Origin of the sequence: Noviherbaspirillum sp. (genome assembly GCF_036563305.1) — a bacterium.
Lineage (GTDB): Bacteria > Pseudomonadota > Gammaproteobacteria > Burkholderiales > Burkholderiaceae_D > Noviherbaspirillum.
This window is the reverse complement of the sequence record NZ_DATCMQ010000013.1, coordinates 169,708-521,319: the sequence shown is the minus strand read 5'-3', so window position 1 is coordinate 521,319 and position 351,612 is coordinate 169,708. Positions and strand designations below refer to the sequence as shown.

322 protein-coding genes, 1 tRNA gene, 1 pseudogene and 2 riboswitches (1 of these 326 only partly in view) are annotated in these 351,612 nt (G+C 66.4%); of the genes and pseudogenes, 164 read left to right on the top strand and 160 right to left on the bottom strand.

Annotated elements, in window-relative coordinates; genetic code table 11:
- Positions 1–361: 361 nt before the first annotated feature.
- A complete protein-coding gene (acnB, locus tag VIM12_RS12845; RefSeq protein WP_331942030.1) occupies positions 362–2,947 on the top strand; it encodes a bifunctional aconitate hydratase 2/2-methylisocitrate dehydratase in 2,586 nt (861 codons plus the stop codon).
- Positions 2,948–3,314: 367 nt separating this feature from the next.
- Here acnB and VIM12_RS12840 read toward each other — a convergent pair whose 3' ends face one another.
- The 6 genes from VIM12_RS12840 to VIM12_RS12815 all read right to left on the bottom strand — a co-directional run bounded on the left by VIM12_RS12840 (position 3,315) and on the right by VIM12_RS12815 (position 13,698).
- Complete coding sequence (locus VIM12_RS12840) at positions 3,315–4,547, bottom strand: metal-dependent hydrolase (RefSeq protein ID WP_331942029.1); 1,233 nt, start codon at positions 4,545–4,547, stop codon at positions 3,315–3,317.
- A 64-nt stretch (positions 4,548–4,611) separates the two neighbouring features.
- The gene (locus VIM12_RS12835) at positions 4,612–7,476 is read right to left on the bottom strand and encodes an insulinase family protein (protein ID WP_331942028.1); all 2,865 of its coding nucleotides are present in this window, start codon (positions 7,474–7,476) and stop codon (positions 4,612–4,614) included.
- A gap of 37 nt (positions 7,477–7,513) precedes the next feature.
- Complete coding sequence (locus VIM12_RS12830) at positions 7,514–8,407, bottom strand: site-specific integrase (protein ID WP_331942027.1); 894 nt, start codon at positions 8,405–8,407, stop codon at positions 7,514–7,516.
- A 260-nt stretch (positions 8,408–8,667) separates the two neighbouring features.
- Positions 8,668–10,554, bottom strand: coding sequence for a site-specific integrase (locus tag VIM12_RS12825; RefSeq protein ID WP_331942026.1), 1,887 nt, complete (start codon positions 10,552–10,554; stop codon positions 8,668–8,670).
- A 962-nt stretch (positions 10,555–11,516) separates the two neighbouring features.
- Positions 11,517–12,506: a ParB/RepB/Spo0J family partition protein gene (locus tag VIM12_RS12820; protein ID WP_331942025.1), complete on the bottom strand. Its 990-nt coding sequence runs from the start codon at positions 12,504–12,506 to the stop codon at positions 11,517–11,519.
- A gap of 10 nt (positions 12,507–12,516) precedes the next feature.
- Positions 12,517–13,698 (bottom strand): AAA family ATPase, encoded by a 1,182-nt coding sequence (locus VIM12_RS12815; protein ID WP_331942024.1) that lies wholly within the window; start codon positions 13,696–13,698, stop codon positions 12,517–12,519.
- A 515-nt stretch (positions 13,699–14,213) separates the two neighbouring features.
- Between VIM12_RS12815 and VIM12_RS12810 the strand changes: the two genes are divergently transcribed.
- A complete protein-coding gene (locus tag VIM12_RS12810; RefSeq protein ID WP_331942023.1) occupies positions 14,214–15,596 on the top strand; it encodes a replication initiation protein in 1,383 nt (460 codons plus the stop codon).
- Positions 15,597–15,611: 15 nt separating this feature from the next.
- Here VIM12_RS12810 and VIM12_RS12805 read toward each other — a convergent pair whose 3' ends face one another.
- The 14 genes from VIM12_RS12805 to epsF form a co-directional block, all read right to left on the bottom strand.
- Positions 15,612–16,085, bottom strand: a complete 474-nt coding sequence (locus VIM12_RS12805) for a hypothetical protein (RefSeq protein ID WP_331942022.1) — start codon at positions 16,083–16,085, stop codon at positions 15,612–15,614.
- Between the two features lie 90 nt (positions 16,086–16,175).
- Complete coding sequence (locus VIM12_RS12800; RefSeq protein WP_331942047.1) at positions 16,176–17,498, bottom strand: UDP-glucose/GDP-mannose dehydrogenase family protein; 1,323 nt, start codon at positions 17,496–17,498, stop codon at positions 16,176–16,178.
- A gap of 31 nt (positions 17,499–17,529) precedes the next feature.
- On the bottom strand, positions 17,530–18,003 hold the full coding sequence (locus tag VIM12_RS12795; protein WP_331942021.1) for a glycosyltransferase: 474 nt from the start codon (positions 18,001–18,003) through the stop codon (positions 17,530–17,532).
- Positions 18,000–18,455 carry a glycosyl transferase gene (locus VIM12_RS12790; RefSeq protein WP_331942020.1) on the bottom strand — a complete coding sequence of 152 codons (456 nt, stop codon included), beginning with the start codon at positions 18,453–18,455 and terminating at the stop codon, positions 18,000–18,002. Before VIM12_RS12790 ends, VIM12_RS12795 begins: the two co-directional genes overlap by 4 nt.
- Positions 18,456–18,606: 151 nt before the next feature.
- Positions 18,607–20,472 (bottom strand): heparinase II/III domain-containing protein, encoded by a 1,866-nt coding sequence (locus VIM12_RS12785; RefSeq protein ID WP_331942019.1) that lies wholly within the window; start codon positions 20,470–20,472, stop codon positions 18,607–18,609.
- Between the two features lie 253 nt (positions 20,473–20,725).
- Positions 20,726–22,186 (bottom strand): oligosaccharide flippase family protein, encoded by a 1,461-nt coding sequence (locus tag VIM12_RS12780; protein ID WP_331942018.1) that lies wholly within the window; start codon positions 22,184–22,186, stop codon positions 20,726–20,728.
- Between the two features lie 52 nt (positions 22,187–22,238).
- Positions 22,239–23,135, bottom strand: coding sequence for a hypothetical protein (locus VIM12_RS12775; RefSeq protein WP_331942017.1), 897 nt, complete (start codon positions 23,133–23,135; stop codon positions 22,239–22,241).
- A gap of 31 nt (positions 23,136–23,166) precedes the next feature.
- Positions 23,167–23,640 (bottom strand): acyltransferase, encoded by a 474-nt coding sequence (locus VIM12_RS12770; RefSeq protein WP_331942016.1) that lies wholly within the window; start codon positions 23,638–23,640, stop codon positions 23,167–23,169.
- 1 nt (position 23,641) lies between these two features.
- On the bottom strand, positions 23,642–24,661 hold the full coding sequence (locus VIM12_RS12765) for an acyltransferase (RefSeq protein ID WP_331942015.1): 1,020 nt from the start codon (positions 24,659–24,661) through the stop codon (positions 23,642–23,644).
- Complete coding sequence (locus VIM12_RS12760) at positions 24,658–25,860, bottom strand: O-antigen ligase family protein (RefSeq protein WP_331942014.1); 1,203 nt, start codon at positions 25,858–25,860, stop codon at positions 24,658–24,660. Before VIM12_RS12760 ends, VIM12_RS12765 begins: the two co-directional genes overlap by 4 nt.
- 5 nt (positions 25,861–25,865) lie before the next feature.
- Positions 25,866–26,744, bottom strand: coding sequence for a polysaccharide biosynthesis tyrosine autokinase (locus VIM12_RS12755; protein WP_331942013.1), 879 nt, complete (start codon positions 26,742–26,744; stop codon positions 25,866–25,868).
- 67 nt (positions 26,745–26,811) lie between these two features.
- A complete protein-coding gene (locus tag VIM12_RS12750) occupies positions 26,812–27,732 on the bottom strand; it encodes a polysaccharide pyruvyl transferase family protein (protein ID WP_331942012.1) in 921 nt (306 codons plus the stop codon).
- Complete coding sequence (locus VIM12_RS12745) at positions 27,729–28,763, bottom strand: glycosyltransferase family 2 protein (protein WP_331942011.1); 1,035 nt, start codon at positions 28,761–28,763, stop codon at positions 27,729–27,731. Before VIM12_RS12745 ends, VIM12_RS12750 begins: the two co-directional genes overlap by 4 nt.
- An 80-nt stretch (positions 28,764–28,843) precedes the next feature.
- A complete protein-coding gene (gene epsF, locus VIM12_RS12740) occupies positions 28,844–30,247 on the bottom strand; it encodes a chain length determinant protein EpsF (protein WP_331942010.1) in 1,404 nt (467 codons plus the stop codon).
- Positions 30,248–30,679: 432 nt separating this feature from the next.
- Here epsF and VIM12_RS12735 point away from each other — a divergent pair, with 432 nt between their 5' ends.
- The 6 genes from VIM12_RS12735 to VIM12_RS12710 all read left to right on the top strand — a co-directional run bounded on the left by VIM12_RS12735 (position 30,680) and on the right by VIM12_RS12710 (position 35,380).
- Complete coding sequence (locus tag VIM12_RS12735; RefSeq protein WP_331942009.1) at positions 30,680–30,874, top strand: hypothetical protein; 195 nt, start codon at positions 30,680–30,682, stop codon at positions 30,872–30,874.
- A gap of 361 nt (positions 30,875–31,235) precedes the next feature.
- Positions 31,236–33,254, top strand: coding sequence for an AsmA family protein (locus tag VIM12_RS12730; RefSeq protein ID WP_331942008.1), 2,019 nt, complete (start codon positions 31,236–31,238; stop codon positions 33,252–33,254).
- Positions 33,255–33,324: 70 nt separating this feature from the next.
- Complete coding sequence (locus VIM12_RS12725) at positions 33,325–33,549, top strand: hypothetical protein (RefSeq protein WP_331942007.1); 225 nt, start codon at positions 33,325–33,327, stop codon at positions 33,547–33,549.
- An 83-nt stretch (positions 33,550–33,632) separates the two neighbouring features.
- The gene (locus VIM12_RS12720) at positions 33,633–34,685 is read left to right on the top strand and encodes a PHB depolymerase family esterase (RefSeq protein WP_331942006.1); all 1,053 of its coding nucleotides are present in this window, start codon (positions 33,633–33,635) and stop codon (positions 34,683–34,685) included.
- A 12-nt stretch (positions 34,686–34,697) separates the two neighbouring features.
- Positions 34,698–34,994 (top strand): hypothetical protein, encoded by a 297-nt coding sequence (locus VIM12_RS12715; RefSeq protein WP_331942005.1) that lies wholly within the window; start codon positions 34,698–34,700, stop codon positions 34,992–34,994.
- A complete protein-coding gene (locus VIM12_RS12710; protein WP_331942004.1) occupies positions 34,985–35,380 on the top strand; it encodes a hypothetical protein in 396 nt (131 codons plus the stop codon). Before VIM12_RS12715 ends, VIM12_RS12710 begins: the two co-directional genes overlap by 10 nt.
- A 547-nt stretch (positions 35,381–35,927) precedes the next feature.
- On the opposite strand, the gene legP is transcribed toward VIM12_RS12710, so the two are convergent.
- From legP to VIM12_RS12685, 5 genes are all read right to left on the bottom strand, one after another.
- A complete protein-coding gene (gene legP, locus VIM12_RS12705; protein ID WP_331942003.1) occupies positions 35,928–36,920 on the bottom strand; it encodes a Dot/Icm T4SS effector Zinc-dependent metalloprotease LegP in 993 nt (330 codons plus the stop codon).
- Between the two features lie 25 nt (positions 36,921–36,945).
- Entirely contained in the window at positions 36,946–37,173 is a 228-nt protein-coding gene (locus VIM12_RS12700) for a hypothetical protein (RefSeq protein WP_331942002.1), read from the bottom strand.
- A gap of 45 nt (positions 37,174–37,218) precedes the next feature.
- Entirely contained in the window at positions 37,219–38,811 is a 1,593-nt protein-coding gene (locus tag VIM12_RS12695; RefSeq protein WP_331942001.1) for a M6 family metalloprotease domain-containing protein, read from the bottom strand.
- 372 nt (positions 38,812–39,183) lie between these two features.
- A complete protein-coding gene (locus tag VIM12_RS12690; RefSeq protein WP_331942000.1) occupies positions 39,184–40,917 on the bottom strand; it encodes a methyl-accepting chemotaxis protein in 1,734 nt (577 codons plus the stop codon).
- A 26-nt stretch (positions 40,918–40,943) separates the two neighbouring features.
- Positions 40,944–41,471, bottom strand: coding sequence for a chemotaxis protein CheW (locus tag VIM12_RS12685; RefSeq protein WP_331941999.1), 528 nt, complete (start codon positions 41,469–41,471; stop codon positions 40,944–40,946).
- A 239-nt stretch (positions 41,472–41,710) separates the two neighbouring features.
- Between VIM12_RS12685 and VIM12_RS12680 the strand changes: the two genes are divergently transcribed.
- Together VIM12_RS12680 and VIM12_RS12675 are read left to right on the top strand one after the other, a co-directional pair.
- Complete coding sequence (locus tag VIM12_RS12680; RefSeq protein ID WP_331941998.1) at positions 41,711–44,137, top strand: histidine kinase; 2,427 nt, start codon at positions 41,711–41,713, stop codon at positions 44,135–44,137.
- The gene (locus VIM12_RS12675) at positions 44,137–44,763 is read left to right on the top strand and encodes a response regulator transcription factor (protein WP_331941997.1); all 627 of its coding nucleotides are present in this window, start codon (positions 44,137–44,139) and stop codon (positions 44,761–44,763) included. Before VIM12_RS12680 ends, VIM12_RS12675 begins: the two co-directional genes overlap by 1 nt.
- A 27-nt stretch (positions 44,764–44,790) precedes the next feature.
- Here VIM12_RS12675 and VIM12_RS12670 read toward each other — a convergent pair whose 3' ends face one another.
- Entirely contained in the window at positions 44,791–44,982 is a 192-nt protein-coding gene (locus VIM12_RS12670; RefSeq protein ID WP_331941996.1) for a hypothetical protein, read from the bottom strand.
- A 12-nt stretch (positions 44,983–44,994) separates the two neighbouring features.
- Positions 44,995–45,381, bottom strand: coding sequence for a four-helix bundle copper-binding protein (locus VIM12_RS12665; RefSeq protein WP_331941994.1), 387 nt, complete (start codon positions 45,379–45,381; stop codon positions 44,995–44,997).
- Positions 45,382–45,538: 157 nt separating this feature from the next.
- On the opposite strand from VIM12_RS12665, the gene VIM12_RS12660 reads away from it, so the two are divergent.
- The 3 genes from VIM12_RS12660 to VIM12_RS12650 all read left to right on the top strand — a co-directional run bounded on the left by VIM12_RS12660 (position 45,539) and on the right by VIM12_RS12650 (position 48,962).
- Positions 45,539–46,789: a cytochrome P450 gene (locus tag VIM12_RS12660; RefSeq protein ID WP_331941993.1), complete on the top strand. Its 1,251-nt coding sequence runs from the start codon at positions 45,539–45,541 to the stop codon at positions 46,787–46,789.
- Positions 46,790–46,953: 164 nt separating this feature from the next.
- Positions 46,954–48,354, top strand: a complete 1,401-nt coding sequence (locus VIM12_RS12655; RefSeq protein ID WP_331941992.1) for an APC family permease — start codon at positions 46,954–46,956, stop codon at positions 48,352–48,354.
- A gap of 14 nt (positions 48,355–48,368) precedes the next feature.
- Positions 48,369–48,962: an SAM-dependent methyltransferase gene (locus tag VIM12_RS12650; RefSeq protein ID WP_331941991.1), complete on the top strand. Its 594-nt coding sequence runs from the start codon at positions 48,369–48,371 to the stop codon at positions 48,960–48,962.
- Positions 48,963–48,980: 18 nt separating this feature from the next.
- Here VIM12_RS12650 and VIM12_RS12645 read toward each other — a convergent pair whose 3' ends face one another.
- Positions 48,981–49,127 (bottom strand): hypothetical protein, encoded by a 147-nt coding sequence (locus VIM12_RS12645; protein ID WP_331941990.1) that lies wholly within the window; start codon positions 49,125–49,127, stop codon positions 48,981–48,983.
- A 246-nt stretch (positions 49,128–49,373) separates the two neighbouring features.
- Between VIM12_RS12645 and VIM12_RS12640 the strand changes: the two genes are divergently transcribed.
- The 6 genes from VIM12_RS12640 (at position 49,374) to VIM12_RS12615 (ending at position 53,834) form a co-directional block, all read left to right on the top strand.
- Positions 49,374–49,766, top strand: a complete 393-nt coding sequence (locus VIM12_RS12640; RefSeq protein ID WP_331941989.1) for a hypothetical protein — start codon at positions 49,374–49,376, stop codon at positions 49,764–49,766.
- A 15-nt stretch (positions 49,767–49,781) separates the two neighbouring features.
- Entirely contained in the window at positions 49,782–50,273 is a 492-nt protein-coding gene (locus VIM12_RS12635; protein ID WP_331941988.1) for a hypothetical protein, read from the top strand.
- A gap of 198 nt (positions 50,274–50,471) precedes the next feature.
- Positions 50,472–51,950, top strand: coding sequence for an NCS1 family nucleobase:cation symporter-1 (locus tag VIM12_RS12630; RefSeq protein WP_414691787.1), 1,479 nt, complete (start codon positions 50,472–50,474; stop codon positions 51,948–51,950).
- Positions 51,951–51,970: 20 nt separating this feature from the next.
- The gene (upp, locus tag VIM12_RS12625; protein WP_331941986.1) at positions 51,971–52,621 is read left to right on the top strand and encodes a uracil phosphoribosyltransferase; all 651 of its coding nucleotides are present in this window, start codon (positions 51,971–51,973) and stop codon (positions 52,619–52,621) included.
- A 53-nt stretch (positions 52,622–52,674) separates the two neighbouring features.
- On the top strand, positions 52,675–53,289 hold the full coding sequence (pnuC, locus tag VIM12_RS12620) for a nicotinamide riboside transporter PnuC (RefSeq protein ID WP_331941985.1): 615 nt from the start codon (positions 52,675–52,677) through the stop codon (positions 53,287–53,289).
- On the top strand, positions 53,286–53,834 hold the full coding sequence (locus tag VIM12_RS12615; protein ID WP_331941984.1) for an ATP-binding protein: 549 nt from the start codon (positions 53,286–53,288) through the stop codon (positions 53,832–53,834). The genes pnuC and VIM12_RS12615 overlap by 4 nt, the downstream gene beginning before the upstream one ends.
- On the opposite strand, the gene VIM12_RS12610 is transcribed toward VIM12_RS12615, so the two are convergent.
- Entirely contained in the window at positions 53,831–55,990 is a 2,160-nt protein-coding gene (locus VIM12_RS12610; protein ID WP_331941983.1) for a TonB-dependent siderophore receptor, read from the bottom strand. The genes VIM12_RS12615 and VIM12_RS12610 overlap by 4 nt on opposite strands.
- 41 nt (positions 55,991–56,031) lie before the next feature.
- A riboswitch (TPP riboswitch) is annotated at positions 56,032–56,127 on the bottom strand.
- A gap of 177 nt (positions 56,128–56,304) precedes the next feature.
- Here VIM12_RS12610 and gloA point away from each other — a divergent pair.
- Positions 56,305–56,841 carry a lactoylglutathione lyase gene (gloA, locus tag VIM12_RS12605; RefSeq protein WP_331941982.1) on the top strand — a complete coding sequence of 179 codons (537 nt, stop codon included), beginning with the start codon at positions 56,305–56,307 and terminating at the stop codon, positions 56,839–56,841.
- Positions 56,842–56,885: 44 nt separating this feature from the next.
- Positions 56,886–57,293, top strand: coding sequence for a hypothetical protein (locus VIM12_RS12600; protein WP_331941981.1), 408 nt, complete (start codon positions 56,886–56,888; stop codon positions 57,291–57,293).
- 65 nt (positions 57,294–57,358) lie between these two features.
- Here VIM12_RS12600 and VIM12_RS12595 read toward each other — a convergent pair whose 3' ends face one another.
- Positions 57,359–59,827 carry a penicillin-binding protein 1A gene (locus VIM12_RS12595; protein WP_414691783.1) on the bottom strand — a complete coding sequence of 823 codons (2,469 nt, stop codon included), beginning with the start codon at positions 59,825–59,827 and terminating at the stop codon, positions 57,359–57,361.
- Positions 59,828–59,999: 172 nt separating this feature from the next.
- On the opposite strand from VIM12_RS12595, the gene VIM12_RS12590 reads away from it, so the two are divergent.
- On the top strand, positions 60,000–61,121 hold the full coding sequence (locus tag VIM12_RS12590; protein ID WP_331941980.1) for an SRPBCC family protein: 1,122 nt from the start codon (positions 60,000–60,002) through the stop codon (positions 61,119–61,121).
- A 13-nt stretch (positions 61,122–61,134) separates the two neighbouring features.
- Positions 61,135–61,338, top strand: coding sequence for a hypothetical protein (locus VIM12_RS12585; protein WP_331941979.1), 204 nt, complete (start codon positions 61,135–61,137; stop codon positions 61,336–61,338).
- Positions 61,339–61,384: 46 nt separating this feature from the next.
- Here VIM12_RS12585 and VIM12_RS12580 read toward each other — a convergent pair whose 3' ends face one another.
- Positions 61,385–62,167, bottom strand: a complete 783-nt coding sequence (locus VIM12_RS12580) for a glucose 1-dehydrogenase (RefSeq protein WP_331941978.1) — start codon at positions 62,165–62,167, stop codon at positions 61,385–61,387.
- Positions 62,168–62,317: 150 nt separating this feature from the next.
- Here VIM12_RS12580 and VIM12_RS12575 point away from each other — a divergent pair, with 150 nt between their 5' ends.
- The gene (locus VIM12_RS12575) at positions 62,318–62,701 is read left to right on the top strand and encodes a DUF6394 family protein (RefSeq protein WP_331941977.1); all 384 of its coding nucleotides are present in this window, start codon (positions 62,318–62,320) and stop codon (positions 62,699–62,701) included.
- 2 nt (positions 62,702–62,703) lie between these two features.
- The gene (locus VIM12_RS12570) at positions 62,704–64,422 is read left to right on the top strand and encodes a potassium channel family protein (protein ID WP_331941976.1); all 1,719 of its coding nucleotides are present in this window, start codon (positions 62,704–62,706) and stop codon (positions 64,420–64,422) included.
- Positions 64,423–64,431: 9 nt separating this feature from the next.
- On the opposite strand, the gene VIM12_RS12565 is transcribed toward VIM12_RS12570, so the two are convergent.
- Entirely contained in the window at positions 64,432–65,547 is a 1,116-nt protein-coding gene (locus tag VIM12_RS12565) for an L-dopachrome tautomerase-related protein (RefSeq protein WP_331941975.1), read from the bottom strand.
- Between the two features lie 283 nt (positions 65,548–65,830).
- Here VIM12_RS12565 and VIM12_RS12560 point away from each other — a divergent pair, with 283 nt between their 5' ends.
- The 3 genes from VIM12_RS12560 (at position 65,831) to VIM12_RS12550 (ending at position 69,290) form a co-directional block, all read left to right on the top strand.
- On the top strand, positions 65,831–67,060 hold the full coding sequence (locus VIM12_RS12560) for a Gfo/Idh/MocA family oxidoreductase (RefSeq protein ID WP_331941974.1): 1,230 nt from the start codon (positions 65,831–65,833) through the stop codon (positions 67,058–67,060).
- A gap of 298 nt (positions 67,061–67,358) precedes the next feature.
- Positions 67,359–67,832, top strand: a complete 474-nt coding sequence (locus VIM12_RS12555) for a response regulator (RefSeq protein ID WP_331941973.1) — start codon at positions 67,359–67,361, stop codon at positions 67,830–67,832.
- A 312-nt stretch (positions 67,833–68,144) separates the two neighbouring features.
- On the top strand, positions 68,145–69,290 hold the full coding sequence (locus tag VIM12_RS12550; RefSeq protein WP_331941972.1) for a HAMP domain-containing sensor histidine kinase: 1,146 nt from the start codon (positions 68,145–68,147) through the stop codon (positions 69,288–69,290).
- A 560-nt stretch (positions 69,291–69,850) separates the two neighbouring features.
- On the opposite strand, the gene VIM12_RS12545 is transcribed toward VIM12_RS12550, so the two are convergent.
- Positions 69,851–70,261, bottom strand: a complete 411-nt coding sequence (locus VIM12_RS12545) for an MAPEG family protein (protein WP_331941971.1) — start codon at positions 70,259–70,261, stop codon at positions 69,851–69,853.
- Positions 70,262–70,758: 497 nt separating this feature from the next.
- Between VIM12_RS12545 and VIM12_RS12540 the strand changes: the two genes are divergently transcribed.
- A complete protein-coding gene (locus tag VIM12_RS12540; protein ID WP_331941970.1) occupies positions 70,759–72,480 on the top strand; it encodes an ATP-binding protein in 1,722 nt (573 codons plus the stop codon).
- A 334-nt stretch (positions 72,481–72,814) separates the two neighbouring features.
- Here the strand turns inward: VIM12_RS12540 and VIM12_RS12535 are convergent, their stop codons facing one another.
- From VIM12_RS12535 to VIM12_RS12525, 3 genes are all read right to left on the bottom strand, one after another.
- Entirely contained in the window at positions 72,815–73,975 is a 1,161-nt protein-coding gene (locus VIM12_RS12535; RefSeq protein ID WP_331941968.1) for an alpha-hydroxy-acid oxidizing protein, read from the bottom strand.
- 270 nt (positions 73,976–74,245) lie between these two features.
- Entirely contained in the window at positions 74,246–74,647 is a 402-nt protein-coding gene (locus tag VIM12_RS12530; protein ID WP_331941967.1) for a hypothetical protein, read from the bottom strand.
- The gene (locus VIM12_RS12525) at positions 74,644–74,949 is read right to left on the bottom strand and encodes a DUF3817 domain-containing protein (protein WP_331941966.1); all 306 of its coding nucleotides are present in this window, start codon (positions 74,947–74,949) and stop codon (positions 74,644–74,646) included. The genes VIM12_RS12530 and VIM12_RS12525 overlap by 4 nt, the downstream gene beginning before the upstream one ends.
- 111 nt (positions 74,950–75,060) lie before the next feature.
- On the opposite strand from VIM12_RS12525, the gene VIM12_RS12520 reads away from it, so the two are divergent.
- On the top strand, positions 75,061–75,999 hold the full coding sequence (locus tag VIM12_RS12520; protein WP_331941965.1) for a GlxA family transcriptional regulator: 939 nt from the start codon (positions 75,061–75,063) through the stop codon (positions 75,997–75,999).
- A gap of 91 nt (positions 76,000–76,090) precedes the next feature.
- Here VIM12_RS12520 and VIM12_RS12515 read toward each other — a convergent pair whose 3' ends face one another.
- A complete protein-coding gene (locus tag VIM12_RS12515; protein ID WP_331941964.1) occupies positions 76,091–76,624 on the bottom strand; it encodes a dihydrofolate reductase family protein in 534 nt (177 codons plus the stop codon).
- 75 nt (positions 76,625–76,699) lie between these two features.
- Here VIM12_RS12515 and VIM12_RS12510 point away from each other — a divergent pair, with 75 nt between their 5' ends.
- The gene (locus VIM12_RS12510) at positions 76,700–77,287 is read left to right on the top strand and encodes a helix-turn-helix domain-containing protein (RefSeq protein ID WP_331941963.1); all 588 of its coding nucleotides are present in this window, start codon (positions 76,700–76,702) and stop codon (positions 77,285–77,287) included.
- Between the two features lie 94 nt (positions 77,288–77,381).
- Here VIM12_RS12510 and VIM12_RS12505 read toward each other — a convergent pair whose 3' ends face one another.
- On the bottom strand, positions 77,382–78,254 hold the full coding sequence (locus VIM12_RS12505) for an NAD(P)H-binding protein (protein ID WP_331941962.1): 873 nt from the start codon (positions 78,252–78,254) through the stop codon (positions 77,382–77,384).
- 87 nt (positions 78,255–78,341) lie between these two features.
- Between VIM12_RS12505 and VIM12_RS12500 the strand changes: the two genes are divergently transcribed.
- A complete protein-coding gene (locus VIM12_RS12500) occupies positions 78,342–79,283 on the top strand; it encodes a LysR family transcriptional regulator (protein ID WP_331941961.1) in 942 nt (313 codons plus the stop codon).
- Between the two features lie 184 nt (positions 79,284–79,467).
- Here the strand turns inward: VIM12_RS12500 and VIM12_RS12495 are convergent, their stop codons facing one another.
- Both VIM12_RS12495 and VIM12_RS12490 read right to left on the bottom strand, forming a co-directional pair.
- Complete coding sequence (locus VIM12_RS12495; RefSeq protein WP_331941960.1) at positions 79,468–80,892, bottom strand: carotenoid oxygenase family protein; 1,425 nt, start codon at positions 80,890–80,892, stop codon at positions 79,468–79,470.
- Positions 80,889–81,950: a MerR family transcriptional regulator gene (locus tag VIM12_RS12490; RefSeq protein ID WP_331941959.1), complete on the bottom strand. Its 1,062-nt coding sequence runs from the start codon at positions 81,948–81,950 to the stop codon at positions 80,889–80,891. Before VIM12_RS12490 ends, VIM12_RS12495 begins: the two co-directional genes overlap by 4 nt.
- 379 nt (positions 81,951–82,329) lie before the next feature.
- On the opposite strand from VIM12_RS12490, the gene VIM12_RS12485 reads away from it, so the two are divergent.
- Positions 82,330–82,749, top strand: coding sequence for a hypothetical protein (locus VIM12_RS12485; protein ID WP_331941958.1), 420 nt, complete (start codon positions 82,330–82,332; stop codon positions 82,747–82,749).
- A 97-nt stretch (positions 82,750–82,846) separates the two neighbouring features.
- Here VIM12_RS12485 and VIM12_RS12480 read toward each other — a convergent pair whose 3' ends face one another.
- From VIM12_RS12480 to VIM12_RS12465, 4 genes are all read right to left on the bottom strand, one after another.
- The gene (locus VIM12_RS12480) at positions 82,847–83,239 is read right to left on the bottom strand and encodes a VOC family protein (protein ID WP_331941957.1); all 393 of its coding nucleotides are present in this window, start codon (positions 83,237–83,239) and stop codon (positions 82,847–82,849) included.
- A gap of 248 nt (positions 83,240–83,487) precedes the next feature.
- Positions 83,488–83,892 (bottom strand): DUF3037 domain-containing protein, encoded by a 405-nt coding sequence (locus tag VIM12_RS12475; RefSeq protein WP_331941956.1) that lies wholly within the window; start codon positions 83,890–83,892, stop codon positions 83,488–83,490.
- Positions 83,876–84,646, bottom strand: coding sequence for a HipA family kinase (locus VIM12_RS12470; RefSeq protein WP_331941955.1), 771 nt, complete (start codon positions 84,644–84,646; stop codon positions 83,876–83,878). Before VIM12_RS12470 ends, VIM12_RS12475 begins: the two co-directional genes overlap by 17 nt.
- A 295-nt stretch (positions 84,647–84,941) precedes the next feature.
- The gene (locus VIM12_RS12465) at positions 84,942–85,406 is read right to left on the bottom strand and encodes a YaiI/YqxD family protein (RefSeq protein WP_331941954.1); all 465 of its coding nucleotides are present in this window, start codon (positions 85,404–85,406) and stop codon (positions 84,942–84,944) included.
- A 378-nt stretch (positions 85,407–85,784) separates the two neighbouring features.
- Between VIM12_RS12465 and VIM12_RS12460 the strand changes: the two genes are divergently transcribed.
- From VIM12_RS12460 to VIM12_RS12445, 4 genes are all read left to right on the top strand, one after another.
- Positions 85,785–86,357, top strand: a complete 573-nt coding sequence (locus VIM12_RS12460) for a sigma-70 family RNA polymerase sigma factor (protein ID WP_331941953.1) — start codon at positions 85,785–85,787, stop codon at positions 86,355–86,357.
- Positions 86,354–87,043 (top strand): anti-sigma factor, encoded by a 690-nt coding sequence (locus tag VIM12_RS12455; protein WP_331941952.1) that lies wholly within the window; start codon positions 86,354–86,356, stop codon positions 87,041–87,043. Before VIM12_RS12460 ends, VIM12_RS12455 begins: the two co-directional genes overlap by 4 nt.
- Positions 87,044–87,291: 248 nt before the next feature.
- Positions 87,292–88,212, top strand: a complete 921-nt coding sequence (locus VIM12_RS12450; protein ID WP_331941951.1) for a DUF4394 domain-containing protein — start codon at positions 87,292–87,294, stop codon at positions 88,210–88,212.
- A 22-nt stretch (positions 88,213–88,234) separates the two neighbouring features.
- Entirely contained in the window at positions 88,235–88,525 is a 291-nt protein-coding gene (locus tag VIM12_RS12445) for a hypothetical protein (protein ID WP_331941950.1), read from the top strand.
- Positions 88,526–88,588: 63 nt separating this feature from the next.
- On the opposite strand, the gene VIM12_RS12440 is transcribed toward VIM12_RS12445, so the two are convergent.
- The 7 genes from VIM12_RS12440 to VIM12_RS12410 all read right to left on the bottom strand — a co-directional run bounded on the left by VIM12_RS12440 (position 88,589) and on the right by VIM12_RS12410 (position 92,631).
- The gene (locus VIM12_RS12440; RefSeq protein ID WP_331941949.1) at positions 88,589–88,855 is read right to left on the bottom strand and encodes a hypothetical protein; all 267 of its coding nucleotides are present in this window, start codon (positions 88,853–88,855) and stop codon (positions 88,589–88,591) included.
- Positions 88,856–88,863: 8 nt separating this feature from the next.
- Positions 88,864–89,193 (bottom strand): GNAT family N-acetyltransferase, encoded by a 330-nt coding sequence (locus VIM12_RS12435; RefSeq protein ID WP_331942045.1) that lies wholly within the window; start codon positions 89,191–89,193, stop codon positions 88,864–88,866.
- A 107-nt stretch (positions 89,194–89,300) separates the two neighbouring features.
- On the bottom strand, positions 89,301–89,981 hold the full coding sequence (locus VIM12_RS12430) for an HD domain-containing protein (RefSeq protein ID WP_331941948.1): 681 nt from the start codon (positions 89,979–89,981) through the stop codon (positions 89,301–89,303).
- Between the two features lie 62 nt (positions 89,982–90,043).
- Positions 90,044–90,601 carry a helix-turn-helix transcriptional regulator gene (locus tag VIM12_RS12425; protein WP_331941947.1) on the bottom strand — a complete coding sequence of 186 codons (558 nt, stop codon included), beginning with the start codon at positions 90,599–90,601 and terminating at the stop codon, positions 90,044–90,046.
- Between the two features lie 123 nt (positions 90,602–90,724).
- Positions 90,725–91,228: a DUF523 domain-containing protein gene (locus VIM12_RS12420; protein ID WP_331941946.1), complete on the bottom strand. Its 504-nt coding sequence runs from the start codon at positions 91,226–91,228 to the stop codon at positions 90,725–90,727.
- A 300-nt stretch (positions 91,229–91,528) separates the two neighbouring features.
- Positions 91,529–92,308, bottom strand: coding sequence for an SDR family oxidoreductase (locus tag VIM12_RS12415; protein WP_331941945.1), 780 nt, complete (start codon positions 92,306–92,308; stop codon positions 91,529–91,531).
- Positions 92,305–92,631 carry a nuclear transport factor 2 family protein gene (locus VIM12_RS12410; RefSeq protein WP_331941944.1) on the bottom strand — a complete coding sequence of 109 codons (327 nt, stop codon included), beginning with the start codon at positions 92,629–92,631 and terminating at the stop codon, positions 92,305–92,307. The genes VIM12_RS12415 and VIM12_RS12410 overlap by 4 nt, the downstream gene beginning before the upstream one ends.
- 102 nt (positions 92,632–92,733) lie before the next feature.
- Between VIM12_RS12410 and VIM12_RS12405 the strand changes: the two genes are divergently transcribed.
- A complete protein-coding gene (locus VIM12_RS12405) occupies positions 92,734–93,642 on the top strand; it encodes a LysR family transcriptional regulator (protein WP_331941943.1) in 909 nt (302 codons plus the stop codon).
- A 177-nt stretch (positions 93,643–93,819) separates the two neighbouring features.
- Here the strand turns inward: VIM12_RS12405 and VIM12_RS12400 are convergent, their stop codons facing one another.
- From VIM12_RS12400 to VIM12_RS12390, 4 genes are all read right to left on the bottom strand, one after another.
- The gene (locus VIM12_RS12400) at positions 93,820–94,182 is read right to left on the bottom strand and encodes an MmcQ/YjbR family DNA-binding protein (protein ID WP_331941942.1); all 363 of its coding nucleotides are present in this window, start codon (positions 94,180–94,182) and stop codon (positions 93,820–93,822) included.
- Positions 94,183–94,346: 164 nt separating this feature from the next.
- Positions 94,347–94,763 (bottom strand): GFA family protein, encoded by a 417-nt coding sequence (locus tag VIM12_RS21295; protein WP_414691782.1) that lies wholly within the window; start codon positions 94,761–94,763, stop codon positions 94,347–94,349.
- Positions 94,764–95,009: 246 nt separating this feature from the next.
- Positions 95,010–95,351 (bottom strand): hypothetical protein, encoded by a 342-nt coding sequence (locus VIM12_RS12395; RefSeq protein WP_331941941.1) that lies wholly within the window; start codon positions 95,349–95,351, stop codon positions 95,010–95,012.
- 305 nt (positions 95,352–95,656) lie between these two features.
- Complete coding sequence (locus VIM12_RS12390) at positions 95,657–96,646, bottom strand: MerR family transcriptional regulator (RefSeq protein ID WP_331941940.1); 990 nt, start codon at positions 96,644–96,646, stop codon at positions 95,657–95,659.
- Between the two features lie 173 nt (positions 96,647–96,819).
- Between VIM12_RS12390 and VIM12_RS12385 the strand changes: the two genes are divergently transcribed.
- On the top strand, positions 96,820–97,275 hold the full coding sequence (locus VIM12_RS12385) for a fasciclin domain-containing protein (RefSeq protein WP_331941939.1): 456 nt from the start codon (positions 96,820–96,822) through the stop codon (positions 97,273–97,275).
- Between the two features lie 198 nt (positions 97,276–97,473).
- On the opposite strand, the gene VIM12_RS12380 is transcribed toward VIM12_RS12385, so the two are convergent.
- Positions 97,474–97,887 (bottom strand): GFA family protein, encoded by a 414-nt coding sequence (locus VIM12_RS12380; protein WP_331941938.1) that lies wholly within the window; start codon positions 97,885–97,887, stop codon positions 97,474–97,476.
- A gap of 330 nt (positions 97,888–98,217) precedes the next feature.
- On the opposite strand from VIM12_RS12380, the gene VIM12_RS12375 reads away from it, so the two are divergent.
- Positions 98,218–98,595 carry a hypothetical protein gene (locus tag VIM12_RS12375; protein WP_331941937.1) on the top strand — a complete coding sequence of 126 codons (378 nt, stop codon included), beginning with the start codon at positions 98,218–98,220 and terminating at the stop codon, positions 98,593–98,595.
- A gap of 338 nt (positions 98,596–98,933) precedes the next feature.
- Here VIM12_RS12375 and VIM12_RS12370 read toward each other — a convergent pair whose 3' ends face one another.
- Entirely contained in the window at positions 98,934–99,347 is a 414-nt protein-coding gene (locus VIM12_RS12370) for a hypothetical protein (protein WP_331941936.1), read from the bottom strand.
- 329 nt (positions 99,348–99,676) lie between these two features.
- Here VIM12_RS12370 and VIM12_RS12365 point away from each other — a divergent pair, with 329 nt between their 5' ends.
- From VIM12_RS12365 to VIM12_RS12340, 6 genes are all read left to right on the top strand, one after another.
- Positions 99,677–100,159 (top strand): MarR family winged helix-turn-helix transcriptional regulator, encoded by a 483-nt coding sequence (locus tag VIM12_RS12365; protein ID WP_331941935.1) that lies wholly within the window; start codon positions 99,677–99,679, stop codon positions 100,157–100,159.
- On the top strand, positions 100,134–101,636 hold the full coding sequence (locus VIM12_RS12360) for an efflux transporter outer membrane subunit (RefSeq protein ID WP_331941934.1): 1,503 nt from the start codon (positions 100,134–100,136) through the stop codon (positions 101,634–101,636). The genes VIM12_RS12365 and VIM12_RS12360 overlap by 26 nt, the downstream gene beginning before the upstream one ends.
- Positions 101,633–102,817, top strand: a complete 1,185-nt coding sequence (locus VIM12_RS12355; protein WP_331941933.1) for an efflux RND transporter periplasmic adaptor subunit — start codon at positions 101,633–101,635, stop codon at positions 102,815–102,817. Before VIM12_RS12360 ends, VIM12_RS12355 begins: the two co-directional genes overlap by 4 nt.
- 4 nt (positions 102,818–102,821) lie before the next feature.
- Positions 102,822–104,375 carry a DHA2 family efflux MFS transporter permease subunit gene (locus VIM12_RS12350; protein ID WP_331941932.1) on the top strand — a complete coding sequence of 518 codons (1,554 nt, stop codon included), beginning with the start codon at positions 102,822–102,824 and terminating at the stop codon, positions 104,373–104,375.
- A 25-nt stretch (positions 104,376–104,400) separates the two neighbouring features.
- The gene (locus VIM12_RS12345) at positions 104,401–104,826 is read left to right on the top strand and encodes a hotdog fold thioesterase (protein ID WP_331941931.1); all 426 of its coding nucleotides are present in this window, start codon (positions 104,401–104,403) and stop codon (positions 104,824–104,826) included.
- Positions 104,827–104,928: 102 nt separating this feature from the next.
- Positions 104,929–107,145, top strand: a complete 2,217-nt coding sequence (locus VIM12_RS12340; protein ID WP_331941930.1) for an ATP-binding protein — start codon at positions 104,929–104,931, stop codon at positions 107,143–107,145.
- A 34-nt stretch (positions 107,146–107,179) separates the two neighbouring features.
- On the opposite strand, the gene VIM12_RS12335 is transcribed toward VIM12_RS12340, so the two are convergent.
- Positions 107,180–107,578 (bottom strand): hypothetical protein, encoded by a 399-nt coding sequence (locus VIM12_RS12335; RefSeq protein ID WP_331941929.1) that lies wholly within the window; start codon positions 107,576–107,578, stop codon positions 107,180–107,182.
- Positions 107,579–107,731: 153 nt separating this feature from the next.
- Here VIM12_RS12335 and VIM12_RS12330 point away from each other — a divergent pair, with 153 nt between their 5' ends.
- Together VIM12_RS12330 and VIM12_RS12325 are read left to right on the top strand one after the other, a co-directional pair.
- Positions 107,732–108,295, top strand: coding sequence for a diguanylate cyclase (locus VIM12_RS12330; RefSeq protein ID WP_331941928.1), 564 nt, complete (start codon positions 107,732–107,734; stop codon positions 108,293–108,295).
- A gap of 193 nt (positions 108,296–108,488) precedes the next feature.
- The gene (locus tag VIM12_RS12325; RefSeq protein WP_331941927.1) at positions 108,489–110,498 is read left to right on the top strand and encodes an acyltransferase family protein; all 2,010 of its coding nucleotides are present in this window, start codon (positions 108,489–108,491) and stop codon (positions 110,496–110,498) included.
- Here VIM12_RS12325 and VIM12_RS12320 read toward each other — a convergent pair.
- From VIM12_RS12320 to VIM12_RS12295, 6 genes are all read right to left on the bottom strand, one after another.
- Positions 110,495–112,450 carry a DEAD/DEAH box helicase gene (locus VIM12_RS12320; RefSeq protein ID WP_331941926.1) on the bottom strand — a complete coding sequence of 652 codons (1,956 nt, stop codon included), beginning with the start codon at positions 112,448–112,450 and terminating at the stop codon, positions 110,495–110,497. The genes VIM12_RS12325 and VIM12_RS12320 overlap by 4 nt on opposite strands.
- Before the next feature lie 24 nt (positions 112,451–112,474).
- Positions 112,475–112,975: a hypothetical protein gene (locus VIM12_RS12315; protein WP_331941925.1), complete on the bottom strand. Its 501-nt coding sequence runs from the start codon at positions 112,973–112,975 to the stop codon at positions 112,475–112,477.
- Positions 112,972–113,745 (bottom strand): fumarylacetoacetate hydrolase family protein, encoded by a 774-nt coding sequence (locus VIM12_RS12310; RefSeq protein ID WP_331941924.1) that lies wholly within the window; start codon positions 113,743–113,745, stop codon positions 112,972–112,974. The genes VIM12_RS12315 and VIM12_RS12310 overlap by 4 nt, the downstream gene beginning before the upstream one ends.
- A 200-nt stretch (positions 113,746–113,945) precedes the next feature.
- Positions 113,946–114,518: a hypothetical protein gene (locus tag VIM12_RS12305; protein WP_331941923.1), complete on the bottom strand. Its 573-nt coding sequence runs from the start codon at positions 114,516–114,518 to the stop codon at positions 113,946–113,948.
- An 88-nt stretch (positions 114,519–114,606) separates the two neighbouring features.
- Complete coding sequence (locus VIM12_RS12300; RefSeq protein WP_331941922.1) at positions 114,607–115,053, bottom strand: ASCH domain-containing protein; 447 nt, start codon at positions 115,051–115,053, stop codon at positions 114,607–114,609.
- 154 nt (positions 115,054–115,207) lie between these two features.
- Complete coding sequence (locus tag VIM12_RS12295; RefSeq protein ID WP_414691786.1) at positions 115,208–116,428, bottom strand: MFS transporter; 1,221 nt, start codon at positions 116,426–116,428, stop codon at positions 115,208–115,210.
- Between the two features lie 261 nt (positions 116,429–116,689).
- Here VIM12_RS12295 and VIM12_RS12290 point away from each other — a divergent pair, with 261 nt between their 5' ends.
- Positions 116,690–117,871 (top strand): MFS transporter, encoded by a 1,182-nt coding sequence (locus VIM12_RS12290; protein WP_331941920.1) that lies wholly within the window; start codon positions 116,690–116,692, stop codon positions 117,869–117,871.
- Between the two features lie 27 nt (positions 117,872–117,898).
- Here the strand turns inward: VIM12_RS12290 and arsB are convergent, their stop codons facing one another.
- The 4 genes and pseudogenes from arsB to VIM12_RS12270 all read right to left on the bottom strand — a co-directional run bounded on the left by arsB (position 117,899) and on the right by VIM12_RS12270 (position 120,488).
- Positions 117,899–118,969 carry an ACR3 family arsenite efflux transporter gene (gene arsB, locus VIM12_RS12285; protein ID WP_331941919.1) on the bottom strand — a complete coding sequence of 357 codons (1,071 nt, stop codon included), beginning with the start codon at positions 118,967–118,969 and terminating at the stop codon, positions 117,899–117,901.
- Positions 118,970–119,017: 48 nt separating this feature from the next.
- Positions 119,018–119,527 carry an arsenate reductase ArsC gene (locus VIM12_RS12280; protein ID WP_331942044.1) on the bottom strand — a complete coding sequence of 170 codons (510 nt, stop codon included), beginning with the start codon at positions 119,525–119,527 and terminating at the stop codon, positions 119,018–119,020.
- 39 nt (positions 119,528–119,566) lie between these two features.
- A pseudogene (gene arsN2 / locus VIM12_RS12275) lies at positions 119,567–119,980 on the bottom strand (arsenic resistance N-acetyltransferase ArsN2); the annotation flags it as partial.
- A gap of 169 nt (positions 119,981–120,149) precedes the next feature.
- Positions 120,150–120,488, bottom strand: a complete 339-nt coding sequence (locus VIM12_RS12270) for a metalloregulator ArsR/SmtB family transcription factor (RefSeq protein ID WP_331941918.1) — start codon at positions 120,486–120,488, stop codon at positions 120,150–120,152.
- A gap of 444 nt (positions 120,489–120,932) precedes the next feature.
- Here VIM12_RS12270 and VIM12_RS12265 point away from each other — a divergent pair, with 444 nt between their 5' ends.
- From VIM12_RS12265 to VIM12_RS12250, 4 genes are all read left to right on the top strand, one after another.
- The gene (locus VIM12_RS12265) at positions 120,933–122,435 is read left to right on the top strand and encodes an ATPase domain-containing protein (RefSeq protein WP_331941917.1); all 1,503 of its coding nucleotides are present in this window, start codon (positions 120,933–120,935) and stop codon (positions 122,433–122,435) included.
- Positions 122,432–123,967, top strand: coding sequence for a hybrid sensor histidine kinase/response regulator (locus tag VIM12_RS12260; RefSeq protein ID WP_331941916.1), 1,536 nt, complete (start codon positions 122,432–122,434; stop codon positions 123,965–123,967). The genes VIM12_RS12265 and VIM12_RS12260 overlap by 4 nt, the downstream gene beginning before the upstream one ends.
- 274 nt (positions 123,968–124,241) lie before the next feature.
- A complete protein-coding gene (locus VIM12_RS12255) occupies positions 124,242–124,742 on the top strand; it encodes a hypothetical protein (RefSeq protein WP_331941915.1) in 501 nt (166 codons plus the stop codon).
- Between the two features lie 178 nt (positions 124,743–124,920).
- Positions 124,921–125,559, top strand: coding sequence for a tRNA-uridine aminocarboxypropyltransferase (locus VIM12_RS12250; protein ID WP_331942043.1), 639 nt, complete (start codon positions 124,921–124,923; stop codon positions 125,557–125,559).
- 83 nt (positions 125,560–125,642) lie between these two features.
- Here VIM12_RS12250 and VIM12_RS12245 read toward each other — a convergent pair whose 3' ends face one another.
- The 4 genes from VIM12_RS12245 to VIM12_RS12230 form a co-directional block, all read right to left on the bottom strand.
- Positions 125,643–127,169 carry a M48 family metallopeptidase gene (locus VIM12_RS12245; protein ID WP_331941914.1) on the bottom strand — a complete coding sequence of 509 codons (1,527 nt, stop codon included), beginning with the start codon at positions 127,167–127,169 and terminating at the stop codon, positions 125,643–125,645.
- A 340-nt stretch (positions 127,170–127,509) separates the two neighbouring features.
- A complete protein-coding gene (locus VIM12_RS12240) occupies positions 127,510–128,199 on the bottom strand; it encodes an L-2-amino-thiazoline-4-carboxylic acid hydrolase (protein WP_331941913.1) in 690 nt (229 codons plus the stop codon).
- Positions 128,200–128,657: 458 nt separating this feature from the next.
- Positions 128,658–128,924 (bottom strand): hypothetical protein, encoded by a 267-nt coding sequence (locus tag VIM12_RS12235; protein WP_331941912.1) that lies wholly within the window; start codon positions 128,922–128,924, stop codon positions 128,658–128,660.
- Positions 128,925–129,145: 221 nt separating this feature from the next.
- Positions 129,146–129,826: a glutathione S-transferase family protein gene (locus VIM12_RS12230; protein ID WP_331942042.1), complete on the bottom strand. Its 681-nt coding sequence runs from the start codon at positions 129,824–129,826 to the stop codon at positions 129,146–129,148.
- Between the two features lie 242 nt (positions 129,827–130,068).
- Between VIM12_RS12230 and VIM12_RS12225 the strand changes: the two genes are divergently transcribed.
- From VIM12_RS12225 to VIM12_RS12215, 3 genes are read left to right on the top strand one after another with little or no spacing between them, the layout of a single operon-like run.
- Positions 130,069–130,524, top strand: a complete 456-nt coding sequence (locus VIM12_RS12225) for a MarR family winged helix-turn-helix transcriptional regulator (protein WP_331941911.1) — start codon at positions 130,069–130,071, stop codon at positions 130,522–130,524.
- Positions 130,517–131,743: an MFS transporter gene (locus VIM12_RS12220; RefSeq protein ID WP_331941910.1), complete on the top strand. Its 1,227-nt coding sequence runs from the start codon at positions 130,517–130,519 to the stop codon at positions 131,741–131,743. Before VIM12_RS12225 ends, VIM12_RS12220 begins: the two co-directional genes overlap by 8 nt.
- On the top strand, positions 131,740–133,167 hold the full coding sequence (locus VIM12_RS12215) for an MATE family efflux transporter (RefSeq protein ID WP_331941909.1): 1,428 nt from the start codon (positions 131,740–131,742) through the stop codon (positions 133,165–133,167). The genes VIM12_RS12220 and VIM12_RS12215 overlap by 4 nt, the downstream gene beginning before the upstream one ends.
- 16 nt (positions 133,168–133,183) lie before the next feature.
- Here the strand turns inward: VIM12_RS12215 and VIM12_RS12210 are convergent, their stop codons facing one another.
- A complete protein-coding gene (locus VIM12_RS12210) occupies positions 133,184–134,134 on the bottom strand; it encodes a LysR family transcriptional regulator (protein ID WP_331941908.1) in 951 nt (316 codons plus the stop codon).
- Between the two features lie 112 nt (positions 134,135–134,246).
- Here VIM12_RS12210 and metE point away from each other — a divergent pair, with 112 nt between their 5' ends.
- Positions 134,247–136,523, top strand: coding sequence for a 5-methyltetrahydropteroyltriglutamate--homocysteine S-methyltransferase (gene metE, locus VIM12_RS12205; protein ID WP_331941907.1), 2,277 nt, complete (start codon positions 134,247–134,249; stop codon positions 136,521–136,523).
- A gap of 13 nt (positions 136,524–136,536) precedes the next feature.
- On the opposite strand, the gene VIM12_RS12200 is transcribed toward metE, so the two are convergent.
- Entirely contained in the window at positions 136,537–137,181 is a 645-nt protein-coding gene (locus tag VIM12_RS12200; protein ID WP_331941906.1) for a cysteine hydrolase family protein, read from the bottom strand.
- A gap of 113 nt (positions 137,182–137,294) precedes the next feature.
- Between VIM12_RS12200 and VIM12_RS12195 the strand changes: the two genes are divergently transcribed.
- From VIM12_RS12195 to VIM12_RS12175, 5 genes are all read left to right on the top strand, one after another.
- Positions 137,295–138,275: a GlxA family transcriptional regulator gene (locus tag VIM12_RS12195; protein ID WP_331941905.1), complete on the top strand. Its 981-nt coding sequence runs from the start codon at positions 137,295–137,297 to the stop codon at positions 138,273–138,275.
- A gap of 102 nt (positions 138,276–138,377) precedes the next feature.
- Positions 138,378–138,734 carry a DUF2946 domain-containing protein gene (locus VIM12_RS12190; RefSeq protein WP_331941904.1) on the top strand — a complete coding sequence of 119 codons (357 nt, stop codon included), beginning with the start codon at positions 138,378–138,380 and terminating at the stop codon, positions 138,732–138,734.
- A gap of 138 nt (positions 138,735–138,872) precedes the next feature.
- Positions 138,873–139,328, top strand: coding sequence for a copper chaperone PCu(A)C (locus VIM12_RS12185; RefSeq protein ID WP_331941903.1), 456 nt, complete (start codon positions 138,873–138,875; stop codon positions 139,326–139,328).
- A 13-nt stretch (positions 139,329–139,341) separates the two neighbouring features.
- A complete protein-coding gene (locus VIM12_RS12180; RefSeq protein WP_331941902.1) occupies positions 139,342–141,399 on the top strand; it encodes a TonB-dependent receptor in 2,058 nt (685 codons plus the stop codon).
- 168 nt (positions 141,400–141,567) lie between these two features.
- Positions 141,568–143,031, top strand: coding sequence for a PepSY domain-containing protein (locus tag VIM12_RS12175; RefSeq protein WP_331941901.1), 1,464 nt, complete (start codon positions 141,568–141,570; stop codon positions 143,029–143,031).
- 252 nt (positions 143,032–143,283) lie between these two features.
- Here VIM12_RS12175 and ftsH read toward each other — a convergent pair whose 3' ends face one another.
- On the bottom strand, positions 143,284–145,110 hold the full coding sequence (gene ftsH / locus VIM12_RS12170) for an ATP-dependent zinc metalloprotease FtsH (protein ID WP_414691781.1): 1,827 nt from the start codon (positions 145,108–145,110) through the stop codon (positions 143,284–143,286).
- A gap of 733 nt (positions 145,111–145,843) precedes the next feature.
- Here ftsH and VIM12_RS12165 point away from each other — a divergent pair.
- A complete protein-coding gene (locus VIM12_RS12165) occupies positions 145,844–149,788 on the top strand; it encodes an EAL domain-containing protein (protein WP_331941900.1) in 3,945 nt (1,314 codons plus the stop codon).
- Between the two features lie 25 nt (positions 149,789–149,813).
- Here the strand turns inward: VIM12_RS12165 and VIM12_RS12160 are convergent, their stop codons facing one another.
- Positions 149,814–150,185: a DUF4148 domain-containing protein gene (locus VIM12_RS12160; protein ID WP_331941899.1), complete on the bottom strand. Its 372-nt coding sequence runs from the start codon at positions 150,183–150,185 to the stop codon at positions 149,814–149,816.
- A gap of 310 nt (positions 150,186–150,495) precedes the next feature.
- On the opposite strand from VIM12_RS12160, the gene VIM12_RS12155 reads away from it, so the two are divergent.
- Positions 150,496–151,866, top strand: a complete 1,371-nt coding sequence (locus tag VIM12_RS12155; RefSeq protein WP_331941898.1) for a PLP-dependent aminotransferase family protein — start codon at positions 150,496–150,498, stop codon at positions 151,864–151,866.
- On the opposite strand, the gene VIM12_RS12150 is transcribed toward VIM12_RS12155, so the two are convergent.
- On the bottom strand, positions 151,855–152,550 hold the full coding sequence (locus tag VIM12_RS12150) for an aspartate/glutamate racemase family protein (RefSeq protein WP_331941897.1): 696 nt from the start codon (positions 152,548–152,550) through the stop codon (positions 151,855–151,857). The two genes, VIM12_RS12155 and VIM12_RS12150, sit on opposite strands and share 12 nt — an antisense overlap.
- A 325-nt stretch (positions 152,551–152,875) precedes the next feature.
- On the opposite strand from VIM12_RS12150, the gene VIM12_RS12145 reads away from it, so the two are divergent.
- The 4 genes from VIM12_RS12145 to VIM12_RS12130 all read left to right on the top strand — a co-directional run bounded on the left by VIM12_RS12145 (position 152,876) and on the right by VIM12_RS12130 (position 156,490).
- Positions 152,876–153,751 carry a hypothetical protein gene (locus tag VIM12_RS12145; protein WP_331941896.1) on the top strand — a complete coding sequence of 292 codons (876 nt, stop codon included), beginning with the start codon at positions 152,876–152,878 and terminating at the stop codon, positions 153,749–153,751.
- Positions 153,748–154,152 carry a phage holin family protein gene (locus VIM12_RS12140; protein WP_331941895.1) on the top strand — a complete coding sequence of 135 codons (405 nt, stop codon included), beginning with the start codon at positions 153,748–153,750 and terminating at the stop codon, positions 154,150–154,152. The genes VIM12_RS12145 and VIM12_RS12140 overlap by 4 nt, the downstream gene beginning before the upstream one ends.
- Positions 154,149–155,162: a DUF3618 domain-containing protein gene (locus VIM12_RS12135; protein WP_331941894.1), complete on the top strand. Its 1,014-nt coding sequence runs from the start codon at positions 154,149–154,151 to the stop codon at positions 155,160–155,162. The genes VIM12_RS12140 and VIM12_RS12135 overlap by 4 nt, the downstream gene beginning before the upstream one ends.
- A gap of 140 nt (positions 155,163–155,302) precedes the next feature.
- Positions 155,303–156,490 carry a tetratricopeptide repeat protein gene (locus VIM12_RS12130; protein ID WP_331941893.1) on the top strand — a complete coding sequence of 396 codons (1,188 nt, stop codon included), beginning with the start codon at positions 155,303–155,305 and terminating at the stop codon, positions 156,488–156,490.
- A gap of 24 nt (positions 156,491–156,514) precedes the next feature.
- On the opposite strand, the gene VIM12_RS12125 is transcribed toward VIM12_RS12130, so the two are convergent.
- Positions 156,515–158,776, bottom strand: coding sequence for a PAS domain S-box protein (locus VIM12_RS12125; RefSeq protein ID WP_331941892.1), 2,262 nt, complete (start codon positions 158,774–158,776; stop codon positions 156,515–156,517).
- Positions 158,777–158,934: 158 nt separating this feature from the next.
- On the opposite strand from VIM12_RS12125, the gene VIM12_RS12120 reads away from it, so the two are divergent.
- The 3 genes from VIM12_RS12120 (at position 158,935) to VIM12_RS12110 (ending at position 161,643) form a co-directional block, all read left to right on the top strand.
- Positions 158,935–160,323: a hypothetical protein gene (locus tag VIM12_RS12120; protein WP_331941891.1), complete on the top strand. Its 1,389-nt coding sequence runs from the start codon at positions 158,935–158,937 to the stop codon at positions 160,321–160,323.
- 165 nt (positions 160,324–160,488) lie between these two features.
- Entirely contained in the window at positions 160,489–160,761 is a 273-nt protein-coding gene (locus VIM12_RS12115) for a hypothetical protein (RefSeq protein WP_331941890.1), read from the top strand.
- 75 nt (positions 160,762–160,836) lie between these two features.
- A complete protein-coding gene (locus tag VIM12_RS12110; protein WP_331941889.1) occupies positions 160,837–161,643 on the top strand; it encodes a thioesterase family protein in 807 nt (268 codons plus the stop codon).
- A 3-nt stretch (positions 161,644–161,646) separates the two neighbouring features.
- On the opposite strand, the gene VIM12_RS12105 is transcribed toward VIM12_RS12110, so the two are convergent.
- A complete protein-coding gene (locus tag VIM12_RS12105; RefSeq protein ID WP_331941888.1) occupies positions 161,647–164,367 on the bottom strand; it encodes a bifunctional diguanylate cyclase/phosphodiesterase in 2,721 nt (906 codons plus the stop codon).
- A 181-nt stretch (positions 164,368–164,548) separates the two neighbouring features.
- Complete coding sequence (locus VIM12_RS12100; protein WP_331941887.1) at positions 164,549–166,321, bottom strand: right-handed parallel beta-helix repeat-containing protein; 1,773 nt, start codon at positions 166,319–166,321, stop codon at positions 164,549–164,551.
- Between the two features lie 181 nt (positions 166,322–166,502).
- Here VIM12_RS12100 and VIM12_RS12095 point away from each other — a divergent pair, with 181 nt between their 5' ends.
- The gene (locus VIM12_RS12095; RefSeq protein WP_331941886.1) at positions 166,503–167,234 is read left to right on the top strand and encodes an SGNH/GDSL hydrolase family protein; all 732 of its coding nucleotides are present in this window, start codon (positions 166,503–166,505) and stop codon (positions 167,232–167,234) included.
- On the opposite strand, the gene opgC is transcribed toward VIM12_RS12095, so the two are convergent.
- The 3 genes from opgC to VIM12_RS12080 all read right to left on the bottom strand — a co-directional run bounded on the left by opgC (position 167,200) and on the right by VIM12_RS12080 (position 169,752).
- Positions 167,200–168,372, bottom strand: coding sequence for an OpgC domain-containing protein (gene opgC, locus VIM12_RS12090; RefSeq protein ID WP_331941885.1), 1,173 nt, complete (start codon positions 168,370–168,372; stop codon positions 167,200–167,202). The genes VIM12_RS12095 and opgC overlap by 35 nt on opposite strands.
- A gap of 142 nt (positions 168,373–168,514) precedes the next feature.
- A complete protein-coding gene (locus VIM12_RS12085; protein WP_331941884.1) occupies positions 168,515–168,844 on the bottom strand; it encodes a multidrug efflux SMR transporter in 330 nt (109 codons plus the stop codon).
- Positions 168,841–169,752, bottom strand: coding sequence for a DMT family transporter (locus tag VIM12_RS12080; protein ID WP_331941883.1), 912 nt, complete (start codon positions 169,750–169,752; stop codon positions 168,841–168,843). Before VIM12_RS12080 ends, VIM12_RS12085 begins: the two co-directional genes overlap by 4 nt.
- A gap of 118 nt (positions 169,753–169,870) precedes the next feature.
- Between VIM12_RS12080 and VIM12_RS12075 the strand changes: the two genes are divergently transcribed.
- The 3 genes from VIM12_RS12075 (at position 169,871) to VIM12_RS12065 (ending at position 174,106) form a co-directional block, all read left to right on the top strand.
- Entirely contained in the window at positions 169,871–170,512 is a 642-nt protein-coding gene (locus VIM12_RS12075) for a hypothetical protein (protein WP_331941882.1), read from the top strand.
- 512 nt (positions 170,513–171,024) lie between these two features.
- Entirely contained in the window at positions 171,025–171,459 is a 435-nt protein-coding gene (locus tag VIM12_RS12070; protein WP_331941881.1) for a hypothetical protein, read from the top strand.
- 439 nt (positions 171,460–171,898) lie between these two features.
- A complete protein-coding gene (locus tag VIM12_RS12065) occupies positions 171,899–174,106 on the top strand; it encodes a DUF4142 domain-containing protein (RefSeq protein WP_331941880.1) in 2,208 nt (735 codons plus the stop codon).
- Positions 174,107–174,147: 41 nt separating this feature from the next.
- Here the strand turns inward: VIM12_RS12065 and VIM12_RS12060 are convergent, their stop codons facing one another.
- From VIM12_RS12060 to VIM12_RS12035, 6 genes are all read right to left on the bottom strand, one after another.
- A complete protein-coding gene (locus VIM12_RS12060) occupies positions 174,148–174,708 on the bottom strand; it encodes a M23 family metallopeptidase (RefSeq protein WP_331941879.1) in 561 nt (186 codons plus the stop codon).
- Positions 174,708–175,850: a trypsin-like peptidase domain-containing protein gene (locus VIM12_RS12055; RefSeq protein WP_331941878.1), complete on the bottom strand. Its 1,143-nt coding sequence runs from the start codon at positions 175,848–175,850 to the stop codon at positions 174,708–174,710. Before VIM12_RS12055 ends, VIM12_RS12060 begins: the two co-directional genes overlap by 1 nt.
- Before the next feature lie 17 nt (positions 175,851–175,867).
- On the bottom strand, positions 175,868–176,401 hold the full coding sequence (locus VIM12_RS12050) for a DUF2231 domain-containing protein (protein WP_331941877.1): 534 nt from the start codon (positions 176,399–176,401) through the stop codon (positions 175,868–175,870).
- Positions 176,402–176,505: 104 nt separating this feature from the next.
- Complete coding sequence (locus tag VIM12_RS12045) at positions 176,506–177,666, bottom strand: MFS transporter (protein WP_331941876.1); 1,161 nt, start codon at positions 177,664–177,666, stop codon at positions 176,506–176,508.
- Between the two features lie 181 nt (positions 177,667–177,847).
- The gene (locus VIM12_RS12040) at positions 177,848–178,966 is read right to left on the bottom strand and encodes a mechanosensitive ion channel family protein (protein WP_331941875.1); all 1,119 of its coding nucleotides are present in this window, start codon (positions 178,964–178,966) and stop codon (positions 177,848–177,850) included.
- Positions 178,967–179,040: 74 nt separating this feature from the next.
- Positions 179,041–179,535: a hypothetical protein gene (locus tag VIM12_RS12035; protein WP_331941874.1), complete on the bottom strand. Its 495-nt coding sequence runs from the start codon at positions 179,533–179,535 to the stop codon at positions 179,041–179,043.
- Between the two features lie 116 nt (positions 179,536–179,651).
- Here VIM12_RS12035 and VIM12_RS12030 point away from each other — a divergent pair, with 116 nt between their 5' ends.
- From VIM12_RS12030 to VIM12_RS12000, 7 genes are all read left to right on the top strand, one after another.
- Positions 179,652–180,554 carry a DMT family transporter gene (locus VIM12_RS12030; protein WP_331941873.1) on the top strand — a complete coding sequence of 301 codons (903 nt, stop codon included), beginning with the start codon at positions 179,652–179,654 and terminating at the stop codon, positions 180,552–180,554.
- A gap of 82 nt (positions 180,555–180,636) precedes the next feature.
- Complete coding sequence (locus tag VIM12_RS12025; RefSeq protein ID WP_331941872.1) at positions 180,637–180,942, top strand: hypothetical protein; 306 nt, start codon at positions 180,637–180,639, stop codon at positions 180,940–180,942.
- An 85-nt stretch (positions 180,943–181,027) separates the two neighbouring features.
- On the top strand, positions 181,028–181,957 hold the full coding sequence (locus VIM12_RS12020; protein WP_331941871.1) for an oxygenase MpaB family protein: 930 nt from the start codon (positions 181,028–181,030) through the stop codon (positions 181,955–181,957).
- Positions 181,958–182,018: 61 nt separating this feature from the next.
- On the top strand, positions 182,019–182,504 hold the full coding sequence (locus tag VIM12_RS12015) for a hypothetical protein (RefSeq protein WP_331941870.1): 486 nt from the start codon (positions 182,019–182,021) through the stop codon (positions 182,502–182,504).
- Positions 182,505–182,581: 77 nt separating this feature from the next.
- Complete coding sequence (locus tag VIM12_RS12010; RefSeq protein WP_331941869.1) at positions 182,582–182,818, top strand: DUF3820 family protein; 237 nt, start codon at positions 182,582–182,584, stop codon at positions 182,816–182,818.
- A gap of 55 nt (positions 182,819–182,873) precedes the next feature.
- Positions 182,874–183,068, top strand: a complete 195-nt coding sequence (locus VIM12_RS12005) for a hypothetical protein (protein ID WP_331941868.1) — start codon at positions 182,874–182,876, stop codon at positions 183,066–183,068.
- Positions 183,069–183,151: 83 nt separating this feature from the next.
- Complete coding sequence (locus tag VIM12_RS12000) at positions 183,152–183,454, top strand: hypothetical protein (RefSeq protein WP_331941867.1); 303 nt, start codon at positions 183,152–183,154, stop codon at positions 183,452–183,454.
- 75 nt (positions 183,455–183,529) lie between these two features.
- On the opposite strand, the gene VIM12_RS11995 is transcribed toward VIM12_RS12000, so the two are convergent.
- A complete protein-coding gene (locus tag VIM12_RS11995) occupies positions 183,530–184,672 on the bottom strand; it encodes a hypothetical protein (protein WP_331941866.1) in 1,143 nt (380 codons plus the stop codon).
- A 294-nt stretch (positions 184,673–184,966) separates the two neighbouring features.
- A complete protein-coding gene (locus VIM12_RS11990; protein WP_331941865.1) occupies positions 184,967–185,986 on the bottom strand; it encodes a zinc-binding alcohol dehydrogenase family protein in 1,020 nt (339 codons plus the stop codon).
- A 140-nt stretch (positions 185,987–186,126) separates the two neighbouring features.
- Between VIM12_RS11990 and VIM12_RS11985 the strand changes: the two genes are divergently transcribed.
- Positions 186,127–187,056 (top strand): LysR family transcriptional regulator, encoded by a 930-nt coding sequence (locus tag VIM12_RS11985; RefSeq protein ID WP_331941864.1) that lies wholly within the window; start codon positions 186,127–186,129, stop codon positions 187,054–187,056.
- A 71-nt stretch (positions 187,057–187,127) separates the two neighbouring features.
- Positions 187,128–187,457: a hypothetical protein gene (locus VIM12_RS11980; protein WP_331941863.1), complete on the top strand. Its 330-nt coding sequence runs from the start codon at positions 187,128–187,130 to the stop codon at positions 187,455–187,457.
- Between the two features lie 127 nt (positions 187,458–187,584).
- On the opposite strand, the gene VIM12_RS11975 is transcribed toward VIM12_RS11980, so the two are convergent.
- Both VIM12_RS11975 and VIM12_RS11970 read right to left on the bottom strand, forming a co-directional pair.
- Positions 187,585–188,523, bottom strand: coding sequence for a DMT family transporter (locus VIM12_RS11975; protein WP_331941862.1), 939 nt, complete (start codon positions 188,521–188,523; stop codon positions 187,585–187,587).
- Positions 188,524–188,607: 84 nt separating this feature from the next.
- Positions 188,608–189,438 (bottom strand): AraC family transcriptional regulator, encoded by an 831-nt coding sequence (locus VIM12_RS11970; protein WP_331941861.1) that lies wholly within the window; start codon positions 189,436–189,438, stop codon positions 188,608–188,610.
- Positions 189,439–189,641: 203 nt separating this feature from the next.
- Here VIM12_RS11970 and VIM12_RS11965 point away from each other — a divergent pair, with 203 nt between their 5' ends.
- The 8 genes from VIM12_RS11965 (at position 189,642) to VIM12_RS11930 (ending at position 199,697) form a co-directional block, all read left to right on the top strand.
- Positions 189,642–190,100, top strand: coding sequence for a type IV pilin protein (locus VIM12_RS11965; protein WP_331941860.1), 459 nt, complete (start codon positions 189,642–189,644; stop codon positions 190,098–190,100).
- A 16-nt stretch (positions 190,101–190,116) separates the two neighbouring features.
- On the top strand, positions 190,117–190,710 hold the full coding sequence (locus VIM12_RS11960) for a GspH/FimT family pseudopilin (protein WP_331941859.1): 594 nt from the start codon (positions 190,117–190,119) through the stop codon (positions 190,708–190,710).
- Positions 190,711–190,745: 35 nt separating this feature from the next.
- Complete coding sequence (locus VIM12_RS11955) at positions 190,746–191,159, top strand: pilus assembly protein PilV (protein WP_331941858.1); 414 nt, start codon at positions 190,746–190,748, stop codon at positions 191,157–191,159.
- Positions 191,160–191,171: 12 nt separating this feature from the next.
- Positions 191,172–192,338 carry a PilW family protein gene (locus VIM12_RS11950; RefSeq protein WP_331941857.1) on the top strand — a complete coding sequence of 389 codons (1,167 nt, stop codon included), beginning with the start codon at positions 191,172–191,174 and terminating at the stop codon, positions 192,336–192,338.
- A 17-nt stretch (positions 192,339–192,355) separates the two neighbouring features.
- Positions 192,356–193,036: a hypothetical protein gene (locus VIM12_RS11945; RefSeq protein ID WP_331941856.1), complete on the top strand. Its 681-nt coding sequence runs from the start codon at positions 192,356–192,358 to the stop codon at positions 193,034–193,036.
- 13 nt (positions 193,037–193,049) lie between these two features.
- Positions 193,050–197,006, top strand: a complete 3,957-nt coding sequence (locus VIM12_RS11940) for a pilus assembly protein (RefSeq protein ID WP_331941855.1) — start codon at positions 193,050–193,052, stop codon at positions 197,004–197,006.
- 55 nt (positions 197,007–197,061) lie between these two features.
- Positions 197,062–197,709, top strand: a complete 648-nt coding sequence (locus tag VIM12_RS11935) for an energy transducer TonB (protein ID WP_331941854.1) — start codon at positions 197,062–197,064, stop codon at positions 197,707–197,709.
- 203 nt (positions 197,710–197,912) lie between these two features.
- Complete coding sequence (locus VIM12_RS11930; RefSeq protein ID WP_331941853.1) at positions 197,913–199,697, top strand: anthrax toxin-like adenylyl cyclase domain-containing protein; 1,785 nt, start codon at positions 197,913–197,915, stop codon at positions 199,695–199,697.
- A gap of 62 nt (positions 199,698–199,759) precedes the next feature.
- On the opposite strand, the gene VIM12_RS11925 is transcribed toward VIM12_RS11930, so the two are convergent.
- The gene (locus VIM12_RS11925; RefSeq protein WP_331941852.1) at positions 199,760–202,759 is read right to left on the bottom strand and encodes a bifunctional diguanylate cyclase/phosphodiesterase; all 3,000 of its coding nucleotides are present in this window, start codon (positions 202,757–202,759) and stop codon (positions 199,760–199,762) included.
- Positions 202,760–202,900: 141 nt separating this feature from the next.
- On the opposite strand from VIM12_RS11925, the gene VIM12_RS11920 reads away from it, so the two are divergent.
- A complete protein-coding gene (locus tag VIM12_RS11920) occupies positions 202,901–203,056 on the top strand; it encodes a type II secretion system protein (RefSeq protein WP_331941851.1) in 156 nt (51 codons plus the stop codon).
- A gap of 232 nt (positions 203,057–203,288) precedes the next feature.
- Entirely contained in the window at positions 203,289–204,428 is a 1,140-nt protein-coding gene (locus tag VIM12_RS11915) for a GGDEF domain-containing protein (protein ID WP_331941850.1), read from the top strand.
- A 66-nt stretch (positions 204,429–204,494) separates the two neighbouring features.
- Here VIM12_RS11915 and VIM12_RS11910 read toward each other — a convergent pair whose 3' ends face one another.
- Positions 204,495–205,190, bottom strand: a complete 696-nt coding sequence (locus tag VIM12_RS11910; protein WP_331941849.1) for a GntR family transcriptional regulator — start codon at positions 205,188–205,190, stop codon at positions 204,495–204,497.
- Between the two features lie 241 nt (positions 205,191–205,431).
- Here VIM12_RS11910 and VIM12_RS11905 point away from each other — a divergent pair, with 241 nt between their 5' ends.
- From VIM12_RS11905 to VIM12_RS11880, 6 genes are read left to right on the top strand one after another with little or no spacing between them, the layout of a single operon-like run.
- Positions 205,432–205,995, top strand: a complete 564-nt coding sequence (locus VIM12_RS11905) for a TRAP transporter small permease (RefSeq protein WP_331941848.1) — start codon at positions 205,432–205,434, stop codon at positions 205,993–205,995.
- The gene (locus VIM12_RS11900) at positions 205,995–207,284 is read left to right on the top strand and encodes a TRAP transporter large permease (RefSeq protein ID WP_331941847.1); all 1,290 of its coding nucleotides are present in this window, start codon (positions 205,995–205,997) and stop codon (positions 207,282–207,284) included. Before VIM12_RS11905 ends, VIM12_RS11900 begins: the two co-directional genes overlap by 1 nt.
- Positions 207,285–207,334: 50 nt before the next feature.
- Positions 207,335–208,366, top strand: coding sequence for a DctP family TRAP transporter solute-binding subunit (locus VIM12_RS11895; RefSeq protein ID WP_331941846.1), 1,032 nt, complete (start codon positions 207,335–207,337; stop codon positions 208,364–208,366).
- A complete protein-coding gene (locus VIM12_RS11890) occupies positions 208,366–209,331 on the top strand; it encodes a C-terminal binding protein (protein ID WP_331941845.1) in 966 nt (321 codons plus the stop codon). Before VIM12_RS11895 ends, VIM12_RS11890 begins: the two co-directional genes overlap by 1 nt.
- 30 nt (positions 209,332–209,361) lie before the next feature.
- The gene (locus VIM12_RS11885) at positions 209,362–210,012 is read left to right on the top strand and encodes an RraA family protein (RefSeq protein WP_331941844.1); all 651 of its coding nucleotides are present in this window, start codon (positions 209,362–209,364) and stop codon (positions 210,010–210,012) included.
- Between the two features lie 2 nt (positions 210,013–210,014).
- Positions 210,015–210,959, top strand: coding sequence for a sugar kinase (locus VIM12_RS11880; protein WP_331941843.1), 945 nt, complete (start codon positions 210,015–210,017; stop codon positions 210,957–210,959).
- A 26-nt stretch (positions 210,960–210,985) separates the two neighbouring features.
- Here the strand turns inward: VIM12_RS11880 and VIM12_RS11875 are convergent, their stop codons facing one another.
- The gene (locus VIM12_RS11875) at positions 210,986–211,951 is read right to left on the bottom strand and encodes an MBL fold metallo-hydrolase (RefSeq protein ID WP_331941842.1); all 966 of its coding nucleotides are present in this window, start codon (positions 211,949–211,951) and stop codon (positions 210,986–210,988) included.
- A 308-nt stretch (positions 211,952–212,259) separates the two neighbouring features.
- Here VIM12_RS11875 and VIM12_RS11870 point away from each other — a divergent pair, with 308 nt between their 5' ends.
- On the top strand, positions 212,260–213,483 hold the full coding sequence (locus VIM12_RS11870) for an MFS transporter (RefSeq protein ID WP_331942040.1): 1,224 nt from the start codon (positions 212,260–212,262) through the stop codon (positions 213,481–213,483).
- Positions 213,484–213,570: 87 nt separating this feature from the next.
- Here the strand turns inward: VIM12_RS11870 and VIM12_RS11865 are convergent, their stop codons facing one another.
- The gene (locus VIM12_RS11865) at positions 213,571–213,762 is read right to left on the bottom strand and encodes a hypothetical protein (protein WP_331941841.1); all 192 of its coding nucleotides are present in this window, start codon (positions 213,760–213,762) and stop codon (positions 213,571–213,573) included.
- Positions 213,763–213,969: 207 nt separating this feature from the next.
- Between VIM12_RS11865 and VIM12_RS11860 the strand changes: the two genes are divergently transcribed.
- Positions 213,970–215,229 carry a multidrug effflux MFS transporter gene (locus tag VIM12_RS11860; protein WP_331942039.1) on the top strand — a complete coding sequence of 420 codons (1,260 nt, stop codon included), beginning with the start codon at positions 213,970–213,972 and terminating at the stop codon, positions 215,227–215,229.
- Between the two features lie 55 nt (positions 215,230–215,284).
- On the opposite strand, the gene VIM12_RS11855 is transcribed toward VIM12_RS11860, so the two are convergent.
- Positions 215,285–215,896 (bottom strand): LysE family translocator, encoded by a 612-nt coding sequence (locus VIM12_RS11855; RefSeq protein ID WP_331941840.1) that lies wholly within the window; start codon positions 215,894–215,896, stop codon positions 215,285–215,287.
- Positions 215,897–216,019: 123 nt separating this feature from the next.
- On the opposite strand from VIM12_RS11855, the gene VIM12_RS11850 reads away from it, so the two are divergent.
- The 6 genes from VIM12_RS11850 to VIM12_RS11825 all read left to right on the top strand — a co-directional run bounded on the left by VIM12_RS11850 (position 216,020) and on the right by VIM12_RS11825 (position 220,102).
- Positions 216,020–216,496 (top strand): Lrp/AsnC family transcriptional regulator, encoded by a 477-nt coding sequence (locus VIM12_RS11850; RefSeq protein ID WP_331941839.1) that lies wholly within the window; start codon positions 216,020–216,022, stop codon positions 216,494–216,496.
- Between the two features lie 133 nt (positions 216,497–216,629).
- Positions 216,630–217,151, top strand: a complete 522-nt coding sequence (locus tag VIM12_RS11845; protein WP_331941838.1) for a hypothetical protein — start codon at positions 216,630–216,632, stop codon at positions 217,149–217,151.
- A gap of 9 nt (positions 217,152–217,160) precedes the next feature.
- Positions 217,161–217,799: a penicillin-binding protein activator LpoB gene (locus VIM12_RS11840; RefSeq protein ID WP_331941837.1), complete on the top strand. Its 639-nt coding sequence runs from the start codon at positions 217,161–217,163 to the stop codon at positions 217,797–217,799.
- On the top strand, positions 217,780–218,925 hold the full coding sequence (locus tag VIM12_RS11835) for a hypothetical protein (protein WP_331941836.1): 1,146 nt from the start codon (positions 217,780–217,782) through the stop codon (positions 218,923–218,925). The genes VIM12_RS11840 and VIM12_RS11835 overlap by 20 nt, the downstream gene beginning before the upstream one ends.
- A gap of 11 nt (positions 218,926–218,936) precedes the next feature.
- Entirely contained in the window at positions 218,937–219,371 is a 435-nt protein-coding gene (locus VIM12_RS11830; RefSeq protein ID WP_331941835.1) for a hypothetical protein, read from the top strand.
- Entirely contained in the window at positions 219,371–220,102 is a 732-nt protein-coding gene (locus tag VIM12_RS11825; protein WP_331941834.1) for a hypothetical protein, read from the top strand. The genes VIM12_RS11830 and VIM12_RS11825 overlap by 1 nt, the downstream gene beginning before the upstream one ends.
- Here VIM12_RS11825 and VIM12_RS11820 read toward each other — a convergent pair.
- From VIM12_RS11820 to VIM12_RS11785, 8 genes are all read right to left on the bottom strand, one after another.
- The gene (locus tag VIM12_RS11820; protein ID WP_331941833.1) at positions 220,095–221,003 is read right to left on the bottom strand and encodes a LysR family transcriptional regulator; all 909 of its coding nucleotides are present in this window, start codon (positions 221,001–221,003) and stop codon (positions 220,095–220,097) included. The genes VIM12_RS11825 and VIM12_RS11820 overlap by 8 nt on opposite strands.
- Entirely contained in the window at positions 220,997–222,016 is a 1,020-nt protein-coding gene (locus VIM12_RS11815) for a phosphonate dehydrogenase (protein WP_331941832.1), read from the bottom strand. Before VIM12_RS11815 ends, VIM12_RS11820 begins: the two co-directional genes overlap by 7 nt.
- 17 nt (positions 222,017–222,033) lie before the next feature.
- A complete protein-coding gene (phnE, locus tag VIM12_RS11810) occupies positions 222,034–222,831 on the bottom strand; it encodes a phosphonate ABC transporter, permease protein PhnE (protein WP_331941831.1) in 798 nt (265 codons plus the stop codon).
- A gap of 13 nt (positions 222,832–222,844) precedes the next feature.
- A complete protein-coding gene (gene phnD / locus VIM12_RS11805; protein WP_331941830.1) occupies positions 222,845–223,705 on the bottom strand; it encodes a phosphate/phosphite/phosphonate ABC transporter substrate-binding protein in 861 nt (286 codons plus the stop codon).
- Positions 223,702–224,520 carry a phosphonate ABC transporter ATP-binding protein gene (phnC, locus tag VIM12_RS11800; RefSeq protein WP_331941829.1) on the bottom strand — a complete coding sequence of 273 codons (819 nt, stop codon included), beginning with the start codon at positions 224,518–224,520 and terminating at the stop codon, positions 223,702–223,704. The genes phnD and phnC overlap by 4 nt, the downstream gene beginning before the upstream one ends.
- Positions 224,521–224,751: 231 nt before the next feature.
- Positions 224,752–225,759 (bottom strand): GGDEF domain-containing protein, encoded by a 1,008-nt coding sequence (locus VIM12_RS11795; RefSeq protein ID WP_331941828.1) that lies wholly within the window; start codon positions 225,757–225,759, stop codon positions 224,752–224,754.
- A 159-nt stretch (positions 225,760–225,918) separates the two neighbouring features.
- Positions 225,919–226,956: a hypothetical protein gene (locus VIM12_RS11790; protein WP_331941827.1), complete on the bottom strand. Its 1,038-nt coding sequence runs from the start codon at positions 226,954–226,956 to the stop codon at positions 225,919–225,921.
- Positions 226,957–227,319: 363 nt separating this feature from the next.
- Positions 227,320–228,471, bottom strand: coding sequence for a HAMP domain-containing sensor histidine kinase (locus tag VIM12_RS11785; protein WP_331941826.1), 1,152 nt, complete (start codon positions 228,469–228,471; stop codon positions 227,320–227,322).
- A gap of 177 nt (positions 228,472–228,648) precedes the next feature.
- Between VIM12_RS11785 and rpmH the strand changes: the two genes are divergently transcribed.
- Both rpmH and VIM12_RS11775 read left to right on the top strand, forming a co-directional pair.
- The gene (rpmH, locus tag VIM12_RS11780) at positions 228,649–228,798 is read left to right on the top strand and encodes a 50S ribosomal protein L34 (RefSeq protein ID WP_331941825.1); all 150 of its coding nucleotides are present in this window, start codon (positions 228,649–228,651) and stop codon (positions 228,796–228,798) included.
- Positions 228,799–228,953: 155 nt separating this feature from the next.
- Positions 228,954–230,600, top strand: coding sequence for a DUF3943 domain-containing protein (locus tag VIM12_RS11775; protein WP_331941824.1), 1,647 nt, complete (start codon positions 228,954–228,956; stop codon positions 230,598–230,600).
- A gap of 21 nt (positions 230,601–230,621) precedes the next feature.
- Here VIM12_RS11775 and VIM12_RS11770 read toward each other — a convergent pair whose 3' ends face one another.
- Positions 230,622–231,035: a response regulator gene (locus VIM12_RS11770; protein ID WP_331941823.1), complete on the bottom strand. Its 414-nt coding sequence runs from the start codon at positions 231,033–231,035 to the stop codon at positions 230,622–230,624.
- A 145-nt stretch (positions 231,036–231,180) separates the two neighbouring features.
- Between VIM12_RS11770 and VIM12_RS11765 the strand changes: the two genes are divergently transcribed.
- Both VIM12_RS11765 and VIM12_RS11760 read left to right on the top strand, forming a co-directional pair.
- Entirely contained in the window at positions 231,181–233,106 is a 1,926-nt protein-coding gene (locus VIM12_RS11765; RefSeq protein ID WP_331941822.1) for a PAS domain S-box protein, read from the top strand.
- 332 nt (positions 233,107–233,438) lie between these two features.
- On the top strand, positions 233,439–234,980 hold the full coding sequence (locus VIM12_RS11760) for a methyl-accepting chemotaxis protein (RefSeq protein WP_331941821.1): 1,542 nt from the start codon (positions 233,439–233,441) through the stop codon (positions 234,978–234,980).
- 282 nt (positions 234,981–235,262) lie between these two features.
- Here VIM12_RS11760 and VIM12_RS11755 read toward each other — a convergent pair whose 3' ends face one another.
- Positions 235,263–235,385, bottom strand: a complete 123-nt coding sequence (locus tag VIM12_RS11755) for a hypothetical protein (RefSeq protein ID WP_331941820.1) — start codon at positions 235,383–235,385, stop codon at positions 235,263–235,265.
- A gap of 344 nt (positions 235,386–235,729) precedes the next feature.
- On the opposite strand from VIM12_RS11755, the gene VIM12_RS11750 reads away from it, so the two are divergent.
- Complete coding sequence (locus VIM12_RS11750) at positions 235,730–236,728, top strand: alpha/beta hydrolase (protein ID WP_331941819.1); 999 nt, start codon at positions 235,730–235,732, stop codon at positions 236,726–236,728.
- Between the two features lie 94 nt (positions 236,729–236,822).
- On the opposite strand, the gene VIM12_RS11745 is transcribed toward VIM12_RS11750, so the two are convergent.
- From VIM12_RS11745 to VIM12_RS11735, 3 genes are all read right to left on the bottom strand, one after another.
- Positions 236,823–236,993: a hypothetical protein gene (locus VIM12_RS11745; protein ID WP_331941818.1), complete on the bottom strand. Its 171-nt coding sequence runs from the start codon at positions 236,991–236,993 to the stop codon at positions 236,823–236,825.
- 67 nt (positions 236,994–237,060) lie between these two features.
- The gene (locus tag VIM12_RS11740; protein ID WP_331941817.1) at positions 237,061–239,091 is read right to left on the bottom strand and encodes a PAS domain-containing hybrid sensor histidine kinase/response regulator; all 2,031 of its coding nucleotides are present in this window, start codon (positions 239,089–239,091) and stop codon (positions 237,061–237,063) included.
- 122 nt (positions 239,092–239,213) lie between these two features.
- Positions 239,214–240,140, bottom strand: coding sequence for a MerR family transcriptional regulator (locus tag VIM12_RS11735; RefSeq protein WP_331941816.1), 927 nt, complete (start codon positions 240,138–240,140; stop codon positions 239,214–239,216).
- Between the two features lie 159 nt (positions 240,141–240,299).
- Here VIM12_RS11735 and VIM12_RS11730 point away from each other — a divergent pair, with 159 nt between their 5' ends.
- Positions 240,300–240,581, top strand: coding sequence for a DUF378 domain-containing protein (locus tag VIM12_RS11730; protein WP_331941815.1), 282 nt, complete (start codon positions 240,300–240,302; stop codon positions 240,579–240,581).
- 134 nt (positions 240,582–240,715) lie between these two features.
- On the opposite strand, the gene VIM12_RS11725 is transcribed toward VIM12_RS11730, so the two are convergent.
- Entirely contained in the window at positions 240,716–241,408 is a 693-nt protein-coding gene (locus VIM12_RS11725) for a helix-turn-helix transcriptional regulator (protein ID WP_331941814.1), read from the bottom strand.
- Positions 241,405–242,664 (bottom strand): HPP family protein, encoded by a 1,260-nt coding sequence (locus tag VIM12_RS11720; RefSeq protein ID WP_331941813.1) that lies wholly within the window; start codon positions 242,662–242,664, stop codon positions 241,405–241,407. Before VIM12_RS11720 ends, VIM12_RS11725 begins: the two co-directional genes overlap by 4 nt.
- Before the next feature lie 178 nt (positions 242,665–242,842).
- On the opposite strand from VIM12_RS11720, the gene VIM12_RS11715 reads away from it, so the two are divergent.
- Both VIM12_RS11715 and VIM12_RS11710 read left to right on the top strand, forming a co-directional pair.
- Positions 242,843–244,609: a hybrid sensor histidine kinase/response regulator gene (locus tag VIM12_RS11715; RefSeq protein ID WP_331941812.1), complete on the top strand. Its 1,767-nt coding sequence runs from the start codon at positions 242,843–242,845 to the stop codon at positions 244,607–244,609.
- Positions 244,602–250,295, top strand: a complete 5,694-nt coding sequence (locus VIM12_RS11710; RefSeq protein WP_331941811.1) for an alpha/beta fold hydrolase — start codon at positions 244,602–244,604, stop codon at positions 250,293–250,295. The genes VIM12_RS11715 and VIM12_RS11710 overlap by 8 nt, the downstream gene beginning before the upstream one ends.
- A 47-nt stretch (positions 250,296–250,342) precedes the next feature.
- Here VIM12_RS11710 and VIM12_RS11705 read toward each other — a convergent pair whose 3' ends face one another.
- Entirely contained in the window at positions 250,343–250,993 is a 651-nt protein-coding gene (locus tag VIM12_RS11705; RefSeq protein WP_331941810.1) for a response regulator transcription factor, read from the bottom strand.
- A 460-nt stretch (positions 250,994–251,453) separates the two neighbouring features.
- Between VIM12_RS11705 and VIM12_RS11700 the strand changes: the two genes are divergently transcribed.
- From VIM12_RS11700 to VIM12_RS11670, 7 genes are all read left to right on the top strand, one after another.
- Positions 251,454–251,624, top strand: a complete 171-nt coding sequence (locus VIM12_RS11700; RefSeq protein WP_331941809.1) for a CsbD family protein — start codon at positions 251,454–251,456, stop codon at positions 251,622–251,624.
- Between the two features lie 249 nt (positions 251,625–251,873).
- Positions 251,874–252,350, top strand: coding sequence for a cache domain-containing protein (locus tag VIM12_RS11695; RefSeq protein ID WP_331941808.1), 477 nt, complete (start codon positions 251,874–251,876; stop codon positions 252,348–252,350).
- Positions 252,351–252,534: 184 nt separating this feature from the next.
- Positions 252,535–254,790 carry a putative bifunctional diguanylate cyclase/phosphodiesterase gene (locus VIM12_RS11690; protein WP_331941807.1) on the top strand — a complete coding sequence of 752 codons (2,256 nt, stop codon included), beginning with the start codon at positions 252,535–252,537 and terminating at the stop codon, positions 254,788–254,790.
- Between the two features lie 127 nt (positions 254,791–254,917).
- Positions 254,918–256,045: an ABC transporter substrate-binding protein gene (locus VIM12_RS11685; protein WP_331941806.1), complete on the top strand. Its 1,128-nt coding sequence runs from the start codon at positions 254,918–254,920 to the stop codon at positions 256,043–256,045.
- 115 nt (positions 256,046–256,160) lie between these two features.
- A complete protein-coding gene (locus VIM12_RS11680) occupies positions 256,161–257,096 on the top strand; it encodes a DMT family transporter (RefSeq protein WP_331941805.1) in 936 nt (311 codons plus the stop codon).
- 161 nt (positions 257,097–257,257) lie between these two features.
- Positions 257,258–257,689, top strand: a complete 432-nt coding sequence (locus tag VIM12_RS11675) for a GFA family protein (RefSeq protein ID WP_331941804.1) — start codon at positions 257,258–257,260, stop codon at positions 257,687–257,689.
- 79 nt (positions 257,690–257,768) lie between these two features.
- On the top strand, positions 257,769–258,707 hold the full coding sequence (locus VIM12_RS11670; RefSeq protein WP_331941803.1) for an SDR family NAD(P)-dependent oxidoreductase: 939 nt from the start codon (positions 257,769–257,771) through the stop codon (positions 258,705–258,707).
- A 60-nt stretch (positions 258,708–258,767) separates the two neighbouring features.
- Here the strand turns inward: VIM12_RS11670 and VIM12_RS11665 are convergent, their stop codons facing one another.
- The gene (locus tag VIM12_RS11665) at positions 258,768–259,127 is read right to left on the bottom strand and encodes a DUF1428 domain-containing protein (protein WP_331941802.1); all 360 of its coding nucleotides are present in this window, start codon (positions 259,125–259,127) and stop codon (positions 258,768–258,770) included.
- A 383-nt stretch (positions 259,128–259,510) separates the two neighbouring features.
- On the opposite strand from VIM12_RS11665, the gene VIM12_RS11660 reads away from it, so the two are divergent.
- From VIM12_RS11660 to kefC, 3 genes are all read left to right on the top strand, one after another.
- Positions 259,511–259,903 carry a hypothetical protein gene (locus VIM12_RS11660; RefSeq protein WP_331941801.1) on the top strand — a complete coding sequence of 131 codons (393 nt, stop codon included), beginning with the start codon at positions 259,511–259,513 and terminating at the stop codon, positions 259,901–259,903.
- A 204-nt stretch (positions 259,904–260,107) separates the two neighbouring features.
- Positions 260,108–261,109, top strand: coding sequence for a prolyl aminopeptidase (pip, locus tag VIM12_RS11655; protein WP_331941800.1), 1,002 nt, complete (start codon positions 260,108–260,110; stop codon positions 261,107–261,109).
- 84 nt (positions 261,110–261,193) lie between these two features.
- Entirely contained in the window at positions 261,194–262,999 is a 1,806-nt protein-coding gene (gene kefC, locus VIM12_RS11650) for a glutathione-regulated potassium-efflux system protein KefC (protein WP_331941799.1), read from the top strand.
- A 102-nt stretch (positions 263,000–263,101) separates the two neighbouring features.
- Here the strand turns inward: kefC and VIM12_RS11645 are convergent, their stop codons facing one another.
- Positions 263,102–265,435, bottom strand: coding sequence for an ATP-dependent DNA helicase (locus tag VIM12_RS11645; protein ID WP_331941798.1), 2,334 nt, complete (start codon positions 265,433–265,435; stop codon positions 263,102–263,104).
- The gene (locus VIM12_RS11640) at positions 265,432–267,069 is read right to left on the bottom strand and encodes a VRR-NUC domain-containing protein (protein ID WP_331941797.1); all 1,638 of its coding nucleotides are present in this window, start codon (positions 267,067–267,069) and stop codon (positions 265,432–265,434) included. The genes VIM12_RS11645 and VIM12_RS11640 overlap by 4 nt, the downstream gene beginning before the upstream one ends.
- A 229-nt stretch (positions 267,070–267,298) precedes the next feature.
- Here VIM12_RS11640 and VIM12_RS11635 point away from each other — a divergent pair, with 229 nt between their 5' ends.
- Complete coding sequence (locus VIM12_RS11635) at positions 267,299–268,711, top strand: cytochrome ubiquinol oxidase subunit I (protein ID WP_331941796.1); 1,413 nt, start codon at positions 267,299–267,301, stop codon at positions 268,709–268,711.
- A gap of 74 nt (positions 268,712–268,785) precedes the next feature.
- Here the strand turns inward: VIM12_RS11635 and VIM12_RS11630 are convergent, their stop codons facing one another.
- From VIM12_RS11630 to VIM12_RS11620, 3 genes are all read right to left on the bottom strand, one after another.
- On the bottom strand, positions 268,786–269,775 hold the full coding sequence (locus tag VIM12_RS11630) for an MBL fold metallo-hydrolase (protein WP_331941795.1): 990 nt from the start codon (positions 269,773–269,775) through the stop codon (positions 268,786–268,788).
- Positions 269,772–270,302, bottom strand: coding sequence for a DUF962 domain-containing protein (locus VIM12_RS11625; RefSeq protein WP_331941794.1), 531 nt, complete (start codon positions 270,300–270,302; stop codon positions 269,772–269,774). Before VIM12_RS11625 ends, VIM12_RS11630 begins: the two co-directional genes overlap by 4 nt.
- A 265-nt stretch (positions 270,303–270,567) precedes the next feature.
- On the bottom strand, positions 270,568–271,476 hold the full coding sequence (locus tag VIM12_RS11620; protein WP_331941793.1) for a LysR family transcriptional regulator: 909 nt from the start codon (positions 271,474–271,476) through the stop codon (positions 270,568–270,570).
- Between the two features lie 100 nt (positions 271,477–271,576).
- Between VIM12_RS11620 and VIM12_RS11615 the strand changes: the two genes are divergently transcribed.
- From VIM12_RS11615 to cydB, 4 genes are all read left to right on the top strand, one after another.
- Positions 271,577–272,713: a muconate/chloromuconate family cycloisomerase gene (locus VIM12_RS11615; RefSeq protein ID WP_331942038.1), complete on the top strand. Its 1,137-nt coding sequence runs from the start codon at positions 271,577–271,579 to the stop codon at positions 272,711–272,713.
- 39 nt (positions 272,714–272,752) lie between these two features.
- Positions 272,753–273,031, top strand: coding sequence for a muconolactone Delta-isomerase (gene catC / locus VIM12_RS11610; protein WP_331941792.1), 279 nt, complete (start codon positions 272,753–272,755; stop codon positions 273,029–273,031).
- Between the two features lie 27 nt (positions 273,032–273,058).
- A complete protein-coding gene (locus VIM12_RS11605; RefSeq protein ID WP_331941791.1) occupies positions 273,059–274,030 on the top strand; it encodes a tripartite tricarboxylate transporter substrate binding protein in 972 nt (323 codons plus the stop codon).
- 176 nt (positions 274,031–274,206) lie between these two features.
- Positions 274,207–275,211, top strand: a complete 1,005-nt coding sequence (gene cydB, locus VIM12_RS11600; RefSeq protein WP_331941790.1) for a cytochrome d ubiquinol oxidase subunit II — start codon at positions 274,207–274,209, stop codon at positions 275,209–275,211.
- 11 nt (positions 275,212–275,222) lie between these two features.
- Here cydB and VIM12_RS11595 read toward each other — a convergent pair whose 3' ends face one another.
- Positions 275,223–275,828, bottom strand: coding sequence for a DUF2242 domain-containing protein (locus tag VIM12_RS11595; protein ID WP_331941789.1), 606 nt, complete (start codon positions 275,826–275,828; stop codon positions 275,223–275,225).
- Between the two features lie 254 nt (positions 275,829–276,082).
- Between VIM12_RS11595 and VIM12_RS11590 the strand changes: the two genes are divergently transcribed.
- From VIM12_RS11590 to VIM12_RS11565, 6 genes are read left to right on the top strand one after another with little or no spacing between them, the layout of a single operon-like run.
- Entirely contained in the window at positions 276,083–276,940 is an 858-nt protein-coding gene (locus VIM12_RS11590) for an STAS domain-containing protein (protein WP_414691780.1), read from the top strand.
- Positions 276,941–276,947: 7 nt separating this feature from the next.
- On the top strand, positions 276,948–277,307 hold the full coding sequence (locus VIM12_RS11585; RefSeq protein WP_331941788.1) for an STAS domain-containing protein: 360 nt from the start codon (positions 276,948–276,950) through the stop codon (positions 277,305–277,307).
- Between the two features lie 10 nt (positions 277,308–277,317).
- Positions 277,318–277,761, top strand: coding sequence for an anti-sigma regulatory factor (locus VIM12_RS11580; RefSeq protein ID WP_331941787.1), 444 nt, complete (start codon positions 277,318–277,320; stop codon positions 277,759–277,761).
- The gene (locus VIM12_RS11575; RefSeq protein ID WP_331941786.1) at positions 277,761–278,762 is read left to right on the top strand and encodes an ATP-binding SpoIIE family protein phosphatase; all 1,002 of its coding nucleotides are present in this window, start codon (positions 277,761–277,763) and stop codon (positions 278,760–278,762) included. Before VIM12_RS11580 ends, VIM12_RS11575 begins: the two co-directional genes overlap by 1 nt.
- A gap of 3 nt (positions 278,763–278,765) precedes the next feature.
- The gene (locus VIM12_RS11570) at positions 278,766–280,139 is read left to right on the top strand and encodes a sensor histidine kinase (RefSeq protein ID WP_331941785.1); all 1,374 of its coding nucleotides are present in this window, start codon (positions 278,766–278,768) and stop codon (positions 280,137–280,139) included.
- 1 nt (position 280,140) lies between these two features.
- Positions 280,141–282,063: a hybrid sensor histidine kinase/response regulator gene (locus tag VIM12_RS11565; protein ID WP_331941784.1), complete on the top strand. Its 1,923-nt coding sequence runs from the start codon at positions 280,141–280,143 to the stop codon at positions 282,061–282,063.
- Here the strand turns inward: VIM12_RS11565 and VIM12_RS11560 are convergent.
- The 4 genes from VIM12_RS11560 to VIM12_RS11545 all read right to left on the bottom strand — a co-directional run bounded on the left by VIM12_RS11560 (position 282,060) and on the right by VIM12_RS11545 (position 284,486).
- Positions 282,060–282,344 carry a GNAT family N-acetyltransferase gene (locus VIM12_RS11560; RefSeq protein WP_331941783.1) on the bottom strand — a complete coding sequence of 95 codons (285 nt, stop codon included), beginning with the start codon at positions 282,342–282,344 and terminating at the stop codon, positions 282,060–282,062. The genes VIM12_RS11565 and VIM12_RS11560 overlap by 4 nt on opposite strands.
- A gap of 14 nt (positions 282,345–282,358) precedes the next feature.
- Complete coding sequence (locus tag VIM12_RS11555; protein ID WP_331941782.1) at positions 282,359–283,567, bottom strand: YihY/virulence factor BrkB family protein; 1,209 nt, start codon at positions 283,565–283,567, stop codon at positions 282,359–282,361.
- Between the two features lie 93 nt (positions 283,568–283,660).
- Complete coding sequence (locus VIM12_RS11550; protein WP_331941781.1) at positions 283,661–283,948, bottom strand: hypothetical protein; 288 nt, start codon at positions 283,946–283,948, stop codon at positions 283,661–283,663.
- Between the two features lie 94 nt (positions 283,949–284,042).
- Positions 284,043–284,486 (bottom strand): thioesterase family protein, encoded by a 444-nt coding sequence (locus VIM12_RS11545; RefSeq protein ID WP_331941780.1) that lies wholly within the window; start codon positions 284,484–284,486, stop codon positions 284,043–284,045.
- A 120-nt stretch (positions 284,487–284,606) separates the two neighbouring features.
- Between VIM12_RS11545 and VIM12_RS11540 the strand changes: the two genes are divergently transcribed.
- Positions 284,607–285,509 carry a DMT family transporter gene (locus VIM12_RS11540; RefSeq protein WP_331941779.1) on the top strand — a complete coding sequence of 301 codons (903 nt, stop codon included), beginning with the start codon at positions 284,607–284,609 and terminating at the stop codon, positions 285,507–285,509.
- Positions 285,510–285,519: 10 nt separating this feature from the next.
- Here VIM12_RS11540 and VIM12_RS11535 read toward each other — a convergent pair whose 3' ends face one another.
- The 4 genes from VIM12_RS11535 to VIM12_RS11520 form a co-directional block, all read right to left on the bottom strand.
- Entirely contained in the window at positions 285,520–287,238 is a 1,719-nt protein-coding gene (locus VIM12_RS11535; protein ID WP_331941778.1) for a diguanylate cyclase, read from the bottom strand.
- A gap of 148 nt (positions 287,239–287,386) precedes the next feature.
- The gene (locus VIM12_RS11530; RefSeq protein WP_331941777.1) at positions 287,387–290,941 is read right to left on the bottom strand and encodes a PAS domain S-box protein; all 3,555 of its coding nucleotides are present in this window, start codon (positions 290,939–290,941) and stop codon (positions 287,387–287,389) included.
- Positions 290,942–291,193: 252 nt separating this feature from the next.
- Positions 291,194–292,075, bottom strand: a complete 882-nt coding sequence (locus VIM12_RS11525; RefSeq protein WP_331941776.1) for a D-hexose-6-phosphate mutarotase — start codon at positions 292,073–292,075, stop codon at positions 291,194–291,196.
- A gap of 166 nt (positions 292,076–292,241) precedes the next feature.
- Positions 292,242–292,445, bottom strand: a complete 204-nt coding sequence (locus VIM12_RS11520) for a hypothetical protein (protein ID WP_331941775.1) — start codon at positions 292,443–292,445, stop codon at positions 292,242–292,244.
- Positions 292,446–292,578: 133 nt separating this feature from the next.
- Between VIM12_RS11520 and VIM12_RS11515 the strand changes: the two genes are divergently transcribed.
- Positions 292,579–293,196: a glutathione S-transferase family protein gene (locus tag VIM12_RS11515; protein ID WP_331941774.1), complete on the top strand. Its 618-nt coding sequence runs from the start codon at positions 292,579–292,581 to the stop codon at positions 293,194–293,196.
- Between the two features lie 368 nt (positions 293,197–293,564).
- Here VIM12_RS11515 and VIM12_RS11510 read toward each other — a convergent pair whose 3' ends face one another.
- From VIM12_RS11510 to VIM12_RS11500, 3 genes are all read right to left on the bottom strand, one after another.
- Positions 293,565–294,503: an alpha/beta hydrolase gene (locus VIM12_RS11510; protein ID WP_331941773.1), complete on the bottom strand. Its 939-nt coding sequence runs from the start codon at positions 294,501–294,503 to the stop codon at positions 293,565–293,567.
- A gap of 172 nt (positions 294,504–294,675) precedes the next feature.
- On the bottom strand, positions 294,676–295,086 hold the full coding sequence (locus tag VIM12_RS11505) for a hypothetical protein (protein WP_331941772.1): 411 nt from the start codon (positions 295,084–295,086) through the stop codon (positions 294,676–294,678).
- 45 nt (positions 295,087–295,131) lie between these two features.
- Entirely contained in the window at positions 295,132–295,881 is a 750-nt protein-coding gene (locus tag VIM12_RS11500; protein WP_331941771.1) for a lytic transglycosylase domain-containing protein, read from the bottom strand.
- A 132-nt stretch (positions 295,882–296,013) separates the two neighbouring features.
- Positions 296,014–296,099, bottom strand: a riboswitch (cyclic di-GMP riboswitch).
- A 231-nt stretch (positions 296,100–296,330) separates the two neighbouring features.
- Between VIM12_RS11500 and VIM12_RS11495 the strand changes: the two genes are divergently transcribed.
- The 3 genes from VIM12_RS11495 (at position 296,331) to VIM12_RS11485 (ending at position 301,380) form a co-directional block, all read left to right on the top strand.
- Complete coding sequence (locus VIM12_RS11495; RefSeq protein WP_331941770.1) at positions 296,331–298,547, top strand: hybrid sensor histidine kinase/response regulator; 2,217 nt, start codon at positions 296,331–296,333, stop codon at positions 298,545–298,547.
- A 392-nt stretch (positions 298,548–298,939) separates the two neighbouring features.
- Positions 298,940–299,992 carry a UDP-3-O-(3-hydroxymyristoyl)glucosamine N-acyltransferase gene (gene lpxD, locus VIM12_RS11490; protein WP_331941769.1) on the top strand — a complete coding sequence of 351 codons (1,053 nt, stop codon included), beginning with the start codon at positions 298,940–298,942 and terminating at the stop codon, positions 299,990–299,992.
- Between the two features lie 302 nt (positions 299,993–300,294).
- Positions 300,295–301,380 carry a PA0069 family radical SAM protein gene (locus tag VIM12_RS11485; protein WP_331941768.1) on the top strand — a complete coding sequence of 362 codons (1,086 nt, stop codon included), beginning with the start codon at positions 300,295–300,297 and terminating at the stop codon, positions 301,378–301,380.
- A 92-nt stretch (positions 301,381–301,472) separates the two neighbouring features.
- Here the strand turns inward: VIM12_RS11485 and VIM12_RS11480 are convergent, their stop codons facing one another.
- Entirely contained in the window at positions 301,473–302,495 is a 1,023-nt protein-coding gene (locus VIM12_RS11480; protein WP_331941767.1) for a TerC family protein, read from the bottom strand.
- Between the two features lie 378 nt (positions 302,496–302,873).
- On the opposite strand from VIM12_RS11480, the gene VIM12_RS11475 reads away from it, so the two are divergent.
- The 9 genes from VIM12_RS11475 to VIM12_RS11435 all read left to right on the top strand — a co-directional run bounded on the left by VIM12_RS11475 (position 302,874) and on the right by VIM12_RS11435 (position 312,720).
- Positions 302,874–303,062: a hypothetical protein gene (locus VIM12_RS11475; protein ID WP_331941766.1), complete on the top strand. Its 189-nt coding sequence runs from the start codon at positions 302,874–302,876 to the stop codon at positions 303,060–303,062.
- 83 nt (positions 303,063–303,145) lie between these two features.
- Positions 303,146–303,496 (top strand): hypothetical protein, encoded by a 351-nt coding sequence (locus VIM12_RS11470; protein ID WP_331941765.1) that lies wholly within the window; start codon positions 303,146–303,148, stop codon positions 303,494–303,496.
- Between the two features lie 152 nt (positions 303,497–303,648).
- A complete protein-coding gene (locus VIM12_RS11465; protein WP_331941764.1) occupies positions 303,649–304,305 on the top strand; it encodes an exopolysaccharide biosynthesis protein in 657 nt (218 codons plus the stop codon).
- Positions 304,306–304,806: 501 nt separating this feature from the next.
- Complete coding sequence (locus VIM12_RS11460; RefSeq protein WP_331941763.1) at positions 304,807–305,643, top strand: hypothetical protein; 837 nt, start codon at positions 304,807–304,809, stop codon at positions 305,641–305,643.
- Positions 305,644–305,809: 166 nt separating this feature from the next.
- Entirely contained in the window at positions 305,810–307,426 is a 1,617-nt protein-coding gene (gene ctaD / locus VIM12_RS11455) for a cytochrome c oxidase subunit I (RefSeq protein WP_331941762.1), read from the top strand.
- A 37-nt stretch (positions 307,427–307,463) separates the two neighbouring features.
- Entirely contained in the window at positions 307,464–307,919 is a 456-nt protein-coding gene (locus VIM12_RS11450) for a DUF2244 domain-containing protein (RefSeq protein ID WP_331941761.1), read from the top strand.
- Positions 307,920–308,094: 175 nt separating this feature from the next.
- Entirely contained in the window at positions 308,095–310,347 is a 2,253-nt protein-coding gene (locus tag VIM12_RS11445) for a family 1 glycosylhydrolase (RefSeq protein WP_331941760.1), read from the top strand.
- A 47-nt stretch (positions 310,348–310,394) separates the two neighbouring features.
- Positions 310,395–311,546: a UDP-galactopyranose mutase gene (gene glf / locus VIM12_RS11440; protein WP_331941759.1), complete on the top strand. Its 1,152-nt coding sequence runs from the start codon at positions 310,395–310,397 to the stop codon at positions 311,544–311,546.
- Between the two features lie 109 nt (positions 311,547–311,655).
- A complete protein-coding gene (locus tag VIM12_RS11435) occupies positions 311,656–312,720 on the top strand; it encodes a glycosyltransferase family 9 protein (protein ID WP_331941758.1) in 1,065 nt (354 codons plus the stop codon).
- A 413-nt stretch (positions 312,721–313,133) separates the two neighbouring features.
- On the opposite strand, the gene VIM12_RS11430 is transcribed toward VIM12_RS11435, so the two are convergent.
- Genes VIM12_RS11430 through VIM12_RS11420 form a run of 3 tightly spaced genes read right to left on the bottom strand, consistent with a single transcriptional unit; the run spans position 313,134 to position 315,719 of the window.
- Positions 313,134–314,237: a glycosyltransferase family 9 protein gene (locus VIM12_RS11430; protein WP_331941757.1), complete on the bottom strand. Its 1,104-nt coding sequence runs from the start codon at positions 314,235–314,237 to the stop codon at positions 313,134–313,136.
- The gene (locus VIM12_RS11425; protein WP_331941756.1) at positions 314,230–315,087 is read right to left on the bottom strand and encodes a glycosyltransferase family A protein; all 858 of its coding nucleotides are present in this window, start codon (positions 315,085–315,087) and stop codon (positions 314,230–314,232) included. Before VIM12_RS11425 ends, VIM12_RS11430 begins: the two co-directional genes overlap by 8 nt.
- Positions 315,084–315,719: a DUF4254 domain-containing protein gene (locus VIM12_RS11420; RefSeq protein ID WP_331941755.1), complete on the bottom strand. Its 636-nt coding sequence runs from the start codon at positions 315,717–315,719 to the stop codon at positions 315,084–315,086. Before VIM12_RS11420 ends, VIM12_RS11425 begins: the two co-directional genes overlap by 4 nt.
- A gap of 278 nt (positions 315,720–315,997) precedes the next feature.
- Here VIM12_RS11420 and VIM12_RS11415 point away from each other — a divergent pair, with 278 nt between their 5' ends.
- Complete coding sequence (locus tag VIM12_RS11415) at positions 315,998–316,504, top strand: Hsp20/alpha crystallin family protein (protein ID WP_331941754.1); 507 nt, start codon at positions 315,998–316,000, stop codon at positions 316,502–316,504.
- Between the two features lie 18 nt (positions 316,505–316,522).
- On the opposite strand, the gene VIM12_RS11410 is transcribed toward VIM12_RS11415, so the two are convergent.
- The 3 genes from VIM12_RS11410 to VIM12_RS11400 form a co-directional block, all read right to left on the bottom strand.
- A complete protein-coding gene (locus VIM12_RS11410) occupies positions 316,523–319,630 on the bottom strand; it encodes an ATP-binding protein (RefSeq protein WP_331941753.1) in 3,108 nt (1,035 codons plus the stop codon).
- 62 nt (positions 319,631–319,692) lie between these two features.
- Entirely contained in the window at positions 319,693–320,142 is a 450-nt protein-coding gene (locus VIM12_RS11405; RefSeq protein WP_331941752.1) for a DUF1810 domain-containing protein, read from the bottom strand.
- 8 nt (positions 320,143–320,150) lie between these two features.
- Complete coding sequence (locus tag VIM12_RS11400; RefSeq protein WP_331941751.1) at positions 320,151–320,432, bottom strand: hypothetical protein; 282 nt, start codon at positions 320,430–320,432, stop codon at positions 320,151–320,153.
- Positions 320,433–320,519: 87 nt separating this feature from the next.
- Between VIM12_RS11400 and VIM12_RS11395 the strand changes: the two genes are divergently transcribed.
- Together VIM12_RS11395 and VIM12_RS11390 are read left to right on the top strand one after the other, a co-directional pair.
- A complete protein-coding gene (locus tag VIM12_RS11395; RefSeq protein WP_331941750.1) occupies positions 320,520–321,707 on the top strand; it encodes a polysaccharide pyruvyl transferase family protein in 1,188 nt (395 codons plus the stop codon).
- Between the two features lie 100 nt (positions 321,708–321,807).
- Positions 321,808–323,826: a fused MFS/spermidine synthase gene (locus VIM12_RS11390; protein ID WP_331941749.1), complete on the top strand. Its 2,019-nt coding sequence runs from the start codon at positions 321,808–321,810 to the stop codon at positions 323,824–323,826.
- Here VIM12_RS11390 and VIM12_RS11385 read toward each other — a convergent pair.
- The 4 genes from VIM12_RS11385 to VIM12_RS11370 form a co-directional block, all read right to left on the bottom strand.
- Entirely contained in the window at positions 323,819–324,232 is a 414-nt protein-coding gene (locus tag VIM12_RS11385; protein WP_331941748.1) for a VOC family protein, read from the bottom strand. The two genes, VIM12_RS11390 and VIM12_RS11385, sit on opposite strands and share 8 nt — an antisense overlap.
- A 130-nt stretch (positions 324,233–324,362) precedes the next feature.
- A complete protein-coding gene (locus VIM12_RS11380) occupies positions 324,363–325,316 on the bottom strand; it encodes an MYG1 family protein (RefSeq protein WP_331941747.1) in 954 nt (317 codons plus the stop codon).
- 133 nt (positions 325,317–325,449) lie between these two features.
- Positions 325,450–325,707 carry a hypothetical protein gene (locus VIM12_RS11375; RefSeq protein ID WP_331941746.1) on the bottom strand — a complete coding sequence of 86 codons (258 nt, stop codon included), beginning with the start codon at positions 325,705–325,707 and terminating at the stop codon, positions 325,450–325,452.
- Positions 325,708–326,029: 322 nt separating this feature from the next.
- A complete protein-coding gene (locus VIM12_RS11370) occupies positions 326,030–327,175 on the bottom strand; it encodes an alpha/beta hydrolase (protein WP_331941745.1) in 1,146 nt (381 codons plus the stop codon).
- A 226-nt stretch (positions 327,176–327,401) separates the two neighbouring features.
- On the opposite strand from VIM12_RS11370, the gene VIM12_RS11365 reads away from it, so the two are divergent.
- The 3 genes from VIM12_RS11365 to VIM12_RS11355 all read left to right on the top strand — a co-directional run bounded on the left by VIM12_RS11365 (position 327,402) and on the right by VIM12_RS11355 (position 329,762).
- On the top strand, positions 327,402–328,388 hold the full coding sequence (locus VIM12_RS11365; RefSeq protein ID WP_331941744.1) for an RNA polymerase sigma-70 factor: 987 nt from the start codon (positions 327,402–327,404) through the stop codon (positions 328,386–328,388).
- Positions 328,389–328,590: 202 nt separating this feature from the next.
- Positions 328,591–329,379, top strand: coding sequence for a helix-turn-helix domain-containing protein (locus VIM12_RS11360; protein WP_331941743.1), 789 nt, complete (start codon positions 328,591–328,593; stop codon positions 329,377–329,379).
- Complete coding sequence (locus VIM12_RS11355) at positions 329,376–329,762, top strand: VOC family protein (RefSeq protein ID WP_331941742.1); 387 nt, start codon at positions 329,376–329,378, stop codon at positions 329,760–329,762. Before VIM12_RS11360 ends, VIM12_RS11355 begins: the two co-directional genes overlap by 4 nt.
- Positions 329,763–329,766: 4 nt before the next feature.
- On the opposite strand, the gene VIM12_RS11350 is transcribed toward VIM12_RS11355, so the two are convergent.
- Both VIM12_RS11350 and VIM12_RS11345 read right to left on the bottom strand, forming a co-directional pair.
- On the bottom strand, positions 329,767–329,964 hold the full coding sequence (locus VIM12_RS11350) for a hypothetical protein (RefSeq protein WP_331941741.1): 198 nt from the start codon (positions 329,962–329,964) through the stop codon (positions 329,767–329,769).
- A 66-nt stretch (positions 329,965–330,030) separates the two neighbouring features.
- Positions 330,031–330,582 (bottom strand): hypothetical protein, encoded by a 552-nt coding sequence (locus tag VIM12_RS11345; RefSeq protein WP_331941740.1) that lies wholly within the window; start codon positions 330,580–330,582, stop codon positions 330,031–330,033.
- Positions 330,583–330,816: 234 nt separating this feature from the next.
- Here VIM12_RS11345 and arfB point away from each other — a divergent pair, with 234 nt between their 5' ends.
- The 4 genes from arfB (at position 330,817) to VIM12_RS11325 (ending at position 332,024) form a co-directional block, all read left to right on the top strand.
- Positions 330,817–331,227: an alternative ribosome rescue aminoacyl-tRNA hydrolase ArfB gene (gene arfB / locus VIM12_RS11340; RefSeq protein ID WP_331941739.1), complete on the top strand. Its 411-nt coding sequence runs from the start codon at positions 330,817–330,819 to the stop codon at positions 331,225–331,227.
- A 32-nt stretch (positions 331,228–331,259) separates the two neighbouring features.
- Positions 331,260–331,472 (top strand): oxidoreductase-like domain-containing protein, encoded by a 213-nt coding sequence (locus tag VIM12_RS11335; RefSeq protein WP_331941738.1) that lies wholly within the window; start codon positions 331,260–331,262, stop codon positions 331,470–331,472.
- A gap of 131 nt (positions 331,473–331,603) precedes the next feature.
- A complete protein-coding gene (locus tag VIM12_RS11330; RefSeq protein ID WP_331941737.1) occupies positions 331,604–331,879 on the top strand; it encodes a hypothetical protein in 276 nt (91 codons plus the stop codon).
- Positions 331,880–331,951: 72 nt separating this feature from the next.
- A tRNA-Thr gene (locus tag VIM12_RS11325) sits at positions 331,952–332,024 on the top strand.
- A gap of 187 nt (positions 332,025–332,211) precedes the next feature.
- Here VIM12_RS11325 and VIM12_RS11320 read toward each other — a convergent pair.
- The 5 genes from VIM12_RS11320 to VIM12_RS11300 all read right to left on the bottom strand — a co-directional run bounded on the left by VIM12_RS11320 (position 332,212) and on the right by VIM12_RS11300 (position 336,160).
- The gene (locus VIM12_RS11320) at positions 332,212–332,376 is read right to left on the bottom strand and encodes a hypothetical protein (protein WP_331941736.1); all 165 of its coding nucleotides are present in this window, start codon (positions 332,374–332,376) and stop codon (positions 332,212–332,214) included.
- Between the two features lie 121 nt (positions 332,377–332,497).
- Complete coding sequence (locus tag VIM12_RS11315) at positions 332,498–332,734, bottom strand: hypothetical protein (RefSeq protein ID WP_331941735.1); 237 nt, start codon at positions 332,732–332,734, stop codon at positions 332,498–332,500.
- Between the two features lie 179 nt (positions 332,735–332,913).
- A complete protein-coding gene (locus VIM12_RS11310; protein WP_331941734.1) occupies positions 332,914–334,098 on the bottom strand; it encodes an MFS transporter in 1,185 nt (394 codons plus the stop codon).
- A gap of 25 nt (positions 334,099–334,123) precedes the next feature.
- Complete coding sequence (locus tag VIM12_RS11305; protein ID WP_331941733.1) at positions 334,124–335,107, bottom strand: tripartite tricarboxylate transporter substrate binding protein; 984 nt, start codon at positions 335,105–335,107, stop codon at positions 334,124–334,126.
- Between the two features lie 45 nt (positions 335,108–335,152).
- Positions 335,153–336,160 (bottom strand): tripartite tricarboxylate transporter substrate binding protein, encoded by a 1,008-nt coding sequence (locus VIM12_RS11300; protein WP_331941732.1) that lies wholly within the window; start codon positions 336,158–336,160, stop codon positions 335,153–335,155.
- A 215-nt stretch (positions 336,161–336,375) separates the two neighbouring features.
- Here VIM12_RS11300 and VIM12_RS11295 point away from each other — a divergent pair, with 215 nt between their 5' ends.
- Complete coding sequence (locus VIM12_RS11295) at positions 336,376–337,443, top strand: AI-2E family transporter (protein ID WP_331941731.1); 1,068 nt, start codon at positions 336,376–336,378, stop codon at positions 337,441–337,443.
- A 9-nt stretch (positions 337,444–337,452) separates the two neighbouring features.
- On the opposite strand, the gene VIM12_RS11290 is transcribed toward VIM12_RS11295, so the two are convergent.
- From VIM12_RS11290 to VIM12_RS11270, 5 genes are all read right to left on the bottom strand, one after another.
- A complete protein-coding gene (locus VIM12_RS11290) occupies positions 337,453–339,990 on the bottom strand; it encodes a protein kinase domain-containing protein (protein WP_331941730.1) in 2,538 nt (845 codons plus the stop codon).
- Positions 339,991–340,358: 368 nt separating this feature from the next.
- The gene (locus VIM12_RS11285; protein WP_331941729.1) at positions 340,359–341,411 is read right to left on the bottom strand and encodes a VWA domain-containing protein; all 1,053 of its coding nucleotides are present in this window, start codon (positions 341,409–341,411) and stop codon (positions 340,359–340,361) included.
- A 13-nt stretch (positions 341,412–341,424) separates the two neighbouring features.
- Positions 341,425–342,354: a DUF58 domain-containing protein gene (locus VIM12_RS11280; protein ID WP_331941728.1), complete on the bottom strand. Its 930-nt coding sequence runs from the start codon at positions 342,352–342,354 to the stop codon at positions 341,425–341,427.
- The gene (locus VIM12_RS11275) at positions 342,341–343,357 is read right to left on the bottom strand and encodes a MoxR family ATPase (protein ID WP_331941727.1); all 1,017 of its coding nucleotides are present in this window, start codon (positions 343,355–343,357) and stop codon (positions 342,341–342,343) included. The genes VIM12_RS11280 and VIM12_RS11275 overlap by 14 nt, the downstream gene beginning before the upstream one ends.
- 21 nt (positions 343,358–343,378) lie before the next feature.
- Complete coding sequence (locus tag VIM12_RS11270; protein WP_331941726.1) at positions 343,379–344,344, bottom strand: S1C family serine protease; 966 nt, start codon at positions 344,342–344,344, stop codon at positions 343,379–343,381.
- A gap of 389 nt (positions 344,345–344,733) precedes the next feature.
- Here VIM12_RS11270 and VIM12_RS11265 point away from each other — a divergent pair, with 389 nt between their 5' ends.
- Complete coding sequence (locus VIM12_RS11265) at positions 344,734–346,377, top strand: YsnF/AvaK domain-containing protein (protein WP_331941725.1); 1,644 nt, start codon at positions 344,734–344,736, stop codon at positions 346,375–346,377.
- A gap of 96 nt (positions 346,378–346,473) precedes the next feature.
- On the opposite strand, the gene hpf is transcribed toward VIM12_RS11265, so the two are convergent.
- The 4 genes from hpf to VIM12_RS11245 form a co-directional block, all read right to left on the bottom strand.
- The gene (gene hpf / locus VIM12_RS11260) at positions 346,474–346,812 is read right to left on the bottom strand and encodes a ribosome hibernation-promoting factor, HPF/YfiA family (protein WP_331941724.1); all 339 of its coding nucleotides are present in this window, start codon (positions 346,810–346,812) and stop codon (positions 346,474–346,476) included.
- Between the two features lie 229 nt (positions 346,813–347,041).
- Positions 347,042–347,455 (bottom strand): DUF411 domain-containing protein, encoded by a 414-nt coding sequence (locus tag VIM12_RS11255; protein WP_331941723.1) that lies wholly within the window; start codon positions 347,453–347,455, stop codon positions 347,042–347,044.
- Positions 347,456–347,484: 29 nt separating this feature from the next.
- Positions 347,485–348,009 (bottom strand): protein-disulfide reductase DsbD N-terminal domain-containing protein, encoded by a 525-nt coding sequence (locus tag VIM12_RS11250; RefSeq protein ID WP_331941722.1) that lies wholly within the window; start codon positions 348,007–348,009, stop codon positions 347,485–347,487.
- A gap of 67 nt (positions 348,010–348,076) precedes the next feature.
- Positions 348,077–349,381: an aspartate aminotransferase family protein gene (locus tag VIM12_RS11245; protein WP_331941721.1), complete on the bottom strand. Its 1,305-nt coding sequence runs from the start codon at positions 349,379–349,381 to the stop codon at positions 348,077–348,079.
- Between the two features lie 177 nt (positions 349,382–349,558).
- Here VIM12_RS11245 and VIM12_RS11240 point away from each other — a divergent pair, with 177 nt between their 5' ends.
- On the top strand, positions 349,559–351,121 hold the full coding sequence (locus VIM12_RS11240; RefSeq protein ID WP_331941720.1) for a methyl-accepting chemotaxis protein: 1,563 nt from the start codon (positions 349,559–349,561) through the stop codon (positions 351,119–351,121).
- Between the two features lies 1 nt (position 351,122).
- Here VIM12_RS11240 and zwf read toward each other — a convergent pair whose 3' ends face one another.
- A protein-coding gene (zwf, locus tag VIM12_RS11235; protein WP_331941719.1) for a glucose-6-phosphate dehydrogenase crosses the window boundary here: on the bottom strand, positions 351,123–351,612 show its 3' portion. Its footprint extends 980 nt past the window's final position; the window shows 490 of its 1,470 coding nt (coding positions 981–1,470); its start codon lies off the right edge, out of view; its stop codon occupies positions 351,123–351,125.

Genomic DNA, 351,612 nt, shown 5'->3' with positions numbered 1-351,612 from the left:
TACGATGATCTCTCATCGCCGCACTCCACCAAGCGCCCACACTTATCGGCTGTTACTTGTTAAAGATCTGTCCGCCTGCACCTTCCGGCGCCGTCGCTGCGAATCGTTTTGTTCGTCAGCAGCAGAGAAACGAGATTATGCGGCATCTCGTGGCGGGCGTCAATACCTTTCTTGCGCAAGGTCTGCTGATCTCTTCATTGAGCTGTTGCAAGCAGTGGCGCGATGCAGGGCGTTGTCTTATGTCTTATAGAAGACTTGATACGGCGAAATGCTATAATGCGGCAATTCCACGCGGGGGCGGCGCGCCGCTTCTGCCGCGGACGCCATGCTGTACCAATCAACCTATTCTGCGAGAACGTCCATGCTAGAAGCCTATCGCCAACATGCCGCCGAACGCGCTGCCCTCGGCATTCCTCCCCTGCCGCTGTCCGCGAAACAGACGGAAGAGCTGATTTCCCTGCTGAAGAACCCGCCGAAAGGTGAAGAGGAGTTTCTGGTTGAACTGCTCTCCTATCGTATTCCTGCGGGCGTGGACGACGCCGCGAAGGTCAAGGCTGCATTCCTCGAGAAACTTGCAAAGGGCGAAGAGCAATGCGCTCTTGTTTCGCGCGCCAAGGCGACCGAGCTGCTCGGCACCATGCTGGGCGGATTCAATATCAAGCCGATGATCGACCTGTTGAACGATGCCTCGGTCGGTACGGTGGCGGCCGAAGGCCTGAAGAAGACTCTTCTGATGTTCGACTACTTCCACGACGTCAAGGAACTGGCTGACAAGGGTAGTGCCAACGCGAAGGCAGTGCTGCAATCCTGGGCCGACGCCGAATGGTTCACCTCGCGCCCGGAAGTGCCGCAAAGCCTGACCGTGACAGTGTTCAAGGTGACCGGCGAGACCAATACGGACGATCTTTCCCCCGCTCCTGATGCCACCACGCGCCCGGACATCCCGCTGCACGCTCTGGCGATGCTGAAGAACCCGCGGCCGGGAATCGAGGCGGACGAACCGGGCAAGGTTGGTCCGATCAAGCAGATCGAAGCCCTCAAGGCCAAAGGCCACCAGGTCGCGTATGTCGGTGACGTCGTTGGTACCGGTTCGTCCCGCAAGTCGGCGACAAATTCGGTGCTCTGGTTCACCGGCGATGACATTCCGTTCATTCCGAACAAGCGGTTTGGCGGGGTTTGCCTCGGCGGCAAGATCGCTCCGATCTTCTACAACACGATGGAAGACGCGGGAGCGCTGCCGGTCGAACTCGACGTCTCCAAGATGGAAATGGGTGACGTGGTTGAACTGCGGCCCTATGAAGGCAAGGCGCTGAAGAACGGCCAGGTAATCTCCGAGTTCAAGGTGAAATCGGACGTTATTTTCGACGAAGTGCGCGCTGGCGGCCGGATTCCGTTGATCATTGGCCGCGGCCTGACTTCGAAGGCGCGTGAAGCGCTCGGCCTGCCGCCGTCGACGCTGTTCCGTCTGCCACAGAACCCGTCCGACAGCGGCAAGGGCTACTCGCTCGCGCAGAAGATGGTGGGCCGCGCCTGCGGACTGCCGGAAGGACAAGGAATTCGCCCCGGTACCTATTGTGAGCCGAAGATGACCACGGTGGGTTCGCAGGACACGACCGGGCCGATGACACGCGACGAACTCAAGGACCTGGCATGTCTCGGCTTCTCGGCCGATCTGGTGATGCAGTCGTTCTGCCATACCGCTGCGTATCCGAAGCCTGTGGATGTGCGCACGCACCTGACGCTGCCGAAATTCATCTCTACCCGCGGCGGTGTTTCGCTGCGTCCGGGCGACGGCGTGATCCATTCGTGGCTCAACCGCCTGCTGCTACCGGATACTGTCGGGACCGGCGGCGACTCGCACACGCGTTTCCCGATCGGCATCTCGTTCCCTGCGGGTTCGGGCCTCGTCGCATTCGCCGCTGCAACCGGCGTGATGCCCCTCGATATGCCTGAATCCGTGCTGGTCCGCTTCAAGGGCAAGATGCAGCCGGGCGTGACCCTGCGCGACCTGGTGAACGCAATTCCGCTTTACGCCATCAAGCAGGGACTGCTGACGGTCGAGAAACAGGGCAAGAAGAATATCTTCTCCGGCCGCATCCTGGAAATCGAAGGCTTGCCGCAGCTGAAGGTGGAGCAGGCCTTCGAGCTCTCCGACGCCTCGGCCGAACGCTCGGCGGCGGGCTGCACTGTCCGCCTCGACAAGGAACCGATCATCGAGTACATGAACTCGAACATCACCTTGATGAAGTGGATGATCGCCAACGGCTACGAGGACAAGCGCACGCTCGAGCGCCGCATCAAGGCCATGGAAAACTGGATCGGCAAGCCCGAGCTGCTGGCACCGGACGCCGATGCGGAGTATGCAGCAGTGATCGAGATCGATCTCGCGGACATCCACGAGCCGATCGTCGCCTGCCCGAACGACCCGGATGATGTGAAAACGTTGTCCGACGTCGCTGGCGACAAGATCGATGAAGTTTTTGTCGGCTCCTGCATGACCAACATCGGCCACTTCCGCGCGGCGTCCAAGCTGCTGGAAGGGAAAACGGACATCCCGGTGCGGTTGTGGATCGCTCCGCCGACCAAGATGGACCAGCAGGTGCTGATGTCGGAAGGCCACTATGGGACTCTGGGTCGTACGGGCGCGCGCATGGAAATGCCGGGCTGCTCGCTTTGCATGGGTAACCAGGCGCAGATACGCAAGGGTTCCACCGCCATGTCGACGTCGACGCGCAACTTCCCGAACCGTCTCGGCCTTGACACGCGCGTCTATCTCGGCTCAGCGGAGCTGGCAGCCGTCTGCGCCATGCTTGGCAAGATTCCTTCGAAGGAAGAGTACATGGCGAATATCGGGGTGATCGACAAGAATGCGGCCGATATTTACCGCTACATGAACTTCGACCAGATCCAGGACTTCCGCGAGGTGGCGGATACTGTTCGGCTCTGACCGGCAACAGCGGATGAGAAAAGAGGCCTGCGGGCCTCTTTTTTTCGTGTTTTTCCGCGCTCTCGCGAATACAAGGACGAAAAAAAACCCGCAGGCCTTGCGGCTTGCGGGTAAATCCAATTCAAGGAGAGTTGGAGGAGACGAATGAATATTAACGTGAAGCAACACAACCGTCTGCTTCAAAGACGTGATAACAGATATTCACCGCGTGAATAAAACAAGCCCGCCGGGATCGCCGGCGGGCTTGTGTCTCGCTCGATTTCCTGAAGTGGATTTTTTTGGGTGCTGCGCGCGTATATTAACGGTGTTTGCCGCGTAACGCCATATAAAGTTCAGCCGCCGACTGATGCACTTTCAGTCCTTCCGGCTAGGCGTCCCCGGGCGGCGGGGCCCGGTCGATAAGATCGCGCCGCGGGTAATCCCAACGAGGGACGGTTTCAGGACACGCCTCCGACCGCAAGTCCTGCAGCTGAATAGCCGTAAAATTTCCATTTGGGGTCGAGGCAAATCGCAGATCGATTGCCTCATTGTTGACCAGCAAGGGGATACGGGCAAAACGCAACCAGGCATCGAAGAAGCAGTTCTCTCGCTTCATGTCACGCAACTCCGCAAGACTTCCGTGCGCCGTACCAATGATGATGACGCCTCCCGGAACAGCATTTCGCGCCGGATTCAGGGAGGCCGGGCAGTCCTTTGCCGGCAGCACGCCGGGGGCAATGCTTGCGATGCCGCGGTTGAGTCGATATACACCCTGCTCCTCATCGCTGTCTACCGATGCAAACGCCCAGCAAAGTGGATTGGCTGGAAATGCAGTCAGCGCGATGTCATGCACGCGCGTGCCCCGGTGCTGTGCAAGCAGCACCTCGCGTACACCGCGTTCCGCTTCGTACGAGGCGGCCGCCTGCCCGCCGATGAAGATGACCAGCATGCCGGCGGCGACGGTGACGCCACGCCTAGTCCTGCAATGGGCGACCGACAGCAGCGCCGCAACAGCATACAACCCCAACAGCGAGAACCACACGAGATACGACTGCAACGTGAAGTACAGCGGAACGCCGAGCAGTAGCAAGATCAACAAGATGCGCAGTGTGCGGCGCGGAATCATCAATGCCATCGGCAGGCCAAGCGTCACCCAGAACATCGGCTCCAGGATGAAAACCATGTCGCCATACCTCCATCTTGAGTCGAAGGGGTGAAATGGATGCAGGCCGTAGGAATTCAGGTAGTCCATTGCAAGGTGCAGGCTGAAACCGGCGGCCAGCGCAATGAGAAAGCCAGCCCGGGCACTTCGGCTGTGCATGACGAGTTGACGTGCAGAGCGCCAGCAGGCCAGCAACACTGAAGCCAGCAGAAGCATCTGCGGCAGGGCGTACACGATCGTGTGCGTATGACCGCGGTGGTGCAGCAGGTAGCCGAGCGGCGCCGGTAGCAGCGGCGTCAGAACGAGGTCGAGATCCGGGAAGTTCGAAGCGAGCGCCGCGGTGGTAAGCAGCAGGCGGTGGCGCGTCCTGGTGTCTTCCGGCTTCGTTTCGGGCGCGAGGATTCTGTGCAAGAGCTCGCCCGCTGCCAGGCCGGCTACCGTATGGCTGAGGTTGTCCATGCGACGCCCGGGGATTGCAATCGATACGCCGGCATGACTTGCGGCGCGTTCTCAGCCGCCACACTCATTCTGCAAGCTCCGGAAGCCGTAACAGCGCGAGCCCGGCGAGAGGCTGGTCGGGGTTGCCGACGAATGCCGCCCGGTTGAACGGCTTGCCGTGCAACCAGGTCCCCGCTGCCGCCTTCAACTGCTGCACCGTGCACTGCAATACCCCGCTCCGGTATTGCCGGCGCATCTCCTCGGTGATGCCTTTCTGCTGCAGCTGCCATGACCACATGACCTCTTCGAACGGCGTGCGAGGGCGATCGAGGCCCTGCATGACGCAAATGATGGCCTCTTCCAGTTTCTCCTGTGAGATATCGGCGTGCAGCACCCATTCCGTCGCCTGCTGGAAGACCTCGTAGGTTTCCTTCAGGCGCGGATCCCTATAGGACATCATCACGAACAGTGCCGCTTCCGTCGAATAGGCGGCCTGGCCACCGTATGCGCCGCCTTCCTCGCGCAGGGCCTGATGCAGTACGAGATTGGTCATCAACTCACCGAGCACCGACAGCACGGGAGCGTCGGGATGGGACATTGCCGGACCGGGCCAGGCGGCGTAGCAATGGTTGACCTGGGCCGGCGCATGCAACGCGACCCCGGCGTATTTCGCCCGATCGGCCGGCGAAAGCGCAGTGGCGGAGAACGTCTCTGTTGCAGGCGGGGCCGACGGCAGGTCCAGCAACGTCGCCAACTGCCGAACATCCTCCGCGGCTCCCGCCGTCAGCACGAGGCGCGGTGCGGCAAGGATGCGCCGGTGCAGATCGGAGAGGCGGCGGGTGAGGTGCCGCATGCCGGCTTCGGTGCCGCTTTGCGTGTGGATCTCCCGGAAGAATGCGAGATAGGCTATGCCCCGCACGCGTTCTTCATACTGCCGCAACGGCGATAACGGCGCGGTAGCGGCCAGCTTGGCATAGTCATCGCCGCTTTCCGCCAGTTCGTCGCGCAGGTCCTGCATCGTACTGTCGATCAGGAATGCGATCCGTTCATGTTCGTCGAATCGGGCGGACTGGATGGACTCGCTCAGCACCTCGGCAATGGAAGCATTCTCCTCGCGCAGGCCCTTGGCGTAGAAGTCGGCAACGATGCGCAGCGCGCCGCTGGCATCCTGACGCTGCATCACGTGAACGTCCACATCAAAGTACGGCACCTTGTCATGGCGCCACGCGTCGGCCATGTCGTACGCCCTGCTGCCGACTCCGAGCTCCGGAGCAAGCTCCACATACAGCTGCAGCCAGGGCCAGTCGTCCGGGGCGAGCTCAGACAAGTCATACAGCACTCGTGCGTAGGAGACGCCGTTGGAAGCGACGGGAATGCCTGCATGGCCGGTGGCGTCCGCAACAAGCGCGACTGCTTGCCGCGGAGCGGGGTCGAGATCGTCGGGCCGGATGCGCGGAAGCACGTCGTTGTTCACGGGGGCGCGCTGGCGCTCGGTCAGCGCGGCCGCCTCGCGACGCAGGCGCGCCTTCTCGGCGTCGTCCAGCTCGGCCAGGCGCGCCTGCAACTGTGCCTGCTCCATCTTGTCGCGCTTGTCGAAGAAGGCCGGATCGGGCACCACGTCGACATCCAGCCGGGTCGTTGCGTCGAGCAGCTTGCGCACCAGTCCCTTGAAGTAGGACGGATCGGCGATCTTTTGCTGCAACTCCACGAGTACGTTTTCGTTGTCGAACCCGTTCATCACGTCGCCGCCGTACATCTCGTAGGGGATCGCGCGGAGGAGCCGGCGCATGGAGTTGGGCATCGAACCGGCGGCGATTTCCCGTTGGCGGAAACGGTGATCGCGCAGCGCGGCTTCGAGCATCGAACGCGGGACGCCTTCCTCGGCGGCACGCGTGAGGGCGCTCCAGATACGGTCGCGCGCGTTCGCCAGCTGGTCCTGCTGCAAACCTTCCATCCCGAGGTGGAAAACAATCTGTCGCATGCCGGTGTCGGCGCCGTTCATCGCCGAAGGTCTGCCGTACCCCGCGCTCTCCATTGCCCTTGCCACGGGCGACGCGGCATTGCCCAGCAAGCCGGTGTCTAGCAGGATGGCTTCGTAGTGGGACGCGACATCGACACTCTCGCCCAGCAGCCAGGCGACCTGAACGCCATAGTCCCTGCCTGGTACGGCAACACTGGTCCGCCGCGGCGCGGTCCACGTCGGCGCAAGCTCCGGAAGCAGGCGTGGCATGCGGCCGGAAAGCTTGCCGAGAACTTCGTCATCGATCACCTTTTGAATTTCCGCAGGATCGATGTCGCCGGCGGTCATGAAGACTGCCTGTGACGGATGATAGTGCGTCGCGTGGAACGCGCGCAGGGCTTCATGGGTAAGCGATGGAATATGCAGCGGATCGCCGCCGGACTCGTGCGCGTACGTGGTGCCCGCGAGGAGTTCGGCGGCAATGCCGGCATCGAGCGCGCGAACCGGATCCGCGAAGGCACCCTTCATCTCGTTGAAGACGATACCCTGGTAGCTGAGTTGCTCTCCGTCCAGCACCAGGCGCCATCCCTCCTGCAGGAAGTCGAGATAGTCGAGGCGCGGGAAGAACGCGGCATCGAGGTAGACGTGCAGGAGATTGAAGAAATCCGTCTTGTCGGTACTGGCGAATGGATAGACCGTCTTGTCCGCATAGGTCATGGCATTCATGAAATGCGCGATCGACCTGCGGGACATCGCGAAGAACGGATCGCGGACAGGGAACCGCTGGCTGCCGCACAGGGCAAGATGTTCCAGGATGTGCGCACGACCGTCGCTTGCATCGGGAACCGTGGGGAATCCCACCAGGAAGACGTATTCCTTGTCCTTGTTTGCGAGATGGATGTGCCTGGCGCCGCTTGCCGGATCTTCAAATTCCTGGACTTCGGCCTGCATCGCGGCGATCTGCCTGCTGCGTAATTTCTGGAAAGGCATAGAGCGAATGGGTATAGGTATGTGATGAGCTCGCCCATCATAACTGTTTGGGCGGCGCGCCGTCGGTCGTCTCGCCCTCCACCACGGCCAGCCCGCGATACTGCATGACGCTGTCGGCATCGCGGTAGCCGAGCCAGGCAGCCACGAGGTGCTCCGGTGTACCGGCGGCGAGGTGCCGGATGGCGAATGCATGTCGCAGCTGAAACAGGCCTGCTTTCTCATCTGCCAATCCCGCGCGCTGCAAGACCGCGCCGCACGCCTGCTGGCAACCTGTATGAGACCATACCTTGCCGGTCCTGGTCGCCGGAAAAGCCTGTTCACCATCGATCCCGTGCCCAGCGCGCTGCCTGAGCCAAGCCAGCAGAATGCGACCGGCCCACTCCGGAAGCGGCGTACGGCGGCCAGCCCGGGAAGCGTCGGCAGAAGGGATGTGAAGCGACGTTGGCAAGCCACCCTCCTGCTTATCCCGGATTACGTCTGCCAGCCGCAGCCGCCTGACTTCCGCAGGAGTCAACCCGCCACCGAGCATTACAGTGACCGCCGCCGCGTCTCTTGCCCGTCTCCATGATGCAGCCTGTTTGCCGTCGGCGATCGACTGCTCGAGGTACTCGATCAGCCGGTGCGTGTCAGAAGCAGAGAGGAACCGCGGCGCCTCGTCCTGCTCGACGGCGTTCGCCCGTCGGTGGGGCGGACGCTGCAGGAGGGCATGGGCGGCAAGATTGGGAGCTGTCCCGCGCTGTTCGGCATCGAGGCGGAGCAGCCGGTCTATCAGCACCAGGAATCGCCACTGATAGCGCGCACTGAGGACGGCAGCGGCTTCGCCACCGCCGCGCGCCGGGCGTGTCTGCAGGAAGCGGTTGATGTCGGCCTCCGTCAGCGTCGACAGGTGCAAACGGTTCGCCAGGCAGTAGTTGGCGAACGCCTTCCACATTTGCTGATACACCGATGCAGAGCTTGTCTTGAGAGGACGCGCGTCGCGCGCGGTGCTACGGCTTGCATCCCGTGCCGCGAGCCAGGACAAGTACAGGGAAGCGAAGGCTTGTGAAACGTTTAGCGGCTGCTCCGCTGCGCTGGCGGGCGTCTCCGTCGCGCGGCAAGTGGAATCGGGCAGGGTAAACGTACTAACGGCGGCCGTAATGTCTCGCTCCGCGGTCGATGCTGCGCACATTGGGCCTCTGACTTTTCGTTTATTCATTCTGCGGGGGGAATCGGCGGGGAAGCGGCACGAGCCGAACGCAGCCATCCGGAGGTCGCGGAAAGAAACAATCGCTGGTCGTCTTTCGGCATGTCTTTTCGTGCAGAGACACAGGCGGCAAAAAAAACCTTCAATTGCGCGCATAGTGTTCCGGCATTGATTCCGCGTTTTGGATCGGCTTCCCGGAATTTTGCTGGTGACCATGGCGCGCGTTCACCCAGGTCACTTGCCGCTCCAAGCAGGAACGCCCCCCGGTTCGCCGGGTTGGCAGGATCCGGGTGCAGGCTCCGGGCAGCCAGGTAATCCGAGAGGCGGGACAAGATGTCCTGACTCAGAGGCACGCTGCGATCCTTGCCGCTCTTGGCCGGGATATGCAGGTATGCGAGGCCACCGTCGAAGCGAATATCATCCACTCGTGCGCCGACAGCCTCGCCCAGGCGGATGCCGGTCGTGCGGATCAGTTTGAGGGCAAGCAGCAGGCGCTGGTTGGCCGATGTAAGCGCTAATGTTCCTGCATGTTGCATTATCCATTGCCAGTGGGTCGCATCGAATTCCCGCTTGCCGCTTGCAGACGGCGCGGGAAGCGGGATCTGCTGCCAGGGGTTTGCCACGACATAGCCGTTGACGACAAAGAAGCCATACATATTCTTCAGCACCACCGCCGCATGGCGTCGGGCGGCTGGAGAAAGCGGGCCTTCGAACGGGCGCCACAGGGGACTCCATTTTTCCCGTCCACGGGGACCACACCACGTCGTGGCAGGTTGCGGGTCCGCGATGAACTGGAGAAAAGCCTGGCAATCCTCGGGAGTTAACGATGATAGCGGCTTGCCGCGTACCAGCACCGACCAGAGCAGGAAGCGCTCACTTTCCTTGAGGTATGAGCGCTGGGTGCTGTTCAGGCTTTGCAAGCGCTGCTCGGGGACGGGCGTCGAAACGACGGACGGCGCCGCGCCCTCGCTTGGCGACGCCTTCGACGCGATCCAGGCAAACATGGCGGGAATATCCGTGTCAGCGTCGAGGCGGTTGCGTTCGCGGTCCGCCCTGAATTCTCCGCGGCTGCCGTCGAGCCCCGTCGGCGGCACGAATTTCTCGATAGGCACTATTCCGCTGGCGTTTTGTACCAGCCCTAGCAGCTCGGACCTACTCGTCATGTTGCGAGGCGTACCGACGTGTGCGCCGATCGTGATTCCCAGGGCTGGTTGCTGCGCACGCAGCCAGCCGACAATGCGTTCCGCCTTGCCTGCGCCGATCCCCGGGATGCCGGCCCACCAGCGATGTCCAATGCCGTTGACGCGCAGCGCGAGCGCCGCAAGCGTCGTGATTCCGACCTTTTCCAGGCGTTTCGCCAAGTCGGGATTCAGCCAGTATTCCGGCGGGTCTTCGGGTCGTGGCGGCACTGCCACCAGGTCTTCAAGCCAGCGCAATGCCTCGAGCTGGCGGGCGATCACGCGCTTTCGTCGGGACTGGGCGCCAGGTGCCGCGCCCAAATGCGCCTTGTAGTACTCCAGCTGCTCAACCTGCGAAAAGCCGTCCAGCCCGTGTTCGATTGCGAATTCCTCGAGACTCGGCAGGGAAGGCGGTGAATCGGCGATGCGCTCGGCATCGATCTGCATGAGCCGCGCGATGCCGTGCCGCGAGCACCGCCTCGCTGCTGCGGCAAATTCATCCCGGATTCGCTGGATCATCCGCCGAACGTGGCGAATGTCGTCGTGCTCACCTTCCAACCGAAGGTAGCGGTCCCAGCTTTGCCGGGTATCCAGGCCCTGGACGACGGCGCGCATGAATGCGAAGTGCCCGGCGTGCAGCCTTTGCCTGCGGATCGCAGATGGCGATTTCGAGACCAGAGACGCGAATTTGTCCGACCGAGGGTTTGAAGTCGCCATTGAGCGCGCCGTATGCCAGAGGAAAAAGCGAGGGAGGACTTATTATCATTTATCGCAAAAAATGTTTCAAGAAGCTGCCTCGTAGTAAGGGCTTGTATTTTTCTTCGGCAAAAACAAGGACTTAAGCCCGGTTTCCCCCGCCCGGTCCTGGGCCGCGCTCCTCGTCGCCGAGCTACGATCCGGTCTTTGGCATTGCTCATCCCCGCTGCTTGCCAGCGCGGTAGAGATGTCGGTAAGGTGAGAAGAATTGGGAAGCCGTGCACCTCAATTCGCCACCGCAGAGGTGAGTGGAGGGGCACTTGGTTTCAGGGGTGCGGGATGCCGACCTACGTGCGGCGGCCGACGTTGCTGGAGTGCGCGCTTTTCATCGTCAAAGGATGAGGATCATACGTGAGCTCCAGGTGAGAAGATTTGGGATTGCGGTGGCAGTGCCAGATCACCCGCGGCTGTCATGGCAACGGAAGGTTGATATTGCAGCGACGGTGAGAAGATTTGGGGGACGAAGGGCTAGGGGAAGGACGGAGTTTTTTCGGCAGCTGACCTCGAGTCGACCTGCACTCACATTGATTGACCTTGGCGGCAAACTTGCGCCTGAATACTGAGGAAATGTCCGCTCATCGCTTCACACGGTTGATCGGCTGCCTGACTGGGCAAGGCGTTTGTTCTCATCAGGCGGTTACTCACCAATACGTTATTTCTTGAAGCGCTACCTCGGCTGTGAAGCAGGCTCCAGAATGGTTGATGGTCATGTTCGGCCGTCGGAGCGCGATTTGCTCGACGCGCCTTGTGCGGCACTCTCGACTGCCCTTCGTGTCACTCGGTGGACCGAGAAGATCAGGTGAGAACTTTTGGGATAAAAAAGGGCACGTCGCTGACGTGCCCTGCAGGAGTGAGTAGGTCAATTGTACGGTACAAGAGTATGTCTCATGTTTTACAAGAGGGCTCTTGTACCGTACAAGAACCTACTTCTTTGAAAGGAAAGTCTGAAGGCTAGACGCCAGTTCCTTGATCCGTGCGCCGTCAATTGCGCCTCGTGTAAATTGCACTGAGGCTTTCAGGCCGTCAAAAACGACTTTCGCAACGACCTTGCCGTCGACAATCACAACTTCCGTAGACGGCTGTGCTGCACCTATTCCGCAAAGCAGCTCGAAGACTTCCTTCGGTGTCTGTGCCACTGAACGATTGGCGCTCAGCTCTTGAGCCCGTGCAAGTACGCCATCGGGGTCAGCCTGCAGCGCGTCGTTGAGTGCCTTCGCCCAACGGAACTGCAAGTCGAGCGGCGAGGCAAAAGCTTGCACGACTGCCTCTGGAAGATCAGCCAACCGCAACGCCTTGCTCAGGTTGCCGGGATCGACTCCAAGCTCTCGCGCCAGCTGATCCTGCGAGGCGAACAATTGCTCGCTGAGCGCCCTGCGATACATGACACCTTGTTCCCATGGAGCGAGGTCGGCGCGGGCACGATTCTCCCGATCCATCTCCTTGAACAGGTCCTGGTCTGACACATCCTCGACCAACGCAAGTACAGGCAGATCCAACTCAAGGCAGGCGCGATGACGGCGATGGCCGAACACGAGTTCAAACCGCTCCGGGTCATCCTTCCTGGGGCGAACTTTGATTGGTTGCACGTTGCCACCCGCTTCCGCGATCTCCTCCTTCAGTGCCTTGAAAGCCGGCAGATCAAAACTGCGCTTGTCGCGGTTTGCCCAGCGAGATGCGGTGATCAATGCGGGGTCGATCAGCCGCACAGGAAGGGCACCCTCGAACTCCTTCAATCGGGCCTCAAGCACTTCGAGCTTCTTGTTGTTTTCCTTCATGAGGGAATTGACCATCAACATCTGGCCAGGCCCCGTACGCAATGGGGGAGCGGAAGGTGTGGCAGGACTGGCGTTGTCGGCTTTTGGCGGAACGAGCAATCCCTCTGTTTTCTTTGCAAGACGGTCCTTGATAGACATGCGCTTCTCCTCAGGCAAGTTGAGCGTTCCAAGAATTGCGGATCGACACCTCGACCAGATCGTTCACCCGATCGTATGCATCCCGCGCTCGGCTGTACGTCTTCATGCTCCCATCGTAACGACTGATGTCGTAGACAGTGCCAAACTCTGCCGAACTCGACGATGTGACCGCCGTTTTCGGAATCTCCACAGGCAACACCTTCTCAGCATAAGTTGCCGAGATCCAGGACCGGACAACGTCGCTGGCCACATCCGACGAGTCGACGCGGGCCAGCAATACATGAATGAAATCAAAAGTCTTGCTGATGCCGGCACTCTCGACAAGGTTGGACGCGAGATCGCTGAAGAGGCTCCAGAACTGCGCACTGCTCGCGAAATCGAGTGCGTTAGGCGGAAGCGGCACCATCAGGCCGTCCGCCGCCATGAAAGCGTTGATCGTTACGTAGGACAACGACGGCGGAGTATCAATGATGATGACGTCGTAGTCGTCCCGTACATCCTCCAGGCCGAGATTGAGAACATCCCAGAACTGAAACTCCGGATCCTTCATCTGACGCGACGGCAAGACAAACTCCGCCGAGAACAGGCTGGACGATGCAGCAACAAGATCGATACCATCCCAGTACGTGGACTGGATCGAAGACCGGATCGAAGTGGTGTCCCCGTACACCAGAGGCGCAATTGTCTGGTCCTCAGTGACTTCCGTATCTGGCATGATGCCGAATAATGTAGTCAAGGAACCCTGGGGATCAGCGTCCACTACTAGAACCTTGTGACCCCGCAGGGAGAGTCCCTGTGCCATTACCATAGCGGTCGTCGTCTTGCTGACGCCACCTTTGAAGTTGCCAATTGCAAGCGTGATCGCACGGGCACCCTGGGGTCGGAGATGTGCCGCGCGATATTGTTGTACCCACACGCGTGCTTCCTGAAGAGTGAATTCTCGACGGGACCCTTTGTCGTTCAATTGGCCCGGGGGCAGATCCGCCTTGCTGATCCGGTACGCGACCTGGCCCTTGTCAATACCGCACAGCGCGGCGAGCTGCGTAGACGAAAAGACTGGCGGATTCTTGATGGCGTTCGGCGCCAACATTCTTGACCGTATCTGGTTGACCATCTGGGCCGCGCGCTCCGCCTGGTCGACAATATCGCTGATATGTATCTTCTGCGGACTTTTAAAATCAGGTGCAATCATAGGACTCCCATTGGTTTTTCGATGACAATTTATTCTACGTCACATACTCGTTACTCTCCTACTAGAAATTCATCGAATTTTCATTAAATTCCTGTTTTCCGCATAATCCTTTGCGGACGCAAACAATCCGAGTTCGTTGGCAAATGGCAGCTTCGCTAAAAAAAGTAAACCAACTTCAACATCTTTAAGAACTAAAGGCTTCGCTTTTCTTATTAAAATCAGTTACTTAGCGGAGATATGGTGAGACGTTTTGGGAGTTACGGTGAGAGAATTTGGGACCGATGGTGAGAAATCATGGGTCTCAGGGTGAGAGCGGTTGGGTCACAAGGTGAGTGGATATAGGGTGAATGGTACGAGAGGCGATCGCGAAGATAGGTGAGAGCTTTTGGGAGAATGGGCTTGGGAAGAGTCTCACTCACCATGCGCCGCCATGAAACGCCCGGGAAAGGTGAGATTGCATTTGGCCGATACTCACTATAGACTCTTGCGGAAATATTCATCACGGTGCCGTTTCCATGGCAGAAGCCAGCAATTCCAATCGACGCAGCCGCAGCAGCGCGAGGGCTACCGAGCCTGACTACCTGCTGCGCAAGCCCGTCAATACGCTGGCGATTGTGCCGAAGTCGGAGAAGATCACCGTCACTGCTCGGAAGATCTACAACGTCATGCTGCAGTTCGCGCAGCGTCAGGGCGTGGACAAGGAGCGTTATCGTGCACGGCTGTCCGAAATCGCCATTGGTATCGACTTCAACTCCAACAATACGGAAATCATCAAGCAGTATTTCCGGCAAATGGCGACGACGGGGGTCGAATGGCAGTCCCCGACAACCGGTGAGGGGGCTCGATGGAGTATCTCGGCCCTCATTGCGCACGCCGACCTGATTCAGCGCGGGAACGAACTGACGTTGGAATGGAGCTACGCACCGAACATCAAGCAGGAGCTGCTGGATCCGCAACGCTTCGCCAAGATGTCCCTGCAAGTCCTGGCAGCGCTGAACACCATGGCTTCGCTGGTCTTGTATGAAATTTGCTGCCGATATGCGGACAACCCCGGGGGCTTGACCGCGCGGCAAGCATGGTCATGGTGGCGGCCGGTGTTGACCGGTACGCCGGACAGCCCGGCCAGCGCGTACCAGGAATACAAGATCTTCAATCGCGACGTCGTGAAGAAGGCCGTCAAGAAGGTGAACGAAGTCACCGACCTTGACGTGGAGCTGATTGAACACAAGAGCGGCCGTTCGGTACAGGATCTGCAGTTCCGGGTGCGGCGCAAGCAGGCGCAGATCGCACCGGCGCAACGTCCGATCGAGCCGGTGGATCTGAAAACCATCGGTAACGCGATTCGCGCCGGTCTGCCGCAGGACCGGGCAGAAAAGCTGCTGCTTCGCTTTGGCGCCAAGGCGGTCGACGAGGCGATCGCGATCATGAACGAGCGCCAACGCCGGCAAAACATGGAACCGGTGCGGGCGCCGGAAAAGTACCTGTTGACGATACTGCAGTCGGGCCAGCTGGCAACCGAGAAGGAAGCAGTGCTCCCCGCCCGCAAGAGCTACGACACAAAGGCGGAGCGACTAAAGCTGATCGAGCAGTTCATGGCCTACAAGAGGACGCAGTTGTCCGAGATGTTTCAGGAGATGCCGCAGGAAGACCAGAAGGTATGGATCGCCCGCTTCGAACAGGAAGCATTGCCGGCGACAGGCGCCATTCAGAAGGCATACCAGAGCAAGGGCATTTCGAGCCAGATCGTGCGTCCGGTATTTCTCAAGTTTCTCGGTAACGCCGTTTGGGAAGATGGCTGGGAAAAGCCGACTGAATATGAGCTGACCGACCTGGCAATCCGGATGAAGAACGAACAGGCAGCGGCAATTGAAACACGGACCAGCGTGCGGACGCGTTGATCCGGTTCGCGCCTCCTATCTAAAGTAACGCCGGGAGCGACCGCTGCCCGAACTGGAAACCACGCCTTTCCTGGTGAGGATGCTCAGCGCGTTTGCCTGCCGCTGTGCGAGCCTTTTTTCCTGTTCCCTGGTCGGCGTAATGCCGAGGGATTTCACTGCCGCGGCCAGGACTTCCGATGCCGCCATCGGGTCCGATCCGATAACGGTCGGCCAGAATTCCATGCCCGTGGCAGGAAGGTCTGCTTCGGCGCGCTTCTGCGGGCGGCCGGGCCCCTTCGCTGCCTTCGCTCCGGTTGTTTTCGTGGACGCGTGCTTCTGCCGGCCGGGGCGGGCACTGCGGGGCTGACTGGCGATCGCCCCTTCGACATCCTCGAGCTGCCCGATTGCCGCCTCCAATGCCTCGACGCGGGACTGATAGTAAGTCAGGCCTTGTCTCGCATGATCCAGTTCGGCTTCGATCGCGCGCTTCGCGGTTTGCAGGTTGGACATGCACCATCTCCGTCTCTTGTCGTTCGTACACGGCAGTGTAAAGGAAATCGTGCGCTGCGGCAGGCGACGACGGCCGCGAAGGCGCCGAGCTTACCTGCGGCCGATGCAGATGTACTCGAGACCGCTGGCGCGCATTGTTGCGGGCTTGTAGAGATTGCGGCCGTCGAAGACCACCCGTTGTTTCAACAACTCACGCAGCACGGCGTGATTCGGCGCCCTGAACTCCTTCCACTCGGTGACGATTACCAGGGCGTCGGCATCGCGCAGGGCTTCGACGGCGGAGGCGGCGAATGCAAGCCGGCTGTCCTTGGGGAAGAGCCTCCGCGCCTCGGGCATCGCCACCGGGTCGTAGGCCGTTATCCTCGCGCCCGCCCCGAGCAAGCCGCTGATCAGCACACGGCTCGTCGCGGCCCGCATGTCGTTCGTGTTGGCCTTGAAGGCCAGACCCCACATGGCGAAGCGCCTTCCGCTGAGGTCGCTTCCGAAACGATCCCTGATTTTGCGAAGCAGCAAGCGCTTTTGCGCCTCGTTGGCTTCCTCCACTGCTTTCAGGACGCTGAGTCTCGTACTGTTCTCCAGTGCCATCCTTAACAGCGCGCGCACATCTTTCGGGAAGCATGACCCGCCGTAACCGCAGCCCGCGTACAGGAAGTCGAAGCCGATCCGGGGATCGGATCCAATGCCGACCCGCACCTGCTCGATGTCGGCGTCAACCTTGTCCGCCAGGTTGGCAAGCTCGTTCATGAATGAGATCCGGGTGGCAAGCATCGCATTGGCGGCGTACTTGGTGAGCTCGGCCGACCGAATGTCCATCAGCATGAGGCGATCGTGGTTGCGGATGAACGCGGAATAGATGGAGCGCATGCACTCGACCGCATGCGGGTCGTCGGCGCCGATAATGACCCGATCCGGTCGCATGAAGTCGTCAACCGCCGCGCCCTCCTTCAAAAACTCGGGGTTCGACACGACGGAAAAGGAAATGTCCGCGCCGCGCCGGCCGAGTTCCTCACAAATTGCCGACCTGACCGCATCCGCCGTTCCGACCGGTACGGTCGATTTGTTGACAACGATGGTATGAGACGTCATGTGCCTGCCAATGTTACGCGCGGCGCAGAGCACATACTGGAGGTCCGCCGATCCGTCCTCGCCAGGCGGCGTGCCCACCGCGATGAACTGTACCGCGCCGAATGCCGCAGCCTTGGCCGCATCGGTGGTGAAGCGCAGGCGGCCAGCCGCGGTGTTGCGCGCCACCATCTCTTCCAGCCCGGGCTCGTGGATCGGGATACGGCCGTCATTGAGCATGGCGATCTTGCCGGGATCGAGATCCAGGCAAAGCACGTCGTTGCCGACCTCGGCGAGGCAGGTGCCGGTGACGAGACCGACATATCCGGTTCCTATTACGGTGATGTTCATGTTGCAGCTCCGTTCGCTGTTGAAAGAGGATTTACCGGGAGACGAAATCGCGGAGCCGGGCGAGCAGGGCCGGGTCCGCGTAGTCGCCGATGCAATCACCGGTCTCCAGCACGTCGCGCGCGCTCAGCAGGCGCGTCACGTCGTCGGTTTCGTGCGCGACGAACACGCCCGGTTTGCGCCCCAGCCAGCGCGCCGTCGCGAGCTGATGCTCGTTACGGTGCTCGCCGAGCGCCGCCTTGCGCGGCAGGATCAGGATGCGCTTGCGGTATTTCAGCGCGGTCAGGATGGAACCCATGCCGGCATGGGAGACGATCAGGTCCGCCTTGCGGAAGAGATCGTCTGCCAGTGAGGGCGGAACATAGTCGGCGTGCTCGCAGTGGCGCGGCCGGTACTTGCCGGCGGCTGTCTGCGCGAACACCGGAACACCGCCGGTCGCGGCCCATTCGTCCACGGCGGCGACCAGCCTGTCAAACGGGAGCTGGGTACCCACGGTCAGGAAGATCATAGGACGCCTCCCCAGTACTCGGGGCCGTCGGGGTGCGCAAGGTGCGCCCATTGCGTGAGCCAGACATCGGCATAGCGCTTCGCAAATCTCCCTGACACGGAGAGTTGTTCCGAATTGGCGATGCTGTCGATCCAGATCGTGCGCGCCCCGAGGAGCCTGCCGAAGAAGATGGCAGCGAAACCCGGCGCCGCCCCGGTCGAGATCACGACGTCCGGACGCAGGCGCACGACGTGCAGCAGCACTTCCCCGAACATGCGCAGCAGGCGCAACTTCTCCTTGAGGTTGGCATCGGCGATCGTGACCAGCCTGCTCGCCACATCCTTTCCGTAGTCGGCGTTGGTCGTCATATACGTGACATCGTTGTGCTCGAACGCCGGCCGGAGCCGAAGCAGCTGCACCCAGTGGCCGCCGCCGGAGGCGACGGCAAGGACCTGTTTGCGGGTTGTGTTCATTCTTCATGACCTCCGTGTGAGTCGGATGACGGGTGATGGCCGCCGCCGCCAAACGTGCCGCTGCGGCGTTTGCTCGGGATATCCGCCACCGGCGGACCACGCGCCTCGAAACAGGAGACCGTCACAGTTGTACTGCCGATTGCCGTGTGTTTCATCGGTACGCTTCCTGGACGCCCGGCGCCAATGGCGTGAGCTCGAGCCTGATCCAGGCTTCACGGGCGCTGACCAGGGCGACCAGCAGGACGGTGCGCTGGCGTGGAGGCTGCAGGGCGGGTGCGGCGGCAAGCGTGACGTCGAGCGGAAGGGATCCGGACAGGCGCAGCCGGTAGCTGCGCGCGGCGCACTTGAGCATGCCTGTCCATTCCCGGTTGCCGCGCCATGAACCGATGGGCTCGACGTAGGCGAAGCCGGGTGCCGCAGGAAGCGGCGCCGGCGCGGATGGCTGGCGTCCCGGGGAAAGCATGCAGTCGCTATGGTAGACAGCACCCAGGCTCGCGGCGCCTGCACCGGCGGGCGCAAAGGTCAGCTGATCGGTGAACGCGGCGTCGGAGGCGTGTAGCCGTCGCCGCACGCCGACGTTCCGTTGGAATGACCTGTATCCCGCTTCGATGCTGTCCGGACCCGTGTGCGCCTGACTTGGCAGGGAAAACCAGTTGCTGACGCCGAGACCGTTGACGAGAGGTGAGGTGTGGGCGGCGGCAAGCTTGTAGTAGAGCCGATGGCGATCCGACCCGTATGCCGGCGTCGCCGAATTGCGGAACAGCCACTGGCCATCGTGCTTGAGCTCGTAGGCGAGCGTGTCCTGATGGGCGTGGAACGGGGCTGCCTGGCCTGCGCGCAGCAACGCCTGCCAGCCCCCGCTGCGCAGGAACAGCGACCTCAGACCAGGTAGCGCCGTTCCGCCGGCTTCGTTTTCCGGCAGAAGCGAGTGTGCCGCTTCTCCGGTTGGCGGGTCGAGCAGCGTATCCCAGTCCGTCGTTTCCCTGGCAGCCTCGTCGCCGGACTCGGTCGGCAGCAGCCTGCGAACGGCGTGAAGCAGCCCAATGTCGGGAATGCGCAGATAGCGGTTGTTGTCGTTGATCGTCGGCGCGTCGCTGCCGTCGAACCGCACGCGGTAGGGCGAGGTCATCAGCGCCCGCGCAAGCGGATGCAGCGGGAGGAAATCGGGGCGCCCACGCAATGCCGCCGCAAGAAGAACTTCGTGCACCGCGCGCACCACGTAATTCTGGTACGAGAGCGAGAGCTCGAACCAGAAGCCATCGTCGGAGGTGCCCTTTTCGAGCAGGCGCTCAACGGCCCACGGCCCGGCGGTCGATTGGTAGAGCAGCGCGCCGTCGTTGCACTCCATGGCGGCGACGGCAGTGGCCGCCGCGTACCAGACTGCGATGTTGTGCACCTCGCGCTGGGCGGCGAGCAGCCGTGATCCGATTGGCTGCAGCAAACCTGTACACCATGAACCCGCCTGCTCAACCGCCACGTGCGGACGCAGCAGGCGAACCGTGTCGGCAAGCGCGGGCAGTGCGTTTGCCTCGTCCAGGCCCTGCCTGAAAAGGACAGGCTGTCCCTGGCGGGCCTGGGATTGCCGCGCATGCAGGCGAACGTACATGTCGAGCTGGCCGGCCGCCCAGTCGATCATGCGACGCTGCTCCAGCAAGATCCCGAGGCGTGCTGCGGCCTGCATCGTGGCGACATGATGATGGCGTACAAGCGCGATGCAGCCGGCGGTACTGCGGTCGCCGGCGCCCGCCTCACCACAGGACTGTCCCGGCGTCCATGTGCTGAATGCGCCGGAGGACGCTTCCTGGTAGTCGTGGATCCATCCCGCCTCCAGGTCCTCGCGCTCCGGACTTGCCGTCATCCAGTTCTCCACACGCGCCGACTCCTGCTCCAGCCAGCGGCGCCAGCCTTCCTCCAGCACCACGCGGCGGCGCGCGCCTTGCCAGTCTTCCAGGGCCTCCCTTTGCGCAGGCAATGCTTCGGCCGACGCAACGATGGGCAGAAGCAGTGCTGCCGTCATCGCCCATCCAGCAGGCTGCTTCAGGCAAATGCGGGAACAGCGAAGTGTCCTCATATTCATTGCGATCCTGTTTGTTGGTCATGCCCTGGCCGCGCTGCCCGCCAGCCCTGGCAAAAAGCGGCCCTGCGGCCCCGGAGCATGCAAATCCTGTGAGCCGCGCTGCATGTATTCTTGCGGGTCGTTCCCGGCTGCCTTCACCGGGAAAACGTCCTGCCGTTGCTGCCGGCCCCGGAAGCCGAGGTCAACCTGCCCATCACGATTCGCGCAGGGCGCGCATGCCGAACCTCAGCCTGTGCAGCTGATCACGTGCGATGAGGGCGAGGACCAGCAGGTAGGCCACTCCTCCCACCATTGACAGCACGAGAAAGCGCAGCAGGGACATCATCGGAAGATCGAGACTTCCCAGTGCGATGTGGTCCACCTGACGGTATGCCTGCATGGCCCACCATGCAGCCGCCGCTGCCAGGACGGGCCGCCATAGCTGCTGCATCCAGCTTGACGCCCGCAGACCGAGCGCCTTTCGCAGCAACCAGAGATTCAATGGCGTGACCAGGAGCTGCGACACCACCACGGCATGCGCAACCACCTGCAGTCCCTTGCCGTGAAAGGCCCAGGCCGAGAACAGCGCCGCAGCGGCGCGCGCTGCGGACAGTAACAGGGAGAGAGAAGGGCGGCCGAGCGCCGTCAACGCGGCCGTATCGAACTTCTGCAGGACCTGGAGCGCCCCGAGCAGGGCGAACGGCGCGAGGACCTGCGCGGCGGCCGACCAGCGCGGACCGAAGGCGATGTCCGCGGCTTCGGGCGCGGCTGCCGAGAGGACGATCCAGGCCGGCGTCGAGACCAGGGCGACCGCCGCGACCGACGAAAGGTAGGCTTCGCGGAGCCGGACCGGGTCCGCAGCAAGCCGCGCAAAGCCGGCCTGCGCGACATCGCTGAGCGCGAGGCCAAGCAGTTGCACGAAGATGTAATGCAGCTTGGTACCGACTGCGAACAGGCCGAGCGCCGGCGCGCCGAGCAGGGCGCCGATCAGCAGCTCGGTACCGCGGCCGGCGCCGAATTCCACCAGGCGCATCCCCGTGACCTGGGCGCCAAAACCCGCAAGCGCGGCAGCGGGCGTGAAGTCAGGGCGGACAAAGGGGTTCCATGCCGGCCTGCACCAGACGATGAGGGTATTGATCGCAGCCGACAGCAGCATCTGCGTGACCAGCGCCCACACGCCGTGTCCTGTCGCGGCGAGGTATACGCCGACGAAACCTCCCGCGACAGTGGACACCACGGTGCGCAGCGCCAGGCGGCGGAACTGGAACGTGCGCCGCGCCATCGCTTCCTGGGTGAATCCGGCGCTTGAGATCAGCAGCGTCAGGCAGCCGACCTGCAGCACTTCCGCGAGACCATGCATCCCGACCAGGGCTTCAATGCGATCGGCCAGCAGCCACAGGCAGCCGGCAAGCAGCAGGGCGGCGACCACATTGACGAGGAGTACCGCGGTAAGCAAGGGTGGATCCACCGCGGGGCGCTGCACCACGGCCTGCACCATCCCGTGGTCGACGAAGATCTCGAAAAACACGAACACGGCGAACGCTGCCGAGAACAAGCCCATCTCTTCAGGCGTGAGCACGCGCACGAGCTGGAAATAGATGACGAAGCCGGCAAGGCGTCCCCCCCAGCTTCGGCACAGTGACCACAGTACGCTGGACAGGATGGGCGGGGTCATCGTCCGGCCTCCGGTTCGCAGGTCAGCAAGGTATGCAAGGTGCAGGACATCCTCAGCTCACTTCCGGCTGCAAGCGCCAGCCGGACAGGCCCGTCCGCACGCAGGTGCAGAGGTCCGCGGCGGACAGTTCCCGGAGCGCGACCAGCGTAAGCCCGACCAGCAGCTTGCGCATGACCTGGACGACCAGGGCGGGCCGCTTGCGCGCACCCCGGGACAGGGCAAACAGGCTGCCGGCGAAGTAGCGGGAACGCACCCATCGCATCCGGTCGCGGTGCCCCACCAGCGGCGCGGCGCTGAGGAGGACGTGGCGGGCATGCGAGACACAGGCGCGCAACGTATAGTCGAGATCCTCACCGCCGTTGATGGCGGCCCCCAGGCCGAGCCTTTCGTCGAAACCGCCGATCGATTCCACCACGCTTGCACGCAGCATCAGCGTGTTGGAGGATACGGTGCGTACCAGTTCGCCGAGGCCCGCCAGCGGTCGGAACGCCATCGGGCCTGCGCCGGGCGCGAGGATCTGCGGCTCGGCGCCGTAGCTGCACGTCACCAGGTCGACAGACGCGCTGTTGGCAAACAAGGCGTTGACCTCGTTGAGCAGGTGCGTCGGATACCAGGCGTCGTCGTCCGGAAAGGCGACCCAAAGGGCGGACGCAAGGACACCGTCGGCGAGCGCCCGCGCCAGCAGGATATTCCGGGCCCGCGACAGGCACACGCGCTCCGTGATCGCGAGCAGGCGGACCGTGGGATCGACTGGCACCTGCAGCACACTCGGCACGCCGTCCGATGCACGTTGCAGCAGGATGTAGTGCCGCGTGGCGAGTCCGTGCTGACACTTCGCCTCGGCGATGCTGTCCAGGAGTCGCAACAGATCGTTCATCCTTGACGCACCCAGGTCACAGGTGGTGAACAGAATGATTCCCTGCCGTATCGTGTCGTGTCGGTCTTGCATGTTGTCGTTCCTCCCGGGGCTGATCATATGGTCAGTCAAGGCCGTTTTCGGCTGCCTGGCGCCGTTGCACTTCATCGGCACCGGCCAGCCTGCCGTATCGGCCGGCGTCGATGTCCTCGCGGATCACCTTCGCCGGGTTGCCGGCGACGATCGTGCGGGCGGGGACGTCACGATTGACCACGGCGCCGGCGCCGACAATCGCGTTGTCGCCCACCCGCACGCCGGGCAGGATGATGCTGCGCGCGCCGATGAAGCAGTTGCTGCCGACACGGGTATGCAGCCGGACCCCGCGCGTCAGGTCGTGGGTGAGGATGACCGCGTCGAAGGCAATGTAGGTGTGCGCGCCGACATGGACGCCGCGGGGATTGGTCTTGTCGAACCGGGCCGACAGGGAGAACTGACAGGTCGGGTGCAGGTCCATGCCGAACCCCTTGACGTACACGGTTCGCATGATGGAGATGATGACGCGCCGCAGCCAGGCGAAGTGAGCAAGTCGCAAGTTCATGTCAGGATATATACCGGTGGAAGAGGGCGGTTCGCGGCGACAATCCGCTGAGCCGCTTGATAAGCAGGGGACCGCCCAGGCCCGCGCAGAAGGTTACGATCAGCAGGGGGATGAACAGGTCCGCCCGGTAGGCGAACGCCTGCAGGAAAGCTGCCTTCGCAATGCCGATCGCGATGACGTTGAAGAGATAGATGGCCATTGACTGGCGCCCGCAGGAACCGAGCAGGACCTGCAGCCGCACCGGCAGCCATTGCAGGGCGGCAGGCACGGCGAGCGCCGAGGCCAGGCCGCACAGCAGCAGGCCGGCCGGGCGGTCGAGCGGCGCGGCAAGCAGCGACAGAAAGGCCACACCGAATAGGACGGAGGCGCCGGGGCCGACGCGCCTCTCCATCGCCTGAAGAGAATGCGCGACGCCGCCGGCGACGAAGAAGATGTAGAAGGCGGTGACCCGGTTGGCGAACAGCATGTCGGGTGGTGCGAGCGGATACAGGCAGGCGGCAAGCAGAATCATGGGCCCGAGACGCTGTCCGGCAAGACGGTACAGCAATGGCGTTGCGCTGCAGAACACGAAAAGCACGAACAGATACCACACCGTCAATGCGGGACTCCGCTCCGTGTGCGTCAGCAGGGACAGCAGCGCCTGCAACAAGGTGGGCGGCACGTCGTCCACGTGGACGCGTTGCGCAAGAAGCAGCTTGCCGCAGACCGTGAGCACGCCAAGCGCGAGGAAAGGCACCAGGAGCCGGTCGGCCCTGCGCAACACGTAGGCAGCAAGGCGGGCGGGCGGGGTCAGGTGGGCGCCGCTGTGGAAGAACACGTAGCCGCTGACGAACATGAACAGCGGCATGTGAAAGAGATAGACCTTGAACTTGAACAGTTCGTACCAGTCGGGGGACGCGAGCGACTGGTGCTTGACCAGGTGCGCGGCAACGACCAGCAGGATGGCCAGGCCCTTCACCTGCTCGACACGCTCGATACGCCCGGCGCCGGCACGGCATGAATAGCGATGCGCTGGCATCATGGCTTCTCCCGCCCGGCTTCCAACCGCGGCATGCCGAGCGCAATGCATAGCGGCGTGATCAGGGCATAACTGAGATAGAAGACATTGTCGGTGGCGGCATAGAGAAAGAAAACGGCGAGCAGCATCAGGGCGCTGAAGAATTGAAGCGGCGGCCGGCGGCCGACCGCGCCCAGGAAAAGCAAGGCCATGCCCGCCAGGAAAGCCGTTTCGCCGGCATAGCCGAGTTCCACCAGCAGCCGAAGGTATTCGTTGTGTGCGGCCGTGGTGTTGGTCAATCGTGTTACATGGTCGGGAATGAGCATGCCGTGGTGCCCGAATCCGACGCCGGTGAATGGATACCGTTCTACCCAGGGAAGAAGCGCTCCCCAGATCTTTTCCCTGCCGCTCGACGACCCGGACAGGATGCGGATCACGATCTGGCTGCCCGCGGTCATCAGGAAGGCACAGGAAAGCATTGATCCGCATGCGATCAATGCGAGCCGGGCGCCGGCGCTGCGCATCGACAGCAGCAGGATCTGCACGACGCTGGCCGTGGCGCATGCGGTCGGCATGCGCGTACCGGACATTGCACAGATCGCGAGCGCAAGCACGGCGAGCAGCAGGTAGCGAAAACGGCGGGTGCAACCATATTGAAAGCTGGCGGCGACGCTTCCGGCGTAGCTGGCGGCAGCCATGAAGGCGGGAATGGTAGCGCCTCCGAGGCGCATCGCCCCGGTGTGGTCGCGCATGTAGAGCGGCTTGCCGAATACGGCGGCCAGCAACATGCCATAGGCCAGCAGGGCGACCGGGATCCAGGCAACCGAGCGCAGCACCAGGCCGCGCTGCGCGTCGGACGGAGGCGCCAGGTAGAACGCCGCCAGGGAGAGCAGGGCAATGAGCGCAAACAGGGCGCGTCCCCAGGAATAGGCCGGAAAAGGCGTGAGGAGGCCCGCCGCCAGCACGGCGGCACTTACCAGGCCGAGGCCGGCCGCGGCAACCGGGTCGAGGGCCTTTCCGTGCAGGTAGCAGGCCGCCGCGGCGAGAAAAAGCAGCTTCTCGAATGCGTTGATATTGCCGAGCCCGAGCACCTCGCCGAAATTCAGGATCAGCACCGAAAGCGCCAACATCCAGGCAATCGCAAAGCCATGTTCCCGCAGCCCGCTGCCTGGCGGCTGAGGCAGTCGCGGAAAGACCGGTCCCGTCGTCATGAGCGTCGGCATGGTGCTCAAAATTCGTTGAGGACGGCGCCGGCGACGGCGATACCTCCGGCATGAAGCTGGGTGCCGAGTGCCTGCATGTCGCGCACCGTGGTGCGATGCCTGCGCGCGACGACCAGCAGGCCGCCCGTGCAGGCTGCGACCACGAGTGCGTCGTCGGCCGTCGCGAGCGCCGGCGTGTCATACAGGACCACGTCGTACTGGGAACGCAGGCGTTCGCGCAGCGCGTCGAAGCGCCGCCGGCTGAGCAGTTCCTGCGGATTGGGAGCGGGCGTGCCGGCGCACAGGACGGACAGTGAGGGAATGATGTCCAGCGCGGCCACCGATTCCAGTCCGGCGCGGCCGGCCAGGATGTCGGCCAGGCCGCGACGGTTGCGCAGGTTGAAGATCGCGTACTGGCGCGGCGTCCGCAGGTTCGCGTCCACCAGCAGCGTGCGGTCGCCCTGCTGCGCGAACATGACCGCCAGGTTGGCTGCCATCAGGCTGACACCATCGCCCTGGCTGACGCCGGCCAGTGCGAGCTCCGACCGCCCGCACTGGAACCAGCTGCGGACAAGCCTGGCCCGGAGACTGCGCATGGCTTCCATCTCACGGCCGAAAGGCCGATAGGCCGCCTGCAGTTCCGGCGCAAGGCCCCCGGCTTCCGGGCGCAGGAAGCAGTAGTCAAACTGTCTCGCGAGGGCATGCTGGACGTCGATGGCCTCGACCGCACCGAGCTTGAGGGCGGCCTCGCCAAAACGCAGCTGCTTTTCCTTCTGCAGGATCAGGATGCGCTCGATGTCGGCAGGAGCAAGCTTGCCGGCTTCGACCAGCAGACGGCCGATGACGGGCTGGGGGGAGGTGGCGCCGACGGGCACCGCGGAGACATGGGAGACGGGATTGTTCATGGTATTCCATTCATCGGCTTGTTCGGGTCGATTCGACGTGCCGGCGTACCGGCTCGTCCCCAGCTTGCTACCTCGCTTGCTTGCTAGCCATGCAGTCCCGCTTCAGGGCATGCAACGCCCCGAGCAGCCGTTCGACGGCGGCATGGTGCGCGCTGTCGCCGCTGAGGGTCGGCTGCCCCCTCGCGGCGAGCGCGGAGAGCGCGAACACGACAGCGTCCTCGGCCTGGTCGCGGTTCGGTTGCGGCGGCATGGTTCCCCGCCACAGACCGGCCCGGTGCAGGCCTCGCTTGATCCCGGTGCGCAAGCGCTGCAAGCATCCGGCTTGTGCGGCCATGTGGTGCCCGTCCCATAGCCGCGGGATGCTGTGCGGCCGGTAGGCCATGCGCAGGGATGCACACCAATCGATCCACTTGAAGTCGAGGATGTGGTCGTAGCACGCGACCGGAATCCAGGGAACGCGAAAGGCATCGGCCACGATGGCGGCATGCATTGCCTCGGCGATGACCAGGCGGGACGACCGTATGCGGGCGACGGTGATCCTGACGTCGTCCGCCGGGTCGAGGTAGGCAAGTCCTGCCTTCGCACAGATGGCACGCCAGTCCGCATAGCGCAGGCTGACGTGGTGCGGCATGTAGCAGACCGCTCCGCTGTATGGCGGCGCGGGCGGGGCCATTCGGGTGAGCAGAACCGCCGGATCCGTCATGGCGAGCGACGGGTCCAGCCCCAGGCGTTGCGCCGACCGCGGTCCGCGCACGCAATAGAATTTCCACTTGTCGTCGATGGCCGGCAGCGCGTGATAGCCAACGCCGGAGCCGAACACAAGCTTGCGCGGGCGCACCGGCGCTTTTGAATTGATCAGGGTGCCGATCCCGACGAGCAGCGTGGAGGGGTCGTCGTCGAAGATTTCGGGCGCCAGCGCATCCCAGATCCACGGGTTCAGGTCATCGCCGAAATTTCCCTTCGGGTCCTTGTAGTAGAAGAGCTTCATTGCAGATCCTGTCGCGCGCCGGGCGCATTCGCAAGGAAAGGCGACATGAACGGACGCCGCCATCGGAAGGCGAGGCGACCGAGACGAAGGCCGACGATGGCCGGCAGGCGCCGCAATGCGACGAAAATGAACTGGGGAGCCCTGGACAGGGCAAGCGCGGCATCCGCATATCGCCGCTCCCGCAGCGGGCAAAGCACCTCGTAGAAGACGAGCAGGTCGCGCGCCTTCTCCATGCGCCGTGCCAGCGCCTGCTTGAGCCCGGGCCGGGCGGCGATGCGGTCGTCGGCAAGCAGACGACGGTTCAGGGCAACCGCCGCGGCTGCCATTGCCAGCCGCCGCGTCGTCAGCGACCCGGTGTCGCCGCGCCGCAGGAAGTAGCGCGGCTCTCGCAACACCAGCAGGCGCACATCGTCGACCAGCCACCCGAGGTACAGCAGGTAGTCTTCGCCGTAGCGCACGCGCACGTCGTAGCGGTGCCCGCGCTCGGCAAACAGGCGGCGGCGAAACAGCGGCTTCAGGGCACCGATCTCATGCGACACCAGTGCCACGGCGCACAGGAAGCTGCGGTCCGGGGTCGCGCAGGCGGCCTCCAGCAGCAGGGTCGAGCGCGCGCGTCGCGTGCCGTTGTCTACGATGAACAGGTCGTCGGCAACCGCATCCGCATCATGTAACCGCGCCTCGACGAGCATCGCCTCGAGCCGGTCGGGCGTGAACCAGTCGTCGGTGTCGATCAGCGCGATCCATTCGCCGCGGGCCGCGGCGATGCCGGCATTCCGGCTGTAAGCAGGTCCGCTGTTGCAACGGTTGCGGATGAGCCGGATCCTTGCGTCAACGATGCGTTCAACGACCGTGGCGGTGTCGTCGGTCGAAGCATCATCAACGACGATCAGTTCGAGATCGGCGAGTGTCTGCGCCAGCACCGAGTCGATTGCCTGCCGTATGAAGCGCGTGGCGTTGTAAGCCGGCATGACGATGGAAACCAGGGGCGGTCGCGGACGAAGAACGGCGTGGCATGTCGTGTCATCAGTCATGGGTTCGGTCCTTTCCGGCAGCGCCGGTCCCTCGGCGGCGCGACTGTCGTCACCCGCCGTTGCGTCAGTTGAAATGTCATTTATCTGCCGGAAAGCAGGCGGAGGCCGTGCCCCCGGCGCTTGTCCGAATCCTCCGCCAGGGCGGAAGACCAGGTGAACGCGGCCAGGACCGGCGCCTGAAGCGCGTCGGCGAGATCGGCCGCGGACCGCACGCGGCGGCGGAAAAACTCGATCGTCAGCGCAGATCCTGTTCCGATGACCAGGCCAAGGAAGACGGCGATGGCGATGTTCAGCGGCAGACGGGGGAACCACGGTTCGGTCGGTACGACGGCGCGGTTGAGCACCGAGACGTCCGGCAGGTTGGCATGGCCTTCAAGGCTGGTCTGGTTGAAGCGCTGCACTGCATTGTCGTGGGCGCGGCGAGCGCTTTCGACGTCTTTGGCAAGGACGGAAAGCTGGTCCCGCGCGCGGTTCAGCTCGAGCACCCTTGCCTTTTGTTCCGCCACGGCCGCCCGCAGGTCGCGCTCACGCTGCTCGAAGGCGCGCGCATTGCTGCTGATGCTGCCTGAAGTGGCCTTGATGTTCGCGGCAAGCTCGGTGCGCAGCTTCTCGACTTCCGCCTTGGCTGCCTGGTAGAGCGGATGCTGGTCCTGGAATTTCTCGGTGATGCTCGCCAGCTCTGCCTCCGCCTGTGCCAGCGATGCCTTCAGGTTCTGGATGAGCAGATTGGAGATGACCTCCGGCGCTTCCCGTCCTCCGGTCGCCTGCGCCTCCTCCCGCCGGGAACTGGCATCGATGCGCTGGGCCTGCACCAGCACCAGCTGCGACGACAGTTCGTTGAGCCGGGCGGACTCCACGTCCAGCCGATTGTCCGTGTCCACGATGCCCTTTTGCTGCTGATACATGGACAGTCGGGTCTGCGCCTGTTCAAGGTCCTCCCGAAGCGCGCGGATCTGGGCGGTGAAGTAGGCGGAGACTTTCTTGAGCGGATCGGTGTTGAGCTGGACGCTGGTCAGCAGGTATTGCGAGGCGAACGCATTGGCGACTTCCGCGGCAAACGCCGGGTCCCGGGCCTTGTAGCTGATCTCCATCACGCTGCTCTCCCGCGAGGGCGTAACCCGTACGCGCCGCTGCAGCTGGTCGGCGATCCATTGGCGGATGTCCCCCGCGCCGTCGGCCTCGAACTGCTGTACAAACGACGGGTTATCGGCGAGCCGAAGCGCGTCCACGACCTTGAGCGCGACGTTCTTGCTCAGGATGATGTCGATCTGGGTGGCGACATAGCCCGGCATCAGCTGCGGCGACATGGTGAGCCCCGAAACCGGGTCGACGCCCTTGTAGTTCAGCACCAGATTGGTGGTCGCCTTGTAGGTCTTCGGCCAGAGGAGGCTGACGACGAGCGCACAGGCGACGGTTGCAAGGAGGGTCTGCAGGATGAATCGCAGTCTTGCACGAAGCACGTTAGCTATCTGATCCAGAGTCATCTGTGTCCTTCACGTTGCCTTGATGGTCGTTCCCGGAAAGCGGGGAGGCGGGTTCGGGCCCTGGAAGGAAAACCGTCACCGACGATTCCTTGCGGCTGGCGCGGGTGCATGCGTGTGCATCCGCATCCGGAAGAACAGGCTCGCCGGCAAGGTCGATGACTAAAAGTACCGCATTACATTAGGGAATCCATGCGTTTGGCCATTGCTTTTGATGTGTCACAACGGAATCCCAACCTTGGTACAGCATCTGACAAACACAGCAATACGCAGGATTGTGCGCGCACAAGAAGGCGGAAAACCTCCGCCTTCCTGCTGCGGGACGCCGGTCCCGCGTTGACTGACCGGCGGTGACGATGCGTGGCGTCGTTTGCTTTGCGCCGTCAGGAACATTCGCTTCGGCGGCGGGGTCGCAGTTATTTTGTGGAGGTTGCAATGAACCGTGAAAATAGCGATGCCACCAGCGGGCAGGCAGGCAAGCAACAGGGCAAGCTCGAGAATCTCGCGCAGACGATCAACCCGCCAAGCAGGGAAATCAGCGACGAGGAACTGGCGGATCCGGGGGCGAACATTCCGCGCAAGCCGATGGACCAGCTGGATGAATCACGCGCGCCGAGGACCCGGCGCTAGCGGCGGTGGGCGGCGGGGCTGCCCGCCGTGGCGGTGCCCCCGGGAACACAAACGCAGCAACCGGGCGGTTGCCTGGCGCGACGGCCCGGCCGTGCAGCCGCCGGGCGGCGGCTACATGACGAAGAAAATCAGCCCGAGGCCGGCGAGCATCGCGGCGACGAGCATGGTGACGAGGATCGGCGGTTTCAAAATGGCTCCTTTCGCGTGTTGAAGACAATGCCGTTTTGAAAAGGGACGACGGAAATCGTTCCACCGGTTCCGGCCTGCCCGGCGATACATGTCCAGGCGCGGGCAGCCTTGCCCGAAGTCGATCGGCCGCCACGCCGGCCGAACCGAAAGTTGTTAAGTCGATCAAACGGGCATGAACCGTGCAATCAAAATCATCGCGGTCGGCCTTGCCGTCCTCGTCGCGCTGCTGGTGCTGCTGGTCGCTCTGGCGGCGAGCTTCGACTGGAACCGCGCAAAGCCGTGGATCAATGAGAAGGTCAGCGCGGCCACCGGCCGCGAATTCGCGATCAACGGCGATCTGTCCCTGAACTGGGAGCGTCCGCCGGAGGAACAGCACGGGTGGCGGCGGCTTGTCCCGTGGCCACACCTGCGCATGAACGACGCCGTGCTGGGCAACGCGGAATGGGCCAAGACCGGGCCGCAGATGGCGAAGATTGCCCAGGCCGATGTCAGCCTCAACCTGCTGCCGCTGTTGCGCAGGACGATCAGCGTTGATTACATCGTGCTGACCGAGCCTGACCTCGTGCTGGAAAAAAGCGAGGACGACAAGAACAACTGGACCTTCCCGAAGAAGGATGAGGAGCCGCAGCAAGATTCGAAGTGGGCGCTCGATGTCAACCACCTGACAATCCGTGAGGGAAAGGTGCGCTACGTGGACCCGGTGAAGTTCGCCGATGCCACCGTGCACATCAATACGACGCCCGACGGCGCGATGACCTTCAGGCTCGACGGCAAGTTCAACGACGAGAAACTCAGCGGCGGCGGCAAGACGGGCTCGCTCCTCGCCTTGCGCGAGAGCGGCGGCCATCGCTATCCGGTGCAGGCGGAAGTCAAGGTTGGCGGAACGACGATCACGGCGGACGGCACCCTGACCGATCCGACCCATCCAAGCGCGCTCGACATCAACCTGAAAATACTGGGCGCCAGCATGGCCGACCTGTTCCCGCTCAGCGGCGTCGTCTTGCCGGAAACACCCAAGTTTTCCACCGAGGGGCGCGTGGCCGGCACCTTTGAAAAGGGCCGGATGCGCATCCGCTACGAGAAGTTCAAGGGACGCGTGGGTGACAGCGATATCGGCGGCACGCTGGAGTACCAGCAGCAGGAGCCCAGGCCGATCCTGCGCGGCGAGGTGACGTCCAACATGCTGAACCTGAAGGACCTGGGTGCGATGGTGGGGTCGGGCGACGACAACAACAAGAAGAAGGACGAGCCGAAGATCCCGCCCGGGAAAGTACTGCCGGTCTCTCCATTCAAGACGGAGCGCTGGGGGAAGATTGACGTGCAGGTCACGTTTGCCGGGAAGAAGATCGTGCGGTCGGAAGCACTGCCGATCGACAACCTGCATACCAGCGTCAGGCTGGAGAATGGCGTTCTCTCACTGGCCCCGCTCGATTTCAGCATTGCCGGCGGCAAGCTTACGGCCGAACTCTCCATCAACGGCAGCGCCGAGCCGGCAAAGGCGCGCATGAAGGTGTCGGCGCGGGGTCTCAAACTGAAGGAGATGTTTCCGGCGGTGGAGGAGATGGATGCGAGCATCGGCCAGATTAACGGCGACGCGCAGCTGACCGCGGCGGGCAATTCAGTCGCGGCGCTTCTGGCGTCAATGAACGGCGAGGTGAAGTCACTGGTGAGCCAGGGCAGCGTGAGCAAGTTCATCCTGGAGGCCGCCGGCCTGAACGTCGGCAGCGCCGTCATTGCCAAGGTGTTCGGCGACCGCCAGGTGCCGCTCAACTGCATGGCGGTCGACCTTGCGGTGAACGACGGCATCCTGCAACCGCGGATCTTCCTGCTCGACACCGCGGACGCGACGATCAGGGTGGAGGGCAATGTGAGTTTCCGGGATGAGCGGATGAACCTGACGGTCCTGCCGGACAGCAAGGGCATCCGCGTCATTTCCTTGCGATCCCCGCTCTATGTCGGCGGCACCTTCAAGAATCCGGACGTCGGAGTGGACAAGGGCGTGATCGCGCTCAAGGCAGGCGCCGCCGCGGTGCTCGGGACAGTTGCGGCGCCATTTGCGGCCCTGCTGGCATTGATCAACCCGGGACCCGCCGGCGACCCCCCGTGCAAGGCCTTGCTTGCGGAGGCCGCCGAGAAGCCGCAGGCACCTCCCCCCGGCAAGCGGACGACGCAGCGTCAGGGGCGCGAATGATCGCCGGGAAAATGATGGGAACCGGCACGCGCGGACCGCGCACGGCGTCGCCGACAGCAAGGGAGCCGGAATGACGCCTTGCCCGGACTGTGCGGCGCTCAGGGACGCCCCGACCAGCACTTCGCCGCACGCCAACCTGTTGCTCCACTCCGATGTGGCGATCAACTTCAGTGCAACGGCCACCGGGCGGGTCGAATACTACCTGTGTCACCGTTGCGGCGCGCAATGGGAACGCACCCGCGCGCGCAGCGAGCCGGATGCCACCTGGCGGTCCAGCAGCAAGCCGCTGGACTGAAGAGGAGAGTGCCGCGTCACCTGCGCGTCTACGCAAGTCGGCGCTCACTTGCTGCGCTAGTCTGTTGGATCGCGGGAGAGAATATGCATCCACAGCCCGTCGCCCGTCGTCGGGCCGGCGTGAACCGGTGCCGTCCACGCCTGGCCGCATGCGCTGCCGGGCTTGCGCTCGGCATGCCGTTGCTTGCCGCCGCGCTTGGAAGCTGGCACGGCTGGCCTCCGAACTTCGGCAAGGATGGTCGTCTCGTGGAAGTGACCGGGTTTGGCAGCAATCCCGGGCAGCTGCGGATGTTCACGTATGTTCCCCGGGGACTGGAGCCCGGACGGCCGCTGGTGCTTGCGTTGCACGGGTGCACACAGCAGGCCAATGGTTACGATGACGAGACGGGCTGGACCGCGATGGCCGATCGCTATCGCTTCGCCTTGCTGCTGCCGCAGGCGACCATCAACCTGGCGCGGTGCTTCCGCTGGTTCGACCCGGCCCACAGCAGTCGCGACCGCGGCGAGGCGTTGTCGCTGCGCCAGATGCGGGACAGGATGCTCGGCGAGCACCAATTGGATCCCGGCCGGGTGTACGTGACCGGCCTGTCTGCCGGAGGCGCAATGACCAGTGTCCTGCTCGCAGTCTATCCCGACCTTTTCGCCGGCGGCGCGATTGTCGCCGGGATTCCCTTCCGCTGCGCCGGCAACGAGAGCGAGGCGCAGCGGGATTGCGGGTTGTTCGGCAGACCCCTCGGCCCGGGCAGGAACAGGTCGGCGCAGGAGTGGGCCGCCCTGGTGCGGGCGGCAAGCCAGCACCCCGGCCCTTTCCCGCGCGTCTCCCTTTGGCATGGGACGCTGGACAACATGGTCCATCAGCAGGACCAGATTGCGTTGATGCAGCAGTGGACCGCTGTGCATGGGATCGACCAGGTCGCCGACGCCGAGCAGATCGAGGGCGGACACTTGCGCAAGGTGTACCGCAACGACGCCGGAGAGGCGCTGGTCGAGACCTGGCTGGTCAGCGGACTGGCCCACGGCGTGCCGGTCGATCCGGGCGAAGGGGCGGGGAAATGCGGCCGCGCCGCGCCTTTCGTCCTCACTGCCGGTATTTGCGCCAGTGAACGGATCGTGCAGTTCTGGGCGATTGAAAAATGACGAGGAACCGTGATGCCGATGACGAACGCAATGATGGCAGCGCCCAATCTGGCGCGGATCCGGGCAATCATCCTGCATGTCGAGCAGTCGCCCCAGTTTCCGGACAAGTGGATGCTGGCTATGGAGATCGAGGAAGCCGAATGCCTGAGCGGCCCGCATTTCGCGCGCCCCGCGCTGCGGGCCCATGCCTTCACGATCCGGGCGTCCTGGGATCTGCCGGTGCCGGTGCGGGTGGAGGCCGAGGCGGAGTATCTCGGCGGCGCGCGGAACGGCGTCTTTCAGCTGAAGAATCTGTACCCATGTCGTTAGGGACAGCCATGGCGGATGCCCGCGCAAGGCTCAGGACGATACGCGGCGAAGCAGTTCTCGACTGCGTGCCGGGGCCGATACGGGACGCCACGCTCGTGCTGCGTGTCGAAGAGTGCAGCAGGGCGGACGCCGCCGCCGCCGTCGTGCTGGAGCATCGCATCTCCGGCATCGCCCGCGCCGCCGCGGACAGGAATCCGATACGTTTCGCACTGGCCTTGCCGGCCGGTGAACACGCCGTCAGCGCCGAATGGAGCGTGCGCGCCCAGCTCATCTGCAATCCGCTGCAGGGCCTGGCGCGAGGCGACTACGTCAGCACGCGCCGTTATCCGCTCGCAGGCGCCCGGGTGGGCGGCCTGCTGCGGATAGAGCTGGAACGCCTGCAGTAGGCATCATTTCCTGCCGCGCCCGGCACCGGCTTCCGGCGCCGCTGAGGGCTCACGCCGGGCAGCGGGCGCAGCGGCGCCAGCATCGGCCGAAGCGGCCGAGGCATTCGGGGCGGCCGGTTGCGGGAGATGTGCTGCACCCGCTTGCTCACGCGCCGTTGCGGCTTGCGCAGGGAAATCCATCGGCGCGGGCAGTTGCGCCTTGCCTGCCCCCTGCCCGGGGGAGCGCGCGCGGGCGCTTGCTTCGTCCAGTGGCGAAGGCAGCGCGCGTTCCCCCCCGAAGACGGACCCCGCGCTTCCCGGGTCGAAGGGCGTGGGCAGTCCCGCGACATTTGCTTCGGCCGAAAGCGCGCCGGCTCCCATCGGCGAGGGGAGGGCAGGGCCCGACCGGGACCCGGCCCGGTCGGCGGTACCGAGCCCGACAGACATTGCGCTATCCGGTGCGGGCAAGGCTGCATCGCCCGAAGCCTGCGACGCGCCGTCCGGCTGACCGCTTCCCGGCGCAAGGTTGAAATTGAAGACGATGTGCGGATTCATCTTGGTGTCTCCCCTAGGCGAGGTACATGATCGACAGGTCGCTGCCGTCCGCGAACACGTGGACACGGGCCGCGTTCGCCGTCGCATCGCACATGGCCGAGAACATGCTGGTCAGGCCGTCCGGCGCGTTCGGCCGCAACCTGCGCCAGCCGAGGCCTTCGATGTTCGCCCACGCGTTCTGGGCGTCGTTGGAGGCGAAGGTATTCCAGACCCGCTTGTTGTAGTGCCAGAGCCGGTAGATCGCGTGAATGGCGGCGATGTCGCCGGCGCTCAGCCCCGTGCGCTGCCCGATGACGACACCGGCCTGCAGCGGCTCTATCGTGGGCTCGCCGTTCCTTGAGAACGCGGTGGGTCCGTAGTGCATGATGGACCCGTAGTCATACGGGCCGATATCGTCGCCATCGGTGATCTGCTGGTCGAAGTTGTGCTCGCGGCCGGCCTCGATGTTCTCGTGGCGTATGCGGACGAAGCGGTTCCTGTCTTCCCGGCTCTGTTCATGCCACAGCCCGAGCGCGTGGCCGATCTCGTGGATCGCATTGCCGGTGGTGCAGCCGGTGTCCAGGCTGAGGTCCTGCCTGCCGCCGCGTCGGCCGATTTCGGACCAGCATCCACCGGCCGACGTGAAGTACACATAGTCAGGGTATTGTGCGGCATTGGCCGTCGTGCGCAGTACGAAGCGGATGGCGGTGTTGGCCTCCCAGTGGGCAATCGCGTCGGTCACCCTGGCCTGGGTTGGCAGGGCGGGGTCGATCGCATAGGGCATGAGGCCATCCGGCCAGCGAAACTGCTCGCCGGTGACCGCGACACCGCGGTCGATGTCGTCGCCCGCCGCGATTGCGGCGGCCCGCCGCTCCATCTCGTCGACCGAGCCCAGCACGATGCATCCCTCGTATACGGCGCGTCCGTTGACCGCCGTGTACTTGACCGGTTTGTTCCTGAAGGTCCTGCCGGAGATGTAGCCGGTCCGCACATCCCCGCCTTCCAGAAAGCCGTCGCTGTCAGCCATGATGTTTCTCCTTGGCGCACTCGCTTCAATTGAGATAGGCGATGGTGACGAGCTGTGTTGCGTCGTCGATGAATACCGTGACAGTGCGGTTGTTGGCCTTCGCCGCATTGAACATGATGTAGAGATTGGTAACGCCGTCCGCCGCGCCGGTCTTGATCCGCTTCCAGCCGAGGCCGGGAAAGCTGACCCACGCATTTTGTGCATCGTTGGAAGCGAACGTCTGGGAAACGCTGATGTTGTTGTTCCAGGCCATGATCTGACTCCTCGGAAAAAGACAGCGGCTACAGGGGAAACCGGTTCAGTTGAGGTAGGCGATGTCGATCACCAGACCATCGGCATGCACATGAACCGGTCGTTCATTCGCGAGCGCCTCGCACAGCATCCCGAACAGGTTCGTGACACCGTCGCCCGCCCCTGGCCTGACTCTGCGCCAGCCCAGTCCTTCGATGTTCGCCCAGGCATTCTGCGCATCGGCAGAGGTGAATGCCTGGACCACCTTCTTGTTGTTGTGCCATGCGAAGCCGGTTGCCCCACCGCCCGAAACGAGGCCGGCCCTGACGCGGGCGGTGACGTTGTCACCGTCGCGTGCAATCGCGGTCACTTCGATCCTGGAATCGGAACCGTCATAGGCCAGGCTGCCGGGCGTGGTGCCGGCGGTGAACCGGTCCTGCCCGCCGCCGGGCCAGAGGTCGCCGGCATCGCCGGCGTTGGCGTTCTTGTTCAGGTCCTGCCTGCCGTCGCACTGCTCGACATCGACCAGGTAGTGGGCCTCGTCGGTATTGTTCAGCTGGTTCTCGTCGACATGCTCGATCAGCATTCCTTCACCGGGGATGTGCGCGTCGAAGCCCTGCCTGCGGCGGTTCGACAGCAGGAAATACTGCTTGCTGCCTGCGTCGCCGACGGGCAGGCGAACCACGGCATTGCTGGTGGCGTACGGCGGCAGCACGATGTCCTTCTCGGCATCGATCACGGTATCGATGCTGGCCCATCCGACCTTGGCCTTGACCCAGGCGCAAGGATGGGCCGGCGTGTCGCCGCCGTTGTTCCAGCTGCCGCCCGCCATCAGGTCCCAGCTGCCGGTGCCGCGGGAGCTGTAGTCGATGTCGTACAGGTCGGGCATGCCGAGCAGAAGATGGCCGAGTTCATGTGCCATCACGCCGACGCGGCCATCCTCCGGCGCCATGAAGTAGGCGGTGACCTTGCGCCCGTCGACCAGCTTCGGCGCGATCGACCACTTGTGCGACCAGATATCGTCCGCATTGCCCGTCACCTCGGCGCCGGAACCCGCTGCGATCAACACCAGGGCCTCGATCAGGCCGTCGCCGTCATTGTCGAAGGACGAAAAATCCACGGCGCCGTCGGCCAATCCGAGCACGTCTTCCACCAGCCGTTGCGCGTTGCGCGGATAGGCGCCGAAACCATTGTCGCCGTTGGTGTAGTAAGCCTTCGGTTGCGGCGCGCGCAGCCATCCGTGCACTTCGCCGGTGACGTCGAGCTTGCCGCCCGAGGCCTCGGCGAAGTATTCGCGCATGCTGCCGCTGGCCTGCATCCCCTGAGAGAACAGCAGCTTGTGGATGTCGTCCCGGGAGCGTGCCCCTGCCATGTCCGGAAAGTCGACCAGCAGCACGATGACCCGCCTGGTGCCGATGACGGGCGCGAGCGCGGTCCTTCCGGAGACGAGCGTGTCGGCGCGCGTGGCCGGAGACCGGGTCAAGAGGCGGGTGTACATGCGCAGGTCGAGCAGGTCGCCGGACGGCGCTTGCGGCAGTTCCTGTCCCCGCGCCAGGACTCGGCGGGTCGCAATGATCTTTTCCTCGAGTGCGGGTGACGGCGGCACCAGGCATCCGATCTCGTCGAACGACGGCTGCAAGTGCTGGGTGGAAGAGGACATGGCTGCTCCTTGCGCTGACCTGCTTGCTTGAAGAACAGCCGCGGCGGAGGCGTCGCGGCGCTGGTTGCCCGAACCTGCGGATGCATGGTGCGGGACGTTTTCCCGGAAGGTGGTTGGATGCGCATGCGGGCCGTGTCAGCCTGCTGCGTCTTCGCGTTTTGCCTGTGATCCGAATGCGACCGGTGCCTGCCGTGGCCTGCCTGGCGGCCCTGCGTCACATGCTGTTGAATCCAGCATAGCAAGCGTTCACTTTCTTTCAAGGGAACACTCATCCGCCGGTTTGAGCATGCGCAAGGGAAGTCTTTCAGAGGCGCACTGCCGCGAAAAAAAAAGCCGCCCTTCGGGCGGCTTGCGGTCGATACGCAGGGCGGATCAGAACTCTTCCCAGTCCCCGCCCGCCGTGACGGCCGGCTTCGAGGCCGGGTTGCTCCGGGTGGCCGGCACAACCGGCCGCGACTGCACGGCGAGCTTGCGCGGCGCCGGCTTGGGCGGAGCGGCGCGCATCGTGCTGCGTACCTGCGCGGCCGCAGGAGCGGCGCCCTGCACGCGGAAGATGCTGACGACATCGCCGAGCTTGCGCGCCTGTTCCTGCATCGACTCGGAAGCCGCCGCCGCCTCCTCGACCAGCGAGGCGTTCTGCTGCGTGACCTGGTCCATCTGGGCGATGGCCTGGTTGATCTGCTCGATGCCCGCGGTCTGCTCGTCGCTCGCCGCCATGATCTCGCCCATGATGTCGGTGACGCGCTTGACGCTGTCAACGATTTCGCTCATCGTCGCCCCGGCCTCGTCGACCAGGCGGGCGCCCGCGTCCACTTTTTCCACCGAATCGCCGATCAGCGACTTGATTTCCTTGGCCGCTGCTGCGGAACGCTGTGCAAGGGTGCGCACCTCGGCCGCCACCACGGCGAAGCCGCGGCCCTGTTCACCCGCGCGGGCCGCTTCCACCGCGGCGTTGAGCGCCAGGATGTTGGTCTGGAAGGCGATGCCGTCGATGACCGAGATGATGTCCACCACCTTCTTCGCCGATTCGTTGATCGCGCCCATGGTGCCGACCACCTGAGACACCACCGTTCCGCCGCGCACCGCCACCTCCGATGCGCTTACCGCCAGCTGGTTGGCCTGGCGCGCGTTGTCGGCATTCTGCTTGACGGTGGATGTGAGTTCCTCCATCGACGAGGCGGTCTCCTCCAGCGAGCTGGCCTGCTCTTCGGTACGGGAGGACAGATCCTGGTTGCCTGCCGCGATCTCGCCGGAAGCCGTCGAAATCGTGTCGGTGCCCTCCCTGACCTGGGTCACGATGCCGGCCAGGCTGTCGCGCATGGCCTTCATCGCGAACAGCAGGCTGGTTTTGTCGCCATTGCGGGTCTCGATGGCGACGGTGAGGTCGCCGCCGGCAATGCGGCCGGCGATGTCGACCGCATAGTCGGGTTCGCCGCCGAGCTTCCCGACCAGGCTGCGCGTGATGACCACTGCCGCGGCGACGCCGACCAGCAGTGCGACGGCGCCGAGGATGAGCATCAGGCTGCGTGCGGACGCGTAGGCCTCGCCTGCGTCCTTGACCGCCTGGTCGTTGAGCCTGGTTTCCAGCGCCATCAGTTCGGCGAGCCCGTCGAGCCACCTGCGCTGGACCGTGCGCACGTCGCTCATCAGGAAAGCGGTGACTTCGGCCGTCTGGTTCGCCAGGCCCATTTCCACGGCGCGTGCCAGCAGCGGCGCGATGGCGGCTTCCGCCTCCTTCACCTTGGCCAGCAGCTGGCGCTCTTCGGCGGCGCCGGAAGCGTCCCGGGCGAGCATCGCGGCAAGGCGCTGTTCGGCCGCATCGTACTTCGCCTGTTGCACCTTCATGCGTTCCGCTTCCACGGCCATTCCGGCAGGATCGGTCAGGAGCGCGATGTTCCGGATCGCAATCATGCGGTCGAACACCGTGGCACGGAGTTCGGTGACGATCTGGATCTGGGCGTTGTTGACCTGGGTGATGTGATCGATGCGCGCCTGCATCTGGCTCATCCTGCTGATGCCGAGCCAGGTGACGACGAGCAGCAGGAATATCACGAGTCCGAATCCGGACGCCAGGCGGGTACCCACTTTCATGTTTGCCATGTTCATTCTCTATCCTTTAATACGGCCGCCTTTCATGCGGCAACTTTTCCCGACGCTGCACTGTCAATCAATCCGATCTCTTCGCCGGACATCAGCTTCTCGATATCGACCAGGATGATCATCCGGTCGCCGAGCGTACCGAGACCGATGAGGTGTTCGGTGCTGAAGGCGCCGCCCATCTCCGGCGCGGCCTTGATCTGTTCCGCTGTCAGGGCGACAACGTCCGACACGCTGTCCACCACCATGCCGACCACACGGTCCCGCAGGTTCAGGATGACGACGACCGTGAATTGGTCGTAGCTGGGTTCGGCAACGCCTAACCGTATCCGCATGTCGATGATCGGCACGATGATCCCGCGCAGGTTGATTACGCCCTTGAGGTGGTCCGGCGCGCTGGCAATCCGCGTCACCGCTTCATAGCCGCGCAGTTCCTGTACTTGCAAAATATGAATCCCGTACTCTTCCCTGCCGATCGTGAAAGAAAGATATTCGCAGGCGTGCGCCGCATCGGCGCCCCCTGTCCTCGCGTCAACGGCGTCGCCGTTCCGTTGTTCCAGCATGCCTGCTCCCTGTCCTTGCATCGTGTGTCGCCCCGGTCTGCGGCCGGGAAAAAGTGACCAGTGCCGAGCGTAGAGCAATCAGTTGTCCGGGGGAATCGGACGCCGTCCATTCCGAAGTAGGAAGTGTTCTTGTGGCGTCCTAGGAAAAATCCGATGGCGCAGACGCGCCAGTTGTGCTTTCCTTGCACGCCTTCCGTCCCCTGCCTGGTCCAGCAACGATCCCTTTCTCACGTTTCCGCATGTTCCGCATCTGCCTTGACCCCACCCGACTCCGGCATTTCCTGCCCCCGCTGCTGCTGGCCGCCTGCGGTGTGGTACTGATCGGCGTCATCTGGCACTCGGTGCTCGGCCAGATCGAGCGCGAGCGCATCGAAGCAATCGCGCGCGCCGAGCAGCGCAATACCAACCTGGCAATCGCCTTCGACGAGTACGTCACCCGGATGATCCGCGACGCGGACGGCGCCAGCCGGTATGTCGCACGGGAGTACGCCCGTCTCGGCGCGCGCGTCGACATCAGGGCACTGATGGCGGACCGACTGGTGGATCCCCGCCTGTTCAGCGCGGTCGACATCATCGATCGCAACGGGGTGCTGATCAGCAGCAGCCTGGAGGACGGACTGCCCGTGGCCTTCGGCGATCTCGTCCGGATGCACGCCGACGGCGGCGACGAGGTCCGCATCGGCAAGCCGCAGCCGGTTCGTCCCGGCGGACCGACCGCCATACCCGTGACGCGCCGCCTGCCTGCGGCGGGCGGCGGCGTTGGCGGCGTAGTCGCGCTGTACATCGAACCGGCCCGCTTCACGGGCTTTTATCGCGAGGCGTCCATGCAGCCCGGCGACGTCCTGGCGCTGGTCGGGCTGGACGGGATCGTGCGCGCGCGGCGGGTCGGCGCCACCGAGCGCTATGGACAGGATGCGACCGGCGGCGCCTTGCTGCAGCGGCAGGCATCCCAGCTTTCGGGCACCCATGCCGGCCGCAGCGTGCACGACGGGGTGCAGCGGCACTACAGCTACCGCACCCTCGCCGGCTACCCGCTGATCGCCCTGGTCGGTGCCGCCGACGACGAGATCTACGGCGCGCTTCGTCCCCGGCACCGCCGGGAACGGCAGGAGGCGACCCTGGCCACGCTGCTCGTGATCCTGTCCGGCCTCGGGATCGCGGTCGTCTACTTGCGGCAGGGGCGCACCCTGGTGCGGCTGGAAGAGACGCAGCGCTTCGCGCAGTCGACGATAGACGCGCTGTCGAAGCACGTCGCGGTGATCGACCGCGAGGGCGTGATCCTGCGGGTAAACAAGAGCTGGCGCGACTACGCCGGCAGCGAGGGCGTCCCGGCGGACATCCTCGAGGGCGACAACCTGCTCAAGGCGTGCGACAAGATGGCCGGCGACGGCAATCCGGACGCTGCGGCGATGGCGGAACTCCTGCGGGGCGTCGCGCAGGGCGGCCGGCGCGGCGGCAATGTGGAGTACTCGGTGCGGCGCGGCGCAACCGCGCGCAGCTTCCAGGTGTACGTCAGCCGTTTCGAGGGCCCGGGGCCGGTGCGCGTGGTCGTGGCGGCACAGGACATCAGCTGGCGCAAGCAGGTGGAGAACCAGTTGCGCGAGAGCGAGCTGCGGTTCAAGTCGATGGCCGCCAACATCCCTGGCATGCTGTTCCAGCTGCGGTGGGACGACCAGGGACGGGCATTCACTTTCGTCAGCGAACGTGCGGACGAGGTGTGCGGCATGCCCGCCGAGCAGCTGGCCGCGGACAGCGCTGCCTTCTTCGACCTGCTGCATCCCGAGAGCCGCTACAGTTTCGAGGAAACGATGGCGTGTTCGCGTCAGGCCCTGAAGGAGTGGAACTGGGAGGGCCGGCTGCGTCTGGCGCAGCGCGGCGGCGACAAGTGGATCAACCTGCGGGCGACGCCGCGCGCGGCGTCGCCGGGGACGGTCATCTGGGATGGCGCCATCTTCAACATCACCGAAAGCAAGCGCCACGAGACCTCGCTTCTCGAAGCCCGGACGGCGCTCGTGGAGCTGGCAGCGCACCAGCTGTCGATCAAGGACGAGGAGCGCAAGCATATCGCCCGCGAGATCCACGATGAACTCGGGCAGCGGCTTACTGTCCTGCGCATGGACGTGCTGATGCTGCCGCGGACGGTGGCGGCCGACCCGGCGGCCATGCAGGCCGCGGTGAATGACATGCGGGACGGGATAGACGGGATCCTGCGCATCGTGCGCAACATCGCTTCCGACCTGCGGCCGGCGGTGCTGGACATCGGCGTCGTCGAGGCGATCGAATGGCTGGTCGAAGAATTTCGCTCCAGCCTGGGAATTGCCTGCAGCTTCCGCAACCTTGCAGGTGAAGTCACGCTGGACGAGGAACGCGCGACGGGCGTATTCCGCATCCTGCAGGAATCGCTCACCAACGCCGCCCGCCATGCCCGGGCCAGCCGCATCGTCGTCAGACTGCTACGCCAGGGAAAGGCGCTTTGCCTCGAGGTGCAGGACGACGGCATCGGCTTCGAACCCGCGCAGCCGCGGCGCGCGCGATCCTATGGCGTTGCCGGCATGCGGGAGCGCGCGGCGATGCTCGACGGGGAACTGGGAATCTTCAGCGGCACCGGACAGGGGACGCGGGTGCGTCTCGTCATTCCGTACGCGCCACAAACGATGGAAAAGTGATGATCAAGGTATTCATAGCGGATGACCATGCAATGATGCGCGCGGGCGTGAAGCGCATCCTGGCGGCGGAGACCGGCATGCAGGTCGTGGCCGAGGCAGTCGACGGCGCCGACGTGCTGCGGCAGCTACCCGACACCGACTGCGATGTCCTGTTGCTGGACATGACGATGCCGGGCGTGAACGGCACCGAACTGATCCAGAAGGTCAAGCTGCTGAAAGGATCGCTGCCGGTAATGGTGCTGAGCATGCACAACGTCGGCAGGATAGCGGCGGCTTCGCTGCGCGCCGGCGCATGCGCCTACCTGACCAAGGACAGCGATCCGGAGTTGCTGGTGGAGGTGATCCGCAAGGTGGCGGCAGGCGGCCGCTATGTCGATCCCGCGGTCGCCAGCAAGATCGTGCTGGAGGGACAGCACGGTGCAGAGCCGCACGAGACGCTGTCGCCGCGGGAGCGTGAAGTGTTCTTCATGATTGTGGAGGGCATGCCTACCGGGCAGATCGCCGAAGCGCTGCACCTGAGCGCCAAGACCGTGAGCACCCACAAGAAGAACATCATGGAAAAGATGAATGCGGAAAGCACCGCCGAGCTGGTGCGCTATGCGATGCAGCGCCAGCTCGTACGATAGGGCGGTATCCTCGGGTGCGCAGGCTCGTCAGGTGGTCGGGTATTCCGGCGGCACCGTGTCCGGCGAGATTTCCGGCCCGGACGGACTGCCGGGGTCGGCAGTGTCGGGTGGCGGCGGCGTGATTTCCGGTCCTGCCGGGCTGGGGGCGATTTCCGGCTGCGGGCTCGGATTCACCGGAACTTCCGGCGGGGACTGCGGGGGATTCTGCAAGCGCGTCATCAGTTTCTCCTCTTACATTGGCAAGCGGTCCTGAAGCGGGGTCGGCTGCGTGAAGCCCTGGCCGGCGCCCTGCGCCATGCTCGCGCAACTCTGCATGCACGCGTGGCAGGCGCGGACGCACTCGTCCATCTCGCCGATTTGCTCGCAACTGTCCGCGCAGGCCTTGCAGACCTCCGCGCAGGCGGCGCACACGACGGCGTGTACGGGCGAGTTGCTGAGCATGAAGGAGGCGGCGGTGCGGCAGATTTCGGCGCAGTTGGTCATCAGGCGGAAGTGGGCCGGCTCGACGTGGCGACCGCCTGCTTCAAGGCAATGGTTCATGGACTCCTGCAGGCAAGTGCGGTAGCAGTGCAGGCAGTCGTCGATACAGTGCTGCATGTCAGGCGAGATCGACTGCATTATTTACTCCTTTGCGAAAAAAGGTCGCGCGGTCCGGTGTCGTCAGTGCGCGCGGGGCGGCAGTCGGGGCCGCAGTGACCGGTTTGCAACAATCGTTCCAGGGGCTGGCATCGTTGATGCAACGGCGCCCCTACTTCCGGTCACATGACACGTTTCCATGCCAGCCCTCCCCCGCGAACGCACCGCCGATGCCACCCTGTCCCTGCTCTCCGAAGGCTATCGCTACATATCGCGACGCTGCGAGCGGTTCGAGACCGATGCCTTCGAAACCCGGCTGATGCTGCGGCGGGCCGTCTGCGCGATGGGTGAGGACGCGTCGCGCATGTTCTACCATCCCGGCCGCTTCACCCGCCGCCATGCGATGCCGCCGACTGCCCTTGCGCTGCTGCAGGATCTCGGCAGCGTGCAGCTGCAGGAAGGACGGGAGCACCGCAACCGCAAGCAGATGTTCATGTCGCTGATGGACACGGGCAGCCTGCAGCGCATCACCGCGCTGGCGGCGGCTGAATGGCGCGTGCGCTTTGCCGCTTGGGAAAACCTGCCGCATGCGGTGATGCAGGAAGAGGCGGAGACCGTGCTTTGCCGCGCGGCATGCAGGTGGGCCGGATTGCCGCTGGCCGAGCAGGAGGCAAGGCGCAGGACCGCGGAATTTTCCGCCATGATCGATGGCGCCGGCGCGGTCGGCCCCCGCAACTGGCGCGGCATGCGCTTGCGTGCCCGCACCGAGCGCTGGGCGAGGCGCCTGGTCGACGGCATCCGCAATGGCAGCGTTGCGGTTCCCGAGGGCAGCCCGGCGCGCGTGATCGCCCTGCACCGCGCCAGCGACGGGCACCTGCTGGATGGAAAGGTAGCCGCGGTCGAACTGCTCAATCTGCTGCGCCCGACCGTCGCGGTGGCGCGCTACATCACCTTTTCCGCGCTGGCATTGCATGCCTTTCCGGCCTGCCGCGCCCGCCTCATGGAAGGGAACGAGGCTTACCTGGAAATGTTCGTGCAGGAAGTGCGCCGCTACTATCCGTTCTTTCCCGCCGTCGGCGGCGTGGTGCAGGAGGCGTTCGAGTGGCGCGGCATGCTGTTCGAGCCCGGCGCCTGGGTGCTGCTCGACCTGTACGGCACCAATCACGACGGCCGCCTCTGGAACGACCCGTTCGTCTTCAATCCCGACCGCTTCGCCGGCTGGAAGGGCAATGCCCACACCCTGGTGCCGCAGGGCGGAGGCGATTTCTTTCATGATCACCGTTGCCCGGGGGAGTGGCTGACGATCGCATTGGTGAAGGATGCGGTGCGGCTGTTGCTGACCGAGGTCGCCTACGAAGTGCCGGTGCAGCGGCTGCGGGTCGACCTGGCGCGCATGCCTGCGCTGCCGGAGAGCGGGCTTGTCGTTCGGAATGCCATCCGCCTGCACTAGCCGGGTGCCTTGATCCACCTCTAAACCGTGCCTGCCCGGAGGAACCTCGCCAGCGGGGCGCGCCTCTACACGACGCTGACGCAAGTCCGGCGGGTTCGCATGCCGGCGCACATCCCTTACTCATCCTCATTGCCATGCGCGTGACAGAACCGGAAGGACTTGCATTGCCCAAAGGCGAGAGCGCGCCGCGCGCGACGCTGGGCTTGCGGGAGGCGATCGCCGTCATCGTCGGCGTCGTGATCGGCGCCGGCATCTTCAAGTCCCCCGCGATGGTGGCCGGCATGAGCGGCAGCGCCGAGTGGATGTTCGCCGCCTGGGCGCTCGGCGGCCTCATTTCCCTGGTGGGCGCGCTCTGCTACGCGGAGCTCACGACCGCGTACTCGCATGCGGGCGGCGACTATCACTTCCTGCAACGCGCGTTCGGCCGGTCGGTCGCGTTTCTTTTCGGGTGGGCCCGCTTCGCGGTCATCACCACCGGTTCCATCGCGCTGCTTGCATTCGTCTTCGGCGACTACATGCAGCAGGTGCTGCCGCTCGGCTTCCTGCCGCCGGCCGCCGGCGCCGTCGTCTACGCCTGCGCCGTGATCGTGGTGCTGTCGCTGCTGAACCTGCACGGCATCCGCACCGGGTCGATTGCCCAGTCGTGGCTGACGCTGGCCGAAGTGGCCGGGCTGATGCTCATCGTGGCCGCCGCCGCCTTCTTCATCGACGCCCCCGCGGCGGCACCTGCGCCCGGTGCCGCCGCGACCGGCGGCCTGCCCGGCTCCTTCGGACTGGCAATGGTGTTCGTGCTGCTCACCTACGGCGGTTGGAACGAGGCCGCGTACATCAGCGCCGAGGTCAAGGACGGCAAGCGCAACATGGTCAGGGCGCTGACACTGTCCATCCTGATCATCACGGTGCTCTATCTGCTGGTGGCCTGGGCCTACTGGAAGACGCTCGGCATGCAGCGCATGGCATCGTCGGAAGCCCTTGCCGCCGACGTGATGGGCGCCGCCTTCGGCAGCATCGGCGAAAGGACGATTTCCCTGCTCGTCGCCGTCTCGGCGCTGACCTCGATCAACGCGACCATGATCGTCGGCGCACGCACCGGCTATGCGATGGGGCGCGACTGGCCGCTGCTGGAACGGCTCGGCCGCTGGGACGGCGTTCGCGGCACCCCGGCCAACGCCATGCTGATACAGTCGGCAGCGGCGTTGCTGCTGGTGCTGTTGGGCGCCGCCGCCGGCAGCGGGTTCAAGGCGATGGTCGAGTTCACCGCGCCCGTCTTCTGGCTGTTCTTCCTGCTGACGGGGGTTTCCCTGTTCGTACTGCGCCGGCGGGAGCCGTCGCTCCCGCGTCCGTTCAAGGTGCCGTTGTTTCCGGTGTTGCCGCTGCTGTTCTGTGCGACCTGCGCCTACATGCTCTGGTCCAGCCTTTCGTATGTCTACAGCCAGTCGCTCGGCGGCCTCAATGCGGCCTGGATCGGCGTCGCGGTGCTGGCGGCCGGCCTGCTGCTGCTGGCGCTGATACGCAGGAGCGAGCAACGAAGCAAGCTGCAGATGATGTCCTGTGAATCCCGCTAAAAGGAGAAGCGCCGATGAAACCGCAAGCCCGCCGTCGCACCCTCGTATTCTCCGCCGGCATTGCCGCCGCCATGTCCGCGCTTCACGTGCGCGGCGTCTTCGCCCAGGCAGCCGCGGCGCCGCCGAAGCTGGACGTGCCCTATGTGCCGACGCCGCAGGAGATCGTCGACCGCATGCTCGACCTCGGCAAGGTGGGCAAGAACGACGTGCTGTTCGACCTCGGCTGCGGCGACGGGCGCATCGTGGTAACTGCCGCCAAGGAGCGTGGCGCGCGCGGCACCGGCATCGACATCAACCCGGTCCGGATTGCCGAGGCCAAGGAAAACGCCAAGAAGGCAGGCGTCGAGGACCGGGTCGAGTTCAAGGTCGGCAACCTGTTCGAAGCGGATTTCTCGCCGGCGACGGTGGTCACCCTGTACCTGCTGCCCGATGTCAACCGCAAGTTGCGGCCGCAGTTGTGGCGGCAGCTGAAAGTCGGCACGCGCGTGGTATCGCACGACTTTGACATGGGACCGGAGTGGCCGCCGGAGCAGACGGTGCAGATCGGCGGCAAGACCCTGTACGCGTGGACGATCACGCCGGCGCACAAGAAGACGGGGAAGGCCTGAGAGGACAGCGGCCGGCGGTCAGCCCGCCGCCTTGGCGGGACGATAGATGGCCGCTTCGTAGTGCCTGCCCCTGTTGACGATGACGACCTTGTTCGCGCCGGCGACCGGACCGGGTTCGATGCATGGCATGCCGTCGGCGCCGGGACGCACGATCACCAGATCCATTGCAGCGCCTGAGTCCGCGTTGATCGCCCGTGCGATATGTTCGATGCGCGATGACGACGGATTGGCTCGCACGTCGATATCCGCTGCAGGCGCATGCGCGTCTGCGGCGCCTGCCCGTCACCGATGCCCGACAAGTACCTGACGTGAAACGCGTTGCTTCTTGCGCGTCGAAGTCGACGAAGGACGAACCCTGCATGCAGCCGGGCCGCATCTGGTGAAACGCAGCCTGCGTTCCTGCCGGAGGCGGTGGCACTTGCTGCCATCCCTGCTGCCGGCGGCAAGGACGGAGTGCGATGGCATCGGGAAGAATTCGCGGGGGCAGACGCTGGAAGTGCCGGGGGAGGGCACTTCCAGCGGCAGGATTGCTATTGGCTGGTGCCAGTGCCGGTGCTGCCGGTGCCTGACGAGGAGCCGGGCGGCGTGGTCAGCGGTGGCGTCGCGGTGCTGCTGCCACTACTGCCGGACATGCCGCTACCGGACGTGCCCGACGTGCCCGAGGACCCCGAGCCGGTCGTGCCGCTCATGCCCGAGCTGCCTGTCGTGCCGGAGCCGGTCGTTCCGCTCATTCCCGAACTGCTGCCCGAGGTGCCGGTCGAGCCGCTCGTGCCCGAGGAACCCGAGGAACCCGAGGTGCCGTAGTTGGGCGCGGGAGGGGTGCTGAGGTCCGAGCTGCCGGTCGTTCCCGTCGCGCCCGAGGTGCCGCTGCTGCCGGTGCCGCTCGTGCCGGCGCTCCCGGTGCTTCCCGTCGCGCCCGCGCCGCCGCTCAACCCGGAGCTGCCCGAACTGCCCGAACTGCCCGAACTGCCCGAACTGCCCGACGTCCCGCTCATGTCCGAGGTGCCGGTCGGCCCGCTCAGGCTGGTGCCGCCGGCGCCCGAGGTCCCCGGATTGGCGCCCATGCTTGCGCCGCCGGCGCCTCCGGTACTCGATGTGCCCGAGCTGCCGCTGCTGCCCGAGCCCCCGGTGGCGGAGGAGCCCGCGCCGGGCTGCACGGTCGTGGTAGTGGTCACGCTGGTGCCGGAAGCGCCTGAAGTGGCCGGATCGTTGGTCGTTGTGGTGGTGGTCTGTCCATGGGAGAGGGACGCTGCGCCCAACAGCGAAATAAAGAGGGCGGTAGGCAATTTCTTCATGCTCGCTCCTTGCTAGGGGATGGGATGCTTCTTCAGCACTGCAGAAGTAAGCTTTTAGACTGCGCCGGATTGACAGGTTCGCACTATTTCGCTCGCGAATACCGGTGCTGCCGATCAGAAAGCTGTGGCGCGCATCGCGTCGGCGGAGACGGCCGATCGGCGGCACAAATTTCCTCCTCATTTCCCCCTCATTGCTGGCATGAAAACCATTAATATGTCGGCCATCGACAACACAGGGGGCGCCATGGCCGCACACAAAAATATCGACAACCCGCTCTGGAACGAGGATCTTGCGCCGAGCACGGACGCCCAGCGCACCTGGACCGCGACGCACTACGCGGCATTGTGGGTTTCGATGGTTGTCTCGGTGCCTGCCTACATGCTGGCCTCCGGCCTGATGAGCGAGGGCATGAACTGGTGGCAGGCGGTGCTCACGGTCTTTCTCGGCAACGTGGTGGTGCTGGTGCCGATGGTACTGGTGGGGCACGCCGGCGCGAAGCACGGCATACCGTATCCGGTGCTGGCGCGCGCGGCGTTCGGCGTGCGCGGGGCCCAGTTGCCGGCGATCCTGCGCGCCATCGTCGCCTGCGGCTGGTTCGGCATCCAGACATGGCTCGGGGGGCAGGCGATCTACACCATTCTCAACGTCCTGACCGGCAACGCGCTGCAAGGCAATCCCCTGCCTGGCCTCGGCATCAACGCCGGGCAACTGGTCTGCTTCCTGCTGTTCTGGGCACTGCACATCTATTTCATCGCAAAGGGCACCGAGTCGATCCGCTGGATGGAGACCGCCGCCGCGCCGCTGCTGCTGCTGTCGTCGCTGGCGCTGGTGTGGTGGGCCTACGCCAACGCAGGCGGCTTCGGCCCGATGCTGTCCGCGCCTTCCCAGTTCGCCGAGGGCGGCAAGAAGGCCGGGCAGTTCTGGTCCGTGTTCTGGCCGTCGCTCACCGCGATGGTCGGCTACTGGGCGACGCTGGCGCTGAATATTCCCGACTTCACCCGTTTCGCCCGCAGCCAGCGCGACCAGATCGTGGGGCAGGCGATCGGCCTGCCGGTGCCGATGGGGCTGCTGTCGCTGGTCGCCGTCGTGGTGACCTCCTCGACCGTCGTCATCTACGGCGAGGCGATCTGGGACCCGGTGGCGCTCACCGGCAAGATGGGCGGCATCTCGGTCGTGATCGCGCTGATCGCCCTGATCATCGCCACCATCACCACCAATCTCGCCGCCAATGTGGTGTCGCCCGCCTACGACTTCTCCAACCTCGCACCGCGCCGGATCTCGTTCAAGGTCGGCGGCTACATCACCGCGGGCATCGGCCTGGCGATGTTCCCGTGGAAGATACTCGAGACCACGCAGGGCTATATCTTCACCTGGCTGATCGGCTACGGCGGCCTGCTCGGCCCGATCGCCGGCATCATGCTGGTCGATTACTTCCTGATCCGGAAGACCGAACTGAACCACGACGCGCTGTTCCGCGCCGACGGTGAATACGGCTACGCCAACGGCTGGAACCTGCGGGCGGTGATTGCGCTCGTGCTGGGCGTGCTGCCGAACCTGCCGGGTTTCTTCAAGGCCGCCGGCTTCGTCGGCAGCGTGGCGCCCGTGTTCGAAGTACTCTATACCTATGCCTGGTTCGTCGGCCTCGCGATTTCCGCTGTCGTCTACTACCTGCTGATGCCGCGCAAGGCCTGACTATACCGATCGGAATACTGATGAAACACGACCCCCGCTTCCCGAAGCTGTCCATCCTCAACCATCCGCTGATCCAGCACAAGCTGACGCACATGCGCGACAAGGACACGTCGACACGGACTTTCCGCGAACTGCTGCGCGAAATCACGCTGCTGATGGGCTACGAGATCACCCGCAACCTGCCGCTGGTGAACGTGCGCATCGAGACGCCGCTGGAGACCATCGACGCCCCGGTCATCGCCGGCAAGAAGCTGGTGGTGGTGCCGGTGCTGCGGGCCGGCATCGGCATGAGCGACGGGCTGCTTGAACTGGTGCCGTCGGCCCGCGTCGGCCATATCGGCGTCTACCGCGATCCGGACACGCACCGGCCGGTCGAGTACCTGGTGCGGCTGCCGGAGGTGGCCGAGCGCGTCTTCATCCTGTGCGACCCGATGCTGGCGACCGGGAATTCCGCGGTGCACGCGGTCGACGTGCTGAAGAAGCGCGGGGTGCCCGACGAGCACATCATCTTCGTCGCGCTGGTCGCGGCGCCGGAGGGCGTGCAGGTGTTCCAGGACGCGCATCCGGGCGTCCAGGTCTACGTCGCTTCGCTCGATTCCCATCTCAACGAGCACGCCTACATCGTTCCCGGCCTTGGCGACGCCGGCGACCGCCTGTTCGGCACCAAGTAGCCCGGACGCCGGCCTCCTGCCGCAGGCATGGCCGGCAACCCCTGCCCGCGCAAATGAACGACGTCATTCCCCTGTTCGGATTCACGACCACGCCGCTGGAACTGGTTTCCTTCCTGCTCGCCGCCACCACGGTCATTCTCGACATCCGGCAGGTGCACTGGGCATGGCTGTTCGCCATCCTGTCCTCGGCCACCTATGCGGTGGTGTTCTTCGGCGCGCGGCTGTACGGCGACATGGCCCTGCAGTTCGTGTTCATCGTGGTATCCGCCTGGGGCTGGCACCAGTGGCTGCGCGGCGGCGCCGAACACCGCGGGCTGCGGGTCACGCGGCTCGGCAGCGGCGGGATCGCGCTGGCCATGGCCAGCTGGCTGCTCGGCTTCCTCCTGATCGCGCTGTTCCTGCGCGCGTTCACCGACACCGACGTGCCCTGGATCGACGGTTTCCTGACCTCCGGCAGCCTGGTCGGCCAGCTGCTGTTGTCGCGCAAGAAGCTGGAGAACTGGCACGTCTGGATCGTCGTCGACCTGCTGTATGTCGGCCTCTACCTGTACAAGAACCTGATGCTCACGGCGATCCTGTACGGCCTGTTCGTGCTGCTGGCACTGGTCGGCCTGCGGGCATGGCGCGACGCCGCCGCGACGGGGGAACGCGAGGCCCTGCCAGCATGAGCGGCAGCGGCGTCGGCGGTAACGCCGCGACCGGCGCCGGCGCGCCGCGCCGCGTCGCCGTCCTCGGCGCCGAATCGACCGGCAAGTCCACGCTCGCCGCGGCGCTGGCCGAGCGGCACCGGACGCTGTGGGTACCGGAGTACCTGCGTGAATTCGTCGAGACCATGGGCCGTACCCCGCGGGAACAGGAACAGGTCCGCATCGCCTTCACCCAGGCGAAGCGGGAGGATGCGGCGGCCGGCCGCGCCGACCGGTTGCTGTTCTGCGACACCACGCCGCTGATGACCGCGCTGTACAGCCGGCATTACTGGGGCAGGGTGGATCCGCGCATCGAGCAGCTCGCCCGGACGCGCGCCTATGCCGTCACCCTGGTCACCGCGCCGGATACGCCATGGGAGCCTGACGGGCTGCAGCGGGAATCCGAAGCGGTGCGCCAGCGCATCCATCGCGAGGTGGTGGCGGCGCTCGACGGACTCGGCGTGGCCTGGGTGCTGGTGACAGGCAGCCTCGCCGAACGCCTTGCGCAGGTGGACGCGGTGCTCTAGAAGTCGAACTGCGCCGTCACCCTGAAGGTGCGCGGCGCGCCGGGCAGCACGTAGCCGCCCAGCGCCTGCGACGCTTCCCGCCAGTAGAACCGGTCGAACACGTTGTCGACCCCGACCCGGAAGGTGGCGTTGCTGCCGGCGACCCGCGTCGCATAGGACGCGCCGAGGTACAGCAGGTGGTAGCCCGGCACGTCGACGGGATTGTCCGGCGTGAAGGACTTGCTGCTCGAGTACAGCCAGCTTGCGTTCAGCCCGAGTCCGGCGATGTCCGGGACCGCGTAGTCGAGCGACACCACCGAGCGGAAGTCCGGCACGTTGGTCACCCGCTTGCCGTCCAGCGTCGGCTCGCCGGTACCCTGCTGGCGGCTGCGCAAGGCGGCAACGCTGAGGCCGAGGGTCAGCCGGCGATTGAGCCTGCCCTGGGCGGAGAGCTCGATGCCGTCATGCCGCGCTTCGCCATTGCGCACCCAGGTGAAGCTGCTGTCGGTGTACTCGAGGGGCTTCTCGATGCGGAACAGCGCCGCCGCGATCGTCCATCCGGGCATCGGCGACGCCTTCGTTCCGATCTCCACCTGCCGCGAGCGGGCGGGATCGAGGATCGCATCCTGGTTGCTGGTCAGCAGCGGCGCGATGCCGCCATGTTCCAGTCCGTGCGCGTAGGCGCCGTAGACCGCGAAGTCCTCGCGCGGGCTGAACACCAGGGCCAGGTTGGGCAGCAGGAAGCGCTTGTCATAGCGGTTGTCCGGAGCGCGCTCCGGGTATCGCTGCAGCCTGTCGATGCGGGTATGTCGTACCCCGGCATGCAGTTTCCAGGCCGGGGCCAGGCCGAGCACGTCCTGCACGAAGAACGACGCCTCCCTGCCATGCCGGCGCAGGAGCACATCGCCGGTGCGGATGGCGGAAGGCGGAACCTCCGCCGGCGTGTAGATGTTGCTGGTGCCGTTGGCAAGCGAACCGAAGCAGTCGACTGCGCCGTACACGCAGTCGCCGAAGCGGTCGCGGCGGCGGACCAGGTCGACGCCGGCGGTCAGCGCATGCGCGATGCTGCCGGTGGAGAAACTGCCCTGCAGTTGCGCCCGTCCCGACAGCAGCTGCTTCGATTCATTCTCGCTCTGGAAATCGTAGACGTCGTAGTCGCCGCTGGCGCAGAAGCCGGGAAACAGCCCTTCCGCCGCGCAGCCATAGGGAAATGCCGCGAAGTCGTCCCGGCGCAGGGTGCTGCGGTTGAACGCCAGCGAGGCGGTCCAGGACGCATTGAGCTGGTGCTCGTAGCGCACGCCGACGTTGGCGCTGTGCGACTCGGTCGGGCGGCTCCAGGGTTGGTTGTTGAGCATGGTGCGCGCGGAGATCCCGTCCGGCAATGCGGTGCCGCCGAGCAGCTGGAAGCCCGGCACCGTGAGCTGCGACTTGCGCTGGTAGTCGAGGTCGAGCTGCAACAGCGAGTCCGGCGTCAGCCGCCAGTCGAAGGCGCCGGAGACGAACTGGCGCTCGCCGTCCGCACCCCGCACATAGGAGCGCAGGCGTTCGGCGGCGGCATTGATGCGATACCCGAAGCGCCGGTCGTCGCTGCGCCCGCCGAGGTCGACCGCGCCATACAGGGTGCCGCGCTCGCTCGCGCCGAGCGTCACGCTGCGCAGCGGCTGCGCGGTCGGGCGCTTGGTGACGTAGTTGAGGATGCCGCCGGGGGTGGCGATGCCGGCCTGGAGCCCGGCCAGGCCCTTGAGCACCTCGATGCGCTCCTTGTTCTCCAGCGGGATGGAGGCATCCGAGCTGATGATCAGCCCGTCCTTGCGGTAGCTCGCCGCGTTATCGAGCGCAAAGCCGCGGATCGAGAACTGCTCGGCATAGCCGATCGCGTTGTAGGCTTCGTTCAGGCTCGCGTCGAGGCGCACCAGGTCGGTGGTCTGCCGCACGCCGCGCTCCTGCAGCTGCTCCTGCGCATAGACGCTGACCGACACCGGCGTCTGCAGCACCGACGCCTCGGAAAAGCCGCCGACGCTTGCAGTGGCAGCGCTGCCGCCTGGCGGCGCGGCGGTCACCGTGACGGCGGGCAGCGTGGTGTCGGCCTGCTGCGCAAGGGCACAGGCGGGCAGCGCGGCGGATAGGGCGGAAAAGAGTACGGGAAGGGAAAAGCGGGTGGCGAGGCAGGGCATCATTGTTCGTTCAATCGTGGGCGGGAAGCCGTCGAAGAGCGGACATGGCCATCGGCGCGCTTCCCTACGCTGGCATGATCCAGATCAGGTACGGAGGGTTTTTCTCACCCGGCGGATTGCCGGGACCCCTAGCGTGCGCGCATCGTAGCATGAAGCGGAAGGGGACGAAGGGGATGGCCGCGCAAGCGGCGATAGCGGCGACACCGGCGATGCACGCGCTCCGGCGCGCGCGGGTTGCCGGAAGGACGTTGCGATTTTCGCTATCCTTGCCGGTTTCTTGTTCCAGGCGCACTGGCGCCGCCAAAGGAGACCCGACCATGACTTTCACGACCGAAACCCAGCCCGGCGTCTGCGCCGAGGCACCCGCCGCGACGCGCGGCTTCGTGTTCAACCACACCATGCTGCGGGTCAAGGACCCGGCCGCCTCCCTCGACTTCTACAGCCGTGTGCTCGGCATGCGGCTGCTGCGCAAGCTCGACTTTCCGGAGATGAAGTTCTCACTGTACTTCCTTGCCCATCTCGACGCCGGAAGCGCAGTGCCGGAGGCGCCCGCCGAGCGCAACAAGTGGGTGTTCAGCCAGCGCGGCGTGCTCGAACTGACGCACAACTGGGGCACCGAGGACGACCCTGCCTTCCGCTACCATGACGGCAATGCGCAACCGCAGGGTTTCGGCCACATCTGCATCTCGGTGCCGGACCTGGATGCCGCGATCCGCTGGTTCGACGACAACCGGGTGACGTATGTGAAGCGGCCGGAGCAGGGCAAGATGCGGGACGTGGCCTTCATCAAGGATGTGGACGGCTACTGGATCGAAATCGTGGAGGCGGCGCGTACCGGCAGTCTCGGCGCCTGACCGATCGTACTGCGCCGGTCTGTGCTGCACGTGTGTTGGAGGCGATGATGCGCGAACAGGAATACACCAAGCTGGCAGACGAAGTGCAGCAGCTTCAAAGCGACATGCGACGAATTGAGCTCGCCTCTGTCGCGGCGGTCGGCGGCATCTGCGCGTTCCTGCTTACGGAGAAATTCGGTATGGATTTCCTCTTCTTCGGTTCCCTGCTTCCCCTCCTGGTCACCCTTGCCGCAGCACTGCGCTACGTCGCCTACTTCTATCAGCTCAAGCGCATCCGTACCTATCTCGCGACGAAGGAACAGGAGGCGGGGTACGACGGCTGGGAAGCCTACCTTGTCGAGCACCGGGGCACGCCCGCCGCCCGGCTGGCGGCGATCTCGTCCATCGTTTTCTGGCTGATGCTGCTTGTCTACAGCCTGGCCTTCTTTATCGTGGTCCTGGCTTACGACTGACAGTAAAGGCGCGTGGACCGGCCGGATCGCCGCGACCGTGAAAGCAACACAATGTCGGTCCGGCGCTAGCTGCCCGGCAGCAGGCGCTGCAGGCGGTCGATGACGTCCTCCACCCACTGGCGCCATTCCTGGTAGGTGCGCTCGATCTCGCGCGCCTGGCGCACCATCCGTTCGATGGCATCCAGGATCGATCCGCCTCTGCCATCCTGCGACGGCTCCGGCGCTTCCTCCGGCGTGCCGGGCGGCGCCTTGCCCGGTGATCCGCCGCCGAACCACTCCTCGAAGATGCCGAGCACCCGGTCGAGCAGCGAGTCCGCGGGCCGCGGCAGCTGCAGTCCGGGGTCGATCAACCGGGCATCGATGGCCTGGCGGAAGAAGTCGCCGACCGGCAGCAGCGCATTGTGCGCGCCCTGGCCCCAGTAGCTGCTGCGCATCGTCACCCGGGTGTCGTTGAATCCGACCCAGGCGCCGGCCACCAGGCGCTGGTGCATCAGGATGAACCAGCCGTCGGTATTGTCCTGGGTGGTGCCGGTCTTGCCGGCGACATCGGCGCGGATGCCGAAGCGGGTTCGGACGCCGGTCCCGGTTCCCTGGGTGACTGCCGCCCGCAGCATGTCGACCAGCTGTTCGGCGGTTCCGCGCGACAGTGCGCGGCGGCTGTCGGTGTCGAACTCGGCGAGCACGTTGCCGTGCTTGTCGGCGATGCGGGTGACCAGCACCGGCTTGCGATACTCGCCGCCGCTGGCCAGCGTGGCATAGGCGGACACCATTTCAAACGGCGTGACCGGACTGGTGCCGAGCGCAAGCGCCGGGACCTCGTCCAGCCTGCTGGCGTTGACGCCCATGTCGCGCGCCAGCGCCGCCGCCTTGCGCGGGCCGGCTTCCTGCATCACCCGGGCAGTGATGTTGTTCTTCGAATAGACGAGGCCGTCACGCGCGCTCACCGGCTTGCCCGTCGGCGGGGTGATGTCGGTGGGCCGCCAGACGCTGCCGTCGGGCATCGGCACTTCGATCGGCGCATCGAGAAATTGTTGTTGCGGGGACATGCCGCCTTCGATCGCCGCGCCGTAGACGAAGGGCTTGAAGGTGGATCCCGGCTGTCGCCGTGCCTGGCCGACGTGATCGTACTGGTCGGTCGCGAAGTCCCGGCTGCCGACCCAGGCCTTGACGCCGGCGGTGACCGGATCGATGGCAACGAAGCCGGTCTGCAGCCGGGTCTTGTCGGCCCGCAGCCTGGCCATGAACGCGGTGTCGGCCTTGAGCCGTGCGAGCGCTTCCTCCGGCGTCGTGCCGCCCTCGACCGCACGACGGTAGGCGGCCGACTCGCGGACGAAGGTGTCGAGCAGGCCGGCGTTCGCGTTCCAGAAGTGGGCAAACGGCGCGGCATTGCGCCGCTGGCGGACATAGGCGTCGGTGGCGGTGGACAGCAGCCGGCCGGAGGCGGTCGACCATTCGACGTCCGCCACCGCCTGCAAGGCGTCCATCTGGCGCTGCACCGCCCGATTGGCCGCCGCCTGCAGGCGCGAGTCGATGGTCGTGTAGACCAGCAGGCCGTCGGAATGAATGTTGTAGTCGTTGCGATCGGCCCAGTCGATCAGCCAGCGCCGCAGGTGCTGCGCGAAATGCGGCGCCGGACCGGGCGCCTCCGGCTGGCGCTCGAAGTCCAGCCGCAGCGGGCGCGACTTCAGCGCATCGAAGCTGGCCTGGCTGAGGACATTGCGCTTGACCATCTGCGACAGCACCACGTTGCGGCGCCGTACCGAGCGTTCCGGATTCTGCACCGGGTTGTAGTAGCTGGTGCCCTTGAGCATGCCGATCAGGGTGGCGCTCTCCAGCACGTCGAGCTTGTTGGCCGGCTTGTCGAAATAGGTGCGGGCTGCCATCTCGATGCCGAAGGCGTTGTAAAGGAAGGGCACGGTGTTCAGGTAGCTTTCGAGGATCTGGCGCTTGCTGTACGCGTGCTCGAGCTTCAGCGCGGTGATGATCTCCTTGAGCTTGCGGGTGAGCAGCGGCTGCCGCCCGATCTGCTCCGGGTACATGTTGCGCGCCAGTTGCTGGGTCAGGGTGGAGCCGCCCTCGGGGTCGCCGATGAGCGCGCGCGCGGCGCCGGTCAGCATGCGCAGCGGCTCGATGCCGGCATGCTGGTAGAAGCGGTGATCCTCGGTGGCGATCAGTGCGTTGACCACATGCGGGGACACGCGGCTCAGCGGTACCCATTCGCGGTTGAGGCGGTTGTACGTCGCCAGCCGCTTGCCGTCGGCGGAGATCAGCACGCTCGGCGTTTCCGACCGCGCCTTGCGCAGGTCGGCGATGCTCGGGGTAAACGGAATCAGCACCAGCGCATACGCCAGCAGCAGCGTGGCGATAGCGGCGCCGACGGCAAGCAGGCCCTTGACGCCCGAAAGCAGCCTGGCGCCGGGACGCCTGTCCTTGCGCAGCGCGCCGGCAAAGTGGGCGGCGATGGCGCGCGCGGCCGTGCGCAGCCATGCGGCGCACCGGGTCGCGAATCGCGTGAGGCTTGCTGGCAGCTTCAATCGTGGGTGGCGTGGGTAGGTGACGGGCAGCGCCGATGTTACCGCCCTGCCTGCCCTGCGGCTGGCGATTTCTCAAAGGATTGGCCCGGCATTGCCTGCGCCGGGCACGCAACTTGTGGCGCGGCTTGCGCTCAGAAGCCTGACCAGACCCTGCAAGACAAGGAGATTCGTCATGTCAACTATCCGGCAATCGATCGAGGTGCGCGTGCCTGCGCACCTGGCCTACCAGACGCTCAGCCATTTCGAGACTTACCCGCAGTTCATGGACGACGTGGAAGCGGTGCAGCAACTTGATCCCACCCATCTGCACTGGACCACCAGGATGGCAAACCGGGCCGTCGAGTGGGATGCGGAAATCACCGAGCAGGAGCGCGGCCGCTGCATCGCCTGGCACAACACCAGCGGTCCGACCAACACCGGGCGCGTCGATGTCGAGCCGGTGGGCGAGGGCGCGGCGCGGGTCACCATCACCCTGCATGCGGAGCCGGAGCAGGTGCCCGGTGCCATGTCCGGGTATACCGAGCAGGACATGGCATTGCGGCTGAAGCAGGACATGGCGCGGTTCAAGGACATGATCGAAGGCGTGCCGGGCGGTGACGCGGGGCAGGGCACGGCGGCGGGAACCACTGCAGGAAACGCCATGGGTAACGCGACGGGTGACGCAGCGAACAACGCAGCGAACAACGCGACGGCGGCGGCACCGGTGCCGATGCGCCACCTCGGCCAGATGCCGCAGGATACGACGGCCGAGGAACACGGCGGCGTGCCGACTTCCGATGCCATCGGCCGTCCGGTGCCGGCGGCCAACGCCGTGCAGGGCGCGACCGGCGCGGCACGGCAGGGAATGCAGCAGGGGGGGCGGCAGCCCGCGCAGCAGGCCGGCGGGCAACCGCCGCAGGCGGGCACCGCACTGCAGTCCGCGCCGCAGTCCACGCATCAGCCGCCACCCGCCGGTGGTGCGGCGGCGGTGGTCGGCGCTGCCGGCGGCACCGACGCCGCTGCCGGCGCACACCTTTCCGGCAGCAAGGGCGGCCCCGGCGGGCCCAGCCTGCGGGAGACGGCGGATGCGTCGGGCGTGCCCGGCACGCCGGGCGGCTCCCTGCAGGGCGATGCGGTTACGCCGGTGCCGGGTTCGGATGCCGTCGCCGGCACCGGACTCGGCGCGGCGGCGACGGCGGACGACGCCCGCACCGGGACCGGCACGGCGTCGGGCTCGGGGACGGCCCTCACCGGGGGCGGCGGCAGCGGCGGGCGCGATGCGGGAATCGGCGGCGGCGGCGCGGCGAAGCCCTGACCCGGGAGGCAGCATGTTCATCGATATCGGCGGCGGCTGGCAGGTCAACCTCGCGCACGTTGCGTGCATCCATACCATCGACTCGGGCAGCGTCGGCACCGTGCTGAAGTTCTATTCCACCACCAACGAGCACCTGGGCGACTTCAGCCCGGAGAGCCCGGAACAGCTGGCGCGGGTGCTCGACCTGGTCCATTCCTTCGGGCGCATGCAGGCGTAGCGGGCGCAGGTCCCGGGCGCGTGCGGCGGCGCCCGGCCCGTCCGCCTCAGGCGCCCTGGCCCTGGAACAGCATCAGCGCGCCATCGACCACGATCGTCGTGCCGTGGATGTAGCGCGCCTTTTCGCTGGCGAGAAACACCGCGACATGCGCGATCTCCTCCGGCTGCGCGGCGCGCTTCATCGGGATCGACTGCACCTGCCTGTCGCGCTGCTCCGCGTCGTCGACCGCCTGCTGGTTCATGGGCGTGAGCACCATGCCCGGCGCGATGTTGTTCACGTTGATGTTCTTCTCGGCCAGCTCAAGCGCCAGCGTGGTGGTGAGGTTGCGCAGGCCGCCCTTGGATGCGTCATAGGCGGCGCCGCCGGCGCGCGGAATCTCCTGGTGCACACTGGTGACGTTGATGATCGTGCCGTGGCGGCCGGTTCCTTCGATCATCCGGATGAATTCCCGGCAGCAGTAGAACGGGCCATGCAGGTTGGTCCGGATCGCCTTGTCCCAGTCCTCGTCGCTGATGTCCCGCACCGGCGTGCCGGTGGTATCCATCGCCGCATTGTTGACCAGGATCGTCGGCACGCCGATGGTCGTCCGCACATCATGGAACAGCTGCCGCACCTTTCCCGGATCGCTCTGGTCGAGCTGGAACACGGCGGCCCGCGCACCCGCCTTTTCCACCTCCGCCGCCGTCGCCTCGGCACCTTCCCGGTCGTGCAGCCACGTCACGACCACATTCGCGCCCTCCCGTGCAAAGGCGATGGCGGTCGCCCGGCCGATGCCGGAATCGGCGCCCGTGACGACGGCGAGTTCGCCGTCGAATTGACTGTCGTTCATGCTTTCTCCTGTGTTGGCCGCAAAAATCGCGGCGCCGTTTGCGCCGCCTCCCGGTATTCGACGCCATGGAGAGAATCAGTTCCGGCCTGGCGTGGTCGAAACGGACATGCAGCCAGGACAGTTGCCGGCCGCCATCAAAGGAGAAAACCAATGAACCTGGAAAAGGTGGTCTTCGCGTTCTTCATCGTATTCGCCGCAACGCTCAATTTCGGTTTCTTTCTCGGCGACATCGATCGCCCCGAGATGCACAACATCTACGAGCTGTTCGCCGCCATCGTCGTCAACCTGATCGCGACCGTGCTGAAGTTCGGCGACCGCACGCAGATCGGCGCGGTGCACCTGTCGACCAGCCTGGTGGCCGACATCCAGCTGGTTGCCGCCGCGGTGATGTGGGGCATCGTCGTGCATGTCAGCGGCACGGGCATGACGCCGGACGCCACCGCCAGCATCGTCTCGCTGTCCGGCGGCGCGCTGCTGGCCAACATCATCTCCGTCGTGCTGCTGATCATCGAGACGGTCATGGTGCGCCGCTGAACATGAACAGCGTCTTCTTCCTCGTGCTGCGGCGGATGCGCGCACCGCTGATCGTGCTGATCGTCGTCTACGCCATCTCGGTGCTCGGGCTGACCCTGGTGCCGGGCGCGGATGCCGACGGCGGTCCCGCGCCGCCGCTGAGCTTCTTCCATGCCTTCTACTTCATCAGCTATACCGCCACCACCATCGGCTTCGGCGAAATCCCGGGTGCCTTTTCCGACGCGCAGCGGCTGTGGGTGACGGCCTGCATCTACCTGACCGTCGTCGCCTGGTCCTATTCGATCCTGACCCTGCTGGCGCTGGTGCAGGACAAGGCGTTCCAGCACACGCTGGTCGCATCCCGCTTCGCACGCCGTGTCGCGAGGATCCGTTCGCCCTTCTACCTGGTCTGCGGATGCGGCGAGACCGGCAGCCTGGTATGCCGGGCGCTGGACCTCATGGGATTCGACTTCGTCATCCTGGAGCGGGACCCGCAACGGGTGGAAGAGCTGGACCTGGAGGACTTCAAGACCAACGACCCGGCGCTGGCGGCCGACGCCCGCCAGTCCGCCAACCTGCTGATGGCCGGGCTGCGGCATCGCTACTGCAGGGGCGTGCTTGCGGTGACCAATGATGAAGAGGTGAACCTGGCGATCGCCATCAACGTGCGCCTGCTCAACCCCGCCATTCCCGTCCTCGCCCGCGCGCGCAGCCCCGCCGTGGCCGCCAACATGGCCTCGTTCGGCACCGACCATATCGTCAACGCCTACGAGCGTTTCGCCGAATACCTGGCACTCGCGGTTTCCGCTCCCGAGCGATACCGCCTCATCGAGATCCTCACCGGCCTCCCCGCGGCCCCCGTGCCCGAGGTCCACCGCCCGCCAGGCGGGCACTGGATCATCTGCGGCTACGGCCATTTCGGCCAGGCGGTCGCACGCTATCTCGACCTGCCCGGCATCGTGCTTACGGTGATCGACCCGGGTATCGACGGACCGGACAACGGCCGGCTGGTGCGCGGCCTCGCCAGCGAGGCCGCGACGTTGGAGCGGGCCGGGGTGAAGGACGCGGCCGGCATCGTCGCCGGCAGCAACAACGACATTGACAACCTTTCGATCGCCATGATGGCCAAGCGCCTCAATCCCGACGTGTTCATCGTCCTGCGGCAGAACCAGGCGGCGAGCGACCTGCTGTTCGACACCTTCCGCGCCGATTTCAGCATGGTCCATACGCGCGTGGTCGCGCAGGAATGCATTTCTATCCTGACCACGCCGTTGCTTGCCCGGTTTCTTGCCGCCGTCCGCCACGAGGACGAGAGCTGGTGCCGTGCGCTGGCGCGGCGGCTGGAGGACCTGTGCAGGGGACTGGTGCCCGAGGTGTGGGGCGTGCACCTGGACGCGCGCAATGCCCCGGCGGCGCACGAGGCGCTGCGCGACGGCACGCGCCTGCGGCTGCGCGACCTGATGGACGACACCGACAATCGCGGCGTGATGTTGCCGGCCATCGTCCTGCTGGTCGAACGGCAGGGCAGGTTGCTGCTCCTGCCGGACGACAACTGCGTGCTGCAGGCCGGCGACTCGCTGCTGCTGGCGGGGCAGCATGACGCGCGCGCCCGGGTCGATGTCGCATTGCAGAACATGAATGCGCTCGAATTCCTGCTGACCGGCCACAGCCGGCATGGCGGCTGGCTATGGCAGAAGCTGGTGCCGCGGAACGGGGAGCGGCCGGACCCCGACCTGCGCTGAGGCGCCGCGTCAGCGCAGCAGAACCGGCCGTGCGCCGACCTGCGTGCGAAACAGCGCGTACGGCTTGCGGCGCAAGTCCTGGCCCTGGTGGTAGCGGGCCTGCCGGTGCAGCTGGTTGGCTGTCACGTACAGGTAGCCGTCACGGGCAAGCGACATGGTGTCCGGCCAGAGCAGCCGGGGGTCGTGCACCACCGTCTCCCACTCGCCATCGGGGCGCCGGCGCAGCACCGCGTTGTGCTCGTAGTCGGTTGCATAGATGCAGCCGTCGGCGTCCGATTCCAGGCCGTCCGAGCCGCCGCCCTTGTTCCCTTCGTCGATGATGGTCGCCGCGACCGCCGCGTCGTCCACCGCGCGGTCCGCCAGTGCCGCCGTCGAAACGCTGTACAGGCGCCGGCTGCCGAGCGGACAGTAGTACAGGCGGCTGCCGTCGGCGCTGATCGCGATGCCGTCCGCACCCATCGCAGGACCGGGCATCAGGCGCTGGTCCGGTCCGCGCTGCACGAAGGGCCGTCCTTCCACCACCGGCATGAAGTGCTCGATGGGTTCGGTCTTTGTCGTCGGATGGTCGTTCAGCCGGCGCCAGCTCTCGCCGGTGGCGAGGTCGACGACGATGATGCCGTTCGGCCCCTTGTCCGAGGAATCGGTGATGAAGGCCATGCCGTCCTTGCCCTGCCGCAGGTTGAAGCGCACGTCGTTGAGGTAGGTGGTCGGCAGCGCGACCTCCCGCGGAAACAGGATCTTGCCGACCACGGTGTCGGTCACCAGGTCCACGCAGACCAGCTTTGGTCCGCCGACCTGCGTCGACTGGAACATCGGGCTGCCGGTGTCGAGTATCCACAGCCGGTCGGCCGCATCGACCACCACGCTCTGCACCGACACCAGCGCTGCCGCCGGATCGGCGGGGTCGGTCGTGTTGAATGCCTGGTCGGGATACGGAAACGCCTGACCGCCGCGGATCTCCGCGACCGTGAACTGCACGTCGTCGCCCCATTTGGGGAAATTGACGAAGATGCGGCCCTGCTGCGACACGGTCACGCCGGTCGGCATTGCGCCTTCGAAATACGCGACCGGTTCGAGCGCGCCCTTGGGCTCGTCCATCGGGAATGCGGGAAATATCGTTGCCATCGGTTCTTGTCCTTTTCCTTGTGATTGCCTGTGCCGGGCAAGGGGAGCGTCGGTATCGACCGCCCGGGGGCGCCTGCCATCGCGCCCCGGGGGTCCTGTGATGATTTCCGGCGGCACTGAAGGTTCCGGCGCATGCGTGGCGCTCGGAGCGCGAACTCGCCGATGCGGTCTCAGTCTACCCAGGCCGGAATGCCAATCGAGCCGCATGCAGGCGCAGGCGCAGGGTGTTGCGGTCTCATGACCGGCAGCGTCCCCCGTATCCACCCACTTCACAGGAGCAAGGATGGCTGAACAGCTAGGGCGCGCCCTGACCCGGCGTCAATTCGTATCTTCGATGGGACTGACCCTCGCCGCCATACCCGTTGCCAGCGCGGCCGCCGTGGCGGGCATGCAGTCGGCGGCGTCACCGGCCGGGGCCGGCGCACAGCCGGCTGCCCGCCCGATGCCGAAGGAGAACAAGCTCGGTGATCCGCCGGGGCGCCGGGTCGGCATTGCGGTGGTCGGTCTGGGCAACTACGCGCTCGGCCAGATCCTGCCGCGCATTGCGCAAACGCAGCACCTGCGGCTGGCAGCCGTCGTCAGCGGCAATCGCGACAAGGCAAGGACGGTCGCCGACGCCTACGGCCTGTCCGCGCAGAACATCTACGACTATGCCGGATTCGAGAAGCTGCGGGACGACAAGTCGGTGGACGCGGTGTACATCATCCTGCCGCCCGCGCTGCATGCCGAGTACACCGTACGCGCCGCGCAGATCGGCAAGCATGTCTTGTGCGAGAAGCCGATGGCGCCCACCTCGGACGACTGCCGGCGCATGATCGATGCCTGCGCAAGGGCGAATCGCAGGCTGATGATCGGCTATCGCGTGCACTGGGAGCCGCACAACCTGGAGGCAATCCGGCTGATGCGCAAGGGTGAGATCGGCCAGCCGCTCCAGATCGTCGGCCAGCACGGCACCCCTGCGGATCCATCCACCCCGCATGGCGAGTGGCGTATCCGCCGAGCGCTCTCGGGAGGCGGATCCCTTTGGGACGTCGGCATCTATTCCCTCAACGGCGCCCGCTTCCTGTCGGGCGAGGAGCCGGTCGAGGTGCGCGCTTCCTACCGCCGGCCGCCAGGAGCCGACATCGGCGGCGTCGTGGCGGACGTGGAGTCCGGCATCAACTGGGAGGCACGCTTTCCGAGCGGGCTCGTCGCCGTCGGAACCTCAGCCTACGACTACACCGTCAACCACATGTTCGTGCATGGGGAGAAGGGGTCCATCGCGCTCTCGCCAGCCACCTCGTACCAGGGCAATGAGATTCGCATCAAGACCAGCGCCGGGGAGGAAAAGCCGAAGGTTGGCGAAGCCGACGAGCAGTTCCTCGGCATGCTCGACGAGTTCGCGCTGGCAGTGCGGGAGAACCGCGAGCCCCGTACCAGCGGGCGCGAAGGCCTGCGCGATGTGCAGATCATGGAGCTGATCTACGAGGCGGCCCGCACCGGCCGCGCGGTTGCCGTCCCTCCGGCGGCGTGAAACCCGTGGACGCCGTTGCTGACGCGCGAGGAGTGCGGCAATGGGACGCAATGCAGGCGATCTCGGGTTAGCCGCAGTGCGCTCGGAAGGTGGCATGGCCATCCGCGCTGCCTTTTTCAATCCGGAATAGGGCGTGTGGGGGGAAATGCAAAAGGGCGGAAACGTCGACGGGTCGGCTGAAGCGGGCTCCCGGCGCGGAATCTGCGTCCGCCCGTGCCTTGCGGGCCGTGGACTTGTTGCCGCATTGTTCATTTAAAATACCGCGAAAATTGCCTAACGTTTCATCTCTGGTCATCCAATGTCAGCAAATACACGTTTCTATCCCAGCCCCAGCGCGGCATCGTGGGCCGGCAACCCGGCCTTTCTGCAATCCATCGCGGCCATGAGCGACGCGGATGGACAGGAGAATGCCGAAAGCTACAAGGTACTTCTGGTCGACGACAACGTCGACCTGCTGGAGGTGGCGGCGACGCTGTTCCGCGGATGCGGCTTCGAGGTGATCGCAACCTCCAGCGCGATGGAGGCCATGGACATCCTGCGGCGCACCCCCGACATCGACGTGCTTTTCAGCGATGTCGTCATGCCGGGCGTCAGCGGCATCCAGCTGGGCTACGAAGCGCGCAAGATCAGGCCCGGCATCAAGGTCATCCTCGTTTCAGGCTATGCCACCGTCGCCGCCAATGCGGGCCACGGCAGCCTGCGTGACTTCGATTTCCTGAAAAAGCCCTATCATTTCTCCGACATTCTCAAGCTGCTGGCAACGCCGGACTAAGCGCTTCTCGGCAAGGCCGCTTGCAGGGATTTGACGCCTGGTCACTGTGCGTCCGCCACCAGCGGCTGGCCGGATCCATGGATTTCGCCGCGGGTGAGCTCGACACTGCGCGGACGCAAAGCACCGGGCGCGCACCCGGCTATCGTCGGGTCTGTCGTCCCGATTCCGCCGGTCCGGTTTCGCCGCCGGGCCGCGCCGCTGCGACAGCGCGAGGAGCCGACCTTGTTGCGACCGGCAGCCGGCATACGGCGCAGAAGCATGTCTGTCCGGCCGGCCTGTTTTCCCGTGGCAGTCACCTTGAAGGAGGTCGCCATGACCCTTGCCAGTGACCAGAACCTCGATGCGCGCAGCTTGTCGCCCCTGAGCCGCAGGATGCTCGCGCTGCGGGAGACCGTTCTTGCCAGCTGGGCGGAGCGCGTGTGCGCGACGGTCAAGGGCGCAGGCGACCTGTCCTATCCCGTTCTGCTCAACACCCTTCCTACGCTCTACGACAACATCGCCGAGGCGCTCACCCCCGGCTACCGGGCGAGCGCCGAGGTGGCCGCGCCGTCCGTCGCCCTGGAGCATGGCGGCGAACGTGCCCGGCTGACGCGGTATGAGGCGCAGGCGGTGATTTACGAGTATCAGATCCTGCGCACGACCATCATCGACGTGCTGAGCCAGCACGAGGTGCCATTCACCGTCCAGGAGACGCAGATCATCAATGCATCGATCGATGCGTCGATACGGGAAGCGGTCACCGCATTCACCCTTGCGCAGTCCGCTTTCCGCGAGCAGTTCGTCGCCACGCTTGCGCACGACCTGCGCAATCCGCTGGCAGCCGCCAGCTCGGCCGTTCAGCTGATTCCCCACGTCAGGAACACCGGGAAGCTGGATGATGTCGCCAGAAAAATCTCGGAGAACCTGCGCCGCATCGACCAGATGATCCAGGACTTGCTGGACACGGTGATGTTCCAGCGCGGCGAGCGCCTGTCGCTGCACCCGACCCATTTCGACATCCTCGAGGTGATCAGCGAGGTATGCGAGCAGGCCGAGGCCGTGCACGGCAAACGCTTCGAGATGAGCGGCCTGTCGATCAACGGCTGGTGGGGCCGCGATGCCGTCAAGCGGGCGCTGGAAAACATGATCAGCAATGCGGTCAAGTATGGCTCGCCCGGGACGCCTATCCGCATCGCATGCCAGCAATACGACGAACGGATGCTCCTGTCGGTGCATAACCATGGCGACCCGATCCCGCCCGACCAGGTGGAAACCGTGTTCCAGGTTTTCCGCCGGACGAAGGCGGCCACGGAAGGCGACAAGCAAGGGTGGGGAATCGGCCTGCCCTACGTGCGCAGCGTCGCCGAGAGCCACGGCGGCAGTATCGATCTCGACAGCACGGCAGGGAGAGGCACGACGTTCTCCATCAACATCCCCCTGGATGCCCGTCCGTTCCAGAACGCGCCCGTTCTGGAGTGATCCTGTCGAAAGTGCAGCCGCGGGCGGCTGCATGCCGGTGCGCGGCTTGACCCGTACGAAGAAGCGATGCTGGCCGGCACCCGGCCTTCCTGCGCATCCCCTCGCGATCAGGACGTTGCGCGTCTCCGCGGGTGTCTGTCTCCGCAATCACATCCTCGCCCGCCTTCACGTGGATCGGCCGCCGGCCGTGCCCGCGAAGGCGACTGGCAATAGGGACGCATGCGTACACCGCGCGACCGCTTCGCCCCGCGCCTCAACGGCACGGGACTGATGGTCCGCCACGATTGCCGCAAACGACACCCACGCCTGTCCATGCCTGCGGAACTGCACGCCGCCGCCTGACAGTGCCAGCGGGACTTGAATCGCAGGATGGTCGTGTAAGCCGGTTTCCACGGCCGGATAGCCGCTTCACAATCCGCGACCTCGCCAGGAAACGAGCCGGCCCTGCCGTTGCTCATCAACTCACGCCATGGCACTCGTCAGGCCCCGAACAGGCCCGATCCTGTACGGACGCGGTCCGCCCGCGGCGCTAGAGCCGATCTGGCTGGCCGTCGGGCCGGTCACTGCAACCTCAGCAGTTGCATCACCCACCACGCAGCAATGACAAGCTGCGCGGAAAAGAAGGCGAAGCGGACCTGGGCCGCGAGGGTGCTGTTGGAGATGAGGTGGGTCGATGACTGCGCCACACGTGCCGCGAGCATCCAGGGCGCAAGTGGATTCGTGATCGATGACTGCCCGGTTGCCAGTGCCAGCAGCAAGAGGCCGCCAATGAGGGGAAAGCTCTCGTAGCAGTTGGCGTGCGCACGGGCCAGCCGATGGGCAAAAGCCGAAACATCCGATCCATCCGGCCTGAAGCTGTTGGGTGGCCGATGCTCCCGCAGCACGACGACGGACCGATGGATCTCGATGCCGATGATGAGTATCAGCGTCCAGCCGACATAGCCAAGAACCGCAAGTGCGGATGCATCCAAATCCGTTCTCCCATTAAGGTGACAGGCGGCTCACCCTTCCTGCGGAAATGGTCAGGCCTGGCGGGTCAGGGGAGAGATCGCAGTGTAGATTGGAATTGTTGCCCGGGCAACCTTGCCGCGGATAGCCAAAGCAGCGAAAAACGATGGCTGCCGGACCAGGCTTGCGTGGAAGGCAGCGTTCCTGCACCGGGTTGTCGCCGGCGACGCGGGAACCGGAGGCGCCTTCGACGCCAGCCGCGCCAGGTCGGTGCTGTCGGCAGCAATCCCGCGCCGCCCCGGGTTTTCTTGTCGTACAGCAGGGCAAGTGCTTTGGCTGCCCGTCCCGGAAGGAGTGGAAGCAAAGTGCGCCTGGCGCCGGGACTGCCGTCCCCCGGTGCGCATCGCACTGCCAAGGTAGCGAACGACGCGCAGCCCCAGGAACGGACCAGGCCACGGATTGTCAGAATTGAAAACCCGCCGGCTTGTCCGACCTTCTTTTCTCCATCCGAAATTCAGTCATGAATCGCACGAGCCCGATACCTGCGGCGCATTTCGAATCCATTTTCGCGGCATCCCCTAGTTCGCTTCTTATCCTGCTGCCCAATGAAGACCTCACTATCGTCGGCGTCACCAACGACTACCTGCGCGACACCCTGACGACACGGGAACAGATTCTGGGAAAGCCCGTATTCGAGGCCTTTCCTGACAATCCGCACACCCCTGAAGCAAACTCGACGCGGAATTTGCGCGCATCCCTGGCGCGCGTGGTCGCGACAAAGTCAAGTGACGCCATGGCGGTCCAGCGGTACGACGTGCCAAGGCGGGATGGCTTCGGCTTCGAGCAAAGGTACTGGAGCCCCGTGAATACCCCGGTCCTGTCGCCGGACGGGGACCTTGTCTACATCATCCATCGCGTCGAGAACGTCACCGACTACATGCGGCTTCGGGAGGAGAACGAGGCCCGCCGCAAGCGAAGCGCGGAGCTGAGCGAACAGAACGAGAAGATGGAGGCCGAGATACTGCAGCGCGGTCTGGAGCTGGACGCGAAGAACAGCGAATTGCGGCAGGCAAACGAGACATTGATGCAGTACGCAAGGGCGGCACGCGATGAGGCGCAGAGGAAGGATGAGTTTGTTGCGATGCTTGCGCACGAGCTGCGCAATCCCCTTGCCGGCATCTCGACCGCCCTGGAATTGCTCGGCATAACCGGTCACGACAGCGCGAAAGCCACGGAGCTGCACGAGGTCTGCTTTCGCCAGCTCGGCAACCTCACCCGCCTGGTCGATGATCTGCTGGATGTGTCGCGCGTCAGCCGCGGCACCGTGTACCTGCGCAAGGAGCCGCTGGACCTGCGCGACGTCCTGGATAATGCGCTGCACACGGTGCGCGGCCTGCTGGACGAGCGAGGACTGACGGTCAGCACCAGCATTGCTCCCGGCACCTACAGGATGTGCGCAGACTCGACGCGGCTGGAGCAGGTCCTGAGCAACCTGTTGTCCAACGCCGCAAAGTTCACGGAGGCCGGCGGCCAGGTCACCGTTGTCCTTTCCAATGAAACGAGAGAGAACGAAGCCTGGGGCGTCCTGCAGGTCAAGGATAACGGCCGCGGCATTCCGCCGGACAAGCTGTCGAATATCTTCGAATTGTTCGTGCAGGTGGACACGGAAATCGACCGTGCCCGCGGCGGCCTCGGCATCGGACTGACGCTCGTGCAGAAGCTGATCGAGATGCACGGCGGAGAAGTGCGTGCGGAGAGTCGGGGAATCGGGTTTGGAAGCACGTTCACGGTGCGCTTGCCGCTTGATGTGCATGTCGCGCTGCCCGGCCAGGGTACCCTGCGCGGCACCCTCCCGCGGGAAAAACTAGCGAGTGCGCGCGTGCTGCTGATCGAGGATAACGTCGATGCCCGGGAGACGCTGAAAACCCTGCTCCAGACATATGGATACGTCGTCGAGGCCGTGGAAAGCGGGGAAGAAGGGTTGCGGCGGATGCGGGAGCAACGGCCGGACATCGCTATCGTGGACATCGGATTGCCGGGGCTGGATGGCTTCGAGGTCGCCCGTCGCGCACGCCTGCTTCCCGATGCGGGCGAGATCAAGCTGGTCGCGCTCAGCGGCTATAGCGGAACAGACACCGAAAGAAAGGCCGCCGCCGCAGGATTCAATCTGCACCTGGTGAAACCCGTGAATCCTGTCGAGCTGCCAAGAATTCTCACGAAAGGCACAGGCGGTTCCGGCTAGTTCCTGTGGATCGCCGTCTTGCCTGTCCCCGGGCTGCGCCGATCGCATGCTTCCGGATTTCCAGCGGTCAGGTCGGGTCGACAAGCGCGCCGCAAGCTTTGCCACATGCCCCTCTTCTACAGGCACTGCACGGACCCGCTCACACGGGTTCATGCCCCGGCGCCTGATCGCCGATGCCGGAGCCGGCGCCCGCCCCCGCGGCGCGACGACGTGGAAGGCCCAGCACCGTCGCATCCCCGCGGTCGACGCGGGGGAGGCAGCCGGCGCAGGCGGGTGATTTGCAGCACCCGGCCGCGGGCATGCGTCGATGCCAGGAGACGGGCATGCGACGCGGTCAATCCACCCGCGTCACCCCTGCCGCCACGACCGCCGCAACCGTCGGATAGCCGTTGACCGCCATCAGCAGATCGGCCTCGGCCAGCAGGCACTTGAGCACATGGGCCGCGCCGGCTGCGCCGTCGAGCGCCAGTCCGTATGCGTAGGGCCGCCCGACACCGACGGCGCGTGCGCCCATCGCCAGCGCCTTGACCACGTCCGTGCCGGAGCGTACCCCGGAGTCGAACAGGACCGGCGTGTCGCCCGCCGCCTTCACCACCGCCGGCAGCATGTCGATGGCCGCGATGCCGCCGTTGGCTTGCCTTCCGCCGTGATTGGAGCAATAGACGGCGTCCGCACCGCTGTCGATCGCGCGCCGCGCATCGTCCGGATGGCAGATGCCCTTGAGGATCAGAGGCAGCTTCGTCAGCGACCGCAGCCACGCCATATCGTCCCAGGTCAGGACCTTGCCGAAGGTTGCCGCCCAGCGCTGCACCACGGTCGGCCTGTCGCCGATATCGGGCCCGAGCATCTTCTGGAACACCGGATCGGACGTGTAGTTGGTCAGCACATGACCGCGCAGCTGCGGGAAATTGCCGCTGTTGAGGTCGCGCGGACGCCAGCCGGTAACCCAGGTATCGAGCGTGACGACGATACCCTTGTAGCCGGCGGCTTCCGCCCGGCGCACCAGGCTCTCGGCCAGGTCCTTGTCCCTCGGCGTGTAGAGCTGGAAGAAACCCGGCGTGTCGCCGAGATGCCGGGCGACGGTTTCCAGCGGATCGTTGGACAGCGTGGAGGCCATCAGCGGCACGCCCGTCTGCGCCGACGCCTGCGCGGCGGCGAGGTCGCCGTGGCCGTCCTGAGTGCAGATGCCGGTCACGCCGATCGGCGCCATGAACAGCGGCGTCGGCAGCTTCATGCCGAACAGCTCGATCGACAGGTCGCGCTTCGTGCAGTCGACCATCATGCGCGGCACCATCCCCCAGTGGCTGAACGCCTCGGCATTGCGGTCCTGGGTGACCTCGTCGCCGCAGCCGCCCTGCACGTAATTGAGTACCGACGGCGGCAGGGCCGCGCTCGCACGCGCCTGGAGAGTCGGGAAGTCGACCGGCAAGCGGCTGATGACACCCTGCAGTCCGGCAAGGTAGATCTCGTTCTGGTAGTCCCCGAAATGCGGCATGTTGTCTCCTTGGTGTCGTTGTCGTGCCGTGCGCAGCGTCCCTGGGCAGGGGCAGCGCTGCCGGCTTTTCCGCAACGAGTATACCGGCGAACGTCGCGGCCTTCATGCGCCTGCCCGAAGGACGTTCCGCCGCGCATGGGCGGCGCGCGGCGCGGCGGCCGGACCTGCCTGACAACGCCGGCACTGCTGCGTTTGCAAGGCGGGCGCGCCGCCGGTGTCCGCCACGGGCCGTATTCGCGGTTGAACATCCGCGCGCGCCCGGTCGTCTGCCTAGTGCGGCTTGATCACGGCGAGCAGCGCGATCAAGCCGGTTGCAGCAATGGTTGCGGATCCGGACATGGCCCAGCTAACGGCCGGCGGGGCGTCGCCGGCCCCGCGTTCCCTGTGCTTCATGATCCCCGACAGCACGGCGTGCGAAAGCGTGAGGCCGGCGACAAGGACAAGCTTGCCGGTCAGCCACGCGTCGCCGAACCACCTGCCTTGTGTCGCGATGACGATTCCCGACATCCAGGCAAACAGCAGCGCAGGCGCGGTGACGCGGCGATTCCATCTCCCGACGTGCCGCTGCAGCACGAGGTTGGACGTCCGGACCGAGATCGCCAGCATCGTCAACCCGCCGACGAAGGTTGTCATGGCCGCGACATGGACGGCCTTGAGAAGCAGGTAGATCATGACGGTGCGCCGCGCCGCCCGAGCCGTCGCAGGGTCAGGAAGCCCCCGAAGGGCACGAGCGCCGCGGCCATCAGCGTCCAGGCTTCGGACGTGCGCAGGGCGCCGGCGGCGGCGCTGCTGATGACCAGCCAGGCGTAGAGCAGGAACGTCATGCCGTGGACCGGCCCCATCACCGACACGAGCGCGTCATCGTGCGACAGGTACTTGAGCGGTACGGCGATGAAGACGAGGACGACGAGCGTGGTGGCCTCCAGGGCCGCGAGAAGGCGCAGTCCGCGCACGGACGACAGGTTCTTGATCATTGGACCGGACTCGAATTGGCATGCCTGCATTGTCGCTGCTGGCCAATCGATACGCCACTGGCTAGAATGCCAGCTTTCAACGGAATCCGGCCAATGAAACGCTCCCCCGCCATGCATGTCGTTGCCGTCCTCGCACTTGACGATGTCATCCCCTTTGACCTGGGCGCGTGCTGCGATACCTTTTCAAGGGTGCGCGTGCCTGGCGTCGACGTGCCCTACAAGGTGAACGTCTGCGGCGAGCGCAGGCGCATCAGGACGGGGTTTTTCGAGATCCGCGCGCAATGCGGGCTCGAAGCGCTTTGTGAGGCCGATACCATCCTTGTTCCCGGGACGGGCGATCCCGCGGGTCCGGTATCGGCCCGGGTCGTTGCCGCTCTGCGGCGTGCTGCCGCGAGAGGTGCCCGTATCGCTTCGATCTGCAGCGGTGCGTTCGTGCTGGCTGCAGCGGGCTTGCTGGACGGTCGCCGGGCGACGACGCACTGGGCAGGCGCGGCCGAACTCGCGCGGCGCTACCCGGAGGTGATCGTCGATCCAAACGTCCTGTTCGTCGACAATGGCCAGATCCTGACCTCCGCGGGAGCATCGGCCGGGCTGGACCTGTGCCTGCACCTCATCGGAAAGGACTACGGCGCCGCGGTCGCCGCGGACGCTGCGAGGCTGGCGGTGATACCCCTCGTGCGCGATGGCGGGCAAGCCCAGTTCATCAATCAACCTGCCCCGGCGGCGACCGCGTCGCTGCAGACGCTCATGCTCTGGCTGCAGCAGAACCTGCAGGCGCCGCTGACGCTGGAGAAGATCGCCAGAAAGGGCATGATGAGCACGCGCACGCTCACCCGCCGTTTCCAGGAGCAGACCGGGACATCGCCCGTGCAGTGGCTGCAGACGGCCCGTGTAAGACGGGCCCAGCAGCTGCTGGAGACGACGGCGTTATCGGTGGAGCGGATCGCGGCCGAAGCCGGCTTCGCTTCGCTTACCACGTTCCGGGAGCAGTTTGCAAAGATGGTGGGAACGTCGCCGCGGCAGTACCGCAAAGCGTTTCGCATGCCTTGAGCGAAGCCTTTGATTCACTTGAGACGGCCGGCGCGCCGGATGGGCGGCAGGGGTCCCCGCGCATCCGCTTCGGGTTGCTGCGGCAGGTCGTTCATGGAGCGCGCCGGGACTCCCATCGCAATTGCATGAACCCGGATGAAAACGCTTCGACGCCGACGGTCCGCCAATCGCTCGTCGGCATCCCGCTGTCGAACAGACGAATGCCGTCGCCAAGCAGCACGGGTGCCACCGTCACCGTCAAGTCGTGGACCAGGCCCTCCTTCAAGCCCTGCTGGACGGCCTTCCCGCCGTCGAGATACACGCGCCGGACGCTCGCTTCCCGCAGCTTTTCCAGCAGCGGCGCCAACGGACCGCAATGGGTGTGCGCACGCCGTTCACCCGGCATCGGCCGATGCGTGAGCACGTGCACATCCTTGTCTGCAAACGGCCAGGCGCCGAAGCCAAGGACGGCATCATACGTATTCCTGCCAAGGATTACCGCATCCACGGTCTCCATGAAACGCCCGTACCCGTAGTCCTCCGTTCCCGCCGGCCCCGTCAGCCAGTCAAGCGAGCCGTCCCTGCGGGCGATATAGCCATCCATGCTGGTCGCAATGAACACCGATACACGTGGGGCATCCAACACGTCGGCCTCCCTGTTCTACAATGTAGAAATAATTCTACACTGTAGAATAGTGGGCGGTAAAGATGAGAGGCTGCGATGAAAAAGAAGCGTGCCGATTCAGACGGCGCAATGCCGAGCGAGGGGCGGCTTTCGCACGACAAGATCCTGCGCGCCGCCGTCGCGGTGCTGGAGGGCGAAGGGCGACTGACCATGCGGCGGCTGGCACAGCTGCTTGGGGTGGATCCGATGGCGGTCTATCACTACTTCCCGAATAAGGATGCCCTGTTCGCCGCCGTCGCAATCCATGTCTTCGGGAAGATCGACTCGCTCCGGCCGCAGATGGAGCGGCAAGCTTCGTGGACGGACCGGCTGAAGACGCTCGCGCGCGGCTACATGGCACTGGTTCGCGGGGCACCGTACCTGACACGCGTGCTTGCAGGTGATGCGCGCCTCAGTGCGGAGGTCAGTGCATGTTTCCAGCACCTGTTCGACGTCGCGTTGGGAGACCTCGAGCTTGACGCGAAACACCGGCGTGCATCGATGAATCTGCTTGTGGATTTCATTCATGGGTATGCAATGGCGAATACGCGGGCCGGCGCCCGGTGGCAGGAGGAGCTGGCCGTGATCGAGCATGGCATTGCCTCGCTCGCGGCCGCCGCAAGGACGAGCCGGCCTGCGCGTTGAAGGATGCCGGCACGCCGTGCTGCGCCATCCACAAGCGCGTCGCGGCAAGGTCGGCCCCGGCCGGCAGTCCGCCATCCACTGGTCGCAGCTTGCCTCACGCGGCCTGCGCGTCGAGCAGTCGCGGGAACAGGTCGGCCGGCCCCTCGCGGACCGTACGGCACTCGCCCTCGCCGGACAGGCCGATGCGGCCCGCGTTGATGCCGTCGACAAGCTCGGCCATCTGCGCGGCGCCCGCGTCGGAGAGTCCGGCGCCGGCGAGGATGCCGTTCCATTCGGTCCGGGGCGGGTAGACCACATCGAGCGGCTTGCCCAGCACGTCCGCCAGGGCGGATGCCACGTCCCGGGCGGCGTACCGGCGGGCACCTTGCAGCTCCACTACCCGGTGACCGCCCGGCGTTTCCAGCAGCAGTTCCGCGGCTGTCCTGCCGATGTCCGCGGTGGACGCCATGTCGATCTCGATGCCCGGCGCGATAAGCGACGGGAAGATGCCGAACGCCGTCGCCGGAGCGATTGCCTCCGCCCAGTTGTCCAGGAAGTAGGGTGCGCGCAGGAAGCGCACGCTGCCCGGATAATCGTGCAATGCCTGCTCGAGTTCATGCAGGAGCACTACCGGGCCTGTTCCGGTCGGGAGATGGGCGCCCAGGGACGAAAGTACGACCAGCGGCGGCGCGCCGGCCTGTTCTGCGGCGCGGCGGATGGCGCGGATGTATGCGCGCTTGGCACCGTCCGGATCCCCGGCTTCCAGGAGAGGCGGCGTCATGAGGTATGCCCCGTCGACGCCGCGCAAGGCTGCTGCAAGGGCCTGCGGGTCCGCCAGGTCGGCGACCGCCAGTTCGGCGCCCTGGTCGCGGAATGCGGCGCCGGCGTCTGCCCGACGGACAACCGCCCGGATGCGTTCGCCGCGGCGCAGCAAGGTGTGTGCGACGGCCGACCCGGTGTTGCCGGAAACTCCAAGGACTGCAAACATGACATTTCTCCAGTCAGGAACGATGAAAGTGATGGCATCTTAGGCGTGGCGTTATGATGCTTCCAATGCATCGTTGAGATACCGGTCATGCACGAAACGAATCTCCGCTCCCTGGACCTGAACCTGCTCGTGGCGCTGGACGCGCTGATGGCCGAACGACACGTGACCCGCGCCGCGCAACGGGTGGCCATGAGCCAGCCGGCAATGAGCCGCGCACTGGCCCGGCTGCGCATGACATTCCGCGACCCCCTGCTGGTGCAGGCCGGCGCCGAAATGGTCGCTACCGCCAGGGGGCAGGCGCTGGCGCAGCAAGTCGGCCGCGTGCTCAATGAAGTGCGCAACATGCTGGCGTCGGAGCCCTTTGTGCCGGCGGTCTTCCGTGGGCGCTTCAGGCTGCTGACCGTCGACTATGCCAGCCTGACGGCGCTGCCCCCGATGCTGGAAGCGCTGCTGGCCGAGGCGCCGGACATGCGGATGGACGTGGCGGATGCCGGCGACGACTGGCCGAAATGTCTCCAGGCGGGCGAGGCCGACCTGGTCCTTGGCGTCGTCCACCACACGCCGGCCGGCATTTACCAGCGGGCGGTTTTCGATGACCGGTTCGCCTGCATCATGCGCCGCGGCCATCCACTGGCGGGACGCCCGCTGGATCTCGCTGCCTTTCTTGCCCAGCGCCATGTGCTGATCAGTTCGCCGGGACATGATCGCAGCGCCGTGGACCTGGCGCTGGAACGGCTCGGCCAGCCGCCGCGCAACATTGCGCTTCGCCTGCCGCACTTCATGGCGTCGACCGCCGTCGTGGCCGCCACCGACCTCGTCATGACCCTGCCGCAGCGGATCGCCGCGTACATGGCACGCCACGAGGACCTCGAAGTGCGGGAGCCGCCCATGGAGCTGGAGGGCTTCACGCTGCGGCTGCTCTGGCACCATCGCTGCCACGATGACCCGGCCCACGGGTGGATGCGCGAACGCGCGGCCACGGCGATCCGGAATGCCGCCCGGCCGCCGGATACGGGCACGACCGCGTGAGCGGACCTGCCGCGGCTTGCGGCGCACGTCGCCCGCATCGACGCACGGCTGGCCGAAAGCACGGCAAGGGACAGACAGTCAGCGCCGCGGTCGCGTGTTTTCCGGCGCAGGTCCGCGCTACTGGCTGGCAATTCCTTTCATGTGAAGCGGACGACCATCCGCCCTGCACAAACTGCTGCGGGGCTCAAGGCGATGCGGCAGCCGGCACCCACGCCCCATGAAAGCCGAATGGAATCCGGCAGGGAAGCTGCACCACTGCAACGGGGCCGCCCGTGATGGCGGTCGCGTTGAATACCAGCAGGTCGCTGCGCTGCTCCGCCGCGCGCCATGCGATCGTCAACAGCCAGCCGTCTCCCTCGCCGGCGGCTGCATGCCGCGGCGCAAACACCGGCTCGGACAGGACATCGCCATGCGGCAGGCTGAAACGCTGCGTAGACCCGCTGGTGAAGTCATGGCAGGTCAACGTGCCATACAGGGTTTCCTCCGCCGCGTTCCTGACCTGTCGATCGGCATGGCAGACGTACCAGCCGTAGCGGTTGTAGCGCCCCGCGTATCGCTCGTCGATCCTGGGGAACTCCGCTGGCACGTCATCGATGACGGTGCGCCGGATTTCGCCGGCCGGGCTGGCGAGGTCGATCGTCCATCGGGTCAACCGGGCCGCCGCCTGTGCGGGATCGGCCGGCCGCCCGTCGGCATCGGGCATTCCCGGCGCCGTCGCCGACGTCATCGCGTAGGCCGTGATCCTGCCATCGGCCTCCCATGCATTCATGAAATGGAATACATGACAGGCGTCGGTTTCGATCCATCGCATGGCTGCGATGTCGGCCCCCTTCGGCAGCACGCCGATGTGGACGGCACGTTCGGTTTCCCATGCAAACAAGGGTTTTCCTTGCCTGACCCGGTCCATGCTGGAGGTGAGCGGGGTGATGGGAAACAGCACGTGTCCGGTGGTCACCGCGAAGTCGTGCACCATGCTGGCGTAGGGCGCGTGGAAGACGGCCAGCGAGGCCACCCGGCACGCCTCGTCCAGCCTGCCATAGTGCATTTCGGTCGATCCCGGTCCGCCGGCCGAATAGGCGAAGAAGTGCAGCTCGCCGGTATCGGGGTCCGGTTTGGGATGCGCGGTGAAGCGCGTGGAGATCGCTCCGCCGAAATCCTGGTATCCCCGCGACGCCAGCGTCAGCGGATCGAACTCGAACGGCAGGTGCGACTCTTCCAGCGCGAACAGCCTCCCGCCGTGCGAAACGATATTCGTGTTGGCCGTCCCGGTGCTCCGGCCAAGCACGGCCGGATCGCTGGTCGCCGGATTGCCGAACGTACCGAAGAGCGCCTTCCCCGCCCGGTTTTCCAGTTCCCACTTTGGTGTGCGCATCCAGCGGTTCCTGTACGCGGCCTTCCCGTTTTCCAGGTAGAACGCGTGCACCATGCCGTCGCCGGCGAACCAATGGTAGAACCTGTCCCGCGGGTCGAACTGCGGATTCGGTCCGACGCGGTAGAGCACGCCGGCCAGCCCTTCGGGCAAGGTGCCCGCGACGGGCAGCGCGACGGCGTCGAGCTCGCTGCGGACCGGCGCGAAGTTCCCGCTCAGATGATGGTGTTCGAGTGTCATGACGAGGCCTTGGTCTTGTTGTCGATGGAATGTGTCTGCAGCGCCAGCAATGCCTTGTCGAGGTAATCGAGGAAGCGCCCGTCGATGCCCGAGCCGAACCGCAATGCCGGCTCTGCGGCGAATGCCTGCTGCAGCTTTGCCGCCAGCCGCTCGTCCCCGCCCACCTTCTTCTTCGACAACACGGCCCATTCGCCCGCAAGGCGCAGCAGTCCCGGATCGTCCGCCGCGGTGCCGTTCGCCATGTGCGCGCGGATGGCGGCAATGAGCGGCGGCCACGAGGTGGTGTGCCGGACATAGTGTCGGCGCAGTCGCCGGATCTCTTCCTCGTTGCAGTACCTGGCGTAGATGCCGATGCGACGATGCGCCATGGCGCGCGAGATGTAGGTCATGCCGGCCTGGTCCACGCCGGAAATCCATTGCAGGGCGCCCTCGTTCCATTGCATCGCGTAGTACTTCATCAGCAACCCTTCATCGCCGCCGACTTCGCGCATGAGAAGCTGCAGCCAGCGATAGCCGAGGTCCTGTGCCTCGTCGCTGTCCGGCGGGACGCCGCGCGCGATCAGCTGCCGCAGCTCGCCGGTGAGGGCCGCCTTCTCTTCGTCAGGCGCGTCCTGGACCGACGCGCGCTGCAACGCCAGCACGTCTCGCTCCTCGTCGCTGAAGTACTTGAAGACAGCCGACATCTGCTGCAATGCAGCCAGCCAGTCGTCCATCGGGAGGGCATCGGATTGCTTCAGCCGCGCTTGCAGTTCCGCGAGATGATCGCGCAAGACGACCGCATGGCGGATCTGATGGCTGAGGAAGGCGATCTGCTTTCCCACGATGTCCGGGAAAGTGGCGCCGCCGGCGTCCAGGACCCGCCGGATCTCGGCAAGCGAAAGATTGAGACGGCAAAGCGCCTGTATGCGATAGAGCCGCGCGACATCGTCCGGATCGTAGAGCCGGAACCCGCCCTCCGACCGCCGCGAAGGCGAAAGCAGGCCGATCTCATCGTAGTGCCGCAGCGCGCGTATCGTCACACCGGTGCGCTTTGCCAGTTCGCCGATTTTTAATAGCATGATTGCCCCTGAAGTTTCCATCATGCTAAACCCTCCCGTTACGAGAGAGTCAAGGGGACCCGGGCGGCCTTGACGCCGTCCGGATCGTACAGGCCGTGCGGGAGCGGACTACGGTAAGCACCGGTCATTGCCGCTGGAGCTCGCTGCGCGAACGCATCTCCGGCTACCCGGGCGTGGCGGATAATGGCTGCAACGACCGCCGCCGTCCAGGCTGGCTGTGGCCGTACGGGACCGAGGCAAGGCTGGGCTGTGTCCTGGCGCCGGGGTGGCGAAGGTCGAGGGTCCAGGCTCCGTGCATCCGGTCGCTGTCGACAGCCTGTTTGAAACGCCCTGTGCATCGTTCGGGGCAAGCGCGCACATTTCTGGAGGTCGAAGCAGGATGAGAAACACCGCATTCGCCATGTTGCTTGTGTCGGCGGCCCTGCAGGGTTGCGGGTATCCGGGGATGGACGGACGCCGGACAATCGCCGGCGATCTGCAGTCGGAGATGGCGGAGATCCGTCACCGGATCGCGCAGGAAATCCGCGATGCAACCGCGCAGCGGGAACAGCAGTGCCGGGTCCTCGCACTGGGCGAGAAGGCATGCGGGGGTCCGCAGGCCTTCCTGGCCTATTCGACCGGGGCGTCGGACGAGCGGAAGCTGCTCGAGTTGGCGCGGCAGTATGCGGAAGCCGAACAGAAGTACAACCGCGTTACCGGGGCGATGAGCACATGCAGCTACCTGATGCCGCCGGGCGTCCGCCTGGAGAAGGGGCAATGCACGATTTCCCTGCCACCAGCGGGGGCGAAGCTGCCCTAGCCAACGGAGCCCGCCTTCCGGTCCCGGGCATCGCTTCGACAGCCCGTGGCCCCGGGGTTCGGACCCCGGCCGCGTCAGCGGGCAGCAGGGAAGGTTTTTATTTGTCCCGGTAGATCGCGCAGAGCTTGTGGCCGTCGGGATCCCGCACATACGCGAGGTACATCGCGCCCATGTTGCTGTCCCGGGGACCGGGCGGGTCCTCGATCGATTTGCCGCCATGCGCCACTGCGACATCATGAAATTCGCGGACCTGCTCTGCCGAGCTGCACTTGAAGCCGATGGTGCCGCCGTTCGCAAAGGTCGCTTCTTCCCCGTTGATCGGCTCGGTGATGCAGAACGAACTGCCGTCATGCCGGTAGAAGAGCCGGGTATGGCCGGAATTCGCCCTGTGGCGGAATGGTTCGCCGGCCCCGAGCACCCCGAGCACGGCGTCGTAAAAACGCTTAGAACGTTCGATATCGTTCGTGCCGATCATGACGTGACTGAACATGGTTTCTCCTCTGTCCCAGATTGCATTGGAAGTGTTGATTGTCGAATCGGGAGGCCGATGGCTTGCAGGCGCAATGCCGCCTGGCACCCCCGGGCATCCGGCCGAGTGTAAAGATTTATTTCCTGTACGGCAACAGCGCAAGCTTGCCGCGTGCGTCGGGCCCGGGCACTTATGCCCTTGCGGAAGGACGTGGTATCGAGGGAGCAACAGGACGGTTGGCCGGGGAGGGGTGTCGATGCCGGCAACACCTAGGACCGCGGCTTGGGCAAGTGCACGAACTTCTCCATGAGATCGTCGAGTATGCCGTCGACATGGCCGCACAGACCGGAATGCGCAGGAGAGACCTGGAGAACCGCGCTCCGCGTTGCAACCAGAAAGTCGAATACCTGGCGCAGCGTGCGGGCCGGGCCGGGATCGCTGCCTGAGCACGCCGCCCGGAACGCATCCAGCGATGCCGCCAGCGAGGCGAGGTCCAGGTGCGGGTCGAGCGCCAGCAGCCGTGCGTTGTCGCACGCGAACCCGCAGGCCAGGAGGCTGGCGGATGGGCACAGCACGATCACGCCGACGTTCATGAACTCACCGCGCTCGACGCGCGGCACCACGCGCACGACCGCATAGTCGTAACGATGCAGGGAGCTAGCGGAGACGGTCATAGGCTTCCAATGCTTCCACAACGAACGGGCGAGGGGCTTCCAGGCGATCGCAGAAGAAGCGGATGTACTCCTTGCGCATGCGCCCGGCTTCTTCGGGGGTATCGCCCAGCCAGCGCTCCGGGACCGCAGCCACGGTCGCTTCGATAAACGGCACATCAAGCCGTGCGCTCAGATCGCCGTCCAGCTCGGCCAGAAGGCTGGCATCGCGAAGAAGGACGTGATCCTTGACCTGCGCAAAACGGTCCTTCGCCCGCGAAGGCAGCGGCGACGGCGCGTGATGGAAATAGAGGGCGGCGCCGTGGTCGATCAGGTAGAGCTTGCGGTGCCAGACCAGCAGGTTGGTATTGCGCCGCGTCCGGTCCATGTTGCACACCAGCGCGTCAAACCAGAGTATTGCCGTGGCGAGCCCGGCGTCCACCGGGAACGCCGCGGGGTCGAATGCGAAAGCACCGGGCAGGTAATCGAGCGCGAGATTGGTGCCGCCGCTGGCGCGGATCAGGTCCTGAATCTCGGGATCCGGCTCCGTATCCGCCAGCGAAGGATCGAGGTCCATGAGCACGATCTCGGGAATCGGCAAGCCCAGCCTGCGCGCGATTTCTCCCGCAATGAGCTCGGCAACGAGCGCCTTGCTGCCTTGCCCGGAGCCGTGGAACTTCAGGACGTACATGCCGTCGTCACTGCCTTCCACGATGGCAGGCATCGAGCCTCCCTCCCGCAGCGGCGTGATGTACCGGGTTACCTGGATTGTCCTCATGAGCTGGTTCTCAGTGAAATAGGCGTGGCATGCCAGTCTGGACCATTCCCTTGCGTCAGCGTCAAGCCGCGCCCGGCGTCCGGACCAGGGCGACGACAGAAAAGACTGCGACGCACCGGTTGCGGGCCCCATCCTACCACCGGCGACGCACGGGATGATCCCGCCCCTTCACCCGCGGGCCGGCACGAGAACCTTCAGCAGTTCCGGCCGGTTGAGGAACTGCCGCCGCCAGGCATCAGGCGCAGGCATTGCCGCCGGATTCGCGGGCGTGGGGAGGACATGTTGAAACGGCACCTCAGCGAGGGCCGGCGCGGTTCCTGCTCCGCGCAAGCTCGCGGTCGAGGGCGTTGGCAAAGTTCTGGCGGTCCGCATGGCTGAAGGCGGCCGGGCCGCCGGTATCGACCCCGCTGCCGCGCAGTTCTTCCATGAATGCCCGCATCGTCAGTTGCTGTGCAATCGTATCCCTGGTGTACCAGTCACCGCGCGGGTTGAGCGGCAACCCGCCCTTGTCGAGCACCAGGGCGGCCAGGGGAATGTCGCCGGTCACGACGATATCGCCCGGGCTGACGCGACTGACAATCTCCGCATCGGCCGCATCCGCGCCGGCAGGCACCTGCAGCGCACGGATGAAGCGCGAGCCCGGCACGCGCATCAACTGGTTGGCAACAAGGGTGACGTTAAGCTGCAGGCGATCGGCCACCCGAAACAGGATCTCCTTGATGACTGCGGGACAGGCGTCGGCGTCGACCCAAATATGCATGACAGACCAGATGAGGCGGCAGGAGAACGCATTGTAACGGCAGGCTGCTCAGCGGGTGCGCATGCCTCCGCCGCTTCCTGCCTGATGCGGCACCGGGCGAACCAACATTCCTCTCGAGATCGGTGCCTCCCGGCATGGGGCCGGTCATACTGCAGGTGTTGCGTATGTCGTGTTTCTGGCGGGTACAAGCATGTGCATTTCCGCCGCGCGATCACGGAGCCGTCGCTCCCGGTGTTGAGGTGTCATAAATGAACAGGAGCGCGCCGGCAACATAATCTCCCTGCGTTCGCCCATTCCCCTTCCACGGCGAACGAATGCGCCGAGAACGACAGGTCGCTGGCTCAGCATGGAGCCGAACCCGAAAGGCTTCCGGCAAGAATGTGGAAGGCTAATCTGTTGAAGCACATGGCCGACAAGAACTTCGATTACGAGGAGAATCTGCTGGCCTGTGCACGCGGCGATTACGCCGCACTCGCCAAGATCTACGAACAGGAGGCGTCATGGCTCCTGGGCGTGGCGCTTCGCATCGTGAGGCGGAAAGAGCTGGCACATGAAGTACTGCATGACGCATTCATACAGATCTGGCTGAAGTCATCCGGCTATCAGCCGACACTCGGATCCGCACGCGGATGGATCTACAGCGTGGTCCGCCACCGTGCGATTCATATCCTTCGGGCGGGTGCGCATGAGATCCGGGAACCGGATTCGCAGGTGGACGCCCGCGCGTCGGAGGATCCGGGACCTGCGGACGTGTTCGCTGAAAAGCGCAACGCCCAGGCCCTCCATCGCTGCCTGGATGTGCTGGACGAGCAGAAGCGGCACTGCATACTGCTGGCCTACGTCGATGGATACACCCACGCCGAGATCGCAAGCCGACTTGGCCACCCGCTCGGCACCGTCAAGGCATGGATGCGCCGCGGCCTGCTGCTTCTACGAGAATGCCTTTCATGAATTTCCGAAACGCGGATGAGATCGTGGAGGTTGCCGGGGAATATGTACTCGGCGTTCTGCCGCAGGCGGAGATGGATGCGGTCGAGCGGGAGATGCTACGCAATCGGGAACTCGCTGCCGCAGTCGGGTTCTGGCGCGACAAGTTGCTGGAGATCGCACCGCCGCCACCGGCTGTCACGCCACCGGCCCAGCTATGGCAAGGTATTCACCGCCAGCTTCGAGGCACATCTCACCCAACCGCCGTTTCCCGCTGGTGGAACAGCCTGCATTTCTGGCGATTCGGCGGCATTGCCGGCCTGCTTGCCACGGTACTGTTATCCGTCTACCTGGTCTTCACGATGCAGGAGCAGGAACATGCAGCGTATCTCGCCGTGCTGCAGCCGCCGGTGTCAGGAACGCCCTGGCTGGTGGAAATCGACGGCCAGGCCGTACGCCTTCGTCCATTGGCGCCCGTCGAACTGCCGCCAGGGCGGTCCGTGCAATTCTGGACCAAGCCGGAAGGCGCTGATGCCCCGACTTCCCTTGGACTGGTCGCTCCCGACAAGCCCAGCGTCGTTGCCACTGACAGGCTTCCCGGACTGGGCCCCAACCAGTTGTTCGAAGTCACGCTGGAACCGCAGTACGGCTCGCCTACAGGCCGTCCGACCGGGCAGATACTTGCCGTCGGCAAGGCGGTACGGCTTTAGCCTGCCACTGAAGATTCCACTCAGGCAGCAGCGCTTTTATTTGCGTTCTGCTGCATCCGATTCCGGGTCTCCTGCGTAGTACAGGGCAGGCCGGAACATAAAGCACTTCGTTATTCGTTCCGACTGGTGAACGCTACCCGTCTTCTGCACGTCATGCGACGGCAGGAAGGGAAAGTGCGTCCGACTTCAATCCCCACGTACGCGCGGACTGTCGCTTGGCAGCGAGCGCGCAAACCAGGAGCAACACCATGAACACACATCTGCTTTCCACTCTCATCGTCGCGGCGAGTGCTGCCACCATGCTTGCTGCACACGCAACGGAAGACAGCGGGCACAAGGGCGCCGGGAAAGACGACCGGAGCAAGGCCGTCGCATCCGGTGCAAGTATCAGCAGCAGTCCCTTGCAGGTCATCGGACTGACCAGCGACCAGCGTCTCATTGAATTTCGCGACAGCCAGCCTGAATCAGCCCGCGATATCGGATCGTTGCAGGGGCTGATGTCAGGTGATTCCCTCGTCGGGATCGACTTCCGCGTGCAGGATGGCGGGCTCTACGGCGTGACAAGGACCGGCGGCATCTACGTCATCGACCAGACCACTGCGCAAGCCAAGAAGGTCAGTCAACTGACGGTTGCGCTGGAAGGCAACAGCTTTGGCGTCGACTTCAATCCTGCGGCCGACCGCTTGCGTATCGTCAGCGACAGCGGGCAGAACCTGCGTCACAACGTGAATTCGGGCGGTGCAACCCTGGTCGATGATTCGCTCGATTATCCTGCTGCAACGGCGCTCAACAATGTCGGCCCGACCGCGACCGGCGTGAGTGCATCGGCGTATACGAACAATGACCTAGAAGCAACGACGGCCACCACCCTGTACAACATTGACGGCAATCTCGACCAGCTCGCGTTGCAGTCTCCTCCCAACGACGGAACGCTGGCAGCGGTGGGCAAGCTGGGTACGGACGCGGGAGCGGAAGTCAGCTTTGATATTTACAGCATGGTACGCGATGGGGCTGCAGTCGGTATCGAGGGACTCGCCTCGATTGCATCCGATACCGGAATGTCTACCCTGTACAGGGTCAACCTGGCAAATGGCAGGCTCCAACCGGTGGGCAATTTTGCGAACCAGAACAAGGTGATCGGCATTGCCATTCCTTTGGTACAGCGCTGAGCATCGCTCGGAAAGCGGCGCATTGCCTGCCCAGGTCGAAGCACTCTGTGCTCGCCGCATCTGTGGACAACAACAGACGACAATCTTCAAGGACCCTGCGATGTCTCGTAAATTTCGATTTTTCACGATGGCTTCGGCGCTCGGCATCATGTTGGCGCTGGGCGCGTGTGGCGGCGGCGGAGATGACGATACCGCAGCACCTGCCGCTGCCGGCGGGCCGCGGCAGGCCTTGCGGCCGGAAGCGTTCACCACCGACCTGCTGGCGATCCAGAACGCCGCGAAGCAGCCGGACCACCGGATGGCGATGGCATGACCGCCATGACCCCGGAGGATGCGGGACGCTCGCGACCGCGCCGCTCGAAGCCGATATAGGCGTTCAACACCGCCGGATTGCGGGCATGCTGACCTTCCCGCCGAGCGCGCATCTTCTTCGCGAGGCCTGGCTGTGCAGAAAGCCGGTTTTCCCCGCGGGATCCAGCATCAATGCGGGGAATGCCGCCATACGGCTGTGGAACTCGCCTTCGCGCTCAGCCTGGTTCCCGTCTGACGCCAGGTCGGAATGCGCTTCGACGCTCGGCTTCACCCCGTTTGCAGGATGGCCGGCTGCCGGCGCAGCGACGGTCGTCGGAAGCAGGAACGGCATGCAAGGCGTCAGGGGAATACGCCCAGCCGCATGTGCAGGACAGGAAAAGGCCTGCCCTGGCCGTCCAGCGGCAATCGGCCGACAATCTCGAATCCCATCCGCCTGTAGAAGCCCACGGCATCCGGATTCTGCTCGTTCACGTCGACCAGCCCGGCGCCCATGCACGCTCTCGCGTGATGCAGAAGCGCCTTGCCTGCGCCTCTCCCGCGCCAGTCGGGTGCAATGAACAGCATTTCAACCTTACCGCCGGCGACGCCGACGAAACCTTGAATTCGGGCGCTTTCATCCACGCTGACCCGGAGGTCTAGAAGCGCAAGGTATTCGTTGCGTACAAGCATACGCAACGCATCGATGTCCTCGCTGTCGGGGAGATGATGCGTTGCCCTGACCGACACCTCCCACCCGGCGGCCAGGCCGTCGTGTGCGGACCGCGATGCTCGTCGTATTACCGTGGCGGTGCTTGCTGTGGCTTCTGTTGCATGGTGGGGAGGTCGGCATCGTCGCATCCTGCGCGGCCTTCTGCCGCGTGCCGCGCATCGTGCATCCGCCGCCGCGTATCGGCATCGAGCAACTTCCGGATGTCGGCGAACAAGGGATGCGACGCGGTGTACTGCTGCCCGTACCGGAGGTTGAATGCATAATCGAAATCAGGCGGATTCTTTCCCTGATTGTGCTGGAGGATGGTTTCCAGCTTGTCCATTGCCTTGACCACGCCTGCCTCGGGCGTCGCGCCTTGCTCATACTCTTCCCATAGCGACAGGATGCCCGCCTTCAGCGGCGGGTCGAGCGGCGCGGTAAGCAGCAACAGATCCTGCTCTTCCTGCGCGCGCTTCCTGTCGGGGGAGACCTGGGCGACTGCCGGAATGTCCCCGCTGATCGCCTCCGCCAGATCATGGACGATGCAAAGCTTGAGCACCTTCAGCATGTCCAGGCCGTCCAGGCGGTCTTCGAGGACAAGCGCCATCAGGCAAAGCCGCCAGCTGTGTTCCGCGGTGCTCTCTGGTCGTCCGGTCGACGTGTGCCCGCTCCTGAGGACATTCTTGAGCGCTTCCGCAGCCCGAAGGAACGCGAGCCGCGATTCGATCGTCAGCTCGCCCTTATCCGTCGCGTCTACATTGTCATCCATGCCGGCAAGTGTATTTCGTCATGCACTCGCACGTCCACGCATCGATTATGCGTGCACCCTCGCTACAGGGTTTCGACCAGGCGCGCGGCCGTGCCGTCGGAAAGCGTCAGGCGGGTCCAGCGGCACCTGCCGGGCACGATGGGGACGACTTCGGAGCCGTTGGCGCCGCTGGCAAACTCGAGCGAGGCCGGCGCCATGTTCTCCCGCCATCCGAGATCGTCGAGCACGGCTTCCTTCAGGGCGATCTCCTCCGTGGCAAACGGCCACAGGGATTTCCCGAGAAGCATGGCAATCGGCAGCGAAAACTCCGCTTCGCGCGATCGGGAGCAGGCGAGCAGCCTGTGCGACAGGTCGCACACGAGATGGACCGGCCGGGTGCTTTCCTGCACCAGTCGGGCCAGTGCGCTGTCAGCGGCCGAGGCGATGCGCGCCTGCAGCAACTTCTCGACGCGGGCGCGCTCCCTTGGGCTCATCTCCTGCGCCCCCGCCTCCCACCGCGAGATCGTCGACTGGTTGACGCCAAACAGTTCGGCCGCGTGCGCCTGCTTGATCCGGTGCAGCGTACGCCACTTGCGCAAGGCGATCCCGAGCGGCGGTTTGCGCAGCAACAGCTCCGACATGACGGCCTCCATGACGATGAAATGATCGCTAGTTTACCAACCTGCGAAACGCGTACCCATGTGACCGGTCCGCGTGCACGACGGGACGTTTGCGGGGCACGTCGCCGGCTGCGGTGCCGGGCCTCAGGCGCTTGCGGCGTCAAGCGAGCGCAGCATGGCATCGGCCTGGTCCAGGGCGTGCTCGCTGAAGACGGCAATGCCGTTCGCCATCAGCAGGGACGCGGTCACCCCGGGCTCGCCGACGCGTGTGCCGGAGAAGCTTCCGTCATAGGTGAAGCCGGAGCCGCACGACGGGCTGCCCTCCTTGAGCACGGCGACCAGGATGCCTTTCGCGCGGGCTTCTAGCAAGGCCTGCTGCGCGCCGGCCACGAAAGGCGCCGTGACGTCGGCCCCGGTCGCGTCAACCACCGAGGACATGCGCCTCAGGACGGCCGCGCCGCCGGCCGCCCGCGCGATCTCGGCGGGCGGGCGCGGCGTCGGCAGGCCGCCGGCCGTCTCCGGGCATATGGCAACAATGCGTCCCTCTGCGCGCCAGCGCTCGACGAGCAGGCTGTCTACACGTTTGTCGCTGGCGTCATAGCGTACGGGTTTGCCGAGCAGGCAGGCACTGATGAGAACGCGTTGCATCCTTGTACCAATGGGAAGTAGAACCGGCCACTGTGGATTGTCCCGCGCAAGCGCGGCAAACCCGTTCGGCAATCGGTCGTTGAAAAGGGATGCATGCTACCACCTCGGCAAGCGCACGGCACGCCGCCGGCCGGCCGTATCGTCCGGGCGCCATTCGCGCAAAACCCTGTCCCCTTTCGCGTGCCTCTCGGCGTGCTTCCCGGCGTGCAGCGAGCGGCCGTTGCATACCATCGCGGCGCAGCCGGGCGCCGGTGACGGAACCCGGTTGCTGCCCGAACCGGAGCAGGACCTTGCGCCGATTCAAACGGTCGGAAGCGTACCGCCGTCGACGACATATTCCGCACCCTGGACGAATGCCGCGCGCGGCGACAGCAAGAATGCCACCACCTCGGCGACATCCTCGGGCCTGCCGGGCTGGCCGAGTGGAATGCCGCCGAGCGAGTCCATCAATGCGTTGCGCGCCTGCGCCTGGCTGATGCCTCCGTGGATGGCCATGCGAGCGATCAATGCACTGGCTGCCGTGGTCTCGATAAAGCCGGGCGCCACGGCATTCACACGAACGCCACGGGGACCGAATTCATTGGCAAGGGACTTGCTGTAGTTTGCAAGCGCGGCCTTCATGGCGGCGTAGGCCACCGTGGATTCATGGAGGGGCAGGCGGCGCTGGATTGATGTGATGTGGACGATGGCGCCCGCGCCTTGCCCAAGCATGCCCGGCAAGAAGGCACGGTCGAGGCGTACCGCGCCCATCAGGTTGCTCTGGAAAGTGGCTTCCCAGATGGCATCGGTCAGCGAAAGCGCGCCGCCGCCCGGCGCAGACGAACCGCCTACATTATTGACGAGCAGATCGAGGCCGCCGAATTCACGTTGCACTGCCTCGGCAACCGCATCGGTGCCTTCCGGAGCCGTGATATCGGCCTCGAGGTAGCGCACGCCGGCCACGGGCGCCGATGCCGCACGGCGCGCGGTCGTTGCGACGCTCGCACCGCGGTCTGCCAGCAAGCGCACCACCGCCTCGCCGATCCCCTTGGTTCCACCTGTCACGAGCGCTCGCTTCCCGTGCAATTCCAGGTTGTTCATGCGCTTATCTCCATGGATGCGATCCGGTCTCCGCGCAGAACGAAGCGGTAGGCAAGCATGACAGGGCTGCCCGGAAAATCGCCGGTCACGCGTGCGTGCATCAGATAGTTCTGGTCGGCGCCTTCAATGCGGCTGGCTTCCACTGTGGGGTGGTAGCGGCGATTTGCTCCTGATTGCCAGGCCGCGATGGCGGCGATGCCGAAATGCGATTGTGCTTCATCGCGAACAACGGCATCGGCGGTGAAGCATGCGGCAAGGGCAAGCGTATCGTTGGTGTTCGCTGCCCTGACGTAGGCGGCGATCGGTGCGGGAAGATGACGCATGGTGGTCTCCTTGGGTTGAGCAGGCAGTCTAGGCGACCGGATTGCGGAGAAAAACATTAGTAGCCGGCAAGGCTTATGAACTTTTGGTTCATAATGAGTGCGATGGCCTCACTCGACCTGATCCGTATATTCCTGGCGGTCGCCCAATACCGCAGCTTTTCCGTCGCGGCGCAATCGCTGGCGATCAGCCCTACTGCCTGCAGCAAGGGGGTGCGCGCGCTCGAACGCCGCTACGGTGTCGTCCTGTTCAGGCGCACCACGCGCAGCGTGTCCCTGACCGAACCCGGCGTCAGCCTGCTCGCCATGCTCAAGCCGGCAGTCGATCAGCTCGAGGAGGCGTTCGCCGCCCTCGAGTCCTTCCGCGAGCGACCGGCGGGGCGATTGCGGATCACTGCGCCGCGTGCGCTCGGCTTGCGGGTCGCGCGCCTGCTGGTGCCGGCCATGCGGGCGCACTATCCGGACGTCTCACTCGACCTGTCGTTCGATGATGGTGTGATCAATCTGGTGGCGGAGGGATACGATGCCGGCATCCGGCTGGGGCAGTCGATCGAGCTGGACATGGTCGCGATACGCCTGAGCCGTGACATGCCGTGGTCAGTCGTCGCCGCCCCGCAGTACCTCGAAAAGCATGGCGTGCCGGGCGTGCCGCAGGATCTGCTCGGGCATCGCACGCTGCGGTACCGCTTCAACAGCTCCGGCCTGCTGCATGCGTGGCGGTTCTCCGGCGCCGACGGCATGTATGAACTCGAGACCGATACTGCGATCGTCGCCAACGATACTGCGGCGATCGCCGAGTTTGCGCGCCAGGGACTGGGCTGTGCCTACCTGCCCGATATCGAGATCGAGACCGACCTGGACCAGGGCCGTCTCGTGCGCGTGCTTGAGCCGTTCGTACCCGCAACGACGGGCCTGTACTTGTATTTTCCGCTTCGAACACAGGCGCAGCCGAAAATGCGCGCCTTGATCGAACAGGCGCAGGCGCTTGCCGCGCGGCGGGCGTTTGACGTTTGAATGCGCAGCGCGGGCTGCCCGGCGCGCGCGTGCCCGACGCTGGCTGCGTCCCTGACGTCCGCCGCCAGGGGGATGTCCCGGTATGGACAGGCTGCAGGCGCGCCTTGCAACGCCTTGGTTCCTTGAAACGCGGCAACCGTGGCAGGCCGAGATGCAGCGGCATCCGCCTGAATATCGTCAGGCCGCTCGCCCGCGCGGCTTCGCTGCAGCCGTGCGTGGACGCGTGACCGCCCGGGTATGAGACCACGCGATCAGCTCCACCAGGTAGTCGGCCGGGACTGTGTCGACATCCACGATGGTCACCCAGTGAAACCTTGCCAGGTAACGCGCCGGCTTGATGCCGGGCACGTCGGTCAGTTCGAGGAAGCGCTCCGGCGTCGTGCGAATGCTGAAGCGCCACTTCTCCGGATCGCTGGTCTTGAAGTAGGCGAATTTTTTGCCGGCGGCGTAGTAGACAAGCACGTTGCTGGGCGGCCCGAACAACCTGGAGGATGCGCCCGGATAGCGGCCGCAGTGCTCCTTGACAGCGTTGACATCCATTTACCCTCCTTGCGCGGCGCGACGATTGCATTGCCCGGCACGACGCGCATGCGTCCGCACGGGTGCTGGACGCAGCAGCAACGCCAGTTCACCCGCCGGCCCTGGTGATGACTATGCTTCGGCCCACTGCGTCCGGTACAGCGGACTCCAGGACACGACCGGCTTCAGGCGCTTCTCGTTGGCCCCTGCGGGAAGCGCCGGATGGATTCGGAATTGCTCACCCAGGGCAGCATGCTCTCGCAATAGATGCTCAACCCGGGCACAAGCCTCTCATGGCCTTGCACCGTCCCGAGATAGACCATTGCCAGCCCTTTGTAGGTATGCGGGTTTGCGTTGAAGATGGGGGTGCCGCAAGTCACACAGAAGTGCCGCCTGGTGCGCTCCGTCACTGCATAACTTGCAAGACCGTTCTTCCCGTACGTGACAGAGAATGCTTCTTCCCTTACCACGAGGTACGAGGAGAGCGGCGCACCCGTCATGCTTCTGCACAATGTGCAATGACAGGCGACGACCTGCAACGGCGCGCCGTCGACCTTGAATTGGACCTGACCGCATTTGCAGCTACCGGACGACTCGATCATATCTGTAGAGACGGGAGATCTGGGTCGCTCATTATATAGATCGATTGAATTCACGGTTTGAGGCGGGCCTCCGTCCGGCGCCGGTGCATGTCCACAGGAAGAAGCCGAAGGGAAGCAGGCGACCCGGTCCCCGAGCGGCAGCCAGGCAACGCGCCTTGAGAAGTCCCGCGTTGTTCGACTGCCGGGCATGCGACCCGTCTCACGCCGCCTGCTTGCCGAGCCGGCATGCAGGGGACGATCGATGCGTCAGCGGACCTCGTCTGCGTCCTTGCGGTTGTCGAATGCGGGGCCGCGCTCGAAGCCTATCGGAGATACCAGGACATACTCGAATCCGCGTTCGAAATCCAGGACTGTATAGTTGCCCGGATACTTGTTCTCATCCTTAAGGTATTCGACGACGCCTTTGGTGTTATACAACGTTGTTGGCAAAAGCCTGGGTCTTTGAGGGATGGATATGTCCACGACCGCGATTGGATAAATGGTTTCCAGCTGATGGAATGCCGGCGGGACGGAAACCGCGTGCTGTTCACAGTAGGCCAGTATGCGGACCCGCTTGCTTGCGATGCGCTGCCCGTCAAATACGCTCATGTCTTGGGACCCGATCAGATTGAAACAGAATGGTTGAGTGGTTGGGGCCGGACATGCGAAATGCGCCGGACATGGCAATTATCGCTTCTGTCGAGGGAGGGATCCTCGTGCATCCTATGCATTTCACTCTGCTGCGAAGCAGGTGTCAACCGGACGGTGTGCCTAAAGCACAGTGCCCGACAGCGCCGAAGGGAGCGCGCGGGCGGAAGCGGTCGGGTAGTGACAGACGCCTGGCTCCCCAAACCGCCACCCGCACACCTGGCCCGTTTGGCCGCGTAGGGCCGCCCAATCTTCAGAGATGCATTTCACAGGCCGTTCAATTGCCCGGGTAACGGCAATCCCTCCGCGCGCGCCAGGCGCTCCATGGCGGTTTCGAGGATCGCGCGAGCGCGGCCCGCGGCGAGCTGCAACTCCTGATGCAGCAGCGCATCGTCCGCATTGCGGGACGCGCATTGCGCACTATAGCGCTCGAAGCTCCCGACCATCAGCAGAAGGTCCGCGAGATGACGCGGGCATTCGCACGCCAGCCGGTTCCCGGCGGCCGTGATCGTGGAAAGCAGTTCTTCGTCGAAGCGCACCTCCGGCACCTCCGGCATCTCCGGTCGCGGCGGCGATAACCTTTCCCCCGCCAGCGCTGAACGGCATAACAGCAGCAATTCGCCGAGCTCGGCCGGGATGCGCGCGACCAGGCAGCCTTGCGCGCGCAAGGCACGGATTGTGGCGGTCGCGCAGAACCGGTACAGGACGACGACGGACGCGGCCGCGCATGCCTGACGGGCCGACATGATCAATGCCAGTGCACTCTCGTCGAGCTCGGACTGTTCAACCAGGAGCACTTCCACATTCGCCTCCTGAGGCAGCGACGCAGCTTGTTCCAGCCGGGAGCAACTGCATTGCACGACAATGTCCTGCCCCTCGCGTCCGCTCGCGGCGATGCGCCTGGCAAGGCTTCCGCCGATCACGGCCACCCTCAGCGGCCCCTCCGTCTTTCGTTGTGCCCCAGGCGCGGCGACCATCTCCTGCAACTGTTCGAGTGGCAGCCTCGCCAGTATTCCGATCGCATGGCCCTGGTCCACCAGCTGCTTGAGCAGGCCGAGGCGGCGCACCTGTTCCGCCGAATACAGCCGCTGGCCATGCGCCGAGCGCTCGGTATCCGACAGCGCATAGCGGCGCTCCCAGACGCGCAGCGTTTCCGCCGACAGCCCGGCCAGCCTGGCGGCAACGCCGCTCCGGTACGCAACCGCGCTGTCCGCCGGTGCCGTTTCATTTCCTTCGACTTTCCGCGTCTTCTTCATGATGACCCGAGGTTGACCCGTTAAAAACGGCATTATAACGGTACAAACAATGGACAGAAAGGCCAGTGAAGCATAAATTCACTTCGTACGCGGTTTGCGTCTTCCGGCGTTTCGCGTTCGTCCATGCCGCCGCACCGTGCGGCGGTTCAATTCATGTATGCGAGGAGCAGGCAATGAAACGTACTCTGATGGGATTCTCTGTCGTCTTTGCAGTCGGCGCAGTTCAGGCGGCCGACATTGTTGACACTGCAAAATCGGCAGGTTCATTCAACACATTGGTCACGGCAGTCCAGGCGGCGGGACTGGTCGACACCCTGAAAGGGCCCGGTCCATTCACTGTTTTCGCCCCAACGGACGAGGCGTTTGCCAAGATCCCGAAAGAGAAGCTCGACGCGCTGCTCAAGGACAAGGCTGCGTTGACCAAAGTGCTGACCTACCACGTTGTGCCGGGCAAAGTCATGGCCAAGGACGTGAAGGCGGGTGCGATCAAGACCGTCGAGGGCAGCCCGCTTTCCGTGACCTTGAACGACGGGAAAGTCGGCGTGGACAAAGCCACCGTCGTGAAGGCGGATGTTGCAGCGGACAATGGCGTCATACACGTCATTGATTCTGTTGTGATGCCCAAGTAAACCTGGGCCAGACGCCGCCAGGCCCGCCATCGCGCGGGCTCTGCATAGCCGATGCCGCTGGTCAACGACCTGGCGCGTGGAACGCAATCCCGTCCGGGCTCGATCAGGCGTCAAGCCCGGCGGGGACGCCGTGGTCCACACCGGAGATGCGCAGGCAGTGATGCGGCATTTCCGGTCGGCGCGGGGAGATCGCGCGCGTTACCCAGCCTGATCGTCCGGTGCGCCGTACTGCTGTATGACCTGCTGCTCCGTGAGCATCGGAGTCTGATTTGCAAAGGTGTAGTAGGGAGGCTTCTTGTCGACGTAAATCTGGCTGCTCAGTTCGAAATCGCTCGATTCGAATGCGCCTGCCGGGATGAAGTATTCCCCCGTCGCCAGGAACTTGTAGTAGAGGTGGGTCCCGCACCGTTTGCAGAACGCGCGTTCCGCCCAATTGGATGAGGCATAGGTGGCAATCTGGTCGGCGCCGCTGAACGCGACGTTCGGTCCGCAGTGAACGGCAAGCAACGGTCCGCCTCCCCATCTGCGACAGAAACCACAATGGCAGGCGCCGATGTCCCGCGCATCCGGAGATATGAAGCTAACCGCTCCGCACAGGCAATGACCGTTCATCTCATTCTCCTTTCCAGGGGCCGCGATTTTGGGTGTGAAACCGAATCCTGGCACGGCATCGTCCTTACAGCAACCGTCGCCCGACGCAGCCGCTGCCAGCGCTCGTTTCGATCGGCAGGCGACCCGCGCGGCATCGTCGGCAGTCTCCCGCCGGGTGGCGGGACGCTGTCCTGCGAGGCTGGCCGAGCGCCGCCCGGGCGCAATTGCGCTCCTGTTCTGCTGGCGCAGCAACGCATCATGAACGCCGCACTGGTGCGTCTCATGCGCGGGACGTCGTTGGTCAGCTGCTCTGCTAAAGTGTGAATCCGGTCAATCTCGTTGAATTCTCAGATGAATCAGCAGCAGCTTTGGGTAGAACCTGTCGGTGAGATCATCCTGGCGCGCCTTCGCGGAAAGTGCGACGAGCATGTCATCAAGGAGTGTCAGGATCGTGTCCTGACGCTCTTGCAGGACACGCAGCAGTACAAGGTGTTATATGACGCGCTGGAGCTGGAAGATCCCACGGTCGACATGGCGCTGCTGCAGCAGAAGATGGATCTGGAAGCCTGGAAACAGCTGGGTCCCGCTCCCCTGCGCAGGGCCATCCTGGTTCCCAATACGCGCATTGCCTATCTCGCCCGAATCGCCTTCGGCCAGTTCGGCGAGGGTGCGTACCGCGTCTTCTACAACGACATGACACAGGCGGTCCTGTGGCTTGACGAGAAATAGCCGCGCCGACGATCGGCTGCAAAGGGGCGCGGCCGATCACTCCCATTCGATGGGAACGCGGCAGACCCGGCCATACGGGATCGACGGCCGGGAGGATGTGCCGCCATCCAGCGCGCGCCGTTATTCCGGCAGCGCCAGGAGCTCGGCCTTCTTTCCATCAAATGCCTCGAGGATCCGACGTGGTGCCCCGTGCGAAAGCCGGTCGTTGCGGACGAAAACGGGGCAAGGGTAAGTTTCCTGCTGCCGTCGGTGCGGCCCGCTTTCGTCGACGCCGATTCGTGCCGGCACAACCCATCAAGGCTTGCATGTCACGCATCGCGTCGAAAGCCGGAGCGGGGTCATCGGCCAACCCATTTGTGAATCACTTCGCGGTATTTCCTGAACGCGGCTTCATTTCCCAGCTCGTTGCGCCACTGGTAAATGGGGATGATGTCGGACGCGCCGAGCGCCTTGGAGGCAATCTCGACGCTTTGGGAAACGAGGTGCCGCCGGCTCTCCATGCCTGTGAAGTGCACGAGGAACGGAGTATCCCTGGCGATGGGATGGGCCTTTGTTATCCGCAGGAAGTCATAGAACTGGCCGTCGTTGAAATGCACGCTGCAGGCAATCAGGTCGAATGGCTGATCCAGTTGTTCGACAGCAGCGGAAAGCGTCAGCACCGCCGTATAGGCGAACTCGGGGCTTGGATAGGCTTGGTCAAGCACGGGAAGGGCTTCAGGAACGGTGGCAGTCAAAACCCGGATAGGTTGCAAGTAAACTCCGAATGGCGGAAAAGTAAAGTTCGCGTGCAGACGAATGGTGGTCCGCCCGATTCCCGTTGCGCACGAGCGCGCGCGAACGATCTGGATGGACCTCTTGCGGTCGCGATTGTTCGATGCCGGAACGTCCTGTTGCGCGTCCCGGCGCGCATTGCCGGGGCACTCACCGGTGTTGCGCTATCGTCCACGTCGGGCCGGTCAGGCCGGCCAGCGCACCTGGCGGCCGGCGCCGGCCGCTGTTCCGGTTTCTCCGCTGTTGCCATGCAAAAGAAACGAAGCCGCGCTAAAATAGCTGCCTAGACAGTGATTGCCGAGGCAGGAAGATGACTGGAAAAAAGATTCTCGAAGAGTACCGGGTCGACGATAGCGTCGGCTACCTGCTGAATCGTGCCCGGCTCAAGCTTGCCAAGGCGTTTGACGATGTGCTGGCGGAATACGAGATCACCCATGCACAGGGCGGCATCATCCTGATGCTCGCCACCGGCAAGTACGAAACGGCTGCCGAGTTGGTGCGCGAGCTCTACTCCGACTCCGCCTCGATGACCCGCATGATCGATCGTCTGGAGAAACGCGGCCTGGTCCAGCGGGTGCGGCGCTCCGACGACCGGCGCGCGGTCAGCCTGCGGCTGACCGCGCAGGGCCGCGCGCTGAGCCGCAAGCTGCCGCAGGTATATGCGGCGCAGCTCGCGGCCAGCTTCTCCGTCCTCAGCGCGACGGAAATCGACACCCTGCGCGGACTGCTGCGCAAATTTCTCGGCGACGACCCGCAGGCCGCCGCCAATGACCATCCTGAAGAACATGAATGACATGACAAGGCGAGCCAACCGGCTGGCAGGTACGGCCGCCGCGCTGGCGGCAGCAATGCTGCTCACCGCCTGTGCCACCCATCGCGATATCGGCAGCAGCGCCGTCCTGCGCGCGCCGGCCGACTACGAGAGCGCCGCAACGCTCGCCGGCGCTGGCGGCGCATGGCCCGGCCTGTCCTGGGCCGCGGACATCGGCGGCTCCGCATTGCAGGAACTGATCGACGAAGCACTTGTGCAGAATCCGGGCATCCGGTCCGCGGCGGCGCGGGTCGCAGCGGCACGCGCAATGGCGGAAGCCGCCGGGGCGGCCGGACAACCGCTGGCCGGCGGCACGTTCAACAGCACCTGGCAGCGCTACACCGAGAACGGGCTGGTGCCGAGGCCGCTTGCCGGCAGCCGCGAGACCGACAACCGCCTCACGCTCGACTTCTCCTATGACCTCGACCTCTGGGGCCGCCATGCCGCCGAGCAGCGCGCCGCGCTGTCGCAGGAAAAGGCCGCCGACGCCGAGCAGCAGGCGGTACGCATCGGCCTGTCCACCGCCATCGCCCGCGCATGGGTCCAGCTTGCACGCCAGGAGGCGCAGCTGTCGCTGCTGGCGCGCCAGATCGAGGTCCGCCAGGAACTCGACCGGCTGACCCGCCTGCGGGTCGCGGCCGGCCTCGACAGCCGCAGCGAGAACGAGCAGGCGCGCCAGCAGCTGGCGACGCTGCGCGCGGAGCAGGCGCAATGGCAGGAGGCGCAGCAGTTGACGCGCAACCAGCTCGCGGCCCTGCTCGGGCAGGGGCCGGACCGCGGCCAGCGCATCGTCGCGCCGGTGCTGCCGGCCGCGGCGTCCGCGGCCCTGCCCGCGCAGCTGCCCCTGGGCCTGCTCGGGCGGCGGCCGGATATCGTCGCCGCGCGCTGGCGGGTGGAGGCCGCCCAGGGCGACATCGACAGCGCACGCGCGCAGTTCTACCCGAACATCAACCTGGTCGCGTTTGCCGGCTTCAGCAGCCTGGGCCTGTCCAACCTGCTGGCCGGCGGCAGCCAGGTCGCCGGCGTCGGGCCGGCGGTGCGGCTGCCGCTGTTCGAGAGCGGCGGGCTGCGTGCGCAACTGAAGGGCCGGGTCGCCAGCCATGAGGGGGCGGTCGCCGCCTACAACCAGGCGCTGACCGACGCGCTGCACGAGGTCGCCGACCAGCTGCAGTCGCTGCGTGCCGCCGCCGTGCAGCAGGAACAACTGCTGGCGGCGTCCCAGGCCGCCGCCAGCAGCCTGGAACATGTCCGCCGGCGCGAGCGCGCCGGCACGGCCAACCGGCTGCCGGTGCTGGCCGCCGAAATGACCCTGCTGACGCAGCAGCGCGCGGAGCTCGACAGCCGCGCGCGCCGCGCCGATCTCGACATCGGCCTGATCCGGGCCCTCGGCGGCGGCTTCAGCGATGCCGGCGCCGGCGCCGACATGAACAAGAACATCGCCACTTACTCCGCATCATGAGCAACGAAACCAGCAACGCAACCAGCAACCAATCCAGCAAGACCGGCCGCGGCCGGCTGATGATCCTCTTCACCATCGTGGTGGTCCTCGCCCTCATCGCCTACGGCGCCTGGTGGGCCATCTTCGCCAGGCACGCCGAGACCACCGACGATGCGTATGTCGGCGGCAACGTGGTGCAGGTGACGCCGCAGGCCGGCGGCACTGTCGTCGCCATCCATGCCGACGACACCGAGCTGGTCCAGGCCGGCGCGCCGCTGGTCGAGCTGGACCGGCGCGATGCGCAGGTGGCGCTCGACCAGGCCCAGGCGCAGCTGGCCCAGGCAGTGCGCGAGGTACGCAACCTGTACGCCAACAACAGCACGCTGGAGGCCAGCGTGCGCCTGCGCAGCGCCGACCTGCAGCGCGCGCGCGAAGACCTGGCGCGACGCCAGGAGCTGAGCGGCAGCGGCGCGATTTCCAGGGAAGAGATCGAGCATGCCCGCAGCGCGGTGCGCAGCGCCGAGTCCGCGCTCGACGCGGCACGCAGGCAGCTGGCATCCAACCAGGTGCTGACCGACCGCACGTCGGTCGCCCGCCACCCCAACGTGCAGCGCGCCGCGGCGCAGGTGGAAGCGGCACACCTTGCCTACGCGCGCGCCGTCATTCCCGCGCCGATCACCGGCTATGTCGCCAAGCGGTCGGTGCAGGTAGGCCAGCGTGTCGCCCCGGGCGCACCGCTGCTGTCGATCGTGCCGCTCGACATGCTGTGGGTGGATGCCAACTTCAAGGAGGTGCAGATCTCGCGCATGCGGATCGGGCAGCCGGTCACGCTGCATTCCGACCTGTATGGCAGTGACGTGGTCTTCCACGGCAAGGTGGCGGGACTGTCCGCCGGCACCGGCTCCGCCTTCTCCCTGCTGCCGGCGCAGAATGCCAGCGGCAACTGGATCAAGGTGGTGCAGCGGGTCCCGGTGCGCGTGACGCTCGACCCGGATGAACTGCGTGCGCATCCGCTGCGCGTCGGCGTGTCGATGGAAGCGCGGGTGGACATCAGCGATGCCGCCGGCACCTCGCTTGCGGCCGGCGCCGTCCGCGCCGAGCCGGCCTATCGCACCGACGCGTTCGCCGCCTCCGGCAAGGAAGCCGAGGCGCTGATCGCGCGCATCATCGCCGACAACGGCGGCAGCACGACCCAGCACTGAAAAAATGCAATCTTCTTCGCATACCGCGCTGCCGCCGCTGAGCGGCACGCCGCAGGTGATGGGAACGCTGCTGCTGTCGCTGGCGGTGTTCATGAACGTGCTCGATTCCTCGATCGCCAACGTCTCCATTCCGGCGATCTCCGGCGACCTCGGCGTCTCGCCCCAGCAGGGCACCTGGGTGATCACCTCGTTCGCGGTATCCAATGCGATCGCGGTGCCGCTCACCGGCTGGCTCACGATGCGCTTCGGCCAGGTACGGCTGTTCATCACCTCGATCCTGCTGTTCGTCGTGGCATCCTTCCTCTGCGGCATCGCACCCAACATCGAGACCCTGATCGGCGCCCGCGTGCTGCAGGGCGCGGTTGCCGGGCCGATGATCCCGCTGTCGCAATCGCTGCTGCTTGCCAGCTATCCGCGTGCGAAGAGCGGCATGGCGCTCGCCTTCTGGGGCATGACCACGCTGGTCGCCCCGATCATGGGCCCGCTGCTCGGCGGCTGGATCTCCGACAACTACACCTGGCCGTGGATCTTCTACATCAACGTGCCGATCGGCCTGGTCGCGGCGTGGGGCACCTGGGTCATCTACCGGCAGCGCGAGTCGCGCGTGCACCGGCTGCCGATCGACAAGCTGGGACTGGTGCTGCTGGTCGTCTGGGTCGGTGCGCTCCAGCTGATGCTGGACAAGGGCAAGGAGCTGGATTGGTTCAGCTCGGGCGAGATCGTGCTGCTCGCGGCGGTTGCGCTGGTCGCGTTCGTCTACTTCGTGATCTGGGAACTCGGCGAGGCGCATCCGGTGGTCGACCTGTCGCTGTTCAGGGGCCGCAACTTCACCGGCGGCGTAGTCGCGATCTCGGTCGCCTACGGGCTGTTCTTCGGCAGCCTGGTGATCCTTCCGCTCTGGCTGCAGACGCAGGTCGGGTATACCGCGACCGAGGCCGGCAAGATCATGGCTCCGGTCGGCATCTTCGCCATCCTGCTGTCGCCGGTGGTCGGCAAGCTCCTGCCCAGGGTCGATGCACGCTTCGTCGCCACCGGCGCCTTCGCCATCTTCGCACTGGTGTTCTGGCTGCGCTCCCGGTTCACGCCGGAAGTCGACACCTGGGCGCTGATGGTGCCGACGGTGATCCAGGGCGCGGCGATGGCGATGTTCTTCATCCCGCTGACCGCGATCATCCTGTCCGGCCAGCCGCCGGAGAAGATCCCGGCCGCGGCCGGCCTGTCGAATTTCGTGCGCATCATGTTCGGCGGCATGGGCACCTCGCTCACTTCCACCCTGTGGGACAATCGGACGGCGCTGCATCACTCGCAGCTGGCCGAACATACCGGTCCGCACAATCCCGCCTTCGGCGCCGCGATGCAGTCGCTGACGGCGCAAGGCATGACGGAGCCGGCGGCGCTGGCAGTCCTGGAGCGCAACCTCGGCGTGCAGGCAAGCACGATGGGCGCGACCGACATCTTCTGGATGTCCTCGGTCATGTTCCTCGCGCTGATTGCGCTGGTATGGGTGACGCGGCCGCAGAAATCGGGCGCACCGGCGGACGCCGGGGGCGCACACTGATATCGACAACAAGGAGACAGGCGACATGCCGATATGGAAAAGGAGCAGCAGCATCGGACAGCTGCAGAAGTCGAACGAGAACACCGCCGCCCGCAGCCTGGGCATCGAGTTCGTCGAAATCGGCGAGGACTGGGTGAGCGCCCGCATGCCGGTCGACGAGCGCACCCGGCAGCCGCACGGCATCCTGCACGGCGGCGCATCGGTACTGCTGGCGGAAACGGTCGGCAGCGTCGCCGCCAATCTCTGTACGGAGGAGGGCGCCTACTGCGTCGGGCTGGACATCAATGCCAACCACCTGCGTCCGGCAAGCGCCGGCTGGGTTACCGGCACTGCCCGGCCCTTCCATATCGGCCGGACCACGCAGGTATGGGACATCCGCATCGTGGACGAGTCGGACCGCCTGGTCTGCATCTCGCGCCTGACGATGGCCGTGTTGGCAAGGGCAGCATAGGCGGGTACAGTTGCAATTCAGGCATAATGCCTGGCTAGCGACAGGCCGTCGCAGCTCAACTACAAGCCGTCAGCCGGCGGTCCGGTACCAAGAGAGCCTCCTATGCGACTGCGCGTTCACCTGACCCTGCTTGTCATCGCGACACTCGTGCCGATGGTCTTCCTGTCGGCCGTGTCCCTCAACAAGCTGCAGGAGGCCCACCGCGAGGCAGCGCTCGCCAGCCTGCACGAAACCGCGCGCGCGGCGTCCCTGGTCATCGATCGCGAGCTGACTGGCGTGCAGTCGGCGCTGCGCGTGCTCGCGGCCTCGGACGCGCTGGACCGGGCCGACTACCAGCGCTTCCACGAGAAGGCGAGACAGGCGATCCAGCCCAGCCAGGGCTGGATCATCCTGTTCGGTGAGGACGGCCGGCAGCTCATCAATACCCGCATCCCGTACGGGACGCCGCTGCCCGGCCGTCGCGTCAACCTCGAGCGGTTCCCGCAGATCCAGAGCGAAGAGGGCTTTCACGTATCCGACCTGACCTGGGGCGAGCATGCGCGGCGCCACGTGGTGATGGTCGAGATGCCCGTTACCATCGACGGCCAGCGTCTCGTGCTGTCGCAGGCGATCCTGCCCGCGTATTTCAACCGCACCTTCGCCGAGCGCAACATCCCGGACAGCTGGGTTGTCGCCGTTTTCGACAAGAGCGGCAACACGCTTGCGCGCAGCCACAGGCCCGACGAGTACGTCGGGAAAAAGGCACTGGCCGCGACCCTCGACGCGATCAGGACCGGCTACACCGGCGTGATGCGCCACAAGATCCGCGGCGAGGTCGAGGTGTACGACGTGTTCGTCCATTCGCCGCTGTCGCAATGGACGGTGGCGCTCGGCGCCCCGGTCAAGGAAATCGACGGCGCCATCAGTCAGGCGGTCATCATTTCCGGGGCCGGCCTGCTGTCCGCGATCCTTGCCGCATCCCTGGTGGCGTTCGTCGTCGGCCGCCGCATTTCCCGTGCAGTCCAGGGGGCGGTGCGCAACGCGGTTATCCTCGGCAAGGGCGGCAGCCTGCAGGGCGACGCATCCTCCGGCGTAGCGGAAATCGATGTGCTGCAGGCGACACTGCTGGAATCCGGCAGGCTGCTCGACCAGGAAAAGGCGCACCGGCAAGCGGCCGAGGCCGAGCGCAACGCGCTGCTCGAGAGCGAACAGCAGGCGCGTCGCCAGGCGGAGCAGCAGAACCGCGCCAAGGACCAGTTCCTGGCGATGCTGGGACACGAGCTGCGCAACCCGCTGGCGGCGATGACGAGCGCGGTCGAGGTGCTCGGCATGGAAGGCAATCCCGAGCGCGCCGCCCGAGCGCGGGCGATCCTGCGGCGGCAGGGCGAACACCTGAACCACATCGTCGATGACCTGCTCGACGTCAGCCGCGTCCTGTCGGGGAAGGTGCTGCTGGACAAGCAGCCACTGGATCTGGCGGCGACCGCCGCCGGGTGCCTGGCGACGCTGCGCTCCACGGGGCGCACCGACCGCCACGCGGTCACCCTGTCGGCGCTGCGGCCGGTCTGGATCAATGCCGACGCCACGCGCATCGAGCAGATCATCAACAACCTCCTGGATAACGCGGTCAAGTACACGCCCGCCGGGGGTGCCGTCCGCATCGCCGTGCATGCCGAGGAGACCGAGGCCGTGCTGTCCGTCGAGGATACCGGCATCGGCGTGCCGCCGGAGTTGCAAGCCGCCATATTCGACGTGTTCGTGCAGGGCGAGCGCTCGCTGGACCGCGCACAGGGCGGGCTCGGCATCGGGCTCGCACTGGTGCGCGAACTGGCCCGCCTGCACGAGGGCACAGTCGAATGCCGGAGCGCCGGCGCGCGCGCGGGCAGCATGTTCATCCTGCGCCTGCCGCTGTCGCTCGCGCCGGCGGCGTGCGGCAGCGAAAGCCCTTCCGCCGAACCCGAGCCGCGCAGCGTGCTGCTGATCGACGACCACGCGGACGCGCGCGAAATGACCTTCGCCATGCTGGCCAGCCAGGGCCACCGGGTGCAGGCGGCGGCCGGTGCAGAGGAGGGCATGATGCTGGCGCTGGCGGACAAACCCGATGTGGCGCTGGTCGATATCGGATTGCCGGGGATGGATGGCTATGCGCTGGCCCGCGCGATGCGGACGAAGAGCGCGCTGGCCGGGGTGACGCTGGTCGCCCTTACCGGCTACGGTTCCGACGAAGATCGCCTGCGCAGCCAGCAGGCCGGTTTCGACCTGCATATCGTCAAGCCGCTGACGCGGCAGAAGTTCGAACAGGTCTCGGCGCTGCTTGACCGGCAGGCTTCGGCCCGGTAGCGCCGCCGCAGGCAACGGCGCCGGCCGACTACGTTTATTTGTCGGCGCGGCGCACGCACAGGTCGTAGGCGTCCGCCTTTGGTGCCAGGTCGCGGTCGACCAGGACGAAGATCGGATAGCCGTTGTCGCGCCGTCCGTAGAAGCCCTCGAAGCCGTTGCCCAGCTTGCCGCCGGTGAACTGCATCTGGCCGGTCTTCACGTCGTACTTCATTGGCCCGGGGTAGCGCTGCGATCCGATGTAGGCATACTCTGCGGCGCTGGCGATCTCCACCACCTTCTCGGTATAGCCCGCGGCGTTGTACTGCTGGCGGCAGATGTACCGGCCGGGCTCGATCTTCCCGCCGCGCTGGGCGATGGCGCGCAGGGGTTCGATGCCGGCGTGGGCCGAGGTGGCGGCGAGCAGCGCCAGCAGGGCGGCGCGATGGCGTTTCATGACGAGGCTCCGTGGGTTGAGGTGCTGGCAGGCTACCCCTGAAATTGAGATATGGCAACAAGCCTGCGGGCGTCGCGGCCGTTGTATCGACCGTCGGGAACTTGGCGTCGCGGCGGGCGCCTCATTGGGAAAGGATGCCGAACGCCGGATGCCATGCCCCTTCCCGAACTCCTCACCAACGCAATCCTGTATGTCTTCATCCCGCTGTGGGTGCTTGCGGGCTTCTGCGACTGGCTGTTCCATCGCCATACCGGCATCAGCCATACCGCCGGCGTAAGGGAGTCTGCGCTGCACCTGCTGATGCTGGCCGAGGTCGGCCTGCCGCTGCTGGCCGCACTCTTCGTCGAGGTCAATGCGCTGCTGTTTGCCGTCATGATCGTGGCGCTGCTGCTGCACGAAGCGACGGTACTGTGGGACCTGCGCCATGCCGCCCCGCGACGTACCATCCTGCCCGGCGAACAGATCGTGCACAGCTTCCAGGAACTGGTGCCCCTGATCCTGCTGACGCTGCTGGCCTTCGTGCACTGGGACCAGTTCCGCGCGCTGTTCGCGTTCGACGGCAGCGCCCGCTTTGTCGTCGAATGGAAGCGCGATCCGCTGCCGACCGGATACGTCGCCGGCCTGCTGGGCGGCGCCACGTTGTTCATCGCGCTGCCCTACGCCGAGGAATTCTGGCGCTGCTGGCGCGACCGCCGCAGCCTTCCCGCCGATCACTGATTATTTTCCTCTGGGAATGATGCGCCGGAGAGACAATGCCTGTTTTGCAAGAACGGGCCTGTTTTTTCTCAAGGTGTGGAACAAAATCGGACGGGAGAATCGGGGCTGGTTTTGACAAGACGCGAACCAGCAGTTTGATTTCGGGACGCCGGACCGGCATCCGGCACGAGACCAACAGGCGCACACCTATTGAATGAAACCCACACCGCATACCTATCGTCCGGACATCGACGGGCTGCGTGCGATCGCGGTGCTGGCTGTCATCGCCTTCCACGCCAACGCCGACCTGCTGCCCGGCGGCTTCATTGGCGTCGACGTCTTTTTCGTCCTGTCCGGCTTCCTGATCACCGGCCTGATCGTCAAGGCGATTGAGCAGGACAGCTTCCGCTTCACCGATTTCTATGCCCGCCGCATCAAGCGCATCCTCCCGGCCTACATCGTCGTGGCCGTGGCGACCCTGGTGTTCTCGTCCTGGCTGCTGATCCCCAACGACTATATCTTCTACACCACCTCGCTGGCGGCGTCCTGGGCGTTTGCGTCGAACGTCTTCTTCTCGATGCTCAGCTGGGGCTACTTCGGCCAGCGCACCGAGGAGTTTCCGCTGTTGCATACGTGGTCGCTGTCGGTCGAGGAGCAGTTCTATTTCATCTTTCCGGTACTCCTGATCCTGCTCTACCGCTACCTGCGCGGCCACGTCGTCACTGCGCTTGCCGCGCTCGGCCTGCTGTGCCTGGCGATCTCGCAGTGGAAGATCGGCGAAGTGCGTTCCTATTTCCTGCTCAGCTCGCGCGCCCACGAACTGATGATCGGCGCCCTTGCCTTCTTCGCGACACAGCGGCTGCCGGCACTGGGCAGGACGCCTGCGCTGGCCGCCGCCGCCGCCGGGCTATGCCTGATGATCGGCTCGATGTTCCTGATCGGCCAGGACACGCCGTTCCCGGGCATCAATTCCCTCTATCCCTGCATCGGGGTCGCGCTGGTGATCTTTGCAGGACGGACCGACAACCCGGTGCGTGCCGCGCTCGCGAGCCGGCCGATGGTCGCGGTAGGCCTGATTTCCTATTCGCTCTACCTGTGGCACTGGCCGATCTTCTCCTTCCTGCGCTATCGCAGGATAGAGCTGGACTTCGGGGTGGCGGCGGCGGCGGTGCTGCTCGCCTTCGTGCTCGCCGTCCTGACCTGGCGATACGTGGAACAGCCGGTGCGCAACAGCCGCGGGATCGGATTCAGGCAGGCGGCGCTGCGGTACTACGTCCTTCCCGCCAGCGCCTTCCTCGCCGTCGGCCTCTACTCGTACGCGTCGGAAGGCGCCCCCAACCGGTTCTCCGGCGAGATGCGGGAGCTGATCGCCAGCTATTCCTTCGAGCGGGACCTCGGCCGGCTGTGCTCGATTCGTGCCGACGACTACCGGAAGATCGACGCGCGGTATCTCGAACAGCACTGTGCCTACGGCGACACCGGCCAGCAGAAGCCGGCAATACTGCTGATCGGCGATTCGCATGCCCATCACTTCAAGCCCTTCGTACAGCAGCTCGCCACCGCCGCGCATCTGAAGGGGGTATACCATGTCCAGGGTGGCTGCTTTCCGACCAGCGGCGCGGTCCCGCAGAGCGGCGGCGCCGAGCCTGGCACCTGTGAACGGCGCAACAACGACCTGCTCGCGCTGGCCGGCAACTACAAGTACGTGGTGCTCGGTGGCCAGTGGGCGACGCATCCGTCGATGCAGGGCCTGGAGAGGGAGCTCGATCTGGTGATCCGCAGGATTGCGGCGGCCGGCGCGGTGCCCGTCATCATCAAGGACAACGTCGATTTCGAACCGGACATGTCGCAGTGCGTGCTGCATCGCAAGCGCGGCTGGCTTCCCGCTGACACCGACTGCAACATCCCGCGCAGCCACATGGAGAAGACCCAGGGCCCGGTCGACCGCATAATCGACGGCCTGCAGGCGCGGCACCCCGGCCTGGTCACCATCGACCCGAAGAAGGTCATGTGCGACGCGCGGGAATGCAGGACCTACTCCGGCAACATGGCCTTCTACAAGGACGCCAACCACATCAATGCGAAGGCAGCCCTGTATCTCGGCGACCGCTACCAGGCGGAAGTCGGCAACCCGTTTCGCAGTGACGCCGGGACGCCCCGGCCGCGCATGCAGTCGCACGCGCTGGCCGTGCTGAGGCACGCCGGATACGGGCCTGCACGCTAGCCGAGCGGCGCCAGCAGCAGCTGCAGATCCTCCGGGCCGAATTTCGCCGCCATGCCGGCATCGCTGCCCAGCACCCCTTCCGCCAGCGCCGACTTGCGCGCCTGCAGCGCGAGGATGCGCTCCTCGATGCTGCCTTCCACCAGCAGCTTGTAGACGAACACAGGGCGATCCTGACCGATGCGATGGGCGCGCGCCGTGGCCTGCTCCTCGACCGCCGGATTCCACCATGGATCGACATGAACCACGGTGTCCGCCGCCGTCAGGTTCAGCCCGACACCGCCCGCCTTCAGGCTCACCAGCATCAGCGGTACCGTCCCGCCCTGGAAGGCCTGCACCACGCCCGCACGCGCCGCGACCGGCGTATCGCCGGTGAAGGACAGGAAGGGCATGTCCAGCATGCGCAGTTCGCTTTCGATCAGGGCGAGCATCCCGGTGAACTGGGAGAACACGAGGATGCGGCGACCCTCCGCCATCAGCGCCGGAAGCATGTGGCGCAGCAGCGCCATCTTCGCCGACCCGGCATCGGGCGGCGGCGCGGCCGTCTTCAGCAGGCGCGGATCGCAGCAGACCTGGCGCAATTTCAGCAGCGCGTCGAGGATGCTGATCAGCGCGCCGTCGAATCCCTTGTGCCGCAGGATGCGGCGAATCTCCTCGTCGGCTGCCACGCGCACGCTTTCGTAGCGTTCGCGCTGTTCGCCCTCGAGCTGCACCCACTTGATCACCTCGGTGCGCGGCGGCAGCTCGGCAGCCACTTCGTCCTTGCGCCGGCGCAGGACGAAGGGACGGATGCGTTGCGCGAGCAGGCGCGCGCGCTGGCTCTGGCCATTGACCTCGATCGGGGTGCGCCAGACCCGCTTGAAAGTCCGGGCGTCGCCAAGGAAGCCCGGCATCAGGAAATCGAACTGCGCCCACAGCTCGCCGAGGTTGTTCTCCAGCGGCGTGCCCGTCAGGCACAAGCGGTGACGCGCATCGAGCCGACGCACCGCGCGCGCGGTCCGGCCTGCCGGATTCTTCACCGACTGCGCCTCGTCCAGGATCAGCAGGTGGAAGGGCTGCGCCCGCAGCACCTCGATGTCGCGCCAGAGCAGCGCATAGGTGGTCAGCACGAGGTCGTGTCCGGCCATCAACCGGTAGTCGGCTGCCCGCCCGGCGCCCTGCAGGGCCAGTACCCGCAGGCTGGGCGCAATCCGCCGCGCCTCGGCTTCCCAGTTGAACACGAGCGAACTCGGCAGCACGACGAGGGCAGGCCGGTCAAGGCGGCCCGCCTGTTTTTCGACCAGCAGGTGCGCCAGCGCCTGCGCGGTCTTGCCGAGTCCCATGTCGTCCGCCAGGATGCCGCCGAGGTGCTGGGCGCGCAGGTACTGCAGCCAGGCCACGCCGTGCAGCTGGTAGGGGCGCAGCGTGATGCCCAATCCCTCCGGCGCAGCGACTGCGGGCGGCGTGCCGGCGTCGGCGAGCCGTCGCGCGAGCTGGCGCAGCCCGGCGTCGCCCTGCAGCTGCCAGCCGCCGTGCGGACCGGCGCGCTCGCGCTGCGTGTCGAGCAGGCTGCGGCACATCTGGTCGAAGCGCTGTGCATCCCATTCCGACAGCGGCAGCGGCCCTTCCGCGCGGCGCGGGTCGGCGAGCAGGTCCAGCATGCACGCGATCACCGGTTTCAGCCTGGCGGCGGGGGCATCGATACGCCGCCCGCCCGGCGCCCGCAGGCGCACCATCTCTTCGTCCGGAACGGCAGCCGCCCTTGCCGCATCCAGCCAGCGCGATTCGCGCCGCAGCAGGTTGGCGAGCAGCGGCACGAGGTCCAGCAGTTCGCCCTCGATCTCGACGCCGAGGCTGAGCAACCAGGATGCCTCGCGCGCATTGCGGTCGAGGGGCGCGATCGACGGCGGTCGCGGGCGCATGGCGGCAGCGATTTCCTTGCCCGTCACCTCGCCGCTGGCGGGGTCGAGGATCATGCGCCATGCGTCGACGTGCACGCTCTAGTGCGCAAAGCCGGGACCGATCACCACCGACCAGCCCTCCGACTGCAGCTCGGGCAGGCGGTCGGCCCAGAAATCCGCGAACAGGGTCTCCTGCGCCAGTGTCCACAGCGGGCCTTGCAAGCGGTCCCGCGCAGCGGCGTCGCGCCATTGCAGGCTGTCGGCCGGCAGCGGCAGCAGGCCCAGATCCCAGATCCGGTCGAGCGCGTCGGCCTCGGCATCGACGTCGCGCAGCAGTACGCGACGTCCCCGATCGTCCAGCAGGAAGCGCGCGGCGGCCGGGCGACGATTGGCGATGGTGGCGGGCGCCGGCAGCTCCCAGCTGCCGCCCTGTCCGTCGGCGCAGGTCCATGTGACCCAGGCAATCGTGACTTCGCCTCCGCGCGGACCGAGCGCCGCCGACGGCCGCATGCCGAGCAGGCCGTCGCCGCGGCCCAGGGTCCGCAGCGTGATGCGCGGACGGAAGCGGCCGGCGGGCGCCTCGCGTTCGTCCTGGTTCACGGCGCGTTGAAGCGGATGGCGAGGGTGCCGAGATCGCCGAAGCACAGCGTGATCTCCCGCCCCGCCGGTACCTCGAAGCTCGGGACATAGGAGCCGGTGATCACCGCCTCGCCGGCGCGCAGCCCGCGTCCCCGGCGGCGCAGGAATTCCGCCAGCCAGTACAGCGGCAGCAGCGGATTGCCGTCCGGGTGGCGTCCCTTCATGGACACCGTCTCCTCGCCTTCGGCACGGACCTCGATCGGGAACGCGGCGGCGGCGCGGGCAAGCGCGAGGTCGATTTCCGGACCGAGGAACAAGCCCTGGTTGAGCAGGCCGTCCGCAAGGTGTTCGGGAAAGGGGACCGTTGCCGGATCGTCGTAGCGACTGCGGATAAGCTCCAGCGCCAGGCGGGCCCCGCCAATCGCCGCATCGACGTCGGCCGGGGCATAGGGCAGGTCGCGCGGCGGCAGGTCGCGGGCAAGGACGAAGGCCAGTTCCGGTTCGATCCTTACCCGGCCGCCGCTATCGGCCACCGCGCAGGGCGACGCATGAAACACCGAGCCGGCGTGGACAGGCGCGGCCACCACCCTGCCCTCCGCCGGGGTGCCGCATTTCCATGCGCCGGTGTCCGCCGCCAGGATGGCCATGACGGCGTCCTGCACGGCGAGGGCGGTATCGGCATCGCTTGGCCGGCAGGCCGCCGGCAGTCGGGGGCCGGCAGAACCGGAGCGGCGGCGGGCGGCAAGGATGTCCGCCGCGGCGGCGACGAGGGAAGGGTCTGGATGGGTCATCGGAAATAGTCGGTCCTGATTACGTCGGCGAATACCGGTAGGGCCGGGCGCCGGGAATGCATGTACGCATGCTTGGCCCGGGCCCGGGCCGATCGTCGCAATGCGGATTTTCCCAGATGCGCCGCGGGCGCGCACGCGGGCGACCCGTTTCCCGTCCTGGCGGCGCCGCGTGCCGGATGCCGCCTGCTTCCGTCGCCGCCCTAGTCGCCTTCAGGGGAAAAATCATGATCTTTTCCCAGATCCCAATCGTCGGGAATGTCGTGGTGCTGCAATTGGCGACTACGGGCGATGGCAGCGCGCATCAGCGACGCGTCCCGCGCGGCCGGCGTGCCCAGATAGTAGCGGTCAGGCAGTATCCCTACCCGGTACAGGTCCAGCCGGTCGGCATCCCAGCAGGCCTGCACCGTTGCCGAGTCGGTCAACCGCTCCCGCGTGTGCCCGCGGCAGGCCGTCACCAGCGCATGCAGCTGCGCCGGCTCCAGGTGAAACAGGACGTCGTGCCGCGACAGGGCATAGTCGGCTGCGCGAGGGCCGTGCTCGGGATCGGCCCCGTCGTCGTGCCGCTGACTGTCGTGGAGGAAGGCGAACAGTTCGATGACCTTCCAGTCCGCGCCGCTGCGCCGGGCAATCTGCATGCCGTTCAGGCGTACCCGCGCCCAGTGGGCCGGGCCGTGCACGCTGGAAGGCGGCAGGCGGAAGTTGGCCAGGATGTCGTCGATCAGCGGGCGTGGAACCTGGCTGCCCGGTGGAAGTATGCCGTCGGAGATTGTCATGCAGGTGTCGGGAAAGTGTCGGATGGGGCCGCAGCGAACATCATCGCGATGCAGGCGGCAGCATGGGAAGATTGACTGAAGGCTTCCATCATAGCCGCCTTGCTACGGCAAACCATTCGCAGATGATCCGCGTGTCGTCCGTAAAACGCTCGCCGCAACGCGCCGCGCTTCGCCGGTACCATGCGCCGATCTCTGCCTTGAACCAGGCCAGCGTCCTGTCCCCCTCGCCATACGCAGCGGCGAACGCTTCATCGATGTCGCCGAAGCGGAGGACCTCGATCCGTTGTGTCTCGAGGACCGCCCGCGGGCGGGCATGTGCGCCAAGCAGGAGACTGAGCGCGCCGGCGAAAGGGATACGTCCGTCCGGATAGTCCCAGAATGCGGAGGAAGTCGCCGTCTTCACTCCCGACAGGATGAGCTCCGCCCCGTGGTCGGCCGACTCGGGCGTATCGCCGATTGTCAGGGGTGAGAAGAAGCGCTCGCTCTGGCCGGGGCAGGTTGCCTCCAGCAGCGCGGTTGCAGTATGCGAATCCATCGCGATCCTCCGTCCGGTTTGTCTCTTCGGTCATGCGATTATCGCATCGGGGAGAAGAACGGGCGGGTGGTGCAAAGCCGCGCAGCGCGCCTTCGCCGCCGCCGGACGGGGCTGCAAGCCCGGCGGCCGTCGTCCCGGCAGGCGAATTGCCGGATCAGCGTACCGGCCGCCAGCCCGCGCTCCTGACCGACACCGCGAATACCGCAAGGCCTGCCAGCGCCAGCAAAGCACCGACCCAGCCCGTTGCAGACCAGCCAAGCCCGGCATTCACCGCCACGCCGCCCAGCCATGCACCGAGGGCATTGGCAGTATTGAAGGCGGAGTGGTTCAGCGCCGCCGCAAGGGTCTGCGCATCGCCGGCGACGTCCATCAGGCGGATCTGGAGTACCGGGCCCATGGCGACGAGCGTGCCGACCAGCAGGACATTCAAGGAGCCCAGCCAGGAATGATAGGCGGTGAACGAGTAGGCGCCGAGAACGAGCACCGCCCAAACCAGCAGCCCGCACATGGCCGGCATCAGCGCGCGGTCGGCAAAGCGCGGGCCGACGAGGTTGCCCAGTACCATGCCGGCGCCGAACAGTGCCAGCACGACCGGCACCTGTTCCAGCGGCATGCCCGCCAGCGTCATCATCGTCGGCTTGACATAGCTGAACACCGAGAACAGGCCGCCGAGTCCGATGGCCCCGATTGCCAGCGTCAGCCACACCTGCGGCCTCCTGAGTGCGCCCAGTTCACGCATGGGGCTTGCGCCTTCGTCAGCGGGTATCTCCGGCAGTGCGCGGAAGATGAGCACGGAAGCAAGGAAGGCAAGCGCCCCGACGAATACGAATGCCGCGCGCCAGCCCATCACCTGGCCGAGCCACGCCGCAATCGGCACGCCCACCAGCGTCGCGACCGTCAGCCCCAGCATCACCTGGCCGACCGCTTGACCGCGTCGTCCCGGTGCCGCCATGGATGCGGCCACCAGTGCCGCTACGCCAAAGTACGTGCCGTGCGGGAGCGCGGCAAGGAAGCGCAGCAGGTTCAGCGAAAGATATCCCGGAGCGATGGCGCTCGCGATATTGCCAAGACCGAAAACCAGCATGAGCGCGACGAGCAGCTTCCTGCGCGGCCAGCCCGACGAAAGCACCGCCAGCAACGGCGCGCCGATCACCACACCAAGCGCATAAGCACTGATGACGTGACCTGCCTGCGGAATCGTCACGCCGAGATCGCGGGCGACTTCGGGAAGCAGGCCCATGATGACGAACTCGCCGGTGCCGATGGCAAAGCTGCCGACGCCCATGGCGAGATTGGCACGGAGTGACGCGCCGGATGGTGCAACGGTTGAAACGGGGGAGGGAGAAGTCGATTGCGGGAATGAAGACACGGACAGCTTTGGAAACAGAGGGAGATGAAGCGTGGGGATTCTACTCCAAACCTGTCGCTTCTTCCGGCGCGCGATCATGCCGCCGGTGCGGCGCCCCGGACGGTCTGCCCATTCCTGGCCCGGGCCTTCGACGGTCCGCGCCGATTCACCAACAGCCCGTGCCCCGGCACGGTCGGGCAGACATCGTCACCGCTGACATTTCAGGCGATCTTCGGCGAGCAGACAGGACGCCGCAAACAGCAGGCCGCCGTGCTTTATGATGCCGGGATGAATGAAAGCCAAAGAAAACGCGCACTCCCCCTGGCGCTGCTGACGGCGGTCGGCATGCTGTCCTCCGACCTGTACCTGCCCGCACTGCCCGCGATGGTCGCCGACATCGGCGTCAGCCTGGTCGAGGGCCAGGCAACGATGGCGGTGTTCCTCATGTCGCTGGCACTGTCTCAGCTCGCCTGGGGCTGGCTCGCGGATCATTTCGGAGACCGTGCGGCGATTTTCTCCGGCATCTGGCTGCTGATCGGCGGCAGCCTGGCTTGCGCGCTCGCGCCGAATATCGAGTGGATGCTGTTCGGCCGCCTGTTGCAGGGCCTTGGATCCGGCGCGGCCACCGTCGCGGTGCCGGCACTCATCCGGCGCCGGTTCGGTGAGACCGACGCCGTCGGCGCGCTGGCGATGGTCGCCACGCTGGAGTCGATCGTGCCCGCCGCCGCCCCGGTGCTCGGGGTTGCGCTGCTCGGCCTGCTCAGCTGGCGCACCAGTTTCGTCCTGATCGCAGTGGCGGCCTTCATCCTGCTGTTCTTTGCGGGTCGGATCGTCGGCCACGTTGATCACCCGGATATCCCGGCCCGTGGCGCGCCGACCTGGGCCACGGTAGCCAATGGACGTTTCCTGCGCCATTGCGCCGCGTATGCCTGCATGTTCGGCGCATTGCTGATGTTCGTCTCGAGCGCGCCGATCCTCGTTACGCACTGGTATGCGCAACCAGTCACGGCGTTTGCCGCGCTGCAGGTATGCGGCGTTCTCGCATTCATGGTCGGGGCGCGCCAGGGAACGCGCAGCGTGGCGCGGTTGGGCATCGCGGCCCTGATACGGCGCGGCACGCTCGCGCAGGCATGTGCCGGCGCGGTCATGCTCGCCTGCGCGGCTGCGGACTTTCGGTCGATGGCGGGATTGTGCGTGGCCTGGGCCATGTTCTGCTGGGGATTGGGCATGCGCGGTCCATCCTCGATGTCGCGCGCATTGTCGCTGGTGCGCGGCGGGCACGGCAAGGCTGCCGGGCTGCTGATGTTTTCTGCTTTTGCCGCAACTTCGGTGGCGACCATGGCCGTCGCACCCTGGCTCGAGCATGGCCTGCTGCCGGTCGCGCTGCTGTTGACCGCCCTGGTCGCCGCCAGTACGGCACTGGTCCCCGAGCTTTTCCTGGGTATTGCGGGGCGGCGCCAGGAAAGCTGACCTTGACGGGCACCCTGGCGCAATCTCCTATTTCGCCCGTTCGTACCAACCCTGAGTCCGGTTGACCAGGCCGACGACCAGCAGCATGACCGGCACCTCGACAAGCACGCCTACCACTGTCGCCAGGGCCGCTCCCGACTGAAAACCAAAGAGGCTGATCGCGGTCGCGACGGCCAGTTCGAAGAAGTTCGACGCGCCGATCAGGCTCGATGGTCCGGCCACGCAATGGGCGACGCCCAGCTTCCGGTTCAGCAGGTAGGCAAGCCCGGAATTGAAGAACACCTTGATGAGGATCGGCACCGCCAGCATGGCAATGGCCAGCGGCTGCTCGGTAATGGCGTGCCCTTGAAATGCGAACAAAAGCATCAGGGTCAGCAGCAATGCCGCAATCGAAAATGGTCCGAGCTTGCGTACCGTGCGTGCAAGTTGCGCCGACCCTTTTTTCAACAGGGCGTTGCGGATCCACTGCGTCAGGATGACGGGAACGATGATGTACAGCCCGACCGAGGCGATCAGCGTATCCCACGGTACCGTGATCGACGACAGGCCGAGCAACAGCGCAACCAGGGGGGCAAACGCGACGATCATGATGACGTCGTTGAGGGCGACCTGGGAGAGCGTGAAGTAGGGATCGCCCTTGCACAGCTGGCTCCAGACGAACACCATGGCGGTGCAGGGCGCTGCGGCAAGGAGGATCAGTCCCGCGACGTAGCTGTCGAGCTGGTCGGCGGGAAGCCAGGGGGCGAACAGGTGCCGGATGAAGACCCACCCGAGGACCGCCATCGAGAACGGCTTGACCAGCCAGTTGATGACCAGCGTCACGCCGATGCCGCGCCAGTGACTCCTCACCTGCGACAGCGCCGCAAAGTCGATCTTGATGAGCATCGGGATAACCATCACCCAGATCAGCACGCCGACCGGTATGTTCACCTCCGCCAGCGCGAGCGTGGCGATCGCGTGTATGGCAGCGGGAAACGCCTTGCCGATGAAGATGCCGGCGACGATGCAAAGGGCCACCCAGATCGTCAGGTAGCGCTCGAAGAACCCGATGGCGGGGGCGGAGCCGGCGGCAACGGCAGTCGTGGGAGTGGAAGTCATCAGTGGAATGTGCGTCGAGGCCCGGACTGCGGGCGTGGGCAGCGAGGTCTAGTCGGCAGTCGTCGACGTCTCGCCGATCTTCTGGATTTCCTGCCGGATTTCGTGCTTCGCGAGCCGATCCAGCGGCAGGCTGACGAACGCGGCCATACGGCGTCTGATCTGATGGAAAGTCGTTTCGAACGCCACCCGCTTTTCGTCGTCGGTTCCTTCGACGGCGGCCGGATCTTCAAAACCCCAGTGCGCCGTCGCAGGATGTCCGGGCCAGACCGGGCAGGCCTCCGCTGCGGCGTTGTCGCAGACGGTGATGATGAAATCCATGGCTGGCGCGCCGGGCGCGGCGAATTCGTCCCAGCGCTTGCTCCGCAGGTTGTCGATCGGGTAGCCGGTCTTCATCACCTGCTCGATGGCGAAGGGATTCACGCCGGCCGCCGGTTTGCTTCCGGCGCTGAATCCACGGAAGCGGCCTTCGCCCATGGTCGTTACCAGGGCTTCGGCCATGATGGAGCGCGCGGAATTGCCCGTGCAGAGGAAGAGGACGTTGTAGGGCCTGTCAGTCATGGTGTTGTCGGAATCAGTGGGCAAGCGGCGCCGCATGCACTCGGCCTGCGAGGGACAGAGGGTCGAGAATTCCGTCGTGCCCTGCAGCGGGGCAGGTGCGGCGTTCCGTGGAATCGTTTCATAACCGGCCCCGGCAAAAAAGCCGGGTGCGGTGGTGGTGAGCAGATAGAGCGTGTTGATCCCGGTCTCGCGCGCATATTCCTCAATGGCAGCAAGAAGTCGGGTGCCAAGGCCTGTCGATCGGTTTCCCGGCCGGACCGCCAATGACCGCAACAATCCATCCTGGTCGTACGGCTCCAGGCCAACGACGCCCTGCACGATGTTTCCCTCTGCGGCAACCAGGAAGTGGTCAAGGTGGGCCGGAACGAGATCCTGATGCGGCAGGCCTGCCTCCCCCAGAAGCGCGAGGACGGCGGGGAGGTCTTTCCGCCGCGCGTGTCGTATCGGGCTCATGGTCTGCCAGCAGAAGCGTGACCTGGAATCCGCGGCGCCGTGTCCGGTCCGGCCAGCTTCCACTGTGCGTTGGCTTCCTTCGCGACCGTCGGTTTGCGCGCAGAGATACCGGCGTAGCACCTGAAGCTCTCCGCCGGATAGCCGTCAGACGCGCGGATATACAGGCGTTTCATGCGCAGCCTCCTACTTCGACGCAATTGGCGAGACGGACAGGCGAACAACTGTTCCCTCCGCAGCAGTTTTCGGTCAGGAATCCGAGCAGATTGTTCATGGCGTCGAAGTTGGCCGCGTAGATGAGCGAGCGCCCTTCGCGGGTTTGGGAGATGAGTTCCGCATGCATCAGTTCCTTGAGGTGAAACGAAAGCAGAGACGGTGCGATACCCACGCTCTCGGCAATCCGGTTCGCGGACAGTCCGCCAGGACCAGCCTGGACGAGCAGTCGAAACACCGCGAGCCGGTTTTCCTGGGCCAGGGCGGCGAGCGAAGCAATAACAAGCTTGACGTTCATTTCAATAATGATTGAAGTATGTTGTTCAACTATAGTTGAAATGTCACGGGCAGGCGAGCGCTTTTTTACTATGCGTCGATGGCGCGGCCAGTGATCAGTCCCGGCCATGTGCATGCGGCACGCGTCAGGCGTGGCTCGCGTCCCAGGCAGGCGATGCAGCGCACGAAGCGTGTTGTCACGCACGCCGATAATGGGTGGACAAGGCCGCAATGTACGATCGACAGGCGTACATCCCCGGTTCCCGCCGCCTGGACATGCCGATGTTATGATGGGTACTGGCTTTGCTTCTGCTCAGTAGAACAAGCTGTCTGCCTCGCAAGATTGCACTTTCCACCACTCTTACGCAGTTCCCTACGAAAGTGCGCATGTTCCCCATCCGTCCGGAATGCCAGGAACCCGACCTTGCCTGCAACGCCTTCCTCCGGCCGTCACCTTCCTTTACTTATGACTTCGACACAAAACACGGCCAGTGAGGCATTCATCTCCACCGGCATCCCTGGCCTGGACAACATCCTGGGTGGCGGCCTGACCAAGGAACGTCTATACCTGCTTGAAGGCGACCCGGGCGCAGGCAAGACCACCATGGCGCTTCAGTTTCTGGTCGAGGGGGCCAGGCACGGCGAGCGCGTTCTATACATCACCCTGGCCGAGAATGAGGTCGAATTGCGCGCAGTCGCCGACTCTCACGGCTTTTCGATGGACGGTGTTACCGTCCACGAGGTCATTCCGGAGGAAAGCATCCTGGATCCGGAGGAGCAGTACACCGTCCTGCATCCGTCGGAAGTGGAGCTGAGCGAGACGAACAACCTGATGCTCGACATGATCGAGCGGATCAAGCCGGCCCGCGTCGTGCTGGACTCGCTCTCGGAACTGCAACTGCTGTCCGGTAACGCGCTTCGCTATCGCCGGCACGTGCTGGCGCTGAAACAGTACTTCGCCAGGCGGTCCTGCACGGCCTTGCTGCTTGACGACAAGACCGCCATCGGCGGCGACCAGCAGGTGCGCAGCATTGCCCACGGCGTGATCTCCCTGCAGAACAAGGAATCCGAGTACGGCGCCGACCGGCGTCTGGTGCGGGTGCTCAAGTACCGTGGCGTTCGCTTTCGCCGCGGCGCGCACGATTACACGATTCATACGGGCGGCGTGACCGTCTATCCACGCCTGGTGGCGGCAGAGTCCCGGGAGCTGGTCAAGCGCGGACAGATGTCGAGCGGGCTTCCGGCATTCGACGCGCTGATCGGCGGGGGACTTGAAGAAGGTTCCAGCACGCTGATCTCGGGCCCGCCCGGCACCGGCAAATCCACGCTGGCCATGCAGTTCGCAAAGCAGGCGACGTCGCAGGGACACCGGGCCGCACTGTTCCTCTTCGAGGAATCATTCAATACGCTGCTGAACCGCAGCGACGGCATCGGCATGGACCTGCGCACGCCCTACGAGGCCGGGCTGCTGGCCGCACACCAGATCGATCCGGCGGAGCTGTCGCCGGGCGAATTCACGCACGCCGTGTGCAAGGCGGCCGATGCCGGGGCGAAGGTGGTCGTGATCGACAGCCTGAATGGATTCCTCAACGCCATGCCCGCAGCCGGCCTGCTGACGACGCACCTGAACGAGGTGTTGACCTACCTCGGCCAGCGTGGCGTCGTCACGATCCTCATTGGCGTTCATGCGGGAATCGTCGGCGTGATGACGACCGGCGCCGATGTGAGCTACATGGCGGACAATGTGCTCATCCTGCGTTACTTCGAAGCGCGGGGCACGGTCGAGAAAGCGGTGTCGGTCTTCAAGAAGCGCGGCAGCGCCCATGAAACCACGCTCCGTCATTTCCGCATCACCGCGCAAGGGCTCGAGGTCGGCTCGGTCCTGCGAAACTTCCAGGGCGTGCTCACCGGCGTCCCGATGCTGGTCGGTGCGGGAACCGCAGGAGACGGTACGGAGAGCGGGGATTGACGCCGCCCGATCGCGCAGCGCTGGCGTCCGGCCTCGAGCATCGGGCGCTGGTGTATTCCCCGACCGGAAAGGACGGAAGGCTGATTGCCAAGGTTCTCGACCGGGCCAGCTTGCTGGCATACGTGGGCGCGAGCGCCGGCGACATTGTCGATGAACTGGCCAAGGGCGCCGGATGCGTCGTGGTGGCGGACGAGGCATTGACGACCGATTTTCTCAGGGCGATCACGGAACACCTGGCCGTCCAGCCGGCCTGGTCGGATCTGCCCGTGCTCGTTCTGAGCAAGCGCGGACTGGATTCGCCCGCGATGCGAAACATCTACCTGAGACTCGGGAACGTGACGCTGCTGGAACGGCCGGTGCAAAGCATCACCCTGGTCAGCGCGGTGTCCTCCGCCCTGCGTGCCCGCAAGCGGCAGTACGAGATGCGCAAGGTCGACCGTCGCAAGGACGAATTTCTTGCCATGCTGGCGCATGAGCTGCGCAATCCGCTTGCGCCCATAGCCGCCGCATCGGACCTGCTCAGCTATGTCGATCTCGAGCGCAGGCAGATCAAGGAAACCAGCGAAATCATCTCCCGGCAAGTCGCGCACATGACCGGATTGATCGACGACTTGCTGGATGTCTCGCGGGTGTCCCGCGGGCTGGTGGCGCTTGAACAAACGCTGCTCGATGTGAGACAGGTCGTGAGCAACGCGTTGGAGCAGGTCCGCCCGCTGATCGACACCAGGCGACACCGGCTGGCGGTCCACATCCCTCCGGAAGCGGCCCTCGTCCGCGGCGATCAAAAGCGCTTGATCCAGGTGCTGACGAACCTGCTGAACAACGCCGCCAAATACTCCCTCGACGGCGGGAGCATCAGGCTGACCGTGGAAGTCGAACCGAATGACGTTGTGATCAGGATCGACGACGAGGGAATCGGCATGACGCAGGACACCGTCGCGCATGTATTCGAGATGTTCACTCAGGCGGAACGCACGCCGGATCGATCGCAGGGGGGGCTGGGCATCGGCCTGGCGCTGGTCAGGAGCCTGGTCGAGCTGCATGGAGGGAAGGTTGCCGCCTTCAGCGCGGGCCTGGGAAAAGGCAGTGAATTCACCGTGGTCCTGCCTCGCGCTGCGGAACCGGCGGCACTGGCGGCGGCGGGCCAGGGCTCGCCCGCGGCGCAACCAGCGAAGGGCCGAAGGCTTCTCCTGGTGGACGACAACGTGGACGCCGCACGGCTTCTGGCCATGCTTCTGGAGGCATCGGGATACGAAGTCATGGTCGAGCATAATGCGCAGGGCGCGCTGCTGCGCGCGCAGGCGTGCGCGCCCGACGCATGCCTGCTCGACATCGGCCTGCCCGACATGGACGGCAACGAGCTGGCGAGGCAGCTGCGGTCGCCGGAAGGCGCGGGGCCGACCCTGATTGCCATCACCGGCTACGGTCAGGAACAGGACAGGAAGCGGACATCGGCGTCCGGCTTCGATTTTCACTTCGTCAAGCCGGTCAAGACAGAACAGCTGCTGCATGTATTGTCCACATTGACGTAGATGGACTTTCCTGCCGAAGGAATCGATGCTCGGCGGCGTTGGGCGGCAGGTGACTGCGGGCGAGGCGTGAAGGGACAAAGCCGACCGGTGTCCATCCTGACGACCGGGCCGAACGCGTGCACGGGGCGATCCGCCGCGAGCGCGGCAAGCGGAAGTGCGAAAGCATCCATTCGCAAGCCTACTGGCGTTGCTATTCAGCAACTATCGAATTCGATCGCGTCAGCGGAAGATTAGAATACGCCGTTCGAATGACACGACGTTCCCTGGAAACACCATGCGCCTCAAAGCCACCGCATCTCTCTGCGTTTCGACCCTGTTCCTTGCCGGCTGTGCGATGACGACTCCGCCGCCGACATACAAGTACGTTGCGAACTCGGCGGATCCGACGATTTCGTTCGAGTCCGATTTCGTTCTTCAAACCCACTTCTTTGTCAACACCAGGGCGGCCGAAGATAACCGGTGTGCGGATTTCGACAGGGCGGGATATTTGCTCAAGAAGGATTCCATCTTCATCTACGACAAGGCCAACCACCAGCTCGCGCTCAAGGCGCCGGCGGACGTGCCGGTCGCGGTACGCGGCTATCATCACTTCAGTGACGGCACGTTCACCTCCCACTGCGGACCGCTGACCACCATCTTCACCCCGGAAAAGTCAAAGAAGTATGCCGTGAAGATGAACGTAGGCGAAAAGGTCTGCTTCATGTCGGTCAACGAGGTAGAGGGTGCCGGAGCGCCCCGTCCTGTCAAAACTGCCGCTCTCCAGAAGTGTCAATGACGGCGTCCCGACAGCATGCGCAAGGAACCGGACTGCGCCTGCCATGCAGGATCTCCGGCCGACAGTGTAGTGTGGGTAGGCTTCGGCAATTCTTGCTCCGCCACGGCCTCGCCGATCAAGCCGTGACTTACCGGCGGGGGCGGTCGGCCGCGACGTGAACTCGTCCGAATGGAACGCAATGATGCAAACTAAACGCGCTGTCTGCGCCCGTTGCATGCGTCCGCAACGGACCTGCATCTGCCACTGGTGCGCGTCGACCGCGCATGCGGTTGAAGTGCTGATCTTGCAGCACCCGATGGAGGTCGGGCATGCAAAAGGGAGCGCGCGCCTGTTGCATCTGAGCTTGCCGAACAGCCGGCTCCTGGTCGGCGAAGTGTTCGACGAGCAGGATCTGGAAGCGCTGCTGCATTCGCCGTTTACGCTTGGGACCGATCGCAGGCACGCGATCCTGCTGTATCCGGGGACGCCGGAAGGCGCAGGCATGGCGCGGCCGGCGACACCGGCCCATTTGCCTTCGACCGAACCGGAAAAGTTGCGGCTGGTGGTGCTCGACGGCACCTGGCGTAAAAGCCGCAAGATGCTCTACGCGAATCCGCTGCTGCAATCGCTGCCGCGTCTTGCCCTGAGCGATCCGCCGGCGTCGCAATACCTGATTCGCAAGGCGCACGGCGCGCATCAGCTTTCCACGCTGGAGGCCACTTGCTACGCGCTGATGCAACTCGAGCGGGACGCTGCCCGATACGCTCCATTGCTAAACGCGTTCAACGGCTTTGTTTCGCAACAACGGTCATACCGGGAAGCCGGCATGGGTGAGTAGGCGCGCCACGCCTCGCCGTACCACCTGCGCAGTGTCCTGCCTTCGACATCACTTCAGGGGGTCATCGCGACCGCAAGCAAAAGCTAGGCCGCGTCCTGCCTCTGCGCCATCAGCTTGTTCCACCAGGCCAGTGCCGCGGATTCTCCTTTTTCCGCGAGCAGATAATCGTATCCGGCATTGGCCGCACTCTCGATCAGACTGCCGTCCGTCTCCGCTGCCTTCGTCAGGTACGCCAGACCGCGCGCATCCGATTCGTCCAGCAGGAGGCGACCGTAGCAATACGCGGCCTTCGGGAATGGGCCGCCCGGCTGATTCAACAGATGTTCGAAGACGGGCTTGGCGGCGGTCGATGATTCAAACTCGGCCTTCAGCAGGGCGAGTTCCTGCAGGTCGTGCAGTGCAAGCGCTTGCAGCGGCCGGACGGACAGTTCCTGCAGTCGCTGTTTCGACCGCACTACGTGCCGATTGTGGGCTTCCCACTCCTTTCTTTCCGTAGCCCACCACGCCTCGTCGAATTCCTGGATCAGGCGCCTTGCCGTGCCGGCGCCGAGCATGATCTCGGCCGCGGTCACTTCGACCGGGCCGGGCAGCTTCGGGGACTGGCCTGTCGCTTCGACCCGGTCCCGCAGCGCCGGGTGGGTGTCGAGCAGTCCGGAGGGTTCGCGCCAGGCGTCTGCCAGCCGCTGCGCGTCAGCCCACTCGGGATAGCTGGCCTTGAAAGCGGTCCGCATCGCGGCATAGGGCATGACGGCAGGGCGCGATGCGGCGCCGGCCTGTTTGAAAATCGCCGGCCAGAACGACTCGTCGAACCAGCGGCCGAGCAAGGTATCGCGAACCAGGCCGCAGGCATTGGCTTCGGCGCCCGCCACTTGCGTGGCGGTGCGATCGGCTTCGTATTCGTTCTGCCGGGACAGGACAAAGGTATAGGCGTTGTAGTACGGCATGAAGCGATCGAGGGCCGCGGCCAGGAGTGTATGCGCCCAGCTGCTGTCGCGTTCGTCGTCGACCTTCTTGTGCAGCGCGCGGAAGGTACGCCGCTGGCGATAGATCCAGGCGCTCAGTCTGCCATGGTTGCCGCAAAGATGACCGTATTCATGGGCGACCGTCGCCAGCATCTCGTTCGGCGGTACGCCGAGCAGGTAGGGCAGGCCGAGGATCAGGTAATTGGTGTGGCCACCGAAGAATCCCCAGCGGGCGCGTTGCGCCACCGCCGCATTGAAGCGTTCGTCGACCAGCACATGATGGATTGGCGGCCCTTTCAACTTCCTGCGCATCTTGTCGATGATGTCGAAGAGCTTCGGTGCTTCTTCGCGCACGATGCGCCTTCCATCAGGAGGAGGAAGGCGCATGAAGAACATGCGCAGGACGGTGAAGAATACCGGGATCATCGTGATCCCGAAAATCGCGATCGTGAACATGCTTGCCCGGTTTGCATTCCGGGCCCAGGTGAAACCGAAATAAACGATGGCGACGATGGCGGCGAGCGAGGCAAAGAGCGCGATGTATGCGGCGCCACTGATGAGCAGCACCTTGGTGCGAAACAGCGCAGGACTGTGCTCGGACTGCGCCTCCAGCCTCCCGATCATGCCTTCGTAAACGTAGCGGTCCAATCGACACCTCTGCTTTTATTATCGATATGGACGGAAGCATAGCCTATTGCACCCGCTTTTAGCTGTCATCCGGGCAATGATGATGGCAAATTTTCCGGCAGGACGGAGGCAGGCAGGAGACATTCCGGAATTGGGTGTTCGTATGCCGGACAGGCGCCTGGACGGCATCCATGATCGACAATCATTAGCAGGCCTTCGTGCGTCCGCCTGGATGTTGAAAAAATGTCTATCCGCCCGACCGACGGTTTCCCCGTGCATCGCCCGGCGGTTCTTCAACTGCAGGCTCGATATTCGCCGACGACCTTCCCTCGCACATCAGCAACGCATCGCCATCTGTCTCCTACTCCACCCGCAGCCGGTAGAAGCGGAAGTTGCAGTGGCTCGCGCCGCCCGCCAATGTCTGCGTTCTTTCCAGGCGAATCCCGCGGCTGGCATAGGCGTCGAAATCCAGGCCGCAGATGCTCGGCAGGATCTCGTGGTCGCCGTGGCGGGCCGCGAACTTGCAGAAGCCGCAGGCCGTGTAGTCGATGCCGAAAGCGAAGCTGTCTTCCGGGCCGGGTTCGACGAAGTCGTAGACGAAGTCATCGGGAAACGCTTGCTGATGGTCGTGCGCGACGCTTTGCGCTGCCTGTTCGCGCACCAGGCGCTGATTCTCCGCCGACAGGAACTGGCGGCCCGCGGCGAGACGCTCCGCCTCGGGCACCATGAGCAGGTGCGCCTTGTAGGTCTCCCGCTCGATGTCGCCGATCATGGGGAGCGGCACGCCGTGCCGGCGAAGCACCCTGCCGATGGCGATGAAGCCCAGGAGCCGCATGAAGAAATCACTCATGCGGCTCGCCTCTCCGCCAACGTAGGGCATCTGGCCGAGCACGACCTCGAATTCATCCATGACCTGCTGCCGGATAGTGTCTATATCGGAAAGTTGCGCGCGCTCGCGCAGCATCGGTTCGGCCAGTTCGAGGCGCTGGCGCATGGCGGTTTCCATGGCGGCGCGGTGCGATTGGTAGAAGGGATGGACATTCTGCATCATGGAATACCTCTTCGAAGAGCAATCTGCCAGTTGAGAACAGGCCGGGCGATCCGCTACTGCGGGACTGCTGCCTGGGCGCCACGCGGTCTTCACATGGACAGCGAATACGATATTGGCGAGGCGGCATCCAGCCGCGGGCTGTGCACCCGATTATGCGGCTTCTGCGCCGGACGTGGCACTCAGGGGCATCCCTTTCGCGTGGCATGCGGATGGGCGAGGATGCCCGGCTCCCGGCTGAGCGGCGGCCGAGAAGCCGGGAAGAGGGGCGACTGCCTTGCAACGGGCAGCGGCGATGTTGCGCCGGGAGTGGGTCTCCCCGGCGTCCGTTCCCCATGCACGACCGAACAACCCGGGAGGCCCGTGCGTATCGCGTACCAGCGACAGCATCCCATCCGGCAGCAGCAAGCTTCCTGTCGCACCTCACTGGTGGATACAGAGCGTATTCAGGAAAGGCTGGTTCACCTGCCGATTTTTTCAGCGCGACGGTCGTGGCGGTCCCCGGCCCACTTTGCCCCATAGCCCAGGGTTATCGTGACGAGGAAGTGGAGCGCAAACACACGCCAATCCCGTGTTCCTTCCGGGGCAATAAGCAGCGCAATGATGAGGAAGACAAAATAGGCAATGGCCAGGACATATGCGATTTCGCAGATGGTCCGCCACAATCGCTTTTTCGGCCTTGCAGGCAGACGCGTCGTCTCTTCCGGTTCGGTTCCTGGTGTCTTCATGGTTTTCTCATGCGCCAATAATAGGGAACAAGTATGCACCGGGGTTGGCGTCTTTCCGGGCTGCCGGCGCCGGAGCGTCACCCGGTGGCGCCCGCAAGGGAAAGCCCCTCGACCGTCTGTGCCTGATCATCCACGGGCAAAAGATGCGTCGAAGCCGGCCGCAACGCCACTGCAGGATACCGCGGCAATCGCCGTTTCCGCACCCGTGTTCCGCTGGATTTTTACTTGCCCGGTGGCTCGCCGGTGAAGACCGCCAGTTGTGCGTCAAAGGCACGCTGGAAGGCGGGTCGCGCTTTGCCGCGGGCGACGTAGGCGGAGAGATTGGGAAATTCCTCGAGCAAGCCCGGTCCCTCCAGCCTGCGCAAGACCTGAATCATCAGCACGTCGGCGGCGCTGAATGCAGGTTCAAGCCAGTGGCCCTCGGCGAGCCGCCGGGACAGTTCGCCGAGTCGGATACGGATACGATCTTCTATGACGGGCGTGCGCTGTGCATACCAGGGCTGGTCATGCTCCAGGTACGTGGCGATTTCACGCTGGACGATCGGCGGCTCCACGGTGCTGTGGGCAGCAAACATCCAGGTGATGGCGCGTGCCCGGGCATTGGCCTCCGATGGCAGGAGGCCTGCATGGCCCTCGGCAATATGGAGAACGATCGACCCGGATTCGAACAGGGCAAGGTCGCCTTCTTCATAGGTGGGAATTTGCCCGAATGGATGAAGTGCGCGGTGCGGGGCTTCCTTCATTGCGCCGAACGACACAAGACGAACGGCATATGGCTGGCCTACTTCCTCGAGCGCCCAGCGCACGGCCATGTCGCGCGCGAGCCCCTTGCCGCGATCCGGGGACTGTTCGAAGGCGGTGATGGTCGGAATGGGTCGATGTACATTCTTTTTGCCATGCATTGGTCTCTCTCCGGGGTTGGGCCGAGCGGGTACCTGCGCGTCTGAGGCGGAGGCGGGAAGTGCAGCGTGAGCGGCGCGGTCATTGACCTGCACTGGCGCGACGAACGGCATGTGCGGAAATCGACAGGGCGGGAGAGGAATTGTCCGGAACGCGCGCACTGCAGACCCTGAATCCGAAATTTTGCTGCAAAATCCAAAACATGCATATACAATTGTTGTACCTGCACATTTAGGGCTCCGCCATGTCCGCCGATTTCCGTGCCAGGCCGCAAGGCTGCACCAATTTCAAGATCCGCCAGCTGATGCGGCAGGTGTCCCAGCATTACGACGCCGAACTCGCCGTTGCCGGCCTGAAGACGACCCAGTATTCGCTGCTGTCGTCCGTGCTCCGGCTGGGACCGGTGCAGCCGCGTGATCTGGCGCAGGCCATGCGCCTTGACGCCTCGACGCTCAGCCGCAACCTCAAGCCGCTGGTCGAGGCGGGTTGGATCACGGTCTCGCGGGGGCACGACGAGCGCAGCCGCAGCATCGACATCACGCCGGCCGGACGGGCCAAGCGGGAAGAGGCGCAGCGCCACTGGCGTGCCGCGCAGGACAAGATCAACCGGACACTCGGTGCCGACCGGGTGCTCGCCTTGCATGCGCTGATCGACGATTCGCTGGCGCTGCTGTCACCCCAGGAGACCGATGATGAATAGCACGAATGAAAACGGCGCCCGGCAGGTCGCCTTCTGGCTGGTGCTGCTGGCCGCGGCCGGCACCTTCGCCCTGACGATGGGTACGCGCCAGACCATGGGCCTGTTCCTGAGCCCGATGAACACTGCCACCGGGCTTGGCGTGGGTAGCATCAGCCTTGCCTTCGCCTTCGGCCAGCTGTGGTGGGGACTGACCCAGCCTTTTGCCGGCGCCTTCGCCGACCGCGTGGGCGCAGGCCGCGTGCTGCTGGCGGGGGTGCTGCTGGTGGCGCTCGGGACCTTCATCACGCCCTACATGCAGACCACCGCGGGACTGGTCTTTGCCATCGGCGTGCTGGCGGCGGGCGGTGCCGGCATGGCCGGTCCGGCGGTGCTGATGGCTACCGCGAGCCGCATCATCGCACCGGAAAAGCGGGGCCTGGCCACCGGGGTGATCAATGCCGGCGGCTCGTTCGGGCAGTTTGCGATGGCGCCGCTGGCAGGCATGCTGCTGGCAGCCAACGGCTGGGTCAGCGCGATGCAGGTCCTCGGCCTGCTGGTGCTCCTGGCCTTGCCGGCCGCCTTCCTGCTGCGCGGCGCGCCGATGGCGCCGAGCGCGTCGCAGGCGCCGCTCGCCACCGGCGACGCATTGCGGGCGGCAGTACGTACGCCGAGCTACCTGATGCTCGCCGGCGGCTTCTTCGTCTGCGGCTTCCACGTCGCCTTCCTTGCCACCCATCTGCCGGGTGTGATCGCGAGCTGCGGGCTGCCGCTGCAATTCGGCGCATGGGCGCTGGCGATCATCGGCCTGTTCAATATCGTCGGCAGCATCGCGATGGGCTGGGCGGTGGGACGCTGGCGCATGAAGTCGCTGCTGGCGCTGGTGTATGCGACACGCGCCGCCGCGGTGCTGGCCTTCCTGCTGGCGCCGAAGACCGGTACCGTGGTGCTCCTGTTCGCCGCGGTGATGGGCCTGACGTTCCTCTCCACTGTCCCGCCGACGGCGGGGCTGGTCGCCAAGCTGTTCGGCACCGGCAACATGGCGACGCTGTTCGGCGTCGTGATGCTGTCGCACCAGGTCGGCGGCTTCCTCGGCGCCTGGTCAGGCGGCAGGGTGTTCGAGATGACGGGCAGCTATGACTGGATCTGGTACGTGGACATCATGCTCGCCGTCGGCGCCGCGCTGATCCACCTGCCCATCCGCGAGGCGGCCCTGGCCCGTCGTCCGGCGGTGCCGGCATGAGCGCGCAGGCAAGCGCCGCGGGGCTGGACCCGCGTACCCGCCGGCTGCTGGAAGCGCCCATCGTGCCCACATTGCTGCGCATGGGCGCGCCGAACGTGCTGGTGATGCTGGCCCAGGCGGCGGTCGGGCTGATCGAGACCTGGTTCGTCGGCAAGCTCGGTACCGACGCGCTGGCCGGCATGTCGCTGGTGTTCCCGGTGGTGATGCTGATGCAGATGACGTCCGCCGGAGCGATGGGCGGCGGCATTGCCTCCGCCATCGCCCGCGCACTCGGCGCCCGGCGGCGCGAGGATGCCGATGCCCTGGTGCTGCACGCGCTGGCGATCGCGCTGCTGTTCGGCCTGGTGTTCATGGCGGCGGTGCTGCTCGGCGGACGCGCGCTGTATGCCGCGATGGGCGGTTCGGGTCCGGCGCTGGAGGCGGCGCTGACCTACTCGAACTGGGTGTTTGCCGGCGCGATCGTGGTCTGGATGTTCAATTCGCTGGCCGCGGTGTTGCGTGGCACCGGCAACATGATGGTGCCGGCGGTCGTCACGGTCGGCGGCCTGCTTGTGCTGGTGCCGCTGTCGCCCCTGCTGATCTTCGGCTGGGGGCCGGTGCCGGGCATGGGCATCGCCGGCGGCGCCGCGGCGCTCCTCACCTATTACCTCGTCGGCAGCCTGATCCTCGCCGCTTACCTGCGCGGCGGACACAGCGTGCTTCGCCCGCGCCTCAAGGGTCAGCGGCTGCGCTGGCCCTTGTTCAGCGACATCCTGCGGGTCGGGCTGGCGGGCACGGTTTCCACCGTCGCCACCAACCTCGCCATCGGCATCACGACCGGCCTCGTCGGCGGTTTCGGCACCGCGGCGATTGCCGGTTACGGTACCGGCGCGCGGCTCGAATACCTGCTGGTGCCGCTGGTGTTCGGCCTCGGCGCGCCGCTGGTGGCAATGGTCGGCACCTGCATCGGCGCCGGGCAGCGCGAACGGGCGTTGCAGGCGACATGGGCCGGGGCCGCGATCTCCTTTGCGATGGCCGAGGCCATCGGCCTGCTTGCTGCTGCCTTCCCGCATGCATGGCTGTCGTTGTTCGACACCGACCCGGCGATGCTGCAAGCCGGCAGTCTCTACCTGCGCACGGTCGGACCGGTGTATGGCTTCTTCGGCCTCGGGCTGGTGCTGTACTTCGCGTCGCAGGGCGCGGGCCGGCTGTTCTGGCCGGTCACCGGCAACATGCTGCGGCTGCTGGTGGCCGCCGGCGGCGGGTGGCTGGCGCTGGCACTGGGTGCAGGCCTGCCCGGGGTATTCCTCGCCCAGGCCTTGGCGCTGGCGGTGTATGGCGGCGTCAATGCCGCATCGATCGCGGGCGGCGCCTGGTTCGGACCGGTTGGCTGGCCGCGGCGCACCGCCGTGCTGCTGGCACGGGTCAACTCCCGGTATTCGTAGCGCCGCGCCGCGGCCGTCAGCGGGCCTGGCGGCGCGGGCGCGGGCGCGGCGGCGGGGCGGTTTTTCCACCGGCGCCGGGCACGGCCGGCACGGCACGCGCGAGCGCGACGAAGTCATCGAGGTAATCGATGCCGTTGTCGGCCTCGCGCATGCCGAGGAAGATCTGCTTGGCGATGCCGTTGCGTCCCAGCCGCACCGGGCAGAGCGCCAGCTTCTCCGCATATTCCGCCACCAGCCAGCCGGGTAACGCGGCGACGCCGCGTCCGCTCGCGACCATCTGCAGCATGATGTCGGTCGTCTCGATCACCTTGTGCCGGGCTGGCATGCATCCCGCCGGCAGCAGGAAGCCGGTGTAGATGTCCAGCCTTTCGATCGGCACCGGATAGCTGATCAGGGTTTCGCCGGCAAGCTGCGCCGGCTCGACCGAGGCCAGCCCCGCGAGCGGATGGCCGCGGCCCACCACCAGCACCTGCTCGTAGTCGAACACCGGTTCGAAACGCAGGCCGCGCTTGCGCAACGGGTCGGGCGTGACCAGCAGGTCGATCTCGTCGCCGAACAGCGCGCCGATGCCGCCGAACTGGAACTTCTGCTTCACGTCCACATCGACGTCCGGCCACGCGGCAAGATAGGGCGCCACCACCTTGAGCAGCCACTGGTAGCAGGGATGGCATTCCATGCCGATGCGCAGCGTCCCGCGCTGGCCCTGCGCATACTGGCCCAGCACCTGTTCGGCGTGTTCCAGCTGCGGCAGCACCCGGTTGGCGACGCCCAGCAGGTGCTGCCCCGCCTGCGTCAGCCGCAGGCGCCTCCCTTCGCGCTTCCATACCGCCGTGCCGAGAGCGTCCTCGAGCTTGCGGATGGCGTGGCTCAGCGCCGATTGCGTCAGGTGCAACGCATCGGCCGCTGCCGTGAGGGAGCCCCTGCGGTCGACTTCCCGCACGATGGCCAGGTGGGCACGTTCGAGCATGATTGTTACGTATGAATGAAAGTAATGGACGCGTGAAATAATGCCACTGTTGTTCATGCAATGGAAACCCTAAGATGCTCCCATCATCACCAACCCCCTGGGAGCAATCGTCTTGGTCACGACACACAATCTCGGCTTTCCGCGCATCGGCGCGCGGCGCGAGCTGAAGTTCGCGCTTGAAAAATACTGGAAAGGGCAGTCGCCGCGCGAGGCGCTGGAGGAAACCGGCGCCCAGCTGCGGCGCAGGCACTGGCAGCAGCAATCCGCGCTGGACCTGGTGCCGGTCGGCGACTTCTCGTTCTACGACCAGGTGCTGGACATGAGCATGGCGCTGGGCAACGTGCCGGCGCGCGCGCGCCAGCCGGGAAGCGACGTGCTGGACACCGCTTTCCGCGTCGCGCGCGGCCGGTCCGCTGGCGACGCCGGCTGCAGCTGCGTGCATGCCGGGGAAATGACCAAGTGGTTCGATACCAACTACCACTACATCGTGCCGGAGTTCACGGCGGCTTCCACGTTCGAGCCGGACGCCTCGCGCCTGCTGCAGCAGGTGGATGAATGCGCGCAGCTCGGCCTGCGCGCCAAGCCGGTGCTGATCGGGCCGCTGACCTACCTGTGGCTCGGCAAGTCCAAGGACGGGTCGGACCGGCTGGCGCTGCTGCCGCGCCTGCTCCCGGCGTATGCGGCGCTGCTGCGCCTACTGGCGGCGCATGGCGTCGAATGGGTGCAGATCGACGAGCCTGCGCTCGTCACCGACCTCGCGCCTGCGTGGCGGCAGGCCTGCGGCACCGCCTATGCCGCCCTGCAGGGCAGCGGCGTCAAGCTCCTGCTGGCAACCTATTTCGGCGAGCTGCAGGACAACCTGCCGCTCGCCTGCGCGCTGCCGGTGCAGGGCCTGCACCTCGACGCCGTCAGTGCGCGCGCCGAGGTCGAGCAGGCGATCCGCCTGCTGCCCGGCGACCGCGTGCTGTCGCTCGGCGTGGTCAGCGGCCGCAATGTCTGGAAGACCGACCTGCATGCGACGCTGGCCTGGCTGGAACCAGTCCATCGTCGGCTCGGGGAGCGCTTGTGGCTGGCGCCGTCATGCTCCCTGTTGCATGTACCGGTGGACCTGGACAGCGAGCAGTCGCTGGACCGCGAGGTCCGTTCCTGGCTTGCATTCGCACTGCAGAAACTCGATGAGCTCCAGGTGCTGGCAAGTGCGTTGCGCAAGGGCCGGGCGCATGTGCAGGAAGCAGTCGTCGCGAACAATGCGGCAATCGCGCAGCGGCAGGCGTCGTCACGCGTGCACAATCCGGCGGTGCAGGCGCTGCTGGCGCGCGTCGATCCCGGGCTCGGCCGGCGCCACAGTCCGTACGCGCAACGCGCCGCGCAGCAAACGGCCGCACTGTCCCTGCCGGCCTTTCCGACCACCACCATCGGTTCCTTCCCGCAGACGCCCGAGATCCGCCAGGCGCGTCACCGGCTGCGGCGCGGCGAACTCGGCGAGGAAGCCTATCGCGCGCTGATGCAGGCCGAAATCGAACGCTGCGTGCGCGAACAGGAAGCCCTCGGCCTGGACGTGCTGGTCCACGGCGAGGCCGAGCGCAACGACATGGTGGAGTACTTCGGCGAACTGCTCGATGGTTTCGCCCTGACCGAGTTCGGCTGGGTGCAATCCTACGGCTCCCGCTGCGTGAAGCCGCCCATCCTGTACGGCGACGTCTCGCGGCCGCGGCCGATGACGGTCGAATGGGCCGCGCATGCGCAGTCGCTGACCGGACGTCCGATGAAGGGCATGCTGACCGGGCCGGTCACAATGCTCAACTGGTCGTTCGTGCGCGACGACCAGCCGCGCTCGGTGTCGTGCCTCCAGCTGGCGCTGGCGATCCGCGCGGAGGTGCTCGACCTGGAACAGGCCGGCATCCGCATCATCCAGATCGACGAGGCGGCATTGCGCGAGGGGCTGCCGCTGCGCAGCCGGCAGTGGCAGGCATACCTCGATTGGGCGGTCGCGGCATTCCGCATCGCGGCCAACGGCGTCGGCGACCAGACCCAGATCCATACCCATATGTGCTATTCGGAGTTCAACGACATCATCGAGGCGATCGCGGCGATGGACGCCGACGTGATCACCATCGAGACAGCGCGGTCCGACATGGAGCTGCTGGATGCGTTCGAGCGCTTCCGCTATCCGAATGCGATCGGCCCGGGCGTCTACGATATCCATACGCCGAACATCCCGGCGCAGGAGCAGATGGTGGCGCTGATGCGGAAGGCCGCGCAGTGCATTCCGGCGCAGCGCCTGTGGGTCAATCCCGACTGCGGACTCAAGACGCGCAGCTGGGAGGAAGTGCTCCCGGCGCTGCGCAACATGGTGGGTGCGGCGAGGCAGCTGCGCGCGGCGGCCTGAGGCCGGGCCCGTTTCAGGCGGCGCGCGCCGGCGCGCTTCCGGCCCTTGCGCGCTGGTTGGAAGCGACGATGTTGTCGCGCGCCAGCGGGCGCCCGTCCCTGACCGCTTCCATCCACGCCGTGGTCGACGCCACCGCCGCAAAACTGGAATGGAAGACCGTGCAGAACACGCGGTGCACTTCCTCCGCGGTGACCTTGCCGGCGGCGTTCTCGTACGGCAGCGCGCCGCTCGCGTCGGCCAGGAATTCCACCGACAGGCCGGCATGGGCCGCATGATAGATGGTGGCCGCGTCGCAGTTGTGCGTCATGTAGCCGGCCACGGTCAGCGTGTCGATGCCGCGTTCCGCCAGCCAGGCGGCAAGGTCGGTGCCGGCGAAGGCGCTGGCCAGGGTCTTGGTGACATGGTGGTCCGCGGTGCGGCTCGCCACCACCGGATGCAGCTTCCCGGTTTCCGAGCCGCCGGCAAACACCGGCGAGGCCGCGGGCGCCTCATGCTGCACGATGATCACAGGCACGCCTGCCATGCGCGCCGCGTCCATTGCCTTGCCGACGTTGGAAAGCGTAATCTCCATTGGCGGATATTCAATCGGCAGCCGGCCCGTTACGTATTCGTTCTGGACGTCGATGACGACCAGCGCCCTGCGGGGTGATGCACCCATGTTGTCCTCCATGCGGTTGGCGGAGCGACATGCTCCGGTAAGCGGCATTATCGGCAACCGCCGGCAAGCCCGAAAGTGGCCCGGAGGTCAAGGTACGATACAATCGGGCCATCATGTCCAATGCGCCTTCCCGCCCGCCTGTCATTGCCGTGCTCGCCTTCGACGGCATCAGCCCGTTCCACCTGTCCGTGCCCTGCCTGGTGTTCGGCGAAAGCGGCGGCGCTTCTGCGTCCCCGGATTTCCACGTGCGCGTCTGCGGCATGGAGGGCGGGCCGCTGCGCACTTCCGCCGGCTTCACCCTCCAGCCGGAATGCGGGCTGCGCGGCTTGTCCCGCGCCGACATCGTCGTCATCCCGACCTGGCATGCGGACTGCCGGCCGGCGCCTCCGGCGGTGCTGGCGGCCTTGCGCGCCGCCCGCCGGCGGGGCGCGCTGGTGGTCGGCCTCTGCCTGGGCGCATTCGTGCTGGCCGAAGCCGGCCTGCTCGACGGCCTTTCCGCGAGCACCCACTGGCACTATGCCGCGATGCTGGCGCAACGCTATCCCAAGGTGAAGGTGGACAGCGAGGTGCTGTATGTGGACGAGGGCGACGTGCTGACTTCCGCCGGGGTGGCAGCCGGGCTCGACTGCTGCCTGCACCTGATGCGGCGACTGCGCGGTGCGGAAGCCGCCAACCGCACCGCGCGGCGGCTGGTGATCGCTCCCCACCGGCAGGGAGGCCAGGCCCAGTTCATCGAACAGCCGCTGCCCGCGGCCGGGGAAGGCGATCGGCTCGCCGGCGTGCTCGAATGGGCAAGCCGTCACCTTGACCAGCAGCACAGCATCGACAGCCTCGCCACGCGGGCCGCAATGAGCCGGCGCAGCTTCACCCGTCACTTCCGCCAGAACACCGGCACCACCGTGAAGCAATGGCTGCTGAACCAGCGGCTGGCCCATGCACAGCGCCTGCTGGAGACGAGCGACATGGCGATTGAGCGTATCGCCCAGCATGCCGGTTTCGGTTCCGCGCTGTCGTTGCGCCAGCATTTCCGGACCACGCTCCGGCTGGCCCCGAGTGCTTACCGGGAGCAGTTCGGGCGCATGAAGCCGGCGTAACGGGAGGCGCAGCGCCCGGGCGGACGCGCCCGGAACCCGCTGTTCAAATGGTAGAATGCCGCCATGATAACGATCCGGCATTACCGACGATGCATAGCGCTGGTGGCATTCCTTGCCATCATGCTCTCGTCATTGATGCCGACGGTCTCCCATGCCATCCAGGCCCACCGCGCATCCGAGGCGGTACTTCATGAGGTCTGCACGGCAGAGGGCCTCAGGACCGTGTCGGTGGCGCATGGCGACGCGGGCGACCACGCTCCCGCGCAACATCAGGATCATGGCCAGGACTGCCAGTACTGTCGTCTGCAATCGGACAGTCCGACGCTGCCTGCTCCTTTCCACGCGACGCCGCTTCCCCGGGTCGACGCACCGTCCCGTCCTCGCCTCTTCTACGCGGCGCCCGAGCGACTCTTCGCCTGGGTCAGCGCCAATCCCCGCGGACCTCCCCGTTTTTCCTGATCCCGCCAATGCCGGATAGTCACCCCGCCTGACGCCCCCGAGCCCAGCAGGGCATGGCGGCGCACCGCGTTCCGCCCGGAACCCGTGCACCCCGTGCCGAACCCGATGAAACTGGACAGGCAACTGTCAGGAAACACAATGAAACTCCACCTCATTCTTGCCGCGGCATTGCTTGCCGCGGCCTCCGCCGCCATCGCCGACGTCACCGTGAAGGAACCCTGGGTCCGCGGCACCGTTGCCGCACAAAGCGCCACCGGCGCATTCATGCAGCTGACTGCCAGCCGCGATATCCGCCTGGTTGCGGCGCGCTCCCCCGTCGCCGCCGATGTCGAGATCCACGAAATGCGCCTGGAGAACGATGTGATGCGGATGCGCCGCATCGAGGGGATCGACCTCCCCGCCGGCAAACAGGTTGACCTGAAGCCTGGCGGCTACCACCTGATGTTCACCGGGCTGAAGGCGCCGCTGCGTGAAGGCGACAGTGTTCCGGTCGCGCTCGTCTTCGAGAAGGAAGGACAGCCCCGGCAGACGCTCGACCTCGTGCTGCCGGTGCGCGCGCTGCACAACAGGGGAGGGCACGGCCATGGCAAATGACAAGGCAGCGCGGATGTCCGCAGCGACAGCGTCGGTCTGCGCATTGCCTGTCCTGATGCTGCTGGCCGCGTCGATACACGCGCAGGAAAGCGTGCTGCCGGCGGTGACCGTCACCGCGCCCACGCCCGGCCAGCAGACCAGGCAGGAGATCGCGGCGGAGCAGGCGCGCACGCCCGGCGGCGTGACCCTGGTGGACAGCGACGCATTATTCCAGCGCACGACCACCAACATCGCCGACGTATTGCGCGACGTGCCCGGCGCCTGGGCCACCAGCAGTTCCGGTTCGGATGCGGCATTCCTCTCGATTCGCGGCTCCAACCTGGATGCGGTCGACTACGACAACAACGGCGTCAAGCTGCTGCAGGACGGACTGCCGGTGACGGCCGCGGACGGCAACAATCACAACCGCTTCATCGATCCCTTGAGTGCACGTCACGTGATCGTGGCGCGCGGCGCAAACGCGCTTACCTATGGCGCCAGCACCCTTGGCGGCGCCATCGATTTCATCACGCCCACTGCGCTCGACGCGCCGCCGCTGGAGATGTTCTTCAACGCGGGCAGCCATGGCCTGGTGCAGAGCCGCTTCACCGCCGGCAAGGTGGCCGAGCACTTGGATGGCCTGGTCACCATCGAGGCGAAGCGTCGGGACGGTTACCGCGAACACAACAAGCAGAACCGTGAAGGCCTCTATGCGAACGCCGGCTGGCGATTCAGCGATGCGGTGCAGACTCGCGTCTACCTGAGCTACGTGGACAATGATGAACAGCTGCCCGGTCCGCTTACCCGTGCCCAGTGGCGCGACGATCCGGACCAGGCCGAGGCTGCCGCCGTGGCCGGCAACTACCAGTGGAACGTGAAGACCTGGCGCCTGGCCAACAAGACGACCTGGACGATCGATGCGGACAGCAGCGTGTCGTTCGGCGTGTCCTACGAGGAGCAGGATCTTTACCATCCTATCGTCCAAAGCCCGTTCTTCAGCCTGTTGATCGACACCGAGCAGCGCAATGCCGGCACCACGCTGCGTTACCACCGGCGCATGGGCAGTCATGACGTCCTGGCCGGGGTCAACTACGGCAGGACATGGGTGGAGGGCGGGAACTTCGGCAACGACGGAGGCCGCCGCACCAGCCTCGCCACGCGGGTGGACAACAACGCCGACAACCTTGAGCTGTTCCTGATGGATCGCTGGCAGTTCGCGCCGCGCTTGACCGCGGTCTACGGCGCGCAGGCGGTGAGCGGCAGCCGCGAAGTGCGCAACGTCGCGGCCTCGAGCGGCGCGGTGACCCATCCGAAGGATGACTACGACAGCCTCAACCCGCGCGCCGGCCTGATCTACGATCTGACCCCCAAGGCGCAACTCTTCACCAACGTCAGCCGCGTGTACGAGGCGCCGACGACATATCAGCTTGAAGACAGGCCGGGCGGCGCGCCGCTTGGTGCGATGCGCGGCATCGTGTACGAGGTCGGCACACGCGGCACCCACGCCGTAGGCAAGACGCAGTGGCGCTGGGACCTTGCTGCCTACTATACGAAGCTGCGCGATGAAATCCTGTCGGTGGAAGATCCGGCAGCGCCTGGGACCGCCATCTCCGGCAACGTCGACCGCACTGTTCACGCCGGCATCGAAGCGCTGGTCGGTGCGAGTTTTGCAGTGGACGGCAGCGGCAGCCACCGTATCGAACCGCTGCTCAACCTGACGTTCAATCACTTCCGCTTCGACAACGATCGCGATTACGGCAACAACCGGCTGCCGGCTGCGCCACGCCATGCCCTGCGGGGAGAACTGCTCTATCGCCACGCCAGCGGCTTCTTCGCCGGACCGACCTTCGATGTTGTCGGGCGGCGTTACGCCGATTTCAGCAATACCTACAAGATTGCGTCGTACACCTTGTGGGGCCTGCGGGCAGGCATGGTGCGCAAGGACTGGGAGCTGTTCGGCGAGATCCGCAACCTCGGCGACAGGAATTACATTGCGCGTCACAGCGTGCGCAGCGTCGCATCGGCGGGCGACGCCATCCTCTCGCCCGGGGAACCGCGTTCGATGTATGTCGGCATAAGGACGCGATTCTGAGCGACGGATTGCGCAGGCGGTGCAAGTGGAGGGGCGGGTCACCATTCGGATGCCGTGCGCTTCGCCCCGATACGTTCGTCTCCAATGCCGGACTGGCCCTTGCCAGCCGCTACGCAAGCCGCTGCATGAGCGCGGCCTGCCCTGTTGAACATGTACCAGGAGGATGGAATGTCCATCTCGATGCAATCGATCTCCGCACGCTCGCCCAACCCGGGGGCGGGTTACCGCACCCTGTGGCGCTGGCATTTCTATGCCGGCCTGTTCGTCATGCCGCTGCTCGTGGTCCTGGCGATCACCGGCACGCTGTATTGCTTCAAGCCGCAAATCGAACCGCTGCTTTATCCGCACCTGCTGGTCGTGCAGCCCCAGGCAATGCCCAGGCTGGAGACCGACTTCCTGCTGTCCGCCGCGCGCCGGGGGGTACCCGACGGCAGCACAGCAGTCTCGCTGCAGGTACTGACCGATGTCGACCGCAGCACCGAATTCGTGTTCCGGCTGCCGGACGGGAAACAGCAGAGCGTGTACGTCAATCCCTACGATGGCAAGGTGCTCGGTACCCTGGGAGTTGACGACCGCTTCATGCAGGTGACGCGCATGCTGCACCGCAAGCTCATGCTCGGCAAGCCCGGCGAACTGCTGATGGAACTGGCGGCCTGCTGGACCCTGGTCATGATCGGCACCGGCGTCGCGCTGTGGTGGCCGCGCGCGCATGCCGGTGGCCGCATGGAATTCCGGCCACGCTTCTCGCTGCGGGGGCGAGCGTTCTGGAAGAGCACGCATGCGGCCATGGGCATCTGGCTGGCCCTCGGCGCCGTGGCATTCGTGCTGAGCGGGCTGCCGTGGACCGGCTTCTGGGGCAAGAACTTCCAGGCGCTGGCGACGAAAGCGGATCTGGGCGCGCCTCCCGGTGCATGGGGCGAACTGCCGCTGCGTTCCAGCATGCCCGGTGCGGTGTCCGGGCCCCGGGCCGCCGCCGCGAGCGGTCCGGGCCATCATCATGAGGAACACGGTGCCGCCGCCGGCATGACGCTGAATGATCTGCCGGTGCCGGAAGTCCCCTGGGCGGTCGGGGCCGTCCCGGTGCCGCAATCCGGCGCCCCGGGGCAACCAGCCGCCGCCATGCCGCTGCAGGCGGTCATCGCCCAGGTTGCCGCGCTGGGCGTGAGCACGGATTACCAGCTCGCTTTGCCGCTTGCACGGGATGGTGTTTACACGGTGGTGTATTTTCCGGCCGACCCGAAACAGGAGCGGACCATCTACATCGACCAGTACAGCGGGAAGGTGCTGCGCGACATCCGTTACCAAGACTACGGCGCGGTGGCGCAAGCCGTATCGTATGGCACCTCGCTGCACATGGGCCGGTACTTCGGGCTGGTCAACCAGATCCTGAGCGCGCTCATCTCGGTCGGCCTTGGGGCGATGGCGGTGACCGGCGCGGTGATGTGGTGGAAGCGCCGTCCGGCGCGTGCCCTCGGCGCTCCCGCCAAAATGCAGCCGGTGCCGCCGATGCGCGCATGGATCATCGCGCTGACCCTGCTCGGGGTGGTCTTTCCGCTGATGGGCGTGACACTGCTGCAGGTGTGGGCGGCGGACCGGCTGCTGTTCCAGCGCATGGCACGCCCGGCAGCCTAGCAGCAGGTCGCGCCAACGGACCGCCAGCCAACGCTCCCGGCTGCGCGGCGCGGTGCCGGACATCGCAGCATGTGCGCACGGTCCGCATGATTCGCCGTCATGCAACGGCGCCGCCCGGGCGGGCGACATGGGACGGTCCCTCGCGGATCCTGGCATTGGGAAGCGCCATCCCGCTGACCGGACATCGGGTGCGACGGCCGAAAAAAAACGCAGGCAATCGCCTGCGTTTTTCATGATGCGACCGCTATGGCATCAGGCCGGCGCGGCGGCTCCCGGCGGCACGCGCGGGGTGCGGTTCACGCGCGGCTCGGGCAGCCCGTACTTCGGCTCGCGCGGCGGCTTGCCGGTCATGATGTCCTCGACCTGGTCGGCGTCCAGCGTCTCCCAGTCGAGCAGGGCATTGGCCATCACTTCCACCTTTTCCCGGTTTTCCTCGAGCAGGCGGCGGGCCAGCGCATACTGATGGTCGAGGATTGCCCGGATCTCGATGTCCACCTTCTGCTGGGTCTCTTCCGACACCGTCGGCGAACTCATGCCGAGCGCATCCTGATCCTCGCCGTACACCATGGTGCCGAGCGCCTCCGACATGCCGTAGCGGGTCACCATCGCCCGTGCCAGCTTGGTGGCGCGCTCGAAATCGTTGGAGGCGCCAGTCGATTGGGTGCCCATGAAGATTTCCTCGGCGATACGACCGCCGAACAGGATCGCGATGTCTTCGAGCATCTTGTCCTTGTACATGTTGACCCGGTCATGCTCCGGCAGCTGCCAGGTCAGGCCGAGCGCATACCCGCGCGGCATGATCGTGACCTTGTGCACCGGGTCGGCCTTCGGCATCAGCTTGGCAATCACCGCGTGGCCGGACTCGTGGTACGCGGTGTTGCGCCGCTCTTCCTCTCGCATGACCGCGGTCTTGCGCTCCGGCCCGAGGATCACCTTGTCCTTGGCGTCCTCGAAGTCGCGCATGTCGACGGTCGACTTGTTGCGACGGGCGGCGAACAGGGCGGCTTCGTTCACCAGGTTGGCCAGCTCCGCGCCGGAGAACCCCGGCGTGCCGCGCGCCAGCACATTGGCCTGCACGTCGCCTGCGATCGGCACCTTGCGCATGTGCACGTTGAGGATCTGCTCGCGGCCGCGGATGTCGGGCAGGCCGACCATGACCTGGCGGTCGAAGCGGCCCGGACGCAGCAGCGCCTTGTCCAGCACGTCCGAGCGGTTGGTCGCGGCGATCACGATCACGCCGGAATTGGGCTCGAAGCCGTCCATCTCGACCAGCATCTGGTTCAGGGTCTGCTCGCGCTCGTCGTTGCCGCCACCCATGCCCGAACCGCGCTGGCGGCCGACCGCGTCGATCTCGTCGATGAAGATGATGCAGGGGGAGTGCTGCTTTGCGGTCTCGAACAGGTCGCGCACCCGGGAAGCGCCGACGCCGACGAACATCTCGACGAAGTCGGAACCGGAGATCGTGAAGAACGGCACGCGGGACTCGCCGGCGATGGCACGGGCAAGCAGCGTCTTGCCGGTGCCGGGCGGGCCGACCATCAGCACGCCGCGCGGAATGCGCCCACCGAGCTGCTGGAACTTGCGCGGATCGCGCAGAAAATCGACGATCTCGCCCACTTCCTCTTTTGCTTCATCGCATCCTGCGACGTCGGCGAAGGTCACCTGGTTGGTGTTGACGTCGAGCATGCGGGCCTTCGACTTCCCCATCGAGAAGATGCCACCCTTGGCGCCGCCCTGCGACTTGCGCATGAACCAGATCCATACGCCGATCATCAGCAGCATCGGGAACCAGGAGATGAACACCTGGGAAAGGAAGGAGGGCGCTTCCGGATTCTTGACATCGAACGTGACGCCGCTGTCGATGAGGTCGGAAATCAGGCCGCGGTCGAGCAGGGTGGCGGTGGTCTTGAGGACCGAGCCGTCGTTGGTGATGGCGGTGATTCTTTCGCCGGTGATGGTGACTTCCTTGATCCTTTGCGCCTTGAGCTCGGTCAGGAAGTCGGAGTAGGCGATCGAACCGGCGTTTGCCGGACCGTCGCCGCCGCCCATCTGGCCGAATGCGAAAAAGATCACGAACATGATCGCTGCCCATACTGCGGGCCGGAAATGCTTCGGATTCACTAAGACTCCTGTTGAATGGTGACGAAGGGCTGCGGGTTGATCCGCGGTAGTTCGACGTCAACCGGTTTACTTAATTCAAACTGCAGCGGCGGGAAAACCAACTTTTACGGCAGGGCAGGCAGCGAAATGATACTTGTCGTTCTTGCATGGCCGGACTCCCGACAGCCCGGCAAGGGGTATATGTCGCCCGATACCGCTTTTTCAAGCGCTGCATGCGCATCCCGCGTGTCGCACGACCCGCCGCAGCCGGCTCCAGGCTTATCGGTGTCCCGGTGTCCGCCGGGGCGGCGAGCGTCCGCCCGGCAGTCGCGGGCAGCTGCGGACACGGCATCGCCGGATGCCTGAGACGGCGAAGAACCGGCCGACCCGCCTGCCGTCGCCCTCCCGGGAGCGAGGCCGAGCGGGACCGGTCGCCCTGGCGGCACGTCGGCAAGGCCAGCCTGCAGGGCGTCGATACCGGAATTGACAGCCGCAGCGTGCCTGGCGCGTCGGCGTCGGCAGCGGCGTCACCGGGGAGCGCGTTCCGGTCGGGCCACGCGTTGCGGGCCGCGCTTTTCGCGTTCGGCGCGCGCCCTCGACAGCGAATGGATGCAGCACGGAACATTCGCGCCGTTCGAGGTTCCTATACCTACAAGAGTGACTACTCATACAGGCCGTTACCCGCTTGCATCCCGGGAACGCCGTGTTTCAGATGCCGGCCCTCACAACACTCGACGACGTTCCCGCCCTAGCCGCCCGCCTGTGCGGCGCGCCTGCCGCCCTGCTGGTCTTCCTCGACCAGCATCGGCAGTGGCATCGGCATACGGTCGGCCTGCCGCCACTGGAAGGCAAGGGCGGCACCTGTTTCTGCGCGCAGGCGATCTGCGGCAAGACGCCCTACGTGGTCGCCGACGCGGCCGCCGACCCGTTGTTCGCCGGCGAGCGCCTGCTCGAGCAGCCGTGGGAAATCCGCTTCTATGCCGGGATACCGCTGCATTCGACCGCCGGCATGCCGCTCGGCACGCTCGCCGTGCTGGATCACGTGCCCCGCAAGCTCGACGAGGGCCAGCTGAACGCGCTGGAAATGCTCGCCTCCCATGTCCTGACCCTGGTGCAGCTGGACGAACAGCAGCAGCAGCTCGCCCAAGCCCGCCAGGAGCGCGAGCGCATGGGCCGGCTGCTGCGCGAACGCACGGTGCACCTGGAAACCGTGCAGCGGCTGACCTCGACCGGCGGCTGGGAGCTGAGCCTGCCGAACGGCAGGCTGCAGTGCTCGGGGGAGATCTACCGCATCTTCGGTATCGAGCGCGCCGGCACGGAGGACGACGTCAACACCTTCATGCAACTGATCCATCCGGAGGACAGGGAGCGTGTCCTGCTGGCCGAGGAGCGCCTGCTCAAGGGCCGCGCACCGCTCGACGTCGAGTTCCGGATCAGGCGCCCGGACGGCGGCATCCGTTACCTGCACATGCGGGGCGAGATGCGCACCGCGGGCGGCGGCACGTCGTTGTCGGGCACGGTGCAGGACATCTCCGCGCGGCGCGCGTCGGCCGAGCAGCTGCACCTGCTGGAAACCAGCATCGCGCGCCTCAATGACATGGTCATGATCACCGAGGCCGGGCCGGTCGACGAACCGGGACCGCGCATCGTGTTCGTCAACCCGGCGTTCGAGCGGCTGACCGGGTACAGCCGGGAGGAAGTGATCGGCCGCTCGCCGCGCCTGCTGCAGGGACCACGTACCGGCCGCGCCGAGCTGGACCGGATGCGGGCCGCCATCATCGCCCGCGAACCGGTTTGCGTCGAGGTGCTCAATTACAAGAAGAACGGCGAGGAGTTCTGGGTCGAGCTGGACCTGGTGCCGGTGTTCGGGGCGAGGGGGCGCGCCACGCATTATGTCGCCGTGCAGCGCGACATCACCGAACGCAAGCTGCGCACGCTGGAACTGGAACGCACGACCCGCGCGCTGCAGCTGCTCAGGCGCTGCAATGAGACCCTGGTACGCGCCGAAGAGGAATCGGATCTCCTGAACCGCATCTGCCAGCTGGCCGTCGATATCGGCGGCTACGATTTCGCCTGGGTGGGCCTGGTGCGCGAGGATGCGCGCAAGTCGATCCGGCCGGTCGCCTATGCCGGCAAGCTCGGCGATGTCGAGAAGGCAATGCGGCTGGACGTGCGCTGGGCCGAGGACAGCGCGAGCGGAAAGGGACCGACGGGGACCGTGGTGCGCGAACAGCGCGCCGTCGTGTGCACCGACGTGTGGGAGGAGCCGAGCTTCTCGCCCTGGCTGGAATGGGTGCGCAGCGAGGGCTTCCGCGGCTTGATCGCGCTGCCGCTGATGCGCAAGGGAAAGGTCTCCGCGGTGCTCAGCCTGTATTTGCGCTCGGTGCGCGAGTTCTCGGATGACGAGGTGCGGCTGATGCAGGACCTGGCCAGCGACGTGTCCTTCGGCGTGTCGCATCTCCGCTCGCAGCGCCGCCAGCGCCGTCTGGAGGAAGCCATCCTGCAGGTGGCCACCAGCGTCTCGGCCAGCACCGGGACCGAATTCCTCGAACAGCTGGCGCGCAACATGGCGGGCGCCGTCGGCGCGCAGGCCGGCGTCGTCGCCCGCCTGCTTCCGGGCGAGCCGGCGCGGGCGGGCACCATCGTCGCCGTGGTGGACGGCCGGCTGGCGGAGAACTTCGAGTACGAGATTCGCGGCACGCCGTGCGAGCGCCTGCTTGCGGAGCACAGTTTCTTGGTGGATGACGAGGTCGCCGGGACCTTCCCGCAATCTCCCTGGCTGCACATCGTGGGCGCCAGCGCCTATGTCGGCAGCCTCCTGGCCGATGCTGCGGGGCGGCCCGTCGGTCTGCTCTATGTGCTGTTCCGCGAGCCGCTCAGGCAGCGCGATTTCGTGCTCTCGATGTTCCGGATCTTTGCCGCGCGGGTCTCGAGCGAGCTGGAGCGACAGTTGGCCGACGCCCGGATCCGGGACCAGGCCTCCCTGCTCGACAAGGCACAGGACGCGATCATCGTCTGCGACGCCGGGCAACGCATCACCTACTGGAACAAAAGCGCCGAACGCCTGTACGGATGGTCCGCCGAAGAGGCGCTGGGACGGACGATGCAGTCGCTGCTGAGCAGCGATCCGGGGGTGTTCGACCTGCCGATGCAGACGCTCGGGCGCGAGGGCGAATGGCGCGGCGAGTTGCGCCAGCGCCGCAAGGACCGTTCGAAGCTGCTGGTGGAGGCGCACTGGAACCTGATCGCCGGCGACGGCGGCGAGGTACAGTCCATCCTGGCGATCCACACCGACATCGGCGCCCGCAAGGAGGCAGAGGAGAAGGTGCAGCAGCTCGCCTTCTACGACCAGCTGACCCGCCTGCCGAACCGCTCGTCGCTGATGGAGCGCCTGCAGCGCGCGCTCGCCGGATGCAGGCGGAACCGCCGCAGCGGCGCGCTGATGCTGATCGACCTGGACAACTTCAAGACGCTCAACGACACGCTGGGCCATGACAAGGGCGATTTGCTGCTGCAGCAGGTGGCGAAGCGCTTGTCGTCCTGCGTCAGGCAGACCGACACGGTGGCGCGCCTTGGCGGGGATGAATTCGTGGTGTTGCTGGAGGACCTGGGCGAGGCGCCCGACGCCGCCGCCCTGCAGGCCGAAGCCACCGCCGAAAAAATCCTCGCCGCGCTCAATCAGCCTTACCGGCTGGAGGCCTACGAGCATGTCAGCACGCCAAGCATCGGCGTCACCCTGTTCCCCTCCGGCATGGACGCCTCGGCCGTGGTGGACGACCTGCTCAAGCGCGCCGACCTGGCGATGTACCAGGCCAAGGCTGCCGGCCGCAATGCGATCCGCTTCTTCGACCCCGTGATGCAGGCCGCTGTCAAGCACCGGCTGGGACTGGAGGCAGACCTGCGCCATGCGACGCGGGCCAACGAGTTCGTGCTGTATTACCAGGCGCAGGTCGACCGGAACGGCAGGCAGACCGGCGCCGAAGCGCTGATCCGCTGGGAGCAGCCGCGGCGCGGGCTGGTGCCGCCCGCGGAGTTCATCCCGCTGGCCGAGGAAACCGGACTGATCCTGCGGCTCGGGGAGTGGGTGCTGGAGACGGCCTGCAGCCTGCTAGCGCAGTGGGAGACCGATCCGCACGCGGCGCACATGACAATGTCGGTCAACGTCAGTGCACGGCAGTTTCGGCATCCGGATTTCGTCGCGCTGGTGCTCGACGTACTCGAACGGACCGGTGCCGATCCCGGGCGGCTCAAGCTGGAGCTGACCGAAAGCCTGCTGGTGGATGACATAGAGACGACGATCGCGAAGATGTCGGCGCTGAAGGAAAGAGGCGTCGGCTTCTCGCTTGACGATTTCGGCACCGGCTACTCGTCGCTGTCGTACCTGAAGCGCTTTCCGCTCGACCAGCTGAAAATCGACCAGTCCTTCGTACGCGACGTGCTGGTGGATCCGAACGACGCCGCCATCGCGCGCACCATCGTCGCGCTGGGGCAGAGCCTCGGGCTGTCCGTGATCGCGGAAGGCGTGGAGACCGAAGCGCAAAGGGACTTCCTCGCGCAGCAGGGCTGTCATGCCTACCAGGGCTACCTGTACAGCGAGCCGGCGCCGGCGGTCGATTTCCTCAACCGGCTCCGGCCCTGGGGCGCAATCACCCACTGAGCGACGGCGCGCGGGGAAAAGCCGCTCAGTTCAGCCGCGCCGCGCTAACGTTGCCGGCCAGGCGGGAAGCCTGCACGCGGCTGTCCGCGCCCGGAAACTGGCCGTCGTACTCCTGCTGCGCCATGGCGTAGCTGCCGTCGGCCTGCGACTGCTTCAGTTCGGCAATCACCTGCGCGCGGGTCCTGGTGGAAACGAAGCCGGCATCAGGCGCAACGGCTTCACGGCTGCCGGCGCCGGCGCCGCCGGTGCGAACCGGCTGCAGCTCAGCCATTGTTTCGGCGCGGCTGCCCGCCGCCTTGTAGCCGGTGAAGTCGACGTAAGGATAGGTCTGCTCGGCGAGGGCGGAGCCGGCGGCGGCAAAGAGGGCGACGGCGGCGATCATATTCTTGGTGTTCATGTTCATGCTCCAGTTCTTTCTCGGGGACTCTGCCGGGAACCGGGCGACCTGCCCGGCGACGCGGCCTGTTCGGTGAGTCTGAAAATCGTGCTTGCTCATCGATGGGACCCAGTCTAGTCCTTGCGCACGGTGGAATAAACGGCGCTTCCTGCAATTGAACATTGCGAGAACCGGAACAATTCCGACGCGCCTGCCGTTGCCGCATTCAAATGTCACGTGCCCCTGTCCCGCTCTTTTTACGAGCCGGATATCCTTTCCCATGCAGTCCGGCAAGTGCTAGCATGCATGCATCACAACCCCGATTGTCTGCATGCCACACTGGATTCCCGATCTTTCGGCGCACCATGGGCCGGTCTATCTCGGCATCGCCGAGGCGCTCGCCATTGCGGTCAGGACGGGGCGCCTCCGTCCCGGGGAGGTGCTGCCGCCGCAACGCCTGCTGGCCGGACTGCTCGGGGTCAATCTCAGTACGGTCACCCGCGCCTACCGGGAGGCGGAACGGCGCGGCCTGATCGAGGGCAATACCCGGCGCGGGACGGTGGTGCGTGCGCGCGCCGAAGTCGTGGACCTGTTCGGCCTGCATCCGGCGCCAGGCGGGAATGCGCCCTGCATCGACCTGTCCACCAACACGCCCGCCGAGGATGCGCGCGACGACAGCATCGCGCAGGTCATTGCCGCCTTGCAGGAGGAGCGCGCGCTGACGCGCCTGATGGGGTACCAGGGCGTGTCCGACTGGGAACCATGGCGCGAGCAGGCGGCGAAGTGGCTTGCCGCCGGCGGCCTCGAGCTGCCGGCGGATCGCATCATCCTGTGCGCCGGCGCGCAGCATGCACTGGGGGTCGCCCTTGCGGTGGCATCCGACCGCCCGGACATCGCCGTGGAACGCTTCACCTACCCCGGCATGAAGGCCATCGCACGCGAGCGCGCCTACCGGCTGCATCCGCTTGAGATGGACGAGGAAGGTGTCACGCCGGCGGCCCTGCTCAAGGCCAGCCGCAGGGGCATCCGCGTCGCGGTGCTGTCGTCCGCCCTGCAGAACCCGACCGGCGCCAGCATGTCGATGGCCCGGCGCAAGCAGGTGGCCGCGGTCGCGCAGGCAAGGAACATGCTGCTGATAGAGGAGGATGTTTACGGCGCGCTGCTGCCCGGGCGCCTGCCGCCGCTTGCCGCATTGGCGCCGGACCATGTGTACTACGTCAGCGGGCTGTCGAAGACGGTGGCGCCCGGGTTGCGTTTCGGCATGCTCGGGGTGCCGCCGAAACAACTGCAACGATTCACTGAAGCCATCCATACCACCAGCTGGTACCTGAGTCCGCTCGGCGCCGAAGTCGCGAGCCGGCTGATCGCGTCGGGTGCCGCGGCGCGGCGGCTGGCATGGCAGCGGAAGGAAATCGTCAAGCGCAATGCCGTGCTGGACGAGGCGCTCGGGGGCGGCCCGGTGCAGGTAGTACGCCATGCGCCCCACCGCTGGCTCCCGCTGGCTCCTCGCACCCGGCCGGAACAGCTGGTCGCGCAACTGGAGGAGCGGGGCCTGCGGGTGGTGGCCGGCAGCAGTTTCGGCGTCGGTCCGGCCGCGGCGACGACTGCCTTCCTGAGGCTGTCGCTCGGCGCGGCGGCCGGACGCAAGGCGGTGCAGCGGGCCGGCCTGCTGCTGCGCGCGTGTGAGGGTCTAGGGCTGTAGCGCCATCTCGACTGCCGCCTCGCAATGCAGCCGCGTGGTGTCGAATACCGGCAGCGACGAGTGTTCCGGCTTGACCAGCAGCGTGATCTCCGTGCAGCCGAGGATCACTCCCTGCGCGCCCTCCGCCTGCAATCCGCCGATGATGTCCTGGTATTCGCGCCGGTCTTCAGGACGAATATCGCCGTGGCAAAGGCGCTCGTAGATGATCTGGTGAACGCGTTCGCGCTCGCGCGCGGGCGGCACCACCACTTCGATGCCGTGCACGTCTTCCATGCGGCGTCGATAGAAATCCTGTTCCATCGTGAACGCGGTGCCAAGCAGGCCGACCCGGTTGAAACCGGCGGCGCTGATTGCCGCGGCCGTGGGCGTGACGATGTGCAGGAAGGGAATATCGATTGCCGCTTCGATATCCTGCGCGACCTTGTGCATGGTGTTGGTGCAGAGCACGACGAAGTCGGCCCCGGCCGACTGCAGCCGTCGCGCCGCATCGGCCATCACCACACCGGCTTCCTGCCAGCGGCCTTCCGATTGCATCTGCTTGATTTCCTCGAAGTTCAGGGTCAGCAGGATGCTGCGTCCGTTGTTGTGGCCCCCGAGCCGGGCCTTCATGCCGCGGCTGATGCCCGTGTAGTACTCGGCCGAGGATTCCCAGCTCATCCCGCCGATCATTCCGATGGTCTTCATATCCTTCTCCATGATGCTGCCGGCACTTCCGGCATGCATGGAGTCTAGCCAGCTTCCGCCGCGCAATGTATGCACGACAAACGGCGTCGCGTCCTGATCGCGGGCAATGAACGGCCGGATGGTTGCGGACGCGCTGTCGACACCGGACACCGCCGGGCAATGGCAGCCATGATGGTCCCCGGACGTGCACGGTCATTGCGCACAAGCGTAAATGGGGTCTGAACTAAACAACGGCTTGCATTTCTAACATGTTGTGCAGCACGTACCTTAGTTCATCGGCAATGCGGCCTTGGCCGCATTCAACCAACAAACAGGAGTGGAAGCGATGGCAGACCAAAACCAGGACGGGAAGGGCATGATCTCGAGCGGAGCGCAGCCGGGACCAGGCGAACGGCTCAGGGATGATGCGCCGCAAGCGGCAGGCAGCCCGGGCATCACAGGATCGCAGACCAGCGCGGCCGGCGGCAGCGGGGGCGGCACGGCGTCGGACCTTGGCATCGGCGCATCCTCGGGTGGTTCGACGTATTCATCGGGCGGTTCGACGTACGCATCGGGCGGCATACGACAGACCGGTTCCCGCGTGGCGGACAACGCGCGGCAGTACGCCGGCGACATCGCGAGCAAGGCGAAGGAAAAGAGCCGCTCGATGTTCGATCAGCAGAAGGAAACGGCAATCGGCCAGGTCAGCACCGTGGCCAGTGCCATCCGCAGTACCGCCGACAACCTGCAAGGAGAAGGGCAGGACCAGGTCGCACGTTACGTCGGCATGCTGGCCGACCAGATCGAAACATTTGGCGGACGCCTGCGCGAAAAGGATCTCGACACGCTGATCGACGATGCGCAAAACCTCGCGCGGCGGTCGCCTGCAACTTTCTTCATCGGCAGCGTCGCAGCCGGTTTCCTCCTGGCGCGGTTCCTCAAGAGCTCCTCCGAGAGCCAGCAGGGCTACATGTCCATGCAGGATGACGAATGGTCCTCGGCCTCATCCGGCGCCGGTTCGCTGTCCGGCACCGGCTCGGGCGGCGGCGCCGGCACCGGAATGGGCGTCTCCGGTACCACCGGCACGACCGGTACCACCGGCACCGGCACCTATGGCACCGCTACCCGGCAGGGCGTCAGCGACGGCACTGCGGCGGCCACCGGCCTCGGCAGTTCTGCAACCCCCGCCAACGGGGCGGGAGCGGGAGGGTCCTCGATATGATGATCGACAAGAGTGACAAGTCGCTGGGCGAACTGTTCTCCGACCTGACGCGCGACGTCGTCGACCTGGTCCGCCAGGAGATCGAACTGGCCCGGGTAGAGATGTCGGGCAAGGTCGCGGACGCCCAGAAGGCGGTCGCCGCCGTGGCGATCGGCGGCGCAGTGCTGCTCGCAGGCGCGCTCGTGCTGCTGCTCGCGGTGGTGAAGGGCGTCGAGATGCTGCTGCCGCCCGAGGTCGCACCCTGGCTGGCGCCGCTGATCGTCGGCCTGGTGGTGGTGGCGATCGGCTTCGTGATGGTCAAGGGAGGCGCCCAGAAGCTCAGCGCGGACAAGCTCATGCCGCACCGGACAATGGACTCGCTCAAGCGGGACAAGATGCTAGCGCAGGAGAAAATGCAATGAACGAAAACGACAGCCGCAGCCCCGAAGAAATCGAGAGCGACATCGAGCGCACCCGCGCCGACTTCAGCTCGACCATTGAGGCGATCCAGCACAAGCTCTCCCCGAGCGAGATGATGGACAACGCCGTGGACTATGCCCTCTCCACTACACCAGGAGCATTCAGCGTGAACCTCATCAATTCCGTTCGAGACAATCCCATCCCCGTAGCCCTGATCGGCGTAGGCATTGCCTGGCTGATGGCCGCGGGACGCAAGGAGCCGGCCTATCCTGCCGGCTACTACCGGCGCGGCCGCCGCTCCGCCTATTACAGCGACCTGGACACGCCCTATGAGGACGAATTCGCCGCCGAGTATCCGACGAGCGCCGACGCCGGGACAAGCAGCGACGGCATGATGCAGCGCATGGCTTCCAGGACCGGCGATACCGCGCGCGGACTGAAGGAAAAGGCGAGCCAGGCCGGGCAGCGTCTCAGCAGCAGCGCCTCCTCCGTGACCGGTCGCGTGCAGCAGGCCGGCCAGAGCGCGCGTTCGCGTCTTCAGGAAACGACCCAGAGCGCACGCTCCCGGCTGCAGGAAACGACCCAGAGCGCACAGGCCCGCATGAGCGAGATGAGCCGCCGCTCCCAGATGCATTACAGCCGTGCAAAGCAGCAGGTCGGCCAGTTCGCCGACGAGCAGCCGCTGATGATCGGCGCGATCGGCATTGCGGTCGGCGCCGCCCTCGGCGCGCTGCTGCCGCGCACCCGCCGCGAGGATGAACTGTTGGGCGACACGCGCGACGAGTTGCTCGAACGGGCAAAGGAAGCCGCACGCGAACAGGCCGAGACCGTCAAGCAGTCGGCACAGCGCGTTGCCGAGATGGCAAAGCAGGAAGCCACCCGCATGAAGGATGACATGGCGTCGACCGCCAGCCAGTCGATGGGCCAGGGCCAGGGCCAGGCGCAGGGCGGCGCGTCGCGCACCGAAGGCGCCTCGTTCGGCGGCACCGGCGGCCAGCAGAGCATCCACTGATCCTCCGGCGGGCGCCGTCCGTCCCATGAGGCGTCCGGGTCAGACCGGACGCCTCTTCTTTTTGGCCGCGCGTCCTGCGCGGTTCGTTCATGCTACATTGCCACGCTGTTCGGTCCGACACGATCATGGGAAGACAGGCAATGGACGCCACACTAGCGCAGGCACGCACGCATTTTTTCCAGGGCATTTCGCATTTCGAAGGCGGCCGGCTCGAGCAGGCGCGCGCCGCGTTCGAGGCATCCCTCGCGCTGGCGCCGGGAAGGCCTTCCGTGCTGGGCAATCTCGGCGTCACGCTGTTCCACCTGAAGCAGGCGGCGCAGGCGGTGCCGCTGCTGCAGCAGGCGACGGCGGGGGACCCGGATTACCTCGATGCCTGGACCTGCCTCGGCTTTTCGCTCGAGACGCTGGGACGATGGCCGGAGGCGGTCAAGGCATTCGAACGCGCGCTGGCGCTTGCCCCCGGGCAGGCCCCGCTGTGGTTTCGCAAGGGACAGTGCCTGATGCGCATCGGCCAGATGCTGCCGGCGCTGCAGGCGTTCGAGCAGGCGGTGACGGCAGACGCCGGTTTCGCCGATGCCTGGAGCGCGCGCGGCGGCGTGCTGCGTGACCTGCAGCGCCTGCCGGAGGCCGCCGCCTGCTTCGAGCGGGCGCTGGCCTGCGGCGGTGACCCGGAGCTGAACCGTTACTACCTCGCCTCCGTTGGCGGCACGCCGCAGGCAGCGCCGCCACGACGCTACGTCGAGACGCTGTTCGACGACTACGCCGCGGACTTCCAGGACCATGTGCTCGGCGATCTGCGGTACCAGGGTTACGAACGCTTGTTGCGGCCGCTCGTGGAGGAGAACCGCAGCTACGGCCGCGCGCTCGATCTCGGCTGCGGCACCGGGCTGTGCGCGCCGTTGCTGCAGCAGGTGGCCGGCGTCGTCGACGGGGTCGACCTGTCGGCCGCGATGCTGGCGCAGGCGCGCAGGCTCGGCATCTACCGGCGGCTTGAGCATGCCGACGTCGCGGCATGGCTCGAGGCGGAAACCGAGAGCGCAGGCCTGGTTGTCGCCGCCGATGTCTTCATCTACGTGGGTGCGCTGGAACGGGTGTTCCGCGCAGTGCGCGGCATCCTTGCGCCGCAGGGGACGTTCGCCTTCACCGTCGAACTGGCGGCAGGCGAGGATGACCTCCGGCTGCTGCCGAGCCTGCGCTATGCGCATTCCGAGCGCTACATCCGCCGGCTGGCGCAGGACTGCGGATTCCAGGTCGAACGGCTATTCAGGGCGCCGGTCCGGGTCGACCAGGGCCGCCCGCTGGAAGGACTGTACTGCTACCTGGCATAGGCAGCCGCGGGCTGCCGGGCGAGGTCAGTTCGCCGGTATCTGCAGCGTATCCAGCCACGCGAGCAGGCCGGCGCTGTCCACCGGCTTGACCAGATGGCGGTGGAATCCCGCCGCACTGGATGCCTCGCGGTCCTGCGGTTGCCCGTAACCGGTGAGGGCGGCGAACACGGTGCCCGAAAGCTGCGGCATCGCTCTCAGCCGGCGCACCAGGGCGTTGCCGTCGATGTCCGGCAGGCCGATATCGAGCAGGCAGACATGCGGCACGATCTCCGGTGCAAGCGCAAGCGCTTCCCGGGCGTGGTGCCCGATGTGCACCTGGTGGCCGCCGACCTGCAGCAGCATCGCCAGCATCCGCGCCGCGTCCGCATTGTCGTCGACAACGAGGATGCGCAGCGGGACCCGCCCGGCGATGCCCTCCGCTTGCGCAGCCGGCTCCGGTTCCGTCGCCTGCAGCAGGCGCGGCAGCGTGACATGGAAAGTGGTCCCGCGTCCCGCTCCGCCGCTCTCGATGCTGACCGCGCCGCCATGCAGGGTGAGCAGGTTCCGCACCAGCGCGAGGCCAATGCCGAGACCGCCCTGCGCGCGATCCGAAGTCCGTTCGCCCTGGGCGAACAGGTCGAATGCGCGGGTGATGAGGCCGGGCGACATGCCGATGCCGTTGTCGGATACCGCAAGCCTGACCGTTGCCGGATCCACTGCCAGCCGCAGCACGATGAGACCTTCGCCGGCCGGGGTGTACTTGGCCGCATTGCCGAGCAGGTTGGCCAGCACCTGCACCAGCCGCTTGCGGTCGCCGCGCACGAGGGCCGGTTCGGCGGACAGGTGGACTTCTAGCCGATGCGATTTTTCCTCTGTCAGCGGCCGCACCTGTTCCACCGCCTCGGCGATGACCGCCTTGAGGTCGACCATGGCGTCGTCGAGCGACACCTGGCCGCGCGTCACCCGGGCCACGTCGAGCAGGTCTTCCAGCAGTTCCGTCATGTGGCGCGCCTGCCGCACGATGATCGCGCTGACTTGCGGCAGCTTCTCGGCGCTGACGTTGCCGGCGGCAATCAGGTCGGCCGCCGCGGTGATTGGGGCAAGCGGGTTGCGCAGTTCGTGGGCGAGCATCGCCAGGAAGTCGTCCTTGCGGCGCGCGCTCACGCGCAGGTCCTGTTCATTGCGGCGGCGGCCGGTAATGTCGTTGAAGAGCACCGCAACCCGGCGCGCATCGGGTTCGTCGACGCGAAATGCGTACACGTCGTACCAGCGGTTCAGGGATTTCGCTTCGTTCTGAAAGCGTATCGGCTCGCCGGTGACCGCCACCTTGCCGTAAATGTCGAACCAGTGCTGCTCGTGCTCCGGGGCGAACTCCCGCATGGTCCTGCCGACCGCGTCCCGCAGCCCGGTCTGCTGTGCGAAGACGGCGTTGACTTCCCGGAACCGGTAGTCGCACGGCGTTCCGTTCGCATCGAAGATCAGGTCGATGATGCAGAATCCTTCGTCGATGGATTCGAACAGCGAGCGGTAGCGTGCTTCGCTCTTGCGCAGGGCCGCTTCCGCGAGCTTGCGGTCGTGGACATCGGTGGACGTGCCGAACCAGCGCAGGATCTCGCCGCTGTCCGGATCACGGTACGGCTCCGCCCTTACCAGGAACCAGCGGTACTCGCCGCTGGCGGACCGGATCCGGTGCTCGACGCTGAACACGCTGCCGTCCCGCTGCGCCTGTTCCCAAGCCAGCATGGTCGCCGCGTGGTCGTCGGGGTGGACAAAGCTTTGTGAAACCGCCGCCGGGGTGATGGTGCGCAGGTCCACCCCGGTGTAGGTACTCCACTGCCGGTTGAAGAATTCGGCGTTGCCGTCGGCGCCGACGATCCAGACGATCTGGGGAATCGCGTCCGCCATCAGGCGAAAGCGCAGTTCGCTCTCGCGCAGCCGCTCCTGCGCCTGGATGCGGGCGCTCGCGTTGCGGAAGTAGACCGAAATGCCCAGCGGGGACGGGTAGGCGTGCACCTCGTAGTAGCGCTGGTGGTCCTGGTACCATGCGGTGATGCTGCCGGCGACCTGCCGCGCCGTGACGTCACGGTACAGGGTTTCGAACTCGCTTCCGATGAGGCCGGGAAATTCCGCCCAGAGCGCCTTTCCGCGCAGTTCGTCGCGGGTGCGGCCGAGCAGGGATTCCGCCTGCCGGTTGACGTAGGTGAACGTCCAGTTGCGGTCGAGCGCGAAGAATGCGTCGGTGATGCTCTCGAGGATGATGCTTGCATCCGCCGCCGCTCCTTGCCCTGCATTGAACGTACTTTCCATGCTGTCGCCTTTCTCGTTGCCCGCCCCGCCAGGCATGAACGCCGATACTACCGCAACGCCCGGCGCGCGGCAGTGCGGCACGGGCGGCCGCTTCCGGCTATAGTAGCGGGCGCCGGACCGGCCGCGCCCGACGGTCTCCATCAACCCCCTGTCGTTACATGCAAAAAGAACGCGCGTCGAGCGCATCCGCGCGCCTAGCGGCGATCGCCTCCGTCATCGTCATCATCGCCGTCACGCTGTGGCGCGCGTTCGGCGGACCGTCGTCGCTGTTCGTCGTCCTGATTGCCGCCATTGCGGTGCTGGTCATTTCCCAGTTCCGCAACATTCCCGCCAACCTGCGCAATACCTCGCTCATCCTGCTGCTGGTGAGCGTGGTCCTGCTGCCATTGACGCGCGCGCCGCTCGCCGCGCTGCAGCGCGGGGTGTTCATCTCGGGACTGCTGCTGGGCCTGATGGGCAGCGTGACGCTCCTCGCCCGCTGCGCCTTGCGCAGCCCCGCCGTGGATCAGATCGGGCAGACCCTGCGGGCGCAGCGCGCCGGACGACGCTACGCGGCGTTCACCGGGGCGGGTCAGGTATTCTCGGCGATGCTCGGCATGGCCGGCGCCAATATCATGCTGATCATGGCGGCCCCGGCGGCGGAGCCTACCGGAGAGCGCAAGACGGCGGCCGTGGTGGCCGTGACCCGCGGCTTCACTGCGGCCAGCTACTGGAGTCCGATGTTCGGGAACATGGCGATCCTGCTGGCGCTGTATCCGAGCCTGCGGTGGGTCGAAGTCTTCCCGCTCGGCGTGCTGCTCGCCCAGTGCACGGTTCCGGTCGGCATTGCGCTCAATCGCTGGCGTTTTCGCGGCAAGACCGAGCCGGCCGGCACCGAGCAGGCCCCGCCGGGCTTTGCCCGCGCCGCCATTCCGCTGCTCGCCGCGATGCTTGGATTCCTCGGGCTGGTGCTGGTGACCGGCAGCGCCGCGGGCATCAGCACCACCGCCACCATCGTCCTGCTCGGACCCGGCACGGCGCTGCTGATCAACATTGCCATGGCAGAGCGCGGCAGGCGGATTCCCGACGGGCTGCGCCGCCTGGGTGACGACCTGCGGCTGTATCCGAACCTGGCAAGCGAAGCCCTGCTGTTCCTCGGCGCGGGCTGCGCCGGCAGCATCATGGGCGACGCGTTTCCGGCGGCATGGGTGCAGTGGATAGGCGAGTCGGTACGCGGCACGCCGCTGCTGGCCATCGCCTTCCTGATGTCGGCCATCATCGGCGCGGCGCTGGCGGGAGTGCATCCGGTGCTGACAGCGGTCTTCCTGGCATCGACCATCACGCCGCAAGTGCTGGACCTGCCGCCGATACTGCACATCCTCGCGATCCTCAACGGTTGGGGCCTGTCGGCCAGCCTCACGCCGTACTCGGTACTGTCGCTCACGGCCAGCCGGTATGCCGGCACCGGGCTGTACCAGATCAGCCTTGGCCGCAACGCCCTGTTCGCGCTGGTGAATGCGGTGCTCGGATGCGCGCTGCTGACGACCGTCGCGATCGTCATGCGCTGAATTTTTGCAGGGCTTTCAACTGGTGTTTTTACAAGCCTGTTGTGCACTAGTGACAGACGGAAATTTATCTTCGCCAGCCCTTGAATCGCACCCCCGTGCCCGGCTAAAGTGAGCATTCGCAGCAGCGCGTGCTGCACCTGACACATCTCTGTTCGACTTGGAAAAATGATGCAACCAAAGCTGGCATACCGCGACGAATCGGCGTGGGAAATGGGGGATGTCGCCTACGACCTGGGCGATACGATTGAAATCGGCGTGCAGAAGGCGGCCAAGGCCGGCATCCGTCCGGGCGCCGAAGGTTACGCGGCTTTTCTGACCGCATTCGGCCGTCGCGTGCGGAGCAAGACCGTCTCGCCGCACAAGGTCGCCGCAGCGGACCCGGCGCAATCCGGATCGGCGGTTGTTCTGACTCCCGACTTCCAGCGATCCGTCTCCTGAATCGCAACGCCGCGCGCCGGAGCGCGCGGCGCCGCGAGCGGCTATCATGTCGGGCGCTGACCAAACCGACAATCCATGATGACCGCAGAACATCCTTTCGACCGTGCGATCGCCTTGCACAGCGAGACCGGCGCCGAGCGCACCGGGCATACCTCTCCCGACTACTGGAATGCCATCTCGCCGTTCGGCGGGACCACCGCCGCGACCATGTTGCAGGCCATGCTGGAACACCCCGACAGGCTCGGCGAACCGATCTCCCTCACCGTGAATTTCGCCGGCGCCATCAAGCCGGGCAATTTCCGCGTGCAGGCGCGCCCCGCGCGCACCGGCCGCAGCACGCAGCACTGGCTGGCGCAGCTGCACCAGGGTGACGACCCGGCCCCGGCGATCACCGCCACCGCCGTGTTCGCACTGCGCCGCGATACCTGGTCCGATACCGAATCGGCAATGCCGTCGCATGCCGGGCCGGAAGGGCTGGAACGCTATGCGCCGCCAATGCGCCTGCCTTTCCTCGAGCGCTACGACATCCGCTACGTCGACTCGCATCCGTTCGCCGGCGGCGCCAGTAGCCAGACCCAGTGCTGGATTGCCGACGTGCCGCCGAGGCCGTTGGATGCGGCGGGCATCGTTGCGCACTGCGATGCCTACATTCCCCGCATCTTCGTACGGCGCGGACGGCCGACGCCGATCGCAACGGTGACGCTGACGGTCAACTTCCATGCGGATGCGGCATCGCTGGCGGAACGGCCGTGCACGCTGGCATTCGCACAGGCGCGGGCCAACGCATTCCGCGGCGGCTTCCACGACCAGGAGGGGCGGCTCTGGGCTGAGGACGGCAGGCTGCTCGCGACCACCCACCAGATGGTCTGGTTCAAGGAATAGGCGCTATGCCAGCGCCGCGGGATTCTGCGGCGCGGCGAACAGGAAGCTCCTGCGCATCATCTGGGGCATCTCCTGCGCCGGCACCGCCCGCGACACCAGGTGCCCCTGCACTTCGTCGCAGTCCAGCGACTGCAGCACCAGCAGCTGTTCCTCGGTTTCCACGCCCTCGGCCACCACGCAGATGTCGAGCGCGCCGGCCATCGACACGATCGCGCGGAACAGGGACTCGCCTTCGCTGCCCTTGCCGAGCGCCGTCGTAAAAGCCCGGTCCACCTTCAGCACGTCCACGTCCAGCCGGTGCAGCTGTGCCAGCGACGAATAGCCGGTGCCGAAGTCGTCGATCAGCAGCTTGACCCCGAGCGAGCGCAGGGCAGCGAGTTCTCCGGCCACGATGCGGTTCCTGTCGATCATCGATGACTCGGTCAGTTCGACCTCCAGCAGCGCGGGGGCGACGCCGTACCGCTCCAGGCAGGACGACAGGAAGCTGCTGAGGCGCCCTTCGCGCAGCTGCAGGCCGGAGACATTGATCGACACCGGCACCACCGCCAGCCGTTGCGCCTGCCATGCGGCGATCTGGGCGCAGACCTTCTCGATCACCAGCTCGCCGAGCCGGATGATCATGCCGGTGTCCTCGGCCAGGTCGATGAATTCCACCGGGTAGACCAGCCCGCGCTCCGGGCTGTGCCAGCGCACCAGTGCCTCCATGCTGCTGAGCCGGCCGCTCGCGGCGCCGACGCGGGGCTGGTAGTGCATGACGAATTCGTCCTGCTCGACCGCGCGACGCAATGCCTGCTCCTTGCTGAGCTTGAGGATCAGCGTGTCGGACAGGTGCGACTGGTAGAAATGGTAGCGGCCCTTGCCGGCTGCCTTGGCTGCATACATGGCGATGTCGGCATGCTTGAGCAGCGTCTCGCCGTCGCGGCCGTCCTGTGGATACATGCTGATGCCGATGGAGGCATTGACCCGGTGGCCGGTGGTGCCGAGCAGGGTGAACGGTTCGCTGATCTCGCGCACCACCTGTTTCGCCACCCGGGCGACGTCGTCGATCAGGGCCACGTGCTCCAGCACGATCGTGAACTCGTCGCCGCCGAGGCGGACCACGTGGTCGCTGGCCCGTACCGCCGTCTTCAGGCGCAGCGCCGCCGCTTGCAACAGCGCGTCCCCGGCTTCATGGCCGAGGGTGTCGTTGATGTTCTTGAAGTTGTCGAGGTCGATGAACAGGACGGCCAGCCGCCCCTGGGATTCCTCCGCCTGCGCCACCGCGTTCGGCAGGAAGTTGCTCAGCCAGTGGCGGTTCGGCAGCGTGGTCAGCGCGTCGGTGTTTGCCAGCTGCGCCAGCGCCTGCTCGTGCGCCTTCGCCTCGGAGATATCGCGGATCGTCAGCGTGAGACCGGCGCCGGTCCTGACCAGCCGGCGGTAGACCCAGGTGGCGTGCATGCGGCTCGGCGGCGATACCCGGATCTCGTCCTCGTGGAATCCGGTTTCCATTGCCCGCCGGTACAGGGCCAGCAGTTCCTGGCCGTACCTTCCGGGAATCAGTTCCGTCACCCGGGCCCCGATAATGTCTTCGCGGGTGTTGTTGATCAGCGCCGCGCCGCGCTCGTTGCAGTCCTCGACGATGAAATCCGCGATCCTGCCGTCCGGACCGTGCAACGGCCGGTGAATGAAGAAACCTTCATTCGCCGCTTCCGTCGCCATCCTGTAGTTGGCCTGGACTTCTTCCGCCTGTTCGCGTCGCGCAGCAAGGCGTGCGCTCAGGCTCATCCCGGTCAGGCTGAACAGCAGGAGGAAAAAGCTGCCGATGACAGCCATGTTGTGCAATGCCCGCGCGTTCCGCACGTGGCCTGCGAAGACGGTGGATTCCGGCTTGGCCGACAGCGCCACGAGCGGATAGCCTTCCAGCTTCTTCCACGAGATGATACGCGCCTGCCCGTCGCGGAACTTCTCACCCGGTTCCCAGCGCACCCCCGCGGTCTCGCCGAAAACGGGGTCCTCCAGGTAGAACACCATGTCCTTCGGCGAGCTGCCGCCGACCTTGGTCGCGAGCAGCGGCCCGTTGGCGAACCGTACCGAGACGAAGTCGCCCGTGTCCATCAGCGCCTCGTCGTGGAAGGCCGCGAGGAAGGATGGTTCGATCGCCGCCATGGCCACGCCGCCGAAGTCGCCGTCGGGGGTGTCGATGCGGCGCGAAAATCGGACCACCGGTCCGCCGACGCGCTGCCCGAAAGCCGCCTCGCTGATCCGCAGGTCGCCGCCGGGCGTGTTCCTGTGCGCCTCGAAATACGGCTGGCCGGCGATGCTGCCGCTGCCGCGCGTACCCAGCGAGCTGGTGACCAGGAAGCCGTTTTGATCGATGATGTTGGTGTACAAGCGGGCGGCTTCGGGGTGAAGTCCATTGCGGCGCCGCGATTCGAGGTCGGGCGGCCGGCCGTATTCCTCCACGTCCGCCTTGAGCTCGAGGGTCACCTGCGCGACCTGGTCGACCGTGCGCTCCAGCTGTTCCGCATAGGCACGCGTGTTGGACGCGACTTCTTCCAGCGCGCGCGTCTCCGCCGACCGGCGGTCCCGCTCGGTCAGGGAGTAAGTAGTCGCCCACAGCACCGCCCCCAACAGCAGGGCGGCGAATGGCCAGCCGAGGATGGCGCCCATTCCCCGCAGCAGGTGGGCGTGCCGATCCCCGAACTTGAACGGTGTGCTGCGGCTTGCTTGCGCGCGGCTGCTCATCGGGCGTGACTATTGACAGGAAAAGGACCAGGCGGGACGGCAACGGCGATGCTCGCCGGAGCGCGCTCTGCACGCGCCGGGACGGGGATGGGGTGACGGCGCGGATAACGTTCAGAAATCCGCGCCGGATGAAAGTTCCGGCGCCGAGCGGTTGGGATGCGCCGGAGCAAGCGCGGTGCGATCAGGGCGTGCCGAAGGTCGAGGATGCATCCTGGCCGCTACGCTGCTGCCATTGTGGATAAGAAAGCGGATCGCCATTGTAGTTGGCAAATACCGGTGCCTTGCTGAGGTAGCGGTTGTTGCCGGCGACGACGAACCCGGGCAGGTAAGCGCTGCCGCCGTCACTGCTGAAGCGGTAGGTTTCCTCGGTGCTCGCGGTGAAGGTGTTCCCTGTCACGCGATTGTCATGGATCCGTCCGCCGACGGTTTCGACCAGCTGGATGTGCGCCTGCGTGCTGGCCGAAAACCGGTTGTTGGTCACGGCGATGTGATGGCCGTCGTAGATCTGCATCCCGTTGCCGTTGCCGGCGATCGTGTTGTCGGCCACCGTCAGGCCGTTGGCGCCATCGCCGAGGTAGATGGCCCACGCCAGGCGCTGCCCCACGCCGACGTTGCGGATGGTGTTGCCTTCGATCCGGGCGTTCAGCGGCAGGCCGTCGCGCGCCGAGTTGAAGATGCCGCCGCAGTCGGTGAGCGTCAGACAGGCGCCGTCGACCAGGTTGCCGCTCACGACTGAGTCGCGGAAGGTGCGAATGCCGATGTATCCGGAACGGGTCACCGTGTTGTTGCTGACGACCGCGCCATTGCCGCCGGTGAGGTTGATCGCCGCGTGGGCGTTGACCGGCATGCCGATGGTGCCGGAACTGTCGATGCGCACGTTGCTGATGCGTTCCTTGCCGCCGCCCCATTTCACGGCGATGGCGTCATGGCGCGAATTACGGACCGTGCCGCCGTCGACCTGCAGTCCGCTGCCGCCCGAATTCATGATGCCGTTGCCGGAGGAGTTGGCGATGTCGACGTCGCGCAGCTGCAGTCCGTCCGCATCGGCCCCATGCACGCCGTCGGCGGCGCCGTAGATGGCGATGCCCTCGATGCGCACGCCGTGCGAGTTCGCCGCATTGATCCCGTGGCTGGCCGGCGATGCCCACGCCCGGCCCTGCGGCGACTGGCCGTCGGCGGTCCAGACGTACACGCGGCCGCCGGCGGCGACCCATTCTCCCGGCTCGTCCAGCATCCACAGTTTGCCTTCGACGTAGAAGGGCGGGCGCCCCTCCAGCGGGTAGCCGTCGTGGTTGGGGTTGCCGCCGGCCGCCAGGCTCAGCGTGCCGTTGGCGTAACCGGTGATGGAGCGCGATTCGATGGCCCAGTCATACGGACGGAAGACGAGGGTGGCGCCGGCCAGGTCCGCCGAGGGAAGGGCATGGCGCAGGCTGGTTGCGCTGGTCGCGTCGGCGGTTGCCCATCCCTGCGCCCGGTTGGGCCAGTGCGCAAGCGCTTGCGGCTGGCCGTCGACGATCAACTGGGCGGGAACGAATTCCAGCGGCGCGGAGTAGATGTTTCCCTGGTGGCGGGTCCAGCCTTCGATGGCCTGGCCCGGGGAGATCACCGCCTTGCCGCACGTGCCCGCGGTCGTCACCGTCACGCCCGTCTTGCCGCGCAGGTCGAGCGTGCCGCGATAGGTGCGCCCGCATTCGAGCGCGACCGTGCTGCCGTTGGCCACGGCCGTTGGCAGGCTCAGTGCCGGCTGCGCAAGCGATGGCTGGACCGGCGGCGCGGCGAACGCGTCGTTGGCAGGGGGCGTGCTGTTGCTGGCGGGAGTGCTGTTGCCGCCGCTGCCAGCGGTCATGTCCGGCGAGGAGGCGGCGCCGCCTCCTCCACCGCATGCAGTGAAGCCGGTGACAGCCGCGAGAGCCAGCAGGACGGAAAGACGGCGTGATGGGTTGACATGCTTCATCGGAATTCTGGCACTTGGCCGTGGTGGTCGGTCAGGCTCTGAGATTGCAGCCTGGAAATTAGTTCCTTTTTTCAAGTGTCCATTTGTTACATGAAGTGACGCGCCGGCGCGCTCCCCCGGAACTCGCCGGCGCCGGGCGCTGTCGTTTTGTCACGATGCTCCTTGCCTTGCGATCGATGCCATGCGCCCCTTCCATCCCTTTTTGCTGCTCGCACTGACCGCCGCCGTCGCCGCCGGCGCGGGATGCGCGACAGGCGCGCGCGAGGAGGCGCAGGACCCCGCCGCCGTCATTCTCGATGCGCGCTGGGAGGCCAGTCTTGCCGCCTTTGCAAAGGCCGACCGCGAGCGCGCGCCCCAGCCGGACGGCGTGCTGTTCGTCGGCAGTTCGTCAATACGCCTGTGGGACAAGCTGGAGCAGCAGTTCGACATGCTGCCGGTCGTCATCAAGCGCGGCTTCGGCGGGTCGCGCATGGAGGACTGCGCGGCGTACGTGGACCGCCTCGTGCTGCCGTACCAGCCGAAGCTCGTGCTGGTCTACGCCGGGGAAAACGACCTGGCCGAAGGGCGCACGCCGCAGCAGGTGTTCGACAGCTTCAGGCGCTTTGCCGCACGCGTGCACGAAGCCCTGCCGCAGACGCGCATCGCCTACATCTCGATCAAGCCGAGTCCGTCGCGGCAGTGGATGGCCGCTGGCGTGCGGACGGCCAACGCGCTGATACGGTCCCATGCCGAGCGCAGCGACCGGGTCCAGTACATCGATGTCCACACGCCGATGCTGGACGAGCAGGGGCATCCGCGCGCCGAACTGTTTCGCGATGATGCGCTGCACCTCAACGATGAAGGCTATGCGCTCTGGAAGTCGGTGATCCTGTCGCGGATCAGCGAGTATGCCGCGTCGGCTCGACGCCCGTAGCGGCGACAGGTTGCGGCGGCGGTTCGCCGCGTTCCGCCGCTTTCCGTTCAATGAAGATGGTGGCCAGCGCGGTGAGATAAAGCATCCCCATGCCGCCGAAGTAGAGCAGCGCGTCGATCCGGAGCGGACGCTCCGGCCTGCTCTCGCCGACCAGCGACAGGGCCAGCAGCACCAGCACCAGGTGCGCACAGAATACCGGCAGCGAGGCGGCGCCCAGCTTTTCAAGAAAGCCCACGCGTGGCACGGCCGCCTTCAGGCGCGGCGGCAGGTGCAGCAACAGCACCAGCAGCGCAAGGAAATTCAGCAGGCGCAGCGGGCCGAGGTGCCATTTGTCGAGCAGGCGATAGAGGATGGTGCCCGGTTCCGCCGGTGCCTGTCCCGCCGCATAGCGCCATAACAGGAAGACGAGCGCGATGGCGAGCGCAGCCACGAGCACGGGGCGCGGGAGCGGCCGGCGCTGCTGGAAGCGGCCCTCGGCCGCGAGCGCGCCCATCCACAGGCCGGTCACCCACAGCAGTTGCCAGGCCAGGGTCTGAAACGCGCCGGTCTCGTGATAGGGCACCTGCAGTCCGATCGGTGCGGCGATGTAGGCGTAGAGGATCTCCGGCAGTCGCGTCTGCGCCAGCGCCCACAGCAGGAAGCTGCCGGCGAAGATCCAGCGCCAGCCCCCATGCATGCCGATCGCGAGCGCCAGCGGACTGCCCAGCATCAGCAGCACGTAGAGCGGCAGGATGTCGAGCAACGGCGGGTTGTAGATCAGCAGCAGGCTGCCCCACAGTCCTGCCTGCGGGTTGCCGAGGTAGAAGTCGATCAGATTCTTGAGCGCCGGCTGGTCGCGCCACAGCCCGAGCATCGTCACGACGGTGAACAGGAAGACGAGCAGCGCCGCCTGGCAGCCATAGATCTTGAGTGCGCGCGCGAAGAAGGCCGCGCGCATGGCCGGCACGCCGTGCCGGCGACCGCGCGAGGCATACACCATTCCCGCCATGAACGCGGACAGGGTGACGAAGCCTTCGGCCGCGGAAACATAGCCGAACGGTTGACCCAGCAGGCTGGAAAAGCGCGTCGGCAGATGCGTGCTGAACATCAGTACCAGCATCAGGCCGCGCAGCATGTCGATTTCCCAGAGGCGCGTCATGTCGTCGATCGAGGAGTTGCGCGCCCGTACTGCCGCTTCCCGCAGCGCGAATGTCGATGCGACCCGTCTGACTTGCGGGGATTCCCTTTCTTGATCTGCGCCTACTTTTTTCCTCGAGCAGCGCTTCGACGCAAAAGCATCGTCAGTGGCCGCCGCCGGCGAGGTTCAGCAGGATCACGCCGACCAGGATTGCCAGCAGGCCGAGCAGCTTGAGCAGGGTAATGGTCTCCCCGAACCAGAAGACGCCGATCAGCGCGACCGCGGCCAGGCCGACGCCGCTCCAGACCGCGTACACGATCCCGACTTCCAGCGATTTCAGGATCTGCGACAGCAGGTAGAAGGAGGCGGCATACCCGCATACCGTGACGACGGAGGGGCCGAGCCGGGTAAAGCCGTTCGACAGTTTCAGCGCGCTGGTGGCGATCACTTCCGCAGCGATGGCAAGGGCCAGCATGATCCAGGCTGTGTTCATTGTTCTTTCCCGAGGGTGGGCGGCGCCAGGCGACGGCGGGTATCGAGCCAGGCGGACCCGCAGCTGCTGGCGGCAATCAGCGCCATGCCGCACCATGCCCAGGCATCGGGAACATGGCGGAACAGCACCCAGCCGAGCGCGGCGGCGAAGGCGATCTGCGTATAGGTGAAGGGCATCAGCGCGGCCGCATGGGCGCGGCGGAAGGCCATCACGAGCAACAGGTGACCGGCAGTACCGAGCAGGCCGGCCGCGACCAACACCATCAGCACCGTCGCGTTAAGCGTGGAAAACATCGCCGTCAGCTCGCCGGCCTGCATGGCGACCATGGGCAGCATCAGCGTCATGCCGATGGCGCCGGTATAGAACTGGGTGGTGTGCGGGTCTTCAAGCACGGCCAGGCGGCTGGACAGCAGGTTGTAGGCGGTGGCGACGCCGGTCGCAAGCAGGGGCAGGATCGCGGCGGGACCGAATAGCGCGCCGCCCGGCCGGATCACGACCAGCGTTCCGGCGAACCCGCCGAGCAGGAGGCTCCAGCGCAACAGGCCGATCGGCATCCGCGACATCCTGCTCGCAATCGCCGTCACCAGGACCGGCGATAGCATGATGATGGCCGTGAATTCGGCAAGCGGCAAATGGCGCAGGCTGAAAAAACTCAGCACGCTCAGCAGCACCAGCGCCAGTGCGCGCAGCAGCTGGAAGCGCGGATGCCGTGTGCGGAACCCCGCGCTGCCCCGATGGCGCCAGACCGCCGTCGCCATGACCGCGGTCTGTATCGAATAGCGCGTCCAAAGGACGATCACCACCGACAGCACGCCGCCGAGGAATTTTGTGCTGGCATCCATCAGGGAGAACAACAGCGCCGCGACAACGATCATCGGTATTGCGCCGCCGGGGTGAGAAGTTTTCATGCGGCAAATGATAGCCGCAATACGGGGCAACCGCCCGGCGCGGCGGTTGCCTGTACCCCGTCTGTGCCCGGTCGGTGGTCCAGCGCCTGGCGGCGGGAGCCGATGCGGCTATCGCCCGATGCCGACCGTCGGACCGGAGCTCGAGCCGGGGCCCGCAGGCGCGCCGGTGGAGCCGCTGCCCATGCTGCCGACGCCGCCTGTCGTCGGGTTGGATGCCCCGTCCTGCGACGGCGGAATGCTGCCCGAGGCGCCGGAAGAACGACCTGTGCCGGAACCGCTGGCGGAGGTGCCGGAGGTGGACGGACTTGCGCCGCTGGTCGGGCAGTCCGCGCGCGCGGTCGCGCCCTGGCCGCCGGTGCTGCCGGCCGACGCCGTGCCGCTGCCTCCGGGAGGGCAGTTGGTGGCTGCCGAACTGCCGCCGGTGCCACTCGGGGAGGACGCGCCGGAGGAACCGGAACTGCTGGTAGTGGAACCGGTTCCCGAGGTGGCGTTGCCGCTGCCCGACGCGCTGCGTCCAGGCTCGACCGAGCTGCCGGAACCCAGCGTGCCCGAACTGATGCCGGACGTGCTGGGTGTGGGTGTCTGTGCGATGGCCATGCTGCTGCAGGCAAGTACCAGTGCCGAAGTGAGCGCTGCTGTTGATCGTTTCATGTTTTCCTCCAGGTGTATGCCCGGTTTTTGCAAGAAGCATGCCGCAGGCACGAAGCTGCCGACGTGCGCAGTTGCACGGCACGGCGCGCGGTCCTCCCCAGGTCGCTGATTGCGTGAAATTGTCCGCAAAGGGGGTACATTGCCGGCTCCGCATGCGCGGCGATCCTGGCGGCGCCTCGCCGCCTCGCTGATCCATGCAAGATGAAGCAGGGGTGTGTAAAAGCTGCCAGGTGAGAGCGAAGATCAGCCATGCCGCAAGTCTTCAGCGGCGGGGCAGGGGTTCCGCGCGGGGATTGCGTGCAGGATTGCACGAGGGAGTACGGTAAGCAAAGCGCGAAGCGCTTCGGCGTCAGCTGCCCGCACGCGCGACGGCATGGTTGAACAAAGGGAACCGCCGCATCACGTGCATGATGCGGCGGTTCCCTCTTGTGACACGATCAGCTATGGCGCGATCAGCTGCCGCTTCCGCCCGAGCCGCCCGAACCGCCGCCCGATCCACCCGAGCCGCCGGAAGAACCGCCCGAAGAGCCACCCGAGGAACCGGAGCTGCCGCCGGACGAGCCGGAGCTGCCGCCAGACGAACCCGAACCGGAGCTGCCGGAGGAGCCACTGCTGCCACCCATGCCGCTGCTGCTGCCGCCGGAGGAGCCGCTGCCGCCCGACATGCCGCTGCTGCCGCCGGAGGAACCGCTGCCACTCGACATGCCGCTGCTGCCGCCGGAGGAGCCGCTGCCGCCTGACATGCCGCTGCTGCCGCCGGAGGAACCGCTGCCGCCTGACATGCCGCTGCTGCCCGAAGAACCGCTCGAGCCACTCGAACCGGACGAGCCGCTTGAGCGCTTCTTCTTCTCGGTGTCCGAACTTGACGAGCCGGAGCTGCCGGACGAACCGCTCATGCCGGACGAACCGGACGAGCCGGTCATCCCGCTGGATGAGCCGCTGCCGCTGCCGCCGCTACTGCCCGACGAGCTTTGCGCGATTGCCACGCCAGTGGTGCCTAATGCAGAGATGAGTGCTGCGATCAGAAGTTTTTTCATCGAATGCCTCCGTGGATGAATTGGGTTAGTAAGCCAAATGTGAAGACAGCCGGCCTGTTGTTGCTCCGGCGTGCTTGCCAGGTTTGCACTGGAAGTCGTTAGAGATGTTCATGCGGTGAAGTTCACCCGGCAGTTGTATCAAATGTTGACGCGGACCTTGCAGGCAATGCCGTTCATCAAAATGCAGTTCGCTACTGTTTTCGTAGCAAGATGCGAGGCGTCAACTGTTATCTGAGTAAGGTTTCCGCGACCATCGGAAAGCCTGGCTGCGGAACCGGGAATACAAATAAATTTGTCAACACGCGGTCCCGCATGGGAACTCGCGGACAAGCGCTTCTCTCTACCTGTCCCCTTGTGCAGGAAGGCCAGTCTCGGTCGCCTCCTGTGCTGCGTCATGTGTGCGGCCGCGTCGATTCGAACGCGCGCCGAGGGTCCATCAACTTGAATTGGAGAGCAAGATGAAGAAGATGTTGGTAGTCATTTCCGCTGCGTTGCTGGCGGCATGCGGCGGCGGCGGCGGGGACTCGGACGACGTCGGCGCGAGCAACAGTGCGACCGGCGCGACGCCGGGATCCAATCCCCAGGGGGCCTCGCAGAACACGGGCGATACGGCTGCATCCGCCATGCCGGCGAATGAATTCCTGGCCAGCGAATATGCGGAAGGACTCGGCGAGATACTTGTCTCGCGCATTGCGCTGGAGCGGGCGCAGAGCGACTCCGTCCGTCAGTTTGCGCAGTTGATGGTCGACCATCATACGCAGGCCAACAACGAAATCACCTCGCTCGCGCAGAGCCGCGGCGTGACCCTCGCCACCGAGCCGAGCTCGGAATACCAGTCGCGCGCCGATGCGCTGCGCCAGCTGTCCGGCAATGAATTCGATCGCGCCTACATGACGCACAACGTGTCGGTGCACAACACCGAAGTCAGTCAATACCGGGCGATGCTCGCGGCGTCAATGCAGGCCGGCGCGGGCGCGACCAGCGGCGATGGCACGGGTGCGACTGGCACCGGAGCCTCAGGAGCAGGCACTTCTGGTACCGGAGCCACTGGAACCGGCACCACTGGTACGGGTGCAACGGGCACGGATGCAACCGGCACAGGTACGACCGGTACAGGAGCCACGGGTACAGGCGCCACGGGTACCGGCGCGACAGGTACCGGCGCTACGGGTACGGGTGCTACAGGTGCCGGAGCTACGGGCGCGGGTGCGGCACCTGGTGCAACGGGGCCAGGCGTGACGGGCACAGGCGCAACGGGTACGGGTGCCACAGGTGCCGGATCCACGGGCGCGGGTGCGGCCCCCGGCGCAACGGGGCCAGCCGTAACGGGGACAGGCGCTGGTACCGGAGCAACGGGTACGGGTGCAACTGGTACAGGTGCTACTGGTACAGGTGCCACGGGAACGGGTGCGGCCCCCGGCGCGACGGGTACGGGCGCAACCGGCACCGATACGACCGGCAACGGCGCGGCCGGCATCGGCACCATCGATACCGAGCTTGCCGTCTACATTGCGAAGATGAAGGCCATCCTGTCCCAGCATCTCGGCATGGCGAAGGAAGTCAACGGCGAAATCAATCCGTCCGCATGGCTGGTGAACGCTTACCAGGACGGCCTGGCCGAAGTGCAGCTTTCGCAGATCGCCCTGCAGCGGGCGCAGAACGGCGCGGTCACCCAGTATGCGCAGATGATGATCGACGAGCATACCCGCGCCAACAACGACATCAGCCAGGTCGCGCAGGCGAAGGGCGTGTCGCTGCCGTCGGATGTCACCGCCGAGCAGCGTGCCGCGGCGGAGGAGTTGTCGCGCCTCTCGGGTGCCGACTTCGACAAGGCGTACATGAACCACAACGTGATCGTTCATGCGCTGGATGTGCGGCAGACCGAGGTGCAGGCTTCCGGCGGCACCGATCCCGACGTGCGTGCGCTGGCGGCCCGCACCCTGCCGCACCTGCGTACCCACCTGCAGGAGGCGACCTCGCTGTACCAGAGCCTGCCGACCAATCTGCTGCTGGGCGCGTATGCGGACGGCCTCGGGGAAATCCTGCTGTCCACGCTCGCCGTGCAGCGCGCAGTCGATACCGAGGTGAAGCAGTTTGCGCAGATGATGATCACCGATCACACCCGGGCCAACACCACGGTGGCGCAACTGGCGGCGGCGCGCGGCATCGCCCTTCCGCACGAACCGTCTGCTGAAACGGCACTCGCCTTCATGGCGGCGGCACGGCTGACCGGCAACGCCTTCGACCGCGCCTACATGGAAAGCAATGTCGCGGTGCATGAGAAGGACGTCGCGCTGTTCACCGACCGGGCAAGCAACGAGCCCGATCCGGAGCTGCGCGCGTTTGCCGCGCAAACCCTGCCGGTGCTGCAGACGCACCTGCAGGAAGCCACCGCACTGCGTGACCGCGTCGGTGCGCAGGGCGGGGATGGTGCAGGCGGCGGCGATGGCAGCGGCACCGGTGCCACGGGCGCCGGCGACGGTTCCGGCGCGTCCGGCACCGGCGGTTCGGGCGACACCGGAACAGGAGCAGGCGGCACAGGCACCGGCACCACCGGCACCGGGGCCGACGGGTCCGGTGCCTCCTCTGGGTCGGGCACCCCGGATGCCGGCGGTTCCGGCGCGCCGGCGACGACGGCCACTTCGGCGGCCGCGCACGTGCACTGAGGCGTGCACCAGCACCGCCGGTCGCACGCCGGCGGTGCTGCTTACTGCGGCGGCGCCCTTTCCGGGCGCCGTTCTCTTATGTAGGGATAGGGATTGACCGCACCGGATGTTGTATAGATGCCGTAGTGCAGATGCGTAGGCGTCCCCTTGGCATTGCCGCTGTCGCCAACGTAGCCGACGGGCGTGCCGGCGACGATCCGTTCGCCGGTCCTGATTTGCGAATACGCATCGAGATGGGCATAGTAGTGCCGGTGACCGCCGGGCCCGAGCACCCACACCACCTTCCCGCCGAGCCGGTTCTGCCCGCGGCGGAGCACGATGCCCTCGGTCGTGGCGCGCACCGGCGAACCGCGGGGGGCGAAGATGTCGATACCCTCGTGGCGCCGGCCGCCGTTGCGCGACGCGTGCCAGCTGTCCCGCAGCCGGCCGCGGGCGTTGGGGACAGGGTGCGCCACCTGCGGTGGCGGCTGCATTGCCAGTAGTCGCCCGAGATAGACGCTGCGCTCCAGGACGGGCTTGCCGATGCCAAGGGCAAGCGACAGCGCGAGCCCGAGCGCCGCTGTCCGGAGCGTTCCCGACAGCAGTCGTGCCGCCGGGCGCATTACCGCTCCAGTGCCGCCACCCGGATCTGCAGGCCGATGGTCTTGCCGTTGCGCCAGACTTCGGCCGCCGCCGTCGTACCCGGACGCGTCCCGCCAACCAGCCGCGCCAGGTCGGCGGTGACCTGAACCGGCTTGCCGTCGAAGGACAGCAGCACGTCGCCAGGACGGATACCCGCGTCATCTGCGGGCCCGCCCCGCTGCACCGCAGCCACCAGGGCGCCCTGCGGTTCCTTCAGGCCTACGGCGGTCGCCAGGTCGTAGGTGAGCTCCTGCAACTGCACCCCGATCCGCCCGCGGGTCACCCGGCCGTTCTCGCGCAGCTGCTGGCCGATTTCCATGGCAATGTCAATCGGGATGGCGAACGAGATGCCCATGTACCCGCCGGTCTGGCTGTAGATCTGCGAGTTGATGCCGACCACTTCGCCGCGCGTGCTGAACAGCGGACCACCGGAATTTCCCGGGTTGACGGCAACGTCGGTCTGGATGAAGGGGACGTAACTGCCGTTCGGCAGCAGCCTGCCCTTGGCGCTCACCACGCCTACCGTGACACTGTTTTCGAAGCCGAACGGCGCACCGATGGCCGCCACCCATTCGCCGGGTTCGATGCGGACGGGATCGCTGATGCGCACCACCGGCAGGTCGCGTGCGTCGATCTTCAGCAGCGCGACGTCGGTGTAGGGGTCGGCGCCGATCACCCGCGCCTTGTACTCGCGCTTGTTCGTCAGCTTCACCGAGACTTCGTCGGTGTCGGCGACCACATGCGCATTGGTCAGGATGTAGCCGTCGGAACTGATGATGAAACCGGATCCGAGGCTGGACGCAGGGGCTTCGCCCGGATCCGGCTGGCCGCCGAAGCGGCGGAAGAACTCGAACAGGGGATCGCCGCGCCGCAGGCCGGGGGCGGCGCTGACGTGCCGCGTGGCGCTGATGTTGACGACGGTCGGCCCCTGCTGGCGCACCAGCGAGACGAAGCTCGGCAGCTCGACCCCGCTGCCGGTCACCGGCGCCGGGGCCGGTGCCTGCGCCGCGGGGGGAGGTGCCGCCGGCGGCGAACCCGCCGGCGCGGGATCGTCGCGCGAGCAGGCCATCAGCAGGCCGACAAGCAGGAGGGAGGCGCGCCCGGCGCCGCGTCGAAGGGTCATGTCGGCACCCGGCGGTTTCAGTGCAGGACGGGGCCGCTGGCGGGAGCGATTTGCTCCTCCCGCAGCATCATGTGCTCCAGCTTGTCGTCCGCCGGCAGGGCGAGGTCGGGCGCTTCGGCGACCGGACTGACGCCCTTCACCCGCATGCCCTGGTCATAGACCAGCCGTCCGCCGAACCAGCCTGACACCAGCACCCCCGCCGCGGCGATGGCGGAGAGCATCAGCGAGCCGCGGTCGCGGTTCGTCCGGCGCTGCGCGATATTCAGGGCGGTCAGCGCAAGGGCGGCGCCGTTCAGGCTCGCATGGACGTTGGCGGTGCGTTTGACCTCCGTCTTCGACTCGATGGTCAGGTAGTCCATCGCGCCGGTGGCGCCCGCGGCGAGGCCGCCGATCATGCCGCCGACCAGGCTGTAGTAAGCAGCATCGGCATAGGAGGGATTTCCCGTGCGCCGGTGCATGGCGTCGAGGATGAAGCCGAACGGGATCAGGGCGGCCGGCGCAACGATGAGCATCGGGTGCAGCGGATGGCCGGCAAACGTCGATTTGGGCATGGTCGCTCCTTGGTTGTGATTACTTCTATAGTGATCGACAACCTCGACAAGGTTCCCGTCACGAAGGGGAACCTTGCCGGAAGCTTGCCTGAAGGAAGGTCGCGTCAGGCGAGCATGCGGGCCCGGCTTGCGACCAGCGCGATGACGAGGCTGAGCAGGCCGATGAAACCGATCGCCACCTGCATGCCGAGCACGTCGGCCATGGTGCCGATCACCGGCGGGCCCATCAGGCCGCCGACGTGGCACATGGTGGCGACGCTCGCCGATGCCATCGCGCCCTGCTGGCCGGCGGCGCTGAAGATGAACGGGAACAGCAGTGCGAGCCCGAGGCCGGAGCAGGCGAAGCCGGCCAGCGCGCACCATTCGTTCGGCGCGAGCACCGCGAGGAACAGGCCGCCGGCGGAGACCGTTGCGCCCATCGTCACCAGCCGGCGCGCGCCGTGACGCTCCTTCAGACGGTCGCCGAACAGGCGGGAAACCAGCATCATGACGGTGAAGGCGGACAGGGCAAGCGGGGCAACCCCGGCGCTGACGCCGAAGTGGTCCTTCAGGAACACGCCGCTCCAGTCGGCGATGCTGTTCTCGGACATTGCACCGCAGAAGCCCAGCACGCCAAGCAGCGCGAGCGGGCCGCTCGGCAGTGCGAACGCCTTCTTCTCGATCTGTTCGCCGCGGTCGTCACCGTCCAGCATCTGGCAGGACGACCACAGCAGCGCCGCCGCCGGCAGCGCGACCCCGATGAAATGCACGGACGGCAGGATGCCCATGCCGGCCACCGCACTGCCGAGCAGCGCGCCGCCCAGCGAGCCGGCGCAGCCGAGCGCGTGCAGCATCGACATCCTGGACTTTCCCGCCGCCTGTTCGAAGCGGGCCGCAACGGCATTGAGTCCGACGCCGAAGCAGCCACCGGTCACCCCGAGCATCAGCACGGCTAGCATCAGCACCGGCACCGAGGGCGCCATGCCGATGGCCGGCAGCACCATGCACAGTCCGATCGCGCCGGTGCGGGCCGTGCGTCGCGCGCCGAGAGCCGCCATCATCCTGGCGGCCAGCGGATAGGAGAGCAGTGCGCCGAGGCCGCCGCAAAGCAGGACAAACGAGAGCATGGTGTGCGAGATCTGCAGGCCGTCGCGCAGCGCGGGTATGCGGCTGGCCCAGCTGCCCATCAGCAGGCCGGACAGGGCGAAGACCGCCGGCAGGGCGTAGGGCTGGACGTTCGGGAAAGAGATGACGCGGGCAGGGAGGGTACTGGTGGTCGCTTGCATGGTATCCGAGGGCAACGTTTCTGTGACGTAATGGCCCTGTGATACCTACCCTTCGGAAATAGTTTCCCTTCATCAGGAAAAGTTTTTGCAGTGCAAAAAATGGCAATGCGGAGTCCGCCCGCTATTGCAAGGCGGGCAGCAGAAGCGCTTTGACGGTTGCGGGGACGGGTCGCCGGCCGCGTCAGTCGGCGGGGCGGAGGTGGCGCGCCGGTGGCTTCGCGGGCACGGACGCACGGTCCGGTGCGGACGGCTCCGCCGGGGCGGAAACAACGTGTATTTTCTGCACTGGATAGGCGAGCTCGATGCCAAGGCGGCGGAATTCGCGCATCAGGGTCAGGTTGATCTGCTGCTGGATATCCATGTAGACGTTGAAATCCGGCGTCAGCACGTAGTAGACGTTTTCATAGACCAGCGCGCGGTCGGTGAAGGCCTTGAAGTGGGACCGGTCGAATCGGGTCTGGAACCCGCCGGTGCGAATGGCCGCTTCCACCAGTCCGGGCACCTTTTCGATATTCTCCAGCGAGGTTTCGTGCGCGATGCCGAACTCGAAAGCGATCCGTCTTTCCTCCATCCGCTTGAAGTTGCTGATTTTCTTCTTCAGCAGCTCGGTGTTGGAGAAAACGATCTGCTCGCCGCCGAGGCTGCGGATGCGCGTGGTCTTCAGGCCGACATACTCGACCGTGCCCATGAAGTCGTCGACCACGATGAAGTCGCCGATCACGAAAGGCTTGTCCAGCGCAATCGAGACCGACGAAAAGATATCGCCAAGGATGTTCTGGACCGCCAGGGCAACGGCAACGCCGCCAATGCCAAGGCTGGCTGCCAGCGTGGTGATGTTGAACCCGAGGTTGTCCAGCACCAGCAGCACCGCCACCGACCACAGCACGATGCGCAGCAGCAGGCCGACCGCCAGCAGGTGCGTCGCGCTTGACGGGTTCGATGCCCGGTGTGTTTCAAAAGCCCTCTCCAGGGAGACCGAGAGCAGCCGGTTCGCCCACAATGCCGCCTGCAGGACGCCGATCACCACCCATGCGTAGTGCAGCATCCGCTGATACTGCGGCGCGAATTCCATCTGGCTCAGCCCGGCCAGCGCGGACACGGCAAACAGGAAGAGATTGCTGGTGGCGCCCAGCAGTTGCTCCGGATAGCTGAGGAAGGCGAGTGCGCGTCGTGTCGCCAGCTTCTTCAGCTGGCGGCCGATGAAGGCGCGCAGCGCAAGCAGCAGCGAGAAGGTCGTCAGCGTCACGACCGCGGCGAAGGTCCAGCTTTCGGAAATGTCGAAGGGAAAGTTGAAAGGCATGACAGAGTGACAGGACGCCGGCTGCCGCGGTTCCCGCGGCACGCCGATCGTTGGTTTCCGGACAAACCGGTTCGCTACCTTCCCGCGGGGGGCGCAGCGCCTTCACCGGCGGCGCGTCGCACGCCGCTGGAGGTCGACGGCTCGGCTTCGCTGACCCAGCCTTCGCTGCGCCAGTGGCCGACACGCTCCTCGAGGTTGATCGGCTGATGGCGTGCGACGATCTCCTCGGCCTGCCGGCGGCGGACGTCCGTGCCGGCGTCGACCGTCAGCACGCAGTTCCCGCGGCGCACCGCTTCCTCATAGTGGCCGCGCGCCGGCTGGTCATCGTCGTCGCCGAACATTGCCCGCAATGCCTGCCCGAGTCCACCCCGACGGCTGCCGCCCGGTTCCGCGCCGGCGTCCCGATCGCTCGGCATCGCAGTGCCTGCACCGTCCTGCCCGGTGGAGGCATTGCCGGTTTCCGGGCTGAGCTGCACCTGCGCCGGGCTGAATCCCGCGCCTTCCAGAGCATCCGCGGCCCGGCGGGCCTGGGCATAGTCTTCGAATACACCGACTACAAAGTTCTCCATGATGTCGCACTCCTTTTTCATAGGCGCGGCGAGATAGCGCCGCTGGAATGCGCGTCCGGGTGCAGGATCCGTGCCGGCCCGGCATGCCGTTTTTCCGGCGCGGGTATGATGCCGGCATGCATTTCACTGAACAATCGCGCCACCGTACCGGTCTCGCGCAAATCCATGTCGCCGTATTGCTCGCCGGAGGCGCCGGGCTTTTCGCCAAGATGCTCGCAGTGAGTCCGGCGGTGCTCACGGCGGGCAGGACCGTCTTCGGCAGCCTGGCGCTGCTGTGCGTTGTCCTGGCAACCAGGACCAGCCTGCGTACGCGCAGCGCCGCCGACTTCCTCGTGCTTGTCCTGTCCGGCATGATCCTGGCCGCGCACTGGTTCACCTTCTTTCTCGCGATCCAGGTGTCGACCGTGGCAATCGGCCTGCTGGCGTTCTCGACCTTTCCCCTCTTCGCGACGTTTCTGGAGCCGTTGATCTTCGGCGAGCGCCTGCGCCGGCAGGACGTCATCATGGCGCTGCTCGTCGCCGCGGGCCTGGTCCTCGTGACGCCCGGCTTCGACGTCGGCAACCGCATGACGCAGGGCCTGCTTTGGGGCATCCTCTCGGCGTTCTCCTATGCGGTGCTGTCGCTGCTGAGCCGTTCCTGCGCGGGCAGGTATCCGGCCGTCACCGTCTCCTTCTACCAGCAGGGCGTCGCCGCCGCCTGCACGGTGCCATTCGCCATGCAATGGACGGGCGGCATATCCGCGCAGGACATCGCCCTCCTGGTCGTCCTGGGCGTCGTGTTTACCGCCCTCGGGCAGGGACTCGTCGTCGCCAGCCTGCGCCACTTGCGGGCGCAGACGACCAGCGTGGTGTTCGGGCTGGAACCGGTCTACGGCATCCTCCTCGCCTGGCTGCTGCTTGGTGAAGTCCCGGCCTTGCGTACCTTGCTCGGCGGCGGCCTGATCTGCGGCGCGGTGCTTTGGGCAACGCTGCGCCAGGATACGCACGGCAAAGGGCCGCCGCCCGCCGGGCAGGCCTGAACGCATCCGCCTGCGCAACTTGTGCCGATGGCCGCGCTCATACCGTGTGTGTCAACCGCTACCCACGATGAGGAGATTCAACATGGCCCAGCAGCAACCGGAACACCACAAATCCAGCCCGCCCCAGGTACCGCAGCAGGTCACGGCGGCGCCTTCGCTTTCCCAGTCGAGCGACGACAGCGGCGAGGACGGCCGCTTCAGCGTTGCGGAAGAGCAGAATTTCGATGAGCAATCGGACCAGGCACGCCGTGTCGGCCAGGCGCCGCAGGCGGCAGGCGCCGGCGCCGACCCCGCCGGTGCGATGGCGGAATCGCTGCAGCAGAACGATGCAGGAAAGAATGAGAACCTGCGGCAGTCGATCGAACGCGCAGTCCCGCGGGGCGACTGACAGCCCGCCGAAACAGGCACAAGGCAATGGCGCGGCCTTGTGCCTGTTTGCATGAACTGCGCCGACGCGTCCTTCGACACACGCCATGCTTTCACGGCAACGTGCCATCCTTCTTCCCTCGCCACTGCAGCGCCGCCTGGAAGCGGCCGCTGCCGGCTTCATCCACGGCAGCGGCAGCAGGCGCATCGATTTCTCGGCGCCCCGCGGCGAAGCCGCACTGGTGGGCCCCGATTCGGTCGCCTGGCGCATCTTCAAGAACCCGGTCACGCTGTTCATCGGCGGCGTTGCCGCCGTCGTGCTGGAGCTGGCCGAGCCGCGGGTGCGCAGCGGCGTGTGGGAACACACCAGCTTTCGCCGTCAACCGCTGCAGCGGCTGCAGCGCACCGGGCTGGCGGCAATGGTGACGGTGTACGGGCCGCGCAGCGAGGCCGAGGCGATGATCCGGCGGGTCAGCGGCATGCATGCGCGGATACGCGGCGTGACCGCCGACGGCGAGGTCTACCGCGCCGACGATCCGGAGCTGCTCGACTGGGTGCAGGCGACCGCCAGCTTCGGCTTCCTGGAAGCGTATGCCACTTATGTTGCGCCGCTGGAGACAGCCGAGCGCGACCGTTATTACGCGGAGGGACGTACCGCGGCATGCCTGTACGGCGCGAGCGGCGCGCCTGCTTCCCAGCAGGCGCTCGGCCGGCTGTTCGACGCGATGGCGGCGCGGCTTGGCCCATCGGAAGTGCAATCGGAGTTCCTCGGACTGATGCGCGCGTTGCCCCTGGCGCCGGCGGCACTGCGGCCCTTGCAGGGCTTGCTGGTGACGGCCGCCCTGGAGCTCCTGCCCCCGCCGATCCGTATGCGGCTGGGACTCGGTGCGGCACCGCACCTGAACGCATGGCAGCGCGGCCTGCTGGTCGCCGCCGCCCGCAGTGCCGACCGCGTCATGCTGGCGGACGCTCCGGCCGCGATGTCCTGCCGCCGCCTGGGCCTGCCGGCGGATTATCTGTACCGGCGGCGCGCCTGAGCGACCAAAACCAAACCGGCGCGATGCTGTCCATCGACGACAGGTCCAACCGGAGTACACCATGCCTTTGCGATCGCTGCCTGTCCTGGCCATCGCCGTGCTGTTGCTGCCCGCGGTACACGGCAGCGACACGGCACCGCCCGACGAAGCCGACGCAGCCCTGGCGGCGGAAGTGGCAGCCTTTCTCGAAAGCTTCATCGACCCCGGCAATTCGCCGCGGGAACAGGCCGCCTACTTCGCCGAGGGCGTCGACTATTACGAGCAGGGGCCGGCGAGCCGCGCACTCATTGCGAAGGACATTGCCCGCTACAGCCGGCGCTGGCCCTGGCGGGCGTACCGGCTGGCGAGGGTGGACTACATCACCCCGGATGCGGCGACGGGGCAGGTCTTCGTCAGCTACGCGGTGGACTTCGAGGTCGGCAACCGCACGCGGGTCGTGCGGGGACGCGCCAACTATGGCGCAGTGATCAGCGGCCTCGACAGCGAACCACGGATCGTCTGGATCCGGGAGAACATCACCGGCCGCGCGCGCGACACGATCGAGTGACGGGAAACCTGGCGGGTGCAAGGAGGCCGCCACGCTGTCAGAATCAAGGTCCCGTCGCCACCCAAGCCTTTCTCCCCATGCAGCCGCAACAGCTTGAACTGCTCGTCGTCCGCGAAATGCCTTTCGGTAAATACAAGGGCAGGAGGATCGTCGACCTGCCCGGTCATTACCTTGCCTGGTTCGCCCGCGAGGGTTTCCCCAAGGGGGAGCTGGGCCAACTGCTGGCCATCATGTACGAGCTGGACCACAACGCGCTGCGCCACCTGCTCGACCCCGTGCGGCACGCTGCCGGCTTGCGCACCGGGGAACAGTGAGTGCGAACTCGCCTGTTCACGCGATGTCATATCCGCCCTACGAAAGGAGCGACGGATGGGTGAACAGCGGCAAACCGACATCACGGCCGAGATGGTGAACGCAGCAATGAAGAAGGCAGTGGAAGCCGGCATCCTTCCTCGCCGTTCCTACGAGGAAGACCACGCTTCCCAGGCCGAGATCATGTACCGCATCCTCCAGGCGGCGCTTGCCACCCGCGAACCCCCCGGCACCGGCCCCGGTCGCGCCTGAGCGGTCGCGCTGCAAAAACTTGTGCGCGCCGTCATGGCGCGTCCCGGGCAACACGTTATCGTGCACTGGCGGCGCGGCGACCCTTGCTGCGCCGGATCACGACCATTCTTCCACTCACGATGCTGCCGCCGAACGATCATCACGACCGCCGCAGGACGGGCCTGTTCCTGCTGGCCGCCGCCTGTGCATTCCTCGCGGGGCAGGGCCTGTTCCTGCTCTTTAACGGCGATACCGGGATGGAGATCGTGCGGGGCGGCGGCGAAGTGCTGCTCTGGGGATGCGCGGCGGCCGCGGTGCTCGCCCGCGTGCACGGCCATGCGCTGCCCGGCGCGCGGCTCGGCATCTGGACCGGCGCCGGTCTGGTCGTGGCCAGCTGGCTCTACTGACCCGAAAAAAACGGGCGTCCCGTCGGACGCCCGCTGCACTTCATGCCTTCCCTGTTTTCTCTGCGCCAGCTTGCCTCAGTGTCGCAGGTCCCACTGGCGCGCCGGCATCGCGATGATCTCGGAACCCGGCTCGCCCGGCGCCGAGTTGAATGCGCTGATGCGTACATCGAGCAGCCCGTTGGGCAGCGCCGACGAATTGAAGTCCAGCCAGGCGAAGGTGCGATCGGCCGACACATTGAATACGCCGTAGCGCGGCAGATAACCGTTCGCCGGCAGCAGCTCGACATTGCGGATATTGGTGCCGCGCACTTCCAGCCGTGTCGTGCCGGCGATGACCGCGCCATGTCCCGGCGCCATCGTCACGTTGGCGGTGAAGGTTGCGGGCGCCGGCGCCGAGCCGTTGCTGATCGTCCAGTTCCGCGCGGGCATCGCAATGATCTCCGAGGCGCCCGGCTGGCCGGCCATCACGTTGTACGCGGCAACGCGCACGCCGCGCGCGCCATCCGGAACCGAGCGCGAGTCGAAGTCGAGCCAGGCGCGGGTACGGTCGGCGGAGACGTTGAACACGCCCAGCCTCGGCGTGTAGCCCGATGCCGGCAACAGTTCCGCATTGGCGATGCCGCTGCCGGTGATCTCGATGCGGGTGGTGCCGGTCACCGTCGCGCCGTTGGCCGGCGCGGTCGTCACCGCGGCGGCGAAGGTGGTGGAAGGCGTGCCGCTGTTGCTGACGGTCCAGGTCCGCGCCGGCATCGCGACGATCTCGTTGCCCGGTTGCCCGGCCGGCGAGTTGAACGCGCTGATGCGGACATTGAGCGGGCCGTTCGGCAGCCGGGTGGTGTCGAGGTCCAGCCAGGCGAGGGTGCGGTCGCCGGTGATGTTGAAGATGCCGTAGCGCGGGAGGTAGCTGTTCGCGGGCAGCAGCTCCACGTTGTACAGGTCATTGCCCCGGACCTCCAGCCGTACCACGCCGCTCACTGTCGCTCCCGCCGCCGGCGCCTGGGAGACGCCGGCGAAGAACGGCGCAAGGGGATTGCCCGAACAGACGGGATCGAGGCTGCAGCTGTTCAGCGTTCTCCCCTCCAAGGTGTAGACCGTTGGTCGCAAGGAGGTGCCCCCACCGCCGCCGCCAGCGTCGATGTCCGGGCCGCCTCCGCCGCCGCATGCGGCGAGCAGGGTCGCCAGGCCGATAGTCGATAAGACCTGCAAGCTTCTAAACATGATTCTTTCGCTCCAAATGTAAAGTGGCTAACGCTGCCTTGGGGAGGGTCGAGGTTTGGGAGCACCAAGGTGCGCGTGTGGTTTTTTTACCTCCCTGTGTGTGCACCCTCCGACGGGATTTGAGTAACCAATGGTTCCCCAGGTTTTCGGCAGACAGGTGCGCCGGTTGACGCCACGCAAACGGCTGCAATGACGTAAACAGCTACAGAAATGAAGCAGGAGCGAGCGATGATGTGACCGGCGGTTCCCCGTCGCGAGGGCGGGGGACGGGCGACGGTGACCGCGGTCACCGCGTCAGAAATCCTTCAGCACGATCTTCCCGATGGTGCTTCCTCCCTCGACGAGCGCATGGGCTTCACGCAGATTGGCGGCGCTGATCGGCGCCATGACCCGGGTCACCGTGGTGCGGACGATACCGCTGTCGACCAGTCGTGCGATCTCTTCCAGCAGGCGGTGCTGTTCAATCATGTCTTCGGTCTGATACATCGACCGCGCGAACATCATCTCCCACGCGAGCGCCGCGCTCTTCGATTTCAGGAGGCCGATATCGAGCGGACCGCGATTTTCGACGACCGTGCAGATGGTCCCCTGCGGTGCGATCGCTTCGGCCGCTGCACGGAAGTGGCGGTCGGTGTCGTTCAGGACCAGCACATGGTCGACCGTCGGGAAGCCGGCCTCGCGCAACTGCAGCGGGATGTCGCCGAAATGGTCGACGACGTGATGGGCGCCCAGCTCACGCACCCACTTGGCGGAGGCCGGTCGCGATGCAGTGGCGATCACCGTCAGGCCTGCCACCTTCGCGGCGAGCTGGATGGCGATCGAACCGACGCCGCCGGCGCCGCCGATGATCAGGATCGACTTGCGCGGCAGGGCACGCGGCGGCGCCGCCACCTTCAGGCGCTCGAACAGCGCTTCCCATGCGGTGATTGCGGTGAGCGGCAGCGCGGCGGCCTGTTCGAAGCCGAGCGAGGCGGGCATGTGGCCCACGATGCGCTCGTCCACCAGCTGGTATTCGCTGTTGGAGCCGGGGCGCGTGATGTCGCCGGCGTAGTAGACACGATCGCCGGGACGGAACAGGGCGACCTCGGCGCCGACCGCCTCGACCACGCCCGCCGCGTCCCATCCGAGCACCCGCGGCGCGGCTTCCACCCCGTCCTTCGGCGCCCGCACCTTGGTGTCGACCGGGTTGACCGCAACGGCGCGGACGGCGACCAGCAGGTCGCGTGGGCCCGGCCGTGGAACGGGAAGCTCGGTGTCGACCAGCGATTGCGGATGATCGATCGGCAGGTAGCGGGTGAGTGCGACGGCTTTCATGAGGTTCTCCTTGAGTGGGGTGCCCGGCCGGGGGGCCGGTGCTGCGCGGGATGCGGCTGCGAGGGAGCATTCTCTGCCTGTTTCCGGATTTGATATACGGGCTAGAATTGGAATGACTTTCAAACAGAAATTGATAATTCATGTACAGCATCGCCGATCTGCAGCTCTTCGTCCGCACTGCCGATACCGGGAGCCTGACGCGGGCGGCGCGCGAACTCGGTCTGCTGCCCGCGACGGCGAGCGCCGCGTTGAAACGCCTGGAGCAGAAGCTCGATGCCAGGCTGTTCGAGCGGTCCACCCGCAGCTTGCGGCTGACGCCGCGCGGCGAGATCTTCCTGGACTACTGCCGGGGCGCGCTCGCGCTGCTGGCGGAAGGCGAGGCACTGCTCGCCGCCGGCGCCGCCCAGGTCCGGGGCGACCTGCGCGTGTCCGCGCCGTCCGACCTCGGGCGGCAGCGGCTGCTGCCCTGGTTCGATATCTTCCAGGCCGCCCATCCCGGCGTGCGCCTCGGGCTGCAGCTGTCGGACCAGGTCAGCGACCTGTTCCGCGACGCGGTCGACGTCGCGATCCGCTACGGCAAGCTGGAGGATTCGTCACTGCTGTCGCAGCCGCTGGCGCGCAACTGGCGGGTGGTGGTGGCGGCGCCGTCCTATCTCGCGCGGCACGGCACTCCTGTCCATCCGCGCGAACTGGCTGACCATAACTGCCTGCTCTATCACCGCAAGAGCGGACTGTTCAACACCTGGCGCTTCACTGTTGCGGGCGCGCCGCTGGAGGTACGGGTGCGCGGCGACCGCATGGCGGACGACGGCGGCATCGCCCGAAACTGGGCGCTGGCGGGGCACGGCATTGCCGACAAGTCCTGGCTTGACGTGCAGGACGATGTCAAGGCCGGCCGGCTGGTGACCATACTCGATGGGTATACCGGCGAGGACTATCCGTTGCAGGCGGTCTACCCGCATCGCAAGAGCGCGTCGCCGGCGGCGCGGGCGCTGGTGGCCTTCCTGCGCGAGCAGTTCGGACGGCACGGGGCCGCGGACGGCGCCGGACCCGCACGCCTGTCTTCCTGAAAATATTTCCCGGGGCGGCGAACAGCGGCGGCCGGCCGCCATCTAACGGAGAGTTTCCAGACGAGGACGCCATGAAGATCCTGTTGCCGCTTGCCGCCGCCGCCGTCCTGTCAGGATGCGTCGTCGCGCCCTACGATGCGCCGCCGGTCACCTATTACGACACCTATCCGGTCTATTCCACGGCCTACCCGGTCGCGCCGGCGTATGTCGTTCCGCCACCGGTCTATGTCGGACCGCCGGTGCACTTCGGCTTCGGGCTGAACTACCGCAGCGGGGGCGGTTATCGCCATCACCACCACCTGGACGGCTTTCGCGGGCACCGCCACGGGTTCCATCGCGGCGGCGGTTTCCGGGGGCACGGCCACGGGCATGGCGGCTTTCGCGGCGGAAGAGGGCGTTGAGGCGGCGGCCGCGCCGCGGCCGCAAGTCGCCGTCACCGGCTCTCCTCGACACTAGCGCGACGCTTGTTTCCCCTCGCCGACAGACAGGGCGCGGCCGAGCCGCATGGCCGGGCACCGCGCCCGTAGCTCACTCTGGCTGCCTCGCCGCCGCCCGGCCCGGGCCGCGTTGCGGGCCGCGTGCACGGCGTCCGGCGGCAGCGGGCGGCAGCGCCAGTGCCAGCACTGCGGCCAGCACGCATGCCATCCCGGCCAGCTGGCGCCAGCCGACCGGCTCGCCGAGCATCAGCGCCGCGAGCAGCAGCGCCGACATGGGCGCGAGGGCGGTGAACACCGATGCCTCCGCTCCGCTGACCCGCGCCGCGCCCGCATACCAGAGCAGGAAGCCGCCGACCGTGGGCACCAGGGCGTAGTAGGCGACGGCCCAGATTGCCGGCGCCCCCGCGCTGCCTGTCCAGGGTGCTTCCAGCAGCGCCGGCGCCAATGACGCCGCCAGGCCGATGCCGGTCATGAGCGCCGACAGCATCAGCGGCGGAATTTCGGTGCGGAGTCGCTTGTTGAGCAGGATGAACAGGCCTTCGCAAAAGACCGCCCCGAGTATCAGCGCATTGCCCATGAGCGAACCGCCCGCATCCGCGCCTGGCTGCCAGGCGATCGCCAGGACCCCGGCACCCGCCGCCAGGATGGTCAGCAGCAGCATGCGATGCGGCCGTTCCCCCAGGACCAGTACCGCGATGGCTGCCGACACCACCGGCAGCGTGCCGAGGATGACGGCGGCGTCGGCCGCCGACGCGCTGCGCAGGCCGGCGATCAGCAGCGTGGTGTAGCCGACGCTGCCGGCGATGGCTTGCACCGTCAGCAATGCCCAGTCCCGGCCGGAAAGCGCGGGCAAGCGCATTCCGTGCAGCCACAGCAGGCCAAGGAAGCACGGGAAGGCGATGGCGAAGCGCAGCGCCGTCGCAGTGAAAGGCGGCAGTCCGGCCGCCGCAATCTTGCTTGCAATTACGGTGCTGCCCACCAGCAGCATGGCGAGCGCCAGGTAAAGGTAGCCTTGTAGTCGTGCGTGCATGATGTCCTCGTCGTTCAGGAAAGTCCGGCCGAGGATAGCGGGCGCGCCGGCCGCCGGCTTGAACGAAATTGCAGGCGGGCCGGTTCAGGCAAGCGCGGCTGCGTAGGCTCCCGGGGCGATGCCGTAGGTGCGGGCGAACAGGCGGGTCATGTGGCTCTGGTCGGCGAAGCCGCTCGCCAGGGCTGCTTCCGCCAGCGGCGTGCCGGCGGCGATCAGGACCCGCGCCTGCTGTATCCGGCGTTGCAGCAGGTAGGCATGCGGCGTCAGGCCGGTGAAGCGGGAAAAGGCGCGCACCAGCTGGAAGCGACTCAGGCCCGCCTCGCGGGCAAGGTCGGCGAGCGTCAGCACGGATGCCGGATCGTCGTCGATGCGCTGGCGGGCGTGCACGATGGCCGCCGGCGGCGCGGTAACCGGCAAGGGCGGCGTTTGCGATCCCGCCAACGCAAGCAGGTCGAGCAGCAGCGTCTCGCGCAGCAGCGGACTTGCGCCGGCGCCGTCCGAGGCTGCCATGAACAGCCGGCGCAGGCAGCCGGCAAGATGCGGCGCCTGCATCACCGGCAGCCGGAAGGCGTAGCCGCCGCCCCTGCCGGCGCTGATGTCGGCCGCGGCCGACGCCACCAGCTCCGGCGAAAAGTAGAGCATGCGCCAGCGACGCACTGCGTCTCCCACCGGCGCGCCATCATGCACTTCGCCGGGATTGACGGTGATGATGTCGCCGGGGCCTGCCTCCACGTTGCCGCTGCCGCTCCAGGAGCGGTGTCCTCCGTCGAGCATCAGGCCGATACCGAATTCCCTGTGGATATGGCGGGGGAAGCGGCGGCGCGTGCTTGCCTCCACCAGCTCCGCGCCGGGCAGCTGGCTGGGCCGGATGCTGAATTCCGCCAGCCTGGTCGTCTGTTTTCCGCGGCTATTCATGCGGGCGATTGTGGCATGAAAGGCAAGCCCGTGGCGCTGCCGCCCCGCCCGGTTATTTCCTGCTGGCGCTTTCCCGTTTTGCGGTGTACTCTGGAAGCTGAAAGATTGCCGCAGGGCAATATGTGATAAATTTGTAACTAAACGTTTGTTGCGTTACCGGGATGCATTATGATTCCTCGCGAAAACAATACGGAGAGATGCGCATGTCGCGAGCCATAACGGCCACACGTGGTTTTACCCTGATCGAACTGATGGTCACGGTCGCCATTATCGGGATCCTGGCCGCCATCGTCGTGCCCAACTATCGCGATTACGTCAGGCGCAGCGCGCTGCAGGAAGCGTTCTCCAACCTGGGAGACATGCGTGTCAGGCTCGAGCAGTTCTACCAGAGCAACCTCAACTTCGGCACGGACAGCTGCGGCCACGACGGCACCGCCGCCCGGGTGGCGTTCGCCGCGAGCGGGAAATTCACCTACGCCTGCGAACTCACGGGTGCGACGGTGGCCAACCAGGCCTTCCGCGTCACCGCCACCGGCAGCGCCGGTACCGCGGCCGACGGCCACGTCTACACGATCGACAGCGACAACATGAGGAGAACGACGAAGTTCAAGGGAAGCGTCATCGCCAAGGGATGCTGGATGGTGAAGGGGAGCGAATGCTGATGGACGGGGCGTGCACATGAAACGGACTGCCGGCTTCACGCTGGTGGAGATGATGATCGGGGTGGCGATCGTCGCGGTCCTGCTCACCGTCGCCATGCCCAACTTCCAGGCGTTCATCCAGAACACCCAGGTCCGTACCGCCGTCGAAAACATGCAGGCGGGCCTGAATCTCGCGCGCTCGGAGGCGCTGCGACGCAATGCCCGGGTAAGCTTCTGGATCGTCGACAATCTCGGCGAGACCTGCGCAAGGAGCGCAAGCGGCACTTCATGGGTGGTCAGCTTCGACGATCCGTCGGCCGCATGCCACAACGCCGCCTCGGACAGCGTCGTCCCGCGCATCATCCAGACCCGTGGCGGGGGCGACGGCAGCCCCAATGTCACCGTCAGCGCAAAGAACGCCCTGGCCGCGGCCGCAACCTGCATCACCTTCAACGGCTTCGGCGGCGCCGAGACCACTTGTGGCGGCGGCACGCCGATCCAGACCGTCCAGTTCCGCGCCGCATCCGGCGGCGCAGCCGCCCGCAAGCTGGACATACGCATCACCTCTGGCGGCGCGGTCCGGCAATGCGATCCGGACGTCGCCGACAGCAGCAAGCCCGCAGCCTGCTGAACATGAAAGGTCCTCTCATGCATGCCCGGACAAGAATGCACGTCGCCGCCAGGCGGCAGAACGGCATCATCCTCGTGGAAGCACTGGTCGCGGTGCTGCTTTTTTCCCTCGGCATCCTGGCGCTGGTCGGGTTGCAGGCAACGATGAGCAAGAACGTCACCGAGGCCAAGCTGCGCAGCGAGTCCGCCTTCCTCGCCAACCAGCTCATCGGGCAGATGTGGGTCGATCAGCTCAACCTGAACAACTATGCGATGAACAACGGCGTCTGCACCAACGGCGGTTTCGCCAACTGCACCAACTGGCGCACCAGGGTCGGACAGCAACTCCCGAACGGCAGCGCGAACGTCACCATCGCCGGCACGGCGGTGAATATCCAATTGACATGGAGGCTGCCCGGCGAGGATGCGGTGCCCGGACAGTTCGAAGTCGATGCGAACATCACCAACTGAGGGGACGAAAGCATGAACACCGCCCAGTCCAGACCGCAGGCCGGCTTCTCCCTGGTGGAGATCATGGTCGGCCTCACCATAAGCCTCGTCACCGTCCTGGTGATCGCCCAGGTGATGCAGGTCGCCAGCGCGCGGCAGGGCAATGCCACGTCCGGGGCGGATTCGACGATCAACGCGACACTCGCGCTGTATACGATCGAACGCGACGGCAAGAACGCCGGCTTCGGCATGACGACCAGGGCGGATTCGCTGGGTTGTCCGGTAAAGGCGCAGCACGACGGGGTGGACAAGGATTTCACGCTGGTGCCGGCCGCCATCACCGACGGCGCGCTCGGGGCGCCCGACAGCATACGCTTCGTCGCCAGCTCCAAAAACGGCGTGACCCTGCCGACCCGGATCTCGGTCGATCATCCGCGCACCGCGGCCAACTTCTTCGTGGAGTCGGACCTGGGCATGCAGGAAGGCGACATGGTGATCGCGGTTCCCCTCAACCTCGGCCCGTCGACCTGGTGTTCGGTGTTCCAGGTGACGGGAACCGGCGGCGCCGGCGGTGGCGGCGGCGGTGGCGGCAATGGGAACGGCGGCGGCAACGGTGGCGGTGGCCAGGGTCAGAACCAGGTGCTGCACAACTCGGGCCAGAGCGACTGGAACCAGCCTGGCGGGTCGACCATCTTCCCCACGGCCGGCTATTCGGCGGGCGACTACCTGATCAACCTCGGCAGCTTCACCGACCACACCTACAGCATCCACGACAACAAGTACCTGCGCCAGACCGCCTACGACATGAAGACCAATGGCACGGGGGTATTCGACATGTACCCGAATATCGTCCAGCTGCAGGCGGTCTACGGCAAGGACACCAGCAACGACCGTATCGTCGATGTCTGGAACGCGACGGCCCCCACCACGCCGGCGGAGTGGAAGCAGGTGATCGCGGTGCGCGTGGCCATCGTCGCGCGCGGGCAGGCGCCCGAGTCGCAGGTCGTCACGCTCGACGGCGCGCAGGCGGCCTCGACCTGCAACAGCGCGACCCCGCATCCGGCCGCGGTCTGCTGGCGGCCGAACCCGAACGGAAACGGCGTGAAGATCGATGTCAGCGCCGTGCCGAACTGGCAGCGCTATCGCTACCGTGTCTTTGACACGACCATCCCCTTGCGCAACGCGATCTGGCAGCAATGAGAAGGAGAACCCTGCACATGCGGCGCCATACTCGCGCGGACCAGCACTCCGCGACCTCTTTCCTTTCCTCCGCGCGCGCGCCGGCGCAGCGCGGACTGTCGCTGCTGATCGTCCTGGTCGCGCTGACCGTGATGTCGCTTGCCGCGGTCGGCCTGATCCGGATGGTCGACACCGGCGCCCTCGTCGCCGGTAACGTGGCCTTCAAGCAGGGAACGACGCTTGCCGCGGACAGCGCGGTGGAGGGCGCCATCACCTGGCTGCAGGCCAACAACACCGGCGTCGCCCTGAACCAGAAGAACGAAGCGGCAGGGTACTACGCGACCAGCGTGGAAGAACTGGACGTGACGGGCACCTCGTCGCGCACGACGCGCGTGCTGATCGACTGGCACGACAACGACTGTGCGTACGCGGCGGAGAACACCTACGCAAAGTGCCTCCAGCCTGCTACCGAGAACGCCAACAACGGCTACACCACCCGCTACGTGATCACCCGGATGTGCAAGACCGAGGGCGAGGCGAACAAGGCCTGCGCGAAGCCCCTGCCGGGCGCCGGCAACCAGTCGCCCAAGCGCGGCGAGATCAAGAAGGGCGACGAGAAGCGATTTGCGACGGAGGCCGGTCCCTTCTTCCGGATCGTCGTCCGTGCGGACGGGCCGCGCAACACGGTGAGCTATACGGAAAGCTATGTCCATTTCTAGCAGAGAGAGTGCGATGAACCAGAACACTTCGCGTTTGACGTCCGCCGTGCGGCCGATGCCGCTGCTGCTGTTTTTGGGCGCGCTGCCGGCGACGGCCCTGTCGGCCGTCACCGACCTCGCCAACGCGCCGCTCGCGAACGGCATCACGAACGCCAACGCGGTCAAGCCCAACATCGCCTTCGTGGTCGACGACTCGGGCTCGATGGACGAACAGAACATGCCGGACAGCGACGGCACGAACAAGACCAGGAACTGCTGGGGCTGGTACAAGTACAACACCCTGTTCTACAACCCGAATGAAACCTACAAGCCGCCGTTCAAGATCGGCGGCGCCGTGTACAGCGACGGCGTCACCCGCTTCCCCGACGCCAGCTTCACCGCGGCACTGAAGGACGGCTACTTTCCCAACGGCAGCCATACTTACGCCGGCGGCGCCACATCGAACAGCCCGACCAACCTGTCGCAAAGCTGGAATCTCACGACGGGTGCAAGCACCAAGTACTACTACACCTATCCGACCAGCAGCGCGGACATCAACAGCACCACCTGCCTGAACGATGCGCGGTACACCGTGGTCACCAGCGCGGACAGCATCGCGGCGCCCGGCGTGGCAGCCGGGAGCGCCGCCGCCAAGACCAACTACGCCAACTGGTATTCCTACTACCGCCGCCGCGCCTTCCTGATGAAGGCGGCGGCGGGCGAGGCATTCAAGGACCTGGACGAGAGCAAGTACCGCGTCGGCCTGTTCTTCCTGAACAGCGCCGAGTCCGGCGCCGACAATTCGACCGGGAAGAACAACGACCTGAAGATCAACGACTACGCGGGAAGCGCTTCCGGCACCCAGCGCTACGAGTGGTACCAGAAACTGTACGGCGGCCGGGACGGGGGCTGGACGCCATTGCGCGCCGCCCTGTCGCGGATGGGCCGGATGTACGCGGGGCAGATTTCGGGATGGGATCCGGTCCAGTATTCCTGCCAGCAGAACTTCACGATCCTGTCGACCGACGGCTACTGGAACACCGAGGCCGAGCAGGGCTCGTACGGGCCGAAGAAGATCAACGGCACCGACAATGTCGGCAACGCGGACGGCCCGGGGGTTGCGGCGGTCGCGGCAAGGGCGACGATCACTATTGGCGACTACTCCGGCAATGGCAACAATAACGGCTGCTACCAGGCGACCGGGCTGACCGTGGATACCGGCAGCGGTACCCCTGTCGTGTTGTTCAACACGCGCGTGCCCAACTCCTGTACCACCAACCGCGACACCCTGGGTCAGGCGATCCGGAATGCGATCGACAGCCGGACGGGCACCACCGGTTACGACGCCGACTACAGCAACGGCAAGGTGACCATCACCGCCCCTGCCTCGCTCGGCGCGTTCACCGGCTCCCTGAGCCTGTCGATGGACAAGGTTTCGGGCAACAGGAACCGCAGCTTCAGCACGACCAACTTCGCCGGCGGCGCCGCGGCCACCGAAGGCGCGCTCCTGCCGTTCCGGGACGACCTCAATATCAGCAACACGCTGGCCGACGTCGCCTACTACTACTACACGACCGACCTGCGCGACACCGTCCACGGCAACTGCAGCAACCCGGCGGGCAGTGCCAGTCCCACCTACACCAACCTGTGCAAGAACAATGTCGCCGGCAGCGGCAAGGACACCAGCAACAGCCAGCACATGACGAGCTTCACCATCGGGCTGGGGGTGAGCGGCACCATCAAGTACGAGAGCAACTACGAGACGGCCGACAACATCGAAGGCGTGTCGCAGTACTACGATATCGCCAACGACACCGCCAACTGGCCGAATCCGAACAACGAGCTCGCCAAGATCGACGACCTGTGGCACGCGGCGGTCAACGGGCGCGGCACCTACTACAGCGCCAGCAATGCCGCCTCGCTCAAGGCCGGCATCCAGGCGGCGCTGTCCGGCATCCAGGCGCGCAAGGGTTCGTCATCGGCGGCGGCCACGTCCAACCTGGAGCCGGTGGCCGGCGACAACAACGTCTACGTCGCGCTGTACCGGACCGCCAAGTGGGACGGCGACCTGGCTGCCTATTCCATCAATACCGAGTCCGGCGCGCTGTCGGATGCCCCGCTGTGGTCGGCACAGACCCAGCTCGATAGCAAGGTATCCGGCGCCGCGGCCAACAGCGACGGCCGCACCATCAAGTACTTCAATGCGGACGCGACGAACAAGGTGAAGGACTTCACGTTCACCAATCTTTCGGACGACGGGCATGGAGGCCATTTCACGGAAATCTGCGCCAAGTCGCCTGCGATCGACCAGTGCGGCAACGATGCCGATGACCTGACGACGGACGCGCGACGCAACGCCGCCAACAGCGGGGAAAACCTGGTCAACTATCTCCGCGGACGCAATGTCCATGAGGACGAAGCGACCAACGCAGAGGGCAACCGCCTCTATCGCGACCGCGAGCACGTGCTCGGCGATATCGTCAATGCCGTGCCTGTCTACACCAAGAAGCCGTCCTTTGCGTACGATACGTACGACACCAGCTACGGCACCTTCAAGGCCAACAATGCGGACCAGGTTGCGACCGTGTTTGCCGCCGCCAACGACGGCATGCTGCATGCGTTCGACGCGGAGAACGGCAACGAGCGCTGGGCTTTCGTCCCGACCGGCGTCATGAAGAACATGTGGCGCCTGGCCGACCGCAACTACGGCAACAACCACCAGTATTACGTCGACGGCTCGCCGACCGTCGCCGACATCTGCATCAACCTGGCGGAAGATCCGCAGATGTGTGCCAACGCGGCCAGCTGGAAGACGATCCTGGTCGGCGGCCTGAACAAGGGTGGATGCTCGTACTACGCGCTGGACGTGACCGATCCGACCAATCCCAAGGGCCTGTGGGAATTCAGTCATCCGCAGCTCGGCTACACCTACGGAAACCCGATCGTGGCCAAGCGCAAGAATGGCAAGTGGGTGGTGATCTTCAGTTCCGGCATCAACAACTATCCGGGGAACGGCTGCGGCAACACCGGCGACGGCAACGGCCGCGTCTTCGTGGTCGACGCCCACACCGGTGCGCTGCTGGATGACGACGTCATCCCGACCTACACCACCGGCACCACCCCGGCCGGCACCACCGGCACGCCGAGCGGCCTGGGCAAGCTCAACGCATGGATCGAGGATCCGGCAATGCCGATTGCCAAGCGCCTGTACGGCGGCGACATGCTGGGCAATGTCTGGCGCATTGACTTCGACGACAACTACGAGCCCGCAGGCAAGGAAGCGGTGCGCCTCGCGCAGCTCAAGGATGGCAGCAACAAGCTGCAGCCAATCACCGTCAAGCCCGAGCTCGCGGTGGTCGGCGCCGGCACGCCGAACCAGCCGGTGGTCATGGTGGGCACCGGCCGGTATCTCGGCAACGGCGACGTCAGCGACACCAGCCAGCAGTCGCTCTATGCAATCAAGGACACGCTGGCGGCGACAGGCATAGCCGATGTGCGTGGCGGTACCATGCTGCCCCGAACGCTGACCGAGACCACCGGCGCCACCGGCACCATGGTGGGGCGGACCATCCGTACCGTCAGTGGCGCTGCGATCAACTGGGCCACGCATGACGGCTGGTACCTCGATTTCAACCCGGGCAACCGGTCGCCGGGCGAGCGGGTCAACGTCGACATGTCCCTGCAGTTCAATACGCTGACGGTGGCCGCAAACGTTCCCGCGGTGAATGCCTGCGACGTCGGGGGCTATGCCTTCCTCTACTTCTTCGACATCAACAGCGGCCTGAGCATGAGCACGGCCGTCGACGGCATGGCCGGCATGCGGCTCGGCGGCAATGCGCTCGTCGCCGGCATCAAGACACTGCGCCTGCCCGGCAAGAATGTCACCGTCGTCACGGACAGCGCCGGCAATATCAGCGCCGAGGAGAACCCGCCTCCGTTCGGCACGGGTTCCAAGGTATACAGGACCACATGGCGGGAAATCCCGGACTGATTGACCTCCTTCGCAGGCGCGGCGGCAAGGCCTGCCGCCGCGCCGGATCGAGACGATGAAAAGGCAGGTCGTTGTCGGGCTGTGCACATCGCTTGCCGTGCATGCGGCGGCGGTGGGCCTGTGGCGTGCCCAGCAGCCGGGCCACGCGCCATCGCCGTCAAACGGGCGCGAGGCGCGCGTGATGGAAGTGCGGCTTCACGCAGCCCCGTCCCCGGCGACGACACAAGCGGTGACCGAGGTACCGACGTCCCGGTTGGCGGCGTCGCCGGCACCTGTGGTCCCTGCCGCCCAAGGTGAAGCCACCCCGACGGATCCGCCGCCGCCGGAGAGCGCCCGCCCCGCGGACGGTCATCCCCTTGGCGCCCCGGGCGACGCGTCTCCGGCTGGCGGCCTGGCCGTCATCCAGGAGCTTCCGTATCTCCCGTCGAAAGAACTCGACGTCCCGCCGCAGCCGGCGTCTCCCGTGGTCGTGCCCTTTCCGGATGCCGTGCTCGACAAGGCCAGGGTCACCGGTGTGCTTGTCCTGTTTGTGGGAGAAAGCGGGCGGATCGATCGCATCGAACTGGGCGAATCCGACCTGCCGCCCGCATTCGAAAAGGCGGCAATCGAGACCTTCATGCAGTCGCGCATGCATCCCGGGATCAAGGACGGAAGGGCAAGCCGCGCCCGGATGAAGATCCTGGTGGAATTCGAGGCCAGGTAGGCGCCGCGGAGGCCATCAGGCGACCGTCCGGCGTCGCCGCGTCGTCGGCGTGGAACCCCGGGGGCGTACATGCCACCCATGCGTATATCCCGTGCCGCGACTTTCACTCCCGACCAATGCGTCTTCACCTCAGCGCCGGACAACACCCGGGCCTGGCCGCGCACGAACCGGCAGCGTCCCGCCCGCCGGCAGACCGTACGGCCGTGGTCGATCCCCCGCATGCGGGCTTTCGCGATCGCGTCCGCAACATGCTGCACCTGCCGGCAGCCGATGCCCGCAACGATGCGGGGGTCAGGCCGCCTGCGCCGCGCTACATCGACTGCGCCGGCCTCGCAGCGGTCCTGCCGAGCGGACGGGAGGCGGAGGCGCGATCGGGTCTCCTGCCGGCACACATCGAGGTCCTGAAGGCGGTCGCCGCCGGACTCGACACCGTGCTTGCGTTCCGCACGGTCAATCCTGAAAGCCGGTTCTGGATGCAGTACGGCCGGCTGCCGATGAAGGGATTGAACGTCAAGGACAAATCGCTGCGCAACGACGGTCCGCTCGGCGGCTTGATCGAGGCGCCGGGGGAGCGCAACGATTCCACCGTCTCCTTGCTGGATGCAGCGCCGCTTGCGCTGCGGATCCGCGACTATGTGGATAGCGAACGCCTGCAGTTGCTGGAGGTGGGAGGAACGACGCCGGCAGGCCACTGGACGATCGGGGTGCGCGACGTCGAGCGCGACCGGACTTACCGCTTCGAACTCGATGAAGCACGCCGCAAGTTCTCGGTCGGGCGAAAGGAAGGCGACGCGTACAAGCGCGTGCGTTTCAGGGGGGTGCACGGCGTTCCGCTGACTGCCGACTACGACGCATTCGATTTCTATCCGCGGCTGAAACCAAACGCATTCGCGGGCTACAAGGATCTGCATGGCCTGTTCGTGAAGCGCCTCGATGAACGGGACCCTTCCTGTCCGAAGGCGCGTCGCCGCTGGGTGGCGCTGATCGAGACCGTGATCAACGACGTGCTCGAACTTCCGGCGGTGCGGCAGCCAACGGCAGACCGCGGCCGCCTCACGCCGACCGACAGCCGCATCATCGATGCGATCAACGCCGGCATTCACGCGAGCGGCTATCCCCACGACGCCGTCATGCACGGCAAGGAAAAGTGGAACATCCATTTTCCGGAACGATGCGAAAGCGTGCTCTTCATCCTGCCGGACGGCGGCACGCTGTGCTCGACGAACTGGAACGAGACGCAGGCAGTCGACTATGCGCTGCAGCAGGCCGGCTACATCACGACCGTCAATCGCGCCTACAACCGGCCTGCGGGCGATCCGCGCCACCGCGAAAGCAGTCGGGTGATTCCCTGGGACAGCAGGGCCGCCGCGGAGGAACTCCATGACGCGGTGGCGGCAGGGGCGGCGGAAAGGGCAGATGGAAGCCGGCGCGGGACGCGGCAGGAGAGCGCCATCGCAAAGCGCCTGCGCGAGAAGCTCAAGGCTGCGGTTTCCAGGCGCCGCCGCGCCGCGGCGGACACGGACCCGGACGCCGCGGCCGACGCAGCACCGGCCGTTTCCAACCCGGCCGATGCTGCGACGCCGTCTGCCGCTGGTCGTCCGTCCACCGCTCCTGCGACCGGCCCGGCCGGCGACTTCAGCCGGCGACGCCTGAGCTGGCCGTCGGAGGGAAACGCGCCAGTGCGCGGCCGGTCAACGAGCGTCAGCTCCGCGTCGAGCGCAGCCACATGGCAGAGCGGCGTCAGCGCGTGCAGCGCCTCGAGCCGCGCATCGACGCAGAGCATCCCGGACTGGTTGCTGGCGATCGCCCGGGCGGCGGCGGAAGAGCCGGACGAAGGCGGCGGCGCCACGGCGCCGGAGAGGGCGCCGGGCCATGCGACCGAATGGAAGGAACCCGGCCCAGGCGCTGCGCGGCGGGGAGGGGCGGTTACTGGCGGAGGCCATTGGCGTTTCGCATCGATCGATGAGATGCTGGGGCACTCGCCCTAGCAGTCGGCAGGGCGCAGGGAGGACCGCGCCCGGACCTGCCGGCGCCGGGCGCGCCGCGACTCTCAGTTCAGCCGTCCGCGCCCCTGCCGGGACAACAGCAATTGCTCGAAATCCGCCGCGGGCAGCGGACGCGAGAACAGGAAGCCCTGTCCATAGTCGCATCCGGCGGCGGCAAGCAGGTCCATCTGCTCGCGCGATTCGACGCCCTCGGCGATGACCTTCAGGCCGAGCCGGTGGGCCATCACGATGATCGACTCGGCGATGGTCCTGTCGGCTTCGTCGGCGGCCATGTCGCGCACGAAGGAGCGGTCGATCTTCAGGTAGTCGATGTCGAACTTCTTCAGGTATGCCATCGACGAGTAGCCGGTGCCGAAGTCGTCGATCGCCACCTGTATGCCCGCGTCGCGGTATTCGAACAGCTTGCCGGAGACGCTGCCCGAGGTGTTGAGCAGCAGGCCTTCGGTGATCTCCACCGCGATGTGCTGGGGGGATACGCCGATGCGCTGCAGGTAGGCGACCCATCCCTCTTCCTCCTGCGCGAGGAACTGCACCGGCGACTTGTTGACACCGACCTGGAACGGCGTGCCGAGCTTGCTGCTCCAGCGCTGCGCCCAGGCGGCCGCCTCGCGGAACACCCAGTCGCCGATCGCATTGATCGTGCCGGTCTCTTCCGCCAGCGGAATGAACTGCGCGGGATCGACGTTGCCCAGTTGCGGATGATGCCAGCGCAACAGGGCTTCCGCCTTGACCACCTGCCCGGTCTGCAGGTCGAGCACCGGCTGGAAGTAGACGGACAGCTGGTTGGCGCGCAGCGCGCCGCGCAACTCGTTGGCCAGCCGCAGGCGGCGCTGGGCCTTCTCGTCCATGGACAGCGTGAAATAGCTGAAGCGGTTCTTGCCGCCGTGCTTGGCGGCGTACATCGCCTGGTCGGCCTTGCGAATCAGCTCTTCCGGCGCGCTGGCGTCGGTCGGGCACATCGTGATGCCGATGCTGGCCGAGATGTAGGCGACCTCGCGGCCGATCATGAACGGTTTGGTGAGTGCCGCCAGGATCTTCTGCGCCACCTGTTCCGTCTGGCCGGCGCTGCCCGGCTGGGCCAGGATCACCGTGAACTCGTCGCCGCCGAGCCGCGCCACCGTGTCGGCGTCGCGCACGCAGCCGCGGATGCGCTGGGCGGCCTGCACCAGGAGCAGGTCGCCGGTGTCATGGCCGAGCAGATCGTTGATTTCCTTGAAGCGGTCGAGGTCGATGAACAGCAGCGCGAACCCCTGGTCGGTCCGCAAGGCCTGGGTCACCGCCCGGTCCAGCCGGTCGCGGAACAGGCGGCGGTTGGGCAGGCCGGTGAGGGCGTCGAAATTGGCGTGCCGCCAGATCAGCTCGTCGGCCTGCTTGCGCTCGGAAATGTCGGTGACCATGCCGGTGAAACGCTGCGGCTTGCCGTCGGCGTCGCGCGAGGCGAGTATGCCCCGCGACAGCACCCATTTCCAGCGGTCGTCCCTGGTGCGCACGCGGTACTCGCAGATGTAGGTCGGGGTCTTGCCGTCGAGGCAGTCGGCGAAGGCGGCCTCGACCCGCGGCATGTCGTCAGGATGGATGCGTGCCGACCAGTCGACGTCGGCATCGTCGATCTCGTTGTCGGCATAGCCGAGGATCTCCTTCGCGCGCGCCGAGAAGTGGCGTGTCTTGCGCTTGAAGTCCCAGTCCCAGACGCCTTCGCCGGCGCCCTTTACCGCCAGGTTGAGCCTTTCGTTGCTGATGCGCAGCGCTTCCTCGGTGTCCTTTCTGGCCGTGATGTCGATCGTCGCGCCATGCACCCGGGCGGGCACGCCTGCGCTGTCACGGTACAAGGCGCCGCGCGAGTACAGCCAGCGTACCCCGCCCTCGCTGTCGCGCACCCGGTATTCGATATCGAGGGGCGCGCCGCCGCCCACGCAGTCGGCCAGGGCCTGCTGCAACGCGGGTCCGTCCTCGGGCCGCAGCACTGCAATCCAGTCGGCCATGGCGAACGTGCCCGGCGACCCGTGCAGGTTCAGCATTGCCAGCATGCGCGGCGAGGCGACGCAGATCTGCGTCGCCAGGTCGAGGTCCCAGGTGCCGATGCGCCCGGCTTCGATCGCGATGCGATGCGAGGCTTCGCTTCGGCGCAGCTTTTCCTCGCTGCGCCGGCGCGCACCGACGTCGCGCATCAGCACCTGCACGGCGGGCATGCCGTTCCAGTGCGCGGGGCCGGCAGCGGTCTCGGCGTCGATGCTCGTGCCGTCGAGCGCGCGCATGCCGGTCTCGGCCAGCGGATTGGCGAGGCCGGCCAGCGCCCGCATGATCCGTTCGCGGGCCTGGCGATGGTAGGCGGGAAGGATGAAGTCGAACACCGAGCGCCCCACTACCTGGTCCGCCGCGCTGGCGCGCAGCAGGGTCAACGCCGCCTGGTTGGCGTAGGCGAAGCGGTTGCCGACATTGATCAGGAGGCCATCCGGGCTGACCTCGAGCAGGTTGCGGAAGCGTTCCTCGGATTCGCGCAGCTGCTCGTAGGCGTCGCATTGCCTGAGCGCTGCGCCGCACGCCCGCGCCAGGGCTTCCAGCACGGCGATGTCGTCCGGCGCGGGATGGTGCAGCGCGGACCAGTAGGCGCCGATCGCGGCAAACGGCCGGTCCCCGCCGACCGGCACCATGACCATGCTCTTTACATAGGTAGGCCGGTAGATGTCCGGCGGTACGCGGGAATCACGCAGCACGTCGGTCACCACCGCAGTACGTCGATGCAGCATCACCCATCCGGAGATGCATGACGCCATCGGAAAGCGTTGCCCCCGCCATAGCGCACCCTCCGGCGAATCCTCGGCCACGTAGTAGCACTGGTCCTGGTCGCGCAGGACGATGCAGGCGCCGTTCGCGCCCACCAGGTGACGCGTGTATATCCGCATCGTGTCCAGTATGCGCGCCCTGGACTGTTGCCCGCCGATACGCTCCAGCGCCTCGGCAAGAAGGCGGAAGCGATTTTCGGGAACAGCCGGAAAGGCAGGCGAGGTCACACTGACTTTACTCGCAAGAAAGTTGTTGGCCATCGTGGGAGGATGCCCGGTTGCGGGCAAGATTGGCAGAAGCGCACTGTTTCCTTAGTCCGTACACATTGCTTCAGGTTCTTCGGCAATGGCAGAATTGCAGCCCTTGCCGAAAAAAATCGCGCGCAGCCAGGAGTGCAAACCATGCAAAAACCCGTGAACAGGAACGAGGGTTGGACAATCATTCAGACCATGGCAGTGTTGCTGGTGGTCGGCATCTTGCTTGCACTTGCCACGAATTACCTGATTGACCGACGCTGCGAGGCCGATCCGTCGCGGGCGTTGTGCGCCGGCCGATAGCCGCCGATCCGCTTTCCGCACCTGGCGCGCGCCTTCACGCGTTGGATGTACAACACCGCTTGACGCCGCCAGGGGCCGAGACCGCTATTGCACTTAGGCATTTTCTTGCGTGCCACGGATGCCGTCCCGTGAAGAAGACCGCCCGCCTCGCAGCAGTTGTGCCGCGGGCGACGGAACGAACCTGGCAGGACGGGGCTGCCGCGGCCGTCAACCACAACATTCAGGAACCAGGATGAGCGGCAACCCGGAACAGGAGTCCACCGCCAGGGGGCGCGAAGCCTTGCGTCGTCTCGTGTTCGGCGACGACCACATCCGGCGGACCAACATCAAGCGCCAGATGATGGCGCTGGGCTCCTACCTGGTCTGCTATGCCTTCGTCGTGGTCTGCTACCTGCTGGGGATGACCGCATTCAGCTTCCGGGGCATGCTGCTGCTGCTGTTCCTGCTGGTCGCGCCGAACCTCGTCTTCTGGGCCATGCTGCGCAGCGGTTTCTCGGAACGCTTCCGCGATCCCAGCATGATGTTTCCGCAGCTGTATGCCGGGCTGCTGGTCGTGGCCTACGGTCTCTACCATGCCAGCGAGGCGCGCCCGGCCATGATGCTTTCCTACCTGTTCATCTATATGTTCGGCCTGTTCCGGCTGAGCACCGTCGAGCTGATGCGGGTTGGCACGCTCGCGGTGCTGTCCTACGGCGCGGTGGTGCTGCTGGCATGGCGCAACGGATTGTCCGGGCTGAGCCTGCGCCTTGAATTGCTGCAGTGGCTGGCGCTGGTCTTCATCACCCCGTGGTTCGCCTTCATGGGCGGCGCGATCACCCGCCTTCGGCTGCGCCTGCGCGCCCGCAACGCGGCGCTGACCGCGGCGATGGATCGCATAAGGGTGCTTGCCGCACATGACGAGGTGACGGGGGCGTTCAACCGCCACTTCATCCTCGGCGTGCTGGAGCGCGAGGCGGCCGCTGCGGCGCGCAGCGCGACGCCGTTCAGCATCTGCCTGCTCGACGTCGATCATTTCAAGAACGTCAACGACAGTTACGGCCATGCGGCCGGCGACCAGGTGCTGCGGCGCGTGTCCGAGCTGGCGCGCCAGGACCTGCGCAGCGGCGAGTATTTTGCGCGTTACGGCGGCGAGGAGTTCCTGCTCGCGCTGCCCGCCACCGGATTGCGGGATGCGCTGTCCTGCGCCGAGCGCATCAGGACGTCGATCGGCGCCGCTCCGCTGCGCTGCGAGGAGGGCGACATTCCCGTCACGGTGTCCATCGGCGTCGCCGAGTTCCTGCCGGGCGAGACCGTGAAACAGATGATCGGGCGCGCCGACAAGGCGCTCTATCGTGCCAAGCACGGCGGCAGGAACAGGAGTGCGGCCGCCTGAGCGGGCCGTGGATGGCCGGAACGGCAACGCATCGCCGGGCGCGCCGGCGCGGCCGTCCGGCTTGTGCTACGCGGCCAGGACGTTGCGTTTCTTGCTGGCCGAGATGTACGAGCGCTCGGTGTCGCGGATATGCAGGCGCAGGATTTCCTGCGCGGCGCCGGTATTGCCGGCCTTGATCTCCGCGACGATCAGCGCGTGGTTGTGCCCGCACTCGTCGACGTCCGGATCGTGCTCCGGCAGGCGCGCCCGCAAGGCCTGGATCTTGTAGGAGATCAGGTTGTAGGAGACGTTGAGATAGGTGCTGCCGGCGTGGGCGATGAACGCTTCGTGGAACTGCGCGTCCAGCCGCGGCAGCTGCGCAAAGTCGCCGCGTTTCTCGACCGCCGCCGTCTCGTCGAGAATGCCTTGCAGCGTGTCCGCAAGCGCCTCGCGCGCGTCTTCCATCGCTTTCGCCAGCGCGGCGCACTCGATCACTTCCCGGAAGCCGCAGATTTCATGCACGTCGCCCTCCGACAGCTGGAACACGAACGTGCCGCGCTGCGGATGGACTTCGACCAGCCCCTGCAGCTTCAGCTGGAAAAGTGCCTCGCGCACGGGCGTCTTGCTGATCCCGAGGTCGTTGGCGAGCTGGGATTCGGAGAGCTGCTCCCCAAGCTGCAGCCGGCCCTCGACGATCTCCGCCCGGATCATGTCGACCGCGAGGTCGGTCAGCGATTTCGGCCGGACGACCTTGCGGTGGGTGGTGGTGGCTTTTGCAGTCATGGAATTCTGGTCGGGAGCGTTGGCGGCGCTCGGAAAAGGGCAAGGAAAACAGCAAGATAAAGTACCGACTGCCGCAGCCGGAAGTATATCCAAGCGGCCGGCATTGCAGAAAAGTGTAGCACAGCCGATTTTTTATCTGATATATTAGATTGCAGAGGGCTGCAAATAGCCCCGTTTTGGAACCGACTTGCAACGCCGTCGTTGCAGCCGAGAATTTCCGGACATACCGGAGGAGACAAGCATGGCAGCAGAAGCACTGCAACCGGACGGGTCGCTGGCACCCGCGCGCCCGGTCGGCCCGATCGAGAAGCTGTTCCTGGCGGCGAACCGCTGGATCGTCATCGCGATGATGGCGGCCATGGTGGTCATGGTGTTCGCCAATGTCGTCAGCCGCTACGTCTGGAACTATTCCTTCATCTGGGCCGAAGAACTGTCCCAGTACCTGATGGTGTGGATCACCTTCCTCGGCGCCGGCCTTGCGCTGCGCGAGGGGCGTCACGTCGCCGTCGAGCTCCTGCAGGACCGCCTGCCCGTCAGGACCCGCGCCTGGGTCCGCCACCTTGTCGCGGCGCTCATCATCGTCTTCCTGCTGGCCCTGGTCGTGCTCGGCTTCCAGTTCGCCCTGTTCGCGTGGGAGCAGGAGACGCCGGTGATGAACATCCCGCTCGGCATTCCCTATCTGGCCGTCCCGCTCGGCGCGCTCCTGCTCCTGGTGCATATCGGCTTCATCTATCGCGCGTTCGTCGACAACCGGCTGGAATACCCGGAAAGCCTCGAAGCCCCCGTCGACGAAGGAGGCATCTGATGGGTATCGCACTGCTCTTCGGTTTCCTGATCATGATGGCGATCGGCATGCCCATCGCCTTCGTCATGGGCGGCGCCGGCATGCTGGCCCTCGTCGCGGACGGCAACCTGTCCCTGCTGTCCGTGCCGCAGCGCTTCTTCAACGGCATCAACTCCTTTCCTCTGATGGCGGTGCCGTTCTTCATCCTGGCGGCGGACCTGATGTCGGCCAGCGCCATCACGAGCGCCATCCTGCGCTTCACGAACAACCTCGTCGGCCACATCCGCGGCGGGCTCGGACACGTCAACGTCCTGACCAACATGATCTTCGCCGGCATCAGCGGCTCCGCGCTTGCCGACGCCGCCGGGCCCGGCGCCATCATGATGCGCATGATGCAGCGCGTCGGCTACGACCCGCATTACTCGGCGGCGCTGAGCGCGGCAACCGCCACCATCGGCCCCATCATCCCGCCATCGATCATCATGGTGATCTATGCAATCAGCGACAGCCGGGTGACCGTCGCCGGATTGTTCATGGCGGGCATCCTGCCGGGCATCCTGCTCGCGGTGGCGCTCGCCGTGACGAACTACATCATCTCCGTCAAGCGCGGCTACCGCTTTGCGCACGAGAAGGTGAGCTGGGCGGAACGCGGCCGCAGCTTCGTGAAGGCGCTGCCGGCGCTGCTCATGCCGGTAATCATCATCGGCGGCATCCTCGGCGGCGCCTTCACCTCGACCGAAGCGGCTGCGGTCGCCGTCGTGTATGCGCTGTTCGTCGGCCTGTTCATCACCCGGGTCCTGAACGCGTCGCTGATCGCCAAGGTGCTGCTGCAAAGCGCGCTGGTGACGTCGGCGGCATTGCTGATCGTGGCCATGGCGTCGCTGTTCGCGTGGATCCTGACCATCCTGCAGCTGCCCCAGGACATCGCCCGCGGGATCGCCGACGTGACGACGAATCCGCTGCTGGTGCTGTTCATCGTCGCCATCTTCGTGCTCATCTGCGGCTTCTTCATCGACACGCTGCCCGCGGTGATCATCCTGGTGCCGGTGCTGGCGCCGCTGACCGACCAGTTCGGCATCGACCCGCTGCACTTCGCGATGGCGATCGTGCTGAACCTGACCATCGGCCTCATCACGCCTCCGGTGGGCGGCGTGCTGTTCGTGATCGCGTCGGTCAGCCGGTTGAAGTTCGAGGGAATCGCCCGCGCCATCCTGCCGTTCGTGCTGGCCGAGCTGGTCGTGCTGCTGCTGGTGATCCTGTTCCCCCAGATCAGCCTCGCGGTTCCCGCCTGGTTCGGCTTCACGCGTTAGCAACATCGTCACCCATCCAGAAAACCATCGATCCAACGAGGAGACACGAGATGAAACAGCAAAAACGCAGGACGCTTGCCTCTGCCATCGCCATCGCCGCGGCGCTGGCAATCGGCCCTTCCGTCGCCCTGGCCCAGCAGAAGGTGATGAAGTACGCGCACTTCCAGCCGGCCAAGGACGACCAGCCGCAGCACAAGGCGGCGATGATCTTCAAGGAGCATGTCGAAAAGCAGACCAACGGCTCGCTCAAGGTCGAGATCTATCCGGCCGGCCAGTTCGGCAAGGATGCGGAGGTGATGGAAGCGCTGAAGTTCGGCACGCTGGAACTGGCCGTGCCGCATGACGGCGCGATCGCCACCATCTTCAAGCCGATTGCGCTGCTCGGGATCCCCTACCTGTTCGACAGCCATGCACATGCCTGGCGCGTGTACGACTCCAAGTTCGGCGAGGAATTCGGCAACCTGATGCTGCAGAAGACCGGGGTGCGGATGCTGGCCATCGCCGACAACGGCGTGCGCCACTTCACCAACAGCCTTCGCCCGGTCAAGACGCCCGCCGACCTGAAGGGCATGAAGATCCGCATCCAGCCGAGTCCGGTGTTCAAGTCGCTGGTGGAATCCTTCGGCGCCTCCGCGTCGGCGATCCCCTGGGCCGAACTGCCGACCGCGCTGCAGTCCAAGGTCGTCGACGGGCAGGAGAACGGCGTCACCAACATCCTCGCGGCCAGCCTGTACCAGTATCAGAAGTACGCGACGCTGGACGGCCACGTATGGAGCATCCATGCCTACATGGTCAACGAGCGCTTCTTCAAGGGACTGAATGCGCAGCAGCAGAAGGCGGTCGTCGAAGCCACCGCGCTGGCGCGCGACGTGCACCGCAAGATGACCAGCGAGCAGGACCTGAGCGCCAAGACGGTGCTGACCAAGCTCGGCATGCAGGTGACCGAACTGTCGCCGGCCGAGATCGACGGCTTCCGCAAGATCGCGCAGCCCGCGGTCCGCACCTATGTCGAAAAGGAAGTCGGCAAGGAGTGGGTCGACAAGCTGATGCAGGCGGTCGACGCCAACCGTAAAGCCAACTGATGGCCGAGGCCGCGCGCAAGGTGGTCGTCATCGATGGCGGCTACGACCGCTACGACATCGAGGCGGCGGTCCTGCGGGGCGTCGGTGCAAGCGTGGTGCTGCGGCCCTGCGACGGCGACGCCGTCAGGGTGCACAAGGCGGTGGTCGACGCCGACGCCGTCATGGTGCGGGAGTCGCCGGTGGATGCGGCGGCCATCATGGCGATGCGAAAGTGCAGGGCCATCGTCCGCTACGGCATCGGCGTCGACAACATCGATCTCGACGCCGCCCGGCTGCGGCGCATCGCGGTGGCCAACGTGCCGGACTACGGGACGGAGGAGGTGAGCGACCAGGCGCTTGCACTGCTGATGGCGGTGGCGCGGCGCATCGTGACCCGCGACGGGGAAGTGAGGAGCGGCGCCTGGAACATCGGTCCGGCGCAGAAGATGTACCGGCTGGCCGGCAAGACGCTGGGACTGGTCGGCTACGGCCGCATCGCCGCGGCGTTCGCGCGGAAGATGCGCGGCGTCGGCGTGAACCGGGTGCTGGTGCACGATCCGTACGCGACGCTGCCGCCGGAGGTCGAGGCAACGGACATGGACCGGCTCTGCGCGGAAGCCGACATCGTGTCGCTGCATGCGCCGCTCACGCCCGACACCCGGCACATCCTCGACCGTCGCCGGATCGGCCTGCTGCGGCCGGCCGCCATCGTCGTCAATACCGCACGCGGCCCGCTGATCGACGAGGCGGCCCTGGCGCAGGCCCTGCAGGAAGGCAGGCTGTTCGGCGCCGGACTGGACGTGTTTGCCGAGGAACCGGTCGCGCGCGACAACCCGCTGCTGCGGCTGCGCAATGTGGTGGTGTCGGATCACACCGGCTGGTATTCGGAAGAGGCGATCCAGGACCTGCAGCGCAAGGCGGCCGAGGAAGTCGCGCGCGTGCTGGCCGGGGGGACGCCGAACAACTGGCTGAACCGCTGGCAATGAAAACAAACCAATCTGAAGGATGAGGACATCATGGAACTGAAAGATCTGATCGCAGGATTCGGCAAGGTCGCCACCGCCTCCGTTGCGGACGCGGTGGACAAGATCACCGGCAAGCGCGGCTACATGGATCACCAGATCAAGCCACGCATCAACGAGAAGCGGGTGTGCGGGCCGGCGGCCACGGTGCTGGAAGCGGCAACCGACGAATTTTTGCCGCCGCAGCATGCGCTGGACCTGATTGACGAGGCGCCGGAAGGCAGCGTGATCTGCATCAGCATCGGCGGCGTGGAGAACGTCGCGGTCTGGGGCGGCCTGATGACCGCCGGCGCGGTTGCCAACGGCCATGCGGGCGCGATTCTGGATGCAGGCGTGCGGGACCTGTCGGAAATCCGCCGCGACTACGACTTTCCGGTTTACGCCCGCACCGTCTCGCCGGGCACCACCCTCGGCCGCTACACGACCGTCGCGTCCCAGGTGCCGGTGGAAATCGGCGGCATCATCGTCCATCCCGGCGACATCATCGTCGCCGACATCGATGGCGTGGTCGTGGTGCCGGCGGCGCAGGCGGCAGCCGTCCTTGCAATGGCGCAAGAGATCGACGCCCGTGAACTTGAACAGGCAAAACTGATCATCTCCGAGAAGTCCCTGCGCAAGGGACTGGCCAAATACGGCAGGATCTGACCATGGCACATGCCCCACTTGCTGCAAGTGCGCCACGCGCACGTATCGTCGCCCTCGGCGAGCCGATGATCGAATTCAACCAGACCCGTGCGGGGGAGACTTCCTACCAGCAGGGGTTTGGCGGCGATACATCGAACTTCATCGTGGCGGCGGCGCGGCAGGGCGGGGACTGCGCCTACCTCACAAGGCTGGGCGACGACGCATTCGGGCAGATGTTTCTCCGCCTGTGGCGGGACGAGGGCGTGGATACGCGCGGCGTGCAGCTGGACCGCGCCGCGCATACCGCCGTCTATTTCGTCAGCCATGACGCGCAGGGGCACAGCTTCAGCTACCTGCGCGCAGGCAGCGCGGCGAGCCGGATGACACCGGCCGACCTCGACCCCGAGCTGATCCGCGGCGCCGGATTCCTGCATGTCTCCGGCATCAGCCAGGCGATCAGCCCGGGGGCCTGCGACGCCGTCTTCGCCGCCATCGAGATTGCCCGCGCCGCCGGCGTCGCCGTCTGCTACGACGCCAACCTGCGTCTCAAGCTGTGGCCGCTTGCACGGGCCCGGGCGATCATCCGCGCCACCATCGGCCTGTCCGACTATTTCCTGCCGAGCATCGAGGATGCGCAGCAGTTCACCGGGCTTGATGACGCCGACGCCATTCTCGACTGGTGCTTCGCCGCCGGCGCCGCCAACGTGCTGTTGAAGCTGGGGAAGGACGGGGTCATTGCGGCCACCGCGCAGGAGCGGCGGCACATTCCGGGATTTGCGGTCGATGCGGTGGATGCGACCGGGGCCGGCGACTGCTTTGCCGGCGCGCTGGTTGCCCGTCTGGCGGCGGGCGACGACCTGCCTTCGGCGGCCCGCTATGCCAATGCCGCGGCAGCGCTGACGACGACCGGCTATGGCGCGGTGGCGCCGATCCCGCATGCGGACCGGGTGCGGGCCTTATTGGGCTGAGGTCAGGGCGAGGCGTAACCGGTGTTCTATTGCGGCGCACGCGCCAGCATGCCCTCGCGGTCGAGGACATAGCGCTCCAGGTCGTTCGCCAGGAACAGCCTGCCCTCGTATGCCGCCCGCGCTTCCGCTTCCAGTTGGGAGAGCGACGTGCCGCCCTCCTGCGCCTGGTAGCGCGGGCTGAAGTGCGTCAGCACGAGATTGGCGATGCCCGCGTCCTGCGCGAACCGGGCCACCCTGTGCGCGGAACTGTGCTGCGGTCCCGGCCCCACCTTCTGCAGAATGTCCTCGGTGTAGGTCGCTTCGTGGACCAGCACGTCCGTCGTCGCCGCTTCAGCCGCGAGCAGGGCCGGCGTGTCGTTGTCGCCGCCGATGATGATCTTGCGCGGCCTGCGCCCGGCCAGGAGATAGTCGCCGGCGCGGACCACGCGCCCGTCCGGCATCCTGATGTCGCAGCCCCGCTGCAGGCTGCCCCAGGCAGGTCCGCGCGCAATGCCGTCCGCCATCAGCCGCGCCACGTCCAGCCTGCGTTCGATCGCTTTCTCCACAAAGCTGTAGGCGAATGAAGGCAGCCGATGCGACAGCGGCGTGGCCCGGACCGAGAAGTCCGGCAGCAGGTCCAGTGCGGGCGCCTGCGTCACGTCGATGAATTCCAGCGGATACGGCAGCCGGAGCTGGCTGGCGTCGAGCGCGCACTGGACGAAGTCGCGCACCGCCGGCGGCCCCATGAGGAGCAGGCCCTCCGTGCGGTTGAGCATGCCCGCGCTTGCCAGCAGACCCGGCAATCCGTAGCAGTGATCGCCGTGCATGTGGGTGATGAAGATCGCCGCCAGCTGTGCGAGGGACAGGCGGGTATGCAGCAGGCGGTGCTGCGTCGCTTCGCCACAATCGACCAGGCACCACGACCGGGCGCCGTGCATGCGGATCGCCAGCGCGGACATGTTCCGGGACTTGGTCGGTGTGCCGGAGGATGTGCCGAGGAATTGAATTTCCATCGGTGGTTCAGTTGATGCGGAAACCGGCGGCGGACAGGAACCAAGCCCGGAAGACAGAATCTTTCAGTGGAGGCCGCAGTGCGTGGCGGCATTCCCGCGGCGTCGCCGAACCCTGACCTGCGCCTCGCTGCGCGGCCGCACTGCCGCCGCCGTGCGTGTTCCCGTACCTGACATTCCCTGATGCCAACGATTTCCGTTCTCCCGTCGTCGACCGTCGCGCCGCAAGTATGCGCACGGACTTGCCGCCCGCCACCATCGCCGTTGCCGGCCATCCCCGTACTCTGCAATGCTTCATTGCCTATCGATCCATGAACGGCAGGTTCCGTTCACTCCGCTACTACAACTACCGGCTCTGGGCGGCGGGCGCCCTGATCTCCAATATCGGCACCTGGATGCAGCGCACGGCGCAGGACTGGCTGGTGCTGGCCGAGCTGACCAGGGAGAACGCCACCGCCGTCGGCATCGTGATGTCCCTGCAGTTCGGACCGGCGCTGGCGCTGCTGCCTCTGACCGGCTACGTCGCCGACAACTTCGACCGGCGCCGGGTCCTGCTTGCGACGCAGGCGGCGATGGCCCTGCTGGCGCTCGGCCTGGGACTGCTCACGCTGCTCGGCCACGTCGCGCTCTGGCATGTCTACCTGTTCGCGCTCGGCCTCGGCTGCGTCAGCGCCTTTGATGCGACCGCGCGCCAGACCTTCGTCTCCGAGCTGGTGGGCGAGAAAGACCTGTCCAATGCCGTCGCCCTCAACTCCACCTCGTTCAACGCCGCCCGCATGGTGGGCCCGGCGGTGGCGGGGGTGCTGATCGCGTCGGCGGGCACCGGCTGGGTGTTCATCATCAATGCGGTGTCCTACATCGCGGTGCTGGCCTCGCTCGGCCTGCTCCGCCAGGACGAGCTGAACCGCAAGGACCGGCTGCAGCGCGCGCAGGGCGGCCTGCTGGGCGGTTTCCGCTACGTCCGCGGCCGGCCGGACCTGAAGGTACTGTTGCTCATGCTGTTCCTGCTCGGCACTTTCGGACTGAATTTTCCGATCTTCATCTCGACGATGTCCGTGACGGTGTTTGCCGCCGGCGCGCGCGAATACGGCGTGCTGGCCTCGGCGATGGCGATCGGTTCGGTGACCGGCGCGCTGCTGGCCGCAAAGCCCGGGACGCCGACCATCGGGCGCATCGGCACGGCAGCGGCGGTATTCGGCGCGGGCTGCGGGGTGGCTGCCCTGATGCCGAGCTATGCGCTGTTCGGCGCGGTGCTGGTGATCATCGGCGTCTCGGCCCAGACCTTCACCACCTCGACCAACAGTGCAGTACAGCTTTCTACCGAGCCGGGCATGCGCGGACGCGTCATGGCGATTCACCTCGGCATCCTGATGGGCGCCACGCCGCTCGGCGCGCCGCTGGTCGGGTGGGTCGCGGACACATTCGGCCCGCGCTGGGCGCTCGGCGTCGGGGCGGCGGCCGGCCTGTCGGCGGCGGCGGTCGGCCTGCATTACGCGCGCCGGCGGATCCGGTTCAAGGATGACGGCGGGCCGTAGTCGCGGGCATCGCCGCGGCTGGATGGGCCTAGCGTTGCTCGGGATTGGAGGCGCGCAGCCGAGGCATGCGGACAGCCGGAACGGCCGTCAGAAGCGGATCGACGCCGGCCGCCACTCCTTGATCTCGTCGAAGTCGAGCGCCACCAGGCCGTCCGGACCCGCATGCAGGAAACACCAGTCGCGACGGTTCCAGCGCGCGGTGCGCTGGCTGCCGTCCATCAGGGTCACTACGCATTCCTCATCCTCGTACAGATGGGACAGGGCGCTGTCGGCTCGCATCTTCTCCTCGTTCATCCAGTCGTCGGCCCGCCGCTCTGTCGGCAGGCAATACTATCGATGCCATCGGCGGCGATTGGTTCGCCGCCGACGCGGCAGCAGCGGCAGGGCGGTCGGCGGCAGGGCAAGAACCAATGCAGCGGCAGAAAGTCGGATAATGCAGGCCCCGATATCGCTGCCCCGCAGCTTCCCGCAATGAACAACAAGAAAATGCCTGAACCCGACCTCGTGGTCCGCGCCGCCGCGCGACCGCCCAAGGGTCTCGCGCTGCTGCTGGCTGCGCTGGCGATGCTCGGCCCGTTCTCGGTCGACACCTACCTGCCCGCCTTTCCCGCGATCGAGGCGACGCTGCATACGACGGCGCTCGAGGTGCAGCAGACGCTGACCGCCTACATGCTGTCGTTCGCGCTGATGATCCTCTGGCACGGCGCGCTGTCCGACGCCTTCGGCCGCCGCAATGTCATCATCGGCGCGCTCGCCGTGTTCGCGGTCGCCTCGCTCGGCTGCGCGGCCGTGCACAGCATCGAATACCTGTGGGCGTTTCGGATCCTGCAGGGCGTGTCGGCGGGCGCCGGCGTCGTCATCGGACGGGCCATCATCCGCGATCTCTACGCCGGTGCGCCGGCGGCCCGGCTGCTGTCGCTGGTGACGATGATCTTCTCGGTCGCGCCCGCGATCGCGCCCATCCTCGGCGGCTGGATCGTCACGCTGCTCAACTGGCGGGCGATCTTCCTCTTCCTGTTCGTCTACACCGCGCTGCTGCTCGCATGGTGCTGGCGCCGCCTGCCGGAAAGCCTGCCGCCCGAGCAGCGCCAGCCGTTCAACGCCCGTGCGCTGGCGTTCAACTACAAGCGCATCTTCAGGTCGCCGCTGTTCCACCTCAAGGCGGGCACCGTGGCCTTCAACTTCGCGGGGCTTTTCCTGTACGTGTCGGCGGCGCCGGTCTTCATCACCCAGCATCTCGGCCTCGGCGCCGATGATTTCGGATGGCAGTTCGTGCCGACGGTCGGCGGCATCTTCTTCGGCGCCTTCACCGTCAACCGGCTGGCCGGGGTCCTGCCCGTGGGTCGGCAGGTGGCGATCGGCTTCTGCTTCCTGCTCGGCGCCGGCGCGGCCAACGTGCTCTACCATGCCTTCTTCCCGCCCGCGCTGCCGTGGTCGGTGATGCCCTTGTTCTTCTATACCTTCGGCATGTCGATCGTCGCGCCCGGCGTCACGCTGCTGGTGCTCGACCTGTTCCCCGAGATCCGCGGCATCGCCGCCTCCTGCCAGTCGTTCACCCAGACCATGCTGGCCGCCGTCGTTTCCGGCATCATCGCCCCGGCGCTGTCGGGCTCGGTGCTGACCCTGGCGATCGGCCAGCTTGCCGCGGCCGCCATCGCGCTGGCCCTGTGGATGGGCGGGCGTTCCTATCACAACGCGCGCAAGCGGGAAGAAGTCAACGCGTGGGAGGCGGTACCGCTGGAGTAGGGCGGCAAGGCGTCCGCGGGCAAAGGCCGGTTGGCCCCCGCCGCGGCGCCCGATGTCACCCCGCCACCAGCCGCCCCGCGAGTGCGACGAATACCGCCGGCAGCACGAAGCGGCCGAGCCGGGAGGGCAGGCGCACGCGCCTGCCGATGCGCGACGCCGACAATGCATACGCGGCGTCGAATGCGAGTCCGGTCATCACCAGCACCAGGCCCAGCACCAGGTACTGCAATGGCAGGGGGCCGGCGTCCGGGTGCACGAACTGCGGCAGGAACAGGCTGCAGAACAGCAGCGCCTTGGGATTGAGCAGGTTGGTCAGGAAGCCGCGCAGCAGGTACGCCCGCGCCGGCGCCGGCGCCGGCGCGGCATGGCCGGCTCCCTGCCGGGCGTCGGCCCGCAACAGCTGGAAGGCGATGTACAGCAGGTAGGCTGCGCCGACGATCTTCACTGCCTCCAGCATGCCGGGCCGCGCCGCCAGCAATGCCGCCAGCCCCACTCCGGACAGCAGGACATGTACCGCGCGCGACAGCGCGATCCCGGCAGCGGTGACCAACGCGGTGCGCGCGCCGCGGGCACCCGCGGTGGCGACGACGAGTGCCATGTCCGGCCCTGGCAGCAGGTAGACGCCGGCGAGGGCGGCCAGGTACATCAGCAAAACGGTCGGGTCCACGGCAATTCTCCTTTTTTGTCTGGGACGGGGAATTATCTTCCCGTGCTCGCGGAGGATTCTTGCTATGCACTTCGGCTGGTGATAATTTTGGAGAAGATTCCCCTAAAGATGAGGTAATTCAAGATGGATTCTTCCTCCGACCGGCTCGACGATACCGACCTGCGCCTGCTGCGCCTGTTGCAGGAGGAGGGCCGCATCTCCAACGCCCGCCTGGCCGAGCGCCTGAGCCTGAGCGAAACCCCGGTGTGGCGGCGGCTGCGCCGGCTGGAGGAAGACGGCTATGTGCGCGGCTACCAGGCGGTCCTTGACCAGCGCAAGCTCGGCTTTGGCGTCACCGCCTTCGTGCTGATCACCTTCGCGATCCATACCGGGCAGCAGCCGTACAAGTTCGAGGAAGCGATCCAGGCCATTCCGGAAATCCTCAGCTGCCACAACATCACCGGCGAGGCGGACTACCTGCTGCAGGTGGTCGCGCGCGACCTGGAAGACTACGGCGACTTCGTGACGCGGGTGCTGCGCAAGCTGCCGGGCGTCACCGCGATCCGCTCCAGCCTGTCGATGCGCGAGGTCAAGGCGACCTCGAGGCTGCCGCTGGGTTGAGCGGCGCAATGACCGGGCTCGTCGCTCGGCAATAGGCCATCCGGCTAAGCCAACGGCTTAGCCGTGCGAGTGATTGTTGGAATTCCTTCTGGAAACTACTCTTGCCGTAACAAATTGTTACCAGGAGAAACCCATGAAACTCGCCGTCGCCGCAGTCCTCGCCCTCGCCCTCACCGGTTGCGCCACCATGCACCAGCCGCAGCTCGCCGCGCCCGCGGCCATCGTCGCGCCGCAGCCGATCATCGGCAACGCCGGCAAGTACATGTCGCCCTATACCGAGGACGGCACCGTGACCGCCTGGGTCGAGAAGGGCAAGGGCGCCAGCGCTGGCAGCGCGGTCGGCGGTTTCGTGGGCGCCCAGGCCGGCGCGAAGATCGCCGGTCAGATCCCGTTCATCGGCGGCATCATCGGCCAGAAGGTCGGCGAATCGGCAGGCCGCGCGGTGGCGCTGCAGATGGTCGGCGGCGAAGAGTTCATCCGCGCCAACTCCGACCTGTCGTTCAACACGGTGCAGGATCTCGCGGTCTACATGTATGCGAAGAATTCCTCGCACAAGGATTTCGCGGAAGTGCTGCAGCTCACCCAGGAGATCTACCCCGAGCTGAAGACCGCCTACTATCCGGCGCTGCTGAACGCGTCGAAGACCGCGAAATAAGGAAGCCGCATGAACACGTCACGACTGCTCGCCGCCGCGCTGTGCGGAAGCGCGCTACTCACCGGCTGCGCCACGACCAACCTCGACAATTCCGCCGGCCGCAAGACGGTGTACCAGGACGTCGCCACCCGCTCCGACAAGGTGGCCGGCGTCGGCATCGAATCGCAGGATGTCGTCTCGATGACCGACACCATGATCCGCGACATCCTGTCGACGCCGCAGATCGCGCGACGGGCAACGCCGCCGCGCATCATCATCGACTCCGCCTACTTCACCAACGACAGCTCCTCGCGTATCAACAAGAATTCGATCACCGACCGCCTGCGCGTCGAACTCAACCGCGCCTCGCAGGGCCGGCTGATCTTCGTCGCCCGCCACTACGGCAACATGGTCGAGAACGAACGCGAAGCCAAGCGCAGCGGACAGGCGGATGCCGGCACGATCCGTGCGACCAAGGCGCAGGCCGGCGGCGACTTCCGTCTCGGCGGCCGCATCACCTCGCTGGATGCGGCGTCGAAAACCACCGGCGACGTGTCGCGCTACCACCAGATCACTTTCGAGCTGATCGACCTGGAGTACGGCACCATCGTGTGGAGCGGACTGCACGAGTTCAAAAAAGAAGCCAGGGATGACATCCTGTATCGGTAGGACGCTGCGCGCCGCCCTGTGCGGCGTGCTGGCGCTGCCGCTGGCCGCGCACGCGGACTATGCGGCGGAAGTCGCGCGGCTGAAGTCGGCCCCGGCCAACGACGTGACCCTGGTATCGATGCAGGCGGGGCTGGCCGCCTTTTCCGAGAAGCGCATGCAGGAGGCCGCCGGGCACCTGGACGCGGCGCTGGCGGCCATCGAGGGCATGTTCGCCAACACCGAGGCGGCGGCCAAGGCGCGGTCGCTCTGGTACGAGGAGGGCGCCAAGGATTTCAAGGGCGAGCCCTACGAACGCGCGATGGCGTACTACTATCGCGGCCTGGCCTACCTGGTCGATGCCGACTACGAGAATGCGCGCGCGTCCTTCCGGTCGGCCCTGCTGCAGGACGCCTTCGCCGAGGAGGAGCAGTTTCGTTCCGACTTTGCGCTGCTCATGATGCTGGAAGGCTGGTCCAACCAGCTTGCCGGCGACATGGCGCAGGCCAATGAGGCTTACGCGGAGGTGAAACGCCTGCTGCCCGACTGGGAGCCGCCGAAGCCCGGCGCCAACGGACTCCTGGTTGCCGAACTCGGCGGCAGCCCGCGCAAGCTCGGCGATGGCGTCGGCAACCATGAGATCGTGTACCGTCCTCCGCGCCGCACGCCGGAGCGCAAGGTGGCGATCGACATCGACGGCGCGAGGATCGAGCCGCCGCTGATGGAAGACCTGCTGTTCCAGGCGTCCACGCGCGGCGGCCGGCCGGTGGACCGGATCATCGCCGGCAAGGTCAGCTTCAAGGAAGCCACCGGCGACATCGGGCTGGCGCTCGGCAGGGTGGCGTCCGATGGCAGCGTGATCGCGTCGGCCACCGGCGGCGGCGGACAGGCGCTGGGCGCGGTAGCGGCGATCGGCGCGATCGCATCGATCATCTCCGCCAACGTGCGCCCGCGCGCCGACGTGCGTTACTGGGCCAATTTGCCGGAGAGGGTGCATGCCTCCGCGTTCACCCACCGCGGCTTGCCGTCCGAGATCGCGGTGCAGGCTGCCGACGCGGCGGGCAACCCGGTGCCGCTGGACCGGCTGGCAGTGAACAAGTGGATCGACAGGAACGGCAAGCTTCTTGTCTGGATCAAGACCCGGAACTGAGAAAGGACATCATGAAATACTTTGCAGGTGTGTTGACGATCGCGCTGCTGGCCGGCTGCCAGACCTACCAGGAAGGCGCGCAGATGGGCGTGCGGGTGAACGACCCGACGGCGCCCAATGCGCGCATCCAGTACGACCAGGTCGTGATTCTGGACAAGCGGTTGCAGAGCGCGGAGGCCGGCAAGATCGCGGTCGAGCAGCAGGGCGCGCGCCGCACCGAGACCGGCACGCTGAAGGTGATCGCGGTGCTGCGCAACCGTACCGACTTCCCGCAGGTGCTGGAAGCGCGCACCAACTTCTTCGACAGCGGTTTCGCCCCGGCGGAGAAGCCGGCCGCGTGGAAACGCGTCCACCTGGCGCCGAACAGCATCGCCACCTACGAGGAAATGTCGCTGGGGACGCAGTCGGTGGCCCACTACTATGTCGAGATCAGGGAGGCGCGCTGATGAAACCGCTGACCAGGATGTATCCGCGCTTGGCGTGCGCCGCGCTGCTCGCGCTGGCGGGAACGGCGCATGCCCAGATGCTGGCCGCACCGGAGCCGCTGGGACGCGGCGCGTCCGCGCCGGCGCAGGCGATGGACGCACAGGAAGCGCCGATGATGGCGGTGCAGGAAGTCGACGGCAATTTCCGCCAGTGGTATGCGAAGCAGGGCAAGCCGGCGGTGGTCCTCTTCTTCGACCGTCAGCTGGAGCAGATGCCGCCGGGCTGGTACGGCGCCACGCGGCTGCAGATCGACAGCGTCTCGCGCAGCGGCAACAAGGAAGAGACCCACAGCGTGTCGATCGGCATGCAGCGCAACACCCAGCGCCAGGCGGCCGCAAAGAGCGAGTTCGCGAGACTGTTCGAACAGTCGCTGAGCCTGGAGCTGAAGCGCCAGAACGTGCGTGTCCTGGACGGCGCCTACCTGCATCGCAAGATGGCGGCGAACAAGCCGAAGCAGACCACCGACATCGAGTACGACTCCATCAGCCGTGACGCGCGTTTTGTTTTCGAGGTCGAGCTGATCGCGATCGACGGCGACGGCTGCGAGATGGTCGCGGTGATGAAGGATGTCCGCACCGGCGACATCGCCGCTTCCGTGCGCTACAAGGCGGAAAGCCTGAACAGCGCGGCCGAGATCGACCGGGCCAACCGGGCGCTGGTGCAGCGCCTGATGCAGTACAAGGTCATTTGAGCGGCGCGCCGGCGCATGCCGGCGCCGTTTCCGGCCCGCCGCCGTCGAGCAGGAAGCGGGCGAATTCCTCCCCGGGTGCCGGAAGGTGCGCCGCGCCGCGTCGGTGGATCACGAAGATGTCCTTCCCGGGCGGATCCCGTTCCAGCCGCACGATGTGAAACCATCCGTTGCGTGCTTCTTCCTCGACCGCCGACGCCATCACCAGCGAGATGCCGAGACCGGCCCGCACCGCGCGCTTCACCGCTTCCGTGCTGCCGAGCTGCATGGCAATTCCCATGCGCGCCGCGTCACCGCCGAGATACTGCTGCAGCAGGCGCCCGGTGCCGCTGCCCGGCTCGCCGCCGAGCATGGGCTGGCCGGGCAGCCGGTCCGGCGAGATGCGGGCCAGCCCGGCCCAGCGATGCCCGTTCGGCACGATCAGCACCAGCTCCTCGCGCCGCCATGCATGGGCGACATAGCCGGGCCGCCCGTCCCACCATTCCATCACGCCGACATCGATCTCGTCGTGCTCCAGCCTGGCCGCCACCTGCGGATTGGTCCCGATCACCACCTGCAGCTCGCGCCCGGCGCCGGCCTGGAAGGCCTTCAGGTAGGGCTGCAGCAGGTAGGTCCCGACGTTGGAACTGGCGCCCACCACGACGCACGTCCTGCGGAACAGGGACTGCGCGCTGCGGCTCAGCCGCACCAGCCGCTCGGCGTGCGGCAGAAAGGCGCTGCCCTGCGGCGTCAGGGTGCAACCGTCGTTCCTGCGCTCGATCAGGCAGGCATCCAGCGCAATCTCCAGGCGCCGGATGTGCTGCGTGACCGCCGGCTGCGACAGCCCGACTTGCCTGCCCGCCTCGCGGAAGCCCTTGCATGCGGCAACGGCAAGAAAGGTGGCGACGCAATCCAGGTCTAGCATGCGGCAGCGGCGGCATCCGTTGCCATCGGTGTGTTGATCGCGCCGGCGGGTCGCTGGCCAAGCAGGGCCTGGACGATGTTCTGCGCCGCCTGCCGCTCGATCTCCAGCCGGACTTCCCGCACTGCCGAGCCGAGGTGCGGCGTGAAGAAGGTCTGCGCGGCGTTGTCGAGGAGCGCGCGCGGGATCGATGCCGGCCTGTCGTGCCGCGTCCACTCCTCCATCTCGAAGACGTCGGCGGCGTAGCCGGCGAGGCGGCCGTCGCGCAGCGCGTCGACCACCGCGTTCTCGTCGACCACCGAGCCGCGGCAGGCATTGACCAGCCAGGCACCGGGCTTCATCGCGGCCAGCGCCCGGGCGTCCAGCAGGTGGAAGGTGTCCGGGGTCATCGGCAGCATCGGCACCACGAAGTCGCTGGACTTGAGCAGCATGTCCAGCGACACGCGCTCCAGCCCCCATGCCTGCTCGTGATGCGGGTCGAGCGGCGCCGGATCGCAGTAGAGCAGGCGCAAGTCGAATCCGGACAGCCGGCGTGCAATCGCCCGGCCGACGGCGCCCATGCCGATCAGGCCGAGCGTGCGCCCGGCAAGGCCGTCGCCGTACAGCACCGGCCGCCAGCCCTGGAAGCCGCCGCTGCGGATGCGGCGGTCGCCTTCCAGCATGTGCCGCGTCAGCGCAATCAGCAGGCCGATGGTCAGTTCGGCAGTCGGTACGGTGAGCAGGTCGGGCACGATGCTGAACCAGACGCCGCGCCGGGTACAGGCGGCGACATCGAAATTGTCATAGCCCTTGAGGGCGGCGCCGACGATGCGCAGCCGCGGACATGCGGCCAGGAAGGCATCGTCGATGCTGTCGGGCATGAAGGCCATCAGCGCATCGGCATCCCTGGCGCGTGCAAGCAGCTCTGCGCGGGGCAGCGTGTACTGGGTCTGGTTGGGCACCACGTCGGCGACGGTCTCCAGCAGCGCGATGATTTCCGGGTGCACCCGGTGGGTAACGACGACCTTGGGTTTCATGTTGTCTCTCGTGGTGTTCAGTTGAACTTGCGGCGCAGGTAGCCGCTGAAGGTATCGACCAGCGTGACCATGCCGAGGATCACCAGCAGGATCGCGGACACTTCCTGGTACTGCATGATGCGCAGCGAACCCATCAGCTCGAAGCCGATGCCGCCGGCGCCGACCATGCCCATCACCGTCGATGCCCGGAAGTTGTATTCCCAGCGATAGATCGCGGTGTCGGCCATCTGCGGCAGCACCTGCGGCAGGATGCCGTGGCAGATCACCTGCAGCGGCGTGCAGCCGGCGGCTCGTGCCGCCTCCACGGGCGCCTGGTCGGCATGTTCGATCGCCTCGGCAAAGAACTTGGCGACCATGCCGATCGAGTGCAGGCCGAGGGCGAGCACGCCGGGGAGCGCGCCGAAGCCGACCGCCGCGACGAACACGATGCCCATCACCAGCTCGGGTATCGCGCGCAGGCCGTTGAGCAGCCCGCGTGCGGCGCGGTAGACGAGGGGGTGCGGCGCGGTGTTGCGCGCGGCGAGGACGCCGAGCGGCACCGACAGCAGCACCGCAATGGCGGTGCCGGCCACGCTCATGGCCAGCGTGTCGAGCAGCGGACGGATCCACGCGGCGCCGTTGCCGAAATCCGGCGGGATCATTTCCCCGGCCAGGCCGAACAGGCTGGGGATGCCTTCGCCGAGGCGGCCGAGGTCGAACAGTCCGACGTAGTACCAGCAGCCGATGACCGCCGCCAGCACGCATGCGGCCTGCGTGACGCGGCGGTGCCAGTTGCGCCGGTGCTGTTCCAGCACCAGTCCGAATTCTGCATGCATGTTCGCCTCCGCGTCAGAACCTGGACAGGTCCAGCTTCAGCAGGGTGCCGAGATCGCGCACCACGTCGTAATCCTTGTCCGAGATTGGGCCGAAGCCGTCCGCCTTGAAGCTCTTCAGCACCTGCGGATCCTTCAGGTCCAGGAAAGCGGCACGGATCCTGGCCTTCAGCGCCGGATCGAGACTGGAGCGCATGGTCCACGGATACTGCGGAAACGGCGCTGACTCCGCCAGCACCCGGACCTTGTCCGGATCGACGACACCGCGCTGCACCAGCGCATCGAAGATCGGCTTGCTCAACCCGCCCGCCTGCGCGTGGCCGTTTTGCACCGCCATCGCCACCGCGTCGTGCGCGCCCACGAAATGCTCCTTGTACTGCGCGCCGGCCGCCAGGCCCTTCCCGGCCAGCATGGACTTCGGTATCAGGTGGCTGGAGGTGGATGCCTTGTCGCCGTAGGCGACGTTCTTGCCCGCGATGTCGGCCAGCTCGCGAATGCCGGCGCCCGCGTTAGCCACCAGCACGGCGCGATACGTGGTGCTGCCCTTCTGCATCAGGGCGGCAAAGGGCTCGATCTCGCTCTTCTGTCGCGCCAGCACATAGGACAGCGGGCCGAAGTAGGCGATATCGAGCCGGCCGTGGCGCATCGCCTCGATCATGGAGGAATAGTCGGTGGTGACGACCAGCTCGACCTTCCTGCCCAGCGTGGTTTCCAGGTAGGCCTGCAGCGGACGGTTGTTCTTGATGACGGTCGAGGCGTTCTCGTCCGGCAGCAAGGCCACCTTCAGCGTGGCGGGATCGGCTGCGGGGGCGGCATGGGAGGCCGGCACGACGGCAGCGGCAAGGGAAAGGCCGAGTGCGGCGAGGAGTTTTTTCATCGGTACACCTTTGCAGTGGCAAGATCGAACGGGAATCCGGGACGCTCGCCCGGGGTGAAAGCGGAGGAAGCCGGCGCGGCGGCGTGCATGCCCGGAGCGTACAGCGCCGCAAGATCGCCTTCGGTGAGGCTGGCAGGCGCGGAATCGCAAACGATCCTTCCGTGCGCCAGTCCGACCACCCGGTCGGCGTACCGGCGCGCGAGATCGACCTGGTGCAGGCTGACGACCGCCGCAATGCCGTCCTCCTTGCAGATCCTGTGCAGCAGGGACATCACCATTTCCGCTGTGGCGGGGTCGAGGCTCGCCACCGGTTCGTCGGCGAGCATCAGCCGCGGCTGCTGGGTGAGCGCGCGGGCGATGCCGACACGCTGCTGCTGACCGCCGCTGAGCTGGTCGACCCTGCACATTGCCTTGTGCAGCAGGCCGACGCGCTCCAGGCTCTGCAATCCGATCGCCTGTTCGGCGCGCGGCAGCGGGAGCAGGCTGCGCCACGCCGGATGGCGGGCAAGCCGGCCGAGCAGCACGTTCTGCAGTGCCGTCTGCCGGGCGATCAGCTGGTGCTGCTGGAAGATCATGCCGGTGCGGCGGCGATGCATGCGCAGTGTGCGCCCGTCCCGCAGCGCGCCGAGGCCTTCGGCATCGATACTGCCGCTGGCCGGCGCCACCAGCAGGTTCAGGCAGCGCAGCAGGGTCGACTTGCCGGCGCCGGAAGCGCCGAGCAGGACCACGAATTCGCCCTCGCGGACCCGGGTCGAGGTGGGATGCAGCGCGGTCACGTCGCCGAACGTGACCGACACCTTGTTCAGGTAGATCATGACGCCTCCAATCATGTTGCGTAATCAGCGGGAGAGCGTGATTACGAAAGCGGATCGAAGGTGATGCTAGGGCGGGAATATGACTGCGTGATGACGCCGGCGCGACGTCAGGCGTCGATCCGGCGCAGCGGCACGGCGGCGCCCTGGCCGGCAACGACGACGCGGTTGCGTCCTTCGCTCTTCGCCTGGTACAGGAGGGCGTCGGCCCTGCGGATGCCCGACTCGTGCGGCTCATGGTGGCCGAGCTCGACCAGTCCGGCCGATACCGATGCGCAGCGCCGGTTGCGCGGGCAGGAACTGCTCCTGCTCCACTCGCGTCCGCAGGCGCTCGACCACGCCCCTGGCCTGGTCGAGGTCGGTGTCCGGAAGCAGCAGCAGGAATTCCTCTCCGCCCCAGCGGGCAAGCACGTCGCCGGCACGCAGCACCGCGCGCCCCGCTTGCGCAAAGCCGCGCAGCACCTCGTCGCCGGCAGCGTGGCCGTGGCCGTCGTTGATGCGCTTGAACCAGTCGATGTCAACCAGTGCCAGGCAGGCCGGCCGCCGCCCCTGACGGCGCTGCATGTTGCCGAGCTGGCTGGTCATGTAGCGGCGGTTCGGCAGCTGCGTGAGCTCATCGTGGGTGGCCAGGTCCTGGATGCGCGCGAGGGCCGCCGCCAGTTCGGATTTCTGTGCATGCAGCGCCGCGCGCAGGTCGCTCATCAAGCCAGTCAGGAAACCGACCACGGCGACCATCGTGCCGATGAGGATGAAGTGGATCAGTTCCGTCTTGATGTCGAAGCCGGCGGGGTCGGCGATGCCCATGCTGATCATCGCGGCGCCGAGCAGCAGTACCGCGAACACGGCCAGCGAGTGTGTCTTGCGGGCTTCGAGCGTGAACGCGCAGAACACGATGATCACCAGCAGCACCACCAGCGTGACGCCGCGCAGTGGTCCGACGATGGTATAGCCGATGCAGGTGATGAGGATGGCGAAGCGGCCCTGGAATACCGACAGCTGCGCGGGCGAGAGCTGCAGCGCCCGGCTTTGCCGTATCAGGAAGTAGAAGGCGACATGGCCGGAGACCGCCAGCGCGGTCATGGCGGCCGCGGCAGGCAGCGACGCGGCGCCTGTCAGTACCTCGACCCATGATACCGACAGGCACAGGAGATACAGCACTACGGTCGCCGCCCAGTAGGTGACGAGGCGGACCATCTTCGGGTCCTCGCCGGCGAAACGATGCACCAGTCGCGAAAAATTCATGGCTGTCTCCCGCTGCGGCGCGTCTCGTCGCGCGTCCTGCATGGGGCATGATCGCATAGATATTTCCTGACGGCTACTATCCGGACGAACGAGGGGAGATAAAAAAAGCGGGCATGCATGGTTGCCCACGCATGCCCGCTTCAGGTGGTGAATGATGGCTTACGGATTGCTGCGGATCCAGGCGGTGCCGCTGATGCCTGCACCGGTGACCGGCAGCTGCCCGGTGACCGTGATCGGCTGGCCCGCCAGGTTCTTCTCCGGCAGGTTGTCGCCGGTCGACGCGGGGCGGATGATGTTGGCCGCGGACAGCGTCACGTTCATTGCAAACTGGCCCTGAAGATTCTCGAGGGCGGCAAGGCGTGTTCCTGCCTGCGAGAATGCGCGCTCCAGGTCGAACAGGAGGACGATGCTGCTGTTGTCGCCGTAGTGATCGAGCACTTCGGACATGTCCAGCAGCCGTACCGAACCAACCGGCGCGCCGAAGCTCTCGAGGACGGGGACGCCTTGCGCGGTGCGGCCCTCGACGTGAATCTGCGCACCTTCACGCAAGGTGGCCGAAACCAGCTCGCCGGCTTCATTGGTGGTCAGCTCGACGTTGTCGATCACGAACGACATGCTCTCCGCCGATTCCGTAGGCAGGATGTCCGGGGACTCGGCGCGCTCGACCAGGCTGAACGCGACGCGACCGACCACTTTCTGGTTGCCTACGACCTGATCCTGGGTATCGGGCTGCACGTGCCGGTCGACGCGGAAGCCGAAGGAGGCGATCGGCGCAGCAGGTGCGGCGGCAGGCGGCGGAACCTGGGCGCCGGGCACGTCGCCGTTGCTGCCGGATGCCGTGTCGAACAGTCCCTGACCCGTTTCGAACTGCTCGAGCGGGAACGCGTTGTAGATGGAGCGGTTGGTCCGCAGGTAGACGAGCTGGTTCGCCACCATCGACAGGTGCCCGTTCAGGCGCTGGTCGGCCGGCTGGTTCGGCTGCTCGTCGCCGGGCGGATTGTTGCCGTTGTTGTCGGGCGGGTTGTTGCCGTTGTTGTTCGGCGGGTTGTTGGTGACCGGGCCGGTGCCGGTATCGGTGCTGCCGCCCGTGCTCGGTGCAGCGTTGTTGGGCGTATCGCCATCGCCTCCGCCGCCACCGCACGCAGTAACAAATGCAGCGAGTGCGAGCAGGGTCGCAATCTTCGTTTTCTTCAGCATGTCATCTCCCTTTCCAAGTGCAGTAAGAATGTCGGCGTCCGCAGATGTGTCGCCTACAAGAAATCGCGGTGAGGAAAGTTTCGCGAAATACATGCCGCGCGAGATTGGGGAAGAACAAGCGTTGGAGGCGCAAGAAAGGACGCAAATCAATTTTGCGAGCGTTTGCGCGGGGAACCAAAGCCAGGGAATGACGACGATGTGCTCATGCGTGCGCGCATGCTTGAACAGTCGCGCCTGCCTAGACGCACGCTTTGCTTCCACGCGGAAATTCTCGCGACCGAAAAGGCAGAGTTCGGGCGGGTATCTGCGGCGAGAAAGGAGGGCATGACAAGATGCGGTCCCCGCGTCTGCACTATGCCGTTATCACCCTAGCGTGGGCGCATTCTGGAATGGCCTCGCGTCAATCGGGATATCGATGGAAAACGTCGTACCCCTGTCATCCGAGCTGTCGACATCTATGCTGCCACCATGACTCTCGGCAACACTGCGCGCGAACGGGAGGCCGATGCCCCAGCCTTTCTTGTCGCTGTCCTTCGCCGCCTTGGCCCTGCGAAAGACCTGGAACATATGCTCCACCTGCCCGGCCGGGATGGCGTCGCCTTCATTGTGCACGGACAGCAGTACCCGCTCGTGATATTCCTTCACGCTGACCACCACCAGGGTGTCGGGCGCGCCGTACTTGATGGCATTCCCGAGGAGGTTCTCCAGCGCACGCTTGATCTGCTCCCGTCCCCACCAGCCTTCGACCTCGGCACCGCGTACCTCGAAGCGCGGGCCGTTCGTCGCGGCCATCTGCTCGCACACCTCGCGAGCGAGCGCGAGCATGTCGAATTGCGTCGGCTGGATGTGCAGGCGCTCCCCTTGCTGGAACACGACCGTGTCGAGAAGATCCTGGATCATCTGGTCGATGCGCTCTATGTTCAGCTGGATCTTTCCCGCCAGCGTCGCAATCTTTCCAAGGTCGGTCAGGTGCGGAATCACCTGGGCAGCGGCGCTGGCGGCGGATAGCGGATTGCGCAGGTCGTGGGCAAGCGCGGCGACGAACTGCTCGCGCAGCTTGGATTGCGCAAGCTCGAACGCGGTGACCGCCTCGCGTATCGACGCATCGATGGCGCTGGTGATGATCCGGATTTCTTCGTCGCTCACCGGCACCTGGTGCAGTTTCAACAGGTCAAGTATGGTCGACCGCAGCAACTGGTATTCACAGATCACCGCGTTGGCTTCATAGGCGCTGAGACGGGCGCGTTCCCCGCCGTGCTCGACTGCGACCGAGGGTGTCGCCACTGCGGCGCTGGTGCGGGGATAGCCTGGCGTGAGCGCCTGCACGAGGTTGTCATACAGGGCGGGGAAGGTGTTGATGAGGACCGGATGCGAGAGTTCCCGGGCTCCCTTCACCGAAGCGCGGACGCGGCGTTCCCATTCCGCAAATACGTCTTCCCGCAGCTCGGTCATGCGCTGGCCCAGTGGCGACGGACCGTGGCCGCTTCGTGCATCCTGATCGCTGGCAAATGACATGGCACCTCCGATGCCTGATAGACCGGAGACGGCGGCCGGGGTTCTTGTGCGTCCGCATGCGCATACCTGTCCACCCGCGTTCCGGCGCCGTGCGGAACCAAACGCGGCCCGCTTGTCTGACAGCGGTGGCCGCGGCAATGACAGACCGTGCCCGGTGTCGACCGATGGAGGTGAGCGATGAAGAGGACTTACCAGCCCTCGGATGTGAAGCGCGTGAGAACCCATGGCTTCCGCGCGAGGATGGCCACGAAGGGCGGCCGTGCGGTTATCAACAGCCGAAGGGCAAAGGGACGCAAGCGCATTGCGATCGCGGTGCGCCGGAAGTAGGGATTCCACAGCTGGCGGCGGGCGCGGGACACATGCTTGCCATGGCGCATAGCGATGGCAGGATTGCCTTGATATCCGGCATGAGACTACCGGTCGGTGCCCGTTAACATGAGGTTGCCGCAGCAGCGCCCGCGGCGGCGCCTTCCTGCCGGCGCATGAGCGCAAGGTCTCGGTATGCGGTCCGCCGCCCCGCCGACGGCGCGACCGGCCGCGCCAAGCACGTGGAGACAGTCAATGCACAAGAAGAGGAAGTCACCGATACGGGCACGCCCATCGCGCCTGTGTCCACATGCATGAGGAGGGCGTTCCGCGCGTGGCCGCTCGCCATGCTGTCGCTGTGCAGTGCCGTCGCCCCGTGCGCCGTCGCCGCCGAGGGCGGGCGGGCACGACTGCTTCTGTCGGAGGCCGCGCTCGAGCACGCCGTGCAGCGGGGGGAGGTCCTGGGGCGAGGCGAGCGCCTTTATGCATCCCGGTCCGGACAGGCAGGACGGGACGGCACCGGCGGCCAGTTGGCGGTCGGGAACAGCAAGTCATATGCGTTGCCTGCCCTGGAGATCATCGCCTTCCAGTTTCTCCTGAATCGTTTCGACAACCGCTTCGTCGGCCCGGAGTACGACGTCAGCGCATCGTCCATCCGCCGCAACCTGCGCAGCAGCTGGGTGGTGGATCGCGATCCCTTCGAGATCAATCAGTTCGGCCATCCTTACCAGGGCACGGTGTACTTCGGGCTTGCCCGCTCCGCGGGCCTCAACTTCTGGGAATCGTTCGGCTACACCTTCGCCGGCAGCGCGCTCTGGGAAATCGCAGGAGAGACGACGCTGCCCTCGCGCAACGACCAGATCACCACCAGCTTCGCCGGGACCTTCTTCGGCGAGTCGCTCTTTCGCATGGCGAACCTGGTGCTCGAGCGCGGCAATGGACTGTCACCACGCTGGCGGGAACTGATGGCGGCGGCAGTCTCTCCGCCGACAGCGTTCAACCGCGCCGCCTTTCCCGGGCGCTTCGGCCAGGTGTTCGCGAGCAAGAACCCGGCGACGTTCATGCGCCTGCAGCTGGGCGGCAGCGGCACGCTCAGGAGCGCCGCCGGCGCGTCGACCGCCCTCAAGCGCAATGAAGCGGTCGTCGACTTCGCTCTCGACTACGGCTTGCCGGGAAAGGACGGCTACGACTACACGCGGCCATTCGACTATTTCAATTTTCAGGCAAGGGCATCGAGCGCGCGAGGACTGGAGAGCGTCAACAACCGCGGGCTGGTGCTGGGCGCCGCCTACGAGGCAGGGCCGCACTACCGCGGCATCTGGGGATTGTACGGAAGCTTCGACTACCTGGCGCCGCAGGTCTTCCGGCTGTCGAGCACGGCGCTGTCCCTCGGCACCACCGGGCAGTGGCAGTTGTCGGATGCGGTCGTGGCCCAGGGCACGGCGATGGCGGGCGCCGGCTTCACCTCGACCGGAACCATACGCGGGAGCGCGGACCGCGAGTACAACTACGGATTCGCCCCGCAGGCGCTTCTCGCGTTGCGGTTGATTTTCGGCGAGGCGATCGCCATCGACGTCACCGCCCGCAACTACTTCGCCGGGCGGATTGCGGACGGCGACACCGAGGGGCGCGACCGGGTGCTGCGGGCAGATGCCTCGCTGACGATGCGCGTGCACGGCCGTCATGCGGTCGCGCTGAAGTACGTATCCTCGCGACGGAACTCGTCCTTCCCGGAGACAGGCGAGCGCTCCCAGCGTCGGGACACGCTCGGCCTCTATTACACCTTGTTGGGGGCGGACAAGCTCGGCGCGGTGCGTTGGTAGCCGGAGCGGGCAAGACCGGGGTCAGTGGCGTATGAACTGCGCCGCGATCTCGCACATCTGGTCGATGAAGTACTGCAGGTCCATCGGCTTCACCACGTACTTCTCGATGCCAAGCGCGACGGTCCGGCTGACGTCGGCCTCCATCGCGGACCCCGTCAGGACGATCACGGGGATCGATGCGAGGGCGGGCGTCGAGCGGATGGTCTGCAGCACCGCGATGCCGTCCACGGTCGGCAGCTTCAGGTCGAGGAGGACCAGGCCGGGATTGCCGCCCTCCCTTCCGAGAAAGGCATTGCGGCAGAGAAGATAGTCGAGGGCTTCAATGCCGTCGCGCGCCACGACGATCTCGTTCTTCACGCCGCATTTCTTCAGTGCGTACAGGGCGATCTCGATATCGTTCGGGGCATCTTCGACGAGCAGGATGGGCTTGAGCATTCGTCATTATATCTATTGCGTAAGAGAAATGACCTGCCCGCGCCGAAGGAGCCGGCGTCATTGCGCCAGATAAATAAAGCCCCGGACTCCCGCATGGTGCCAAGGGAAAACGTATACTATGCTGTTTTCCTTCTCCATATTCCCCATGGACAACCGACCCGACCTGTCCCCGACCCTGACAGACGAGCGTCGCTTTCAGTTGCTCGTTTCAGGGATCAGCGACTACGCGATCTACATGCTGACGCCGGAAGGCATCATCGCCAGCTGGAACGCCGGAGCGGAACGCTTCAAGGGCTACAAGGCCGATGAGATCATCGGTCATCACTTCTCGCGTTTCTATACAGAGGAAGACCGGGCCAGCGGTCTCCCCGCGAGGGCACTGAAGATCGCACTGGAAGAAGGCAAGTTCGAGGCGGAAGGCTGGCGCGTCCGCAAGGACGGCACCAGGTTCTGGACCAGCATTGTCATCGATCCGCTGTATGACGAGACCGGACGGCATGCCGGCTTCGCCAAGATCACGCGCGACGTCACCGAGCGCAAGCTTGCGCAGGAGGCGCTGCGCGATAGCGAGGAGCGCTTCCGCATGCTGGTGCAGGGCGTGACCGACTACGCACTGTACATGCTGACGCCGACCGGCGAGGTGTCGAACTGGAATCTCGGCGCCGAGCGCATCAAGGGCTATGCGGCCGAGGAGGTGCTCGGGCAGCACTTCTCCCGTTTCCACACGCCGGAAGACCAGGCGGCGGGACTCCCGGCGGTGGCGCTGAAAACGGCAGCGGAAGTGGGGCGCTTCGAGCGGGAAGGCTGGCGGGTGCGCAAGGATGGCTCGCGCTTCTGGGCGCACGTGGTCATCGACGCCATCTACAACGACGACGGCAGCCTGGCCGGCTTCGCCAAGATCACCCGCGACATCACCGAAAAGAAGAAGGCCGAAGAGGCCCTGGCGCAGGCCAATGCGGCGCTGTTCCAGTCACAGAAGATGGAGGCCATCGGCCAGCTGACGGGCGGCGTCGCGCACGACTTCAACAACCTGCTCTCGGTCATCGGCAGCGGCCTGGAGGTATTGCCGCTGAACATGCAGGACCCCGGCAGCCTGAAGATCGTGGAAAGCATGCGCCGCGCGGTCGACCGCGGCGCGACGCTCACCCAGCAACTGCTCTCGTTCGCGCGGCAGCAGCCGCTGAAGGCGGAAAAGCACAATCTCAACAATGTCATCACGGGATTCGAAGCCGTCCTGCGGCGGGCCGGCAATTCGGCCATCGCCTTCGAGTTCGGCCTTGCGCCGGACGTGCGTCCGGTCCTGGTCGACGCACCGCGTTTCGAGACTGCGCTACTCAACCTCATCGTCAATGCGCGCGACGCGATGCCCAAGGGCGGACGCCTGTCGGTCACCAGCAGCAACGTGCGGCTTGCTGCACAGCAGGTCAACGGACTCGACGCGGGTGAGTACGTGCGCGTGGCGGTGAGCGATACCGGCACCGGCATGACACCCGACGTCGTGGCGCGCGCGTTCGAACCATTCTTCACCACCAAGGAGGTGGGCAAGGGGACCGGTCTCGGACTGAGCCAAGTCTACGGTTTTATCACGCAGTCGGGCGGCGGCATCGAGGTGCAGTCGGTGATCGGCGCCGGGACGACCATCAGCCTGTATCTTCCCGCGATGGAAGAGACGCCCGACGAAGCGTGCAGCGAACCGCGCGTGGAAGACACCGATGCCGACAAGGCCCTGCTCGTCGACGACGAACCCGACGTGCTCGACATGGCTGCTGCGCTGTTCCGCACGATCGGCTATGAAGTCTTCACCGCGAACAACGGTCACGACGCGCTCGACATCCTTACCCGGCACAAGGACATTTCCGTCCTGTTCAGCGACATCATGATGCCGGACGGGATGACCGGCGTCGATCTCGCGCAGCAGGCGCGCAAGATGCGGCCGGACCTCAAGATCCTGCTCGCTTCCGGTTATCCGCTTCCCGCCCTCAAGGCCCGCAATGCGGCCATCGATGAGTTTACGGTCATGAACAAGCCGTTCAAGCTCGCGGAGCTGGCAAAGAAGCTGCGCCTCGGCTGAGGCCTCGCTGCCCCCGCGTCAGCGGCGCGTGCATTGTTCGCCGGACTGTGGCGCCCGCCGCGCGCGTTGCGAAGGCGAACATATCGGCGTCGCGACACGCTCCCTGTCCGCTGTCTGGTGACTTCAGGTTTTCCCGGCATCGCGACTTTTCCTCGCTGCTGAGCATAACGGCATGCCGCACTGTCATGCAACGCCGGCGTCTTTCGTTGCTAGTCAGCAACATATCGCGCTAAATGCTGTACACCCCCTTCCCGGTCATGGACGATGAAGCATGCGGGTGGCAGGCAATGCCGCCGCAAGCTTGAGGCATGGCCTGGAATCGGGATGGTGAGATGGTATTGAATGATGTGAAGGTCGGCCTGCGGCTGGGTCTTGGATTTGGTCTTCTGGTGGTGCTGATGCTCGTGATGGCGGCGTTTGCCCTGATGCGGATGCAAAGCGTTGAAGGCAGCGTCGCTTCCCAGTCGACGCTGGTGTCCGGCAAGCTTCAGCCCTTGTACCAGGTACGCGAGGCGCTTGCGCAGACCGGGCTCGCCGCCCGCAACGCCTATATTTTCGAGAAGCCGGACGACGCGGCAAGGGAGCTGGACATCCTTGACGCCAATCGCGCCGCGTATCTGGGTGCGCTCGACAAGCTGGCCGTGCATTTCCGGGGCGATGCCGGCTTCGAGAAGGCGCGTGCCGGCCTGCTGGCCATGGCGCGAGAACTGGAGCGTCCGCGCAAATACCGCGAAGCGGGACAGATGGCCGAGTATGGCCGGTTCCTCGTCACCGAGTGCAGCCCGCTGCGGCGCCAGATCGTCGCCGACATCGACATCGTGATCGCCTCGGTCGAAAAAGAGCTGGTGCGCGCGAACCTGTCGGTCGATGCCGACATGGACAGCACCAGGATCTGGATTCCCGTAGCCGCGATGCTGGCCGCGATCCTGGGGCTGGTGGTGTCGATGGTCCTTGCGAGAAGCGTGACGTCGCCGCTCGCCGGCGCCGTCACGTTTGCAAGACGCGTCGCCGGTGGCGACCTGACCGGAAGCGTCGGCGTCGTCCACCGGGACGAGACCGGACAGCTGATGGCGGCACTCGGGGAAATGAACGCGAGCCTGCTGCGTATCGTGTCGGAAGTGCGCCAGGGCGCGGCGGCAATCGACACCGGTTCGACCGAGATCGCCGCGGGCAACCAGGATCTGTCGGCACGCACGGAACAACAGGCCGGTTCGCTGGGCGAGACGGCGGCGTCGATGGAGCAGTTGACGGCAACGGTCCGGCAGAACGCCGAGAATGCGCGCCAGGGCAACCAGCTCACCATCACCGCCTCTCAGGTCGCGCAGCAGGGCGGCGCAGTGGTGAACCGGGTGGTGACGACGATGGATGCCATCAGCGATACCTCCAGGAAGGTCGCGGACATCATCGGCGTCATCGACGGCATCGCCTTCCAGACCAACATACTCGCGCTGAACGCCGCCGTCGAGGCGGCGCGCGCCGGGGAGCAGGGCAGGGGCTTTGCGGTGGTCGCGGCAGAAGTGCGGACGCTGGCGCAGCGGTCGGCCGGCGCAGCCAGGGAAATCAAGGCGCTGATCGATGCCTCGGTGGTGGAGGTCGCGAATGGCAATGTCCTCGTCGGCGAAGCAGGAACGATCATGCAGCAGGTGGTTGTCGCCGTGCAGCGCGTGACCGACCTGATGGCGGAAGTGCAGGCGTCGAGCGAAGAACAAAGCCGCGGCATCGAGCAGGTGAATACCGCCATCGTGGAGATGGACCAGGTGACGCAGCAGAACGCCGCGCTCGTCGAGCAGGCGGCGGCGGCGGCGGAGTCGCTGCGCGACCAGGCCGGGCGCCTCGCCGGATCGGTGGATGTGTTCCGCGTAAGAGTCGCCTGAGGCTGGTTCCGGCAGCCGTGCCCGCGATTTGTCAGCCGTTCCCGGGCGCGCCTGTCGCAGTGCCGCCGGCCGAAGGATGTCCAGGCGTGTGGGCGCGTGGACGGGCGTGACCAGATGAAAACCGAATTCCCCCTCCTGCGATGTCGTCCTGTCCTGCTCCTGGCCGTAGCGGATGACCGCGACCAGCATTGCGCGTGAAGACACGGCGCGCATGCGCACGGCCCGCGCGAGCGCGCTGCCGTCCATGCGCGGCGACCCTATGTCGAGCAGGAACACCTGCGCCTACTCCCGTTCGACCATGTCGAGGGCAGCGCGTGCGCCGCCGGCGACCGGCATTTGGTGCCCAGGCGCTTGCAGGAGCATCGCCAGCATGGCGGCCGCATTCTCGTTGTCGTCGACGACCATTACCCGCAGCCGCCGTGGACGTCGATCCAGACCGCCCTGCCGTTGTCCGTCCGGTTGCAACGGATCGCTTTTCGGTAGCTGCTCCTCTCGTCGCGCGCATGCCTGTGCACGGCCACCATCCGCGCCCGGCTGGCGATACGCTCATATCGGTGCGGCCGGCGGATACCGGGTGATGACGGCGCGCAAGGGAGCGGCTGCTCGGACGCGCGCCGGTTATGTCAAGATCGCGTTGCCGGTCGCAGGCATCATCGGCTGCCGCGCGACCGGCTCTACATCTTTGCGCCGCGGCGGATTGCAGCAGCGGTCTGCAGCAGCGGACTTCAACGACAATAACGGAGACGACTATGAATCATGGCAGGCGGTTTTTCATGCAAGTGGGCGCGCTGACCGCAGTGGCGGGAATGACGGGGGGCTGTGCCGCCACCGGCGGCACAAGCGAGGACAAGGGCTGGTCGGCATTGCGCGCCGCCGACGGCACCCAGGTCCATTTCCGGCACTGGCTGCCGGCAGTTGCGCCGCGCGCGGCGGTACAGATCGTGCACGGCGCGGCGGAGCACAGCGGCCGCTATGACCGGTTCGCGCGGGCCCTGGTCGGGGAGGGCTACGCGGTCTATGCGACGGACCACCGTGGCCATGGCCGCACGCGGGTACGGTCGGGTCAGCTCGGCGACGCCGGCCCCGATGCGTGGAACAACTACGTCGAGGACGAGCTGGCGCTCAGCCGGCTTGTCCGCAGCCGGCATCCGCAGGCCAAGCTCGTGCTGTTCGGCCACAGCATGGGCTCCTTCATCGCGCAGGACTACATCACGCGCTCCAGCGGGCTCGACGGCCTCATCCTCAGCGGGACCGCCTACGGCCCGCCGCCGCCCGCCGAGCTGCTGGGCGCGCTCGACGCGGCGGCGAAGTCCGCACCGCTGGGACCGTCGGCCTTCTGGGAAGGCCTGTTCAAGGATTTCAACAAGCCGTTCAGCAGCGGGCCGGGCTTCGACTGGCTGAGCCGCGATCCGGCCGAAGTGCGGAAATACATGCAGGACCCCGAAGCGGGATTCGCCTTCAGCAACGAGCTGGTGCGCGATTTTTTCCAGGGCATGGCGGCGCTGCGCGATCCGGTCCGCGAGGCGCGCATACCGAAGGCACTGCCGGTACTCGTGATCCAGGGCGCACTCGATCCCGTCGGGGCCAACCTGCAGGCGACCCGTGCCTTGCTCGAGCGCTACCAGGCGCTCGGCATGTCGCGCGTCAGCCACCGCTTCTATGACGGCGCCCGCCACGAATTGCTCAACGAGACCAACCGCGACGAAGTGCAGCGCGATGTCCTGGCATGGCTGAAGGGCATCGCCTAAGTCTGCGCACGCCTCCGTGGCGGTCGCTGCACGCCGGCCGCCGGTAATCCGGGGATGAACGGAAAGCCGGCGGGTTGCGCGGCGCGTGGCCGCCTCAGGTGCCCGCCGGATCCTGTCTGGAGCGTGCGCCGGCGTTGCCGTCCTTGCGTTCCGGCGCCGGCCGGCCCGCCGCGTCATCGACCTGTTGCTGCAACTGGTCGCCGTGTTTCTTGAGCTCTTCATCTGCGGGCAAGGCTACCTGTCCGCGTTCTTGCTGGTTGTTCATTTGGCTGCTCCTTTGCACCAGGGATGCGGTGTCCCTTGCAAGGTCAGTGCCAGGCCGCCCGACCGCCTCATGCGACGGCGGATAGCAGCGCCGTCAGCCGCGCCGTATCGACGGGCTTGACAAGGTGATGGTCGAAGCCGGCGGCCAGCGCCGCCTTCCGGTCACTCTCCTGGCCATACCCCGTCAGCGCAATCAGCATCGCGGCGGGATGCTCGGCGCGCAGCATCCGGGCGAGTTCGTTGCCATCCATGCCGGGAAGGCCGATGTCGAGCAGGCAGGCTTGCGGGCGCACCTCACGCGCCTTCTCCAGCGCGCGCAGCGGACAGTGCTCGATCAGGATTTCGTGGCCGAACTCCTCGAGATACAGGCCGAGCATCGAGGCCGCATCTTCATTGTCGTCCACGATCAGGACACGCCGTCCCGCAGCCGGCGCCGCCCGGTGCGCGCCGCGCTTCGCCTCCGTCGTCGGCGCCTCCGGCCCAGCCATGCGGGGCAGGGTGAGCAGGAAGCTGCTGCCCTTGCCCGGTCCGGCGCTGCGGCAGGACACGCTGCCGCCGTGCAACTCCGCCAGATTCCTGACCAGCGCCAGGCCCAGCCCCAGTCCGCCCTGCGAACGGTCGGATGCGCGTTCCGCCTGCACGAACAGGTCGAACACCCGCTCCTGCAGGTCGGCCGGCATGCCGATGCCGTCGTCCTCGACGCACAGCATCACCGATGTGTCGCTGGCCGTCACGACGACGCGGATGTTGCCGCCGGCCGGAGTGTACTTGGCCGCATTGTTGAGCAGGTTGGAAACGATCTGCACCAGCCGCTTGTGGTCTCCCGCCACCACCGTCGCGCAGGCCGGCAGGTCGACGGCAAGATGATGGCGATGTTCCGCGATCATCGGCCTGACCTGTTCCACCGCGTTCGCGACCACTGTCTTCAGGTCCTGTGCATCCTTGCGCAGCACTACCAGGCCGCGGGTGAGGCGCGACACGTCGAGCAGATCGTCCACAAGGCTGTTCATGTGCTGCACCTGGCGGCTGATCACGCGGCTGGTCTGGCGCAGGCGCGCCTGGTCGAGCGGCGCCAGTTCCATCAGTTCGGCCGCGGCGCTGATCGGCGCCAGCGGATTGCGCAGTTCGTGCGCGAGCATCGCCAGGAACTCGTCCTTGCGCCGGTCCGCCTGCCGCAGCGCCGCTTCTGCCCGCACGCGGTCGGTGATGTCCATCTGCGCCACCACGCCGCCGACGATCCGGCCGCCGCCGTCGCGCACCGGTGCACCTGAAATGACGATGGTGCGTCGCTCGCCCGGGCTGCCGAAGGGTTCGATCTCGAGGATGTCGCGCGGCGCTTCCTCGCCGCGCAGGGCGCGCGCCATCGCCCAGTCCTCGGCACCGAGCCGCTCGCCGTGACGCGGCGAGCCATCCGCCCACCAGCCGCGCCAATCCGCATACTGGCTGGCGTCGCGCGTGAGGGGAGCGCCCTCGCCCCACAGGCGCCGATGGGCGGCGTTGACGCGCACCAGTTCGCCGTCGACATCGGCGACGACGATGCCCACCGGCACCGCTTCCAGCAAAGCGTCCATGCGGCGCCGCTCGTTGGTGGCCTGTTGCGCCGCATCGAGCGCGCGTTGTTCCGCCGCCTCCAGCCGCTGCACCTTGTCGACCAGTTCGCTGTTGAGGCGGATCAGTTCCCGCTCGGTCCGCTTGCGCGCGGTGATGTCCTTGGCGATCGCGATCAGGATCTGCACGCCGGCAATCTCGACTACGTTCGCCGAGGTTTCCATGTCGAGGATCTCGCCGTCCTTCGTGCAGATCCGCGCCTCGTAGCCATTGACCGCGCCGTCGCGCTTCAGCATCTCGACGTAGGCAGCGCGCTGGGCGCCGTCCTCGTCGGGCCACAGGCGAATGTCGAACGAGGTGCGGCCGATCACGTCCTCGCGCCGGTGGCCGAGCAGGCGCTCGAAGCCGGGATTGACGTCGATGTAGGTGCCGTCCGAAAGACGGCTGAAGGCAATATAGTCGGGGGAGGCGAAGAATACGCGGCGAAAGATTTCCAGTTCCTGGTGCTGCGCCAGGCTCTGGACCGCATCTTGTATGTCTCTGCTGATCACTTTCTGTCTCCTCACGGAAGGCGGCTCGTGCCGCTCTGTACCCGGTGGAGGATGCGATCTCGCCCGGGGTTGCTACATCATAATCCGCGAAACACGAAGTTGCCGGCCGAGCGGCAGAATTTTCAGTGGTCCGCCGGCTGCATTGCCTTTCGCCATGTCGTCAGGGCGTCTGCTATCCCGTCCAGTCCCGGCACCAGGATTCCCGGGGGCGGCCGGCGCAGGGCGGCGGCGCTGCCGCCGGCCCAGAGCTGGACGTGCGCGGGCAGTGCCGCGCGCAGTCCGTCCAGCGCTTCCAGCACAGCGGCGGTCCGCATCGACCGGGAGAACGACAGCGCGACGATATCGATGCGCTGCGCGTCGGCTGCGCGCACGATTTCGGCGAGCGGTGTCCGCACGCCGAGCGGGACGCAGTGGGCGCCCTCCAGCGTCATGACCGCTTCCGACATCAGCAGGCCGAGGCCGTGCTCTTCCGGCGGCACCGTGGTGAGCAGCACGCGGGGACGCGCGTCGGCGCCGGCCGGAGGGAGCGCGCCGATGGCGGTGCGCAGGACGCCCTGCACCGCCTCGGTGTACAGATGCTCCTCGAACACCGCCAGCGTGCCTTCCGCCCATGCCTCGCCCACCAGCGCACCGAGCGGGCCGACCACGTCGGCGACGAAGCCGAACAGGCCCAGCCGCATCAGCGACTGCGAAAGGGCGGCGCGCAGTGCGTCGATCCGGTGCTCCCGGCACAGGGCGACGAGCGCAAGCAGCTCCGGCCGACCCTGCATGGCCGGACGGTCCTGCCGCTCTTCCGCCATTTCCCGCAGCGCATCGCGCAGGGCGTCCATCTCCAGCCCCATCACCCTGCCTGGCCGTGCGCCGGCGTCGACCAGGCGCTTCAGCAGGCGCAGCTTCTCCACCTGGTCGGGGGGATAGCATCGTTCGCCCGCATCGCCGCGCAGCGGGTGCGGGAAGGCATAGCGCCTTTCCCAGATGCGCAGGGTGTCCTTGGACAAACCGGTCTCGCGTTCGACCGCGGCAATGCTGATGGACGTGACGGAAGGCATAAGGCGCCGATGGGACAGAAGAAGTGTGAAGGGATGAAGAAGATTGTAGTCACGAATATGTCCAGGACAAAAGCGGTCGTCGACAGAACCTTGCGCCAGTTCGGATGTCTAGGACAATAACAGCGCGGAGGGTCCGCGCGGGGCAACTGAAAGGAGTGAATGATGGCAACTGCTGAAGGACACCTGCAAGAGCGCCGGCATATTCCTGACCGTCGCGGCAATGTGAAGAGCGCCAGCCGCATGGGTGCGCTCGACTGGATCGCGATGGTTCTCCTGATCGTCGGCGGCCTCAACTGGGGCCTGGTCGGGCTCTTCAACTTCGATCTCGTCGCCACCCTGTTCGGCGAGATGACCACGCTCTCGCGCATCGTCTATAGCCTGGTGGGCCTGAGCGCCTTGTATTCGATCTATACGAGCAGCAAGATGTCGCGCGCCAGGTAGCGGGCGATGCCGGATGCCGGCCGCATCCGGGACGGAGAGACTGGCCTTGTCCGCAGGTTGCCTGGCCTGCGGTTTTTTTTGGGGTCGCGCCGCAATGCTCCGCGATTCCCGCACTGCTTGCGGCGCTTGGCGCCTCAGCCGCGCGGGCCGGACCCTACCACCAGGAGCTCGGGCAGCACGCCGAAGAGCGCGGCCAGTTCGTTGAGCTCAGTGCCGGCCGGACTGCCGGACACCGCTTCCCGCGCAGCGTATTCCACCTGGCTCAGCCCGAGCCGCGAGGCCACCTGCGCCTGCGGTATGCCGAGGTATTCGCGCCACGCGCGTATCGGGTTCCAGTTGTCGCCGATGACGGCGGCAATGACCGCTTTCGGCGCGCCCGCCGTTTCCGCCCTGGCGGTCCATTCGCGCAGGGCGCGCGAGCGCAGGTCGGCCTCCCCCAGCCATTCGATCGCCTGCTCCATCTGCTCGAACACCTGGATGTAGGGGGCCGCCTCGCCGAGTTCCGCCAATGTCGTATCGGTTGAGATGCGCGAGAACCGGGTCGGGCTGTAGACCCAGGCGAAGCGTCGCATGCCTGCGGCGCGCATGCGCGGGAACCAGTCTTGCGCCACCCAGACGGATGCGCCGGACCAGATGCCCAGCACCCGCGTGTTGTCGTTGATGATGCCGAATGCCGCATGCTGGACCATCAGGTCGAGCATGAGGTTGCATCCTTCCTGCACGGAGCCGACCGTCTGGTAACCGATCCAGTCGACGTAGAGCCAGGAGCGCTCCGGCTCAAGGCAGATTTTCACGCTTGGGCGTTCTTGCAGGAGCTGCAGGTTCACTGGTTGTCCTCGCTTGATTGCGGCGGCCGGGGTCGGCCCTGATGGTCGTCGGCCTGCAACTGTCGTGCCTGCCTGTCTTTCGTGCCGCTGGCGGACGGCCAAGTGCCCGCCTGTTCAAGCGCCGCGTGGTACAGGGCCGCAACCAGGTCCGACTGGGTGACGATTCCGACCAGCCGCTGGTTGCCGTCGACGACCGGCAGGTGGTGCAGTCCGGTATCGGAGAACAGCGGCACCAGGCTGGCGATCGGCTGGTCGGCGTCGGCGCACCGCACGTCGACGGTCATGATCTGCCCGACCACCTCGGGCTTGTCCGCATGCGTGCCCGGCGTTGGCCGCAGCAGCCGGCGCAGCCGGCTGCCGAAGTCGTCGAGCCGGTCGAGATCGGCCTGCTTCAGGAAGTCGTGCTCGGTGACGATGCCGATGACGCGGCGGAATGGATTGACCACCGGGAGCGCCTTGACCCGGTGCTCGCGCAGCAGCCGCCAGGCGTCCTGCAGGGTGGTGCCGAATTCGGCGGCGACGACGTCGCGCGACATGATCTCCGCGCAATTGGTGTGGCCGAAGTGGCGCTGGTAGGCCTGCATCTCGGTATGCAGGACGATGTCCTGCAAATCCTCGCGGCTGATGTCGAGCAGGGCGTCGCGCTCCCGCAGCGCGGCGTCGAGATCCTCCTCGGTGACGCCGAGGCGCGCACTGGGAAGCGGGTCCGCCGTGCGGTGCGGATTCTCGGGCGCGGCAACCTGTGGATAGCGGCGGCCGCAGAGCCGGTTGTAGCCGACGGCGGCAATCACCAGCGCTGCCGAATTGAGCGCTACCGGACACAGCACGAAAGCCGGGCCGAGGTGCTCCGGCCCGGCCGCGCCCAGCGCCGCCATCACCGCCGCTGCGCCGCCCGGCGGATGCAGGCAGCGCAGCGCGAACATTGCGCAGATCGCCGCGCCGAGCGCGACCGAGGCGGCGATCAGCGGAATCCCGATCGCCTGCCCGCAGGCGATGCCGATCAGCGCTGATATCACGTTCCCGCCGAACAGCGGCCAGGGCTGCGCCAGCGGACTGGACGGCAGGGCGAACGCCAGCACCGCCGAAGCGCCTATCGGCGCGACCAGCCAGTGCAGCGACGGATCGGTGCCCGACATCCACAGTCCTGCCGAGCCGGCGATGGCGACACCGAGCAGCGCGCCGAGGATGGAACGGGCTTGCTCGCGGGCGGAAAGAAGGATGGCATGCGGGAGGTAGCGGCGGAGGCGGGCGATCATCAGCGAAGGACAGGCGGGGTGTATTTTTTTGCAAGCCGGGATTATACAAGGCTGCCGGTGGGCAAAGCCGGTGCTTTCTTATGCGATACTTCAAGGAAAAGCTGCATTACGGAAAGTTTCAGAAAGCATGTACTTGACCCGGGCCGCTTGGCCCCTGGAGACGCGGGTGGCGGGAACAATGGAGCGAAATGCACGAACGCCGGCGGTCGCCGGTACGATCGAACAGGAACTTTTGCGGCTGCTGGCGCGCCAGGGCACGCGGGTGCCGGTCCCGGTATTTCTCGCCGCGGTACTGATTGCCTCGATCGCGGCGCCCTACGTGCCCACTGCCGCATGGGTCCTGTGGCTGGCGCTCGTGGCCTGCGTGCTCACGGTACGCTGGGTCGTCCTCGGGCGCCTGCCGGGCTGGAACGGGTACAGCGAGCAGCGGCGCCTGCATATCGCGGTCCTGCTGAGCGCGGCCAACGGGAGTACCCACGCCCTGTCGCTGGCCTTCTTTCCCGAGCTGTCGGGCTTCGAGCGCGCGATCCAGTCCTTCCTGCTGATCGGCCTGTGCGCCGGTTCCGTTGCCACCACCGCCGGTTATCGGCCGGTGTTCGTTGCCTATCTGCTGCCCACGCTCGGCACGCTCACCGTGCTGTGGGCGGTGCTGCCGGTGGCTGATTCGCGCGGCTGGTGGGTCAACGAGTCCGTGGCGCTGGTCACCGCGCTGTTCGGCATGGTGCTGCTGGCGCTGGCGAAGGATGCACACCGCCTGTTCCGTGAATCGTTCGAGATCCGGCTGCAGCAGGCGGCCCTCAACCGCCAGCTGCAGGCGGCGCTGGAGCTGGCCGAATCGGCGAGCCGCGCCAAGACGCGTTTCCTTGCATCCGCGAGCCACGACCTGCGGCAGCCGGTGCATACCCTGTCGCTGTTCGCCGCCGCGCTCGAGATGCGGCCGCTCGACGACCGCAGCCGCGAGATTTCTTCCCATATCAACACCGCGCTCGAGGTCCTGGCGGCCCAGCTCGATTCGCTGCTCGACATCTCCAAGCTCGACGCCGGCGTCGTGCAGGCAATGCCGGAGCCGGTCGCGCTCGGCCGGCTGCTGGACAGAATCCGGGAAGAATGCGCGCCGGATGCGCGTCGCAAGGGGCTGGCGCTGGCGGTCGACTGTCCGCCCGATCTGCGTGCCCGCACCGACCCAGTGCTGTTCGAGCGCATCGTGCGCAACCTGGTCGGCAATGCGATCAAGTACACCCAGGCCGGCGACGTGCGCGTCGAGGCCTACCTGCAGGCGCAGCAAGTGGTGCTCACCGTGTCCGATACCGGCCCGGGCATCGCCGCCGCCGAGCAGGCGCGCGTCTTCGAGGAGTTCTACCAGCTGGAGAATCCGGAGCGCGACCGCACCAAGGGACTCGGGCTCGGCCTGGCGATCGTGCGGCGGCTGGTGGACCTGCTCGGGATACGGATGGAAATGGTGTCGCAGCCCGGCGCCGGCACGCAATTCTTCCTGCTGCTGCCGGAATGCGCGGAGGCGGCGGCGGCGCGGCCGCCCTCCGCCCCGGTGACGCTGCCGCCGGCAATCATCCATGTGCTCGTCGTCGACGACGAGGCGGCGATACGGGAAGGCATGCGCATCCTGCTCGAAGGCATGGGCGCCCGGGTCTGCCTCGCGGACAGCAGCGCCGGCGCGCTGGCGCTTGCCAGGGACACCCGGCCCGACCTGGTGCTGGCCGACCTGCGGCTGCGCGGCGGCGACAGCGGCATCCGCGCCGTGCAGGAAGTGCGCAGCCTGTATCCGGACGCCGCCGCGGTGCTGATCAGCGGCGACACCGCGCCCGACCGCCTGCAGGAGGCGGAGGATGCCGGGATCCTGCTGCTGCACAAGCCGGTTCCGGCGGAGCTGCTGAAGCGGGTGATCGCCGAGGCGGTCCAGCAGTCGGGGGAAAGCGCAATTGCATAGCGACGACAACGGCAAAGACGGCGCCACCGCCTGGCTCTCCAGGGGACTGGAGTCGCTCGAACGCGCCCTCGGCCAACGCGCGCGGCGTCCGCCGTTCGACTACGACGTACTGGTCGTCGGCAGCGGCTATGGCGGCGCCGTCGCCGCTGCCGAACTGGCGGGATGCACGGTGGATGACGGCAACGGCGGACAGCGCCCGGTCTCGCTGTGCCTGCTCGAACGGGGCCGCGAATACCTGCCCGGTGCGTTTCCCTCCCGCTTTGCCGAATTGCCGGGACATGTGCGCGTCGAGACGCCTTTTGCGCGCCAGCCGGCGGGACCGCGCGACGGCCTGTTCGACCTGCGCGCCGGCGCGGATGTCAGCGCGGTCGTCGCCAATGGCCTCGGCGGCGGCTCGCTGATCAATGCCGGCGTGATGCTGGAGCCGGACCTGGACGCCTTTGGCGCGGCCTGGCCCGCAGCCCTGCGGACCGACCGCACGCTGCCGGCATGGTTTGCGCGCGCCCGCCGCCGTCTGGGGGCCGGCGACGACAGCGGTGCCAATACCATCTCCCGCCATGCAGCCGGCGCGCCGCCCAAGCACGCGGCGCTGCGCAGGCTGGGCGAGGGCAGCCCCGGCGTTGCCTTCGGCGACGCGCCGGTGACGATCGCCATGGCGCCCGGGCCGAACCAGGCCGGCGTGCTGCTGGACGCCTGCAAACGCTGCGGCGACTGCGCGACCGGTTGCAACCACGGCGCGAAGAACTCGCTCGACGTCAACCTGCTGGCACAGGCGCAGCGGCGGGGCGCGGAGATCTACACCGGCGCGACCGTGCTGCGCATCCTGCCGGCGCAGGATGGCTGGGCGGTCGAGGTGGTGCACACGACAGCCGCGCTGCGCAAGAAGCAGCGGGCGCCGCTGCAGGTGACCGCCCGCCGACTGATCCTTGCCGCCGGCACCTTCGGCTCCACCGAGATCCTGCTGCGCTCGCGGGACGGGGGACTGGCGCTGTCGAACATGCTCGGCCACCGTTTTTCCGCCAACGGCGACCTGCTGGTCGCCGGCTACGGTCACGGCGACGCGGTCAACGCCGTGGCGGACGAGGCGAGCGCGCCCGAGCGCCGCGGGATCGGACCCACCATCACCGGCATGCTGGACGGCCGCGCGGCCGGCGGATTCCTGGTGGAGGAGATGGCGGTGCCGGGACCGTTGCGCCGCGTGTTCGAGGAAGCGGTGTGCACCGCGGCCAGCCTGCATGGCCTGGCCACCCCCAGCAACGCGCCGGCGGACGCCGGCAGTCCCGATCCGCATGCGATCGATCGCGATGCGTTCGGCCGTACCGCGTTGTATGCGGTGATGGGCGACGACGGCGCGCAGGGTGTGCTGGAGCTGACGCCGGATGCCGGCCCGGATGAGGACGGCGGCGTGCGGGTGCGCTGGCCGGGGCTGCGCGACAGTGCCCTGTTCAGCAGGCAGATGGACAGCCTGCGCGCGATGGCATCGGGCGCGGGGATTGGCGGCCGGATGCTGCCGCATCCGTTGTGGCAATTGCTGCCGCCGGAGATGGACAGCGTGCTCGAGGTCGGCAAGGGACCGCCGCTGACCGTCCATCCCCTCGGCGGCTGCGCGATGGGGGACGACTGCGCGACCGGGGTGGTCAACCATGTCGGGCAGGTCTTCGACCGCGCCGGCGGCGGGGTGCACGCTGGGCTGGTGGTGCTGGACGGCGCAGTCGTTCCGGCCGCCCTGTCCGTCAACCCGGCGCTGACCATCGCGGCGCTCGCCTTGCGCGCCGTTGCCGCGCTGCGCGAGGAATGGGGCATCCGCGCACCGGCGCATACCGACGCCCCGCCGCCGCCGCTGCTGCGTCCGCGCTTTCGCCCGGCGCCGGGTCCTGCGCCCGCCGCGCCGACCGAGGTGCAGGTGCTGGAGCGGATGTCGGGACAGGTGCAGCTGCGTGGCGCGGACGGCAAGCCGGTCACCCGGGTGGTCGAGCTGACGCTGATGTTCCGGCCGCTGGCCGCCACCGACCTGGCGCGGCAGGATGCGCTGCTGGAAATCGCGCGCGACGACGGCGAGGCCTCTTCCGGCCGCTTGCGCATCTTCGCCCCGGAGGACTGGGACGCATTGATGGGGCGCCGGCCTGCCGCCGGGCGGCATCCGCCGGACCCGGCGACCGAGGAGATGCTGGATGCGGCCGCCGAATTCATCGCGCCGCTGTCGGGAACGCTGCATGCATTCGTCCGCGAGGACAGTCCCTACTTGGCCGGCACGTTGAAGGCGATCGCCGCATGGCTCGGCAACCGGGGCGTGCGCGATACCTGGCAGGAATTGTCGGAACGCCTGCGCCTCGCGCTGCGCGGCGAGGGCGGAGACCGCGGCGCACTGAACCTGCTCGGGCGGGCCAGGACCAGCTGGGCGCTGGCGTCCCACGCCCGTCACGCGCGCCGCCTGGAATACCGGCTTGAAGCGGGCGCGCCGGTCAAGCAGGCGCCCCAGGCCCATTATGCGGCGGGGCTGCTCGCCGGCGCCCGCATTGCGGGCCACAAGCGGCTCGCCTACGTCCGCCGCGCAAACCCCTGGCGACAGCTCACGGAGATGACGCTGGACCTGTTCCCCGGCATGCAGGCGGGCACGGTGCCGCGGCTGCGGCTCGATACCCGCTTCCTGGCGAGCCGCCAGTGGCCGCTGCTGCGTATCGTGGGGCAGCAGGACCAGCCCGCCGCGCTGGCCGACCTGGCCGGCCTGCTGGCTTATGTGCTGCGGATGATGGCGACCGTCCATACGTGGAGTTTCCGCAAGCCGGACGCGATGCCGCGCCGGGCGGCGCAACGCCTGCCTGGCCGCCTGCCGGGATTGCCGCCGCCCGAGATCCATGCGTTCGAAGTCGGGCAGCTTCCGGGCGGCGAGCCGGTGCGGATCCGGCTGACACGATACCGTCGGGATGCGACGGCACGGCAGCCGCTGCTGATGATCCACGGCTACAGCACCAGCGGCACCACCTTCGCCCATCACGCCGTGCAGCCCAACCTTGCCGGCTACTTTGCCGGCAAGGGACGCGACGTGTGGGTGCTGGATATGCGCACCAGCGCCGGCATGCCGACCGCGACCCATCCATGGTGTTTCGAGGACGCCGCGTTTGCCGACATTCCCGCCGCGATCGGCTTCATCCACCGACAGGTCAATCCGTTGCCCGGTGCGCCGGTGCAGAAGATCGACATCCTTGCGCACTGCATGGGCGCCGCGATGCTCGGCATGGCGGTGCTCAAGCCGCCGCGCGGGGACGAGCGGTATTTCCACGAGCGGGAAGCGCTGCCGCAACGCATCGGCAAGGTCATGCTGTCGCAGGTCGGCCCGCTGGTCGTCCTCACGCCGGACAACGTGCTGCGTGCCTGGATCATGCGCTACGTGCGCCAGCTGCTGCCGCTGGTCGACTACCAGTTCAATCCGGCCAACCCGTCCCTCGCCGACGACCTGCTCGACCGCCTGCTGTCGACGCTGCCGTATCCGGACGAGGAGTTCGACATCGAGAACCCGCCGTGGTGGCTGTTCGCCAGGCGGACGCCTTTCACCCGGATCCGGCACCGGATGGATGCGCTGTACGGCAGGGACTTCAGCCTGAAGAACCTGGCGCCGCGCACCCTGCGGCAGATGGACGACCTGTTCGGTCCGCTGAGCCTGCAGACCGTGTCGCAGGCCATGCACTTCGCCCGCTTCCGCACCATCACCACGCGCAACGGCGTCAACGCCTATGTCAGCCGCAAGAACATTGCCGAGCGCTGGGTCTTTCCGACGTTGAGCGTGCACGGCACCGAGAACGGCCTCGCCGACGTGGCGACGCTGGGACGCATGCAGCGGGTGTTCGCCGACGCCGGCGTGCCGGTCGAGACCTTGCCGGTGGACGGCTATGGTCACCAGGATTGCCTGATCGGCAGGCATGCGCAGCGCGACGTGTTCGAGCACATGGAAGCCTTCCTTGCCAGGCCCGCCGCCGCACCGGCAGCGCGACCGGCACCGGAGGACGCGCGATCCGCGCAGAAACCGCCGCAGCACGTGTTGCGGGTGCCCTGGATCGGGCCGCTCATCGGCGACGACGGCGGCGACGGCGGCGGCGACCACCGTGGCAGGCTGGTGGTCGCCGCCGGCCTCCATCCCAATTTCGGCAGTGCCAGCCATGTCGTGCGGGCGGCGGTGCGCCGCGAGGCCGGCCGGCTGGTGCTGGCGCGGGCCGGTGAACTGGGCGAGGAGCCGGCGGTGCGCGTGGAGGCGCTCGACGATCCGGCGCCGCAGGACCGCTGGTTCCGTGGCGGCGTCGATGTCGCGATATGGCAGGGCAAGGCGGACGCCGTCCTGTTGCTGTTCGCCTATCCGCAGGCGGATGCCTTCGACCCGGTATTCGACAAGCTGTCCCCGCTGTACGAGGCGATGCTGCCGCTGGCGGTGGAAAACTACCTCGCGCAGGAAGATCCGGCCGAGCTGGAGAAGGGCCTGGTCCCGGTGCCCGCACCGCGCGGCGCCGCAGGCGGCAACGCGACGCCGGAGATGCGAATGGCGTCGCCGGCGCCGGCATTGTGCTTCGCGCTCGCCAGCTGCCAGTACCCGGCCGGTGCCGTCGACGGCGTGCCCGCCCATGCATCCTGGCGGCGCATGGCGCAGGCGCTCGCCGATCCGGTGCCGCCGCGGCGCCCTGACTTCCTGATGCTCCTCGGCGACCAGATCTACGCCGACGCCACCGCCGGCCTGTTCGATCCGCTGCATGCGGACGACCGCTACGGCGCGCCCTATGCGTCGCTGCTGCACCATCCGGACGTGCGCGCGGTCTTCCGGCGCATTCCCGTCTACGCGATGCTGGACGACCACGAGGTCGACGACAACTGGGAGCGCCGCCGCGGGGACCGGCAGGGCCGGCGGCGGCTGCGCGAGGGGAGGGCGGCCTACCTGCGCCATTTCCGCCAGGCGGGGCCGCCGCTGGAAGCACCGTTCCTGGACTCGCGCTTTCCGTTGTGGTTCAGCTTCCGGCGCAACCAGGTGCCGTTTTTTGTGCTCGACACCCGCACCGAGCGCGAGGAGAGGCAGGCCGCCAATGTCGACAGCGCGCGCCTGATCAGCGAAGGCCAGTTCACGAAACTGAAGCAGTGGCTGGAAAGCGAGCGCCACAACCCGCGACCGAAGTTCATCGCCTCGCCGTCGATCCTGCTGCCGCGCCTGCGCCGGGCGCAGCATGACGCGCCGGCATCGGCGCTGCATTCCGATGCCTGGGACGGCTACCCGGCGTCGATGCACGCGCTGCTTGCCTGGATCGCCGACAACGATTTCCGCGACCTGGTGTTCCTGTCGGGCGACGAGCACCTGTCCTGCGATGCGACCGCCACCATCACCGGACCGGAGGGCCGCAGCGTACGGATACGCTCGATCCACAGTTCGGCGCTGTACGCGCCCTATCCCTTCGCCAATGCGAAGGCCGACGATCTGGCGGCCGAGGAGGATTTTGCATTTTCAGTCGGGGACGCCACGGGCGGTCGACGGGCGTATGCATGCAGCGTGCGGACGGCTTTCGCGCCCGCGGGCGATGGCTTCGCGCTGCTGCGGGTGGTGCCGGACGGCGCCGGATGGAAGGTGGAGTGCACGTGGAGCCGGGAATCGCCGGCGCAGCCGGCGGCCAGTCATGAACGACTGGCGGGGGTGCCGGCGACAGTGACGGTGTGAGCGAGGCAGGGCGGCACGTTGCCGGACCGCCTTGCAGCGTACATGCCTCAGCCCTGCTTGGCGTCCAGTTCGGTCAGTCCGAGGCGGGCGGCGGCGAACACGGCTTCCGTCCGGTTCTGCACGCCCAGCGCCCGGAACGAGGCGGACAGGTGCGCCTTGATCGTGCCTTCGGCCAGGTCCATTTCCTTGGCGATCACCTTGTTCGCCTTGCCCTGGATCGCCTTCAGCAGCACTTCGACCTGGCGGTCGGACAGGCCCTGTATCGCGGGGCGGCGGCGCTCCGCCGCCGGGGTGTCGGCCGGCGGCGCGTTGAGTGCATGTGCCGGCAGGTAGGTGCCGCCGGCAAGGACCAGCCGCAAGGCGGCGATGAATACCGGCGGCGTGGAGGATTTCGGGATGAAGCCGGAAGCGCCATGCTCGATCACCCGGCGGATGCCCGCGGGCGTGTCCTCGCTCGACAGCACCACGACGATCGACGATTCATAGGCCTGCCGCACCGCGTTCAGCGCATCGATGCCGTTGAGGCCGGGCAGGTTCATGTCGAGCAGGACCAGGTCGATCTTCTGGTCCCGGGGCAGCGCCAGTGCGGCCTCGCAGGTGTCCGCCTCGAGAAAGCGGATGTTCTTGTCCAGGTCTGACAGCAGGAACTTCAGGCCTTGCCTGAACAGTGCATGGTCGTCGATCAACAGCGCGTGCAAGTAACTCTCCTCAATTCCGAATGCCGGATGTCGACTGCAAGATACACGACTTCCCACGGTCGGATAACTGCCGGATCGGATGCCGGACTGGCCGGATGGCCTAGACGCCTGAACAGGCACGCGGGGCGTGCTGGCCGGGATTCTACCCATTCACGCTGCGGCCGCGGCTGCCTGGACTAACAAAATCTTACACGGGTGAGTCATCGCAACAGTCGTCGCCGCCCGTCAAACTCCGCCGGGCGGAGCGGGTCAGAACCCCGGAAAACAAGGAGGTACGGTGCATCCCGAGGACGTCGTCGCAAACATCATCTTTGCCGCCATCATCATTGCGCTCCTGCTCTATTTCTTCGTGTTCTGAGCCGGGGAGACGGACGCCGCGGCGCGCCGCGTGCATTGGCCGAACTTCATGCTTGTTCCGGCGTCACAATAACGTGACCCACCGATGTGAAAGGAGCCGAACATGAACCAAGACCAGATCAAGGGCAATGTCAAGGACGCCGCAGCCAAGCTGCAGAGAAAGACCGGCGAAGTCACTGGCAATGAAAGGCAGGAGAGCAAGGGCATCCAGAAGCAGGTCGAGGCCCAGGTGCAGAAGACCGTCGGCAATATCAAGGACACCTTCAACAAGTAGACGACGCCACGCCGCGCCCGCTACGGGGAGGCCGCATGGACGGAAAGGCGGGAGGCGCAACACGGCTTCCCGCCATTTTTTTTTGTCCCGGCGCCGCGCGCTCGCGCATCCGCGCAAGCTTGTATTGTCATTTTTGCGTGGCTTTCTGCCCACTAGAGGCGAATCTCTAGCCGGATCGCGCTCCATTCCAGTGCAGCGATCGCTATACTTTCCCGCCGGAAATATTGTTAACAACTGGAGAAAGAAAGTATGAAGGCCGCTGTACTCGTATCGATCGCATCCGCGCTGGCCGTACTGGCTGGCGCCGCGCAAGCCGACAGCAAGGAAGACTGCGTCAAGCTGGTGAAGAGCGCCGGCGACTTCCTGGCTGCAAATGGCAAGGACAAGCTGATCGCCGAGATCAATAATCCGAAGGGCACGTTCGCCAACGGCGAGATCTATCTCTTCGCCAGCGACTACATCCCCAACTGGGATTCCAGCAAGGACCGCACCGTCACGCTCGCGCACGGCGCCAATCCGCGCCTGGTCGGCAAGGACATGACCGACCTGAAGGATGCCGACGGCGTCTACTTCGTGAAGAAGATGGCGGAAGTGGCCGCATCGAAGACGGGTGAAGGCTGGACCGACTACAAATGGCCCAACCCGGTGACCAAGCAGATCGAGGCGAAGACCACCTTCACCAAGCGCACGGGCAACCTGGTCGTAAGCTGCGGGGTGTACAAGTAATCGGCCAAGGGGCCGGTCGCTCCCAGGCCCGCCCGCGAAAGCGGCGCGGGCCTTCTCATTTGTGCCGCCTGTATTGTGGCGCCGGCTGAATAATGGTAAATATGGCTTATAGGCAATCAATATAAACGCCCAGTCGCCTGGCAGCGATGTGGTGGGCATAAGAAGAGCAAGGCGGAGATACCGGATGGGCAAGCAGGGAACCGCGCGCGGCACGCGCGAGGTCGACGCCAACATGCGCGCACTGCGCGCGGTCGCGTTGAGCTGGACGGCGGATGCCGCCGTGCTCGCCGTCCTGGCGAGGATCGCCAGCATCGGCATGGGACTGCCGCTGCTCTACCTCGCCATCGGGCTTGCATACGTCGGCGTGGTTTCCATCATGCTGCGGCGCGGGTACACCGAGCGTTTCGCCGACCCGACGCTCTCGTTTCCGCAGCTGGTGCTGGCCACCGCCAACCAGTGCCTGTGCCTGTGGCTTGCGCCCGCGATCGGGATCTTCTTCCTGCTGAATATCTTCCAGGTATTCGCCTACGGGCTTTTCACGCTGACCGCCGGCCAGTTCCGCATGCTGCTGATGCTGGCGGCGCTCATGGTGCTGCCGGCCTTCCTGGCATCCGGGCACCTGATCTCTTTCCCGGTCGATACCGGCGCCGCGCGCCTCCTCCTGTTCGTGGTGTTCGTCACCTGCCTTGCGCGTTTCGTCTGGGTCGGCAACTATGCCGGCGCCCTGCGGCGCGGGCTCAAGGCCAAGAGCATGGCGCTTACGGAGAGCGAGGCCCGCTTCCGGGCGCTGACGGAACTGTCTTCCGACTGGTTCTGGGAACAGGATGCGCAGTTGCGCTTCAGTCGCGTCGAGACCGACGGCAGGCACGCCGCGCCGCCCGAAGCCGCCCTGATCGGCAAGCTGCCGTGGGAGACCGGCTTCGAGGTCGAGCTCGAAGGCGGCTGGGACAGCTATCGGCAGCTGGTCGCGCAACAGCAGGAATTCCGTGACATCGTGATGAAGCGCCGCACCGCGGACGGCGAGGAGTACATCGTCAGCGTCAGCGGCCGGGCGCTGCTCGACGCCACAGGTGCGCTGCAGGGTTATCGCGGCGTCGCCCGCGAGATCACCGAGAAGCGGCTGGCGCAGCAGCGCATCGAGCATCTCGCCACGCACGACATCCTGACCGGCCTGCCGAACCGCCTGATGTTCACCCAGCTGCTCGACATGGCCGCCCGCATGTCGCGCCGGAGCGGGCGCAAGTTTGCGTTGCTGTTCATCGACCTCGACCGCTTCAAGCTGGTTAACGACACCCTCGGCCACGAGGCCGGCGACGCGCTGCTGAAGGAGATCGCCCATCGCTTCACCGAAACCCTGCGCAGCAGCGATATCGTGGCCCGCCTCGGCGGCGACGAATTCGTCGTGCTGGTGCAGGAACTGGAGGGCGAGGCGCAGGCGACCACGGTGGCCGAAAAACTGCTGGCCGCGGCGGCCCTGCCGGTCGTCGTGGCCGGGCAGGAGTGCAGGGTCAGCGCCAGCATCGGCATCGCGGTGTTCCCGGACGACGCGGATGACGCTGGCGCGCTCCTGCGCAACGCCGACAGCGCGATGTACCTGGCCAAGGAGGAGGGCAAGAATGTCTACCGTTTCTACTCGCACGGCGTGCATTCGCACGCCTTCGAGCGGATGACGGTCGAGAACGAACTGCGCCACGCGCTGGTGCGCGATGAGTTCGTGCTGCAGTACCAGGTCCGGCGCGCGCTCGCCAATGGCGAGATCTCCGGCGTCGAGGCGCTGCTGCGCTGGCACAACCCTCGGCTCGGTACGGTGGCGCCGGTCCAGTTCCTGCGCATCGCCGAAGAGTCCGGCGCCATCATCCCGATCGGGAAATGGGTGCTGCGCGCCGCGTGCGAGCAGGCGATCGCCTGGCAGCGGATGGGACTGCCGCCGGTGGCCATGGCGGTCAACCTGTCGCCGACGCAGTTCGCGCATCCGCGGCTGCTGCAGGACATCGGCGACGCCCTTGCCGCGTCCGGACTGGCACCGGAACGGCTGGAGCTGGAAATCACCGAGGCCATGCTGTTCCACGAGCCGCAGCGGGCGGCAGCCACGCTGCGCGCGCTCAAGGGGCTCGGCGTCAAGCTGGCGGTCGAGGACTTCGGCAGCGGCTACACGACGCTGGGCCAGATGCGCGAACTGCCCGTCGACACCCTGAAGGTGGATCGTTCGTTCATCCGCAATCTCGACGGCCAGCCCGAGAGCCGCGCGCTGACCGAGGCCATCATCAACTTCGGCCGCGAGCTGCGGGCCACGGTGGTCGCCGAAGGCGTGGAGACGGCGGAACAGGAGCGGTTCCTGCGCCTGAGCGCGTGCGACGCGGTCCAGGGATTCTATGTGAGCAAGCCGTTGCCGCCGGACGACCTGCCGGCGCTGTTCGCCGCGCCGGCCGGCGTCGCCTGAAGGTGATATGCAGCACGCGCGCAGCAGGTAGCGCAATGGATTGAAGAGGAGTTGCAGCAAGGAGTTGGCAGCAAGCGGTACAACGACGAAAAACGACTGACAATCAACGACAACTAGGGAGACAACCATGTTTGCAAGGAAGAGCATCGCCATCCTGTTCGCCTGTTCGGCGATTGGCCTGGCACAGGCCGGGGAAGTGAGAATCGGTTCCGTGGCCGGCATCACCGGACCCAACGCCACCACCGGCGCGGAAGGCACCGCGCTCGTCACGAAATTCCTCGACATGGTCAACGACAAGGGCGGCATCAACGGCAACAAGGTGGTGCGCGTGATCAAGGACGACCAGTACGATCCGAAGAAGACGGCGGTGCTGGCCGAGGAAGCCATCACCAAGGACAATGTCGTCGCGCTGGTCAATGCCGTTGGCACCGCCAACACCATCGGCATCATCAAGTCCGGCGTGCTGAACAAGCACAAGGTGCCGCTGCTCGGCGTATTCAGCGGCGCGGATGTGATCCGCGGCCCCGGCTCGGAAATGATCTTCCATACCCGCGCCAGCTATACGGACGAGGTGATGAAGATCGCGCGCCTTGCCTCCACCCTCGGCCTGAAGCGGGTGGCGGTGCTGTACCAGGACGACGGCTTCGGCGCCGGCATCAACCAGAGCATCGCCAAGGCCGCGGCCGACTACATGTTCGAGGTGGTCAGCAAGACGCCGTACAAGCCGGGCGAGACCGACTTCAGCACCCATGCAAAGCAGATCGTCGATGCCAAGCCGCAGGCCATCTTCCTGATGGGCGTGCCGGACGCGGTGATCCGCTTCATGAAGGTGTACGACGCACCGATGGGCGCTTCGCAGATCTACACGCTGTCCTTCGTGCCCGCCAAGCTGCTGACCGACAGTGTCGGCGAGAAGCGGGTGCGCGGCGTCGGCATCAGCCAGGTGGTGCCCAACCCCAACTCGACGACTTTGCCGCTGGCAAAGGAATTCCAGACCTTCCTGAAGTCGCCATATGGCAAGGGCATCAGCGCCAACCCGACCAATTTCGAGGTGTACCTGAACATCCGCCTGCTGACCGAAGCGATCCGCATGGCGGGTCCGCAGCCGACGCCGGAAAAGGTCACCAAGGCGCTCTCCTCGATGAACGGCTACTCGCTCGCGGGTTTCCCGATCAGCTTCAGCGACACCAAGCGTGTCGGCTCCCACTACCTCGACATCGGGGTGGTCGGCGCGGGCGGACGCCTGAACTACTGATCGGCAGGGCCCCATGCTTCCGGGTGTGACGCTCGCACCCGGGAGTTTTCTTTCCTTTCGGCAAGGGAATGCGCTTTACGGTATCGTGGCGGGCTCGACCCGAGCAATGAGCGCCATGCGTATTTCCTCCAGCACCCCTCTCCCGCCCGCTGCCGTTGCAGCCTCCGTCGTCCCCGTCTACCTGCGCCTGGTGCTTGTCGCGCTGTTCTGGGGCGGCACCTTCATCGCCGGCCGGATCGTTGCGCACCAGATGCCGGCGATGACCGCCGCGGCGCTGCGTTTTGCGGTCGCGGTGCCGCTGCTGGTGCTGGTCGCATGGCGGCTGGAGGGTGGTCTGCCACGGCTCGACCGCAAGCAGCTGCTGATGACCTTCGCCCTCGGGCTTTCCGGCATCTTTCTCTACAACGTCTGCTTCTTCGGTGCGCTGTCGCGCATGCCCGCGGGGCGCACCGCGCTGTTCGTCGCGCTCAATCCCATCGTCACCGCGCTGCTGCTGGCGCTGCTGCTGCGCGAGCGGCTGGGGGGCACGCGCTGGGCCGGGATCCTGGTCGCCTTCGTCGGCGCCGCCGTCGTGATCACCCGCGGCGACCTGGCTGGAGCGTGGCATGACATCCGCCGCGCGATCGGCGCGGGGGAACTGCTGATGCTGTGCGCCGTAAGCAGCTGGGCGGCCTACACCATCATCGGACGCTTTGCGCTCAAGGGACTGTCGCCGGTCGCGGCGACCACCTACGCGGCAGCCTGGGGTTTGCTGCTGCTGGGCGGCGGCGCGGTTCTTGAAGCGCCGCATGTCGACTGGGCGGCGCTGGACTGGCAGGTCTACGCCGCCATCGCCTATCTCGGCGTGTTCGGGACTGTCATCGGTTTCATCTGGTACTACCAGGGGGTGAAGACGATCGGTCCGGCGCGCACCGCGGTATTCAACAACCTGGTGCCGGTGTTCGGGATCCTGCTGGCGGCCCTCTTGCTGGCCGAACCGGTCCTGCTGTCGATGATCGTCGGCGGCCTGCTGGTGGTCGGCGGGGTGACGCTGACGAACCGGCAAAAGTAGGAAGCCGGAACCTCTCCGTCCCGCGCCGTCAAACACAGACAGTCACGTCCTTGCACCCGGGTAGTCGTGCCGCCCGCCCCGGCGGTACGAGGCCGGGCCGTGGACGCCCGGCCGTTCACGCGCACGCTGCCTTGCCGGGAAACACCAGGAGGAGCATGGCCATGCGGATTCCATTCTTCGGCGGCTGCCCTTGCGGCGCCGCGCGCTTCCGTTGCGACGCCGAGCCAGTCGCAATGTACAACTGCCACTGCCATGGCTGCCAGAAACTGAGCGGCGCCCCCTTCGCACCGCTGCTCGTGCTGTCGCTCCGGATGATGCAGCTGAGCGGGGAAACGCGCAGGCTGGCGCATCTGGTGCGTGACGACAAGCATGCGTCGCGCACCGCCTGTGCCCGGTGCGGCTATCCGCTGCTGGCACGCAGCGACGCGGAGGAGGATGTCTGCGTCGTCAGTGCCATCAGCCTCGACGACCCGACATGGTTTCATCCGGTAGCGGACATCTGGACCGCCTGTGCCCAGCCCTGGGTACGGCTGGACCGGCATATCCCCAAGGTGCACAAGTCGCCCCCGGTGCTGGGCGGCGAGATCGCCTGAGCGGCATTGCGCCGGGTCGCGTGCGCTGCGGTATCATCCCGTTGGTTCCTCAAATCAACATTCCATTCATTCCGCAGCCATGAACGTCTCCGACAGCACTTCCACTCCCATCCGTTTCGACAACCAGGTCGCCATCGTGACCGGCGCCGGCGGCGGCCTCGGCCGTTCGCATGCCCTGCAGCTTGCCGCTCGCGGCGCGAAGGTGGTCGTCAACGACCTGGGCGTCGCCCGTGACGGCAGCGGATCCACCCAGTCGGCCGCGGAAAAGGTGGTCGAGGAAATCCGCGCCGCCGGCGGCCAGGCCATCGCCAGCGGCGCTTCCGTCACCGACCCCGCGGCGGTGGAGCAGATGGTGGCGCAGGCCATGGGCGAGTGGGGCAGGGTGGACATCCTGGTGAACAACGCCGGCTTCCTGCGCGACAAGAGTTTTTCCAAGATGAGCCTCGACGACTTCCGCGCGATCGTCGACGTCCACCTGATGGGGGCGGTGTATTGCACCAAGGCGGTATGGGAAATCATGAAGCAGCAGAACTACGGCCGCATCGTGATGACCACCTCCTCGTCCGGGCTGTTCGGCAACTTCGGCCAGGCCAATTATGGCGCGGCGAAGATGGCGCTGGTCGGCCTGATGCAGACCCTGGCGATCGAAGGCGAGAAGTACGGCATACGCGTCAACTGCCTGGCGCCGACCGCCGCCACGCGCATGACGGAAGAGCTGATGGGGGCGGACGCGCTGGCGTTGCTGACGCCGGAAAGCGTCACCCCGGGCATGCTGTGGCTGGTGTCGAAGGACGCACCGAGCAAGACGGTGCTGTGCGCCGGCGCGGGCACCTTCTCGCGGTCCAACATCACGCTCACCGACGGCATTCATGTCGGCGAACGCGCCGATGCGGCCGAGGTGCTGGCCGCCAGTGCCGGACGCCTCGCCGACCGCAGCGGCGAGATTATTCCCGTCGCCGGGTTCCAGCAGGGGCAGATGGAAGTGACGAAGGCCGCCGCCGCCAAGTCCGGGGGCTGATTTGCGCAGGGCGCGCGTGTCCGTCGCGTCGCCCTGCCACGCCACCCTAACGGAAAAGGCCTAGCACACCACCAGCGTACGGAAGCCGCCATACGCCATTCTTCGGTAATCGAAGGGATGGTCCTGCGGCGCCATCTGCTTGATCCGCGGGTCGTTCATCACCGCGGCGTTGATCCTGTCGCGGTCCTCGCGCGACGGATAGACGATCCACGAAAACACCACGGTCTCGTTTTCCGCCGCGCCCGCCGCCTTGCGGAACGAGACCATGTCCTTGACCTCCAGGTCGTCGCCGATGCACTCGTAGTAGTCGAGCGCGCCGTGTTCCTTCCATACCGCGCCGGCCTGTCCGGCGATCTCCCGGTACCTGTCCACCTTGTCCAGCGCAATCGGGATCAGAAAGCCATCCACATATCTCTCCATTGCCTCTCCTTGAATGTCCATGCAGCGAGGAAAACCGCGCGAGCGGCGCCGCCTTCAGGATAGTCGAATCCACCTTGCGCCGGCACGCCATGAAGACTTGAGCCCGGCATGAACCAGGTATCGAAAAAAAACAGCGCGGCGCCTTTACGTCCGGCTTCGGCGTTCTCGCGGCTACACTGGGTACCGCCGTCGGACTTGGCGACATCTGGAGATTTCCCTTCATCACGGGCGCCAGCCCGCGGTGTTCACGTTCGGCTTCGCGCCGACAGCGGGGCCCGCAATGGTCTTCATCACCGTACCGGCGGTGTTTTCCCAGATTCCGGGCGGCGAGGTCCTGATGGTCGCCTTTTTCGTACTGACGGCAGTCGCGGCGACCGGCGCCCATGCTGTCGCTGATGGAGGTGCCCGTGCTGATCCTCCATGAACGCTTTTCGCCGCCGCGCACCATCGCCGTCATGCTCACGCTGGCGTTGCTTGCGCTGTCGGGATCGCTGTGCGCACTTTCAGGCAGCCTGCTGGCCGACCGCAGATTGTTTGGACTGAACATGTTCGACGTTTTCGACGTTGTCTCGTCCAATATCCTCTTGCCGGGCGGCGGCATCCTCCTCGCGTTCTTTGTCGGCCGCGTCTGTGGTTTTGAAAAGCTGAGGCAGGCACTCTCCAACAACGGTCAGCTGGAGAACGAGGGGCTGTCCCGCCTGGTTTTCTTTCTGCTGCGCCATGTCACGCCGCTGCTGATCCTCGTGGTGATGGTGGAAGGGCTTGCGTTTTTGTGAGGACTGCCGCGCGGCGGCCGCCCGGTGGGTTACTGACACCATCCTCCTCGAACGCACTGATATCGGTCGCGGCGACAGAATTTGCACAATGGAATATGGATTCCGGTCCCGCGTCGCCGCGGCTGAGAATTTCGTGCGACGAATCTGAATTTTCACGGGTGGCGGCTGTCACCCCTTCCTGTACATACCCATATAGGCACTCCCATGGATGCTCCTGCAGACTACACACTTTTCCCCCCGATAGAACCGCGCCGCACCGGCCGCCTGCAGGCAGATGCGCTGCATAACCTGTACTGGGAAGAAAGCGGCAACCCGGAGGGAATCCCCGTCGTCTATGTCCATGGCGGGCCCGGCGGCGGATCGTCGCCCGAAAAGCGGCAGTGGTTCGATCCCGATGCCTACCGCATCATCCTGTTCGACCAGCGCGGAGCGTTCCGGTCGACGCCCCTGGCAGAAGTACGGGACAACACGACCGCGCTCCTGGTCGACGACATGGAAGCGCTGCGCAAGACACTCGGCGTCGACAAGTGGCTCGTCGCCGGCGGTTCCTGGGGAACAACGCTGTCGCTGGCCTATGGGCAGGCGCATCCGGATGCCTGCCTGGGCTTCGTCCTGCGCGGTATCTTCCTCGGGTCGCAGGCGGAGATCGACTGGTTCCTGCACGGCATGGGACACTTCTTCCCGCAGGCCTACGCCGATTTCCTCCAATGGATTCCCGAACAGGAGCGGGACGACATCCTGACGGCCTACGAGAGGCGACTGTTCGGCGACGACGAGGCGGCACGGATGGAGGCCGCCCGCTACTGGTTCAAGTACACCGAGGGCTGTTCGCTGCTGAAGCACGACCCTGCGCTGGTCGCGGAATCGGCGAAGGACGACACCGTGGTTTACGGCGTGGGCCGGCTGGATGCCTACTACTTCAGGAACAGGATGTTCCTCGAAACCGACCAGCTGATCAACGGCATCCACCGGATCGCGCACCTGCCCGCAGTGATCGTGCAGGGGGGGCACGACGTGATCGCGCCGCCATCGGCCGCGTATCGGATCCACCAGGCATGGCCGGGATCGGTGCTGCACATCGCGCACGACGCCGGCCACTCGCCTTCGGAACCCGGCATCCGGACCAAGGTCATGCAGGCGATCGAGATGTTCAAGCGGGAAGGGCGTTTCGATGCGGTCCGGCTCGGCGCGTCCGGGCCGGTATAGACCGGGATCGGTCGCGGGGACCGCGAAGGCGTTGGCCATCGCCGGTGTAGGATAGCGGATTACCTGTCCCATGCCCCGACCACGATGGAAAACACCCTGCTGACGAATGCCCTGATCTACCTCGCTGCCGCCGTGATTGCGGTCCCGATTGCCAAGCGGCTCGGGCTCGGTGCAATTCTTGGCTACCTGTTGGGCGGCATCCTGATCGGACCCTGGGGCCTTGGCCTGGTGAACGAAGTCAGCGACGTGCTGCATTTCTCGGAGTTCGGCGTGGTGCTGCTGCTGTTCCTGATCGGCCTGGAACTGGAGCCGGCCCGGCTGCGCGCGCTGCGGCGGCCGATATTCGGCTGGGGTGGCGCCCAGGTGCTGGCCTCCGCGGCGGCGCTGTTCGCGGCAGGCCTGCTGTTCGGCGTGGGCTGGAAGACGGCCTTGGTGGCGGCGCTCGGACTGTCGCTGTCGTCCACCGCGATCGTGCTCGCCACCATCGACGAGCGCAACCTGAAGGCGACGCCGGCCGGCAGCGCCGGTTTTTCCATCATGCTGTTCCAGGATATCGCCGCGATCCCGATGATCGCGCTGATTCCCTTCCTCGGCGTGATGGAGGCCGGGGAACGCGAGGGCTGGATGGGCGCCCTCAAGGTCGCCGCAGTGATGCTGGTGCTGGTGTTCAGCGGCCGGCACCTGGTGCGGCCGGTGCTGCGGCTGGTGGCGAGGACCGGCGTCCGGGAGATCTTCACGGCGTTCGCGCTGTTGCTGGTGATCGCGATCGCGATGCTGATGTCGTCGGTCGGCATCTCGATGGCGCTCGGCACCTTCCTCGCCGGCGTGCTGCTGGCCGACTCGGAATACCGGCACGCACTCGAGTCCGACCTCGAACCATTCAAGGGACTGCTGCTGGGCCTGTTCTTCACCGCCGTCGGCATGTCGGTCGACTTCGGCGTGTTCCTTGCGCAGCCGATGCTCGTGCTCGGCCTGGTGCTGGTGTTCCTGTCGCTCAAGGCCGGCGTGCTGTATGCGCTGGCGCGCAAGGTCGGGATCCCGTCGAACGAGCAGTTGCTGTTTGCCTTCCTGCTGTCGCAGGGCGGCGAATTTGCCTTCGTGCTGTTCGCCAGCGCCGCCACCGCGAAGGTGTTTTCGCCGGAGACCGGTTCCCTGCTGGTGGTCGTGGTGGCGCTGTCGATGGTTGCCACCCCATTGCTGCTGCTGCTGCACGACCGCCTGGTCGCGCCGCGCCTCCGGGCGCGCGGCGCACGGCCGGACGACGCCATCGGCCCGCAGGACAGCCCGGTGATCATCGCCGGTTTCGGCCGCTTCGGGCAGATCATTGGCCGCCTGCTGCTGGCAAACCGGATACGGGCAACCGTGCTGGACCATGATCCCGACCAGGTCGACCTGCTGCGCAAATACGGCTTCAAGGTTTTCTATGGCGACGCCACGCGCGTCGACCTGCTGCGGGCGGCCGGCGCCGAGCACGCGCGGGTGCTGGTGGTGGCGATCGACGACATCGATGCCAGCCTGGCCCTCGTCGACAGTGTGCGGTCGGCGTTTCCGAATCTGAAGATCCTCGCCCGCGCGCGCAATGTGACCCACTTGTACGACCTGATGGACCGCGGCGTCACGATCCTCGAACGGGAGACGTTCGAGGCGTCCCTGCAACTGGGCGGCAGGGTGCTCGAAGAGCTGGGCTTCGGCACGGAACGGGCGGCGGAAGTGGTGAAGCGGTTCCGGTCGCACAACCGCGCGACCCTGCTCAAGCTCTATCCGTATTACAAGGACCAGCAGCAGATGATCTCGATGGCCAAGCAGGGCCGCAAGGAGCTGGAAGACATGTTCGCCAGCGACACCGCCGCGCTGCGGGAGGAAGATGCGACCAAGGCAGAAGTACGCTGAGCAGCCTTGCGCCGCCGGCGCGAAAAAAAGCCCGCTTGCCGGCGGCAGCGGGCGCAAGCCCCAGGAGGGAGGAGACACCGGCCGCTCGGGCCAGTGACGCCATTATGCGCAGGCATGCGGCCCGGGTGGCCGGGCCGCTGAGGATTGTTGAGTTTCGGCGGCAGGCTGGCCGCCAACCGCCGGCGCCCGAAGTTGCGGCGGCCCCCACCATGCCGGCAGCAGGCGGCGCACTTCCGCCCTCCCGAAACGGTCGTCGATCAGCCAGACCACGCCCCGGTCCTCCTGCGTGCGGATCACCCGCCCGGCGGCCTGCACCACCTTCTGGAGTCCCGGATACAGGTAGGCATAGTCGTAGCCGGCGCCGAACAACTGCTGCATGCGTTCCCGGACCTGTTCGTTGACCGGATTCACCTGCGGCAGGCCGAGGGTGGCGATGAATGCGCCGACCAGGCGGTCCCCGGGCAGGTCGATGCCTTCCGCAAACGGACCGCCGAGCACCGCAAATCCGATCCCCTGTCCGCCGGCCACGAATCGCGCGAGGAAGGCGTCGCGCTCGGCTTCCGCCATCCCGCGCGACTGTTCCCAGCAGGGGATGTCGGGGCAGCGCGCACGGAATGCCGCCGCGATCTTCTGCAGGTAGTCGAAGCTGCTGGAGAACACCAGGTAGTTGCCGGGCCGCGCCCGGTATTGGTTGGCGACGATGGCGGCGATCGGCGCGAGCGAGGCCGCGCGGTCTTGCCAGCGTGTCGAGATCCCCCGGGCCACCCGCACCGCGAGCTGGTCCGCGCTGAACGGCGACGCGATGTCGCTGCAGCTTGTCCCCGCGGGCAGGCCGAGCAGGTCGGTGTAGTAGTGCCAGGGCGTGAGCGTGGCCGAGAACAGGGTGCTGCAATGCGCGGCGGCGAAGCGCGGCGCGAGGAAGGGCGCCGGCACGATGTTGCGGAGGCAGAGTACCGCACCCTTCCCCGGGGTGCGGCTGATGTCGAACAGCGAATGCGGTCCGAAGGACTCCGCCAGCCGCCCGAAATGCAGGAGGTCGAAGTAGAAGTCCGTCAGCGCCGTGTCGACATGTGTCGGGTTGTCGGCGATGAAGTCGGTGATCACGGTGCCGGCCTGCTGCAGCGCGAACCGGAAGGCTTCCGGGATGTCGGCAAGCACGGCGTAGTCCTCATCCTGCTCGCGGGCGAGCGCGCTCCATGCACGCTGCAGGCGGTCGAAGGCCTTCTTCAGCGGCGGCGCCGCCGACTTGCGCAGCAGGCGCAGGCGGAACTGGTCGAGCTCGGCGCTGTACATGCGGCGCGCCCGCTCGACCAGGTTGTGCGCTTCGTCGGCCAGCACCGCGACGCGCCACTGGTTGCCATCGGCCAGCGCATGCAGCAGCGCGCTGCCGTCGAAATAGTAGTTGTAGTCGCCCACCGCGACGTCGGTCCAGCGGGCCATCTCCTGGCCAAGGTAGTACGGACAGACCGCGTGGGCCAGCGCAATCGCCCGCAGGCCGGCCTTGTCCATCACGGCACTTGCCGCGGCCTCGGCCCGGGCCGCCGGCAGGCGGTCGTAGAAGCCCCGTGCCAGCGGACAGGACTCGCCGTGGCAGGCCTTGTCCGGATGTTCGCAGGCCTTGTCGCGCGCGACCAGTTCCACCACCCGCAGCGGCAGTGCCGGCGCCGTCGCGCGCAGGCGGGCGAGGGCGTCGAGGGCGAGACCGCGCCCCGGGGTCTTCGCAGCCAGGAAATACAGCTTGTCGAGACGCTGCCCGGGCATCGCCTTAAGCAGCGGGAAGATGGTGCCGATGGTCTTGCCGATGCCGGTCGGCGCCTGTGCCATCAGGCAGCCGGCCGAAGCGGCATTGCGATAGACGGTTGCCGCCAGCGCGCGCTGGCCGGGCCGGAATGCCGGATGCGGAAATGGCAGCGCGGCCAGCGCGGCGTCGCGGGCGGAAAGGTGCGCGCGTTCCTGCTCCGCCCAGCCGAGGAAGCGCTCGCAATGCCGCTGAAAGAAATCGCGCAGGCCGGATGCCGCGTGCCGCTCCGCCAGCACGGTCTCCTTCTGGCTGCCGATGTCGAAGTAGACGAGCGCCACCTCGATCTCCGCCAGTCCCAGCTTCTCGCACATCAGCCAGCCGTAGAACTTCGCCTGCGCCCAGTGCAGGCGACGGTGGTTGTCCGGCATCCGGGCGAGGTCGCCGCGGTAGGTCTTGACCTCCTCCAGCCGGACGCGCGCGGGGTCGTAGCCGTCCGCGCGCCCCCGCACCTGCAAGCCGCGCCAGGTCCCGGACAGCGCAACTTCCGACTGGTAGCCGGGACCGCGCCGCGCCGCCACCACCGCGTGGCCGGCGATGCCTTCCAGCGCCGTCGGCGACGGCGTGAAGCGCAGGTCGAGGTCGCCCTCCTTGGCGGTAAACTCGGCCAGCGCGCGCACCGCGACCTGGTAGCTCATTGCGCCTCCGCCCATTCGACGTAGCATACCCGCACCGGCATCCGGTGCTGCGCGCAGCAGGCGAGCCAGCGCAGCTGGTTGTCCTGCAGCCGGTCGCCCGGACCCTTGACCTCGATCATCTCGTAGCCGCGGTCGGACAGCGAGAACCGGATCAGGTCGGGCATGCCGGCGCGGTTGTTGCGGACGTCGCCGAGCAGGCGCCGGAACCAGATGTCCAGGTGCGCGGCGGGCAGGCAGGCGAGCGCCTGCTCGAGCAGGGCCTCGTCCAGCGTTTCCCAGTACACGAACGGCGATTGCAGCCCGGCCTTCTGCGCGAAGTTGCGGCGGATCGTCGCGCGATAGCTGCCGTCACCGAGCTGGGCCAGGCAGGCGTCGAAGGCGTCGCCGCGGCGCTGCACGAAGTCGGCGCTGTGCAGGTCCGCCGGGCCGCTGTGGAAAGGATGGAAGAATGCGCCCGGCACAGGCGTGAATATCGCCTGCCAGCACAGCAGGCCGAACAGCGAGTTGACCAGCGTGTTCTCCACGTAGTGCACGGGCGCCTCCGGCGTGGACAGGTGGTCGCGCACCGCGGTCTCGACCCCGGCGAACGGTTCCGGGCGCGGCAGCACCAGGGTGAATTCCTCGGTGGCCAGGGTGGGGGCGACTGCTTCGCGCGGCAGGCCGAGGCGGCGTCGCAGACGCGGAAGGATGCGCGCCAGGTGCTGGCGCTCGCCCTCGCTTTCCGGCGCCTGCCATGCCGCGGCCGCCAGCGCGTGCGCCTGCGCATGCTCCTCGCATTTCTCCAGCACCCGCACGGCGCGCACCCGGGCGCCCTCGTGGGTGCAGCCGGCGTAGATCGCAAGCGCGTCCCGCATCGCGCCGGCGCGCTCGTGCTGCTGCGCGATGGCGAACAGCAGCTTCTGCCGCCGTCCTTCCAGCCAGGCATTGGCAAGCGGCGCGCGCGGCACCCGCGCGAGCAGCGCGGCGGGCGCCTCGCCCTGCTCGAGCAGATCCCGGCACGCATGCAGCTGCAGGTAGTGGTCGATGTCCTGGCGGCTGCCGAAGCCCCGCGACGACGGCGAAACCTCGACCTGCTCATAGCGGAGGATGCCAAGATCGGCGAGAACGAATTCGGTCCAGTCCTGATGCAGGTTGCCGAAGAACATCAGGCGCAGCCGGTCGCACAGGGCGCAGACGGTCATCGCATAGACCCTGTCATCGACGCCGGGCACCCACTCGCTGAAGCAGCGCGACCCGCCGTGCGACGCGCGCAGGGCCGCGAGCTGCTCGTCCTTGCGTCCGGCCGCCAGGTCCGGAAACGCTGCCGCGATTTCGGCCTTGCGCAGCAGGCCGGACAGCTGGTCGATGTCGAGCAGCGGCCGGTCGTCCACCAGGCCGGCCGCGACCAGCGGCGCGGCGGCCGCCGGCGTCTCGCCGAGCTCCGGATAGACGAGCTTGCTTGCACGGAACAGCGGGCCCTTGCGCATCATCATCCGCACCAGCAAGGCGCGCGACGGCTGCGGCAATCCTGCAAATACCGCGAGGAAGTGCCGCTCCGCGTCGTCCAGCAGGTCGTCGTAACGGGCCGCTATCCAGGCAGCCGCACGCTCGAAGTTGTCGAGGTAGTAAAAGGGATTGTCGAGAGTTCTTGCCATTATGAAAACCGGACGTCCTGCGGCTGCAGCGGCGAGGCCGCCAGGGGGTGGGAAGGCGTGTTGCAGGGCAATCCGGAGGCCAAGGCATTATGGCGAAGCACAGCGCCGCCCGCAACCGGGTGTTTGTGTCAGATCACCATGAAGCGCCGGCGGCACTGCTACAACTGCATCCAGCGCGTCGTGCTGCCCCGCGTTCCGCCGCCTTTCCCTCCGCCATAGGAAGCCTTGCATGGATGCACTGCTGCTCTCCCGGATACAGTTTGCCTGGCTGATCGCCTTCCATATCCTGCTGCCGGCCTTCACCGTGGGGCTCGCCTGCTACGTGGCGACGCTGGAGATCCGCTACTGGATCACGAAGGACGACACCATCCGCCGCCTCTCCGCATACTGGATCAAGATCTTTGCAATCTCCTTCGGCATGGGCGTCGTCTCCGGGATCGTGATGCCGTTCCAGTTCGGCACCAACTGGAGCCGCTTCACCGATGCCGCATCCAATGTTATCGGCTCGCTGCTGGCGTACGAGGTGCTCACCGCGTTCTACCTCGAGGCCGCCTTCCTCGGCGTCCTCCTGTTCGGGCGCAAGCTGGTGCCGCAATGGGCCCACGCGATGTCGGCGGTGCTGGTCGCCCTCGGCACCGTGCTGTCCTCGTTCTGGATCCTCGCCGTCAACAGCTGGATGCAGACGCCCGACGGCTACGAGATCATCGATGGCCGCTTCTTCCCCACCAGCATGCTGGACGTGATCTTCACGCCGTCCTTTCCGTATCGCCTGGTGCACACCGTGACGGCATTCCTGGTGACGACCGCCTTCGTGATCCTGGCCGTCGGCGCCTACTACCTGCGCGGCGGCAGGGCGCTGGCCGAGTCGCGCATCATGATGCGCATGTCGCTGCTGTTCCTGGCGCTGATGGTGCCGCTGCAGATCGTGTTCGGCGACCTCCACGGCCTGAACACGCTGGAGCATCAGCCGGCCAAGGTGGCCGCGATGGAAGGATTGTGGGAGACCGAGCGCGGCGTCGCCGCGTCGCTGTTCGCCATCCCCGACGAGGAGGCGGAGACCAACCATTTCGAGATCGCGATACCGAAGCTGGCCAGCCTCTACCTCACGCACGACATCGACGGCGAGGTCAAGGGCCTGAAGGAATGGCCGCGCGAGGATAGGCCCCCGGTCGCGATCGTCTATTTCGCGTTCCGCATCATGGTCGGCATCGCGATGCTGATGCTGTTCGTGGTGGTGGCGGGGTTGTTCCTGTGGTGGCGCGGGCGCCTGTTCGATACCGGCTGGTACCTGCGCCTGTGCACCTGGACAGGCGCCAGCGGCTTCATCGCGGTGCTGGCCGGATGGACCACCACCGAGGTCGGGCGGCAGCCGTGGGTGGTGTACGGGCTGATGCGAACCGCCGACGCGGTGACCCCGTCGCTCGCCGCCAGCGATGTCATGCTGTCGTTTGCGGCCTACGTTACCGCCTACCTCGTGATCTTCGGCGGCGGTTTCGTGCTGCTGCGCCGGCTGGTGCGCATCGGGCCGGAGATGGCGGCCGAGGGCGAGAACTTCGATACCATGCAGCGGCCGAAGCGGCCGTTGTCGGCGATCACCGACAGCAACCTCGGCAATCGCGGACAGGACGTCACGCAGCCCTAGTACGCGGCATGTCCGCCAGCCGCGACGCCGCAATCGCTACGGAGGCACGACCGTCTTGCGCCGCCGGCCGCCGCTCAGTCGGGCGCGAACGGGACAAACAGCGGCGGCATGCGCACCTCGACCTTGCCGGCAGCGCCGAACGCCAGCAGGTCCGCCATCGTCGCCCCGAGGTCGTCGGCCAGATACGGCAGGGCGCGCAGCGGGCGTTCCAGGGGCTGCGAGAAATCGTCCCAATGCACCGGAATGACACGGTGCGCGCCTACCGTCTTCACTGTTTCCTCCCACAACCTTGCACGGTACGCCTGCGACTGCTTGCCGGCGCCGCCGACGCCGAGAAACACCACTCCGGCCCGATGGCCTTTCAGCGCGCCTTCCAGGTATCCGGCGCTGCCCTGCACCAGGAAGCTTTGCCCGGACGCGTGCCGCACCAGCAGCGACCAGGTCTCGCCTTCCCGCCAGGCGCCGGCACGGGCCGGCGGCCTGAGCGGCGTGTCGATGCGCTCGCGCGTCCCGCCGTCGCTGAAAGGCGTCGGCGCATGGCGCGAAGGCAGGAAGGTGAGCGTCCACCTGCCCAGGGCCAGGCTGTCATTGGCGGCAACGCTCCGCATCCGCGCCTCGGCCAGTCCGTAGCCTCGCCCCAGGTTCAACGTCGACGCGTCGCCGACCAGCAGGCCACCTGTTCGCGCCGCCACCTCCGGCGCGTCCAGCGCATGGTCATAGTGGCCGTGCAGGACGACAACGGCTGCAAGACGGGAAACCCGCAGCTGGCCGAGGCCGTGGCCGATTGCCGCGGTGTCGGGCGAAATGGTGGCGAACAGGGTCCTGAGGATGCCCGGCCGCGAAAAGAAGCCATCGGTCATGAAGGCGGTCTCGCCGTCGTCGAACAGCAGTGTCGAGACGCCGGCAAATCGGACCCTGACCGGCGCCGAATCCGGTGCGGCCGCAAGGACGCGTTCCTGGTACGGAGCAAGCGATGGGCGCCGGTTCGCCAGGACGACGACATAGGCCGCCGCCAGCATCAGGACCAGGACAAGCGCCCCGCCAAGCCGCCTGGCCAGCTTCATCCCGCGTCGGCCTGGGCAGCGGCGCCGTGCCGGAACGGCCCTGCCCGGTCCTCGATCCGTGCCCGCAGCGCCGGCAGCAGGCCGACCATGAACAATGCTTCCGCGACCACGAACAGCGGTCCGATGATCAGGCCGGCCAGGTCGTCCACGAAGGCGGGCTTTCGTCCCTCCCAGGCGTGGCCGACAAACTGGAAGATCCAGCCGACGACGAAGCCGCCCAGGCCCGCCGCCAGCCAGGTGCCGGTGGAAAGGGAAGCGGTCCAGGCGCCGATCCAGACGGCGAAGGCCAGCAACACGGCCATCAGCAGGCCGAGACCGAAGTCGAGCATCAGGTAATAGAGGCCGGCGGCCAGCGCAGCCGCCAGCGCCGGTGAAACGGGAAAGCCGCCGACCTCGGTTGCCGGGCGCGACAGCAGGATGGTGACCGCCACCACGATCAGGGGAATGCCGATGAAGTGCGTCCTGATGTTGCGGGCGTCACGATGGTAGGCGGCATACTGCGAAAGCTGGTCTTCCAGGGTTTTCATCGTTGTCTCCTTGCTGGTTTGTTTTCCTGATTTTCCATGCAAATGCTGCTTCCTTGTGTCGGCAGGCCGACACAAGGAAGCAGCGGCGCCCATTTTTCGCACGCGCCTTGCCCGGCCGGGCCCCACCGCTGCGTTGCATGCACCGGCGCCTGCCGGAATGCAACTTTCCCCCTGTCCGATCGTCAGGGCAATGACCGACGCTTTCGTTGGCGAGCAATAGCGGACCACCGTCCTTGCCATACCGCAGGGGTATGCCTTGCCGGCTTCATCCCTTGCGAGCCGTCCGTCCGCCGCGTGGTGCATGCGCGCGCGCCGCCGCCAGCAGGCGCGCCAGATCCGGGCTGTCGTCGCCCGCCCGGCGGTTCATGATCACCGGCGAGCCGACGTCCTTCTCCTGCAGCGGACGGTAGCTGATGTCGTCGCGGCGCAGCCGCTGCACCGAGCCCGGCACGAGCGTGACGCCGATCCCCGCCGCCACCAGGCCGATCGCGGTCTGCATCTCGTTGGCATCGATCACCGTGGACAGGCCGAGGCCACGCGCGCGGAAATGCTGCAGCACCTGGTCGGCATAACTCGGGCGGGGACGCGCCGGGTAGAGAATGAAAGGTTCCGACGCCAGCATCGCCAGCGTGATCCGCTTCTCCTTCAGCAGTCGGTGCAGCAGCGGCAGCGCGGCTACCAGCGGCTCGTGCGTGATCACCTCGCCGACCAGTTGCGGGTCGTCCAGCGGCAGGCGGCCGAATCCGGCGTCGATGCGCCCGGCCTTCAGGGCCTCCGCCTGTTGTATCGTGGTCATCTCCGACAGGACCACCTCGACCTCCTCGTTCGCCTGCCGGAAGCCCCTTATGAGTTCGGGCAGGAATCCGTACAGGGCGGACGGCACGAAGCCGATCCCGAACCAGCGCTTGCCGCCGGTGCTGATGCGGTGCGTCGCCTCCTTGACTTCTTCCACCCGTGCCAGCAGCTGCGAGCATTGCTCCAGGAAAAAGACGCCGGCCTTGGTCAGGGCCAGCGGGCGGGCGCCGCGGTCGATCAGCTCGGCGCCGAGCTCCTCCTCCAGCTGCCGGATCTGGCGCGACAGGGGAGGCTGGGCGATGTGCAGCTGTTCGGCGGCCCGCGTGAAGTTCAGGGTGTTTCCAAGCGCCTCGAAATAGCGAAGGTGGCGCAGTTCCATTCATACCTCCAGGGTATCAAGCAGGATGGAAATGATATTGGACGTTCGCGTGTCGCATGTCTACCATCCTTGCATGCCCAACGCCTCCGCTTCGCCACCCATGCATTCCAGCCCCGATCCCGTCAGCATCGTATCCCTCGAGACCGTGATCGTCGACCTGCCGACGATTCGCGCCCACAAGCTGGCCATGGCCACGATGCACACCCAGACGCTGGTGATCCTGCGCCTGCGCTGCGCCGACGGCATCGAGGGCATCGGCGAGGCGACCACCATTGGCGGCCTTGCTTACGGCGACCAGAGTCCCGAGTCGATCCGGCTGACGCTGGACAAGTACATTGCGCCGCTGGTCACGGGCGCGGATGCCGCCAGCGTCAACGCGGTGATGGCCCGCGTCGACCAGTCGGTGCAGGGCAACGCGCTGGCAAAGTCGGCGCTGGAGACCGCGCTGCTCGACGCCCAGGGCAAGCGGCTCGGCGTGCCGATGCACCAGCTGCTCGGCGGCGCCGCGCGCCTGTCGCTGCCGGTGCTGTGGACGCTCGCCAGCGGGGACAGCGAGCGCGACATCGCGGAGGCCCGCATGCTGCTGGAGCAACGCCGACACAAGGTCTTCAAGCTGAAGATCGGCAAGCGCGACCCGCGCGAGGATGTGGCCCACGTGGCGCGCATCAAGGCGGCACTCGGCGACGCCGCGGAACTGACGGTCGACGTCAACCAGGCCTGGAGCGAAGCCACCGCAGCGCGCTGCATTCCCGCGCTGGAAGCAGCCGGCGTGATGCTGGTGGAGCAACCGATTGCGCGCGACAACCGTCGCGGCATGGCGCGGCTGGCGCAGCGCTTCGACGTGCCGATGATGGCGGACGAGGCGGTGCATACGCCGTCCGACATGTTCGACTATGCGCGCGACGAGGCGGCGGACGTGGTGGCGCTGAAGATCGCGAAGTCCGGCGGCCCGCTGGGCGTGCTGCGCACCGCGGCGGTGGCCGATGCCGCCGGCATCGGATGCTACGGCGGCACCCTGCTGGAGGGAACCATCGGCAGCATTGCATCCGCCCATGCGTTCGCCGCCTGCAAGCGGCTGGAATGGGGCACGGAGTTGTTCGGCCCCCTGCTGCTCAAGGATGACGTGGTGGTCCGGCGCGCAACGGTCACGGACTTCGCGCTGGCCCTGCCGGCCGGACCCGGACTCGGCGTCGAGATCGACGAAGACAAACTGGCGCACTACAGCAGGGATCGCTAGCAGGCGCCCCCGCAACCGAAGACTGGAAAGGAGTCGACAATGTTGTTCCTGGTTCGAATGGACGTGCATATCCCGCTCGACATGGCGCCCGCAGTGGCCGACGACATCAAGGCGCGCGAAAAGGCCTACGCGCAGGACCTGCAGCGCAGCGGCAAGTGGAAACACCTGTACCGGGTGGTCGGCGAGTATGCCAACTACAGCATCTTCGACGTCGAGTCGAACGACGAGCTGCATGCGCTGCTGTCCGGGTTGCCGCTGTTCCCGTACATGACGATCAAGGTCACGCCGCTGGCCAAGCATCCATCCTCCATCGCCTGAGCAAGGCAAACAACGACTGGAAAAAGCATGAAACCCGCATTCACCAAGTTCTTCTCCGTCGGCGTGCTGTTGTGCGCCGCATTCGGCGCCGCCGCCAGCGACGATTATCCGAGCCGTCCGATCAAGTGGGTGGTGCCGTTCACCCCGGGCGGAGCAATGGACAGCATGGCGCGCACCCTCGGCGAAAAGCTGGGCCAGAACATGGGCCAGCCGATCGTGATCGAAAACCGGCCGGGCGCCGGCGGCACCATCGGCTCGTCGATGGTCGCCAAGTCCGACCCCGACGGCTACACGATGATGATCGTGTCGATCGGCCACGCCGTGAATCCGGCGCTGTACCCGAAACTGTCCTACGACGCGGTCAAGAGCTTCGAGCCGGTGAGCCTGGTGGGCATCGTGCCCAATGTGCTGGTCGCCCACGCCGACGCCAAGTTCAACAACGTGAAGGAGCTGATCGCGCAGGCGAAGGCCGCGCCCGGCAAGCTGACCTACGCATCAGCCGGCACCGGTACCACCATTCACCTCGCGGCCGAGCTGTTCAACACCACTGCCGGCGTCGACCTGCTGCACGTGCCGTACAAGGGCAGCGCGCCTGCAGTCACCGACCTGCTCGGCAAGCAGGTGGACGTGATGTTCGATTCGGTCTCCTCGGCCAAGCCGCACATCGACTCCGGCCGCCTGAAGGCGCTCGCCGTCACGACCAGCAAGCGGTCCAGCGTCCTGCCGAAGGTGCCCACCGTCGCGGAAGCAGGCCTGAAAGGCTATGAGCTGAACGGCTGGTATGCGGTGTTCGTTCCCGCCGGCACGCCGCGTCCGATCGTGAACCGCCTCAACAGCGAGATCGTGAAGGCCCTGAAGCAGCCGGATGTCGTGAAGCGCTTCACCCAGCTCGGGGCGGAGCCGGTCGGCTCGTCGCCGGAGGAGCTCGCCAAGTACCTGAAGACGGAAACGACACGGTGGGCGGAAGTGGTTCGCACCCGCAACATCACGGCCGAGTAAGCAGGCCCCGTCGCAATGCGGCGGCGCAACCAGCCCCGCATTGCATGCGAGCAGTAGAGGCGCCCGCCGACCGCACTCGCGGGCGAACTCTAGACGAAGATCATTGGGCGCGGCGCCGCTCCCCCGTACCATCTCCCTGCACGACGAAACCTCAATGTCTCGTACGGGAGCACGCAATGTCTCTGGACCTGGTACCCCTGTGGGCGGTGATCCTGTCGATCGCCGTCCTGATGTATGTGCTGCTGGACGGCTTCGACCTGGGGGTCGGCATCCTGTTCCTGTTCCGGCGCAAGCAGGAGGAGCGGGACCTGATGGTGGCGTCGGTGGCGCCGATATGGGACTTCAACGAGACCTGGCTGATCCTCGGCAGCGGCGGCCTGCTGGCCGTGTTCCCGCTGGCCTTCGCCATCATCATCCCGGCGCTGTATTTCCCTATCCTGGTGATGCTGCTCGGGCTGCTGTTCCGCGGGGTCGCCTTCGAATTCCGCGACGCGCCGGGGGCCCGCAAGCGGCTGTGGGACGGCGCATTCATGTTCGGATCGCTGCTGGCGACGCTGGCGCAGGGCGTGGTGCTGGGCAACTTCATCGTCGGCTTCCCGGTGGAAGGCAGGCAGTTCGCCGGCACCAGCTGGGACTGGATCGCGCCGTTCCCCTTGCTGACCGGCGTCGGCCTGGCCGTCGGCTATTCGCTGCTCGGCGCCACCTGGATCTACATGAAGACGGAAGGTGAGCTGCAGGCCTGGGCGCGGTCGGCGTCGCGGCTTGCGCTGTTCGGCATCCTTGTCTTCATCGGCATGGTCAGCATCTGGACGCCGCTGGTGGATGCCAGGATTGCCGAGCGCTGGTTCAGCCTGCCCAACCTGTACTTCTTCGCCCCGGTGCCGGTGCTGACGGCCGCGATTGCCTGGCTGCTCTGGAGCGCACTGCAGCGCGGACGCGAAGTCTTGCCGTTCCTGTGCGCGATGGGCCTGTTCTTCCTGTCGTTCACCGGGCTCATCATCTCGCTGTGGCCGTATGTCGCTCCGCCCAACGTCACCTTGTGGGATGCCGCGACCGCCCCGATGTCGCAGCAGTTCCTGATGGTCGGCACCATGTTCCTGCTGCCGGTGATCCTGCTCTACGTCTTCTGGTCGTACTGGGTGTTCCGCGGCAAGGTGCGCGCCGGCGCCGGCTACCACTAGCACCGGAGGGCTCAGCGTCCGGCGGCGGCGGCCGCGCCGGCATCCGGCCTCGTGCTTCCTTCGGCGGTTTCCTCGCCGGGGTCGCCGGCGCCGTCGAAGTAGCGTTCCATCAATCCGAAGAACTGCTCGTAGAAGCGCGGCGTATCGATGGTCTCGCTGCCGACCTTGACCAGGGCGTCGTCGCTCATGCCGAGCGGCAGTGACAGCGAGCCCAGCGCGCCGACACCCAGACTGGCCGAGGTGCTGCTCTTCTTCAGCGAGTAGCTGTCGCGCACGGCATTGGCAAACGCGGTCGAGCTGTTGCTTCCCGGGCTGTTGGGAGCGCAGACCACGTGGAATTCAACCTGCAGGTGCTGGTCGCGCTCCGGCTGAAAATTCTTGCGGCCGCGGACCAGGGAAGCGCTTGCTTCGCTGATCACGTATCCCTGGCTCAGCAGTGCGCGCCGGGCCGCTTCGCAGGTTGCCTTGTCGCTGCCGCCGAAGCCGCGCGCGTGCACGTCCGATGCGGCGAAATCCTCGGAAAACCGCGCCTGCCGGCTCGGCAGCGAGCAGGCGGCGAGCGCGAGGACGGTAAAAAGGACGGACAGGAGCGAGGCGGCGGTCGTTGTCTTGCGCATCGGAAGCGGGCAGGTCGGGCGGGTAGCGGAAGCGCTATTGTAGAGCCTGTTCGCGGCAGTGCGGCGCTTCGGTCATGTGCTTCGGACACCCGGCAATGCTTCTTCCGTGAATTGCAATTCAAGCAATCCAGTTGATCAAGCTCAATGCTGTCTTTATCAAAATCATCATCCGGTTTCTATTTCGTTACACTCTCGCGTCCTCTTTTCAGCCGCGGCCGGCCCACCGGACCGCCCACCTCAACCGGAAGGATCCCATGATGTCCATTGCCCAGCAACTCGCCAGCACCATCGAAAAATACCAGCCTGTCATCCTTGAAGAATGGTTGCAGGACCTGAAGGCCAGGATGGTGCGCGTGGATCCGGAGGCGGAGTCGACGATGCGCGGGCAATGCAGCCAGTTCCTGCGGGTGCTGGCGCAAGGCGCCGCGGCCGGGCAGCTTGTCGACATCGAGGGCCGGGAATGGGAAGAGACCCGGCTGTTCCTGGCCGAATTGTCCCAGCAGCGCGCGCGCCAGGGATCGACGCCGAGCGAGACCGCGACCTTCGTCTTTTCGATCAAGCAGCCGCTGTTCGCGCGCCTGCGCGTGGAATTCGCGGCCGACCCGGAAACCCTTGCGGCCGCCACCTGGCAGGTCAGCACGCTGCTCGATGCGCTCGGGCTGTTCACGGTCGAGGTCTACCAGAAGAGTCGTGACCAGATCATCATCCGCCAGCAACAGGAACTGCTGGAATTGTCCACGCCGGTGGTCAAGCTCTGGCAGAACGTGCTGGCGCTGCCCCTGATCGGCACGCTCGACAGCAACCGTACCCAGGTCGTGATGGAGAGCCTGCTGCAGCGCATCGTCGAAACCAGCGCCGCCATCGCGATCATCGACATCACCGGCGTGCCGACGGTCGACACCCTGGTCGCGCAGCATTTGCTGAAGACGGTTGCCGCTGCCCGGCTGATGGGCGCCGACTGCATCATCAGCGGCATCCGTCCGCAGATCGCGCAGACCATCGTCCACCTCGGCGTCAACCTCGAGGACGTCATGACCAAGGCCACGCTGGCCGACGCATTCCTGGTGGCGCTCGAGCGCACCGGTTCGACCATCACCCAGGCGCGCGATTAAGGAAAACATGGAACGAATTCCAATTCTGCGCATGGGTGACCTGTTGCTGGTCACCATCCAGGTGGACATGCATGACCGCCTGGTCATGACGCTGCAGGACGACCTCACCGAGCGCATCGTCAAGCATCGCGCGAAGGGCGTGCTCATCGACATATCGGCGCTCGACATCGTCGATTCCTTCATCGGACGCATGATCAACAACACCGCCGCCATGGCGCGCGTGCTGGACGCCACCACCGTGGTCGTCGGCATGCAGCCGGCCGTCGCCATCACGCTGGTGGAACTTGGCCTATCGCTGCAGGGCGTGCGCACCGCGCTCGACGTCGAGCGCGGCATGGCGCTGCTGGCCGGCAGCGGGCGGCGCTAGAGCAAGAAACATGGCCCATTACATGTCTAGCGGCGAAGACGGTTCCGCCAACCGCGGCGGCGCTGCCGAGATGCCGCTGCGCAGCGACGAGGACGTGGTGCGCCTGCGCAAGTCGGTGCGCGAGATGGCGATCGAGATCGGACTGAGCCTGGTCGACCAGACCAAGCTGGTCACCGCCGCCAGCGAGCTCGCGCGCAATACGTTGCGCTACGGCGGCGGCGGCGAAGTCCGCCTGACGCTGGTGTCGAACGGATTCGCGCGCGGCCTGGACGTGGTGTTCAGCGACCGCGGACCCGGGATCCCCGACGTCGCGCTCGCGCTGAGTGACGGCTACACGACCGGCGGCGGACTCGGCCTCGGCCTCGGCGGCGCCAAGCGCCTGGTGGACGAATTCTCCATCGATACCAGCCCCGGCGCAGGCACAAGAGTGCGCATCACCAAGTGGAAGCGGTAATGGCACCTGCTCAGCAAGTCATCGGGATCGTCCATTCCACCGATATCGCGGCAGCGCGGCGGGCGGGATCCCAGCTTGCGTCCACGCTCGGCTTCGACGAGACGGCGGCCGGCAAGGTGGCGATCGCCATTACCGAGGCGGCGACCAACATTCTCAAGCATGCGGGTGGCGGAAAGGTGCTGGTCGGTCCCGCGCCGATGCAGGAAAAGGCGATCGACGTCGTGGCGCTCGACCGCGGACCGGGCATGGCCAATGTCGCCCTGAGCATGCGCGACGGCGTCTCCACCGCCGGCACCCCGGGCAACGGTCTCGGAGCGATGCGCAGGCTTTCCGCCGGCTTCGACGTCTACAGCGCGCCCGGCAAGGGCACGGCGGTGTTCATGCGGCTGCAGGCCGCCGAGCCTGCGCCCGCGTTGCTGGAGCTGGGGGCGGTCTGCGTCCCGATACCCGGCGAGGATGCCTGCGGCGACGCCTGGCGCATCCAGGCCGCGGCCGACGGCGCCACCCTGCTGGCGGCCGACGGACTCGGCCACGGACCGGAAGCGGCGCGCGCCGCCCAGGCCGCCCTGGCGACCTTTGCCGCGCGTCCTGCGCTGGCGCCGGCCGCGCTCATCGAAGCCGCGCACGTGGCGCTGCGTCCTACCCGTGGCGCCGCGCTGGCGGTGGCCCGGCTGGACCTGCCGGGACGACAGCTGCAGTTCGCCGGCATCGGCAACATCAGCGCCTGCGTCACAATCGACGGTCACTGCAAGCAGCTGATGTCGCACAACGGCATCGTCGGCCACAACATGCGCAAGGTCCAGGAGTTCGTGCTGCCGTTGCCGGAGGATACCCTGTTCATCATGCATTCGGACGGGTTGAGCAAGCAATGGGACCTGGCGAACTGGCCCGGCCTGTCGTTGTGCCATCCGGCACTGATTGCGGGCGTGCTGTACCGCGACCATTGCCGCGAGCGCGATGATGTGACCGTGCTCGTCGCCAGGCGGCGGAAGGCGGGATAGACGATGGAACTGGACCTGCTGCACCTGCAGATCGGCAGCGAGCGCGACGTGGTGGCGGCCCGCAAGCGCGCGCGCGAGCTGGCCGCCCATATCGGCTTCGGTGCGCAGGACCAGGCACGCATCGCCACCTCGGTCTCCGAGATCGCCCAGAATGCCTATTCCCATGCAGGCGGCGGCACGATGGTGTGCATCGTGCGCGCGCCGTCGCCCGCGCAGGCCGAGCTGGAGTTCGTCATCAGCGACGACGGTCCCGGCATCGACCGCCTGGAGGAGATCATCGCCGCCGAGCGCGCCACGGGACGCAGCGGCGTCGGCATCGCCGGCGTCCAGCGCCTGATGGATCGCTGCACGCTGCAGTCGGCGCCGGGCCAGGGCACGGTGGTCACGATGGCCAAGTTGCTCCCAAACGGCCTGGCGCTGGGACGCGAAGCGCTGGAGGAGGCCGGCCGCCGGCTGGCCGAACTTGCCGCGCCCAGCGGCTTCGAGGAAGACCGGGCACAAAGCAGGGCGCTGATGCGCACGCTGGCGGAGCTGCGCACCCGCCAGGAAGAACTGGTTGCGCTGACGCGCGAGCTGGAGGACACCAACCGCGGCGTGGTGGCGCTGTATGCGGAGATCGAGGAGAAGGCCGAGTACCTGCGGCGCGCGGACGCGATGAAGTCCCGCTTCCTCTCCAACACCAGCCATGAGCTGCGTACCCCGCTGAGCTCGATCCGCGCGCTGTCCCAGCTCTTGCTCGACCGCATCGACGGCGAGCTGACCGAGGCGCAGGAGAAGCAGGTGCTGTTCATCCAGAAGGCGGCCAACGGGCTGTCCGAACTGGTCAACGACCTGCTCGACCTCGCCAAGATCGAGGCCGGCAAGGTTGAGCTGAAGCCGGTCGAATTCAACATCGGCGAGCTGTTCAGCACGCTGCGCGGCATGCTGCGCCCGCTCAGCAGCGCCGACGCCGTCGAGTTGGTGTTCGACGACAGCGAGAGCGGCCTGGTGCTGGTCACCGACGAAGGCAAGCTGTCGCAGATCCTGCGCAACCTGGTGTCGAATGCGCTGAAGTTCACCGAGCGCGGCGAAGTGCGGGTGCGCGCCATTGCCGTCGCCGGCGGCGAACAGGTCCGCATCGAGGTGAGCGACACCGGCATCGGCATCTCCGAAAGCGACCAGCAATTGATATTCGAAGAGTTCAGCCAGATCGAGAACCCGCTGCAGAAGCGGGTCAAGGGGACGGGGCTGGGACTGCCCCTGTGCCGCAAGCTGGCGGAACTTCTCGGCGGCACCGTCGAGGTGCAAAGCGTACTTGGCGAAGGCTCGACCTTCACCCTGCAGATACCGTTGCGCCATCCGGAGCTGGCGCGGGACGCCGGCCAAAGGAAGGCATAGCATGAGAAAAGACCCCCTGATCCTGAACGTGGACGACGACGACGGCGCCCGCTATGTAAAGACGCGCGTGCTGCAGGTGGCGGGTTTCGAAGTGATCGAAGCCGCGACCGGCGGCGACGCGCTGGAAATGGTGGCGCGCGCCGCACCCGACCTGGTCCTGCTCGACGTCAAGCTGCCCGACATCAACGGCCTGGAAGTCTGCCGCCGCATCAAGTCCGACCCCTCCACGGCATCGATCCTGGTGCTGCAGACCTCGGCCGCCTTGATCCATCGCACCGATCGCGTGCGCGCGCTGGACGGCGGCGCCGACAACTACTTGGTCGCCCCGATCGAGGCGGAGGAACTGGTCGCCAACGTCAATGCCATGCTGCGGCTGCGCCGGGTGCAGGGTGAGCTGCTGGAGAGCGAGGAGCGCTTCCGCCAGCTGGCGGAAAACATCGACGACGTGTTCTGGATGTTCGCGCCGCTGGAGCGCAGGCTGCTTTATGTCAGTCCGGCCTTCGAGCTGCTGTGGGGGCGCCCGTCCGACACGGTGCGCAGCGACATCGACAGCTGGATCGCCTTCGTGCACGAGCAGGAACGCGGCCGGGTGCGCGAGGCGTTCGGGCGACTGGCCGAGACCGGCGTCTATGACGAGGAATTCCGCATCGTCCTGCCCGACAATTCCGTGCGGTGGGTGCGGGACCGTGCGTTCCAGGTAAAAAATACCGCGCCTGGCAGGGAACGGATCGCCCGCGTCACGAGCGACATTTCGGCGCGCAAGGCGGCGGAGAAGCTGCGCCACGACGCCGACAGCCGCAAGGACGAGTTCCTTGCCACCCTCGCGCATGAACTACGCAATCCGTTGGGGCCGATCCGTTCCGCCGTCGACCTGCTGCGCATCGCCGGCGGCGACGCCGGCCAGACGCAGGAGCGCGCTCGCGACATGATCTCCCGTCAGGTCGACCACCTGGTCAGGCTGGTGGATGACCTGCTCGACATCTCCCGCATCTCGCAGGGGAAGATCACGCTGCAGCCGAAGAACGTGGCGCTGGCGTCGCTGGTCTCGTCGGCGCTGGAGACGGCGTCGCCATTCATCACCGCGCGCGAGCATCAGCTCAACGTGCTGCTGCCGGAGCAGGACGTCTGGGTCTATGGCGATGCTGTTCGCCTGTCGCAGGTGCTTGGCAACCTGCTGCACAACGCCGCCAAGTACACGCCGAAGGGCGGCACCATCACCCTCAATGCCGCGGTGTGCCGCGACGAGCTGATGATCACGGTGAAGGATACGGGCATCGGCATCACCCTCGACGCCATCGACGGCATCTTCGACCTGTTCGCCCAGGGCGCGGTCGCCCCGGACCGGGCGCAGGACGGGCTGGGCGTCGGCCTGTCGCTGGTGAAGAAGCTGGTGCAGCTGCACAATGGACGGGTTTACGCTTACAGTGCCGGGCCCGGTACCGGCAGCACCTTCAGTGTCTGCCTGCCGCTGGCCCATGCCACGCCCGCCCCGGGGGCGGCACCGGGACCGGCTTCGGCAGCGGCGCCCGGCGCCGCGCGCAAGCAGCGTGTCCTGGTGGTCGACGACAATCCCGACGCGGTCGAGATGATGCAGATGCTGCTGGACGCCTCGGGTTACGAGACGGCGAGCGCCTACGACGCTCCCTCCGCACTTGAACGCGCGCGCGCCTACCGTCCCGATACCATCCTGCTCGATATCGGGCTGCCGGGCATGTCCGGCTACGACGCGGCGCGCGCATTGCGCGCCATCCCCGAAGTGGCAGGCGCCGTGATGATTGCGCTGACCGGGTACGGCCAGGCGCGCGACCGCGAGCTGGCGCTGGAGGCGGGATTCGACCATCATCTCGTCAAGCCGGTATCGATGGCCGCGCTGCTGCCGCTGCTGGAGGAGGTGCGCGCCGCCGACAGCAGCACAAGCCCCTAGCGCGCCACCATGTCCTGGTATTCCGGGTGCCGCTGGACATAGGCGGCAATGAACCGGCAGGCCGGGACCACCGACAGGCCGTCCCGGCGCAGGCTGTCCAGCGCCTGCCCCGCGAGCCGAGCGCCGTAGCCCTTGCCTTCGTACGCCGGGTCGATCTCGGTATGGGTGATGCGGACGGTGTCGCCGTCGCGCTCGTAGGCCGCGAACCCCGCCACCGTCCCGTCCACTACGAGCTCGAAGCGCTGCTGTCCCGGGTTGTCCCGCATTTGTGCGTCTGCCATGCGTCCTCCTTGCCTCAGGCCGCGGCGCCGCGCGGCTCGGGGCGCAAGCCCTCGCCGCGTGCCGCACGGTCGGTGTCTTCCGGCTGCGAACGGCTGCCGAGCTTCACCGCATACTCGTGGGTGAACAGCGAGCCGTAGAAGAAGATCTGGGCGGAGTAGTAGACCCAGGTGATCAGGATCACGACCGAGCCGGCGGCCCCGTAGGCCGAGCTGATGTCGGCGCTCGCGACATAGAGGCCGATGGCCGTCTTGCCGACGATGAACAGGATCGCGGTGATCACTGCGCCGACGGCGACGTCCTTCCACGCGATCTCGGTGCCGGGCAGGTACTTGAAGATCACGGCGAACAGGCCCGCCACGATGCCGAACGAGACCAGGTGGGAGATCACCATGCTGACGGCCTTCAGCGCGGAGCCCTCGCCGCCGGGCCAGATGCTGTCCATCGCGGACAGGGCGGTACTGACGCCAAGCGAAATCAGCAGCATCAGCGCCAGCACCAGGATCAGCCCGAACGACAGCACCCGCTGCCGGACGAAGGCCCAGATCCCGGACGCCTTCGCCGGCGGCACCTCCCATAGCTCGTCGAGGCTGTCCTTCAGTTCGGAGAACGCGCTGGTTGCGCTGACCAGCACCAGGCCGGCGGATATCAAGCCGGCGACGAAGCCGGCCTCCTCCCGCTGCGCGCCTGCCAGGATGGTCCGGATCGCCTCGCCGCCCTGCTCGCCCATCAGGCCGGACATCTGTTGCAGCAGGAGCTGCCGCACATTGTCCTCGCCGAAGAAGAGGCCGGCGATGGTCACCACCAGCACCAGCATCGGCGCCAGCGAAAACAGGGTGTACAGCGCGAGAGCCGCGCCCTTGCTGGCGGCCCGGTGCGCCGACCATTCCTTGGCGGCGGAAATCGCGAGATGAAAGAGGGCCTTCGGCCGCGACTCGCTGCGCAGGGCGGCGACGGTCTCCCGTTTCTTGCGGGCGACTTCGCGCGCTTCCGAGTCCTGCTGCTGTTCGAACGCCGCCTCGTAGGAGATGGGCCCCATCGCGTGTGCGGTGAGGCCGGAGGCCGGCGCCATCCCGGTCGTCTGCCTTTGTGGCGTTGCTTGTTGCGGCATCCGCGGCGGACCGGCCTTGGTGCGCCGCCGGTATTCAATGATCGACATCACCGCCACTGCGACCTGCAGTGCGCCGGCGAGCTTGCCGGGTTGTTTGCGGCCAGGTTGCTTCATCTGCTTCTCCTGATCAACAGATTGAAAAATTGCTTACTTTTGTAGGAGCAGGAATGGAAGTCTTTGTTCCGGCGGTGAGGAACCGCCGGCCGTTCAGTTCGATTGCCGCGCTCGCTCCGGCGCCCGCGCGAAGCTCACCCGGCAGGTGCGCCGGCGGTCGCCCATCAGGCTGCGCAGTTCGGAGATCGACAAGCCGGTGGCCTCGGACATCCAGATCAGCATGGAGGCGCCGATCGGCAGCGTGCCGGCGCGGATCTGCTTGATGACCCTGGGGGCCACGCGCAGGCGTCGGGAAAGTTCGTCGTCGGTATTGAGGTGAAGTTGCAGCAGGAGGGCATCCAGCAGATGCCCGGGATGGTAAGCGGTCGGTTCCATATTCATTGTTGGCCTCATCCGTGGCGCGCCTTCGCGAAGCGCAACGACGGGAGGAGCAAATTTCAGGCCAAGGAATAGGAATGCGTGACGGAAACGGCGCTCAGCGGGTCCAGTTGACGCGGGCGAACTTGGCGTGAAAAGCCGCCGGCATCTGCACCACCCGCCCGGTCCGGTAATTGAAGAAGACGAAGCCGGATTTCGCCATCGCCACCAGCGCGCCGTCGCGCGGCCGGGTGATGCGGAAGGTGATGTCGCCGCCATACTTGTTGAAGTCCATCACCCCGACCTCGAACAGCAGCTGGTCGCGCGCATGCGCCTCGGCCCGGTAGGTCGTCGCCAGGTCGGTGACGATGATGCCGATGCCGTCGCCCTGCGTCTCCTCGATGCCGAAGTCGAACAGGAAGCGCGCGCGCGCTTCCGAGATCATCGAGATCATGGAGTCGTTGCCGAGATGGTTGGCGCCGTTGATGTCGGTAACGCGCACGGTGAGGTGGGTGGAGTAGTAGTACTGGTCTTCGGGGAATTCGAGCGTGAGGCGGGCCATGGGGATCTCTTGTGTAGCGCAGGCGGGATTCTACCGCGTGCGCGCCGGCGGGCGAAATCGAGTATGCTCTTGCGCTCGCTTGTCCCGCCATCCGCCTGCCTTTCGCCTGCCTATCGCCGCATGACTTCCCCGCTGACCCCTGCCAATGCCCTCATGCTGACCGTCCCGCCGCTGCTCTGGGCGGGCAACGCCGTGGTCGGCCGCGTGGTCAGCACGATGGTCCCGCCGATCACCCTGAACTTCCTGCGCTGGCTGATTGCGCTGCTGCTGCTGCTGCCGCTCGCCTGGCCGGTGTTCCGGCGCGGCAGCGGGCTGTGGAGCCACTGGCGCCGCTTCGCGTTGCTCGGCCTGCTCGGCATCGGCGTCTACAACGCGCTGCAGTACCTGGCGCTGCACAGCTCGACGCCGATCAACGTCACCCTGGTCGGCTCCAGCATGCCGGTGTGGATGCTGCTGATCGGCTGGATGTTCTTCGGCGCGCGGGTGACCGGCCGGCAGGTGGGCGGCGCGGCTTTCTCGATCGCCGGCGTGCTGCTGGTGCTCAGCAGGGGAGAGTGGCAGCACCTGCTGGCGCTGCGCCTGGTCCCGGGCGACCTGTTCATGATCCTTGCCACCATCGCCTGGTCGGTCTACAGCTGGCTGCTGGCGCAGCCGCGCGACCCGCCGGAGATCCGCCGCGACTGGTCGGCCTTCCTGATGGCGCAGGTGGCTTTCGGCCTGCTGTGGTCGGGGATGTTCGCCGCGGCCGAATGGCAGCTGCTGCAGCCGCCGCCGGTGCAATGGCGCTGGCCGCTGGTCGCGGCGCTGCTCTATGTCGCGACCGGGCCGGCGCTTATCGCATTTCGCTGCTGGGGCACCGGGGTGCAGCGGGTCGGCCCCAGCATCGCTTCCTTCTTCAACAACCTGACGCCGCTGTTCGCCGCGCTGCTGTCCTCCGCCTTCCTCGGCGAGGCGCCGCACTGGTATCACGGGCTGGCCTTCGTGCTGATCGTCGGCGGTATCGTGCTGTCGTCCCGAAGGTGAGGGCGGGCGCTCAGCGCCGCGCCTTCTTCAGGCCGAACATGCGGGCGTCGGCCACCCTGACGATGGTCTCCACATCGCGCCCGTCGGCCGGATAGGCCGCCACCCCGATGGAGGCGCCGACCTGGCCGACGGTGCCCAGGCCCAGGGTAACCGGCTGCTCGATCACCTGCCGCAGCTTCTCGGCCACCGCTTCGATATCCTTTTCGCCGTCGATGCCGTGCAGGTACACCACGAACTCGTCGCCGCCGAAGCGCGCGACCTCGTCGTTGGCGCGCACCGCCGCCTTCAGCCGGCTCGCCGTTTCGATCAGCACACGGTCGCCGGCCTCGTGGCCGAGCGCGTCGTTGATCTGCTTGAAGCGGTCGAGATCGATGAACAGCAGCACGAACTTCAGCGGCACCGCCGGCGTCCCGTTGCGGATGCAGAATTCGATCTGGGTCAGCAGCGAGTCGCGGTTCAGGACCCCCGTCAGCTTGTCGGTGCGCAGATTGCGCTCCATCTCCTGGAAGCTCTTGGCCAGTTCGCCGATCTCGTCGCGTCGCTGGATGTTGATGTTGAGCGGCTGCATCGATTCGCCCGAGCCGATGCTGCGCGCGGCCATGGTCAGCTTCTGGATGTCGCGCAGCACCCACTGCAGCAGCGAGAACCCGAACACCAGCACCAGGAAGACCGCGACCAGGCCGATCGCCAGGCTGCGATAGAGCACCCCGGTGAGGTTGCCGATGAAGTCGGCGCGCGGCACCGCCACCACGCTCAGCCATTCCAGTCCGCCGGGATCGCGCAGCAGGGTCGCGGCGACCTGCACCTTTTCGCCCTGCATGTCGAACTCCCCGGATTGCGGCGTGTCCAGCGATCGCCCTTCCGCCTGCCAGCGCATGACGTTGCGGTAGGCCTCGCGCAGCAGCGGCGACTTGCTCTGGTCCACCATCATGCGCCGCAGGTCCTTGCCTTCCACCCGGTACGGCAGCTCGTCAGTGGAAGTGGCGATGACCGCGCCCGAACGTTCCACGACGAAGGCGATGCCGTTCTCGCTGATCTTCAGCGTACTGAAGAAATCGGTGAGCTGCGACAGCGAAAGGTCGGTCGCCACCACGCCCAGCAGCGCGCCGTCGTTCCGGTAGACCGGCTTGGTCAGGGTGAAGGTCGGTTCCAGCGTGGTGAAGTCGGTGTAGACCGCCGACCAGCTTTCCTTCTGTTTTTCCGCGGCCTCCTTGTACCAGGGCCGGGTGCGCGCATCGTAGTTGTCGGTGCGGATCAGTTCGCGCGCCTTGCCCGGCCCCGTCACCGCGTACACATGCCGCCCGGCGTCGCTGGCCTCGCGCCAGCGCAGCTCGATGCGGTCGGCGCGCCGGTTGACGCCGACGAAACGGCCGTCGGCGCCGCCGAAATAGACGTAGTTGTTTACCGTCGGGAAGAAGCCTGTCGCCAGCCAGATGCGCTCCTCCAGCGCGGCCAGATCGTCGTTGAAGGCCACAGGGGTCACGCTGCCGTCGGCCGGCGAGAAGACCGGATCGGGCGCCACGGCACGCACCGCGACCCGGGCGCCGAGCAGGTTGCGGTCGGTCGCCTGTCCGACACGGTCGAGCATGTTGAGAACGACCTTCTGGGAAAACTCGCGGGCCGCCGTTTCCGCCGAGCGCTGCGAAGCCCAATAGATCACGCCCCCCAGCGCAAGCACCAGGAGGACGAAGGGAATGACGACGACGCGCTGCAGCGTGGAGTGTTTCAAGCGATTCTCGGGCGACGTTGAGATGTTCAATTTACCGTATGGCTTGCTGCGGGGCAATAACTTGACCGGCGTTGCGTCTTCCAGTGCACGCACCGCAGCGCCGACCGGCGGGATATCCGGTTACCCGTCCACCCGCGACCGCCTCGCCTCAGCCGGCTATCCGCTCGGCCATCATCTGCTCCACATAGTCCTCGAACTGCGCGATCGGCAGCGGCCGGGCGAACAGGTAGCCCTGGCCTTCGTCGCAGCGGCAGCTTTTGAGGAACTGCAGGATGTCCGGCGATTCGATTCCCTCCGCCACCACCGACAGGTTCAGCGTGTGCGCCAGGTCGATCAGCGCCTTGATGAAATGCAGGTTGCGGGTGCCGTCGGTCTGCTGGTTGATGAAGGCGCGGTCCAGCTTCATGGCATCGAGCGGAAAGCGCTGCAGGTAGGCCAGGCCGGAATACCCGGTGCCGAAATCGTCCACCGACAGCATGATGCCGAGCTTCTTGAGGGCCGACAGCCTGCTGGCCGACACTTCCATGTCCTCGATCAGCGCACTCTCCGTCAGCTCCAGTTCCAGCATCTGCGCCGGCAGGCCGGCGTCGTCGAGCGCCGCCAGCACCTGCTCGCGCAGGTCCTGGCATTTCAGCTGGCGGGCGCTCAGGTTGACCGAGACCCGCAGCGGCAGGCCGAACTTGTCGGTCATGCGGCGGGTCTGCGCGCAGGCTTCCTGCAGCACCCAGCGCCCGATCGCCTCGATCAGGCCGCGTTCCTCGGCGATCGGGATGAACTGCAGCGGCGACACCTGGCCGAGTTGCGGATGGTTCCAGCGCAGCAGGGCCTCCATGCCGAGCACCCGTCCGCTGCGCAGTTCCAGCCGCGGCTGGTAGTGCAGCTCGAATTCATTGCGCTCCAGCGCCCGCCGCAGCGACTGCTCGAGCGTCATCCTGGTCTTCGCTTCCACGCTCATTTCGTGCTCGAAGAAGCAATAGCCGTTGCGGCCGGCGTTCTTGGCGCGGTACATCGCGGTGTCGGCGTTCTGGAACAGGATCTCGCGGGTGCCGCCGTCGCGCGGGAAGATGCTGATGCCGGCGGAGGCGCCCACGAACACCTCGTGGCCGGCGATGTCGATCGGCTCGGCCAGCACCGCCAGCAGCTTGTCGGCGATGATGGCGGCCGAGGATGCGCCTTCCGCGCAGTGGGCCGCCACCACGAACTCGTCGCCCCCGAGGCGGGCAACGAAATCGGTCGGTCGCATGTTGCGCTGCAGCCGCCCGGCGACTTCCCGCAGCAGCAGGTCGCCGCGCTCGTGGCCGAGAGAATCGTTGACCTCCTTGAAACGGTCGAGGTCGATGAAGATCACCGCGATCTCGGTGTGCGGGCCGGCCGCGTCCAGCATCTGCTGCAGGCGGTCGTTCAGGAAGCTGCGGTTCGGCAGGTCGGTCAGCGTGTCATGGGTCGCCAGTTGCTCCAGCCGCGCCTCGGCCTGCTTGCGCTGGGTGATGTCGGTGATGAAGGCCGTGACGGCGCCGGCCCCTTCCGCGCCTCCGCGCACGTCGAGGTTGACCAGCACGTAGACCGGCTGTCCATTGCGATGGCGCAGCACCGCTTCCCGGCCATGCATGGCGGCAGCCGACGGTGCACCGGGCAATGCCGGTTCCAGCGGGAATACCGGGAACAGCTCGCCCAGCGCGCGCCCCAGCAGCTGTTCCTTCTGGTAGCCGCTCATCCCGCACAACGCCGGGTTGACGTCGACCAGGATGCCCCGCTCGTCGGTGAGCACATAGCCCGCCGGCGTCATCTCGATCACCTGGCGGAAGCGCTGCTCGCTTTCGCGAATTGCCGACTCCGCCCGGCGGCGCGCGGTCACATCATGGAAGAAGATGGAAATGCCGGTCTCGCTCGGGTAGACGCGCACCTCGATCCAGGTGGAGGTGGGCTCCCAGCAGGCGACGAAGAACGCCTTTCGGCGCGTCTCCATCACCTTGCGGTATTCGGCCATGAAGGGCGTGCCGAGGATTTCCGGCACTGCTTCCCACAGCAGGCTGCCGACGATCTGTTCCTTGGGCAGGCGGATGAACTGCGCGGTCTTGTGGTTGGCGAAGGTGCAGCGCCATTCCCGGTCGAGCGCGAAGAAGGCGTCGCCGATGCTCTCCAGGATGGCATACAGCCGGCGATTGGACCGGTGCAGTTCGGCGCGGTTGCGGTGCGCTTCCGTGATGTCCCGCGCGGTCGCGTAGGTCAGGCGCGTGTTGCTTTCCCAGCGCACCGCCCAAGACAGGTGGACCGCGGTGCCGTCCTGCCGCAACCAGCGGTTCTCGAACTCCGCCACGATGTGCTCGCCGTCGCGCAACCGCTCGCGCAGCGCCAGGGTCCGTGCGTGGTCCTCGGGAAGGACGAAATCGAGGTAGTGCCGGTGCAGCAGCTCTTCGGGGCGATAACCCAGGATGTGGTGGATGGCCGCGTTCACCCGCAGCACCCGGCCGTCGTCGCCGAACAGCATCATGATGTCGAGCGAATTGTCGATCAGCGACTTGTTCTCGGCTGCCAGGGCGGCGAGGCGTTCCGCCATCGCCACCTCATCGGTGATGTCGCGCCCGACGCCCCGGTAGCCCCGGAATTCCCCGTTCTCGAAGACCGGCTCGCCGGAAATGCTGACGTAACGCTGCATGCCTTCCAGCGACCAGCTGCAGGCGTAGCGCAGGTCGCGGAACGGCTCCCGCGCGGTGAAGCGGGCCATGTACCCGGTCTTCAGGAACGACTCCTTGTCCACGGCCAGTTCCAGCCGGGTCCTGCCGATCACGCCCTCGGGCGCGGCGCCCGATACCCGCCATGCGCCTTCCGAGGCGAAGGTGAGGCGATCCTCCTCGTCGGTCTCCCAGTACCAGTCGGACGACAGGTTGGTGAGGCTGCGGAAGCGTTCCTCGCGCCGCTTCAGTTCTTCCTTGGCGCGGCGCTCCAGCGTGACGTCCCGGCCGACGGACACGGTACCGGTGCGCTCGCCGGTTACCGGGTCGATCAGCGCGCGCGCCTTGCATGCGGTCCAGACGTAGTGGCCGTCCTTGTGCCGGAAGCGCAGCTCGAACAGGTCGCTTTCCTCGCGCTGGTCAAGCTGCTTGACCAGCGCATGCATGGCAACCACGTCGTCGTGATGCACGTGGTCATAGACGGTGGAGCCGGTCATCTCCGCCGGGTCGAAGCCGAGCACCCGCTTGCTGGCCGGCGAGATGTTCAGCAGCCGCCCGTCCAGCGCATGGTGGCTGATCAGGTCGGAGCTGTTCTCGGTCAGGAGGCGGTGGGTCGCCTCGCTTTGCGCCAGCTCGCGCCGGGCATCATGGTGGCTGCTGATGTCGACGATGGCGCCGACGTAGCCCTCGTACACGCCGTCCGCGCTGAAACGCGGCGCCGCCGACCCGCGCATCCACCGTTCGGTGCCGCCGCTGCCCACGACGCGATATTCGACCTGATATTCCTTTTTTTCCTGCTTCGCGCCGTAGAACACCGGCGCGACGCGGGTGCGGTCGTCCGGATGAATGAATTCCACCCACATCGAAAGGGCGCTGCCGATCAGTTCCGGCCGGATGTCCGGGGAGCTGATGTAGGTGCAGACATCGCTGGCATCCGTGATCCAGATGATCATGGAGGCGGTGTCCGCGAGCCGGCGCAGCGCGCGCTGGGCGTCGTCCGAGTCGCCTGAAGGGCGGAAAGGCAGGTCCATTGTCCAGGTCCGGTGTCGAAGTCGGCGCCACGCCGGGCTGGCTGTCCGGCCGGCACTGTTCAGGCAAGTGGACGGGCCGCCAGCCGGGGCGGCTGCGCGCCGGGCGGCGAGGGCATCCCCGCCGTCAGGGCGCATCGTTGTATTTCTACTTGGCAACTCTAGCGCAAAACCGCTCCGCCTGCCAGTGGCGCGGGCGCCGCTCGGGCGCGCCGACAACAGGCCGGCGGCGCAAGCGGGAGCGAGGGGCGCGGATCAGGCGCGGATGCGCAGAGTCTGGCTGCCGCGCCAGCGCTCTCCCGGCTGCAACGAGACGGGCGCAGCTGCGTGGGCGGCTTCCACGCACAGCATGCGCAGCCAGTCCTCGTCGGGAAAATCCGCGAGGCGCCGCGCGTTGTCGGGGCCGGGATTCCAGACAACGGTATCGGCAAAGCCCTGCTGGGAAATGGCAAGCGCGGGAACGGCAGGCTCGACGAGTTGCAGTTCAGGCGGCGGCGCCAGGTAGACCCGGTCCAGCTCCGCCGCTATCGCCAGCGCCTCTTCCTGCTGCGTCTTTTCCCGGTTGCCGTCGGTGGCATCCTGGTAGTTCACGCCCTGGAGGCCGAGCAGGCGGCAATCGCGAATATCGTCGACGCGCAGGTAGGTGTGCAGCGCACAGGTGAAAGTCCAGGGCCGCGCGTCTCGGTTGTGCACCTCGAGGGTGACCGTCACCGCGTCTTCGGCGAGGGCGACGCCAAGCTCCACGCGAAAGGCATGCGGCCAGTGCGCGCGGCTCAGCGCGCCGTCCTCGCAGGAGAGACGGACGGCATGCGCTGCTGCGCCGTCGTTCTCGCGCCGCCATGCCAGGCCGCGTGCAAAACCGTGCTTGAGCATGCTGCCGCGCCCCGAAAACTGGGGGAAGCATACCGGTATGCCGCCGCGCAGGGGATCGGCAAGCCGTTCTCCGGCTTCTGACCGGCGCAGGCCGCCGCTGAGGGATGACAGGTACAGGCGTTCCCGGCCGTCCCGGCCCTGCCACGAAAGCAGTTGCGCGCCCTGCGCCGCGACGAAGGCGCTGCCGCCGTCCGCCGCCAGTCGCAGGCCCGGGAATCCCTGCAGGTCGTCCGGAAATTGTAGGTGGAAATCCTGGTGCGGCACGCTCGTTCCTCTCTGGCTTGCATGCATCGCCCGATGCGATGCATGGCGCAGACGGGCCTCGCCCGCCGGCTTGAGCCCGTCATTCTATTGCGCCGATGCGGCGGGCGGGAGCCGGCGCGCGCAAGTCTTGCCCTGTGTCGCATCGGCGCCGCCGACCGACCGTCCGTCAGCCGGGGGAGGTTGGCGCGCCGGGCGGCAGGCCGAGGTCGATGCCGTCCATTGCGGCCAGCGGGCGCAGGTTGACCGCATGGCCGACAAACGGGGTGCGCTCCTGCCAGCCGCCGTCGCGGGCCGGCACCAGCCAGTAGCCCTGCTCGTCATGGGCAATCCAGTAGCGCGGCTGGCGGGTGTATTCGTAGAAGGTGATCATGGCATCTCGTGGTCGATCGCCGCAGTGTAGCGCCGCGCCCGTCCTCGTGCATCCCGAGGCAGATGCACCGCCTGCCCGCAGGCGCTAGAATGCAGCGGCCTGCGCGTGCAGGCGCACACGCACGGGAGGCGGCATGTTGAAGGTGTATGGCGACATCAATTCGGGCAACTGCTACAAGGTCAAGCTGCTGCTGTCCCTGCTGGGCACGCCGCATGAATGGGTGCACATGGATATCCTGGCCGGCGCCACGCGGCAGGACAGCTTCCTGGCGAAGAACCCCAACGCCAAGATTCCCTTGCTGGAGACCGCGGCCGGCGAACACCTGCCGGAATCCAACGCCATACTCAATTATCTCGCCGAAGGAACGGCCTTCCTGCCCGCGGGCGGCCTGCCGAGGGCGCGCGTGCTGCAATGGCAGTTCTTCGAGCAGTACAGCCATGAGCCGAATATCGCGGTCGCCCGCTTCATCGCCCGCTACCTTGGATTGCCGGAGGAACGGAAGCAGGAATACCTGGCAAAGCAAGAAGGCGGGCACAAGGCGCTGCGCGTCATGGAACGGCAGCTGGCGCAGACGCCCTACCTCACCGGTAGCGAGTACACCATCGCCGACATCTCGCTGTACGCCTACACCCATGTGGCCGACGAGGGCGGCTTCGACCTGTCCGACTATCCCGCCTTGCGCGGCTGGCTGAAGCGGGTGGCCGAGCATCCCGGCCATGTCACGATGCAGCAGTTTCTTCCCGCGGGCTGAATGCGGCCTGGCGCATGGCGCCGGTGAAGTCCGCAGGGGAGCGGCGATTTCCGCGCAGGTCCGCCCGGATACCGCCCCGGCCGTATGATCCGGCGGCGGCGACGAGCGATCCGGCATGCTGCCGCCGGCCGTGCGCCGCGACAAGCTGCGAGGGGTTCCGGGTAGCCGGAGCCTCTCGGACCTTATGACAGGGACGATGCGCAGAACCGGTCGCCCCAATGCGTTCAGCCGCACATGCCCACCTGCCGGTTTGCACGCCTGGCATCCCCCGCGTGCATGCGATGGCGGCCGTCATCCACGCGAAGCACCAGGCCCGGGACTGCGCTCCCATCGACGACCTGCGCAGCGGTGGACGCTGCCCGTACGCGCTAGCGTCGCAAGTGCCTGGCGAGTTCCGCCGCACACATCGCCACTGCCGTCTGCGCCTCGTCGAGCACCTTGCCCATCGTGATGAAGCCGTGGATCTGGCGGTCGAAGCAGACGTAGCTCGCCTTGCTGCCCGCCCTGGTCAGCGCCTGCGCATACTCGGCGCCCTCGTCGCGTAGCGGGTCGAAACCCGCGGTCAGCACCAGCGACGGCGGCAGGCGCGACAGGTCGGGGTGCAGCAGCGGCGACGCCCGCCAGTCGAGGTCCTGGGCGGGATCGGCGATGTAGTGGTCGTGAAAGTAGCGGATGGTGTCGCGGGTGAGCAGGTAGCCTTCGCCGTTGCTGGTGTGGGATGGCGCAATGCGGCGCGCGTCGGTGGCCGGATAGATCAGCAGCTGGAATGCGAGCGGCAGGTTGCCGCTGTCGCGCGCCGCGATGGCGACCACCGCCGCCAGGTTGCCGCCGGCGCTGTCGCCGCCCACAGCGAGCCGGGCCGCGTCCAGGCCGAGGACCGCCGCCTGCCCATGCACCCAGCGCGTGGCCGCGAGGCAGTCGTCCACCGCGGCCGGGAAGCGATGCTCCGGCCCCATCCTGTAGTCCACCGCGATCACCGCGCAGCCCGAGCGGTTGGCCAGCTCGCGACACAGCGTGTCATGGGTGTCCAGGTCGCCGATCACCCAGCCGCCGCCGTGGAAGTAGACCAGTGCCGGCAGGATGCGCGCCGCGGTGCCGAACGGGCGGTACATGCGCAGCGGGATCGCGCCGTGCGGGCCGTCGGCCTGCAGGTCGCGCACCTCGGCCACGTCCTGCGGATCCGGCTGGGTGAAGAAACGCCGCTCGCGATAGAAGTTGCGGGCATCGACGGGGCTGAGGGTATGGGTGGCGGGGACGCCACGTTGTTCAATGAAATCGAGCAGGGCGCGTGCCTGGGGATGCAGCATATGGTCTCCTTGTGCCCGGCTGCGCCGGAGATTGTTGGATTCGATTGGGACTGTCAAGGGAAGCGTAACGCATATGCGATCACCGGCATTGCGTTTCCTATCCTCGCATGCGTGCGGCTTTGCTTCAAGCGCCGGCGGGGCGCGCGCAGATCGGGGACCGGGCGATGCCGCGCTAGCGCGCGCCGAGCAGGCCGTGCACCATGTCGCGCAGCATCGCGCAGGCCCGCGCCTGGCCGTGCTCGACCCGCGCATCGCCGAGATCGAAAAATCCGCGGGCGCCCAGCTTGCCGGTTGAAATCGTGATGCTGTTGCGCGTCGCGGCGCTCAATGGCGTGGCGCCGGCATTGACGCACAGTACCGGCAGGCGCCGGCTGTCTTCCCCTGCGCCAAGCGCTTCCAGCAGCGAGAACAGGCGTCCGTCGTCGAAATGCAGTCCGCATACCACGCCATCGGCATCGCCCGCCTGCAACGCCTCACGTACCGCGGGCAAAGTGTGGCAGACGCGCAGCCGGAACGCCGGTGCCAGGGCCGGACACAGCAGCGACGCATTGTCGGGATGGACAGCGACGATCAGTGTCCTCATTGCGCCGGTCTTTCGTATTGTTGTTGTCCGTCGTGCGCGCGCTGCTCATTCCGCCGCGGTGCGGACGAAACTGCGCTTTACCTCGTGCACGTAGCGCCGCGTCTCGGTGAACGGCGGGACGCCGTTGTAGCGGCGCACATTGCCGGGGCCCGCGTTGTAGGCCGCCAGCACTTCGTCCATCGTGTCGTGGTTCTCCATCAGCATGCGCAGATAGGCAGTGCCGGCATGGATGTTGGTCCGCGGGTCGTACAGCGCGGCGCTGTTCTCCACGCCGACCATGCGTCCGGTTCCCGGCGTCACCTGCATCAGGCCCCGTGCCTGCCGGGATGACGTGGCGGCGGGGTTGTAGCCGGATTCCGCCTGGATCACCGCATGGATCAGGGCCGGCGGCACGCCGTGGGTCGCGGAAGCCTGCAGCACCAGGCCGTGAAAGGGCTTCTGTTCGCACTCGCGGCAGGCGGCACTGGCCATGATCTCGCGGATGGTCGGGCTGGCGACCGGCTGGACGAGATCGTCGCGCAGGCGCGCCATTGCCCGCCGCGCGGCGCGCGGCCGGGGGTCGATCCCGAACGTGCCCCATTCGCTGAGGATGTCACGCGCCAGCACGCGTTTCGGCTTGACCGGCGAGGGCGCGATTTCATTGCCGGCGTCCGCCTGACGCATCCCTTCCGGGGCGGTCACACAGGCAGCGAGCAGGGCCGGCAACAGCAGCGCGGCAGTCAGGCGGACGGGCCGGGAGAGGGAGACAGGCTCCGGCAAGTCCCGGCAGCGTGAAGTATGGCCGTTAGCGTTCATGTGGTTCTCTCATCGGGCATGCCCGCAGCGTGCGCGGCGGACAGACGGACGGAAAACAAGGAGCGGACGCCTGGCCGGAAACCGGAACAGGATGGACGGCGACGTCGCGCGTCGCGCGGTGCGTCGGCCGTCGATGGCAGCCCTGCTGTCGTTGGCGTCGAGCCGGTAGACCAGAAGCTTTGCGTCCCCGCCTTTCGGCGGGTTTGCCCTTGTCGGATGTATGGTGCTGATGAAGGATAGCTGAAGAACTTGCCGAACGGCAATATAAAATGCCGACTGCGGCGCCTTTGCCACGAATGGACGCCGGGTAGCACGCGCACGGCGGCCAAGGGAGGCGCCGCGCGGATCTACGCAGGCGGGGGAAAGCGGGAGTGGCCGGATGGCAAAGCGGTCGAAGGCCAAAGCTTGTACACTGGCAAAATCTTCAACAGCCGCCATTCACGAGCCAGATGCATCTACGGAACCGTTTGCTTGTGCTTGTCCTCTCGGTTCTCATCCCCGCCTTCATCGCCGCGACGATCGCGGTCGCCTACGTCTACCAGGAGGAACAGGGCAATCGGGAAAAGGCCCTGTCCGAAGCGGCGCGGGCCTTCGCGCTCGTCATCGACAACGAGCTGCAGACCCGCGAGGCGGTGTTGCGCACGCTGGCATTGTCGCCCGCCCTCGCCGAGGGCGACTGGCGGGCCTTTTATGACTACGCCAGGCAGATGGCGCCGACCGACGAATCGGCGATCATCGTGATGCTGCCGAACGGCGAGCAACTGGTGAACACGCGCCGGCCGTTCGGCTCGCCGCTGCCGACGCGCACGGTGTCCAACCTCTTCGAGCTCGCCAGCAAGCATGGCGACGACAAGACGCTGGTATCGGACGTCTTCGTCGCTTCAGTGGGAAAACGCCACGACTTCGCCATCAGCGTCCCGGTCGTGGTCGGGGATGGAACGCCCTACATCCTGGTCATGGGCATCAACGCGGCGGCACTGAACAGGACCATGGCGGCGCAGCGTTTTCCGCAGCAGTGGATTGCGACCATCGTGGACCGGCAGGGCAAGGTCGTGGCCAGGTCGCGCGATCCAGAACAGTATGTCGGCAAGCCGGTGCGCGACTATAGCCGGAAGATCCTGGCGGCACGCATGGAGGGCGTTTATCCGAGCGTGACGCTGGATGGCGTCCAGGTGAAGGCGTTTTTCAGCCGTGTGCCGCTTGCCGACTGGAGGGCCATCATCAGCCTTCCCGAGTCCGAAATCCATCGCACCTCGGTCCAGGCGACCGCCTTCCTCGGCACGGTGATCGTGGTCCTGCTGATTTTTTCCGTGCTGGCGGCGCGCGCGGTCGCGCGTCTTGTCATCGCCCCGATCGAAGAGCTCGGCAGGGCGGCAGAGCGCCTGGGGCGCGGCGATGAGGTGATCTACAAGCCGCATGGCCTGCGGGAGGTCGATGCCGTCGGCGAGGCCGTCGTGCAGGCGGGCGAGAAGATCCAGCGGTCCAGGTCGGAGCTGCGGCAACGGGTGGATGAAGCCGTCGAAGCGACGAAACGGGTGGAAGGCGCGCTGCTGCAAAGCCGCAAGCTCGAAGCGCTGGGACGGCTGACCGGCGGGATCGCGCACGAGTTCAACAATGTGCTGCAGACGCTCACCGCGTCCCTGCAACTCGCGTCGCTGACGACGGCGGAGCCGCGCACCCGCGATCTGGTGCAAACGAGCCAGAAGGCGGTGGACAGGGGAGTCGAACTGACGCGGCAACTCGGCGCGTTCGGCCGGGTCCAGGATGCCCGTATGGAAACGATAGCGCTCAACGAGCGGATTTCCGGCTTCCTGCCGCTGATTCGCGGCGCGCTCCCCACGAGCATCGATTTCCGCCCGCAACTCGACCATGATGTCTGGCCCGTCAGGCTGGATCCGCTGCAGCTGGAGCTGGCCCTGCTGAATATCGCCTTCAATGCAAGGGACGCGATGCCGGAAGGCGGCGCCCTCGTGCTGGATGTGAACAACGCAAGCCTGCAGGATGGGGAACATGGGCTGCCATCCGGCGACTACGTGCGTGTCAGCATGACGGATAACGGCGCAGGCATGCGTCCGGAGGAACTGGCGCGCGCTGTAGACCCGTTCTTCACGACGAAGCCGGTCGGCAAGGGCAGCGGGCTCGGCCTGGCGCAGGCATACGCTTTTGCGAATCAGGCCGCGGGCACGCTCGTGCTGCACAGCGAACTCGGCAAGGGAACGAGAGTGGAGATCTTCCTGCCCCGGGCAAGCGCGACTCCCGGCGCCGTCACGCCGTCTTCGTCCGCCGGCATGACGGCCCCGGACCTGCAGGACGGCTGCAGCATCCTGTTCGTGGAAGACGACCACCTCGTACGGGAAGCGATTGTGCCCGCACTGGAAGGCGCCGGCTTTACGGTGAGCGTGGCGCCGACCGGCGACCACGCGCTTGCAGTGCTGAACGGCCCGGCGAGTTTCGATGCCCTGTTTTCCGACATCGTGATGCCTGGACGGACGAACGGCATCGAGCTGGCCACGGAAGCCAGGCGGCGCTTCCCGCAGATGAAGATCGTGCTCGCCACCGGCTACTCGCAGGAACGGGTCGACATCCCCGGCGTCGACCTGCTCGCCAAACCGTACGACGTCGACAAAGCCATCCGCCTGCTGTCGGGCGGCCGCCGGCGCGGTTAGAGGATTTCCTGCACCGGGCGGCGGACACTCGCCTGTGACGCGACCGGGCAACGACGCGAGGCGCAAGTCCACCCAGATGCGCACACCGAAGTGCCATCGCCCCTCAAGACGATCGCTATCAACGTACCTTCACCCCGGCGTTGCCTGCCGTTCATCACCACCCTCGAACATCGTGCGCCAGGGTAGTGGAGCAGGGCAGGTCTTTACGGCAGCCGCTTGATGACGCGCAAGGCCAAGGATGTGCGGCGTGCCGCAGAATTCCCTGAAAGCCATCGCAGGCCCGGGAAGCGCCGGTCTGCGTGGTCTATGCGGAGACCGCCATCCGCGTGCACCGCTCCCCCGTGACGGCGCCGCAATCGACGCGTGTTTTCACTTCAACCTGAACGGACAGCATGCGTACACGACTAGTCGACTTGGTTGAACGGTTTGGTGGGCAGCTGGTGGGTGCGCCCGACATCGAAGTGTCCGCGATTGCCCCACTTGACCGGGCCGGCGCCTCGGACATCACCTTCCTCAGCAACAGCAAGCTGCGCGCACTTGCCGCGCAAAGCCAGGCCGCAGCCATCATCCTCGCGCCGCAGGACGATCCTGTCGTAGCCGCGACCTACGAGGGCGCGCGCATCGTCACGGCCAATCCTTATGCCTACTTCGCGCGCACCGCGCAATACTTCGTGTCGCTGAAGGAAGTCGCATCCGCGCCGGGCATCCACCCGACCGCCGTCGTGCACGAAAGCGCCCGGGTCGACCCGACGGCCTGTATCGGTGCACACGCGACGGTGGAGGCGGACGCCGTCATCAAGCCGCGCGCGGTGATCGACGCCGGCTGCTACATCGGCCGCGAGGCGGTGGTGGGCGAAGGGACGCACTTCTTCGCCAACGTCACCTTCCATGCGCGTTGCATCATCGGCGCGCGCGGTATCGTCCACTCGGGCGCGGTGATCGGTGGCGATGGTTTCGGTTTCGCGCCGGATGGCGGCGCGTACATCAAGATCCCGCAGACGGGGCGCGTGGTGATCGGCGACGACGTCGACATCGGTTCCAACACCACCGTCGACCGCGGCGCGCTGGACGACACCGTGATCGAGGATGGCGTCAAGCTGGACAACCAGATCCAGATCGGCCACGGCTGCCACATCGGGGCGCATACTGCGATGGCAGGCTGCGTCGGCGTGGCCGGCAGCGCCAGGATAGGCAGGTATTGCACCATCGGCGGCGCAGCGATGATCAACGGCCATATCGAGATAGCCGACAACGTTCATGTCGTCGCCGGCACGCTCGTGCCGAACTCGATCACCGAGCCGGGCCACTATGCCGGCTTCTACCCGGTGGGAAGCAAGGCCGCATGGGAGCGGGGGGCGGCGATACTGCGCAACCTGCCGGCGCTGCGCGAGAAGGTCCGGGCGCTCGAGAAACGCCTCAACACGCTGACCGAAGAAAAACACTGAGCCGGCATGGCCGTCGTGGACGGCGGACATCGGACCGTTGCCGGAATGTCGCGCGCGACCCGTTCCATTCCAAGAATCCCGGAACGAATGACATGCCTCCCGCCGGACCGCCCGGATTGGGGGCGGAAGACGTCTCCCCCTTCCGCGCAGCACGCGAAGGTCGCGCGAAGATGACTTTCCCCGGGGACGTCCTCCGCGCCGGACGACAAGCAGGCGCTTTGGGCAGAGTAGACGCCGGCCGCGACCGATGATACTGTATGCTTGTACAGTACAATGAGCCCGACATGGAGAATTCTTATCGCATGCCTCCGCCCACTGCAATCAAGGGCCGGGGTGCCTGTTCCAACGATCGCAGCCGCTTCGAGTCCTGGCAGCGTGAACCGGACCTGGAAGCCGGTGCCGAGTTCGACCCCGACATGCCGGAGACGCCCAGGCCAAGGACCACGATCTGGATGCAGCAGGCGCGCAGCATCATTTCCACCAACGACTCTCCTGACATTCCGTTCGACGCCTCCATCAATCCCTACCAGGGATGCGAACACGGCTGCATCTACTGCTATGCACGGCCAACGCATGCCTACATCGGGCTGTCGCCGGGACTGGATTTCGAGACCCGGGTGCATGCCAAAGCCAATGCCCCGGAACTGCTGGAGAAAACCCTGTCCTCTCCGCGTTACCGTCCGCAGACGATCGTCCTCGGCGGCAATACCGATCCCTATCAGCCCGCCGAGCGGGACCTGCGCATCAGCCGCGCGATACTCGAGGTGCTGGAGCGCTTCCGCCACCCGGTGTCGGTGACGACCAAGTCTGGCCTGGTGCTGCGCGACGCCGACATCCTGTCCCGAATGGCGCGCGACGGGCTCGCACGTGTCTACGTGTCCGTGACCAGCCTGCGCAACGAAATCGCGCGCACGCTCGAACCGCGCGCGAGCGCACCCGCACGCCGCCTCGCGGCGATACAGGGCCTGCGCAAGGCGGGAGTCCCTGTCGGCGTACTGGTGGCGCCGGTCATTCCCGCAATCACCGATGTTGAGATGGAGGCAATCCTTGCGCAGGCGGCTGAAGCCGGCGCCAGCAGCGCCGCCTATATCCTGTTGCGGTTGCCGCGCGAGGTGGCGGGCTTGTTCGACGAATGGCTGCATGCGCACCATCCGCTGAAGGCGAAGCATGTCGCATCGCTGCTCACCCAGATGCGTGGCGGCCGCCTCTATGACGCCCGCTTCGGATCGCGCATGAAGGGGACGGGCGTGTTCGCCGAGCTTCTCGGCCAACGTTTTGCGCTGGCATGCAGGAAGCACGGCCTGAATCGCGAGCGCGACGCGCTGCGGACCGATCTTTTTGCCGTACCCGTCGCGCCCAGCCCCCAGGCCGACCTGTTTGCGGACTGAAGCGGTGCAGCCCCGAAGGCCCGGCGGTCCCGCTTGATGGACCTCCGGGGCGGGTCAGGCTCGTCCTCTCAAGCCGGTTTTTTCGGACTGTCTCAGTGCTCTCCCGCACGCCCGCGTTCGGTCTTGGGGCGGAACGGAAACGCCGTTCCCGCCTTGCCGGGGCCGGCCGGTATCTTCAGCGACAGCAGCATCGTGGCCAGGAGCGTTGCAACCGTGAAGCCGAGCGACCAGGCGACGGGAATCTTGTAGACGTCCACGAGCAGCATCTTCACGCCAATGAAGACAAGGATGATCGCCAGTCCGTACGAGAGCAGATGGAAGCGCTCGTGCACGCCAGCCAGGAGAAAATACATTGCCCGGAGGCCGAGGATCGCAAAGACATTCGATGTGAGGACGATGAACGGGTCGGTCGTGATGGCAAAAATCGCGGGAATCGAGTCGACCGCAAACACTACGTCGACGATGCCAATGAGCAGGATCACGACGAGCAACGGCGTGGCCAGCCTTGCGCCGTTGGCGGTCGTGAAGAATTTCTCGCCGTCGTAGCCGGGGGCGATCTTCATGTGCCGGTTGATCCAGCGGAGCGCCGGGTTGTTGCCGAGGTCCGGCTCCTGGCCGGCTGCCCACCACATCTTGATCCCGGTGAACACCAGGAACGCGCCGAAAACGTACATGATCCAGTGAAACCGGACGATGAGCCAGGCGCCAATGAGGATCATGATGGCGCGCAGGACCAGGGCACCCAGAATGCCAATCATCAACACCCGCTTCTGAAAGGCTGCCGGTACTGCGAAGTAGGTGAAAATCATCAGGAAGACAAAGATGTTGTCGACCGCGAGCGCTTTCTCCACCAGGTAGCCGGTAATGAACTCGAGTGCCTTGGCGTCGGCCAGCGCCCGTGCAGCGGGGTCGGGTCCGATGCCGCCAAGGTGCCACCACAGCCAGCCGACGAAGAGAAACGATACGCCGACCCAGATGATCGACCAGATGGCGGCTTCGCGCATGCTGACGGTATGCGAACCCTGCCGGTTCAGTGCCAGGAAGTCGATCGTGAGCGCAATCAGGACGAACGCTGCAAACAGCGTCCACAACAAGGGGGTGCCGATGGAAATCATCGCGACGAGCCTCTCAACCCAAACCGGCAACGCTTGGGCAACAAATTGTCGGGGATCCTCGCCAGTCTTGCTGCCCGGGTGATTTCCGTTCCCGGGACACGATACCGAACGCCGACGGCTGCCAACCCATCAACGTCGTAATGACGGCACCGCAACACCTGCGCCAGGCGCAGGTGTCAGCTACTCCCTTTGAGAGGCTGATGAATTGAAGCAGAAAGCGCGGGGATTCGTCAACCTGTTCGCGGGGGAAACTGCAGAACCGCTGTCAGGGAGTGAGCCCGTCCTTCGCGCAGCAACTTGCGACGGCCGCTTTCGGCCTGATCGCCGTCGCAATCTCACAGGCCCTTGCCTCTGAATGCACGCCGCGTGACCGGGGGCGTGGCACGCCTGCCGATGCTGTCCGGCTTTCGCCGGCCGCCGCGCGTTGCAAAGCGCATGACCGATGAGGCTTTTTCCGAAAAGGCCGGCAACGTGGGCCTCGCCGCGCGCACGTGGCGGCGGCGCTCCTTCGCCCTGTCCTGCTCCATTTTTTCGGTAGTATTGTTCAGCTTCACTTCGCTTTTCTAATATGTCCGCCCCGCCTATCATGCGGCTTCCCATACCCGCCGTCACCGGCGCGGGCTGCCGTCTCCGCCCACCCGGACCAACCAATGAGCGTAGCGATGTCCACCATGAAGAAGCACCAGGCTGCCGCTGCCCGGCATCAGATCGGGCTCACCATCCAGTATGAATCGCAAGGAAGCGCAGACGTTGCCGCACTCATGGAAAGCATCAGGCAGTGGCGGATGACCGCAAGCGTGGACGACGAGGAAGTGGAGGCCAGGGCCGGCACCAGCCAAAGCATCTACCGGGCGCGGCTGCTTTGCCGGGATGCGGCTGCGGTCGTACGCAGGATGAAGGCGGCGCTCAGTCTGGAGACGGCAATCAGGCGCGTTTCGATGCGCATCGAATACGGCACCGGCGTTAGTGCATCCCGGGCAATGGTCAATCTGGTAGCCTAGCGTCTTTCCGCGGCTGCGATGCGCACGCCGGGCTTGCTGCGGCTTTCCGCGCATCCTCGAAATGCGATAGCATGCGGCCGCCGCACTCCTGAATGACATGGGACGCGCGGCGGCGCTCCCGACATCCGTTTACTCGACCAAGCTTCCGGTGCATGAACCACTCTCGAAAATCCACCCACAACCACCACGCCCCCGAACTGCTGAGCGAGACGCTCACCGCGATGATCCAGGCGCTTCCGCCCGCCGGCGTGACCCTGAACCACCTGCTCGTGATGACCGGCAGGGACGGATTGATGATCCTTACTGTCCTGCTGTCACTGGTGTTCCTGATTCCGGTGTCGATCCCGGGTGTGAGCACGGTATTCGGCGCCGCGATCCTGCTGATTGCGCTGTGCCGGATGACAGGGCGCGAGCTTTGGCTCCCGAAACGGTTGCGTGACCGGGTGGTGTCGACCGAGAAGCTGAGGCCGGTGCTGGAACGCTCGCTGCGCTGGATGGCGCATCTTGAGAAGGTGTCCGAGCCGCATCGCATGACCTGGCTGGTCGCAGGACCGGTCGCCGCCATGATCAACAACGCCGCGCTGGTGCTGGGGGCCGTGCTGCTCATGGCGCCTTTCGGGCTGATCCCGTTCAGCAATACCTTCCCCGCCGTGGCGCTGATGTGCCTCGCCGTTGGCCTGGTCCAGCGCGACGGCGTCTGCGTCATGCTTGGCCATGCCGCCAATCTCGCCACCATCCTCTACTTCGGCCTGCTACTGACCGGGGGCGGGCTGGCGCTGCGCGAAGCGTTCCAGCGCATCTTCGGCTAGCGCCGATTGCCGTTCCGCTTGTCGCGGGGTGCCGGGACATCGGGAAGATCTCGGGATCGCAACGGGGCGCGCGTTGTCCTTGCTTACATCGGGGCTTTTCCCGCGCGGTGATGTCGACGCAATCGCGCCGGCATCGCCTCTGCCGCCAGGAACGATCTGCCGCACCCTTCCACGGCCGCAGGCGATCGCCTTCTGCGGTCTGCACGAGCGATGGAAGTGCGCCCCCTTCGCGAGCAGGATGATGCCGGACCGTCGGGATGTCGGCAAACGCGTGCTCGCGCGGAACCGGGCGAACCCGCGCCGGGACCTGGCGACAAAACCCATCTTCTGCACGGTTGTCGAACGGGTATTCCTGCTGCCGCAGTGGCATGCCAGGTTGCGCCGGAGGAAAAGCTGCTTGCAACCCCGGAACTTGCCGCCGCGGTCATGATCAAGGTGACAGCAACGCGGTACCCGCGGGCGGTCGCCTGCGTGTACCTCAATCAGGAAAAGGAGCCAGCTATGTATCGATACTCGTCAAGCAATCCGTCCAGGATCACCTGGCTGATGGGCGGCGTGGCGGCGGGGCTGCTTGCCATGTATTTCGGCGACCGGGTGCAGGGAAAGGGGCGGCGCGCGGTGGCGGTCGACAGGCTGCGAAGCGCAGTCGCCAGGTCCGGCGACGCGATGGGCACGGCTTCGCGCGACCTCGGCAACCGCCTGAAGGGGCTGCAGGTCCGCACCCGCCGGGCGATGAGCGGAAACAAGGTGACCGTCGACGACGATATCCTCGTCGCCCGGGTACGCCAGCGTATCGGCCGTGCAGTCTCGCATCCGAGGGCCGTCGTCGTGACTGCGCAGCGGGGCAGCGTTACGCTCAGCGGGCCGGTGCTGGCGCGGGAGAAGCTGCATCTGCTGTCGGAAGTGAAAAAAGTCCTGGGCGTGCTGCATGTCGAGGACGGGCTGACCGTGCACGAGCAGGAAGACGGCATCCCTGGGTTGCAGGGCGGACGGCCGCGTACCGGGTCGGGCCGCGCTGACTGGCCGCCGGCCTGGCGCGCAGCCGCCGTCGCCGCGGGCGGCACCCTGGCCGCCTTCGGGCTCAGCGGACGCAGCCCGGCGCGGGTGCTTTCCGGGCTAGCCGGCATCGGCATGATGGCCCGTGGCATCGGAAGCAGTACGTGGCGGCGGCTGGCGGCCGTCGCCGGCGCCGGCGAAGCGGGCCAACCCGCGTTCACGATGCCTGGCGCGAGCGCGCCCATGGGGGACCATGCTGCCGTCGGCACGCCGCCGTTCGGCTCCGGCAACGATCCGCTGCTATCGCGCGATCCCGGCGAACTGCGCGCAGGGCCGACCTGAGATCGGTCCCGGGCTGTCGGGCCCAAAAACGTATTTCCCGGAGGCGTCGCGTCCCTGCGCCTCTTTGATTCGCGTCAAGCGGGCGGGTGCAATGTAATCGGCACGGCGGCAACCAAGACGCATGGCCCGGCATGCCGCCGCGCCAGCGAGCCTTCCCGGAGACCCGATGAGCACGACAGATGTTGCCGCCCATGGCCATGCGCATGGCCATCCGCACGACCCTACCCACGACCATGCGCATGATCATCCTCACGGCTGGCGGCGCTGGCTGCTCGCCACCAACCACAAGGACATCGGCTCGCTGTACCTGTGGTTCTCCTCCTTCATGTGGTTGTTCGGCGGCCTGCTTGCCATGGCGATCCGGGCCGAACTGTTCCAGCCCGGACTGCAGGTCATGCAGCCGGAGGTCTACAACCAGTTCGTGACGATGCACGGCCTGATCATGGTGTTCGGCGCGATCATGCCGGCCTTCGTCGGCTTCGCCAACTGGATGATTCCGCTGCAGATCGGCGCGTCCGACATGGCGTTCGCGCGGATGAACAACTTCTCGTTCTGGCTGCTGCCGCCCGCGGGCATCCTGCTGGCCGCATCCTTCCTCGCGCCCGGCGGCGCCACCGCTGCCGGCTGGACGCTGTACGCGCCGCTGTCGACCCAGATGGGCGTCGGCATGGACATGGGCATCTTCGCGTTGCACATCATGGGCGCGTCGTCGATCATGGGCGCGATCAACATCATCGTCACCATCCTCAACATGCGTGCTCCCGGCATGACGCTGATGAAGATGCCGATGTTCTGCTGGACCTGGCTGATCACCGCCTACCTGCTGATCGCCGTGATGCCGGTTCTCGCAGGCGCCATCACGATGACCCTGACCGACCGGCACTTCGGCACCACCTTCTTCAACGCCGCCGGCGGCGGCGATCCGGTGATGTACCAGCACATCTTCTGGTTCTTCGGCCACCCCGAGGTCTACATCATGATCCTGCCGGCCTTCGGCATCATCTCGCACATCATTCCCGCATTTTCCCGCAAGCCGCTGTTCGGCTACGCGTCGATGGTGTATGCCACCGGCTCCATCGCGATCCTGTCGTTCATCGTCTGGGCCCACCACATGTTCACCACCGGCATGCCGGTGACCGGCCAGCTGTTCTTCATGTACGCAACCATGCTGATCGCGGTGCCGACCGGCGTGAAGGTGTTCAACTGGATCGCCACCATGTGGAAGGGTTCGATGACCTTCGAGACCCCGATGCTGTTCGCCGTCGGCTTCATCTTCGTGTTCACCATTGGCGGCTTCTCGGGACTGATCCTGGCGGTCTCGCCGATCGACATACAGGTGCACGACACCTACTACGTGGTCGGGCACTTCCACTACGTGCTGGTCGCCGGGTCGATCCTTGCCCTGTTCGCCGGCTTCTACTTCTGGGTACCGAAGTGGACCGGCCACATGTACAACGAAAGGCGCGGGCAGATTCATTTCTGGGCCTCGGTGCTCTTCCTCAACGTGACTTTCTTCCCGATGCACTTCCTGGGACTGGCCGGCATGCCGCGCCGCTACGCCGACTACCCGGCGCAGTTCACCGATTTCAACGTGCTGGTGTCCGTCGGCGGCTGGCTGTACGGCCTGACCCAGGTCTACTTCGTATTCGCCATCCTGTTGCCGTGCCTGCGCGGTGGGCCCAAGGCGGCCGACAAGCCGTGGGACGGTGCCGAGGGGCTGGAGTGGACGGTGCCGAGTCCGGCGCCGTTCCACACCTTCGAAGTGCCGCCGATCGTGAAGTAGGCGGCGGGGGACGGCAGGATGCAGGGGAGAGAAAGGGATGTCGATGGACAAGCAGGAATGGCTGCTCAAGCGCAACTGCAGCCTGTCGCCGCGCCAGCTGGGACTGGCCTATGTCGTCCTGTGCGTGATGTCGTTTGCGGTTGCCGCGACCTTCACGATGATGGGCGCGTGGCAGGTAATGATATTCGCGCTGCTGGAAATGGCGGCGGTCGCGCTGGCATTCCTTGTTTATGCGCGCCACGCCACCGACCATGAGCATATCGCGCTGACGGAAGGGTGCCTGCTGATCGAGCAGTTCGACGGCGGCGAGGTCCACCAGGTGCGCCTCGACCCATGCCGCACCAGGGTCGGCGTGCCGCGAAGGTCGCAGGACCTGATCTGCTTCGAGGCGCGCGGCGTGCGGGTCGAGGTCGGCCGTTTCGTTCCGGCCGCCCGTCGCCGCCAGATCGCGCACGAATTGCGCCTCGGTGTCGCCGGGCGCAGCCTGCGCTGAGGGCGGGTCGCGCCCTGTTTTCCCTTGGATCAAGACGGCTGCTGGCACGTCGATTGCAGGGCCAGCAGCTACGCAGCCGCCTCCCTTGCAGGGGACGGCATCTCCTCGTCATTTCTTCCCGATCAATCCGATATTTACAAATTTGTCACGTTACCCAACCGAAAGCAAAGAACTGATGAACAACCAGGAACAGCAGAAAGACAGCAATCACATCGCGCTATGGGGTGGGCTCGAATGCACGGTCAACAGGGTGGTAGATGAATATTTCAGCCAGATGGAAAGAAACGGGCACGCGACCCGGCGGGACGACCTGGAACGCTTCGCCTCGCTCGGAATCGAGGCGATCCGCTACCCCGTGCTCTGGGAGCGCATCGCGCCGGACGGCCTGGAGAAGGCGGACTGGTCGTGGCCGGACGAGCGCCTGCCGGCGCTCCGGGATCTCGGCGTCAACCCCATCGTCGGCCTGGTGCATCATGGCAGCGGTCCGCGCGACACCAGCCTTCTCGATCCGGCATTCCCGTCCAGGCTGGCCGAGTACGCGGGGGCGGTTGCCCGGCGCTATCCCTGGGTACAGGACTGGACACCCGTGAACGAGCCCACCACCACGGCCCGCTTCAGCGGCCTGTACGGCGTCTGGTATCCGCACGGGCGCGACGAGCGCAGCTTCGTGCAGGCTCTGCTGAACCAGTGCAAGGCCGTGGTGCTGTCGATGCGCGCGATTCGTGAAGTGAATCCGGCGGCACGCCTGGTGCAGACCGACGACCTCGGCAAGACCTACAGCACCCCTGAAATGGCAGAACTCGCTTCCTTCTACAATGACCGGCGCTGGCTGGGCTGGGACTTGTTGTGCGGGAAGATCGACGAGAACCATCCGCTCTGGTCCTACCTGCTCGGTACCGGGATTCCGGCGGCGGATTTCCTCTGGTTCCGCGACAATCCCTGCCCGCCCGACATCGTCGGCGTCAACTACTACATCACCAGCGAGCGCTGGCTGGACCACCGGACGGAGCGCTATCCGGATCGCTATGTCGGCACCTACCGCAACCTGCGCCACGCCGACATCGAGGCGCCACGGGCGCTCGCCACGCCCACGCCCGGCATCGGCCCGCTGCTGCAGGAGGCGTGGGAGCGTTACGGGCTGCCGATCGCTGTCACGGAAGCCCACATCGACGCCAACCGGGAAGACCAGTTGCGCTGGCTGGAGGAAATCTGGGAGGCATCGCACGAGGTGCGGGCCCACGGCGTTGACATGCGCGCAGTCACGGTGTGGGCCTTGCTCGGCTCCTTCGACTGGAACTGCCTGGTCACCCAATGCAAGGGTTACTACGAACCCGGCCCGTTCGACGTGCGTTCGGAGCGCCCGAGACCCACTGCGCTGGCCGCGATGATGCGCGAGCTTTCCGCGCGACGGCCGCTTTCGCACCCGGTGCTCCAGGGGCAGGGCTGGTGGCGCCGTCCCGGACGCTTCTTCTGCCCGCCGGTCGCGACCAGCGCGGCCGTCGCCTCGCTCACCGCGGAACGCCTGCATGGCAGAAATCATCCGGCGCCGCCGATACTGATCACCGGCGCCACCGGCACCCTCGGCCGTGCCTTCGCCCGCATCTGCGAAACCCGCAACCTGGCTTTCCGTCTCGTCAGCCGGCAGGACATGGACATCGCCGACCCGGCGTCGGTGGAGCGCGCGATCGCGCGATACCAGCCCTGGGCGATCATCAACGCCGGCGGATACGTGCGCGTGGACGATGCCGAACAGGACGCGGCGCGCTGCTTCCGCGAGAATGCCCACGGCCCGTCGGTGCTCGCCATCGCCTGCATACGGCACAACATCCAGCTGATGACCTTCTCGAGCGACCTGGTATTCGACGGCAGCCGCCAGGAGCCCTATGTCGAGAGCGACGAGGTCGCACCGCTGAACGTCTACGGGAGGAGCAAGGTCGAGGCGGAGCGCAAGGTGCTCGATACCTGCCCCGACGCGCTGGTGATCCGCACCAGCGCCTTTTTCGGTCCCTGGGACAGCCACAATTTCCTGACGCTGGCACTGAAGGCGCTTGCCGAAGGGTCGCCGTTTTCGGCGGCAAATGACATGACCATCTCGCCCACCTACGTACCCGACCTGGTGCATGCATCGCTCGACCTGCTGGTGGACCGCGAGAAGGGCATCTGGCACCTGACCAACGCCGAGCCCATCACCTGGGCCGACCTGGCGCTGAAGGCAAGCGGCATGGCCGGCATCGATGCCAGCCGCCTGGAGGCCGTGCCGAGCGCGCGCCTCAACCACGCCGCGCCGCGCCCGGCGTACAGCGCGATGCGCAGCCGCCACGGACTGCTGCTGCCGTCGCTGGACGACGCCATCGAGCGCTACCTGCGGATGCAGCAGCAGGCGGAGGAGCAGGACTACGCGGGACAGGCCGCCAATACCGGCAGCTAGTCCGCAGGCGAACGCCGCAAAGGGCATCTGACAACGAAAGGAGAACCGTGAAGAAGATCGGCATAGTGGGAGCGGGATTCTCGGGCGCCGTGATCGCCCGGGAACTGGCGCAGGCGGGGTACCAGTGCGAAGTGTTCGATGCCAGGCCGCATGTGGCCGGCAACTGCCACACCGAACGCGATGCGGAGACCGGAGTGATGGTGCATGCGTACGGCCCGCACATCTTCCATACCAGCAACGAGAAGGTATGGAACTACGTCCGGCAGTTCGACGAGTTCATGCCGTTTACCAACCGGGTGAAGGCGATCACGAAGGGCCGGGTGTTCTCATTGCCGGTCAACCTGCTCACCATCAACCAGTTCTTCGGCAAGACCTTCAGCCCGCGGGAGGCGGAGGCCTTCATGACGACGATCGGCGACAGCAGCATCGCCGATCCGCAGACCTTCGAGGAACAGGCGCTGAAGTTCGTCGGCCGCGAGCTGTACGAAGCCTTCTTCAAGGGCTACACCACGAAGCAATGGGGCATGCATCCGTCCGAGCTGCCGGCCAGCATACTGAAGCGGCTGCCGGTACGCTTCAACTATGACGACAACTACTACGCCAGCACCTTCCAGGGCATGCCGCGCAACGGCTATACCGCCATCGTCGAGCGCATGCTCGATCATCCGAATGTCGAGGTGCACCTGAACGCCCGTTTCGAGCGCAGCATGGCGGGAGAGTACCAGCATGTGTTCTACAGCGGTCCGGTCGACGCATGGTTCGACCACAGCGAAGGCCGCCTCGGCTACCGGACCCTGGATTTCGCGGCGGAGCGGCACCAGGGTGACTACCAGGGCAACCCGGTGCTGAACTACTGCGACGAGGATGTACCGTGGACCCGGATCTCGGAGCACAAGCATTTCTCGCCGTGGGAGTCGCACGAGAACACGGTCATCTTCAAGGAGTACAGCCGCTACTGCGAGGAGAACGACACGCCGTACTATCCGATCCGGCTGGCGCGCGAGAAGACCCAGCTCAAGCGCTACATCGAGCTGGCCAGCGACGAGAAGAACCTCACCTTCGTCGGCCGCCTGGGCACCTATCGCTACCTCGACATGCATGTGACGATCGGCGAGGCGCTCGACGTTGCGGAACGCTTCCTTGCGGCCCGCAAGGCGGAGCAGCCGATGCCGGTCTTCGTCGTCAACCCGCTCGGTTAGTCCACCGCAGACTGTTGCCGTACGGTGGTTGGCGCTGATCAACCCGGCGCCATCCACGGTCCGTATCATGGAATCCCCGGGCCATGCAAGCCCGACTGTGGAGACCCGTATGGCGCTGATAGATACCGAACTGCAAGAATCGACCGGAAGGGCGGTCCTGGCGAGACAGCGCGTCCGCTCGGTCGCGGTATTCCGCGCACTGCAGCTGGGCGACATGCTGTGCGCGGTGCCGGCGCTGCGGGCGCTGCGCGGCGCCTTGCCGGCCGCACGCATCACGCTGATCGGACTGCCCTGGGCAGAGCAGTTCGCGGCGCGATTTCATCGCTACGTCGACGATTTCATCCCGTTCCCCGGGCATCCGGCGTTCCCGGAACAGCCGTACCGGGAAGACCAGATCCCCGGCTTTTTCCAGACCGTCCATGCCCGCAACTTCGACCTTGCGCTGCAGATGCATGGCAGCGGGCAGGTCAGCAACCAGATCATCGGCACCTTCGGGGCCGAAGCCGTCGCCGGCTGCGCGGCGGCGGGCAGCGGCGCCGACCCCGACTGTTTCGTCGACTATCCCGAAACCGGGCCGGAGCCATTGCGGCTGCTGAAGCTGACCGAATTCCTCGGCGCGCCGACGCTGGGCACCCACCTGGAGTTCCCGATCACCGCGGAGGACCAACGGGAACTGGCGGAAAGCGGGCTGGCGGCCGGCGCCGAACCCGGCCGCTACATCTGCATCCACCCGGGCGCGCGCTTCCGCGACAAGTGCTGGTCGCCGTCGCGTTTCGCGGAAGTCGCGGACAGCCTGGCCGACGAGTTCGGCGTGTCCGTCGTGCTCACCGGTTCGGCCAAGGAGGGCGATCTGACCGCCGAGGTCGCCAGTCACATGAAGCACAAGGCCATCGACGCGGCCGGACCGATTTCCATTGGCGCGATGGCGGCACTGATGCGCGACGCGCGGCTGCTGGTCTGCAACGATACCGGCGTCTCGCACATCGCCGCGGGCCTGCGCCTGCCGAGCGTGGTGGTCTTCAGCAAGGCGGACATCCAGCGCTGGGCGCCACTCGACCAGGATCTCCATCGCTGCTTGTGGGACCCGGAAGGACAGCAGGCGCAGACGGTGGCCGCGCAGGCTCGCGCGCTACTCTCAAGATCCGCGACTGTTGGCCAGGCGGCCCGCGACTGACCTGTCGCCGGCGCGAAGCACCCGCACCGGCGTCCTGAAACCGACCGAGGCGCGCATGGCCGCGAGCATGGCCCGCCGCGGCGGCCGTTCGTCATCCCCCCGCTGTCATGGGGTATGGGCCAGCCTGGACCGCGGAAGACCGGTCTTCAGGGTGCACAGAGCGCCCCGGCGCGCCAGCGGCTTCGGCCACCTCCCGGAATGAATGCCGATGCTCATGCCGGCGACGGGCATTCCGCCAACGCGCCCCCGCTGTTGCACCTCAGGCGCAGCGGCCATCCCGGTTCCTGCCCATCCGCCCTCTGTCGGGAACACCGCTCGTGCCGTCGCCGGTCCGCAGCGTGACGTTCCATCATCCGCACCAAGGGACATTCTCGGCTCTGCCGCGGCGAGCAGCGCCGCACGACTGGATCGGGTCAATCCCGGTGCCGTCCGTCGAGCAGTTCCATCGCCATGTCATGCACCTGTTCGACTTCCACCAGGTCGACAAAGCTGGCGTCATGAGGACAGCGTGTCCGGAGGTTCTCCTCGCCGCAGACGGGGCAGTGCACACGCGCGGACATTGCGGCGCGGTGCAGGTCCTGCCGCAGCGGCGCCGACTCGGCGAGGTTGCTCAGCCAGTAGATGCCGATGGCCGGCGTGCCGAGCGCAAGACCGAGATGCAGCGGCCCGGTGTCGTTCGAAACCAGCAGCGCGGCGCGGTCGAGCAGGCCGCACAGACCTGACAGTGACAGCCGCCCGGTCAGGTCGATGGCCGGCTGGCGCATCCGCTCGCGTACCGCACGCACCATTGGCCCTTCGTCGCGGGTACCGTTGACCGCGACGGTCATGCCCTTTGCGGCAAGCAGGTCGCCGATCGCCGCGTAGCGTTCGGGCGGCCAGCAGCGCCGCGGGTCGGTGGAGCCGGGCTGCAGGATCACCAGGCGCTGCCCCGGCGTCGCCGGAAGCACGGCTTCCGCTTCGCGCCGGTCCGCATCGGTGGCCTGCAGCTCGGGCTCCGCACCCAGGTCAAGGCGGCCGGCGCCGGCCAGCGCCGCGACCTCCAGCATCTGCAGGCGCCGGTTCTGCAGGTCGCCATGCCGCACGCTGCGGTCGAGCGCGGGGGCATTCGCCGCCCGCATGCCGATGGTGAGCCGGGCGCCGAAGCGGCGAACGAAGGGATTGGAATACAGGCCGCCGCCGTAGATCTGCAGTGCAAGGTCGAATCGTTGCGCGCGCATGCGATCGACAAAATCCTCGACCGCCGCCTGGTCGACTTCGGCGTCCGGCGGCATGCCGACGCCGGGGCACGGCGGGATGACCTCGACCCGGTCCACCGGACCCGGTCGTCCGGCCAGGAAGTCAGCGTGCCACTGTCGACCGACGTAGGTAATGTCGGCGTCCGGATAGGCCGCCTTCAACGCGTGCAGGCAGGGCAGGGAGAACACGAAGTCGCCGACGGCATTCGGACGCAGCACGACGATGCGGCGCACGTCCGGCAGGAGCAGGCCTGCCGCCTGCGATGCGCGGGTCTCAGCCATGGGCGGGCCCCTCTTCCAGTACGGTCAGGGGCAGCACTTTCGGCGCATCGACGTCGCGCGTGGTCACCGTGGTCGGCAGCTCCATGTGATATGCACCCGACGGAATCAAGCCGCAGCCGCCGAAGCGCTCCATCACGCGCAGTTGCGCCAGCACGTCCTCGCCGCAGTGGGCGTCCGGGAGCTGCTGCCAGAAATCAAAGCCGCCCGCGGCGCGCAGCTTTGCGCTGTCGAACAGCACGCAGCCGCCTATCCAGGCGACGCGGTACAGGCGGCTGTGCTCGCGGTCGAGACCGAGCCGGGTCTGCACATGGTAGAGATTGGCCGCACTGTGCAGGTGGTGGCGCGACCACGCCGCGCTCCCGGGAGTAACGGTCTCCGGCACGACCCGGCCTTCCCAGAATTCGATCTGCTGCTGATGCGGCCGGATGTCGTCGACGAAGCTCAGGCCGTGCAGGGCGCTGCCGACGAAGCCGCACTGCTGCTCGGTGATGGCCTGCAGCAGGCGCGCCAGCAGGTCGGTCTCCAGCATGACGTCGTCGTCGAGAAAAAGGCAATACGGCGCGCTCACCCGGGACAACAGGAAGGCCCGTTGCTCGGCCATGCCGCGCCGCGGCAGGTGCCGCAGGCATTCGACCTCGCGCCCGCCGGCGCGCAGCAGCCGCACCACGGCCTTGACTTCGGGACGGTCGAATGAGGCCGGCCCGTCCGACTGGTCCGATATGACGATACGAAAATTGCGGACGGTCTGTGCGGCCAGCGCTGCCAGCGTCACGGCAAGCGCGCAGGCCCGATTGCAGGTCGGCACCAGCACATCGACCAGCGGCTGCCCGTCCATGCCGCCTTGCCTCATGCCGCCATTCCTTTCGCCGGCTGGGCCTGCTTCCCGTAGAGATAAGGATTGAGCGTCGGATCGTTGTACATCTTGAACTGACGGTACACCTTGAAGTACGCGGTGCCGGCGGCCGCCTCGGCCAGCAGCTGGTCGAGGCAGGCACCGAGGTCGCGGCGCTGCGTCTGCAGGCGGTGCAGTTTGTCGCGACACTTCTCGATGTGCTCCGCGCTGGCATCGACGCGCTCGGTCTGCTCGCGCATGTGGAAGATCTTCAGGCTGAGGATGGAGAGACGGTCGGTCATTGCGCCGGCGGTTTCGCTGTTGAGGCGGGCGCCGGCGGCGGGAGGCTGGTCGCCCGACTGCCCGAGCGCGGACAGCAGGGCCTCGTCGACGCATTCGACCGCGTCGTTGCGCTTCTGGTTGTACTGGTCGATCAGCCGCTTGCTGGCGGCGATCGCCTCCGGCCCGACGTCCGTGCGACGGGCCTTGTCCTCTTCATTCCACAGCAGCGTGTTGTAGCGATGATTGGTCTCGATCCAGTGCCAGGCGCCGGTGAGGGAAGCGTCCGGCTCCCTCTGCGGCCAGTCCTGCGCGGCCAGCATCCTGTCGTGGAACTGCATGATCGATTGCGCATCGAGTCCGTTTTGCATGGTGTTCCTTTCCGTGATCGTTCAACGCGCGGCGAACGCCGCGTCCGTGTGTTGCCTGGATTACGTGCATGCAGAAAACGTCGTTCAGCAAGAACCATGCTAGCCGCCGCTGTCGCACCCTGCCTTGCTCGCGCGCAGCCGCGGCGCGGGCGCTCGTGCAATTACTGCAAATGACTGTAAATCGGCAATGCCCTGACGCAGCTTCTCTTTTCCTTTCGGAAGGCATTGAAATCGCCGCTTCGGCAGGCACCTATGAATCCCGCATGAAGGAGCCGAACATGAACCTGAATGAACTCAAGCAAAGTTTTTCCACGCTCTGGGACTCGATGTCCGAGGGATGGCAGCACCTGCGGCAGTCGGCGTCCAGCGCGCTGACCGGTTTCCGGCCGGGGCAGGAAACCGGCCTGCCGGAGAAGGGACTGGTGGACGACATGTTCTTCATTCCTTCGGGCACCTGGTCCATGTTGGGAAGCAACCTGTTCGAGGACGAGCGCCGCGTGGTCGTGCAGGTCGAGGTGCCGGGTGTCGACAAGGAGGCGCTGGACGTGGAAGTGCAGGAGAACCTGTTGGTGATCCGCGGCGAAAAGCGTTTCCGGCGCGAAGCGTCCGAAGGCCGCTACCGCGTGCTTCAGTGCGCCTATGGGCGTTTCGAGCGGGTCGTGGCGTTGCCGGCGGCGGTGCTTGGCGACCAGGCGAAGGCCACCTACGCCGACGGCGTGCTGCGGGTCGAGCTGCCGAAGCTTGATCCGGGCACGCCGCGCCGCCAGTCGGTAAAGGTGGAGTAAGCCTGCATCGGGCGTGGGTCAGGTGCCGCCGCGCGGCCCCGCCGCCGCGTCCGGCGCCGGCAGCAGTTCCAGCACGCGGGCGACGAATGCCGACAGGGCGAATGGTTTTGCCAGCATCGGCACCGTGCCGCTTGCGGCCTGCTGGTCCCCGTAGCCACTGATCAGCAGGGCCGCGAGGCCAGGCCGGTCGGCGAGGACCTGCTTGACCAGGGCGTTGCCGTCGACGGACCCGGGGAGGCCGACATCGCTGATCAGCATGTCGATCCGGTTTCCCTTGCGCAGGAGGGCGAACGCCTCCTCCGCATCCCCCGCCTCGACCACCCGGCAGCCGATGTCCTGCAGCATTTCGCGCAACAGCGTGCGAAGCTGCGTTTCATCCTCGACCAGCAGCACGTCGGCATCGCGCAATGCCGCATGGGCCGGAGCGACGGACGAGGCCGCCTCCGCACCCGCATCCTGCGCCTGGCGCGAGCGGGGCAGGCATATGCGGATCGTCGTTCCCTTTCCGGCTTCCGAGAAGATGCGCGTGTCTCCGCCCGACTGGCGGACAAAGCCGTAGACCATCGACAGGCCAAGCCCGGTACCCTTGCCGACCGCCTTTGTCGTGAAGAAGGGATCGAAGGCGCGCGCCGCGACATCGGGCGGCATGCCGGTCCCGGTGTCGCTCACCGACAGCATCGCGTATTCGCCGGGCGGCATGTCCTTTTCCTGCTGGCTTTCGCCGATCACGAGCTTGCGCGTCTCCACCGTGAGCGTGCCGCCTCCCGGCATCGCGTCGCGGGCGTTGATGGCGAGGTTCAGCAGGGCGTTCTCCAGCTGGTTCGGGTCGCAGGCGACCGGCCACAACTCCGCCGCCAGGCGCAGCTCGAGCCGGATTGCCGGGCCGATCGCCCGCTGGACGAGGTCCGCGACGCCGTCGACCAGCTGGTTGATGTCGACCTGCACCGGTTTCAGCGACTGCTGGCGGGCGAACGAGAGCAGCCGCTGGATCAGCGACGCGGCGCGGCCGGTTGCCGTGGAAGCCGTGTCGACATAGCGCTCCAGCCCGTCGGTCCGTCCCTGCTGCAGGCGCAGCGACATGATCTCCATGCTGCTCACGATACTGGCCAGCAGATTGTTGAAGTCGTGCGCGATGCCGCCGGTCAGCTGCCCGAGCGCCTCCATCTTCTGGCTCTGGTGCAGCTGCTGATGCGCGTGCTCCAGCTCCCTGGTGCGCGCCGCCACCCTTTCCTCCAGCAGCCCGTTGACGTCCCGCAGCGCGGCCTCCATCGTCTTGCGATCGCTCACGTCGCGGAAGAAGATGGCCAGGCCCTCGCCCGAGGGGTAGAGCCGGATGTCGAGCCAGAGCGGACGGCTCCCGGAAAGCACCTCCTGTTCGAGCACCGCGTGCCCGCGCTGTGCCAGCACCTGCCGGCAGACACGCATGGTTTGCTCGGGAAAGGCCTGCGGCCAGAAGTCCGTGAGGGTGCGGCCGGCAGCTTCACCTGCGTCCCGGCCGCCGAGCCGCAATCCCTCGGTGTTGACCTGCAGGATGCGCAGGTCCCGGTCGACCAGGGCGAATCCTTCCGCCATCGCCTCCAGGATGCCGCTGCTGCGGTCGCGCTCGGCCCGCAGCGCACCCTCGAATTCCTTGCGCGCGATCTGCTCGCGGCGTTCCAGCAGCATGCGGCGCAGTTCGAGCGCAGCCTCGGTATCGACTGCCAGCCAGCGCTGCGAGCGGTTGCGCACCGCTTCCTGCCACAAGGCGAAGGACTTGCGCGGATGCAGCCGGCCGTCGGGTGCATCGACCGGCTTGTCCGGGTTGCCGGCCCAGTTGCGCGCCTCCACCACTTCCCGCCGCAGCGCGAGGAAATGGCTGCCGGCCTGGTCCAGGCGGCAGTAAAGCGCGCCGCTCGCGACAGGCGCGATGTCGGCAAGCCCGGGATCGAGCGCGGCCAGATGCCTGCTGTGCGTGACCACGCCTTGCAGCTCGCGCTGCAGCGCCGCCCGCACCGGCTCCGCCACGCGCTGCGGCAGGGCGGCGCCGAATTCCAGCGACACGCCGTCCACGTTCAGCAGCAGGGTGTCCGCCCCCAGCGCTTCCAGCATCTGCCCCGATGCTTCCTGTACTGCGTCCTGGAAGCGCGTTCCTGCAGCAAGCGCTTCCTGCACCTGCCGCAATGCCTGGGTGCGCGCGGCGCGCATCCGCGCTGCCTCGCCGCTTTCGATGGTCGCGACCGCGTAGGAAGCGATCTCGGCCAGCGCCTTGCAGCGCAGGCGCGTGGCGACCGGCACCATGTGGGGCGTTGCATGATGGCAGGTGAGCATGCCCCACAGGCGGTCGCCGCACATCAGCGAAACCGTCAGCGAGGCACGCACGCCCATGTTGCCGAGGTATTCCAGGTGGACCGGCGCGGCGCTGCGCAGGGTGCTGTAGCTCATGTCCGGCGAAGGGTAGGGTGGATGCAGCGGCACCGGGCGGGCGCTCACGTCCGGAATCAGCCGCAGGTGGTTCAGCGTAAACAGCTTGCGCGCCTGCGCCGGAATGTCCGATGCCGGGAAATGGTGCCCAAGGAAGCTTTCGCGATAGACCTCGTTCCGGTCCTCCGCGATCACGACGCCATGCCAGTCTTCGTCGAAACGATAGGCGATGCAGCGGTCGAAGCCGGTGAGACGCCGCATTTCCCTCGCCAGCAGGCCGCAAAGCGCCTCGGCACTGGCGCAGGTGTTGATCGCACGAAAAGGCAGTTCACCCTGCAGTCCCGGCAGCGTCCCGGCTCTGTCGCCGGCCGGCTCGAACTCCGCCAGCAGCGCTCCCCCGGACATGTTGTACTGCATGTAGCATTCGCGCGCGGCGCGTTCCCCGGGCAGGTGCACCAGGGTGGGCGACACCGCATGCAGGGCGCCGCGGGAGAGGGCGTCGCGCAGGGCTGCACATGCGTGTGCGCCTATCACGTCCTCCAGCATGCGCCCGACGGCTTCTTCCGCGACAATGCCGAGCACCTGGTCGAGGTTTGCGCTTGCCTGCTGGATGGACAGGTCCTGAGGCCGCAACACGAGCAGCGCACCGAAGCCCTGTATCAGGCCAGGGATGTGGATAGGCTCCTTGTCACAGGCAGTGAGGTCCAGCGGTTGGGTTGTCTGCATCGGGCAATATAGGCGCGGCCTGCGCCGGACTCCGGAAAAGGGCTTACCAGATATACCGCTGGTCAACGAAAAAGTTCTTCAATGCCGGTTTCCCCAAGCAGGGCGAGGGTCGCGGGATCCGGCTTTCCGCGAAAGAACTTGCGCAGGCACTCGAAGAAGATGCCGTTGCCGTTGCCGTCCGCAAGGGCGAACAGTGTCATCGAGGAATGGAACTTGAGGTCGTCCGGCGGTCCGAAAACCGCGGCCGGGTCGGACCACGGTGCGGCGCAGGCGAGCGCGGCGCACGCGCGCAGCCGCCCGCCCAGCACCGGATGGACGAGATAGGCCCGGGCCTCGTCGAGCGACGCGATGGCAAAGTGCCGCGACAGGGCGCTCTGTCCAAGTCCGGCGAGTTGCGGAAAAATGAACCACATCCAGTGGCTGCGCTTGCGGCCCGCCTGCAGTTCCTGCAGCACCGTCGCGTACACGCCATCCTGGGCATCGAGATAGCGCTGAAGGTCGGCGGCCGCCATCACGATCTTCAGCTCGAGAGCGGGCCCTTGCCGAGCACCCGCAGCAGCGCATCCTTGCCATGGATACGCAACTGTTGTTCCAGCTGTGCGGCGGCCGCATGCTCGGTGCCCGACGGTCCGCTGGTGATGCGTTTTCCGGAGGAGCGCTCGGTGACGGCCCAGCCGCCATGCTTGTCGTACAGCCAGGAATGCAGGATGAATTGCAGCTCCTCGAAACCCGCCACGCGGATTTCCTCTCCCAGCAGTTCCTGCGCCTGCCCGAACTCGTTCTGTATCAGGAATTTTTCCATGTTGAATAGTGCGGCTCGCGCCGCGTCTAGGGAGAGATTGCGACGATGATGACATGGTTCCACGATCGGCGCGCCGGCGAGACGGGCATGGTTCGACCCTGCATCGTGTTCGGCGCCTTTGACCGGCACAATTTCGGCGACCTGCTGTTTCCGCACATTCTGGCAGCGTTGTTGCCGGACCGGCCGCTGGTGTTCACCGGGCTGGCGGCCCGCGACCTTACCCCCTTCGGCGGGCACCGGACCCTGGCGCTGGCCGACGTTGCCGCGCAGTTCGCCGGCGAAGAGGTGGACATCGTGCACGCGGGCGGCGAAGTGCTGACCTGCAGCGCATGGCAGGCGGCGGCCATGCTGCTGCCGTCCGCGGATGCGACCGCAGCAATTGCCTATCTCGAGTCCGATCCCGTCGCCCGCGCCGCCTTCGTCCGCGACGTGCTTCGCGTGCCCTCGCACGCGCCCTACACGGCCGGGCGCGCGCTGTTCCCGCGCGCGCGCCGCGTGATCTACAACGGCGTGGGCGGCGTCGGCCTGGCGCAGGCGGCGGCCGTCCGTGACGAAGTCTTCGGCAAGCTGCGCGACGCCGACCTCGTGGGCGTGCGGGACCGCGATACGCTCGCCGCGCTGGCGGCGGCCGGCGTGGGCGCCCGCCTGATGGCCGACCCGGCGGTGCTGACGGCCGCACTGTTTGGCGGCCGGATCAGCGCGCGCATCGCGCAAGGCCCTTGTGCAGCGATTGCGGCGGCTTTTCCCCGCGGCTACGTGGCAGTGCAATGCAGTGCCGACTTCGGGGACGATGGCACGCTGGCCGCGCTGGCATCCTCGCTGGATGCGGTAGCGCGCCGCACCGGCCTCGGCGCCGTCCTGTTCCTCGCCGGGACGGCACCCTGGCATGACGACCGTCCGACATGCGCGCGCCTGCTGCAGAAGCTGTCGCAGTGCCAGGCGCAGATTTTCCCGTCGCTCGACGTCTTCGACATCTGCGCGCTGGTCGCCGGCAGCACCGCGTATTGCGGCAGCAGCCTGCACGGCAGGATCATCGCCATGGCCTTCGGCCGGCCCCGCGTCTCGCTGTGCCGCACGCATGGGGAAAGCTGTGCAAAGGCTGCCGCCTTCGCGGCCTGCTGGGATCCGGAAATGCCGTGCGCATTGCCGCAGGATGCGGGGCGGGCGCTGCAGTCCGTCCTCGGGATGTCCCCGGCTGCCCTCGACCGGGCGGGCGCGGCGGCGGCAGTTGCCTATCATCAGGCGTTCGATACGGTGCGCGCGGCGCTCGCCTGAAACCGCGCCCCGGACGCCACCCTGACGCTGCCCGCGGAAAACTCGTTGCGCGACCGGCGGTCACAGCTACTCCTGCCTGCTGTCCAGACAACAATTCCAAATGACCCGACTCCTCTTTGCCGGCACCATCTTCTGCAGCGCCTTCCTGCTCTTTCTCGTCCAGCCCCTGATATCGAAGCAGATCCTGCCATGGTTCGGCGGGTCGGCGGCGGTATGGGCGAGCTGTCTTGCCTTCTTCCAGGCGGTCTTGCTGGCCGGATATGCCTATGCGGACTGGGTGACCCGGCACCTGTCCGCGCGTTCCCAGGCCTTGCTGCACCTGACGCTGCTCGCGCTGAGCCTGGCCTTCCTCCCCATCGTCGCCGACGCGGGCTGGAAGCCGGATGGCACCGAAGACCCGTCCTGGCGCATCCTGCTGATGCTGGGCGCGACCATCGGCCTGCCGTATTTCCTGCTGTCGACCACCGGGCCCCTGGTACAGGGATGGATCAGCCGCACGCTTCCGGGCGCGCGGGTCTATCGCTACTACGCGCTGTCCAACCTGGCGTCGCTGGCGGCGCTGATCGGCTATCCGCTGCTGCTCGAGCCGCGCGCCCGGGTACCGGTGCAGGCCGGCATCTGGTCGGCGCTGTACGTCTTGTTCGCCGTGCTATGCGCAGCCTCGGCGCTGCGCGCCCGCCGTCAAGCGCCTTCGCTGTCTGAAACGCACCGGCAGGAAGGGCAGCTTGCCCCGCAAGCTCCCCGTCCCGCCTCCTACCTGCTATGGCTGCTGCTGTCGGCCCTCGGTTCCTGGCTGCTGCTGGCGGTCACCAACCACATCACGCAGAACATCGCTTCCGTGCCCTTTCTCTGGGTGCTGCCACTCAGCCTCTACTTGTTGAGCTTCATCCTGTGCTTCGAAAGCGACCGCTGGTACCGGCGCGCGTTCTTCCTGCCGGCAGGCGCCGCCGCGTTGCTGCTGTGCGCCTACGGCCTGCAGGATGCACGCCTCGGTTTCAACATCCGCACCGCGGTGCCGCTGTATGCAACCGGCCTGTTCCTGCTGTGCATGTTCCTGCACGGCGAGCTGGCCGCGATGCGGCCGCCGCCGCGCTACCTGACCCGCTTCTACCTGATGCTGTCGCTCGGCGGCGCGCTCGGCGGCATCGCCGTCGGCCTTTTGGTGCCACGCCTGCTGCCCTCCTATTACGAGCTCGGCATCGGGCTGGCGGCGGTCGCGGTGCTGGCGGTCTTCGTGTTCGCCGGGCGCCGTGTGCTGGTGGCGGCCTCGGTGCTGCTGGCGCTCGCCTGCGGCTATTTCCTCCAGATCCAGGTCAGCCGCGACCTGGACACGGCGCGCCGCATCGAGCGCAATTTCTACGGCAGCGTGCGGACGCAGGACACGCTGCGCGGGGAGGGCAGCGTGCGCGGGCTGTACCACGGCTCGATCCGGCATGGCGAGCAGTACCTGGTCGCGCATCGCCGGCAGGAGCCGACCAGCTACTATGGCGAGAAGAGCGGCGTCGCGCTGGCGATCCGGGAAGCCGGTGCCGGCAGCGGCGGCCGACGGGTGGGCGTCATCGGGCTCGGCACGGGGACGCTGGCGGCATACGGCAGGGAAGGTGACGTGTTCCGCTTCTACGAGATCAACCCGCAGGTGATGGCGATCGCCCGCGACGAGTTTTCATTCCTGCGCGACAGCCGCGCAAGGGTCGAGACCGTCCTCGGCGACGCGCGGCTGGCACTGGAGAAGGAAGCGCCGCAGCACTTTGACGTGCTGGCGGTGGATGCCTTCTCCGGGGACGCGATACCGGTGCACCTGATCACGCGGGAAGCACTCTCGGTGTACCGGCGCCACCTCAGGCCCGGCGGTGTCGTCGCCTTCCATGTCACCAACAAGTTCCTGTCCCTGGCGCCGGTGGTCGAGCGTCTCGCCGCCGACCAGGGCTTGCATGCGGTGCGCATCGTCGACAGCGGCAACGACACCACCGGCCATCGCACCGACTGGGTGCTGGTGTCGGCGCAGGCGGACATCCTGCGGCGCCCGGCGATCCGGGACGCCGCCGCCGCCATTCCCGCGGCGCCCGGGCTCGCCGTCTGGACCGACGACTTCAACAACCTGTTCGAGGTGCTCAGGTAGGCGACGCGACGACCAGCCAGCTCACGCCGAACCGGTCGGCGACGGAGCCGAAGCTGCTGGCAAAGAAGGTCTTCTGCAGCGGCATCTCGACCTTGCCGCCCTGCGCAAGGGCATTGAACACGCGCGCGGCCTCGGCGTCGTCGCGCACGCCGATGGACAGGGAGACGCCCTGGAACCCGGTCTGGGTGCTGCAGCCGTCGGACGCCATCAGCATCGAATCGCCGATACGGAATTCCGCATGCATGACCTTGTCCTCGAAGCCCGGCGGCACCATGCCCGGCGCGCAGGGCTCCGGACTCTCCCTGAAGCGCATCATGGTCGGCACCTCGGCGCCCAGGGCTTCGCGGTAGAAGGTCAGCGCCTCTTCGCAGCGGCCGCCGAAAAACAGGTAGGGTTGGACTTGCATGGTTCTCTCCTCTGGGACCGGGCAAAGCGGCGCCGGGCGCGGGAACGCATTGCCGGCGCTCCTGCGATGACGACGAACGGCGCCGCCCCGGATCGACAGCGAGAGAAGTATTTCTTCCAGGCCCGGGGCTTCAGGCGCCGCGCGGGTCGGGCTCCGCGAGCGCCAGGCGGGCAAGACGCATGATGCCCTCGTACGATACCGCTGCCGCAATGAACACGTTGTTGTGGCAGAAGATCGCGTCCTCGACGCCGGTCACCGCCGCCAGTTCGCCGCCCCGCAGGCCCGCCCATGCCTTCGGCAGGTCCTTGCGCGCCTTGAAGCTGTCGGCGGCCACGGGAACGGTGTGGATCATGTGGCGGTTCTCGTTCATGCTGTAGCTGACCACGAACAGGACCTCCGGCATCTCGTTGCGCACCACGCTGGACCAGGGCAGCGCGGCATTGCCGAGGAACAGCACCGAGCCACCTTCCAGCCGCTCCGCCTGACGCACCTGGTCCAGGGCAAGCAGGGCCCCGACCCGGTACTTCACCGCATTGATGATGATTTCGCGGATGAAGCCCATCGCGCGGCGGAACTGGTTGAGGCGGAATTCCTCCGCCGCCTCGACGCTGCCGGCCATCTGTTCGTCGATCCAGGTAGGATTGAAGCCGGACACCACCGCCGACAAGCCATAGCCGCCGGGCGCATTCTTGGCGCTGCCGGTATCGGCCATATCGAGGTATTGGACCAGATCGCTGTCGATTGCCCAGGCAATCTCCTGCGCCCGCTGAGGCGGCAGTTCCTGGCCGCAGCATTCATGCGCAAGCTGAGCGACGCAGCGTCCGCCGTACTCCTTCCACACCAGTCCGGCGCTGGCATAGACGACGCCATTCTGGCGCGCGCCGTCAAAGCCCTTCTGGTGATGATCGAAGCGGCCGGCGGCGGCATCCCAGACCCCGCCGACATCGACCGCAAAATCGGCTTCCGCCAGGCGCGCCGCGTCGCGCGTGCGGATAAGCTGGCTGCCAGGGAAGAGGATGTCGAGCACGGCGACGGCCCAGACGTCGTCGGCATGGAATTTTCCGGAATGGGTGGCGATGAGCATTTGGCTTGCGGGAAAGTGGATTGCACACGGAGGTGTGACGCGCGGCGGCCGCGGAGATTCCGGCAAGGATAGCGGCGATCCGGATTTCCTGCAGCGCGCCGGGCTGCCTCGCGACGCCTGGCGGCGGACCGCGTCAGCCGGCGGCCGACCCGATGGGGACCACGTTCCCGGAACCGCTGCGCCCGGCCCGGTCGGCGCCGCCACTCAACGCGAGCTGCACATCGGCCTGCCACAGGCAGTCGCCGAGGTCGCGCACTTCCCGCGCTTCCCGGGCCAGGTCGCGCGACGGTCGCAGGCCGAGCGCCTGTGCGCGCGCCGCCTCCGCTTCCAGCAGACATGCCAGTGTCGACAGGTGCGCCGCAATCGTCCTGCTGTTGACCGTGTCCGTCATGTCCTGTCCCTTCGATGGTGAGTGCGCACCGCTATTGTGCATGCCGGTTGGATGAACCCGCTCCCTGCGGCATGGCATGCCGCATTCCGGTGCTGTCGCGGCGGTGCGATGGCCGACGTTGCCTTCCCGCGCAAACGCATGCAAGCGTCGTGCCGCGGTGCGCCTGATGTGGCGGCTGCCGTCCGCGTACGCGCACGCGCGACAGCGCTTTGCCCGGCAGGCTACAGCCAGCCGAACAAGGCAAGCAGCAGCAGCGTCAGGACCAGGGAGACGATGATCGATCCAAGGCAGCCGAGCTTGTTCGAGAAAAAGAAGAACATGGTCACTCCTGCGGGTGGGATGTCCCGGCGGCTGCGGCCGGGGTGTTGGCCTTGTCGGCCAGTTGCGCGATCAACTCCGCGTAGCGGCGGCCTTCCTGCAGTGGCGCGTGGTGTCCCGCCGCCGCGATGCCGACGAAATCCGCCCGCGGAATCAGCGCGGCCAGTTGCCTGCCTGCTTCGGGCGGCGTGAGGCGGTCCGACTCGCCCGCGGTAACCCGCGTCACGACGGGAATGCGCGCCGGCGTCGCGCTCTCGTCCCATTGCAGCATCGCGCGCAGGCCCTTGGCCAGCACCGAGGGCTTGTGCCTGAGATGGGTGCGCGCGGCGTGGTCGAGCTGGCGGCGCGTCACGGTGCCGCTGAACACCGACATCCTGTTGCCGAGGTGCGCGAGTCCGCTGGCGTAGCTCTGGACGTTCAGCAGCCACGCCAGCGGCCACAGCAGGATCGTGAGCAGAAGCAGCGGTTCCACCAGCGGCCAGCGCAACAGGCGCAGCAGGCCTGCCCCGCCGCCGCCGCGCAGCGGCGAGCGATGCGTGGCATCCATCAGCACGATGCCGTTCACCTTGCGCGTCATCAGGTCCGGATGGAGCCGGCACAAGGTCAGGACCATCATGGCGCCGATCCCGTGGCCGACCAGCGTCACCGGCCTTGCCCCGGCCTCGTCGATCACCCGGCGCAGGTCTTCAGCCAGCCGCGCCATCGAATACCCGCCGTCCACCGGCCCCCTTGATCGCCCGAGCCCGGGCAGATCCCATGACAGCAGGCGGTAGCGTTGCGACAGCGTGGCGCGCACATCCTGCCAGGCGCTGCTGTCCAGGCCCCAGTCATGGGTGAGCACGATGACGGGCGCGTCGGCGGGTCCCTCCGATTCGACATGCAGGATGCTGCCGTCGGGGGCCTGGATCTTCTTGCCGGCGGCGCGGCGCATCACCGGCGGCGCGGCATCGCCGGACGGATAGACGGCGAGCACGAGAAGGCGGCCGAACAGCGCCCACAGCAGCATCGCCGCGCCCGCCAGCAGCCAGGAAGCTCCCGCCAGGCCGCCTTGCACCCAGAGCACTAGTATGGCGACACCGCCGGCCAGCAAGGCAAGGGAAGCGAGGCCGGCCATGACGGCGAGCAGGAACGGCAGCGGCATTGCGAACATGCATCCCCCTCGTCGGCTGTTTTCGCGCGGTACCGGACGGCCGCCTGCGCGCAATCCGGGACGTTGCCCGCCTGATAAGACTAGGGGAGGACGGCCGGGTTCCTGCGACAAGGCTGCGGCTGCGCGCGGCACGCCGCCGACGTATCATGGGCACAGGCGCCGTCCTGCGCCACGTGAGCGCTGGACGGCGGTTGTTTCAAGCCGTTGCAAGGAAGGAGGGCACTCGATGGACGGACAATCCGCGGCGTTTACGGCATGCCGCCCGAAACTGCACGCCATTGCCTATCGCATGCTGGGCTCCGCTGCCGACGCCGAAGACGCGGTGCAGGATGCCTGGCTGCGCTGGAACGCCGCCGACCATGCGGCAATACATATCCCCGAGGCCTGGCTGGTGACAACCGTCACCCGACTCTGCCTGGACCGCCTGCGTCACGCCAAGCTGCAGCGCGAGGCGTACGTCGGCCCCTGGCTGCCCGAGCCGCTGGTCAGCGCGGCGGCACCCTCGCCGGAGGACGACGCGATGTTCAAGGGGGAGGTGTCGCTTGCCTTCATGCTGCTGCTCGAGCGGCTGTCGCCGGCGGAGCGGGCGGTGTTCCTGCTGCACGACGTGTTCGACCATGGTTATGCCGAGATCGCGGAAATGCTCGGCAAGACAGCGGCCGGCTGCCGCCAGACCCTGCACCGCGCGCGCGAGCGCCTGCAGGAGGGGCGGCAGCGGTACGTCCCCGATGCCGATACCCGGGTACGGCTGCTCGGCAGTTTCGTGCGCGCCGCGCAGACCGGCAACCGCAGCGACCTGGTGCAACTCTTTGCCGACGACGCGATGATGACCTCGGACGGCGGCGGCAAGGCAATCGCGGTCCTCAAGGTCCTGCATGGCGCCGACCGTCTCGCGCGGCTGTTCCATGCCATCGCCCAGACCGGTGCCCGGGAGATTCGCCACGAGCATGTGTACGTCAATGGCGAACCGGGACTGCTGCGCTTCACCGACGGCAAGCTCGACACCGCGTTCGCCTTCGACATGGACGACCGGCACATCAGGGCGGTCTATGCGATCCGTAATCCCGACAAGCTCGCGCGCATCGCCTGCGGCGACTGGTTCGGGCATTGTGTCACCAACCCCTTCGCCGGCGCGCCCCGCCGTCCCGACCTGGCGCCCGGAAGCATGGGCCGGGGCTTCGCCGGTCCAGCCCCGGTAGGGCCGGCCGCCTGACCGGTCGCAACAGCAGGCGCCGCCGTTGTTTTTCATGCGAGCCCGCGCGACGGCAACCGTGCCGGACGATGGCGGCGACAGGCAACGACTGGCAATGCACGGAAGGTGCCGATTGCCCTCGCGATCGGGCGCCAGCGGCGGCCGCCGGAGCCTGCCACCCACGCACAGGAGGTGCAACATCGAACGTCCCGTCATTTTTGCCTTGCCGGCGCCGCGCCTGCAGGCCTACGTCAGCCACTACTGGCTAAGCCGCGGCAACACGGCGCCGTTGTGCCCGGTGCTGCCTGACGGCGCGGTCGACCTTGTCTTTACGGCAGGCGTGCGCGACCCGCAGGCGGCGGTGTACGGCACCGCCACGCGTCGCACCGACATCGCCCTGGAAGCGGGGGCGCATTACCTCGGCGTCAGTTTCAGGCCGGGCCAGAGCCGGCACTTCCTCGACACGCCGGCGCGCGCGCTGACCGACGGCGCGGCGCCGGCGGACGATGTGCTGCGTTTCGATCCCGCCATGATGGCTGCCGGCTTCGCCGGCGGCAGACGGGAGGTGTTCGCGCTGCTGGACGCCATGCTGGAACGTCACTTGTCGCATTGCCCGCCGGCGCGCCTGCCGGTCGACGGCGTGATCGACGCCATCGTCGCCGCGCGCGGCCTGCTCGCGCTGCCCGACGCCTGGGCCGGCGGCTTCCGCAGCCCGCGCCAGCTGGAGCGCAGTTTCCTCGATAACGTGGGCGTGCCGGCGAAGTTCTTCGCGCAGGTGGTCCGGTTCCGCCATGCCGCCGTCCTCGTGGCCCGTTCCGCCCTGCCGCTGGCGGCGGTCGCGGCAGCATCCGGCTTCGCCGACCAGAGCCACATGACGAATGCCTTTCGGCGCTTCGCCGGGCTGCCGCCGTCCGCATGGGCCCGGACGAATGTCGTTTTCCTGCAAGACCCCAGGCAGCCCGGGGCGGAGAATCTGCTGCGTGATCAACCCCTTGCAGGAGAAGAGGAATGAAATTGTGGTCTGGCGTGGTGACGGAAAAGGTGCGGGAATCGCGCGATTTCTATGTGCGGCTGTTCGGCTGCCAGGTGGTGTACGAGGGAGAGGATGACTGGGTCGTGCTGCTTCAGCTGGGGGAGAGCGAGCTCGGTTTCATGCGGCCCGGGCTGGACACGCAGGCGCCGGTATTCCGGCCGGGGTTCCAGGGGCAGGGAATGTGGATCGCGGTCGAGGTCGCGGATGTCGACGCCGAGTACCATCGCATCCGGGAGCTGGGCGTTCCGATCGAGGCGGCGATACGCGATGAACCCTGGGGCGACCGGCATTTCGTCGTTGTCGATCCCAACGGCATCGGCGTCGACATCGTGCAGCGCAGGCAGGACGCGCCTCCCGCCTGAGCGCTCAGGAGCCGCGGCGCGGCAGCATGGCAAGGGCGAACAGCGCCACCAGGGAGAGTCCGGGAAAGACCGCGGCGGCGGCGGCGCCGATGGCCGTCCAGCCGAGAAAGCTGCGGCCTTTCATCCGATAGGCGACCGCGCCGAGCAGCAGGCCGACGGCGGCGGATTTCAGCAGGACAAGGAGGATTTCATCGGTATTCATCGGTATGCAACGCCACTGGAAAAGCAAGCGCCGAGGATACCGCAGACGACCGCGCTCCGCCGCAGGTCAGATCACCGGGAACCGAATCTGGCGCGTCTCGCTGTTCATGTTCGCCTTGACCGGCGCGCTGAACACCAGTTCGGTGACGTCCAGCGGCAGCTCGAGGCCGAGCACCACGGCGCGGTGCGTCTCACCGGGTGGAAATTCCATGGACCAGACGGCGTCGTATTCATCCTGGTGTTTCGGGTCCGGATTGTCCAGTGCCCAGGCCGTGAGCGCGCCAAGGTTGCCGCCGTAGGACTTGCCGTTCTTGTCGGTCACTTTCGAGAACAGCATGATGGTGCCCATCTCCAGCACTTCCCTGCTCTTGTTCTGCACCGAGATGTCGAGCACCACGTAGCGGTGGCCGTCCTTCGCCTTGATCAGCCCGAGCGCATCGGTTTTCGGCGTGAACGGGATCGCCCGGTGCAGCGTCATCACATAGTTCTCGGTTTCGATCATCCCGACGGCCGGCACCGAGGGCGCCGCAGCCGCTGCCGGTGCTTCCGGCGGCATCCTTTCGCAGGCGGTCAGCAGTGCCAGGCAGGCAACAAGCACGGGGATCATTTTCTTCATCATGGCTTTCGTCGCATAGGTTGTCGCGCCGGCCATTGCCCCGCGCGGCCGTGATGGTAACCCCTGGACGCGCGGCAGGACATCCCGAGAATATGGGAGATGCGCGGCGGGGAAGGGATTGCGGTCGACGATGACGCGGCGCCGCCGCGCATCGGCAGCGGGGCAATCGCATCCCCCCTGTGCGCCCGCCGCGGGCAGCAGCGATAATGACGGGTCCGACCATTCCGATTCCTGTCCATGCGCAGCCGACGCCGCATCGCCATCCCCGATAACGAGATCGAACTCACCGCCATCCGCGCGCAGGGTGCGGGCGGACAGAACGTGAACAAGGTGTCGAGCGCCATACACCTGCGCTTCGACATCCGTACTTCATCGCTGCCCGACGACGTGCGGGAACGCCTGCTTGCGCTGGACGACCAGCGCATCACGCGCGACGGCGTGCTGGTGATCAAGGCGCAGACCGAGCGCAGCCGCGAGCGCAACCGGGAGGAAGCCCTGCGTCGCCTGCAGGCGTTGATCGACAGCGTCGCGGTCGCACCGGTCAGTCGCAGGCCGACGAGTCCGACCCGCGCGGCCCGGGAAAAACGGCTGGAAGGAAAGAACCTGCGGGGACGGATAAAATCCCTGCGCGGGAAGGTGCAGGACTAGCGCCTTCCGCAGGACAGAAACGGATCCTCCCCATGCACTATTTCCCTGCCACCGACGCGCTGCCCCCCGAGCCGCCGCAACGCCCCGCCGACGAAGAATGCTGCCAGAGCGGCTGCGACCCCTGTGTATTCGACCGCTATGCCGAAGCGATGGAACAGTACCGCGCGGCCCTGCGCGCGTGGGAGGAAAGGCAGGCGCCGCGCGCCGCCGACGGCCCACCGGACGGCCCTGCAGGATCCGCTTGAGCAACAGCAAGCGTCCGCCGATACCGGCGGGTCCTGCCGCATGGCGACAGAACGAAGGCGATTGCTCCGAGTCATAGTTGTGCAGGCCTGCCGCAAGCGGGCCATCAAGAACATTCTCAGGAGATATCGACATGAAGTCCGCCCTCGACTCCCGCATCGCCACCCGTAGTCCGCGCGTCTATGAAAACGTGCCGCTGCTGGTTGGCCTCGCTGCCGGCATCGCCATGCTGGCCGGTGTCACGCTGATGCGCGGCCAGCGCAAGGAACGCCGCTACGCAGACCGCGCCATCGAACGGCGTCGTCCCGCCAACATGTTTGCCGCCGGCGTCTTCCCGAAACGCAGGGCGATCGATCGTTCCGGTGCGCGTCCTCTGTTCGAGAGAAGGCAGGGGGCATACGAGGCCTGAGCTGTTGCTTGTTTACGCGGGATCAAAGCAGCGCCCGCCACAATCGATAACATCACTGCATACGACGTCCACGCCGGCTTAGCTCAACAGGTAGAGCAGTTCAAATGTAATGAACAGGTAGGGGGTTCGAGTCCTTCAGCTGGCATCAGAAAAAGGCCTGCAGCAGACATGCTGCAGGCCTTTTTCATTGGGAGGCGGGACGCGCATGAAGCGGGATGCGGCGACAGCCGCCGCTGCTCAAGGCAAAGTCGAGGCGCTTCGCGGCCTGGATGGCGGGACGAGGAAGAATCGCCGATGGGGAATGGATCGGCGCCGCCCGACGGCGGCGCCCTTCAGGCCGAGACCGCCATCGCGCCGACGGTCAGCAGCAGGGTCGCGAGCAGCGTGGCCACCGTCAGCCACGGCCGGCGCTTCACATGGCATCCCGGGCATTCGGTGTCGTTCCAGTCGTTCTTCCGGCCGCATCCACTGCATTTGCCGATCAGTGCATATCGCATTGTCAACGCTCCCCTGCATTCCTTTTGTCGTTCGATCCGCCGGCCGCACCTGGCGCGGCGGACATCAAGAAGGCCTGCGCTCCTTCGAGGCAGGCCGCCATCGCATCGCGTCCGCTCCCCTTCAGTCCGGATGCAGCTCGCCGCCGGGGCGGCGCCCCGCGCGCATGAACGCCGCCTGCTCCAGCTCGTAGTCCGAAGCGCAATCCGAATCGCAGAACTTCTGCGCCGCCGCCACCGGCTCGTCACAGAACCAGCACGTTCCCTTGGCCGGCAGTGCCGGCGTCCGGCGGCATGCCTCGATCGCGGCCAGGCGGTTCAGCTCGATTGCTTCGGCTGCGATATCTGCTTCGTCACTCATCTCGGGTCTCCCATCCGTTTCGATACGTTTATCAGGTACCAGTTGGTACCTTTCGGAAGCAAATATATCCGCCCGAAATCGCGGCCGGTATCGGAATGTTCCGCATTTGGGTGTAGGAAAAGGGCGGGACGGGCGGCAAATTTAAGATCGCGCAAACGTCTGCGTGCGCGCGCGCCGGATCAGGTGCGACGCGGGACCATTTTCGCCAGCCGGCGGCACAGCCAGACGCCGGCCAGCATCAGCGCACAGCTCGTGCCGAAAGCAATGCGGAAGCCTGCCTTGTCGATCACGATGCCGGCGAGCGCCGGGCCGGTGAGCTGCCCGATGGCGTAGAACAGCGTGACGAAGCTCGTCGCGCGCGGCGCCTGTGCGGATGGCACCGCGTCCGCGGCGCTGGCGAGGATCGAGGTGAACATGCCGGACACGGTGCAGCCGAGGATGATGTAATGCAGCGCGAAGCCGGCATAGGTCGGCCACGCCACAGGTATCGCTGTACCGATCAGGCAGAGCGACATGGCGATGGTCAGCGCCAGCGGACGGCCGATGCGGTCCGACACCGTGCCCCAAAACGGGCCGGCAAGAATCGAGAGCACCGCCATCAGCGCCGCCAGCCGCCCTGCGTCCAGCGCGGGCAGCCCGGCATCCAGGGAGTAGCTGTACATGAAGGTGGCCTGGGCGATATAGGTCATGCCGACCACGCCGTAGAGCAGCGCGACCAGCCTGACGCGCGCATTGCGCGACACGGGCGTCGCGGGCTTCAGGTCCGCTGCCCCGCCGCCGGCGCCGGGCTGCGGACGGGGCAGGAAGGCGAAGGCCGCTGCCGACGCCGCCGCGCCCGCCACCGCAAACACCGCCCAGGCCATCCGCCAGCCCTGGGCATGCGACTGTCCCAGCCACGGCACCAGGACGCTGGCCCCGAGCAGGCCGATGCCGATTCCGCTGTTGATCCCGCCGATCACCGCCCCGCGCCGGTGCGGAAAGGACCCGGCCAGCAGCGACACCACCGGGGTGTAGGCGAACGCCGTACCGCAGCCGAGCAGCAGCATGCAAGCGGCCAGGAGCAGGTAGTGGGTGGAGAGGGCGAGGCCGACGAATCCGGCGGTGGTGAGCGTGGTGCCGATCAGGACGGCGCTGCGACCGCCCCGACGCGCGGCAAATGCGCCTGCCGCCATCACCAGGCCGAGATAGCCCAGTGCGGCGGCGGTGCCGAGGTTGCCCGACTGCTGGTAGCTGAGGCCGAGATCCTCGCGCATGAACGGCAGGATCAGGCCGAACGCCAGCCGCCCGCAGGCGACGGTGACGAAGGTCACCAGCATGCCTGCGGCGATCATCGGGAGGACGGCGGGAGGGCGCAGCGCCCTCATGGCGCCGCCGTCCGGTGCTGCGGCATCAATCCGCCTTCGCTCCCGAATCCTTCACCACCTTGGCCCACTTCGTGATCTCGCTGCGCTGGTAGGAGGCGAGTTCCTCTGCGGTGCCGCCGGCCGGCTCGAGGCCGATGTCGAGCAGCTTCTTCGACGCGTCCGGCGACTTCAGGATCTTCGTCACTTCCGCCTGGATCTTGTCGGCGACCGGCTTCGGGGTGCCCGGCGATGCATACAGCGCAAACCAGGACACGGCCTCGAATCCGGGCAGGCCGGACTCGGCGATGGTCGGGATGTCCGGCGCCGCCGGCGAGCGTTTCGCGCTGGTGACGCCGAGCGCGCGCAGCTTGCCTTCGCGGACCAGCGGCAGGCTCGACGGCATATTGTCGAACATCATGGTGACGCGGCCGCCGAGCAGGTCGGGAATCGCGCTGGCGCGTCCCTTGTACGGGATGTGCTCCATGTCGATGCCGGTCATGGTCTTGAACAGCTCGCCGGATACATGAATGGAGGTGCCGGACCCGGATGAGGCGAACGTCATCTTGCCTTCCTTCTTGCCGAGGTCGATGAATTCCTTCAGCGTCTTCGCCGGCACGTTGTTGTGCACGACCAGCATGTTGGGCGTGGTTGCCAGCAGCGTGATCGGCGTGAAGTCCTTCACCATGTCATAGGGCATCTTGGAATACAGCGCGCCGTTGATCGCATGCGTGCCGACGGTGCCGACGACCAGGTTGTAGCCGTCGCCCGGCTGCTTGGCGACGTAGTCGGCGCCGATGTTGCCGCCCGCGCCCGGCTTGTTCTCGACGATGACCGGTTGCCCCCATGCCGCCTGCAGGCGTTCGGCGAGCAGTCGGCCGAGGATGTCGGGCGCGCCGCCGGGCGTGAAGGTGACGATGATGTGGATCGGCTTGTTGGGGAAGTTCTGCGCGGCCGACTGCGCCGCCGCCGGAGCGGACAGCGTGAAGGCGGCGGCAAGCGCGGCGGCGCCGCATAGCATCTTGGTGAACATGTTCTCTCCTCGTATTCGTCTCTGCTGCAATGGCGTGCGCCGGTCTCAGTCGACCTTGGCGCCGGAGTCCTTGACCACCTTGGCCCACTTCTTCGTCTCGGCCTGGATATGCGCGGCGAACTGCTCCGGCGTATTGCCCACCGGCTCGGCGCCCTGCGCCACCAGTTTCTCCGCGACCGCGGGGCTGGACAGCGCCTTGCTGATTTCCTGCTGCAGGCGGTTGACGATGTCCTTGGGCGTATTGGCCGGCGCCAGGATGCCGAACCAGGAGCTGGCCTCATAGTTGGCGAGGTCACCGCCGGCGGAGGCGATGGTCGGCACGTTCGGCAGCGCACGCGAGGGCTTGGCGCTGGTGACGCCAAGCGCGAGCAGCTTGCCGCTCTTGATGTGCGACATGGCCGACGGCAGGTTGTCGAACATCAGGTCGGCCTGCCCGCCCAGCAGGTCGGCCAGCGCCGGGCCCGATCCGCGATAGGGGATGTGCACCATGAAGGTCCCGGTCAGGCTCTTGAACAGCTCGCCGGCGAGATGGATCGAGGTGCCGTTGCCGGACGAGGCCATGTTGAGCCGGCCTGGATTCGCGCGCAGGTATTTCAGGAAGCTCTGCACGTCCTTGATGCCGTTCTTCTCTGCCAGCGCGGTGTTGACCACCAGGACGTTCGGCACCGCCGCGACCACGGTGACCGGCGCGAAGTCCTTGACCGGATCGTACGGCAGCTTCGGATACAGGGACTGATTGATGCCGTGCGTGCCGACCGTGCCCATCAGCAGCGTGTAGCCGTCCGCGGGCGCGCGCGCGACGATCTGGGCGCCGACGTTGCCGCCCGCACCCGGGCGGTTGTCGATGATGACCTGCTGGCCGAGTGCCTTCGACAATTCGGCGCCGACGGCGCGCGCGAGGATGTCCGTCGTGCCTGCGGGCGCGAACGGTACGACGATCGTGATCGGTTTGGACGGGTAGTTCTGCGCCAGGGCGAAGGGGCTGGCGACGGTGGCGGCGGCAATGGCGCCCGCTGCCAGCATGCGGCAAATCTGCCGTCTGGTGAAATGCATGGTTGTCTCTTCCTTCAGGTTGGATGGACCAGGGCCGCGGGCTGTGCCGCCCACTTTGCCATTGTTCCGCACAGTAAAACGAAGTTCTGCACGTTGATCATAGTGTACCGCGAATTCCACGGGACAGAAGCTGCCGCCCGTCCCAGCTCTTAACATACTTCCAATGATCGTCCCGAATTTCGGTTATCGTCGCATTGCGTCCGATTGGAGAGCTCATGTACTCGCAACAACTACAACAAAAAACCTTCCTCGTCCTGCTGATCGCCGTGTCCATCGCATTCGGCTGGATCCTCTGGCCCTTCTATGGCGCCGTGTTCTGGGCGGCTGTGCTGGCGATATTGTTCATGCCGTTTCATCGGCGCGTGCTGGCGTCGCTCAAGCAGCGTCGCAACTCCGCCGCCCTTCTTACGCTGCTGGTCTGCCTGGTGATCGTGATCCTGCCGCTGTCGGCGATCACCTCCTCCCTGATCCAGGATGGCGTCGCCGTGTACCAGCGCATCCGCTCGGGCGAGATCGATTTCGGCGCGTATTTCCAGCAGGTGGTGGCCGCGATGCCGACCTGGATGTCCGGCGCGTTGCGCCGATTCGGCCTTGGCGACCTGTCGGGGCTGCAGGAGAAGCTGACGGCCGGTGCGGCCGAAGGCACCCAGATGGTTGCGAAGCAGGCCGTCAGCATCGGCCAGAACACCCTCGATTTCGTGATCAGCTTCGGCATCATGCTGTACCTGCTCTTCTTCTTCCTGCGCGACGGCACCGTGCTGGCGGCCCGCATCAAGCAGGCGATCCCGCTCACTGCCAACCACAAGCAGCAGCTGTTCAGCAAGTTCACCACGGTCATCCGTGCGACGGTCAAGGGCAACATCGTGGTCGCCGCGACGCAGGGCGCGCTCGGCGGCATCATGTTCTGGTTCCTCGGCATTCAGGGCGCGCTGCTCTGGGGCGTGGTGATGGCCTTCCTGTCGCTGCTGCCGGCCGTCGGCGCCGGGCTGATCTGGGTCCCGGTGTCGGTGTATTTCCTGTTGACTGGCGCAGTGTGGCAGGGGGGCGCCCTGATCGTGTTCGGCGTGTTCGTGATCGGCCTGGTCGACAACGTGCTGCGCCCGCTCCTGGTCGGCAAGGACACCAAGCTACCCGATTATGTGGTGCTGATTTCCACCCTGGGCGGCATGTCGCTGTTCGGCCTGAACGGATTCGTGATCGGTCCGGTGATCGCGGCCCTTTTCATCGCCGCATGGGACCTGTTCTCTTCTCCGGCCGTCCCCAAGGGCGACGTCGCCAGCTAGCGCCAGGCGTCATTCATGGCCGGCGCTGCCGGCCGAGGCGGAGACGCCGCCCGAAGAGGCCAGCGAGCTCGACTGGGCGACGAGCCGGCCGTTGGCGGTGCGCTGGCCGTCACGGAATTCGCCTTCCCATGTCGTGCCGTTGGCCCAGCTCAGCCTGCCCTGTCCGTGGCTGCGCCCGTTCGCCAGCGCGCCGACATAGACGTCACCGGTGCGAAAACGGGTAATTCCCTGGCCGTGCGGCAGGCCGTCACGGACCTCGCCCTCGTATCGGGTGCCATCCGCAAAGACCATCAAACCCTTGCCGTTCGGAACGCCATTGCGGATGTCGCCCTCATAGCGTCCGCCACTGGCGAAGACCAGGACGCCGCGACCATTCGGCAGTCCGTTCCTGACCTCGCCGTCGTAGCGATTGCCGCCGGCAAATATGATCGTCCCCTTGCCGTTCGGCTCGTTGCCCGACCATTCGCCGCTGTAGCGCTGTCCATTGCTCCAGACGAACTCGCCCTTGCCCTCCCTCGATCCGTTCACCAGACGCCCCTCGAAGCGGTCGCCGTTGGTCCACGCGACCTGGCCGACGCCTGTCAGTGCGCCGGACTCGGGATCCGTACTGAACTCACCGCTTAATGTCTGGTTCTCCGACCTGAGCGTGCGGCGCGGTGCGGATGCGACCGACTCGCCGCCGGCGGGCGCGGTGGCGCCCGGCGCGCGCGGCGCCTCCGGCGTCGCCGGAACCGCGCCGGCCGCAGCGGTGCGCGCGACCGCATCGGAACCCGTTGCACCGGTCTGCGGGGCGCCGGCGGTGCCGGATGGCGTCGCAGCCGGAGCAGGCTGTTGCTGCGTCGGGCGCGCTGCGCCGGGGGGCGTGGTCGCCGGCTCCGGCGCCGGCCGGGTCACGGATTGCCGGGCCGCGGCGAGTTTCTGGCGGGCCGCGGCGGCATTCGGACCATCAGGGAAGCGCCGCAGATAGGCTTCGTAGAAGGCGGGTTCGCCGATGGTGGAGGCGACCTGCCATTCCTCGCGCTCCGCCTCGGCCAGCCGCTCCTGCTCTTTCTCCCTTGTCTTTGCCTGCGCGGCCTCGGCGGCCGCGGCCGCGGTCGCGCCGCGCTCGCTTCCCCGGTCAGCCGGGGGAGGCGCCGGTGGTTTGACGGGTTCCTGCACTGCCTGCCGCGCAGCGGGGGCGGCAGGCGCCAATTCCGCCGCTGCGACCGGCTTCGGGACTGGCGGCGGAACCGCCTGCGCGACGACCGCCGCTTCTGCCTGCCCTTGCGGCGTTTTCTGCGACCGGGCCGCATCGTCCTGCGCCGGCTGAAGCAGTTCGGGATACCCGGCGACGACGCCGACCGCGACGCCGGCGCACAGGACGCCGGCAGCCAGCAATGCGCCGGGCAGCCTGCGCCTGCGCGGGGCGAGATCCCGCCGCGCGCCGGTGATCGCCTGCTTGCGCCATTCCCCTTGTATCGGCGGCAGCACTTCCTGCTGCAGCGGACGCTGCACGCGCGTATTGGACGCATCGGGCGGCATGGCGGAGATGGGCGACTGACGGGCAGGCCCGTGAGCCTGCCTGTCGTTGCGTATGGCGTCCCGTGCATTGTCGGCACGCTGCAGGAAACCGACGGGCATGTTCGCGCCGATCAGCGCCCGCGCTTCCGCTACCGTCGCCGGTCGCTGTTCGGGACGTATCGCGAGCATGCGGTCGATGGCGTCGAGCAGTCCGGCGCTGTAGCCGGTGCGGGCGGCTTCGCGGGCCGGCTTCAGGACGTCATCACGCAGCCGGGCCGGAGCGGGCGGCGGGTTCTTGCCCGTCACCAGGAAGTAGGCAAGCGCGCCAAGCGCATAGATGTCGGTCCACGCGCCCGGCTGCATGTCCGGCATGCCGGGGTAGAGTTCGACCGCCGCATAGCCCGCCTTGAGCGCGGCCGGGAGGGTCTGCGTCATTTCGGCGAGGATGGTGCGGGCGGCGTCGAATTCCAGCAGGAGCGGGCGTCCATCGGCACGTACCAGGATGTCGCCCGGCGAGATGTTGCCGTGGCAGGACTGGGCGCGGTGCACGGCGTCGACCCCGTCCAGCAACTGGGACAGCATCGACCGGAGCGCCATTTCGTCGGTGGGGAGGCGCCGCTCGGCATGGGCCTGCTGCAGGCTCGCGCCCTCGTAGAAGGGCATGACCGCGTAGCCGCTGCCGTTGCCTTCCCAGTAGCGCAGCACCTTCACCAGCGAGGGCGAATCGATGCGGGCCAGGACCAGGGCCTCGCTTGCAAAACTGCGCAGGCCTGCCGCAAACAATGCCTGCTGCTGTTTTCCCGCTGGATGGATCTCGCCGTCCTGCGCGCGCACCGCGATGCCGCGCGGGAGGTATTCCCGGAGTGCGACGTGGCGGCCGAGCGAAGCGTCGAAGGCCAGGTAGACGTAGCCGGCGGCGCCATCGCCGATCAGGTCGACAATCGCGAATTGGCCGATCCGTGCGCCTGCCGGAAGCGACTGCCCCTGACCGGTGCGGCGGCTGTCGCCGGGCAGCGGGACACTGCTGTTGCCGGCGGCCTGGTTCATGTCTTCGTGCATAACGGTCACTCTTCTGGGTGGGTGCAAGCGGAGCGGCCCTGCCGGTGCGCGCCACCGTGTGGCGCCCGATTCTCGATCGGCGTTCCTCCGCGGTCCGACGTGCGGCGGACCGGCTGTAGCGCTTGCAGATGGACGCTCCCAGCATAGCCGGGGTCGATATGGGAATGTCGACTTTGCGCAAACATGCTGCCTAACGCAGCGGGCGCGCCACATCACGGCGCGGGCGCAAGGATGCAACGGTATGTAAGTGAAGTAGCGCAAACTTCACGCGCTACGTAAGGGACGAGGCAGGCGTCACCATGCCGGCGTGCCGCCGTGACCGAAGCATGACCCCGGTCACCGGCAGCCGCGGCCTCCTACAGGAGGCGGTTGAACCACAACATGGAAAGCATCGCGGCCAGCAAGGCCAGCACTGCGCCCACCGCGGAGAAGACGGCGCTGATTTCCGTCTCCCTTGTCTCCAGCGTGAGCCTGGAGTTCAGCGTCTTGTAGACCTTCAGCAGGTCCGGTGTGTTTCCGGCATAAAAATATTGGGCGCGGGTCGCCGTCGCGATCTTCTTCAGCGGATCCTCGTCGAGCTTCACATGCATCGACCAGCCGTCGCCCACCACGACCTGACCGTCCGGCGTACCGATGCCGACGGTGAACACGCGCACGCCGCGCTCGGCAGCCATTGCCGACGCCTCGACCGGGTCGGGGCCGGTCGTGGTCTGGCCGTCGGTGAGCAGGATGATGGCCGCGGAATTGTACGAGCCGGGTGCAACGGGATTGAACTCCGGCTTCTGCTCGGCACGGGATTCGCCGAGCGGGCGCGCTTCGGACATGCGTGATTCTCGGGGGCGCGGATCGTCGGAAGTGAGGTTGAACTCTATCTCCGGAAAGATCGCCTTCAGGGATACCAGGAGGCCGCTGCCGACCGCCGTGCCCCGTTGCAGCTGCATCCTGTTCACCGCGGACAGTACGTCTTCCCGGTTCAGCGTCGGGGCCTGAACCATGCTCGCGGTGCCGGCGAACGAGACGACACCGATGCGGGTCTGGCTCGGCACCTGTTCGACGAAGGCCCGCACCGCCGCCTGCGCTGCCGCGAGGCGATTGGGGGCCACGTCGGTGGCGCGCATGCTGCCCGAGACGTCGACGGCAAGGATGATGGTCTTGTGTTGCGAGGGCAGCGTGATGACCGCGGCAGGACGCGCCATCGCCAGCAGCAGGGCGATGAGGGCAAGCAGGAACAGCAGCGGCGGCAGGTGGCGCCGCATCCCCTGCGACGCTCCCATCGCCTCCCTGACGACCGCCAGCCCGGCGTAGCGCACCGCCTGCTTCTTGCGCCGTCGCAGCAGCAGGACATAAGCGCCAACCAGTACCGGCACGGCCAGCAGCAGCCACAACAGTTCGGGCCAGTAGAAAGTCATCGTACCCTCTGTCTCATCGATAGGCGTGGTCCGGCGCACGCGCCCTGCAGGCGCCGGCGGAAAGCCGCGCGCGCTCCCGGCGCAGGTCGGAGAACCGCAGCAGGGCGTCGGCCACGTCGTCTTCAGTGGAAAGTTCCAGCACGTCCACGCCGGCATCCGAGAATGCGTCGAGCAGTTCGTCTTCGCGCCGCTGCGCAATCTCGGCGAAGCGCCTGCGGAACGCGCCGTCATTGGTGTCGACCAGCAGCTGTTCGCCGGTCTCCGGATCCTGCAGTGTCAGGAGACCGAGGTCGGGCAGCGCCATCTCGAGCGGGTCGTACAGCCGCAGCGCGATCACCTCGTGGCGTTGCGCCAGCAGCGCCAGCGGCTTTTCCCATCCGGGCTGCGTGATGAAGTCGGACACCACGAAGACCAGCGAGCGGCGGCGCATGACCTGACCGGCAGTCTGCAGCAGGTCGTGCAGATCGGTCGCGCGGGAATGAGCGGCCGGCTTGTGTGCCTGCATGCGGTGCAGCAGGTGCAGCACATGCCTGCGCCCGGTGGTCGCCGGGATCACCGTGTCGACGTTGCTGCCGTAGAACAGCGCGCCGACCCGGTTGCCGCAGCGGCTGAGCAGGCTGGCCATCACTGCGACCGCCTCGATCGCCTGCCGGCGCTTGCTGACGTGGCCGGAGGCGAAATCCTCGGACGGGCTGAGGTCGAGCAGGAACCAGGAGGTGAGCTCGCGCTCCTCGTAGTATTCGCGGACATACGGGGTCTGCATGCGCGCGGTGACGTTCCAGTCGATATGGCGCACGTCGTCGTGGTACTGGTACTCGCGCAGGTCGGCGAGGTCGAGGCCGAGGCCGCGGAACAGGGTGTGGTAGTCGCCGTGCAGCAGGCCGTCCAGCCGCCGCAGCACGGTCATTTCCAGGCGCCGGAGCAGCGCGTCAGGCGTTTGCATCGAGTTTGACATGGGTTTCAAGCATCCTTTCCGGTGCCGGGATGTGCTTCATGATGCGGTGGATGATCTGGTCCGGGGTGACCGCGTCCGCCATCGCCTCGTAGGTGAGCGAAAGCCGGTGCCGCAGCACGTCCGGCACGATGTCGGTCACGTCCTCCGGCCGCACGTGGTTGCGTCCGCGCAGCAGGGCCAGCGCTCTCGCGCCTTCCACCAGGTGGATGGAGGCACGCGGGCTGGCTCCCGCCTGCAGGTACTTCGCGATGTTCGGGACCCGGTACTGGTCCGGCTTGCGGGTCGCCGCCACCAGCCGCACCGCGTAGTGCACCAGCGCCGGGTCGACGTAGCAGGCGCGGCACTGCTTCTGCAGCTGCACCAGCTGCTCGGTGCTGGTGACTGCCGCCACCTCCGGCATGTCGCTCGTGACCCGGTTGACGATCACGAATTCCTCTTCCTCGGTCGGGTAGTCGACCAGCACCTTCATCATGAAGCGGTCGACCTGCGCCTCGGGCAAGGGATAGGTGCCCTCGGTCTCGATCGGGTTCTGCGTGGCCATCACGAGGAAGGGCGCGGGCAGCTTGTGGGTGATGCCGGCAATGGTGACCTGGCGTTCCTGCATCACCTCCAGCAGGGCGCTCTGTACCTTGGCCGGCGCGCGGTTGATCTCGTCCGCCAGCAGCAGGTTGGAGAACACCGGGCCCAGCGAGATCGAGAAGTCGCCGGTTTTCTGGCTGTAGATCCTGGTGCCGACCAGATCGGCCGGCACCAGGTCCGGGGTGAACTGGATGCGGTGGAAGGAGCCGCGCACCGTCGAGGCGAGCGTCTTCACGGTCAGCGTCTTGGCGAGGCCGGGCACGCCTTCGACCAGCAGGTGGCCGCCGGCGAGGATGGCCACCAGCACCCGCTCGAGAAAATGATCCTGGCCGACCACCACCCGTTTCACCTCATACAGCACCTGTTCCATCCTCATCGATACTTCGGTGCTGTCCTTGTTTCGTTCTTCCATGCGTCGTTCCCGGTTGATTGGTCAGAAGGGGGATTCGCCGGCGGCAGCCGCGGCGGCCTCGATAGGCACGGCAAAGCCGATGCCGACGAACGTGCTTTGGTCGTTCGGGTTCAGGATCGCCGTGACGATGCCGACCACCTGGCCGTCCATCGTCACCAGCGGGCCGCCGGAATTGCCCGGGTTGGCGGCGGCGTCGAACTGGATCAGGTTGGCGAGAACCCGTTCGCCTTCCTGCGAGAGGTAGTTGCGGCGCAACCCGGAGATGATGCCGGACGAGACCGAAGGCCCGATGTTGAATGGAAAGCCGACCGCGATCACCTTGTCGCCAACGCCCAGGCCCTGCGTCGAACGCAGTGTGGCCGGCACCAGGTCGTCGGGAATGTTCCGGGCCTGCAGCACCGCAAGGTCGTTCTCGGGCTGCTCGTTGATCACCTGTGCCTCCGATTCCATCCCGTTGGCGAATTGCACCTGGATGCGCGGCGCCCCGGCGACGACGTGCAGGTTGGTGAGGATGATGCCCTTGTCCACCACCACCACGCCGGTGCCGACGCCGCGCGGCCGGTGCTTCACGTCCTTGTCGTCGGCGCCGTACTGCGTCACGCGGACGACGGACGGCGCGATGCGGGCGAACGCGCGCGCTTCCTCCGAGGGGAACACGTTGTTGGAAAGCGTGTGCTTCACCGCGGCGTCGATGTCCCGCTGCGTCAGCGCGCGATGCGCCGGACGGGTTGCTTCCCAGGCGCCGAACAGGGCGGTGCAGAGAAGCACCGAGCAAAGCACCAGCCACATCCGCTCGTGCCGGCGCAGGAAGCCGCGCAGGCGCGAGGTGCCCCGGGCCGGAGCGGTGGGGGCCTCTGCCTGCGCCGCGTCGGGCTGCGCAGGCGCGGGCGGGGGAGTCGTCGCTTCGGCGGCCTGACTGGCTTCAGCCGGCGCGGACGGCGCCGCGCTCTTGCGGCCTGACTTGCTGTAGACAGGAATTCTCTTCATCTGGTGTCCATCGCGTGATGTCACCTTCTCCGGAGTGTGCAGCGAGGTGCTGCTTCGTCGTGTTTCCTGCATCCGACTCTATACCGGGTCACGCGTGTGTGCTTGTTGCAGCACAAGGAAGAAGGCAGGCATTCAAAAGCTTAGTCAGCGGACATGAATGAAAGTGCAACCCCGTTGACGCTTTTTGTCAGGCCCTTGATGCAGCGCAGTAGCAGTAGCAGGGCGGTGGGTTGCCGCTTAGCCATTGGAACTTCGCCATCCCATTCCCTTCATACCGCAACCCTTGCCGATTCGCCAGGGAGCGGCATGCGTGCCCGCCTGCCCCGCGATCGGCGTTTGTCCACACCGCCGGCTCCTCTCACGGGGCGGCGTCTGAACTGGAGGAAATCATGGCTACTGCACAGAACCGAAGAGGAATGGTGACCGGACTTTTCTACGACCGCGACAGCGCCGAACGCGCCTATCAGGGTCTGGCGAGCCGCGGCTACACGAAGGACGACGTCAATCTGGTGATGAGCGACGAGACACGCCGCCGTCACTTCGGCGATGGCGGCGCGAAGACCGAACTCGGCAACAAGGCGGCCGAGGGCGCCGGCATCGGCGGCGGCGTCGGCGGCGTACTCGGCGCGGCGCTGGCGGCCGTTGCCGCGACCGGCACCAGCATCGCCGTGCCCGGGCTCGGACTGGTGGTCGCCGGTCCCCTGGCGGCCGCGCTTGCCGGCGCCGGCGCCGGCGCGGCGACCGGCGGCTTGCTGGGCGGCCTCATCGGCGCCGGCATTCCGGAGGAGCGCGTCAAGCGTTACGAGAGCGGGCTGAAGAACGGCGGCATCCTGATGGGCGTGAGCCCGCGTTCCGACGAAGATGCGAGCCATCTGGCGCAGCACTGGCGCAGCAACAGCGCGCAGGATGTCTGGAGCCATGACGACGGCGCGCACGCCGGCCAGGGCAGCAATGCCGGCGACACGGTGGTTGGCGTGTACGACAACCACGACGATGCGGTCGCGGCACAGCGGGAATTGCTGCGCGAGGGGTATTCCGAGCACGAGGTGATGCTCGCGCACGGCAACGAAGGCGATACCGCCGGCCAGGAGATCGATGGCGACCAGATGAGCTACCGCGGCATCCAGACGATGTTCAATCCGAAGACCGACCGGTCCCATCACGACCTCTATGCAGAGGCGGTACGGCGCGGCAGCCATGTGCTGTCGGTGAACGTGGATGGCGAGCGCCAGCTGGAACAGGCGATGGCGATCATGAACCGCCACAACGCGGTCGACATCGAGGAGCGCTCGACCCACTGGAAGAACGAGGGCTGGTCCGGCTACGATGCTGCCGCACCGCGGTACAGCAAGGACCAGGTCGCGCAGGAGCGCAGCCGGTACGCCCGGCCGCAGCAGGCTACCGAAGGCACGCGCATTCCGGTGGTGGAGGAGCAGCTGGCGGTCGGCAAGCGCGAAGTGCAGAGGGGCGGCGTGCGGGTCGTCAAGCGCATGCGCGAGATTCCGGTGCACGAGTCGGTCGAGCTGCGCTCGGATCACGTGCGGGTCGAACGGCAGGCCGTCGACCGGCCGGCCGGCGCCGATGCCTTCCGCGAGCAGACCGTCGAGGTGCGCGAGACCGCGGAGGAGCCGGTGGTGCAGAAGACCGCCCGGGTGGTCGAGGAAGTCGTGGTCGGCAAGGAGGTCAGCGAGCAGACCAGGAACATCCATGACACCGTGCGGCGCACCGACGTCGAGGTGGAAAACCTGGATGCAAGCGATGCCGGGATATCCGACGACAATGAATTCCGGCGCCACTGGCAGAGCGCCTACGGCAACGCCGGGGGACGCTATGAGGACTACGACGCCGCATATCGCTACGGATCGTCCATGGCGGGCAGCGAGCGCTTCCGCAACTACCAGGGCGAGGACTGGGCCAGCGTTGAACCCGGCCTGCGCAGCGACTGGGAGAAGAATAATCCGGGCAGCGCATGGGACAAGGTCAAGGATGCCGTCCGCTACGGTGCCGAAAGGGTGACAGGCAGGCGCCACTGACCGCCGTCGCGCCGACAAGAAAAGCGCACCTTGCGGTGCGCTTTTTTTAATTTGCCGCGCGACAGGCGCTGCGCGCGGCTTGCGCAGACGGGCGCGTCACAGGTCGGTGCTGACGTGCTTCAGTGCCTCGTTCTGGTGGGATTGCACCTTGCCCTTGTACTTGAGGACCTGGCGGTCCAGTTTGTCGATCAGGCCGTCGACGGCGGTGTACACGTCTTCCGCAAAATGCTCCACATGAAGCACGGTCCCCTTCAGCCGGAGGTTGACCTCGGCACGCTGACGCTTGTCCTTCTCCGACGGCTTTTCCACCCCGAGGATGACCGCGATGTCGATGATCTGGTCAAAGTGCCGGACCACCCGGTCGAGCTTGCTTTCCACGTATTCCCGCAGTGCGGGGCTGATATCGAGGTGGTGTCCGGTAAGCAGTAGATTCATCAGTCAGCTCCAATCTGGATGTAAAAATATGCCGGGGACCGCAGTTGCGGTCCCTGTCCCACTGTGCCCATGAGACGGTATCGGCCGGGACTGGTTCATTTTGCATCACCGGGAAATGACGGGCTTCCGCTGTGTTCAACGCGGAAGATGCGCGCAAGTCATGACGTGCATCAACAGCGCGCGGCGGCCCGCCGCCTCTGCAGGGCGACGCGCGTCCCGCGTTCCGACGTCAGTCCTGCGAGAACGGCCGACCCTTGAAGTCCACCGTCACCAGCTTGCCGTCCATCTTGCCCATGCCGGGCGAATTCATCGGCATTCCCGGGACGGCAACGCCCTTCACGCCACGCTGCGCGATCAGCTTGGCGACGGCCGCCGCCGGCACGTGTCCTTCGATCACCTGACCCGAGGCGTCGACCACCCCGGTATGGCAGGAGCCGAGCGCGTCGGGCACGCCGAGGCGCTTCTTGACCGCGGGCATGTCGGCCGAATCAATCGCATTGATCTTGTAGCCTGCTTCGCGCAGGTGCGCTATCCAGCCTTCGCAGCAGCCGCAGTTGGCGTCCTTGTAGACCGTGATGGTTTCGCCCGCGGCGTGCGCCGCGGCGGATGCCGCGAACAGTGCGGCGACAAGCAACTTCTTCATTTCATGCTCCGAGGTTTCCGTGGTGACGTTCAGGGCAGGACGAGGTTCACCGCCTTTTCGACCGGCGGATAGCAGACGCCGCGCTTTTCGTTGCACCCCTGGTACGAGGCGACCAGGGTCAGTTTTCGTGCGCCGGCCGCGGCGGCCAGCGACAGTTCGACGGGCACCGGGGTTTTATACACTTCGGTCTTGCCGAAGGTCGGGTCCAGCTTCATCTCGCCGGCCGGCAGCTTGATGCTCTTGATCGAAATGCCGTCGGCGTCGCGCAGGCGGAAGCGCAACTTGTCCCGGTAGAGGTAATAGCCGCTGGCCGGCGTCAATTGCACCAGCAGCCGGCCCGATGCCGGTGCGGATGCGGTGAGCCGGAATGCCTGCTCGGGATCGAGCAGCTGTTCTTCATTGCTGTTGCCGAGCAGGGCGCCGAGCCTTCCCTGCAAACCGCCGACGCCGGATTGTTGCGCGAGCACGGAGGGCGCGGCGGCAAGCAGGACGCAGGCAAGCGCAGTGCGCACTGCGGCAAGCGGTGCGCGATGGTGAGGTCGGAGAAATCGCATGTTCAAGCCAGGATGTGCCAATGGCGGCAACCATATACCAAATTCACGCAGGCCGCATGGCACGACATCATGCCCGCGCATCCCCGGCGCCGAGCAGCGGGCGGTAGGTTGACAGAAAATCCGCGAAGGCATTGGCAAAACGGTCAATATCCGTGTCCTCCAGAGGCAGCGACAGCGCAAGCATGCCGCGCCGCGCCAGGTAGAAGCCGCGCGCGATCATGTGAAAGAAAAACAGGTCGCGTACGGCCGTCGGGGCAGCAGCGAGGTCCTCGGTGCGGCGAACCGCGCCTGCAACCGGATGCAGGTTCATTAGCGAGCCCAGGCCGGTGAACTGCAACGCCGTCCCGGCTTCGGCACACATGACATTGAGCCGCCCGCGCAGCGCATCGCCGCGGGCATTCAGGGCGACCGCCGCTTGCGGCGTGTACAACCGCTCAAGCCCGGCGATCCCGGCGCACATCGTCATCACGTTGTTGTTGAAGGTACCGGCATGCGGCAGCGCGCCGCTGCGCCCGGGATCGAACAGCGCCATCACGTCCCCCCGCCCGCCGAAGGCACCGAAGGACATGCCGCCGCCGATGTACTTGCCGAGCGTGGTAAGGTCCGGCGCAAGGGCCAGTAGTGACTGCGCGCCGCCGGGCGCCAGGCGCGAGGTCATCACTTCGTCCAGGACCAGCAGCGCGCCATGCCGGGTGCAAAGCTGTCGCAACCCGTGCAGGAACGGCGCGTCGCCGGGAATGCAGCCGCCCGCCCCTTGCATCGGCTCGACCAGCACGGCCGCCACGTCATGCCCATGCTCGCGCATCAGGTCCTCGGCGGCTGCCAGGTCGTTGTAACGCGACAGAATGAAGCGATGCGGCACGTTCACCCGTGAATTCCCCGTGGCGAAGGTAAGCACGCCGCCATGGTAGCCGCCGGTAAACGCCAGCACCGCGCCGCGCCCGGTGAATGCCTTGGCCGCGGCGATCGCCATCAGGTTGGCCTCGGTGCCCGAATTGGTAAAGCGTACCCTCTCCAGCGAGAAGCGGCCGGCGACCAGTTCCGCCAGCCGCGCTTCGTGGCGATTGTGTCCCGACAGGTTGATGCCGTTGTCCAGCGCCTCGACCAGCGCGGCCCGGATGAGCGGATTCGAATGTCCGTAGATGCCGCAGGTGAATTCGGCCAGGAAGTCGGTGTACCGGTGTCCATCGACGTCCCAGAGCCAGGCGCCCTGGCCACGGGCAATCGTCAGCGGAAAAGGTTCGTAGTAGAGCGCGGACCGGGTATTTCCCCCCGGGAGAAAACGGGCGGCCTCCTGCAACTGCTCCCTGCTCGCGGGATTGCGGCGGATATACGCGGCGCGTGCGTCGGCGAGGGCGTCGTCGAGTTGCATGGTCTGTCTCCTGGGGGCTGGTGCGTCGATCGGCGATCTCCATTGTACGACTGTCAACCCGCGGCAGCCGGGCAGCGCGGCGCCGCACTTTCTGCATGCCCGTTATTCCATGTTTTGCCACCGTAACCTATTCCAGTGTGGCAATATGAAGAAAAAAATTCCCCGAGGAGACAAGCCATGAAGGGATTCAAGAAGGCCAAACTGGCCAGCCTGCTGGCGGTGGTGCTCGCCGTCGCGACCGGTACCGGTGCGGTGGAAGGTATCGCATGGCTTGCCGGCGACGAGGGGCCGGAAGGTCTGTCGGAGGCCGGGGCCGCGCTTGTCGCGCTGGCACTGTTTTCCCTGTTGCGCATGCGCCGCAACGACCCCGTGCTGCGGCGCCTGGAGCAGATGGGCGACGAGGTCGACCACATCATGATCGGCGCGGCGGAAACCTCCTACTTCGTGGACATCATCAAGAAGAACGTCGACCAGGACCTGCAGGCCACGGTCGACATCGTCGGACAGGCCGACGATACTGCCCGCAATACGGAAGGTATTGCGGGTAACGCGGGCAGGGCCGCCGAAGTGGCCGCGCGTGTCCGCAGCGAGAGCGTGGCCGGCCGTGCCGAGGTCGACCGCGGACTGCGGCGCATCAGCGAGGCGCGCGCCGAGGCGCAGTCGGCGTCCGGCGCAATGGCCGAGCTCCAGCAGAACGCACGCCGGATCCACACCGTCACCGAGGTGATCAACGAGATCGCTGCACGCACCAATCTGCTGGCACTGAATGCCGCCATCGAAGCGGCGCGCGCCGGCGAGCACGGACGGGGCTTTGCCGTCGTCGCCGGCGAAGTGCGCCAGCTGGCGCAGCGCACCAAGACGGCCACCGACGACATCGGGCTCATCGTGCGGGAGATCAACGAGAAGGCGGAGCGCGCTGCCGGGGGCATGTCGGGGCTCGCAGACAAGGTCAGCCGCGCGGCGCAGGACGTGGAAGGGGTACACGCGCTGCTGGAGAATATCGACCGCTCGGCCAGCCTGTCCGAGAGCGAAACCCGGAGCATTGCCGATGCGGCGCGGGCGCACGTCGAAACGACCCGGGGAATCGCGGAAGCGATCTCGCGCATACGCGACCGCATCCTGGCGACGGAAGCGGAACTGCCGCGCGTCACGAAGTCGGCGATGATCCTGTGCGAGCGCGGCGAGACACTGGTCGACGCGCTGGCGCATTGCAGCGTCGCCACCACGCACGATCCGATCCGGCTGGCCGCGCAGCAGGCGGCAGCGGAGATCGGCAGGCTGTTCGAGGAATCGATCGCGGCGGGCGGCATCACCGAAGCGGCGCTGTTCGACCGCACGTACAGGCCAATCCCCAATACCAACCCGCAGAAGCACACCACTGCGTTCGACGCCTTCACCGACCGCGTGCTGCCCGCGATCCAGGAGCGCGTCCTTGAGCGGATGCCGCAGATCACCTATGCCGGCGCCGTCGACAACAACGGCTATTTCCCGACGCACAATCGCAAATATGCACGACCGCTGACAGGGGACTACGATACCGACCTCGTCAACAACCGCACCAAGCGGATCTTCAACGACCGGACCGGCAAGCGCTGCGGGGCCAACACCCGTCCTTTCCTGCTGCAGACCTACAAGCGCGACACCGGCGAAGTCATGCACGACCTTTCCGTGCCGATCCATGTCAACGGCCGGCACTGGGGCGGATTCCGCATCGGCTACCGGTCAGCCGAGCAGCACTGAGTCACTCGACCCATGACAGGCCCTGTCGGGCGAGCAGGGCTGCCGACGCCTCGGGCCCCCAGCTGCCGGCGGTGTACTCCAGCGGCTTCTCGCCCAGTTCCTTCCAGCCCTCGAGGATCGGGTCGGCCCATGCCCATGCGGCCTCGAGTTCATCGCGTCGCATGAAGTGCGTCAGGCGCCCGCGAACGACGTCGATCAGCAGGCGTTCATAGGCCTCCGCCCGCCGTTGCGAGAAGGCGGACTGGAGGTCGAGATTGAGATTGACCGGCAACATCTGCATGCCGCTGCCCGGCTGCTTGGCCATCACCTGCAGCTGTATCGACTCCTCCGGCTGCAGGCGGATCACGAGGCGGTTGGCGCGGGTCCGCGGTTCGTCGGTGAAGATCGAGAACGGCGGATTGGCAAAGTCGATGACGATCTGGGACAGGCGCTTCTGCATCCGCTTCCCGGTCCGCAGGAAGAAAGGCACGTTGGCCCAGCGCCAGGTATCG

Excerpts from the sequence above, each read along its gene's own strand:
- VIM12_RS11790 (WP_331941827.1), bottom strand. The coding sequence starts at position 226,956 with ATGCTGAAGAAAACGAAGATTGCGACCCTGCTCGCACTCGCTGCATTT.
- VIM12_RS12670 (WP_331941996.1), bottom strand. The coding sequence starts at position 44,982 with ATGACGCGCTTGCAGAATCCCCCGCAGTCCCCGCCGGAAGTTCCGGTG.
- VIM12_RS11845 (WP_331941838.1), top strand. The coding sequence starts at position 216,630 with ATGAAACTCGCCGTCGCCGCAGTCCTCGCCCTCGCCCTCACCGGTTGC.
- VIM12_RS12210 (WP_331941908.1), bottom strand. The coding sequence starts at position 134,134 with ATGCTCGAACGTGCCCACCTGGCCATCGTGCGGGAAGTCGACCGCAGG.
- VIM12_RS11660 (WP_331941801.1), top strand. The coding sequence starts at position 259,511 with ATGCTGTCGCTGATGGAGGTGCCCGTGCTGATCCTCCATGAACGCTTT.
- VIM12_RS11995 (WP_331941866.1), bottom strand. The coding sequence starts at position 184,672 with ATGTTTAGAAGCTTGCAGGTCTTATCGACTATCGGCCTGGCGACCCTG.
- VIM12_RS11935 (WP_331941854.1), top strand. The coding sequence starts at position 197,062 with ATGAAAAGGCAGGTCGTTGTCGGGCTGTGCACATCGCTTGCCGTGCAT.
- VIM12_RS12135 (WP_331941894.1), top strand. The coding sequence starts at position 154,149 with ATGAACGAAAACGACAGCCGCAGCCCCGAAGAAATCGAGAGCGACATC.
- VIM12_RS12770 (WP_331942016.1), bottom strand. The coding sequence starts at position 23,640 with ATGAACTTGCGACTTGCTCACTTCGCCTGGCTGCGGCGCGTCATCATC.
- VIM12_RS12465 (WP_331941954.1), bottom strand. The coding sequence starts at position 85,406 with ATGCATATTTGGGTCGACGCCGACGCCTGTCCCGCAGTCATCAAGGAG.
- VIM12_RS11280 (WP_331941728.1), bottom strand. The coding sequence starts at position 342,354 with ATGCAAACGCCTGACGCGCTGCTCCGGCGCCTGGAAATGACCGTGCTG.
- VIM12_RS12405 (WP_331941943.1), top strand. The coding sequence starts at position 92,734 with ATGGCCTCACTCGACCTGATCCGTATATTCCTGGCGGTCGCCCAATAC.
- VIM12_RS12645 (WP_331941990.1), bottom strand. The coding sequence starts at position 49,127 with ATGGATCTGGTGATCGTGCGTCCCGGCGCCGACGGCATGCCATGCATC.
- VIM12_RS12340 (WP_331941930.1), top strand. The coding sequence starts at position 104,929 with ATGCGACTGCGCGTTCACCTGACCCTGCTTGTCATCGCGACACTCGTG.
- VIM12_RS11690 (WP_331941807.1), top strand. The coding sequence starts at position 252,535 with ATGGGCAAGCAGGGAACCGCGCGCGGCACGCGCGAGGTCGACGCCAAC.
- VIM12_RS12780 (WP_331942018.1), bottom strand. The coding sequence starts at position 22,186 with ATGACCCCGCCCATCCTGTCCAGCGTACTGTGGTCACTGTGCCGAAGC.
- VIM12_RS12485 (WP_331941958.1), top strand. The coding sequence starts at position 82,330 with ATGAGAAACACCGCATTCGCCATGTTGCTTGTGTCGGCGGCCCTGCAG.
- VIM12_RS11730 (WP_331941815.1), top strand. The coding sequence starts at position 240,300 with ATGATGGCAACTGCTGAAGGACACCTGCAAGAGCGCCGGCATATTCCT.
- pnuC (WP_331941985.1), top strand. The coding sequence starts at position 52,675 with ATGAACGACGTCATTCCCCTGTTCGGATTCACGACCACGCCGCTGGAA.
- VIM12_RS12700 (WP_331942002.1), bottom strand. The coding sequence starts at position 37,173 with ATGGCCTGGAACAACAACATCAGCGTTTCCCAGACGTTCGCTTCCAAC.
- phnD (WP_331941830.1), bottom strand. The coding sequence starts at position 223,705 with ATGAAAAAACTCCTCGCCGCACTCGGCCTTTCCCTTGCCGCTGCCGTC.
- VIM12_RS11945 (WP_331941856.1), top strand. The coding sequence starts at position 192,356 with ATGCGGCGCCATACTCGCGCGGACCAGCACTCCGCGACCTCTTTCCTT.
- VIM12_RS11960 (WP_331941859.1), top strand. The coding sequence starts at position 190,117 with ATGAAACGGACTGCCGGCTTCACGCTGGTGGAGATGATGATCGGGGTG.
- VIM12_RS12510 (WP_331941963.1), top strand. The coding sequence starts at position 76,700 with ATGAAAAAGAAGCGTGCCGATTCAGACGGCGCAATGCCGAGCGAGGGG.
- VIM12_RS12160 (WP_331941899.1), bottom strand. The coding sequence starts at position 150,185 with ATGAACACCAAGAATATGATCGCCGCCGTCGCCCTCTTTGCCGCCGCC.
- VIM12_RS11940 (WP_331941855.1), top strand. The coding sequence starts at position 193,050 with ATGAACCAGAACACTTCGCGTTTGACGTCCGCCGTGCGGCCGATGCCG.
- VIM12_RS12175 (WP_331941901.1), top strand. The coding sequence starts at position 141,568 with ATGTCCATCTCGATGCAATCGATCTCCGCACGCTCGCCCAACCCGGGG.
- VIM12_RS11625 (WP_331941794.1), bottom strand. The coding sequence starts at position 270,302 with ATGAAAACCCTGGAAGACCAGCTTTCGCAGTATGCCGCCTACCATCGT.
- VIM12_RS11770 (WP_331941823.1), bottom strand. The coding sequence starts at position 231,035 with ATGCTCAAGCCCATCCTGCTCGTCGAAGATGCCCCGAACGATATCGAG.
- VIM12_RS12490 (WP_331941959.1), bottom strand. The coding sequence starts at position 81,950 with ATGCTATTAAAAATCGGCGAACTGGCAAAGCGCACCGGTGTGACGATA.
- VIM12_RS11685 (WP_331941806.1), top strand. The coding sequence starts at position 254,918 with ATGTTTGCAAGGAAGAGCATCGCCATCCTGTTCGCCTGTTCGGCGATT.
- VIM12_RS11675 (WP_331941804.1), top strand. The coding sequence starts at position 257,258 with ATGCGGATTCCATTCTTCGGCGGCTGCCCTTGCGGCGCCGCGCGCTTC.
- VIM12_RS11585 (WP_331941788.1), top strand. The coding sequence starts at position 276,948 with ATGGAACGAATTCCAATTCTGCGCATGGGTGACCTGTTGCTGGTCACC.
- VIM12_RS11990 (WP_331941865.1), bottom strand. The coding sequence starts at position 185,986 with ATGAAAGCCGTCGCACTCACCCGCTACCTGCCGATCGATCATCCGCAA.
- VIM12_RS11445 (WP_331941760.1), top strand. The coding sequence starts at position 308,095 with ATGAACAACCAGGAACAGCAGAAAGACAGCAATCACATCGCGCTATGG.
- VIM12_RS11395 (WP_331941750.1), top strand. The coding sequence starts at position 320,520 with ATGGTTCGACCCTGCATCGTGTTCGGCGCCTTTGACCGGCACAATTTC.
- VIM12_RS12075 (WP_331941882.1), top strand. The coding sequence starts at position 169,871 with ATGCCGACCGTCGGACCGGAGCTCGAGCCGGGGCCCGCAGGCGCGCCG.
- VIM12_RS11335 (WP_331941738.1), top strand. The coding sequence starts at position 331,260 with ATGCACTATTTCCCTGCCACCGACGCGCTGCCCCCCGAGCCGCCGCAA.
- VIM12_RS11500 (WP_331941771.1), bottom strand. The coding sequence starts at position 295,881 with ATGAACGCTAACGGCCATACTTCACGCTGCCGGGACTTGCCGGAGCCT.
- VIM12_RS12730 (WP_331942008.1), top strand. The coding sequence starts at position 31,236 with ATGAACCGTGCAATCAAAATCATCGCGGTCGGCCTTGCCGTCCTCGTC.
- ctaD (WP_331941762.1), top strand. The coding sequence starts at position 305,810 with ATGAGCACGACAGATGTTGCCGCCCATGGCCATGCGCATGGCCATCCG.
- VIM12_RS12145 (WP_331941896.1), top strand. The coding sequence starts at position 152,876 with ATGGCAGACCAAAACCAGGACGGGAAGGGCATGATCTCGAGCGGAGCG.
- VIM12_RS11850 (WP_331941839.1), top strand. The coding sequence starts at position 216,020 with ATGGATTCTTCCTCCGACCGGCTCGACGATACCGACCTGCGCCTGCTG.
- VIM12_RS12775 (WP_331942017.1), bottom strand. The coding sequence starts at position 23,135 with ATGCAAGACCGACACGACACGATACGGCAGGGAATCATTCTGTTCACC.
- VIM12_RS11720 (WP_331941813.1), bottom strand. The coding sequence starts at position 242,664 with ATGATCGCCCGCCTCCGCCGCTACCTCCCGCATGCCATCCTTCTTTCC.
- VIM12_RS12720 (WP_331942006.1), top strand. The coding sequence starts at position 33,633 with ATGCATCCACAGCCCGTCGCCCGTCGTCGGGCCGGCGTGAACCGGTGC.
- VIM12_RS11510 (WP_331941773.1), bottom strand. The coding sequence starts at position 294,503 with ATGCTGCATCCCCAGGCACGCGCCCTGCTCGATTTCATTGAACAACGT.
- VIM12_RS11540 (WP_331941779.1), top strand. The coding sequence starts at position 284,607 with ATGACTTCCCCGCTGACCCCTGCCAATGCCCTCATGCTGACCGTCCCG.
- VIM12_RS12530 (WP_331941967.1), bottom strand. The coding sequence starts at position 74,647 with ATGATCTACCTGCTTCTCAAGGCCGTCCATGTCGCGGCCATGACAACC.
- VIM12_RS11505 (WP_331941772.1), bottom strand. The coding sequence starts at position 295,086 with ATGAGGACACTGATCGTCGCTGTCCATCCCGACAATGCGTCGCTGCTG.
- VIM12_RS11555 (WP_331941782.1), bottom strand. The coding sequence starts at position 283,567 with ATGAAGCAACCTGGCCGCAAACAACCCGGCAAGCTCGCCGGCGCACTG.
- VIM12_RS12325 (WP_331941927.1), top strand. The coding sequence starts at position 108,489 with ATGAAACCCACACCGCATACCTATCGTCCGGACATCGACGGGCTGCGT.
- ftsH (WP_414691781.1), bottom strand. The coding sequence starts at position 145,110 with ATGTTCGTGATCTTTTTCGCATTCGGCCAGATGGGCGGCGGCGACGGT.
- phnE (WP_331941831.1), bottom strand. The coding sequence starts at position 222,831 with ATGCATGCAGAATTCGGACTGGTGCTGGAACAGCACCGGCGCAACTGG.
- VIM12_RS12395 (WP_331941941.1), bottom strand. The coding sequence starts at position 95,351 with ATGAGCGTATTTGACGGGCAGCGCATCGCAAGCAAGCGGGTCCGCATA.
- VIM12_RS11495 (WP_331941770.1), top strand. The coding sequence starts at position 296,331 with ATGCATCTACGGAACCGTTTGCTTGTGCTTGTCCTCTCGGTTCTCATC.
- VIM12_RS12785 (WP_331942019.1), bottom strand. The coding sequence starts at position 20,472 with ATGACGGCAGCACTGCTTCTGCCCATCGTTGCGTCGGCCGAAGCATTG.
- VIM12_RS11900 (WP_331941847.1), top strand. The coding sequence starts at position 205,995 with ATGGGTATCGCACTGCTCTTCGGTTTCCTGATCATGATGGCGATCGGC.
- VIM12_RS12575 (WP_331941977.1), top strand. The coding sequence starts at position 62,318 with ATGAACCTGGAAAAGGTGGTCTTCGCGTTCTTCATCGTATTCGCCGCA.
- VIM12_RS12365 (WP_331941935.1), top strand. The coding sequence starts at position 99,677 with ATGACTGGAAAAAAGATTCTCGAAGAGTACCGGGTCGACGATAGCGTC.
- VIM12_RS12470 (WP_331941955.1), bottom strand. The coding sequence starts at position 84,646 with ATGAGGACAATCCAGGTAACCCGGTACATCACGCCGCTGCGGGAGGGA.
- VIM12_RS11310 (WP_331941734.1), bottom strand. The coding sequence starts at position 334,098 with ATGAGGGCGCTGCGCCCTCCCGCCGTCCTCCCGATGATCGCCGCAGGC.
- VIM12_RS11950 (WP_331941857.1), top strand. The coding sequence starts at position 191,172 with ATGAACACCGCCCAGTCCAGACCGCAGGCCGGCTTCTCCCTGGTGGAG.
- VIM12_RS11250 (WP_331941722.1), bottom strand. The coding sequence starts at position 348,009 with ATGCGATTTCTCCGACCTCACCATCGCGCACCGCTTGCCGCAGTGCGC.
- VIM12_RS12305 (WP_331941923.1), bottom strand. The coding sequence starts at position 114,518 with ATGACAATCTCCGACGGCATACTTCCACCGGGCAGCCAGGTTCCACGC.
- VIM12_RS12030 (WP_331941873.1), top strand. The coding sequence starts at position 179,652 with ATGCATTTCACTGAACAATCGCGCCACCGTACCGGTCTCGCGCAAATC.
- VIM12_RS12010 (WP_331941869.1), top strand. The coding sequence starts at position 182,582 with ATGCAGCCGCAACAGCTTGAACTGCTCGTCGTCCGCGAAATGCCTTTC.
- VIM12_RS11485 (WP_331941768.1), top strand. The coding sequence starts at position 300,295 with ATGCCTCCGCCCACTGCAATCAAGGGCCGGGGTGCCTGTTCCAACGAT.
- VIM12_RS12415 (WP_331941945.1), bottom strand. The coding sequence starts at position 92,308 with ATGAACAACCTGGAATTGCACGGGAAGCGAGCGCTCGTGACAGGTGGA.
- VIM12_RS11365 (WP_331941744.1), top strand. The coding sequence starts at position 327,402 with ATGGACGGACAATCCGCGGCGTTTACGGCATGCCGCCCGAAACTGCAC.
- VIM12_RS12350 (WP_331941932.1), top strand. The coding sequence starts at position 102,822 with ATGCAATCTTCTTCGCATACCGCGCTGCCGCCGCTGAGCGGCACGCCG.
- VIM12_RS12180 (WP_331941902.1), top strand. The coding sequence starts at position 139,342 with ATGTCCGCAGCGACAGCGTCGGTCTGCGCATTGCCTGTCCTGATGCTG.
- VIM12_RS12455 (WP_331941952.1), top strand. The coding sequence starts at position 86,354 with ATGAATTTCCGAAACGCGGATGAGATCGTGGAGGTTGCCGGGGAATAT.
- VIM12_RS12755 (WP_331942013.1), bottom strand. The coding sequence starts at position 26,744 with ATGAACAATCCCGTCTCCCATGTCTCCGCGGTGCCCGTCGGCGCCACC.
- VIM12_RS12015 (WP_331941870.1), top strand. The coding sequence starts at position 182,019 with ATGCCTTTGCGATCGCTGCCTGTCCTGGCCATCGCCGTGCTGTTGCTG.
- VIM12_RS12680 (WP_331941998.1), top strand. The coding sequence starts at position 41,711 with ATGTTCCGCATCTGCCTTGACCCCACCCGACTCCGGCATTTCCTGCCC.
- VIM12_RS11680 (WP_331941805.1), top strand. The coding sequence starts at position 256,161 with ATGCGTATTTCCTCCAGCACCCCTCTCCCGCCCGCTGCCGTTGCAGCC.
- VIM12_RS11375 (WP_331941746.1), bottom strand. The coding sequence starts at position 325,707 with ATGACGGACACGGTCAACAGCAGGACGATTGCGGCGCACCTGTCGACA.
- VIM12_RS11330 (WP_331941737.1), top strand. The coding sequence starts at position 331,604 with ATGAAGTCCGCCCTCGACTCCCGCATCGCCACCCGTAGTCCGCGCGTC.
- VIM12_RS12335 (WP_331941929.1), bottom strand. The coding sequence starts at position 107,578 with ATGAAACGCCATCGCGCCGCCCTGCTGGCGCTGCTCGCCGCCACCTCG.
- VIM12_RS11300 (WP_331941732.1), bottom strand. The coding sequence starts at position 336,160 with ATGCATTTCACCAGACGGCAGATTTGCCGCATGCTGGCAGCGGGCGCC.
- legP (WP_331942003.1), bottom strand. The coding sequence starts at position 36,920 with ATGGCTGACAGCGACGGCTTTCTGGAAGGCGGGGATGTGCGGACCGGC.
- VIM12_RS12715 (WP_331942005.1), top strand. The coding sequence starts at position 34,698 with ATGCCGATGACGAACGCAATGATGGCAGCGCCCAATCTGGCGCGGATC.
- VIM12_RS11460 (WP_331941763.1), top strand. The coding sequence starts at position 304,807 with ATGTATCGATACTCGTCAAGCAATCCGTCCAGGATCACCTGGCTGATG.
- arsB (WP_331941919.1), bottom strand. The coding sequence starts at position 118,969 with ATGACTTCCACTCCCACGACTGCCGTTGCCGCCGGCTCCGCCCCCGCC.
- VIM12_RS11980 (WP_331941863.1), top strand. The coding sequence starts at position 187,128 with ATGAAGATCCTGTTGCCGCTTGCCGCCGCCGCCGTCCTGTCAGGATGC.
- VIM12_RS11465 (WP_331941764.1), top strand. The coding sequence starts at position 303,649 with ATGAACCACTCTCGAAAATCCACCCACAACCACCACGCCCCCGAACTG.
- VIM12_RS12155 (WP_331941898.1), top strand. The coding sequence starts at position 150,496 with ATGCCACACTGGATTCCCGATCTTTCGGCGCACCATGGGCCGGTCTAT.
- VIM12_RS11750 (WP_331941819.1), top strand. The coding sequence starts at position 235,730 with ATGAATCATGGCAGGCGGTTTTTCATGCAAGTGGGCGCGCTGACCGCA.
- VIM12_RS11270 (WP_331941726.1), bottom strand. The coding sequence starts at position 344,344 with ATGAAGAGAATTCCTGTCTACAGCAAGTCAGGCCGCAAGAGCGCGGCG.
- opgC (WP_331941885.1), bottom strand. The coding sequence starts at position 168,372 with ATGACGCGCCTCTGGGAAATCGACATGCTGCGCGGCCTGATGCTGGTA.
- VIM12_RS11580 (WP_331941787.1), top strand. The coding sequence starts at position 277,318 with ATGGCCCATTACATGTCTAGCGGCGAAGACGGTTCCGCCAACCGCGGC.
- VIM12_RS12310 (WP_331941924.1), bottom strand. The coding sequence starts at position 113,745 with ATGACCCATCCAGACCCTTCCCTCGTCGCCGCCGCGGCGGACATCCTT.
- VIM12_RS11605 (WP_331941791.1), top strand. The coding sequence starts at position 273,059 with ATGAAACCCGCATTCACCAAGTTCTTCTCCGTCGGCGTGCTGTTGTGC.
- catC (WP_331941792.1), top strand. The coding sequence starts at position 272,753 with ATGTTGTTCCTGGTTCGAATGGACGTGCATATCCCGCTCGACATGGCG.
- VIM12_RS12410 (WP_331941944.1), bottom strand. The coding sequence starts at position 92,631 with ATGCGTCATCTTCCCGCACCGATCGCCGCCTACGTCAGGGCAGCGAAC.
- VIM12_RS11450 (WP_331941761.1), top strand. The coding sequence starts at position 307,464 with ATGTCGATGGACAAGCAGGAATGGCTGCTCAAGCGCAACTGCAGCCTG.
- VIM12_RS12280 (WP_331942044.1), bottom strand. The coding sequence starts at position 119,527 with ATGACTGACAGGCCCTACAACGTCCTCTTCCTCTGCACGGGCAATTCC.
- VIM12_RS11765 (WP_331941822.1), top strand. The coding sequence starts at position 231,181 with ATGGACAACCGACCCGACCTGTCCCCGACCCTGACAGACGAGCGTCGC.
- VIM12_RS12390 (WP_331941940.1), bottom strand. The coding sequence starts at position 96,646 with ATGAAGAAGACGCGGAAAGTCGAAGGAAATGAAACGGCACCGGCGGAC.
- VIM12_RS12585 (WP_331941979.1), top strand. The coding sequence starts at position 61,135 with ATGTTCATCGATATCGGCGGCGGCTGGCAGGTCAACCTCGCGCACGTT.
- VIM12_RS11305 (WP_331941733.1), bottom strand. The coding sequence starts at position 335,107 with ATGTTCACCAAGATGCTATGCGGCGCCGCCGCGCTTGCCGCCGCCTTC.
- VIM12_RS11390 (WP_331941749.1), top strand. The coding sequence starts at position 321,808 with ATGACCCGACTCCTCTTTGCCGGCACCATCTTCTGCAGCGCCTTCCTG.
- VIM12_RS12520 (WP_331941965.1), top strand. The coding sequence starts at position 75,061 with ATGCATGTCGTTGCCGTCCTCGCACTTGACGATGTCATCCCCTTTGAC.
- VIM12_RS12040 (WP_331941875.1), bottom strand. The coding sequence starts at position 178,966 with ATGCCTTTCAACTTTCCCTTCGACATTTCCGAAAGCTGGACCTTCGCC.
- VIM12_RS12830 (WP_331942027.1), bottom strand. The coding sequence starts at position 8,407 with ATGTGGAAGGCGTTCGCCAACTACTGCCTGGCGAACCGTTTGCACCTG.
- VIM12_RS12020 (WP_331941871.1), top strand. The coding sequence starts at position 181,028 with ATGCTTTCACGGCAACGTGCCATCCTTCTTCCCTCGCCACTGCAGCGC.
- VIM12_RS21295 (WP_414691782.1), bottom strand. The coding sequence starts at position 94,763 with ATGATCGAGTCGTCCGGTAGCTGCAAATGCGGTCAGGTCCAATTCAAG.
- VIM12_RS11700 (WP_331941809.1), top strand. The coding sequence starts at position 251,454 with ATGAACCAAGACCAGATCAAGGGCAATGTCAAGGACGCCGCAGCCAAG.
- VIM12_RS12440 (WP_331941949.1), bottom strand. The coding sequence starts at position 88,855 with ATGCCGTTCCTGCTTCCGACGACCGTCGCTGCGCCGGCAGCCGGCCAT.
- VIM12_RS12600 (WP_331941981.1), top strand. The coding sequence starts at position 56,886 with ATGATGCGCGAACAGGAATACACCAAGCTGGCAGACGAAGTGCAGCAG.
- VIM12_RS12035 (WP_331941874.1), bottom strand. The coding sequence starts at position 179,535 with ATGGAGAACTTTGTAGTCGGTGTATTCGAAGACTATGCCCAGGCCCGC.
- VIM12_RS11255 (WP_331941723.1), bottom strand. The coding sequence starts at position 347,455 with ATGAAGAAGTTGCTTGTCGCCGCACTGTTCGCGGCATCCGCCGCGGCG.
- VIM12_RS12215 (WP_331941909.1), top strand. The coding sequence starts at position 131,740 with ATGAGCGCGCAGGCAAGCGCCGCGGGGCTGGACCCGCGTACCCGCCGG.
- VIM12_RS11560 (WP_331941783.1), bottom strand. The coding sequence starts at position 282,344 with ATGGCAGACGCACAAATGCGGGACAACCCGGGACAGCAGCGCTTCGAG.
- VIM12_RS11925 (WP_331941852.1), bottom strand. The coding sequence starts at position 202,759 with ATGGCCAACAACTTTCTTGCGAGTAAAGTCAGTGTGACCTCGCCTGCC.
- VIM12_RS12825 (WP_331942026.1), bottom strand. The coding sequence starts at position 10,554 with ATGGCGACTTCAAACCCTCGGTCGGACAAATTCGCGTCTCTGGTCTCG.
- VIM12_RS11315 (WP_331941735.1), bottom strand. The coding sequence starts at position 332,734 with ATGAGTGACGAAGCAGATATCGCAGCCGAAGCAATCGAGCTGAACCGC.
- VIM12_RS11885 (WP_331941844.1), top strand. The coding sequence starts at position 209,362 with ATGGAACTGAAAGATCTGATCGCAGGATTCGGCAAGGTCGCCACCGCC.
- arfB (WP_331941739.1), top strand. The coding sequence starts at position 330,817 with ATGCGCAGCCGACGCCGCATCGCCATCCCCGATAACGAGATCGAACTC.
- VIM12_RS12460 (WP_331941953.1), top strand. The coding sequence starts at position 85,785 with ATGTGGAAGGCTAATCTGTTGAAGCACATGGCCGACAAGAACTTCGAT.
- VIM12_RS11955 (WP_331941858.1), top strand. The coding sequence starts at position 190,746 with ATGCACGTCGCCGCCAGGCGGCAGAACGGCATCATCCTCGTGGAAGCA.
- VIM12_RS12760 (WP_331942014.1), bottom strand. The coding sequence starts at position 25,860 with ATGCCGACGCTCATGACGACGGGACCGGTCTTTCCGCGACTGCCTCAG.
- lpxD (WP_331941769.1), top strand. The coding sequence starts at position 298,940 with ATGCGTACACGACTAGTCGACTTGGTTGAACGGTTTGGTGGGCAGCTG.
- VIM12_RS11530 (WP_331941777.1), bottom strand. The coding sequence starts at position 290,941 with ATGGACCTGCCTTTCCGCCCTTCAGGCGACTCGGACGACGCCCAGCGC.
- kefC (WP_331941799.1), top strand. The coding sequence starts at position 261,194 with ATGGAAAACACCCTGCTGACGAATGCCCTGATCTACCTCGCTGCCGCC.
- VIM12_RS12355 (WP_331941933.1), top strand. The coding sequence starts at position 101,633 with ATGAGCAACGAAACCAGCAACGCAACCAGCAACCAATCCAGCAAGACC.
- VIM12_RS12380 (WP_331941938.1), bottom strand. The coding sequence starts at position 97,887 with ATGAACGGTCATTGCCTGTGCGGAGCGGTTAGCTTCATATCTCCGGAT.
- VIM12_RS12360 (WP_331941934.1), top strand. The coding sequence starts at position 100,134 with ATGACCATCCTGAAGAACATGAATGACATGACAAGGCGAGCCAACCGG.
- VIM12_RS12045 (WP_331941876.1), bottom strand. The coding sequence starts at position 177,666 with ATGCAAGCGACCACCAGTACCCTCCCTGCCCGCGTCATCTCTTTCCCG.
- VIM12_RS12665 (WP_331941994.1), bottom strand. The coding sequence starts at position 45,381 with ATGCAGTCGATCTCGCCTGACATGCAGCACTGTATCGACGACTGCCTG.
- VIM12_RS12070 (WP_331941881.1), top strand. The coding sequence starts at position 171,025 with ATGCCGCTGCTGCTGCCGCCGGAGGAGCCGCTGCCGCCCGACATGCCG.
- VIM12_RS12120 (WP_331941891.1), top strand. The coding sequence starts at position 158,935 with ATGCAAAAAGAACGCGCGTCGAGCGCATCCGCGCGCCTAGCGGCGATC.
- VIM12_RS12195 (WP_331941905.1), top strand. The coding sequence starts at position 137,295 with ATGTCCAATGCGCCTTCCCGCCCGCCTGTCATTGCCGTGCTCGCCTTC.
- VIM12_RS11590 (WP_414691780.1), top strand. The coding sequence starts at position 276,083 with ATGATGTCCATTGCCCAGCAACTCGCCAGCACCATCGAAAAATACCAG.
- VIM12_RS12840 (WP_331942029.1), bottom strand. The coding sequence starts at position 4,547 with ATGGACAACCTCAGCCATACGGTAGCCGGCCTGGCAGCGGGCGAGCTC.
- VIM12_RS12750 (WP_331942012.1), bottom strand. The coding sequence starts at position 27,732 with ATGAAGCTCTTCTACTACAAGGACCCGAAGGGAAATTTCGGCGATGAC.
- VIM12_RS11775 (WP_331941824.1), top strand. The coding sequence starts at position 228,954 with ATGAGCGCAAGGTCTCGGTATGCGGTCCGCCGCCCCGCCGACGGCGCG.
- VIM12_RS12525 (WP_331941966.1), bottom strand. The coding sequence starts at position 74,949 with ATGATCAAGAACCTGTCGTCCGTGCGCGGACTGCGCCTTCTCGCGGCC.
- VIM12_RS11545 (WP_331941780.1), bottom strand. The coding sequence starts at position 284,486 with ATGGCCCGCCTCACGCTCGAATTCCCCGAAGACCAGTACTACTACTCC.
- VIM12_RS12735 (WP_331942009.1), top strand. The coding sequence starts at position 30,680 with ATGAACCGTGAAAATAGCGATGCCACCAGCGGGCAGGCAGGCAAGCAA.
- VIM12_RS11470 (WP_331941765.1), top strand. The coding sequence starts at position 303,146 with ATGAGCGTAGCGATGTCCACCATGAAGAAGCACCAGGCTGCCGCTGCC.
- VIM12_RS11695 (WP_331941808.1), top strand. The coding sequence starts at position 251,874 with ATGAAGGCCGCTGTACTCGTATCGATCGCATCCGCGCTGGCCGTACTG.
- VIM12_RS12790 (WP_331942020.1), bottom strand. The coding sequence starts at position 18,455 with ATGAACACAACCCGCAAACAGGTCCTTGCCGTCGCCTCCGGCGGCGGC.
- VIM12_RS12505 (WP_331941962.1), bottom strand. The coding sequence starts at position 78,254 with ATGTTTGCAGTCCTTGGAGTTTCCGGCAACACCGGGTCGGCCGTCGCA.
- VIM12_RS11515 (WP_331941774.1), top strand. The coding sequence starts at position 292,579 with ATGTTGAAGGTGTATGGCGACATCAATTCGGGCAACTGCTACAAGGTC.
- VIM12_RS12765 (WP_331942015.1), bottom strand. The coding sequence starts at position 24,661 with ATGATGCCAGCGCATCGCTATTCATGCCGTGCCGGCGCCGGGCGTATC.
- VIM12_RS12110 (WP_331941889.1), top strand. The coding sequence starts at position 160,837 with ATGATGACCGCAGAACATCCTTTCGACCGTGCGATCGCCTTGCACAGC.
- VIM12_RS12200 (WP_331941906.1), bottom strand. The coding sequence starts at position 137,181 with ATGGGTGCATCACCCCGCAGGGCGCTGGTCGTCATCGACGTCCAGAAC.
- VIM12_RS12805 (WP_331942022.1), bottom strand. The coding sequence starts at position 16,085 with ATGTCCAACCTGCAAACCGCGAAGCGCGCGATCGAAGCCGAACTGGAT.
- gloA (WP_331941982.1), top strand. The coding sequence starts at position 56,305 with ATGACTTTCACGACCGAAACCCAGCCCGGCGTCTGCGCCGAGGCACCC.
- VIM12_RS11760 (WP_331941821.1), top strand. The coding sequence starts at position 233,439 with ATGGTATTGAATGATGTGAAGGTCGGCCTGCGGCTGGGTCTTGGATTT.
- VIM12_RS12240 (WP_331941913.1), bottom strand. The coding sequence starts at position 128,199 with ATGATGCAGAATGTCCATCCCTTCTACCAATCGCACCGCGCCGCCATG.
- VIM12_RS11410 (WP_331941753.1), bottom strand. The coding sequence starts at position 319,630 with ATGCAGACAACCCAACCGCTGGACCTCACTGCCTGTGACAAGGAGCCT.
- VIM12_RS11865 (WP_331941841.1), bottom strand. The coding sequence starts at position 213,762 with ATGCGAGCCGACAGCGCCCTGTCCCATCTGTACGAGGATGAGGAATGC.
- VIM12_RS11825 (WP_331941834.1), top strand. The coding sequence starts at position 219,371 with ATGAAACCGCTGACCAGGATGTATCCGCGCTTGGCGTGCGCCGCGCTG.
- epsF (WP_331942010.1), bottom strand. The coding sequence starts at position 30,247 with ATGACTCTGGATCAGATAGCTAACGTGCTTCGTGCAAGACTGCGATTC.
- VIM12_RS11240 (WP_331941720.1), top strand. The coding sequence starts at position 349,559 with ATGAAGGGATTCAAGAAGGCCAAACTGGCCAGCCTGCTGGCGGTGGTG.
- VIM12_RS11425 (WP_331941756.1), bottom strand. The coding sequence starts at position 315,087 with ATGAGGCAAGGCGGCATGGACGGGCAGCCGCTGGTCGATGTGCTGGTG.
- VIM12_RS11920 (WP_331941851.1), top strand. The coding sequence starts at position 202,901 with ATGCAAAAACCCGTGAACAGGAACGAGGGTTGGACAATCATTCAGACC.
- hpf (WP_331941724.1), bottom strand. The coding sequence starts at position 346,812 with ATGAATCTACTGCTTACCGGACACCACCTCGATATCAGCCCCGCACTG.
- VIM12_RS12800 (WP_331942047.1), bottom strand. The coding sequence starts at position 17,498 with ATGAACATCACCGTAATAGGAACCGGATATGTCGGTCTCGTCACCGGC.
- VIM12_RS12815 (WP_331942024.1), bottom strand. The coding sequence starts at position 13,698 with ATGATTGCACCTGATTTTAAAAGTCCGCAGAAGATACATATCAGCGAT.
- VIM12_RS12550 (WP_331941972.1), top strand. The coding sequence starts at position 68,145 with ATGACCCTTGCCAGTGACCAGAACCTCGATGCGCGCAGCTTGTCGCCC.
- VIM12_RS11575 (WP_331941786.1), top strand. The coding sequence starts at position 277,761 with ATGGCACCTGCTCAGCAAGTCATCGGGATCGTCCATTCCACCGATATC.
- VIM12_RS12400 (WP_331941942.1), bottom strand. The coding sequence starts at position 94,182 with ATGGATGTCAACGCTGTCAAGGAGCACTGCGGCCGCTATCCGGGCGCA.
- VIM12_RS12255 (WP_331941915.1), top strand. The coding sequence starts at position 124,242 with ATGCGCCTCAAAGCCACCGCATCTCTCTGCGTTTCGACCCTGTTCCTT.
- VIM12_RS12095 (WP_331941886.1), top strand. The coding sequence starts at position 166,503 with ATGCGCCCCTTCCATCCCTTTTTGCTGCTCGCACTGACCGCCGCCGTC.
- VIM12_RS11890 (WP_331941845.1), top strand. The coding sequence starts at position 208,366 with ATGGCCGAGGCCGCGCGCAAGGTGGTCGTCATCGATGGCGGCTACGAC.
- VIM12_RS11870 (WP_331942040.1), top strand. The coding sequence starts at position 212,260 with ATGAACGGCAGGTTCCGTTCACTCCGCTACTACAACTACCGGCTCTGG.
- VIM12_RS12580 (WP_331941978.1), bottom strand. The coding sequence starts at position 62,167 with ATGAACGACAGTCAATTCGACGGCGAACTCGCCGTCGTCACGGGCGCC.
- VIM12_RS12795 (WP_331942021.1), bottom strand. The coding sequence starts at position 18,003 with ATGATCTTCCTGACCGTGGGTACCCAGCTCCCGTTTGACAGGCTGGTC.
- VIM12_RS12710 (WP_331942004.1), top strand. The coding sequence starts at position 34,985 with ATGTCGTTAGGGACAGCCATGGCGGATGCCCGCGCAAGGCTCAGGACG.
- VIM12_RS12615 (WP_331941984.1), top strand. The coding sequence starts at position 53,286 with ATGAGCGGCAGCGGCGTCGGCGGTAACGCCGCGACCGGCGCCGGCGCG.
- VIM12_RS12495 (WP_331941960.1), bottom strand. The coding sequence starts at position 80,892 with ATGACACTCGAACACCATCATCTGAGCGGGAACTTCGCGCCGGTCCGC.
- VIM12_RS12025 (WP_331941872.1), top strand. The coding sequence starts at position 180,637 with ATGGCCCAGCAGCAACCGGAACACCACAAATCCAGCCCGCCCCAGGTA.
- VIM12_RS12300 (WP_331941922.1), bottom strand. The coding sequence starts at position 115,053 with ATGGATTCGCATACTGCAACCGCGCTGCTGGAGGCAACCTGCCCCGGC.
- VIM12_RS11295 (WP_331941731.1), top strand. The coding sequence starts at position 336,376 with ATGTACTCGCAACAACTACAACAAAAAACCTTCCTCGTCCTGCTGATC.
- VIM12_RS11640 (WP_331941797.1), bottom strand. The coding sequence starts at position 267,069 with ATGGCAAGAACTCTCGACAATCCCTTTTACTACCTCGACAACTTCGAG.
- VIM12_RS12005 (WP_331941868.1), top strand. The coding sequence starts at position 182,874 with ATGGGTGAACAGCGGCAAACCGACATCACGGCCGAGATGGTGAACGCA.
- VIM12_RS12500 (WP_331941961.1), top strand. The coding sequence starts at position 78,342 with ATGCACGAAACGAATCTCCGCTCCCTGGACCTGAACCTGCTCGTGGCG.
- VIM12_RS12570 (WP_331941976.1), top strand. The coding sequence starts at position 62,704 with ATGAACAGCGTCTTCTTCCTCGTGCTGCGGCGGATGCGCGCACCGCTG.
- VIM12_RS12140 (WP_331941895.1), top strand. The coding sequence starts at position 153,748 with ATGATGATCGACAAGAGTGACAAGTCGCTGGGCGAACTGTTCTCCGAC.
- VIM12_RS11830 (WP_331941835.1), top strand. The coding sequence starts at position 218,937 with ATGAAATACTTTGCAGGTGTGTTGACGATCGCGCTGCTGGCCGGCTGC.
- cydB (WP_331941790.1), top strand. The coding sequence starts at position 274,207 with ATGTCTCTGGACCTGGTACCCCTGTGGGCGGTGATCCTGTCGATCGCC.
- VIM12_RS11970 (WP_331941861.1), bottom strand. The coding sequence starts at position 189,438 with ATGAATAGCCGCGGAAAACAGACGACCAGGCTGGCGGAATTCAGCATC.
- VIM12_RS11565 (WP_331941784.1), top strand. The coding sequence starts at position 280,141 with ATGAGAAAAGACCCCCTGATCCTGAACGTGGACGACGACGACGGCGCC.
- VIM12_RS12745 (WP_331942011.1), bottom strand. The coding sequence starts at position 28,763 with ATGACTGATGACACGACATGCCACGCCGTTCTTCGTCCGCGACCGCCC.
- VIM12_RS12555 (WP_331941973.1), top strand. The coding sequence starts at position 67,359 with ATGTCAGCAAATACACGTTTCTATCCCAGCCCCAGCGCGGCATCGTGG.
- VIM12_RS12060 (WP_331941879.1), bottom strand. The coding sequence starts at position 174,708 with ATGCGCCCGGCGGCACGACTGCTGTCGGGAACGCTCCGGACAGCGGCG.
- VIM12_RS12535 (WP_331941968.1), bottom strand. The coding sequence starts at position 73,975 with ATGCCGCATTTCGGGGACTACCAGAACGAGATCTACCTTGCCGGACTG.
- VIM12_RS12100 (WP_331941887.1), bottom strand. The coding sequence starts at position 166,321 with ATGAAGCATGTCAACCCATCACGCCGTCTTTCCGTCCTGCTGGCTCTC.
- VIM12_RS12150 (WP_331941897.1), bottom strand. The coding sequence starts at position 152,550 with ATGAAGACCATCGGAATGATCGGCGGGATGAGCTGGGAATCCTCGGCC.
- VIM12_RS12115 (WP_331941890.1), top strand. The coding sequence starts at position 160,489 with ATGATGCAACCAAAGCTGGCATACCGCGACGAATCGGCGTGGGAAATG.
- VIM12_RS12320 (WP_331941926.1), bottom strand. The coding sequence starts at position 112,450 with ATGATCCTCGACCCCGCCAGCGGCGAGGTGACGGGCAAGGAAATCGCT.
- VIM12_RS12590 (WP_331941980.1), top strand. The coding sequence starts at position 60,000 with ATGTCAACTATCCGGCAATCGATCGAGGTGCGCGTGCCTGCGCACCTG.
- VIM12_RS12130 (WP_331941893.1), top strand. The coding sequence starts at position 155,303 with ATGGACGCCACACTAGCGCAGGCACGCACGCATTTTTTCCAGGGCATT.
- upp (WP_331941986.1), top strand. The coding sequence starts at position 51,971 with ATGAAACACGACCCCCGCTTCCCGAAGCTGTCCATCCTCAACCATCCG.
- VIM12_RS11350 (WP_331941741.1), bottom strand. The coding sequence starts at position 329,964 with ATGAATACCGATGAAATCCTCCTTGTCCTGCTGAAATCCGCCGCCGTC.
- VIM12_RS11860 (WP_331942039.1), top strand. The coding sequence starts at position 213,970 with ATGCCTGAACCCGACCTCGTGGTCCGCGCCGCCGCGCGACCGCCCAAG.
- VIM12_RS12695 (WP_331942001.1), bottom strand. The coding sequence starts at position 38,811 with ATGTCCTCTTCCACCCAGCACTTGCAGCCGTCGTTCGACGAGATCGGA.
- VIM12_RS11665 (WP_331941802.1), bottom strand. The coding sequence starts at position 259,127 with ATGGAGAGATATGTGGATGGCTTTCTGATCCCGATTGCGCTGGACAAG.
- VIM12_RS11320 (WP_331941736.1), bottom strand. The coding sequence starts at position 332,376 with ATGCGATATGCACTGATCGGCAAATGCAGTGGATGCGGCCGGAAGAAC.
- VIM12_RS11715 (WP_331941812.1), top strand. The coding sequence starts at position 242,843 with ATGGAGCGAAATGCACGAACGCCGGCGGTCGCCGGTACGATCGAACAG.
- VIM12_RS11795 (WP_331941828.1), bottom strand. The coding sequence starts at position 225,759 with ATGAATTTTTCGCGACTGGTGCATCGTTTCGCCGGCGAGGACCCGAAG.
- VIM12_RS11755 (WP_331941820.1), bottom strand. The coding sequence starts at position 235,385 with ATGGTCGTCGACGACAACGAGAATGCGGCCGCCATGCTGGCGATGCTC.
- VIM12_RS11820 (WP_331941833.1), bottom strand. The coding sequence starts at position 221,003 with ATGCTAGACCTGGATTGCGTCGCCACCTTTCTTGCCGTTGCCGCATGC.
- VIM12_RS11815 (WP_331941832.1), bottom strand. The coding sequence starts at position 222,016 with ATGAAACCCAAGGTCGTCGTTACCCACCGGGTGCACCCGGAAATCATC.
- VIM12_RS12820 (WP_331942025.1), bottom strand. The coding sequence starts at position 12,506 with ATGTCTATCAAGGACCGTCTTGCAAAGAAAACAGAGGGATTGCTCGTT.
- VIM12_RS11975 (WP_331941862.1), bottom strand. The coding sequence starts at position 188,523 with ATGCACGCACGACTACAAGGCTACCTTTACCTGGCGCTCGCCATGCTG.
- VIM12_RS11480 (WP_331941767.1), bottom strand. The coding sequence starts at position 302,495 with ATGATTTCCATCGGCACCCCCTTGTTGTGGACGCTGTTTGCAGCGTTC.
- VIM12_RS11385 (WP_331941748.1), bottom strand. The coding sequence starts at position 324,232 with ATGCAAGTCCAACCCTACCTGTTTTTCGGCGGCCGCTGCGAAGAGGCG.
- VIM12_RS11400 (WP_331941751.1), bottom strand. The coding sequence starts at position 320,432 with ATGGAAAAATTCCTGATACAGAACGAGTTCGGGCAGGCGCAGGAACTG.
- VIM12_RS12185 (WP_331941903.1), top strand. The coding sequence starts at position 138,873 with ATGAAACTCCACCTCATTCTTGCCGCGGCATTGCTTGCCGCGGCCTCC.
- VIM12_RS11570 (WP_331941785.1), top strand. The coding sequence starts at position 278,766 with ATGGAACTGGACCTGCTGCACCTGCAGATCGGCAGCGAGCGCGACGTG.
- VIM12_RS12420 (WP_331941946.1), bottom strand. The coding sequence starts at position 91,228 with ATGCAACGCGTTCTCATCAGTGCCTGCCTGCTCGGCAAACCCGTACGC.
- acnB (WP_331942030.1), top strand. The coding sequence starts at position 362 with ATGCTAGAAGCCTATCGCCAACATGCCGCCGAACGCGCTGCCCTCGGC.
- VIM12_RS11290 (WP_331941730.1), bottom strand. The coding sequence starts at position 339,990 with ATGAACCAGGCCGCCGGCAACAGCAGTGTCCCGCTGCCCGGCGACAGC.
- VIM12_RS11910 (WP_331941849.1), bottom strand. The coding sequence starts at position 205,190 with ATGACTGCAAAAGCCACCACCACCCACCGCAAGGTCGTCCGGCCGAAA.
- VIM12_RS11635 (WP_331941796.1), top strand. The coding sequence starts at position 267,299 with ATGGATGCACTGCTGCTCTCCCGGATACAGTTTGCCTGGCTGATCGCC.
- VIM12_RS12650 (WP_331941991.1), top strand. The coding sequence starts at position 48,369 with ATGAAACCGCAAGCCCGCCGTCGCACCCTCGTATTCTCCGCCGGCATT.
- VIM12_RS12430 (WP_331941948.1), bottom strand. The coding sequence starts at position 89,981 with ATGGATGACAATGTAGACGCGACGGATAAGGGCGAGCTGACGATCGAA.
- VIM12_RS11435 (WP_331941758.1), top strand. The coding sequence starts at position 311,656 with ATGGCGCTGATAGATACCGAACTGCAAGAATCGACCGGAAGGGCGGTC.
- VIM12_RS12675 (WP_331941997.1), top strand. The coding sequence starts at position 44,137 with ATGATCAAGGTATTCATAGCGGATGACCATGCAATGATGCGCGCGGGC.
- VIM12_RS11415 (WP_331941754.1), top strand. The coding sequence starts at position 315,998 with ATGAACCTGAATGAACTCAAGCAAAGTTTTTCCACGCTCTGGGACTCG.
- VIM12_RS12235 (WP_331941912.1), bottom strand. The coding sequence starts at position 128,924 with ATGAAGACACCAGGAACCGAACCGGAAGAGACGACGCGTCTGCCTGCA.
- VIM12_RS11735 (WP_331941816.1), bottom strand. The coding sequence starts at position 240,140 with ATGCCTTCCGTCACGTCCATCAGCATTGCCGCGGTCGAACGCGAGACC.
- VIM12_RS11840 (WP_331941837.1), top strand. The coding sequence starts at position 217,161 with ATGAACACGTCACGACTGCTCGCCGCCGCGCTGTGCGGAAGCGCGCTA.
- VIM12_RS12385 (WP_331941939.1), top strand. The coding sequence starts at position 96,820 with ATGAAACGTACTCTGATGGGATTCTCTGTCGTCTTTGCAGTCGGCGCA.
- VIM12_RS11645 (WP_331941798.1), bottom strand. The coding sequence starts at position 265,435 with ATGAGCTACCAGGTCGCGGTGCGCGCGCTGGCCGAGTTTACCGCCAAG.
- VIM12_RS12080 (WP_331941883.1), bottom strand. The coding sequence starts at position 169,752 with ATGAAAACTTCTCACCCCGGCGGCGCAATACCGATGATCGTTGTCGCG.
- VIM12_RS12065 (WP_331941880.1), top strand. The coding sequence starts at position 171,899 with ATGAAGAAGATGTTGGTAGTCATTTCCGCTGCGTTGCTGGCGGCATGC.
- VIM12_RS11345 (WP_331941740.1), bottom strand. The coding sequence starts at position 330,582 with ATGATGAAGAAAATGATCCCCGTGCTTGTTGCCTGCCTGGCACTGCTG.
- VIM12_RS11420 (WP_331941755.1), bottom strand. The coding sequence starts at position 315,719 with ATGCAAAACGGACTCGATGCGCAATCGATCATGCAGTTCCACGACAGG.
- VIM12_RS12050 (WP_331941877.1), bottom strand. The coding sequence starts at position 176,401 with ATGCCCAAATCGACGTTTGCCGGCCATCCGCTGCACCCGATGCTCATC.
- VIM12_RS12565 (WP_331941975.1), bottom strand. The coding sequence starts at position 65,547 with ATGGCAACGATATTTCCCGCATTCCCGATGGACGAGCCCAAGGGCGCG.
- VIM12_RS12230 (WP_331942042.1), bottom strand. The coding sequence starts at position 129,826 with ATGCATGGCAAAAAGAATGTACATCGACCCATTCCGACCATCACCGCC.
- VIM12_RS12690 (WP_331942000.1), bottom strand. The coding sequence starts at position 40,917 with ATGAACATGGCAAACATGAAAGTGGGTACCCGCCTGGCGTCCGGATTC.
- rpmH (WP_331941825.1), top strand. The coding sequence starts at position 228,649 with ATGAAGAGGACTTACCAGCCCTCGGATGTGAAGCGCGTGAGAACCCAT.
- VIM12_RS11620 (WP_331941793.1), bottom strand. The coding sequence starts at position 271,476 with ATGGAACTGCGCCACCTTCGCTATTTCGAGGCGCTTGGAAACACCCTG.
- VIM12_RS12330 (WP_331941928.1), top strand. The coding sequence starts at position 107,732 with ATGCCCCTTCCCGAACTCCTCACCAACGCAATCCTGTATGTCTTCATC.
- VIM12_RS12425 (WP_331941947.1), bottom strand. The coding sequence starts at position 90,601 with ATGTCGGAGCTGTTGCTGCGCAAACCGCCGCTCGGGATCGCCTTGCGC.
- VIM12_RS12610 (WP_331941983.1), bottom strand. The coding sequence starts at position 55,990 with ATGATGCCCTGCCTCGCCACCCGCTTTTCCCTTCCCGTACTCTTTTCC.
- VIM12_RS11520 (WP_331941775.1), bottom strand. The coding sequence starts at position 292,445 with ATGATCACCTTCTACGAATACACCCGCCAGCCGCGCTACTGGATTGCC.
- VIM12_RS11745 (WP_331941818.1), bottom strand. The coding sequence starts at position 236,993 with ATGAACAACCAGCAAGAACGCGGACAGGTAGCCTTGCCCGCAGATGAA.
- VIM12_RS12220 (WP_331941910.1), top strand. The coding sequence starts at position 130,517 with ATGAATAGCACGAATGAAAACGGCGCCCGGCAGGTCGCCTTCTGGCTG.
- VIM12_RS12810 (WP_331942023.1), top strand. The coding sequence starts at position 14,214 with ATGGCAGAAGCCAGCAATTCCAATCGACGCAGCCGCAGCAGCGCGAGG.
- pip (WP_331941800.1), top strand. The coding sequence starts at position 260,108 with ATGGATGCTCCTGCAGACTACACACTTTTCCCCCCGATAGAACCGCGC.
- VIM12_RS11615 (WP_331942038.1), top strand. The coding sequence starts at position 271,577 with ATGCATTCCAGCCCCGATCCCGTCAGCATCGTATCCCTCGAGACCGTG.
- VIM12_RS12660 (WP_331941993.1), top strand. The coding sequence starts at position 45,539 with ATGCCAGCCCTCCCCCGCGAACGCACCGCCGATGCCACCCTGTCCCTG.
- VIM12_RS12630 (WP_414691787.1), top strand. The coding sequence starts at position 50,472 with ATGTCGGCCATCGACAACACAGGGGGCGCCATGGCCGCACACAAAAAT.
- VIM12_RS11405 (WP_331941752.1), bottom strand. The coding sequence starts at position 320,142 with ATGGCGGCCGCCGACCTTCAGCGCTATCTCGATGCCCAGGATGGCGTG.
- VIM12_RS12685 (WP_331941999.1), bottom strand. The coding sequence starts at position 41,471 with ATGCTGGAACAACGGAACGGCGACGCCGTTGACGCGAGGACAGGGGGC.
- VIM12_RS12085 (WP_331941884.1), bottom strand. The coding sequence starts at position 168,844 with ATGAACACAGCCTGGATCATGCTGGCCCTTGCCATCGCTGCGGAAGTG.
- VIM12_RS12560 (WP_331941974.1), top strand. The coding sequence starts at position 65,831 with ATGGCTGAACAGCTAGGGCGCGCCCTGACCCGGCGTCAATTCGTATCT.
- VIM12_RS11380 (WP_331941747.1), bottom strand. The coding sequence starts at position 325,316 with ATGCTCATCGCCACCCATTCCGGAAAATTCCATGCCGACGACGTCTGG.
- VIM12_RS12435 (WP_331942045.1), bottom strand. The coding sequence starts at position 89,193 with ATGCTTGTACGCAACGAATACCTTGCGCTTCTAGACCTCCGGGTCAGC.
- VIM12_RS12225 (WP_331941911.1), top strand. The coding sequence starts at position 130,069 with ATGTCCGCCGATTTCCGTGCCAGGCCGCAAGGCTGCACCAATTTCAAG.
- VIM12_RS11355 (WP_331941742.1), top strand. The coding sequence starts at position 329,376 with ATGAAATTGTGGTCTGGCGTGGTGACGGAAAAGGTGCGGGAATCGCGC.
- phnC (WP_331941829.1), bottom strand. The coding sequence starts at position 224,520 with ATGATCTACCTGAACAAGGTGTCGGTCACGTTCGGCGACGTGACCGCG.
- VIM12_RS11905 (WP_331941848.1), top strand. The coding sequence starts at position 205,432 with ATGGCAGCAGAAGCACTGCAACCGGACGGGTCGCTGGCACCCGCGCGC.
- VIM12_RS12105 (WP_331941888.1), bottom strand. The coding sequence starts at position 164,367 with ATGAGCAGCCGCGCGCAAGCAAGCCGCAGCACACCGTTCAAGTTCGGG.
- VIM12_RS11785 (WP_331941826.1), bottom strand. The coding sequence starts at position 228,471 with ATGTCATTTGCCAGCGATCAGGATGCACGAAGCGGCCACGGTCCGTCG.
- VIM12_RS12540 (WP_331941970.1), top strand. The coding sequence starts at position 70,759 with ATGAATCGCACGAGCCCGATACCTGCGGCGCATTTCGAATCCATTTTC.
- VIM12_RS11965 (WP_331941860.1), top strand. The coding sequence starts at position 189,642 with ATGTCGCGAGCCATAACGGCCACACGTGGTTTTACCCTGATCGAACTG.
- VIM12_RS11285 (WP_331941729.1), bottom strand. The coding sequence starts at position 341,411 with ATGACTTTCTACTGGCCCGAACTGTTGTGGCTGCTGCTGGCCGTGCCG.
- VIM12_RS12835 (WP_331942028.1), bottom strand. The coding sequence starts at position 7,476 with ATGCCTTTCCAGAAATTACGCAGCAGGCAGATCGCCGCGATGCAGGCC.
- VIM12_RS11875 (WP_331941842.1), bottom strand. The coding sequence starts at position 211,951 with ATGGAAATTCAATTCCTCGGCACATCCTCCGGCACACCGACCAAGTCC.
- VIM12_RS11835 (WP_331941836.1), top strand. The coding sequence starts at position 217,780 with ATGACATCCTGTATCGGTAGGACGCTGCGCGCCGCCCTGTGCGGCGTG.
- VIM12_RS12290 (WP_331941920.1), top strand. The coding sequence starts at position 116,690 with ATGAATGAAAGCCAAAGAAAACGCGCACTCCCCCTGGCGCTGCTGACG.
- VIM12_RS11985 (WP_331941864.1), top strand. The coding sequence starts at position 186,127 with ATGTACAGCATCGCCGATCTGCAGCTCTTCGTCCGCACTGCCGATACC.
- VIM12_RS11895 (WP_331941846.1), top strand. The coding sequence starts at position 207,335 with ATGAAACAGCAAAAACGCAGGACGCTTGCCTCTGCCATCGCCATCGCC.
- VIM12_RS12270 (WP_331941918.1), bottom strand. The coding sequence starts at position 120,488 with ATGAACGTCAAGCTTGTTATTGCTTCGCTCGCCGCCCTGGCCCAGGAA.
- VIM12_RS11595 (WP_331941789.1), bottom strand. The coding sequence starts at position 275,828 with ATGCGCAAGACAACGACCGCCGCCTCGCTCCTGTCCGTCCTTTTTACC.
- VIM12_RS11245 (WP_331941721.1), bottom strand. The coding sequence starts at position 349,381 with ATGCAACTCGACGACGCCCTCGCCGACGCACGCGCCGCGTATATCCGC.
- VIM12_RS12480 (WP_331941957.1), bottom strand. The coding sequence starts at position 83,239 with ATGTTCAGTCACGTCATGATCGGCACGAACGATATCGAACGTTCTAAG.
- VIM12_RS12475 (WP_331941956.1), bottom strand. The coding sequence starts at position 83,892 with ATGACCGTCTCCGCTAGCTCCCTGCATCGTTACGACTATGCGGTCGTG.
- VIM12_RS12125 (WP_331941892.1), bottom strand. The coding sequence starts at position 158,776 with ATGGAAAGTACGTTCAATGCAGGGCAAGGAGCGGCGGCGGATGCAAGC.
- VIM12_RS12165 (WP_331941900.1), top strand. The coding sequence starts at position 145,844 with ATGCCGGCCCTCACAACACTCGACGACGTTCCCGCCCTAGCCGCCCGC.
- VIM12_RS12265 (WP_331941917.1), top strand. The coding sequence starts at position 120,933 with ATGACTTCGACACAAAACACGGCCAGTGAGGCATTCATCTCCACCGGC.
- VIM12_RS11880 (WP_331941843.1), top strand. The coding sequence starts at position 210,015 with ATGGCACATGCCCCACTTGCTGCAAGTGCGCCACGCGCACGTATCGTC.
- VIM12_RS11915 (WP_331941850.1), top strand. The coding sequence starts at position 203,289 with ATGAGCGGCAACCCGGAACAGGAGTCCACCGCCAGGGGGCGCGAAGCC.
- VIM12_RS12055 (WP_331941878.1), bottom strand. The coding sequence starts at position 175,850 with ATGACCCTTCGACGCGGCGCCGGGCGCGCCTCCCTCCTGCTTGTCGGC.
- VIM12_RS12450 (WP_331941951.1), top strand. The coding sequence starts at position 87,292 with ATGAACACACATCTGCTTTCCACTCTCATCGTCGCGGCGAGTGCTGCC.
- VIM12_RS12725 (WP_331942007.1), top strand. The coding sequence starts at position 33,325 with ATGACGCCTTGCCCGGACTGTGCGGCGCTCAGGGACGCCCCGACCAGC.
- VIM12_RS11370 (WP_331941745.1), bottom strand. The coding sequence starts at position 327,175 with ATGTTCGCAATGCCGCTGCCGTTCCTGCTCGCCGTCATGGCCGGCCTC.
- VIM12_RS12375 (WP_331941937.1), top strand. The coding sequence starts at position 98,218 with ATGAATCAGCAGCAGCTTTGGGTAGAACCTGTCGGTGAGATCATCCTG.
- VIM12_RS12250 (WP_331942043.1), top strand. The coding sequence starts at position 124,921 with ATGATGCAAACTAAACGCGCTGTCTGCGCCCGTTGCATGCGTCCGCAA.
- VIM12_RS11275 (WP_331941727.1), bottom strand. The coding sequence starts at position 343,357 with ATGGAAGAACGAAACAAGGACAGCACCGAAGTATCGATGAGGATGGAA.
- VIM12_RS11670 (WP_331941803.1), top strand. The coding sequence starts at position 257,769 with ATGAACGTCTCCGACAGCACTTCCACTCCCATCCGTTTCGACAACCAG.
- VIM12_RS11265 (WP_331941725.1), top strand. The coding sequence starts at position 344,734 with ATGGCTACTGCACAGAACCGAAGAGGAATGGTGACCGGACTTTTCTAC.
- VIM12_RS12345 (WP_331941931.1), top strand. The coding sequence starts at position 104,401 with ATGCCGATATGGAAAAGGAGCAGCAGCATCGGACAGCTGCAGAAGTCG.
- VIM12_RS11550 (WP_331941781.1), bottom strand. The coding sequence starts at position 283,948 with ATGAATATGGAACCGACCGCTTACCATCCCGGGCATCTGCTGGATGCC.
- VIM12_RS11430 (WP_331941757.1), bottom strand. The coding sequence starts at position 314,237 with ATGGCTGAGACCCGCGCATCGCAGGCGGCAGGCCTGCTCCTGCCGGAC.
- VIM12_RS11630 (WP_331941795.1), bottom strand. The coding sequence starts at position 269,775 with ATGAAGCTGGCCAGGCGGCTTGGCGGGGCGCTTGTCCTGGTCCTGATG.